Raw genomic sequence first — 340,441 nt, 5'->3', positions numbered from 1 at the left:
TAAGGCCCCCCACAGACCATGGGGTTGATAGGCCAGAACTGGAAGCACGGTAACGTGTGGAGGTGACTGGTACTAATCGGCCGAGGACTTACCAACAAAGAAGCTACGCGTCCACTGTGCGGTATCTGAAACAACACACAGACACTGCAGCCGCATCACCCTCTCACGGGGTGGTGTGTGCGCTGTTGGTGTGGATAGTTTCATAGAGTTACGGCGGCTATAGCGGTGGGGAAACGCCCGGTCCCATTCCGAACCCGGAAGCTAAGGCCACCTGCGCCGATGGTACTGCACTCGACAGGGTGTGGGAGAGTAGGACACCGCCGGAACATCATTGCGAAAGGCCCCCAGCATCAGCTGGGGGCCTTTTTGCGTTTGGGTGAAACGGCTTTCAGCACAGGCGGTTTCGGCCCGCTACACTCTCGCTGGGAGAGTGGAACTCGGGAGTGGGGGAAGTGCATTGAGTTTTCCAGGTGGTTTCGACAAGCCGGAACCGGCGCCCGCACCCGGCTCGTACCCGACGCCTCCCGCGTACCAGAATCCCGGATACCACTACGCCCCGGGATCGCCGCAACACGGATTTCCGCAGGGCTACCCGGCGCCGAATCCGCAGGGCTACCCAGCGTCCGGTCCGCAGGGCTTTCCGCCGCCGGGCTTCCCGCCACCGAGGCGAGGGCGCGCCGGCGTCGTAGCCGCCGTGGCGATCTTGGGCGTGCTCGTCCTGATCGGCGGCGTCACGGCAGCGGTGCTGTGGCGAGCGGGTGCGTCGTCTTCCTCGGCCGCGGACTCCGGACCGATGCAGATTCCCGCCGTTGGCAGTTGTACCGACCTGACGGGCATTGTTGTCCACCTGCACGGCCCGCTTTCGGTGAAGGAATGCAGCGACCCGGCGGCGGCGAAGAAGATCACTCAGTCGGCGATCGTGACCGATACGGATATCGAGGTCGACTGCGCAACCTCGGAAATGCTGATCACCACGCAGGGGCAGCACTACGGGGAGTATGCGATCGCGCACTCGTGCGCTGGGCCGAACTTGATCGTGGGGAACTGCTACACCTCCAAAGGCGCTGGCTACGAGTACGACGGGACCTGTCGCGACGGTGGCGGACGCCTCGACCACAAGGTGTCCGGTGTCATGGACGCCGAGGTGTGCAAGACAGCGGCACCGGATGATTACGCCGAACAGATGAGATTCATCTCGGTCAGCCACCTTCACTACGTCGACGAAAGCGAGCGCGCGACATACTGCTTCGTGCCGCTGCACTGAGTAGGTCGGGCGGGTCCCGGCCGATGTGGTGCAGGGCCTAGACTCGACCGGTGCGCCTCGTGATTGCTCGTTGCCAGGTCGACTACGTCGGTCGTTTGACCGCTCACCTTCCGATGGCCCGCAGGCTGCTGTTGATCAAGGCCGACGGTTCGGTGCTCGTTCATTCCGACGGCGGCTCGTACAAGCCGCTGAACTGGATGAGCCCGCCGTGCTGGCTGGAAGAGCGGGATGCGGCCGCCGCGGAACTGCCCGAGGGCGCGAAGGCGCTGTGGGTGGTGACGAACAAGGCGGGGGAGGAGTTGCGCATCACCATCGAGGACGTGGAGCACGACTCGTCGCACGAGCTCGGGGTCGACCCGGGTCTGGTGAAAGACGGTGTGGAGGCCCATCTTCAGGAGCTGCTCGCCGAACACGTGCAGACCCTCGGCCCCGGCTACACCCTCGTCCGACGCGAGTACATGACCGCCATCGGCCCGGTGGACCTGCTCTGCCGCGATGCCGACGGCGCCACCGTCGCGGTGGAGATCAAGCGGCGCGGTGAGATCGACGGCGTGGAACAGCTGACCCGCTATCTCGAGCTGCTGAACCGGGATCCGCTGCTGGCCCCCGTGTCCGGTGTGTTCGCCGCTCAGCAGATCAAGCCGCAGGCGCGCACGCTGGCCGAGGACCGCGGCATCCGTTGCCTCACACTCGATTACGATGCCCTGCGCGGCACGGAGAGCAACGAGTTCCGCCTCTTCTGACTTCGGATACCGACACATGATCACCGTCGCCACCTGGAACGTGCTGCACCGCGTGCACGCCGAGAACTGGTACGAGGACGTCACGAAGAAGTGGCCGGTCGAGCACGAGCGGATCGACGCCGTCGCCGCCCGGGTGGCGAAGCGCTCCGAACAGATCATCGCGCTGCAGGAGGTCAGCGGCGATCAGTTGGCCGCCCTGCGTGACGCGCTGCCCGGCCGCACGATTCACACGTTGCGCTATCCCCGGGTGCCGCGGCCGAAGCGCATTCCGACCTCGCTGCGGGACCGTGACGAGTACCTGGTGCTCGTGGTCGACGATCCCGGGCACACGGTGTTGGCGGCGGCGTTCGGGGATGATCCGGGCAAGGGCGCGTTGGTCGTCGCGACATCCGGTCTGACTGTTGTCGCTACGCACGTCAGCGGCGACGAACGGAGCGGGCCGCAGCTGTCGAGGCTCGCCGGCTGGGCGCTGTCCGATCCGTCGCGTCCCGCGGTCCTGCTCGGTGACTTCAACGCCGATCGCGACGTCGTGGCGGAAGGGCTCGGCGCGGGTTTCACCGTGGCCGAGTTGCCCACGGGCTCGTTGCCTACTCGGCCGCGAACCTCGGGAAGCAAGTCTCAGTTCATCGACCACGTGGTCACCCATGGCGCGTACGCGAGCGACGCCGCGGTGGAGAGCGCCGACGGACTGTCGGACCACAATCCGGTTCGCGCGGCCATCGCTGTGTGAGGCGAGTGCGCACCGGGCGGCGCATCTTCGCTCGGGCGTTGTTCCGGTAACGCCAACGCCAGCGCTGGCAGCGTAGGCGAGCGCGCGGTGTACGGACGAACCCTGGTCACCGGCTGCCTATTACGCTTGTCGGCATGCCTCGTCGGAAACCGCGCGCTCGCCACCATGCCGGGTCCGACGTCGCGCCGCTCGGCGACGTGTTCGGCCGTACGGAACGCGGTCCAGCTGACGACGAGGTCTACGTCGTCCGCACCATCCCCGGTACCCGTGCCACGAAGACCTACCGCTGCCCGGGATGCGACCACGAGATTCCGCCCGGTGTCGCCCATATCGTCGCCTGGGCCGCCGACGGTGGCGAGGACGACCGCAGGCACTGGCACCGCGGCTGCTGGAACGGTCGCCGGACGCGCCGAATCACTCGACGCTGGTCCTGAGCGGTCCACGGCGTCGAGTGCCGTGGAGCCTTTCTTCGTACCGACAACCGCGCACAACTAAGAAGGCCGCCCCCTGACGGGAGCGGCCTTCGGGTGAACTCTGGTGATCTACTGCGTCGTCGTCTGAGCCGACGTCAGTTCGCGATGTCGGCGTTCTCGCGCTCGTCGGCGTCGAAGTCCTCGTCCTCGTTGGTGACCTCGGGGATCGCCTTGGGCGGACGGGAACCGGTGACCGACTTGGTGTTGCCGCCGATCGACTTGCGCTGCTCCGGAACACCGTCCAGCAGTTCGCTTTCCCGGTTGACGGCCGCGAGCATCGCCGGCACCGAGTCGAGCTGGCCGCGGATGCCGAGCAGCTGGGCGAGCACCCGGCCGCGCAGCACGCGCATCTCCTCGGCCAGTTCCTTGGCGTGCGCGATCTTGCGCTCGGAGGTCTGGGTGGCGGAGGTGATGAGACGGTTGGCCTCGTCGGTCGCGTCCTTGATCCGCTGCGCGGCCTCGGCGCGGCTGGTGGCCTCCAGCTCCTCCATGGCGCGGGTGAGCTTGGTGCGGCGCTCGGCCATGGTGACTTCGAAGTCCTGCTGGGTCGCCTTGCGCTTGGCTTCGGCTTCCTTGCCGAGGCGCTCGACCTCGGCTTGAGCGGCTTCGATGATCTTCGCGGATTCGGTGCGTGCGTTCGCTAGGGTCTGCTCGAACTCGATGTCGAGCGCCTCGCGCTTCTCCTTGGTCTCCGCGAGCAGCGACTCGTATTTGCCGCGCATCTCGGTCGCCTGCTGCTCCGCGATCGACACCATTTCCGCAGCCTCGGCCTGGGCCAGGGCCCGGACCTCGGAGGCCTCGTCGGAGGCCAGGCGCAGCATGCGGGAGATGCGGTCGGACATGCCTTCGGCAGTGGTCGGCGGCACCGAGAGTCGGTCGACCTCCTTGCGGAGCTCGTCGATCTCGTCCCGCGCATCCTCCAACTGGCTCGCGAGGTTACGTGCTTGCGCCGCAGCAGCATCGCGATCGGTGGCGGTGACCCTCAGCTCGGCATCGAAGCGGTCGAAGTAATTACGCACCTCGTCTTGCGCATAACCCTTGCGCACAACGGTGAAGGGCAGTGCAACGAAGCGATTGCGATCGGACTCGGGTGACGACATGGCACACAAACTACAGCCTATGGAGGGCCGATGGTGACTCGACCGCGAATGTGATTCCGACGAGTTTTTCGGCCCCGATCTTGATACTAGTGCGTAACATTCGGGTTCGGCTCGACCAACTCGATCAGCACACCGCCAGCATCCTTCGGGTGGATGAAATTGATGCGGGAATCGGCAGTTCCGTGTCGCGGGGCCTCGTACAGCAAACGCAGTCCGCGATCACGCAGATGAGCCGAGACGGCCTCGATGTCGGTGACGCGGTAGGCGAGCTGCTGAAGGCCCGGTCCGCTGCGATCGATGAACTTCGCGATAGTCGAGTCCGCGTCGAGGGGAGCCAGCAACTGCAGAGCAGTCGCGCCGTCCGGTGCGCCGGGCAGCGACAGCATGGCCTCGTGCACGCCCTGGCTCTCGTTGACCTCGCGGTGGGTCTCGATCATGCCGAGATTCTCGGCGTACCAGGCGATTGCGGTGTCCAGGTCAGGGACCGCGATGCCGACGTGGTCGACCGCCACCACGTAGTCGCCCGGAATGAGTTCGGATGTCTGGTTTGCGTTGCTCACGACTCGACGGTAGCGCCAACCTGGGTGAAGTCGCCGAGGGCGCACAGGCTACCGTTGAGTACATTGACGCCGCGCCGTCGCTCGTGCGATGGCGCGCGGGTTCCACCAACGAATGCGAGGCTCGTCGTGACCACAACCGTCATCGTGTCCGGTGCGCGCACCCCGGTCGGCAGGCTGCTCGGCGGCCTGAAGGACTTCAGCGGTTCCGATCTCGGCGGTTTCGCGATCAAGGCCGCGCTGGAGAAGGGCGGCGTCGCGCCCGAGCAGGTCGACTACGTGATCATGGGCCAGGTGCTCACCGCGGGCGCGGGCCAGATCCCGGCCCGGCAGGCGGCGGTGGCCGCGGGCATCCCGATGAACGTGCCCGCCCTGACCTTGAACAAGGTGTGTCTGTCCGGCATCAACGCCATCGCGCTCGCCGACCAGCTGATCCGCGCGGGCGAGTACGAGATCGTCGTCGCGGGCGGCCAGGAGTCCATGAGCCAGGCGCCGCACCTGCTCGAAAGGAGCCGCGAGGGCTTCAAGTACGGCGACGTGACGATGCGCGACCACATGGCCTACGACGGCCTGCACGACATCTTCACCGACCAGGCCATGGGCGCGCTCACCGAGCAGCGCAACGACCGCGACCCGATCAGCCGGGCGGATCAGGACGCGTTCGCGGCGGCCTCGCACCAGCGCGCGGCGGCGGCGTGGAAGAACGGCGTGTTCGACGACGAGGTCGTCCCGGTCGAGGTGCCGCAGCGCAAGGGCGATCCGGTGCTGGTGAGCAAGGACGAGGGCGTCCGGGCCGACACCACCGCGGAATCGCTCGGCAAGCTGCGCCCGGCCTTCCGCAAGGACGGCACCATCACCGCGGGCACCGCCTCGCAGATCTCCGACGGCGCGGCCGCGGTGGTCGTGATGAGCAAGGAGAAGGCACAGCAGCTCGGCCTGAGCTGGATCGCCGAGATCGGCGCCGCTGGCGTCGTCGCCGGACCGGACTCCACGCTGCAGGACCAGCCCGCCGACGCCATCGCCAAGGCCTGTGCGCGCGAGGGCATCTCGCCCGCCGAGCTGGACGTGGTCGAGATCAACGAGGCGTTCGCGGCGGTTGGCATCGCCTCGGCGCGCAAGTTGGGCATCGATGCCGAGAAGGTGAACGTCAACGGTGGCGCGATCGCGATCGGCCACCCGCTCGGCATGTCGGGCGCTCGCATCGTGCTGCACCTGGCCTTGGAGCTGAAGCGCCGCGGCGGCGGTGTCGGCGCGGCGGCGCTGTGCGGCGGCGGCGGTCAGGGTGACGCGCTGATCATCAAGGTCTAGTCGACGCAGCACGGGTACCCGTCGGGTCGCGTCGCGTTCGGTGAATTCGGCGCCGGACGCGATGTCGTCCGCTCGGTGTGTCCGTGCGGACACACCGCGGGTCGGCCGGTGTGACGGGTTCAACTACGACCCGTCGTAGTGCATACGGCACAATGGTGCGCATGGGTTTCTTCGATCTGCGCAGCGTCGCCGGTAGATTCCGATTCTTCGCGGTGCTCGAGGCACTGTCGTGGCTGGGTCTGCTCGTGGGAATGGCGTTCAAGTACATTCCCGATCCGGGCAACGAGATCGGCGTGAAGATCTTCGGCCCGGTGCACGGCACCATCTTCATCCTGTTCGTCCTGACCGCGCTGCTCGCGGCGCGCGAACTGGGCTGGAACTGGAAGACCACCGTGCTCGCGCTGCTGTCCAGCATTCCGCCGTTCTTCACGGTGATCTTCGAGGTCTGGGCCGTGCGCACCGGCAAGCTCAACGTGTCGAGCAACGCCGACGCGACCCCCGCCGCGGAAGCCGTTCGCGCCGCGTCGTGACAAACTGGAAACCGTGACTCGACCTGCCGCACGCCGTCCCTCGCCCGCCGTCGCCGCTGCCATGTCCGGAGCGGTGGATCTGTCCAGCCTGAAGCAGCCGCCCGCCGGTGCGACCGGTGGTGGTGGCGACTACGCGGTCGGCGAGGCGGACTTCGAGACCAAGGTGCTGCGCCGGTCGATGCAGGTTCCGGTGGTCGTCGCGCTGTACTCGCAGCGCAGCCCGGGCAGCGTCGAGCTGGTCAGGACGCTGGAGCGGCTGGTCGCGGCCGACGGCGGCACGTGGGAGCTCGCCACCGTCGAGGCCGAGGCCAACATGCGCATCGCGCAGGCGCTGCGGGTGCAGGGCATCCCGACGGTGATCGCCATCGCCGCCGGGCAGCCGCTGGCCGATTTCGAGGGCGCGCAGCCCGAGCCGCAGGTGCGGCAGTGGCTCGACGCGGTGGTCGACGCGGTCGCGGGCAAGCTCGAGGGTGGTGCTGCTCAGCCGCAGCCCGCGGAAGACCCGCGCTTCGCCGCCGCCGAGGACGCGCTCGAGCGCGGCGACCTGGCCGGCGCGGAGGCCGCCTACGAGGCGATTCTGGCCGCCGAGCCGAACAACGAGGAAGCCAAGGGCGCACTGCGGCAGCTGCGCTTCCTGGCCAGGGCTCAGCGGGTGCCGGACTCGGCGCTCGCGACCGCCGACCAGGACCCGGCGAATGTCGACGCCGCCATCGACGCCGCCGACCTGGAACTGCTCAACCAGCGGCCGGAAGCGGCGTTCGACCGGCTGATCGCCGTGGTCAAGCGCACCGCGGGCGACGACCGCACCAAGGCGCGGACCCGGCTGCTCGAATTGTTCGAGCTGTTCGACCAGGCCGAGCCGTTCGTGGTCGCGGCTCGCAGGAAGCTCGCCGCCGCGCTCTACTGATATTTGTGCCGCAGACGCCCGGAGCGATTACGCCCGGGCGTCTTCTGCGTTCAGGCACGGCAGACCGTATCCAGCAGCGGCCAGGCCCCGTCCAGAATGGTCGGCGCGGCAAACGACAAAGGGCCACCTTCATCCAGGCAAGCCAGCTCGAGGCGACCTTCGATGATCCGGTTTGCGTGCCGACTGAAGGTGACCTGCATCGTGGTCGGCCGACTAGTGGTGACCTTCGGTCGGATTGGATTCGCCGCGCGGTCAGGGCCGGTTGAGCCTAGGCGGCCATCGACTGGAACGTCGGCTGGCCGGTTGCCGATCGGAAGGGCGCCCGCGATCAGGCGGATGGACCCGCCAACCACACCGCGCTGTTCGGCGCCAACGCGACGCTCGCCGAGAACGGACGCCCGTGCCAGGGAATCTCCTCGGTCTTCACCGCGCCGTAGTTGCCGATGCCGGAACCGCCGTACTCCGCCGCGTCGGTATTGAGGATCTCGGTCCACTCGCCGGGGACGGGCAGCCCGACGCGGTACTCACCGTGCACCGAACCCGAGAAGTTGTACACGCACGCGACGACCGATCCGTCCGCTCCGTAGCGCAGGAACGCCAGCACGTTGTGCTCACGGTCGTCGGCCTCCAGCCAGGAGTAGCCGCCGGGTGTGGTGTCCTGGCTCCAGAACGCCGGGTGGGCGCGGTAGGCGGAGTTCAGGTCGCGGACCGCGGCGGCGATGCCGGAATGCAGGGGATTGTCCAGTTCGCCCCAGTCCAGGCCGCGGTCGTGCGACCACTCGCGGAACTGGCCGAAATCCTGGCCCATGAACAACAACTGCTTGCCGGGATGGCCCCACATGTAGGCGAGCAGCGCTCGAACGCCCGCCGCCTTGGCGAAATCGTCGCCGGGCATCCGCGTCCACAGCGTGCCCTTGCCGTGCACGACCTCGTCGTGGCTGATCGGTAGCACGTAGTTCTCGCTCCACGCGTACATCAGCGAGAAGGTGATTTCGTTGTGGTGCCAGGAGCGGTGGATCGGGTCCCGGCGCAGGAAGCCGAGGGTGTCGTGCATCCAGCCCATGTTCCATTTCATGGTGAAGCCGAGGCCGCCGACGTCCGCGCCGCGGGTGACGCCGGGCCAGGTGGTGGACTCCTCGGCGACGGTGACGACGCCGGGGTGGTGGCGGTGCACGGTGTCGTTGAGGTCTTGCAGGAAGTCCACGGCCTCCAGGTTCTCCCTGCCGCCGTGCACGTTCGGCTCCCAATCCCCTTCGCGGCGTGAGTAATCCAGGTAGAGCATGGAGGCGACGGCGTCGACGCGCAGGCCGTCGATGTGGAATTCCTCGATCCAGTAGCGCGCGTTGGCGACGAGGAAGTTGCGCACCTCGTGCCTGCCGAAGTCGAAAATGTAGGTGCCCCAGTCGAGTTGCTCGCCGCGGCGCGGGTCGGCGTGCTCGTAGAGCGGGGTGCCGTCGAAGCGGGCCAGCGCCCATTCGTCGCGCGGGAAGTGGGCGGGCACCCAGTCGAGCAGCACGCCGATGTCCGCGCCGTGCAGGTGGTCGACGAAGGCGCGGAAGTCGTCGGGGGAGCCGAAGCGCGCCGTCGGGGCGTAGTAGGAGGTGACCTGATAACCCCAGGAGCCGCCGAACGGATGCTCGGCGATGGGCAGCAGTTCGATATGGGTGAAGCCCGCCGCCCGCACGTAATCGGCCAGCTGCTCGGCCAATTCGCGATAACCGAGGCCGGGACGCCACGAGCCGAGGTGCACCTCGTAGACGCTCATCGGCGCGCGGTTGGGGTCGGTCGCGGCACGGCGTTCGAGCCAGTCCGCGTCGCCCCAGGTGTAGCGGCTCTCGGTGACGACCGAGGCCGTCGCGGGCGGGTGTTCGGTGGCGAAGGCCAGCGGGTCGGCGTGGTCCACGGTGCGTCCGTCGGCGCCGTGCACCCGGTACTTGTACTTCGTGCCCACGCCGACGTCCGGGACGAAGACCTCCCAGACCCCGGACGAGCCGAGCGCCCGCATCGGCGCGGTGTTGCCGCTCCACCCGTCGAAATCGCCGATCACGGTGACGCCGCGAGCATTCGGCGCCCATACCGCGAACGAGGTGCCCTCGACCGGGCCGTCCAATGTGGTGTAGCTGCGCGGGTGGGCGCCGAGCACGTCCCAGAGCCGCTCGTGGCGGCCCTCGCCGATCAGGTGCAGATCCAGCTCGCCGACGGTGGGCAGGAAGCGGTAACCGTCGGCGGCGACCACGGTGTGTCCGTCCGTGTACGTCGTGACCACGCGATAGTCCATCAGGTCCGGGTAAGGCAGCACCGCCGCGAAGATCCCGTACCCCAACGGTTTCAGCGAATGGTCGTCCCCGCCGACCCGCACCGCGATGGTGTCGGCGTGCGGCCGCAACACCCGCACGACCGTGCCGTCCGGGTGCGGATGGGCGCCGAGGACAGTGTGCGGGTCGTGATGGGTGCCCGCCGCCAGCAGCATCAGATCGCGGCGGTTGATGGTGGCCGAGCGGGTCATCGGAACGACCGCCGGTAGGCCAGCTCCAGTCGTGCGGGCGCGGGCACCGGCGGCAGCGCGATGATGTGCGCGACCGCCTTGGCGGGATCGAGGCGCACGTAATTCGTCTGGGCCCAGTGGTATTCCTCGCCGCTCACCTCGTCGACGACCACGGGATGGTCGTGCCATTCGCGACCGATGGCGGGTAGATCGAGCGAGAGGAAACCCTGTTCGGCGCCATAGGGGTTCAGGTTCACGACGGTCAGCACCGCGTCGCCGCTGACCGGATCGAACTTCGAATAGGCGAGCAGGGCGTCGTTGTCGACGTAGTGGAAGTGCAAGCAGCGCAGCTGTTGCAGCGCCGGATGCGCGCGGCGGATCTCGTTGAGCCTGGTCAGCCAGGGTTCCAGCGATTCGCCACGGGACAGCGCCTCGGCGAACGGGCGGGGGCGCAGCTCGTATTTCTCCGAGTCCAGGTACTCCTCGCTGCCCGGACGCACGGCCTGGTGTTCGAACAGTTCGAAACCCGAGTACACGCCCCAGGTCGGTGACAGAGTTGCGGCGAGCACGGCGCGGATGGCGAACATGCCCGGCCCGCCGTGCTGGAGGCTCTCGTGCAGGATGTCGGGGGTGTTCACGAACAGATTCGGGCGGGCCTCGTCGGCCTTGGCGGCCAGTTCGTTGCCGAACTCGGTGAGCTCCCATTTCGTCACCCGCCACGTGAAATACGTGTAGGACTGGCTGAATCCGCGCCGGGCCAGGCCGTAGAGGCGCGCCGGGCGGGTGAACGCCTCGGACAGGAAGATCACGTCCGGGTCGGTGCGCCGCACGGTGGCGATCAACCATTCCCAGAAGTCGGCGGGCTTGGTGTGCGGGTTGTCGACGCGGAAGATCTTGACGCCCAAACCGATCCAGTGCCGTACCACGCGCAGCACTTCCGCGTAGAGCCCGTCGGCGTCGTTGTCGAAGTCGACCGGATAGATGTCCTGGTACTTCTTCGGCGGGTTCTCGGCGAAGGCGATGGTGCCGTCGGGCAGCGTGGTGAACCACTCCGGATGCGCGGCGACCCACGGGTGGTCCGGTGCGCATTGCAGCGCGAGGTCGAGCGCGACTTCCAGGCCGAGTTGCCCGGCGGCGGCGACGAATTCGGCGAAATCGGCCTCGGTGCCGAGTGCGGGATGCACGGCGTCGTGTCCGCCGTCCTTCGAGCCGATCGCCCACGGGGAGCCGACGTCGCCGGGTTCGGCGGACAGGGAGTTGTTGCGGCCCTTGCGGTTCACCTCGCCGATCGGATGGATCGGCGGCAGGTACACCACGTCGAAGCCCATGCCCGCGATACGGGACAGTTCCTTGGTCGCGGTGGCGAAGGTGCCGTGCACCGGCTTGCCGTCGGCGTCCCACCCGCCGGTGGAGCGCGGGAAGAACTCGTACCACGAGCCGTACAGCGCGCGATGCCGCTCGACCTGCACGGTGTGCTGCTGGCCCCTGGTCACCAGTTCGCGCAGCGGAGTGTCGCGCAGGATCTCGGCGACCTCCTCGCTGAACGCGGGCGCGACGCGGGCGGGCAGCTGCGCGTCGCTGCGCAACGCCGCCGCCACCGACCGCAGTTTCTCGAACTTGGCCTTCGGCAGCGCCTGCGCCGCCCGGTCGAACAGCCGGGCGCCGATCTCGAGGTCGTTGGCCAGGTCGACGGCGCTCTGCCCGACCGAAAGCTTGGCTTCCACGGCGTGCCGCCAAGTCGCGATGGGATCGCTCCAGCCCTCCACACGGAAGGTCCACGCGCCGGGCTGGTTCGGTACGAAGGTGGCGTTGAAGACGTCGGGCTCGTACTCCGGGGTCATGCGTATTCGGGTGGCCCGGGACGCTCCGGGAGCGCGCACCGTGAGCGTGGCGGCGACCGCGTCGTGTCCCTCGCGCCACACCACGGCGCGCACCGGGAACACCTCGCCCACCACGGCCTTGGCCGGGCGGCCGCCGGGGATGGACGGGGCGGTGTCATCGATGGCGATGCGGCCGGTCACGTGGACCAACCTACCCGGTGCCGTGCCGATGATGCGGATTCAGCGGGCATCGGCGGCCAGGCCGAGGCCGAGCGCCACCAGCGCCGCGCCCAGCGCGCGCTCCACCCGCTGCCGGATGCGCGCGCGGCGCAGCAGGCCGCCAGCGCGGTCCGCGGCGAGCACGACGCCGACGCACCAAGCGGTGTCGATGACCAGCTGGATCGCGGCGAGGACCAGCACCGTCGGCAGCACCGGCCCGCTGGTCGGCAGGAACTGCGGCAGGATCGTCAGGCCGAAGACCGCGGCCTTGGGGTTGGCGGCGATCGAGAGCAAGGCGGCGCGGAAAGCCGCGGCGGGGGTGCGTCCCGCGGGCAGCAGCGTCGTCATGGTGGAGCCGAACGCGTCGTCGCGGCCCGCGCCGCGCCAGGCCTGCACGCCGAGCCAGATCAGCACCGCCGCGCCGAGCGCGTGCACGGCGGTGTTCAGCACGGCGTTCGCGACCAGCAGGACCGAAAGACCGGCGCCGCCCGCGAGCGTCCAGCCGAACACGCCTATCTCGTTGCCTGCCACCGCGGCGAGTCCCGCGCGGCGGCCGTCGCGCACCGACCGTTGCAGGAACAGCGCCGTCGCCGGGCCGGGCAGCGCGGCCAGCGCCAGGCAGGCGAGCAGGAATTCGGGGAGCACGTCGACCCAGTGCGGCATCAGCCGATGGTGGCACGGGCGGAGCAGTCCGGCCAGTGGATTCGATTTTCAGTGCGACCGCTTGTCCCGCAGGCCCTCGAGCAGTGCGCGCAGGGCGGTCGTGGTCTGGTCGAGCGCGTCGGGCTCGGACGCGGTCGTCAGCCAGAGCGCGGCCTCGTTCATAGCGCCGGAGAGCAGGTGGGTGAGCGGGGCGATCGGCTGTGGTGCGAGCACGCCCGTGTCGACCAGCAGTCGCAAAGCCTCGCCGAGATGCCGGGCGGAGTTGGCCTCGTCCAGCGCCCGCCATTCGTGCCAGCCGAGCACCGCGGGGCCGTCGATCAGCATGATGCGCTGGATCTCGGGATCGGTGCAGGTGGCGAGGAACGCCGCGCACCCGGAGACCAGCTGGGTCCAGGCATCCGAGGCGGGGTCGGCGGCCGCGGCGACCCGCTCGCCGACTTCCTGCTGCACCTGCTCCAGGACGGCGCGGAACAGCTCGGTCTTGCTGGCGAAGTTGTGGTAGAGCGCGCCCTTGGTGACGCCCGTTGCCGCGACGATCTCCGAGAGGCCCACGGCGCCATAGCCTTTCGCGGCGAACAGGCGTCTGCTCGCGCGCAGCAGCGCGCGGCGGGTCTCTTCGCGCTGCTGCGCGCGCAGGGTGCTCGGCATCGAAAACCTCTCCGTTGACATTCCATCGGTATGCGAACTATCTTACTTCACATACCATCGGTACGTGAAAGGTTGGACATGAAACTCGGCAGCTTCTACCCCGTCCTCTGCACCACCCGGCTCGCGGAATCGCGCGACTTCTACACCGAGTGGCTCGGCTTCGAGATCACCTTCGAAGCGGACTGGTACATCAGCCTGCGCCGCCGCGGTGGCGCCGACGAGCCCGAATACGAGTTCGCGCTGCTCGACCACACGCACCCGACGGTGCCGGAGGCCTACCGGAAGCCGGTGCAGGGACTGGTGCTCAACTTCGAGGTCGACGACGTCGACGCGGAATGGGAGCGCCTCGTCGTGCGGGGCGGGCTGAACGCCGAGCTGGAAATCAGGTCCGAAGACTTCGGCCAGCGCCACTTCATCGTCGCCGACCCGAGCGGCGTCCTGATCGACATGATCACGGAGATCCCGCCGAGCGCGGAGTACACCGCTCAGTTCAGTGCCGAGTACGTCGCCGAGAAGTTCGCCGACCGGTGAGTCACGTCGTCGGGGCGGCCGAGGCGCGTGGCGTTCGGTAGGGTTCCCGGAGTGAAGGCATTGCGTCGATTCACCGTCCGTGCCCATCTGCCCGAGCGTCTCGCGGCGCTGGGCGAACTCTCCACGAATCTGCGCTGGTCGTGGCATTGGCCGACGCAGGATCTCTTCGAGGAACTCGACCCCGAACTGTGGCGTGAGGTCGGGCGCGATCCCGTCCGCATGCTCGGGGAGGTGCCCGCCGACCGGCTCGACGAACTGGCCGCCGACGCGGACTACGCGGGCCGGGTCGACGCGGCCGCCGCGGACCTGCGCGCCTATCTCGACCGCCCCGGCTGGTCCCAGCGCCAGAACGACGAGGACGGCGCGCGCGGCATCGCCTACTTCTCGATGGAGTTCGGCGTCACCGAGGTGCTGCCCAACTATTCCGGCGGTCTCGGCATCCTGGCGGGCGATCACCTCAAGGCGGCCTCGGATCTCGGCCTGCCGCTGATCGGCGTCGGCCTGCTGTACCGATCGGGGTACTTCCGGCAGTCGCTGTCCTCGGACGGCTGGCAGATCGAGCACTACCCGAGGCTCGACCCGCAAGGGTTGCCGCTGCGCCTGCTCACCAGCGACCGCGGCGCGAGTGACGGCTCGCGTGACGCGGGGTCAACGGATCACGGCCATGAATCCGGCTCGCCGGTGCTCGTCCACGTGGCGATGCCCGACGGCAAAGTGCTGCGGGCGCGGGTGTGGATCGCGCAGGTCGGGCGGATTCCGTTGCTGCTGTTGGATTCCGACATCGCCGAGAACGATCCGGAACTGCGCGCCGTCACCGACCGGCTGTACGGCGGCGACCAGGACCACCGCATCAAGCAAGAGATTCTGGCGGGCATCGGCGGCGTGCGCGCGGTACGCGCCTATACCCGCGCCGCTGGCCTGCCGGACCCCGATGTGTTCCACATGAACGAAGGCCACGCGGGCTTCCTCGGCGTCGAACGGATCCGCGAATACGTCGCGGGCGGACTCGATTTCGACACCGCGCTGGCCACGGTGCGGGCCGGCACGGTGTTCACCACGCACACCCCGGTGCCCGCGGGTATCGACCGCTTCCCGATGCCGCTGGTGCGCCGCTACTTCGGCGGCGGACACGGTGAGACCGAATCCGCCATGCTGCCAGGGCTTTCCGTGGACCGCATCCTGGCGCTGGGACGCGAGGCCGATCCGTCGGTGTTCAACATGGCGCACATGGGTCTGCGGCTCGCCCAGCGCGCCAACGGCGTGTCCCAGCTGCACGGCGAGGTCAGCCGCGGGATGTTCGCGCCGCTGTGGCCGGGCTTCGACCCGGCGGAGGTGCCGATCGGCTCGGTCACCAACGGCGTGCACGCGCCGACCTGGGCCGCGCGCGAGTGGATCGACAAGGCGCGCGAGCACATCGGCGCGGGGCTGGTCCAGGAGGCGCGCGGCTGGGAACGGCTGCGCGATGTGGATCTGGGCGAACTGTGGTCCACCCGGAACACGCTGCGCGCCACGCTGGTCGACGAGGTGCGCCGCAGGCTGCGCGCGTCCTGGCTGGAGCGCGGCGCCGCCCCGGCGGAACTGGGCTGGATCGACCAGGTCTTCGATCCCAATGTGCTGACCGTCGGCTTCGCGCGCCGCGTCCCGACCTACAAGCGCCTCACCCTGATGCTGCGCGATCCGGAACGGCTGCGCACCCTGCTGCTGCATCCGGAGCGGCCGGTGCAGTTGGTCGTCGCGGGCAAGAGCCACCCCGCCGACGACGGGGGCAAGTCGCTGATCCAGCAGGTCGTCCGGTTCGCCGACGATCCCGAGGTGCGCCATCGCATCGTCTTCCTGCCCGACTACGACATGTCGATGGCCCGGTACCTGTACTGGGGCTGCGACGTGTGGCTGAACAATCCGCTGCGCCCGCTGGAGGCGTGCGGCACCTCGGGCATGAAGTCCGCGCTCAACGGCGGACTCAATCTCTCCATCCGGGACGGCTGGTGGGACGAGATGTACGACGGCGAGAACGGCTGGGCGATTCCCACCGCCGACGGCGTCTCCGACGAACACCGCCGCGACGATCTGGAGGCCGCCGCCCTCTACGACCTGTTCGAACGCGCCGTCGCACCGCGGTTCTACGACCGCGACGGCTCGGACATGCCGGTGCGCTGGGTCGAGATGGTGCGGCACACCTTGCAGACGCTCGGCCCGAAGGTGCTGGCCTCCCGCATGGTCCGGGATTACGCCGTGGAGTACTACGCACCCGCCGCGAACGCACTGCGGCGCGCGGTGGGCGACGAGTTCGCGGGCGCGCGCGCGACCGCGGAGTATCGCGGACGCGTCGCGGCGGCCTGGCCGTCGGTGAAGGTGATCCAGGTGGACAGCGCCGGGCTGCCGGACACGCCGATCATCGGCGCGCCGCTGTCGCTCACGGCGCGCGTCGAGCTGGGCGGTTTGAGCCTGTCGGATGTGGTGGTGCAGGCCGTGATCGGTCGTGTCTCGCCGACCGACGAGCTCTCCGATGTCACCACCATGCCGATGACGCACGTCGGGTCCGATTCCGGCGTGGAGTTCTTCCGGGTGGAGACACCGCTGCCGGTCTCCGGCGCCGTCGGGTACACCGTCCGCGTGCTCCCGCACAACGACCTGCTCGCCTCGGACGCCGAACTCGGCTTGGTGGTCGCGCCGAGCGCGTGACCGCGGTGGAGAGCGGGCCGCGAAAGCGGGGGTGACCAGTGTCACGTGTGTCCTCGAGCGGTGGGGCCCGCATCGGCTCCGGTGTTCGGTGAATTGTCCGCTAAGGTGCGCTGCTGGACGCAATCCGTCGACAGCCCACGCACGGCCGCAGCTAATGCGGAGGTACGCCTGACGTGTCCGGGCATCCCCTTGTTCGACCGCCAGGACTGGAGAACCCATGGCAACCGACCTGCTGACCCGAACCCGGGGTCGCATCGACACGTACTTCGGCGTCGGCCAGAACGGCTCGACGATGCGCCGCGAACTGATGGCGGGCACGGTGACGTTCCTGGCCATGTCCTACATCCTCGCGGTCAATCCGGCGATCCTCGGTGACGAAGGCCCGTTGGGCGACAAGGGTATTCCGATGCAGGCGGTGTTCACCGCCACCGCCGTGGCCGCGCTGTTCGGCACCCTGGTGATGGGACTGTGGGCGCGGTACCCGATCGCGCTTGCGCCCGGCATGGGGCTCAACGCGTTCTTCGCGTTCTCGGTGGTGCTGGGCATGGGCATTCCGTGGCAGGTCGCGCTGTCGGGGACCTTCCTGTCCGGCGTCATCTTCTTCGTGCTGGCCGTCACCAAGGTCCGCGAGAAGATCCTCAATGCCATTCCGCTGCAACTGAAGCTGGCGGTGGGCGCGGGCATCGGCATGTTCGTCGCGTTTCTCGGGCTGAAGAACGCGGGCATCGTCACCGCGAGCGAGGCGACCTTCGTCAAACTGGGCGATTTCACCGCGGGCACCACGCTGCTGGCGCTGTTCGGCCTGCTGGTGACCGTGGTGTTCCTGGTCAAGGGCTGGCACGGCGCGGTGCTCTACGGCATCGTGCTCACCGCGCTGCTCGGCATCGTCACCGGGCTGGTGGAGCTGCCGGAAGGCATCGCAGCACTGCCGCGCGGACTCGACGAGACCTTCGGGCAAGCGATCATCCACCTGCCCGACGCGTTCACCGCGCAGATGGCCGTCGTCGTGCTGACCATGTTGTTCGTCGACTTCTTCGACGCCTCCGGCACACTCATCGGCGTGGCCAACCAGGCCAGGCTGCTGGACATGGACGGCAAGCTGCCGCGCGCCGCGAGCGCGTTCGCCGCCGACTCGGTCGGCACCGCGGCGGGCGCCGTCATCGGCACCTCGACCACCACCGCCTACGTCGAATCCACGGCGGGCGTCTCGGCGGGCGGCCGGACCGGGTTGACCGCGGTGACGACCGCGGGCTGGTTCCTGCTCGCGATGTTCTGCTATCCGATCTTCGCGGTGGTCGCGGGGTCTCCCGAGGTGACCGCGCCCGCGCTGATCGTTGTCGGCGTTCTGATGGCGCGTTCGCTCGGCGAGATCGATTGGAACCGGCTCGAGTACTCGGTGCCCGCGTTCATCACCGTCATCATGATGCCGCTGACCTATTCGATCGCGAACGGGCTGGCCATGGGCATGATCTTCTACCCCGTGGTGATGGTCGCGCGCGGCCGGATCAAGGAGATCCATCCCGCCATGTGGGCGCTGTTGGTCATCTTCGCCGGATACTTCTTCTTCCTGGCCGAGTAGCCGGAATAGATCCCCGCAACGCGGAGTTGGCACAAACTGCGTGACAATCGGACCACGGTCCGATTAGTTGCCGAAACTGACGATCGTGTCCACGACCACGTTGCAGGGATGAGGAACCAGCATGACCACGAAGTCCACGGCACTGCCCGATATCAAGACCACCAGCTCGCTCGACGGCGTCTCGAGCGACATCGGCCTGCTGATCCTGCGGGTCGTCTTCGGCGCGCTGCTCGCCGCGCACGGCGCGCAGAAACTGTTCGGCTGGTTCTCCGGCTACGGGCTCGAGGCCACCCAGGCGAGTTTCGAGCAGATGGGCTACAACCCGGGCAAATTGTTCGGCACCCTGGCCGGTCTGACCGAGGTCGTCGGCGGTCTGATGCTGGTTGCCGGTGTGCTCACCCCGCTGGCGGCGGCCATCGTGCTCGGCACCATGCTCAACGCGATCAACGCCACCTGGGGTCCCGGCCTGTTCGGCCAGGGCGGCTGGGAGATGCCGCTGCTCTTCGGCGCCGTGGCCGCCACACTGGCCTTCACCGGCTCCGGCAAGTTCTCGGTGGACGCCGGACGGCCTTGGGAGCGCAACGGTTTCGTGTGGGGCGCGGGCGCGGTGGTGCTCGCCGTGGCCACCGGCATCTTCACGCTGATCCTCAAGTGGGTGCTCTGAGCAAGGCCTGACGTGGGCGGCGCGGCGATCGGATCGCCGCGCCGCTTTCGTTTGTCACACCCGGCGGTGCCGCGTCGTCGTCTGGGTGCGGCCCGATCAGAGATTGAAGGAGACAGTCGGATGACCATCGAGATCAGCAACCCCGCCGAACTGCACGACCCGACCGGGTTCGGCTACAGCCACGTCGCGCGGGTGTCCGGGGAGCTGGTGCTCATCGCCGGGCAGTACGACTCGGACGCCGAAGGACACACCACCACCGAGGACTTCGCGGGACAGGTGGACCGGGCCTTCGCCAACCTCGGCATCGCCCTGCGCTCGGCGGGGCTGGACTACGCCGACGTGGCGCAGCTGCGCACGTTCATCGTCGAGCACGATCTCGACAAGCTCACGGTCCTCGGCAAGAAGATCGCCGAGATCTGGGGTGAGCGGCCGCCGACGCAGACCTTGCTCGGTGTCGCGGCGTTGGCGTTGCCGGGCATGCTTTTCGAGGTCGACGCGGTGGCGGTGCGGGGCTGAGTTCCCGGTGCCGGGCGGGTGCCGTGCGCATCCGCCCGGCTCGGCTTGCAACATCGAATCGGCCGTGCGCGAGGCTGACGGCCGAATCGCGTGGGCCCGCTCCAAGCTGCGGACATTACGATCGCTGGATCATGAGTGCGGAAATCGAGCTGGTCGCCGTCGCGGCGGGACGGGTGAGGCTGTCGGATCGGCGCACCGAGCGCAGTTGGGCGGTGGATCTCGCGCCCTATCGGATCGGCGCGGTCGCGGTGACGCAGGAGCAGTATCTGTCGGTCACCGGGCTGCGGCCGAGTTCGGTCGAAGGGGATCGGTCTCCGGTGGAAGGCGTTTCGTGGTTCGACGCGATCGGCTTCTGCAACGCGCTGTCGGAACGTGCGGGGCTCGCGCCCGCCTATCGGGTGGACGGGTCGGCTGTGGAATGGGATGTGTCGGCGGACGGTTATCGCTTGCCGACCGAGGCGGAATGGGAATATGCCTGCCGCGCGGGGACTTCCGGTCCGCGTTACGGTGAGCTCGACGAGATCGCTTGGTATCGCGGGAATTCTGGCGGGCGCGCGCACGAGGTCGGCGGGAAAGTGCCCAATGCCTGGGGTTTGTACGACATGCTCGGCAACACCTGGGATTGGTGCTGGGACGTGTACGACGCCGAGGTGTACGGGGAATATCGGGTGCTGCGCGGGGGCGGATGGTCCGACCAGCACTGGAGCTGCCGTGCGTCGGTGCGGCGGCGAAGCCATCCGACGTTTCGGATCGATGACGTCGGGTTCCGGATCGCTCGCTCGGGGTAGCATCGGCACGCTTGCCGGTGGATGGACGAAGGAGGGGGCGGCGTGCTGCACGAGGGGGAGGTCTTCGCGGGCTACGTCATCGAGCGACAGCTCGGTCGCGGCGGCATGGGCTCGGTGTATCTGGCCAGGCATCCGCGTCTGCCCCGACGTACCGCGCTGAAGCTGCTGAACCGGGAGATGTTCGCCGACAACGAGATTCGCGCCCGCTTCGAACGCGAGGCCGACCTCGTCGCACAACTGGACCACCCGAACATCGTCACCGTCTACGACCGCGGGATCGAGGACTCGCAGCTGTGGATCTCGATGCGGTACGTCGACGGTTCCGACGCCGCCGAAGCCGACCCGAACTCGCTCGCGCCCGACCACGCCATCCGGATCGTCGCCGAGACCGCCGAGGCGCTGGACTACGCGCACGGCATGGGCATCCTGCACCGCGACGTCAAACCCGCCAACATCCTGCTCGCTCGCGCTGGCGTCGACCGAGAACGCGTCTTCCTCACCGATTTCGGCATCGCGCGCCTGCGCGACGACGCGGGACACCTCACTCAGACCGGCACCTTCACCGCCACCCTGACCTACGCCTCCCCGGAACAGCTGACCGGCGCGCCACTCGACGGCCGCACCGACCAGTACTCGCTGGCTTGCACGCTGTATTGGCTACTGGCGGGCGTGGTTCCGTTCGATTCCACCAATCCCGCGGTCGTCATCCAAGGGCATTTGCAGCAGCCGCCGCCTCCGCTGAGCAGTCTTCGTCACGGCCTGCCGGTCGCGTTGGACGGTGTGCTCGCGAAGGCGTTGTCGAAGCGGGCCGAGCAAAGGTTCGGTAGCTGCGGGGAATTCGCCGAGGCGGCGGCGCGGGCGCTGGCGGGAGTGGCGGTAGGGGTTCCGATCGGTGGCGCGACGGTGACACCGCCCCAGCCGTACTTCGCGGCTGGCGGGGCGCCGATGTCGCACGCACCGGTTGCGCCCGCGCCGATGCCGCACGGGCCTGTTCCCGCGCCGAGCCGAGCACCGATGGGACACGGACACGTCACTCCGGCACGAATGGGGCCGGGCGGCATGATGCCCATGGGCGCTTCGCCACAACGGCGTTCGCCACTCGTCCTTCTCGCCGTCTTGTGCGCCGTCGCGGTGCTCGCCGTCGGCGGTGTCGCCACCGCGATGGCGCTCAACAGCTCCAAGGGCCCCGCCGACGTCGACCTCATCCACCAAGAGTTCCCCGGCATGGTGCCCGCCGATCGATTGGATCCGGGCTTCCGAAATGCTAAGTGCGACAAACGCACCACCCGGAGTACCGAGAGTTCGAACATGCAGCAGCGCCCGGACTTCGGTAGTTGGACCGAAGCTTGGTTCTGCTACAGCGGCGACGGTGTCGGTCCGAACAGCCTCAACCCGCCCTACTACGAGTTCTATCGTTACCGGTCCGCCGCTGACGCCCGAGCGGTCGTTGCCGCACTCCCCAGCAACAAACGCTCCGAGGACGCACACGGATCGAAGACGTACACCAACTACACCCTCGACCGCCAAGAAGCGGGCTTCACCTACACCCGCATCGTCACCGTCTTCACCGGTGACGCCGACCGCGAAACCGTCCTCATGTACACCCACAGCATGGAAGGCTCCCTCCACCTCGACCTGGACGGTGTGCGGAAATGGTGGCGCGAAGCGCCGCTCTCGTGAGGACGACCCACGAGGCGCCGATCGCCGTACTCGGCAGCTACAACGTCAGCGCTCCATATTCGAGAGAAAGCTAGAGAATGACCTACGAATTCAAGGTCACCCCGGATGACATCGACAAGACCGCAGACCAGTTGGCGGAAATCGCTGCCGGAAGCGCGAAGGCCGTCGAGTACGCCAAGAAGTGGCTCGATCTGGACAGCAATGCCGGCCTGCTCCTCAAGCCTCTCATGGACGGCCTTCAGGAAGCCTGTGACGAACTCGCGGTGAATTACACACGCCTGGGCACCAAGACGAGCGAAGCCGCAGCGGAGTTGGAGAAGGCCGCGAACATGTACCGAACCATCGACAAAGCGCGAGCCGAAGCTCTCGACAAGACCTACCCGACCAAGGCTGAGAAATGACCGAAAGCACTGTCGTATCCGATCCGACCCAGAAGCTCGTTACACCGGAAGTGGAGGCTTGGTTGTCGACCGGAGGAACTCTGGTCGACTTCGTCCTCGGGAATGCGTACAGCGTCACCTATTATTTGAATCTCATCGTCTCGTTGACTGGGTTGAACCCGATCAAGGAGGTGCAGGAGTATTTCGGAGGCGATTGGGAGAAGCTTCTCGAGTCAGCCAAGGCAGTCGAGAATCTGGCCGCATACAACACCGCGTACGCCGATGCGATCGAGGCATCGTTGAAAAACGTGGAGTCGTCGTGGCAGGGCAATGCAGCCACCAGCGCGAACGACTATTTCTCCAAACTGACGACGGCCCTCGATGGGCAGGTCCAGCCTCTGGTGGAGATCGCGAACGCAACCGCCGCCTTCGCGTGGGCATCGTTCGGCATCGCGCAGACGGTCCAAGCGATACTGTTGGAACTCGGCGACCTGATCGTTCAATGGGTTCTGACAAAGATAGCGGCGGCGTGTGCCAGGGTGACTGGCTACGGAGCTGCGATTGCGGCCGGACTGGAGGTTGTCTGTGTCACGATCGTCATCGCAATGAAGTTCAATACTGTGAAATTGATAAAGCAGTTGGGAGCCGCGCTGGCTGTCGCCCAAGCAGCACTCGGCACGATCACGGCGGGTATCGGAGCTGCGATGGAATTCCGAATTCCAAGCCTCGGTGGGACCTACGATCATCCCGGAGTGATCTGATGAATCGCGAGGAACCGATGTTGGACCTCGCCGGCGGTGACATCGGCATGTCGCGCCACCTCGCGAAGGCAATGAACATAATTGCCGGGAGCGCAGGCGTCGATACAGATTTGAAGGCCCAAATCCGGGGCATATTGCAAGGAAAGGGCACGCTCCGCGATCTCACGCACAGTGAAGCATTTGCGCGACTCGGTGACGCGATCATTCCCGACGCGCTCGCCGATTTTGCGGCGACACCGCCCGAGGAAATCCAGCGAAAGGGCGAGCTGGGAAACGCGATCCTCGATAGTTACCGGAATCAAGATCCCGAGACTCCACTACCAGCGGAACCGTCCCCGAGTTCGTCGCCTGAGCAATCGCCGGCCAGCGCTCCTCGGGCAACTCCGCCCACATCGTCTCCCGACGCCGCGAATAGTGGCGACCGCCCCGGGAGCCATGTGATTCCAGGAACTCGGAAGCCCAATCGCGATCGGATCGTCACACCCGACGATTTGGATGACGACGATCTGTACTTCCAGGACCGCAACCAACGCGGCTGGCTCCAGTGAGGCGGCTGAGACTGGCCGCTGACCGGTTGATCGGTGACCAGTACCGGCCCAATAGTGGTGACTTCCAACCGGACCCACTGCCGCCGACTCCGATGGTGTATCAGCGGCCGTGGACGCACGAGAACGATGTGACGATCAAGCTGCGCCGGTGCCGGGAACTCTTGCCGAATACCCGTTCCCTCTGGATGAAGAAAGACCCTCCGCTACGCGTCGAACCACTCGAATTGGAAATTGCGCAACCACTGCCCGACGTGTGTCCCGAACACGGCCGTCCCGCGGTCTCGCGAAGCCACGTGCGAGCCTGCTTCTACGACACCGACCTGCATCCCCGGTTTCATCGCACAGCCGCTGAACGAGGTATCGGCAAGGCCTTGCGGACGGGAAGCAGCCAAATCGCGCCTGTCTCGACGATTCTCGTCGGCGACTGGCCCGTCTGTGACCGATGCGTCCGCACTGCCGGGCGGTACCGCTGGCTCGCCCGTTCGCTGCTGTTTCTGATGGCCGTCAATCTCGTCGCTGTGGTGATAGTCAGCGTGGCGAACATCGATCCCCTGCTCGCTCCGCTGGTACTCGCACTGTTCCCAGGTTCGCTTCTGGGTCTGGTTTTGGTCGTTCACCTGTTCAACAAGACTGTCCAGCGGGTGACCTACCGACCCATCTATGACGAGAGATTCGCCTTCGTTCAAGCTCACCCTCGCTTCCGTGCGGCGATCGAACAAGATCCGCGCTATCGTCCTCCGCTCGGTGAAGAGCCCGACACACCGTGATCAGCGGCAGTGGTGGAAGGAGCGCCACTGTCTCGAGTTGTCGGGCGCTCGGTCCCTTCGGATAAGCTGACGGTGCCCGAGTGGGAACGGAGGGGGTTCTGTTGCGTCCTATCCTGTGAGGGCTTGTCGGCGCGCTATGTCAGGAGGGGTACGCGAGCCATGGGGATGTCGAAGAGGTTCGCGGTGCGTCTGGCGGTTGGTGTGGCTGCCGTGAGTTCTGTGCTGGCGGGTTGCACGTCGACCGTTGGCGGGAACGCGACGGAGGAGGGGAGTAGTCCGGTCTCGCACAACGAGTCGATTCCGCTGTTCAATCCGTGTACGGATCTGTCGGATGATGTGTTGCGGGGGGACAAGCTGGATCCGGCGACGAAACACGTCGATGTGGACAGCGGCGATCCTATGGGGTGGTGGAAGATCTGTAACTGGCGATCGACCGAGGGGCCATATGCCGTCGGTATCTTTTCGACGCGCCGCACGGTTGCAGAGCGTCGGACGAATGAGCAGAACTCGATCCTCGACGACGTGGTCATCGGATCGCGCGCTGGGCTGACATCTACCGAGAAGAACGACCCCGACAAGTTGAGTTGCTATGTGAGCATTCCTGCTGCGCAGGGAATGTTCGAGTTGGGTATCCACTGGCGATACAGCGAACGTGCGTCGTTGCCTCAATCACCACCTTGTGATTTGGCGATTCGACATATGCGATATTTCGAGCCGTTCTTGCCGAAATGATGCCGGTGGTTGTCGGTTTCGGCTGGCTACGAGGCGTTGTCGGAGCCGATATATTCGTTTGTGGTCCACGTATCCGGATCGTCTGAGAGGGGGGCTGATGACGGACGCGAATGCGCCCGCAGCCCGCGCTTCCGCCGGGTGGAGTGATCGGCGGATGAGTGAAAACCATTGGCGTCTGGATGGTTTCATGTTCCAGCTGGCGCTGGAGGCGTTCGGGCGTGACCGGCTGCCGTATCCGTTGCGCTACACGGTCGAGGGCATCGAGGCGCACGACGACTACCTACGTGCGCGCGCCGAAGCTGGGCAGCGACTCGGCCGGATCGCGGATCATCGCCTGTACGGCGCATTGCAACTGCTGCTCGAGCCGCAAGTCCGCGTCGAGGTGCACGGCTTCTTCGGGCGCGATTTCGCTCAGGTCGTTCGCATTCACGCTGGTGTGGACGGTAGTTGGGGGACTGTCGCGGTCCAGTTGCCGGGGCCGACTCAGCAGTACGGCCGCGACGTGCTGCTCTGGCACTGTCCCGCACGAGCAGTCGCTCGGCATATCGTTGCCCATCTACCGAGATGCACGGAAGGTCGGCATTCTCCGATCCGGGGGCGTCGCTCCGATCTGGGCCGGACGGATTACGCCCAGCACCCCACCCGCTTGTCCCACACCGAGGAGTTGAACCGCATTCTGCGGCGTCCCCGATCCGGTCTCGGAGAGATCACCGCCTATCGGGGTGCGGCGTACGACAGCAGGCCGACGAACGACGGGCGTGGATTCCATTGGCTGGATTACCTTCCCGCGGACGGCAGGTATCTGCTCTATCACCAAGGCGGCGAGGATTTCACCGTCACGCCCGGTGGCCCGGAGGAGATCGAGCGTCAGTTGACCACCCTGATCGAGTCGACACACCGCCCGGTTGCCCGTCGCTGGTGACAGCCGTCCTCAACGGAGCCACAGGATGCCAGTCGCCGTACTCGGCGAGTGCGACGCCCTGAAGCCATCGCCACCCTGGCTCGGTCCGCAACCAGGCACCCTGGGTGTGGTTGACGCCCTGGGCCGCCCGGCATCACCGTCCGAGATACACCACGACACCCGCGACGATCATTGCCGCGAACAACCCCACGATCACCCAGCTGAAACGCATCCAGTTGAGTGCGGGATAGCGTTTCGGCTCCGCGCCGATCGCACCCTGGTAGTACTGGAGACCAGGCGACCGGTAATAGACCGGCGTCTGCGCGCCGGGATGTACCGGCACCTCGGCCACCGCCTGCCCCATGTCCTCCCACCACACCCGGTTGATGGTCCATCGCACCCATGCCGCGGGCGGGCGAGTGCGGACCTCGACCGTATAGCGACCGGGCTGGGTGGGGATGTGCGTCTCACCCCAGCTGGTATCCGGTATCTCGTTGCCGTTCACCAGGATTCGCGGTCCGGTCGTGCCGTAGACGAAACCCAGCGGCCACGACCGGTAGTACTGGGCATCGACCCGGATGCCCGTCGGGCCCGGCTCGGGACGATAGGCCTCGAGCGGGTCCGGCGGTGCGGTGGGCAACATTCGCCACCGGTTCCGCGTCCCACCCGGTAAACCGTCAGCCGCGTGATCCGGCCGCGACTCATCCTGCTGTTTACGCACAGCGATCTTCCTCCTATGCACCGACCAGCGGTTCGACTCCGGCTAGGCGGGTTGTGGTTGCGGCTGCTGTTGTTGCGCTTGGTCTTCCGCGATCCCGGTGATGACCGCCGTGAGGGCTTCCTTGTACGGGCCCAGATCCTTCAGTGCCTCGAGCATTTTCACGATCAGCATGGAAACCTTCACCGAGTCGCGGGCGATCCGCGCGCCAGCGGCAGGACCCACATGCACGATGGCGGCACCGGCGGTAACGATCAGCTCGAGCGTCCAGCCGATCAGGGCGCCGGCCAGACTCGCCAGCACGTCCTGGACCAGCGTGCGGAAAGCGTCGATGACCTTCTGCACGATCTCCATGATCTTGCCCATGGAGGCGGAGACACCGCCTGCGGCCGAGATCTTGCCGATCAGCGCGTTCGCGGTGGCTTTGTACGCTTCGCCAGCATCGCCGGTCCAGGTGGAGATGTCCTTGGCCAGGCCCGTCTCCCAGCTCGTCGCCGTCTCGACCATCTTCTCGGCGATCTTCGTCCACGAATCCGCGTAGGCCTGGACCATATCGGGGGATCCGGCCAGTTCGTCGAGCCACAGCCGGAGCGGCTCGACGTGCGTGAGCATCCAATCGACGATCTGCTCGGCCACGAAGGCGAAGGGATCTACGAAGGCGTCGGCGATGGTGACGCCCGTGGCGATGCCGCCGGTGACCATCGACAGCACATCACCCTTGCCGAGGTCGGCGAAGACTTTCCAGGCGTCACCGGCGACGGTGCCATCGATGACCCCCGGTACGCCGTCGTCGTTGCTCGCGAAACCGACTTCGTGCAGCCAGGAGACATCCTCCTGGTAGTAGTTGTTTCGATGGTCGACCGCGAGTTCGTCGTCGTCGTTTTTCAGTAGTTCGTTGTCGGGCGCTTCCGCGTCGTTGTGCGCCATGGTCTACTTCGTTCCCCCGGATTCGCCGATGGTCTCGCGCAGGTCGCTCAAAGCCTTACCGAAACTGGCGTCTTTGGCTTCGAACGTGGTGGCCACCGTTGTGAGTTTGTCCGGCAGCGCCGCGACGCTCTCGGCGACTTTTCGAATCGCGGAGACGGCGCCCTCGAAGTTGTCGTCGAGCAGCCAGCTCACGACCGGGCGCGGTATCTTCCCGTACCCGTCGTCGGCGTTGCCCAGGTAGGAGGCTGCCTCCAAGGCCAGGTCCAAGTCCTGGATCACGGACTTCAGATTCTCCGCGTGGTTGCGGACCTCGTCGGGATCTACCGACAGTGCTTCGCCGCCCATGTTTACACCAGCCAGGATTTCTTGTTGAAGTAGTCGTCATCGTCGTCCGGTTCGTCCGGTGTGACGATTTGCTCGCGGTCGGGTTTGCGCGAACGCGGTTGCGGCGCAGGCGGTTCGCCCGGCCAACCCGGAGCATGACCGAACGCGGGCGGCACCGGTGGCGGCACCGGATTCGGAACAGGTGGCGCGGGCGGCGTCGGCGGCTGGACAGGTGGCGGCGGGGTGACCTGTTCGGCTGCTTGCTCCTCGGGGAAGCGCTCCCTGAAATTCTGGATGATCGCGGCGCCGACCGGGTCGTCGCCGACGGAATTACGCACGGTATCGGACACCGCAGTGCGCAGACGTGCCTGCGCACTGCGCATGGTGGACATGATCTCGGCGGCCAGCGTCGACGGATCCGCGCCGCGCGCGGCGGCCGACAGCGTGATCGCGGAGGGAACGCCATTGTTGTCGACCGTGACGGTGACCCGGCCGCTCGGGCTCGACCCCGTAGCGGTGACCGCCGCCATCCGCCCCTGCAACTCCTCGAACCGTCTGGCTCGGCGTTCCATATCCGCCGCGTAGCGCTCCATAGCTTCCGCGGTGAATCCGACCATGAACACTCCCCTCATCGCAGCCTCGACGACTGTCGTCCTACACGGCGATCTCCCGCCGCACACACCATGTCGTCTGGGGTCGTCCCGCGCAAATCTCGCTCCGAAGGTTTCGGAGTGCGGGTTACTACTTCATTCGACGTGACGGCGATCCGATCGGTTCCATCGAATTTCGGCGGATTCGGGGCACCGGCCGAGCACACCGTCTCCGCCAGCCGCTGCCCGGCGGCTCGAAAACGCCTACGTTGCCTTGTGATCCAGACGCCGCGCTGGCGCATCCACCCCGCGTCGGTACGCGGCCGACCGGACGCTCACCCTCGTTTCTGGGCAGCGATCGAACAAGACCCGCGCTGTCGTCCTCCGCTCGGCGAACAGCCCGGCACACCATGACCAGCGGCCGTTGTGCGGAGAAGCGCGACTCGTCGGAGCTGTTGGGCGCTTGGTCGCCTTCGGATAAGCTGGCCGTGCCCGAGTGGGAACCGAGGGGGATCCGGCGCGTAGAACGCTGGCTGGGTGCTCCGCGTCGAGCATCAGGAGAATCATGCGAACGAGCGCTGTGAGCAGGGGAGTGGCGGCGTTGTTCGCCGGGGTTGCGTTGGCGGGGAGTGTGGTTGGGTGCTCGTCGGTGGTCGATGGGAGCCCCGCGACCGAGGGGGCTGGAATGGTCGACGGTGAGAAGACGGTAACTTACAACCCGTGTACCGATCTCACGGTGGACGCGCTACGGGCCATCAAGGTTGACCCGGCCTCCAAGAGTACTGTCACCGATGCCCCTTCGGGACCCGCTGCCTGGCGTATGTGCCAATGGAGTTCGACAGAGGGCCCGTATCTGGTGACCGTGGCGTCGTCGTTTCATACGCAAGAGGAAGTTCGCGGCAACGATACAGTCACCGACTTCCAGCCAATCACGATCGGCGCGCGGTCAGGTCTCACCTATCGGGACAAGAGGGACCCCGACAAACTGCGCTGCTATGTCAGCATGCCGTCCCAGGAAGGCATGTTCAATCTGATCGTCGGCTGGCGGTACAGCGAGCGACAGTCTATGACTCAGGCGCCCCCCTGTGATCTTGCTGTAAGTCATGCGAAGGGGATCGAGCCATTTTTGCCGAAGTGATTTCGGTGGAAGTGTTCGATAGAGAGGGCTATGTAGGTGAGTGACCAAACCGGGGCGCAGATTCAACAGCAGTCGGTGCAGTGGAAGACCTTTAAACAACAGGCTGAATCCGGTGAGTTGCGTATGGACACCGAGATCGGCCGAGAGTTGGCGAGCCACGCTGAGAAGATGGCCAAGGCGCTCGATGTGCTCGTGAGCCACGCGCAATCGCTCTCCTATATGACTGGATTCGGCACCTTGCCCTCGGCGCAAGCACTGCAAGGCAAGTTTTCTCGTAAGGCGCTGGACGGAGACGATGCGGCGACCACTCGGCTCAAGCAAAGCATCGAGGTACTGAACCTTATGAAAGAGACCTACGAACTGGCGGCGAAGACACTGTCCGAGACCGACCAGGCCAATGCGCAGCAGCTCTCGCAGCAGGGCCAGGAGTGGTAAGTGATGGTTGCTTTCGAAGACTGGAAGTACGCCTTCGGCGTGACCGGTATCGTCGGCGACTCGATTCTGGACGCAGGTAGAAACGAGCGTGACGACAAGAACCGCGAGAAGCAAGAAGACGCCAGGTGGGACCAGGACCGGCAGATCGTTGGTGGTGAATGGGCGGGACTGCTGGCGGAGTACAACAGCTCACGGTTCGCGGAGACGGTCATCAAGGTCGACGACCCGTTCGACACGATGTCACATGAAGAAATCTACAACTCGCTCGAGGGCGTCAACCACGGCGATATAAACAGCAAGGCCAACGGCTGGCGGGACCTGAGCAGATTTTCACGCACGGCTGTGGAAGAGTTCAAGACCGCGGTCGAAAAATCCATCGAGGAAAAGTGGAACGGCAAGTCGGGGACCAAGGCCATCGAGGCCACCCGCCAGTTCGCCACGACCTTCACACAGCTCGCCGCATCGTTCCAAATGGTCGCTCACGGTTTGGATCTCATCGAAGGCCATCTCGAGCAGGCAAAATCCTCGGTCGGCAAGCCCGACAACCTCACCGTCGGCGACAAGATCATCGATGTCTTACCCTTCCAGAACATCGTGAAGGGTCCCTCGTATCGCGCCGAGGAAGCGGAGAACCAGGCGCGATACGTCATGAAGACGTACTACATGCCCGGCGCGAAGGACGTGGACAAGAACACGCCCATCCTCCCCGAACCCTCCAGCACGACCGACGGCAAGAAAGACGAACCGGTAATTCCTGGACCCGGTCCAGGTCCCGGCGGTCCTGGCCCCGGTCCGGGCCCAGGACCGGGTGGTGATCCGGGCACCGACGACCCGACGGACACGGAAACGCCCGAGTACCCGACGACGGACGACCCGCAGAGCACGACTCCGCAGAGCACGACTCCGACCGATCCGACATCGACCACGCCTGCCTCCACCAGGCCCGCCGCGACGGTTCCCGACACCAAGCTGCCGAATACGGGTCTGCCGACGCCTTCTGGGCCTGGCCCTGGCGGGCCGGGTCCGGGAGTGCCGACGATCCCGTCGCCCGGGCGGTCGGTGCCGGGCGGGAATCTACCGGGACAGTCGGGGCCGACGGGAGGGTTGGCCAACAGTCGCCCGGCGGGCACCGGTCGGGCGGGCATGCCCGGTATGGGTGCGCCGGCCGCTCGCGGCAAGGGCGATGACGACGATGAGCACAAGACGCCGGACTATCTGATCTATGACCATGGCGATGAATTGCTCGGGACGCAGCCGCCGGCGCTGCCACCGGGTGGAGTGATTGGGGCATGACCGAACACCGTTGGCGTTTGAGCGGTTTGATGTTCGAGTTGGCGGTGGAGGCTTTCGGCCGGGATCGATTGCCCTACCCGCTGCGCGTCCTCGTGGACGACCCGAGCATCGAGGGTGCGGAGGACTACGAGCGGCTGCGCAGGCAGACGGCGCGGGAGATGTCGGGCTTTGCCGGGCGCGAGTTGTTCGATGCGTTGAATGTGCTGTTGGAGCCGCAGGTTCGGGTCGAGGTGCACGGTTTCTACGGGCGTGACTTCGAGCAGGTGGTCCGGGTGCACGCCGGAATCGTCGGCGACACCGCGACCGTGGCGGTACAACAGCCCGGGCCGAACCAGAACTACGGCCGTGACATCGCGTTGACGGTCTGTCCGTCGCAGGGCGTGGCCGCGCATGTCGCCGCAGCGCTGCCGAAATGTGCTGCGGGACAGCTGCGTACGGTGACAGCCCGGCGATCCGAGGTGAATCGTGCACCGCACGGGGAACGTCCGGCCTCCTACACCGAGGAGGCCCGTCGGATCGTGCAGCGGCCGCGTTCGGGGCTCGGGGAGATCAACGTCTTCCGCGGCGGCGCCATCGACTCCAGGCCGACCACGGACGGCCGCGGTTTCCACTGGATGGACTATCTACCCGCCGACGGTCGGTACCTGTTGCACAACCACGACAAGGACGAGTTCACGCTGACGCCCGGCCCCGCCGAGGAGATTCAACGGCAGCTGCAGCATTTGATCCAAGCGCATCGCCCCGTTGCGCGCAGTTGGTGAGCGGCCGAGGCGCTGCCCCATGGATCGTTTCCGTCGCTGGTCACGCTCGCTGACCGGTGATCTCGCAGATGCGTCCAACAGGTCGAGTCGGCATCGAGCGGAATCATCCGGCCGCGGGTCAATTCTGGTTCGGGTGTAGGACGAGCATGGTGGTCGCCCCGTGGTGGAATTCGTAGCCGGTGGGGCGGAGGGTGGTAGGGATTCCCTTGTCGTGGAGACTCTTTCGGAGATAGGTGACGAGGTTGTCTTGGGGGTGGCCGGTGTGGTCGACGAGGGGGTAGAGGCGGGTTTCGCCGTGGGTGACGCGGGCGAGTTCGAGTATGGCGGCGAGGTGGAAGTCGGCGTCGAGGCGGTCGGCGTAGGTGAACAGGAGGTGAGAGCTCAGGGCCAGGTCGAAGCTGTTGTCCTGGAAGGGGAGTGTCGGGAGCTGGGCGGCGACGTAGCGGTCGGGGTGGGCCGTGAGGTCGGCGCCGAAGCGGGTGGCGGCGGACAGGCGGACGGACTGGAGGTTGTTCGGGTCGCCGTAGAAGTCCCAGCGGTAGCGGGCGTGGTGGGCTCCGGCGTAGGCGCTTCCGCGTTCGGTCTCGGTGCGGGCGAGCTCGCGCAGTTCGGCGGCGGGCCTGGCGTAGATGGGGTCGGTGGCGGTGACGTCGGCGTCGAGCGCGGCGGCTTCGGCGGCGAAACTCGCTGCGCCGCCGGGGCAGTCGAGTATGCGGCGGCCGCGCAGGTCGGCTTCGGAGAGTTCGAAGATGGCGCGATACTCGGCCAAAGATCTTGCGCTGATCAGGAATTCACCGAGTGCGTCGGTTTCGGTGGGGTGCTTCATCTGGAAACCGTCTCATACGCCGCAGGGGTGCGACAGCGAATTTTGCGCCGAGAAAGGTTCTTGGCGATATCCCCGCGCCGCGTGCAGGGCTTGGCGCGGGGATCGCCGATACGTCCGGTGCGGGAATTGGGGTCCACCGGAGTACCACCGCCCAATTTACTTCCATGCGGAATCAACGACAGTTGATTGTGAGTGGTGTCACAGCTCGGTTCCCACGGTGCGGTAGGCCGGGATTCGCGATCCGGCCTCGATGGCTGGGCAACGTAGGGCCCGAGCAGACACCGACCGCCAGTGAGTCCGGTCGAGCGTCTTCCCGGCGGGGACGTACGCGGTCAGACGTTCGCCGTGAGACGTTTCAACGCCTTCACGACTACCTCCGGATCCGCGGTCTCCCAGTACGGCGGGAGCGTGGCCCGCAGATAACCCCCGTAGCGGGCGGTGGCCAACCGGGAGTCGAGGATCGCGACGACGCCGCGATCGTCCACGCTGCGCAGCAGCCTGCCTGTGCCCTGGGCGAGCAACAGCGCCGCGTGATTGGCCGCGACGGTGAGAAAACCGTTGCCGCCGCGGGATTCGACCGCGCGCTGCCGGGCGGCGAGCAGCGGGTCGTCGGGCCGGGGGAACGGAATGCGGTCCAGGATCACCAAGCTCAGCGACGGGCCGGGCACGTCGACGCCCTGCCACAGCGACAGGGTGCCGAACAGCGAGGTCTCCGGATCGTCGGCGAACTTGCGCACCAGCGCGCCCGTCGAGTCCTCGCCCTGACACAGCACCGGGGTGTTCAGGCGGTCGCGCAGGGCGTCGGTGGCGGCGCGGGCGGCGCGCATCGAGGAGAACAAGCCGAGCGTGCGTCCGCCCGCCGCGTCGATCAGGCGCTCGATCTCGTCGAGGTAGGCGGGCGGCAGACCGTCGCGGCCCGGCGGTGGCAGATGCTTGGCGACGTAGAGGATGCCGGATTTCGCGTGGTCGAAGGGGGAGCCGACGTCGAGCGAACTCCAGCGCACGGTCTCGGTGTCGGACGGCGCCTGCGCGCCGTTGGCCGTCCCGGTGTCGGGGCGGTTCGGGGACTGCGCGGGCAAGCCCCAGGTGACCGCGAGCCCGTCGAAGGACCCGCCGATTTGCAGGGTGGCCGAGGTGAGCACGACGGTGGCGGTGCCGAACAGCCGCGAGCGCAGCAGTCCGCCCACCGACAGCGGCGCCATGCGCAGCGTCTTGCGCGGCACGCCGCCGCGCGCGTCCTCGGCCGCCAGCCAGATGACGTCGCGCCGGGACGCCGGATCGGGTTCGTCGAACGCGGTGAGCGCGCGGACGGCGCTGTCGTGGATCTCGTCGATCGCGGCGACCGCCAGGTTGCGGGCGGCCGCCGTCTCGGGATCGCCCTGCGCGGTGCTGCTGCCGGGCGGCGCGAGTTCGGTGCGGGCGTTCCACGCGGCATCGCGCACCAGGGCGAGCACCTGCGCGACGCCCTCGGGCATCGTGTCCCAGCGGGCGGGCGGCAACGCGTCGAGGACCTCGTGCCAGGCCTCGGCCGCCCCTTCGAGCCGATCCAGCTCGCGTTCGTCGATGAGCTTGGCGCAGCGGCGGGCGGCGGCGCTGATGGCGGTCGGCGCCAGCTCGGCGGTGGCCACCCCGGTGACCCTGTCTACGAGCTCGTGCGCTTCATCGATGACGACGACATCGTGTTCGGGCAGCACCTGGATGCCACTGATGGCATCGATGGCGAGCAGCGCGTGGTTGGTCACCACCACGTCGGACTGTGCGGACTCGGCGCGGGCGCGCTCGGCGTAGCAGTCCTGGCCGAACGGGCAGCGCGATTTGCCCAGGCACTCGCGCGAGGACACGCTGACCTGGCGCCATGCGCGGTCGGTCACACCCGGCGCGAGTTCGTCGCGATCGCCGGTCTCGGTGTTCGAGGCCCAGTCGTTGAGGCGCTGCACCTCGCGGCCGAGGCGGGAGATGGCGAACGCGTCGAACAGCTCGGCCTCGGCGGGCTCGTCGGGAATGGCGCTGTTGATCTTGTTCAGGCACAGATAGTTGTTGCGGCCCTTCAGAATCGCGAAGCGGGCCGGGCGGCCGAGCGGCTTGGCCAGCGCCTCGGCGAGGCGGGGGAGGTCGCGGTCGACCAGCTGGCGTTGCAGCGCGATCGTCGCGGTCGACACCACCACCGTGCGCCCGGTGCGCACCGCGTGCCGCAGGCTCGGCACCAGGTAGGCCAGCGACTTGCCGGTGCCGGTGCCGGCCTGCACGGCCAGATGCTCCTTGGTATCGATCGCGTGGTCGACGGCCGTCGCCATCGTCACCTGCCCGGAGCGCTCCTTGCCGCCGAGCGCGTGCACGGCGGTGGCCAAAAGGTCGGAGACTGGGGGCAGTTCGGGCACGCGTGCAGCCTACTGCTCGGCACCGACACGGTTCACCGGTCGGGCCGCACGAAGTCGTCCAGGTTGGCGCGCGCGTACTCCAGCACGCGTCGCTGGAAATCCGCGGGTTCGTTGGCGTCGTAGAGCGCGTCCGCACGGTTCTTCCGCGAGCTGTCCGGCGGCTGCCTGATCTGGTCGGGGTTGTCGAGCACGGCGTACTCGTCGTCCCACAGTCGATCCAGGTCGGCGTCGTCGTGCGATTCCGCGAGCGCTTCGTATCCGGCGACCACCACCGCCGCCGCCAGCCCCGGCATACCCGCGGCCCGCAGCGCGCCGGGTACCCAGGGAAGTTCGTCGATTCGCCGCGCGAGGTAGCGGCCGAAGCCGCGGTCGCCGACATGCTCGTCCAGCGAGGCGAGCACCATCAGGTTGGCGAAGGCGGGCGGCAGCGCGGTGCGGCGGCGGACCGGGTCGGCGCGCAGTTCCTCGGTCGCCGGGTTGGACCAGAAGACGATGTCCGCGGCGCGGGCGATGTCGTCGGCGTCGGCCAGCGCCCGGGCGACGGCTGCTCGAGCGCTCGCCGGAAATCGGTAATCCACGGGCGGGACTCTAAAGGGCAGCCGAAGGTCCGGCCGTGCCGGGACGAGCGGCGGTGTGACCAACCGTCTAGCGAACGGGCAGTTCCCCCGCGACCTCGATGCCTGCGGTTCGCATCTCATCGATCGCCTTGTCGGTCGTGGCCTGGGCAACGCCCGCGGTCAACTCGAGCAGCACGCGCGTCTCGAACCCGGCCGACCTGGCGTCCAGCGCGGTGGCGCGCACGCAGTGATCGGTGGCGATGCCGACCACGTCGACGGTGTCGATGTCGTGCTCGCGCAGCCACTCGGCGAGAATGACGCCTTCGGCGGTCGAGCCTTCGAAACCCGAATAGGCGGCGGAGTATTCGCCCTTCGAGAAGACCGCCTGGATCGGCGCGGTGTCCAGATTCGGGTGGAAGTCGGCGCCCGGGGTGCCCGCGCGGCAGTGCGGGGGCCAGCTGTCCACGTAGTCCGGGTCGGCGGAGAAGTGCGCGCCCGGGTCGACGTGATAGTCGCGGGTCGCGACGACGGCGGCGTAATCGCCGGTGGTCGCGTGGTCGCTGATGCGATCGGCGACCGCGGCGCCTCCGTCGACGGCCAGCGAACCGCCTTCGCAGAAGTCGTTCTGTACGTCGACGATGATCAACGCCCGGTTCATCTCATGACACCTTTCGCGTGATGTAAGCGAAGACTACCCCGCCGGTGATTACCTCTTGCCGCCTCGTCTCACCCGGCGAATTCGATTCGTACGGAGGGAATCATGAGCGCCAACCCGACCTTCACCCCGCCCGACACGCTGGAGGTCACCTCGAGCCGGTGACCACTCAGCTCAGGAACGTCGTCGGAATGGCGGGCTCGCCGTCGGAGAGCTTGAGGCCCTCCCACGGCAGGCTGATCAAACCGCTCGACACCAGCGCGCGGCCCTCGGCCAAGGTCGGCAGCCCGTCGACGACTTTGCCGTCACGCACCAGCGGGACCAGCAACTGCCGCGCCTCGAATTCCCCCGACGCGGGCGCGGGGCCGGTCGCCGGGTAGACGATCTCCTCGACGATGGTGCCGGTGTCGCGCGCCAGCCGAACGGCTTTCTTGGTGCCGCCGCGCGATTCCTTGTGGCTGCTGCGCTTGGCGACCGGCAGCCCGTCCACTTCCACCAGCTTGAAGACCATGCCCGCGGTCGGCGCGCCCGATCCGGTGACGAGCGCGGTGCCGACGCCGTAGACGTCGACGGGTTCGGCGCGCAGCGCGGCGATCGCGTTCTCGTCCAGATCGCCGGAGACGATGATGCGGGTCTTCTTCGCGCCGAGTCGGTCGAGCTGATCGCGCACCTGTCTGGCCAGCACGCCGAGATCACCGGAATCGATGCGCACACCGCCCAATTCGGTGCCCGCGACCTCGATCGCGGCGGCCACGCCCCTTGTGATGTCGAACGTGTCGACCAGCAAGGTGGTGCCGACGCCGAGCGTCTGGACCTGGCTGCGGAACGCGGCGGCCTCGTGCGCGCCGTCGGCGCCGCTGTGCAGCAAGGTGAAGGCATGCGCGCTGGTGCCCGCGCCCGGCAGTCCGTAGCGGCGCACCGCCTCCAGGTTCGAGGTGGCGTCGAAGCCCGCGAGATAGGCGGCCCTGGACGCCGAGGGCGCGGCCAGTTCGTGAGTGCGCCGCGAACCCATCTCGATCATCCTGCGGCCCGCGGCGGCGCTCACCATGCGTGCCGCGGCCGAGGCGATCGCGCTGTCGTGGTTGAGGATCGACAGCGCCAGCGTCTCCAGCACGACGCACTCGGCGAAGCTGCCGCGCACCGAAAGAACCGGTGAACCCGGGAAATACAGTTCGCCTTCGGCGTAGCCGTCGATGTCGCCGGTGAACCGGTAGTCGCGCAGCCAGTTCAGGGTCCGCTCGTCCAGGAATTCGGCGACGATCGCCAGTTCCGATTCCCCGAACCGGAAGTCCGCGAGCGCCTCGAGCAAACGTCCGGTTCCGGCGACGACGCCGTAGCGACGGCCGTGCGGCAAGCGCCTGGCGAATACTTCGAAGGTGCACGTGCGATGCGCGGAGCCGTCGGCGAGCGCGGCGGCCAGCATGGTGAGTTCGTACTGGTCGGTCAGCAGCGCGGTGCTGGCGACGGCGTCGCGGTGGTCCACACCGGCCACTGTAGCCAGCGGGACTCGCGGGGCGGGCGGTGCGCGGGTGTTGTATCTCCGGAGTCGAGTCGTACCCTGGACGTTATGAGCTTGTGCGAAACGAACTCGACACTGTCGGCGGCACAGGCGACTCCGGAAGCGGTCGAGTACACCGAGATCCTGGAGGCGGAGGACCGTCCGTGGGTGACCGTGGTGTGGGACGACCCGGTCAACTTGATGCACTACGTCACCTACATCTTCCAGAAGCTCTTCGGGTACAGCAAAGCCAAGGCGACCGAATTGATGCTGCAGGTGCACAACGAAGGGAAGGCTGTGGTGTCGTCCGGATCGCGCGACAAAATGGAGCAAGACGTCCGTCGACTGCATGCGGCTGGCCTGTGGGCGACCATGCAACGGGACGACTGATCGGTACGACTACCCTGGCGCTCGTGCGTGAACGGAGCAGGCGCGGTGCGTAAGTGGAGCCGCAAGAACTCGTTGAGCGGCCTCAAATTGCGGACCGAGATGGACGCGAGAGAGGCCGGGGTACTGCGCTCCCTGGTCGGCGCGGTGTCCGGGCTGCTGACCGAGCGTTCGCAGTCGGCGCCCGAGGACGAGCTCGCCGCGCTCACCGGCCTGCGCACCGGCAACACGGCCCCGCCGGACGACCCGCGGCTGTTGCGGCTGCTGCCGGACTTCCATCGCGCCGAGCCCGGTTCCCCGGATGCCGATCGCGCCGATCTCAACAGCGCGCTGCGCGGCCTGCACGAGCCGGAGATCATCGATAACAAGCTCGCCGCGGGCGCGGTGGTGCTCGACACCGTCCCGCCGGACGGCGGCAAGATCGTGCTCACTCCGGAACAGGCCGACGCGTGGCTCACCGCGCTCACCGACGTCCGGCTCGCGCTGGGCACCGTGCTGGGGATCGAGGCCGACACGCCCGACCATTTGGAGCCCGATGATCCGCGCGGTCCGCACCTGGACGTCTACCACTGGTTGACCTGGATGCAGGACACGCTGCTGCAGGCGCTCGCTCCCTGACCATGAACGCAGTGCCGGGCCCCCGGGATTCGCTCACCGACGTCGCCGGTCTGCTCGTCGGCCATCACCACGCCCTCGACCCCGACGCCACCCTCGGTTCCGGCGCGGCCACCGGCTGCACGGTGGTGCGCGCGCCGGGCGGTGCGGTCGCCGCCGTCGACGTGCGCGGCGGCGGACCCGGCACCCGCGAGACCGATCTGCTCGACCCGTCCAACACTGTTCGCCAGGTCCACTCGATCTTGCTCACCGGCGGCAGCGCCTACGGCTTGGCCGCCGCCGACGGCGTCATGCGGTGGCTGGAGGAGCACGGCGAAGGCATTCCGATGGATCCCGAAGACGCCGACCGGGTGGTGCCGATCGTGCCGGGCGCGGTGATCTTCGATCTCCCGGTCGGCGACTGGTACACGCGGCCGACCGCCGATTTCGGGTACCGCGCCGCCGCCGCGGCGTCCGCCGATTTCGCGCGCGGCTCGGTGGGCGCGGGGGTCGGTGCGCGCGCCGGATCGATCAAGGGCGGCATCGGCAGCGCGAGCCTGGTGCTTGGCGACGGTCCGGCCGCTGGTGTCACCGTTGCCGCGCTGGTTGTCGCCAACCCGGTCGGGTCGGTATTCGATCCGCGCACCGGTCTGCCGTGGGGAGTCGGCACCGACGGACCCGAGTGGTTCGGCTTGCGTCCGGCCAGTCCGGAGCGATTGGCCAGGGCGAACGCGTTGCCGGTGAAAGGCACCGTTCTCAACACCACGATCGGCGTCGTCGCCACCGACGGGCCACTGGAACCAGCCGGATGCCGCCGGATGGCCACCACCGCGCACGACGGCCTCGCCCGCGCCATCCGGCCCGCGCACTCCCCGCTCGACGGCGACACCTTGTTCGCCGTGTCCACCGGAACCGCTCGGATCGCGCCCGTCCCGCTCCCGCCCGCCTTCCCCGACGACCTGCTGCTCCTCGACGCCCTCTGCACCGCCGCCGCACTGTGCGTCGAACGCGCCCTCGTCAACGCCATCCTCACCGCCACCCCCGTCGCCGCCATCCCCACCTACACCGACCTCTTCCTGCGCTGACCCCACAGACCTTTTCGCCCTGCCACACATCGACTCGCCGCGCGACACGCCGTACCGATGATCAGAACCTGTGTGCCGACGAACGTGGGAAACAAGGACCGGGGAGCGAGGCGGCGGGAATAGGCGAATATTCTGGCTCGTTGTCGGCTGTGACCGGTCGGCGAAGATATGCGGAAGGGTTCGACTAGTGCTGGTGATCAGAGCCGACCTCGTGGCGGCGATGGTGGCGCACGCCCGCGCCGACCACCCCGACGAGGCCTGCGGGGTCATCGCGGGGCCGGAGGGCTCCGATCGGCCGGAGCGGTTCATCGCGATGGTCAACGCCGAACGCTCGCCGACCTTCTACCGCTTCGATTCCGGCGAACAGCTGAAGGTGTGGCGCGAGATGGACGCCGCCGACGAGGAGCCGGTGGTGATCTACCACTCGCACACCGCCACCGAGGCCTACCCCAGCCGCACGGACATCTCCTACGCGTCCGAGCCCAACGCGCACTACGTGCTGGTCTCGACACGCGACCCCGAACAGCACGAGCTGCGCAGCTACCGGATCCTGGACGGCGAGGTCACCGAAGAACCGGTGCGGATCGTCGCCTCCTACGAGACCGCCTGACCCCCGAGCCCTGACGAAAACCGAGGAGTACCCATGTCGGTAACCGTGTCCATCCCGACCATCATGCGCGGCCTCACCGGAGGCGAGAAGCGCGTGCAGGCCGAGGGCGCGACCCTGTCCGCGCTGATCGACGACCTCGACGCCAACCACCCCGGCCTGGCCGAGCGCCTGCTCAAGGACGGCAAGCTGAACCGCTTCGTCAACATCTACGTCGACGACGAGGACGTCCGCTTCTCCGGTGGTCTGGCCGCCGAGGTGCCCGCGGGCGCGAGCGTCACCATCCTGCCCGCGGTCGCCGGTGGCTCGCGGACGCACGTCGACCGGATCAGCTGAGTCCGTGGCCCGCTACGAATCGCTGATCGCGACCCTCGGCAACACCCCGCTGGTCGGCCTGCGCACGCTGTCCCCGCAGTGGGACGGCGAGAACCACGTGCGGCTGTGGGCCAAGCTGGAGGATCGCAACCCCACCGGGTCGATCAAGGACCGCCCGGCCCTGCGCATGATCGAGCAGGCCGAGGCCGACGGTCTGCTGTCACCCGGCTGCACCATCCTCGAGCCCACCAGCGGCAACACCGGCATCTCGCTGGCGATGGCGGCCAAGCTCAAGGGCTACCGGCTGGTGTGCGTGATGCCGGAGAACACCTCGGTGGAGCGGCGTCAGCTGCTCACCATGTTCGGTGCGGAGATCATCGATTCGCCCGCGGCGGGCGGCTCCAACCAGGCGGTGGCCAAGGCGAAGGAGATCGCCGCGGCCAACCCCGATTGGGTGATGCTCTACCAGTACGGCAATCCCGCCAACGCGCTCGCCCACTACGAGACGACCGGACCCGAGCTGCTCGCGGACCTGCCCGAGATCACGCACTTCGTCGCGGGCCTCGGCACCACCGGCACCCTGATGGGCACCGGACGCTTCCTGCGGGAGAAGGTCCCGAACATCGAAATCGTCGCTGCCGAACCGCGATACGGCGAACTCGTCTACGGCCTGCGCAACATCGACGAGGGCTTCATCCCCGAACTGTACGACGAGACCGTGCTGACCACCCGCTTCTCGGTCGGCCCGTTCGACGCGGTCAAGCGCACCCGCGAACTGGTGCTCGAGGAGGGCATTTTCGCGGGCATCTCGACGGGCGCCATCCTGCACGCGGCGCTCGGCGTCGCGCGCAAGGCGGTCAAGGCGGGGACGCGCGCCGACATCGCGTTCGTGGTGGCCGACGGCGGCTGGAAGTACCTCTCGACCGGCGCCTACGACGGCACGCTGGAAGAAGCCGAGGAGCGGCTGGAAGGTCAGCTCTGGGCTTGATCGGCACGGGTCCCGGTTCCGCGTCGGTACGCTCGAAGAACGAGCTGTGGCATCGATCAGGAGGTTGCCATGACCGGCGGACTCGGGCCCTCGTTCGATTCGGATCGCATCGCGGCCTTGCGCGCGCGGCTGGGTAACCCCGGCACGGTGACACCGGGCGCGGCGCCGACGCGACCGCAGCGGGCGGGCGACTTCGCGGCGCTGCGGCAACTCTGGCTACGGGCGGGTGCGCTGATCGCCGGGTTCGTGCTGCTGCTGTACGCCATCGAGGGCGTCGACGCCGTCGACAGCCGCGAACTCGACCGCGCGGGCATCGAACCGCGTGAGGCGGACGGGCTGTGGGGCATTCTCTGGGCTCCGGTGCTGCACGGCGGCTGGGACCACCTGATGGGCAACACGGTGCCGGTGCTCGTCCTCGGTTTCCTCGTCCTGGCGGCTGGCATCGGCCGCGGGCTCGCGGCGACGGCCGTCATCTGGGTGGTCGCGGGGCTGGGCACCTGGCTCACCGGCGCCGACGGCACCGTGCACATCGGCGCCTCCTCGCTGGTCTTCGGGTGGCTCACCTTTCTCATCCTGCGCGGCTGGTTCACCCGCAGTGCCGGGCAGATCGTGCTCGGGCTCGTCGTCTTGGTGGTGTACGGCTCGCTGCTCTGGGGTGTGTTGCCCGGGCAGGACGGAATCTCTTGGCAGGGACACCTTTTCGGCGCGATCGGCGGTGTCGTCGCGGCGTGGTTGCTGGCGCCGCGGCAACGGCGCGCCACAACGCCGACGGTCGCCTGAGACCATCCGGAATCTTTTGGCGGATCCGTGATTTCGCGGGTGCTGCGTGAGCCGCCCTGCGGCTGGGTACGCTCTGACAATGGACGTCGACGCCGTAGGAAGGATCGAGCGGGGATCCTTGGCGCACCACGGTGAGAGCGCAGCCCGTCGGAGATTTTGGGGGACCATTTCGTGACCGAGAATTCGTCGTGGCAGCATGAGGGCATGCGCCTTACCGTCCTCGGGTGCTCGGGCAGTGTGTCCGGCCCGGACTCCCCAGCGTCGGGATACTTGCTGACCGGCCCGGATATGAATCCGACCGTCATCGATTTCGGCCCGGGTGTGCTCGGCGCGTTGCAGCGCTACGCCGATCCCGGCGAGGTCGACGTCTTCCTGACCCACCTGCACGCGGACCACTGCCTCGACCTGCCCGGTCTGCTGGTGTGGCGGCGCTACCACCCGACCCCGCCGGTCGGCCGGGCGATCGTACGCGGACCCTCCGACGCCGCGCTGCGCATCGGCAACGCCTCGGCCGAGGTCGGCGGCGAATGCGACGACTGGTCCGACGTGATCGACATGCGGCCGTGGATCGAGGACGAGCAGATCGAGTTCGGTCCGGGCCACACGGTCGTCGCGCGACGGATGTACCACCCGCCGGAGTCCTACGGTCTGCGTATCACCACCAAGGCGGGTCGCACCTTCGTCTACACCGGCGACACCGCGATGTGCGACGCCGTGCTGGAACTCGCGCAGGGCGCCGACGTCCTGATGTCGGAGGCTTCCTGGACCCACGATCCGGCGAATCGTCCGCCGGGCATCCACCTTTCGGGTACCGAGGCGGGTCAGATCGCGGCGCGCGCGGGCGTGAAGGAACTGCTGTTGACCCACATTCCGCCGTGGACCTCGCGCGAGGACGTCATCGCGGAGGCCAAGGCCGAGTTCGCCGGCCCGGTGCACGCCGTCGCGCCGGGGGAGACCTTCGACATCTGACGGGGCGCCGGGGTTGCGGTCGGAGCGCGTCGTAGTCGTCCACTAGGCTGGCCCCGTGTCGAGACGAGCCGATGGCAGGGCGGACGATGAGCTCCGCGAGGTACGTATCACCCGTGGATTCACCACGCATCCAGCCGGTTCGGTGCTGGTGGAGTTCGGTCAGACCCGGGTGATGTGCACGGCGAGCGTCACCGAGAGCGTGCCGCCGTGGCGGCGTGATTCCGGACTCGGCTGGCTCACCGCCGAATACGCGATGCTGCCCGCGGCCACCCACACCCGCTCCGGTCGTGAGTCGGTGAAGGGCAAGGTCGGTGGGCGCACCCAGGAGATCAGCAGGCTGATCGGACGCTCGCTACGCGCCTGCATCGACCTGGCGGCCATCGGCGAGAACACCATCGCCATCGACTGTGACGTGCTCCAAGCCGACGGCGGCACCCGCACCGCGGCCATCACCGGCGCGTACGTGGCCCTCGCCGACGCGGTGACCTGGCTCGGCGCCTCCGGCGGGCTCGCCGATCCGCAGCCCATCTCGTGCGCGATCGCCGCGGTGAGCGTCGGCGTCGTCGACGGACGGGTGCGGCTCGACCTGCCCTACGAAGAGGATTCGCGCGCCGAGGTCGACATGAACGTGGTCGCCACCGACACCGGAACCTTGGTGGAGATCCAGGGCACCGGCGAGGGCGCCACCTTCCCGCGCTCCACCCTGGACAAGCTGCTCGACGCGGCGCTGGCCGGATGCGAGCAGCTGTTCACGGTGCAGAAGGAGGCGCTGGCGCTGCCGTATCCCGGCGTGCTGCCGGAGCCGGTCGAGACGTCGAAGAAGAAGTGATGAGCCGCCGCGTTCTGGTCGCCAGCCGTAATAGCAAGAAGCTGAAGGAACTGCGCCGCATCCTGGACGAGGCGGGCGTGGCCGGGGTGGAGATCGTCGGCTTGGACGACGTGCCCGCCTACGAGGAGGCGCCCGAGACCGGCGCGACCTTCGAGGAGAACGCGCTGGCCAAGGCCCGCGACGGTGCGGCCGCCACCGGATTGCCCTGTGTCGCGGACGATTCCGGTATCGAGGTGGATGCGCTCAACGGCATGCCCGGAGTGCTCTCGGCCCGCTGGGCGGGCAGGCACGGCGACGACGCCGCCAACAACGCGCTGCTGCTGGCCCAGCTGACCGACGTCCCCGACGAGCGGCGCGGCGGGCGTTTCGTCTCGACCTGTGCGCTGGTGGTGCCCGGCGGCACGGAACTCGTGGTGCGCGGCGAGTGGCCGGGCACGATCGCACGGAAGCCGGTGGGCGAGGGCGGTTTCGGCTACGACCCGCTGTTCGTTCCGGACGGCGGCACGGTCTCGGCCGCGCAGCTCACCCCCGCCGAGAAGGACGCCGCCTCGCACCGCGGGCGGGCGCTGCGGCAGTTGCTGCCCGCGTTGGCCGCGCTCGCCGAGGACTGACACCGCGCGGGTTGATCGCGGAGCCCAGTCGCACGCGCGCCGCGCTTGCGAGGACTGACCCCGCGGCCGGTCGCGAAGGCCAGTGACCTGTGCGCCGTGCTCGCTCGAGACTGACACCGCGCACGCTGAGGACTGACGTCGCGCGGCTCGGTCGCCGAACCAATGGCCTGCCGCGCTCGCGGAGGACCGCACCCCACGGGGTGCGGCTTCCGGGCCTAGTGGCCTGCACGGCAGCCGGAATTCGGCGGGTTACGCGTTGGATCGAACGCCGCCCGATCAGACGCCGAAGTCGTTCTTGACCTGCTTGGCGTTGGTGTGCTCGACGAAGAACGACAGCAGCGGGACGGTGCCCGCGATGAGGGTGCCGACGGTGCGGCCGATCGGCCAGCGCACCTTGACCGCCAGGTCGGCCGTGGCGATCAGGTAGATGAAGTACACCCAGCCGTGCACGACCGCGATCCAGCTGGGCGGGTTGGCGTCGAAGCCGTACTTGGCGATCATCTCGCCGGTGAGCAGCAGCAGCCACAGGCCGGTGGTCCAGGCGAGCACCCGGTAACGCAGCAGCGCCGAGGCGATCTTGGCGGTGTTCGCCGCCTTGGCCTGCGCGGGAGCGGCCTGGGGCTCGGTGGCGACGGTGGTCTCGTTCTCGCTGGCGCTCAACCGGCGCTCCTCTCGGTGTTGCGGGTGTCCAAGCCCGCCCGGCGAACCTGGCCGTCGAGCTCCTTGGAGTTCAGCGCCGCCAGGTACCTGTTGTATTCGGCGAGCACCGGGTCGTCGTCGCGCGCGGCCGTCGGGCGCTCCGGCAGGATGCCCGCCGGAATCTCCCGCGGCGCGGCCTTCCGCGCGGAGTCGGTCCGCTGCGGCGCGGTGCTCGGCGCGTCCTGCTCCTCGGCTTCGGTCTCCAGTCGCACGAACCGGATGTAGGCGAACACCGCGAACCCGGCGAACAGCGGCCACTGCAGCGCGTACCCGAGGTTCTGGCCGGTTCCGCTGGACGACTCGAAGCGTTCCCACTGCCACCAGCCGAGCGCCAGACAGGCGAGGGCGGCCACGATCACCAGCAATATCAGGGCCGGGCGATTGTGTGCCGAGCGGCGGGGAGAAGCGGACACGCCTCCTACGGTACCCGTCTACTACAGGGTGCGTAGGAGCAGGTCGACGCTCGGCTCTCCCCGCCGCGCGCGCCTCAGAACTTGTACGTGACTCCGGTCATCCGCTCCGATTCCGCCCAGAGTCGGCGCTGCAATTCGGGGTTCTTCGACAGCTTGGTGGAGGACGACGGCTGGACCGGTCCCTGGCTGCCGAACAACCAGGTCGGGCCCCAGTAGGTGTCGGGATCGGGGTCGGGCATCCCGGCGGCGAACAGCGTCGAGTGCGCGGCCTTGGCGGGCGCGTGGCCGATCAGGCGGATGAACGGCTTGCTGATCCGGTCGAGCGGAGTCTCGGTCCTGGCGAACAGGTCGGTGGCCGAGACACCCGGGTGCACCGCGTACGAGCGCTTCTTCGAGCCGGACTCGGCGAGGCGGCGCTGCAACTCCCTCGCGAACATCAAGTTCGACAGCTTGGCCTGCGCGTAGGCGAGATTGCGCTGGTAGCGGCGGTGCTCGTAGTTGAGGTCATCGATCCAGAGCTTCGGTGTCTGCTTGTGCGCGATGCTCGCCAGCGTGACCACCCGGTCTCGGATGCGGTCGAGCAGCAGCCCGGTCAGCGCGAAGTGACCGAGATGGTTGACGCCGAACTGGGTCTCGAAGCCGTCCGCGGTCCGGGAGAACGGGATGTTCATCAGGCCCGCGTTGTTCACCAGCACGTCGATCTCGCCGGACTGCTCGGCGAACTTGCGCACCGAGGCCAAGTCGGCGAGGTCGAGCGCGGCGACCCGCACGTCACCGGGGATCGCGGCGGCCACCTCCTCGGCTTTCGCGGCATTGCGGCAGGCCATCACAACGGTCGCGCCCTTGGCGGCCAGCACCTTGGTGGTCTCCGCGCCGAGGCCGCCGTTCGCGCCGGTGATGACAAAAGTGCGCCCGGTCTGGTCCGGGAGTTCGGTAGGTTTCCACGCCATGGGCCAACCTTACTCTGGAGTAAGTTCGGAGGGAAGGAAGCGCGCACACCCGCGGGGGAGAATATCGGCCCAGACACTCGCACCGACATTGCCGCGCCGGGATTCGGTGACGTTACCCCCGCGCGAGGTTCGCTACGGTGAAGACGTGACGACCACGGTGGGGAGGCAATACGGCGGGCGCGCCGTCACCGAGCGCAAGGCGGAACGGCGGCTGCGGTTCCTGGAAGCTGCGACGCGCCTCTTCGCCGAACGCGGGTACACGGAATGCTCGCTCGCCGACGTGTGCGCCGCCGCCGGGCTCTCCAAGCGGCAGTTCTACGAGGAGTTCGAGACCAGGGAGGACGTGCTCGCCGCGGCCTACGACCGCATCCAGGACGACGCCGTCGCGGCCGTGGGCGGCGCACTGGCAACCCTCGACCCGCGCCTGGACCCCAGCGCCGCGATGACCGCGGTGCTCACCGCCTACCTCGGCTCGCTGGGCGCCGACCCGTACCGCGCCAAGGTGGCCTTCATCGAGGTGGTCGGGGTCAGCGATCGGATGGAGCGGCACCGGCGCGAACGTAGGCATGCCTGGGCCGCCGTGCTCGAATCGGCCGTGGTGCCGCGCGTCGCGCCCGGCGGGCACATCCGCGGCGGTCCCGGTCTGGCGGCGAGCGCCCTGATCGGCGCGATCAACGGACTCACCCACGAGTGGCTGCTCTGCGATCCGCGGCCGCCGGTCTCGGCTCTGGTGGAGCTGTTGGTTCCGGTGGCGATCGCGTTGATCGAAAACCCCTGACCGCCACCGGAACTCGGCTACCGCGTCACGCGAGCAGGCCTTCCAGGCGACGCGCGCGCGGGGGCTGGCGCAGCTTGCCCATCGCCTTCGCCTCGAGCTGACGGACCCGCTCGCGGGAGACGCCGAGTGCGGTGCCCACCTGCTCGAGCGTGCGCCCCTCGCCGCGGTCCAAGCCGAAGCGAAGCAGGATCACCTCGCGTTCCCGGTCGGTGAGCGTGGCGAGCACCGTGTCCAGCTTGCCGCGCAGCATGCTCGCCGCGACCACGTCGGCCGGGTCGGGGGCGTCGTCGGGGATGAGCCCGCCGAACTCGGTTTCCCCGTCGCCGACCGGAGTGTGCAGCGATATCGGCTCGCGCCCGTGCCGCAGCACCTCCTCGACCTGGGCCACCGGCATTTCCAGCTCCGCGGCGACCTCCGCCTCGGTGGCCTCGCGACCCAGATGCTGGGCGAGCGTGCGCCGGGTGCGGTTGACCCGGTTGAGCAGCTCGACGACGTGCACCGGCATGCGAATGGTGCGGCCCTGGTCGGCGAGGGCGCGGCCGATGGACTGGCGGATCCACCAGGTGGCGTAGGTGGACAGCTTCAACCCGAGCCGGTGATCGAACTTCTCCACCGCGCGGATCAGGCCGAAGGTGCCCTCCTGGACCAGGTCGAGCAGCGACATCCCGGTCGGCGTCGGATAGCGCTTGGCGATCGAGACCACCAGGCGCAGGTTCGCTCGGATCATGTGGTCCTTGGCGCACAGCCCGTCGGCGGCGGCGCCGCGCAGCTCGCGCCGCGCGGCGGGGGTGAGTTCGATTCCGGCGTCGGCGCTTTCGTCGAGGCGCTGCTGCGCGAGCACGCCCGCCTCGATGCGGACGGCAAGGGCTACCTCCTCGCCGGAGGTGAGCAGCGGGGTGCGGCCGATGTGGCGCAGGTAGTCCCGCACCGGGTCTTCGGTGAGGGTGGCGGTGACGGAGTGGGGCACGGGTGGTCCTTTCGGTCGAGCGAGGAGCCGGTCCGGTGGCGGCGCGGTTCGGGAATGCCGGTCACCGGTGGCGGCGGGCGGTGCGGTTCGCGCGCGGCCCGCCGCCGGGGGATTGCCGAGCGGGTTTCGCTCAGCGACCCGGGATGCGCAGCGGACGGCGCGGCTTGCCCCGATGGGTCTGCGCGCGCTGGACGCCGCTGTCGTGGCGAGCGGGCCCGCCGTGGAAGAGGTTGTGCGATCCGGTGATCGGGCTGCCGGTGCGGATCGGCGTGGCGCCGAGGTGTCGGCGGATCGCGGTCTCGAGGTGCGCGGTGTCGATGTCGGCCACGGTGGCTGCTCCCTGTCGGTCGGTCTGGCTGGTGTGAATCGGGGCTGCGGTCTGGGGGCCGTGGGTCATGCGCAGGGGGTCTCCTTCTCGGTTCGTGCCGTCGTCTCCGGCGGCGAAGACAAACTTAGATCAGACCTAAAAATATGTCAACTATAAATTTATGTCGGGATCGTATACGCTCCCGATATGACCGAACAGGGACTTCGTGCGCGCAAGAAGCAGCAGACGCGCGAGAACATCTCCCACCAGGCCACGCTGCTGTTCCTGGAGCGCGGATTCGACAAGGTGACGATCGCCGACGTCGCGACCGCGGCCGACGTCGCCAAGATGACGGTGACCAACTACTTCCCGCGCAAGGAAGACCTCGCCCTCGACCTCGGCGAGGTCTTCGTCGACCGGCTCGCCCGCACAGTGCGCGAGCGGGAGCCGGGCCAGTCGGCGCTGGCCGCGCTGCGGCACGCCTATCGCACCGCGGCCACCGAGCAGGACCCCGTGGTCGGCTTCTCCGGTCTCGAGTTCGCCAGGATGATCGCCGAGAGCCCCGCGCTGCTCGCGCGCCTGCGCGAGTTCCACGAGGAAAGGGAGGCGGCGCTGGCCCGCACGCTGGCCGCGGAAACCGATGCGGCGCAGGATGACATCGCGCCACGGGTGGCCGCCGCCCAGCTCGGCGGCGTGCACCGGGTGCTGTTCGAGGAGACCATGCGCCGCACCCTGGCGGGCGAATCGAACGACGAGATCGCCGCGGCGCTGACCGAATACATCCGGGTGGCCTTCGACGCGCTGGAACCGAGCCTGGGCGACTACGCCGTGCGCGCCGGATGACGCGCGAGGAGGGCCTGGCGGCGGAGTTCGCTGCCGTGTCGCTGGCCCGGAGGCGTTGCGTGCGTTGCCGCCGGCGCAGTCCGCGCCGATCGTCGACGCCTACACCATGACCATCGATCACGTGTTCCGCTGGGTCGTTCCGGTCGCGCTGGCCGGATTCGTGGTGGCCTGGTTCCTGAAGGAGGTGCCGTTGCGCGACAGCGCACGCGCGGGCGCTTCCGATGTGGGAGAGGGCTTTTCGGTGCCCGAGAACAGCGACCGCGCGGGTCTGCTCGAACGCGCCGTCGCGGTGGCCATGCGCAAGGCGCGTGCGGAAGGGCCCGTCTTCCCGGCGATTCTGGCCGACGCGGGCAGCCCGCTCAGCCGAGGCCAAGCGTGGGCGGTGGGACAGGTTGACCTGCACAACAGGGTTCGCGGCGTGGCCACCCTCGGGACCATCGCGCGCGCCCACCGGGTTCCGGTCGAGGTGATCGAGCCGGTTTACCTGAAGGTCATCGGCGGGGGATACGTCGATGCCGACGACGGCACTCTGCACCTGACGAAAACCGGCTCGGCCGAAGTCGATCGGGTGACGGCGGCATGGCGGCGCTGGCTGGGCGAGCGCCTCGACACCGGCGACGATCGCGACCCCGCCGATCGGGCGCTCCTCGACCAAGCCCTGATGAGCGTCGCCGCCAAGCTTGTGGAGGAGCACCTGGACGAGGTGGAAGCTGCCACAGTCGGATGACTCCGTGCGTGAGAACCCAAGAGTGCGGGTAGTGCTCGCCGGGCATGCGCCGCCCCGTCCGCCGCGCCGAGCGTCAACGCGGCCGGCAAAGTCCTGTCCCGTCGCGAACCGGTCGAGTGCGACCCGGAGCGGGCTTGCGCGCCGGGTTCGCTTGCCTTTAGGTTGAATTCGTGACTGCCGGGTCGGCGATACGCCGCACACAGATGGGTCGCCCGGCCGTTCGGTGACCCTCCGGCGGGCGCGTGGCCCGCCGCCTCCTTCGCTTCTTCTCTGTACCGCATGGTTTCTCAGGGACTGCGAAAGGAGGTGAACTCATGTCCCACACCGATTTCGACCTCGACGCGTGGCAACGATTCGCGGCCGCGCACGACGTGCAGAGCGTGCTCGACGCGACCGTCGTCCAAATCGTGCCCTTCGGCGCCTTTCTCGAAGTCGCGCCCGGCGTGCACGGTCTGCTGCACCGCAACGCATGGTCGGACTGGTCGGCGGAACCGCAGGTCGGCGCCGCCATGGCGGTCCGGATTCTGGCCATCGACGCCGAGCGCTACCGCGTGAGCCTGGCCGCGGCATGATGCCGGGTCCGTGACGTCCGGTTGAGAGAGGTGTGCGGAGGCAGACTCCACCTGCCTCCGCACACTTTCAGCCTATGCGTATCTCCGTACCGCTCGGGCCATGCGCAGTCCGTGGGCGGGACTTCGGGCGTTCAGCGCGCTTACCTCCGCATCCGCTCCGGGCACGCGCGGGCTGTGGACGTGCTTCCGGCAGCGCTCGATCGGGCTATGCCTCCGCCTCCGCGCCGCCCCACGATCCTCGATGCTTACTCGCTCGAACGATACTTGTACGCGAATACTCGCACACGTATATTCGTAAACGAGTAAGGAGGTGCCATGGCCACGAAGCGCAAGGTGAACAACCTGCTGGCGCTCGCGATCCTCTCGGTGATCATCGAACGGCCGATGCACCGCTACGAGATCGCCTCGAAACTGCGCGAGCGCGGCAAAGACCAGGACATGGACATCAAGTGGGGTTCGCTCTACACGGTGGTTCAGAACATGGTCAAGGCCGGTTTCCTCGAACCCGTCGGCAGTGAACGCGAGGGCTCGCGCCCCGAGCGCGTCATCTATCGGATCACCGACGCGGGCCGGACCGAAATGTCCGACTGGACAAGAGAATTGATCGCCACTCCGGTGCTCGGGCGCGACGCCTTCACGGCGGGCCTCTCGGTGATCGGCGCGCTGTCGCCGGACGAGGTGATCGAGTTGCTCGCCACCCGGATCGCCGCGCTCGAAGCGATCATCGCGGGCGTGCGCCGGGAACTGGACGGGCTCGCGGGCACGCTGCCCCGCCTGTTCGTGATCGAGACCGAGTACGGGCTCGCGATGTTGGAGGCCGAGGCCGCGTGGGCTCGCTCCTGGCGCGCGGAGTTGGTCGACGGCACCTTCCCCGACTTGGCGATGTGGCGGCAGATGCATACCGGCGGCATGGCGTCGTCGGACGTCTTCGACATGGTGGAAAGGGGGATGCAAGCGCCTCAGTAGACCGAACGTCTCAGTAGGCACAACGCCGAAGCAGAGAGACACCGGCCCCGGCGACAGCCCGGGGCGACACGAGACCGGACCCGGCGGAGGTGCGGCAACACCACCGCCGAGCCCGATGAAACCGTCTCGAACCGTGCCCGCACGGAGCGCACCCGGCCACGAGGCTGGCAACCACAGGATAGCTGGGTGCGCGGTACGCGGATCGGTTCGAGGAAACCAACCGACTCACATTCGGAGATACCTCATGTCCAGAATCCGTTCCGCACTCGTCGTCGGCGGCGGCATCGCCGGGCCCGTCGCGGCCACCGCCCTGCTGAAGGCGGGCATCGACGCCCGCGTCTACGAGGCCTACCCCGGCCCGTCCTACGGCATCGGCAGCGGGCTCGCGCTCGCACCGAACGGCGTGGCGGCGCTCGATGTCATCGGCGCGGGCGATCCGGTGCGCGGCATCGCGCAGCCGGTGTCCAAGATGATGCTTTCGGTCGGCCGCACCCGGCACCACGTGCCCACCCTGCGCGGCGAACCGCCGCTGCAATTGGTGGATCGCGCCGAACTGCACCAGACGCTGCACGATCACGCGGTGGCCGCGGGCGTCCCCGTCGAGTTCGACAAGCGTCTGGTCGGCGTGGAGGAGCACGCCGACGGCGTCACCGCGCGCTTCGCCGACGGCAGCACCGCGACCGCGGACGTGCTGATCGGCGCCGACGGCATCCGGTCGACCGTGCGCGGCCTGATCGACCCGAACGCGCCGGGCCCCCAGTTCACCGGCATGCTCGGTTTCGGCGCGGCCACCGAGTGCGATGCCGAAATACCCGCCGAAACCATGGTTTTCGCCTTCGGCCAGAAGGCGTACTACCTGTACTGGTCGACCGGTGACGGACGGGTCTTCTGGGGCGCCAACCTGCCGCACAAGCAGTACCTGACGCTCACCGAGGCCCGCGCCGTCCCGGCGTCGCACTGGTTGTCGATCCTGCGCGAGACCTACGGCGCGGACTCTCCCGGCGGCGAACTGGCCCGGAGCACCACCGAGGACCAGCTGGAGGTCACCGGCGGCCTGCACATCATGCCGCCGGTGCCGCACTGGTACCGCGGCCGCATGGTCCTGGTCGGCGACGCGGTGCACGCGCCGTCCAACAGCTCCGGGCAGGGCGCCTCGCTGGCCATCGAGAGCGCGGTGCAGCTGGCCAGGTGCCTGCGGGATCTGCCGGAGCCGGAGGCGGCCTTCGCGGCCTATGAGCGGCTGCGCCGCGGCCGGGTGGAGGGTGTCGCGGCGCGCGCCGCGAAGATCAACCGCAGCAAGACGCCTGGTCCGGTGGGTCGCAAGATGATGAATCTGCTCATGCCGCTGATGGTGAAGACGGTGATGAACCCCGAGAAGACCATGGGCGCCGAGCAGCGCTACCGCATCGACTGGGCCGCGCAGGTCCAGTCGGAGCCGGTCCCCGCCTGACGGCGGACCGCACGACCGCCGGTCGCGAAAACCGTTCGCGACCGGCGGTTCGCGTGTTCCCCCTTGGGTGGGGAATCGTTCACCCTCGGAGGTGGGGAGGCAGCACTGGGGTTCCTGTCGAGGAAGGCCCCGGACGGCGAGATTAGTAGTCAGAAAGAAACGCCGCCCGAATCCCGAGGAGCACCGCAATGCCGACCGAAACCATCGCACCTGCCGTTCCGACCCGGACGGGCGCGCTCGCGTCGGTCACCCGCTTCGACCCGGCCGCCATCGCGGTGTCCACCCCCGACGGCGACCTCACCTACGGCGAACTGGACTCATGGTCGAATCGGCTCGCCAGGGTGCTGCTCGGCGAGGGGGCCGGACCGGGCACCACGGTCGCCATGGCGGTGGAGCCGACCATCGAGTCGGCCGTCACCCGGTGGGCCATCGCCAAGTCCGGCGCGACCCCGGTGCTCGCGACGTCCGGTTCGGTGGAGGTCGAGTCGGCCGTGCTCGGTGTCACCACCCACTCGCGGCGCGGCGAACTGACCGACGCCATCGGCTGGCTGCTGCTCGACGACCGCGCGATGCTGGTGCGCTACCTCACCGGCTCGGACGCGCCGATCACCGACGCCGAGCGCGAGCCCATGCGGCGCGCGTCCTGACGACGCGCCGACGTCCCGCTTCGGGAACTCCTTCCTGACATGCGGATTTCGAGTTGTCGACCAGCGTGCGGAGCTAGACTCTCCAGGGGAAGTACTCCTATGCGCACGCTGGTCGACTCATCCGCGGGAAGGCTCGTTCCCACACGAGTCGAAGCCCGTCGCGGGCGACAGCGCGCTCACCCCGCACGGGCACCGCGCGCTCTCGACATGTTCTCTTCCGTCTTTTCCTGAGCCCAGCAGGGACCTTGTATGCCACAGCCGTCTCTCACTCCAGTGGCCGCGGCCGACCGGCTGCCCGCAGGCGCCTTTCCGCTTTCCGCGGCGCAGCGCGGCATCTGGTTCGCCCAGCACTTCGCGGGTGACACCCCGATCTCGATCGCGCAGTACGTGGAATTCCACGGGCCGCTGGATTTGGATCTACTAGCCGACGTGGCGCGCCGAGCCGTCGACGAGTTCGGCAGCGGCTACCTTCGGTTGATCGAGGTGGACGGATTTCCCTACCAGGTCATCGATACCTCGCTCGAGGACGAGACGCTGGTGGTCGATCTGCGCGACGAGCCCGATCCGGTGGCCGCCGCGCACGCCTGGATGCGCGCGGAGTACACCGCGCCGCTGAATCTGCTGCGCGACCGGCTCGGCAAGTACGCCATGCTGCGACTGGGCGACCAGCACTGGTACTGGTACCAGCGCATCCACCACATCCTGCTGGACGGCTTCGGCGCGATGAGCCTCGTGCAGCGCACCGCCGAGCTGTACAACGCCGAGCTCGCGGGCCGCGAGGCGCCGCCGAACAAGGCCGCCGACCTGCGCACCATCGTGGACGCGGATGTCGCCTACCGGGATTCCGAGCGCTTCCAGGCCGACGCGCAGTACTGGCGCGACCATCTCGCGGGCATGTCCGAGCCCGTCAGCGTGGCGGGCCGGGCGGCCGAGGTGGATGCGCATCCCGCCCTGGTGGCCGGTGAATTGCCGCCTGCCACCGCCGAACTGCTGGACGCGGTGGCCAAGTCGGTGTCCTCCAGCATCGCGCCCGTGGTGGTGGCCGCGTTCGGCGCCTATATCGGCGCGATGACCGGTGCGCCCGAAGTGATACTGAGCCTGCCCGTCTCCGGTCGCACCACCGCCGCGCTACGGCGCTCCGGCGGCATGATCGCCAACGTCGTGCCGCTGCGACTGCCCCTCGGCGCCGAGAGCTCCGTCGGTGGACTGATCAGGTCCGCGCAGGGCGAACTGACCTCGGCGCTGCGCAGGCAGCGGTACCGCCAGGAGGACATCGTCCGCGACCTCGGCTGGTCGCTGGACGAGGCGGCCTCGTTCGGCCCGACCGTCAATCTGATGATGGTGGACACCAGGATTCAGCTGGGCGAGGTCACCGGCCGGATGCACGTGCTGACCTCGGGACTGATCGAAGACCTGTTCCTGAACCTGTATCCGGGCATGGGCGCGGAGAACACCCACATCGATTTCCAGGCCAATCCCAACCTGTACGACGACGAAGAACTCGCCGCGCAGCACCGGAGATTTCTGGACTTCCTGCACCGCTTCCTTGCCGCGGGACCGGACGCGCCGCTGCACGCGGTGCCGGTCCTCTCGCCCGAGGAACGTGCCGAGCTCGAGCCCGCCCGCGGACCCGCGTCGGTGCCGCCGCGCACGCTGGCCGAGATTCTGGCGGACGGCGCGGCCGTCGATCCGGACGCGGTCGCCATCCGCGCCGACGGCACGTCGCTGACCTATCGCGCGGTCGAGTCCTACGCCAACCGACTCGCGCGGCTGCTCATCGCGGCGGGCGCCGGACCGGAAAGCGCGGTGGCCGTGGCCATTCCACGCTCCGTCGAGTCGGTGCTTGCGGTCTGGGCGGTCGCGCGCACCGGCGCCGCGTTCGTGCCGATCGATCCCGGGTATCCCGCCGACCGCATCGAGCACATGGTCGCGGACAGTGGCGTCGTCGCCGGGCTCACCGTAACGGGCGCGCGTTCGGCGCTGCCCGACCGCATCACCTGGCTGACGCTCGACGACTCCGACACCGAAGCGGTTTTGGCGCACCAGGATTCGGCCCCGATCACGGATGCCGAGCGGACCACCGCGATCCACCTCGACCAGCCCGCCTACCTCATCTACACCTCCGGTTCGACGGGCATGCCCAAGGGCGTCACCGTGACCCATCGTGGCTTGGCGAACCTGGTCGCCGGGTCCGGCGCGTCGTTCGGCGTGGACGCGAATGCCGTGGTGGCGCACGCGGTCTCGCCGAGCTTCGACATTTCGGTCGAGGAGCTGCTCGTCGCGTTCGCGGTGGGCGCGTCGATCGTCGTCGTTCCGCCCGCCGCCTACGCGGGCGAGGACTTGGCCGAAGTGCTGCGGGCGCACCGGGTCACGCATCTGAACGTGACACCCGCCGTGGTCGGCTCGCTGGACCCGGAAACCTTGCCCGACCTGCGCACCGTGGTGGTCGGCGGAGACGCGTGCCCGCCGGAGCTGGTGGCGAGATGGGCGGGCCGCACGCTACTCAATGGGTACGGCCCCACCGAGACCACGATCACCGTCACCGTCAGCGCGCCGCTGGCGCCGCACGGTCCGGTCAGCATCGGCAGCCTGGCTCGTGGCGTGGTCGGCCTGGTGCTCGATCCGTGGCTGCGACCGGTCGCGCCCGGTGTGGTCGGCGAGCTGTACCTGGGCGGGCCCGCCGTCGCGCGCGGCTACCACCAGCGCACCGGGCTGACTGCCAGCCGGTTCGTGGCGAACCCGTACGAGCCCGGTGGTCGCATGTACCGCACCGGTGACCTGGTTCGGTGGCGGCGGCGCGAGGGCAGGCTGGAGCTGGATTACGCGGGCCGCGGGGATTTCCAGGTGAAGGTGCGCGGCTATCGCATCGAGCTCGGCGAGGTGGACGCCGCGCTGGAGCGGCAGCCGGAGGTCGAGTTCGCCCTCACCATCGGCGCGACCACCCCGAGCGGCGCCACCGCCCTGGTGTCCTACGTGCTCGGCGCGCCGGGTGTCGAGGTGCAGCCGGAGGCGCTGAAAGCGGCTGTCGGCGAAAGTCTTCCGGCCTACATGGTGCCGACGGTGATCATGGTGCTGGACAGTGTCCCGTTGACGCCGGTGGGCAAAGTCGACCGCAGAGCTTTGCCCGCACCGGATTTCGGTATGCGCACCGTCGTGCGACGCCCACCGTCCACGCCCCGCGAGGAAACGATCGCGGGGCTCTTCGCGGAGGTGCTCGGCCTGGACGCGGTCGGCGTCGACGAGAACTTCTTCGCGCTCGGCGGCGACAGCATCATCTCCATCCAGCTGGTCTCCCGCGCCCGCTCGGCCGGTCTGCGGTTCAGCGCGCGCGACGTGTTCGAGCGCAAGACGGTCGCCGCGCTGGCCGCCGTCGCCACCGATGCCGCCGACACCGCGGTGCTCGAACTGCCCGGTGGCGGTGTCGGTTCCGTCGAGATCACCCCGATCGTGCACGCGATGCTCGATCAGGGCGAGACCTGGGACCGCTACAGTCAGGCCGTCCTGATCGCGCTGCCGCCGGACGGCGACCGCGCGCGGCTGACCGCCGCGGTGCAGACGCTCATCGACCACCACGACGTGCTGCGCAGCACGTTGCGTAAGGGCGAGGACGGCTGGGAATGGGTTGTCGCGGAGCCGGGTTCGGTGCGCGCGGCCGAACGCATCGATTCGGTGGTCGCGGGTGACGACCTCGAGGTGAGTTGCGAGTATGCCTTGCAGCGCGCCGCCGATCGGCTCGATCCGGCGGCAGGGGTGGTCGCCCGGTTCATTCTGGTGGAACCGAATTCGGCCGCCGGTGAATCGGTCGTCGATGCTCCAGGCACCGGCACCACCGATGGAGTGGGCGTCGTCATTCCCGGCGTCATCGGTGGTGCGGCGGAGTTCGCCGGGGGGACTGTCGTCGATGTGGCCGCTGCCGAGGGTGGTGTCGACGCGCGGGCCGCCGAAGAGGTCGGAATCGCCGGTGCGGGCGGTGGAATGGATGCTCGCGCCGCCGAGGGTGTCGGCTTTGCCGATGAGGCAACAGGCGGCCGCGGCATCGCCGGTGCGGGCCGTGGCGCTGATGCGCGGGGCGCCGATGGTGTAGACGCCGCCGATGGTGGCCGTGGCATCGCCGGTGCGGGTCGTGGCGCTGATGCGCGTGCCGCCGATGGCATCGGCCTTGCCGATGACGCCGCCGATGGTGGCCGTGGCATCGCTGATGCGGGCCGTGGCGCCGATGTGCGCGGCACCGATGGTGTCGATATCGCCGATGGTGTAGACGTTGGCAGGGAGGGCCGCGGCGCCGATGCGCACGCCACCGACGGTGTCGACGTCGCCGACGGCCATGGCATCGCCGAGGGCACCCGGCTCTGGTTGGTTCTCCACCACTTGGTCACCGATGGCGTCTCCTGGCGAGTTCTGTTGCCCGACTTGGCCACCGCCTTCTCCGGCGGCGAGCTGGAGCCCGTCGGTACCTCGTACCGCCGCTGGGCGCACGCGAACGTCGAGCAGGCGGCGGCGCGCGCGACCGAACTCCCCGTGTGGCGGCGCGTGCTCGCCACGCCGGACGCCCCACTCGGTGCGCGAGCGGCGGACCCGGGGGTGGACACCGTGGCCACCGCGGCCGAGGTGCGGACCACCGTGCCGGTGGAGACCGCGACCGCAGTGCTGGACACGGTGCCCGCGCTGTTCCACTGCGGCGCCGACGATGTGCTCCTCGCCGCGCTCACCATGGCGGTCGCGCGGTGGCGGACCAGGTCCGGTGCGCTGTTCACCCTCGAGGGGCACGGGCGCGAGGAATCGGTGCTGCCCGGCGCGGATCTCGCGCGCACGGTGGGCTGGTTCACCAGCGTTTATCCGGTCGCGATCGATCTCGCGGGCATCGACATGGACGACGCGTTCGCGGGCGGACCCGCGGCCGGTCTCGCGATCAAGGCGGCCAAGGAGCAGTTGCGCGCGATTCCCGACCGCGGCGTCGGATACGGCATGCTGCGGTACCTGAATCCGCGGACCGCGGGCGAACTGGCCGCCGCGCCCACCCCACAGATCAGCTTCAACTACCTCGGTCGCGCCGCGGGCGGACCCGAAGGGCCGTGGTTGCCGAGGCGATTCGCCGCGACGCAGGACGACCGCGCGCCGCTGCCCGCCGTCGTGGACGTCAACGCCATCATGGGCGCCGCGGGCCTGGAGGTCACCTGGGCCTACGCCACCGAACTGCTCGCCGAGGACGACGTCCGCGCGTTCGCCGAGCACTGGACCACCGCGCTCACCGCGCTCGCCGACCACGCGCGGACGACCGGTGCGGGCGGCCACACCCCGTCGGACTTCCCGCTCGCCACGGTGACTCAGCAGCAGATCGAGGGCTGGGAGCGCACCTACCCGAACCTGGCCGACGTGTGGCCGCTGTCGCCGCTGCAATACGGCCTGCTCTTCCACGCCTGGTACGACACCGACACCGCCGACGGCTATACCGTGCAGACCAGGCTCACCCTGGCGGGCCGGGTCGACGCCGCGCGGTTGCGCGCCGCGGCGCAGGTGCTCGTCGACCGGCACGAGAACCTGCGGGTCGCGTTCGTCGAGACGCCGGACGGTCCACGCCAGCTGGTGCTCGCCGACGCCGAAGTGCGCTGGCACGAAGCGGATCTCACGCACCTCGCCGAAGACGGCCAGCGCACAAGGGAACTCGACCGGATCCTGGCCCTCGACGCGAACACCCGCTTCGATCTCACCCGCCCGCCACTACTGCGCTTCCAGCTCATCCGCACCGCCGACGACACCTACACCCTGCTGATGACCAATCACCACCTGGTGCTGGACGGTTGGTCGACGCCGCTGCTGGTCCGCGAGCTGCTGACCGTCTACATCGCCTCGGGCGCGGGCGCGAGCGCCGCGGACGTGCTGCCCCCAGCCCCGTCCTATCGCTCGTTCCTCGCCTGGCTCGCCGAACAGGAAGCGGCCGAGCGCATCCCGGCCACAGCTGAACTCCGCCCCGCCGCCGACGAACGCGGCCCTGTCGCAGCGGAACCCAGCGGGGCTGGTGAACCGCCCGCTGCCGCGGCGGAACCCCCTGCGACGGCCGAGTCGCAGGTGACCGATCTCGAACGTGCCGCCGAAATGCTCACCGGTCCCGCGAGTTCCGCGTCCCTGGCCGCGTGGCGTGAGGCGCTGGCCGGAATCGACGCGCCGACTCGCGCGGTCCCGACGCTGGCGGGCATTCAGTCCACCGAATCCGGCATGGTGTCCTTCGACCTGCCCGCCGAGACCGTCTCGCGGCTGGAGGCGACGACCCGCGCCGCGGGCGCGACCGTCAACACGGCCGTCCAGGCGGCGTGGGCGCTGCTGCTCGCCATGCTGACCGGACGCACCGACGTGGTGTTCGGTGGCACGGTGTCCGGCAGGCCGCCGCAGCTGGCCGGAGTCGAGGACATGGTCGGCCTGTTCATCAACACCCTGCCGGTGCGGGTGCGGCTCGATCCGGCGGAGCGGGTGGCGGATCTGCTGGCCCGCGTGCAGACCGAGCAGGCCCGGCTGCTGGACCACCAGCACGTCGGACTCGCCGCCATCCACCAGGCTGTCGGTCTCGCCGAATTGTTCGACACCCTCACTGTTTTCGAGTCGTATCCGATCGATCGCGAGGCGCTGTCGCAGTCGCTGGACATCGCGGGCATGCGGATCCTCGACATCGCGGGGACCGACGCGACGCCGTACCCGTTGAACCTCATGGTGATTCCGCTGCACGGGATGCCCGGCGAGCCGGGCGACAAGCTGCGGGTCACGGTCAAGTACATGGCCGACCAGCTGGCTGAGTCCGCCGCGCGCAGGTTGCTCGACCGGTTCGTCATGCTGCTCGAGCAGATCGCCGAGCACCCGGAGATCGGTGTCGCGCGGTTGCAGCACTGCGACGCCGTCGAGCGCGCCGCCCTGCTGCCGGTGCACGGTCCCGATTCGGTGCCGCAGCGCACCCTGCCCGAGATCCTCGCCGCGGGCGCAGCGGTGAACCCCGATGCCCTCGCGGTCAGCGCGAACGGCGACACCATGACCTACCGCGAACTCGACGCGTGGTCGAACCGGTTCGCCAGGGTGCTGCTGCGCCGCGGCATCGGCGCCGAGGTCTTCGTCGTGCTCGCGCTGACCCGCTCGGTGGAGTCCGTGGTCGCGGTGTGGGCGCTGGTCAAGACGGGCGCGGCGTTCCTGCCGCTGGATCCGAACTACCCGGTGGAGCGGATCGAGCACATCCTCACCGATTCCAAGGCGCCCATCGGCGTGACGGTGCGCGCCACCGGCGAGACCCTGCCGAGCACGATCGACTGGCTGCTGCTCGACGACCTGAACACCATGCGCAGGGCGCTGACGGTACCGGACGGACCGATCACCGACGAGGAGCGCGGCGGCGCGATCCGGATGGACCAGACCGCCTACCTGATCTACACCTCCGGCTCCACCGGCAAGCCGAAGGCGGTACTGCTCAGCCATCGCGGTGTCGCGAATCTGACGACGGCGCAACGCGAATCGATGGACCTGGACCACACGGTAAAGGCCTTGCAGGTCGCCTCGCCGAGCTTCGACGCGTCGGTCTTCGAGCTGCTCGCCGCGCACACGGTCGGCGGACAACTGGTGCTCTCTCCGCCGGAGGTGTACGGCGGCGAGGAGCTCGAGCGCCTGCTGCGCGCCGAGCGGGTCACCCACGCGGTGATCACGCCATCGGTGCTGGCCACGATGGACCCGGCCGGTCTCACCGACCTGCGCGTCCTCTCGGTCGCGGGCGAAGCCGCCGGGCCGGAGCTGACCGCGCAGTGGGCGGTCGGCAGGCGCATGCTGAACCTCTACGGCCCAACGGAATTCAGCATCTGGGCGACGGGTCCCGGCGAGTTGGAGCCCGGCGAGCCGGTCACCATGGGCGGCCCGATCCGCGGCGCCGCGGTCATGGTGCTCGACACCTGGTTGCGCCCGGTTCCGGTCGGGGTCGAGGGCGAGCTGTACTTGGCGGGTCCCGGGATCGCGCGCGGCTACTTCAACCGCTTCGGGATGACGGCGGCTCGTTTCGTGGCGAACCCGTACGGCGCGCGCGGCGAGCGGATGTACCGCACCGGCGACATGGTGCGCTGGGTCGAATCCGACCGCCCGGGCGGACCGGTGCTGGAGCTGGAGTACCTGGGCCGCAGCGATTTCCAGGTCAAGATCCGCGGTCTGCGCATCGAACTCGGCGAGATCGACGCGGTGCTCGCCGCCGACGACCACGTGGAATACGCCGCGACCGTCGGCATGCCGGGCCCGGCCGGTGAGACCGTGCTCGTCTCCTACGTGGTGCTCAGCGACGCGGGACGCGAATCTGTCGGTGCCGCCGAGGAATACGACACCGAACGGTTGCGCTCGCGTATCGCGGGCGCGTTGCCCGGCTACATGGTGCCCGGCTATCTCGTCGTGCTGGACGAGGTCCCGTTGACGCCGGTCGGCAAGCTGGATCGCAAGGCGCTGCCCGTGCCCGATTTCGCGGCGTTCCTGCGCAGGTACCTGGCGCCGCGCACACCGGTCGAGCAGGCCGTTGCCGAGGTGTTCGCTGAGGTGCTCGACACCGAGCGCGTCAGCATCGACCATTCGTTCTTCGAGCTGGGCGGCAACTCGCTCAGCGCGACCAAGGTGGTGGCCAGGGTCAACGCGGCGCTCGGCGCGACGATCGCGCTGCGCGACCTGTTCGACGCGCCCACGGTCGCGCAGCTGTCGGCGCGGGTGGTCCCGGCTGCGGCGGGGGAGCGCGCCCGCTTCGCGCTCGCGCCGCGCATCCGGCCGGACCGGATTCCGCTCTCGCCCGCCCAGCAGCGGATGTGGGTGCTCAACCGGCTGGATCCCACCTCGCCCGCCTACAACATCGCGGTCGCGCTGCGTCTCACCGGCGACCTGGACGTGGCGGCCATGCGACGCGCGCTGCGCGCGGTCGTAGACCGGCACGAAAGCCTGCGCACCATGTATCCGGCCGACGCGGAGGGCCCGCGCCAAGTCGTCCTCGACGCCGAGGTCGCCGCGCCGGAACTGCGCGCGGTCGACACCGAACCCGGTGCGCCGCTGCGGGATCGGATCATCGAACTGGCCGGTGTCGGCTTCGACCTGGTGACCGAGCGACCGCTGCGGGTCGGTCTGTTCCGTTTGCGCACGGCCGAAGGCAACGGCCGGGCGACGCCGGTGCACGTCGTCGTCCTGGTGGTGCACCACATCAGCGCCGATGGCGCGTCGATGGCGCCGCTGGCCACCGACCTGATGACCGCCTACGCCGCGGCCACCATGGGCCAGGAAGCGGCCCTGGCCGCGCTGCCGGTGCAGTACACCGATTTCGCGCTGTGGCACCGGGAACTGCTCGGCGACGAATCCGACCCGGAGTCGCTGGCCGCCAAGCAGATTCGCTTCTGGACCGAATCCCTCTCCGGCGCACCGGATCTGCTCGAGCTGCCCGCCGACCGGCCGCGGCCCGCGGTGCAGTCCATGCGCAGCGCGGACCTGGACTTCGCGGTCGAGCGGCCGCTGCACCGGGCCATGGCGGAGTTGGCCGCGGACACCGAGGTGAGCATGTTCATGCTCGTGCACGCGGCGCTCGCGGTGCTGCTCGCTCGCCTCGGCAGCGCCGACGACGTGGTGATCGGCACCGCGGTCGCCGGGCGCGGGGAGGCCGCGCTGGACGAGATGGTCGGCATGTTCGTGAACACCCTCGCGCTGCGCACGCCGGTCGACCCCGACCGATCCTTCCGCGACTTCCTCGCCGCCGTGCGTTCTTCGGACCTCGACGCGTTCGCCAACGCCGACGTGCCGTTCGAACGCCTGGTGCAGGTGCTGAATCCGGCCAGGTCCACGGCGCACCACCCGATCTTCCAGGTGTCGCTCTCCTTGCAGAACTTCGTCGAGCCCGCGCTCGAGCTGCCCGGACTGCGCATCGCGGTGGAGGATCTGGATCGCGACGCGTCACAGTTCGACCTGACCCTCGACCTGCGCGAGCGCTACGACGACGCCGAGCGGGCCGGTATCGACGCCACGCTGACCTACGCCACCGATCTGTTCGACGCGCCGACCGTCGACACTCTCGCTCGCCGGTGGCTCGCGGTGCTGGCCGCGGTGGTGGCCGACCCGGAACAGCGCCTCGGCGACATCGATCTGCTCGTGCCGCTGGAACGCGCCGAACTGGTGCCCGCCAGCGGCCCGGAGTCGGCCGGGGTGCGCACGTTGCCCGAGGTGTTCGCCGCGACGGCGGCCGCGTATCCGGAGCGGCACGCGGTGGTCGCCGCGGGTGTGACGACGACCTACCGCGAATTGACCTCCCGTGCAGCGCAACTCGCCCGTCTGCTGATCGAGGCGGGGGCCGGGCCGGAGACGGTGGTGGCGCTCGGACTGACCAGGGGCGCGGAGCTGCTGATCGGTATGTGGGCGGCCGCCGCGGCGGGCGCGGCGTTCCTGCCGGTCGACCCGAAGCATCCGGTGGACCGCATCGAGCACATGCTCACCGACTCCGGCGCGGTGCTCGGCCTCACCGTCGCCGCGCACCGGCCGCAGCTGCCCGCGGAAACCAAGTGGCTGGTCCTCGACGACCCCACCTTCGCAGCCCGCTGGCGCGGCGCCGACGACACCCCGCTGCGCGCCGACGAGCCGCGCGCACCGATCCGGCCGGACCATCCGGCGTGGATGATCTACACCTCCGGCTCCACCGGAACGCCCAAGGGCGTCACGGTCTCGCACCGCGGCATCGCCGATCTCGTCGCGGCACAGCGCGAGTCGCTGGCGCTGGACGAGCACGCGCGGGTATTGCAGGTCGCCTCACCGAGTTTCGACGCGTCGGTGTTCGAGGCGATCATGGCCTTCGGCGCGGGCGCGGCCTCGGTGGTCGCGCCGCCGGAGGTGTTCGGCGGGGACGCGCTGGCCGAGCTGATCGAGGCCGAGGGCGTCACCCACGCGGTGATCACCCCGTCGGCGCTGGCCACGGTGGACCCGGCGCGGGTGTCGAGTCTGCGGGTGCTGGCCGTCGCCGGTGAGGCGGTCGGCGCGGAACTGGTGGAGCGGTGGGCGCAGGGCAGGACCATGGTCAACCTGTACGGGCCTACCGAATCCACCATCTGGGCAACGGGTTCGGGTCCGTTGGCGGTGGGCGCACCGGTCACCATCGGCGGTCCCATCCGCGGCGCGTCGGTGCTGGTGCTCGACGGGCGACTGCGGCCGGCGCCGGTGGGCGTCGCGGGCGAGCTGTACCTCGCCGGGCCCGCGCTGGCGCGCGGCTACCACGCCCGACCGGACCTGAATGCGACCCGCTTCGTCGCGAATCCGTATGGCGCGCAGGGCGAGCGGATGTACCGGACCGGCGACCTGGTGCGCTGGATCGCCGATGGCGAACTGGAATATGTCGGCCGCACCGATTTCCAGGTCAAGGTGCGGGGTCAGCGCATCGAACTCGGCGAGATCGACGCCGTGCTCGGTCGCGCCGACGGCGTGGACTTCGCCGTGACGCTCGGTGTTCGCGGACCGTCCGGCGGTACCGCGCTGGCCGCCTACGTAGTCCACGAATCCGGCGTCGAGCTGGACGTGGACGCGCTGCGCGCGCACGCCGCCGAGTCACTGCCCGGGTATATGGTGCCCTCGGCTTTCGTCGTGCTGGACGCGATTCCGCTCAACGCGGTCGGCAAGCTCGACCGGAAAGCGTTGCCGGAACCGGTGTTCGCCGACGACCGCACCGAATACGTCGCGCCGCGCACGCCCACCGAGGAGACCCTGGCGGCGGTCTTCGCCGAACTGCTCGGTCGCGAGCGGGTCGGCGTCGAGGACTCCTTCTTCGCGCTCGGCGGCGACAGCATCCTGGCCATCCAGCTGGTATCCCGGGCCAGGCAGGGCGGGGTGACCATCACGCCGTTGCAAGTGTTCGAACACCGCACCGTGGCCGGACTGGCCGCCGCGGCCGACGCCGCGGGCGAACTGGTGGTGCTGGAGGAACTGCCCGGCGGTGGCGTCGGCGATATGCCGCTGCCGCCGATCGTGCGGTACATGATCGAACGCGGCGGCGACTTCGACCGTTTCGCGCAGACCGCGGTGCTCGAACTACCCGTCGGCATCCGTCCCGAGCAGCTGACGGCGACCGTGGCGGCCGTGGTGGACCGGCACGACATGTTGCGCGCCAGGCTGTTCCGCGCGCCGGACTGGCGGCTGGAGGTGGCCGAGCCGGGCAGCGTCGACGTGGCGGGGCTGATCCGCCGCATCGAGTTCGCCGCCGACGCGGATACGGTCGACCTGCGCGAATACGCGCTCACCGAACTGGAAACCGCGATGAACCGGCTGGACCCGGCGCGCGGCGTGGTGTTGCAGTTCGTCTGGCTCGACCCGGTCGGCGAGGCCGGGGACCGCAGCCGCGCCGGTCGTCTCATCGTGATCGCGCACCACCTCGTCGTGGACGGCGTGTCCTGGCGGATTCTGGTGCCCGATCTGATGGCCGCCTGGGCACAGGTCTCCACGGGTGCGACACCGGTGCTCGCCGAGACCGGGACGTCGATGCGCCGCTGGTCGCACGCGCTCACCGAGGAGGCGCACCGGGCCGAGCGAGTCGCCGAACTCGGCTACTGGCGCGACCTGATCGACGGGCCCGATCCGCTGATCGGCGGACGGGAACTCGATCCGGCCGTCGATCAGGCGGGGACGTTGCGCATGGTGGAGGCGGAGGTCTCCGAGGACGTCACCACGGCGCTGCTGACCACGCTGCCGGGGCTGTTCCACGGCGGCGTCGAGGACGCACTGCTCACCACACTGGCGCTGGCCGTGCACAAGTGGCGCGCCACCGCGGATCGCAGCGTCCTGGTCCGGCTGGAAGGGCACGGTCGTCAGCAGGAAGTGATCCCCGGCGCGGACCTTTCCCGGACCGTCGGCTGGTTCACCAGCGTCTATCCGGTGCGCCTCGACCTCGGCACGGTCGACGTCGACGAGGCCATGGCGGGCGGCCCCGCGCTGGGTCAGGGAATCCGCGCGATCAAGCACCAACTGCTCGCCGTGCCGGACAAGGGCATCGGGTTCGGCCTGCTGCGCTACCTGAATCACGAGACGGCCGAACAGCTTCCGCGTCGTCTCCCGGGCCGGGTCGCGTTCAACTACCTGGGCCGCTACGCGACCGGCGAGATCCCGCCTGGCCTGGAGGGACTCGGCTGGCTGCCCACCGACGAACTCGGCGACCTGCCCGCGACCGAATACCCGAACGTGCCGCTGCAAGCCGAGATCGACGTGAACGCCGTGGTTCTCGGCGACCGGCTGCGCGCCACCTTCGGCTTCCCCGCCACGCTGCTGGACCGCACCGAGGTGGCCGAGCTCTCGCGCCTCTGGATCGAAATGCTCGGTGTCGCGGCCGAATTCGCCGTCACGCCGGAAGCGCGCGCCGCTGGCGCGGAGGAGGAGCGGGCGATGGCCGAACTCGCGGTCGCTGCCGCGCCGCCCGCGCCGGGCGCCGCGCTCGGGCTCGACGTGCTGCTGCCGATCCGGCTCGGCGGCGACGAACCCGCGCTGTTCTGCATCCACCCGTCGTCCGGAATGGCATGGACCTACCTGGGTTTCGCGGAGGCGCTCGCGCCGGGCCGCCCGATCTACGGCCTGCAAGCGCCGGACCTGAGCGGTCGCGAACCGTCCATGCGCAGCATCGAGGAATTCGCCGAACGCTACGTCCGCGAGATTCGCGCCGTGCAACCGGAAGGCCCGTATCACCTGCTCGGCTGGTCGTTCGGCGGGCTCATCGCGCACGCCGTCGCCACCCGCCTCGAGCAGGAGGGCGCGCCGGTCGGCGTGCTCGCCCTGCTCGACGCCGACACCGCCGACATCGACGGCGACAGCATCGAACCGCTCACCGCGGGCTCGTTCATCAGCACTTTCGGTGCGGTGTTCGGCATCGACGACGTGCCCGCCGACGCCACGGCACAGGAGGCGGCCGCGCTGATCGCCGAGCGGACCGGCGGCGTGGCGCTGGTGGACGCCGACACTCTGGAGCGGATGGCCGGGTCCTACAACGCCTCGGCGCGGACCAGGACCGGCTATCAGCGTCCCGTCTATCACGGCGACGCCCTGTATTTCAGTGCCACCGTGGACACTTCGGACATCTTCGGCCCTGAGGGCTGGCGTCCGTACATCACCGGCGTGATCACCAACCACGACGTCGAGGTCACCCACGACGAACTGACCGCACCACACGTGCTTCCCGTCATCGCGCGTGTGCTCGACGAGCATCTTGGAGGCATGCAGTGAACGACAGCGGAGTTGTGGTGGAGGGCGTGGAGAAGTCCTTCGGTGAGGTACACGCCCTGCGCGGCGTCGACTTCACGGCCGCGCAGGGCGAGGTGCTCGGCATCCTCGGCCCGAACGGCGCGGGCAAGACCACCACGGTCAATATCCTGTCCACGCTCATCGCGCCGGATCGCGGCCGCGCCCAAGTCGCCGGGTACGACGTGGTCGCCGACCCCGCGGCGGTGCGCCGCTCGATCATGCTGACCGGCCAGTTCGCGGCGCTGGACGACATGCTCAGCGGCTACGAGAACCTGGTCATGTTCGGCAGGCTCATGGGCCTGCGCAAGGGGGCCGCGCGTGCACGCGCCGACGAACTGCTCGCCGAGTTCGACCTGGTCGAGGCCGCGGGCAGGCGGGTGGGCACCTACTCCGGCGGTATGCGCAGGCGCATCGATATCGCGTGCGGGCTCGTCGTCCGGCCCGACGTGGTGTTCCTCGACGAGCCCACCACCGGGCTCGATCCGCGCAGCCGACAGGGCGTGTGGGATCTGGTGTCGAGCTTCCGCAAGCACGGCATCACCACGCTGCTCACCACGCAGTACCTGGAAGAGGCCGACGCGCTGTGCGACCGGATCATCGTCATCGATCACGGCGTGGTCATCGCCGACGGCACCGCCGACGAACTGAAGTCGCGCACCGGCGGCAGCTACTGCGAGGTGGTTCCGCTGCGGTTGGAGGATCTGCCCGCCATCGCCACCGCGCTCGGCTCGCTGCTGCCCGAGGAGAACCGGGCCGCGCTCACCCCCGAGTCCGACCGCATCGCGATCCCCGCCCCCGAAGGAGCCAAGACGCTCGCCGAGGCGCTGCGGCGGCTGGACTCGTCCGGTCTGGAACTGGTCGACATCGCCCTGCGCCGTCCCTCGCTGGACGACGTGTTCCTCCAGCTCACCGGGCATCTCGCCGTCGCGGAAGCCGGAGAAGTCGCATGACCGCCGGGGCCTGGCTGACCGACACGCGCGCCACCCCGGTCCGCGCGCAGCAGTGGTGGGTGCTCACCACGCGACTGGTGACGCCCGCGGTCAAGACCGGCGAGGTGCTCAGCTCCATCGTCGCGCCCGCCGCCTTCACGGCCAGCTTCTACATTCCGCTCAAGACGGTGATGACCGTCATCGGCACCGGCTTCAGCAGCTACGCGCAGTACATGATGCCTCTCGTCATCCTGCAAGCCTGCGCGTTCACCGCCATCGGCGCGGCCTTCCGTTCGGCAAGCGACGCCGTCTCCGGGCTCGACCGCCGCTTCGGCTCGATGCCCATCGGTCCGTTGGTCCCGGTCGCGGCGCGGATGTCCGGCAACATGTTCCGGCTGTTCATCGCGATATCGGCGGGGCTGGTGTGCGGGCACGTGATCGGCTTCCGCTTCCGGCTCGATACCTGGCACACGCTCGGGTTCCTGGCCTTCTCGCTGCTCATCGGCGTCGCGTTCACGCTGGGCGCCGATGTCATCGGAACGGCGGCCAAGAGTCCGGAGGCGACGACGCAGGCGCTGGTGCTGCCGCCGTTGATTCTCGGCATGCTGTCCACCGGGTTGGCTCCGGCGTCTCAATTCCCCGAGTGGATCCAGCCTTTCGTGCGCAACCAGCCCGTCTCGCAGTTCGTCGTCGGGCTGCGCGCGCTCGCGGGGGACACGACAGGCAACGCGGGCGAGGTGAGCTGGGCGCTGATGGGTCCGCCGCTGTTCTGGGCGGGGGCGATATTCGTCATCTGCCTGCCGCTCGCGCTCCGGCTGAGCAAGAGGAGGGCGTGATGGTACTGACAACGGAACGCGGGACGCTCACGCACGGCGAGACCTCGCCGTTCTCGCTGCTGCGGCACACCGCGATTCAGACCCAACGCCTGCTGCTGCGCTGGTCGCGCAATCCGGTGGCGTTGCTGGAGACCCTGATCATCCCGTGCCTGCTGCTGCTGATGCTCGACATCGTCATCGGTGGGCAGATCCAGAAGTTCTCCGGCACCGACGCGCTCTACGGGTCGGTGCCGATGGTGGCCGTCGTCGGCGCGCTGAGCGGCGCGGTGGCGAGCGGGGTGATGCTCGGCAGGGAGCGGGACGCTGGCCTGCTGGCTCGCTTCTGGGTGCTGCCGGTGCACCGCTCCTCGGGGCTGATCTCCCGCATCCTCGCCGAGGGCTGCCGGATCCTGCTCGGCACGCTCGTGGTGATCGTCGTCGGTCATCTGCTGGGTTTCCGCTTCCAACAGGGGTTCGTGCCCGCGCTGCTGTTCGTGTTCATTCCGGTGCTCTTCGGGTTGGCGTTCGCCACCATGGTCACCGCCATCGCGGTGTTCACCGCGAAAGCGACGCTGGTGGAGAGCATTACGATCCTCACCTCGCTGCTGATGTTCTTCAGCACCGGCTTCGTCCCGCTGATCGCCTTCCCCCAGTGGATCCAGCCCGTGGTACGCAACCAGCCCATGTCGGCCGCCGTGGACAGCATGAAGGCCCTGTCCCTCGGCGGCCCCCTCGCCCGCCCCCTCACCCTGACCTTCCTCTGGTCGATCGGCGCGATCATCGTCTTCGCCGTACCCGCCGTCATCGGCTACCGCCGAGCCAGCCGCCGCTGAGACCCCGCGACGGAGCCAGAGGTCTGGATGGGCACGACGCCTACTTCCGGCACGTACTGAGCCGCCCCGCCGACGCTGCCTCAGAGCTGCGTTCCGCACTACCGGAAGCCGTTGCCGCGCGGGTCGATTGGGGCAGACTCGAACTACAACCGGGTAGCTTCGTGTCCAAACACTTGCGCTCGCGCTACGTCTTCGCCTGATCACCACCGGCACCACCGGAAGCCGAGCTCGGCCGCGGCCAGGCCATCATGACCACCGCTGATGGATTCGCCGATGCCGCAGCGGTCGGCGAGACGGCTGTCAGGCCTCGAAGAACAACAGGTTGCCTGCCGCGTCACGCTTGCCGAGGTCGGCTTCGATGGCGGTGGCGAGTTCGGCGGTGGTTTTCCAGGTGCGTGGGGGATCGCCGTCGAGGTTGCCGATGGTCAGCCAAGTGTCGGTGCCGCGATAGCGGACCAGCCCCTTGCCCGACTCGTCGACGGTGACATCGAGATCGCCGGACACCGTCCCTTCTTCCTCGGTCATGACAGCGGCCTTGGCGGAGATCTCGATGACGTCGATCAGCGGAACCCTCCTTGGCGGCCACAGTCGTCGATCGCGGTGCGCAACGCGGACTGTTCGGCAGGATCAATGGTCAGACCGTATTTTACTTTGACCGTGAGGTAGCGCTCGATATAGCCACACCGGAAAGTTCCCGGCGGCAGGTAGTTCGCGGCGTCCTGATCGCCCTTCGACCTGTTCGCCGTCGGGTCCGAGGCTTCGAGGTTGACGGCGTCGTTGGCGATGCGGCGGCGGGTGTCCTCGTCCAGCGCGGCGGCGCCGGACCGCCAGGCCTCGGCCAGCGCGACGATGTGCTCGGCATCCACGCCCGAGGGGTCGGTGATCCACTTGTACTCTTTGAGCTGTCCGCTCTTGCGGTCGAGGACTCCGTACTGATCGCGCCAGCCGCCGTCGGAGCCGACCGTGAGTTCACAGGTCTTCGGATCGAGCCGAACCGTGCCGACGGCGTCGCGCAGCAGCATCACTTCCCGTGTGGTGCAACGACTGTACTGCGTGAAGTCGGCGCCGAAACCGTGCTCGGCCTTGTTCGGATCCCAGTGCGGGAACTTCTCGCGGCTGTACCCGGTCATCGGGGCCTCCGGCGCGACAGCGAGTTTCGCGAGCAGGTCGCGGACTTCCTCAGCGGACGCCGAAGTCTGCTGTCCGGGCGAGGCCGGTGGTTTGCTGTCGGTGCCGCGAGAAACGGTGCATGCGGCGGTCAGCAAGAGAGTGAAGACGATCGGCGCGACAACGGTCACCATCTTGCGGGATGCGGGCCACTTCACAGCGATCCCCCATCGCACGGGACCGGCGTGGCACCGAGAATTCTCCCGGCCACCGGATGCCAGGGCAACGACTGCCGGGCCGTGAGCTTCATCGAGTTGTTCCTAACGCCTACCTCGTCCAATTATCGCGGGCGCCAACGTACCTGTCTCGGCTACGCCGGAATGCCAACGCCGCGTATGAGGTTCGGCACACTCTTCGCGATCGGGTCGTGCGAAGGGGCAGAGCGGAAGCGCCGGACCACCCCCGAGTCGCCGTGCCGGCGCCGACTCAGGGGTGGCGGATCACGAACGATTTCGTCCGCGTGCGTGCGGGCGTGCGGTTGTCCAGGACGCGGTCGCACCGCGCGACACCACGGGGCTGATGAGGGGTAGGTCCCGAGGTGAAGCTTCGCACGGGGAGATCTCGTTCGTGACGTTCGAGGGGCTCGCTCAGCGCGAGCCGCTGGCCGGGACGCGATCGCGCGCTGGTTTCCGGCGGTTGCGTCGCGTGTCGATCCGCGGCGATGGCCGATCCACGATGGGTCCTCCGTCCCGACCTCGTTGTCTACGTAGCAAGATAGTAGATACTCGACGACCGATTGACAACCTTCATCGGAACCTCACAAATGCCAGCATGTTTTGGAGAGGTGTCCGTACATCTACTGCGTTGCTACGGAAAACAGCTTGTGGTCGGCGTCTTCGAACTCGGGCCCCGGGCGAGCGGGCGTCGGGTGCTGTGGCAAGCGTCACCGCCGCCGACCGCGAAGGCTCGGTGCGGGTTTCGGCTCAGTCCTCGTCCGGCTCGGCGTCCGCGGGCTGCGCCATCGGCGGAACGCCGGTGTCCAGGAACCGGATCAGCCGCTCGATGCGGGTGGTGTGGTCGATGCAGCGCTCCAGATGATTACCGAGCAGGGCGAGATCGATGGCCGCGCCGGCGGATTGCGCGCGCTCCGGATCGGTCAACGCCGCGTGCAGCCGTCCACGCAGCTCGGCGAGTGTCGCGCTGACCGGTTCGGCGTCGGCGGACTGGTGGGCGGTGGCGACGGCTTCACCGGCGAGGGCGGTGCGGTGCGCGGCGTACTTGCCGAGCTCGGCGAGTACGTCCAGGATCGGTTGCGGTGCAACGTGATTCGGATGTGCCCGGTATACCTGGTCGGCGACGCGGCTGGTCAGCCAGCCGATGCGGGACAGCTCGTTGGCGATCTGGATCGCCGTCACGACGTGCCGCAGATCCCTTGCCACCGGCGCCTGCAACGCGAGCAGCACCACCGTCCGCGCCTCGCACGCGCCGTACATCTTCTGTAGCTGCTCGTCGAGGGCGAAGACCTCGTAGGTGGCCGTGAGGTCGGCGCTGGCGAGCGCGTCGTTGACTCGCTCGACTGCGTCATGGGCGAGTCGGCACATCAGCGTCAGATCATTGGTCAACGCGTTGAGCTCGTGGGTGAACTGGGTCCGCACCGGCAAATTCTCGCCTATGGTGGGGCGCGCGGGGAAACGATTCGCGCTGCCCGCCAATGGGATATCGAGCACGAGGGGCGTGACGGTCCGGAAAGCTCGCCGCGTACAGGTCGAATAGCGGATGCGCATCACCGTCCGCGCGTCCGACGTACCCACCGATGCTGCCGGACGAAGTGCGCCGGTGGCCTCCGAGGCAAGGCTGTGCGTACGCGTCGGGCCGGGTGCGAGAGGGTGAGTGACGGGATTCGAACCCGCGACCTCCTGGACCACAACCAGGCGCTCTGACCGACTGAGCTACACCCACCGCGCGCGGCTTCCTCGCGTGTGGTCACGGTAGCGACCGCGCCGGGCGACCCGCCAGCGATTTTCTCGCACCGCCGCCCGCCGCCGCACGGTGTTACGGTCGGCGTATGCCGAAGAAGGACGATGTGCAACACCGTCTGGTGACGACCTTCCAGCGACTGGTCGGAAATCCCCTCCTGCGCAGACTGCCCAGCCAGCAACTGCTCGAGACGACCGGCCGGGTGAGCGGCGAACCGCGCATCACCCCGATCGGCGGCCGCCGAGTCGGCGACAGCTTCTGGCTGGTCTCGGAGTTCGGCGAACGCTCCCAATACATTCGGAACATCAAGGCGAACAACCGGGTTCGCGTCCGCTTGCACGGCCACTGGCACACCGGCACGGCCCACCTGCTCCCCGAGGACGACGCCCGCGCCCGCCTGCGCGAGCTGCCGCGCGCCAACAGCGCCGCGGTCCGGCTCGTCGGCACCGACCTGCTGACCGTCCGGGTGGACCTGGACTGAGTCGTGCCCGACTACATCCGCTGGCTGCGCGAGCGGGCCGGTCGCGACCACATCCAGCTGGCGTATGCCGCGGCGTGTGTGGTGGCCGACGGACGCGTGCTCATGCAGCGCCGCAGCGACGACGGCCAGTGGGGATTGCCCGGCGGCGCCATCGAACTGGGCGAGTCCGCCGCGGCCGCCGTCGTGCGCGAGGTCGCCGAGGAGACCGGCGTGCGGGTGGAAATCGAAGCGCTGCAAGGTGGGCTACGCGGGGCGCTTCTCCAGAACTTCGACGAGACGCCACGCGACCGACGGCGCATCGGCCGGTGGATCCACGGGCATCTGCTCGATACGCAGCCGGTAGTGGTTGCCGGCCTGAAACTCGAACCCGTCGATCGAGCCGTAGAACAACTCCCACGGCCCGTTCTGGTCGCGGCGGATCTGTAGGCAATCCCTCGGGGCGACCCCGGTGCACCGCATGGTCCGTGGTGCGACCTCGATTACGAAGGTCCCGGGGATTTCCACGGATTCGCTGGTAGTGGACGTGGAGAGGAGTGTCGGGCCCTCCGGCACGGTGGTGCAGGCGCCAAGCAGCGGGACGAGCAGGATGCCCGTGGCGACGGCCGCGCGGAGTCGTTGCTGCATCCCGCCGATGATACCGATCTAGGTGCCCTGAGATAGCTGGGACGATGGAGGGCATGATCGGTGCGTTGACAACCCGCTGGACCGTGTTCGCCCCTCTCCTCGCCGCGCTCGCCCTGGTCGCCACTTGGGGACGAAGTCTGCCGACAGTGGGAGTGATCGTGGTCGCGGTGTTTCTCGCGGGCGCGGTGCTGGCCGCGGTGCAGCACGCGGAGATCGTCGCGCATCGGGTGGGGGAGCCGTTCGGATCGCTTGTCCTCGCGGTCGCGGTGACCGTGATCGAGGTGGCGCTCATCGTGACGTTGATGATCTCCGGCGGTGAGAAGTCCGCGACCCTGGCCCGCGACACCGTCTTCGCCGCGGTGATGATCACCTGCAACGGCATTTTCGGTCTGGCGCTGCTGGTCGGCGCGCTGCGCAGACGCCTCGCGGTCTTCAACGCGGAGGGCACGGGCGCGGCGCTGGCGACGGTGGCGACGCTGGCCACGCTGAGCTTGGTGCTGCCGACCTTCACCTCGAGCGTGCCGGGCCCCGAGTTCTCGCCCGCGCAGCTCGCGTTCGCCGCCGTCGCCTCGCTCGCGCTGTACGGCTTGTTCGTGATGGTTCAAACGGTGCGCCACCGCGACGACTTCCTTCCGGTGGAAGAAGGCGGTGTGATCACCGAGGGCGGCACGACCGCCGAGCGGCCCTCCGTCCGCGCGACGTTCACCAGCCTGGGTCTGCTGCTCGTCGCGTTGGTCGGCGTGGTCGGTCTGGCCAAGGTGGTCTCACCCGCCATCGAATCGGCGGTGGCGAACGCGGGCATGCCGCCCGCCGCGGTGGGGGTGGCGATCGCGCTGCTCGTCCTGCTTCCCGAGACACTGGCAGCGGTGCGGGCCGCCCGCCGCGATCAGGTGCAGATCAGTCTGAACCTGGCGTTGGGTTCGGCGATGGCGAGCATCGGGTTGACCATCCCGGCCATTGCTGTGGCAACTATCTGGCTACAGGGTCCCCTGGTGCTCGGACTGGGTGCGACGCAGATGGTGCTGCTCGCGTTGACGGTCGTCGTCGGCGTGCTGACCGTGGTTCCCGGTCGGGCGACGCTGCTGCAAGGCGGTGTGCATCTGGCTCTGTTCTCGGCTTTTGTGTTCCTGGCCGCCAGTCCGTAGTCATCGTGATGCGTGTCACGAATAACTGAAACCTGTGTCATGAACACTTGTCCAGTGGCGAGGGTCACAGCACGCCAATTTTGTTGTGACGCGGAGTACCGATTAGCTTGACGGATGTTGGCATCGACGCCGGATTCGGAGAGCGCCATGAATTTCGACATCTCCCGTGCGGAAAGCACGGCATACGGGTCTCGTCTATGACGCCGGAATTGCACACGGCCACCCGGGAATCCGCTACCGCGATCGTCCGCAAGAATTTCTCGGACACCGTCACGTCGTCGTTGCGGACCTTCGGTCGTGCGGTGGGTATCGCGCAGGAGTCGGTGGTCGGCGCGGTGGGGGATGTGGTGCGCCGGGAGTTTCAGTGGCGTGAGGCGATCTTGCAGGCGTGGCGGTTGATCACGGTGACGACGGTGCCCGCGATTTTGATGGCGATTCCGTTCGGGGTGATCGTGTCGATCCAGGTGGGCAATCTGATCCACACGTTGGGTGCGGATTCGCTGTTGGGTGCGACCGGTGGTTTGGGGGTGATCAAGCAGGGTGCGCCGATGGCGACGGGGTTTCTGTTGGGTGGTGCGGGGGCGGCGGCGATCGCGGCGGATCTGGGTGCGCGCACGATTCGGGAGGAGATCGATGCGTTGCACACGATGGGCATCTCGCCGGTTCATCGGTTGGTGATTCCGCGGATGGTGGCGATGTTGGTCGTGGCGCCGTTGTTGAACGTGTTGATCATTTTCGTGGGGGTGCTGGCCGGGTATGCGGTGGCGATCGGTGGGCAAGGCGTCACCCCGGGGTCGTATTGGGCGACGTTCGGGTCGTTCACGACGGCGGCGGATGTGTGGATGTCGTTGGTGAAGGCGTTGATCTTCGGGTTTTTGGTGGTGGTGATCGCGTGTCAGCGGGGGTTGGAGGCCAAGGGGGGTCCGCGGGGTGTGGCTGATGCGGTGAACGCGGCGGTGGTGTTGTCGGTGGTGTCGATCGTGTGTGTGAATCTGTTGTTGACGCAGGTGACCACGATGTTCCTACCCACGAGGCTGGCGTAGATGGCTGTCTCTTCCTACGTCCCCAAGGGATTCGCTCCCGTCGCGCGCTACTTCCGGCGCGGCAGCCGCGTCCTGCGCGCGATCGACTCGTTCGGCTTCGTCGCGGTGTTCGTCTGGCAGGTGCTCTCGGCGATTCCGCTGACGCTGCGCCGGTACCGCGCCGAGACCATGCGCGCCATCACCAACATGACCTGGGGCCGCGGCTCCATCGTGGTCGGCGGCGGCACGGTGCCGATGATGATCGTGCTCGGCCTGGTGATGGGCGCCTCGGTCGGCGTCGAATCCTTCGCCACCCTCGACATGCTCGGCATGGGCCCGGTCACCGGCATCGTCTCGGCCTACGCGACCACTCGCGAGCTGGCCCCGATCGCGGCCGCCGTCGGCTTCGCCGCGCAGGCGGGCTGCCGCATCACCGCCGAGATCGGCTCCATGCGCATCTCCGAGGAGATCGACGCGATCGAATCGCTCGGCCTGCGCTCGGTGCCGTTCGTGGTGACCACCCGGGTCATCGCGGGCGCGCTGGCCATCGTCCCGACCTTCCTGATCGCGCTGATCCTGTCCTACCTCGCCTGCCGCGGCCTCATCACGATGGTGCACGGCCAGTCGGCGGGCGTCTACGACCACTACTTCTTCCAGTTCGTGTCCGGATTCGACGTGATCGCCGCGGTGATCAAGGTCGCGATCTTCGGCACCGTGGTGATTCTCGTGCACAGCTATTACGGCTTCTTCGCGAAGGGCGGCCCCGAGGGCGTCGGCATCGCGTCGGGCCGCGCGGTGCGCACCAGTTTCGTGGCGATCATCGCCATCGACATGGTGCTGTCCATCGTGCTGTGGGGTTTCAACACGGCGATCAGCTTCACGGGGTGAACATTGCCTGAATACGGTTTGCCCGGCGTCGCCGCGGACAAGAAACGTTCGCGCACGGTCGGTTCGGTGATCGTCGCGCTGATCGCGGTGGTCGCGCTGACCACCGCGCTCTACCGCGATCTGCGCTCGGAGGACGGTCTGCGCATCGCGCTGCACACCGAGCTGATCGGTGACGGCGTCACCGAGGGGACACAGGTGCGCCTCGACGGTGTACTGGTCGGCGAGGTCGACCGGATCGCGTCCGCCCCGCGCGGTACTCAGCGAATCACGTTGCGGCTGGACGACTCCCGGCTGCACGGCATCGACGACTCGCTGCTGATCGACTACGCGCCCGCCAACCTGTTCGGCATCAGCGAGCTCGAACTGCGCCGCGGGCCAGGCGGTTCGCCGCTGCGCCAGGACACCGAGATCGACCTGACCGGCCCGCGCGCCGTCGGCGTCTACGACGCCACGATGGGCAGCATCCTGCGCAGCCTGTCGCAGGTGGGCGCGTCGGTCTTCAGTCCGCAGCTGGCGACCGTCATCGCGCAGGTCTCCGCCGACTTCAAGGCGTTCACGCCGCTGGTGCAGGCGCTGATCACGGTGGCGCGCACCATCGCCGACAACCAGACGATGCCCGCCTCGGAACTGCTCGGCAGGCTGGGCCCGGCCTTCGACGGCGGTGGTGATTTCGCGGGCGCGACCATCCAGATCCTGGACCAGATCCACGACATCCGGATCGTGCAGACCGACAAGGATCGCTACGACGTGGGCGTCGCCGCCCTCACCGGCCAGATCCTGCCGGGCCTCGCCACCACGGTCAGCACCGCGGGCGGCCAGCTCGCGGAGGCCACCGACATGCTGGCGCCGCTGCTCAGCGTGCTCGCCCAGATGGTGCCCCGGCCGCAGCAGTCGGCGGCCGAATCGCGCCTGCTGCTGGAGCGTTTGCGCGCGGCGATGCCGGATTCGCCGGACGGGCCGGTGCTGAATCTGGAGGTCGACTTGCAAGGAGTGCCGGGTATCGCGGTGCCGCTGCTCGGCCAGGGAGGTATCCGATGACGGTGCGCGGCGCGGCATGGCGCCTCGGTCTGTTCGCCGCGGTGATGGCGGTGGTGCTCGCACTGGTGCTCACCGCGATCGAGCGGCCGGTGTCCGGTGACACCCAGGCGCACGACGCGCTGTTCACCGACGCCAACGGCCTGAAGGTCGGCGACGACGTGCGCATGTACGGCGTGCAGGTGGGCAAGGTCGAGAAGATCTCGCTGGACGGGGTGAAGGCGAAGGTCCATCTCACCGTCAAGACCGCGACGCCGATCTACGACAACAGCACGCTGGCCATCCGGTACCAGAACCTGACCGGTCAGCGGTACATCGATCTGCAGCAGCAGCCGAATCCCGGTGTGCGGCTTCCTGCCAACGCGGTGATCGGCGCCGACATGACGGTGCCCTCGTTCGATGTGACCAGCCTGTTCAACGGTCTGAAGCCGGTGCTCGCGACGCTGTCGCCGGAGGCGGTCAACCAGTTCACCGAGAGCATGCTCGCGGTGATCGAGGGCGACGGCACCGGCATCGGCCCCGCCATGGAGGCCATCGGCAAGCTCAGCCAGTACGTCGGCGATCGCCAGCAGGTGATCGGTCAGCTGGTGAAGAACATGTCCGACATCGCCGACCGGGTCGGCGGACGCGTGCACTACCTGGTGCCGCTGCTGGCCCGGCTCAGCGACGTCTTCCAGTCCCTACAGGCCAATATCGGCGGGCTGGCCGATTTCGCGATGTCCGCGCCCGCGGTGCTCGGTCCGCTGGACCGGCTGCTCGCGACACTCGGGCTCGACCCGCGGAGCGGCCAGGACATCGACGCGATGATCCGCGGCCTGTTCCCCGATCCGCAGCAGGCGGTCGAGGTCTTCGGCAGGCTGCCCGGCCTGCTCCAATCGGTGGACAACGCGCTGCCGCGCACTGTCGCGGGCTGGCAGCCGGAGTGCAGCAAGGGCGCCGCCGAGCTGCCCGCGCCGGTGCGCGTCCTCGTCGCCGGACAGAAGGTGGCGATATGCCAGGCGTGATTTCCCGCTGGTTCGGTGACCGGCCGATCCTGGATGACGCGGCCAAGCGGCGCAAGGAGATTCGTTTCGGCATCTTCGGCGCGGTGCTCGTCGCGCTGGGGATGCTGGCCGCGGCCGTCCTGTACGCGGTGCCGTTCGGCAAGACCACCTACACCGCCGAACTGTCCGAGGCGCAGTCGGTGAAGGAAGGCGACGACGTGCGCCTCGCCGGTGTCTCGGTGGGTTCGGTGGAATCGCTGGAGCTGAAGCCGGATCGGGTGGTCATGGAGTTCACCGTGAAATCCGATGTGTTCCTCGGTGATCAGACCTCGCTCGACATCCGCATGCTCACCGTGGTCGGCGGGCACTACGTGGCGCTGTTCCCCGCGGGAAACGCGCCGCTCGGCGACAAGCCGATCCCGGCGGATCGAGTTCGCCTGCCCTACAGCCTGATCCAGACCTTCCAGGACGCCACGACACCGCTGAACGAGCTGGACGGCGACACCCTGCGGCGCAACCTCGCAGCCCTGGACGAGTCGCTCACCTCCGCGCCGGAGACGCTGCGCACCACCCTGGACACCGTCGGCGGCTACATCGACGCCATCGATCGCCAGCGCTCCCAGGTCTCCAATGCCATTGCGGTGGCCGACGAATACGTGACCATGTACGACGGCGCGAAGACCGATCTGGGCAGGCTGATGGACAACGTCAACCTGCTGGAGACCGTGCTCATCGACAAGCGCGCGGAGCTGCGCGAGGCCGTCGCCCTGCTGAACAGCGTGGTGCAGCGGCTGACCGCCCTCACACCCGCCTGGGAGTCCACGCTGAAGCCGAGGGCGCAGCAGCTGGCCGACGCCCTGCCGCGGCTCGAGGATATGGGCGGCAAGCTCGAACCGATGATCGCGAGCACCCAGCAGCTGAGCGAGAAACTGCGGTCGCTGGTGATCCCCGAGGAAGGTTTGGTTCTGGACCGCTCGGGGCAGACCGTGCCCGCGCCCTCGGGGCTGGATCTGTCGTCGGTGTGCGTGCCGTTGCCGGGGAAGGAGTGCTGATGTTGAAGAAGCTGCTCGGCACCCAGGCGTTCATGTCGATCGCGGGGGCCGTGGTCATCGCGGCGCTCGGGTTAGTCGGCTACATCGTCGGCTTCGATCCGCTGAAGAGCACCGAATCCTATTGCGCGATCATGCCCGACAGCGTCGGCCTGTACGAGGGCAACCAGGTGACCATGCGCGGCATCACGGTCGGCAGCGTGATCTCGGTGCGCAACCAGGGTCCGAACGTGCGGGTCGACTTCGAGGTCGACGCCGACCATCCGGTGTACGCCGACGCCTCGGCCACCACGGTGTCCGACACCGTCGTCGCCGACCGGGAGCTAGCGGTGCTGGCCAGCGGCACGAACCTGGAGCGCTGGAACAGTTCCCAGTGCATCACCAAGACGCTGACCCCGAAGAGCCTCACCGAGACGCTCACCGCGCTCGCCCAGCTCTCCGATCAGATCGTCGGACCCGATCCATCCCAGCCGAATTCGCTGGCGAACGGACTCACCGCGCTGGACCGGGCCACTGCGGGCACCGGGCCGCAGATCAACGAGCTGATCCGCAAGCTGGGTTCGGCGCTGAAATCGCCCGATGCCGACATCGGCCATCTCGCGGGCATTTTCGACGCGTTCGCCTCGGTCTCGCAGAAGGTCAACCAGTACTGGGGCGACCTGCAGACCATGCTGGTGCGCGTCGGACCGGTGCTGAACCAGGCCAGCGAGGACCTGCTGCTCCCCGGTGCGCAGCTGTTCGACGGCCTCGCCGAGGTGCTGCCGATGCTCAACGACATCACCACCTCCTTCGGCGACGAGATCCTCACCCTGCTCGACCGCGCGGTGCCGATGCTGAAGCTGCTGCGCGCCAATGTCGGTTCGTTGCGCGAGATCGTGCTCACCACACCGGTGTTCGCCTCGGCGCTGCGCAGCGTCGCCGATCCGGAGACCGGCTCGGCGAGCCTGACCTACGCGCCACCGAAGGTGGCCATCCCGCAGCGCAACGCCGACGAGGTGTGCGTGGCCGTGAACGTGGTGGCGCCCGGCCGGTGCGCGGGCGCCGAGAACGGCATGGTGAACGTGGAATTGGTCCAGCTGGTATTGGGATTGGCGGGTGCCCGATGAGCGAGCGAATTCGGTCGAAATCCTTGCGGCACAGTGGGATCGCTATCGCACTGGCGGCCTCGATCGCGCTCGGCGGCTGTGCCTTCGATCCGTCCTCGGTGCCGGTGCCCGGCACGTCGATCTCGGGGCCGAGTTACCACGTGCAGATCCAGTTCGCCAATGTGTTGAATCTGCCCGCCCGCGCGAAGGTCATCGCCAACGGCGCGCAGGTCGGCACGGTCGAGAAGGTGACCGTGGTGCCCGCCGCCGAGGCGTCGCAGGGGCGCGGCGGGTACGTCGTCGTGGACACCGAGATCTCGAAATCGGTGCAGCTGCCCGCGAACACGATCGCCGAACTGAGCCAGAACACCGTGCTCGGTGACATCCACATCGCCCTGACCACCCCGCCCGACGGCTTCGACAAGCTGCTGGGGCCGGGCGGCACGATCGACGTCGATCACACCAAACCTCCTGTGCAACTGGAGGACACGATGGCCGCGATGGCGTTCTTCGTGCAGGGCGGCGCGGTCGGCCAGTTGCAGGACATCGTCAACCGGTTCAATGCGGTGCTGCCCCAGGATCCGAAGGAGACCGCCCGCATCGCGGGCGTCATGGGCGCCGACGCCGCCGACCTCGCCGCCAACCTCGACCAGGTCGACAAGCTGCTCTACGGCCTCGCCAACAATGCCGAAGTGCTGCACAAGGTTCAGCCCGAGCTGGACAACATCCTCAGCGCCGCATCGGTGGACCGGCTCGGCGCGGCGACGCAGTCCATCGATGGCGTGACCGAGATCTTCAGCGGGCTCGGCCCAGTCGGTCAGTCGCTGGCGTGGCTCGAACCGCTCGTGCGGTCCGGTGACGCCGCGGCCATGGCGTTCGTGCCGCTGGCCACCGGCGGACCGCTGGATCTGCGCGATCCGTCGAACCTGGCGATGCTCGTCGCGCTGTTGCGGGACAAGATCATTCCGTTCGTCGAGCGGGGGCCGGAAGTGAACGTCACCGGTGTGCGGGTGGACGCGAGCCCGGTGGCGGAGCAGGAACAGGTCGACCGGATCGTTCAGACCCTGCGCATGATCGGAGCCGTCCGATGAAGATCGGTTCGCTTGCCTCGCTCGGCGGTATCGCCGCCATCATGATCCTCGGCGCGGCCTACCTGACCTTCGGCGTGGTGCGGGTCGATCCGTTCGCCGATTACACCCACGCCACCATGGTGTTGAAGAACTCCGGCGGACTCGGCGTCGGTTCGCCGATTCTGTTGACCGGCATCGAGATCGGCGACGTCACCTCGGTGGACAGCACCGCGGCCGGTGTCGAGGTCGCCTTCCGTGTCGACGCCGACCACAAGGTGCCCACCGCGAGCGTCGTCACCATCGAGCATCTGTCCGCGCTCGGTGAGCCGTACGTGCAGTTCGTGCCCAAGGTCGACGGCGGACCCTACCTGCGCGACGGGCAGCGCCTGGACACCGAGGACGTCCGGACGCCGCTGTCGATCGCCGAGGTGGCGCGCATGGTCACCAAGACCATGAACCAGCTGGACCCGGCGGTGGTCGGCTCGCTGGTGGAGACCATGAGCAAATCCGTCACCGGCACCGAGTCGGTGATGCCCGAGCTCGCCAGGTCCGGCGACCTGCTCGCCTCGACCATCATGACCAGGGCCCCGAAGATCGCCGAGCTGCTCAACAGCTTCCAGCTGGCCGCCGCCGACATCGAATGGGCTGGCCCGGCCACCGCGGCGGGCGCGCCCGGCCTGGTGAAATTCGGTCAGGCACTGGACGAACTCGTCGAGGCGGTCGGACGTCTGGTCACCGCGCAAGGCAGCCCGGAGATGTACCTCGACGGCAACGGCGTCGTGCCGTTTCTGGAGAAGCTGACGGCCTGGCTCCGCGAAGCGGGCCCGGAACTGAAGGCGCTCATCCCCGGCCTCCAGCCCCTCGCGGACGCGGCGGTCTCGGCCGCACCCCAGCTGGACCTGAGCACCTTGATCGGCCAAGCGCTGCACAGCACCGACGACGACGCCGTCCAGATCCGCGTCGCCATCAAATAGACCCGTCTCACGATCGCAGGCCCCGCGAGGGGTACGGCGGCACCGCGGAGTTCGCTTTTGCGTTGGCGTGCGGGCAGATTCGTAGTAATCCGCGGGTATGCCTGTTGAGCAGTGCGAACCCTGTTGCGGAGAGTCGATCTTCGAATCAGCGACCTTCGGGTAACCTCCGGAGAAGATCGGCTACTCGTGACGGTGTTCTCTGTTCGGCAGTGAAGGCGGTGCGATAGTGGAATCCGGTGGTGGACCGGCGCCCTACGGCGATGACGATGGCCAGAACAACAACACTCGCGTCCTCACCATCGCGGCGGCCATCGCCGCGACGCTAGCGGTGGTGGTGGCGATCGGGCTCGTGTTGCGTTCGAGCCAGGAGTCGGAGAACGCGACAGCGCCGACGCCCTCGTTCACCACAGCCGCCAGCCCGACTCCGCGCACGATGCCGATAAGCACCACCGTCCGTCCGCCGGTCTCCGCATCGGCGCCGCTGGCCGCACGCCGGATCGGCGACGACTGCTCCGCGGGCGGCATCACCGCGCAGTGGGATCTGCGCGAGGGTCAGTGGATGTGTGTGCCGCAGGGGCAGGGTCTCGAGCCGCACCGGATCGGTGACGATTGTTCGCACGATGGCATCACGGCCCAGTGGGGCCGAGATCCCGACGGCCAGTGGATCTGCGTGCCACCGGAGCAGGTTCGCGAAGACCACCAGGTCGGTGACGATTGTTCGCACGAAGGCATCACGGCCCAGTGGGGTCTCTCACCGGATGGCCGGTGGATCTGCGTGCCGCAGGAACAGGGTGCCGGCGTGCCGGTGCAACCTGCCGCACCTGCCCTGCCCGCCCCACCTGCACCTGTGCCTGCCCCGCCCGCCGCACCTGCCCCGCCTGCGCAGCCCGCCGCACCCGCACCGCCCGTCGGCCCCGCACCTCCGCCCGCCCCTGTCCCGCCGATCGTGCCCGCGCCGCCGATCGTGCCGCAGCTGTTCCCGCTCCCGCCGATCGTGCCCGGACTGCCCGCCGGTCGGTGAGCCGGTGGGCGTCACCGCTCGTCCCGCCGGTGCTGCCGGTATCGCCTGCCGCGCCCCGCGCCAGCTGTGCCTGCGCAGCCGTCGTGCCCGCACCGTCCGTCGGACCTGCGCGGAGGGGTGCGGCGGAATTCCTGTCGAAACCGTGGCCGCCAGACCTCCGCCCGCGCCTGCCCTGCCGCAGACGAGCGGGCCGCAGACGCAGGTCAGCCCGTCGGCCACTACTGAGCCGCTCGGCGCGCTGGCACGCGGCGAACTGCCCCCGGGTCGAGCCGGTGTCGTTGACGGCGTCGAACGCTGACGCGGTGGTGATCCGGCAAGTGGCCGGGGCCGCCTGACGGGGGAGGTCGTCCCTAGCTCGTGGCGAGAACGCCTGTGGAGGTAGGTCTGGTCTGTGTCGGACGGGCTGCTGGGGGAGCGCGTCGTCTCGGCGGAGGCGGGCGTCCACGGGTGGGATGCCGAGCGGTTGCCGGGTGCGGAAAAATGCCCGGCTTTCTCGAGGAGGTGCTGCGGCTGGAATCGCCGTTCCGGGCCCACCACCGGCACGTCGTCGCCGACACCACGCTCGGCGGCGTCGACCTGCCCGCGGGCGCGCACCTGCTGCTGCTGTGGGGCGCGGCCAACCGCGACCCGGCGGTCTTCCCCGAAGCCGACCGGCTCCGGCTGGATCGCGCGGTGCGACGCGGTCACCTCGCGTTCGGCAAAGGCGTCCACTTCTGCGTCGGCGCCGCGTTGGCGCGGCTGGAGGCGTGGGTCGCGCTCGAAGTGCTGCTCGGCGCTACCGAGTCGTTCGAGTTGGCACCGGAACACGATGCGGCCCAATAAGTTCCGAGCATATTCGTACGGCGGCACGCGCGCCTGGAGCTCGTGCTCCGCTGAGTCGTCTCGAGCCGGTTACTCCGCTGCGCTGTCTGGAGCAGACGTTCCGCCGCGCTGTCTGGGGCCGGTGCTTCGTTGCGCTGACTGGGGCCGGTGCTTCGTTGCGTTCAGCTGGGTTCCGTTGTGTCGTCTGGAGCTGGCGTTCCGCCGCGCTGCCTGGAGTTGGCGTTCGGCTGTGTTGTCCGGAGCTGGTGCTCGGCTGTGTTGTCCGGAGCTGGTGCTCCTGCTCAGTGCGGGTGCTGGGCGGCGTAGCGGGCCCGCTCCAGCTCGCGCTTGCGCGCACGTTCCGGGTTCTCCAGATCGGCGGGCAGCCCGTGTTTGGTCAGTCGGTGCGCGCGATTCATCGGCATGAAGGCCGCGGTGTAGAACAGCGCGAGCAGCACGGCGAGCAGCACCATCGATCCGCGCAGCCACAGCGCGCCAGGGAAGAACATGAATACCGCGAACAGCGGCGTGAACGGCACCAGCCCGCGCACCAGATGCCTTGCGACGGCGTACTTTCCGGTCAGGTCCTCGCGCACCCAGTCCTGCAACGAATCGGGCAGCCTGCGCCCGAAGGCGTAGCCGATCCACTCGACGGGGTTGGGGCGGCGACGGGCGCGGGTCATGCGTCGGCTCCTGACGTTGGGTGCGGTTCGGCGAGCGTCGAGCGGCGGGCGGCTTCGTTGACCCTGGTCAGCACGTCGCGCAGTTCCTCGAGGTCGGCGAGAGTGACACCGAGGCGCTGCACCACCGCGGGCGGGATGCGCTCGGCCTGCGCTCGCAGCGCCGCGCCCGCATCGGTCAGGTCGATCACCAGGTTGCGTTCGTCGCGCGGGTCGCGGCCCCTGCTGATCAGTCCGGCCGACTCGAGGCGCTTGAGCAGCGGGGAGAGGGTCGGTGAATCGAGCTGGATGGCCTCGGCGATCTCCTTCACCGACATTGGCGCCTCGCCCCACAGCGCCAGCATCACCAGGTACTGCGGATGGGTGAGGCCGAGCGGTTCGAGCAGCGGGCGGTAGACGGCGAGCACCGCGCGATTGGCCACGGCCAGTGCGAAGCACACCTGCCGGTCCAGGCGCAGCGGGTCCTCGATCTGGGTGTCCACGGTTCCTCCTCGGGTCCCGGCTAGGTTAACGCACAAATAGTTAGTGCATGAAGCAAATGTGCGCGACGTCATCTGAGAGCTGTTCAGCGCCGCGGCTCGCCTGCGCCATTACGCGTACCTCCGCCTTCGCTTCGGCCGTGCGCGAGTTGTCGACGGACTTCGTCCCCCTGCGCCATCAGGCGTAACTCGGCCTTCGCTCCGGCCGTGCGCAAGTTGTTGACGGATTTCGTCCGCCTGCGCCGTTACTGTCGGGGCATGTACGACGTCGCCGCGCGCGAGCGCATTCACGAATTAGACGCCGTTCGCGGGTTCGCGCTGTGCGGAATCCTGGTGGTCGACATTTGGCAGATCACCGACATGACGGCCACCGTGCCCTCCGGCGGGGCCATGGACCCGGTCCGGCACGTGCTCTCGGTGGTGGTCGAGGAGCGCTTCTTCCCGATCTTCTCGTTCCTGTTCGGCCTGAGCTTCGCGCTGTTCCTGGACGGCGCCGCCGAGCGGACCGCACGTCCGCGAGTTGTCTTGGCCCGCAAGCTGGTCGCGCTCGGCGCGCTCGGACTCGTGCACCAGCTGTTCCAGCCGGGCGAGGCGCTGCTGCCGTACGCGGTCGTGGGATTGGTGATCCTGCTGCCCGCTTCCGCGTTGCCGTCGTGGCTCGTTCTGGTCGCGGGCCTGGTGGGCACGGTGGGTGTGGCGCTCACCCTCGGCGGCGGCTTGGCCTTGGTACCCGGTCTCTTCCTGCTCGGCTCGGCGGCCGAACGTTTCGGTCTCGTCGACGTTCTGCGCGGTCGCACCTGGCCGATCGCGGCCGTCTTCGTCATCGCAGTGCCCGCCGCGATCGCGACCGCGGTATGGCAGTGGCGCACACCGTATCTGGAGTTGTGGACCAGCTCGATCGAACCGATCGCGGGCCTGCTCGGCGCGGTCGCCTATGCGACCGGGCTACTGCTCGTGCTGCGCACCGGGTTCGGCGAGGTGCTCACCGAAGTACTCGAGCCGATGGGGCGCATGGCGCTGACGAACTACGTTTCCGCAACGGTGCTGATCCTGCTCGCGGAAGAGCGTCTGCATCTCGGCGGCACCACCCGCTATCCCGCGCTGCTCGGCTTGGCCGCGGCGATCCTCGTGCTCCAGGCGTTCGTCAGCTACCTGTGGATGCACTGGCTTCGATACGGACCGCTGGAGTGGGTGTGGCGGTGCGTCACGTGGTGGCGCATCGTCCCGATCCGTGAGCCGGAGCCGGAAGGCGTCGCATCGATCGGCTTGCCCCGCAGGTGAGTCGAGGTGCTCAGGCGAGCGCGACGGGAAGCAGGAGCGGCCCGCGGTGCCGGAAACCGCAGCGCCACGGAACTTCTCGGGCGGGCGTCGTCAGCGTCGTCTCGGGCCATTTGGCGAAGAAGTGCTCGAGGACGGCGTCGGCGACACTGTGCACGAGCGCGGCGCCGAGACAGGAGTGGGCGCCGTGGCCGAGGCCCAGCTGGGCGTTGCGGACGCGGGTCGGGTCGAACCGGTCGGGCCGATCGAACACCGCCGGATCGCGATTGGCGCCCGCGAGACACAGCAATACGGTCTGCCCGGCTTGCACGGTGTAGCCGCCGATGTCCAGATCCGTTGTCGCGAAACGGGCTCCGGCGAGCACCTGCGGCGAAAGGTAGCGCAGCAGCTCGTCCACGGCGCGCCGCCGGTCCGTGGCCGCCCGAAAAGCCCTGCGGTGCGCGGGTTCGGCGATCAGCGTGAGCAGCGCGCCCGCGATCAGGTCTACGAGCACCTCGTACCAGACGAACAGCAGATAGAACAGCACACCGGCGAGTTCGTCCGCGGTCGGTGAGCCGGTCTCGCCGCTCGCGGCGACCAGCCGCCCGACCGGGCTGTCGGGGCTTGCCGTTTCGATCGTGGCGTCGACGAACGCGCGCATGGCGGCGAGAGTGTCCCTGGCCCGCGGCGCCGACCCGCCGGGCAACAGCGTCGAATTCGCCCAGTCCAGCAGGGTTTCTCGTTCGGAATCGGCCAGTCCGAGCAGGTCGCCGAGCACTTCGGTGGGCAACGGAACCGCGAGACGCTCGATCAGATCCACCTTCGGGTCCGCCTCGGCGCCGCGCAGCAGCGAATCGACCAGATCGGCCGCGCGCTCGTCCCACCCGGTCAGGCGGCGCGGTGTCAGCTCGGTGGTGATCAGGCGGCGCAGGCGGGCATGAGCCTCCGCGTCGGCCACGAGCAGTGCGTTCAGCGGGGGCGGGACGGCGAATCCGGCGTAGTCCACCGGTCCGGCCCTGTTCACGTCGGTGGTCAAGCGCTTGTCCGACAGCGCGGCGCGCACATCGGCGTACTTGGTCACCAGCCAGGCGGGCGGACCGTCGGGTGTGCGGACACGGTGCACGCCGCCCTCGCGGCGCAGTGCGTCCAGCACCGGCCACGGATCCGCCGCGAAACCGGCATCGAAGATCTCTCGCATCCCAGCCCCCATCCGCTTGTCCGCCAACACTTCTCGGCGCGTTCGGTGCGCACCAAAGTACTCCGCGCGCGCCGAATGCGCCGCGCGGGCTGGTGGAGGCGTTCGCCACGGGTTGCCCGGCGCGCGACAGGACGGCAAACGCGGCACGGTGACGCTTTCGGCCGCTTGTGCTGCTGCCACGGCTGTACGCGGTCGCGCGTCGCGCCTCCTGGCGGCGGTGCGCGCAGAGCTGAGGCTGAATCGCGCTGCGCGCCGTCGGGTTGATCGCCATCGCGGCGGCAACGCACGGCCGCGCCGTCGCCCGCCGTGCCGCCGCGTGGTCGTCGCCCTGCCATGCCGCCGCGTGGTTGTCGCCCTGCCATGCCGCCGCGTGGTCGTCGCTGTGCGCTGTCGGGTTGGTACCAGGCGGCGCGGGGCGCGGTGTTCGCCGCCGTGCTGTTCCCTGCTGCCACATGATCCGACACTGCCGCTGGTCATGCGGTCGACCGGCGTGCACGCCGACACGAGGAAGGAAACGCGAGCTGGAACAGCGGCCCTGGGACCGCGTGGTGCAAGGCCGAGCCAACCTGAATGGAGCAGCTCGCGGAGACGGAGGGGCCTGTACGGCGAGATCCACGAGCGGCCGCGCGTCCAGTTCAGCGACTGACCCGCGACGATCCCTCGACCGCCGACCAAGACGCCAGCGCATGAGCCGCGCGAGGACCTGAAAGTGATGTGGAGACGACCGTCATCCGCACGGAGGTGGTCGAGGCGGGCCGCGGGGAGGCGCTCGCGGCGCGACGCGACCCCGGCATAGTGCCGGAGCTGGTCGACCGGATGACCGAACGCCTCGATCTCGGCCCGACTCGCTGAGCTACTTCGCGGGGACGCCCGACTGCCTGATCGCGTCGAGGACCTCGCCGTAGCTGAGGGTGGTGGAGTTCACCGTGATGGTCTCCGCGACCCGGTCCACGTCGACGGAATCGACGCCGCCGAGTCCGCGCAGCGCGTTCTCGGCGACGACGGCGGACTCGTCCGAGTAGTCGGTGAGATCGAAGGTGTAGGTCATGATGCTCGACTCTCCTTGGTGCTGATCGACCGGTGATGGTCAGTTCTGCGCATACACCGAAACCGCGCGGCGCAAACGTTTCCGATCGTGTTGTTTGAGCCCGTCGGAACCGGGAATAGCGGACTCGTAATAGAACATTTCAGCGCACCAGGATTGTCATGATCATTCTCCTAGGGCTGATCGTCCTGATCGGCGCGGTGGTCGTCGGCGTCGCCGCGGTGGCGGCGAATACCGGCGAGCTACGCACGTCGACGGGCGACTTCGCCGTATTCGACTATCAGTTCACGGCCTCGGCCGGAGAGGTATTCCTCTACGGCACGGTGATCGGCGCGGCGGGCGCGCTCGGATTGGTGCTGTTGCTGACCGGGCTCTGGCGTACCTCCCGCCGCGGCAGCGAGGCACGCAGGGAACTGCGCAGGTCGCGCAGGGAAGCCGCGGCGGCTCGTCGCGGCACGGCTCCGCCACAGGCGCCGCCCGTCGCGCCGCCGCCCGCAGGGAAGCCCGCCTGGAGCCCGAACCGCTTCCTGCGCCGACCATCCGGAGCCCCGCCGATCGCGGGCGCTCGCGGCAAGACCCAGGCGCCTACTACCACCTGACACGTCAACGGTTTACCGGAAAGAAAGGGATGTGACCGTGATTATCCTCGGATTGATTCTTCTGATTGTGGGCTGGTTGCTCGGAATCGGATTGCTGACGACCGCGGGCATCATCGTGCTGATCATCGGCGCGGTGCTCTGGATCGCAGGCTCGGTGGGCCGTCCGATCGGCGGCCGCAGGCACTATTACTGAGGTCATCGATGACTGCCGACAATTACCGACGGAACAGTCGTTTCGATCACCGCATTCAAGCCGCGCGGGGTCGCGTGAAGAAATTCTTCGGACGCGCGACCGATAACCCGAGGCTGACAGCGGAAGGTCGGCGGGACCAGTTCCGCGGCAACATGAAACAAGCCGCCAACAAAGTGCGGGACGCGTTCCGGCGCTGACCGATCGCCGATGTCGGCCGAGAGCAGCCTCTCGGCCGACATCGGCGTGCGTTGCTGCCTAGCCGGATTCGCCGGAACGCTGGCGCAATTCGGCCGCCGCACCGTCCAGCAGATCGCACACCTGGGCGTCGTCGACCGGGGCGAAATCTCCGTACCATCGCGCGATCGAGGTGACCACTTCCGCGCCCTCCAGGCAGACCACCTGGTCGACCCGCCCGCTCAATGCCCGGATCGCCGAGGCCGCGCCGACGGGCGCCGCGAGCGCGATGCGTTCGGCCCCCGCCGCCCGCACCACCGCGACGGCCGCGCGGGCGGTGACGCCGCTGGCGATGCCGTCGTCGACGATCACCGCGGTCCGCCCGTGCAGCGCGAGGCCGGACGTGCCACCGCGATAGCGAATGGCGCTGCGCGCCAAGTCCGCTCGCTGTTCGGCCTCCACCTCGGCCCGCCCCGATTCGGAGACGAACGCGCGCGCCAGGATCTTGTCGTCGATCACCCCGACGCCGCCCTCGCCGATCGCGCCGAACGCCAATTCGGGCCGATAGGGCACCCGTAGCCTGCGCACCATCGCCACCGTGAGTGGCGCGTCCAGCGCGCGGGCCACCTCGTAGGCGACCGGAACGCCACCGCGCGGCACCCCGAGCACCACGGCGTCGGCGTCGCGAAAGTCGGTCAACCGCACGGCGAGTCGCCGACCCGCCGCCCGGCGATCACGGAAGGGCATGTTCGGCCTCCGGACTCGGACTTCGGAAAGCATCGAAGTCTACGCCCGGCCGAATCCCCCACGGCGGGTGGGAGCTCGGTGACCGCCTCAGATTCCGGAGACGTCGGCCAGCTGCCCGATACCGTAGGTGACCAGCATGGCCAGCGCGCCGCCGAGCACCACCCGCAGCACCGCGCGCCGGGGATCGCTCCCGCCGAGCCGTGCGCTGACCGAACCGGTGAGCGCCAGCGCCACCAGCACCGCGGCGACCGTGACCGGGATGCGCGCGGTGACGGGCGGCAGCAGGATCGCCAGCAGCGGCAGCAGCGCACCGAGGGTGAACGCGACCGCGGAGGACAGCGCGGCCTGCCAGGGATTGGTGAGTTCGCGCGGGTTCAAGCCGAGTTCGGCCTCGGCGTGCGCGGTGAAGGCGTCGTACGCGGTGAGTTCCTCGGCGACCTTGCGCGCGGTCTCCGGCGTGAGTCCCTTGGCCCGATAGATGTCGGTGAGTTCCGCGAGCTCGTACTCGGGTTCGTCGGTGAGCTCCTTGCGTTCCTTGGCGAGCAGCGCGCGCTCCGAATCCCGCTGGGTGCTGACGGACACGTACTCGCCGACCGCCATCGACAGCGCACCGGCCGAGAGACCCGCGATGCCCGCGGTGAAGATCGCGCTTGTCGTTGTCGTCGCCGCGGCGACGCCCACCACCAGGCCCGCCGTCGACACGATGCCGTCGTTCGCGCCGAGTACTCCCGCGCGCAACCAGTTCAGCCTGGTCGCGAACCCGCCCGCGTGCGGCTCGTACGGATGGGAACCGCTGGTCGTCGAGTCCTCCATGTTCCGCACCCTAATGCTTGCCCGCCTTCGCTCATGGCTCGAAGGCGGCGGACTGACCCCTCAGCCGCTCGGCGCGACCTTTCCGCGCAGGTGATCGGCCAGCCGGACAGCCAGCGCGACGATCGTCAGCGTCGGATTGGCGTGGCCCGTCGTGGGAAACACCGAACTGCCCGCGACGAACAGGTTGTCCGTGCCGTGCACCAGGCAGTCGGTGTCGACGACGCCCGCGCGCGGATCGGCCGACATCCGGGTGGTGCCGGTCGGATGCGCCCAGTCGGTGAGTTCCAGCGGCAGCGCGCTGTCCGGCGCGGCCCACTCGAACAGCGTCGGCGTCGGCAAGCCGAGCCTGGCGAACTCCGCGACCGCCAGCGCGGCGGCCCGGCGTACCGTGGCGTCCTCCTGCGCGTGCACCCGCCAGTCCACCCGCACGGTCGGCACGCCGAGCCGATCGGCGCGGTCGGTCAGGGTGACCCGGCTCTCCGCGTTCGGCGCCTGTTCGACCATGCAGCGCAACTCGATTCGATCCAGCTTGTGCGGTAGCCCCGTGTGCTGGACGAGGCGGCGTCGCGCACCGGCGAACAGCAGTCCGGCGTTGGTGAGCGCGACCTTCGCGTCGTGGCGGTCGCCGCGCCCGCGCAGCAGCTGTTTCACCGAGTCCCACGGATCGTCCGCCGCGGGCACTTCCTGTAACCACAACGCGCAGTTGAGCAGACCCTCCTTTGCCTGGATCTCGGGAGAGAGAGCGACACCGTGCAGGAAGGTATGGCGGCCGTGCGGCGTTTTCACCACGTACTTGCCGAAGCGCTGCGCGATCGACTCCGCCGCACCAGGTTCCAGCACGCCGACGGCTCCGCAGCGGTGGTCCATCAGGTAGCGGCCGACCAAGTCGTGCCGGTTGCCGAGGCCCTCGGGCACCGTCCGCCGGGAGGCGAGCAGCAGGCGGGCATTGCCGATGCCGCCGGTCGCGAGCACCACCGCGCGGGCGCGCACCGTTCGCGGTCGCGGGTCGGCGCCCGCCACTTGGAGGGTCCGCACGTGCGCGCCATCGGGATCGGTGTCGAGATGGGTGACAGTGGTGTTGATCAGAATCAGAACATTCCGCGCGACAAGGCTTTCCACGTGCGCGCCGAAGCGTTTGCAGTCGAACGGATCGGACGGATCCCGGCTGATCTGCCAGAAGTAGGGGCGGAAGCGCTCGGGGTCCAGCGCGTCGGCGGGGCGGGTCCGACCGGCCAGGTCCCAGAAGCCGTCGTCGGTGAAACCGCTGCCGTGACCGATGCCGATGTGGCAGGCCGCGCGGGTCAGGTAGGGCTCCAGGTCGCCGGGGCCGATGGGCCATCCGGAGCCGGGAACCCAAGGGCGAGCGCGGAAGTCGAGCTCGTCGAGCAGCGCGCAGCGTCCGCTCCAGGTGTGCGAGTTGCCGCCGAGGATCCGGTCGCCCGCGAGGCGATCGGGCTGTGCCCGGCGCGCGCCCACGTTGTCGTAGTCGTCGAGTGCGTTGGCGGCGTCCGACGATTCACGCCCGCCGCTCTCCAGGACCAGCACGCGCAGCGCTGAATTCGCCAGCTCGGCGGCGATGGTCAGTCCGGCGGGACCCGATCCCACCACGCAGACGTCGGCGGACAGTTCCTCGTCCCCGACCGTTCGCAAGTCCTCGATCCGCACGGCCGTCCTCCCGCAAGCCAGCAACCCCGACCGGCGGGCCGTCGGACGATCCCGCACGTCCGGTTCACTGTACGAGGAGCGCGCCGATCACACGCCGAAAAGCGTTGGGGCCGACGAAGTCCGGTGGCGTGTCAGTGCCGCACGCGGCGCGGGCGGCGGATCGGCATCGGGTGCGGTATCAACTTGCGGTGCGCGAACTGCATGCCGCCGAGGAGCGCGAGCGCGAGCATCGCGGCGACATAGTCGCCGAGGGCGAGCGAGAGCACGGCGAAACCTCCGAGCAGCGGTAGTTCGAGTAGGGCACACCAGCCGAGGAACCGTAGTCGGGTGGCATTGGCGTCCAGCCACCGCACGCCGTCGTCGATGATCTCGCCCGCCGTGACCGGACAGACCATTCCGTCGCCCACCTGAACGAACCGATGCACCGCGTCGTCGCGAGTGAGCTCGCCGAGCCAGGCCAGGTCGATGAGCCGCTTACCTTCTTCGGCTACTTCTCGAACCGTGTCCATGCGACCCCTTCCGAGTCGATATTCGCGCCGAAGTCTATGCCGACCGATCCCGGTCTCCTAGAGGTGATCCCCGCCGCCTGACCTTGTCCGCGCCGCGCCGTCGGCGGAACAGGCCGCTTGCTCGTCGCGCGCGTAGCACGGACCGGTGCTGCCGCGCGGTACGGGTACTGGCATGCTGACCGGCATGATCACACTGCGGTACCCAGGGGCACGCCTGCTGGCGGGGATTTCGGCGGGCGTCTTGCTGCTCGCCGGTTGTGGCGGGAACGACGACGCGGCGTCGAATTCGGCCGCGCCGACCACCCCCCGCGACCAGCTACTGCTGTCGGAATCCGAATTCCCGGCCGGTACAAAGAAAGTCGATCTGCCCAAGGACCGGCTGGAGACTGCGGCCGCCGATCTCGCAGGCACGCAACAGAGTTCGACCATCACCCCGGCGGAATGCGCGGACACCCAGCAGGACCTCGGCACGGCGACCAAGGACCTGCTCGCCGACGCCGCCGTCGCGGGCGCGACCGACGAGAAGGCCGGGCTGATGTTCGTCGAGTTCGTCGCGGGTCGCACCGCCGACCTGGCGAAGATCACCGACGGCAACAAGAAGTGCGGTGAGGTGAGTGCGACCTCCACGGTGGAGGGCAAGCAGATCACCTCGGTGGTCAAGGTGGAGAACCTGGACGCGCCCGCCGGGCTGAACGGCGCCGAGGCCATCGTCTACAAGTCGGTGAGCACCTCGACCGTCGGCGCGGGCAAGCCGCTCACGTCCACCGCCTACCAGGGCATGGCCGTGCTGCGCGGCACCACCGTCGTGGTGCGCGTCGCCGCGCTGAAGGACTCGCTGGACGAGGCCGCTTTCGAGAAGTTCTTCCTCGACGCCGTGGAGAAGGTGCGCAAGGCGTCGTAGTCAGCCCGCCCGGCGCAGGGCGGTCGGCGTGCACCCCCACCAGCGACGGCAGGATCGGGTGAAGGTCGCCTGCTCGGCGAAACCGAGGAGCGAGGCGATCTGGCTCATCGGCATGTCGGTGGTGGTGAGGTAGCGGCGGGCTTCGTCGCGGCGCACGTCGTCGAGCAAGGCGGCGAAGGTGGTGCCCTCCGCCGCCAGCCTGCGCTGCAAGGTGCGCGGATGCGTGGTGAAAAGCCCTGCCACCGCGCCGATTTCGGGCGGCGTCGTGCCGAGCAGCTGGCGCAGCGCGGCGCGCACCCTCGGCACGATCGACGTGCCGCCCTCGGCGGTCTGCTCGGCGAGGAAGGCCATGGCCAGCCGGTGCAGGTTCTGGTCACCGCCCGAGAGCGGCCGGTCGGCGAGGGCGCACGGCATCCGCAGGATCGCCGCGGACCGGCCGACCCGCACCGGTGCGCCGAAGAACTCCTCGTAGGCGCTCAGCGGTGCGGGCGGGTGGTACGGCAGTTCGACCGAACGCAGCCCGTAGCGCTCCTCGGCCAGTCGCTGGATCGCGCGGTGCACGAAGCCGAGGCCCAGATCGGTGCCCTGGACCGGGGCGGGCAGGTCCGGCGGGCCGCCGTAGCGCAAGGCGATCACGCCGCGGTCGCCGTACGGGTCCTCCGCCAAGGCCAGGCTCAGTGAGCGCGCGTGCACGAACAGGTAGCGCGAGGAGCATTCGAGCGCGTCGGCCAGGGTGGGGGAGTTGCGGATCGCCAGTGCCAGCGGGCCGAGCATGTCGAAGTCCTGGCGGTGGGCGATGCGCAGTCCGAGATCGGGGCAGGCGAGTCGATGGGCGGCCAACTCCAGGACCGCCGCCACGGCCTGGTCGGGGACGAGCAGATCGTCGGCGTCCAGCGTGGCGGCGGGCAGGCCTACCGCCGCGGCGTATTCCTCGGCATTGCCGCCCAGTTCCGCCACGGTGGCGCGGAAGCCGCGCAAGCCTGCGGACCGGATGACGGACATGTCGTCCAGAATCAAATAGTTGTCGCGTGAAGTCAAGAAGGTGGCCGATCGGATCCGCACACTGGAGGCCATGACCGACACCGCAGTCGTACCGGACCACCTTGACGTCGTGATCGTCGGCGCGGGCCTGTCCGGCATCGGCGCCGCCTACCGGCTCCAGACCGAATGCCCCGGCAAGAGTTACGCCGTGCTCGAGGCGCGCGACGGTCTCGGCGGCACCTGGGATCTGTTCCGCTACCCGGGAATCCGCTCGGATTCGGACATGTTCACCCTCGGCTACCCGTTCAAGCCCTGGCGCGACGCGAAGTCGATCGCCGACGGGCCCTCGATCCTGCGCTACATCAGTGAGACGGCGTCCGAAAACGGCATCGACCGTCACATCCGCTTCCGCACCAAGGTGCTCTCGGCCGACTGGTCCAGCGCCGAGTCCCGGTGGACACTCACCCTCGCCGAGCGCGACGCAGCGGGAAACACCGTCGAGCGCACCCTCACCTGCGGCTTCCTCTACGCCTGCGCGGGCTACTACGACTACGAGCGCGGCCATGCGCCGGAGTTCCCCGGCGCCGACAGCTTCGCCGGGCGGATCGTGCACCCCCAGTTCTGGCCGGAGGGCCTCGACTACGCGGGTAAGCGGGTCGTGGTGATCGGCAGCGGCGCCACCGCGGTCACGTTGGTGCCGTCGATGGCCGAGCAGGCCGAGCTGGTGACGATGTTGCAGCGCAGCCCGACCTGGATCAGCGCAGTCCCCGGGCGTGACAAGCTGGCCGACAAGATCCGCGAACTGCTGCCGCCGCGCCCGGCGCACCGGGTGATCCGCACCAAGAACATCCTGTTCAGCACGGGCTTCTATCAGTACTGCCGCCGTCGTCCCGAATCCGCGCGCAAGCTGCTCATCGGTCTCACCAGGCGAATCCTCGAAGACGAGCAGGCCGTCGCCGAGCACTTCACACCCAGCTACGACCCGTGGGACCAGCGGCTGTGCGCTGTACCGGACGCCGACTTCTTCAAGGCGATGAAGAAGGGCAAGGCGGAGGTCGTCACCGACCACATCGACAGTTTCGTGCCCGAAGGCATCCGGCTGAAGTCCGGCCGGGTGCTCGAGGCCGACATCGTCGTCACGGCGACCGGGTTGCGGCTACTCGCCTTCGGCGGCATCACGCCGCACGTCGACGGCGTGCCGGTGCGGCTGTCCGAGCAGTTCGTCTGGCAGGGCGCGATGCTCACCGGCGTGCCCAACTTCGCGGTCTGCATCGGGTACACCAACGCCTCGTGGACATTGCGCGCCGACCTGTCCTCGCGGCTGGTCTGCAAGGTGCTGCGACACATGGACGCCAACGACTACGCGGCCGTCGTCCCCGAGCCGGATCACGTTCTCACCGAGCAGCCGCTGCTCGATCTGGCCTCCGGCTACGTCCAGCGCTCCATCGACGAGTTCCCGCGCCAGGGCGAGCGGCACCCGTGGAAGGTCCGGCAGAACTATCTGCTGGATTCGGCCACGACCCTGCGCACCAACCTGAACAAGACGCTGAAGCCGACACCGCGTGCCCACCGCGTGCCGGTGTCCGCCGCGGCGCGCTGATCCCGAATCCTCACCCGAAACGGGTGAGGTATTCCGCCGGTGCACCCGCTGGGATGGACATCCAGGTTTCTCCTTCGCGGAAGGGAATGCAGATGACCACACCGGAAACCCGACACCCGGTTCGCCAGGGCATCGCCGCGGGCACCTCCATCGGCGCCGCGATCCTGCTGCTGACCGTGGGCGTACTGCAGATCTTGGAGGGCATCTCGGCCGTCGTCGACGACGAACTGTTCGTCGTCGGTCCCGAGTACGTGTACCAGTTCGACATCTCGACCTGGGGCTGGATCCATATCGTGATCGGCGCCATCCTGGTGGTCTGCGCGATCGGCCTGATGACCGGAAGCACCTGGGGCAGGATCGCGGCGATCGTCATCGCGGCGATCGCCATCATCGCGAACTTCGCGTCGCTGCCGTACTACCCGTACTGGTCCATCCTGATCATCGCCCTCAGCATCGTGGTGATCTGGGCGGTGTCGACCTGGCGAACCGACGAATACTGACGGTCGCGGCTCTATGGTGGGGCGATGGCCAAGGCGATCGCCGTCGGCCGCGCGCAGTGGCTCGGCTACCGCTGGCGCGGCCACGGACTGAACGGGCGAACCAACGGCGGGTTTCTGGACGACCTGCTACTACTCGGCTTCCAGGACGGCCGCTTAGGCGGCGCCGCCTACTCGCTGCGCCAGCGCACGGACCGCATCGGGTCCACGTCTTTGGCGCGAGCCATCGACCCGTCCGGACCACTGGTGAGCTGGTGGACGTTGCGCGGCGCCCCGCACGCGCACCGGGTCGCCCAGCTGGACGTGCTGCGCGACGCACTCGCGCCGCGCGTCTCCGACGAGGGCGGCGCGGCGCACGCCGAGGCCGTCGCCGAGATCGCCGCGGCGCTGCGCGCCGTCGTCACCGGACCGACCCCGAAATCCGCCGCCAGCACCGCGGTGACCGCGCGCGTGTCACCCGCGCTGACACGGTGGTGCGACCGCTGCCGCGCGACGCATGTACCGGACGGACTGTTTCGCGCGGCGGGCTGCCACGCGCAGATCGTGCTCGGCCCGGAGGTGAACCGCGCGACCATGCTGTACCCGACCCCGGATCACCCCGCCGTCGGCGTCCAACAGCCGCGCCTCGCCCTGCTGCGCGCGTTCTTCCGGGTGAACGGCCCCACCACCCGCCCACTCTTCCGCGATTGGCTCGGCGTCGGCGTCGACGAGGCGTGGAGGGAGGTGGCGGGCACGCTGGTGCGCGTGCAGGTGGACGACCGGCGGTACGAGATGCCGGAATCGCTGGTCGACGCGGTGTTGGGGGCGGTTGCGCCGGAGGGGGTGGTGCTGGTTCCGCCCGGGGATCCGTATCTGCGGCAAGCCGATCGGGCCTTGCTCGTTCCGGATAGTGCTCGGCGTCGGGAGGTGTGGCGGGCGTTGTCGGCGCCGGGGGCGGTGCTGGTCGATGGGGAGGTGGTGGGGGTTTGGCGGTATCGGCGTGGAGAGCATCGGATGGTGGTGAGTGCGTTCGAGAAGCTGGAGCGTAGGCGTCGGGGGGAGGTGGAGGAAGGTGCGGTTGAGTTGACCGGGGACCAGCGGCTGCGGTTCGAGTGGAATCAGTTGTCGGCAGCTCGACCACCCGCCGCTCGGTAGCTGGCGCGGTTGACCTTCATGTTGGTTGAGACTCCATGATGGCCCGGTGCGGAGTTCCAGGATCGAGGAGTTGATCACCATCGGGGCGTTGGCGCGGGCCAGCGGGCTGACGGCGAGCGCTCTGCGGTTCTACGGTGACTGCGGACTGCTGGTACCCGCCGAGGTCGACGCGGTGACCGGGTACCGGTATTACACGCGGTCGCAGTGCGAGCGGGCGGTGCTGATCCGGCGGCTGCGGAGCATCGACCTGTCGTTGGAGACGATCACCGAGGTGTTGTCCGGTGATCCGGGCCGCGCCGAACGCTTACTCGACGCGCACGTCGCCGAACTGGCGCGCCGGGCCGACACCGCTGCTCGGGTGGCAGCGCAGGTCAAGCGGGCCCTCGGCGCGGGGCGCGGCATCGCGGTGCCCGCGGCCGAATTGGCGCGCTCCCTCGGACAAGTCGGCACGGCCGCGGCGGTCGATGACACCGCGCCGGTGCTCGCCGGGGTACTGCTGGAAGCGGATTCGACCGCACTCACCCTCACCGCGACCGACCGCTACCGCCTCTCGACGCGCACCCTCGCACCGCTGCGAGACGGCGGCGAGGAGTGGTCGGTGGTGGTCGAAGCCGCGAAGCTTGCGCCGCTGTGCCCATGGCTGGACACGATCGAGGAAGTGGTTCTCGCACCGAGCGAATCCGGAATCGCCCTCACTTGCGGAGAAATCGAGCACCACTGCACCGGAATCGAGCAACCCTTCCCCGACTACCGCGCGGTGCTCGACGGACTGCCCCCGGTCCGCACCCGAATGCTGGTGGCTCGCGCCGCCCTCGTCGAGCTGCTGGAAGCGGCGGGCGACATCGTGGTGTGCACCATCGACGCGTCCGGTCTCGTTGTCGCGAGTGCGGCCACCACCCGGCTGTCCGCTGTCGTCACCGGCGCACCGATGAAACTCGCCTTCCGGTCCACGGTGCTGCGCTCCGCCGTGGTGAGCGCGCTCGGGCCGGACCTGATGTTCGATCTCGCCGCACCCGACCAGCCCGTCGTCGTCCGTTCGGCGACGGACGGTGATCTCACCACCCTCGTCATGCCTACATTCGTCCCGAGCACGGAGGACCACATCCGATGACCGATCAGACCGACGCCACCATGGACGCCATCACCCACGCTGTCGAGCTCGGCCGAGCGGGCGACCGCGATACCGCTCGCACCACGCTGACCGCACTCTGGACCGAACTCGGCCCCCAGGGCGATCCCCTGCACCGCTGCACTCTCGCGCACTACCTCGCCGACCTGCACGACGACGCCGCGCAGGCCCTCACCTGGGACCTCCGCGCGCTCGACGCCGCGGACAGCCTCACCGACGAACGCGTCCGCCGCCACCACGCGGGCCTCGCGGTGCGCGGCTTCTACCCCTCCCTGCACCTGAACCTCGCCGACAACTACCGCCGCCTCGGCTCCTTCGAAGCCGCCCGGCAGCAGATCGACGCCGCCCGCGAATGTCTGCACACGCTCGGCGAGGACCAGTACGGCACGATGGTGCGCACCGCGGTGGAGGAAGTGGCGCAGGCGATCCGGGATCGTCGCACCGAACCGCGAGCATCCGCTCCCCGGTGAACCGGTGGTTCGGTTGGGATCGCCTCATACCGATCGCACTGTGATGACCACGCGCTACCGGGGCAGCTTGCCCCGTCGACCCACCTCAAGAGCGATGCACCCGCCCGTGCGGCTCCGCGCAGTGCAAATCCGCCGCCACCGAATCCAACTCCGAAACATGGTCGACCTGCAACGTCGTGTGTTCCAACCCGAACTCCGCGAGCAGCACCCGCTCGATGCCCAACCGCACGGCATGGCAGTCGGCTCGATCGTCGACCAGGATGTGCGCCGACAGCGACGGCTCGCCCGAGGTGATCACCCACACGTGCAAATCGTGCACCTCGGTGACTTGCGGAAGGGTGACGATGCGTGCGCCGATGGCGTCGGGATCGAGGTGGGCGGGCGCGGCCTCCAGGAAGATCCGCCCCGATTCGCGAACCAGCGCCCATCCCGCCTTCACCATCAGCGCGGCGACCACGAGCGCGGCGATGGCGTCGGCGCGGGGGTAGCCCGCCAGCCACACCACCGCGCCCGCGATGGCCGTGCCGATGAACGCGTACAGGTCGTTGAGGATGTGCTGGAAGGCGCCTTCGACATTGAGGCTGGTGCGGTTGGCGCGGCTGATGCACCACGCGGCGATGATGTTGACGACGATGCCGATCAGCGCGGTGACGAAAACCAGCGGGCCTTCCACGTCCGGCGGGTGGATCAGCCGGTTGACGCCCTCGTAGACGAACCACGCCGCGAGCAGCAGCAGGGTGATGCCGTTGGCCTGCGCCGAGAGGATCTCCGCGCGCTTGTACCCGTAGGTGTACCGCCCGCGCGCCGGTCGTTTGGAGAGCCGGATGGCTATCAGCGCGAGGACGATCGAGGCGGCGTCGGTGAGCATGTGCGCGGCATCGGTGATCAGTGCCAGCGAGTGCGCGAGCAGACCGACCACCACCTCCGCCGCCATGAACGCGACGATCAGTGCCAGCGCGATGCTCAGCCAGCGCGGGTCGGAGTCCGCGGACACGCCGTGGTCGTGGTGGTGGTGCCCGCTGCCGTGGTCGTGGCTGTGATCATGGGAATGCCGACGATCCTCCGCGCACGCACGCTCTTCCGCCGCGGTGTTCGTCGGTCGCGGCGACCCGCACTGATCTCCCATGGTCGAACGTTCCTTCCGTTTCGGACGGCTGCCGTCGCATAGCCTAACCTACCTTGCAGACATGCGCATGTCTGCATTAATAGGTGTAAAGGGCTGCCTCGCGGGTATCCGCATCGGGCGCGCCACCGCGGTGCGCAACTGTGATCTTCTGCGGTGCACTGTCGTTCGGACCTGCGGTTACGATGCGGACGCATCTCTCGGGTGATCGACCGAATCATCCGCGCGGTGCGCGCCTTCCGGTCACTCGGAAGGCCCGACACAAAGGGGTATTCGATGGACAGGCCGGCGTGGGCGCCCGAGGGCGTGGATATGCAGCAGGCGAGCCCGGCACGGATGTACGACGCGCTACTCGGGGGCTCGCACAATTTCGATGTCGACCGCAAAGCCGCCGAACTGGGCAAGCAGCTGGTTCCCGACCTTCCGCGAGTCGCCCTGAGCAACCGGGCCTTCCTACGCAGGGCGGTGCGCTTCCTGGTCGACGCGGGCGTTCGCCAGTTCCTCGACATCGGCTCCGGCATTCCCACGGCGGGCAACGTGCACGAGGTGGCGCAGAAGATCGACCCCGGGATCCGCGTGCTCTACGCCGACATCGACCCCGTCGCCGTCGCGCACTCGAAGGCGATCCTGCGCGGCCACGATCGCGCCGCGGCGATCGAGGCCGACCTGCGCAAGCCCGAGGAACTCCTCGGCAAAGCCCGCGACACCGGATTGATCGACTTCGAGCAGCCCGTCGGCGTGCTGATGGTCGCGGTGCTGCATCTGCTCTCCGACGACGACGCGCCCGCCGAGCGGGTCGCCGCGGTGCGCGACGCCGTGCCGAGCGGTTCCTACCTGGCGATCTCGCACCTGACCTCCGAGCTGCGGCCCGAGGACGCCGCACAGCTCGGCGCCAACGCGGCCCAGCAGAACAAGGTCGGAATTCATTTCCGCCCCGCCGCCGCGATCGCGGCTATGTTCGACGGATGGGACCTGGTGGAACCGGGCGTGGTCGAGCTACCCGCCTGGCGCCCGGAATCCGAGCGCGATCACCACGAGGCGCCCGGCCGATCGCTCGGTCTCGCGGGCGTGGGTCGCAAGGGCTGAGGCGGGAAGAGTAGTGGGACTGCGTGAGCTGGCGTTGCGATGGGCGGACGCGCTCGACGGCGTCGTCGCCCCCACGCTCACGCGGACCGAGACGGAAGCGATGCTCGCCGATCTCGCCGAACTCCTCGTCGCCGCCATCCGCGGCGACGCCGACCTGCGCAACGCGCACGACGCGGCCGTTGTGCTGGTCGCCGCGAACTATCGCGACTCGATCGTCGTCAGTCGTTCGATCGCGGTGATCTGCCACGACATGGTCGAGGAGGTCTGCACCCCGGACGGCCTCGATTACGACCAGGTGCGCGATCGCGCCGTCGCCGTGGCCGCGGAGTTCGCCGCGGGCTGTACCGGCGCGCTGCGCGCCGCCGCGCTCGTCGAACAGGAGGCGACCCTCGGTGCGGCGCTGGCCGCGGCACGGGACGCCGAGGTGCGGCGGCAACTGTCGGAGGCCCGATTCGAGGCGGTGTTCGCGGGCGCCTCGGTCGGTATCGGCACTGTCGACGTCACCGGGCATGTCCTCGCGGTGAACGCCGCCTTCGCCGAGATGCTCGGCCTGCCACAGCAACACATGCCGGGCCGTCCGGTGGCCGACCTGCTCGGTCCGGCCAACATCGGCCACGCCTACGGTCAGTTCCGGCGCATGCTGGCGGGGGAAACCGATCGGTTCCGCTTGGAGACCCCGCACGTGCGCCCCGACGGCGGATTGGCCCACATCGACCTGTCGATGTCGGCCGTGCGCGACGCCGAAGGGCGGATCCAATTCCTGATCGGCGTGGCCGTCGACGTCACCGAACGCAAGCAGCTGGCCGACCGGCTCTGGCACGACGCCCACCACGACGACCTGACCGGCCTGCCCAATCGGTTGCTGTTCTTCGACCGGCTCGCCGGCGCCGTGCCGCCGATCGGCCTGTGCTACCTGGACTTGGACGGTTTCAAGGCCGTCAACGACGAGTGGGGACACACCGTCGGAGATCGGGTGCTGCACGAAGTGGCCCAGCGCCTGCGGGCCGCCGCCGAGCCGCGCGCGGGCCTCGCGGCCCGTATCGGCGGCGACGAATTCATCGTGCTGATCGAGCGCTGTGCGGGAGAGCCGCAGCTGGCGGCGGTCGCGAAAGAACTGCGCGCCGCACTGGCGACACCGTTGCGGGTGGCCGGGCATCCCGTGCACGTCGGCGCCAGCGTCGGCACGGTGTACGTGGTCGACCGGCCGAGAGCGGTCGACGCGCTCATGCACGCGGTGGATACCGCCATGTACCGGGACAAGGCGGGTCGCTCGCCGCGCGGGCCGCACTCGGCCTGACGGATCACCTGGCCGGTTCGGCCAGCGAACTGTCGCCCGCCGCGGCGATCACCGCGCCGTCCTGGCTGATCAACCAGCGCCCGCACACACAGCGCAGATAGCGGACGGCGCCGTGCGCGGACACGACAGTGGGGGAGGGCCAAGCGCAGGAAGGGCAGGTGGCGGACATGATCTCAGCCTGATGTAATGACTTTGTGCATTTCAACCCTTACGGCGGCACGGCGGCGGAACTGGCCGCCCGGCTGGTGAACGCCGATCCGGAAACGGACCTGCTCGAGGTGCTCGACGCGGCGGGATACAAGCCGCTGGGTTCGCTCGACGCGGAGCAGACCGCGGATTTGCGTCGCTGGATCGCGCGGCTCGCCGAGGTGTTCGACGCGCCCTCGGTGCCGCAGCTCAACGCGCTACTGGCCGAAACAACCAGTCGCCCTTACATTTCCACGCACGACGGTCGTCCGCCGCACCTGCACTACGCGCACGAGGACGCGCCGACCGACGAGCGGGTGAAGGCCTATACGGCGGCCGGTCTCGCGGCGCTGTTCTGCGAAGACCCCCAACGCATCGGCCGCTGCGCACGCCAGGGCTGCGCGGTGGTCTTCGTGGACACCTCCCGCAACGGCCGGCGTCGCTTCTGTTCGCCGCGCTGCTCCAACCGGGTGCACGTCGCCGACCACCGGATGCGGCGCTCGGCGTGAACCCGCCGGGCCGCGCTCAGTTGGTGACGTGCGGTCCGTGCAGCCGGAAGTGTGGATGCTCCTCGGCGCGTGTCCAGCGCCCGTAGGTCGCCTGGCCCGTATCGTCGTCGCGCTGGATCGGGCTGACCCAGGTGCGGCGCGGAATCTGGCCGCCGCTGCGCGGACCGTGCGTGACCAACGGAACCTGCCTGGCCACCAGGTAGTAATCCTCGTCGGAGCCCGTCTCGGGCAGGTACTCACACAGCTGCTCGGCCGCGTCGCCGAGGTCGGCGCCCGCGACCACGCCGTGGCGCGGACTCGGGCCGTCGGCCTCGACGACGACGGCCGAGACCGTCCACATGCGATTGCCCCGCAAACGCTCGCCAGGGCCGTCGGGGTCGGTAATGGTGCGATGACGCGGTTCGGTGGTGTCTGCCGCCTCGGCCGCGTACGCGCTCTCGATCATCCTGCACCTCCGGTGGGGACGCGGGTCGGCCGGACCGGTGAGCTGTGATCGATCATCTTGCCTCCCAACGTAATCAGAAGAGAACAGCCGGTCATAGGTCGGGACATCTTGTGTCCGGGGTCAATTCGGCAATTACGAGGAGAACTGACCTGTAAAAGAGTGTATAGCCAAGGCTCGGCCCGTGTGGCCTAACCGTCCGGTCGACGTGGTGAAACACATTCGCCAGCATCATGATTCAACGGCCGCAGGGCCGTAGGACGTTATGTCTCGGCGGCGAGTACGCCCACGCGCGAATCGCCGGCAACCACCGCGGGTGATCGAATGTGCTCGGTTGACCGCGCGATCGTGCGCGATCAGGCGGTGCCGTTGAGTCGACCGGCCACCCCGGGCAGTCGATCGATCATCGCGATGGTGAAATCGGCGAGCAGATCGATCAGGCCGTCCCGGTCGATGTCGAGCCCGCCGTCCAGCCAGACGAGCACCAGTTCGGCGGCGCCGCCGGTGATGAGCTGGGAAGTCGCGGCGACCGCCGTTTCCTGCCCCTCGGGGAGATCCAGGACGATGCGGGTCTGCTCGATGATGGTGGCGGCGACCGTGCGCATGCCCGCGAAGCGGGTGCGCATCAGCGCCTCGTTGCCGTATGCCTGAGCGAAGACGATCTTCGCTCGGCGCGGGTCGTCGGTGAGTTCGGTGATGAGCGCGGCCACCCCGGCTCGGATGCGCCGCGCGGGCGGGCCTTCGGTCTCGGCGATGGCCGTCCGGGCGCGGTCGAGCGCGGAACGCTGCACCTCGAGCAGGAGTTCGGAGGCCAGTGCGTCGAGATCGGGGAACGCCTCGTAGAAGAACCTGGGACCGACTTTGGCCTGTTCGCAGACCCCGCGCACGGTGAGCGCCGCGAGGCCCTGCGTGCCGACGATGGCGAGCGCGGCGTCGAGCAGCCGCCTGCGCCGATCCTCGCGACGCTCGGCGCTCGACACCCCGCGGTAAGTGCCGGTGAATGCGCGAGTCACCCGGCCAGCTTGGCACAGCACAAGTTGGGAAACAAACGTTTACGGAAACGTGCGTTTCCGATAATGTCGATCCATCGCAGCGTCGCGAAGGGATGGGCCATGAGTCTTCTCGTTCCACCAAGAGTCAGCGCGGTATCCGACGGGGCAAGGCGGCTACGTACTCGGCTGTCCTGGCGGGTGCAGCGCGTCGGCGTCCGCTTGGTGCGCCGCTATCCGACCAGGGTGCGTCCACTGGCCGAGCCGCCGGCGGACAGCGGATTGCGCCCGACCCTGGGCGATTTCGGACCGCCGGGCATCGGATACACCTTGCACACCCTGGCCGATCCGATCGAGTTCGCGCGCTCCCGCTTCGAGCGGTTCGGCCCGGTGCAGTGGATGGGCGTGCTCGGCAGGCCGGTCGTCACGGTCGGGAGTCCCGAAGCGTTCGAGGTCGTCATGCTGGACCGGGACAAGGTCTTCTCCGCGCAGCGCGGCTGGGAATGGCTCATCGGCCCGTTCTTCCGCGGCGGCCTGCTGCTGCGCGACTTCGACGAGCACCTGTTCCATCGCCGGATCATGCAGCAGGCGTTCACCCGCCCCCGCCTGGTCGGCTATCTCGAGCTGACCACGCCGCTGCTGCGCGACGGCATCCAGAAGTGGCGTCCGGCCACGGACTTTCCCGTCTACAGCGCCATCAAGAAGCTGCTGCTGCGACAGGCCACCGAGGTGTTCGCGGGCGCGGCGCTCGGGCCGGAGGGGACCAAGCTGGAGCATGCCTTCGAGGACGCGGTGCACGGCGGCACGGCGTTGGTTCGCGCCGATCTGCCCGGCGGGGTGTGGGCGCGCGGGCTGCGCGGACGCCGGGTACTCGAGGAGCACTTCCGCCGCGAGCTCCCCGTCAAACGCGCGGGCCGAGGCAACGACCTGTTCAGCGTGCTGTGCCGGGCCAGCACCGTGGAGGGGCACACCTTCACCGACGACGAGGTCGTCCAGCACATGATCTTCGTGATGATGGCCGCGCACGACACCAGCACGATCGCCTCCGCCATGCTGGTGCACGAGCTGGGCAGGCATCCGGACTGGCAGGAGCGGCTGCGCGCGGAATCCCTTGCGCTCGGAAAGGATTCGCTCGACTACGACGATCTGGACCGGCTGCCCGCGCTGGACATGGCGTTCAAGGAGGCGCTGCGGATGTACGCGCCGGTCGCCCAGCAGGCCCGGGAAACACTGCGCGACACCGATATTCTCGGCCACTACGTGCCGAAGGGAACGCTGATCATGTGCGGCCCGTACACGATGATGCGCACCGACGAATTCTGGCGCGACCCAGCGGCTTTCGACCCCGAGCGGTTCGCGCCGGAGCGTCGCGAGGACAAAGCGCACCGCTTCGCCTGGTCGCCGTTCGGTGGCGGAGCGCACAAGTGCATCGGGCTCTACTTCGGCGGGATGACGGTCAAGGCCGTGTTGCACCAGATGCTCCTCCGGTACCGCTGGACCGTGCCCGCGGACTACCAGGTGCCGCTGGTGGCGGGGACCGGTCCGACACCCGCCGACGGGCTGCCCATCCGGCTCGAACGGATTCGGCCGTGAGACTCGCGGCCGACCGCGGCAGGTGCGAGGGGCACGGCATGTGCGAGGCGCTGGCGCCCGCGCTCTTCCGCGTCGGCGCGGACGGGGTCGTCGTGCCACTCGTCGAGTCGGTGTCGCCGTCGGATGCCGAGGTGGCGGCGCTCGCCGTCGACAGCTGTCCTGTCCAGGCGTTACGGTGGGGCGAGGACTAGGTATGAGCGAGCGAGATGATGTTGTGTCGTCGTCGGGCGCTCGGCGCGTGATCACGCGCCGCACGATGCTCGGCTGGGCGACGACGGCCGCCATCGGCCTCGCCGCATGCGGCCGCTCGGACGACGAGGATGCTGCCGCCACCGATGAAACCGCCGACATCGCGAACGAGGCATTCGTCTTCGGTTATCCGCTGATGCTGATGCACGAGATGCGGACGGCGGCGCTGGCGAGCACACCGGCCGACCATTTCCAGCACGACGACTCGCTACCGACGCCGGATCGGCGCGACGTAGTGCGGCTCAACCTCGACACCCTGTATTCCAGCGCGTGGCTGGATCTCTCGAAGGGCCCTGTCGCGCTGCGGGTTCCGGCGATGAATCCGGACCGCTACTGGCTGATGACGGTTACCGACGCCTGGAGCAACACCGTCCACAATCCGAGCAGCGTGCGCCCCGGGGTGCGGCCGGGGGTGACCGCGCCGCCGTTCGACTACGTGATCACCGGGCCGTCCTGGTCCGGCGCCTTGCCCGAGGGGCTGACCCCGCTGCCGATGCCGACACCCACCGTGTGGCTGCTCAGCCGCATCGAGGTCGACGGCGCCGCCGACATTTCGGCCGCGCAAGCGATCCAGCGGGGGTTGCGGCTGGTGTCCCTCGACGACTGGGTCGCGGGCCGCGCCGCGCCCGCCGAGCCGACCCGGCGGCCCAAGTCGTCGCAGCCGCCCGCCGAGCGGGTCGCGGACATGAGCGCCGGGCACTACTACGAGCGGCTCTGCGAGCTGATGGAAACCGATCCGCCCGCACCCGCGGACGAACCGGCGATGGCGCGGTTCGCCGAGATCGGGATCGAGCCCGGCGGCCGGGTCCGCGGAGTCTCGGATGCGACACTCACGGCCGCGGCGACCGAGGCGAAACGGTCGATCGCCGTCTACATAGACCCCGACACCAGGATGGACAACGGCTGGACCTACGATCCGGAATTCGGCGCGTACGGCACCGAGTATCTGCACCGGGCGGCATCGGCGTACCAAGGGCTGGGCGCCAACCTCGCCGAAGACACGATCTATCCCACCTATTACGGGAACGCGGACACGTACGGTACGCCCAACCGATTTCGGCTGCGCTTCCCCGCCGGACAGACCCCGCCCGTCGACGCGTTCTGGTCGCTCACCACGTATGGGCCGGACGGCTTCCTGGTGGCCAACCCGGCGGGCATCTACGCTGTGGGCCATCAGGTGCCGGTCGTGCCAGGGCCGGACGGCTCGGTCGAGCTGGCGATTCAGCACGCTGACCCGGGACCCGCGGTGCCGCAGGGCAATTGGCTTCCGATTCCCGCCGAGGGGGAGTTCGAGCTCGAGATGCGGCTGTACGCGCCGCGGCCGGAAGCGATCGACGGCCGCTGGAAGCCGCCCCCCGTCACGCGTGCGCGGTGAACGCACCGAATACGGCCTCCGCTGCGTACGCTGGTCGCGACCCGTCCGCCGATCCGCGACCGGAGCGCCCCGTGACCGAACCAAGTCCTTTTCCGGTGCGTGCGAGCGAGCGCCGCGCGCTCGACCACGTCGGCGAACTTGCCGTGGAATTCCGCTCTGCCGCAGCCGATTACGACGAACGCGCCGAGATCGCGGTCGATCACCTGACCGCGTTGCGCGACGCCGAGGTCGATCGCGCGGTCCTGCCGGAGCGGGTCGGTGGCACGGGCCTGAGCTACCAGGTGTTCGGACAGCTGGTGCGCACGCTGGCGAAGGCGGACCCCTCCACCGCGACCATCTGGACCATGCACGCGGGCGCGGGCGTCGCGCTGGCGGAGATCACCGCGGAAACGCTCGGCCCCTTCTTCGCCGAGGAGTTCCTGGCGGGCAAGCGATTCGCGAACGCGCTGTCCGAACCCGCCAGCGGCAATCGCTTCCTCCAGCCGCAGCAGGAGGCCCTCCCCGCGCCGGGCGGGTGGGAGCTGACCGGCGCCAAGCGGTTCGTCTCAGGCGCCGAGATCGCCGACTACCTGTTCGTCAATGCCCTGGTCGACGGCGTGCCGACCTTCTTCGGCGTGGCGCCGGACGCGACCGTGTCGATCATTCCGATCTGGGACACACTGGGACTGCGCGCCACCCGTAGCCAGCTGCTCTCCTTCGAGCGGACCGTGCTGCGCGCCGAGTACCGCGGAAGACGGCCCGACGCGAGCGATTTCGCGGTGATCCCCGCCGGGCTGCCCGCCCTGTCGCTGGGCATCGCCGACGCGGCGCTGGACGCCCTGGTCGAGCACGCCGCGTCGCGGGTGATCCTCGGCGCGCCGCTGTCGCACCAGCAGTGGGTGCAGCACGAGGTCGCCGACGCGCAGACCAGGCTGGCCGCCGCGCACGCGCTGTACGAGCGTGCACTGTGGCAGGCGGACAACGGGATTCCGGCGTTCCTGCCCACGCTCGGGCGGGCCAAGTACCTCGCCAACAAGGTCGCCGTCGATGTCGCGCAGCTCGGCGTGCGGGTCGGCGGCGCCTCCGGATATTTGAAGCGCTCGCCCATTCAGCGGCACCTGCGCGATGCCGAAGCCGGTCAGCTCATGGCGTATTCGACCGAGGTGCTCGCCGGTGTGATCGGCAAAGAGGTGCTCGGCGTGGTCGACGCGGACTGATCCGTATCACGGCGTGACGATGGCGAAGCCGGGATCCGGTTTGTCGAACAGACCGGGCAGCTGCGCCAGCGCCGCGGCGTTGCCCTCGATCGCGATCTCGCCGTTGCGCACCGCCTCGCGCAGATCGCCGCCCGCGAGGAATGCCCGCAACAGCGTGGCGCGGGTGAGGACGATCGTGGCGTCCGGCGCGGGAAGTCCGTCGTCGGGGCGGCGGTCGTAGTGCACCAGAACGCCGTTGCGCAGTTCGACGCGGTGCGTGCGATCGCTCTCGTCGCGAAACCGCCAGTCGGTGACCAATCGGGTGTCCCACGCCTTCGGTCCGTCGACGCGCAGTGACATCGCGTCGAACGCCTGCTCCACGCTGAGCGCGGTCAGCAGGCCCGTCGAATTCGCCTGGGTCGGTGTGCCGAACGAGCCGTTGCGCAGTTCGTGCGCGCCGCTGAGATAGAAGTTGCGCCAGGTGGCGTTCTCCGCGCCGTAGGCCAATTGTTCGAAGGCGCTGGCCTGCAAGTGTTTTGCCGTCGTATCGGCCGGGTCGGCGAAGACGACGTAGTTCACCATCTGCACCACCCACCGGTAGTCGCCCGCGTCGTAGGCCCGCTGCGCCTTCTTCAGCACCTCCTTCGCGCCGCCCATCGCCTCGACGTGGCGTTTGGCGGACTCGACCGGCGGATGTTCCCACAGGTGCGCGGGATTACCGTCGAACCAGCCCATGTAACGCTGGTAGATGGCCTTGACGTTGTGGCTGACCGAACCGTAATAGCCCTGGGTGGACCAGGTTTTCGTCAGATTCGGCGGCAGCTGGATCATTTCGGCGATCTCGGCGCCGACATAACCCTTGTTGAGCAGTCGCAGCGTCTGGTCGTTGAGGTAGCCGTACAGATCACGTTGTGCCGAAAGGAATTCCACGATCCGGTCGGTGCCCCAGACCGGCCAGTGGTGGGAGGAGAACACCACGTCGCTGGCACGGCCGTAGCGGTTGATCGATTCGGTGAGGTACTTCGACCACACGTGCGGGTCCCGGACCAGCGCGCCGCGCAGGGTCAGGATGTTGTGCATGGTGTGGGTGGCGTTCTCGGCCATGCACAGCACCCGGCGGTCGGGGAAGTAGAAGTTCATCTCCGACGGCGCCTCGGTGCCCGGCGTCAGCTGGAACACCATGCGGACGCCGTCGATCGTCTCCTCTTGATCCGTGCGGACGATGTCGAGGGTGGGCAGGATCAGGGTGACGGTGCCGAGCGAGGTGGTCTGGCCGAGGCCCGCTCCGATCTGCCCCTTCGGACCGCGCGGCAGGGCGGCGCCGTACATGTACGCCGCGCGGCGCGCCATCGCTGTTCCGGCGTAGATGTTCTCGGCGACAGCGTGTTCCAGGAAGCCGACGGGCGCGAGCACGGGGCAGCGACCCTCGGCGACGTCGCGCTGGGTGGTCACGCCGAGCGCACCGCCGAAGTGGTCGACGTGGGAATGGCTGTAGATCAGACCGGTGACCGGACGGTCCCCGCGGTGCGCGCGGTAGAGCGCCAGTCCGGCGGCCGCGGTCTCGGCCGAGATCAGCGGATCGATCACGATCACGCCCGTGTCGCCCTCGACCAGCGTCATGTTCGACAGGTCCAGACCGCGAATCTGATAGAAGCCGGGCGCGATCTCGTACAGCCCCTGCTTCACGGTGAGCTGGGAATGCCGCCACAGGCTCGGATGCGCCGACTGCGGGCAGGGTTCGCGCAGGAAGGCGTAGGAATCGTTGTCCCACACCACCTTTCCCTGCTCGCCGGTGACCACGCCCGGTTCGAGCGCGGCGAGGAAGCCGCGGTCGGCGTCGGCGAAGTCGGCCGTGTCGGAGAAGGGCAGGGTCGCGGCGGCCCGCTGGTTGGCAGCACGGATGTGATCGCTCGGGTCGGTCGGCGTCGCGGAGGGACGCACCTGGTCGTCGTCCGCGCAGCCGCCGAGTCCCACGCCGACGCCCGCGGCCGCCAGCGCCGCCGCGCCGACGCCGAAGACGCCGCGCCGGGACACCCGCGGGCCCGTGGTGTCGCCGTTCTCTCGCTCGACCATGCGCGCTCCTAGCCTTTCGCGGGCGTTCGCCCCGTAGTTGCCGCCCCTCGGCGGGTTCGGTCGACCTTACGCACTATTGCAGCGATACTGCAATAGTGATTCGGCCTCGGGATGTCGGCCTGACACGGGCCGGTCCACGCCCGTCCGCGCGACCTGTGATCGGATGCGACCATGGCTGACGGCACGACCGGCGCGCGACGGCGCCGCAATCCGGAACAGACCCGGGGTGCGATCATCGACGCCCTGCTGGCCGCCGTGAAGGAGGGCATCTTCGCGCCGACGGCCAAGGACATCGCGCAGCGTGCGGGAGCCTCCGAGCGCAGCATCTTCGTGCACTTTCCCGGTATCGACGATCTGCGGATCGCCGCCGTCGACCGGCAGTCCGAACAGGTCGAGGCGCTGATCAGGACCATCGATCCCGCGCTTCCGCTGGACCGGCGCATCGACCTTGTCGTCGAGCAGAGCGCCGATATCTTCGCGCTCCAGCGCAACCCTCGCGTGCTCGGCCTGCTGGAATCGCATAACCTGCCCGCCCTCGATGCTCGAATGCGCCTGACCGACAGCCGGATTCGCGCCGCGCTCGCGCAGGCATTCGACGCCGAACTGACCCGTGACGGCGAACGCGACGAGCAGCTGCTCGACACGATCGATGCCACCGTCGGCTGGCCTTTCCGGCACCACCTGGTGGAACGACGCGGACTCTCCCGCGCGGCCGCCTCCGCCGCCGTCCGGCGCGCGCTGGTGGCGCTGCTGACCGCGGACCATCCCGGTCGGTCCGATTTCGGGTAGTCGACTACTCGAGCAATTCGGTCCCGCGGTCGGCAGGATCGGCCAGCAAACATGCCGAGTTCACGGGGGTGCCAGATGTCCGACGAGCGCAAGGCGTTGTCGCCCGCTCCGCACAGCGAGCCGCCGCTGCGCGGTTTTCACACACCACGGCGATCCGAGCCCTTCCGGGTGCGCCCGCGTGGTGCGTCGGGTGCCGGAACGGGCGTTCAGCGCGTCGTCCGGGAGTCGCACGCCCCAGTGGAAACCGACGAGCTGATCCGCTCGGCGCGCAAGTTCGCCGAGCGATCGCTGCGCCTCACGCTGGAGGTGCTCGACCAGCGCAGACCGATCGGACAACTGGCGTCCATCGCGGAGCCCGCGGTGGTATCGGCGGTGCGCACCCTGATCGCGGGCGACCTGGCGCCGGGCCGAACTCTGGGCGTCGCCGTCCTGGCGCGCGTCGCGGTGACACCGGTCGACGCGCGCACCGCGGAAGTCTTCGCGGGCTACGACCGGGGTCCCCGACGCTTCGCCCTGGCGGGCCGCATCGTGCACACGCGCGCCGCAGGCTGGCGCCTGACCGCATTACGCGTCCGGTGAGCTCAGGCTCGACACCGCGCTCAAAGCGCTGCCGTGGATCCCGGCCGACGGCGCGCGCTGGCGGTCCGGCCCCGGACGGCGCTCACGTCTTGCGAAAACGAGTAGTCGGCTACTCGAGATTTTCGACCGCTTCTGACAATCGGTCGATCAATGATGAGCGCGGCCCGTTGGTGTTCAGGAACAGTATGGGACCCGCACCGAAACCGCCCTCGGCGTTGCGGGAATGCAGGGCGGCAAGGGCCTTGGCGGTGTAGACCGGCTCCAAGACGAGGCCCTCGCGTTCGTGCGCGATCGCGGCCGCTTCGGTCGCGGCGGGGATCGGGTGACCGTAACCGGGGCCGAGCCAGTCCCTGCTGATCTCGAGATCGTCGGCCGTGAGCGCCGGTGGGTCGAAGACCCCGCCGCGCTTGCGCAGCAGGGCGATGGTGCGGTTCGCCAACCGCAGCAGCGTCGGGGCGTCGAGGCGGAGGGTGTCGTTGACGACGACGCCGAAGACCTTGGTGCGCAATCCCGCGAGACGCAGGCCGAGTACCAGCCCGGCCGCTGTCCCGCCGGAGCCGATCGCGGTGACGACGTGCGAGGGTTCGGGCAGGTCGCCCGCGCGGACCTGGGCGGCGATCTCCAACCCTGCCTCGACGTAACCGAGTACGCCGAGCGGTGCGGAGCCGCCCGCGGGCAGGTAGTAGGGGGTCGCGCCCGGTCGCCAGTGCTTGATGTACAGCAGCGGAGCGGTGAGGACGGTGCGCGCTTTCGTGTGCGTCCGGTGGATTTCGGCGCCGGAGGCCGCGAGCCGGACCAGTTGCGCTCGCACGTGCTCGTCGATCGGTTGGTCGATCAGCGCGAGCACCGTGTGCAGCCCGAGATCGCGCCCGTACAGCGCGGCCGCCAAACCCCAGTTGGTACCGACGCCACCGACCGTGAGCAAGGTGCGGCGACCGGTCCGCAGCGCCTCCGGCAGCAGCCATTCCAGCTTGCGCACCTTGTTGCCGCCCCAGCCGCCGTCGCCGTAGGCGCTCTCGTCCTTGAGCCAGACCGGAGCGACGCCGGTCGCGAGCCCGGCCAGCGGCCGCACCGGTGTCGGCGCGACGCCGAGCCGTTGGAAGGGCAGGTTGTCCGCCACCTCGGGAAGACGAGCGTGCAGGAGCGACGAGTTTGGTCGATTGTCCAGTTCCATGGCGGCTTCAGCGTACGACGCCGTGGTCGTCGGCGCGGTCGAATCCGCCGCTAGCGACACTCACATCCGCTAAATCGACCAGCGGGAGGCCTAGTCCACTACCTTTGACCTGGTGCGACACTGCACAGGTGCGGTCGAGCTGATCACGGCGTTCGTCGCCGCCGTGGTCGGTGGCCTGGCGCTCACCACACCGATCTCGCTGGCGTGGGTCAGCGGGACGGCGACAATGGAAATGCAGCTGCTCGCCCACAACATGCCGAGGGCCACCGCGATCGGCTTCATCGTCGCCGTCATCGCCGCTGCCTTCTCGAGCAGCGCGGACTCGGACGTAGTGGCGTGGCTGGTCGCGTTGTTCGGCACCGTCGCGCTGCTGATCAACCACCTGCTTGGCCGCAGCTTCGCCGCGCTCGCCCCGCTGACCACGCTCAATGACATCGATTCGATGGCGGGCGGAATGCTGCTCGGCGGGCTGATGACGGCGGCCCGGCTGCACACGCCGTACGCGGGCGCGGCGACCCTCGGCGCCCTCACCAGCATCGTGGTCGGCGATCTGAGCGTGCCCGGCATCGGTCATCCGACGGCACCGGAATTGCCCGCCGATATCATCACGGGCTCGCCGCCGCTGTGGCTGCTCTGGCCGACCGTCGCGCTGGTGCTGGCGTCGACCTTGCTGAACAGGCATCGGCGGCACGAATCGGCGATCGCGGTCGAGCTGCCGCTGCGACCGATCGTCGCCGTGCTGCTCGCGATGCTCATCACCCTCGGCAGTGCGGAGTGGCTGGCCACCCGCGGCTCCACGCTGTTCCAGGTGCTGTTCGCTGTCACAGTCACGGTGGTCACGGTGCTGGCTGTAGCGCTGTTGCTGCCCGGCCGCGACGGCGTACTCGTCGCCCTCAGCACGGCCATCGCGGCGGTGGGCGGCGCGGTCGTGGTGACCGGGCTGTCCGGGTGGACGGTGCCGCTGCTGCTGGGCGTCACGGTGGGTGGCATGGTGCTCGGAGTGGCCCGCCCGATGCCGGTTGCCGCATTGGCGGCGATCGCGGTGCTCGGTGCGTTCGCCGCGGCGACCGCGCGGCCCGAAGGTCCCACGCCCGCGGCGACCGTCACCGGCAGTATGGCGCTTGCGCTGGTCACCGGCTACTGCTTCGGCACTGCACAGCCGAACCACAGCCCGAGCAAGGTGCTCGGTTTGTCGCTGTTGTTCGTGCCCGGCGTGGTCGTCGCCCTGCGTGGACGCATCTTCGGTGGCGAGCTGGACATCCCGCGCGGCTACGCCGATCCCGACCGATTGCTCTCCATGATGCCCGGCCTGACGGCGATCTTGATCACCGGCGGTTGCACGTTCGTCGTGTTGCTGCTGCGCATGCTGCGGCCAGAGGAATCCGAGACCGAGTCCGCCGACGACTCCCGCCCCGCCGCGCGCTAACGTCGCGGGCATGCGGCTTCACGTGGGATGTGCGATGTGGACACACGCGGCATGGCAGGAGCGGCAGCTTGGACCCGCGGAACGGTTGCGCTGGTACGCCGAGCGCTGCACCGCGGTCGAGGGCAACACCACGTTCTACGCGACCCCCGCGCGCCACACCGTCGAATCCTGGGCCGAGCAGACCGCGCCCGATTTCCGTTTCGTGCTGAAGCTGCCCAAGCCGATCACCCATGAGCGCAGGCTCACCGGCGCGGACCAGGAATTGCGGGCGTTCCTCGGCGCGATGGAGCCGCTCGGGCCGCGCCTGCACACGCTGTGGGTGCAGCTGCCCGGCTCGTTCGGTCCGACCGATCTCGGCGCGCTGGCGGCCTTCCTGCGCGAGCTGCCCTCGGCATACCGGTGCGGGGTCGAGGTCAGGCACCCGGCCTTCTTCGAGGACCGGCGCGCGGGTCAGGCGCTGGAGCGTGTGCTGGCCCGGGTCGGCGCGGAATGGACAACCTTCGACACCACAGTGCTTTTCGACGGCGTGGCGGCGAGCCCGGCGGAGCAGGAGGCGCGGTCGAAGAAGCCGCGAGTGCCGCGGCGCACCGAAGCACTCACCGAATACCCGATCGTGCGGTACCACGGTCGCGACGACGTCGAGCGCACGGTCGCCGGGTGGCGTCCTTGGCTCGACACAGTGACCGCCTGGCTGCGCGAAGGCCGCTCGCCGACGGTATTCCTGCACACCCCCGACAACGCGGGCGCGCTGGACTTGGCGCGGCGCTTCCACGACGAGGTCCGCGAGCGGCTCCCGGAACTCGATCCGCTGCCCGAACCGGTGGCGGACGAGCCGATGACGCTGTTCTGATTCGGCACCGTCGCCGCGGTCGGCCGAGCGATTGCCATCAGCAGCCGAGCGAGCGCGGTCAGCCGAGACCCAGTGTTCAGCAGCCGAGACCGTGCGTTCAGCCGTTCAGGCCCAGCACCGTCGACGCGAAATCCACGAACAGCGGGGCCAATTCGGGCACTCGCTCCGGCCCGTCGGAGACAATGGTGCGACGGGTCCGCTCGCCGATCGCCTCCGGTATCAGCGCGATCAGATCGTCCGCCAGTTCGGGCAAGCTGGGGTCGGCCGCCCGCTCGTGCCGGTAGAAGACGCGATACAGCTCGGCGAAACGGTCGACGGCGAGGTCGCGGTAGGCCACGGCCGCCTGGTCCACCTTGAACGACTCCACGAGCACGACGCACGCGAAATCCGGTTCGGTGACGATCATTTCGCAGTAGGTGTGCACGATGGAGCGAATCTTGGCGCGCGCGTCGGCATCCGGCGGGAGCTGGGCGAGTTCCTCGGCGATGCGAGTGGCGACGATGTCGATGCCGGTGTGCACGGCCTCGACGAAGCACTCCTCTTTGTTGGCGAAGTGTTCGTAGAACGTGCTGCGCGACACCCTGGCCCGGCCGACGACGTCGGAGAGCGTCGTCGCGGAATAACCCTTGGCCTGAACGCTTTCCACCATCGCGGAGATGATCCTGCCCCGCTGCGAGGCCAAGACCGCTTCCCGGGTCGCGCGGTGCCGCTCGGCGAAACCGCTTCTCGGTAACACCGTCGGACGTATGGTCGCCTGCTCTCGGCGCATGTATGCCTCTCTGTAGGAACGATCGAGATCGGACACGGCCCCGCCGATCGTGTCGCCTCGGGTCCCACCCAGGGCGACATTATGCCGTGTGGTCTTCGGCCTCTCTCCGTCATTCATCCGTCATCTTCGGCGCATCTGTGCAATCTTGTTATTGCGCAATGGCATTGATACGGAGGGTGCGGCGGAGTCATGGCGTCGAACGCGTTCGATCTCGGCAGCCGCACTGTCGCGCGCCGCGGCGCCCTGCGCCGTGGCCGGGATGCGGCGACGGTGCCGTTGTGGCCGGGCATGATCCCACCGCAACAGGTCGGACAGCCGCTCCGGGCGCAGCAGCGCAGACGACCGCCGCGGCGCAGGCGACCGCGAAACCGACGGCGTCCCTGGCTCGTCGGCGGCGCGGCCGTCGGCGCGTCGCTCGCCGCGGTGGCGGTGGTGCTGGTGTACGCCGCGGAGGTGACCGAACCGCGTCAATCGGCCACGGTCGCCGACCCGGTGCTCGGGGGAGGACCGGGCTGTGAGCCGACCCGATCCGATCAGCTGGTGCGCGGCAACGGCACCGGCTCGGTCGCCAGCGGACCCGACGCGATCCTCGCCTTCCAGCACGCCTACTACGTGACCAAGTCCGGTGTCGCGGCGCGAGCGGTGACCACGCCCGACGCGGCGGTGTCGCGCATCGACGTCATCGCCGCGGGCATCGCCTCGGTCCCCATGGGCACCAGCCACTGCGTGCTCGTGCTTCCGCTGCCGGACGGCCGCTTCGACGTGGTGATCACCGAGACCCGCCCCGACGCGGCGGTGCGCACCTATCGGCAGTTCGTCACTGTGACCCCGCGCGACGGGGACGTCCTGATCAGCAAGATCGCCCCGCCGGACCGGTAACCCCTCTCGGCGTTCCACGCCGTTTCCGGTTTCGGCACGCGCTAGGTTTGATACATTTTCGTATCGAATACATCGGTGTATCGAACCGGCCGTCCGGCGAGAGGAGTCCACGATGGCGTCGTCCACCGCGGGAACGCCGGCGCGCCCGGCGACTCGCAGACGGGTCGCGACCCGCAAACGCCTGCTCACCGCCGCGTACGAGGTCTTCGCCGAGGACGGGTTCGGCCGGGCCACGGTCGAGCGGGTCTGCGAGCGCGCCGGTTTCACCCGCGGCGCGTTCTACTCGAACTTCACCTCGCTCGACGAGCTGTTCCTCGCCATGTGGGAGGAACGCTCGGCTGCCATGCTCGCCGATGTCCGCACCGCCCTGGACGACATCTCCGTCGAGGGCGTCGCCGACCTCCGCGATGCGGTGGACCGGCTGCTGCGCGCCGTCCCGCTGGACGAGGCGTGGTACCGGATCACGGCCGAGTTCACCAGCCACGCGCTGCGCACACCGACGCTGCGCCGGGTGATGGCGGCCCGCGAGGAGGCGATCGTCGCGGCGCTGATGCCGACCGTGGTCGCCGCGCTCGGCAGGGTCGGGCGCGGCGTGCCCGACCCGGAGGCGCTCGGCCAGGCCATGGTGGCCGTGCACGACGGCACCGCGGTGCAGGTGCTGATGGAACCGCGCAGCCGCATCGCCCTGCGGCGGCGCACCGACCTCTTCTGTCACGTCGTGCTGGCCTACAGCACGCCAATCGAAGGATGAACATGACCAACTGCAGTCCCGAATTCGCGCGCGAGGCCGATGTCATCGTGGTCGGCGCGGGCCTCGCCGGCCTGGTCGCCGCCCACGAGCTGGTCAAGGCGGGCCGCAAGGTGCACCTGCTCGACCAGGAGAACCGCAACAATCTCGGCGGGCAGGCGTTCTGGTCGCTCGGCGGGTTGTTCTTCGTGGACAGCCCGGAGCAGCGGCGCCTCGGCATCAAGGACTCCTATGACCTGGCGCTGCAGGATTGGCTCGGCTCGGCTGGCTTCGACCGCGACGACGAGGATCTCTGGGCGCGCCAGTGGGCCGAGGCGTACGTGCGCTTCGCGGCCACCGAGAAGCGGGATTACCTGCACGCCTTGGGTTTGCGGGTGACGCCGCTGGTCGGCTGGGCCGAGCGCGGCGGCGCGGCCGCCGACGGCCACGGCAATTCGGTGCCGCGTTTCCATCTCACCTGGGGCACCGGTCCCGAGGTCGTGCGGGTCTTCCAGGAGCCGGTGCTGGAGGGCGAGCGGCGCGGGCTGGTCGGCTTCAGTTTCCGCCACCGGGTGGACGAGCTGATCGTCGAGGACGGCGCGGTGGTCGGTGTGCGCGGCGCCGTCCTGGAGGACACCGACCTCGAACGCGGCAAAGCGTCGTCGCGCACAGCGGTGGGGGAGTTCGAGTTCCGTGCCAAGGCAGTCGTGGTGACCTCCGGCGGCATCGGTCACAACCACGAGATGATCCGGCGCAACTGGCCCACCGAGCGACTCGGTCCCTGCCCGGAGACGCTCATCTCGGGCGTTCCGGCGCACGTCGACGGCCGGATGCTCGCCATCTCGGAGAGCGCGGGCGGCGCGATCGTGAACCGGGACCGCATGTGGCACTACACCGAAGGCATCCACAACTGGGACCCGATCTGGCCCGACCACGCCATCCGCATCATCCCAGGGCCGTCCTCGCTGTGGTTCGACGCCAACGGAAAGCGGTTGCCCGCACCGTGTTTCCCCGGGTTCGACACCAACACCACGATGAAGGCGATCCTGGCGACCGGCTACGACTACTCCTGGTTCGTGCTGACTCAGTCGATCATCGAGAAGGAGTTCGCGCTGTCGGGCTCCGAGCAGAACCCCGACATCACCGGCAAGGACCTCAAACTCACCCTCAAGAGCCGGGTGGCCAAGGGCGCGCCCGGCCCGGTGGAGGCGTTCAAACAGCACGGTGTCGATTTCGTCGTCGCCGACACGCTGCGCGAGCTGGTCGAGGGCATGAACAAGATCGCGCGCGGACCCCAGCTCGACTTCGACGACCTGGAGCGGCAGATCGTCGCCCGCGACCGCGAGATCGACAACAAGTACGGCAAGGACGCCCAGTTGATGGCGATCACCAACGCGCGCCAGTACTTCGGTGACAAGGCGGGCCGGGTCGCCAAGCCGCACCGCATCCTCGATCCCAAGGCTGGTCCGCTGATCGCGGTGCGGCTGAACATCCTCACCCGCAAGACCCTCGGCGGACTCCAGACCAATCTCGACTCCCAGGTGATCCGTCCCGACGGCGCCCCGCTGCCCGGCCTGTACGCCGCGGGCGAGGTCGCGGGCTTCGGCGGCGGCGGCGTGCACGGCTACAACGCGCTGGAAGGCACCTTCCTCGGCGGCTGCATCTTCTCCGGTCGCGCCGCGGGCCGCGCGCTGGCGAAGAAGCTCGCCTGACGTTCGTCGCGAACCCGGTCGCCGGTGCGGGTCAGCGCACCGGCTCGATCGGCAGCTGCCGCGCGGCGGCCGAAAGGCGCAGCGCCGCAGGGGCGGTCGGCGGGACGACCGGGTGACGCGGCGCGATCGGGTCGAGTCGCCGGTACGGTGCGCCGAGGGTGGGGCGCGGATCGGCCTCACCTTTGTTGGGCCACAACGAGACCGCGCGTTCGGCCTGCGCGGTGATGGTCAGCGACGGGTTGACCCCGAGGTTCGCCGAGATCGTCGAGCCGTCGATGACGTGCAGGCCGGGGTGGCCGTAGAGCCGGTGGTACGGATCGACGACGCCGGTCTCGGCCGAGTCGCCGATCACGCAGCCGCCGATGAAGTGCCCGGTCATCGGGATGTTCAAGACGCCGGACGCGGTGCCGAGGGGAAAGCCGTCGATCTTGCCTGCCACCCGCCCCGCGACTTCGTGCCCGGCGGGCACCCAGGTCGGATTCGGCTGGCCCGCACCCTGTTTCGTGGTCATCGTGCGGCGTCCGAACCAGCCGCGCTTGGTGTAGGTGGTGATGGAGTTGTCCACCGATTGCATCACCAGCAGGCCGATCGTCTGTTCGGACCAACGCCGTGGGTTGTGCGCGCGCAGCAAATCGCGGCGGGCGCGCCACAGCGCGCGCAGCCACAGCCCGAGGCGCGGGGTGTCGCCGCTGACCATCACGGTCGCCATCAGCGCGAAGGCGTTGCTGCCCTTGCCGTATCGCACCGGTTCGACGTGGGTGTCCGCGTCGGGATGGATCGAGGAGGTGATGGCGACGCCCTTGGTGAAGTCGGCGTCGGCGCGGCGGCTGCGGGCGCCGAGCAGTTCCTCGGAGTTGGTGCGCGAGAGCTGTCCGAGCATGCCCGAGACGGCGGGCAGCGAGCCGGTGTCGCGCAGGCGGTGCAGCAGGCGCTGGGTGCCGAGGGCCGCGGCGGAGAAGACCACCTGCTCGGCGGTGAACTCGCGGCGCTGCTTGCGTACGGTGCGGCCGGTGCGCTGCGTGGCGATCGTGAAACCGCCGCCTTCGCGTGGTCGCACGTCGGTCACCGTCGTCAGTGGATGCACTGTGGCCCCGGCCTTTTCCGCAAGATACAGGTAGTTCTTGACCAAGGTGTTCTTCGCGTTGTGGCGGCAGCCGGTCATGCACTCGCCGCAGTGTGTGCAGGACCTCCGGTCCGGTCCGACGCCGCCGAAGAACGGGTCGGGCACGTCCTGTCCCGGCTTGACGCCGGGGCCGCCGAAGAAGACGCCGACCGGCGTGCTCCGGTAGGAGTCGGCGACGCCGAGGTCTTCGGCGACCTCGCGCAGCACCCGGTCGGACTGGGTCGTCGCGGGATTGGTCGTCACGCCCAACATCCGCGCGGCCTGGTCGTAGTGCGGCGCGAGTTCCGCGCGCCAGTCGGTGATGTGACCCCACTGCCGGTCGGTGAAGAATCGTTCCGGGGGTTCGTACAGGGTGTTCGCGTAGACCAGCGACCCGCCGCCGACACCCGCGCCCGCCATCACGAACGTGTCCTTCAGCAGCGCGAGGCGCTGGATGCCGTAGCAACCCAGTCGCGGCGCCCAGAGATATTTCCGCAGCCGCCAAGAGGTTTCGGCGAACTCGTCGTCGGTGAAGCGGCGACCCGCTTCCAGCACCGCGACGCGGTATCCCTTCTCGGTCAGCCGCAGCGCGGTCACGCTGCCGCCGAACCCCGAACCGACGACCACCACGTCGTAGTCGAATGTCATGGACCTACGCCTTCCGCTCCCGCCGATGTCGTGGAACAACGCTAGGAGCGGACGACGCGCTGACAGGACAGACCTGCGGCCAAGAAATCCACATTTCCGGCCAGCCGTGCCGGTTCGTGGCTCACTCCCGCCGCAGGGCCAGCTCGGCGAGCTCGGTCCAGTCGGCGAGCACCTGCTTGCGACGGGCGCGGTCGCGGCCGACCATCTCGTCGAGGGTCGCGCCGCGCACGAGGTTGATGGTGAGCCAGAAGGCGGAGTCGAGGCGGGCGCGGGGGATGTCCGGGCCGACGAGCTCGGCGCAGCGGTCGAGCAGTTCGACGGTGAGATCGTGCTGCACACGCAGCATTTCGCGGCGCAGCTCGCGGTCGTTGGCGATGCCGACGTAGAGCTCGACGCAGGCGCGGCCGAGTTTGCCCGCGAAAGTGGCGGTCACCAGCTCGACGAGGATTGTCCCTGCGGTGAGATCTTCGGCCAGCGTGCGCAGGCGGCGGTGCAGCGCTTGGCGCTGGCGCTCGGTGAGGTGCCCGATGGTCTGGGCGAACAGCTCCTGGCGGGTGTGGAAGTGGTGCAGCTGGGCGCCCCGGGTGACGCCCGCGCGCGCGGTGATGTCGGCGATGGAGGCGCCGCCGTAGCCCACCTCGGCGAGGCTGTCGATCGCCGCGTCCAGCAGCAGCGCCCGCGTCCGCAGACTCTTCTCCTGGTGCTTGTTCGGCGGCAGATCGGAAACCATTCGTGCAGTATAACGGCTGGAAAGTACATGCTGTCTTGCATGCAATTGGATGTTGGTCATAATGTGTTGGCAAGCCGACCACCCCCGCCGCGGAGATGATGAGATGCCTGTCGACCGACTGCTGCCCACCGAGGAAGCGCGCGATCTGATCGAGCTCACCAGGGAGATCGCCGACAAGGTGCTCGAGCCGAACGCGGCGGAGTTCGAGAAACAGCAGAAGTACCCTGAGGAAGCGTTCCGCGCGCTGGGCGCGGCCGGGCTGCTCAGCCTGCCCTACCCGGAGGCTTTCGGCGGCGGCGGTCAGCCCTACGAGGTGTACCTGCAGGTGCTCGAGGAGCTGGCCGCGCGGTGGGCGGCGGTCGCGGTGGCGGTCAGCGTGCACAGCCTCTCCTGCCACCCGCTTTTCGTCTTCGGCACGCCCGAGCAGCAGCGGCGGTGGCTGCCGGAGATGTTGTCCGGCACCATGATCGGCGCGTACAGCCTCTCCGAGGCGCACGCCGGTTCGGACGCGGCGGCGCTACGCTGCAAGGCCACCGCGGTCGAGGGCGGGTACCGGATCGAGGGCACCAAATCCTGGATCACCAACGGCGGACGGGCGGATTACTACACCCTGTTCGCGCGCACCGGCGAAGGGTCTCGCGGCGTCTCCTGTTTCCTGGTCCCCGCGGACACCGAGGGCCTGAGCTTCGGCAAACCCGAGGAGAAGATGGGCCTGCGCGCGGTGCCGACCACGACAGCGGCCTACGACGGGGCGTTCCTGCCCGCCGAACGATTGATCGGCGCCGACGGCCAGGGTCTCTCGATCGCGTTCAGCGCCTTGGACTCCGGACGTCTCGGCATCGCCGCCGTGGCGACCGGCCTCGCGCAACGCGCCCTGGACGACGCGGTGGCCTACGCCAAGGAGCGTGAGGCGTTCGGCCGCCGCATCATCGACCATCAGGGCCTCGGCTTCGTCCTCGCCGACATGGCCGCCGCCGTGGACTCCGCCCGCGCCACCTACCTCGACGCCGCCCGCCGCCGCGACGCGGGCCTGCCCTATTCGCGGCAGGCCAGCGTCGCCAAGCTGGTCGCCACCGACGCCGCCATGAAGGTCACCACCGACGCGGTGCAGGTCTTCGGTGGCTATGGCTACACCCAGGACTTCCCGGTCGAGCGCTACATGCGCGAAGCCAAGATCACCCAGATCTTCGAGGGCACCAACCAGATTCAGCGCTTGGTCATCGCCAGGGATTTGGCGTCGTAAGCTACCGGCCAACTCAGAGGCTGCCGCCACCGCCGATAAGCCACGGGTTGAAGGTGCACGCCAGGTCCGCCGGGGCGGTCGGGTCGAGTGCGCGCAGCGCGATCGAGGTGGAGCGGGGGGAGTACATCATCGTCAGGTGGTCGGAGACGTCCTGCTCGCAACCCGCCTGCAAGGTGATGTTGTCGACCGTGGCGTCGGGGCCGGGGCGCAGGAAGGTCCAGTCGTAGGGGTTGGTGACCTCGTCGTAGCGCGAGCCGACCGCGGTGTAGGCCACCCCGGGGACGGTGTCGCCGTTGGCGTTCAGTGCCGCGTAGAACGCGGAACCGACGGCCTGCTGGATGTTGGAGAGCCCGACGATGGGCTCGTAGAAGCCCAGGATGTTGACGCCGAGGTTGTTGATCGCGCGCCCGAGCGAGGCTATGCCCATCAGCGAGGTGCCGTGGTGGGTGGCGCCGAAGGTGATCAGCTTGTCGACCTTGCCCTCGCCGCCATCGAACTTCAGGTACCGGTTGGCTACCGTGCCACCTTGCGAGTGCCCGATGATGTCGACCTTCTCCGCGCCGGTCGCGGCGCGCACCTGCTCGACGAATTGGGCGACCTGGCGCGAGGATTCCTCCATCGGGCCCACGCCGAAGCGACCGGGCAGCACGGTACCGAGGCCGCCGCCCTCCATCAGCCCGGAGCGGCCGAAATTGAAGGCGAAGACGCAGTATCCGGCCTGCGCCAGTCGTGGCGACATGTAGGCGAAGGTGTCGTAGGCGTTGAGCCAGGTGCCGTGCAGCAGCACCACCGGGCGGGGATGCGCGGCGCTCGGCTTGCAGTCCCACCGGTTGGCTCCGGACGGCGCGGCGTCGGGATGGGTGAGCCCGTAGGCGAACGCGGCGAGCGCCGCGGACATCTGCGGGCCCTCCCCGACGGCCGCCGAAGAGGTGCTCTTGGCCCAGTCCGAGCCACTGCTGCCGGTGTCGACGATCGCCTTCGGCTGCCTGCCGTCGGCCGCGGGCAGGAGCCCCGCGGTGATGGTGTCGGCCAGCGCCTGGGCGGCGGACTCGGCACTCCCCTCCACGGCCGGGTCCGCCATCGTCACCCCCGCGCCGGATCCCTGGGCCAGCGCCAGACCCGCGATCATCGCGGCGCAGGCGAGCGCGCGCATGCCTCGTTGCTTCGTTGCAAACATTTCCGTACTTCCCATCCGCTCGGATCCGCCCCCGGTGAATCGATGTGGCGCAGAACACAATTGAACCCACGGTGTGACGCGCGCCATCTCGCGGAGGCGATAATGAAAATTAAAGACCGGATGGTCCAAGTCGTCACTGCACGGCCGGAAAAAGAAAATCGAGAGGCCCTTGTCGTCAGCGACAAAGTTCTTGGCGGTCGCGACCGATACGTTGTCGCGAACCCTGTCGTCGGCAACAATCGGCCCATGGCTGTCGCTTCACCCCCGGTGACCGGGGACCTCCCCCTGGTGGCCCGATTGCTGACCAGGTGGCCCCAGATCGCCGAGCGGATGCTCGCCGCGGGCCTCGGTGCCACACCTCCCGCCGCCGAGCTGCCCGCTGGTCATTTCACCGCCGAAGTACTACCCACCATCTACGCCTGCGGACGCGCCGTGCTCCAGGCCATCGGCGAGGAGCGCGCGTTCAGCAGGGCCGAGGTCGCGGCGTTCGTGGTGCCGGTCGCCGAACGGCACGCCGAGGACCGCTTCCCGCTGGCGATCCTGATCGAGGCCATCCACGGCTCCGCGCAGTCGGTGCTCGCCGAGGCCGCCGCGCTCGCCAGCCTCGACGAGAAGGACGAACTTGTCGTCGTCGGCTCGCGGCTGCTCGACCTGCTGATGCACATCAACATCACCGTCGTGGAGACCTACACCGAGGTCGAGCAGTCCATCTACAACGCCGAGCGCGAGGCGCGCCGCGAACTCTGCGCCGCCCTGCTGCGCGGCCAACCCGCCGACGAACTCGCCGCCCGCGCGGACACCCCGCTGACCGACCGCTACACCGTTCTCGCCATCCACCTGCGCCCGGACGAGCAGCACAACTCGGTCGCCGACCTGCTCGCCCGCCGCCGCATTCGCATTCTGCACCGCACGCTGGACTCGCTCAGCAACGGCACCGCACTGGTCACCTTCGACGGCGGGACCGGAATCGCCTTGCTGCCCAACCACTCCGAGTCCGCCGCTGCCGATGCCGCGCGCCATCGCGGACTCGCCACCGAGCTCGCCGAGCAGTTCGGCACCCCGGTGTATCTCGCCGAGTCCCGCGGCGTCCTCCGCGCGGATCTGCCCGGCTCCGCGGAGCAGGCGGCCGAGGTGGCGACCCTGGCCCGGCTGCTCAACCGCCCGACCGGCCGTTACCACCTGGACGACCTGCTGCTCGAGTACCAGCTCACCAGGCCGGGCGCGGCGCGCGACCGGCTCGCCCAGCGCATCGCCCCGCTGCTGAACAACCCGCACCTGCTCGAGGCGCTGGAGGCCCACCTGGAGTACGGCTCGGACCGCAAGGCCGCCGCCGCGCGCCTGCACGTGCACCCGAACACGTTCAGTTATCGGCTGCGCCGCATCGCCGAGCTCACCGGCATCGATCCCGCCGACCCCACCAACTCGCGGATGCTCGCCGCGGCGCTCACCATCCACCGGCTCTACCCGGCGAACGACACCGCCTGACCGGTCACCCGCTCGCCACGGGCGTACCCTCCGCCTTCGCTCCGGCCGCGCGCGGGCTGTAGACGGACTGCGTCCGCCTGCGTGGAATCGGCGAACCTCCGCCTTCGCTCCGGTCGTGCGGGGGCTATCGGTGGACTGCGTCCAGCTGCGTGGAATTGCCCTTCTGGTGGTACATCGCGGTGTCGGCGTCGTGCAGGATCTCGGTGGCGGTGCGCGGATCGCCGGGCACGATCATCGTGACACCGATCGAGGCCCGGACCGTGAGCCGATGTCCATGGGCGACAATCGGTTCGGCCACCGAGGCGGCGAGCCGCTGAATGACCGCCTCCGGGCCGACGTCGTGTTCGCCGAGCAGGACGAGGAACTCGTCGCCGCCGAGCCTGCCGACCAGATCGCCGCGGCGCACCGCGCGGAGCAGTCGCTGGGCGACGATTTGCAGGACGACATCGCCGACCACGTGCCCGTGCGAGTCGTTGATGGCCTTGAACCCGTCGAGGTCGACGAACAGCACGGCCGACAGCGGGCCGCCCGCCGGATGGGCGAGGGCCGTGTCGAGATCGTGCAGGATGGTCGGCCGGTTCAGCAGCCCGGTCAGCCCGTCGTGCGTTGCCTGGTACTGCAACTCGCGTTGGCTGGCCCTGGTGGCGGTGATGTCGGTGAACGAGCTGACCACTGGTGATTTCCGGTCGGTCGGATTGAGCAGACGGCAGTTGCCGGCCAGCCAGCGGCGGTGATGGTCGGTGCCGTCCACGCCGAAGACGAAGCGGCTGATCGGCTCGCCGGTCGCCATGGTGCGCGCGACCGGATGACGAGTGGCGGGCAGCGGAACACCGTCGGTGTCGACCATGCGCAACGGCAGCGCGTCGAACCGGGCGCCGACGAGTTGCACACCGCGACAACCGAATATGCGCAGCGCGGCGGGGTTGATCGACTCGATCATGCCCTGCCTGCTTATCACGACGACGCCCTCCTCCAGTTGCGAGACGATCGCGGTGAAGTGCTGTTCGGCCCGGCGCTGGGCCTGCTCGGCCGCGTGCTGGGCGCTCAGATCGTGCAGCACCACCTGGTAGGCGCGTTTGCCCTGCCAGATGGTGAGCACCGAGACGGTCTGCACCGGGATGCGGGCCCCGTCGGCGCGCAGCAAGGTGAGGACCGCCCGCTTGGACGCGTCGCCGGTACTGCGCGAACCCTCGATCCTGGCCAGTGTCGAGGCGACCGAATCGGGTGCGACGAAGTCGCTGACCTGGCGTCCGACGATCTCGTGCGCGGACTTGGCCGCCAGCAGGCGAACCCCGGCCGGATTGAGATAGACGACGACGCCGCCTTCGTGTACGCATATGGCATCGGGGGAGTGTTCGACCAGCGAACGGTACCGCTCGGCCGCCTGCTCCGGATCGCCCACCATGGTGTTGTTCTCGTCCATGCGAATCCCCGTTCGACGAACGACGCGCGGTCGGTGTCCACATTGCTTGGAACCCGCCGAAACCGGCGATCGCCCACCCTGCCGGTCCGAACGGGGTTTGGTGCTGCCATCCACTAGCCGAGAGCGAGATTATGAGACTCGTTGGTATCGAAGGTCAAGGATACCGCCTGCGGCGAATGAACAGCAATCGCCGCGCCCGCGTCACGACGCGGACCGCTCGGCCTCGATAGCGAGCCCGCGCGGCCCACCGGTAAGCTCGCCGGGTCGCAGCATCCCCTTGATCTATCAGTACGACAGAGCAGATCGCTTGTGGCGCAGGGCTTGGTCGCGCGCGGGACGCGTGCGGTCGCCGGATGCGCTTTGTTTCGAACGCAAGATCGCAACCGTTGGACGATCAGAACCAGGGCATCTACATGACCAATACGACCACCCAGGCTCCGGCGCCGAAGCCGGACCTGGCGGCCGCGGCAGGCGCGCGACTGTCGCATCGGCAGATTCTCACCATCATCTCCGGCCTGCTGCTCGGCATCTTCCTCGCCGCGCTGGACCAGAACATCGTGAGCGTCGCGATCGTGCCGATCGCCAACAGCCTGAACGGATTCGACGAACAGGCCTGGGCGACAACGGCTTATCTGATCACCGCGACTATCACCACGCCGCTCTACGGCAAACTCGCCGACATCTACGGCCGTAAACCGTGGTATCTCATCGCGATCGGACTGTTCGTGATCGGCTCGGTGGCGTGCACGTTCGCCACCTCGATGTACGAGCTCGCCGCGTTCCGCGCCTTCCAGGGACTCGGCGCGGGCGGCCTGATGTCGCTGGCCTTCACCATCGTCGGCGATATCGTCCCCGCCCGCGAAAGGGTCCGGTATCAGGGCTATTTCATGGTGGTGTTCGGTGCCTCCACCGTGCTCGGGCCGGTGCTCGGCGGGCTGTTCTCCGGTTACGACGAGCTCGCGGGCCTGGAGGGCTGGCGTTGGGTGTTCCTGGTGAACGTGCCCATCGGCATACTCGCGTTCGTGGTGGTCGCCAAGGTGCTCGATGTGCCGCACCAGCGCCAGCCGCACCGCATCGACTGGTTCGGCGCGCTGACGCTCACCATATGCGTTGTGCCGCTGCTGATCGTCGCCGAGCAGGGCAGGGAATGGGGCTGGAGCTCGGACCGCGCGCTCGTCTGCTACGGCGTCGGCGCGGCGGGGCTGGCGCTGTTCGTGCTCGTCGAGTTCCTGATGAAGGACGCGGCGCTGATCCCGCTGCGGTTGTTCCGTAACTCCACGTTCAGCGTGTCCATCGTCGGTGGCTTCGTCGTCGGCATCGCGATGTTCGGCGCGATCGTGCTCGTGCCGCTGTATTACCAAGTGGCGCGCGGATATTCGCCGACGAAGGCCGGTCTGCTGATGCTGCCGCTCGTGGTCGGCATCATGATCGGCGCGCAGATCGCCGGAATCATCACCAAGCTCACCGGCAAGTACAAGATCCTGCCGGTCGCCGGGTGCTTCCTGATCGCGCTCGGCGCGGCGTTGCACGGCAGGGTGCTCTACGACAGCCCGCTGTGGGAGCCGCTGCTGTACGGCGGCGTGATCGGCTGCGGCCTCGGCGCGTGCATGCAGACGCTGATCATCGCCGCGCAGAACGCGGGACCGCGCACCGACATGGGCGTCTCGACCGCGGCCGCCACCTTCTTCCGTCAGATGGGCGGCACGCTCGGCGTCGCGATCTTCCTGACCATCCTGTTCAACTTGCTGCCCGGCCGGATCGTCGACGCCTTCGGCGGGCAACTGCCGGAGGGCTTCGACACCGCCCGGCTCGGCGAGTTGCAGAGCGACACCGGCGAACTCGCCGCCATGCCCGAGGATCTGCGCGCGCCGATCCTGATCGGCTTCACCGACGCGATGGCGGGCGTGTTCTACGTCGCCGCGGCGGTCGCGGTGCTGGCGGGCGTTGTGCTGATGTTCATGAAAGAGATTCCACTGCAAGACGATCCGATCGTGCCCGAGCCGGGTCCGGACGGTTCGTCGAGCTGGGAGGAGTCGCAGGTCTGGGCGGGCGCGGCTGAGGTCTTCTCCGAACCGGAACCGGTGCTCGCCGCCGCGGCGGAATCCCGCTCGCTGTTCGGCCGCATCCAGCACGAGGACGGGCATCCGGTGCCCGAGGCCGCGCTGACGCTGATCGACAAGGGCGGACGTCAGGTCGCCAGGGCCGTGGGCGACGCCAATGGCGGCTATTCCATCGACGTGCCCGACGCGAGCACCTACGTGCTGATCGCGGCAGCGGCCGGGCACCAACCGACGGCGGTCAGCGTCGTGGCGGGCTCCTGGCCGCAGGAACTCGACGTGAAGCTGATGGGGTCGGGCACCGTCTCCGGAACGGTCAGATCGGCGGTCAGCGGCAAACCGCTCGGCGGCGCCACCGTGACGCTGACCGATCGGCACGGCGAGGTCGTCGGGGCGACGGTCACCGCGGACGACGGCGCCTTCGTCTGCCACGGGGTGGTCTCCGGCACCTACACGATGGTCGCGCTCGCCGAGCACATGCGCCCGCACGCGACCACGCTCACCGTGCCGGACAGCGGCCTGCTCCGCCACGACATCGACATGGAACCCAACGCCGTGCTCGCGGGATCGGCGCTGGCCGACGGCCGGGTGGTGCCCGATGTGCAGATCATGCTGCTGGACATGGCGGGCGATCTGACGGCCACCGCGCGCACCGACGCCGACGGCAGGTACGTCGTCCCCGACCTGGCGGAGGGGCAGTACACCGTTGTCGCGCGCGGATATCCGCCGGTGACCAGCCGGGTGACGGTGTCGGGCGGCGAGGCCGTGCACGACGTGCGGCTCGGTTACGGCCGCGACGGGGATGGCTGACCGCGACCGGTCAGTTCGCGGGCGCCGCCTGCTCGCCGCTGCGGCTCACCTCGTAGCCGAGCAGGCGTTCGGCTTCCTCGATACCGCCTTGCAGGTCGCCGACCGCGTTCATCTTCGACAGGTCCAGGCCGATGGTGACCAGGGTCAGCGCGATCTCCGAGGACAGGCCGGTGATGATCACGTTGGCGCCCATCAGGCCGGAGGCGTCGACGGTCTGCACCAGGTGGTTGGCGACGGTGGAGTCGATCGTCGGCACACCGGTGATGTCGATGACGACCACCTTGGCGCGGTTGTTCCTGATCGCGCGCAGCAGCTGTTCGGTGAGCTGGCGCGCGCGCTGACCGTCCAGCACGCCGATGATCGGCAGGATCAGCAGCTGCTCGCGGACCTGGAGCACCGGGGTGGACAGCTCGCGGATGGCTTCCTGCTGCTGGCGGATGATGCGCTCGCGTTCCTCGACGAACGAGATCGCCACGGTGCTCGCGATGCGGTTTGCCGCGGGCTCGTAGGCGTCCAGCACCCGGTTCAACAGGTCGAAATCGGACTGGTACTTCTCGAACAGCGAGCGGGCCAGCACATCTCGCAGCAGCAGCACGATACCGAGCACTTCGTCGGTCTCGACCCCGCGCGGGATGATGCGCTCGGACAGGTCGCGCGCGTAGTCCTGGAGCGCCTCGACCGAACCGGTCGCCAGCACCGCCACGTAGTTGTCGTAGACCGAGGTGACCTCGGAGAACATCTCCTCGGCGGTCATCGCGGTCAGCAGCTGAGCCTCGGTGATCAGCCGCGCCCACTCCTCGCGCAGCGCCGTCCTGTTCTGTCTGAGGTGCTCCACCAGCTCCGAGAGCAGTCCAGCCCCGCCACCGTTCGCGCCGAGATCGGTCGCGACAGGGTCGAACACATCGGACACGTGGTCCTCCATCGATCCTCGCGCCGCGTGCCTTTCGCGGCGCCTGCCGAATCGTATACCTCGCCCGTGCGGTGCGCGGGGTTTCCTCGGCGACGCGCCATCCCCGACGGCGGTGTGTCAGGCACGTGCGGCGGCCAGCTCTACGACGGTGATGTCGGAGGGCGCGCCGACCCGCACGGGCGGACCCCAGGCGCCCGCGCCGCGCGTCACGTACAGCTGGGTGTCGCCGTACCGCTCGAGCCGCGCGACGGTCGGATTACACAGCGTCGCAGCGTGATTCGCCGCCCGGGGCGGTAGCCGGGGAGTGCCCGGTACGCCTAGTGCCGCACGGTTTCGTGGCGTCCCGCGCCCGCGGCTGTGAACGCCTGCAGGGCCGTGGCGGCGGCGAGGGCGAGCAGGGCGGGACCCCAGCTTCGGGTGTGGTCGCGGAGGACGCCGAGGAGGACCGGTCCGAGGGCGGCGAGGGCGAAGCCGACGGTTTGGGCCATGGCCGCGAGGGCGGTGGCGTCGCCCGCGTCGGTGGCTCGTTCGCTCTGGAATGCCATCGCCGAAGCGAGGCAGGCCCCGGACCCGATGCCGAGCAGACCGATCGCCAATGGCGTCGCGCCGGGCGCGAGCGCCAGCAGCAGGAACCCCGTGGCTTCGACCGCGCTGGCCGCCACCGCGAGGCGCCGTTTGGCCGAGACCGTGCGGGCCAGCCACGGCATCGCGTTGATGGCCGCCAGACCGAGGATCTGGACGGCGAACAGCGCGAATCCGGCCGCGCGCGGCGATATCCCGTTGTCGTGCAGCACGCTCGGCAGCCACGCGAGCGTGGTGTAGAACCCCAGCGCCTGCAGCCCCATGAATATGCTGACCTGCCAGGCCAGCGCCGAGCTCCATGGCATCGGCACGCGGGCGGCGGGCCGCGGCATCGGCGCGGATCCCGTGATCGGCCACGCCCGTAGAGCGGCAATCACCAGCAGCGTTCCCGCGGCGAGCGCGGAACGCCATCCGCCAGGCAAATTTTCGGCCAGGGGCACCGCGATCCCGGACGACACGGCGGCCGCCGCGGTCATCGCCGCGATGTAGCCCGCGGTGACCGTCATGATCCGCGCCGCGGGGACGGTGCCGCGGACGATCGCGGGCAGCAGCACGTTGGCGTACCCGATCGCCGCCGCGATGACCACGGTCCCGGCGAACAGACCCGACGAGCCGGGCATCGAGCGCAGCACGATCCCCAGCAGCAGCGCGGCCAAGGCGAGCCGCACGAGCTGTTCGGCCCCGCGATGCACGGTGTGTAGCACCACCGCGGGCACCGCCGCGAAAATCAGCAGCGGCAGCGCCGTGAGCAGTCCCGCCGTCGCGGCCGACAGCCCGGTGTCGTGGGCGATGGCCGGTACCAGCGGTCCGACGCAGGTCAACGGCGCCCGCAGGGTCGCACCGGCCAGCACGATCCCGGTGACCGGCCGGACCGCACCGCTCATCTACCGGCGGTACGGGAAGGTCATGCGACGAAGCAGTCCGTCGCGTAAGACCAACGCGTGGAACAGGACCGCGCAGATGTGCGCGGTCAACGCGAACAGAAGCAGGTAGGCCAGCGCACTGTGCGCGGTGCGCAACAACGCGTACAGCTCGGGATCGGCGGGGACGATCGCGGGAACACGCAGGTTGCCGAGCACACGGTTCGGGACGCCGGACGCCGACACCAGCGCCCACCCGACGATCGGCTGGAGCAGAAACAGCGCGTACAGGAGGATTTCGGAGCCGGTCGCGACGAGTCGTTCCGGGCGGGACATGGTGTCGATCTGGGGTGGCGGCCTGCGACGGACGCGGTAGGCGATGCGAATCACCGCCAGCGCCAGGATCGCCAAGCCGATGGTCTTGTGCCAGCTCAGCAACCGGCTGTAGTCGCCGAGATAGCCGACCATCGCCGCGCCGATGCCGAGCATCGCCAGGATCAGGACGGCCATGAGCCAGTGCAGTACCCGGGCGGTGCGGCCGAATCGGGTGGTATCGCGCTTGAGTTGGTCGAGCGTCATCGTCGTCAGACCTTTCGCACCACCACCGCGCCGGTGGGTTTGGCTTCGCCGGCGCGGCGACGGAAGGACTCGCTGTAGGCCGCGGAGCGTGCTTGCAGCAGCGGATCGTCGGAGGGCTCGATTCCGTTGGGCAGCACCAGCGGATCGAAGTTGACGTCCTGGACGTTGTCGGCCGATTCGGTGTCGATGCGGTCCAGCACGACCGTGCCGACGTGCACGGCACGGCGGTCGTTCGGCCACATCCTGGTCGCGTCGTCGGTGGGATCGCCTGGCTCCCCGACGATCACGACGAGCTGCCAGCGCAGCGGCCCTGCCTTCAGGTCGGCGACGAGGCCGTCGAAAAGGGCGCTGTCACCGCCGCCAGGTCCGGTCGCCGGAGGCGGACCGTCCGGTTCGAGCCGCCAGCGTACGGAGACGGTGCTGCCGCCGTCGGTGAACCGGAACGCGTTGAGTCCGAAGAAGGCCGAGGCGGCGAAAGTCGGCGCCGGCGCGCCTTGCTCGACGATGCCCAGCGCGGCAGCGGTTTTCGGGTGCCTCTCGAGGTACTGCTTCATCGTGGCCGGGTCGGGCTTGCCGGTGGCGGGGTCCGGGGCGAACGCCAGGGTTCGGTCGTAGAAGTCTTGCGCGGTGGCGTCCAGGAAAACCGGCACGTTGATCATCGCCATCCGCCACTCCTCGCCCCTGGGCAGGAACAGCCGCAGCCCGAGTCCGCGCGGAGCGGTCGGCGCGTCGGGCATATGCGGGTTGCCGCCCGCGAGGGAGAACCGTCCGGTCAGGCGATAGCGACCGGCACGGAACACCGAAGCCTTCGACAGCTCGACACCGCTGCCGTTGCTCTCGAAGTATCCGGCGACGGCCACCCCTTTGGCATGGTTGCGGCGGCAGCCGGGGAAGGAGCCGCCCGCGGTTTCCTGTAGTCGGTCCACCACGCTGCGCGCGGTCAGTCGCCACGGACCGATGCGGTTCTCGGCGAACAGGAACCCGCCGATGCCGGCCGCTCCGAGCGCGGCGACGGCCGCGCCGCCGAGCAGGGTGCGGCGGTTCAGCGGTATGGAACTCGGCTGCGCGTCGGTCATCGGTCGTCCTTCTTCGTGCGCTGGTGTGGCGGATTCGGGTGTTCGGCGCGGATCACGGCGGACCCATCGCCTGGAGCCGGTCGATCAGCACCGGATCGATGTCGGGCTTGTCGGCCAGCAGCATGTCGATGGGCGGCGCGGGCGAGGACGCGATGCGGATGTCGACGACGTACGGTTCGCCGTTGTCGAGCGACTCGAATCCGCGTTCCAGCGCGTCGCGGAGTGTGCCGGTCTTGGTCACCACCTCGCCCGGAATGTCGAAGGAGGCGGCGATCTCGGCGAAGTCCTGGGCCGGGCGACCCAACCGCAGGTACCAGGCGTCGTTGGTCGGCTGCCAACCGTAGATCTGCCCGATCGCGGACAGCCCCGTCATCAGGGTCTTGTATTCGTGGTTGTTCATCACCAGGTACAGCACCGGAAGCTGGAACTTGCTGATGGTCCACCACGAATTGGTGTGGAACAGCGCGGAACCGTCGCCGACGATCGTCACGACGTAGCGCCGGTCGCCGAGGGCGAGCGAGATGCCGATGGACGCGGGCAGCGAGAACCCGAGCGAGCCGCCGGAGGTGCAGAAGTACGCGTCGGGGATGTCGTAGGCGATCGCCTTCTGAATCGCGGCGGAGATCGCGAAGTCCTCGTTGATCACCGTGAGGGGTTTGCCGAGGGTCTTCTGCACTTCGGCCAGCACCATCGGCACAACGTGGTCGGGGATCGGCTCCTTGCTCAGTGCGGTGGCCGCGGCGGCGGTGAATTCCTCGTCGCGGCGGGAGTCCAGTTCGACGACCCGCCGATTACGTTGTGCGACAGCGGCTTCGTCGTACTGCGCGTGGCCGGTGACAGCATCGATGATCAGCGGCAGGGTGCGTTTGATGTCACCGAGCACGCCGACCTCGGCGTAGGCGTTCTTGCCGATCTCCCACGGGTCGTTGTGCAAGGTCACCTGTGTGAGCTCGGCCGGGATGATCGGGCCCTTCTCCCAGCGGAACACCAGGATCTGCGCCTGGGAGTTCACCCCGATTTGGAAGATGGTGTCGAAGTCGGCCAGCTGCATGTGCACACCGTCCTGGGTGGGCACTAGTTCCCCCTGCCAATGCGGCAGGTCGTTCGGGTAGTTCATCCGGCTGGCTTGGTTCTCCGAGTAGACCGCGGCGCCCAATATTCGCGACAGTCGCTCGATCTCCGGCCAGGCATCGGCCTCGCCGACGCCGTCACCGACCAGAACCACCGGGTTCTTCGCCCGCGCGAGCTGCTCGGCGGCGGCCGCGATGCCGTTCGGATCGCCCGCCACCTTGTGCGCGACGCGAGTCACCCGGCCACGCTGCTGCATGGCGGGCGCCTCGATCAGGAAGTTCCACGGCAGCGAAACGAATACTGGCCGGAACGGCGGGACCAGGAGTTCCTTGAACGCGCGATGCAGGACCAGCGGCAGCTCGTCGACGCTGCGGATCTCGTAGGCCCACTTGGTGTATTGCTCGGCCGTGTGGACGAGATCCGAGGCCAGGATCGGTTCCTGGACTAGCAGATCGCTGTGTTGCTGTCCGCAGAACACGATGAGCGGGATGTTGGATCGGTAGGCGTTGTACAGGTTGCCGATGATGTTGGCCGTGCCGGGGGTGATGTGCACGATCGCGGCGCCGGGGCGTCCCGACATGCGCGCGTAGCCCATGGCGGCGCCGAGGGCGATGTTCTCGTGCAGACACGGTACGTACTCGACACCGTTCTCGGGGATGGTCGTTCCGTCGAGCAGCGGGATTTCGTGGGTGCCCGGCACGCCGAACGCGTACTCGATGCCCACCTCGCGCAGGTAGTCGAAGATGATGTCGCGGCCGAGCCGGGGCGATGTCGGTGAACTCATAGGTCCTTTGTTTCTGGCAGATCGGTTCCGGGGCTGGTCGGTAGTTCAGTGACCGGTCCAGTTGGGCGGTCGTTTCTCGATGAACGCGCGCGGGCCCTCCTGTGCGTCGGCGGAGTTGGCGCGCAACGTTTCCCAGTGGTAGGTGGCGGTGAAGGCGTCCGGCAGCGGCGTCGTCAGCGACGCGGCGGCAGCCTCCTTGATGGCACGCACCGACAGCGGCGCGCAAGCGAGGATGTCGGCCACCCAGGTTTCGGTTCTCGCGTCCAGGTCGGAGACGGGAACGACCTCGTTGACCAGCCCGAGCTCGGCGGCGCGTGCGGCGCTCATTCGCCGCCCGGTCAGCAAGTGCCCCAGCGCGATCCGATAGGGCGCTTGGCGCGGCAGCCGGAACACCCCGCCCGCGCCGGGGATCAGGCCGAGTCTGGCCTCGGTGAGCCCGAATTCGGCAGTGTCGGCGGCGATCACGATGTCGCAGGCGAGTGCCAGTTCGAAGCCGCCGCCGAGCGCGTATCCGGCGACCTTGGCCACGAGCGGCTTGGGGAATCCGAACCGCTCGGTGATGCGGGGATACCCGGGTTTGCCCGCGCTGCCGAACGTCGAGTGCCCTTCGCCACGGGTATTGCGCTCGGCCAGTTCCTTCAGGTCCTGCCCGACCGAGAACGCGCGCCCGCCGCGGCCGCCGAGGACGGCCACCCAGATGTCGTCGTCGCGTTCGATGTCATCCCATACCCGCGCCAGCTCCGCGTGCATTCGCAGGTTCATCGCGTTGAGGACTTCGGGCCGGTCGAGTTCCACGGTGGCGACACGGCCCTGCTTGCGATAGACCACGGTGGACAGGTCCCCGAGCGTCACCGCCGCGCTCCGACCTCGGGTTTCGCCGCGGCACCGAACCGGGACGCTTTCGCCAGCACATCCTGGCCGTAGAGCCGCAGCGCTTGGTGCAGCGCGAACTCGGACATGTAGCGGCGGAACGCGTCCTGCGATTCCTCGGCGGTTACGATCATGTGCTTGTTCGCGATCACCGCATCGGCATCGAGTTGTTCTGCGGCCCCGGCGATTTCGGTGTCGAGTTCGCCGGGTTCGACGACGCTGTCGAAGATGTAGCGCGCGTCGGGTTCGGTGGCGCGAATCTTCCTGCCCCACAGGATCACCTCGCGCGAAACCCGCGATGTCGCCGCGCGCCCGAGCCGCAGGTTGCCCGCGCCCGGCACGATCCCTTCCTGCGCGGCGGGGAGGCTGAAGTAGCTGTCGGCGGCGGCGATCACGCGGTCGAAGACGAGCAGCAGTTGTGCGCCGCCGCCGATCGCGAACGTGTCCACCGCGGCGACCCACGGTTTCGTGCGCGGTGCGGGCGGCCAGTCGTCGCCGTCGTCGGAGAGTCCGCGCAGAATCTTCGCGATATAGCCGGTTTCGCGCCCGAGGAGGAACTCGAGGTAGGAGATCTTGCCTCCGTGCAGCTCCGCGAGATTGATGCCCGCGCTGAACACGCGCTTGCCGCGATAGCGGGGATGGGTCATCTCGCCGCCGCGCACGACGCCGACCTTGGATCTCGGGTCGAGCAGCACCAGGTCGACCGCGGTTTCCATGTCGGCGACGTGCTGGTTGTCCTCGGCGTTGAGGCAGTGGACGTTGGTCATCGTGAGTGTCGCGGTGTGCCCGGAGCGGGTCAACGTCACCGTGGGCAGCGTCACCCGGCCGGTCGCCTCGTATTCAGGCAGGAGTACAGCGGCGGCGAGCGTCGGTCGGCGCATGGCGTCGAGCAGGTGCTCGCCCGCAACCGGATCGGCGAAGACCGCGTGGAAGAAGATTCCTTGATCGATCTCCCACCCTTCCTTGTGTGCCTGGACGACCGCGGCGTCGGCGGCTAGCCGCGCGGGCTCGGGCAGCAGGCCGGGGAACCGGGCGGTCGCCGCGGCCGCGAGATCGGTCAGCCGCGGCGAGTCGCGCAGATCGTCGGTCGCCCGCCGGTACACCGCGGACACGTGCCTGCGCAGGAATGCCCGGCGCAGCGTGCGCACCGCCCGATGGGCTCGTTCCGCCCGCGCGGCCCGGTCGGCGTCTCGCTCCGCGACCGGACCGAGCTCGTGCAGCGTCCGGTCGCATTCGGCGGCGGCGTCCCGCAACACGGCGCTGTCGTGGGCGAGTTCTCCGGTGAACGGTGAGCGCGGGGTGGTCACGACGCCGCCCGGAGACGCCGCAGCGACCGGTCGGCGGCCGCCAGGTGCGCGCCGAGCGCGTCCTCGAAACGCGTGGTGGTCGCGTCGAGCAGCAGCCGGCGGCGGATCGCGATTTCCGTACCGGCGGTCGACTCGAACAACCTGAGTCCCGCTTGCACTGTCGTGGTCTCGGATCGAGCGTCGTGGTCGATCACCGCGTCGACGAGACCCTGCGCGTGCGCCTCGGCGGCCGAGAGTGTGCGGCCCTGCACGGCGAGTGCCCGCGCCGGACCGGCGCCGTATTGGGCGACCAGGCGATGCAGCGCCATGGACGGCCAGACGCCCAGAGCGGTGGCGGCGAAACCGAAAACACTGCCGGACCGGAGGATGCGGTAGTCGGCGACGAGCAGCAGTTCCGCGGCGGGTCCGTAGGCGTCCCCGTCGACGACGGCGATGATCGGCGCGGGCGCCTGTTCGAGTCGGCGCAGCGCGGCTTCCCACTTGCCGACGACGCCGATATCCACCGGGCCGGGCCACGAGAACTGCTGCCCCGAGCGGGTTCCCGTGACATAGAGGACCACGGTGTGCGGCTTGTCCGGCGGCGCGTCCTCCGCGCGCACCGCGATCGCGGATACCGCTGCGAGTAGTTCCTCGGTCAGCGGCTGGTCGGCGGAGATCACCGCGGGCAGTACGTGAGTAGTGGATTCGTAACTGGTCATCGAAAACCCCCTGGAGTCGAATCGACTTGGACTGCTTCAGAACTGGAGAAGCGCGGACTCGATCTGCGAACCGGGGCCCATGGTCATGAGCACACCGTGGTCGCCGCGCCGAACCTTGCCCTCCTCGAGCAGCCGTTGATAGGAGAACAGGAACGAACCACTCGAGAGGTTGCCGAAATCACGCATCACGCTGGAGGTGTGCCGCAGGTCGTTGGAAGTCAGACCGAGGTTGATCTTCACCGCGTCGATGACCTTCTTGCCGCCGGAGTGCACCGTCCAGTGCGCGATGTCCCTGCGCCGCAATCCGGTACCGCGCAAGAGCTTGTCGATCACGATCTCCGCGTGCGCGCCGACCTCGTAGGGCACTTCTTTGTCCAGGTAGAAACTGAACTTCCCGGCGTCCTCGTCCCAGTCGTAGCGCATCGCGCCGACCGCGTGCCGAATCATGTAGCTGCTGGTCGTCAACAGCGCGGGGGCGGGAGCCGAGCCTGGGCCACCAGGCGCGCCGGTGTCGCCGCCCGATCGGACCGCCAACGCCGCGGCCCCGTCGCCGAAGAGGCTGTTGACAACCGCCGTACGCATCGTTCCGTCGAACACGTACGCCGCCGAGCACGCCTCCGCGCAGACCAGCAGCGCCAGCTCGTCCGGATGTGTTGCCGCCCAATTCGCCACGGCGGCAAGGCCGTTCAGGCCCGCGTTGCATCCCATTCCGACTACGTCGAGCCGGGTCGTATCCGGGTCCAGCCCCAGCTCGTCGATCAGCAGCGCGCTGAATCCGGGTGTCAGGAAACCGGTGGTGGTGACGGCGACCAGATAACGCACGTCGCGGATATCGCTGCCGATGCGACGAAGGCACGCGCGGACCGCGGCCGCACCGGTCCGTACGCCCTGGGTCCGGTGCTTGGCCAGCAGTTCACCCTGGGTCTCGACGCGGAACGCGCCATCTCGATCGCGAGGCGGCAAGGTCAGGTACCGCGTCTCTATTCCGCCGTTGAGGAAGACGCCGCGGATCTTGGCGTCGGTGATGTTCAACAGGTCGACGAGTTCGCGTTGGCTGTAGCGGTCGGGCGGATTGGCGGTGGCTACGCCGAGCAGTCGCGGAAGCGCGGACGGTGCCGACCGGGGTTCGGGCCGTAGCTCGTGGTCGAGTCTCTCGATGTCGATTGTTTTCGAGGCGGTCATGCTCTGGTTCCTTTGATTATTCGTCAACCCTGTTTCGCGGTCCGGCCGATTCTTCGGACGCGATTGATCGCGCGTTTTTACGCTCGACCTGCCGCTTGTGACGGCGCCGGTCGGAGTTGTCGGTGAGCACCCAGATAAAGCAGTTATCCAGCGGTATGAATTTCGATCACGAGTTGTCGAATACCCCCGTAGTCCGGCAATCGATACACGTACGTAGATCCCCAAGGCAGCGAATTCGTTGCGACCCCCGTCGATCCGACGCCGCTTCCCGCACCGATTTCGAACGCTACACCAGCGCGCTGTATGGCGACAACCCCAAAAGCAGGGGCGCACGCCGTGGAGTGACTCGGTTCTCCATCGAAATGCGCTGGAGTACAACGTATTTCGGTTGCTACCGCCTCGGTGGTAGATAGTACGTACACGTATGGGTGTGGCGGAAATCGGCCGCAAAGATATTGGACGAACGACTAGATCGGCCGTGTCAGCGGCTCGGATCGTGGTCTAATCGGCGGATGGAATCACTGACCTCGCGGCTGGTGCCCCACGTGTTCGCGGATACACCTGGACATCTGATCCGATTGCTCTATCAACGCCACAACGCACTCTGGCACGCCACCGTCGGGGATTCGATCACGCCAACTCAGTTCGCCATTCTCAACGTCGTCTATGCGCAGGGGCCGCTGACCCAGCACGAGGTCTCCGTACGAATCAGCACGGACACTTCGACGATGGCGCAATCCGCCGGTGTGCTCGAACGGAAGAATCTGATCAAACGGTCGGTCAACCCGGCCGACAAACGCGAACGCCGGATCGCCCTCACCCGCACCGGCCGCCGCGAGTACGCCCAGCTCCTGCCGAAAGCCGACGAAGTGCAACGACTCCTGTTCTCCGTCGTGGCTCCCGATGGCCACGACGGCGCCCTCACGGTCCTCCGCACACTCGCCGGTATCAGCGCCGACGGCGCGGGCGGTCTCGAGATCCAGTGACGGGGTAGTCCTCCGCCGATTCCCGCAGGGCGTCAGGCTCGCGTGGCGGCCAGCTCCACGACGGTGATGTCGGAGGGCGCGCCGACTCGAACGGGCGGGCCCCACGCGCCCGCGCCGCGCGTCACGTACAGCTGGGTGTCGCCGTAGCGCTCGAGCCCCGCGACGGTCGGATTCGCCAGTTCCGCAAGGAGATTCCCCGGCCAGAGCTGGCCGCCGTGGGTGTGCCCGGAGAGTTGGAGGTCGACGCCGTGCGCGACGGCGTCGTGGATCTGGATCGGCTGGTGTGCCAGCAGCACTGCCGTGCGGGCCGGATCGCGGTCGCCGAGCGCCTTGCCGAAATCCGGTCCCTGCCCGACCTGTTCGCCCTGCACGTCGTTGACGCCCGCGAGGTCGAAGCCGGGCAGCTCGGTCCGATCGTTGGCCAACAGGCGCAGTCCCAGATCCTGTACGTGCTCGATCCATTCCTCCGCGCCGGAGAAGTACTCGTGGTTGCCGGTGACGAAGTACGCGCCGTGCCTGGCGCGTAGACCGGCGAGCGGTTCGACGGCGTGGCGCAGGTGCTCTACGCTGCCGTCCACCAGATCACCGACCACCGCGATGAGATCGGGCTGGGTGTCGTTGATCGTGCGGACGACGCGCTCGGCGAAACCCCTGCCGAGGATCGGGCCGAGGTGCACGTCGCTGACCACGGCGATCCGGAATCCATCGGCCGAGCGGGGGAGTTTGGCCAGCGGGATGGTCAGCCGCTGGACCTGCGGTCCGTTCAGCACCCCGTGGGCGCCGACGCCGACGGTTGTCGCCGCGGTGAGCGCGGCGGTTCCAGCGATTGCGCGGGAGACGAAGATTCGCCGCGAGATCGGTGCGGAGTCTCGGCCTCGCGCTGTCGAAGGACTTGGTGCCGAGCGCTTTTCGCCACTCGAAGCCGCAGCGAGGAGTTCACCGGCTCCGAGCGGAGTGCTTGGTGTGTCGCCGGATTCTTGTCCCTGCCGCACCGGAGTGTTCGGTGCGGCCACGCATTCCGGCATCTTCTCCGTCGCCGTGCCAGGAGCTTCCGGGGCCTCTTCTCTCTGCTCGGTCGAAGTGGCTGTGTTCATTCCGGTTTCGCGCGCGAACAGGCGCAGCAGCACCGGCCGCAGCACCTCGCCCGCCAGCAGCGCCAGCAAGAGGTAGACGAACAGCGCGCCCCAGAAATAGCCCGGCCACGCGATGGCCCGCACCAGCGGGAACGGCAGTCCGGCCGATTCGGCGAAGAACGCGCCGAGCAGCAACAGCGGGGCCGTCACCAGCACCGCGGTCCCGAGCCGCCGCCCGGCCGACCCCGGCACGGTCGTGTCTCGTACCAGGCGCCGCCACAGATACCAGTGCAGCCCGGCGAAGACCGCGAGCACCGCGACGCCGATCAGTACCACCACAACGATCACCGCGAAGCCCTCTCGACCAACCGAACGGAGCCCGCCGACAGCCGCGCATGGCCGTGGCGGAGCGGGACACGCCCTCTCCCGAACCGACCGTTCCGACCTTACGCGGGAGCGTGCGGTGGAGCGGGGAACGATGTCACCCCACCTCGGTAGCCTCGAAGCATGTGCCGAAACATCACAGCCCTGCGCGGGTTGGAGCCCGCGGCGACACCGGAGGAGATCCAGGCGGCGGCGCTGCAGTACGTGCGCAAGGTCGCGGGCATCTCCAGCGTCTCCGCCGCGACGCGTCCGGTTGTGGAGGCCGCGGTGGCCGACATCGCCGCGGTGACGACCCGCCTGCTCGCCGAGCTGCCGGACCGCAAGGTGCCGCCGAAGTCGGTGCCGCCGCTGCGCCGCCCCGAGGTGCAGGCCAGGATCGCGGCGCGCGGCTGAACCGCCCGCCGGAAATTCGGATGCGCCGCCGGACGCGTCCGGTTACTGTCGCGCCCATGCGAATCGTCAGCGGCAAGAAGATCCGCGATGTGGACATCGGTTAAGCCCGAGAGCTGATCGGACGCCATTCGGCGGTCCGGATCGACCTCGGTACCGGCGACGGACGCGCGGTGCTCGCCGCGGCCGCCGCCGACCCCCGCCGATTGGTGATCGGCGTGGACGCCAACGCGGCGGGCATGTTCGAAGCCTCCCGCAAGGCCGCGCGCGGCAAGCTCGCGAACGCGCTGTTCGTGGTGGCCGCCGCCGAGCGCCTGCCCACGGAACTGGACGGCGTCGCCGACGCGGTGACCGTGTACTTCCCGTGGGGTTCGCTGCTGCGCGGCGTGGTCACCGCGGATCCGGTCGTCGTGACGGGTCTCGCCCGGTTGCTGAAGCCCGGCGCTGCACTGTCGATCCTCGTATCGGTCATCGAGCACGATCGCGGTTCCGGTCTGCCGCCGATCGACGAGAACGACCTGCGCGGTCTCGCCGGACCCTACGCGGCGCACGGTCTCACGATCACGGAGATAGCGCCCGCTACCGCCGCCGAGATCGCCGCCACTGGTTCCTCGTGGGCCAAACGCCTCGGCGCGGGGTCCCAGCGCAGCGCCTGGCGAATCGCGGCGCACCGATCGAACGCGCAGCGCGCGCCGGAACTCGCGGCCGAGCACCGGACGGGGACGGCCTGCGCGGAGCCGGCCGGAGACGCCCGGTAGCCGACGGCCGCGCACCCGGTGGATCCGCGGGGCGGGCGGCCACACCCGGCGGCTCCGCCGGTGACCGTCCGCCCGCGGGCGTGCGCCGCTGTGGAAGCCTTTGCATCGCAATCGAACTGCGAAGCAAAGGCTGCGGCTCACAGTGACCGGGCGATGATCTCCTTCATGATCTCGTTGGTGCCCGCGTAGATCATCTGCACCCGGTTGTCCACCCACATGCGCGAGATCGGGTATTCGGTCATGTACCCGTAGCCGCCGTGCAACTGGAGGCACTCGCTGGCGACCGACATGGCCTTGTCGGTGGTCCACCACTTCGCCATCGCGACGGTCGGGATGTCGAGTTCGCCCGCGATGTGCTTTGCGATGCAGTCGTCGGTGAAGACGCGCGCGATCTTCGCCTCCGTGGCGACCTCGGCCAGCTTGAACTTCGTGTTCTGGAAGCCGAAGACCGGGCGGCCGAACGCCTCGCGCTCCTTGGTGTAGCGCAGCGTGTGCTCCAGCGCGGTCTCCATGCCCGCCACCGAGCCGACCGCGATGATCAGGCGCTCCTGCGGCAGCTGCTGCATGAGCTGGACGAAGCCCTGGCCCTCCTGCGTGCCGAGCAGGTTGCTCACCGGGATGCGCACGTCCTCGAAGAACAGCTCGGAAGTGTCCTGGCCCTTCTGGCCGATCTTGTCCAGCACCCGGCCGCGGCGGAAGCCGGGGCGGTCCGCCTCGACGAGCACCAGGCTGATGCCCGCCGCGCCCTGGGAGGTGTCGGTCTTGGCCACGACGATGATCAGGTCGGCCTGTGCGCCGTTGGTGATGAAGGTCTTGGAGCCGTTGACGACGTACTCGTCGCCGTCGCGGACCGCCTTGGTCTTGACGCTCTGCAGGTCCGAGCCGGTGCCGGGCTCGGTCATCGCGATCGCGCCGACCACCTCGCCGCTGGCCATCTTCGGCAGCCAGTGCCGCTTCTGCTCCTCGGTGCCGTAGGCGAGCAGATAGTGCGCGACGATGCCGTTGTGCAGGCTCTGGCCCCACGCGGTGTCGACCACCCTGGCCTGCTCCTCGATCAGCACGGCCTCGTGCGCGAAGGTGCCGCCGCCACCGCCGTACTCCTCCGGGATGGACAGGCAGAGCAGCCCGAGTTCGCCCGCCTTGTTCCACAGGTCTCGGTCGACGTGGTGCTGGGCGATGTACTTGTCGACGTTGGGCGCGACTTCCTTCTCGAAGAAGGCGCGCGCGAGGTCGCGCAGCGCGTCCAGGTCGTCGTTCATCCAACACGACCGGTAGGCGGCCATCGAGACTCCTTAGGCTCGGCGTATTACTGGCAATACTTGTGACCAGTGTTTACGGGTACAGTGTGTACCATCGGTTGCGCTGGGACAAGACGGAATCTCGAGCGGCCGCACGGATCGGATACAGCGCCCGTGGAGGTCGGATACGGTGAGCCGCGTGGGACGACAGGGCTGGACCGACACCGCCGAAACCCGCCGCTCGGGCGCGCGCGGGCCTGGCGGTGACGAACGGCGCCGCGCGCTCGTCGCGGCCGCCGTCGCGGCGATCGAGGAGCACGGGCCCGATGCCTCGATCGGGCAGATCGCCGACCGCGCCGGGCTGGTGCGCACGCACGTCTACCGGCACATCGCGGGCAAGGAAGAACTCGATCGCGCCGTCGCGCGGCACGCGCACGCCGAGCTCACCGCGCGCATCCGCGCCACCTTCGACGTCGACGGGACGCCGATCGACGTCATCCGCGCGCCCATCGCCGAACACGTCGCCTGGGCAGGGGAGCACCCGAATCTGTACCGCTTCCTCGTGGAGCGCAACTATCGCAGCGGCAACGACGAACCGCGCATCGGCGGCAGCGCCTTCGCCTCCGAGATCTTCATCGCCGCAACGCGATACATCCCGCGCTTCGGTTCGGACCGAGCCGCGGCGGAACGGCTCATCATCGCGCTGCTCGGGCTGATCGATGCCTCCGTGCGCTGGTGGCTGACGCACCGCGAGAGCACCAGGGAGACGCTGGTCGACCAGCTGACCGCCGAGGCGTGGCTGTTGATCGATCATCGCTTGCGCGCCCTCGGCATCGAACTCGATCCCGCGGCGCGACTGCGGGATCTGCTCGTCGCGGGCGAGGCCTACCGCGGCGAGGCGAGCTGAGCCGGTGCCGGTCTAGGAACCGAACTTTCGCTGCGCGTGCGCGACGATCGCGTCGAGTCGCGCGTGGTGCGCGCCCTTCCAGTAGGTCTGGCCGCAATCGACGCACTGGGCGAAGGTGTCGTAGGTCTGTTCGGTCTGGTTCGGCAGCCGCTCGAGCACGGTCGCCTTGTCGGTCTCGCGCAGCAGGCCGTTGCAGGTGGTGCACCTGGTCCACGGGGCGAGGGAAGGGGCGAAGCGGGACAGCACGTCGTCGAGTTGCTCGGCCGGCTTGTGGCTGTAAATGTATGCGCCCGCGTAGATTTCGCGCCGCCGCAGCAGTCCGCGATCCCGGGACAGCAGGATGCGGCGCTCGGCCGCCGACCGCGTCGCCAACGCGGCGTCGCCGATGTCGGGGTTCTCGTAGGCGGCGTCGATTCCGAGCAGGCGCAGCCGCCGCACCAGGGTGCCGAGGTGGATGTCGAGCAGGAAGCGCACCGGGTCCGGCATTCGTTGCGGACGGGTCACCGCGCGTACCGCGAGCGAATCGCCGTCTTTGGGCACATAGGCAGGTCCCACCGTCTGCGCGTTCACCACCAGCGCGCCCGCCTCGGTGAGGGGCACCCCGAGCGACTCCACCACGTGCCCCACGGTCGACACCCCGTCGACGCGCACGCTCGACGGACCCCCGCGCAGCCCGGCGGCCACGAACAATTCCAGCTCGGTCGCGAATTCGACCGTGATCTCCCCGGTGCCCACCCGGCAAGCATGCCAGGACTCACATCCGCTGACCAGCGCAATTCTCGCGGCGTGCGCGACGCATCGCCGCTTCGTGTGAACCGCAGGCCGATCGCGCACGGCGGTGAATACCCCGGAGCGGCAGGCGAATCTGGTCGACCCGCTCGCCGACCAGCGGCATACCGTGCCGTGGTTCGCCAGGCAGCAGGCGTACCCGCGCGAGCACCGGCCATCAGCTTCGCTGTGCTGAAGTCCCCATCAACGCCTCGGCGAATGCTGCGAACTCCGTGCGGAAATCCAGGTACGCCGCGCGCAACTCACGGCCCGGCCAGCGGTCGGGTAGCAGTTCAGCGGGCAGCATCGGGTCGTTGAGAATGTGCCGCACGGTCGCGGCGGCGACCTCGAACCGGTCGCCGATGGAGTCCGCGGCCGACATGGCGGACAAGAGCAGTCGCGCGTCGTCGGCCCAGTCGTCCGGCTGGAAGAGCCGTTCGGCGAGTTCGCTGTCCGGTTCGCCGGGGTGGCCGGTGAAGATCGTCAGTCGGCGCGCCGCGGCGGTGGGGAACTCGGTGCCGAGATTGTCCGGCCGGGTCCACACGCCCTCGCGGAGTTCGCCGAACTTCTTGGCGCGCAACACTTCCCGGAACGCGGCCCGGTCGGTGGAGTCGTCCGCGCCGACCGTCACGATGGCGAGCCGCCACGTGCGGTCCCATTCGCCCGTCGGTGGATGCATGGCCTCGTCCTGGCGATGCTGCCGCTCGATCAGCCGCGGCGAGAGCCGGTAGGCGCTGTCGCGGCGCTCCAGGTCGCCGACCGCGACCATCCTGGTCAGCGCCGCGCGCACCGCCGACTCCTGGAGTCCGAGCCCGGTCGACACCCGCACGATCCAACTGACCGGCGCCTCGGCCGGATGCGCGCCGAGCAGTGCGCTCAGGATCGCCGACCGCGCGGTCAGCTTCCTTACCGGCGCACCACGCGAATCCATGCCCCGATGCTAGCCACTCGCCGCACGGCCACCGCGGGGGACGAGGCGGGGTATTGCAATTCTCTGGCGCGTGACGCAGGCTTGTAATATAGCTGGGAGGACGGACGGTTATGCCCACACACGAGGTGACGAATCAGGCTCCGCCGCTGGTGGATTTCGACGCGGCCGAGCAGCCGGTGATCCTGGAGGCGTTGCGCAGAGCGGGGGCCGAATCGGCCATCGACGACGTGCGCGCGGTCGGCAAGGTCGCGGGCAGCGCCGAGGCGCAGGCGCTCGGCGACCTGGCCGAGGCGCACCCGCCGGTGTTGCGGACCCACGACCGCTACGGGCACCGGATCGATGAGGTCGAGTACGACCCGAGCTATCACCGGTTGATGGAGTACGCGGTCGGCTTCGGCCTGCACGCCGCGCCGTGGGCGGACCGCGGCCCGAGCCCGCACCTGGTCCGCGCGGCGAAGATGAGCGTGTGGAGCCAGGTCGACGCGGGCCACGGTTGCCCGATCTCGATGACCTACGCCGTGGTCCCCGCGTTGCGCGCCAACCCCGAACTCGCGGCGCAGTACGAGCCGCTGCTCGTCGCCAAGGAATACGACCCCGGTCTGCGCGTGCCGTCGACCAAACGCGGACTGATCGCGGGCATGTCGATGACCGAGAAGCAGGGTGGCTCCGACGTCCGCGCGAACACCACGGCCGCGGTGCCGAACGCGGACGGCACCTACCGCATCACCGGGCACAAGTGGTTCACCTCGGCGCCGATGTCGGACTTCTTCCTCGTCCTCGCGCAGGCGCCGGGCGGACTGTCGTGTTTCTTCGTCCCGCGCGTGCTGCCCGACGGCACCCGCAACACCTTCAACTTGCAGCGCCTGAAGGACAAACTCGGCAACCACTCCAACGCGAGCAGCGAGGTCGAGTACGACGACACCGTCGGCTGGCTGGTCGGCGCGGAAGGCCGCGGCGTCCCGACGATCATCGAGATGGTGAACCTGACCAGGCTCGACTGCACGCTGGGGTCGGCCTCCGGAATGCGGGCGGGCGTCGCCATGGCCGTGCACCACGCCACCCATCGCCGCGCCTTCGGCGCGCACCTGATCGACCAGCCGCTGATGCGCAATGTGCTCGCCGACCTTGCGCTGGAGGCCGAAGGGGCGACCACGGTCGCGCTGTGGCTCGCCGAGGTGACCGATCGGGCCGTGGCCGGTGACGAGACCGCCGACCGACTGCGCCGGATCGCGCTGGCGGTCAGCAAGTACTACGTCTGCAAGCGCGGTCCGATCCACGCGGCCGAAGCCCTGGAATGCCTCGGCGGCAACGGGTACGTCGAGGAATCGCGGATGCCGAGGCTGTACCGGGAGGCGCCGCTGATGTCGGTGTGGGAGGGCTCGGGCAACGTCGCCGCGCTCGACACGCTGCGCGCGCTGGCCAAACAGCCGGAGGCCCTCGGCGTCTTCTTCGACGAGGTCGAGCAGGCTCGCGGCGCGGACGCCCGGCTCGACGCCGCGATCGGCGCGCTGCGCGACCAGTTCGCCGACTTCGACACGATCCAGTACCGCGCCCGCCGTGTGGTCGGCGAGATGGCGCAGGTGCTGCAAGGCTCGCTGCTGGTGCGCTACGGACATCCCGCCGTCGCCGACGGCTTCGCCGCCAGCAGGCTCGGCCGCGATCACGGCGACGTCTTCGGAACTCTGCCGCACGGCGTCGACACCGGGTCCATCATCGAACGCGTGACGCCCAAGCTCTGATTCCCCCAATCGAAAGGGACTTTCCCGTTGCCCGACTACACCGACCACGCCGGTACTCGCCCCGCCGCCTGGTACGAAGGCCTGACCGAAGGCAAGGACTCGCTGTTCGCCGACCGGGAACAGGCGCCCGCCGACATCCGGTATCGGACGCTGACCTACGAGGTCACCGACCGGGTCGCCCGCATCACCTTCGACCGTCCCGACCACGGCAACGCGATCACCGCGGACACCCCGATCGAACTCGCCGCGGCGGTCGAGCGGGCCGATCTGGACCCGCGCGTGCACGTGATCCTGGTGTCCGGGCGCGGCAAGGGCTTCTGCGGCGGTTACGACCTGTCGATCTTCGCGGAGAACGGCTTCGCACCGGACGCCGGCGCGGCGCCGGTGGACGGCACGGTCCTCGATCCCGCCGTGCAGGCGCGCAACCACAATCCCTGGGGCACCTGGGATCCGATGGTCGACTATCAGATGATGAGCCGCTTCAACCGCGGCTTCTCCAGCCTGCTGCACGCCAACAAGCCGACCGTAGCCAAACTGCACGGCTTCGCGGTGGCGGGCGGCACCGACATCGCGCTGTTCGCCGATCAGATCATCTGTGCCGACGACACCAAGATCGGCTACCCGCCCACCCGCGTCTGGGGCATTCCGGCGGCGGGCATGTGGGCGCACCGGCTCGGCGATCAGCTCGCCAAGCGGCTGCTGTTCACCGGCGACTGCATCAGCGGCAAGCAGGCCGCCGACTGGGGCCTGGCCGTCGAATCCTGCCCCGCCGACGAGCTCGACGAACGCACCGAAGCGCTGGTCGCCCGCATCGCCAGGATGCCGGTCAACCAGCTCATCATGGCCAAGCTCGCGCTCAACAGCGCGCTGCTCGCGCAGGGCGTGGCCAACTCGGGAATGGTCAGCACCGTGTTCGACGGCATCTCCCGGCACACCCGCGAGGGCTACGCCTTCCAGTTGCGCTCGGCCACCGTCGGCTTCCGCGAGGCGGTGCGTGAGCGCGACGAACCCTACGGCGACTGGAAGCGCGCGCAGTTCCGGTCCGGCGAGGAGAGCGCCGAGGGCTGACACCTCAGTCCGGCAGTTGGCGCATCTCCAGCAGGGTCAGGCCGAGGTTGTCGATCATCGCGAGAACCGCGCGCATCGCGGTCGGATCGGGCACGGGTCCGAACAGCGAGGTGGTGCCGCTGCGCGACGGTGCGACGTCGAGGTCGGGAAAGGCGGCCAGTGCGCGGTCGGACAGTTCGCCGTCGATGATGAACTGGTACCTGGTCAGGACCGCCATGGCTCTCCTTCCACTGCGCGATGGTCGAGTCTGGCGCGCCGAGCGCGCGGCTGGCCTCACACGCCGCGGATGAGATTTCCGGAGACCGCCGGGGTCCTCAGAGCACGCCGCTGCGCCGTGCGAAATCCAGCGCGGCGACGCGGGAATTCGCACCGAATTTCGCGTAGATCGAACGCAGATGCGTTTTGACGGTATTGATGGAGACCCCGAGATCCCCGGCGATCTGCTGCGCGGTCCGGCCGGACGGAAGGTGTTTGAGGACGGTCAATTCGGCATCCGTCAGCGCCGGGTGAGTCGAGCGCCGGGCGGTATTGCGATTTCGCCGGACGAGATCACCGAATTCGTCGAGCCGACCCCATCGTCCCGCGTAGACATCGAGCAGTTCGATCGCGTTCGGAACGTCGAGAAAAGGACGGACCAGGTGATCGGCGGCGGCGTGCCGCAACGCGTTCTCCAGGCCGGTCCGCGCCTTCGCGCGATTGCCGCTCGCGTGCTGCGCGGACGAGTACAGCAACCAGCCGGTGACCAGGGTGGAGGGACGCGCGTCGTTCGCACCGTCGAGCAACGGTTCGACGAGCGCCAGCACGGCCTGACTGTGCCCGGCCGCCTCGGCGACCGCCGCGCGCGCCACGGTGACATCGGGCAGGTCGCCGAGCAGCCGCTGCCCCCGCTCGGCGAGCAGCTGCGCGGCCAATGGCTCGGACACGCTCAGCAGCGCCCACACCACGTGCGGGACGACGGTGGCGGTCGCGGCGGGGACGGTGTCCTTGTCGAGCAGCAGCTGTGTGGCGCGGCGCAGGTCGTCGACGGCCGTGCGCCGGTCGGCGCCCTGTTCGACGGCGAGCAGCAGCCCGACCACGTAGCCGTGCCAGCCGGCGAGCGGGCTCTCGGATCCGTCCTGCACCGCGTGCTGGGACAGGGCCGCCGCGATATGGCTCGGATCCGGTTCCTCGCCGCGCAGGTAGGCGGCCAGTCCGGCGGCGGTCATGGCCTGCGCCGCGTCCGGTGTGCCGAGCAGGCCGTGCTCGGCGGCCAGAGCCAGCGCCCGACCGGCCCGGTCGCGCATCGCGGCAGTGGCCTCACGTCCGCAGGCGATGAAAGTCAGGCGGGTCAGTGCGCGCAGCGCGAGCCGCGGGTGGCCCGCGTGCAGTGCCAGGGCCAGTCCGCGGGACAGCACCTCCTCGGCTCGGCCGAGCTGTTCGCCGACCATCAGCGCGGTGGCCGACTGAATCGCCAGATAGCAGTCGATATCGGGATTGCCGGTCGGCGGCACGGCGGCCACGGCGAGGTCACCCGCCACCATCCCGGTCGCGGCCGCCGCGTCCACCGTCGCGGCCACGGTGAGCGCGTCGATCCAGTGCGCGGGCACGAACGACGGGCGGCTGCCGCGCGAGCCGGCGACGTCGAGGTAGGCCTGCGCGTCGGCGGCGCTGCCGTGGAAAAGCGCGTCGAGGACGCGGAGCAACCAGACGAAAGGGTCGTCCAGCATGCTCGGCCGCGCGCGCTGAAGCTCGCCGAACAGCGCGGCGCCGTCCCCGTCGAGGACCATCGTCGTCCCGTGTTCGACGAGCAGATTGCGCAGGTGTCGTGGGTCGCCGACGGCGAGCAGATGGGTCAGCGCCTGGCGTGGCAGCCCGGCGCGGCGCAGCGCGTTCGCGGTCCGCAGGTGCAGTTCGGCGCGGGCCTGCGCGCCGAGCCGGTTCACCTCGGCGAGGAAGTACGCCCGCAGCATCGGGTGGTAGCTGAACCAGACCTCGCCGCCGCGCGCGATCGAGCTGACCGGGAAGTTCATCCGGTCCAGCTCGTAGAGCGTGTGCGTGGCGCCGCCGCCGATCAGCTCGTCGGCCATCTTCTCGGTGAACGAGGCGGGCACGCTGGTGTAGGTGACGAACAGCCGCACGGACGTCGGCAGGGCGCCGATCAGCTCGCCGACCAGGAAGTCGGACACCGCGCGCGGCGGCCGGGCCAGGACGCCGAGCGCCGCGGCGCGGTCGGGGTTCGCGACCAGGCACATCGCGGTGATGCGGACCAGCGCCGCCCACCCGTGGGTCAGGTCGAGGACCGTGGCGAGCTCGGCGTCGTCCAGTTCGCAGTGGTGTTCGCGGCACAGCGCGGCGACCTCCGTGCTCGTCATCGCTAGGTCGGCGGCGCCCCACCGGGTCGATCGTTCGGTCAGCCCGAGTAGATGCCAGTGCAGCGGCGGATCGAAGCGACCGGAGACCACGGTGGTGACCGTCGGCGGCGCGTGCAGCAGGAAGTGTTCCAGCCCAGCCAGTGCGAGCGGCTCGGCGACCAGGTGGGCGTCATCGATGACGATCACCGTCGGCGTTCCGCGCGCGGTCAGAGCCTCGACGAGATGGGCCGCGTCGAAATCGGGAGCGTCGACGGTTCGGCGCTGCGGCGGGTTCGGCAGACCGAGCTGATCGCGCAGCGTCTGCCACAGCGAGAGGCCGGGCGCGGGATGCTCGGACACCGAGATCCAGCCGAGCGCGGGTCGTCGCGACGTCCGCGCCCACAGTCGGCTCGCCCAGTCGGCGAGCAGGACGGTCTTGCCGCTTCCGGCGGGCGAGCAAATCAACAGCACTCGGTGCTCGTCGCTGTCGACGATGGCGTCGAGTCGCTCGATCAGCGTCGTCCTGGCGATCTGCGCGGATGAGAACGACGGCATTTCCGCGGGAATTCCGTCGCCGTCGGCGGAGTGTGAACGTAGATCGGGCCCGTGCGAGATGGTCACCGTGCCTCCTGGACCGACTGCCACTGGCGTGTCATTGCCGCGGTGTGATGTGTATCACCGGCCGCGTGCGAGGCTTGCGTTGTTCCCCAACGGAAGAGGAGACACGATGGAAATCCTCGATCTCGGTTCCGCCATCTTCGACCTGGTCGACACGGTGGTCGGAGCCGTCGCGGATCTCATCGCCATTGCCACCGGCTCGGCGTGAACGAGTTCCCGGAGCGCGGGGAGGGGTGCGCCCCTCCCCGCGTCCGCGTCACTCCTTCGCGCGGAAAGCGTTGGTGCGGTGGGAGTACAGGTTCAACAGGCCGAGCACCTGCCCCTCGGAGACGAGTGGGTGACAGTACAGCGACCGTATGTCGAGTTCGCGCAGGTAAGCGCAGTAAGCGCGCCAACGCGATTCCGCGGCGAGGTCGGCGCTCGAGATCCTTTTGTGCCGCCGGATGACGTCCATGCCCGGCGAATCCGGAAAATCGACGAGGGCCTGCTCCACTGTCGCGGCCTGTCGATCCGAGCAACCGACGACCTCGAGGCCGTCGAGTCCCCAGGCCGAGATGCCGACCAAGGGGTGATCGGGCAGCAGGCGCGCTATGTTCGCGGCGGCCTGCGCGGGTATCGCCGAGGTCTTGTTCGGAAAAAGAGTGACTGAACCGGGGAAATTCGTCGTGATGGGTCGGGTATCGAGCATTCGGACACCTCACTCCACGGCGCGCACCGGCGGCAGGGCCCAAGGGGCCGACCTGCTGGTGTCTCCGGACGCGCCGACTTGCTGACCACCTGTGCAGCTGCCGCGTTGGCAGCGTCGCATCGCCCGTCCCCCGAACGGGCGCCTGCCACCGGTGTTCGACCGGTGGCGGCGTGAACGGTTGCGCGCCTGGGTTTCTCGTAACCGCCGCCCAGGTTTTCCGGAGAGAACCGTTCACCTTCACGCGGGCCACGTGCCGCCGAGCGGCCTTGTGACGGCCACCACATTAACACCGGCTGGTCGGTTCGAGTCGAGGTTTTTCACGTTCGATTCTGGACGGCCGGTTCAGGCGGGTGCCCCGGCACGATTACCCGCGGCCCTGCGTCATCTGTCTCAGTCAGGTCGCCCCAGGGTTCCTCGAACAGGCGCGAGGGGTCGCGATGGGCGTCGGCCTGGTCCCGCGGCTGGTCGCACCACGCCTGCTTCGCCGCGCCGCCGGACCGGATTCGGGATGCGCTGGAAGGCGGTCGTCTCTTGGCGGGCTCGGGCTGTTGGCCTTGTCACGGATGAAAAGGGCTGTGCCACAACGGGAAACAACGTATTCTGCTGGTCAGGTCCCGCGCGGCCGACCGCAACGAGGCGTTTGTATCCAGTAACCAACTTTCGGTCGTTCTTTCTCGCGATTGCCCAGTGACAGCGCCCGCTCCGCCGCCCGATACTCGCAGCATCGGTTGATGGCTACTGCACGGCAACGTTGCTGGCGGAACGGAGTGGACATGTCGCTCGCACACCCCTGTCCGGACAACGGGCCGCTCGGCCACGGCGGTGACGCCGGAGTAGTCGCGAGATTCACCGACCGTGCCCTGCGCCGCTTCGCCCAGACCGTCGAAGGGCTTCCCGAGGCCACGATGGAAGAGATTCTCGCGGTGGTGGACCTGTTCCGTATCGCCGAAGGTGTGCACGTCGGCGTGCGAGACGTCTGAGGTCCGGCTACGACGCCGGGTGACGCGCGCCATCGGCGGGCGAGTGCGGGCGCGCGCTATCGCCTCCGTTCGGGGAAGCGCCGACCGGCGGGCCGTCACCGATGGCGGTCGCGACGAGCCGTTCGCCATTGGGTGGATCGAGTTCCGCGGGCACGCCGAGAACAGGGGACAGGTCGATGCTCTGCCCCGGCCCCAGGACTCGGAAGCCGCGGTCGGTGCAGAAACGGTCGAAATCGGTAGCGGCGGTGAACGATCCGTACATCAGCCGGACTCGACCGGCGGCCGCTCGATCGGCGGCGTACCGCAGCAGGCTCGCGCCGACGCCCGCGCCACGGAACTCCGGCTCCACCGCGAGCACGCCCACCTTCATCAGGCCGACGAGCGCGCGCGCCTGCGCGGCGGTGCCCCACGGCTGGAAGCGGTGCACCACCAAGGCGTCGGGCCCGGCGAAGAGTCCGCCGATGACGACGCGATCGCACTGGGCCACCAGGACCAGGCTGCGCGCGGCGACCGCACCGGCCAGCTCGCCCTTGCCCGCGGCCGCCGAGATCGCGCGAACGCCCGAGGGCGCCATGGCGGAGGCGAGCAGACCGCGCCGCTGTGCCTGCGCCAGCTCCCGGCCGTAGCCGCCGAGCGGAGTGTCGCCGATCCCCGCCAGTGCGCACCACCGCGGGTAGTTGGCCTCGATCTCGGCCGCCGACGCGTACGAGATCGTCACTCGCGCTGGTGAACCCATGTGCACAACCCCTTATAGCTCCGTGGGACCGGCCGTCGGCGCCGCGAGGACCTGATCTTCGCCGGGCGCGTCGCACGGTGCGCGCTCGGTCACGGTGTAGACCGCTTCGGGTCGTGGCGCCGACCTGGCGCCACTCAGTGTACGGTTGTGCACCCACTCCCGCGCATGCGGGTCAGCTCACCAGTCCTCGGCGGGTCAGCAGCGGTTCGATCTCCGGGGCGCGGCCGCGGAAGGACGCGAAGGCCGCGAGCGGATCCACCGAACCGCCGCGGGACAGCAGTTCGCGCCGGAAGGTCTCGCCCTTCTCACGGATGGGTGCGGCGCCGTCCTCGAACCACTGCACGGTGTCAGCGTCCAATACCTCGCTCCAGATGTAGGAGTATTGACGTCCTCTCCGGTCTGAAGGTCGGAGATTCCTGCCAGCGCCATCGCGGGCACTCTGGGTGGGTTCCTGTTTCACGGGGACTTGCTTTCCGCTAGGCGGAAAGGCTGAGGGTCCCTCCGCAGGCGTTTAGCCACTCCGCCCGTCCGGCGGCGTGGATGTTTGCGGCGGCATTCACATCCCGGTCGTGGGTTGCGCCGCACGCGCACCTCCACTCCCGCACCGATAGTGGTTTCGGCCCGTCGATCGCCCCGCACTGCGAGCACAGCCGACTCGACGGGAAGAACCGATCCACTTTCCCGAAATACCGACCGTATCGGGCGGCTTTCTCCTCCAACATCCGAGTGAACATCGCCCACCCGGCATCATGCACCGACTTCGCCAACCTCGTGCGGGCCAGACCTTTCACGCACAGGTCCTCGACGAACACCGCTTGGTTGTCGCGGATGATCGTCGTGGACTGCTTGTGCGCCCAATCCCGGCGCCGGTCGGCCACCTTCGCATGCGCCTTGGCCACCCTTCGCCGTGCCTTGGCGCGGTTGGCGGAGCCCTTCCGTCTGCGCGACAAAGCTTTCTGCGCCTTGCGCAACCGGCGTTCGGCTTGCCGCAGGAACCTCGGCGAGTCGATACGTTTGCCGTTCGACAGCACAGCGAAGGTGGACAAGCCCAGATCGATACCGACCTCACCGTCGGTCGGCGGCAGCGGCTGATCATCAGTCGCCACCACGAACGACGCGAAATACCGTCCCGCGCTGTCTTTCACGATCGTCACCGAGGAGGCCTCCGATGGCAGGCCCCGCGACCAGCGCACAGAGACGTCCCCGATCTTCGGGAGCCGCAGCTTGCCGCCTGTTGTGACCGTGAACCTCGCGTTGCGCGTGAACCTGATCGCTTGCCGGTTGTCCTTGCGGGACCGGAACCGCGGTGATCCGATCTTCGGCCCCTTACGTCGGCCAGTGATCGAGGCGAAGAAATTGCGGTAGGCGGTGTTCAGGTCTGCGACCGCTTGTTGCAAAACCACCGACGACACTTCCGACAGCCAGGCCCGCTCCGGTGTCTTCTTCGACTCGGTCAGCTGTTTCGACAGCTGGGCATCCGACACGGGCGGCAGCCCCGCCCGGTGCGCGGTCATCCGAGCGGCGAGCGCGTCGTTGAACACCACCCGCGCGCACCCGAACGCCTTCGCCAACGACCGCTGTTGTCCCACGGTGGGGTAGAGGCGATAGTTGTACCGCAGCTGCACACCCCCACCTTTCCGTCGGCCGATGACCGAACACGATAGCCGTAGGCACCGGCAGATACTGGGGTTTCGTGCTCCACGCCCATTTGGTTTCGTCACCAAATATCGGAATCGCGCGTTCCCCGACCAGCACCTGACCCGGATCGCGCAGAACATGCGGGACGTGTGCGCCGACTGCGAATGTGAGCCGGTGGGATTCAACGGTGAAACCGACCATGTTCACCTGATCGTGAACTTGCCGCCCCCAAGCTCGCGCCCTCGAAGCTGGTGAACTTCCTCAAAGGCGTCTCCTCGCGCATGCTGCGGCAAACAGTTCCCGACCTGGCTCGCCACTACTGGCAAGCGAAACGCCTGTGGTCGGGGTCCGGCTTCGCCGGATCGGTCGGTGGCGCAGCAATTTTCGTTCTCCGCCAGTTCATCGAACAGCGGCAACAACCGGTTTAGAGCACGCTCAGGCCCTGGCAGCCCTCCCGCGTGAGCCTTCACCAACGCCCTGAAGGGCGGCACACTGGCCCACGCCTGGTAGCCCGCCGAAGTATCCCCCGCAACGGTTTTCGATGTCACCTGCCGCAGACGGTGAGTCGCGGGGTCGGTCGGCCGTAGTGATACGAGTTCTAGTCGGATGTGAGGTGTGTAACAACTGATCGCTTCCGGTCGAATAGCTCTGCGGCGCCGCTGGATTGCGGTGCGAAGCAATGGGGTCGGTATCCGAATCAGCTGAACCCGGTTGCCTGTCATGAATGTTGCGATCAGGAAGGGGCTGTCAGCTGTGACTTCTCCGATGCTGTCGAAGGGCCAGAACGTTCCGCTGCCAGACGATGTCGATCGCATCGATGTCGTGATCGGATGGACCGAATCGGAGATCGAAGTCGATGCGTCCGCGCTATTGCTCGGAGCCGACCGACGGGTCGGTTCCGATGCCGACTTCATCTTCTACAACCAACCGGAGTCGACCGATGGGTCGGTCCGGTTCCTCGGTACCAGTGCGACCGAGGAGGGGGCGCAGGCTCGGATCGCGATCGATCTGTCGGCTGTGCCGGTCAACGTCCACACGGTTGCGCTCGCGGGCAGCGTCGGCATCGGGACGTTCGGGGATCTCGGCAAACTCGCTCTCCGGGTGGTCGACGCTGCCGGATTGTCGCTGGCGGAGTATGTGACTGCGGACGCGACCATGGAGTCGGCCTTCGTCTTCGGCGAGATCTACCGCCGCGGCGGCGAGTGGAAGGTCCGCGCTGTCGGGCAGGGGTGGGAGTCGGGACTGGCGGGTCTGGCCAAGGACTTCGGTGTCGACGTCGATGACGCCGAACCCGAAACGGGCGACGCCGAACTGGATGCCGCACCGGCGAGCGAGCCGGAAACTGCCATGCCCGTCGAACCAGTTTCCGCTGAGCCCGGGGGCCAGCCGCAGCAGGCACCCGCAGCAGGAGCCCGGACCAGCGGAAGGGGTCGAGGTGTAAGAACGGCTAAACGGGCGTTGAAGAAGGCCAAGCCCCTCGAGTTCAAGCTCGCTGAGCTCGACACCTGGCAACCGGCTCGACTGTTCTCGGTGGTCGGTGTCGGCGCGGGGGAGGAGCAGGAGCGCCGCGCCACATCGGCACTGATCGGTACGATGCAGGCTGTCCGGCCGTTCGCACGCGCGGTGTGCGCCAGGATGGGCGCCCCGGTCGGCGCGTTCGAGGGGTACGTCGAGGTGCAATACGAACGCGGTGAATCGAAGGTGATACCGGACGCCGTCCTGAAGGTGTCGCGAGGTAGTCGGGTGTGGACCGGACTACTCGAGGTCAAGACCGGAAACGGCAAGCTCAAACGTGATCAGCTCGAGAGCTACCTGGATGTGGCGCGCAAAAAGAAGTACGACGCGGTAGTCAGCTTGTCGAACGACGTCCCTGCAAGCCCGGGTGAACTCCCGGTCGAGGTCGACCGCCGCAAGCTGGCCAAAGTGGCCTTACGGCACCTGTCTTGGGCGGAAGTGGCGCACGAAGCCCGAATGTTGCTCTCGCACGGCGGCATCGACAACGAGTTGCAGGCCTGGCTGCTCGGTGAGTTCTTGCGCTATCTCGACCACCCGCGCTCAGGGGCGACCGAGTTCGTCGACATGGGTCGGCACTGGGTGGCGGTTCGGGATTCGGTGACGGCGGGTACTTTGCGCGCGGGTGATCAGAAGGCCTTGACGGTCGCGGACACGTGGGTGTCGTTGTCGCGGCACCTCGCCCTGCGATTGACCGCCGAACTCGGCGTCACGGTCAAGCACGTCCTGCCCCGGCGTCACCGCGCGGATCCGGCCGCCCGCAACGCCGCTGTCGCGGAGCGGCTCGCGGCGGACGGCACGTTCGAAGCCGTGCTGCGCATCCCTGATACCGCGGGAGATCTGGTCGTCATCGCCGACGTACGCACGAACAAGGTTCGCTGCCGCACGGTTCTCGACGCGCCGAACGAGGGGTCGTCCGGTCGCCGCATGTCGTGGTTGATCAGGCAACTGGAGGATGCCCCCGGCGACGTGCAGGTCGAGGCCGTGTTCTCGGAGCGCGGCAACGAGGCCTGCGAGCACCTCGCGACGGTGCGCGCGAATCCGAAAGCGCTGACCGACGGTCGTTCGGGTTCGATCGTGTCGTTCTCGTTGGAGCAGACCTTCCCGATGGGCAACCGGCGAGCCGGTACCGCGGCCAGTTTCATCTCCAGCGTCACCTCGGCGACCGACGCGTTCTACGGGTCGGTGGTGCAGCCGTTGCGCGGATGGGTGCCCGCCGCACCCAAACAGCCGGAGCAAATGCAGTCCGAGGCCGCAGTATCCCCAGAGTGATGCGTCTGGCCTCGGAACGACAGCGCCGTCGGGTGTGGGGACGCGCGGCTATCGTGGAGGCGTGGGCATTATCGGCGAGCTGTTCGGCAACAAGCTGAACGACGAGGGCAGTGAGGACAGCGACGGGCAGCTACATGAGCCGCGCGTCGCCGTGGATCTGGACGCGGGCGTGATCCGGCTGTCCGCCCCGGCGCGGACGACCGAAGACGAGACCACCGACTGACATCCGCTGGTCCGCCGCCGAGCTGTGCTGGTCGGCTGGCTCGCGGTGGACGCACTCTGGCAGCCCCGCGCCTCACGCCCCTCGAGCTGAGCTCGTTTGAGGGCAGTTGTCTGCCTCGGCGCACTGGCCGTGCCGTCGATCTGCCGATGGGTCTGCCGTCATTCTGCCGACTATTGCGCCGTCGATCTGCCGACGCTGTAGCCGTTGATCCGCCGACGGATCTGCCGTCATTCTGCCGACCGCTGCGCCGTCATTCTGCCGACGACTCTCCGTTCGGTGGACGCAGCGCGACCCGCACCCGGATGGGAGACCGGCGGGCGGCGCAAGGTCGGTGTGGTCGAGGGGCGCGGGACTCTCAGGTGGTTTCGGCGAGGGCGGGGCGGGGCTGGCGGCGGGTGAGGAGCCAGCCGACGGCGGTGGCGAGGGGGAACATGAGGACGCCGTAAACCGCTGCGGGGACGGCCATTTCGGTGCTGTCCAGGACGCTGATGGCGATGGTGATCGCGATGGTGCTGTTGTGGATGCCCACTTCCATCGAGCAGGCGATGGCTTGGCGGTCGGAGACGCCGAGCCAACGGGGGAGAAAGTAGCCCGCGGTCAGGCTGACGAGGCAGAACAGGGTGGTGACCGCGCCGACGTCGACGGCGTAGTCGACCAGGTTGTCGCGCTCGGCGACCATGGTGCCGACGACGACCAGCATCAATGTCAGCGCCGAGCCGATGCGCACCGGCCGGTCCATCCGGTCGGCGAACCCGCTCGACAGCCGCCGCACCACCATCCCGATCGCGACCGGAACCAGCACGATCGCGAACACTTGCACGACTTTGCCGAATTGCAGGCCGACCGTGCCAGCGCCCTCGTCGGGATCGAAGTAGTCGATGGCGAAGTTGGTCACCAGCGGCACCGTGGCCACCGCGATGATCGAATTGACCGCGGTGAGAGACACATTCAGCGCGACATCGCCGCGGAACAGATGGCTGAAGAGGTTCGCGGTGGTCCCGCCCGGCGAGGACGCGAGCAGCATCATGCCGACCGCGAGGATCGGCGGCAGGTCGAACAACAGCACCAATCCGAAGGCGACGATCGGCAAGACCACGAGCTGGCAGGCGAGCGCGATCGCCACGGTCTTCGGGTTTCGGGCGATGCGGGTGAAGTCCGCGACCGTCAGCGACAGCCCGAGGCCGAACATGATCACGGCCAAAGCCACTGGCAGACCGACGGATACGAGCGGAGAGTCCATATTCTTCCTCAGCATTCGCGGGCCGAAGCCCACATCTGAGACCAATTCGTCTCAGAATGAATGGAGGGTAGCGGTCTGTGACCTAGGTCGCAACCAATTCGGCCGCGCCGACCCCGCCACGCCGGTCGACGGACGAACCCCTCCCGACCGGTCGGGAGGGGTTCGCGACAAGGCCAGCGGCGCGGCCCGAATTCTTACTTGGACGAACCGCCCGCCGAGAGCGACGACAGCAGGCAGTCCCAGTGCGGAGCGCCGCCCGGGCAACCCGGGTTCGCGACCTGCTCCGACTGCGGCGCGGGTGCGGCTGGTTCCAGCGGGATGGCCGAGGCCGGGACAGGCCACCGAAACTCGGGGCCGTGCGGACCTCCCCCTGCGGTGGTCACCGATCTTGCACAATCGGTATATGGCCAAGCCCTGCCTGCTCTTGCAGTTGCGGCCCGAGCGCGCCGCGGCGGACGACGAGTATCGCGCGATCCTGCGCGCCGGCGAGCTCCAAGCCGACGACGTGGTGCGGGTGAAGATGGACGAGGAGTTCCCGCATATCGAGCTCGACGACTATTCGGCGGTGATCGTCGGTGGCGGCCCGAGCAACGTCAGCAGTCCGGAGGACGACAAGTATCCCTACCAGCGGCGCTTCGAGCCCCGCCTGAAGAAGTTGATGACCGAGATCGTCGGCCGCGACTTCCCGTACCTGGGCGCCTGCTACGGCCTTGGCGTTCTCGCGGACGTCCTCGGCGGGAAGGTCAGCGGCGACCGGTACGGCGAGACCGCGGGTGCGCAGACCATCGAATTGGCCGATCACGCGGACGAAGACCCGCTCCTGCGCGACCTGCCGCAGTCGTTCCGCGCCTTCGTCGGCCACAAGGAGGCCTGCCAAGAGGTGCCGCCGGGCGCGACCCTGCTCGCGGGGTCGTCCGGCTGCCCGGTGCAGATGATCCGAACCGGCCAGCACGTGTACGCGACCCAGTTCCACCCCGAGCTGGACGGCAACGGCCTCGCGATCCGCATCGATGCCTATCGCCATGCGGGGTACTTCGCGCCCGAGGAGGCGGACTATCTCACCGAGCTCGGCCATCGCGAATCGATCACGGTCCCGCCGGAGATCCTGCGCCGATTCGTCACCCGATACCGCGTCGAGTAGGCGGGACTTCGTCCGGCGGTGATCCGCCTCTCTCCCGGCCGGTGATCCCGCCGCGAGACCGCCTCGGAACTCGCCGAAGCAATCACCAGGCGATCTTGATACAACCTTAACAAGGTGTCTCGAACGAGCCCGGCTGTCATCGCGTCGCGGCGCGATGAGGTACGGGCAGGTCTCTCGGCGAAGAGCTGCCTACCGCCGGGTGTCTGGGTCACGTGCTGCTGTGGCTAAGATCTGGCAATCGCCCGGGCAGGCCCCTGCCTGGGCGAATGTGGCTGACATCTCATCACGCCGCGACCTGTGGTCTGATAGGGGCCGAAGTTGCCCCTGTGAATCGATTCCTTCTCGCTTTGTTAGACACTGTCCCGCTCCCAGGCGGGTCGTCCGACCGGGTTCGTGGGTCTCGACGAAACCTGCGGGCTGGACGCGAGAGGGATGTAGTACTCGGATGGATGGAGTTCGTCGTGCTGTTCGGGGTCGAATTCGTCGCAGGTCGAGTAACCCGCTTTTCGTCCAGCTGCTGACCGCCGCGGTCGAGTCCGCGGCCGACTCGATCGCCATCAGCTATGACCCGACCGGCGAGCCCGGCGATCGGCGCGAACTCACCTACACCGAACTGGACGAATCCTCCTCGCGCCTGGCGCGCGAACTGATCGAGCGCGGCGTCGGCCCCGGCGACGTCGTCGCCATCGGCTTCACCCGGTCGATCGAGTCCGTGCTGGCCGTCTGGTCCATCGCCAAGACCGGCGCGGCCTATGTGCCGGTCGATCCGACACTGCCCGCGGACCGCATCGCCTACCTCGTCGCGGACTCCGGAGCGGTGCTCGGCCTCACCGCCTCGACGCACCGCCAGCGCCTCGGTGACGGCATCGAATGGCTCGTGCTCGACGATCCCGCGCATCGGGAGCGGATCGCGGCCCGGCCCGCGCACCCGATCTCGTACGTCGACCGGGTCCGCGCGCTGACCGAACAGCATCCCGCCTACGTCATCTACACCTCCGGCTCGACCGGTCGGCCGAAGGGCGTCGCCGTGACCCACGCGGGTCTGGCGAGCTTGGTCACCGCCGTCCGGGAGCGCTACGGGGTGGACGGCGGCGCCCGGGTGCTGCACGTGTGTTCCCCGAACTTCGACGTCTCGGTGCTCGAGCTGCTGCTCGCCTTCGGGTCAGGCGCGACGCTGGTGGTGTCGCCGTCGACGGTGTTCGGCGGTCCGGAGCTGGCCGACCTGCTGCGCCGCGAGCGCGTCACGCACCTGCTGATCACACCGGCCGCACTGGAGTCGGTGGATCCGGCCGGGCTGGTCGACCTGCGGGTCGTCGTCGTCGCGGGTGACGCGTTCGGTCCCGCGTTGGTCGCGCGGTGGGCGGACGCGGGACGGTCCTTCTACAACGGCTACGGCCCCACCGAGGCCACCATTCTCGCGACCGGCAGCGCCGCGCTGGCGCAGGGAGAGCCGATCACCATCGGCGCCGCGCTGCCCGGTATCGGCGCGGTCGTGCTGGACGCGCGGCTGCGTCCGGTGCCCGCCGAAGTGGCCGGCGAGCTCTACCTGTCCGGTCCCGCGCTGGCGCAGGGCTACCTCGGGCGGCCCGCGCTCACGGCGGAACGGTTCGTGGCCAATCCCTTTGGCGCCACGCCGGGTTCGCGGATGTATCGCACCGGCGACCTGGTGCGCCGCACCGCCGACGGCGACATCGAGTACTTGGGCCGCACCGATTTCCAGGTGAAGATCCGCGGTTTCCGTATCGAACTCGGCGAGATCGACGCCGCGCTCACCGCGCACCCCGATATCGAGTACGCCGCGACGCTCGGCAAGGTCGCACCCTCCGGTGCGACCGTCCTGGTCTCCTATGTCCTTCCGCGCGAGGGTGTTTCGCTCGACTTCGGCAAGCTGTCCCGCTTCGCGGGAACCTCGCTGCCCGGCCACATGGTGCCGTCCGCGTTCGTCGCGCTCGACGCGATTCCGTTGACCGCCAACGGAAAACTCGACCGGCAGGCATTGCCCGAGCCAGTGTTCGAGGCGGCCGTCTCGCGAGCGCCCGAGGGGCCGGTGGAATCCCGGATCGCCGAGTTGTTCGCGCAGGTGCTCGGCGTGCGGCGGGTCGGCGCGGAAGATTCGTTCTTCGCCGCGGGCGGGGACAGCATCCTGTCGATCCAGCTGGTTTCTCGGGCCAGGGCGGCGGGAATCTCGTTCACGCCCCAGGACGTGTTCGAGCACCGCACCGTCGCGGGTTTGGCGCGGGTCGCGGTGCTCGGCGGGGAATCCGCGCCCGTGCTCACGGAGCTACCGGGCGGCGGCGTCGGTGAGATGCCGCTGACGCCGGTGCTCGCCGCCTACCTGTCCGGCGGCAAGCCGTTCGGCCGATTCACCCAGCACATGGTGCTCGAACTGCCCGAACACATCGATCGGGCGGCCCTGGTGGCCACGCTCGCCGCGGTGCTGGATCACCACGACATGCTGCGCGCCCGAATCCGATCCGTCGAAGGGCAGTGGCGACTGCACGCCCTGCCGTCCGGCTCGCTGGATGTGGACGCACTGCTGACCCGCGTCGACGTCGCCGCGAACCTGGACATCGACGCACTGCGTGAAACGGCCAGCGCCGCAATGGATTCGGCGGTCGACACGCTGGACCCCACGGCGGGACGGATGATCGCCTTCGCCTGGCTGACCCGCCCGGACGGCAGGGACGCACTGATCGTCGCCGCACATCACTACGTCATCGATGGTGTGTCCTGGCGAATCCTGGTTCCGGATTTGGTGACCGCCTGGGCGCAGCACGCCGCGGGGCAGCGGATCGCCCTGCCGGGTGTCGGCACCTCGTTCCGGCGGTGGGCACACGGTCTGGTCGAGGCCGCCGGGGGACGCACCGGCGAATTACCTTACTGGCGGCGAACTCTCGCCATCGCCGATCCGCCGTTGGGCGCGCGAGCGCTCGACCCGGCCGTCGACACGGCCGACACGGTGCGGCGCTTCACCGTCGCGGCGCCCGCCGAGGTCACCCATGCGGTGTTGACCGAGCTGCCGAAGTTGTACCGGGCCGGAGCCAACGACGGACTGCTCGCGGCGTTGGCGCTGGCGACTCGCGCCTGGCGGGCGAACCGGGGTGTCGATGCCGCGGCGACCAGGGTGCGGCTCGAGGGACACGGCCGCGAGGAAAGCACCGTCGACGGTGCCGATCTGACCCGTACCGTCGGATGGTTCACCACCATGTATCCGGTGGCGCTCGATCTGTCCGGCGTCGACGCCGAGGCGGCTTGGCGCGGTGGCGACGCGACCGCGGCGTTGCTCAAGGCGGTGAAGGAGCAACTGCTCGCCGTGCCGGACAAGGGCATCGGCTTCGGCATGCTCCGGTACCTGAACCCGGACACCGCTGGGGAACTCGGCGGTGCGCTCGGCCAGATCGGCTTCAACTACCTCGGCCGGATCTCCGCGGGCGATCTGCCGGAGGGGCTGACCGACCGGAGCTGGCTGCCGACCGCCGACTGGGGCGACCCCGACGCCACGCACGATCCGGACATGCCCGCGGCCGCCGTGGTGGACATCAACGCGCTCGTCACCGACACCGACTCCGGCGCGCAGCTGTCCGCGTCCTTCGCGTACGCGTCCGAGATCCTCGACGAGGCCGCCGTCCGGGAGCTGGCCGAATACTGGGTCGCCGCGCTCAGCGTGCTCGCCCGGCACGTGCATGACCCGTCCGCGGGCGGGCTGACACCGGCGGACGTCCCGCTGGTGCGGGTCACCCAAACGGAGCTCGACACCTGGCGGCGGGAGCGGCCGGGTCTGGTCGACGTGCTGCCGCTCTCGCCCCTGCAACTCGGATTGCTCTTCCTGACTCAGCTTTCGCCCGGCGCGGACCCCTACCTGTTGCAACTGGCGGTGGAGCTGTCCGGCGACATCGACCTCGATCGGCTCCGCAGGGCGGCGCAGGCGATGCTGGATCGGCACGCGATCCTGCGCTCGGCGTTCGGCTCCTCGGCCGAGGGCGCACCGGTTCAGTTCGTGAGCGAGGGACTCGACGTGCCGTGGCAGGTCGTCGACACACCCGACGCCGACGTGGCGACGCTGTTCGCGGCCGAACAGCGCCTCGGATTCGACCCGGCGACGCCGCCGCTGCTGCGATTCACGGTGTACCGCACCGATTCCGGGCGCACGCACCTGGTGCTCACCGCGCACCACATCCTGCTGGACGGCTGGTCGATGCCGTTGCTGATGAAGGATCTGCTGATCTTCTACGCGACAGACGGTGATTCGACGCCGCTGCCGCGCATTCGGCCGTACCGCGACTATCTCGCCTGGCTGGCGCGCTACGACCGGGACGCCACGCTGGGCACGTGGCACGACGCGCTGGCCGGTACGACACCGACCATGCTCGCCGCGTCCCTCGCGCCGCCGGTGCACCCCACCGACGGCTACGGTGACTGCGCCGCGGACTTGTCGCAGGACGAGACGGCCGCGCTGACGGCGTTCGCCTCGGCGGCGGAGGTCACCGTGAACACGGTGGTGCAGGCGGCGTGGGGTCTGGTGCTCGCGGCCTGCGTCGAGCGCACGGACGTGGTCTTCGGCGCGGTGGTGTCCGGCCGTCCGCCGCAGCTCGACGGCGTCGACGAGATGGTGGGTCTTTTCGCGAACACCATTCCGGTTCGGGTGCGGTTCGACTCCGACATCTCGGTGTGGCAGCTGCTGAAACAGGTTCAGTCCGAACAGGCTTCGCTGCTCGAAGGACACCACGTCGGACTCGCCGATATTCAGCGCGCCGCCGGAGCGGGGGAGTTGTTCGACTCGATCCTGGCGTACGAGTCGTATCCCGTCGACGCCGACGGCTTGCGTGAGGCGTACGGGACGATCGACGGGCTGGAAATCGTCGACCTGCAAGGGGTCAACTTCACCCACTACCCGGTGGCGATCCAGGTCGAACTGGGCGCCGAGCTGCGGCTCCAGGTGCAGCATCGCAACGACGCCGTCACTCCCGCCACCGCGCGGGCGCTCGCCGACCGGTTGCGTTCGCTGCTCGGCGAATTCGTCGCGGCGCCCGAGCGCACGCTGGCGGAGACGATGGAGTCGCTGGACGAGCGCGACGATCTGATCGCGCAGACGCGGTACTGGCGCAGCGCGCTCGCCGGGCTGCCGGAGGAACTGAACCTCCCCACGGATCGGCCGCGGCTCGCGGCGCCGACGGCCGCGGACGGCCGGGTCGACTTCGAGATCGATGCCGAGCTGCACGACCGGCTGCGACACGTCGCGCGTGCGGCGGACACGACGGTGTTCACCGTCGTGCACGCGGCTTTCGCGGTATTGCTGGCCCGACTATCGGGCACCGACGACATCCCGATCGGTACACCCGGCGTCGACGGATCGGCCAACACGCTGGTGTTGCGCACCCGAGTCCCGGGCGGCATGTCCTTCGCGGATCTACTATCGCAGACGAAAGACGTAGACCTACAGGCATTCCGACACGCGGACCTACCGTTCGACGGCCTGGTGGCATTGCTGAACCCGGATCGGTCGGCTGCGCGTCATCCGCTGGTTCAAACGATGTTCTCGGCGGTCGACCGTCCACTCGAGTCCGAAAACAACACGGCAAGACCGCATCTCGAATCGACTGTCGACGCATCGGCAGCGAAACCCGATCTGTCCCTGCATATCAGCGAACGCGCCGCGGGCATCGCCGCGAACTTCACCTTCTCCAGCGCACTCTTCGACGCCCACACCATCAGCGTCTTCGCCGAGCGCTTCCTCCGGCTACTGACGGCCGCGACGCTCCGAACAGAGACTTCGGTCGGTGACCTCCCGCTGCTCGACGCCGACGAACACGCGCTGCTGACCCGCGTCGCCGCCGACGACGCCATCGCCACCGCCCTGCTGCCCGACCTGCTGACCCGCGGCGTCGACCTGGGCCGCGACCGCGTCGCGGTGCGCTACCGTGGCCGGTCCATCGGCTACGGCGAATACGACGAGCGCACATCGCGTTTGGCGCGCGCGCTGATCCGGCGCGGCGTCGGCCCGGAGCGTCTCGTCGCCGTCGCTCTCCCGCGCTCGGCCGACATGGTGCTCGCGGCCCTCGCGATCGCCAAGGCGGGCGGCGCGCACGTGCCGATCGATCCCGGCTATCCCGTGGAGCGGGTGCGGCACATGGTGTCCGACTCGGGCGCGATGCTCGGCATCACCGTCGCGGAATACGCCGATCGGCTCCCCGGCGGCGTGGACTGGCTGGTACTCGACGATCCTGCGACCGAAGAGCTCTGCCGCGCGCAGTCGGCGGACCGGGTGACCGACGCGGATCGACTTGCGCCACTGCGTATGCGGCATCCCGCGTATGTCATCTACACGTCGGGTTCGACGGGCGTGCCGAAGGGCGTCACCGTGACCCACGGCGGCCTCGAGGCCCTGCGCGACGAGTCCGTTCGCCGCTACGGGCTGGAGCCACACCACCGATTCCTGCACCTCTGCTCGCCGTGCTTCGACCCCTCGGTGCTCGAGTGGCTGTGCACGTTCTCCGTCGGCGCGACGCTGGTCATCGTGCCGCAGACCGTGGTCGGCGGCTCGGAGCTCCGCGATCTGCTGCACACCGAGGCGGTCACGCACGCGATCTTCACCCCGGCGGTCCTCGGCACCGTCGATCCGGAGGGGTTGGACGCGCTGGAGCTGTTGTGCGTCGGCGGCGACATCACGACCACGGAACTGGTGGCGAAGTGGCAGCCCGGTCGCCGCTACCTCAACGCCTACGGTCCGACCGAGGCGACCATCGCCGCGTCGTACGCGGAACTCACCGCAGGACAGCGCGTGACGATCGGTTCGCCGTTGCACGGCATGTCCGCGCTGGTGTTGGACGCGCGGCTGAACCCGGTGCCGCCGGGTGTCGCGGGGGAGCTGTATCTGGCGGGCGGCGGCATGGCCCGCGGCTATCGGAACCGCGCGGGGTTGACCGCCGAGCGTTTCGTCGCCAACCCGTGGGGCGCTCCCGGCGCGCGGATGTACCGCACCGGTGACGTCGTGCGCTGGCACGCCGCATCGCCCTCGGCGCACTGGGAGCTCGAGTACGTGGGGCGCGTCGACACCCAGGTCAAGGTGCGCGGTCTGCGGATCGAACTCGGCGAGGTCGACGCGGTCCTCGGCGGACACGACGACGTCGAGTTCGCGGTCACCGTCGGACGGAAGATGGCGTCGGGATCGACGGCGCTCGTGTCGTATGTGCTCGCGGGGCCGGGCCGCACGGTGGACACGGCGCGGCTCACCGAGCACGCGGAAACGATTCTCCCTGCGCACATGGTGCCGTCCGCGATCGTCGTCCTGGACGAAGTGCCGTTGACCACCAACGGCAAGCTGGATCGAAAGGCGCTGCCGGAACCCATTTTCGAGACGACGCCCACCCGCGCGCCGTCGAGCCCTGTCGAAGCGCGGCTGGCCGAACTGTTCGCCCAGGTGCTCGGTGTCGCGACGGTCGGGGTGAACGATTCCTTCTTCGCGATCGGCGGCGACAGCATCATGTCGATCCAGTTGGTGTCGCGGGCCAAGGCGGCCGGGATCGTCTTCACCGCGCGCGACGTCTTCGAACACCGGACCGTCGCGGGGCTGGCGCGCGTCGCGACCGTCGGCGGCGATGCTTCGCCACTGGTGTTGGCGGAGTTGCCCGGCGGCGGTGTCGGTGAGATTCCGCTGACGCCGGTGCTCGCGGAATTCCTCGCCAACGGCTCCTGCGACCGGTTCGCCCAGACCGCGGTGCTGGCGCTGCCCGAGGGCATCGATCGCGCCGGAATCGTCGCGACCATCGCGGCGGTGCTGGACCGGCACGATGTGCTGCGTTCCCGCGTGTGGCAGGACGGTGGCCGGTGGCGGTTCGAGGCGCTGCCGAGTGATGCGGTCGATGCCGACGCATTGGTGACCGAGGTCGACGTACCCGTCGTCGACGATGCCGAGTTGACCCGAATCGGCAGCGCGGCAATGGCTTCGGCGATGGCCGCGCTGGATCCGGCGGCCGCGAGAATGATCGCCTTCACCTGGTTGCGCAGGTCCGGCGCGCGCGACGTGCTCGCGGTCGCGGCGCACCACTACGTCATCGACGGGGTGTCGTGGCGCATCTTGATTCCCGATCTGGTGCTGGCCTGGGCGCAGCGCGCGGCGGGGCAGGAGATCGCACTGCCCGCGGTCGGCACCTCGTTCCGGCGCTGGGCGCACGGACTTTCCGACGCCGCCACCCGCCCGGAGCGGGCCGCCGAGGTAGGCCACTGGCAACGGGTACTGGCCACGCCGGATCCGTTGCTCGGCGCGCGCGCCGTCGATTGCGCGCTCGACACCGAGCCGACGATGCGGTCGATCACGGTGCAGGTCCCCGTCGAGGTCACCGAGGCGCTGCTGACGACGCTGCCCGCGCTGTATCGCGGCGGCGTCAACGACGGCCTGCTCGCCGCGCTGGCGCTGGCTGTGCGCGCGTGGCGTGCGCGGCGCGGTGTCGACTCCCCGACGACCCGCATTCGCCTCGAGGGCCACGGCCGTGCGGAAACCGTCGTTCCTGGAGCGGATCTCACGCGCACCCTCGGCTGGTTCACCAGCGTTCACCCGGTCGCGATCGACCTGTCGGACATCGACACCGCGCACGCGCTCACCGACGGCGCGGTACTGGCCGATGTCCTGAAATCGGTCAAGGAGCAACTGCTCGCGGTGCCGGACAAGGGCATCGGCTTCGGTATGCTGCGCCATCTGAACCCGGACACCGCCGAGCTGCTCGCCGGTGCGATGGGCCAGATCGGCTTCAACTACCTCGGCCGCGCTTCGGCGGGCGGCCAGGTCGACCAGACCGACGGAAGCTGGTTGCCGACAGCCGATCTCGGCGAGATCGACGTCGAACACGATCCGGCCCTGCCGGTCAGCGTGGTGATCGACATCAACGCGATCGTGGCCGACACCGCGACCGGCCCGCGCATGCAGGCGAGCTTCCGCTACGCGAGCGGCATCCTCGACGAGGCGGCGGTGCGGGAGCTGGCCGACGACTGGACGGCCGCGCTGACCGCCGTCGCCGACCACGTGAAGCACCCGGCCGCAGGCGGATTGACGCCCTCGGATGTGCCGCTGGTGCGCGTCTCGCAGATCGATCTCGACCGCTGGCGCCGGGACTACCCCGGCCTGTCGGACGTGTTGCCGCTCTCGCCGCTACAGTCCTCGCTCCTGGTGCTCATCGAACTGCTGGCCGGGTCGGTCGACGCCTACATCATCCAGTTGGCTGCCGAGCTGACGGGGGAACTGGACACGAACCGCTTGCGCAGGGCCGCCCAGACCATTCTGGACCGGCACGCGAACCTGCGCTCCGCCTTCGTCACCGCGGCCGACGGGACGCCGGTGCAGCTGGTGGTGGACGACCTCGACATGCCTTGGCGCATCATCGACGGCGTCGCCGACGCCGATCTGCCCGGCCTGCTGGCCGCCGAGCAGCGCACCGAATTCGATCCGGCCGTGGCTCCGCTGCTGCGATTCACGCTGTACAGCACCGATTCCGGCCGCAACCACCTCGTGCTGACCGGCCACCACATCCTGCTCGACGGCTGGTCGATGCCGCTGCTGATGAAGGAACTGCTCGTCCTGTACGCGACCGGTGGCGACGCGTCGCCGCTGCCGCCGGTCCGGCCCTATCGCGACTACCTGCGGTGGCTTTCGCAGCAGGACCGCTGCGTCGCGGAGCGGGCCTGGTCGGAGGTGCTGGCGGGCGTCGCCCCGACCATGCTCGCGCCCGAGCTCACCTGGCCCGCGCCGACGGGTGGCGGGTTCGGCCTGCGCGAATTCGAGCTGTCGACCGAGGAGACCGCCGCGCTGACCGCGTTCGCGTCGGCGGCCGAGGTCACCGCCAACACGGTGCTCCAGGCCGCGTGGGGTCTGGTGATCGCGGCGGGCACCGGACGCGACGACGTCGTCTTCGGCGCCACCATCTCCGGGCGACCGCCGCAACTCGACGGCATCGGCGAGATGATCGGCCTGTTCGTCGACGCGATCCCGGTGCGCATCCGGTTCGATCACGGCACGACGGTCCGGGCACTGGTCGAAGGCGTACAGGCCGAGCAGGTCTCGCTGTTGGACCACCACCACTTCGGGCTCGGCGCCATTCAGCGCGTCGCGGGTCAGGGCGAGCTGTTCGACACGATGCTGGTCTTCGAGTCGTACCCGGTCGATGTCGAGGGCCTGCGGCAGGCGAGCGGCGCGCTCGACGGATTGCGGGTCGAAGGCTTGGGCGGCGGCGATTACACGCACTATCCGATCACCGTTCTGGTCTTCCTCGGCAGCCGAACGCTGGTGCAGGTGAAGTACCGGCGCGACTTGGTCGCCGACGAGACGGCGGGAGCCGTCGCCGATCGGCTTCAGCGCGCGCTCGGCGAGCTTGTCGCGACGCCGGACCGGACCGCCGCCGAGACCGTGCTGCTGCTCGACGTCGAATCGGACGACTCGATCACCCGATCCCGCTACTGGCGGACGGCTTTGGCGGGCCTGCCCGAGCTGGAGCTGCCGGGCGAGCGGCCCGCTGTGCCGTCGAACGACCGTGGGCTGGTGCAGTTCTCGGTTCCGGAGCAGGTGCGGCATGGGCTGCGCGAGCTCGCGGGCACGGCCGGGGTGACCTGGTCGTCCGTGGTGCGCACGGCTTTGGCTGTTGTGCTCGCGCGTCTTTCCGGCGTCGACGACATCGCGATCGGGTCACCCGTGCCCGGTGGTCGTCGCGCCGAGGTGGTGTTGCGTACCCGAGTCGACCGGTGCGCGCGGTTCGCCGACCTCCTGCCGGACGCGCACCGTGTCGAGCTGGAAGGATTCGCGCACGCCGGTATTCCGCTCGACGAGCTGGTCGATCTGCTGGGGCGGTCGGCTAGGCATCCGCTGTTCCAGGTCGCGTTGTCCTTCGAAGGACAGCCGGAAGCGGTGGGAGACCTCGCCATCTCGTTCACCGAGGATGGATACGGCGAGATGTCCTTCGCCCGTGCGCGTTTCGGTGACGCGGGCCTGATCGCCGAGAGGTTCGTCCTGGCCATGACGGCCATCGCGGACCGGCCCGACACGGTCGTCGGCGACCTGCCGCTACTCGTCGCGGACGAGTACGAGCGGCTGACCCGAATGGGCTGCGGCGACCCTGTCGACGTCGCCACGCTGCCCGAGCTACTGGTTCGCGGCGTGCGTTTCGGCAGGGACCGGATCGCCGTGCGCGACGCGGGGCGCAGCTACACCTACGGTGAACTCGACGACCAGTCCTCGCGGCTGGCACGCGTCCTCATCCAGCGCGGTGTCGCACCCGAAACGGTGGTGGCACTGGCGATGCGGCGCTCCTACGAGCTGGTGGTCGCGGTGTGGGCGGTCGCCAAGGCCGGTGGCGCTTACCTGCCGGTCGACCCGACCTATCCGGTGGACCGGGTTCGGTACATGATCGCCGATTCCGGTGCGGCGCTGGGCATCACCGTCGCGGACCAGGCGACAGGACTGTCCGATGCGGTCGATTGGCTCGTCCTCGACGATCCCGCCGTGCAGGCCGGATGCGCGGCTCAGGCAGCGACGCCCCTGTCCGATGCAGATCGGCTTGCGCCCCTGCGTCTTTCGCATCCCGCGTACGTGATCTACACGTCCGGATCGACGGGTCTGCCCAAGGGTGTCGCGGTGACCCACGCCGGTCTCGGCGGACTGGTCGGCCACACGGTCGACATGCTGCGGCTCGCGCCGGAACACCGGATGCTGCACGTGTGTTCGCCCAGCTTCGACCAGTCGGTGGAGGAGTTGTCCAGCGCTTTCTACAGCGGGGCGACGCTGGTGATCGCGCCGCCGGACACCGTGGGTGGCGCGGAATTGCACGAACTGCTGCGCGCGGAGCGGGTGACGCACACGATCATCACGCCCGCGCTGCTCGGCACGATCGATCCGTCCGGCCTGGACGACCTGGCGGTGGTGTCCGCCGGTGGCGAGGCCACCACGCCCGATTTGCTGGCCAAGTGGCAGCCGGGACGTCGATTCATCAACGGCTACGGTCCGACCGAGGCAACGATCGGCGCCACCTATACGACTCTGCTTGCGGGACAGCGGGTGACGATCGGCCGTCCGGTGCCCGGAGTGTGGGCGGCGGTGCTCGACGAGCGGCTGCGTCCGGTGCCCGTGGGCGTCACCGGTGAGCTGTACCTGGCGGGCCCGGCGCTCGCACGCGGCTATCACGGCCGCGCCGGTGTCACGGCGGAACGTTTCGTCGCGAACCCCTGGATGCCCGGCGAGCGGATGTATCGGACCGGCGATCTCGTCCGGTGGGTGCCGGAGACCGAATCGAACGGCCGGGAACTGGAGTGCCTTGGTCGCACGGACTTCCAGGTGAAGATCCGCGGCTTCCGTATCGAACTGGGGGAGATCGACGCGGTGCTCTCCGGGCACCCCGAGGTCGACTACGCGGTGACCCTCGGACGCGAGAACCCCAACGGCGCAGTCGCTTTGGTGTCGTACGTGACCGGTCGCGTCGATCCCGACCGACTGACGTCGTGGGCAGCGCGGGCACTGCCGTCGCACATGGTGCCAGCGGCGATCGTCGTGCTCGACGAGATCCCGCTGACCGCGGGCGGCAAGCTCGACCGAAACGCCCTTCCGGAACCGGAGTTCGCGGCGCGCACCTACCGGGAGCCGTCCACGGTGTCGGAGCGGATCGTCGCCGAGGTCTTCGCCGAGGTGCTCGGCATCGAGCGGATCGGCGCCGACGACCACTTCTTCGAGCTCGGCGGCAACTCGCTGCTGGCCACCCGGGTGACCGCGCGCCTCGGCGCGGCGGTGAACGCCAGGGTCCCGGTGCGTCTGCTGTTCGCCGCGCCCACCGTCGCGGGTTGCGCGCGCGAGCTCGCGAAGCTCACCGGGGGCGGTCGTCCCGCCTTGGTGGCGGGGCCACGGCCGGAACGCATTCCGCTCTCGCCCGCGCAGCAGCGCATGTGGTTCCTCAACCGGTTCGACACCGGATCGGCCGCCTACAACATCCCGGTCGCGATCCGGCTGACCGGTGAGCTCGACGTCGACGCGATGCGGCGGGCGTTCACCGATCTCGTCGCGCGGCACGAGATTCTGCGCACGGTGTACCCGCAGTTCGAGGACGGTCCGGTGCAGGTCGTCCTGCCTCCCGAACATCCCGATGTGCCGGAGCTGCGCGTAAGCGACGTGGACGACGTCGAATCCGTTGTGGTGGAACTTCTTTCGACCGGGTTCGACGTCACCGCCGAGGTGCCGGTCCGCGCCGCCCTGTTCCGGGCTGATCGCGAATTCGTTCTCGCCATGGTCGTGCACCACATCGCGGGCGACGGCTTCTCGGGCGGGCCGCTGACCCGTGACCTGGCGGCGGCGTACGCGGCCCGCTCGGTGGGGCAGGCTCCGGCGTGGACACCGCTGCCCGTGCAGTACGCGGATTACGCGCTGTGGCAGCGCGCGCTGCTCGGTAGCGAGGATCAGCCGGGATCGATGGCGAACGAGCAGATCGCCTACTGGCGACAGGCGCTCGCCGATCTTCCGGATCAGCTGGAGCTGCCGAGGGACCGGCCGCGGCCCGCGGTGCAGTCGTTCGTGGGTGGGCGGGTACCGCTGCGCATCGAGGCCCCCACCCACGCGGCGCTGGCGGAGCTGGCCCGTGCGAACGGCGCGACCCTGTTCATGGTCGTGCACACCGCGCTCGCGGTGCTGCTCGCCCGGCTGTCGGGCACCGACGACATCGCGCTCGGCACCCCCGTGGCGGGTCGCGGCGAGGAGGTGCTGGACGATCTGATCGGCATGTTCGTCAACACCCTGGTGTTCCGCACGAGGGTGGATCCGGACGCGACCTTCACGGAATTGCTCGCGCGGCAGCGCGACACCGACCTCCAGGCCTTCGCCCACGCCGACATCCCGTTCGAGCGCCTGGTCGAGGTGCTGAATCCGGCGCGGTCGACGGCACGGCATCCGCTGTTCCAGGTGGGTCTGTCGTTCCAGAACCTGGCCAAGGCCAGCATGGAACTGCCGGGCTTGACGATCGCCGCGTGGGAAACGGATCGGCAGCTGGCGCAGTTCGATCTGCATGTCATCGTCGCCGACAGCTACGACGCGGCGGGCGCGCCCGCCGGTATCGGCGGCGTCTTCACCTACGCCGCCGACCTGTTCGACGAGTCGACGGTGCGCGGTTTCGCGGACCGGTTCGTCCGGGTGCTGGACGCGGTGGCCGCCGAAGCGACGGTGCCGGTGGGTGCGATCGATCTGCTCGCGCCCGACGAGAGCACTCGAATTCTCGCGACCTGGAACGACACCGCGCACCGGGTGGATACGAGCGCCACGCTGGTGTCCCTGCTGGACGCGGCCGTCGCCGCCGCGCCGGAGTCGGTAGCGCTGATCGCCGCGGACGGCGCTCCCACGAGCTACGCGGAGTTGGATGCGCGCGTGAACCGCCTTGCGCGCTATCTGATTTCGCTGGGTGTCGCGCCGGAGTCGCGGGTGGCGCTGGCCCTTCGGCGGTCGGTGGATCTGGTTGTCGCGATGTACGCGGTGAGCAAGGCAGGCGGTGCGTACGTGCCGGTGGATCCGGATCAGCCCGCGCAGCGGACCGAGTACATCCTCGAGACGGCGGCGCCGGTCTGCGTGCTGACCGACGCCGACGCTGATTTCACCACGTCCGCCGCGCCGGTGGTGCGCCTGGATCGGCTGGACCTCTCGGCGGTGGACTCGTCGGTGCTCACCGACCTGGATCGCCTCGCGCCGTTGCGCGCCGAGCACACCGCGTACGTGATCTTCACGTCGGGTTCGACCGGTCGCCCGAAGGGCGTCGCGGTGTCGCACGGCGCGATCGTGAATCAGTTGCTCTGGAAGACAGCGGAATTCGAGCTGTGCGCCGACGACGTCGTGCTGTTGAACACGGCGTCGACGTTCGACGTGTCGGTGTGGGAGTTCTGGTCGCCCGCGGCGGGCGGCGGCCGGTTGGTGATCGCCGCACCGGACGGCCATCGGGACCCGGCGTATATGAACGACCTCATGGCGCGCGAGGGTGTGACGACGCTGCACACCGTGCCGTCCAAACTGGAGGCCTTGCTGACGGGTCGCCTGCCGGATTCCCTGCGCCGGGTGTTCGCCATCGGTGAGGCGCTGCCCGCCGCGCTGGCGCGCCGGTTCGCGCTGGCCGCGCCGGGTACAGCGCTGTTCAATGTGTACGGCCCGACCGAGGCTGCCGTGTCGATCACCAGTCACCCGGTGCGATCGGCCGACGAGGTGGCGGTGCCGATCGGCGTCCCGGTCTGGAACAGTCAGGTGTACGTCCTGGATTCGCGGCTGCGGCCGGTGCCGGTCGGTGTCCCCGGTGAGCTGTATTTGGCGGGTGTGCAGTTGGCCCGCGGCTACTTCGGCAGGCTGGACCTGACCGCGGAGCGATTCGTGGCGAACCCCTTCGACGCGGGCACACGGATGTACCGCACGGGCGACCTCGTGGCGTGGAACGCGGCGGGGGAGTTGGAGTGCCTGGGCCGCACCGACTTCCAGGTGAAGATTCGCGGGTTCCGCATCGAGCTCGGCGAGATCGACGCCGTACTCGTCGAGCACCCGGAGGTGGACTTCGCCGTCACGATCGGCAGGGAGAACGCGGCCGGGGCAACCATTTTGGTGTCGTATGTGATGGGTGTACTCGGTCTGGACTCCGGTCTTTTGATCGAGTGGGCGGCGCGGACGCTGCCGTCGCACATGGTGCCCGCGGCGATCGTGGTCCTCGACGAGATCCCGCTCACCTCGTCCGGCAAACTCGACCGCGCGGCGCTGCCCGAACCGGAATTCGCTGTCGGCGCTTACCGCGCTCCGTCGACGGCGCTGGAGGCCGCCGTTTGCGAGGTGTTCGCGGAAGTCCTGTGCCTCGATCGAATCGGCCTGGACGACAACTTCTTCGAGCTCGGCGGCAACTCGCTGATCGCGACCAAGTTGTCGGCGCGGTTGAGCGAGGCGGTGGCCGAGACGATTCCGGTGGCGTGGGTGTTCACCACGCCGACACCGGCGGGCATCGTCGCCCAGCTCCGCGCGGAGGGCGCCGGAAGCGCGGCAGCGGCATTCGACGTGCTGCTCCCGCTGCGCACCTCCGGGTCCGCCGAGCCGCTGTTCTGCGTCCACCCGATCGGTGGCATCTCCTGGTCCTTCGCCGGGCTCGCCGCGCACCTCGACACGGACCGGCCCCTCTACGGCCTTCAGTCGCCCGCCCTGAGTTCGGCTGAACCGCTTCCGGATTCGATCGAGGACTGGGCGCGGCTCTACGTCGAGCACGTGCGCTCCGTGCAACCGGAGGGGCCGTACCACCTGCTCGGCTGGTCGCTCGGCGGTGTGCTCGCGCACGCCATGGCCGTTCAGCTCCAAGACGAGGGCGACAAGGTGGCGCTGCTGGGCATGATGGACAGCCATCTGCGTTCCACCGCTGATTCCGACGCCGCCGTCTCGGTGCCGGAAGTGCTCGGTGGACTGCTCGGCGATCGAGTCGCGGAATTCGGCTTGGACGGGACGGTGGAGTTGTCGGAACTGGCCCAGAGATTGAGCGCGCTGCCGGAGCCGTTCGCATCCTTCGGAGCCGAGCGGATCCAACGAGTCGTGGACTCCGCGGTTGCTTCGATCGACCTCGACGCGGCCTATCACCCACGCGCTTTCGATGGACCGTTGGTGTATTTCACTGCCGCTGAGGGTGATCCGACGGGCTCCGCCGGTGCGTCGACCTGGACGGCCGCGGTCACCGGCCCCGTGCGGAACCACCCGGTGGACACCACGCACTGGCGAATGACCACCGACTCGGCTCTCCGGCGAATCGCGGAGGTCCTGCGTACCTGGTTGTGAGGCCTGTTCGGCGGGATCGGCATAGTGTGCACCCGATCCCGCCGTCCCCGGCTATCGCCCGGCCTTCAGCGCGGCTCCGCGCGCCTTCAGCTCGTCGGCCATCTGCTTGCCCAGCGCCCGCGCCTCCGCCCGCACCTGCTGGAGCTCCTCCTTGCTCGGCCGAACGAACCCGTTCGCCTCCTCGATCCGCACGCCAGCCCGCACCTGCGCCGCCTCGGCCGCCTCCATCCGCCGATCCGCCTTCGCCCGAGCGGTCTCCATGTGAGCGGCGACCAGATCCGAGATGTTGTTCTGCGACATTGCCTTCTCCTTGTTTCGGTGCCGGAGCCTTGTTCCGGCTGACAAGAAGAACAATGACCCCCACCGCTGACAGCCCACCGACAACCGGCTGACAGCGTCTCGGCTCAGTGATTGCTCGCGGCGCGGGCTATGGTGCGGAACGCGCGTTGTCGCAGGCCTCGCCGTGCGCGGGCGAGGAATGGGGGTTGCGGGAGCGGGGTGGTGCGTCCGAAGCGGGGGAAGAGTGCGGTCGCGTTCGTGCGTTCGATACCGCGGCGGGTGGACGCGTCGAGGTTCGGGTATTCGTCGAGTCCGGCGTTGAAGTAGTGCACCGCGGGTTCCGGGGCGAACGGCCAGTCGCTGCCGTAGAGCACATGTCCGGGTTCGGCGAAGGCGAGGAGGCTCGGGAGTGCGGACGCGCTGGCGGAGAGCGCGGTGTCGAAGTAGAAGCCCGCGAAGTCGTCGAGGACGTCGACGGGACTGGCGCCGGTCTGGTTGAAAATGCTCAGGGACATGCGGTGCGCGGCGTAGGGCACGAAGCCACCCCCGTGGCTGAGGATGAAGCGGATGTTGGGGTAACGGCGACGGATTCCGTTGCGTACCAAGAGATATGCAGCGCGCGTCGTGTCGAGCAGGAAGTCCGTGGCGAACGGCGGGACGCCGGGTACCGGGGCGGCGGGCAGCTCCGCGGGGTGCACGAGAACGACCGCCGAGCGCTCGTCGAGGACGCGGAACAGGTCGTTCTGGCCTTCCTCGCCGAGGTAGCTGCCGCGGGAGTTGCCGAGGAGAACGCAACCGTCGGCTCGGAGGTCGTCCAGGGCTCGCTCCGCTTCGGCGGCGGCCGCCGCCACATCGGGCAATGGCACCGTGGCGAAGAAGCCGAAGCGATCGGGGTGATCGGCGCTGAGCTTCGCGGCGTAGTCGTTGACCGCGCCGGCGAGTTCCGCGGCTTCGGCGGGATCCGTGAGGAACGCGGTGCCGGGCGTCGAAACCGACAGGATCGCGGACGCGATGCCCGCGGCCGACATCGACCGCAACGCCGCCTCCGGCGTCCATTCGGGCAGCTCACGGCCCCCCGCAGCGTCGATTCCGTGCGTCCGCAGCGCCTCGCGATAGACGGGCGGAATCAGGTGCTGATGCACGTCGATGCGGTCGCTCGCCACGGCAATTCCTTCCTAGGACCTCACGGTAGGCCGCGTTTGCGCAGGTCGCGCGCCTACAATTTTGAGAATATCATCAATATGTGTGGAAACTCTAGGATAATGACGAAAGTGTCAGGATGTGTGGGAAAACGCGTGACGGTCCCGACGTCGAGGAGACCCCCAGCGCAGGAGGGCAAATTTCCGAAACCCGCCACAAGCGCGTGGTACGGGACTTCAATGAAGAGGTGTGCAGGTGGATGGCATACTCCGGCGATCCGATCCTCATCGAGGACCTGCTGTTCCGACCTGTCCACTCCCTGATCGACCAGAGCCTGCACTCGCGCATGGGCGCGACCACCACGAACGGTGACGGCTTCGGCATCGGATGGTACGGCGAGGGCCCGACGCCCGCGGTGTTCAAATGCATCGAGCCAGCGTGGAACGAGCGAAATCTCCAGGAGATCTCCCGGCAGATCCGGACGCCGCTGCTGTTCGCGCACGTGCGCGCGTCGACGGGCACCCCGGTGCAGCGCAGCAACTGCCATCCGTTCCGGTACGGCGACTGGCTGTGGATGCACAACGGCGCACTGCGGGGATTCTCCGAGGTCAAGCGCGACCTCTTGATGGCCGTCGACCCGGGCCTCTACCCCGACATCGAAGGTTCGACGGACTCCGAGACCCTCTTCTTCCTAGCGCTGACCTTCGGCCTCACCGAGGATCCGTTCGCCGCCGTCGCGCGGGCGGTCGGACTCGTCGAGGACGTCGGCGCCCGCCACGGCGTCGAGAACCCGGTGCAGATGACGGTCGCGACGACGGACGGCACCTCCCTGTGGATCTTTCGCTACTCGACCGAGGGCCGGACGCGGTCGCTGTTCTTCTCGACCGCCGTGGAGAAGGTCCGCGCTCTCCACCCGGAGGTGGAAGTGCTGCACCGGTTGAGCGACGAGACCCGGTTCGTGGTCTCCGAACCGCTCCGCGACGTCGAAGGCGCATGGAACGAGGTCCCCGAGTCGCACGCCGGTGTCATCCGGCCCGGCGAGGACGAGATCCGGCCGTTTCAGCCCGTGGCGCCGGTGCGCTGATCTCGCTGTCGAACCGGCGCCACGTTCGCTCACGGCCTCTCGGCCCGGACGGTCTCCGCGGCATGGGTCGCTCCGATCCAGTGCAGCAACTCGTGGATCGTGTCATCGGCGAGGCGGTATCGGACGATGCGACCGTCCTTGGTGCTGGTCACCCATCCCTGCTGGCGAAGCAGCCGAAGCGCTTGGGAGACAGCGGTTCCGGACTTGCCCACCGCGGCGGCGAGATCGCTGACGCTGATGTCGGGTGCGTGGTGCAGGCATACCAGAAGCCGGAGCCGGTGGGCGTCGGAGAGCATGTCGAAACGATCGGCCCACTGGTCGATGCCGACGATATCCAGTCCCGACGCGGCGCGGCTCGCGTGATCGGGGTCCAGCGGAAGACTGACTGCCACGTCTCCACTCTGCCGCTCGCGAGCGCGTAGGGCCAGTTCCCGCGCCCATACCTCCATATGTGTTCACATGCGCAGGTATCGAGCGTATCGTCTTGGGGGGTGAGCGATTACACAGTTGCCATGCATATGAGCGACGGCATCGTCGACGCTCCGACTTCGTTGGTCTTCGCCCTGATCGCGATTGCCGGAACAGGTTTCGCCGCCTGGCGGGCACGTGCCGAACTCGATGAACGTGCCGCTCCCATGGCGGGTTTGGTGGCCGCGTTCATCTTCGCGGTGCAGATGGTGAACTTTCCGATCCTGCCCGGCGTGAGCGGACATCTGCTCGGCGGGGCGCTCGCCGCGATCCTGGTCGGACCCTACGTCGGGGCGCTGTGCGTGGCGATCGTGCTCGTCGTCCAGGCGCTTCTCTTCGCCGACGGCGGCCTGTCCGCGTTGGGCACCAACATCACCAACATGGCGCTGATCGGCGTAGCGGTGGGCTACACGGTCGCACGCCTGATCCTGCCGATGCTGGCCAAGCGGGTCGACGCAGGGATCGCTGTCACCGCCTTCGTCTCGGCGCTTGCCGGAACGCTGGCCGCCGCAATGGGTTTCGTCGTCGAGTACGCGATCGGCGGTGCGGCGGGATCGACCGTCGGGGCCGTCGCGGGATACATGGCGATCACCCACGCGCTGATCGGGGTCGGAGAGGGAATCATCACCGCGATCACCGTTGTCGCAGTGGCTAAGGCGCGACCCGATCTGGTCTACCTGTTGCGGGTCACCGAACGACACCGAACCGCCGCGGCCCCGCTTCGCGCTCGACTCTCGATGACCGGGTTCCTGTGGGCGTTCGCGGGGGTCGCGGTGATCATCGCGGGCACGTTGTCCTACGTGGCCAGTTCGCAACCGGACGGACTCGACGCCACGACCCAACGCGGATGCACGGTGCTCGAGGTCGACGGCGCCGAAGAACTGCACGGCGAATGCATCGCCCAGAGCGCCGAAGAACATCGGCTCGCGAACTCTCCGCTGGCCGACTACGCGATCGACGGCAACGACGAATTGATCGGCATCGCGGGCATTCTCGGTGTCGCCGCCGCATTCGCCGTGCTGTTCGCTCTGCTTCGCACGATCCGCGCGGGACGGAAGAACAGGAGCCCTTCGGCGGAAGGCGAAACTGCGGTCGCCGGGTCGGAGTCGGCTTGAGGTGAGCGGTCACTGGCTGTATCTGCCGGGGAACTCGCCCGCTCATCGGGCGCCTGTCGAAGTGAAGATCGTCTGTGCGGTGTTCGCGATCTTCGCTGTCGTCGCGACTCCGCGAGAATTGTTCTGGCCGTTCGGTTGCTACGCGCTGGGGTTGGTCGCGTTGTGGTCGTGGATCGGTATCTCGCTCCGGTGGATCGCGCCGCGCCTGCTGATCGAAGCGCCTTTCGTCGTGTTGGCGATACTGTTGCCGTTCGCCGCGGGCGAACCGAGGACAGTGTTCGCTGGGCTATCGCTGTCGACGACCGGTCTGTATGCCGCGTGGGGGATCATCGCCAAAGGCACTATCGGCGTGGGCATTTCGCTGACCTTGGCCGCGACGACGAGCATCGGCCAGTTGCCCGCAGGGCTGGCCAGGCTGCGTGTCCCGGGCGTGATCGTCATGATCGTAGTGCTCATGCTTCGGTATGTGGAGGTGCTCGTGGACGAGGCGGCGCGAATGCGGATGGCCCGGATCTCGCGCGGCGACGACCCGCGCACACTGCGTCAAGCCGGTGCGACCGCCCGCGGCGCGGGCCACTTGTTCCTGCGGTCCTACGAACGGGGCGAACGCGTACATCTGGCGATGTTGTCGCGTGGATTCGACGGAACAACCACTGATTTCGGATTCAAGCCGTCGACCCGAACACAGTGGATGTTCGGCTTGCTGCCTGCGGCCGGTGCGATCTGCGTCTGCCTGAGCGCGTGGGCGGTCCGGTGACCGAGCCGACGACACTCGCGGTGCGCCTGGTCGACCTGACTTTCGCCTATCCCGACGGAACCGGCGCCCTGCGCGGCGTGAATCTCGACATCGCGACCGGGGAGCGGGTCGCTGTCCTCGGCCCCAATGGCGCCGGAAAATCCACGCTGATGCTGCATCTGAACGGTGTACTCACTGCCGCATCGGGGGAGGTGCATATCGGCGGAACTCGCTTGAACCGCAGCACTGTTCGCGCTATCCGCCAACGCGTCGGCGTAGTCTTCCAGGACCCCAACGACCAGCTTTTCATGCCGACCGTCGAACAGGACGTCGCCTTCGGTCCGGCGAATTTCGGTGTCCGGGGCGAACGTCTCGCCGCCGACGTGCGCGACGCGCTCGCGGCGGTCGGTATGACCGACCGTGCCGATCGCTCCCCGACGCACCTCTCGGTCGGCGAACGCCGCCGCGCCGCATTGGCCACAGTCCTCGCGTGCCGACCCGAGGTGCTCGTGCTGGACGAGCCCGCCGCGAACCTCGACCCGGTCGCCCGCCGCGAACTCGCCGACATCCTCCTGACCTTGCCGACCACCATCCTGATGGTGACCCACGACCTGCCCTACGCCCAACGCGTCTGCGACCGCGCCGTGATCCTCGACGCGGGCCGGATCGTCGCGAACGGACCGATCGACGAAATTCTCGAAGACACGGCCCTTCTCGCCAAGCACCGCTTGAGCTGAAGCCCGTTCCTGTCAGCCGTTTCGCAACCCCGAATGCCGCGAGAAGGTGCGCACCGCCGCCTCGGTCCCGAGCCTCGCCGTGCGGTGCGGTCGCGGTCAACTCACCTCGGGTTCGTCGGCGAGGTAGGGCGGGGCCGGGTCGTAGTGGATCTCCCGACGCACGGCCCGCGCGTGCGCCCGGCCGTGCAGTCGGCCGACGAGCCAGAGCGCACTATCGATGCCAGCCGAAACGCCCTGGCTGGTAAGGAGGTTGCCGTCCACGACGTACCGTGCGTCCCGGATGACGGTGACGTCGCCGCGCGCTTCGAGCGCGTCCTCGTATTTCCAGTGCGTGGCGACGCGGCGGCCGCGCGCCGGGCCCGCGGCATGCAGGAGAAACGCTCCGGTGCAGACGCTCACCACCCAGGAGGCTTCGGCCGCCGTCCTGGCGATCCACTCGGTGACCACCGCGTTGTGCGGCTGCGTCGTCCGTGCCCCGCGTCCGCCCGGGATCAGCAGTACGTCCAGCGGCGGATGGTCGTCCAGCGTATGGTCTGGCAGCACGCGAAGCCCTTTGCTGAATCGGACCGGTTCGGGCCGTTCGGCGATCAGGACGGCGCGATCGGCGTCGTTCCGCAGGATCGCCGAGGTGGTGAAAACCTCCCAGGGCCCGGCGAAGTCGAGTTCCTCGGCATCGTCGAAGACGAGAATTCCGTAGGTGCTCATCGAGCGCCTCACAGCGAGAAGTACGGGTCGTCGAGCACGTAGCGCCAGGACCCGTCACGGCCGCGCCGGGCGATCTCGGTGGAACTGGAGATCACCGGATCGCCGTCGGGTCGCACGCCCGACACGGTGGCGTCGTTCGAGATCAGCGCTAGCTCGCCCACCACGTGCACCCGGCGCGTCCGCAGCTCGATCCGGGCGCCGGAGTCGATCATGTCGCCGAGCGCGTTCCGGATCGCCGCGGTACCCGATCGCCGGTCGCCCGGGCTCGGAAAGAGCAGTGCCGAGGGCTCGTACAGCGACATCAAGCCGTCGAGGTCACCGGCGTTGAAGTAGCGCTCGAACAGCGACGCCAGTTCGGCGGGCGCCGCGGCTCCGACGCTGCCGGAATCGACCCGCACCGGCCGGTCGTTCCAGCCCGCGCCGTCCACGATGTCGAACCAGGTGATCGGTCCGTGCGTCGGGTAGTACAGCTGGCAGACCTGACCCGGGAACGTGAACGGGCTGCCCTTGGCCGGGTTGTCGCGCACCTGCCTGGCCAATATCTCGCCGAACGAGTACCCGAGGTCGTAACGCGGCCACACGGCATGCACCCGCTCGGCGAACCCTTCGGGCAGTAGTTCTCGGTCCCGGCCGACGATGTCGACTCCGGTGCCGCGCTGAACCAGGGCTTCCACCGGCCCGAAACGATGGGCGATGCCGTCGACGGTGTGCAGTGCGACAGCGTTCCACACTGTTCGGACCCGCGCGTCGTCGACGCCTTTGCTTCTGAGGAAATCCGCGGCGGCGTCGGCGCCGTCGACCTCGAAACGCTGGTCGCCGTTGGCGTGCTCGGTCGCGCCGAGATCGTGCAGAAGGCAGCCCAGGTAGAGCAGTTCGCCGTCGTAGTCCACACCTTCGCGCAACCCCTCGGCGGCCGCCACTTCCCGCGCGTACAGATAACTGCGCACACAGTGGTTGTAGACGAGCTCCGGTGAGACCTCGGCGACCAACGCGTCCGCGGCGACGGCGAGTTCCGAAGTGGGCAAGTTGAATTGAGCTTTGTCGGCTTGCTGAACGGTCATCGTGTGTTCCCTTCCGATTGTGCCCACTCAGTGTGTGCTCGGAGGTAACCGCCGCCCAGTGGCCAGATAGCCATGTATTGCTCAAATCTGGCCACGGGCTACGCGGAGTAGCGGCTACGCCGTTCGTTCGCCAAGCCGCGAGGAACGGCCGGAATGGTGAAAGCTGTTGCGGTAGGCCTGCGGAGACGTTCGCGTCAGGCGGGCGAAGTGGTAGCGCAAGGTCGTGGCGGCGCCGAAGCCCGCCTCTTCGGCGATGCGGTCGATGGACAGGTGGGTGGTCTCGAGCAACTGTTGCGCGCGGTGCACCCGGGCGCGCAGCAACCACTGGAGGGGAGTGGTCCCGATTTCGGCGCGGAACCGGCGGTTGAGGCTGCGCACGCTGATGGCTCCGTGCGCGGCGATGTCGTCGAGGGTGAGCGGGCGGTGCAGGTTGACCTGCATCCAGTCCAGGACCGGCTGCAGGGAGGAGTCGGGGCTGTCCGGGTCGGTGTGCGCGATGAATTGCGCTTGCCCACCGTCCCTTTGCGGCGGCATCACGATCTGCCTGGCGGTGTCGGCGGCCACCTTGGCGCCGAGATCCCGGCGAACCATGTGCAGGCACAGATCGAGCCCCGCCGCCGCCCCGGCCGAGGTGAGCACCGCGCCGTTGTCGATGAACAGCACCGAGGCGTCGACGTCGACGAGCGGATGGCGGCGCGCCAGCTCGGCGGCGTGTTCCCAATGGGTGGTCGCGCGCTGCCCGTCGAGCAACCCGGTCGCGGCGAGGGTGAACGCGCCGACGCAGACAGAAGCCAACCGCGCGCCCCGCGCGGCCGCGTCCAGCAGCGCGTGGCGAACGACAGCGGATGGCTCACAACGGAATTCGGCCTGGCCAGGCACGACGACGGTATCGGCATCGGCCAGACTGTCGAGATCCCAGTCCGTCACCAGCCGCACCGCACCGTGCTCGGAAGCGGCGGCGGCCGTTCCGCCGATCGTCACGATCCGGATGTCGTAGTGCTCTTCCCCGCTCACCGTGTTCGCGGCGCCGAACACCATGCCAGGAAGCATCACTTCGAAACCGAGCACGCTGTCCGGAGCCAGAACCGCCACGATCCTCATGGCCAGAATTTAATGGATGATCAAATTCGGTCTGGCTCGGATGGTCGTCACGGGTGCTGCCGTGGTCGCCGGCGGCACCTGTCGACGCGCCGTCGGCCGAATCAGACCGCGAGCACGAGCTTTCCGTTGTTCGCACCGGTGAACAGCATGTTCAGGGTGTCGCCGAAGCGCGTGACCCCACCCTCGACGACGTGCTCGTGGCTCTTCAGCTTGCCCTCGGCCAACCATTGCGCGATCTGCTGGACGGCCTCGCCGTAGCGGTCGGCATAGTCGAAGACGACGAAGCCGGTCATGGACGCGCGGAAGACCAGCAGGGACATGTAGCGCGACGGCCCGGGTGCGAGCGTCTCGTCGTTGTAGGCCGAGATCGCACCGCACAGCACCACCCGCGCGCCGCGGCGCAGGTTGGCCAGCGCGGCGTCGAGGATCTCGCCACCGACGTTGTCGAAGTAGATGTCGATGCCCTTGGGCGCCACTTCCCGCAGCCGGCTCAACACCGATTCGTCGCGATAGTCGATGGCCGCGTCGAACCCGAGCTCTTCGGTGAGCATCCGGCACTTCTCGGGTCCACCGGCGATGCCGATGACGTGCGCGCCTTTGGCTTTCGCGATCTGTCCGACGACGCTGCCGACGGCCCCGGCCGCCGCGGAAACCACCACCGTCTCCCCGGCCTGCAACTTCCCGACCTCCAACAGGCCGAAATACGCCGTCATTCCGGGCATTCCGAGTGCGCCGAGCCAGGTGGGCCCGGGTGCGACGTTCAGGTCGACGCGCTGGACACCCCGGCCGTCGCTGACCGCGTACTCGGTCACCCCGAAGATGCCGCTCACCGTGTCGCCCACCGCGAAGTCCGGGTGGGTGGATTCGACGACGGTCGCGATATCGAGCGAGCGCATGACCTCGCCGAGGCCGACGGGCGGGACATACGAGCGAACATCGTTGAGCCAGCCGCGCATGGCCGGGTCGAGGGAGATGTAGTCGACCTTCACCAGCAGCTGCCCGTCGGAGAGGGCCGGGGTTTCCTCGGTCGTCACGTTCCAGGTGTCGGCAGTGGTCAGCCCGGTCGGGCGCTGCGCGAGACGGACCTGCTGTGTCTTCGGCATGCGTGTTCTCTTTCTGTTCCGTGATGACGTCGAAACCGGAGGTTCGGCAGTCGACCGAAGTCAGAGCTCGCTCGATGGCGGCGGCTCTTCCGGAGGGTAATTGAAATCGGCGTCAGGTTCAATCAGTGGGGCGACCCGACCGGATCGCCGGATGGCGCTGGCCGTCGACAGCCTCCGGAATCCCCGCCCGAGACCGCGAACGACATCGACCGGACGTATAAATGCGACATGACTATTCCTGACGCCGACGTCGACGACCATGACGCGCCACCGTCCATGGCGCGCTCGTCGCTGTTGCGGGAGTTGCCGGCGACTCAGCGCGGTCTGCGGACCCGTGCGGCGCTGATCGCGGCCGCGCGGAAGGTGTTCGAACGGCGCGGGTACCTGGAAACGCGGTTGGCGGACATCACCAAGGCCGCCAAATGCTCGTCCGGGACCTTCTACACCTACTTCGCGAGCAAGGAAGAGATCTTCGCGGCCGTACTGGAAGTGGCCCAGGAGGACATGATGCATCCGGGCATGCCCCGGGTGGACGAGGACGCCGACCCGGCGCGGATCATCGCGGCGAGCAACCGCGCCTACTTCCTGGCCTACGAGCGCAACGCGAAACTGATGGGGCTGCTCGAGCAAGTCGCCAATATCGACCCCGAGTTCGCCCGGCTGCGGCGCAACCGCGCGGAGGCGTTCGTCGTCCGCAATGCGCGCAGCATCGAGAACCTCCAGGAGCGGCGGCTCGCGGACGCGGAGCTGGATCCGATGCTGGCGTCGCGCGCGCTGTCCGGCATGGTCAGCCGACTCGCCTTCAACCATTTCGTCGCGGGCGCGGACGCGGTAGATCGGGCACCGCTCGACGAGGTGATCGACACCGCGACGCGGCTGTGGGTCAACGCGCTGCGCATTCCCTCGGGAGAGTGACCGTCTTCCTGGCGTGACGCGCCGCCGGAACCCCTTCGTCGGTGCCTTCAGAAGCGCCGACATCGGCGTGTCAGTGCATCGCTGGTGTTGCGGCGCGAGATCGCGATTGGCGGCGTGCGCCGTCGCGCGCCGAAGCGGGGCTGCCCTTGGCCCAGTTCGAGAGCGCGCTTCCGGTCGCCATATTTGAAATTGACGCCGACTTCAGATATACCCTTTGGTGGGGTATGGATCGCAGCTGTCACCCCGTAGTCGGCTCGGCCGTGCCGAGGTACCGTCCGGACATCGCATCGCCGACACCGCCCTACCGTCAGGAGCCAGGATGTCCCTTTTCGACATGTCCGAACGTGCTTTGAAGTACCAGGCGGATCTGCTCGCGTTCATGGATTCGCACGTCTATCCCGCCGAACCCGTCTACGAGCGGCAGATGCGTGAATCCGGTGACCCGCATTTCCATCCGCCGATCTTGGAGGAACTCAAGGCCGAGGCCCGCCGCCGCGGACTGTGGAATCTCTTCCACCCCCATCCGGAATGGGGCCCCGGGCTGACCAACCTGGAATACGCGCCGCTCGCCGAGATCATGGGTCGCAGCCACATCGCGTCGGAGGCGTGCAACTGCAATGCGCCCGACACCGGGAACATGGAGGTCCTGACCCTCTTCGGCACCGACGAGCACAAGCAGAAGTACCTGAAGCCGCTGCTCGAAGGCACGATGGCGTCGGCGTTCGCGATGACCGAACCGCGCGTGGCCAGCTCGGACGCGACCAATGTCGAGCTGTCGATGGTCCGCGACGGCGGCGACTACATCCTGAACGGCCGCAAGTGGTTCGCGTCCAACGCGCTGCACAAGAACTGCAAGGTGCTGATCGTGATGGGCAAGACCGATCCGAACGCGGCGCCGCATCGGCAGCAGTCGATGATGGTCGTGCCGATCGACGCGCCCGGTGTCACGGTCATGCGCAACCTGCCGGTCTTCGGCTATCAGGACCGCGAGGGCCACGCCGAGATCGATTTCGCCGACGTCAGGGTGCCCGCCAAGGATGTGCTGAAGGGTGCGGGCGAAGGGTTCGCCATCAGCCAGGCGCGCCTCGGACCGGGCCGAATCCACCACTGCATGCGTTCGATCGGCATGGCCGAACGCGCGCTGGAACTGATGTGCAAGCGTGCCCGCTCGCGCAGCACTTTCGGCAAGCCGATCAGCGAGAACGCCAACATCCAGGACTGGATCGCCGAATCGCGGATCGAGATCGAGATGATCCGGCTGCTCACCCTGAAGGCCGCCCATCTGATGGACACGGTCGGCAACAAGGAGGCGCGCACGGAGATCGCGGCGATCAAGGTCGCGGCCCCGCAGATCGCGCTGAAGGTGGTCGACCGCGCGATCCAGGTGCACGGCGGCGCCGGCGTCACCGACGATTTCCCGCTCGCCATGGCCTGGGCGCATCTGCGCACGCTGCGCCTGGCCGACGGACCCGACGAAGTGCACAAGCGGGCGATCGCCCGGCAGGAGCTGGGCAAGTACCGCATCGCCGAGACGGCCGCGAGCAATGGAGTGAAAGCCTGATGACCAGCATTGCTCTGACCGGCCGCACGGCCATCGTCACCGGCGCGTCCCGCGGTATCGGTCTCGCCGCCGCGCATGCCGCCGACGAGGACGCGGCGCGACGCTGCGTCGACCTGACGCTGGAGAAGTTCGGAAGCGTCGACATCCTGGTCGACAACGCGTTGTTCCGCGGGGGGTCGGCCGGTGCCTGAGGTTTCCGACAGCGTGGCGGTCGACCCGGCGGCGGTGGCCGGTTGGCTCGATTCCCTGGGCATCGAGGTCGACGGGCCGCTGCGTTTCACCAGAATCGGTCTCGGCCAATCCAACCTGACCTATCTGGTCACCGACGTCGCCGAGCGGCGCTGGGTGCTGCGCAGGCCGCCGCTTGGCCATCTGCTCGCGTCGGCGCACGACGTGGTGCGCGAGGCGCGGATCATCGCGGCGCTGGAAGACACGCCGGTGCCCGCGCCGCGCATCCTCGGGGTCGCCAACGATCCGGCCATCTCCGACGCGCCGCTGGTCTTGATGGAGTTCGTCGACGGTCAAGTCGTCGACACGATGGACATCGCGCGGTCGCTGACACCGCAGCGGCGTCGCGAGATCGCGTTGTCCCTGCCGCGCACGCTCGCCAAGATCCACGCCGTCGACATCTCCGAGGTCGGTCTCGCGGATCTGGCCAGCCACAAGCCGTATGCCCAGCGCCAGCTCAAACGTTGGGCGGGGCAGTGGGAGCAGTCCAAGACCAGGGAACTGCCCGAACTCGACGACCTGACCCGCAGGCTGGTCGCGGCCATCCCGGAACAGCGCGAGACCACGCTGGTGCACGGCGATTTCCATCTGCGCAACGTCATCGCGGATCGCGAATCCGGTGAACTCGTCGCGGCTTTGGACTGGGAGTTGTCCACGCTGGGTGAACCGTTGGCCGACATGGGCAGCCTGCTCGCCTACTGGCCCGAGCCAGGAGAGGGCACCGGCGGTGATTTCCCCGCCTCGACGCTGCCGGGTTTCCCGACCCGCGCCGAACTCGCCGAGGTGTACCTGGCCGAAACCGGGCGCGATCCGTCGGCCTTGCGGTACTGGCACGTGCTCGGCCTGTGGAAGGTGGCCGTGATCGCGGAGGGCGTGATGCGCCGGGCGATGGACGAGCCACAGAACAAGGCCGCGGCGGGCACGCCGACCGTCGAGCTCATCGACGCGTTGGTGCACAAGGCGATCGAGATCGCGGACGCCGCGGGCATGTGACCGATCCGGTGCAGCGCGCCGAAGAGCTCTGCCGAGTTCATCGATCCGCCGATCGCGGCGGATGCCGCACCGTTGCTGGTCCGGCGGCCGCATGACAGACTGAGCCCACTCCGCTCCCCACTCGAAGGGGGCCGTCGCGTGCGAGCTGCTTACATCGAACGACTCGGGCCGCCGGAAGCGATCGTCTACGGCGAGCTGCCGCCGCCGGTGTGTGAACCGGACGATGTTCTGGTCAGGGTCACGGCCACGGCGGTGGATCATGTCGACACCTTCGTGCGCTCCGGGCGATACCCGACCGCGATGGAGTTTCCGTTCGTGATCGGCCGCGACTTGGTCGGAAACGTCGTCGAATCGCGTTCGCCGGAGTTCTCTCCCGGCGATCAGGTCTGGTGTAACAGTCTCGGGCACGACGGGCGGCAGGGAGCAGCCTCCGAGCTCGCCGTCGTTCCCGTCGATCGCCTCTACCCGCTGCCCGACGGAGCGTCTCCGGCGCAGGCGGTGGCTGTCGTCCATCCGGCGGCCACCGCCTACCTCGCCGCGTTCACCCACGGAAATCTCCGGCCGGGTGAGACGGCACTGATCGCGGGCGCGGCAGGCAATGTCGGTAGCGCACTCGTCGCCATGATCAGCCGCGCCGGAAGCACGGTCATCGCGACAGCGCATCCCGACGACCATGAGTACTGCCGACGCGTGGGCGCCGCGCACACCATCGACTATCGCGACCGAGACATCGTCGACAAGGTCAGCGCGATCGTCGGCAGCGGCATCGACCTCTCTATCGACACCTCTGGTCGCAACGACATGGTGGACGCCGTGGAGATGCTCGCGGTCGGGGGCCGGGTCGTCATCGTCGCGGGCCCCGCTTCCCGGAGCGAACTCCCGACGGGACCGCTGTATCTGAAGGACGGTTCGATTCGCGGTTTCGTCATCTCCCGCGCGACCAGCGCCCAACTGCGCGAGGCCGCGACGGTGATCAATCGCCACCTGCTCGACGGAACGCTGCGACCGCGAGCGGTCGACCTACTTCCGCTGTCCGCCGCCGCGGAGGCGCACCGCAGAATCGAGACCGAGCGGCTGCACGGGACGCGCCTCGTGCTGGAAATCTAGCTCCGTGTCGGGTGATCGAACGCGAGGCCATAAAGCCAACTTATGAGGTGGTCGGTACCAGGCCTCTACCCACGCACAGGATTCGGCACCAGGATCGGAACGTCCGCTTGTCGCGGGGTGTGAAGGGCAGAGGAGAACATCGTGACGTTCGTGGTCGGCGCTGCCTGCGTCGATGTCCTGGATCGGGCCTGCGTCGAGGAGTGCCCGATCGACTGCATCTTCGTCGGCAATCGGATGGCGTACATCCAGCCCGACGAGTGCATCGACTGCGGGGCGTGCGAACCGGTGTGCCCGGTCGAGGCGATCTACTTCGAGGACGACATTCCCGCGGGGCAGGAGCAGTTCGTCATCGAGAACGCCCGCTTCTTCGCCGAGCCGCTGCCCGGACGGCAAACGCCACTCGGCCAGCCGGGCGCCGCGGCGGGGGTCGGCGAGTTGGGAGTCGACACGGTTTTCGTGCAGGAATACCAGCCGTGAATGTGTTCCCGGCTCCTGTTCGTCGCCTGATTTCGAGCCCTGCTAGTAATGGTGTCGACTTTGGATAGGAGACATGACTGTGAAGTTGATCGGTGTGATCGGTGGCGGCACGATGGGTGCGGGCATCGCCGAGGTGTGTGCGAAGGCCGGGAGTGAAGTCCTGGTGCTCGAGACGAAGCAGGAGTTCGCCGACGCGGCGCAGCAGCGGATCGCGGCGTCGATCTCGCGCGGGGTGACGAAGGGCAAGATCACCCAGGCCGACGCCGACGCCGTGCTGGCTCGGGTGCGCGTCACCCTCGATATCGAGGAGTTCGCCGATCGTGACCTGGTCATCGAGGCGGCCCCGGAGATCGAGTCGCTGAAGTACGAGATCTTCGGCAAGCTCGACGCGATCGTGAAGCCGACCGGCATCCTCGCGACCAACACCTCGTCGATCCCGGTGATCAAGGTGGCGGGCGCGACCAAGCGTCCCGAGCAGGTCGTCGGCGTGCACTTCTTCAACCCGGTGCCGGTGATGCCGCTGGTGGAGATCATCTCCACCCTGGTCACTTCCCCGGAGACGGCCGCCGCGGTCACCGACTACGCGAAGAACACTCTGAACAAGACCACCGTGCAGGCCGGTGACCGCTCCGGGTTCATCGTCAACGCGCTGCTGATCCCGTACCTGTGCCAGGCGGTGCGGATGCTCGAGTCGGGTTACGCCTCGGCCGAGGACATCGACGCGGCGATGAAGGGCGGCTGCGGCTACCCGATGGGTCCGCTCACCCTGCTGGACACCGTCGGCCTCGACATCGCGCTGGCGGCGGCCGAGTCGCTGTACGCCGAGTTCGCCGAGCCGCACTACGCGCCGCCCGCGCTGCTGCGCCGGATGGTCGACGCGGGCCGCCTGGGCCGCAAGAGCGGACGCGGCTTCTACAACTACAGCTGACAGCGCGGGCTGATCGCCCGTTGCCGGGGCACCAACGCGCCACCCGACGAGTCATCGAGAGGTGCGCGGTGGTGCCCGCGCTGCTGCACGGATCGGCGGAACCGGTGGAAGGCCGACGTCCGGGCCGCCCACCACCGTTTGGCGGGTACCCCGGCGTTCCTCCCGGACGAAGGCAAGCACTACAGCGAGGCATGGTCCGAAGCCCATCGGATCTTCCACCGGACGCTGCTGGAGGGTTGCGGGAACCCCGTCCTGCTCGAGACCTTCGACCGGATGTGGACCGCGAGCGAATTGGCCCGCCGCTGGTCGACGGATCGCAATCCCGGCCGAGACGGCGCCGAGGAACACCGTCGGCTGGAAGAGGCGGCACTGGCCCGCGACGCCGACACCGCGGCCGAGTTGTTGACCCACCACCTCACCCTGACCGCAGCCGCGTTGCGAGAGTGATACGCCGCGCCGCGTTCGACTCCATACGCCGCGCTGGCTGCGACCGCTCGCGCCGTCCGCCAGGCACCCTCAGTCGGCGAGGTAGCGCAGCATCACCGCGGTGTCGAAGTGCCTCGTCTCGGCCAGTCGGAGCCGGATTCGCTTGTCCAGCAAGGGGAACTGTGCCCGACGCTGTCAGGCGACGACGGAACGCTGTGGCACGCCGACGTATTCGCTCAGCGGTCGGATCAGGGCGTTGGATTCGCCCTGCTCGATGATGTGGGCGGTCCAGCCGGTGATGCGGCTCATCACGAAGATCGGGGTGAAGACCTCGATATCGAAACCGAGCAGGTAATACGCCGGGCCGGTGGGGAAGTCGAGATTCGGCTGGATGCCGGTGGCCTCGTTCATGGTGCGCTCGAGGATCTCGTACATCTGCACCCACTTGGCGCCGTCGGTGACGGCGGCGACGTCCAAGAACGCCTTCTTCATGGTCGGCACCCGGGAGTCACCGTTCTTGTAGACCCGGTGGCCGAAGCCCATGACCTTTTCCTTCTTGGCCAGCTTCTCGCGCATCCACTGCTCGGCCAGCGCCGGATCGCCGATCTCGATCATGTCGTGCATGACCGCCTCGTTCGCCCCACCGTGCAGCGGACCCTTGAGCGCGCCGATGGCGGCGGTGACCGCACTGTAGATGTCCGACAGCGTGGAGGTGACCACGCGGGCGGCGAAGGTGGAGGCGTTGAAGCTGTGCTCGGCGTAGAGGATCAGCGACACCTCGAACGCCTTCACCAGCTCCGGAGCCGGGACCTTGCCGAAGCACATGTTCAGGAAGTTCTCCGCGAAACCCCTGTGCGAGTGCGGCGCGATCGGATCCAAGCCCCGGCGACGCCGGTGGTCGGCGGCCACGATGGTCGGCAGCACCGCCATCATGCGCAGTGCCTTGGCGAGGTTGGCCTTCGGCGTGTTGTCGTCCTCGGCCGGGTCCTCGGCGCCCAGGTAGCTGATCGCCGTGCGCACCACATCCATCGGATGGCAGTTCTCGGGCATCTTCGCGATCAGTGCGAGAAGCGAGCGATCGGCCCGCCGCGCGGCACGTTCCCGCTGGTTGAACAGCGCGAGCTGCGCAGCGTTCGGCAGTTCGCCATACCAGAGGAGGTAGGCGACCTCTTCGAAGCTACAGTTCGCCGCCAAATCCTGGACCGCGTAGCCGCGGTAGGTCAGGGAGTTGGTTTCCGGCACCACCTTGGAGATCGAGGTGGTGTCGACGACGACGCCGGCGAGACCCTTGTAGATGGTCGGTATCGCGGTCTCCACCATCACTGGTTCCTTCCCAGAGTGAAATTGAAGATGTCGGAATCGAATTCGTTGTAGCGCTGGTACTGCAGAAGCTCGTACAGGCGGCTGCGGTGCTGCATCCGGTCGAGCAGGTCGGCCTGCGTGCCCTTCTCGAAGATCTCCCGCAGCCCGGTCTCGGCGGCGTACATGGCCAGCCGCAGCGTCGTCACCGGGTAGATGACGGCGTTGTACCCGACGGACTCCAGCGTCTCGGCCGTGAGCAGCTCGGACTTGCCGAACTCGGTCATGTTGGCCAGCAACGGAATCGAGACCGCCGCCCGGAACTTCTCGAAATCGGCGGGCGTGTGCAGGGCCTCGGTGAAGATCAGGTCCGCACCCGCGTCGGCGTAAGCCTTCGCCCGGTCGATCGCCGCGTCGATGCCTTCGATCCCGGCGGCGTCGGTGCGCGCGCAGATCACGAAGTCCGGATCCCGGCGAGCGGCCACCGCCGCGCGCAGGCGGCGCACCATTTCGTCGGCGGGCACCACGGCCTTACCGTCCAGATGCCCGCACCGCTTCGGGTTCACCTGATCCTCGAGGTGCAGACCCGCGATTCCGGCGTCCTCCATGATGGTGACGGTGCGCGCGGCGCTCATGGGTTCGCCGAATCCGGTGTCGGCGTCGATGAGCACCGGCAGGTCGGTGACCCGCGCGATCTGCTGACCGCGACCGGCGACCTCCGTGAGCGTGGTGAGGCCGATATCCGGCAGCCCGAGGTCGGCTGAGAGCACCGCGCCCGAGACGTAGACGCCTTCGAAGCCGATCTCCTGAATCAGCTTGGCCACCAGCGGGTTGAACGCGCCCGGGAAGCGCTGGATCTGCCCCGAGGTCAGTCCTGCCTTGAACGCGGCCCGCTTGTCGGCGGCGGAGGTGGCGGCAGCCAGGAGCCCGGTCATCAGAACAGACCCTTCGGGGACTTGGGCGCGCGGGCGAGCACGTCCGCCGAGACGGTGAAATTGAGCTCCGACAGCTCGGCGGCGGACAGCTCGCCCGCGCGCTGGACCACTTCCAGGAAGCGATCCTGCTCGGCGGGCTCCACGACGCCCTCGGCGAGGGTGCGGAACTTCGCGATGTACTGCTCGCGGGCGAACGGACGCGCGCCGAGCGGATGGGCGTCGGCGACCGCCAGCTCGTCGGTGATGACCTCACCGCTCTTCAGGGTGACCTCGGCGCGCGCGCCGAAGGCCTTCTCGTTCGGGTCGGTGGAGTGATAGCGCCGCGTCCACTCGGCGTCCTCCGCGGTGGAGATCTTCTTCCACAGCTCGATGGTGTCCGGGCGCTGCGCACGCTCCGGAGCGTAGGAGCGCTCGTGATGCCATGTGCCGTCCTGCAGCGCGACCGCGAAGATGTACATGACCGAGTGGTCGAGGGTTTCGCGAGAGGCGAAGGGATCGAACTTCTGCGGATCGTTGGATCCGGTGCCGATCACGTAGTGGGTGTGATGGCTGGTGTGGAGCACGATCGAGGCGATCTGATCCAGGTCGCCGATGCGATCGCGCATCCGCCGCGCCAGGTCGATCGGAGCCTGGCTCTGGTACTCGGCGGAGTGCTCCTTGGTGTAGGTGTCGAGGATGCCGCGCTTGGCCTCGCCCGGGCTGGGCAGCGGCACGGTGTACTCCTTGCCGGGACCGCCGAGCAGCCAGGCGATCACGCCGTCCTCGCCCTCCCAGATCGGCGACGGCGCGCCTTCGCCGCGCAGCGCGCGATCCACAGCCTCGACGGCCATCTTCCCGGCGAACGCGGGCGCGTAGGCCTTCCAGCTGGAGATCTCGCCCTTGCGGGACTGGCGGGTGGCGGTGGTGGTGTGCAGCGCCTGACCGATGGCCTGGTAGATGGTCTCGGTGTCCAGGCCGAGCAGCGTGCCGATACCGGCGGCGGCCGAGGGGCCCAAGTGCGCGACGTGGTCGATCTTGTGCTCGTGCAAGCAGATTCCGCGCACCAGATCCACCTGGATCTCGTAACCGGTCGCCAGACCGCGGATCAGGTCGCGGCCGCTGCGGCCGGTGTGCTGGGCGACGGCCAGGATCGAGGGGATGTTGTCACCCGGGTGCGAGTACTCCGCGGCGAGGAAGGTGTCGTGGAAGTCGAGTTCGCGCACGGCGACGCCATTGGCCCAGGCGGCCCACTCCGGCGAGAAGCGGCCCTCGACGCCGAAGACCGTCGCGCCCGGCTGGTAAGGGTGGGTCAGCGCCTGCGCGCGGGCATTGGCGACCGGACGGCGGGTGACCGAGGCCGCGGCGACGGCCGCGTTGTCGATGATCCGGTTGACGATCATCTCTTCCGTGTCCGCGGCAACCTCCACGGCATCCGCGGCCACCTCGGCGATCTTCCACGCGAGATGCTCCTCGCGAGGAAAGCGCTCCGCAGAACGGTAGGTGCGGACGAGATGGTTCTTCACGGTCGAAGCCTCCAAGAAGTCGATTTTCACCGGTACATTTCGCACGCTACACAGCGCCAAGTCCGGGCGAAATGCCACGCAAATGCCTAATTTTGTGGAAATGAATCTGTGAAATTGTGAAAGTTGTGGAAATCGAAGCCGCTAGGCTGAACGCATGCAGAAGATGTACGCGGGTGCACGATTGCGCACGCTCCGGGAACAGCGGGGGCTCTCGCAGTCGGCGCTGGCGAAGGAGGTGGGGCTATCGGTGAGCTACATCAATCAGCTGGAGCACGATCAACGTCCGCTGACTGTTCCAGTGCTGCTGCGTCTCAATGCGCGCTACGACCTCGACATGGGCTTCTTCGCCGCCGACACCGACGCCCGGCTCATCGCCGATCTGCAGGATGTGTTCGCCGAGGACCCCGACGGCGCGAGCATCACCACGGCCGAGATGGACGACTTGGTGGCCCGAGTGCCGGCGGCCGCGCGGCTGCTGGTCGGCTTGCATCGGCGCTTGCGCGGCGCTACCGAGCAGATGGAGCGGGTGTCGGCCGGAATCGACGGTGCCATAACGGATTCCGCTTCCGCGATGCCCTACGAGGACGTCCGCGACTACTTCTACGACCGACGCAACCATATTCCCGAACTCGACCTGGCCGCCGAGGAGCTGTTCGCCCGCAACGGATTGAGCCTGGGCGGCCTGGATCTGCAGCTGACCCGGCTGCTGCGCGAACAGCACGGTATCGCGGTGGCGATACGCACCGACGATCCCGATCACCCTGGCCCCAAACGGGTCTACGATCCGAACGGGAACGTGCTGACCCTGGCGCGGCGGCTCAGCCCAGGGCAACGCGCGTTCCAGCTGGCCACGCAGCTGGCCTTTCTCACGCAGGCCGGGGTCATCGCCGACCTGATCGACGACGCGGACACCGTGCCCGAAGGTTCTCGCGGACTGCTGCGCATCGGGCTTGCCAACTATTTCGCCGGAGCCCTGATCCTGCCCTACACCCAGTTCTGGGACGCGGCCGAAACCCTGCGCTACGACATCGAATTGCTAGCGGCGAAATTCGAGGTCGGCTTCGAGACCGTCTGCCACCGCCTGTCGACCTTGCAGCGTCCCGGCAAACGAGGCGTGCCGTTCTTCTTCGTCCGCACCGACCGTGCCGGCAACATATCGAAACGCCAGTCCGCCACCGCCTTTCACTTTTCCCGGGTGGGCGGCAGCTGCCCGCTGTGGGTGGTGCACGAGGCGTTCTCCACCCCGGGCAGCATCCGCACCCAGATCGCGCAGATGCCCGACGGACGCAACTACCTGTGGCTGGCCCGAACCACCGACGAGAAGACTCCCGGATATCTCTCTGCCAAAAGGGATTTCGCCATCGGCCTGGGTTGCGACCTGGCCTACGCGGGCAAGCTCGTCTACTCGCACGGACTGCCCATCGACGACCCGCGCACCGCGGTGCCGATCGGCGCGGGCTGCAAGGTCTGCGAGCGCACCGACTGCGCACAACGCGCCTTCCCGCAATTGGGTCGCCCGATTCGCGTGGACGACAACAGTTCCCAGAACATCCCCTACGTACCGACGACAGCGAGCTGACCTCGGGTCGCGGCCTTCCCGCGCCGTTCTCGAGGGGATGTCGGGGTCGCGTGGTATCCGCTCAGGCGCTCAGCGGTGCGGCGGTGACCTCGTAGCCGAGGTTGGTCAGCACTTCGGTAGTCGCCTTGGCGAAATTGAGCGTGATGAAGTGCAGGCAGGGAGCGCCCTCGTCGATGAGCCGCTGCGCCATCTCGGTGGCGATCTCGATTCCGGCGGCGCGCACCGCGGCGCGGTTCTCCTCCGGGCCGTCGCCCGCGGCCTTGTGCAGGCGGTCCAGCACCGCCTCCGGCAGTTCCCGGCCCGACAACTCCACTGCGCGCCGCACGGTGCGCAGCGAGGTGATCGGCATGAGTTCCGGGATGATCGGCTTGCCGCCCTCGATCGGGTCGGCCCGCACCGCACGATCGCGCAGCCGCAGGTAGTGCTCGGCGTCGAAGAACATCTGGGTGATCGAATAGTCCGCTCCGGCACGAAGTTTCGCGACGAGGTAGGCGGTGTCGGTGTCCAGGTCGGTGGAGCGATGATGGCCCTGCGGGAAGGAGGCCACCCCGACATTGAAATCGCCGAGATCGCGCACGATCCGCACCAGTTCGTCGGCGTACTCGACGCCGTCGGGATGTTTGCGCCATTCGCCGAGCGGATCGCCCGGCGGATCGCCGCGCAGCACGAGGATATTGCGGATGCCACAGTCGGCGTACGAGCCGACCAGCGCGCGCAATTCGGCGACGCTGTGGCCGACCGCGGTCAGATGGGCAACCGGCAGCAGGGTGGTCTGCTGCGCCAGCTGCCCGGTGATGCGGGCGGTGCGGTCCTTGGTGGATCCACCCGCGCCGTAGGTCACGGACACGAAAGCCGGATGCATGCGCTCGAATTCGCGCACCGCACGCCACAACCTGGCTTCTCCGGCGGCATCGCGCGGCGGATTGAACTCCACCGAGAACGGCACCCGCGTACCGGAATGGGTGCGCAGGCTCTGCACGACCGACGGCACGGCGGACACGATCGGTGACATCCAAGCGGAACGGCTCGTCGTCCAACGCTCCGGATCGGAAAGGGAATGCATGCTTGCCTCGTGGGATAGGTGGGGAGGGGCGAAGGCGGTCGGGGTGTTCCGTCGCGGAACACCCCGGCGCGCCTGCGCCCACCGGCCGGTGGGCGCCGAGCTCAGCGCATGGCCTGCGCGGCCGCGACCAGGTTGCGCAGCGAGGCGACGACCTCCTCGGTGCGGCGCGTCTTCAGGCCGCAGTCCGGGTTGGCCCAGAGGCGTTCGGCTGGAACGGCTTTCAACGCCAGCGCGAGCGACTTGGTCATCTCCTCGGTGCTCGGCACGCGCGGCGAGTGGATGTCGTACACGCCCGGCCCGACGCCCAAGTCGAACCCGGCGGCATTGAGGTCGTCGAGCACCTCCATGTGCGAGCGCGCCGCCTCGATGGAGGTGACGTCGGCGTCCAATCCCGCGATGGCCCCGATGATCTCGCCGAATTCCGAGTAGCACAGGTGGGTGTGGATCTGCGTGGCGTCGGCCACACCGGAGGTCGACAGCCGGAACGCGTCCACCGCCCATTCCAGGTACGCGGACTGATCGGCGCGGCGCAGCGGCAGCAGTTCCCGCAGCGCGGGCTCGTCCACCTGGATGACGCCGATACCGGCCGCCTCCAAATCCACCGTCTCGTCCCGGATGGCCAAGGCGATCTGCCGCGCGGTGTCGGCCAGCGGCTGGTCATCGCGGATGTAGGACCAGGCCAGAATGGTGACCGGGCCGGTGAGCATGCCCTTGACCGGCTTGCCGGTAAGCGACTGCGCGTAGGTGCTCCACCCGACCGTCATCGCCCGTGGCCGCGTGACATCGCCGAACAGGATCGGCGGGCGCACGCACCGGGTGCCGTAGGACTGCACCCAGCCGTTGACCGTGGCGACGAAGCCGTCCAGCTGCTCGGCGAAGTACTGCACCATGTCGTTGCGTTCCGGCTCGCCGTGCACCAGCACGTCCAGGCCGATCTGCTCCTGCAGCGCGATGACTTCGGCGATCTCGGCGCGCATCCGCGCGTCGTACTCGGCCTGGTCGATCTCGCCACGGCGCAGCTCGGCGCGGGCCACCCGGATCCGGCTGGTCTGCGGGAACGAACCGATGGTGGTGGTCGGCAGGAGCGGCAGGTTCAGCCGCTCCTGCTGCAGCACCCGGCGCTCGTCGGCCGGAGTGCGGCGCACCGCGTCGGCGTCCAGCGCGGCAAGGCGCTCGCGCACCGACTCCACGCGCAGGCGCGGATCGGCCTTCCGGTCCCGCACGGCGGTGCGCGCGATCTCGAGCGACTCGGCGACAGCCTCTTCACCGTCGTGCAGGGCGGTCGCCAGCACCCGCACCTCGGCGATCTTCTCCGCGCCGAAGGCCAGCCAGCCGCGCAGGCGCGGCTCCAGATCGGTCTCCGGGTCCAGGCTGTAGGGCGAATGCAGCAGCGAGCAAGAGCTCGACACCGCCACGGTCGCGCCGGCGTCGCGCAGTGCGCGCAGCCGCGGCAGTGCGTTGTCCGGATCGATGCGCCACACGTTGTAACCAGGCACGACGCCTGCCACGACCAGCGTGTCGCGCAGCGCGACCGCCGCGGCGACATCCGCGTCGCCGCCCGCGACCAGGTCGACGGCGATGCCCTCGACCCCGGCTTCCGCCAGCACCGGCAGCACTTCACCCAGGCGGCCGAAGTAGGACGCGACCAGAATCGAGGGCCGAACCCCGACCGCGGCCAAGCGCCGGTACGCGGTGAAGACCGCGGCCTGCTCGATCTCGGTGAGATCGGTCACCAGGATCGGCTCGTCGAGCTGTACCCACTGCGCGCCCGCCTGCGACAGTAGCGTGAGCAACTGCTCGTACAGCGGCAGCAGATCCGGCAGCCGATCCAGCAGCTCGCTGCCGTCCAGCGACTTGGCGAGCTTCAGGAACGTGACCGGGCCAACGATCACCGGCCGGGCCGGAACACCCAGCGCCAGCGCCTCTTCGAGCTCCGCCAGCGGCTTGTCCGGATGCAGCGAGAACTCCGTGGCCGCCGACAGCTCCGGTACCAGGTAGTGGTAGTTGGTGTCGAACCACTTGGTCATCTCCAAGGGTGCGACCTCGGCGGTGCCGCGCGCGGCGGCGAAGTACCGGTCGAGTTCGTCCTCGATGCCGCGCACGCGTTCCGGCAGCGCGCCGAGCAGCACCGCTGTGTCGAGCACGTGGTCGTAGTAGGAGAACGTCCCGACCGGAATCGAGTCCAGGCCCGCGTCCCGCACCGAGCTCAGCTGAGCGGTGCGTAGCCCCCGGGCGACCTCGTGCAGCGCGGCGGCGTCGACGCGTCCCGCCCAGTAGCCCTCGATGGCGCGCTTGAGCTCGCGGTTCGGGCCGATGCGCGGCAGCCCGAGCACCGTGGCGGTGAAAGTGTTGTCAGGGTTCAGCATTGATGAACTCCATGGATCGCAGCCGATGACCGCCGCCCATAACGCACCTACGCTGACGGAGCCCTCGAAGCATCGATCCCGTGCCCGGGTCCACTCGGCGCGGCGCCCACTCCACGAGGCGACGACCGCCGGATACGGCGTATCCGGCACAACCGGCAGGTCTTCGGACTCGCGCGCATCGACCCGAAGTTCGGATCCACCCGGATGGCATCCCGGGCATGCCTACCGGCCGTCGCTTCCCAGGCCAGGCCCAGTGCGTAGTTGACGGCTGTCGTTCACGCTCACCGCTGCGGGACAGTCCCGGATTCTCACCGGGTTCCCTCTCACCCACGCCGCGCGAACGCGACCGCGGGCTACGACGCCATCGAGTGGATCAGGGGCTCCTCGACTCCACCTCCGGCGAACCAGCTGCGATCGCGAATATTAGCCGAGGACGCCGCCGCCACCAAGAGTGATGATTCTCATTCGCGCGACATCCTCGACGCGTACCCGGCAGAGATGCCGGAACCGGACGGCGGCCGCACCCGACTCATTAGATGAGGCCTGTGCACAGCGGCCACCTCCGATGTCTCTGGAAGGACTTGTCGAATGAGTGCGATCAGCTACTCCGTGTCGGGTATGTCGTGTGGACATTGTGCGGACGCGATCAAGGGCGCGTTGACCGCGCTACCGGGAATCGATGCGGTCGATGTCGATGTCGCCGCGGGCCTGGTGACGGTGAGCGGTGGCGGTGCCACGGTCGTCGACGCGATTCGGGACGCGATCGATGACGCGGGATACGAGCTGGTCGAAGCATGACCGCCCGGAGAGGCGCCGACCCGGTCGTGGCCGTCCTGCGCATCGCCCAGTTCCTCTGTGTCCTCGGCAGTGTTTTCGTGATCGCCTGGCTGGTCGGTCAGACCGGGCCGTGGCATCACCCCGGTCAGGTCGCGCCCGGACCTCCGCCCAGCCACGTGAGTGGTGGGCACTGAGTCCGGACCGACCGGGGTGACCAGCACCGGATCCCGCAGGGAACCACCCCTGAGTCGCGGCCGACTACTTCTGTCATGAGCACTGCTGCGGGGACGCGCGAGACGTCCGCCAGGATGGCCTGGGTCGACACCACGCGGGCGGTGCTCATGTTGCTGGGCGTGCCCTTCCACGCGGCCTTCGTCTATCGCGGTCTGCCCTGGTACGGGCCGGATTCGGCGGGGCCGGTCGCGGGCGCGGTCGCGGGATTCGTGCACACCTTCCGTATGCCCGCGTTCTTCGCCGTCGCCGGGTACTTCGCGATGCGAGCGGTGGCGCGCAAGCCGGTGGGGCAGTGGACGGGTGAACGGGCGCGCCGGCTGCTCGTGCCGTTCGCCGCCGGTGTGCTTGTGCTGGGGCCGCTCCAGCTGTGGCTGGTCGCGCGGACGACCGGACCGGCCGGGGAGACCTTCGGCCGGTGGGTGCGGCTGCTGAGCCAGCCGTCGCTGCTGGTGTTTCAGTTCTGGTTCCTGACCGTGCTGTTCCTCTACGGCCTTCTACTGGCGCTCGGGGTGTCGCGGTTCGGTGTCGACCGGGTATGGGCGGCGTTCGGCCGGGCGGGGTCGTGGACAGGTGCGAGCCGGTGGCGGGTCGTGTTCGTCGCGGTCGTGGCGGGGTGCGCGGTGGCGTCCGGGTGGGCGGCGACGGTGTTCGCCGGGATCGATACGGCATTCGGCTTGCTCGATGTGCGACAGGCGGTGATCCACGCGCCGTCGTTCGTGCTCGGCGCCGTGGTCGCCGCGCGGCCGGACCTGTTCGATCGGATGACCCGCTGCTCAGCGCCCGCCGCTCTCGCGTGGTGCGTCGCGGCCGGTGCGCTCGCGGCGCTGGAACCGGTGGCCGCCGTGCCCGCGCGGCTGCTGTATCACGCCGCGGTGCCCGTCGTGGGTGCGGGGATGACGATGGTGCTGCTGACGGTGATTCGCCGCCTGCTGCCCGGCCCGAGCCGGGTGGCCGGCTACCTGGCCGCGGCCGCGATGACCGTCTACGTCTTCCACAATGTCCTGCTGCTCGGGCTGGCGACCGTCCTGCTGCCGGTCGGCTGGCCCGTCTCGGTCGAATACGCCGTGCTGGTCGGCGGAGCGGTCGCGGGTTCGCTGGTGATCCACGAGGTCCTGGTGCGCCTGCCGGGACTGGCGACGCTGTTCCTCGGGCAGCGGCACCGTCGTCGGGCCCGGCCCGAAGCGGTGGGGGCCGGGCCCGACTGAACGGTCAGGACCGCGTCACAGTGCGTGTGACATGGCGGCGGTGGCGACCGGCGCCTGCTGCGCGCGCAGGGGGAGCACGGTGACCGTGGGCGATTCGGCTTCGATGCTCTGCCAGAGTTCGAGCATCGTTTCCCGGGCGCGGGCCACCCGGGAACGAATCGTGCCGACCGGACAGTCCGCGGCCGCGGCGGCCTCGGCGTAGCTGAGTCCCAAAATCTGGGTCAGCACGAACGCCTCGCGGCGATCGTCCGGTAGGTGTCGCAGCATGTCGGCGACGACCATTTCCTCGCCGACCTCCCCGGCACGGCGATCACGCCGGTGGTCGAGTGCGGCCTCCCAGTCGACGCCGGACGCGGTCTTCGGTCGGGCCGACGCGGTCCGCAACCGGTCGATGACCGCTCGCCGCGCGATCGACAGCAGCCAGGTGCGGGCGCTGGAGCGGCCCGCGAAACGCGGGAGGCTGCCCATCGCTCGCAGGAAGGTTTCCTGGGTCAAGTCGTCGGCGGACTGCACATCGGTGAGATGGGCGATGAACCGCCACACATCCGGCTGGGTACGGCGGATGAACTCGGTCAGGGCGTTGCGGTCACCAGCGCCCGCGGCGAGCGCGAGGGCCGTGAGTTCGTCATCCGGGCTGATCGGTGACGAATCGACGGGAGTGGGCGTGCCGCGTCGGCGCAGCACGGAACCATGCAGTTTCATATCGGATCTTCGTTCGGGATACGCAGCCGGGCCCGGCCCAGGAGACCAACCGCCGGACCGGCGATCTGCCGAGTGGGAAGCGGACGCTCTCCCGCTGAGCTGGCGGACCGGCACGGTTGCGACCGCACGCCGATGCGGGCGTGCGGTGGTTCATGAGCTGGGTGGTGGGTGCGTACGACGGCACCCGCCCCGCACAGAGCCGACGCCACGGCCGGAGCGGCCGGAACCACGGATTCAGGATGCGAGAGCGGATTCGGGGACGCGGAACAGGACCGAAGGCGGTCCCCGGCGTATCTGGCAGTGTCGCAACGGATCCGGCGGGCGGTGTGACCTGGCTGTCTCGGTCCGCACGGGACCGCCGTCGCCGCCGTGGCCGGGCAGCAGCAGCCGCAGCAGCGGGCGCACCCAGGCGACTAGGGCACGGAACAGTGCGAACGCGGTCCGCTCGCCCCACCACAGCCATAGGCCGCAGGCCACGGCGGCCAGTACGTGCGCGGCGAGCATGGCGCCCGAGCTGGTCGGGCGCAGCGCCTCGGCGGCATGCGCCGCGTGCCCCGAGGCGGGATCGATCGAGAACCACAGGTGCAGCAGGCCCTGCCCGGCGGCGAGACCGCCGACGATGGTCGCCGGGCCGCGCTGGCGTCCGGTGATCAGCCACGCGCACGCGGCGACGAAAGTGACCGCGAGCGCGAGCGTGGACGGCGACGGCGCCCGGCCCGAGGTGTACCCGTGGCCGAGCGCCGAGAGCAGCACACAGAGCACCGCGAAGACCGACGACCGCACGACCCGTGCGGGTGCGGTGGAGGCGGCGCGATCGGTCATAGCGGGTTCATCATCGCATCCGTGGTCAGCCGCGGGTTGTCAGGCCGGAGAAGTGATGTCGCCGGGGTCGATCCGGGCGTGTCAGTGCGTGTGGGAGCGCATAGCCACGCCCGCCGCCGTCAGCAGGCCGAGCGCACCCACCACGATGCCGATGATGCCCAGCCAGCGGGCGGTGGTGTCGTCGGCCTCGGGTGCCGAGGCGGTCAGATCGGGGATGTCGCCATGACCGTTCGCGGTAGCGCCACCACCACTGCGCAACGAGAGGGTGGGCGCGGGGAACTCGGGTACCTCGTCCTCCGACCCCGGTTCCTGATCCCATCGGACCACGGCTCCGTCGGCGTAGGTCTGCACCGCCGGGACGATCAGTTGGTCGGTATCGGGCAGGCCGTTGGCGAGCACGGAGAATTCGCCGTACTGTCCGGCTCCGATACCGGTCCCGGGGTCGGCGGTCCAGGCGACCTCGGTGGCCTTTCCGTCGGACTGCCGGGTGACCTGCGCACGCCAGCCGGGGACGGTCTCGGTGTCCACGGCGGTGACGCCGGGTAGGCGCACAGTGAGCCCGACGGTGGGGCTCTGGGTGGCCGATTCGTTGGGGACCCGGAAACTCAGCACCGCCGATCCGCCACGGGTCGCGTCGGGGCCGTACACGGTGACGTGCGCCGCGGCGGGAACGGCGGGCAGCGCGGTGAATGCCAAGGCGGCAGCGCAGGCGGTCAGGCGGCGCAGCGCGGTACTGGACGGGACGAACGGCATCGCGGAGTCCTCCTCGGGCGGGGATGTCGACGACGGAGCGTGCCGCGAACTCTAGGTGCGGATGCCCCGGGTCCGGCGGATTCGCCAACGGCGCGTCGCGAATCCCGTGCCCGCGATCAGCTGTGTTTCGGCAGCCGGTACCGGCGCAACCGCAGGCTGTGTGTGACGAGGAAGATCGAGGAGCAAGCCATCGAGGCCGCCGCGACCAGCGGTGACAGGGCGATCGCCGCGAGCGGGACGATGACCAGGTTGTAGCCCAACGCCCAGCGCAGCCCCGTGCGGATGGTGGCGACAGTGGCTTCGGCGAGGCCGATCGCGGCGGGGATGCGGGTGAGGTCGTGCGCGGGGACCACCAGGTCGGCGGTCGCGGCGGCTTCGTCGGTTCCGTCATCGAGGGCGACGGCGAGGTCGGCGGTGGCCAGCGCAGGGCGGTCGTTGCTGCCGTCGCCGACCATCACCACCTGCCGACCGGCGGCCTGCAGCCTGCGGACGATCTCGGCCTTGTCCTCGGGCATCACCTCGGCGACGACGTCAGCGATGCCGGTGCGGTCGGCGACGGCCTGCGCGCTGTAGGGGTTGTCGCCGGTGAGCAGCAGTGGGCGCAGGCCGAGCCGCCGCAGCGCGGCCACCGCGGGGGCGGCGCTGGGCCGGATTCGTTCCGCCACGGCGACGATGGCCACCGCGCGATCGCCCACTCCGACGAAAACCACAGTGCATCCGTCCTGTTCCCGCGCACGCTGTTCGTCCCGGAGTGCGCCGCTGACGGCGAAACCTTGCGTGCGCAGCCAGCGTGCCCGACCGACCGCCACCCGCTGCCCGGCCACACTGCCCAATACGCCGAGGCCGGTGCGTTCGACAATGTGCTCGCCGCGGGGCACCGTGAGCCCCGCGGTGCGGCAGCCGATGGTGAAGGCGGTGGCTATCGGGTGCGGCGAGGCCGCTTCCACGGCGGCGGCGAGTCGCAGGACGTCGGCGCGGTCCGTTTCGGGGCCGGTGACGATCGCGGTGATCTCGGGTACGCGTTCGGTGAGGGTGCCGGTCTTGTCGAACACCACCACCGCGCCGGTGTCGGCTACGTCGGCCCGCTCCAGCACTCGATGCCCCGCGAGGAGAACCCCGAGCTGGGCGGCGCGGGTGGCGGCTGCCCGCAGGGCGATGGGGGTGGCCAGACCCAGCGCGCACGGGCAGGCCGCCAGCAACACCGCGAGCCCCGGGGCGACCGAACCGGGCCACGGTGCACCGGCCAGCAGCCGGCCAAGCACGGTGATCACGGCGGTGATCAGGACAGCGGGGACGAAAAGCCCGGCGACCCGGTCTGCGAGCTGCTGGAAGTCACTGCGGTAGGTCAGGGCGACCGGATGCGATCTCGCGCCCGCATCGGTGGCTACCTCGACGACGAGCGTCCCGTCGACCAAGACACCGCCCGCGGTCACGGCGTCACCGGCGCCGACCGCGAGCCTGCCCGGCGTGCCGGTGAGTGCGCTCGGGTCTACGTTGCCCGCACCCTCGAGCACCAGGCCGTCGGCGGCGACCGCCGCACCCGGCAGGATCAGCAGGCGATCGCCCGACCGCAGTGAGCGTGCGGGAATCTCGGTGGGCTCTGTCCCGCGCAGGACTGTCACCCGCCGGGCCGTGCGCTCGACGAGATCACGATGAGCCACCGCGGCGCGTTGTTCGGCTCGGCGTTCGAGATGCCGTCCGGTCAGCGCGATCGCGGTCACCCCCGCCGCTACCACCGGATGCCCGGCCCCGGTGACGCCGGCACACACCACGGCGGTCGCGTAACCGAGGGTGCCGAGAAGTCCCAGGCTGGTCAGTGTGTCCATGGTCGTCCGGCGACGACGGGCGGCCCGCCAAGCGGCCGTGTGGATCGGTGCCGCCGCGCCGAGCACGGCTATCGCGCCGAGGAGCAGGATCAGCCACGGCCGGAGCGGGACCGGCAGCACTGCGCCGGTCGGGGGCAACGCGACGATCCCGAGGGTCAGCGCGGCGGCCGCGGCGGCGGCCGCGGCGCGCGCGCCGAGCCGGGCGGGTGGCCGGACACCGACCGGAACGGCCGTCGCGAGTGTCGCGGTGTATCCGGCGGCCTCGACGGCGTCGCAAAAATCCTCCGACCGGTGCGTGCCACGGGCGTCGATCTCCGCGATGCCTGTGAGAAGGTTCACCTCCGCACTGGTGCCTGCGTGCCGTTCGAGCGCGCGGCGGACGCGGTCGGCGCAGGCGGCGCAGGTCATTCCGTCGACGCGCAGCGTCACACGCGTGTGCGCACCGGTGACGGATTCGGTGGCGGTCATCGAGGGAGTTCCGGCTCGCTGTCCGAGATCAGCCGCAGCCGGGATCGGCCGGGAACGGCTCCGGGCGGTAGCTCGATCGGCAGCGCGTCCGCGTCCGCGCCGAATTCCGGGGCCTGGCGGCGCCACCGGCTCACGACCACCGACGCGGCGACGACGGCGCAGCACGTGAGCACGATCGTCCAAGCAGGCCAGCCGATCCCGAGCGTGAGCAGCGCTGCCTCCACCGCCAGCGTGAGCCGGACGAGTTTCGCGCCAGCGCTGCGCCCGGTGGGCCGAGCCCGGAAGAGTGTCGCGCCAGTGCCGTGCCAGGTGGGCCGAGCCTGGGCGAGTGTCGTGCCGTTGCCGTGCCCGGTGGGCCGAGCCTGGGCGAGTGTCGGGCCAGCGCTGCGCCCGGTGAGCCGAGCCCGGATGAGTGTCGGGCCAGCGCTGCGCCCGGTGAGCCGAGCCTGGGCGAGTGTCGTGACGATGCCGTGCCCGGTGAGCCGAGCCTGGGCGAGTGTCGTGACGATGCCGTGCCGGGTGAGCCGAGCCTGGGCGAATTTCGTGCCGTTGCCGTGTCCGTCGAGCCGAGCCCGGACGGAATACGGGACCGCGCCGATGCCGGTCGGTTCAGGCGGTTCCGGTGCCGCGACCGGTAAAGCCGGCAGCCGGGTGGCGAGCCGGTGCCAGGACCGGCAGGCGTGGCAGGCGTCGAGATGTTCGGCCAGGCGCAGCGCCGGGACCGTCGCCTGCTCGTCGTCGACCAGTGCCGAGATCGCTTCCCGAGCTGTTTCGCACCGCATACCTGAGTGGTCGGGTGTGATCGCCCGGTGGTTCCCGGCGGTGCCGGGCGGACTCGGGCAGGACTGTCGACCCGGCGGTGAGGAGTTGAGCGCGGCCGGGATCGGCCGCCATGCTGTCGGGCATGAGGTCGAGGCTGGTTCCGCTGCGGTGGCGTGTGCTGTTGGCCGTCGCGGCCGCGGTCGCGGGGCTGGCGGCCTGCCCGGTGCAGGCAATCGCCGAGGCCCCGTGTTGGGCATTACAGGACCCGGCCCTGGCCGACGGGCGTCGCGAGCTCGCGCCCGGCGACCAGGCGAACGGCTCGATCGAGATCGTCAATGCCTGTGCTCGTCCGGTCACGGTCCTTCTGCACGTCGGTGGGCTCGTGACCAGCGGTGACGGCACCCTCGCCTGGTCGCCGTCGCCACCTGCCGGGGTGACTCTCACACCTGCCCTCCCCGAGGTGACCGTCGCGGCGGTGGCCTCGCAGCGGGTGCCGCTGACAGTGTCCGTGCCCGCCGACGCGACACCGGGTGACTACCCGTTCGCGCTCGGCGCGGCCGGTGTCCGGCCCGACGGTGCGCCGCCGTCGGGTGTCGACTGGTGGCGGCCCGCGCCGCTGCGGGTGTCGGGACCACTGCGGGCCTCGATCGACATCACCGCGGTGACCGCCACCTATCGGGAATCGCTGAACCCGTTCCGCCCTGGCGCCGCGCGGGTGGGCTTCACCGTTGTCAACACCGGCACCGTGACGGTGACCGGCCGCGTGGTGGCGGGTCTGACCGGCCTCTACAGCCAACGGGTGCTGCCCGACCCGGCTGCGTTGCCGACGGTGGTGCTGCTGCCGGGCGCGTCCTACACCGGCGCGGTCGAGCTGCCCGCGGTCTGGCCGGGAGTGCGCTTCGACGCCCAGGCCGGGTTCCTGCCCACGAACGTCGGCGGCACCCCGGTGACGTTCACCGAACCGGGTGTAGTGCGCGCCGAAACCCTGTGGGCGCCACCGTTCGCCCAGCTCGTGCTGGCGGTGCTCATCGGCACAGCGTGGTTCGTCGCCGCGCTGTCTCGCCGCAACCGGCATCTGCGCCGCGCTCGCGGCGTAAGTGTGACCGGGACCACGGGAACCGCGGGGCCCTCGCCGCCGACTACCTGATGCGGACGGACCGTATCGGGTTCGTCGTCCGGCGAGCGCAGAGGACGAGTACGCGGCGTGAAGAGACGAAGCCTTTCCCGGCTGGCGCTGTGCGGCCTGTTGGCCGCTGGCACCGGACTGGTCGGTGCCTGCGGGTCCCCGACGACCGGTGACCAGGCACAACCCGGCTCGGGTCCGGTGCCGGGTTTCCCGGTCACCGTGGACAATTGCGGCTACCAGCAGACCTTCGACCGTCCGCCGTCGCGGGTGCTGATCCTGCAGGGCGCCTCGGTGGGCGAGGTGGAGACGTTCGTCTCGCTCGGCCTGCAAGACCGGATCGTGGCCAACACCCAGTACTACGGGATCTCCGACATCCCCGGCATGGCCGAGCAGGTCGCCGCCGTGCCGAAGGGCGATCTCACGCTCAACGCCGCCGCGGACGTGCCCGCCGAGCAGGCGCTCGCGCTGCGCCCGGACCTGGTCGTCTCGACGTGGTCGGGCGGCTTCGATCCCAAGTACGGGTTCGCCAGCCGGGAGATGTTGCACCAGGCCGGAATTCGTACCCTGGTCAACCCGGTGAACTGCGCATACGGCAAACCGCGGGACGTGACCCCGGCCGAGCAGCAGACCTACCGGTCGGGCTCCACCGACTCCTCGCTGGCCTTCGTCGACCTGATCGGCAAGGTGTTCGGGGTGCCGGAGCGGGCGACGGAGCTGACCGCTCAGCTGCGCGGGCGGATCGATGCCGTGCGTACGAAAGTGGCGGGCCGAGAACCGAAGCGGATGCTCATCGCCTTCCCGGACATGAGCGTGATGAACGCCAACGGGCTGCCCGCGGTGTTCTCCGGCACCATCTACGACTCGGTGGTCCGCGCCGCCGGCGGCGAACCGAGCTTCCCGGACGGCGGCTGGGACCTGACCGGCAACCTCAGCGCCGAACAGCTGGCCGCCGCGCAGGTGGATGTGCTTGTGGTCGGCGCCTACCGGCCGGGGGAGGACCTCGACGCCGAGGCCGCGAAACTGTTCGCCGCCTACCCGCAGTGGAACGCGTCCAAAACCAAGACCTATGTGAAGGTGTCCGATGGTATCTACCTCGGGCCTGCGAACGCGGATGCGATCGAGAAGATCGCCCGCGTCGCCCACCCCGGCGCCTTCTGACGGCCAGCGCACCGGGTGGGCCGGATCCGGCCGATTCGGCAGCGGATTCGTGCTCACGGCAGGTGCGCTGGCACTGGTGGCGGCGTGCGTGTTCGCGATCTCGTCCGGTTCGGTCACCGTGCCGCTCGGCCAGGTGTGGACCACTCTGCGCTACCACGTGCTGGGCAGCGGCGCCGCTCCGAACGCGCTCGACGGCATGATCGTGTGGCAGTTGCGAGTGCCCCGGGTGCTGGCCGCAGCCGTCGTCGGCGCGTCGCTGGCGGTGGCGGGCGCGGTCCTGCAAGGGATGGTGCGCAACCCGCTGGCCGACCCGTTCGTGCTGGGTGTGTCCTCGGGTGCGGCACTGGCCGCCGTGGCGGTGATGTCGTCGGCGTCGGCGCTGTGGCTGCGCAATCTCGGTGTGCCGGTGGCCGGTTTCGCCGGGGCGATGATCGCACTGGTGCTGGTGCTGCTGTTCGCCCACCAGCACGGCCAGTTCACCGGTTCGCGCATCGTCTTGGCGGGTGTGGGGGTCGGGCAGGTCGCCGCCGCCGCGACCAGCCTGATCCAGCTGCGGTCCGAGCCCGCCGAGATCCGGGGCATCCTGTTCTGGATGATGGGCAGCGTCGCGGGCGCCGAGTTGGGCGCCCTGGCCCTGCCCGCCGCCTTGGCCGCGGGCTGCCTGTTCTGGCTCATGGTGCAGGGCCGTGGCCTCAACGCCCTGTCGATGGGCGACGACGACGCCGTGGCGCTCGGCATCGACGTGAACCGGCTGCGGGTGCAGCTGATCGTCATCGTGGCGGTATTGACCGGGCTCTCGGTCGCCATCGCGGGCGGCGTGGGGTTCGTCGGGCTGATGATCCCGCATGTGGTGCGCACCGTGACCGGCGCGGACTACCGGCGGCTGCTGCCCGCCGCGGCTCTCTTCGGCGCCGCGTTCCTGGTGCTGATCGACCTGGCGGCCCGGGCCATCGATGTACCCAACGAGTACCCGCTGACCATATTCACCGCCGCGTTGGGCGGTCCCTTCTTTCTGTGGCTGCTCAAGCGCAGCCGGTCCGGGGGTGCGGTATGACCGGGGCCTCGGTCCGGGCCGAGGGCCTGCGCGTCGAACTCGGCGGGACGACGATCATCGACGGCGTCGACTTCACCGCCGCGCCGGGCGAGATCACCGCACTGGTCGGGCCCAACGGCTCCGGCAAGTCCACGCTGCTGCGTGCGATCTACCGTGCCTGTCGACCGAGCGCCGGTGCCGCGCACATCGACGGCCACGACGTGTGGCGGACCCCGGCCCGGCAGATGGCCCGGATCCGCGCCGTGGTCACCCAGCATCAAGGCGCCACTGCCGATTTCACGGTGGGGGAGATCGTGGCCATGGGCCGGTCCCCGCACAAGCGGTACCTGCAACCGGACTCCCGCCGCGACACCGAGATCGTGCTCGCCGCGATGCGCCGGGTCGGCGTCGAGGATTTCGCCGATCGCCCGTTCACCGAACTGTCCGGCGGCGAGCGTCAGCGGGTACTGCTGGCGCGGGCGCTGGCGCAGCAGGCGCCGGTCATCCTGCTCGACGAGCCGACCAATCATCTCGACATCCACGCTCAGTTGGCGCTGCTGGAACTGCTGCGCGAACTGGAGGCCACCATCGTGCTGGCCATCCACGATCTGAGTCACGCGCTCACCTACGCCGACCGGGTCGTCGTGCTGCGCGACGGCCGGATCGTCGCGGCGGGTGACCCGGCCGCGACACTGACGCCCGCACTGCTGCTCGACGTGTTCGGGGTGGTGGCCCAGGTGGTCGACAACCCGGTTACGGGACTGCCGTGCCTGCTCACCGGACTGCCCCAGGCCAGCCGGAAGGCCGGTGCCGAAACGGGATTCGCGGCCGACCGGCTGGGGTGACGCAGGGCACGTCCGGCCGGGCGGTTCGCGGGAACCGTCTGGGACCGGTGTCCGACTTGTCTGGTGAGTCGGTGCGAGGGAGCCGACCCGGAGTCGAGAGAAGAAACCCGATGGCGAATGACGGCCACTGGTACCGCGGGCACAACCGCGGCAGGAGGCCGGGCGAGACCGACCGCTCGGCCCATCCCGACGGCCCGCGGATCTCGGTGGTGATCCCGGTCCTCAACGAGGAACGCAATCTGCGTGAGGTGTTGCCGACGATTCCCGACGCCTACGAGGTGATCGTGGTCGACGGCGGCTCGACGGACCGGTCGATGGCGGTGGTCGCCGAACTGCGGCCCGGCGCGATCCGGTTGCGCCAGACCCGTTGGGGCAAAGGCAACGCGCTTGGCTGCGGGTTCGCCGCGGCCACCGGCGACGTGATCGTCATGTTCGACGCCGACGGTTCGGCCGACGCCCGCGAGATCGATGCCTTCGTGGCCACGCTGCTGGCCGGCGCCGACTTCGCCAAGGGCACTCGGTTCGCACCTGGCGGCGGCAGCGTGGACATCACCGCGCTGCGCCGCGCGGGTAACACCGGCCTGACCCGGCTCACCAACCGGCTCTTCGGCATGCACTTCACCGATCTGTGCTACGGCTACAACGCCTTCTGGCGCGATGTGCTCCCGCTGCTCGGCCTGCCCGATCACCGTCCGGCGGACGGGAATCCGCGCTGGGGCGACGGATTCGAGATCGAGACCGTTATCACCTGCCGTGCCGCCGCCGCGGGGCTGGTGATCCGCGAGGTGCCCAGCCACGAGAAGCACCGGTTGCACGGGCCGAGCAATCTCCATGCCTGGCGAGACGGCCGACGGGTGCTGCGCACTCTGTTGCAGGAGTGGCGCGACCGGGATCGCAGTGTCCGGCTGTCCCCGGCGGCAACGCATTTCGCGCCGCGCCGGGTCGATCCCGGCTGTGCGGTGGTCGAGCACCGTGCGCCGGTCACCGGAGACGCCGAGTGAGCGAGCGAATCGTGTGCCAGCGTGCCTCGCGCGTGCCGGAGCCGAGCGCGCGCGAGGCGCAGGCATGAACGGTCGGCAGCGCCCGGTGGCGGTGGTGATCTGCTGCTACACCGAGCGGCGATGGGACCTGCTGTCGGCCTGTGTGACCGAGGTATGCGCCCAGGCTCGCCCGGCCGGGGCGCAGGTGATCCTCGTGGTCGATCACAATCCGGCGCTGGCGATCCGGGCCACCGCGGCCTTTCCCGGCGTGCTCGTCATCGAGAACCGTTACGCGCGAGGACTTTCCGGCGCACGCAACACCGGTGTCGACGCCGCGGCTGGTGCGGAGGCCGTGCTGTTCGTCGACGACGACGCGGTGCCCCGCGCGGGGTGGCTGGCCGGGCTGGCCGCGGCGTTCGACGATCCGGAGCTGCTGGCCGTCGGCGGTGAAGTCCTCCCGGTTTGGCCCGGTGGCGGCACCCGCCCGGCCTGGCTGCCACCCGAATTCGACTGGACCGTGGGCTGTGACTACGCGGGCATGGCGCCGCTCGGCGCCGAGATCCGCAATCCGATCGGCGCGAACATGGCGCTGCGTCGGGACGCGGTCGTCGCGGTCGGCGGCTTCCGTTCGGTGCTCGGCCGCCGGGGGAGCACCCCGAGTGGCTGCGAGGAGACCGACTTGGCGATCCGGTTGCGCGCGGCGAATCCGGGCGGTGGTATCCGGCGGATTCCCGGCGCAGCGGTAGATCATCACGTGGCCGCCGATCGTTGCACGGGCCGGTACCTGGTGCGGCGCTGTCTCGCCGAAGGCGGGTCCAAGGCCACCCTGATGCGGCTCGAAGGCGCCTCCGGCGCGTTGTCCGCCGAAGCCGACCACGCCCTGGTGGCGATCCCGCGGGCGGTCGCCGGACAGGCGCTGGCCTTCGCGCGGGGCGATCGCGCCGCGGCGGCCCGGATCTGGTGGACGGTGCTCGGGCTGATCGCGGCCGTCGCGGGGTGGGCCCGCGGCCTGCTGTTGCGAGACGGTGGGTTCAGCGCGGATTCGGTCGCGGCACCGGCGGTTTCGGCGCCGGTGTGGTGTGTGGACGTCAGGCATGGGCCGTCGGCGGTCGCGCCGGGCAGCATGCCCGACCGGGTCCATGTGCTGGTCCGGGCGGACGGTCGTCCGCTCGGCCAGATCGAGGTGCTCCCCGAACCGAACGGCGACCTGACCGCCCAGGTATTGGCGGCCGCACGCCGTTTCCACGCCGGGCGGGCCGAGTCCGCGGATCCGGCGCCGGACTGGCCGGTGGGGAAGACGACGGTGTCGGTGGTGGTGTGCACGCTCGGCCGCGCGGACACCCTGCCGATGGCGGTCCGCGCGGTCCTGCACGGGCAGACCCGCCCCGCGCACGAAGTGATCGTCGTCGACAACGACCCCGCCTCCGGCGCCACCCGCCGCGCGCTGGCCGGCTTCGACGACCCTCGGCTGCGGATCGTCGCCGAGGCGCGCCGTGGCGTGTCGTGGGCCCGCAACACCGGTCTGGACGCCGCGCTCGGCGAGGTCGTCGCCTTCACCGACGACGACGTCGAGGCCGAACCCGACTGGCTGCTCCGGCTGGCGGCGGTCTTCGATGCCGATCCCGCACGGGAGATCGCCTGTGTCACCGGGCTCGTCGTGCCCGCCGACCTCGGTTTGCCCGTACACCGGTGGTTCGAGCAGAGCAGCGGATTCGAGCGCGGCTACCGGCCGATGGTGTGGGAGCCGGGCGCGGGCAGCACGCTGCTGGACCGCTTGCGCGAGTACGAGCCGCTGGCCGTGCGCGGGCGGCGCGGGCCCGCGTTCCCCATCGCGGGCAGTGAATTCGGCTCCGGCAACAACATGGCGCTGCGGCGGGAAATACTGTGCGGCCTCGGCGGTTTCGACACCGTGCTCGGCACCGGCGCCCCGGCCCGCGGCGGCGAGGACCTCGACATCTTCCGCCGGGTGGTGCTTGCCGAGCACGCCGTGGTCTACCAGCCCGCGGCGGTCGTGCGCCATCACCACCGGGCCACCGTCGCCCAGCTGCGCAAACAGATGTACGACTACGGGGTCGGGATGTGCGCCAATGTCGTCCGGCACGCCACCCGCGGGCCGCGGGAATTGGCGCAGACGGTGCGGGTGCTGCCCGGCGGGGTCCGCATGCTGCTGGACCCGGGGTCGGACAAGAACTGCGGCAAGACCGCCGAGTACCCGGCCTCGCTCACCTGGATCGAACTGGCCGGATATGCCACGGGCCCAGTGCATCTCGCGCGCAGTGTCCGCCGGGCTCGCAGGATCGGGGCACCGCGCCGGTGACCACGACGACCCTCGAACCACCCACCACCGCCCCGCCGGGACGGTCCACGCCGGTGCTGCCCAGTTGGGTCGTGACCGCCGCTGCCGGTGCCGCGCTGGCGGCCACCGCGGCCGCGGCCGTCGATACCGGCGGACCGGTGCGCCTGGCCCTCGTTCTTGTCCTGATGTCCACGGCGCCCGGCCTGCCGCTGCTCGCGCTGCTCGGTCTGCCCAGCCGGGCGGTGACCGTCATGCTCGGCATCAGCGCGTCCTGGGCGGTGTGGCTGCTGACTTCGCTGGCCCAGGTCACCCTCGGTTGGTGGGCGCCGGTTCCGGTCGCCGCGGTGGTGACCGCGGTGACAGTGGCGGCGGCGGCTCAGTACGCACGGTCCGGCGCGCCTGTGCGGCCGGTACGCCTGCCGCGACCGCGCCGCTGGGATCGTTGGCGTATCGCCGCGGCGCTCGCCGTGGTCAGCGCGGCCGCGCTCGGCTGGTGGGAAACGCGGGTCATCGACCTCGACGCCGCCGGGCCCTACGGCCTGATCGCCGTGGCGGGCTGGCGGTTGTTCCTCGCGCTCGGCCTGGTCGCGCTGGCCTTCGGCATCGCGGTCGGGCGGCGCAGGCTCGACCAGCCGGTCGCCGCGGGCGCGGTGGCGGTGCTGGTGTGCCTGCTGTACCAGCTGGTCAGCGTCGCCGACGGCAGCCCGGTGGTGGGCACCGGGTTCGTGCATGTCGGCTTCATCGACTACATCGGCACCGCGCACCGGCTGCCGCCGAGCCTGGACGCACGGTTCAGCTGGTCCGGATTCTTCGACGCCGCAGCGGTCCTCGTCCAGCTGGCCGGACTCGACGACGCCGCGCCGCTGCTGCTGTGGGCGCCCGCGATCCTGACCGCGTTCGCCGCGCTGCCGGTGTTCACCATCGCCACCCTCGTCACCGGCAACCGGCGCACGGCCTGGATCGCCATGGCGATCTACGTGTGCGGCAACTGGTTCCAGCAGGACTACTTCGCGCCGCAGGCGGTGGCGTTCGTGATGCACTGCAGTGTCGTCGCCACGCTGCTGTGGCTGCTGCGATCTTCGCCGCTCCCGCCGCTGGAAGGCGCACTCACCCAGCGGTTCTCGGCCATGGTGATCCGGGTACCCGGACTGCCCGCGACGATCGGGCGCACCCGGGCGCTGCTGCTGGAGCTGGTGCTGTTCGGCATCCTCGCCGCGACGGTGGTCAGTCACCAGCTCACACCCGTGCTGTCGATCGTCTCGCTGACCCTGCTCGCGGCGGTCGGATCGCTCCGGCACCGGGCACTGCCGATCGCTGTCGGCATCGTGTTCCTGGCGTGGCTGAGCTACGGCGCGCCGGACTACTGGACCGGGCACCTGCACGTCATCCTCGGCGACTTCGGCAAGGTCGGCGCGTCTCTGCAGACCGGCCTCGGCGACCGATTCTCCGGCGCGGAGCAGTACCAGAAGATGCAACTGGTCCGTATCGCGTGGAGCGGTGGGCTGGCCGTACTGGCAGGGGTGGGGTGGCTGCTGTACCGGCGCAGGCGCGCGGCACTCGCGGTCGGCGTGCTGCTGGCCGCGCCGTTCTCGCTGGTGGTCGGCCAGAGCTACGGCGGTGAGATCGTGCTGCGCTGCTTCTTCTACGCGCTGCCGATCATGGCGCCGTTGGCCGCGCTCACCCTGGTCCGGGCTTACCGGCTGCTACCTCGAAGGCTGCCGAGCGGTCTCGCGGTGATCGCGCTCGCGGGCGCGGTGTGGACGGGTGCGCTGCTGGGTGTCACCACCCGCGGACTCAACACGGCCTTCGAACGCAATCCGGCCGACCTGGTCGCCGCCGCCCGCGCACTGCTGGACAGCGTGCCCGACGGCACCAGCCTGCTGCCGTCGAACGGGGAAGGGGTGATGAAGATGTCGCGCCTGACCACGGTCGTCTGGCCCGAAGGCGGGCAGTGCACGGTGTGGACCGTCGAGTGCGTCGACGCCTTCGACGCCGACTACATCCTGCTCAGCACCAGCCAGCAGGCGGCGCTCGAACTGCAGTGGGGCGCACCGCACGGCTGGCTCTACGGCTTCGGCGACCAGCTCGTCGCCCAAGGCCGCTACCGCGTCGTCGAACGGACCCCGCACGCCCTGGTGCTGGCACGCACAGAAAGGAATTGACCCGATGCTGTGGGACTTCGTGACCGGCCCCGCCGGCGCGGTCATGTTCGCCATCGCCCTGGCACTGCTGGGGTGCTCGACGGTGCTGCGGGAGCGGTCGGTGCCGCGCACCGGCAGCACGGACCGGCTGCTCACCTCCCGGCCGGTACTGCACGGACTGGTGTTCGTCGCGATCGTGCTCGGTCTCGGCGCCACCGCGATCCGGATGGGGGTGCTCACTTGAAGCGGCTGCCCCGGACGCTGCGCTGGGTCGCGGTCTTCGCCTCGATCGCGGTCTCGGTCACCCTCGGCCTGGTTTTCGCCTGTGTGACCGGCTCGGCCGTCGATACCACCAGCCCGTCCGGCGTCGCCGCGCCGCGCGGCGATCTGCCGGGCTGGCGGCAGGTATTCGTCGACGAGTTCACCGGAAACGATCTGGCGCAAGCCGATTGGGGCCGGTACAGCGGTGTGCCAGGTGGCGACCCGGACAGCTTCTGGCTGCCGAACCACACGACCGTGCGGGAGGGCATGCTCGTGCTGGCCGGATACCAGGAGTTCGGCCGCATGGTGACCGGGGGTGTCGGCATGTGGCCGCATGCCCAGCGTTACGGCAAGTGGGAGGTCCGGGTCCGGGCCGACGCGGCCGACGAGATCACCTACCACCTACTGCTGTGGCCGCAGAACGAGGTGTGGCCACCGGAGATCGACTTCGCCGAGAGCTTCGGTGGTGACCGCGGCTATGTGGAGGCTTTCCTGCACTGGGCCGATGAGCAGGGCCGCGCGCAGAAGACCAAGCAGGTCCTCGACGGCGACTTCACCGAATGGCACACCCTGGGGGTCGAATGGCTGCCGGGCGTCATTCGCTACACGGTCGACGGCCGCGTGTGGGCCACCGAGGAAGGCGATCGGGTCCCATCGGTGCCGATGTGGCTCGGTATCCAGGCCCAGGCGGGCGGCTGCCGCAAGGCGGTCGCCGACGGCGCCCCGCCGTGCCCGTGGGTCGGCACTCCCGCGCGCACCGAGGTCCAGGTGGACTGGGTGAGCGTGTACGCACCGGAGGAACAGTGATGCGGGCGGCGACGATCGAGGCGCTGGTGTGCCCCTACACCGGCGGGCCGTTGCGGCTGGCCGGGGGCGCGATCGGCGACGGCGACCGGATCGACTTCGGGCTCGTGCGGTCGGAGAGTTTCGATTTCCCCATCGTCGGCGGCGTGCTGCTGCTCGGCTTGGGCAAGGGCTACGGCGGTCACGAGGAGGGCTTGGCCCCGTACGTGCCGATCCAGGCCGCCGCGATCGAGCACCTCGGGCGCGGTGACGTGGAAGGGTTGCTGCGCTGGCTGCGCAGGCACGCGCCCTTGGTGCACCGGCTGGTGATCGACGGTTACGCCGACTACGCGGAGTTCGCCCTCGACCTGCACACCCGGGGCCTGCGGCTGGAATCGGCCGCGCTGGCCGCCGACGCCGACTACGGAGTGCTCGGCGACGTGGGTGTGCGGCGCAGGCTCCGGCAGCTGCTGCCGGACCCCGCGGCCGCGTGGGCGCACCGGCGGGTGGCGGGTGTACGGGCTTGGCGGTCGAGTGCCCGCGCCGCACGTCACCCGGAGACCGTGCTGGACAACAGTTTCTACGCCCAGCGTTTCTACTCGCCCCGCGCCGCGGCGACCGCCTTACAACTGTCCCACCTGCCGATCGGTGACCGGGTGCTGTCGTTGTGCGGCGGGCACGGGATGTTCGAGAACATCCTCGAACGCGGCGGGCGGCTGCCCGGCCAGCTGGTCTGCGTCGACGGACAGCTGGTCAACCTGCTCGCGGTGAGCCGGTTCGTGACGCCGGAGGTCGACCCGATCTGCCTGGATGTCCAGTTGACCCTGCCGTTTCGCGACGGCTGGTTCGACGGCGTGTTCTCCTCGACCTGCCTGCCCGAGATACCCGCCCAAGCCCACTTCCTGCGCGAGGCGATCCGGGTGACCGGAACGCACGGCTGGACGCTGTTCGACTCGCTGTGGGCGCTCGACAGCGGAGTCCAGCGCTGCGACCCGTACCGGCCGTACCGGTACCTGCAGAACTTCCTGCCCGACACCGCTTCCTATCGGACGTTGCTGACCCGGTGCGCCGGTGCGCGCGCGGTCGCCTACTCCGTGTCGGGCGCACCCGCCGAGCAGCTGAATGGGCCGCGGTGGGCGGTCGGGGAGGACGAGATCGACGCCGAACTGGCCGATCCCGCCGACACCGAACTCAACGCACTGGTGGTCGACCGAGCAGGGTTCGGTGGTTTCGTCACCGCCGACCACAGCTGGATGCCCGATCGGCTGGTGCCGAGCCCCGCCTACCGGTCCGGCGACCGCGGCCTGCTCGAGCGCCGCGATGTATTCGCCGAACTGTCACCGGTTTTCGCGCCCCTGAACTTCCCCGGCCTGCCCGCGCGGGCCGAGCTGTCCGGGACCGAACCGGTGGCGCGCTGGGCCGAGTTGTATGCCGCCGGTGTCCTGGCGGCCCTGCCCCGGCGGTACCGCACCGCCGATTCCGAACCCCTCGCACCGGTCTGACCGGACCCGAGAACCTGCCGGGGCCGAACCCGGTAGCGACAGAAAGAGATAAGGGAACAATGAAGTCACGCACTCCGTCCTCGCCGGTCCGCCGCCGGGGTCGGCTGGCCGTCGTCGGCCTCGCCGCGGCCGTCGCGGTCTCCTTCGGCGTGGGCACCGCGTCTGCCGCGGTGGACAGCACCTCGGTAGTGGTCGACGCCAAACAGCGCACCATCAGCGCGATTCTGTCCGACACCCTGGTCCGCGGCCTGGCCCCGCTGGACCGCAACCCGCTGACCCGCCAGTGGACCCACGACGGTGTCGCCGAGTTCACCGTCACCGGCGACAAGGCCGAGGAGTTCACCGGCACCATCAAGATCGGCTACCTGGTCGGCTACCCGGCCACCTTCGGCGGCAAGATCAAGGTCAGCTACAGCACGCCGTCGTTCGGCTTCAACGTCGACTCCGGCGTGTCCAGCCTCGGCTTCAACGGCAGTCTCATCCCGACGCTGACCGCCGAGATGGAGGTCGGGTTCGGTCCCGGCGTCAAGCAGGTCGAGGCCGCCTCCGGCAAGATCAGCGGCGCCACCGGCAGGATCAGCATCGTCAACGTGCTCGGCACCGTGACCGGTGTGGTCGGCCCGGCCAGCATCCAGCCCTACGTCACCGTGGTCAGCGACTCCGGCGACACCGTCACCACTTTCGGCCGGGTTTGGGACGTCTGACACCCGCCGGTCAGGCCCGGTCGATCGCTTCGGCGATCCGCCGGGCCACCTCGGTCAGGACCGGGCCGTCGCGGACTACGTCCATGTGATCTCCCGACACCCGCACCACCTGAGCCCCGCCCACCAGTCGCCTCCATCCAGGCAACTGGTGGGCGGTCTGTTCGGTGGCGAGCACCAGCGCGGGACCCGAGTGCGGGCGCAGCCGGGTCCGGTTCTGCACCCGAAGTCCGATCTCGTAGAACAGCTCCTGCTGCCTGCCGACCGGCCTGCGCACCAGACCCGCGGTCGCCATCGCCGCGTACAGCCGGATCCGCTGACCCACCGACCGGACCACGCGCGCGACCTCGGTATCCGGCGCCAGCGCGGGCACATCCAGCCCGCGCGCGGTCGCGGCGGGCAGCGGCGCGTCCAGCAGCACCACCAGCGGCACCCGCGCACCCCGTCGGCGCAGCCGCTCGGCTACCTGGAGCGCGGCCACCCCGCCCATCGAATGTCCCAGCAGCACATAGGGACCGGTGGGGAACTCCGCCAGGATCGCCCGTGTGGCATAGCGCACGAGCGACCGCATCCGGTAGTGCGCCGCGCCGCGCCGCTCCAGGCCGCGCTGGCACACCGCGAACAGCCCCACCTCCGGCGGCAACCGCGCGGCCAGCGGGACGAACGACCACGCGCTGCCACCGGAACCGGGCAGGCAGAACACCCGGACCGCGGGCTGATCGTCCCGATCGGTGCCGACCGGGGTCACCGCGGCGGCGCGGCGGGCGAACGTCGCGCGGCCGATGTCGTCGAGCCGCGCACCGAGCGCCGCCGCGGTGGTCGCGGCGGCCAGGTCGGCGATGTCGAGGCGGATGCCGTAGCGGTGGAACAGCAGGTCGCGCACCTCCACGATCGCCAGCGACGTGCCACCCAGACCGGTGAAAGTGTCGTCGGGGGTGATGTCGGTGACGCCGAGAACCTCGCGCCAGATCGCGCACACCGCCGCGGTGGCCGGATCGGAGCCGTCGGGGGTCATCGGAACCTCAATATCTGTGCGTAGCCGACAGGGCAGAACCGCAGTGCCGCGGCGGTGAGCGCTAGCCGCCACCGGCCCGCCCGCGCCAGCAGCATCAGATCGGTGCGCCGGACGCGGGCGCGGGCGGCGGCGATCGCCCGCGACTGGTCCGGCGTCTTTCCCGCGCGCATCGCGAGATGAGCCAGCGGGAGGATCGATTCGCGCAGCACGAACTCCGCCGCCACCGCCGGAGCCGGAGCAGCGTTTGCGGCGGTCATCCGGTCCAGCACGCGCTCCGGCATGGCGAGCAGTTCGAAGCTGGCCGGATCGAAGCGCAGCGACGCCGATCCGCCGTGCCTGCGGTAGTAGTAGGGCGCATCGGGAACGAGAGCCACGGTGCGGGCGGCCAATGCCAGGGCGACCATCGCGGCCAGGTCCTCGTAGCGGCGCACCTCGTCCCACGGGCGTTCGGGCAGCGCGGTCCGGCGGAACAGTTTGGTCGGGGCGTAAGCACGAGCCCGGCCGGTGATCAGCAGATGCGCGTACTCGGGTCCGGTGAGCACCGCGGCCGGGGGCGGCGGCTCGTCCACCCCGAGCACCTGCCCCGCCGCGTCGACCAGCGTGGTGCGGCAGACCGCGAAGTCGTGCGAGCCGAGTGCGGACAGCAGGATGCGCAGGGCATCCGGGGCGACGGTGTCGTCGGCGTCGACGAACCACACCAGGGGCGAGGTCACCGCTGCCAGCCCCTCGTTGCGTGCCGCGCCCGGACCCCGGCGCTCGGGCTGGCGGATCAGCGTCGCCGAGAGACCGGCCGCGGTCAGCGCGGCGACCGCGACGGCGCCGCTGTCGTCGGTCGAACAATCGTCGACCACGATCACCCGCCGCGGGCGGGGCGTCAGGCACGCCAGGGACGCTACACAGTCGGCGATGTGGTCTACGGCGTCGAACACGGGGACGACGACGTCGACCGCCGGGAACCGGCCGTCGCGGCCGTCGGCGGGATATGGTTCGAGCTCATCGGGAGCCGTGTTCTCGGCGACGGGCGTGGCGTCTCGGAACGGGACGATGACGCCGCCGTGGTCGGACGGGTCGGCGGAAAGGCCGGGTAGGTCAGCGCCGGAGCCGGGCATCGGCGGCCTCCTTCCAGCGGCGCAGCGCGGCCGAGGTGACGAATCGCGCGGTCTCGCGGCCCGGGGCGCGGCGCAGGGCGTGCCAGGCCGCACTGGCCACCAGTACGGGAACCGGTGGATCGGACGGGGCCAGCAGTGCGAGCAGTTCGGCGCGATCGAGTGGGGCGCGGCCGACACTTCGGGCGTAGTCGGAGGCGATGGCGTAGTAGGAGTCGACCAGCTCGGCCCAGCGCACCCGCGTGGCCTGGCTGTCGTGGACGCGGTAATCCAGGCCGTGGATCGGCAGATTCGCGAACGCGCCGTGCGCGGCGAGCTCGCACCACAGGGCGTAGTCCTCGCCGAGGCCACCGGTCGCGGGCCGGTACCGCACGCCGTGCGCGGCCAGCGTCTCGGCACGCAACAGCACGCTCGAATGCGCGAAACAGCTGCTCAGCAACAATCGCTGGCGGCAGGCACGGTCGCCGCGCGGCATCCGCACCCGGCCGCTGGCGGCGCCGATGAGGCGGTAGTCGGTGCCCACGGCGATCACCCGCGGAGTGCGGCGCAGGAACGCCACCTGCGCGGCGAGCCTGCCCGGCCGCATGACGTCGTCGGCGTCCAGGCGGGCGACGAAGCGGCCGCGTGCGCGGTCGAGACCGTGATTGGCCGCCGCCACCACTCCGGCGTGGGGAAGGCACACCACTTCGACGCGCGGATCGGCGTAGCCCGCGGCGACACGTGCGGTGCCGTCGGTGGAACCGTCATCGATCACCAGCAATTCGAGATCGCGAAAGTCCTGTGCCAGTACCGAATCGATCGCCTCGGCGAGATAGCGTTCGGCGTTGAAGGCCGGGATGAGGACAGTCACCTCGGGACGCGCCGTCATCGGGCGGGCACCTGGGTCCCCGGCGCCGGGCATCGCCCGATCCCGGCCAGCATCCGCCACAACGGCACCGCCACCGCGGCGATCATGGCGAACTCCATCACCAGATAGGCCACGCCGACCCCCGCCAGCCCGAGCCGGTGCAGCAGCGCCCAGGACAGGCCGATCACCCCCAGCGCCATGCCGATCTGCACACACAGCGCGTAACCGAGCCTGCGGCGGATGCGGACCAGCCCACCGAACAGATAACCGGGCACCGACAGCAGCTGAGTCACCGCCATCGCCAGCAACAGCGGCCGGGCGTTGTCGGCGTATCCGGCGCCGAGCAGCTCCAATGCGATCGGCGCGACCACCCCGAGCGCCACGGCCGCGGCCACCGCCACGCCGGCGAGCAACCGGGTCTGCCCGCGGATCAGGGCGGGCAGCTCCGCCGGATCGGCGGCCGCGGCGCGCGCGACGAACGGCCCGCTGATCACCGACAGCACCAGCGTGACCCCGGCCACGAGCGTCCACGCGACACCGAAGTAGGCCGCGTCGGCGACACCGAGCGCGTGCACGACCAGCAGCGGAACAGTCATCGGCAGCAGCGAATTCACCAACACGATGCCGTAGAGCGAGGCGCCCTCCCTGACCAGCGCGGCCGTCGACGGCAGCTGCCCGGCCCCGGCGAACAACCGGTCGAGCCCGCCACCGCCGGTGATGATCAGGCCACCCACCACGGCGACGGCGAGGGCCGCGGGGACGGTCCAGGCCAGCAGCACCGAGGTGGCATGCGTGACCGACAGCGTGAGCACGATCAGCAGGATCAGCTTGCCGACGGCGTGGCCGATGTTCTTCAGCGCCGTCCACCGGCTCCGCAGCAGGCCGATCAGGATGGAATCCTGCAACGCGAACGCCCCGACCACCACCGCGGTCACCACGAACAGCACCGCTGTGCGCGGGTCGGCGAACAGGTCGCGGGGCGCCACGACCAGGTACCCACCCGCCAGCGCCGCCGCCAGCACGGCCACCACCAGATGGGTGCGCAGGATCAGGGTCCGCCCGGGGGCGCCCGCGGTGGACAGCAACCGCTCGAAGAACGGTCCCATGCTCAGGTTCGACAAGGCGCCGATCGTCGTGGCGGCCATGATCGCGGTGGATGCCCTCCCGACGTCCTCGACCGGGAGCAACCGCGCCGCCACCGCCCAGAACACCAGGCCGAGCCCGCCGTTGAGGACCGCGGCGAGCATCAGCGCGCCGGAGTCGGCGGCGAGTCGCCGGTCGCTGCCGGGCGCGCCGGTGTTGTCGTCGGAAGGGTTGTCGCCCACCAGGAATCGCTCTCGAGCCGTGCGGTGCGTACCGCGAAGGAGGAAGGCTCGGGGATCGACAGAACGGCCGAACGGGCCGGGGCGCAGCGGCAGGCTACCACGGATCGGTCGTGCCGTCGATAAGCGTCGGGCGGGAACTCGTCATCGCACGCCGCCGACTGTTGAAGGTGGAGGTGATCGGTGATGAGGAGAAGTCCGCGCGGCCACGAGGCGGTCCGCGCTGAATTGGCCGGGTTGTGGTCGCGGGTGCTGGGCGCCGAGCCGGGACCGCAGGATACGTTCACCGGCCTCGGCGGGAGTTCGCTGGCCGTGGAGGAGACGATCGTCGCCTCCCGGACCGCGCTCGTGCGGCCCTTGACGGTGGCGGATTTCGCCGACGACCCGACTCTGGACGAACAGGCTGATCGCGTGCTGCGGCGGCATCGCCGCGGATTCGCCTCCGCTGACACTTCCTGCCAGCAACTGCGGCCCGGCGCTCCGGCGGTGTATTGCTTCGCGGGGGCGGGTGCCTCGGCGGCCTGGTACCTGCCGCTGGTCGCGGCCCTGACCGGGCCGGACACCGCAGACCTCGGCGTCTACGGGATCCAGGCGCACGGCCTGCACTCCCGCGCCCGCGCGTCGTGGACCGTGCGCGGCGCCGCCCGCCGCTACCGGCGGCAGCTCACGGCGGGTGGCGGAGCAGGACCGTATCTGCTGGTCGGCCACTCGTTCGGTGGCGTCGTCGCGCTCGAGACGGCCCGGCTGCTGCACGCCGATGGGTACCGGGTCGAGCGGATCGTGCTGCTGGACACCGTCGTCGACGCCGATGCCGCGCTGCATCGTTGGACCGCGGGCCAGGAAGGCTTCGCCGAGACCACCCCGGACCGCCTGCCGCGGCCCCTGCGTCTGGCCGCGGACCTGGCCAGCGCGCTGGGCGCCGGGCTGGTGCGCTACGACCCAGCCCGGCAGAAAGAGGTGTTCTGGGCGCTGGGCATGCGCGCCCAACGCGGGCACCGAATCCGGATACCCGCCGGTGTGCCGGTGACCGTGCTGCTCACCGCCGACGCACCCGGCCAGGCACCGCGATGGCAGGAACTCGGCGTGGCGCCGGAGCACATCCACGACGTGCCCGGCGGGCACCTGTCGATGATCACCGAACCCGCGGTTCTGGCCGCGATCGAGACCGCGCTCGTCGCCGCACCCACGCAGTGACGTGCGCGACACCGTAGGCCGCCGGGTCCGGGAACCGAATCGCCACCGCGCCCGACTATCTCAGTCGACAGCTACGGCTCACAGCGGGCCCGGCAGGTCGCTCGAACGAATTCCGCGGTTCCCCGGGGCGCACAACCGGGAACCGCACCGCGTGACAGAGGTTCAGACATGAAGATCGGCACCCGAACCGGGGACCGCCGGGGTGTCGAAGTCCACGACTTCGACTCCGCCACAGCGAGTTCCGACGATCTCGCTGCGCTCCGGCGGCACATCTACCACGACAAGATCGTCGTCCTGAAGCAGCAGGCACTCGATGTGCCCGCCTTCGTGGCCCTGGGTGCCCAGTTCGGCAAGCCGGTCGCCTACTACGAGCCGATGTACCACCACCCCGACAGCGAATTCGTGTTCGTCTCCTCGAACATCGATCGCGAGACCGGCCGGGTCGGCGTCCCCAAGACCGGCGCGTTCTGGCATTCGGACTACCAGTTCATGCCCGAACCCTTCGCCGTCACCTGCTTCTACCCGCAGCGGCTGCCCAGCGTCGGCCGCGGCACCTACTTCATCGATATGGCCCAGGCCTACCAGCGCCTCGACCCGCGGCTGCGCGCGTCGATCGAGGGCACCTTCGCCCGGCACAGCTCCCGCCGCTACGTCAAGATCCGGCCGACCGACGTGTTCCGGCCGCTCGGGGAGGTCATCGCGGAGGTCGAGCGCAAGACGCCGCCGCAGCGGTGGCCAACCGTCCTGGTCCATCCGGTCACCGGCGAGAAGGTGCTCTACGTCTGCGAGGCGTTCACCTACGCCCTCGAGGACGCGGCGGGCACCGCGCTGCCGGAGGCGCTGCTGACCGAGCTGCTCACCGCGTCCGGCCAGCTCGACGCGGAATTCACCCACGAGAACATCTTCGTCCAGTCCTACGAGCCCGGCGATCTCGTGCTCTGGGACAACCGCACGCTCATCCACCGGGCGCTGCACAACCCCGGCAACGAGGCGACCGAATCGTTTCGGGTCACCGTGCTCGACGAGCACCCCCTGACCAAGGAGCAAGCAGCATGACCACCGGCCATCCGATCGAGACCACCCCGATCCTGGACAGCTCCGCAGACGACGTCGCGCTGCTGGCGCAGACCATGCGTCCCTACGTCCGCAAGGGCACCGTCTATCTGAAGCGGGCGCGGGCCATCCGGCGCGGGGACACGGTTGTCGGTGTCGGTGAGTTCGGGATCGCCGAGCCCTGCTACATCGACGACACCGGCCACTTCAACGCCGTCGAGTTCAACATCTCGTTCAACCAGCTCTTCTACTACACCCTCGCCGCGGCGATCCGGGACCGGTTGATCCCGGAACTGGAGAATTGGACCCTCGACGACTACTGGGAGCGCCAGCTCCCGGCGATCCTGATCACCCGGTTCGAGAGCCGCTACCGCAGGCCCATCGGCTCGCGGGCCTACACCGCGGAACTCACCATCGGGCGGGTGGAGTTCCGCAACCGGACCCGGCCGCTGTTCGCGACGCAGTCGCATATCGAGTTCGCCGACTCCGCAGGGGGCTGCGCCTCAGGTGACATCGAGGTCGTGCTGCTCGATCCCCCTGGCTTCCCCGAGGCGGGCCGGACGCGGTGATCGGTTCTCCCACACTGGTCGCGGCGCTCGCAGGTCACGCCGCGCGCACCCCGGACCGGGCCGCACTGATCGACCGCGCGGACACGGTGACCTACGCGCAGCTGCTCGACCGCTCGGCCGACGTCGCGGCGGCCCTGCGCGCGGCTGGCGCCGGTCCCGGTGACCGGGTGCTGCACCTGGCGAAGGACACCACCGCCGTCTACGAACTGCTCTACGGCTGCGCCCGGATCGGCGCGGTGCTCGTGCCGGTCAACTGGCGGCTTGCGGCGGACGAAGTGGACTACATCATCGAGCACAGCGGCGCCAGGATCGTGATCACCGACGAGCCCGGCCGCGACTTCGGCAACCGGCTCGTGGTCCCGGTCGACGGGTTCGGCGACTGGCGTCACCGCGGCGGCACGCGAGCGCCCGATGCCGCCGCCACCGCCGACACCCCGGTCGTGCAGATGTACACCAGCGGCACCACAGGCAGGCCCAAAGGGGTGGTCCTGGCACATCGCACCTTCTTCGCCGTGCGCGGCCTGCTGGATGCCGCCGGGCTGGACTGGATCGATTGGCACGACGACGACATCAGTCTCGTCGCGCTGCCCGCGTTCCACATCGGCGGCCTGTGGTGGGCCACCCAGGGCCTTGGCGCCGGGGTCACGAATGTCGTGCTGCCGGTGTTCACCGCACCGGACGCGGTGGCCGCGATCAGTGGTCACCGCGTGACGACCAGCTGTTTCGTCCCCGCGATGCTGCTGCTGATGCTGTCCGAGCCCGGGGTACGGCCCGCCGATTTCGCTTCGCTGCGCAAGATCGTCTACGGCGGGTCGCCCATCGGGCCGGACCTGTTGTCCCGCTCGGTGACGACCTTCGGCTGCGATTTCGCCCAGATCTACGGCCTCACCGAGACCGGCAACACCGCGATCTGCCTGCCGCCCGCCGAACATCGGCCCGGGCAGCAGCGCCTGCACGCGGCCGGTCGCCCCTACCCAGGGGTGCGGGTACAGATCCGCGACGAGCACGGCGCCGAGCTGCCCGCGGGTGAGTCCGGCGAGGTGTTCCTGCACAGCCCGGCCCGCATGCTCGAGTACGCCGGTGATCCGGACGCCACCGCGGCCACCCTCGACGCCGACGGCTGGGTGCGCACCGGCGACGCCGGATACCTCGACCCCGACGGCTTTCTGGTGATCCGCGACCGGGTCAAGGACCTGATCATCGTCGCGGGGGAGAACGTGTACCCGGCCGAGGTGGAGAAGGCGATCAACGCCCATCCCGATGTCCACGACAGCGCTGTGGTCGGGGCGCCCGACGAACGCTGGGGCGAGCGGGTGCACGCCTTCGTGGTGGCCCGCCCCGGCACCGAGCTCGGCACGCGTGACCTGGCCCGGTTCCTGACGGGACGGTTGGCCGGGTTCAAGGTGCCGTCGCGCTACGAATTCGTCGACGCCATCCCGCGCAACCCGAGCGGCAAGATCCTGCGCCGCGAATTGCGCCAGCGGTTCTGGACCGACCGTGATCGTTTCGTCAACTGAGCCTGGCCGCCTGCGAAGCGCGGCGCCGTGGGCGGTTCTCGCGGCGTCGGCGGCGGCCATGGCGGTGTTCCTTAGGCTCACCGCGGCTGAGTACTACCTGGGTGACCTGCGCGTTTTCGTGTCCGCGCCAGGCTGGCTCGCCGAAGGCACCTTGTATGACGCGATGAGCCGCACCGGTGACGGATCGGTGGAACTGCCGTTCCTGTATCCCCCGTGGGTGGCGGTGGCATTCGCGCCGTTGAGCTGGCTGCCGTTCCCGGTTCTCGCGGCCGGGTGGACGGTGGTCGGCATCGGCGCGCTGGCTGGCGGTGTGCTGTTGTCGCTGAGCCTGGTCACCGGTGTGCGCACGCTGCGTGATCCGGCGCTGCTGCGCTCGGCGGCGTGGTGGACCGCGGGTCTGCTGTGGATCGCGCCGGTGCGCCATTGCCTCTACGAAGGACAGCTGGCTCTGCTGTTGCTGCTGGCGGTGCTGGTCGGGGTGTGGTCGGCGCGACCAGCCGTCGGCGCCGCGATCGGCCTGGCGGCCGCGGCGAAGATCGTGCCCGCGGCGGCCCTGCCGGGGTTGCTGCTCACCGGGCGCCGCCGCGCCCTCGCCTGGGCGGCCGCCGGTGCGGTGGCGCCGATCCTGCTGGGCTGGATCGCCTACCCGCACGCCTCACGCACCTACCTGCTGGACGGATCGGTGCTCGCCGCCGTGGAGCGGGTCGGCGGGGTGGCCACCGTGGCCAACCAGTCCCTGCGTGCGGCGATGAGCCGGTTCACCGGATCCGACATCGGGTGGCAGTCGCCATGGTGGTTGGCGGCCGCGCTGCTGACCGCGCTCGCGGCGGCGGTGCTGATCCGCCGCCGCGACGACCGCGCCGTCGTGCTGTGGGTGCCGACCGTGCTGGCGGCCGCGTTGTTCCCGCTGGGGTGGACCCATCAGTGGGTGTGGCTGATTCCGATGCTGGTGTGGCTGCGGCGCGGCCCGATCCGAAACGAGCGCTGGGCTCGGCTGCTGTCGGGCGCGTGGATGTTCGGGCTGGCCGCGCCCGTGGTGGAGTCGCTGCTGTTCGTCCAGCAGTCGAACTACGTCTATGCCAGGCCACTGTGGCAGGCGGTCTGCGGCGCCGCCTATGTTCTCGGCGCCGCCGTCACCTTCGCCGCTGCCGCGTCCGTGCGCGCTGGAGCCGCTGACAAGGAGACCGTGCCATGCCCCTGACCCGAGACCGGATCGTGCGCGACCTCGTCGAGGTGCTGTTCGTCGAGCCCGACGAGCTGGACGAGGACGTCGATCTGACCGACCTCGGCCTGGATTCCCTGCGTCTGAACACCCTGCTCGACCGATGGCGCGCCGCCGGAGCCCGGATCGGGTTCGCGGACTTGGCCGAACGGCCGGTTCTCGGGGTGTGGTTCGAAAGGCTCGTGCGCTGAGATGCCCGCCGACCTACCCCTGACCGCCGCCCAGCGCGGCATCGCCGTGGCTCGGAAACTGTGGCCCCACGATGGCATGTTCATCCTCGCCGAGTCGGTCACCCTGACCGGCAGGATCGATGCCCAGCGGTGGGCCGACGCGGTGCGCGCGATGATCGCCGACACCGAAGCCCAGCGAATCCTGTTGCACGACAACGGAACAGACCTCGTCCAGCGGATCTGTGCACCGGATCTTGTGCCGGTGACCGTGACCGACCTGACCGCCGAGCCCGATCCGGCCGCGGCCGCCGAGGCGATCATGCGCGCCGACCAGGACGCCCCCTGTGACCCGTACGCGGGTGTCACCACGGCCCACCGGGTGCTCGTCCTGGCCCCCGACCGGGTGGTCTGGTACCACCGCGCGCACCATGTCGCCCTCGACGGATACGGGTTCGCCCAGTGTTGCCGCCGGGTAGCCGAGCACTACCGTGCGCTGACCGAAGCGACCACACCACCACCGGCGCGCAGCGGGCTGGCCGACGTGGTCGCCGAGGACCTCGCCTACGCCGAGTCGGGCGCGCACGCCGAGGCCGCCGCCTACTGGCACCGGACTCTGTCCCCGCGCAGCGCGCCCACCCTCACCGGAACCCCGGCCGCCCCCGCTGCTCGGACGGTGCGTGCCCGCCGCGGCCTTGCCCGCTGGGCGCCGCCGGCGGGCGTCCGCTACGACGTCGCGGAATCGGTGCTGGCCGCCGTGGCGATATATCTGGCTCGCCGCACCGGCGAATCGGAGGTGGTGCTGGGGGTGCCGATGATGAATCGGCTCGGGTCGGTCGCCGCCAGCGTGCCGGCGATGGTCCTCAACGCGATGGCGCTGCCCGTGCGGGTCGACCCGGCGGAGACCGTCGCCGAATTGGCCGTCCGGATCGGGGCGACATTGCGCCGCTCCCGTAGGCACGCCCGCTACCGGCACGAGCGCCTGCGTGCCGACCTCGGCCTGCTCGGCGGCGGCCGCACCCTGCTCGGCCCGGTCGTCAACATCATGCCGTTCGACTACGACCTAGGCCTGCCCGGAATCGAGGTGCGCGCCGACAACCGGGGCGCGGGCCCGGTCGAAGACCTGTCGGTCAACCTGTACCTGCGCAACGGCACTGCCGAACTCGCGGTCGACGCTAACCCCCGCAGCTACACCCCCGACGAACTCGCCGCGCACGCGGACGGCCTGACCCGCGCGATGGAAATCGCCGCTACCGAGCCGGACCGGCGCATCGGCGATTTCGCCACGACCTATCGGTTGATCCAGCGACCCGAGTCGACCCCCGCACCACACCCGCTCGCACGCTGGTTGGCCCATGTCCGCACCGATCCGGACGCACCCGCGCTGACCGGTGGCTCGGATGCCCGCCCATTCCTGGAGCACGCGGCCGGTGGGCAGGTTGGACCACACCCGGCGGAATCAGCTGCCGGCCCGACGCTGACCCGCGGTGAACTCCACTCCCTCGCGGCCCACCGCGCCGCGGATCTCCGCGCCGGTGGTGCCGGTCCCGGCAGTCTCGTGGCGGTGCTCCCATCCGGGGGAGCCACCGACGTCGTCACAGTGCTGGCCGCGCATCTGGCTGGTGCCGCGCACGCCGTGCTGGACCGGTCCCGTCCGACGGGTGAGATCCGGTCGGTGCTCGACGATCTCGGCGCCGCGATCTTGGTCCACGGTGCCGGTGACGAGGTCCTCGCGGCCGAACTCCGCGATGGTACGACCCTGGTGCCGGTTCCGGACCGGATCGTCCCCGTGCCAGCGCGTGCGCCCGGACCCGTGCCACCCCTCGACGCCGGGTACGCGGTCTTCACCTCGGGGACAACAGGCCGCCCGAAGGCGGTGCGGGTCGGCGGCGGCGCACTGGCCGCCTTCGTCGAGGACGCGGTGACCCGCTACGGATGGACGACCGGCGACCGGGTGCTCCAGTTCGGACCCCTGCACGCCGACACGAGCGTCGAGGAGATCTTCGTGACCCTGGCGGCGGGCGCGTGCCTTGTCCTCGCCGGGGGCGCGCGCACACCGTCGGAGTTGTGCGCCGTCGCCGCCAACCAGTCGGTCACCGTGCTGGATCTGCCCACCGCCGTCTGGCACGAACTCGCGGGCGCGGTCGACGCGGGCGCGTTGGCACTGCCCGGTTCGGTCCGGCAGGTGGTCCTCGGCGGCGAGGAAGCCTCCGCCGAATCGGTCACCCGGTGGCGGCGCGGCGGTGGCCCGGTCCTGCACAACAGCTACGGGTCGAGCGAGGCGGCGGTGGTGTGCGCGAGCATCGACCTGACCGGCGAGGACCTGACCGGCGTTCCGCTGGGCACCCTGTTCCCGCGAGCGGGCGCGGTCCTGGCGATCGACGACCTCGCACCCGCCGACCCCACCGTGCCTGCCGGTGTCTTGCACCTGTACGGCCCGATGCTGGCCGACGGCTATCTCCCGGCCGGGGCGGGCGCCGGATTCCGCGAGATCACCGTCGGGACGGAGACCGTGCGCGCGTTCGTCACCGGCGACCGGGTGCGGCTGCACGCCGATGGAGTGCTCGAATTCGACGGCCGGGTCGACGGTGTCGTGAAGATCGGCGGTGCGCGGATCGCGGTGGGCGCCATCGAGAACCTGCTGCGCCGATGCCAGGGCGTCGGCGACGCGCTGGTGACCCGGCATGGCGAGTACGCCCTGGCCGCGCTGGTCACCGTCACGGAGGAGCGGCCCGCCGCCTGGTTCGACGACCTGCGCGCCGAACTCGCCGGACAACTCCCCGCCGCGTGGGTGCCCGCCCGGATCACCGCTGTCGACACCCTGCCGCGCACCCGCAACCTCAAAGCCGACCGCCGCGCGACCAGGAGCACCAACTCCGGTGACTTTCGCGACGGGGGCATCCGCGCTGGAGACAACGCCGTCGAAGGCATCGCCGCTGGAGACATCGGCGCTGGAGACAACGGCGCTGGAGACAACGGCGCCGGAGACATCAGCACGGAGACCGTGCGCCGGATCTTGGCGGAGATCCTCGGCCGACGCGATCTCGACCCGGCCGCCGACTTCTTCGCCGCGGGCGGCACCAGCATGCAGATCCTCGCCCTCGCCGGGCGGCTCACCGCGACGACCGGGTGCCCGGTGACGGTCGACGATATCCTTTCCGCGCCCACCGCCGAATCGCTCGCGGCCCGCCTGTCCCTCGCACCCGCCCGCCCCAGCCCCGGACCGTCCCTCGCGGACGAGATCGCCGCTCTGCGTAGCGGACTCGCGGTGCTCCCGGCCACGGCGCCCCCGTCCCGGTGTGTCCTGCTCACGGGCGCCACCGGCTTCCTCGGCGCCTACCTGCTCACCGAGACCCTGCGCGGCACCGACCGTGACGTCGTCGCGGTTGTGCGGGCGGACACCCTCGACGCTGCCCGCTCCAGGTTGCGCGTGGGCTGCGCGGCGATCGGGGCCGCGGCCGCCTTCGACCGGGCCTTGGACACCGGACGGCTGCGTGTCCTGCTCGGCGACTGCGCCACCGACGACCTCGCGGGCCGCCCGGAACTGGCCGCCGGTATCGGGCACATCCTGCACAGCGCCGCGCAGATCAGCGCGGTCCGCTCCTACGCGAGCCTGCGCGAGGTGAATGTCGTTGCCGCGCACCGGCTGTTGCGGCTGGCCCGCATCCACGGCGCGGCCGTGACACTGGTCTCCACCGCCACCGCGGCAGGCCACGACGGCGACCCGGCCGACCCGGCCACCCTGCCCACCGGCTACGCGCAGACCAAGTGCGTCGCCGAGCATCTGCTGGCCACCGCCACCCGTGAATTCGGTGTCCCCACCACGGTTGTCCGCCTGGGCCGGGTCCTGCCCGCACCCAGCGACGAACGCGGCGCGGCCGCCGACTTCCTGCACGATCTCGCCGCTGCGGTCCTCGCGGTGAGGTCGCTCCCGCACACCACGATCGCCGAACCGATGACCCGAGCCGACCACCTCGCGGCCGTCATCGTCGGTGTCCTGGACGCGGAACCCACCGCCGCGCCCCGCGTTCTCGACCCGTTCGGCCCCGAACCCGTACCGGTCACCGACGTGCTCGCGGCAGCGACTGGCGACGGCCTCGCCACCGAGCCGCTCGCCGGGTGGCGCGAGCTGGTCGCCGCCCACCCCGGTCTCAGCGCCGCACAGCGCACCGCGGTGCTGCGCTGGTGCGACATCCAGTTGGCCGGCTTCACCCGCGACTGGACTTCACACCGGTCGATCCCGGTCCCCGGAGTCACTCCCGCCGAAGCCGCCCGCCTGCTCGGCCTCGGCGCCGCCCCACGCTGAATCCGCCGCGCCCTCGGACTCGGACTTACACCGGCAACGTCGGCCGGTAGGCCATGCCTCGGCGCGGTGACCTCGCCGGGCGCGGACCACTCAGGCGGCGGACCCGCGCGCCGAAGCAGCGGGACCAACAGTCCCCGGCGACTCGTCGGACCCGGCGGAGTCGGTACCGACGACCGGCCCGCGTCGCCGTCCCTCGCCACGTTCGTCCCACGCCGTCCACGACAGCAACACCGCGCCGAGGACGACCAGGGAATGCGAGGCCAGCCGTGCCGGGGTGACCCGCTCGGCCGCCCAGTCGGCGAGCACATAGCAGCCGAGCACCATCACGAAGACCCCCGCGACCGGGGCCAGCGCGGCGGCGGCCCGGGGCCGGAGCGCAGCGACGAGGAAGCCGACGCCGAGTGCCGCCGTCCACGCGGTGCTCTCGTTGAGCAGGTGTGTCGACATCGCCGCGGCGTGTGCACCGTGCGCCGCCGTCATGCCGAAATCGATGCCCGCCGCCTGTGCCACCGCGACCACCAGCTGCGCGACACCGGTCGCGGCCAGCAGCACCCGGCCCAGCCCTCGGGTTCTGCCACGCTCGGGCGCTGGGCTCGCGGCGAGGATCTGGTCGGTCAGGTCGGGAATCAGCGGAGCTGCCCGCACCCGCGTCCGCCGGGCCAGCTCACCCGCCGCCGCGAACCACGACCGGCAGGTGGCGCACCGAGCGAGGTGCGCGTCGAGGTCGGCCCCCGCGACCGGCTCCTGCTCGCCGTCGAGCCGTGCCGACAGCGCTTCCCGGGCGAGCGCGCATTCCACGCCGGTGATTCTCGCATCCGGTCCCGGTGTATCCGGGATCACCCCGACCGGCGGGAACCAGCGGCGCCGTGTGTCCGACTCAGTGGACGTGCCGTACTGCCGTCCACCGCTGCCCGCAGTCCTGCCCCGCGCGGAGGTCCGCCGCCGTGTCCACTGAACTCGCGACCGCCCCCGAGACCCGACGCGTCCGGCTCGCGGTCGGTGGCATGACGTGCGCCGCCTGCTCGACCCGGGTGGAGCGTCGGCTGAACCGACTCGACGGGGTGACCGCGACCGTCAACTACGCGACCGGCATCGCCCACGTCGACGCCGCCGCCGACATCTCGTCCGACACCCTGTGCGCGGAGGTCACCGCCGCCGGTTACACCGCCGAGCCGGCCGCGCCGGACCGCCCGGCGTTCGCCCGGTCCATCTCCGGCGACGCCGAAGTCGCCGACATCCGGCGGAGGCTCGTGGTCGCCCTGATCGCCTTCTTCCCGCTGGCCGACCTGTCGGTGATGTTCGCCGTGCTGCCCGGTACCCGGTTTCCGGGCTGGCAGCTGCTGCTGACCGCGCTGGCATTGCCGGTGGTGCTGTGGTCGGCCGCCCCGCTGCACCGGCGGGCGCTGATCAACGCGCGCCACGGCGGAGCGAGCATGGATACCCTCGTCTCGGTCGGTGTCCTGACCGCCACGGCGTGGTCACTACAGACGATGTATCTCGCCCCGTCCCGCGACACCACCCCGGACGGTGTGTGGGCCGCGATCTGGTCGGCCGACTCGATCTACCTGGAAGCCGCGGCCGGTATCACCGCCTTCGTCTTGGCCGGCCGCTACTTCGAGGCTCGCGCCCGCCGCACCGCTGGCGACGCGTTGGCCGCGCTCGCGGCGCTGGCCGCGCACGAGGTCACCGTGCTGACCCGCGACGGCCGCGAGATCACCGTCCCGACCGCCGAACTGGGGACGGGACAGCGGTTCGTGGTGCGCCCCGGCGAGACGATCGCCGCCGACGGCGTCGTGGTCGAGGGCAGCTCCGGCGTCGACACTGCGGCCATGACCGGCGAGTCGCTGCCCGTCCAGGTAGGCGCCGGTGCCGAAGTGCTCGGCGGCACTGTGGCGCTGACCGGCCGCCTCGTCGTCGAGGCGCGGGCCGTCGGCGCCGACACCGCGCTGTCGGGCATGATCCGGCTGGTCGAGCAGGCCCAGCAGGGCAAGGCGCGGATGCAGCGAGTCGCCGACCGGGTCTCGGCGGTCTTCGTTCCAGTGGTTTTCGCGCTGGCCGCGGCTACGTTCGCCGCGCACCTGCTGCTGCGGGACAGCCTCGACAGCGCCGGGTCCGCCGCGATCGCGGTGCTGGTCATCGCGTGCCCGTGCGCGCTGGGCTTGGCCATCCCCACCGCCCTCATGGTGGCCTCCGGCCGCGGCGCGCAACTGGGCATCTTCGTCAAAGGCCACCAGGCGTTCGAGGCGACCCGCGACGTCGATCTCGTCGTCTTCGACAAGACCGGCACGCTCACCGAGGGCCGCATGCGCGTCGTCGCCGTCGACGCCCCAGATCCCGCCGAGACTCTCCGCCTGGCGGGTTCGGTGGAGGCCGCCTCCGAACACGCCGTGGCCGCGGCGATCACCGAACACGCCCGCGGCGTGGTCGATCTCGAGCCGGTCTCCGATTTCGAGGCGCTGGCCGGACTCGGTGCCCGCGGCCGAGTGGGGGAGCGGGAAGTACTGATCGGCCGCGCTCGCCTGATGACCGATCGGGGCCTCACCGTCCCCGCCGACCTGACCGAGCGAGCCGCCGGGCACGCGCGCCGCGGCCGCACCACCGTGCTGGTGGCCGTCGACGGGCAGGTGTGCGCGGTGATCGCGGTGGCCGACACAGTCAAGGAGTCGGCGGCGGGTGCCGTCGCGCGGCTGCACCGGCTCGGCCTGCGCACGGCCGTGCTCACCGGCGACAACGAGCACGCGGCCCGCGCGGTGGCCGGTGAAATCGGCATCACCGACATCCACGCCGACCTGCTGCCCGAGGACAAAGTCACCCAGATCCGGCGGTGGCAGTCCGACGGGCACCGCGTCGCGATGGTCGGTGACGGCATCAACGACGGGGCCGCGCTGGCCTGCGCCGACCTCGGCTTGGCCATCGGCGCGGGCACCGATGTGGCGATCGCCGCGGCCGATGTCATCCTGGTCCGGACCGACCTGTCCACCGTCCCGGACGCCGTCGAACTCGCCCATGCGACGCTGCGCACCATCCGCGGCAATCTGGCCTGGGCGTTCGGCTACAACGTCGTCGCCATCCCGGTCGCCGCACTTGGCTGGCTGAACCCGCTCATCGCGGGTGCGGCGATGGCGTTCTCCTCGTTCTTCGTGGTCACCAACAGCTTGCGGTTGCGGCGGGTGCGGCCGGGCGGCTGAACATCACCGGCGCGTCCGCGCCAGTTCGGCGAGCATGGCGTTGTAGGCGTCCAGATCGGAATCGCCGTAGGTGTCGTCCTTGCGGTCGGTGCGGACCGCGGTGCGCCGGTCGGCCGCGAGCCACTGCGACAGCAGCGCGCCCACCACGATCAGCGCCGGCACCTCACCGGCGACCCAGGCGATGCCGCCGCCGACGCGCTGGTCGGCGAGCAGATCGATCCCCCAGGGCAGCTGCAGGTTGGCATAGAACCGCGCCCCGACGACGGTGGTCATCGACATCACCGCCACCCCGAAGAACGCGTGGAACGGCATGATCGCGAACAGCATTCCGAGCCGCCCGAGATGCGGCAGCCGCCGCGGGCCCGGGTCGATGCCGATGATCGCCCAGTAGAACAGGTAACCGATCAGCAGGAAGTGCACGTTCATCAGCAGATGTCCCCAGTGGAACCGGATCAGGTTCTCGAAGACCGGGGTGAAGTAGAGCCCGTACAGCGACACCACGAACGCCGGGATGGAAAACCCTGGATGGGCGAGCACCGCGGTCAGCCGGGTGTGCAGCACAGCCAGCACCCCCTCGCGCAGCCCTGGCAGCGCGCCGCGCCCGGCGGGCGGCAGCGCGCGCATCAGCAGCGTGACCGGTGCGCCGAGCACGAGCAACACCGGTACCACCATGTTCAGCGCCATGTGTGTGATCATGTGCAAGCTGAACAGCGCGTAGCCGTAGGCCCCGACCCCCGAGGAGGTCGCCGCCAGCAACACGGCGCAGCCGCTCAGCCACGACAGCAGCCGCCACCGCGACCACCCGTCGCCGCGGCGGCGCAGCCGCACCACACCGGCGCCGTAGATCAACGCCCCCGCCACGGCGGCGGTGCCGAGCACGATGTCGAACCGCCAGAATGTCAGCAGCTGCCACGCCGACGGTGGCGCGGTCACATCGAATCCGATCAACGCTTCGTGCGCGGTGAAGCTCCGGCCCTCGAACACCGGCGCGGGCCGCATCCCGGCCAGTCCGAACAGCGTCACCGCCAGGATCGCTGCCGCCCCCGCGATCGTGTTCCCCGGCGTCCGCCATGCCACCACCACCGCCACGGCCAGAAGTGCAGTCCCCACCAGCACGATCCGCCCGTACCCGGTCGACGGCAGCGTCGCGGGAGGCGCGAGCAGCGATACCAGCAGGAGTCCCGAGAGCATCGCGACGACCCCGCAGATCCCGGTCAGGACGCGCACCCGGCCGAATACCACCGACGGGTCCCCACCCCATCGGCCCGCGCGCGCGTGCGCACACCACAGCAGGCCCACCGGCACCGAGATCGCCAGCTGGAACAGCACCACCGCACCGGTCGCGTAGTCGTGTCCCGGCCCCTCACCGGCATTGCCGACGAGGACCGGTGCCAGAACCGCGATTCCCGCGGGCACCACCGGCGCGACCGCACCGGTCCACGACAACGTCCACCGCGCCAGCGCCGCCACCACAGCCGCACACACCGCGGCCACGATCCAGGCCTTGGGCTTCTCTCCGGCGTCGATCAGTGTCGGTAGCGCGCCTCCGCTGAGCGCGTCGCCGGTCGACAGTCCGGTGATATCCGCCGCCGACACCGGGACAAGCGCCACCGCGGTCACCGCCCACACCAGCGCCGCGCGCTCCACCACCCGTAACCCGGCGAACCCCGCGACGTCCACTCGTCCCGTGTCCTCGGGCCCGGTGCAGCACAACACGTACACCAGTCCCCCGAGCGCCACCGCGCCTGCGACCATCGCGAGTGTGCGCAGCCCGCCGTACAGCAGGGCTTGCGTCAGCCCCGGATAGGCGGTCCCGGCTGCCAGATAAGGCATCTGCCCCGCCGAGACCACCGCCACGACGACCGCTCCTGCCGCGACCGCGATGGCCGCACCCCGTACCAATCGCAGCCGCGCTCCCGTAGCCGTCACCGGCAGACACCCTCTATCACGGACAGGTAGTCGGTGGCGAATGAGCCGTGGTTCCCGAATTACGGCAGGGTGACCAGGAGCACGCGATCGGCCGGTGCGATGTATTCGCCCGAACCGTCGCGGTCGACGAGATCGATGGTTTCGCCCGGTTCGGGCTCACGAATGTCGCTGCAGCACAAGGCCGACCGGGTGGCCGGTCGTGTGACCAGCCACCCGGGGACAGTCACTTCGCGGGTGGGGTGAACGGTGCGTTGATGGTGGTGAAGTACTGGATGGCCGCGCCGATGGCGACCGGGGCGGTCACGAAGATCTGCCCGGCGAGAGTTCCGAGGGCGCCGACGGCGAGGATGCCGCCGATGCAGCCGACGGCGGCGGCGGGGATGAAGGGCCCGAAGAGGCCGACGATGGTGGCCGAGGCGACCGTAGCCCCGACGATCCCGCCGAGCACGCAGCCGACGGCGCCGCCGCCGAGGCCGCCGACCAGGGTGCCGATGCTCGCGCCCATGCTGATGGTGCTGGTCATCCGGGACCAGGCGTCCTTCTCCCTGTCGTATTCGTTCTTCCAAGGGGCCTTGTCCTCGAAGGGCAGCGCGACCGGCTTGTAGACGGCCTTGTCCATGGACAGTTCCGGGGTGAGGGTCGCGGTGCGGCCGTCGATGTCGGCGCGGATCGGGAACTGGAATTCATCGATGCCGAAGGTCAGCGGGGTCGCGGCGATCACGGTCCCACTCGGCGACTTCACCTTCAGCGCTCCGTCCTCGACCGCCAATGCACCGGAATCGATCTCGATGATCGAGGCGGTGTCGGTGGCGTGCGCGGTGAAGGACACCGGCGATTCCGGTGTGGCGTGCGCGGTGGCGGTGGCGGTGGTCAGCGCGGCCAGAGCCAGCGCGGGCAGAGCCAGGGTCCTCATCAGCATGGAGATGTTCCTTGTTGTCGAACAGTGCCGAGCGGTGCGTCGGCCGTATTACTATTGATAATGATTATCGTTAGCGCAAATCGGTCAACGAAACGCGCTGTGCCGCAAGGGCGTCGCGCCGCTGGCTTGTCGTCTATCTAAGGATAATGGTTATCATTAGCGTCTGCGCGAGGTTTGGAGGCTTCTGTTGGGACACCTGCTGATGGTGGAGAGCTGGGTCGGATCGATGAGCACACTGCTGCCGGCCGGAATCGGGGACAGCGGGCACACGTTCAGCTTCCTGACTCGCGATCTGGGGCATTACCTGCGCGGGAAGCCGGGTACCCATCCGCTGCTCGGCGCGGCCAATGTACTCACCGCCGAGACCAACGACGAGGACACGCTGCTGCCGTACGTGCGGCGCCTGCACGAGGTGCTCGGCTTCGACGGGGTGCTGTCGTCCTGCGACTACTACCTGCCCACCGTGGCGGCGATCGCCGCCGACTTGGGCCTGCCCGGCCCCGGCCGCGACGCGGTCGCCGCGGCCTGCCAGAAGCACCGCACCCGGGAACTGTGCGGAGCCGCGGGCGTTCCGGGTCCGGCGTTCGCGGTGGTGACGGGCGCCGAGGAGGCCGTCGAGGCGGCGCGGGGCATCGGATACCCGGTGGTGGTCAAACCGGTCGACTTGTGCGGCGGCATGTTCGTGACCCGCGCCGAGGACGACGCCCAACTGCGCGAGGCGCTGGACGCGCTCGGCGGATTCCCGCGCAATGCCCGCGGCCAGGAGCGCTCACCTCAGGTACTCGTCGAAAAGCTCCTGCACGGACCGGAATTCAGTGTCGAGACGGTGACCGCCCGCGGCATCACCACGGTGGTCGGGGTCACCGACAAACGGCTCACCGGCGCCCCGGCGTTCATCGAGGCGGGACACATGTTCCCCGCCGCGCTCTCCTTCGCCGAACACGACGCCCTCACCGGCACGGCCCGCGCCGCGATCTCCGCGCTCGGTCTCGACGACACCGTCGCCCACATCGAGATCATGCTCACCGCGCAAGGTCCGCGTTTGATCGAGGTGAACCCGCGCCCGGCGGGCAACCGCATCACCGAACTCGTCCGCCGGGTCACCGGCATCGATCTGGCAGCCGTCCACGCGCAGGTCGCCGCGGGGCAGACGCCCGATCTGACGGTGCGGCCCACCGGAATCGGCAGTGCCGCCATCGCTTTCGTGGTGCCACAGGAGGCAGGCACCTTGACCGCGCTGACGGGTGCGCAGGACTGGCCGCTCGACCCGCGGATCGTCGAGCACACGCTCGCCGAACCCGGCGCGACCGTGCAGGCCGCGACGAACAACAACAACTATCTCGGCCACGTCATGGTTGCCGTCGAATCGGCTGACGCCGCAGGCGATCTTGCTCAGTCACTCATCGAAAAACTGTCGGTCGAGGTCGCTCCATGAGTCCCGTGCAGACCACCGCCCCGCATTCGGTCGCCGAACTCCTGACCCGGGCCGCGGACGGACGCCTCGGCCCCGACCCCGCGACCCTCACGATCTCCAACGCCTTCCTCACCCGATACGACACCCGCCACCGAGGCAGCCGCAGCGGCTACCGCAATGCCGTGCTCGGCCTGCGCACCGGAGCCTCGGTCGGCTCGTGCAGTGTCGAGCCCACCGCCGACAACGACGAACTGCTCGACGACTGTGTCGGCGTCCGCGTGGCCGATCTCCTGCGGCACCCGCTGCTCCCGGTGCGCATCGCCGCCTTGGACGCCTATCTGATGCACCTGCGCCCGCATCCGGCGGCAGTCGGCACGATGGCCCGTGCGGTGACGATCGAGCCCGGCGACAGCCTGACGAAATCGCGGCAGCGGGCGCGGGCGGTGGTGGCGCTGCTGCCCGACCGCACCCGCCGCGTGCTGGTCGTCGGCGTGGTCGGATCGCTGCTCGCCGCGCTGCGTGAGCGCGGAATAACTTATATCCCTTGCGATTTCGCTGGCGGCACCACCGAGTGGGGCGAACCGGTGCATCGCGACCTCGACGGAGTCGACCGCGACTACGACGCCATGCTGGTGACCGGGATGACCTTGGGCAACGGTTCCTTCGACGCTTTGGCGGCCGAGGCTCGGGACCGCTCGCTCCCGCTCGTCGCCTACGCCCAGAGCGGCAGTGCGGTGCTGCCGTGGTTCCTCGGCGCCGGTGTGTACGCCGTGTCGGCCGAGCCGTATCCGTTCTTCTCTCTCGACGGCGGACCGAGCACTCTGTTCCACTACCGCGGCGGGGTGGACGAGTGAAACCCCAACCGGATCTGCTGGCATTGGTCGGCGGTACTCCCGTGATCCCGGTCCCGGCCGGCGCCACCCACTATCTGGCCAAACTGGAGGCGGCGAGCATCGCGGGAATGAAAGCACGCGCCGCGGTCTCCATGCTGACCGCCGCCCGCGCCCGCGGCGAGCTCGCGGCCGGTGCGCCGGTGATCGAATCCACCAGCGGCACACTGGGACTTGGCCTCGCCCTGGCGGGCAAAGCGCTCGGCCATCCGGTGACCCTCGTGGTCGACGCCGGTCTCGAACCGGAGATGCGCTCCCTGTTCACCGCCTTCGGCGTCGGACTCGACATCGTCACCGAACCACACCCCGACGGTGGATGGCAGCAGGCCCGCCTCGACCGGCTCGCCGCCCTCGTTGCCGCGACACCGGGCGCCTACTGGCCCGACCAGTACGACAACCCCGACAACGCGGCCGGATACACCGCCATGGGCCAGGAGATACTGGACCAAGTCGACCGAGCCGACGTCCTGGTCGCCGCGATCGGGTCGGGCGGGCACTGCGCGGGCCTGACCCGGGTCCTGCGCACCCGCTGGCCGGATCTGCGGGTCGTCGGCGTGGACGCGACCGGGTCGCGGATCTTCGGCCAGCCCGACCGGCCGCGCCTGATGCGCGGCCTCGGCAGCAGCATCCTGCCGCGCAATGTGGCCTACGACGACTTCGACGAGGTGCACTGGGTCGGTGCGGCCGAAGCGGTGGCCTGCTGCCGCGAGCTCGCCGCACGGACCGGCATCGCCGGTGGCTGGAGCACCGGGGCGGCCGCCCTGGTCGCGGACTGGCTGGCTCGGCGCGAACCCGATTCCCGCGTCCTCACGGTGTTTCCGGACGGACCGCACCGCTACCTGCGCTCGATCTACGACGACGACTGGTGCCACCGGCACGGTCTCACCGCCGTACCGGCCACCGAACCGGACGAGCTCGCCGCCCCGGATGCCGCCGAGGTCCACGGCTGGGCTCGGTGCGCGGTGGTGCGTGATCCCCGTCGTGAGCAGGTGGGAGCATGAGGATCACCTGGCAGACCGCCCGGCTGGAACTCGCTCGCCCCCTTCGCATCTCCCGCGCGAGCATGTCCGGACGCGACGCGGTGTGGGTGCGCCTGAGCGACGGGGAAGACCACGGCTGGGGTGAAGTCGTCACCAGCCCCCGGCTGGGACTCGACACCGCCCGCATCACCACCGCGCTCACCGAACTGGCCGCCCGGGTCGAGGCCTGCGGTGCGCCCGAACAACTTCGCGCGAACCTGCCCGGCCTGCGCGCCGCCTTCCCGCTGCCGGTGGTCTGCGCCGTCGACAGCGCGGTGCACGACCTGCTGGCCCGCCGCGCAGGCGTGTCCGTTGCCGCGTATCTCGGTCTGCCTCATCGTGTTCGGGTACCGACCGCCTGCACGATCGGCCTGACGAGCGTCGCCGAGGCCGGTGACCGCACCGCCGAACTGACCGCTGCCGGGTTCTCCGTCGTGAAGATGAAACTCGGCGCGCCCGACCCGGCCGACGACATCGCCCGCGTCCGCGCGGTGCGTGCCGTCGCCCCGTCGGCGACCCTGCTGCTCGATCCCAACGGCGCCTGGGACGCCACTACCGCGGTGACGGTGCTGCGGACATTGGCCGAGCTCGATATCGCCGCCGTCGAGCAGCCGGTGCCCGCCGGTCGGCCCGCGTGGCTGGCCGAGGTCGCCGCCCGCGCGCCGATGCCGGTGATCGCCGACGAGGACGCGGGCACCATCGCCGACCTGGACCGGCTACCGGACGGGATCGGCGGCATCAACATCAAACTCGCCGAATGCGGCGGGCTCGATGCCGCGCTCGCCATGGTCGGCCACGCCCGCGGCCGCGGCCTGGACGTGATGCTCGGCTGCCAGGCCGCCAGCTCGCTCGGCATCGCCCCGGCGGTGCATCTGCTCGGCGCCGCACGCTGGGTCGACCTCGACGGGCACCTGCTGCTGGCCGAGGACCCGTGGACCGGCCTCGGAGCAGCCGACGGCGTCCTGAGCACACCGGCTGGACCTGGTCTCGGCGTCACCACCGCGGTGACCGCGCGGTGAGCGCCTTGACGGAGCTGCGGAGTCTCCCGCGTTCGGTGCGGTTGCTGCTGGCCAATCAGTGCCTGGGCAATATCGGGTTCTTCATGCTCGTGCCGTTTCTGGCCGACTACCTGCGCACGGATTTGGCGCTGTCGGTGACGGTCGTCGGCATCGTCCTCGGCGTACGCAATCTCAGCCAGCAAGGCTTGTTCCTGGTCGGTGGGTCGGCCGCGGACCGGCTCGGCGCGCGCGGGGTGATCATCGTGGGCGCTGGCATCCGCGCGATCGGTTTCGTGCTGTTCGCGATCGGCGGGTCGCTGCCGGTGGTGCTGGCCGGCTCGGTGCTCACCGGATTCGCCGGCGCCCTGTTCAACCCGGCCGTGCGCGCCTACATCGCCCGTGACAGCGAGGACCGCGCGGCGCAGGCCTTCGCCTGGTTCAACGTGTTCGGCAATGCCGGGTGCGCGCTCGGTCCGGTGATCGGGACCGTGCTGGTGGGAGTGGGTTTCCAGATCACCGCACTCACGGCGGCGGCGGTGTTCGCCGGATTGACCGTGGCGCAGCTGCTGCTGCTGCCGAACCGGCCCGTACCGCCGAGCGGCACCACCTTGCGCGCGGATTTCGCCACCGTGTTCACCGACCGCCGGTTCTGGGCGTTCTCGCTGGCGCTGGCCGGATTGTTCGTGCTGCAGAGCCAGCTGTACTTGCTGTTCACCCTGCAAGCACGCGACCTGGCCGGGGCCGCCGCGGGTCCGGCCGCCGTCGCCGCCCTCTTCGTCGTGGAGACCGTCGCGGTGGTGGTCTTGCAGGTTCCGGTGACCAGAGTGCTGGGCCGCCGCGGCGAGCGCGGCCCGATGATGGCCGCCGGAATGGCCTTGCTCGGCGCGGCATTCCTGCCGGTACCTCTGGCGGCAGCAGCCGATCCCCCCGCCGGGACCGGCGTCGCCGAGGTCGCCGTGCGCATCGCTCCCGTTCTGCTCGGCGCTGTGGTGCTGGCACTGGGGGTGACGGTGGCGCAGCCGTTCGTGAACGAGGCCATCCCACGCTTCTCCGGCCCCACCCTCACCGGAACTTATTACGGCGCTTTCTATTTGGCTTCGGGCCTGCTCACGTTGGCCGCCGGTGCGCTGGTCGGCGCGGTTGTCGACCACGGCGGCGGGCCGCTGGGGTGGCCGCCCGCGCTGGTGTGCGCCGGGCTCGGATTCGGCTCGGCCGCAGCGGTCTTGGCCTTGCACCGCGCGCGGCTCCTGCCCGGCCCCGAAGTATCGACCTCCCCGGCGCAGTCGCTGCGCCCCGCGAAAGGCAACCGATGACCCCCGCAGGCCCGGTCCGCTTCAGCGAGAACCTGCTCACCGACAATCCCGCTCTCTACGAGCGCACCTTCCCCGGCACGGGGGCGGACAACGCGCGATTCGTCGCCGACCTGGTGGACCGCTTCGGCGCCGGCCCGCGACTCAGCCTGCTCGACGCGGGCTCGGGCACCGGCCGCGACGCCGCCCGCTTGGCCGAACTCGGCTTTCGGGTGCGCGGCGTCGACCTGTCCGAACAGATGGTCCGCTACGCCCGGACCCGTTGCCCCGCCGTCGAATTCGTGGTCGGCGACCTGCGCACCCTCGACACTCCGGCCCCGGTGGACGTGCTCACCTGCCTTGGCAGCACCCTGCTGCACCTGCACGACACCGCCGACGTGCTCACCGCACTGCACCGTTTCGCCGCCTGCCTGCGGCCGGGCGGCCTGCTCGTCCTCGAGATGCGCAACGGCGCCTTCCTGCTGACCGACCGAGGCCGTCGCGAACTTCTCGACGACCAGCCGCAGCGGCACATCGAATGGGAGGGCCTGACCTACACCTCGCGCACCCGCCTCACCGTCGACCTGCCCGCCCAGCTGCTGCGCCGGGAACGGGTCTGGACCTGGCCGGGCTGCGCGGAGCCTGTCGCGCAGCACACCGCATGGCGGCTGCTCTTCCCGCAAGAACTGCGTCACTTGCTCGACAGTGCCGGATTCGAGGTGCTGGCCCTGTTCGACCAACCGGGCCCGCTGACCACACCGGCGTGGCCCGGTGACGGAACACTCGGCGACCGTCTCGACGGCGACCGACTGCACGTGGTCGCCCGCCAGGCCCGTGGCGGGGAGGCATGATGAGCGTCCCGATCCGCGTCGGCGTCGGCGCAGCCTTCGGCAGCTGTGGTGAACTCCTCCAGGGCGTCACCGCCGAGAACGGGCGCGATTTCCTGGTCACCCTGCCGATCACCCGCGGCTCGGTGGCCGTGTTCGAACCCGACCCCAGCCGCGACGACGTGACCGTCGTGCCCGCCCACAAGACCAAGTCGCGTGCTGTCGCGGCCGCCGTGCTCGCCGGATCCGCGGCGCTGCGCGGCGGCGTGCTCACCGTGCTCGGCGACCTGCCCGAGGGCAAGGGCCTGGCCAGCTCCACCGCCGACTTGGTCGCGACCGCACGCGCCGTCGCCGACGCGGAGGGCAGGACACTGGCCGCCACCGAGATCGAGGCCGTCTTGCGCGGCATCGAACCCTCCGACGGCATCATGTATCCGGGAGCCGTGGCCTACTACCATCGCGAGGTCCGCCTGCTGGCCGCACTCGGCGCGCTGCCGCCGCTGACCGTCGTCACCGGTGACGAGGGCGGCTGTGTCGACACGGTCGCCTTCGACCGGAACCGGCCTGCCGTGCCGCCCGTCGTCGCCCGCGAATACAGTTCGCTGCTCGCCACACTCACCGAGGCCGTCGCGCGGGGTGATGCCGCCACCATCGGCGCGGTGTCCACGCGCAGCGCCCGCCTGAGCGCACCGCTGCGTGAGCGTCCGCACCTGGAAGCCACCATCGCCGCCGCCGAACGCATCGGCGCCCTCGGCGTGGTCGTCGCGCACAGCGGAACGACCACCGGCATCCTGCTCGACGAGCGCGACCCCCAGGCGGCGGCGAAAACGGTCGCGGCACAGCGGATCTGTGCGCAGTTCGCGGTGTCGGTGGACGTACACCGCTCGTGGCGCCCCGGTCCACCCGAGGGCATCTCCCGGCTGTTCGCCGAGGCGGCGAGCCGATGATCACCGTGCGCGACATCGGATTCGCCTACAGCGGCGCGGTCGTACTCGACGGCGTCGGTCTCGTCGCCGAACCCGGTGACATCGTCGGGCTCATCGGTCCCAACGGTTCGGGCAAGTCCACGCTGCTGCGGTTGATCTACCGGGCGCTGCGTCCGACCTCCGGTGTGGTCACCGTCGACGACGTCCCCGTCACAGGCCTGCGGGGCCGGGCGCTGGCGGAGCGGCTCGCGGTGGTCACTCAGGAATCGTCCGCGGACACCCCCATGACCGTCACGGAATCGGTCCTGCTCGGCCGCGCACCGTGGGCCGGTGCGGTGCAAGGCATTTCGCGCACGGACCGGATCACCGCGGCGGCCGCGCTGGAACGAGTCGGCGCCCGGCATCTGGCGGAGCGGCCGTTCGCGCACCTGTCCGGCGGAGAACGCCAGCGGGTGCTGATCGCCCGCGCCCTCGCCCAGCAAGCCGACCACCTGCTGCTCGATGAGCCAACCAACCATCTCGACATCGGCTACCAGCACGAACTCCTCGGCCTGGTCCGCGAGTTGCCCGGCACGACAACGATCGTGGTCCTGCACGATCTGAACCTGGCCGCCCGCTACTGCGATCGCCTTGTCCTGCTGAACCAGGGACAGGTCCGCGCGGCGGGCACGGTGGACGAGGTGCTCACTCCAGAGATCCTCGAACCCGTGTACGGCGTCGCCGTGCAGCGGGCCGACGCGTTCGGCGCGCCGCAGCTGCTGTTCGGTCCGCGCGCGGGCACCGAGGAGAAGGTGGCGCTGCGATGAGTGAGCGGATCGTGTGCCTGTGCGCTTCGCGCATGCTGGAGTCGGGCGTCAGCGAGGCGCGGGCATGAGTGAGCGGAAAGAGCGAACCGTGTCGCCTGCGCGCATCGCGCATGCTGGAGCCGAGCGTCAGCAAGGCGCAGGAATGAGCGTCGACGATCTCGACCACGACCGCCACCGCGCGCACACCCTGCTCTGGGTCGGTGGTCTCACCGGCCTGCTGCTACTCGTGCTGGTCCTGGCCACCGGCATGGGACCGGTGTCGGTTCCGCCCGTGACGGTCGCGCGCATCGTCGGGCACCACACCGTTGGGTTCCCCGCGACCGCGGACTGGACAACGGCGCAGGACGCCATCGTGTGGTTGGTCCGTGTGCCACGAGTCCTGCTCGGCGCACTCGTCGGCGCCGCGCTGGCCGTCAGCGGCGCGGTCTTGCAGACGCTGGTGCGCAATGTGCTGGCCGACCCGCACATCCTCGGCGTCACCTCGGGCGCCTCCACGGGTGCCGCGGTTTCGCTGCTGTTCGGGGTCTCCGTCGCGGCCGGCGCCCTGGCCGCCAGCGCGTTCGCCGGTGCGCTGGGAGCCACGGCACTGCTGTTCGCGGTCGCCCGCATCAACGGCGCGATGACCTCGCTGCGGCTGCTGCTCGGCGGCGTCACCATCGGATACCTGTTCTCCGCCGCCACCAGCTTCCTGATCTTCGCCTCCGACAACCAGGAGGGCGCCCGCACGGTGCTGTTCTGGCTGCTCGGCTCGCTCGGCTCAGCTGCCTGGCCGAGCGTGGGGACGACGACCATCGCCACCCTCGCCACCGTCGCCACGCTGGTGCTGCTGGCCCCCCGCCTCGATGTGCTCGCCGCCGGTGACGACACCGCACGCGCACTCGGCATGTCGCCGGTCCGGTTCCGGATGCTCGTGCTCGGCATCGTCGCCCTCGCCATCGGGGCTGTGGTCGCGGTCGCCGGGGCGATCGGGTTCGTCGGCCTGATCGTGCCGCATGTCGCGCGACTGTGCGTCGGCTCGGCGCACCGGCAGCTCCTACCGGTCTCGGCGCTGCTCGGCGCGCTGTTCCTGGTGATCGCCGACGTGGTGGCCCGCACCGCCTTCGCGCCGCGCGAGCTGCCCTTGGGCATCGTCACCGCCGTGGTCGGCGCCCCGCTGCTGCTTGTGCTCATCCGACGATTCCGGCAGTCCCCCAACTGATTTCCCCTTCGAAAGGAACACCCTTGCCCACCCGCCTCCTGCGCCACCGCCGCGCCGCGCTTCCGGTCGCCCTGCTCACCGCCGCTGTCCTCACCGGCTGCGGGGACCCCGCGCCCGCTACCACCCCGGCCGCCGACGGCTTCCCGCTGACCATCTCGAGCTGCGGCCGCGACGTCACCTTCACCGCGCCACCGCGCCGAGTCGTCACCGTCGGCTCGGTCGCCGCCCCCCTCATCGCCGCCGCAGGCGCCGCGGACCGCATCGTCACCCGCACCTTCGAGACCGCCCCCCTCCCCGGGCAGTACGCCGACGCGCTGAAGAACATCGAAATCGTCGCCCCCACCGGCGAACTCGCCCGCGAGGAGATCATCAACCGAGCGCCTGACCTGGTGGTGAGCTACGAGGGCGCCGCGGTCACCCCCGACGACCTGGCGAAGGTGAACATCCCACTGCTGGTCACCCGCGGCTACTGCCGCGATGCCGCGGGCACTTTCGACGACGTGTTCGCCGACATCGAGCTCTACGGCAAGCTGTTCGGCACCGCCGACGCCGCCACCGCGTCCACCACCGAGCTGCGCGGCCGAGTGGCCGCCGTCGCCGCCAAGCACCAACCGACCGGCGCCCCGGCGAAACCCGCTGCCGCCCTGATCATCTCCCGCGACGGTGCCAAGGTCAGCGCCTACGGCAGCACCAGCACGGTCGCCACCCAGATGCGAATGCTCGGCTTGGACAACATCTTCGGCGATGTGGCCAAGCGCCAATTCGACGCCAACACCGAGACGCTGATCCAACGCGATCCCGAAGTGATCATCCTCCTCACCCAGGGAACCCAGACCCCCGAGTCGGCCACCGCGGCTCTGAAGGCGCGCCCGGAATTCGCCGGACTGCGCGCGGTCCGGGACAACCGCATCATCGCGCTGCCCTTCGGTTACACGGGTCCGGGGCCGGTCGCCGTGGAAGGTCTCGAGATTCTCGACCGCGCCCTGGGTGGTCAGCGATGAGCGCGGACTACGTGCTGCGCGTGGCCGGGCCCGCCGACCTGGCCGGCGCCCGCAGCGTCATGCTCGACACCTTCTACCACGTCTTCGGCATCGGCTACCTGCCCGAATACCACGACGACGTAATCGATCCCGAGTCGGCCTACCTGCGTCACCCGCTCAACCGGCTCTGGGTGGCCGAACACGCCGGACACATCGTGGCCACCACGGCTATCCGCGCCCAGGGACCGCGCCCACCACACCCGCGCTGGCTTACCGAGCGCTATCCAGACCCACGCACCGCCCAGTTGTTCCGGGTCTACGTCCGGCCCGAGCACCAGCGGCGCGGCCTGGCCCGCCGACTGGTAGCGATGGCAGTCGAATACGTCGACACCACACCGGAATTCGACGACCTCTACCTGCACACCGACGCCCGCACACCCGGGGCCCTCGAATTCTGGCAGAGCTGCGCCCGACTGGTGCACGACGCGCGCACCCCCGGCGAGGGATTCCAAACGGTGCATTTCGACATCCCGCTGCCCCGGCACGCCGACACCGCGCGACGCGAGCACGCCGTGCGGTAGTAGCCCTGCTCGTCGAGGCCACGGCCGCGCGGACGTTGCGCCAACGCGCGCCCGCCTGCGCGGCCGACTGGTCAGGAAGCCCGTAGACACCCGAGCCTCCCGACCGGCCACTCGAGCTCGGCTGCGTACCCGTCCGGACCTGACTTCAGCGACGAGTCGCAATGCCGATTCAGGGCATTCGCTTGATCCCGGACATGATGATTCGCCTGGCCGAATGGCAACTCGAGGTATCCCTGACCGAGTTGCGCAGGGCCGTCGACTTGCTCCTGAACCATCTCGAAGCTGTCGCAGACGGCGACACCGTTCGCCTGGACGAGGACTACTTCTGGTCGATTCCGCAGGATGCGTTGTACGACGTCAACCGCACACCAGCCGAGCTGACTGTGGGGCAACTCTCGTGGTCGTGGCAGCATCTGACGGATCTACTGGCCGATCCAGATCAAGCGATCGGAAACCACCTGGTGTGGCTGGCGGAGGTGTTACGCGCGATCGGCCAGAAAGTCCGCCGACCCGTCGAATTTCGTGAGGTTCAGGGTGTGGGCGGCTTCGGAAAACGGAGTGCTGTCGAGCAGGTTCGCACGGCAACACGATCCCGCGAATTCAGTCATCGGTAGAGGCGCCGTCCAGCAGTTCGTTCACATGAAAGTAGCCAACGTCGCGGTGCGGGCCTTCGGTGACGACGACAACGTGGCTATGGTCTCCGTTGTCCTCGCCCAAGGCGCACTGGCTCCGGATGAATGCGCCCGCAGTTCGTAGGGGGTGGCAGCCCGTTCGAGTCGGGCCGAGTCCGAGGGGAGTTCGTGCGCGAATGCGGGCTCCCTCAAGCCTCCCCGTCGCCGCGCCATCAACACTTTGCCGCGCTGGCCGACGAACACCGGTCATAGCTACCAGGACGGTTCGCCGTGCAGCAGCAGGACAACTTCGCCATCGGGGGGCCTTCGTCCAGGTAGTGCACCCGCAGCAGGGTCCCGTCACCGGCCGCCACCTCGACGTAGTGCGGTTCGAACGGGAAGCCGGGTAGCCCCGCGAACCGCTCCTCAGGCGTCCTCAATATCCGCATGGCCCAATCCTTTTCGCGAGAAATGCTAGCTGCCGTTGCTGTGGACGCGACTCGGTTCGACGGGAGCCGCTGCGCGACGTTTCGCTGTCGGTCAGCGCCCGCCGGACGCGCTCTGCGGGCGCTGATCTCCGTCCGAAGCTGCATCATGTCAGGCGGCTTCGGCCGCCGGTGCGAGCGTGCGTGCAGTGGCGGCCGATGCCTTGCGGATCGCTCGTACGAGCAGGAGGCCCAGGGCGTAATGGGTCGTGATCGCGGCGACGACGATCGCGCTGCCGTTGGAGAAGATCCCGTCGTCGGCGAGCCAGAGCCACATGACCCAGTCGGCGGTCGCGCTCGCGATCTGGTAGAAGGCGAGGCCCTTCGCGACCCCTAGGTGCGGGTCGTTGCGTAGGACCCAGGCAACCCAGGCCTGCGTGAAGAGGGCGAGGCCGAGCAGCTTGGTCAGCCACTGCCCGTCCGCGGTCAGCACCCAGCCGGTCACGTTCTCGACCTGGCCGGGCGGGGTGAGGACGGCGACGAGCGCGTAGATCAGCTCGAGGCCGGCCACCACTCGAAAGAGGAATCGGAGATCCGACAGTTTGCTCATGGCGATGCTCCTTATCTAACCAACCAGATGGTTAGATCGTTGCACCCTGCATAACCCGTGTCAACTAACTAGTTGTATGATTTACGCATGGCTGTAGCAGCACGCGACTCGGCGGCGACCAAGGAACGCCTCCTGGACGCCGCGACCGAGGAGTTCGCGGCACATGGAATCGCCGGGGCGCGAGTCGACCGGATAGCGGCCGCCGCCCGGGCGAACAAGCAGCTGATCTACGCCTACTTCGGAAGCAAGGACCAACTCTTCGACACCGTCCTGGACACGAGCTGCGGGCCGCTCATGCAGGAGGTGCCATTCGATCCTGACGATCTTCCTGGCTACGTCGGCCGGCTCTTCGACTACGTCATCGAGCACCCTGAGGTGGTCCGCCTCGTTCTCTGGGCCCAACTCGAGCGCCCGACCGCCGTCGCGGCCTTCGAGGCCGAGTCCTACGGCGCGAAGCTGAAAGCGCTCACGGCCGCGCAGCGAGACGAGCGCGTCGAGGACACCTTCGCTCCGGCCGACCTCCTTGCGCTGCTCCTCGGACTCGCGGCCGCCTGGTTCACGGCCTCGGAGGCGATCAGAACCCACGACACGACAGACCCGTGGTCCAGCAAGCGGCTCGCGCAGTTCAGACAGGCCGCCGTCGAGGCCGCACGGCGCATCGTGACGTCCCCGCGCTGAGGGCGCGTCGGCGCGTCCGTGCCGCAAGCGAGGTCATCCGACATCAGGTAGAAAATGTACATACCGGCGCCCTCGAATTCGCAAGCGGCGCAGCCATGTTCGGACATGCCCGTCGGGCATGACGCGACGATAAGAAGGCGTCCAGTTGGCCGCCTTCAGCGCAGCATCGGCCGAAAATCGGGCGGATATGCCGCAGCTGCTGGTTACGGGCGCGGTCTCGGTCGAGGTGTCGGCTACCCCCGGGTAGGGGAGCGTCGACCTGGAGATCTCGAATGCTTCGGGCTCGCTTAGCCTGTCGCCGAGCGAGACTGCGGGGAGCACGCCACTCGGTAGAGGTAGACCGACTGCCGCGGCATATCCGCCCGATTTTCGGCCGATTCTCCCGGAACCCCCTGTTCAACGGCCTCCGTCAGTCCGGGTGCTGGTTCAGGCAGGCCCCCTCCGGGACGCGAATCCGCGACACATGGATAGGCGGCCTCACCAGTCCCTGCCGGCGTCTGCGGGTCTCGTGCCGCCGCTTTGGGACCTACTCGGGTGCGTACAGCTCGGGCTCGAACAGCGCCTTGGCTCCGGCGCGGGTGAAAAGCTTCCGTTGCAGCGAACGCAGGATCGTGACTGCTTCTGCGTCACGCATCGGGCTGACCAGCTGGAACTCCACACCCGCGCCGAACAGGTCGCTGCCGAAAGCCAGTTCGCTGAGAAAAAGCACTCTCGCGGTCTCGACCTCGGTCAGCGTCGCACGCTCGCGGACCGCACGCCGAAGCCTTTCGGCCTCATCATCGAACCGGTCACGGTTAGGAAAACCCAACGCCCGCACTGGGATCGGTGCATTGGTCGATACTCCGGTCCAGCTGGCCAGTGCGGCGTCCACGAAGTCGTGTTCCCTGGGCGTCAGCATCGACATATCAAATTCCAACGGTGCCTTCTCCTGATGTCGTAGTCATCGACTACCACCAGGTTTCCCTGGTGGGGTTCCCCCGGTCCCGCCAGAACCCCGGGGAGGACCCAGTGAGGGATCAGTGGTCTGGCCGGTGAGGCGGATGAACTCACCCAGTGGGTCCTTCGGTCGGTAGACGGTGCCATGATCGTCGGTGCTGGGATCGATGATGACGATGAACCCGTCGTAGCTCATCATGACCGGATCACCTTTGTAGTCCTTGCCCAGCCGCTCCATATCCGGGCCTTGGATGATCCGATAGACCTTGTCTGCAAGTTGGTCCTGGGTCATCCCCTTGAAGTCGTCGTAGTGCTTTTCCCAGGCGTGACCGTAGGCGATTTCCTGGGCCATTCTCTTGACGGGGTCGTCGCTCCATCCGTCAGGTGGTTGAGGCAGACCCTTGTTGGGAGCTTGGAAGAGGATGTCGCTCGACTCGGGCAGCTGAAGCTGTTCGTTGGCCTCGGCGATCTTCGCGCCCCACTGGGCGTCGGCTGTCGCGAGCGTCGAGACGAGCCCGGCCAGGCGCGAGAGCTGTGTGCCTGCTTCGGAATTCCAGTCTTCGACCCCGGTGATGCTCCAATCGTCGGCGACGGTGACCGGGGCTGCGACGTAGTGCTGGAAGATCGTCTTGATCTCGGTCAGCGGGTATTCCATGTCGCGGGCGGCGCCCGCGCAGGCCGTACCGAGGTCGTAGAACGCGGTGGCGATGGTGCGCATCTGACCTCGAACACCGCTCGCCCCCTCATTCCGGCCTCGAGCCTTCGTTGGGGCCAGCCTAGATCAACCGTACCAACTACTCATCGCGAACCTCCGGTGTTGAAAGACACACTCTCAGCACGCATTTCGGCGACAGTGCGGAGCCTGGTGCGCTCGACAAACGGCCGTGCCGGTGTCGGTGACTCCAGATCGACCCCGAATGTCAGTGCCCTGCGCCACAATTCGGCAATGGGGACAACACTGGGGAAGCAGACCGTCGAGATCGGGTACGCGACGGCCAAGGACATTCAGCAGCACTACCGCGGGTGGGCCAAATCGGTCGATGTTGCCAACACCCCGCTCGGGCGGATCGGCCCGGCACTCGCCGAGGCGTGGACGCGCGACCAGCTCAGCTCCACGCTGGTGCCGGACCTTCCCGATGCGCTGAGCACGATGATCGCCGCCAATGGCCCTGAGGCAAAGATCTATTCGCGCAGCCTCGTGCTCAGCGCCCGCGTCGAAGGTCGATTGATCGGCGGCCTGGTCGCCCGGCCGCAACTGCGCTTCGTCGACGGCGTCGCACCCTTCGGGGTCACGGTGCGGATGCAGACGCTGGTGCGGTTGGAACCGGCTGGGATCTGCACGAACTCCGCCATTCCGGCCTGACGCACCTCGGGGAGTCCGGGGCCAGCCTGCTGGAACTGATGGCCAAGTCGCGGCATCGCAAGGCCGAGAACCTGCGCCGCTACTTCAAACCGTCGCGCACAGCGCCAACATCAACTTCTTCGGCGCGATCGAGGTCGACAATCGCGCACCGCGATCGACCGGCTCATCGCCCGCCGCGAGGTCCATGTGCGGGAGAAGACGCTGTGGCGGATGCTGTTCGGCTGGCTCAGATGTGCTGTGGATGGCGTGGCAGAGGTGAGGTGCCATGCCGCTCAAACGCGGATCGGGGTGATCGCTGTCGAAATGTGTGCCGCGAGCGGGGCGATTCAGTGTCGGCCTTCTGGAGGGTCGCGACTCCCAGCAGTTCAACGACAATCCCAAGCGGCGAGTCGTGGTCGAGGATCTGTTGCCCGAGGCCATGCAATGGCTTGAGCAGGATGCGGATCGGCGTGATGCTGCGAAGGAAGCGGCCAGGCTTCGACAGATTGCCGAGGCGGAGCGTCAGCGCGAAGCGGCGCGTCTCGCCGAGATCCAGCACAAAGAGAACCTGAAGGCCGAGGAACTGCGAAAGCAGGCATCTCAATGGGCCGAGGCAGGCACGATCCGGCGTTACTTGGTTGCGATGGCGGCTCGGGTCCAGGTGATCCAGGACGAGGAGCAGCGAACGGCGGCGATCGAGTGGCTTGAATGGTGCAGGGCGCACGTCGAGAGACTTGATCCGCTGACCGGTGTCCCTGGCCCGCCGCGGAATCGGTACATGACGTGGGAGGAACGAATGGATCTCACAAATGCGGCGCGGAACTCAATGCCTTGACCGGGCGATGTCGGCGAGGTGTTGATCGCCTACGCCGCGGTGCCGAGACCTGCCGCTAGACCGTGCCGCGGTTTACCTACCTCGAGCTGTCGGGCAGACTGGTGGTATGTCCGATCATCCCGGTACGCCGTTCAGTTTTGCCGAGGTCAAGCCGTATGAGGTCGTTGACTCCTTGGCGGATCTGCGTGGGCCTGAACATGGGGTGTTGCGGCTGCCGACGGAGTTGGCGTGGGGTGGTCGAACCGAGTTCGACCTGGACGATCCATACGACCGCACTGCGGTGTACAAGATCGTCTTGGAAGAGGGCACCGGCCGTCACCTGCGTGAACTGGTCAGTGGGCGGCTACTTGCCGTGATTTGGGCGCAAATGCGTCCGGCGCGACAAGTGCGCGCGCTGTGGGAGCAGCAGTTCCCGCAGCTGCGCGCGGCTGCCTGATGGATCAGCGTCAACTCGAGCTGGCCCGCATTGCACTTCGCACCGTTGGTAACCGTGGGTTCGTACTCGGTGGTGGTCATGCGGTGGCGTTGCACGGGATGGGTTCGCGGCCGTCCGAGGATGTCGATCTGTTCTCAGATCGGCGAGGAAGCCCGGGCGAGGTCGCCGATGACGTCGCCGCGGCCTTCCTCGAGGCGGGTCTCGATGTTTCGTTTGTGCGCCGAACACCCGACCTAGTGCAGTTGACGGTTTCTTTCGCCGAGGGGTACGTAGCCAAGGTGGATCTCGGAGTGTTTTGGCGGTCCAAGTCACCCGTTCTGCTCGAAGTCGGGCCGGTCTTGCATCCCGATGACGCGGTGGCCGGCAAGATGGATGCGCTGTTCAATCGCTGGGCTCCGCGTGACTACCTCGATATCGACGCCATCTTGGTCAGTGAACGCTACACGCGTGAGACCCTCCTTATCGTTGCGTCGGAACACAATCCAGGCTTCGACCGGAGCATGTTCGCCGAATCACTGTCTTACCTCCGCCAGATCCCCGACCGGGACTTCACGCCCTACGGCGTCGCCGTCGCTGACATCGCTGCGATGCGGGATCGCTTCGCCGACTGGGAATCTGATCTGCTGTCCTGACGATTTACCGCCTGATGCCAGGGTCGATGTTGTTGTCGGCGAGCAGTAGCGGGTGTGCTTCCTGTGTCAGGGTTGACAGGGCGGCGGCGATTTCGAACAGGTCGGCTTTCACGTAGGTCGCGGTGGTGCCGTGTCGGCGGGTGTGGTGGCCGGCGGAGGCGCGTGCGGTGGCGTAGCCGAATGTTCGTTCGACCCAGGTGAGGGTGGTGTGGCGTAGCCAGTGGGTGGTGATTTGCTGCGTGGCGACCCAGGGCAGGTGGGTACCGATACGAGTCCAGAGGTGGTCGTATCGGCGGGTGGTGATCGGTGTGCCGCGCCGATACCGCAGCAACTGGCCCCTGGTGGGCTGCCGCGGTGTTGGGCGTGGTCGGTGAGGTGCCACATCAGGGTGGGCGAGACCGGTTGCCACCGATCCCGGCCGCCCTTCTCTCGGAGCTGGACAGGGCAGAGGTCGGTGTCGAGGTCGTCGGGGCGCAACCGGAGGGAACCTTCGCGGCGGCAAGCGGTTTCGACGTGGAGCCGCAAGATGAGGCTGTCGAGTTCGCGGTCATTTCCGGTCACGGCGGCGACTTGGCAGATCTCGGCCAGCCGCGGCGAGGGGATCGCGTGCCGGTGTGAAAGTTGTCGGGCGGGGATCGTCAACTGGCGGGCAGGGTTCCGGTGGGGCTGGATCCAGTTGTTGTTCTCGGCGTAGCGGTAGAGGCAGCGGGCGGCGTTGACGAAATGTTCTCGTGCGCCAGAGCCGTCGCGGCTGCTGCGGTCGATTCTGCTGGTCGCTTGCACGTCGCGGGCTTGCCGGTCGAGGTCGGCGACGGACACCTCATCGAGTCGATGGTTGCGCCAGGTATTTTCGAGCCTGTCGAGGTGGACGCGGTAGGTGCGCAGGGTGCCCCGGGGTGAGGGTGGATCGCAGTTGCGAGATGGTGTGGGCGAAGGTGGGACATTCCGGAATCGTTGACAGCAGGTCGGAGGGCGTAATTCCGATCTGGCACAGCAGGACTCGGGTCGCCTCGATCACGGCAGGATCGGCGGCCGGATGGTGTGTCGCGGGCATCGGTTATGCCTCCAGCAGTCGTCGGTGGTTGCGGAAGGACGCGTGGAGCGCTCGGGGTGGGTAGATCGCGAGGTGGCCGGGCGTGAGGTGCGCGACGAGCAGGACCTTCTCGCCGATGTGCAGCTCTGCTCGGCGTCGCTGCCGGAACGGGACACGGAAGTAGCAGTTGGTGGTGACTTCGGCGATGCCGTGCTCGGCCCGGGCGACGAGCAGGACACCGTCGTAGACGCAGCGGATACCGAGACGAGTATTGGCGTGCCAGTCGAGTGCGCCGAAGAGTGTCCGGTCGTGGATGCGTCCGGCGGCGCCGACTGTGCACATTCCGTAGGCGATGTCAGTGACTGTGGCGGTGGCAGTCGTACGGGCGGTGCCGCGCAGGCCTTCGATGAGTTCGTCCAGCGAGGTCGAAGGCGGCACGATCGGCGCGATCAGCATGACCGGCACCCCCGTTCAGGGGCGCGGAGGAGCGGGTGCCGTCGATGGCGTGTTGGTGCACGGTGTCTCCGGTGTCGAGGCACTCGACCGCACGGCTCGGGTGCGATCAGCCAGACCGCCGGGTGCGTGGATGGTTCGAGGCATTCGAACAGGGGATCGCGGGCGTCCCCCAACTGCGAGCGTGTGAACAGGTTCTAACTGTCGTGCCTAGAGGCCGTCGGCGAGGTCGGAACCGCGGTGGAGCGGCTATCTGCCCGCGAATGTTCGTCGACAGTGTGACCACGCCTGTGTGGAGCGAGACGTGTCGGTACGGGTGTAAGAGGGGTGTCTCGCGCACCGCTCGACACGTTTTCGCGTCACATCTGCCGCATCTAGGTGGTCAAGTGGTGCGATAGGGGCTCTCCAACACGTCTTTGCGTCAGATCTGACACAAAACGTGTTCGAGCGGTGCGCGAGAGGGGACTTGAACCCCTACGTCCGTGGACACCAGAACCTAAATCTGGCGCGTCTGCCAATTTCGCCACTCGCGCTTGATGGTACGACCGTCCAAACTCTACCGGGCTTGACCGAGATCGCGAAGCTTCTGTGAGGAGTGTCGTACTGGCCGGTAACACGACCAGGGACTATAACGATTAGATAACGGTCAACATGAGGGGCACTCATGTTTCATACGTGTTGGTAACCGGGTGGACCAGCGGGTTCAAACATGAGGTCGGGTCATGTTTTTCATCATTCTGGTACGGACGTACGTAAATACCGGGCGGTAAGAGGTCGCCGACGAGCCAAACGTGAGGATTTCCTCATGATTTTGTGCCATCCTCGCCCGTATCAGGCCTAGAGGTCGAGGACGACCCGCGCACCTATAGGAAGCGGCGTGTCGACTACGGGCATGTCGCCAGGAGAAGGAAGTCGAAGCGTCTTGACGATCAACGAGAGCACCGAGACCGGAACCGGAGCGAGCGCGAAGGTGGTCAGGACTGCCGGGCAGGCAGCCGGCGTGCGATCGCCGCTGCTCGATCGTTTACTGAACGGGACGCCGTACGCGCTGGCCTTCGGCGGGCAGGGCGCGCAGTGGCTCGGCGAACTGGAGGAGATCGGGCGCGACAGCGCGCTGGAGCCGGAGCTGACCGCGTTGGTCAACGAGGCGGCCGCGCTGCTGGAACCCGTTGCGGCACAACTACTTGTCGTTCGTCCCGTCGGGTTCGACCCGATCGGGTGGATGCTCGAGGACGAACTGGTCGACACCGAGCAGGGTGAGACCTCGGCGGCGCCTTCGGAGCAGGTGCTGCGGTCCGCGTCCGTGTCGATGCCGGGCGTGCTGCTGACGCAGCTGGCCGCGCTTCGGGCGCTGCGGTTGCAGGGTCTCGATTTCGCCGAGCACGCGCCGGTCGCCGTCGTCGGACACTCGCAGGGGAAGCTGGCGGCCGCGGCGGTGCGGTCGGGCGGCGCGCGGGACGCGGAGCTGCTGGCGATCGCGCAGTTGATCGGCGCCGCGGGCAATCTGGTGGCGCGCAGGCGCGGGCTGATGCCGGTGGGCGAGCGTTCGCCGATGGTGGCGGTATCGAACGTCGATCCCGGGCAGTTGCGCGCGGTGGTCGCGGAGGTCGCCGAAGGCGTGAATCCCGATGCGGCAGCGGTGGTCTCGATCCGCAACGGGCGGCGCCGGGCGGTGCTCTCGGGTGCCCCGACGCAGCTGGAGCGGGTGCGGCAGCGCTGCACGCAGATTTCCGAGGAGCAGACCCGTGCCCGCGACGCGAAGGTGCGCGGCGGTGCGGTGTTCGCCCCGGTCTTCGAGGACGTGCTGGTCGACGTCGCCTTCCATCATCCGGCCCTGGCCGAGACGGTGGAAATGGTGGCGGGCTGGGCCACTCAGTGCGGACTGGACGCGGAGCTGGCCGGTTCGCTCGCCAAGTCCATCCTGGTCGACCCGGTGGACTGGGTGCAGTCCGTCGACGACATGGTCGACGCGGGCGCGCAGTGGATTCTGGATCTGGGCCCCGGCGATCTGCTCAGCCGTATCACCGGCGGCACGTTGAAGGGCAGTGGCGTCGGCATCGTCGCCGCCGCGACCCGCCCGGGCCAGCGCAGCCTGCTGACCCCCGGCGCGGCTCCGGAGCAGGCGCGGCCGTGGTCGGACTACGCGCCGCGCCCGGTGCGGCTGCCGAACGGCCGGATCGTGGTGGAGACCGCGTTCACCAAGCTGACCGGTCGCTCGCCGATCCTGCTCGCGGGCATGACGCCGACCACGGTGGACGCCAAGATCGTCGCGGCCGCGGCGAACGCGGGCCACTGGGCCGAGCTCGCGGGCGGCGGCCAGGTGACCGAGCAGATCTTCGCCGACCGGGTCGCCGAGCTGAAGAAGCTGCTGCAGCCCGGTCGCGCGGTGCAGTTCAACTCGCTGTTCCTCGATCCCTACCTGTGGAAGTTGCAGCTGGGCGGCAAGCGCCTCGTGCAGCGGGCCCGCAGCGCGGGCGCTCCGTTCGACGGTGTGATCGTCACCGCGGGCATCCCGGAGCTCGACGAGGCCGTCGCGCTCATTCAGGAACTCACCGAGGTCGGCATCTCGCACGTCGCGTTCAAGCCGGGCACCGTCGCGCAGATCCGCGCCGTGCTGCGCATCGCCGACGAGGTGCCGGACTACCCGGTGATCATGCACATCGAGGGCGGCAAAGCGGGCGGCCACCACTCCTGGGAGGACCTGGACGACCTGCTGCTGGAGACCTACGCCGAACTGCGCAACCGCGCCAACGTGGTGGTCTGCGTCGGTGGCGGCATCGGAACCCCCGAGCGCGCCACGGAATACCTCACCGGCGCGTGGTCGCAGGCGCACGGCTACCCGGTGATGCCGCTGGACGGCGTGCTGGTCGGCACCGCGGCGATGGCGACGCTGGAGGCGACCACCGCACCCGAGGTCAAGCAGCTGCTCGTCGACACCCCCGGAACCCCGGACTGGGTCGGGGCGGGTACCGCGTCCGGCGGAATGGCTTCGGGCCGTAGCCAATTGGGCGCCGACATCCACGAGATCGACAACGCCGCCTCGCGCACCGGCCGCCTGCTCGACGAGGTCGCGGGCGACGCCGACGCGGTCGCCGCCCGGCGCGCGGAGATCATCGAGGCCCTCGATGGCACGGCCAAGCCGTACTTCGGCGATCTCGGCTCGATGACGTATCTGGAATGGCTGGAGCGCTACGTCGAGCTGGCCGTCGGCCTGGACCGCCGCAAGGACTTCGACTGCGGCAGCGACCTCGGCGACGCCATCCTCGACGCCACCCGTTCGGTGTGGCTCGACATCACCTGGCGCGACCGCTTCGCGGAGATGATGCGCCGCACCGAGTCCCGGCTGCACCCGGCCGACCGCGGCGAGATTCCGACGCTGTTCGCCGACGACGAGGCGTTCGAGCGCCCGGTCGACGCCTTGTGCACGCTGAAGAAGCAGTACCCGGCCGCCGAGCAGACCCTGCTGCACCCCGCCGATGTGCCGTTCTTCATCGCGCTGTGCAAGACGCCCGGCAAGCCGGTCAACTTCGTGCCGGTCGTCGACGCCGACGTGCGGCGCTGGTGGCGCTCGGATTCCCTGTGGCAGGCGCACGATCCGCGCTACTCCGCCGATCAGGTGTGCGTCATCCCCGGCACCGTGTCCGTCGCGGGCATCACCCGGGTGGACGAGCCGGTCGGCGAGCTGCTGGATCGCTTCGAGCAGGACACCGCCTACTCGCTGGTGCGCGAGGGCGTGGTGCCCACCCCGATCGACGCGCGCCGCGCTGCTGGCGTGACGAGCGGCCCGATCGACGCGGTGCTGGCCGCACCGGACGTGGAGTGGGCGGGCCGTACCACCGTGAACCCGGTGCACCGGCTCGGCGACCACACCGAATGGACCGTGGACGGCAAGGGCGCCGTGCACCCGCGCACCGGAGCCACCCTGGTCGAGACCACCGGTCCGGAGGCCGACCACTCCTACGTCGAGCTGACTGTCCCGCTGCTGCGCAGCGACGCGGTGCGCATCCGGATCACCGTGCCCGTTTCCATCTACAACGGCGGCGCGCCGGTCGTCACCGAGGCTGATGCCGAGGCCGCCATGGCGGCGCTGCTCGCGGTCGCGGCCGGGCAGTCGCTGCCGGAGGTCAAGGGCTCGGCGGCGCACGTCAACCTGGCCTGGACCCCGGATCTGATCGCCGACCACGCCGGTGTCACCGGCTCGGGTCTGCCCGCCTCGCTCAGCACGCTGGGCCGCACCGCGCCCGACGTGCTGGTCGGCGCCTGCTGGCCCGCCGTGTTCGCGGTGCTCGGCGCCACCCGCACCGGCGACGCGCGCTCGGTCATCGAGGGCATGCTCGACCTGGTGCACCTCGACCACCAGATCGAGCTGCTGCGCGAACTGCCCAGCACCACGAGCATTCTCGTGGTGCGCGCGGAGTCGAAGTCGGTGCTCGACACCGACATGGGCCGCGTCGTCGAGGTGGAGGTCACCGTCGGCGAGATGCGTGACAAGGGCCTGGACGTGGTGCCGCTGGCCCGGCTCAGCGAGCGCTTCGCCATCCGCGGCCGCAACGGCGCGGGCGAACTGGCCGACCCGCCGCGGGCCGCGGGCACCGCCGCGTCGGCCACCGACACCCCCCGCCGCCGTCGCCGCGACGTCACCCTCGTCGCGCCGCGCGCCATGCACGCTTTCGCCGCGGTGTCCGGCGACCACAACCCGATCCACACCAGCGACAACGCCGCCAAGCTCGCCGGGCTGGGCAGCCCGATCGTGCACGGCATGTGGCTGTCGGCCGCCGCGCAGCACGCGGTGTCCGCCGTGGATCCCGAAAGCTCGGTTCCCGCACGGACTCTCACCGCATGGACCACGCGCTTCCTCGGCATGGTGCGTCCGGGTGCGGAGATCGACGTGCGGGTCGAGCGGATCGCCGTCGACGCGGGCAGCGAGATCGTCGAGGTTTCCTGCCGCACGGGCGGCGATCTCGTGATGACCGCGACCGGCCGCACGAAGGCGCCGAAGACCGTGTACGCCTTCCCGGGGCAGGGCATCCAGCGCAAGGGGATGGGTCTGGACGCCCGGTCGCGGTCCAAAGCGGCCAAGGACATCTGGGAGCGCGCCGACAAGCACACCCGCGAGGCGCTCGGCTTCTCGATCCTGGCCGTGGTGCGCGACAACCCGACCTACCTCAAGGCGCGCGGCGTCGAACACCGGCACCCGGACGGCGTGCTGCACCTGACGCAGTTCACCCAGGTCGCCATGGCGACCCTGGGCGTCGCGCAGGTCGCCGAGCTGCGCGAGGCGGGTGCGTTCGTCGAGGGCGCCATGCTCGCGGGCCACTCGGTCGGTGAATACAACGCGCTCGCCGCGGTCGCCGGGGTGCTGCCGCTCGAGGCGGTGCTCGAGGTGGTGTTCCAGCGCGGTTCGGCGATGCACGAGCTCGTGCCGCGGGATGCCCAGGGCCGCAGCGACTATCGGATGGCCGCCATCCGGCCCTCGCAGATCGGCCTGCCCGACGAGGACGTGATCGGCTTCGTCCAAGGCGTGTCCGAGCAGACCGGCGAATTCCTCGAGGTCGTCAACCTGAACCTGCGCGGCTCGCAGTACGCGATCGCGGGCACGGTGGCGGGCCTGGACGCGCTGGAGACCGAGATCGACCGCCGCCGGGCCGAATTCGGCGGCAAGCGGGCGTTCATCCTGGTGCCCGGCATCGACGTGCCGTTCCACTCCACCGTGCTGCGCAAGGGCGTGCCGGAGTTCCGGCAGAAGCTCGAGCAGCTGCTGCCCGCGGACCTGCGGCCGGACGTGCTGGTCGGCCGTTACATCCCGAACCTGGTGCCGAGGCCGTTCTCGCTGGAGCGCGATTTCGTCCAGGAGATCGCCGACCTGGTGCCCTCGGAACCGCTCGCCGCGGTGCTCGCCGATTTCGACAGCTGGGCGGCTCGGCCGACCGATCTGTGCCGTGTGGTGCTGATCGAGCTGCTCGCCTGGCAGTTCGCCAGCCCGGTGCGCTGGATCGAGACTCAGGACCTGCTGTTCACCGACGCCGAGAACGGCGGGCTCGGTGTCGAGCGGTTCGTCGAGATCGGTCTCGGCGCGACGCCGACCGTGGCGAACCTGGCCAGCCAGACACTGAAGCTGCCCAGCTTCGGCACCGCCACCGTCGAGGTGCTCAACATCGAGCGCGAGGCCGCGGTCGTCTACGCGACCGACACCGACCCCGCCCCGGTCGACGAGCCCGACGAGACCCCGGCCGAGACCGCCGCCCCGGTCGCCGCCGCGCCCGCCGCGGTGGCCGCACCGGCCCCGGTCGCGAGCTCGGGCGGTCCCCGTCCCGACGACATCCTGTTCACCGCCGCCGACGCCACCCGGGTGCTCATCGCCCTGTGGACCAAGCTGCGGCTGGACCAGATCGGCCCGGTGGACACCATCGAGGGCCTCTGCGACGGCGTCTCCTCGCGGCGCAACCAGCTCCTCGTCGACCTCGGCTCGGAACTCTCGCTCGGCGCCATCGACGGCGCGGCCGACGCCGACATGGGTGCGCTCTCGGCCACCGTCGAGCGGCTGGCGCGCACCTACAAGCCGTTCGGTTCGGTGCTCTCCGACTCGATCAACGACCACCTGCGCAAGGTGTTCGGCCCGTCCGGCAAGCGGCCCGCCGCGATCGCCGAGCGCGTCAAGAAGGTGTGGGAACTCGGCGACGGCTGGGCCAGCCACGTCACCGCCGAGGTCTCGCTCGGCACCCGGGAAGGCGCCAGCGTGCGCGGCGGCGATCTCGGCGGACTCGTCTCGGGCGCGTTGAACGACGCGGCCTCGGTCGACGCCGCCATCGACGCGGCCGTGCAGGCCGTCGCCGCTCGGCGCGGTGTCGCGGTGTCGCTGCCCACGGCGGGCGGTGGCGGCGGCGCCACGGTCGACGCGGCGGCGCTCGGCGAGTTCACCGAGCAGATCACCGGCCGCGACGGCGTGCTCGCCTCGGCGGCGCGGGTCATCCTGGAGCAGCTCGGCCTCACTGATCGGGTGTCGGCGCCGGAGGCCACCGACGACACGCTGGTCGACCTGGTCTCGGCCGAATTGGGTTCGGACTGGCCGCGTTTGGTCGCGCCCGCGTTCGACGCACGCAAGGCGGTGCTGATCGACGACCGCTGGGCGACCGCGCGCGAGGATCTGGCGCGGCTGTGGCTGCTCGACGACTCGCACACGGCCGACGGCTCGGTCATCGGCTTCCTCGGTGCGGGCGAAGCCGTTGCCGCGCAGGCCGAATGGTGGCGCGAGCAGGCCAAGCACGAGGCGCGCTCGGTGCTGGCGGGCCTCTACGAGCGGATCGCCGAGGCCGCGCGCACCACCGAGGAGCCGGGCCTGTGGTCCGACGACATCGCGGTGATCACCGGCGCGAGCAAGGGTTCCATCGCCGCGGCGGTGACCGGACGCCTGCTCGGCGGCGGCGCGACCGTCATCGTCACCACCTCGGGTCTGAACGACGACCGTCTCGGCTTCTACAAGAAGCTCTACCGCGAGAACGCCAGGCACGGCGCCGCCCTGTGGGTCGTGCCCGCGAACATGGCCTCCTACCAGGACGTCGACGCGCTGATCGACTGGGTCGGCAGCGAACAGGTCGACAACGCGGGCGGCGCGAAGGTCAAGATCAAGGACGCCATGACGCCGACCGTGCTGCTGCCGTTCGCGGCGCCGCGGGTGGCGGGCGACCTGGCCGACGCGGGCGCGCGCGCCGAAATGGAGATGCGCGTGCTGCTCTGGTCGGTGGAGCGGCTGATCGGCGGGCTGTCCAAGCTCGGCGCCGATCACGACGTGGACGCGAAACTGCATGTGGTGCTGCCCGGTTCGCCGAACCGCGGCATGTTCGGCGGCGACGGCGCCTACGGTGAGTCCAAGGCCGCGCTCGACGCGGTGGTCGCCAAGTGGCGAGCCGAGAAGTCCTGGTCGACGCGGGTCACCCTGGTGCACGCGCTGATCGGCTGGGTGCGCGGCACCGGCCTGATGGGCCACAACGACCCGATGGTCGAGGCCGTAGAGAAGGCGGGCGTGCAGACCTGGTCCACCACCGAGATGGCCGACGAGCTGCTCAAGTGGTGCACCTCGCGGGCTCGTCAGGTGACGGCCACCGGTCCGCAGCAGATCGACCTGACCGGCGGACTGGCCAGGGCCAAGCTGGATCTGCCCGCGCTGGCCAAGGAAGCGGCCGAGCAGGAGACGGCGGAATCCGTGGAAACCGCCGCGGCCGCGACCATTCCGGCCCTGCCCGCGCCGCCGACCATGACTTCGGCGCTGCCGGCGCCCGAATGGGGCGAGGTCACCGCCGACCTGGCCGACATGGTGGTCATCGTCGGCGCGGCCGAACTCGGACCGTACGGCTCCTCGCGCACCCGCTTCGAGATGGAGGTCTCCGACGAGCTCTCCGCCGCGGGCGTGCTCGAACTCGCCTGGACCACCGGCATGGTGACCTGGGAGAACGATCCCAAGCCGGGCTGGTACGACGCCGAATCCGGTGACTACGTCCCGGAATCCGAAGTGGCCGAGCGTTACCACGACGCCGTGGTCGCCCGCTGCGGCATCCGCCGCTACGAGGACGACGGCGCCATGCTCGACAACACCGCGCCGCTGATGACCTCGGTCTTCCTCGATCAGGATCTGTCGTTCACGGTCGGCAGCGAGGCCGAGGCCCGCGCCTTCCACGCGGCCGATCCGGAGCACACCGTCGTCACGGCGGTGCCGGACTCCGGCGACTGGACGGTGACCCGCAAGGCGGGCACCGAGATCCGGGTGCCGCGCAAGGCCAAGCTCTCGCGCACGGTCGGCGGCCAGATCCCGACCGGCTGGGATCCCACCATCTGGGGCATCTCCGCCGACATGGCCGCCTCGGTGGACCGGGTCGCGCTGTGGAACATCGTCTGCACGGTGGACGCGTTCCTCGGCTCCGGCTTCAGCCCCGCCGAGCTGATGAGCTGGGTGCATCCCTCGCTGGTCGCCAACACCCAGGGCACCGGCATGGGCGGCATGTCCTCGATGCGCTCGCTCTACGTCGACAACCTGCTCGGCGAGCCGCGGCCCAACGACATCCTGCAGGAGGCGCTGCCGAACGTGGCCCTCGCGCACGTGGTGCAGTCCTACGTGGGCAGCTACGGCGCGATGGTGCACCCGGTGGCGGCCTGCGCCACGGCGGCGGTGTCCGTAGAGGAGGGCGTCGACAAGATCCGGCTCGGCAAGGCCGAACTCGTGGTCGCGGGCGGCTACGACGACCTCGGGATCGAGGGGATCGTCGGCTTCGGTGACATGTCGGCTACCGCGGATTCGGCGACCATGAGCGCCAAGGGCATCAGCGACCGGTACTTCTCCCGCGCCAACGACCGCCGCCGCGGCGGCTTCGTGGAGTCGCAGGGTGGCGGCACCGTGCTGCTCGCCCGCGGTGACGTGGCGCTGGAAATGGGTCTTCCGGTGCTCGGCGTGGTGGCCTACGCGCAGTCCTTCGCCGACGGCGTGCACACCTCGATCCCGGCGCCCGGCCTCGGTGCGCTCGGCGCGGGTCGCGGCGGTCGCGAGTCTCGGTTCGCCGCGGAGCTGCGCAAGCTCGGCGTCACCCCGGACGAGATCGCGGTGGTGTCCAAGCACGACACCTCCACCGCGGCAAACGATCCCAACGAGTCCGAGCTGCACGAGCGGCTGGCCGGTGCGATCGGTCGTTCGGAAGGCGCGCCGCTGTTCGTGGTCTCGCAGAAGAGCCTGACCGGACACGCCAAGGGCGGTGCGGCCGCGTTCCAGCTGATCGGCCTGTGCCAGGTGCTGGAAACCGGTGTGGTGCCGCCGAACCGGAGTCTGGACTGTGTCGACGAGAAGATGCAGGCCTACCCGCACCTGGTGTGGCCGCGCGAGCCGCTGCGCTTCGGCGAGCGGTTCCCGCTCAAGGCCGGTCTGGTGACCTCGCTCGGCTTCGGGCACGTCTCGGGCCTGCTCGCGGTCGTGCACCCGCAGGCGTTCCTCCAGGCCATCGAGCCCGCGCGGCGCGAGGAGTACCAGCGCCAGGCCGAGCAGCGTCAGCTGGCCGGTCGGCAACGGTTCGCCGAGGCCATGTGCGGCGGCGCGCCGCTGTACGAGCGGCCCGCGGACCGGCGGCTCGGCGGAGAAGGCACGCCCGCCAAGCGGATTCGCCAGCTCGAGGCGGACATGCTGCTCTCGCCGCAGGCTCGCCTCGGCGCGGACGGCGCCTACCGCGCCGACGGATTCGGTTGCGGCACGGGCGCGGTCATCGTCGGGCAACTCGAGGGCGATGCCTCTTTGGATCGGTGACTTCGGCCACTACCCTTCACTCAGGCCGTCCGGCGCGGGCGGCCGGGACCCGGCGGGAACGCCGGGTCCGGTGAAGCGGGGTGCGGTCGCGCGAACGGCCGCGTTCCACGAGGCTCGAGGAGCTGCGACGCATTGACCATCCTGGGGATCGGCCTCGACTTGGTGACCATCTCCGAGTTCGCCGAACAGCTCGAGCGGTCTGGAACCACCATGCTCAGGGAGAGTTTCACCGCGGGTGAGCGGCGCTACTGCCAGAGCAAGGGCACCGATCCGGCGCGCAGTTTCGCCGCGCGCTGGGCCGCCAAGGAGGCAGTGCTCAAGGCCTGGGCCTCGTCGCGTTTCGCCCGCCGCCCGCAGATCGGCGACAACCCCTATCCGCTGATCGAGGTGGTCAACGACGCGTGGGGCAGGCCGAGCATCAAATTGCACGGTCTCGCGGCCGAATTCCTGCCGCGCGCCAGGGTGCATCTGTCCCTGACCCACGACGGCGATACCGCGGCGGCGATGGTGGTGTTGGAGGATCCGGGCGAGCTGGCCGACTTGATCGAGGGACGCGAAACGACCGCGTGAGCGCCGTCAGCGCTCGCTGGCGGTGCGGGATTCCTTCTCCGCGACAAGCAGATACGCGACCATCAGCCGCTTGAGTTCGGCGACGGCCTCGGCGTGCGACTGCTCGTCCTGGACCGAGAAGTTGAGCATCGAGTACACGACGTGCACGAGGACCTCGGCCATCATGGTGCGCCGGACCCGCGGCGTGCGCGGGGTGAGCGGCCGCAGCATCTGCGAGACGACCTCGGCGAATTGCTTCTCGTGGATGGCGCCGGTGGCGCGGGTGGACGGCGTGGACTGCATGGCCAGCCAGACCTCGCGCCGGGAGGGGTCGGTCATCCAGAGGTTGGCCAGGTGGTCGACGAACTGGTTCATGTGCCGCAGCCAGTCCAGCGAGGGCACTTCGCCGTGGAAGTCGGCCAGTTCCTGGGAAACGGCAACGAGATCTTGGCGATTCAGTTCGCAGACGATGACGTACTTGTTCGCGAAGAACTGGTACAGCGTGCCGATCGGGACCTCGGCGCGCGCCGCGACCTCTTCACAGGTGAACGATTCGAAACCGACCTCGACGAGCAACTCGCGGGACGCCTGGAGCAGCGCGTCGAACTTGCGTTTGCTGCGTTCCTGAGTCGGCCGCTTGCGCGGCATCAGCTCTTGCGGATCGTCCTGCAGTTCCAACGCGGGGTCCAGGTGTCGCTTGGACGGCGTCGCCCTGGCCTCCGTGTGTACTTCCACGTATCCAGGCTAGCGGTACCGACACACACGCGACACGCGCAGTTGGTCTGCGTGTTCAGGTCTGTCACATTTCACGACCCATCCGCGACGGTTGTGGCCGCGAACACTAACCGAGCGTGCGTGCATCCGCAGGCACGTTGCCAAGGGTGTTCGCCCACCTCGGCGCACCTTCGCCTTCGCTCCGGCGCGTGCGCGGGCTGAGGAAGGACTTCGTCCGCGTCCGTAGGGCGGGGCGATCCGGTCCGGACAGTCACTGGGAAGGCGTATCTGTGGTAGCTCGATCTGTGGTAACTCTCGGCGTTTCCACCGAACGTGGCGCCGTGCACGCGGTAGCGCTCGCCGACACCGGCGAGAAGCTCGTGGAGCGCGTGCTGGTGCACCGGGTGGCGAAGACGCACGGCGACAACAAGGCGGATGTGGCGGCGGCGGTCCAGGCCGCGATGGACTACGTCGCGGCGGAGGTCGGACAGGGACGGGAGATCGCGGGCGCCGCGGTCGCCTACCGCGACGCCGCCGAGCGGAAGGCCATCGTGACCCGGCTCGCGTCCGGGCCGTGGCGCACCGCGTCGCTGCTCTCGACGAAATCCGCGCACCTGAGCGCGGCGGGCGTGATGACCTGGCTCGCCGAGTTCGACGATCTGCTCGTCTGCGAGGTAGTTCCCGGATACCAGGCGTTCACGCTGGTCGACAAGGGTCGCGATCGGGTGCTCGCGGCGGTCGCGCAGACCGGTGGCACGAACGAGTCGTCGCTCGGCGCCGCGGTGACGGCCGCGTGGGACCAGTTCGAGGCGGCCGCCGTCCGCCCCGACGGGGTCGTGTTGATCGGCTCCGCCGCGGACGAACCGGCGGTGCGTGCGGCCGTGGATCGCTTCGGCGCGCCCGTGCTGCCCTGCAAGATCGCGTCGTCGGCCGCGGCCGTCGGCGCCGCGCTGTTCGCCATGGCCGACGTGCCGGAACTGGTCGACACCGTCGAAGAGCCACGCGGCGGCCGGAGTTCGACGGCGATGTTCGCGGCGGCCAGCGTGGCCGCGGCCGGTCTGGTCGTCGGCGGTGTCTACGCGGTCGGCGACTACTCCATCCGCTCGGTCGTCGCCGACGCGCGGAACACCGCCGACGCCCATGTGGTCCCCGGCACCGGATCGTCCAGTGGGATGGCCGTGGGTTCGTCGGTGCAGCCGGAGATCTTCGAGCGCGAAGACAAGGGTGCGTCGTCGGTCCCGCGGCAGTTGCCCGTGATCACTCCGGACAACCCTGCCGTCGCGCCGCAGACGGTGTTTCAACGCTGGGGCAGCGGCCAGGCGGGTCCGCTGACGCTGGAGGAGTTCGAGGCACTGCAGGAGTCCGACACCGCCGCCGCGTCGGTCCTCCCCGGCACCGGCATCCCGTCCACCACCAAGGTCGGCGCGCCCAACGACGCCATGTTGTTCCCGGGCGAGGCGCCCCCGCCGGCGGCCTTCACCCCGGAGTTCTACCAGTGGTGGGACAACCACCTGCGCTTGCTCGCGCAGTGGGCCTCGCAGCAGTGGTCGGAGGCCTGACTCCGAACAGCACGAAAGGCCCGGCGCCGCACTGGCGCCGGGCCTTTCGCTTGTCCGGCGCACCCTCGCGCTCGGTTCGGCCGCGGTCGAGTCGGCCTCGGATCAGGTGCGGGTGCGGTGTCGGAAGAGCGCGCCCGCCGCGAGGTAACCGACCACGGCGATGCCCGCGCACCACAGCACCGCGAGCAGGGCGCTGTCGCCGATGGGCGTCCCCATCAACAGACCGCGCATCGTCTCGATCACCGGCGTCACCGGCTGGTTCTCGGCGAACCGGTGCAACCAGCTCGGCATCGATTCGGTCGGCACGAACGCACTGCTCACGTAGGGCAGGAACATGAAGAAGAAGGTGAAACCGTTGGCCGCCTCCGGGTTTCGCGCGAGCAGGCCGAGGGCGGCCGACAGCCAGGACAGCGCGAGCACGTACATGGCGATCACCCCGAGCGCGCCGAGCCAGCGCAGCGGGTCGGTGGTCGGGCGGAAACCCAGCGCGACCGCGACCACGATGACGAGTCCGGTGGTGATCAGGTTGCGGATCAGGCTCTCGGCCACATGCCCGGTCAGCACCGCCGATCGCGCGATCGCCATGGTGCGGAACCGGTCGATGATGCCCTCGGCCAAGTCGGTCGAGATGCTGACGGCGGTGGTCGAGGCGCCGAAACCGGCGCACAGCAGGATGATTCCCGGCACCACGTAGTCGATGTACGCGCCGGGACCGACGTCCATCGCGCCACCGAAGACGTAGACGAACATCAGCAGGATCACGACCGGCAGCGCGATCGTCATGATCATGGTGTCGGGACTGCGCAGCGTGTGCCGCAGATTGCGGTCCAGCATGGTGCCGGAGTCCTGGACGGTGCGCAGCGCACGCAGGGCGGGGGACGGGGTGATCATGGTCGTCTCGTTTCTCATGCGGCCGATTCGGTGCGGCCTGGGTGGCCGGTCAAGGCGAAGAAGACGTCGTCGAGGTCCGGGGTGTGCACGGTCAGCCGCTCGACGGCGATGTCCAAGTCGGCGAACCGGTCGAGCAGGCGCTTCACCTCGGCCGCACTGCCGTCGGACGGCACCTGAAGGGTCAGCTGCTCCGGGTCCACCTGGCTACCCGCCGTGGGGACGGCGCGATCGTCGACGGCGCGGGCGGCGGCCGCGAGCAGGTGCCGGTCGGCGAAGCGAAGACGAATGTGGCCGCCGGGGGCGAGGCGCTTGAGCTCCTCGGGGGTGCCCTCGGCGACGATGCGTCCGCCGTCGAGCACGGCGATGCGGTCGGCGAGTTGGTCGGCCTCCTCCAGATACTGCGTGGTGAGGAAGATCGTCGCGCCGTCGTCGGCGAGTTCCTCGATGGCCGACCACAAGTCGCGGCGGCTGCGCGGGTCGAGGCCGGTGGTCGGTTCGTCCAGGAAGACGATGCGCGGCCTGCCCATCAGGCTCATCGCGAGGTCGAGGCGACGGCGCATGCCGCCGGAGTAGGTGGCGACCGGCCGGTCGGCGGCGTCGGCGAGGTCGAAACGTTCGAGCAGGTCGGCGGTGCGGCGGCGCGTCTCGGCCGAGCCGAGGTGCAGCAGCTTGCCGGTGAGGCGCAGGTTCTCGGTGCCGGTCAGCACGCCGTCGACGGCCGCGTACTGGCCGGTGACGCCGATCAGACCGCGGACGACGTCCGGCTCGCCCGCCAGATCGTGCCCGAAGACGCGGGCCTCGCCGCGATCCAGCGTGCTCAACGTGGCGAGGATGCGCACCAGGGTGGTCTTGCCCGCGCCGTTCGGTCCGAGCAGTGAGAAGACCGTTCCCGCTGCGACATTCAGATCGATGTCGGCGAGCACGGTGTGCGTGCCGAAGGACTTGCCGAGCCCGTGCACCGCGAGGGCGGGGGGTGGTTCGGGGGACATGGGATCTCCGATCCGGAAACTGTTTATCGAATAAACTCTGTTTATAGAGTAAGCAATTTTAGAGCGCAAGAGGTCCTGGGCGGGGAAACCTACGATCGCCACCACCGGACGTAGTTCGTCGACCGACCGCGCACGGCCGCAGCGGAGGCGGGAGGTACGCCTAGAGTCGAGGCGAGCGAAGGAGGCTGAAGGGGAGATGACGACGTCGGACGACGCGGCGCTACCGAAGTCGGTGGAACTGTTGTGGCGGCTCGATCAGCCGGGCGGGCGCGGCCCCAAACGCGGGCTGACGCTGGACCAGATCCTGGAGGCCGCGATCGAGGTGGCCGACGCGGAGGGTTACGCGGCGCTGTCGATGAACCGGGTGGCCCAGCAGCTCGGCTTCACCGCGATGTCGCTCTACCGGTACGTCGACAGCAAGAACACCCTGGTCGAGCTGTTGCTGGATCGGGTGATCGGCGAGCCGCCGCGCATCCCGCCAGGCACACCGTGGCGGACGGGGCTGGAGTACTGGGCCCGCAGCGAGTTCGAGGTGGTCGGGCGGCATCCGTGGTGGCTGGACATTCCGCTCAAGGCGCCGCCGATGGGCCCGAACAACATGGCGTGGCTCGAGGCGGGACTCGCGACGCTCGCCGAAACTCCGGTGCCCGAGCCGGTGCGGCTGCAGCTGGTGATGAATCTGTCGCTCTACGTCATCGGCAGGCGCTGGGCGGCGAGCAATGTGGTCGGCGGGACCGAGGGCGAGCAGGACTTCACCGCGGCGCTGCGGCGCGTGCTCGATCCGCAGCGGTTTCCCGCGATTCTCTCCGCCCTCGCCCACCAGGCCTTCGACCAGGACGACATCGACTGGGAGAAAGCCGATTTCGAGTTCGGCCTGGCGCGGATGCTGGACGGCTACGAGAGCCTCATCCGCTCCTTCGAGAGCTGACGTTCAGACCGACAGGTCGCGGCGCAACTTGGCGACGTGGCCGGTGGCGCGCACGTTGTACTGCGCGACCTCGATCTTGCCCTGCTCGTCCACCAGGAAGGTGGAACGGATGACGCCGGTGACGGTCTTGCCGTACATCGTCTTCTCGCCGAACGCGCCCCACGCGGTGAGCACCGCGCGGTCCGGATCGGACAGCAGCGGGAAGGTCAGTCCCTCGGCATCGCGGAACTTGGCCAGCTTGGCGGGCTTGTCCGGCGAGATGCCGAGGACGTCGATGCCCGCCTCGTTCAATTCGCCGAGGTTGTCGCGGAAGTCGCAGGCCTGCTTGGTGCAGCCGGGCGTGCTCGCGGCGGGGTAGAAGTAGACGATCACCTTGCGGCCGCGGAAGTCGGCGAGCGAGATCTCCTTGCCGTCGGCGTCGGGCAGTGTGAACGCGGGGGCGGTGTCGCCGGGGGAGAGTCGTTGGTTGGTCACGTCCTGCACGGTAACCGAACGCCCATCGGGCAGGCGGATACACTCGTCCGCGAGCCCTGGTGACTCGCGAACGGCCGGTGGGAACGTGGTCCCCGGCCCGGTTCGCGCCCGGCGGCACGCCCATCGACAGGAGGACATACGTGGCGAAGGACACCGAGCGGATCGAGCGGGAGATCGAGGCCGCCCGCACCCGGCTGGCGAGCACTCTGGACGAGATCGCCGTGCGCGCCGATCCGCAGCGGATCGCGGACGACACCAAGAGCATCGTCGTCGCCAAGCTGAACGAACCCAAGGTCAAGTACAGCCTGATCGGCGCCGGTGCGCTGGTCGTCGGCTTGGTGCTGGTGAAGCTCTTCCGCTGATTTCCCGGCAGACGAAAACACCCGGTGCGGCACTGCCACACCGGGTGTTTTCGTTTTGGGCGGTATCAGACCGTCGGGCAGGCGAATCCGTCGCCGTCGGGATCCAGGTGCGGGCCGAAGCCCGGCTCGCCGCGGAAGATCGGGGCGCGACCAGCCGCGCGGGCGTCGTCGCAGTTGGCGAAGGCGCCACCGGCCGAGCCGGTCTGGGACACGCCCGCCGAACCGGTCGCGGCGGAACCGGTGTCGATGGCGGAGGAGCCGGTTCCGGAAGAACCGGTCGGGGCGGCGGCCAGGGCGGCGGGCGCCGCGAGGATGGTCAGTCCAGCGACGGCGGCGCTGACGGTAAGCCGGCGAACGTTCATGTATTCCTCTGTGTGTGCTGCGGTGGGAGGGCGCCTTGACGAGCGACGCCGCACCCACTGTTGCGAGGGGCCGCCCAGTTGTCAACCGCGCGTCACCCGAATTAGGGCCATTAGGGGCTATAGGGCAGCCCGGTTCAGCGGGCCGGGCGGGTGCCGGAGAGGTGTTCCGCCGGGATGTTGCCCATTTGTCCCGACTGGAAGTCCTCTATCGCCTGGATGATCTCCGCGCGGCTGTTCATGACGAACGGGCCGTACTGGACGACGGGTTCGCGGATCGGTTGCCCGCCGAGCAGTAGCACCTCGAGATCGCCGGTGTGCTCGCGCTGCTTCGCATCCGCGTCGACCGAAATCGAATCGCCCGGTCCGAACACCGCGAGCTGACCCGCCCCGATCGGCCTGCGCTCGGCGCCGACCGTCCCACTGCCCGCGAGCACATAGGCCATCGCCGAGAAGTGCTGCGGCCAGGGCGTTTCCAGTCGGCCGCCCGGGGTGATCGAGGCGTGCGCGTAGGCGATCGGCGTGTAAGTCGATCCGGGACCGGCGAATCCGCCGATCTCACCCGCGATCAGTCGCACCAGCGCGCCGCCGTCGTTCGAGCTGACCAGCGTCAGTTCGCTGCCGCGCAGATCTTGATAGCGCGGCGCGGCGAACTTCATGGCCCGCGGCAGATTCACCCACAGCTGCACCCCGTGGAACAGTCCGCCGGCGACCACCAGTTCCTCGGGCGGCACCTCGTCGTGCAGGATGCCGGAGCCCGCGGTCATCCACTGCGTGTCGCCCTCGCTGATGACGCCGCCGCCACCGTTCGAGTCGTGATGCACCATGGTGCCGTCGAGCATGTAGGTAACGGTCTCGAAGCCGCGGTGCGGATGCCATGGCGCGCCCTTGGCCTCGTGCGGTTCGTAGGTCACCGGACCCATCTGGTCGAGCAGGATGAACGGGTCGGCGGAGCGCAGGTCCACGCTGGGGAACGGACGCGTCACCTCGAAGCCCGCGCCTTCGCGTTGCTTGTGCGCGGTGACGACCTGCCGGACCGGGCGTTCGCGCATGGTCTCGTCGGGACGGGGCAGGCGCGGCAGCACCAGGATGTTGTCGACGGCGATGGCGGGCATGGGGAGCACCTCCTGTGCAGGGGACCGGCCTCGGCCGGTTGGTGTCCATGTCAACCAAGTGGGGTTTAGGATCATTCCCGTGGCGCGATGGCTGAGCGACGACGAGCAGGAGACCTGGCAGGCCTACATCCGGCTGCGCCAGCGGATGGACGCGGCGATCATGGCCGGGCTGGCCCGCGACGGACTCTCCCTGGCCGACTATGAACTGCTCGTTCCGCTCTCCGCCGCGCCGCAGGGCCGACTGAGGGCCAAAGAACTCGCCGCCGAGGTGTGCTGGGAGAAGAGCAGGTTGTCCAAGCACCTGGCCAGGATGGCGGCGCGCGGGTTGGTCGAGCGGCGGCCCTCCGAGGAGGACGCGCGCGGGATCGTCGTCGAGCTGACGGCGGCGGGTCGTACCGCGCTCGAGCAGGCCGCGCCCAACCACGTGGATCTGGTTCGCCGCGTCTTCATCGATGCGATGACCGACGCGGAGGCGCGGGCGCTGCGCTCGCTGTCGGACAAGGTCAGCACCACCGCCGAGAGCGTGACCGATCTCGCGGTGTGACCACTACGACCACGGCGTGATCGGCGGCTTCACCCACAGCAGCTTCTCGTCCACGTGCGCGCGCGCCGCCGCCGCGTGATCGGGGTTGCGAACGGCCCACGCGTTCTTCTCGTCGAGCAGGCGGGCGACGACAAGCCAGGTCTCGTCGGTGCTCGGCGGGTTCGTTTCGGCGGCGCGGGCCAGCTTGCGGCGGGTCGCGGCGGGCATGTCGCGCAGTTCGGCGCCGCTGATATCGCGGTCCCAGAGATAGACGGCCAAGCGGCGGGCCTTCTCGGCCCTTCGGCTGACCGACGCGTCGGAGTGCGCGTAATCGGCCACCCGGGCATCCTACGACGAACGCCCCGCACCCGGTCGCGCTGACCGGAGGCGGGGCGTTCGTCGTACTGGAGACGGATCAGTACGCGCTGTTCACGTTGTCCATGCTGCCGTAGCGGTGCGCGGCGTAGTTGCAGGCCGCGACGATGTTGGCCACCGGATCCCAGACGTCGAACGGGGTGCCGGCCACGTGGTAGGCCGCGAAGGTCGGGTCGATGACCTGGAGCAGGCCCTTGGACGGGATGCCCGCGGCGGCGTTGGAGTCCCACAGGTTGATGGCCTGCGGGTTGCCGCTGGACTCGCGCATGATGTTGCGGTGGATGCCCTCGTAGGAGCCCGGGATGTTGTTGGCGGCCATGATGTCGAGGGCCTGGCGGATCCAGCCGTCCAGGTTGTTCTCGTACACCGGCGGAGCCGGGGCCGGGGCCGGGGCGGGCATCGGCGCGGGAACGGGTTCCGGCGCGGGCATCGGAGCCGGGACCGGAGCCGCAGCCTCGGGGGCCGGGGCGGGAGCGGGCAGGACTTCGGCGACGGGCGCGGCTTCCACCACGGGGGCGGGGGCGGCCGCGGGCTGCTGCTCGGCGACCACGGCGACGCGGGCCGGAACGCTGTCGTCGGCCACCGACACCGCCGACGAGGCGGCGACGGCCACGATGCCAGCCGCGGCTACGGCGAAGGTCAGGCCCTCGCGCAGGGTGGTGCGGCGCAGGGTGGAAAGGCGACTGTCAGGCATTTCTGAATCGGTTCCTTGTTCGGGGACAGGGCGGTCCGGCCGCACTCGGGCAGCGCGGATCCGGCGGCGGACGCTCATGGCGCTCGCCGGGAAAAGTCGATGTGCTGTTGTGGATTTTGTTGTGGGGGACACTCCGGTCCCCGGAACGCGGCAGGGCGGGTACCGGGCATCTCTGGCCCGGGCCGCGGCGTCGCGCGGAACTCCACAACAGTGGAGCGATAGGCGTAGGCGGGTGATCGGGGATCCGTTGCCGATCCGCACCCGCGACCGCCTGGACCAACTCGGGTCCGTCCGGTCGTTTTCCGAATGCGTGTAAACAACACCTCGGTCTAACCAAACCTCAGGTCTCTTTGCGACCTGATTGCAGAATGGTCACGGAAGGTTAACGGAAGGTGAACGAGACCTGAATGATAGATGCTGTCGATCTTGGAACGACCAGGGCTTCGTTACCGAAACGCGATTTACCAGGGCGTTTGCTTCTAAACGCGTTGTGCGCTAGGTCACAAAAATTGTGGAGTGACCTGCGTCTAATCAGGGTTTACAACCCCCGATAGGCCCTGTTCCAGGCTGTTCCGACCGCTTAGGTCACGGCGTCGTTACCATCGCGGAGATGATCGCCGAGCGACGATTCGGACACGAAAAGACCGTGCCCTTGTCCAATCGTGACTGGAAGCTAGGCACGGTCTGTACTGTGCGCCATCAGGGACTCGAACCCCGAACCCGCTGATTAAGAGTCAGCTGCTCTGCCAATTGAGCTAATGGCGCCTGCTCCGTGTTCCGGTGCGGGACAAAGATTAACAGGCCGGGGCCGCAGAAGTGAAATCGCCTGGTGAAGGGCCGTTTTGTGTGGTCGGCGACGGGTGTTAACACTGGGGGCTCCCGCGGGGATCTATCCGGTGGAACTCGGCCCGTTGCGCGTGTAGTTCGCGTTGGATCGGTCAGACCGGACTGGCAGAATGTTAGGAACGCGGTCTCGACCGATCCCGCCGGCGCGGTGGGTTGAGCTTCTTTCGTCGGTTGGATCCGAAGCCATCGGCGCGTGTCTGGACGGCGCCGAGACTTGAAACGGGGTTGATATGCGCATTGGTCGAGGTCGGCGGCGGTCGATACGAATACTCAGCGGACCTTTGGTAGTGCTCGCCGTGATCGCATTGGGATCTTCGGCCTGCTCGCCCTCGTCCGGTAGCGCGGACGCGGCGGTTGCCATCGACCGGAACCCGATCACCGAACTGATCAAACCGAAGCTGCTCGCTCCCGTCAAAGACGGCGACAAAGGCGTATCACCCGGCATGCCTATGACTTTCAAGGTCGACGACGGCAAGTTCACCAATGTGACGTTGGTCAACCAGCAGGGCAAGCCGGTCAGCGGCAACCTCGCCGCCGACGGGCGGACCTGGGAGACCGCCGAGGTGCTCGGTTACGGCAAGACCTACCAGCTGACCGCGGACGCCATCGGTCTCGGCGGCGCCAACACCACCACGCTGAGCTTCACCACGAGCTCGCCGAACAACCAGACCAAGCCGTATCTGATCCCGGGGGAGGGCGAAGTCGTCGGTATCGGTCAGCCGGTGGCGATTCAGTTCGACGAGAACATCCCGGACCGCAAGGCGGCCCAGGATGCGATCAAGATCACGACGAACCCGCCGGTGGAGGGTGCCTTCTACTGGGTGAACAACCGCGAAGTCCGTTGGCGGCCAGAGCATTTCTGGGCGCCGGGCACGCGGGTCGACATCCAGGTGAACGTCTACGGCAAGAACCTCGGCAACGGGCTGTACGGCCAGGACAACATCACCTCGCACTTCGTGGTCGGTGACGCTGTGATCTTCACCGCGGACGACGACACGCACCAGGTGACGGTCGAGCAGAACGGTCAGGTGATCCGCACCATGCCGACCTCGATGGGCAAGGACAGCACGCCCACCGACAACGGCATCTACATCGTCGCGGACAAGCACGAGAAGATCATCATGGACTCCTCGACCTACGGCGTGGCGGTGAACTCCGCGGACGGCTACCGTACGCCGGTCGACTTCGCGACCCGAATCTCCTACAGCGGCATCTTCTTCCACTCGGCTCCGTGGTCGGTGGCTCAGCAGGGTTACTCGAACGCCAGCCACGGCTGCCTGAACCTGAGTCCGGCGAATGCGCAGTGGGTGTTCAACTTCGCCAAGCGCGGTGACATCACGATCATCAAGAACACCGTGGGCGGCACGCTGTCCGGCACCGACGGCCTCGGTGACTGGAACATTCCGTGGTCGGAGTGGAAGGCGGGCAACGCGGACGTCGGATGACGCGCGAAAGCCCCTGAGCGGCAACGCAAAGGCCCCCGGCGAGTGCCGGGGGCCTTTGTCGTCGGTGGGCTCAGGGGATGATCGGCCCCGGGGTGCCCGCGCAGGTGAGGTTGGCGTTGAACGCGCTGCCCACGGCGGCGCAGAGCAGCGGGCCGCCGAAGAGGATCTTCTCCAAGGCGGGACCGGAGCCGGTGCCGGTGGAGCCGGTGGTCGTCGCGCCGCCCGAGGATCCGGTGCTGTGCGCGGAGCCACTGGTGATGCCCGCGGATCCGGTGTCGGCGGGCAGGTCGACCGGAGTCGCCTCGCGCGCCGCCGAGGCGGTGCCTCCGGACCCGCCGAGCAAGGTGGCGCCGACTAGTGCTGCGAGAACGGCGGAACGCTTCACGTAGTGCTGTCTTTCTCCCGGGCCGGGTGATGCCACGGCGGCACACCCTGGTGCCGCAGTTTACGGCCAGTGGGGGAGATGCGGGTCACATTTGGAAGTATCTGTGTTTCAGAACAAATTCCAGTGCTGGGCGGTGCGCCGAGTGGCGATGTCGTCCCGAATCGGCGCGGTCGGAACGGCGTTGGGTGCGCGGGGTGAATCGGCCCGGAAACGCGAAATGCGCGAGCCCACTGGACTCGCGCATTTCGCGTGGGGTGAGTGACGGGACTCGAACCCGCGACAGCCAGGATCACAACCTGGTGCTCTACCAACTGAACTACACTCACCATCGCCGGTAACTACCGGCGCGCTAGATACTAGCGTGCCACCCCCGCGATTCCCTAATCGGCTTCCAGTGCGCCGTTGCGCGGCGCCGAGGCGGCGGGCTTGGCGGTGCCGCTGAGCTCGGCGGCGACCGTGGCGATCTCCGTGCTGGACGGCCCGGGCGGCGCGACGAACGCGGTGCGCCGGTAGTACTCCAGCTCGCGGATGGACTCTTTGATGTCGGCGAGGGCGCGGTGGGTGAGGCCCTTCTCCGGCTGGCCGAAGTAGATGCGCGGGTACCAGCGGCGGCACAGCTCTTTGATGGAGCTCACATCGATCATCCGGTAGTGCAGGTGACTGTCCAGCGCGGGCATGTCGCGGGCGAGGAAGCCGCGGTCGGTGGCGATCGAGTTACCCGCCAGCGGAACCGTTCCCGCGGTGGGGGCGTAGGCGCGGATGTAGTCGAGCACCTGCTGCTCGGCCTCGGCGAGGGTGACGGTGGAGCGCCGCACCTCTTCGGTCAGACCGGAGCGCTCGTGCATGTCGGCGACGACCGGAGGCATCGCGGCCAGCGCCTCGTCATCGGCGTGGATGACGATGTCGACACCGTCACCGAGAATGTTGAGGTCGCTGTCGGTCACGAGCGCGGCCACCTCGATCAGCTTGTCGCTGTCCAGGCGCAGGCCGGTCATCTCGCAATCCATCCACACCACAAGTTTGTCGGACACTCAGGCAACCTTACTGGCATCCGCGCGGCCACCCTCGGCTGACAAGCACGTTCGCCTTCCGCGCGCCTACGGTGCTGATTTCTCGCGCGCCGAAGTGTCGTTCCCGCGGCCGGTGTTCGTCCGCACACAGGCTCGTGTCGGCGATGCCCGCGCGGGTACCCGGCCGCGGAACGCTCCCACCGGGGATACAGTTTCCGCAGAGATCGGCAAGGCGTACTTTCGCCTCCGCTCGGGCCGTGCGGGCTGTCGACGGACTCTGTCCGGCAGCGCCCACCAGGGGTACCTCCGCTGCGGCCACGCGCGAGCTGACGGCGGACCTACGCCCGGTTGGGCCCTAGGCGTTTTCGGTTCGACAGACGGAGGACGTGCGATGACCACTCCCGAGGAGAAGGCGGCCGCGGCGCGTAAGGCGGCCGACGAAGCGGCGCGAATCGCGGCCGAGGCGGCAGCCGCCGCGGAAGCCGCCGAGCGTGAGCTCGCCGAGCACCGAACTGAGGGGTCCGCCGCTCCGGGCGAGAATGCGCCGGACCGCGCGACGCGCGCCAGGCAGACGGCCGCGAAGGGCGGCGAGAGCCGCGCCTCGAAGAGTGCCGACGCGGATTCCGACTCGGCCAGGGTCGCCGACGCGAGCTCCGCCGCACAGGAGATCGCCGCGGGCTACGCCTTCGACGGCGCGGCGCTGGAACTGGGCACCGTGGTCGTGGACGGAACCGTGGATCCCACCGCGCGAGTGCGGATTCCGATGCGCACGGTGAACCGGCACGGCTTGGTCGCGGGCGCCACCGGAACCGGGAAGACCAAAACGCTCCAGGGCATCGCCGAGCAGCTGTCGCGGGCGGGCGTTCCGGTGGTGCTCGCCGACATCAAGGGCGATCTCTCCGGTTTGAGTCGGCCCGGCGAGGCCGACGACAAGATCAGCGCGAGGGCGCGGGACACGGGCGCGCCGGACTGGGCGCCCAGCGGTTTCCCGACGGAGTTCGTCTCGCTGGGCACCGGCGGTATCGGCGTGCCGATCCGGGCCACCATCACCTCGTTCGGCCCGGTGCTGCTGAGCAAGGTCCTCGACCTCAACGAGACGCAGGAATCGACCCTCGGGCTGATCTTCCACTGGGCCGACCAGCAGGGCCTCGCGCTGCTGGATCTCAAAGACCTTCGCGCGGTCATCACCCACTTGACCAGCCCCGACGGCAAGGCGGACCTGAAGGGCATCGGCGGTGTGTCGGCGCAGACCGCGGGCGTGATCCTGCGCGCGCTGGTCAACCTGGAGGCCGACGGCGGCGACACGTTCTTCGGCGAACCGGAACTGGACCCGGCCGATCTGGTCCGGGTCTCGGGCGGTCAGGGTGTGATCACGCTGTTCGAGCTCGGCGCGCAGGCGGCGCGGCCGGTGATGTTCTCCACATTTCTGATGTGGGTGCTCGCCGATCTGTTCCAGACGTTGCCCGAGGTCGGCGATGTCGACGAGCCCAAGCTGGTGTTCATCTTCGACGAGGCGCATCTGCTGTTCGACAACGCCTCGAAGGCGTTCCTGGATCAGGTCGAGCAGACGGTCAAACTGATCCGCTCGAAGGGTGTCGGCGTGTTCTTCTGCACGCAGCTGCCCACCGACATCCCGAACCAGGTGCTTTCGCAGCTCGGCGCGCGCGTTCAGCACGCGCTGCGCGCTTTCACCCCCGACGATCAGAAGGCGCTGTCCAAGACGGTCCGCACCTACCCGAAGACCTCGACCTACGACCTGGAGAAGGCGCTGACCTCGCTCGGCACCGGCGAGGCCGTGGTGACGGTTCTCTCCGAGACCGGCTCCCCGACGCCCGTGGCGTGGACCAGGATTCAGCCGCCGCGTTCGCTGATGGACACCATCGGCGAGGACGCCATCAAGTCCCAGGCGCTCTCCAGCGCGCTCGCCACGAAGTACGGCCAGACCATCGACCGCGAGTCCGCCTACGAGATGCTCACCGCGAAACTGGCCGCGGCCGAACCGGAGCAACCGGAAGCCGCCCCGGTACCCGGCCGCTCCCCGCGCCAAGAGGAAGAATCCGCCGCGGAACGCATCATGAAGAACCCGGCGGTGAAGAGCTTCCTCCGTTCGGCGGCATCCGCGGCGGGCCGCGAGATCAGCCGCACTCTGTTCGGCACCCGCCGCCGCTGAGCGGTCGGAGGTCTATTCGGACGGAGTGGCGGGGTCCGCGAGTCAGACCCCCACTTCGCGCGCCATGAGATCGTCGATCGTCTCGCGGCGGACGAGGGTTCTGGTGCGACCGTCGCGGACGGCGACAATGGGCGGGCGGCCGACGCTGTTGTAGGTGCTGGCCAGGCTGTGGTGGTAGGCGCCGGTGCACGGGACCGCGAGGATCTCGCCGGGGCGCAGGTCGGCGGGCAGCCGGACGTCGACGGCGAGGACGTCGCCTGCCTCGCAGTGGCGGCCCGCGATGGTGGCGGTCATGTGCGGCCCACAGGGGTGGCGGTTGGCGAGCACCACGTCGTAGCGCGCGCCGTACAGCGCGACCCGCGGGTTGTCGCTCATGCCGCCGTCGACGGTGACGTAGGTGTGCCCGCCCTCGGTGTGCTTCACCGAGAGCACCCGGTAGAGCGTCACGCCCGCGCGCGCCACGATCGCGCGGCCCGGTTCCACCGCGATGCGCGGGCGCGGGAAGTGGTGCCGGGCGCAGCCCGCGTCGAGCGCGTCCTCGAGGATCTCGGACAGCTCGGTCAGGTTCATCTCGGCGTCACCGCCGCGGTAGGCGACGGCGTGCCCGCCACCCAGGTCGAGTTCGGTGAGGATGTGCCCGTGATCCTCCCGCACGCGCGCCATTTCGCCGATCATCCTGCGGACCGCCTCGCCGTAGTGGTCGGGGTTGTAGATCTGCGAGCCGAGATGGCAGTGGAAGCCGACCAGCTTCAGGTTCTTGCTGCGCATGATGCGCTCGACCGCCTCGGCGGCCAGGTCGCTGCCGAGCGGGAAGCCGAACTTCTGGTCGACGACGCCCGTCTTGACCGCGGGATGGCCGTGCACGTCGATGCCGGGGGAGAGGCGCACCAGCACCCGCTGACGTGAGGTGGCCAGTGCGGAGAGCAGCGTGATCTCGGTGAGCGAGTCGACCACGATCCGCCCGACGCCGCAGCGCACCGCGGTGCGCAGTTCGTCGCAGGATTTTCCGTTGCCGTGCAGGATGATTCGCTCCGGGTTCACACCGGCCGACAGGGCGATGGCGAGTTCGCCCGCCGAGCACACGTCCACCGAGAGGCCCTCCTGGGAAACCCACTCGGCGACCGCGCGGATCATCAGCGCCTTCCCCGCGTAGATGATCTCCGCTTCGGGAAACGCCTTGTGGTAGGCGCGGCACCGCGACCGGACCTCCTGTTCGTCCAACACATAGGTGGCCGTCCCGTACTCGTCGGCGATGTCGGCCAGGGCCACACCGCCGACCGTGATACGGCCTTCGCTGTCGTAGTGCGTGTCCCGTGGCCACACCGCCGGATCGAGCCGCGAGGGCATCCCCGACCGCAGCGACGGGAAGATTTCGAGCAGCGTCACAGTGTTCTCCTGGGTGCGCCCCCGCTTTCTCTGAACTGCGGGGCCGATGCCAGGACTACGCCTCCCAGACCACTGTGGACGCGTCCCTAACGCCTCTTTGACGGCCGCCCCTCCGTTCCTGACGCCCCGCTGACGCCCGCCTTGGCCTGGCATTATCGCAGCTCACACCCGGTTCGGGCGCCTCGCGCGGCGCCCGGAGCCGCGCGGCGCCGAAACACCTCGCGATGCCGTTCTATGCGTGATCGCTATGGCACCATGATCGACATGGCGACCATCGAAGAGCGAGTCATCGCACTGCTGAAGGAATACCTGGCCGACGCGGAGAAGGTCACGCCCGCCACCGCCATTCTCGACCTGGACAGCAGCGCCTACCGGCAGGAGCTGGTCATCCAGGCCATCGAGAAGGAGTACGACATCGAGCTGCCCAGCGCGGGTATCGAGGCGTTCTCCACCGTGGGCCAACTGATCAAGTTCGTCACGGAAGCCAAGAGCTGATCGGCCCCGACAGAACCCCTCCGAACACGACGAAGGTCCCCGTCGCAGCGACGGGGACCTTCGCAGTGTCTGGTCAGCCGCCGAGCTTGCGGTAGAACGCGCCCGCGACGGGGGCGGTGAGGGCGCGGGGACCGTACTGGCCCGCGACGCTCATGCCCTTGCTGATCAGGCCGGGGACGACACGCATCTTGTTGCGGGCCAGCGCGTCGATGGAGACCTTCGCGGTGTACTCCGAGGACACCCACATGAAGTCGGGGACCAAACGGTCGACGATCGAGGCCTCGGCCGGGTCGGGCATTTCGGTGCGCACCGGGCCCGGCGCCAGCAGCGTGACGTGCACTCCCGAGTCCTTCAGCTCACCGCGCAGCGATTCGCAGAAGGTGTTGGCGAACGCTTTGCTCCCGGCGTAGGTGGCGTTGTTCGGGATCGGCATGTTGCCCGCGGCCGAGCCGCTGATCAAGATGCCACCGGCGCCGCGCGCGATCATGCCGGGCAGCACCGCCAGGGTGAGATCGTGCACGGCGACGGCGTTGAGCTCCATCTGGGCGCGCTCGTACTCCAGGTCCAGCTGCGCGACCGGGCCGAACGTCGCGATGCCCGCGTTGTTGCACAGGATCGAGATGTCGCGCGCCGACAACTCCTCGACCAGCGGGCCGCGTTGCGCGCGGTCGGACAGGTCGACCGCGCGCACCTCGGCGGTGATGCCGTGCGCCAGGGTGAGCCGCTGCGCGAGCTCGTTCAGCAGGTCGCCGCGGCGGGCGACCAGGATCAGCGAATGGCCGCGTCCGGCCAGTTCGGCGGCCAGCGCGGTGCCGATGCCGGAGGAGGCTCCGGTGACGACGGCGCGGTTCTCGGAGGTGGGGGAGGGCAGGCTCACCTGAGCGATGCTAGCGATCGGCTCAGAGCTTGGCCGCCAGCCGGGTGCCCTGATCGATCGCGCGTTTCGCGTCGAGTTCGGCGGCCAGCTCGGCGCCGCCGATCAGGTGCGGGGTGATCCCCGCGGCCCGCAGCGGCTCGACCAGCTCGCGCACCGACTCCTGACCCGCGCAGACCACCACGTTGTCCACCGGAATCAATTGCGGACGTTCGCGTTTCTCGCCGAAGCTGATGTGCAGCCCGCTGTCGTCGATGCGCTCGTAGTTCACGCCGCCGATCTGCTCGACGCCCTTGGCCTTGAGCGCGGCGCGGTGCACCCAGCCGGAGGTCTTGCCGAGGTCCTTACCGAACGAGGACGACTTGCGTTGCAGCAGAACGACATCGCGGGCGGCGGGCGCGGGCTTGGGTTCGGTGAGCTGGCCGGGCGCCTGTTCGTCGTTCGCGTCGACGCCCCACTCCTCTTTCCACTCGTCCAGCTTGAGCGCGGGGTGCCCCTCCACGGTGAGGAACTCGCTCACGTCGTAACCGATGCCGCCCGCGCCGATCACGGCGACGCGCTTGCCCACCGGCTTCTCCTCGCGCACCAGTTCGGCGTAGGAGAGCACCATCGGGTGGTCGATGCCGGGAATGTTGGGGATACGTGGTCGCACGCCGGTGGCGAGCACGACTTCGTCGTAGCGGCCCGCGATGAGTTCGTCGGCGGTGACCCGCTTGTTCAGGTGCAGGACGACGCCGCGCACCTCGATCATCCTGCGGTAGTACCGGATGGATTCGTCGAACTCCTCCTTGCCGGGAATCCGCCGCGCGATGTCGAACTGGCCGCCGATCTTGTCGTCGGCCTCGAAAAGGTCCACGCGGTGGCCCCGTTCGGCGAGATTGACCGCGGCGGAGAGCCCGGCCGGTCCCGCGCCGACCACGGCGATGCGCTTGCTGCGCCGGGTCGGCAGCAGCTTCAGCTCGGTCTCGTGGCCTGCGCGCGGGTTGAGCAGGCAGGACACCGTCTTGTGCTGGAACGCGTGGTCGAGGCAGGCCTGGTTGCAGGCGATGCAGGTGTTGATCTCGTCGACGCGGTCCTGCGCTGCCTTGTTCACCCACTCCGGATCGGTGAGGAACGGACGGGCCAGCGAAACCAGTTGCGCGTCACCGCGAGTCAGGATCTCCTCGGCGATCTCGGGCATGTTGATGCGGTTCGACGCGCAGACCGGAATGTTCACCTGCTTGGTGATCTTCGCGGTGAACTCGACGAAGGCCGCCCGCGGCACCGAGGTGACGATGGTGGGCACCCGTGCCTCGTGCCAGCCGATATCGGTGTTGATGACGGTGACGCCCGCCTTCTCCAATTCCTTGGCGAGGGTGACGATCTCGTCGAAGGTCTGACCCTTCTCCACCAGCTCGGCCATCGACAGCCGGAACACGATGATGAAGCTCGGCCCCACCGCGGCGCGGACTCGGCGCACGATCTCCAGCGGCAGCCTGCGCCGGTTCTCGGCCGAGCCGCCCCACTTGTCGGTGCGCTTGTTGGTGCGCGGCGCGAGGAACTGGTTGATGAAATAGCCTTCACCGCCCATGATCTCGCAGCCGTCGTATCCCGCGAACTGGGCGAGCTTCGCACAGCGCGCGTAGTCCGCGATGGTCTGCTCGATGCCGCGCGCCGAGAGGGCGCGGGGCCGGAAAGGGTTGATGGGGGCCTTGATCGCGGACGCGGAGACGCTGGCGGGCCAGTAGGAATAGCGGCCCGCGTGCAGGATCTGGATGGCGATCTTGCCGCCCTCGGCGTGCACCGCCTTGGTGATCGCGCGGTGGCGGTAGGCCTCGGTCTTGTTGGTCAGCTTGGCGCCGAAGGGCAGCAGCCAGCCGGTGCGGTTGGGCGCGTAGCCGCCGGTGATGATCAGCCCGACACCGCCGCGGGCGCGCTCGGCGAAGTAGGCGGCCAGCTTGTTGGTGTCCCAGGCGCGGTCCTCCAGGCCGGTGTGCATCGACCCCATGACCACGCGGTTGCGCAGGGTGGTGAAGCCGAGGTCCAGCGGCTCGAAAAGGTGGGGGAAGGAACTCATGCCTGGCCTTTCTCCATCGGATCCGGGTGCGGGGCTGACGCACTCGGTCGCAGTGCTTGCAGTACTTCGTCGCACCATTCGATGAACCCGATCTCGACGCGGATGCCGCCGCGCAGGACCAGGTACTGGTGCAGTGCCGTGCCGGAGAGCTGATCCGGCGCGGCGAAGTCCTTCTTCTCGATGAGCCGATAGACCTCGAGCCGCTGGGCGTGCTGGTCGCGGTGTCTGGCGACCTCCGCGCACAGCGCGTCCAGGTCGCCGTAGGCCGCGCCGCGGATCTTCACCCCGAGTTCGCCGCGGGGGAGGTCGGTAGGGGAGGGCTCGGCGATCCAGCGCGCCAGCTCGGCGCGGCCCGCCTCGTTCACCGAGTAGACCTTCTTGTCCGGCTTGCCATCCTGGGCCACCGATTCGCTGTCCAGCCAGCCGGATTCCTCCATGCGCTTGAGCACGCGATAGATCTGCTGGTGGGTCGCGCTCCAGAAGTAGCCGATGGACTTGTCGAACCGGCGGGCCAGCTCGTAGCCCGAACCGGCCCGCTCGGTCAGCGATACCAGCAAGGCGTGCTCGAGGGCCATGCGGCCACGGTACTCGGTACAGTCGGTACTATGCAACTGGGTGCATAGAGCCGTTCAGTGGCATGATCACCAAGGGTCGGCGGTTCGTCTTCGCATCGACCCGCTCGCATATTCGGCGGCTTGTCGGCCCGGCGTCGGCTTTCGGCGGACTTCCTCGCGCCGGGCGGGTTACGCTGCGCCCATGACCGAGGTGGACGCGCGCGGCACGATCGGGGACGCCGCCGGGCGCGGGCAGATCGTGGCCTGGGGGTTGTGGGACTGGGGTTCCTCGGCGTTCCACGCCGTGATCCTCACGTTCGTGTTCTCGGTGTATCTCACCGACAAGGTCGGCGACGATCTGCCCGGCGGGATCTCGGCGAGCGCCTGGCTCGGCTGGGCGCTCGGCATCGCCGGTCTCGTGGTCGCGCTGACCGCGCCCATCAGCGGCCAGTGGTTCGACGCGGCCGCGAAACGCAAACGCTCCCTTGGCGTTCTGACCGCGCTGACCGTCCTGGCCATGACCGGGATGTTCTTCGTGCACGACGACTACCGCGATCTGTGGCTCGGTCTGACGCTGCTCGCCTTCGGCTCCGCCGCTTTCGAACTGGCCAACGTGCCCTACAACGCCATGCTGCGCCAGGTCTCCACACCGGAGACGGTCGGCCGCGTCTCCGGTTTCGGTTGGGCGATGGGCTATTTCGGCGGGATCTTCCTGCTGCTGATCTGCTACGTCGGCTTCATCGCCGGCGAAGGGGACAACCGAGGACTGTTCGGCATACCTACCGACGACGGGCTCAACATCCGGCTGGTGGTCGTCCTCGCCGCGATCTGGTTCGCCACGTTCGCGCTACCCGTGCTGTTCGCGGTGCCGGAACTGCCGCGCACCAGTGCCGATCCCGGCGCGGCGAGCGTGGGGTTCTTCGGTTCCTACCGGGTGCTGTGGCGGGATCTGCGGGAGCTGTGGGCGGCCGACCGGCGCACCGTCTGGTTCCTGTTGGCCAGCGCGGTCTTTCGCGACGGGCTGGCGGGCGTGTTCACCTTCGGCGCGGTGCTCGCGGTGCGCGTCTACGGGATCGACGATTCCGATGTGCTGCTGTTCGGCGTCGCCGCGAACGTCGTCGCCGCGCTAGGGGCGATCGTCGCGGGCCGATTCGACGACCGGGTGGGACCGAAAGCGGTGATCGTGACTTCGCTGGCCGCCATGCTGGTCTGCGGACTCGCGCTGCTCGTGGTCTCGGGACCGCTCATGTTCTGGATATTCGGCCTGCTGCTGACCATCTTCGTCGGGCCCGCCCAGGCTTCGGCGCGGTCGTTCCTCGTCCGGCTGGCGCCGCCGGGGCGGGAAGGGCAGCTGTTCGGCCTCTACACCACGACCGGACGGGCCGTATCCTTCCTCGCCCCCTCGCTTTTCGGTCTGTTCGTCTGGCTGTTCGACGCCGACCGCGCCGGGATGATCGGCCTGGCTGTCGTTCTCGCCGCGGGTTTGGCGGTGCTGCTCCCGGTGCGCGCGCCCGACAGGGCCTAGTTGATCCGGCCCTCCATGCCGCTGTAGATCTCGGTGGCCTCCGCGAAACCGCCGCCGATCAGCTCCGCCAGCGCCAGCGCCTCGTCGCACTTGCGCAGCGACAGGCGCGTGCGGTCGTCGCCACCGCTCAAGGACTCGGCGTGCTCCGCGAGCCAGCCGCGCGCCGCTGTCGCGTCACCGGCGCCGACGAATCCGCCGATCACATAGTTGGCGGTGATGGTGTCCTCCGTGCGCCAAGCGATTTCGGGGAATTGGGACGGCAGGTCGCCGAGCAGCGGGCCGTTGCCGCCGAACCCGGCGGGCCAGCCGGTTCCGGCCTCCTCGGCCAGTGCCGTCGGCCAGACGACGCCGCGGTCCATCCACCCCGGCAGCAGACGCCCGGCGAATTCGACGAGGCAGAATTGCAGGTTGTTGCGCAGAAGGTCGGCGGCGTCGTGGGTTTCGGGGCTGTGCGGGTCGTCGACGGTCGGCTGACCGGAGCGCAGCGCGAGGGCGGCCTGGCGCAGCAGGCGAATCTTCCATGCGATGTCGATGGCCAGGTCGTCGGCGCCGGGCAGCGTGCCGCTCATATCGGGTTCGGTCCGGGCGGCCAGCGCGGGGTCGAACAGTTCGAGTTGCGCGCGGGCGATCTCGTCCACCGTGGCGACAGTGCAATCTCGGTATCGCACAGCGGTTTCCGCTACTTCGGCGGGCGACTCGGCGGTGATCAGGTACGGCCGTCCCCACACGTACAGCGAGGCGTCGAACTCGTCGTCGGCGACCTTCATCGCGCCCAGCGCCCACGCCTTGGCGCGGAAGCGCACCCGCGCCTGCTCGACCGCGAGGGTGATCAGATCGTCCAGATCGCCGTCGCCGCCGAGCCCGGCCAGATACGGCAGGATCCGCTCCTCGACGAGCCGCATGTCCAACGCGTGAAAGCTGGTGTCGTAACCCATGTTCGGCACAGTACGGGACGCGGTGGGCCGAGCTGCGCGGTCAGTGCGCGTACGTCGAACGAGCGCCTACCGATCCTTGGGCGGCCACCAGTTGTCCATGCCGAGCGCGATCAGCCGGATCTTCTGCACCGTGCGGTCGACGATGGTTCGTTGGTCGCGGTCTTCGGCCGCGACATACGCGGCGATCCCGTCGGCGACGGTGCCGACGAGCAGGTCCGCGGCGATCTCCAGATCGCGCGGGCTCCAGTCGTCCAGCGCGCGCACCCGGGACAGGTCGGCGACCAGCTCGCGCACGATCAGCTGGAGTTCCAGTGCGATGGCTTTGCGCAGCGCCGCCGAACCGCCGTGGCGCTCCCGGGTGAGGAAGCCGAACACCGCGCGTTTGGCTCCTACCTGATCGAAGACGAACCGCACGGTGTCGGCGATGCTGGCCTCGGGATTGCGCCGGACCTCGCGCAGCGCCAGCCGCAGTGCGGTCACGCCTTGGTCGACGAGCGCCGCGCCGAGGTCGTCGAGCGAGGCGAAGTGGCGGTAGAAGGCCGTCGGCACGATGCCGGCGGAGCGCGCGATCTCACGCAAGCTCAGCGCGGCGAAACCGCGCTCGGCGGCCAGTTCCAGGGTGCCGTCGACCAGGGCCTGCCGCGTGCGCTCCTTGCGCTCGATCCGGGTTGCTGCCTGCTCGCTCATCACGGTGAGCATACATCCGTTCACCATTCGCTCATCCAAGAGGTGTAGTTCGGGTCACACGAATTGCCGGTTGACACTGGACCCTGTCTATCGGTCACACTGGATGAGTGTACAGGCGTGCACTGAAAATTGATCAAGTGACAGTCGGCACGCCACAGCCTTGACCCACCGACAATCAGAGGTACGGAGAACCGAATGGTGGATCTCATCGACCTGGTGCAGACCCTGACCACGCCCCATCCGCTCGACCGGTACCTGGAACTCGTGCGTCCCACGCTGACCGTCCGGCAGATGCGCGCCGAGATCACCCACGTGCGCCGCTCGGTGCCCGGCTCGGTGACGCTCACCCTGCGCCCGACCAGGCAGTGGCGCGGCCACGCCGCGGGACAGTACGTCCAGATCGGCGTGGTGATCGACGGCGTCCGGCACACCAGGTGCTACTCGCCGGTGAATCCGGAAGGTCGGCGCGACCGGCACATCCAGCTCACCGTCAAAGCGCATCCCGGGGGCCTGGTGTCGCAGTATCTGCACGAGAACGCCGTGCCCGGCATGGTGGTCGACCTGAGCCCGGCGGCCGGAGTGTTCCGGTTGCCCGAGGTCCGCCCCGACCGGGTGCTGTTGATCAGCGGCGGCAGCGGCATCACGCCGGTGCTGTCGATGATGCGGACCCTCGCCGACGAGGGTTATCCCGGCGAACTGACCTTCCTGCACTACGCCCGTTCGCCGGAGGCGGTGCCGCACCGCGCCGAGCTGGAGGCCATCGCCGAGCGGAACCCGCGTTTCCGCGTCGAGATGCGCTATCCGGAGCAGGGCGGCGGCCCGTTCGACTACGACGAGCTCGAGCGCGTCGCGCCCTGGTTCGCCGACGCGCAGACCTATGTGTGCGGGCCGCCGCCGCTGATGGACGCGGTGCGCAAGGTGTACGAGGCCGAGGAGCTGGCCGACCGGCTGCATTCCGAGGAGTTCACGCTCTCGGCCGCCCCCGTCGACGCGGACGAGGTGCACGGCTCGACGAGCTTCTCGGCCAGCGGGGTGCGCGCCGAGAACACCGGTACCAGCCTGCTCGAGCAGGCAGAGGCCGCGGGCCTGACCCCGGAGTACGGCTGCCGCATGGGGATCTGCTTCTCCTGCACCGCCGTTCGCCGCTCCGGCTGCACGCGCAACCTGCGCACCGGCGAGACCGACAGCGATCCCGACCAGCCCATCCAGCTCTGCGTCAGCGCCGCGGTGGGCGACGTCGACATCGACATCTAGACAGACACAAGGGGACTGATTATGACCATCCTGACCGAGACCAAGGACGGACCGCTGGTCCTGACTCCCGACCAGGTCGAGGAGCTGGGCAAGGCGCTCGACGAACTGCGCGACCGCGTCGTCGCCGACCTCGGCGAGCGCGACCGGGAATACATCTACTCGATCATCAAGGCGCAGCGCGGTTTCGAGATCGCCGGGCGCGGCCTGATGTACCTGGGCTTCCTGCCGCCGGTGTGGCTGGCCGCGGTGGCCGCGCTGAGCGTGTCGAAGATCCTGGACAACATGGAGATCGGCCACAACGTCATGCACGGCCAGTACGACTGGATGCGTGAGCCCGGCTTGAATTCCCGTGAGTTCGAGTGGGATACGGTCTGCCCGGCCGACCAGTGGAAGCACTCGCACAACTACCTGCACCACACCTTCACCAACATCCACGGCATGGACCGCGACATCGGTTACGGCATCCTGCGGATGGACGAGGGCCAGAAGTGGAACCCCTACTACCTGGGCAACCCGGTGTGGGCGTTCCTGCTGATGGTGTTCTTCGAATGGGGCGTCATGCTGCACGACGCCGAAGCCGAGAACATCGTTCAAGGCAAGCGCAAGTGGTCCGACCTCAAGCCGCTGATCAAGGGCTGGTGGCGCAAGGCGGGCCGCCAGGCGCTCAAGGACTACGTGGTGTTCCCCGCGCTGACCGGCCCGCTGTTCGTCAGCACGGTGGCAGGCAACGCCGCGGCCAACCTGGTGCGCAACGTCTGGGCCTACTCGATCATCTTCTGCGGCCACTTCCCCTCCGGCGTACAGACGTTCACCGAAGAGGAGACCGCCGAGGAGACCCGCGGCGAGTGGTACGTCCGGCAGATGCTCGGCTCGGCGAACATCGCCGGCGGCAAGCTGTTCCACATCATGAGCGGCAATCTGTCGCACCAGATCGAACACCACCTGTTCCCCGACATCCCCGCCAACCGCTATCCGGAGATTGCGCCGGAGGTGCGGGCGTTGTGTGAGAAGTACGGATTGCCCTACCACACCGGCCCGTTGAGCAAGCAGATCGGCGATGTGTGGCTGAAGATTTTCAAGCTGGCGCTGCCGCCGCGCTTCACGAAGAACACGTCATCTCCCGGTGTTATCGTGATGCGTCAGCGGAAGGCGACCGAAGTGGGCGTGTGAATGATCGGGAAATTCGAAAGCAACAAGGATTTGATTCAAGAATTGACGGCCTCCGGTGCCAGGCACGTCGGAAATATCGCGACGATCATCACCGGGACCGTTCAGGAGGTCACTCGGGAGATCGGTGAGTGGATCACCGACGCGATCGAGATGAACGAGGCGGCCGCCGCGGCCCGCAAGGATGCGGCTGTTCAGCGGGAAGCGCCGCTGGACGAGGTCCCCGACGAGCCCGAGCCCACGTCCGCGACGGGTTCCGCGTTCGTCGAGGCCGAGGTCGTCGAGTCCGATCTCGACGACCGCCGCTGATCACCACACCGGCAGCCTGCGCCGGTGCTCGGTGACGTCGGTGATCAGATCCTGATAGCCGTCGGCCAGCTCGGCGAGCCGCGTCCACAGCAGGTGGGCTTCCCCGTCCACCCGCGGTGAGTGTGTCGCCGAGCCGGTTCCGCTCAAAGCCTGTTGTGCCGCAGTCCATTTCGCCGCCATTCGATCGATGACAGCGCCCAGTGTCTCGGTGTGCAGCGAGGCGCCCGTGCGGTGCGGGACGTTGGTCGCCACCCAGTCGTTGATCCGGCCGACGAGCTCGGCGCGGCGGCCGTCGATGTCGTCCACCAGCTGACTGCACGCCGCGACCCGACCGTTGGTGGCGTCCGGCGCGTGCGCGGCGGCCAGCGCCCGGTGCCTGCGTTCGTGGCATTCGACCAGCTCGCGGGCCGCGGCCAGGACTCGGTGCTTTCGGCGGTTCGGGTCGTCGGCTTCGCGAAACGCGCGCAACAGCGCCGATCGCGGTGGCAGCTCGCCGGCTCCGATACGGCTCCCGGCGTATTCGGTAGGCATAGTGCACGCCCCTGCGGTAACGATCCGACATGGATACGCCAGGGCCGAGGGGGATTTCGGGGAGGGGCACCCCTCGGCTCCGGCGCAGCCCCGAGCCCGGACGCCCCCCACACAGTCCACCAGCACGGCAAAGAAACCGGGAAATCCGCGACGATGCGATGAGGAAGACGGCCCGAAAAATCGGGACACTTTCAGGAAAGCGCGATAGTCGAATCGGCGCAACCGAATGGGGGAAAATCCACGCGCCAGCCGGAAATCGTTATCGTTCGTTACGGTGCAGTCACACGAAATCTATCTTTGCCCAAGGTGAACTGGGCGATCGGCGCATCTCCAGTTATCGTCGCGGCGCGGCGGCTGCGCACCCCGGTGCGATGGACTAGCCTCGATGTTCGTGCCCGCTTATGTGTCATCGCCGGAGCTGACATTCGGCTTCATGTTCTCGCTGGAAGACCCCGAGCGAATTGCTGAAGTCGTGCGCAACCTCATCGTCCGCAAGACGGTCTCGGTGTTCCGGCTCGCACGTTTGTCCGACGACGACGGCCCGCCGGAGCGCTACGTGGTCAACTGGGGCGCCATCCCGCAGATCTCCATCACCACCACCGCGCCCGATCCCGAGGAGCTGCGGGTCAACCGGATCATGCTGGTCAACGCGTTCCTCAGCGAGGAAGGTGAGGTCAGTCTGTACTCCGCGCAGGGGCAGGCGCCGAGTTAGTCCGCCTCGGCCCCGGAGTACGACCGACCGAGGGTGACCTTCATCGCGGTGGGCCGACTGCCGGTGACCTTCGGTCGGATTGCGGTGCCAACCTTTGTGGACGCGGCACAGCCCGAAGGGCATGCGACGCGTCGCGGCCCACGCAGGCGTTGTGTCCGCATCGCAGGGGCGGTGACCCCCGCGAAGCGCGCGAGGATGGTGCCGCTGGTGGATTCGACGATCGGCGCGCCCGGCGCGAGTTCACCGCGGGCGGCAGCGCTACCTGGGATCGATCCGTGGGTGCGCGGCGCGGTAGTCGAGGCCGAGCGACGTGCGGCCCGTGCTGTCGAGGACGGGGCTGCGCTGAGGCCGGACCGACCGACGCCGCGTTCGGTCAGCGGCGGGGTGCGGGGCGGACGAGGCAGGCGACGCCGTCCTCTTTGCCGTCGAGGCGGTCGAGCTGGACCGAGTAGCCGGGGTCCTGGCGGCGCAGGGGTGCTTTGCCCGCCGCCCAGGCGTCCTCACAGTTGCGGAATGCCGCGGCACTCGTCGTGGTCGCCGCGGCGACCGGTCCGGACGAGGAGTGGCGCCGCTTCTTGCTCGAACCGCAGCCGGTCACCGAGACGGCGAGCACAGCGATCAGCAGCAGGCCGACGACCAGGACGATGGGCCGAGAGTTACGCATGTGGATTCCCCCCAAACACAACGGTTTTCGATCCAAACGCCAGTCAGTATCACGGCGGCCATCGCGTTCCGCAACATCGCGGCGCGGGCTGGACGGTCGTTTTTGTTGGCGTGTCGGTACCGCATCGTGGCCTTACTGCCGGAGGGGTGCCGGACAATTATGAGATACCTCACAGGGGCGCTGTGAAATCCGAGCCCGGTGGGCTGGGCGCAGCCCGGAAGGAGCGTCGATCATGGAAATGGAACTCGAGAAGCCGGCGGCCGCCGTGAATCCGGTCCGCGTCCGAGGGGATCTCGATCCCGGTCTGTCGCGGTGGATGTGGCTGGTGAAGTGGATTCTGGCCATCCCGCACTACATCGTGCTGTTCTTCCTGCACATCGCGTACTTCGTGGTGTCCGTGATCGCGTTCTTCGCGATCCTGTTCACCGGGAGGTATCCGCGCGGCCTCTTCGATTTCAATGTCGGTGTGATGCGCTGGAATTGGCGCGTCAGTTTCTACTCGCTGACCGTACTCGGCACCGACAAATACCCGCCGTTCCATTTGCGGCCGGACGCGGACTATCCAGCCGATCTGGAGGTCGATTATCCCGAAACTCTCCACCGCGGACTGGTTTTGATCAAATGGTGGCTGCTCGCCATTCCGCACTATCTGATCATCGGCGCGCTGATGAGCGGCGCGATCGGCACCGCGATGGAGGACAACGGCTCCGACGCCTGGAATGTCATGCTGGCTTGGCCGGTGATCTATCTGCTTCTGGCCGTGGCGCTGATCGCCCTGCTGTTCACCGCGGTCTACCCGAAGGGCCTGTACGACTTCGTCGTCGGCATCAACCGATGGGCCATCCGGGTGCAGGCCTACGCCTCGCTGATGCGTGACGAATACCCGCCGTTCCGGCTCGACCAGGGGGCGCGCGAGCCGTAACCGCCGATCGAACCGACCACCCCGAATCCGCCCGCCGACTCGTCAGCGGGCGGATTCGTATATCCGCCGGACCACGTCTTCGATACCGGGCTCCTCGATGGACAGATCCCGCACCTCCGCGCGGTCCGAAACTGCGGCGAGCAACTGTGCGGCGGTGATGGATTCGGCGTCGAAGGCCAGGCGCTGGCGCATGCCATCCGCCTCGCTGGTGAGCAGTTCGGCGCCGGGCGGCAGGTCGCGCAGATCCGCGGTCGGCTCGGCTAGGTCCACCACGAGCACCCGGCGCGCGCCCACCGTCGCGCCGAGTCCGGACAGCGATCCGTCGTAGACCAGGCTGCCGTGATCGACGACGAGCACACGGTCGCAAAGTCTTTCGATATCGCCCATGTCGTGGGTGGTGAGCAGCAGCGTGGTGCCGCGGTCCACCCGTTCCGTGCGCAGGAATTCGCGCAACCGCTGCTTGGACAGCACGTCGAGACCGATGGTCGGTTCGTCGAGTATCACCAGCTCCGGGGAGTGCAGCAGCGCCGCCGCGACCTCGGCGCGCATGCGCTGACCCAGCGAGAGTTGCCGCACCGGAGTGTCCAGTGTCTCGGCCATTTCCAGCTGCTCGACCAGCTCGTAGGTGCGCTTGCGGGTGATGTCGGGTTCCAGGCGGTGGATGGCGGCCAGGATCGTGAACGATTCGCGCAGTGGCAGATCCCACCACAGCTGGGACCGCTGGCCGAACACCACCCCGATGCGGCCGGCCAGTTCCCGGCGCTGCCGGACCGGCTCGAGTCCGCAGGTGCGCACCCGACCGGACGAGGGGACCAGGATGCCGGTGAGCATCTTGATGGTGGTGGACTTCCCCGCCCCGTTCGCCCCGATGTAGCCGACCGCCGCGCCGCGTTCGATGCGAAAGGTCATCCTGTCGACCGCGGTGAGGGTGTCGCGCTGCCTGCGCCAGCGGCGGCCGTTCTTGCGATACAGCGTGAATTGCCTTGTCAGATTTTCGATGTCGATGATCGCGTCAGATAAGTCGCTGTCCGCCACGCTTATCCGCCACCTCCCTGGTAGTGCCTAGTCCCGAGCCGCCATAGACCGAATGCCAGCAGCCAAATCCACAGCGTCGCCAGCGGGGTGAACCAGACCAGCCAGGACGGCAGCAACGGCGGGCCGGGCAACCCGAGCAGGGCGATGGTGGGCAGGTACGCCGTGAACGCGACCGGGATGGCGAATCCGAACAGCAGTTTCAGCGGCAGCGGAAATACCGAGGCGGGCTGCATAGCGGCGAACGACCCGCCGTAGGTGAAACTGTTGGTGAGCTCGGAGCCGTCGATCAGGAAGAACTGCAACCCGGCCGCGCAGACGAAGATCCCGCCGAACAGGAGAATACCGCACGCGAGTGTCATCGCCAGGAGTCCGAATGCGGCCGGTCCCCAATCGATGTCGTTCTGTAGCAACCCGATGACTAGCACCACTATGGCGACCGCGGCGCGGGCGAATCGGCGCAGCGAGACATCGCCGGTCACGAGTTGCAGCAACAAGGGTTGCGGGCGCAGATGGTAGGCGTCGAGGGTGCCCATCCGGATCAGCGTCGGCAGCGTATCCAGATGTCCGACGAGTACTTGGGCCAGCGCGAACGTGGTGTTGCTCAGGCCGAACAGCAGCAGCGCCCCGCGCATGTCCAGCCCGCCGAGCACTCCCACGTTGTGGAAGATGACCCACACCTCGGCGAATTCGACGACGCCGATGAGGAACGCGCTGAACACCTCGCTGGCGAAGGACAATCGATAGGCGCGCTGAGCTCGGATGCGCGAGCGCAACACCGCGGCATACGGTGTGAACCAGCTGCCCGACGGCACGGCGACCAGCGGCTCAGCCACCCTGCACCTCCAGCCTGCGGCGTCCGGCCGACAGCATGAGTCTGCCGATCGCTGCGATCGTGAGCACCCAGAACAGCTGTGTCCCAACGACCGTCATCGCTTCCAGACCGAGTATCCGAGGCGAGAGCACGTCGATCGGGGCTTGCAGAATCGAAGGGAACGGAGTGGCGTACGCGAGCAGGCGCAGCCAGTCCGGGAACATGTGCACCGGCACGAACAGTCCGGCCAGGAAAGTGCCGCAGATCTGATAAAGCACGCGGATGCCGCGGGTTTCCACCACCCAGAAACCGATCAGGCCGATCGCGAACAGCATCAGAAACGACAGCGCGACGGCGAGCACCACCGAAATCACGCCGAGCACATAGGGACCGGGCGTCGCGGGCATGGCGAGTCCGACGGTGAGGAATCCGAACAGTACGCTGGGCAGAAACCGCGGTACCAACGTGCACGTCGCACGCCCGAGATCGGCGGCGAGATAACCCAGTTGGATATCGACGGGACGCAAGAAATCGATCGCGACGTCGCCGTTCTTGACCCGGTCCACCAATTCCAATGGCGGGCCCATGAATTGCATCGCGCCGAGCAGTCCCTGTGAGAGCCAGACGTAGGCGCCCATGGTGCCTTCGTCGTATCCGCCGAAGTCACCCGCACTGCGCACGGCGGCGAGCATCACCGCGGCGCGTACCAAACCGAACACGCAGTTGGTGAACAGACCCGCGAACATCGCCAGTTTGTACTGCGACTGACGCCGGAACCCCGCCACCGCGAGCCGCCAATACAGTGTCGCCTCGCGTCGCGCCCGGGTTGCTGCGGCCAGCCGTTCCTCCCCTCCCGCACTCCAGCGCACAAGGAGTCGACTTTACTGCCCGGCCGCGGACGCGCGGTAGCTTCCCGCGCGATTTTTGGAAAAGCGCTACGAACCTGAGTCGCGAGTGTTAGAAACACAGACACTTCAGATTGATGGAGTGCTCGCGCACGACAGGAAGGATCGTCGATGACTGTCGCCGAGTCGACCGTTTTCGAGGCACTCGAATCGAACGTTCGCGGGTACTGCCGATCCTGGCCGACGGTGTTCGACACCGCCAGCGGCGCCTGGTTGCGCGACGAGCAAGGCCGCGACTACCTGGATTTCTTCGCCGGTGCGGGCGCGCTGAACTACGGCCACAACAATCCGGTCCTCAAGCGCGCGCTGATCGACTATCTCGCGGGCGACGGGATCACCCACGGACTGGACATGTCGACGGTGGCCAAGCGACGGCTGCTGGAAACCCTGCGCGACACCGTCCTCACTCCGCGGGGCCTGGACTACAAGGTGCAGTTTCCCGGTCCCACCGGCGCGAACGCCGTCGAGGCAGCGCTCAAACTCGCGCGCAAGGTGACCGGCAGGCAGGCGGTGCTGAACTTCACCAACGCCTTCCACGGCATGTCGCTCGGTGCGCTGTCGGTGACCGGCAACGCCGCCAAGCGCGCGGGCGCGGGCGTGCCGCTGGTGCACGTCACGCCGATGCCCTACGACGGCTACCTCGGCGCGGACGACGACCTGCACTGGATGCGCCGCGCGCTGGACGATCCCTCGTCGGGTCTGGACAAGCCCGCCGCCGTGATCGTTGAGACGGTGCAGGGCGAAGGCGGGGTGAACGTCGCGCGGGCGCAATGGCTGCGCGAACTGGCCGACCTGTGCCGGGCGCGCGGCATCCTGCTGATCGTCGACGACGTGCAGATGGGCTGCGGGCGCACCGGCCCGTTCTTCTCCTTCGAGTTCGCCGGTATCACGCCCGACATCGTGACGCTGTCGAAGTCGATCGGCGGCTACGGATTGCCCATGGCGCTGGTGCTTTTCAAGTCGGAGCTGGACCAGTGGGCGCCCGGTGAGCACAACGGCACCTTCCGCGGGAACAACCCCGCCTTCGTCACGGCCGAGCTCGCGTTGCGCCACTACTGGTCCGACGACGCGCTCGAGCGCGCCACCCTGGCCAAGGGCGCGCGGATCGAGGCGGTGCTTGCGCGGCTGGCGGCCGATCTTCCCGGTGTCTCGACGCGGGGGCGGGGTTTGGTGCATGGGATCGTGTTCGAGGATCCGTCGCTGGCGGGGAAAGTTTGCCAGGTGGCGTTCGATCGGGGGTTGTTGGTGGAGACCTCGGGGTCGGTGGACGAGGTGGTGAAGTTGTTGCCGCCGTTGACGATCGGTGAGGACGAGTTGGAGCGCGGGTTGGAACTGGTTGTCGGTGCGGTGGGTGCTGTGTGTGGTTGACCGGAGGGGGCAGCTCATCCGGCCGCACCTACTTCGGCCGAGCGTGATCGCGGTGCTCGAGTGGTACTCGGGCGCGGCCGTGCCATGCTCGTCACGTGGGGTTCATCAATCGCAGAGTGGAACAGTTCAATGAACGCACGACGCAGGCGGCGCAGCGTGGCCCGCGGTATCACGGTGCGGACAACGACCCAAGGTATCCGTCTCCACGCGAGTTGCGCACCTTCGCGGCGGTAACCGTCGACGTGCTGCTGCATTTCGGCGTCGCCTTCGCCGTCGCGGCTGACATCGAGAACGTGCTGTTCGCGGTACTGGTCGGTGTCATCGCCTATATCGCGGCGTCATTCGTGCACACCGTGCTGTTTCAACGCTTCTTCGGAGCGACGCTGGGCAAGCTCCTCTTCGGTGTCGTTGTGATCCGAGGCGTCGACGGCCGCCGTCCCACGCTCTGGAACCTTCTGCGCGCCTTTTTCTTTCGCGCCTTCCTCGCCGTGTTCGGCCTACTGGCAGACGGTTCGATCGATTACGACACCTACGGCGATTTCCTGTCCATCGTCCGCAGCCGCGACGTCCGAGCCCTCCGCTCACGCCAGCCGACAACCTGGAACTACCCGCAGCAGGGCTACCCACCCCAACCCCACAGCCACCTGCGACCGCCGCGCTGATCACAATCCGCACTCGTGGTCGTCAGCGATGCGTCGAGCTGCCCAGTGGCGTGAGCCCGCGATGACCGGTGACGATTCGGTGGATCAGCCGCGGCCGTGCGCCGACCCACATCGTGCGGAATTCGGTTGACCGGCGACCCGTGCCGCTCAGTAGGGTGGGCCGGTGATTCGCACAGCTGCGTTGGCTCACGTCCGGAATCGGCGCCTGCTGCAGGCGCGGTCCATCGGCAAGGACGTCTTCTACATGGCGGGCGGCAAGATCGACGCGGGGGAGACGCCCGTCGCGGCGCTGCACCGCGAGGTCCGTGAGGAACTGGGCGTCGGCGTCGCCACCTACACCGAACTCGGCATCTTCCAGGCAGAGGCCTACGGCCACGCACCCGGCACGCGCCTCCACATGACCTGCTTCACCGCCGAACTCGACGGCGACCCACACCCCAGCGGCGAAATCGCCGAGCTCCGCTACTTCACGGTCCGCGAATACGCGGCCATGGACCACGTCGCCCCCGGCTCCATGCTCGTCTTCCGCAAACTGCACGAACTGGATCTCATCGACTGGTGACCGACAGTCTGTCCGGGGCGACGACGGTGGATTCCTAGCCGCCCTCGCGGGCCGGACCGCGCCGTTCTCCTTACTGGACCACTCGCGTGGCGCGGCCATGAATTCGGGGGAGATGTAGGGCGCGATTGGAGTGCTGCGGGTCGGGTCGACCCTCACTGGAGGGTCCGTCTGGCCGGGCGGGGACAGGTACGGGTAAGTAACTGGATAGTCGATCGCCAATTTGGCTCTGGCGTCGACAGATAATGCTGTATGTTAATGGCAGTTCCTCATTCGTTGGGGGAATGAGGAACGTCGGTGATGTGGTCGGTGGGGAGAGGTTGGAAGTGGCCCCACGGACCGAGCGCCGAAGGGGCACAGTCGCTCTCCGGCGACGTCGAAGATTGGTAGGCCGAATGCGCGTATCCGCTCCACTCACCGCATCGGCGCTGGTCGTCGCTGGACTGGTCGTCACGGGGTCGTCGATGGACGCGGGCGGTTCGAGTGCTCCGCCCGAAGCTTCCGAAGCGATACTGACTGGTAGGCAAGAAGGTTCGGTGCGAAGAGAGGGCGAGGGCGAACTGTCACAGGCCGTCGGCCTGCTTCCGGTCGCGCCGGACACGCCACGCAAGCTACGCGCCGCGACGCCCGCGTTCGCGGGCACGGTTCCACTGCAAGATATTTCGCTGCCGAATACCGGCGGTGCGCTGGGCATACCGGAAATCGTGTTGGCGGCCTACCGCAATGCCGAATTGGCGCTGGAGTCCTCGCTGCCGCACTGCGGGTTGACGTGGAATCTGCTGGCCGGGATCGGGCGGATCGAGTCCGCCCACGCCGGAAACGGTCGCACCGACGCGGCGGGGACGACGGTGTCGCCGATCTTCGGACCGGCCTTGGACGGGAGTCTGCCGGGCAACGAGATCATCAAGGCCGCCGGCGGCGGATACGTGCGCGCGATGGGGCCGATGCAATTCCTGCCGAGCACCTGGGGTTCGTACGCCGCGGACGGCAACGGAGACGGAGTCGCGGACCCGCACAACGTGTTCGACGCGTCGTTGGCCGCGGGCAAATACCTGTGTTCGGGTGGGTCCGACTTGCGTGATCCGGCACAGGAATTGCGTGCGGTGTTGCGGTACAACAACTCGCTGTCGTACGCGAGCGATGTGCTGAGCTGGTCGGCGGCCTACCGCACCGGCGGCGCTCCGGCGCGTGTCGCCATCGACCCGGGATTGATTCCGCCGGGATCGGCGCCCGTGATCCGGTCCGGTCCGGAGATGGCCGCCCTCGACACCACCGCGCCGCCGCTGACGATCCCGCTGGAAGCGCCGCCTGCCAACGATGTCCCCGCGCCTCCGGCGCCGACTCAGGTGATGATCACCATCCCCGGCCTGCCGCCGATTCCGTGCGGGATCTTCTGTCCGCAGCCGCAGCCGCAGCCGCAGCCGCAGCCGCAGCCGCAGCCGCAGCCGCAGCCGCAGCCGCAGCCGCAGCCGCAGCCGCAGCCGCAGCCGCAGCCCTGTGAGCAGGTGACGGTTCCAGCTCCGATGCCGCGCCTCGGCGACCCAGGCGGCCGCCTGCTCGCGCCCGGCCGACCCTACGGCGGCACCGCGGTCGAGCCGATCGAGCCCGAATCCTCACCGGCGCGGCCGAGTCCGTCCTGCACATCAGAGGACCCGCATTCGCAAACCGGCGGCGAACCGTACTACGGGCCGAAACCACCAGAGCCGCCGCAGCCTTCCGGTCCCGGGCCTGCTGTCGATGTCGCACCCGAGTCGGCTTTCCCAGAGCTTGTGCCACCGCAACCCCCGGCTCCACCCAGCCCACCGCCCGCAATCACCCTCCCCTTCGGCATCGTCATTCCGCTGCCAGCACCACAGCGCTGACACGCACCAAGGAAAGCCGATGTCCGCAGCCAACGATCTCCCGAACAACCACGAGGCGGTCCACCTCCGTATCGACCTGCCCGAGCGCGTGCGAAACCGGGCGATCCTCGACTATTTCGGCAAATGCCCGAACTGCGGCTACCCCGCCGAGGCGTCCGCCATCGAGCGCCGCGGTGCGGACGGCACCCTGTCCACAGAGATCGTCGCGTGCTGCGGCTCGCCTTGCGGCTGGTCGGCCGCGGTTCCGCACACGACGATGACCACACCTCGAGCCAGCGAAACCGGTGATGGCCTCGGAGAGAACACCCCTCGTCGGACCCGCCGCTAGGGTGGATGGAACGGCTGAGGCAAGGGGAGTTCGATGTTGGAAGTCGCGCACCTGGTGCGCCGATTCGGGGGCACCGTCGCGGTGGACGACGTGTCGTTCAGCGTGGCGCCCGGCACCCTGACCGGATTCGTCGGCGGCAACGGCGCGGGCAAGACCACCACCATGCGGATGATCATGGGCGTGCTTGCGCTGCACGGCGGCGAACTGCGCTGGCAGGGCAGGCCGGTGAGCGCCGCGGATCGCCGGTCGTTCGGCTACATGCCCGAGGAGCGCGGACTGTACCCGAAGCAGCCGGTGTTCGATCAGCTCGTCTACCTGGCCAGATTGCGCGGGCAGTCGGCAGCCGACGCCCGGCGGCGCGCGAAGGAACTGCTGGAACGCTTCGATCTCGGCGGCCGCGCCAAGGACAAGCTGGAATCCCTCTCGCTGGGCAACCAGCAGCGGGTGCAGATCGCGGCGGCGGTGATCGCGGAGCCGTCGCTGCTGATCCTGGACGAGCCGTTCTCCGGTCTCGACCCGGCCGCCGTCGATTCGATGGCCGACCTGTTGCGCGAGTACGCCGCTCTCGACGTGCCCGTCCTCTTCTCCTCGCACCAGCTGGATCTCGTGGAGCGATTGTGCGACCGGCTGGTGATTCTCGCGTCCGGGCGGGTCGTCGGGCAGGGCTCGGTGGACGAGCTTCGCTCCACCGGTTCGACGCGCTATCGGCTCTCGCTCGGCGGCGACCCGGGCTGGGTGCAGGCGTTCGCGGGCGTGCGGGTGCTGCAAACGAACGGTTCCAGCGTCCTGCTCGAACTCGACGGCGCGACAACCGAAGCGCTGCTCGGCGAAGCACTGGCCCGCGGTCCGGTGCGTGAACTGGCCGAAGTGCGACCTTCGGTGTCGGAGATCTACCGGGAGGTGACGGCATGAGTGAGCGTCAGCGAGGTGCGGGCATGAGCACGGATTTCGCCCCTCGGGGACTATGGCGGATCGTGGCGGCCCGCGAGATCGCGGTGAAGCTGCGCGATCGAAACTTCCTGGTCTCCACGGCGATCACCATCGTCGTGATCGTCATCTCCTTGGCCATCAGCGGGTTCATGAGCAACCGCACCGACGAGATCGACGTCGCCGTCGTCGGTACGGGCGCCGATCAAATTATAGAAACCGCCAATGGTTTGGCGGCGAGCGCGGACAAGAAGATCACCTTCACCGCCCGCCCGCAGACCGATCTCGCGGCCGTCGAGCAGCAGGTGCGCGACGAGGACGTCGAGGTCGGCTTGGTCGCCGCCGATCAGGGCGGATGGCGCCTCGTCGGCGACACGGCGCAGAACGACGATGCCGCAACCTATCTCACCGCCGCCGCACAGCAGTTGGCGGTGCAACGCAATGCCGCCGCCGCGGGGCTGAGCATGGAGCAGCTGAGTCGCGGTGGCATCGTGACCTACGACCTGCTCGAGGAATCCGCGGTCGATCCGGGCCTCGCGAACATCGTGAGTTTCGTCTTCGCGTTCCTCTTCTACATGGCGTCGTTCCTGTTCGGCATGGCCATCGCGCAGAGCGTGGTCGAGGAGAAGCAGAACCGCGTCGTGGAGATCTTGGCGAGCGCGATTCCGTTGCGGCAGTTGCTGATCGGCAAGGTGATGGGCAATACCGTGATGGCGTTCGCGCAGCTGGCGCTGTTCGTCGGGGCGGGACTGATCGGGTTGCAGGTGATCGGCAGGGGCGATCAGGTGGCCAGGATCGCGGGCGCGGCGGGCTGGTTCATCGTCTTCTTCGTGGTGGGATTCCTCGCGCTGGCGAGTTTCTGGGCGGTCGCGGGTGCGCTCGCGACGCGCAGCGAGGACCTGCAATCGACCGCCATGCCGATGTCGATGCTGATCATGATCGTGCTGTTCGCGGGAATCTTCCTGACGGGGACGTGGCGGGTCATCGTGTCCTACGTGCCCGTGGTGTCGATCGTCGCGATGCCGAGCCGATTGGCCGAGGGCACGGCCGCGTGGTGGGAGCCGTTCGTGTCGTTGCTCCTGATGGCCGTGGGGATCTACGGCATCGTCCTGATCGCGGAGAAGATCTACCGGCGTTCGCTGATGCAGACGCAGGGACGGTTGACGATGCGGCAGGCGCTCGCGGTCGAGGATTGACGCCGTGCGTCAGTACCAGTGGTTCCGTTGCCAGAACGCCCAGGCGGCGTCGGGACTGCCGTAGCGCGCGACCATGTAGTCGTAAGTCCAGCGGAGTTGGGTGACGGGATTGAATCGCCAATCGAAGCCGTGGGTGGACATCTTCTCCGGCGGCAACGCCTGGCCGAGCCCGTAGGCGCCGCTGGTCGGGTTGACCGCGAAGACATTCCAGCCGCTCTCCCGCGTGATGATGGCGTCGAACGACGGGAACTGGTGGATCGGAACGATGGTCAGCGCCAGTGTCTTCGTCCCCAGGCGCGCCGAAGCCATGATCAGATCGACGGTCGCGGAAACCGTCGGGGTCGTTGATCGGGTGCCGTGCGCGTCGCGGGGGTGGTTGTCCGGCGGCGCCGCGTTCGCGGCGGGCGCCAGGGCGATCAGCGCCGCACAGCAGACCGCGGCCGCGGCGTGGAAATACCGAAGCATCGACTCGCTCCCTTCGCATCAAATGGACTGGAACCAGCTCGTGCGAAGTCAGCAAACCATCGGTAACCGTATGGATCGGGTCGACACACCGGCGCGGCGCGAGTTTCATCCCATGACTCGCACTGCCGTCATGGCCGTTTCAATCAGTGATTGAATCGACGATTGAAACGTGTTTTACTACACCCATGGCTCAGAGAGTTTCGGCGGTCACCCGTGAGCGGCTGCTCGCGGCGGCCGAGCGTTTGTTGCTGACCGACCGCTACGAGGATGTGTCGGTGCGGGCGATCTGCGCGGAGGCCGGTGCCAATCCGGCTGCCGTGCACTACCACTTCGGATCGAAGGAATCCCTGGTGGCGGCACTGCTCGAGGAGCGTCTCGGACCGCTGTGGGCCGACCGCCTCGCCGCGGTGAGCGCCGAGCGCGGTTCGGTGTCCGACATCGTCGACGCGGTGATCGAGCCGTTCGTCGAACTCGCCGCCGATCCAGCGGGCCGCCTGCACCTGCGGCTGCTCGCCCAGTTGGTGCTCGGCCGCCATCCGCTGCTGTGGCAGCAGCCGTGGTTCCGGATGGACTCGTGGGTCGGCCTGCTTCCCGAACTCGCGGAACCGGAGAGCAGGCGACGCTGGTCGTTTGCTTTCGATCTCGTCATCATGTCGTTCGGTGCCGGAGACCGAGACCTGTCGGCATCCGCCGTCGCCACCTTGCGGGACTTCGTGGTCGCCGGGCTCGCCGCGCCGGAAGGAGGTGCGCGATGACCGACGTCTTCGCACCGGCCACGCTGGGCCCGATCACCTTGCGCAACAGGGTGATCAAGGCCGCGACCTTCGAGGGGCGCACGCCCGACGCCTTGGTGACCGACGAACTCATCGCGTTCCACCGCGAAACCGCGGCGGGCGGCGTCGGCATGACCACCGTGGCGTACTGCGCGGTCGCGCCGGGCGGCCGCACCGATCGGCACCAGATCTGGATGCGTGAGGAGGCGCTGCCTGGGCTGCGGAAGCTGACCGACGCGGTGCACGCCGAGGGAGCGGCGGCGAGCGCGCAGATCGGGCACGCCGGACCCGTGGCCAACGCCGCCTCCAACCGGCTTCCCGCCCTCGCGCCGAGCCGCATGTTCAGCCCGCTCGGCATGCGGCCGATGAAGGTGCCCGACGAGTCCCAGATCCGCGAACTCGTCGCCGCCCACGCGGATGCCGCGAAGTTGGCCGAGCGAGCCGGATTCGACGCGGTGGAAATCCATTTCGGACACAACTACCTGGCGAGCTCGTTCCTCAGCCCGCTGCTGAACCGGCGGAAGGACCGCTACGGTGGCTCGGCGGCCAATCGCGCCCGGTTCGTCCGCGAAATCGCCTGCGCAGTGGCCGAAGCGGTGGGCGGCCGCCTCGCGGTGACGGCGAAGCTGAACATGGAGGACGGTGTCCGCGGCGGCCTCACCGTGCCGGAATCACTTCAAGTCGCCGCGTGGCTGGAGGCGGACGGGGCGCTCGACGCCTTGGAACTGACGGCCGGAAGCTCCCTGCTCAACCCGATGCTGCTCTTTCACGGCGACGCACCCCGCCACGAGTTCGCGAAAGTCCTTCCCGGACCGGCCCGCTGGGGCTTCCGCATGCTCGGCCGCGGCTTCCTGCGCGAATACCCCTACCGCGAGGCGTACCTCCTCGAACGGGCCCGCCAGTTCCGCCGCGAACTCTCCATGCCGCTGATCCTGCTGGGCGGCATCACCAACCTCGACACCATGCGTCTGGCGATGCGCGAGGGTTTCGAGTTCGTCGCCATGGGCCGGGCGCTACTGCGCGAACCGAACCTGTTGCGCCGCATCCAATCCGACGAATCGGCCCAGTCGGCCTGCACTCACTGCAACTTGTGCATGCCGACCATCTACACCGGGACGAAGTGCGTCTTCCGGCTCGACCAGCGTCCCGATGTCGCCATTGCCCTCCCTGATCCCGTACCGGTCGCGGCGAAGCCGCACTGATCAGAATTCCGAGCCGATTCACGGGCCAATTGCCGCGGCGCCGGATCGGTCGCGGCTCGGTGCTGCTAGGCGGGGGTGACGATCTGGATCAGATTCCCGCAGGTGTCGTCGAAGACCGCCGTGGTCACCGGCCCCGCTTCCATTGGTTCCTGAGTGAACGTCACCCCGAGGGCGAGCAGCCGCTCGTATTCCGCCCGCACGTTCTCGACCTGGAACGAGGCGGCCGGAATTCCGTCGGCGACCAACCCGTCCTTGTACGGCTTGACCGCGGGATGTCCGTCCGGCTCGAGCAACAGTTCCGCACCATTGGGGTCCTCGGGTGAGACGACCGTCAACCATCGAGCCGCACCCAGGGGGACGTCGTTCTTCTTGGTGAAGCCGAGCACTTCGGTGTAGAAGTCGAAAGCCTTCTGTTGGTCGTCGACGAACACGCTGGTGATGTAGATCCGCACGGTGTGGCTCCTTCCTGATGACCGGCAACCGTTCGAGGACGGCAGCAGGGGGAGTGGTGGTGGAACTGGTACCGCCCTTGCGCGTAGTGATGGGCCCGAGTGTCCTTGTTTGACCGCCGCGCGGTTCGGGTAACAACCCTGTGACCCACATCGACATGCGGGCCACAGGGTGCCTGTATGAGCGCCCCCGGCAGGAATCGAACCTGCGACCTAGGGATTAGAAGGCCCTTGCTCTATCCAACTGAGCTACGGAGGCAGCGGTTTCCACCATGGCCGACATTGGCCGTGCTGTCCAGCACGGAAATTATAGCGACCGTCCAGGAAACTAGATTCTTAGCGTCAGCAACATTCCGTCTACCTCAGTCGAGCAGGACAGCGATGCCGAGCAGGGTGGCCAAGGTCACTTCGACGACGAAGTAGAACCACACCGGATAGAAGGCGGACGCGCGTCCCGTGAAGGAGGACCAGATCCGGCCGAACGCCATTCCGCCCAGCGCCGCGGCCACCGCGACGCACACGCCGAATCTGAGGTCGCCGATATCGGCGGCGGCCAAACCGAGGACCGCCGCCACGGCGACGCCGAAGCCGCCGTAGACCGCGCGCACCTCGGCGTGCGCGTCGGCCCGATCGGCGAGCAAGCCGACGGTGTCGGCCAACTGGCTCGGGCGAAACAGTCCGTAAACGCCCATGGCGGCGAAGAACAGCGCCACGACGGCAATCAGCACGACCGACATCTCACCTCCGTGATCCGCGCCTACCTTATACGCGCTTCGCGGCGCGGGCCGTACGAAATTCGCGTCGGTGGTTCGTCGACTCGGAGAACGCGTCGTGATCTTCGCCGGGCAGGGATACGAGAAGCGAGCGTCGCCGGGCGGCGCCCGGCGACGCACGCGAGCATGGCCGGAGCGAACCCGGGGGTACGCACCCAACTACGCTGAGTCGTATGCCGTCACCGCAGGACCCGACCCTCGCACCCGCTGCGCCGGACGTCCCGCGGGCGGACGCGGCGCGCGGTTTCGCCGCCGTGACCGTGTTCGCGGGAGGCATCGCGGCCGTCGTCGCGGCGCTGGTGGTCGGTCTCTCGGCGGCGCAGGCGTTGAGTCTGCTCGGCATTCCGGATCCGGGTCCGCTGACCACCTACGGTCTGCCCGCGCTCCGCGCGCTGGCCGATCTGTTCGCGGCGCTGACCGTCGGCTCGCTGCTGTTCACCGCGTTCCTGGTACCGCCGCAGTCCGACGGACTGCTGGACGTGGGCGGGTATCGCGCGCTGCGCCGGGCCTCGAATTTCGCGGTGATCTGGGCGTGTTGCGCCGCGCTGCTCGTCCCGCTGACGGTGTCGGACACGACGGGTCAGCCCGCCAGCGACATCTGGCGTCCGGAAGAGCTGTGGCGCGCCATCGCGCAGGTGGAGCTGGCCGAGGCATGGCGTACCACGGTGGTGTTCGCGCTGATCGTCGCGATCGGCTGCCGGGTCGCGCTGCGCTGGGGTTGGACGCCGCTGCTGTTCGGCGGCGCGATCGTCACCATGATGCCGCTCGCGCTGACCGGCCACTCGTCCTCGGGCGGCTCGCACGACGTCGCGACCAACAGCCTCATCCTGCACCTGGTGTCGGCGGCGGTCTGGGTGGGCGGCCTGTTCGCCGTCCTGGCGCACGCGCTGCGCTCGGGTGCGCACACCGATGTCGCGGTCCGCCGGTTCTCGTTCATGGCGACCATCGCGTTCGTGGTGATCGGCGTCAGCGGAGTGATCAATTCGTGGGTGCGTGTGCCGTTCGACGAGCTGTTCACCAGCACCTACGGGCGGCTGGTTCTCGCGAAAGCGGCGGCGTTGCTCGTGCTCGGCGTTATCGGCTGGTTCCAGCGCCGCGCGACCGTGCCAGCACTGGCGGCGAACCCGCGCGATCGCGGCGCGCTGCTGCGTTTCGGCGCGATCGAGGCGCTGGTCTTCGCGGCCACCGTGGGTCTGGCTGTCGGTCTGGGCCGCACCCCGCCGCCGCCCCCCGAGACGGTGCCGACGCCCGCCGAGGTCGAACTCGGCTACGACCTCGCGGGCCCGCCGACGGTCGCGCGGCTGCTGTTCGACTGGCGCTTCGACCTGATCTTCGGCACGGCGGCGATCGTGCTCGCAGTGGTGTATTTGCTCGGTGTGCGGCGGTTGCGCAACCGCGGCGATGCGTGGCCGGTCGGCCGGACCATCGCGTGGCTGTCGGCCTGCGCGCTACTGCTGCTCGCGACGTCGTCGGGGGTCGGGCGGTATTCGCCCGCGGTGTTCAGCGTGCACATGGGGCAGCACATGGCGTTGTCCATGCTCGCGCCGATTCTGTTCGCGCTCGGCGGCGCGGTGACCCTGGCGCTGCGGGCGCTGCCGCCCGCCGGACGCACCGGCGTGCCGGGGCCGCGCGAATGGATTCTGGCCGCCGTGCACAATCCGGTGTCCCGGTTCCTGACCCACCCGATCGTGGCGTCGGTGATCTTCGTCGCCGGCTTCTACGCGCTGTACATGGGCGGCATCTACGACACCTTCGTCGACTCGCACGCCGCGCACCTGCTGATGAACATCCACTTCCTGCTCAGCGGCTACCTGTTCTACTGGGTGGTGATCGGCATCGATCCGAAACCGCGCCAGGCGGAACCGCTCACCAAACTGGGCATGGTGTTCGGCTCGCTGCCGTTCCACGCGTTCTTCGGCGTCGCGCTGATGAGCATGACGACGGTCATGGGCGGCTGGTTCTTCCGCAGCCTCGACCTGGGCTGGAACAGCGACCTGCTCGGCGATCAGCGCACCGGCGGTAGCCTGGCCTGGGCGAGCGGTGAGGTGCCGTTGGTCGTGGTGATGCTGGCGCTGCTCATCCAGTGGTCGCGCAGCGACGAACGGACTGCCAAGCGCATCGACCGGGCCGCCGACCGCGACCACGACGCGGAGCTGGCCGCCCACAACGCCATGTTCGCCGAACTGGCGAAACGTGACGGAGAGGTACGCAAGTGAATGAGGCCGCGCCGCCGGGTCCGACCCGGCTGTGCGACCGCGGAGTGCGGTCTTGACAGGTAGTAACGACAGGGGCGCGGCCGTGGTGGCCGAACACTGCCGACGGGTGTATCGCTCCGATGTGCGCGCCGCGCGCCGTCGGACGGTGGGGCGGATCAGGAAGACGCCCGTCTTCCACACTTCGGTGGCCGGTCCGACCGGTCCGGTGCCGGTCACGTTGAAGCTCGAATACCTCCAGCACGGCGGCACTTTCAAGGTCCGAGGCACGCTCAACGCGCTGCTCACCTCGACCGCGCGGACCGATCAGGTGGTCATCGCCTCCGCGGGCAACGCGGGCATCGCCGCCGCGCTGGCCGCCGCCTGGCTCGGCAAGGCGTGCACGGTGGTGGTGCCGGAATCCGCGCCGCACACCAAGGTGGCGGCGATGTGGTCACACGGCGCCGAAGTGCTCTGGTACGGAACGACTTACGCGGAAGCGGCCCGGCACGCCACCGAGCTGGCGGCCGAACGCGGCGCGTTGCAGTTGCACGCCTATGACCTGCCCGCCGTGGTCGCCGGCGCCGGAGTAGTCGGCCTGGAACTCGAAGACCAGGTGCGCGGCAAGCCGCCGGTGCTGGTCGCGGTCGGCGGCGGCGGGCTCGTCGCGGGCATCGCCGCGGCGCTCGGTCGTCGTCAGCAGGTGGTGGGCGTCGAGCCGGTCGGCCTGCCCGCGCTGCACTCGGCGTTGCTCGCCAATCGAACGGTCGACGTCGGCGGGCCCGGTGCCGGCTTGGACATGCTCGGCGCGACCCGGGTCGGTGAGATCGCCCTCGACATCGCGCGGCGCTACAACGTGCCCTCGCTGCTGGTCACCGAGGAGGCGATCACCGCGGCCCGCGAGTACCTGTGGCGCGAATTCCGGATCGTCGTCGAGCTGGCGGGCGCCAGCGCGCTGGCCGCGATCCAGAGCGGCGCGTACACGCCCGCGCCGGGGGAGCGGCCGGTCGTCGTGCTCTGCGGCGCCAACACCGACCTCGGCGCGCTCTGATCCGCCTTTTCGAGGTCGGCCGCCCGGGCGGCGCCGACGCGTAGATTGTCGGCAGACGCGGGACCCGGCCGACGATCCGAGGAGGAGCGCTGATGCTCGACACGGTGGACGAAGCCCTGCGCGCGCTGGTCGGCGCGCTGAATCTGGAGCAGAAGGTGCGGCTGCTGACCGGCGCCGACATCTGGTCGACCGTGGCGGAGCCCGCGATCGGGCTGCGGCCGATGATGCTCTCCGACGGACCTTCGGGCGTGCGCGGCTCGGTCTGGGACGAGCGCGACCCGTCGCTCAACCTGCCCTCGGCGACCGCGCTCGCGGCGACCTGGGATCTCGGCATGGCCCGCCGCTACGGCGCCGCGTCGGCCGCCGAGGCCAAGCGCAAGGGCGTCGATGTGGTGCTCGGCCCGACGATCAACCTGCATCGAAGTCCCCTGGGCGGCAGGCACTTCGAGGCGTACTCCGAAGATCCCTTGCTGACGGGCGAATTGGCGGCGGCTTATGTCCGCTCGGTGCAGGAGCACGGCATCGCCGCCACGCCGAAACACTACGTGGCCAACGACTTCGAGACCGAGCGCTACACCGCCGACGTCGAGCTGGACGACCGCGCGCTGCGCGAGCTGTATCTCGCGCCGTTCGAAGCGGCGGTGCGCGCGGGCGCGTGGCTGGTGATGTCGGCGTACAACTCCGTCCGCGGCGTCACGATGACGGAGAATCCGCTGCTGACGACGCCGTTGCGCACCGAGTGGGGTTTCGACGGCGTCGTGGTGTCGGACTGGGTGGCGGTGCGCAGCACCGAGGCCTCGGCGAAGGCGGACCAGGACTTGGTGATGCCGGGCCCTATGGGCCCCTGGGGCTCGCGACTGGTTGGGGCGGTGCGGTCCGGAGCGGTGCCGGAGGCCGCGATCGATGCCAAGGTGCTGCGTCTGCTGCGGCTGGCCCAGCGCGTCGGCGCGCTGGATCTTTCGGATACCGCTCTGCGCGACAACGGTTTCGACACCGCCGCGATGGCGTCGCACGGGCACGTCGCGGTGCGCGAACCCATTGCGCCGGAACCGGAAACGAATGGTAAAGCCGCGGCCGACATCTCCGATCGCGAGTGCAGAGAACTCGCTCGCGAAGTCGCGGCGGCCGGGATGGTGCTGTTGCGCAACAGCGGTGAATTGCCTTGGCCGGGTTCAGGTCCCGGTTCCCTCGCGGTGATCGGCGAGGCGGCCATCTGGCCACGCACGCAGGGCGGCGGCAGCGCGACGGTGGTTCCCGCCGAGATGATCAGCCCGGTGGACGGCCTGCGCGCCGCGCTGCCCGACGCGTCCATCACGGTGCATCCCGGCGTACCGGTCCAGACCGGTATCCATCCGCTCCCGCTGGCGTCCATGACCGATCCGCAGACCGGCGAACCCGGGTTGCGCGCTCGCTTCCTCGACGCCGACGGTAACGAGCTGCTGAGCGAGCTGCGCCGCGCTGCGCAGCTTGTCTACCTGGGCACGGTGCCCGCGGGCTCGGCAACGCTGGTGCTGAGCACCGAGTACCGGCCCGGCGCCGACGAGGCCGCGGCGGTGCGGCTGGGTGTCGCCGGGGTGGGCCGGATACGGATGGAGATCGACGGCGCCGCGGTCATCGACAGGGAACTCGGCGGCAGTGGTGACGCGCTGGGCGCCGCGCTGCTCACCCCGGATGTCGCGTCGGTGCCGGTAGCCGCCGACGGCTCGGGACCGATCTCGATCACGGTGCGCCAGCAACTCGGAAACGACGGCGCCGCATTGGGTCTGGTCGCGATCACGGTGGGCACCGAAGCCGCGCACACCGACCCCGCGGACGCGATCGCCGACGCCGCGGCGCTGGCGGCGGCCGCCGATGCCGCCGTCGTCGTGGTCGGGACCAGCTCGCAGACCGAGAGCGAGGGCTTCGACCGCACCACCCTCGCGCTGCCCGGCGCGCAGGACGACCTCGTGCGCGCGGTGGCGCACGCCAACCCGCGCACCGTGGTGGTGGTGAATTCGGGCGGACCGGTGCTGCTGCCCTGGCGCGACGAGGTCTCCGCGCTGCTGCTGACCTGGTTCGGCGGCCAGGAGATCGGCCACGCGCTGGCCGACGTGCTGCTCGGGCGGGCCGAACCCGGCGGCAGGCTACCCACCACCTGGCCCGCCACCGAGGCCGACGTGCCCGTGCTCTCGACCACGCCGGTGGACGGCGTGCTGCGCTACACCGAAGGCATCCACATCGGCTACCGCGCTTGGCTGCGCGCCGGCGTGACACCGGCCTATCCGTTCGGGCACGGACTCGGCTACAGCACTTGGGAACTCGCTGATCTCACGGTGTCGGCTCCGGCGGCGGACGGGGCGGTGGCGGTGTCGCTCACCGCGCGCAACACCGGTGCGCGGGCGGGGAAGCAGGTGGTTCAGGTGTATCTCGCCCGTCCCGAATCCGTGGTCGAGCGGCCGGTGCGGTGGCTTGCGGGGTTCGCGACCGTGTTCGCGGAGGCGGGAGCGGCGGTTCCGGTGCGAATCACTCTGCCGAGGAGGGCTTTCGAGCATTGGAATGGGGGTTGGCGGACCGAGCCGGGTGAGTTCGCGGTGTCCGTCGGGACGAGTGTGGTCGAGTTGCCGTTGAGTGGGTCCGCGGTGGTGGGCGCGGGCGGGTAGGGCCTGTGCGATGGGGTTGGCGTGGTGCGAAGCGGCGGGTGTCCACATGTGGCGGAGCGGGTTGTCCACAGGCGCGAAACAGGGGGTTCCTTCGCACCCGGTGCGGGGGCGAGGCTGGAGAGGCCCTCGCTCGGCGGGGAGGAGACACCCGGAGCGTCCGGCCCGGGTCCGATAGGTGAAGGGGCGAAATCATGTACGAAGCGATGGCGACGGTGGTCGGCACGGTGGTGACCCACCCGGTCAAGCGGGACCTGAGCAACGGCGAACAGGTGCTCACCTTCCGGATGGCGAGCAACTCGCGCAGGCTGGACGTCGCGACCGGGGAATGGGTGGACAACGGGACTTTGTTCCTCACCGTGTCCTGCTGGCGGCGGCTGGTCCGCGGTGTGGACGCGTCGGTGCGGCGGGGCGACCCGGTGCTCGTCTACGGGCAGCTGCGCTCACACGAGTACCGGACCAAGGAGGGCGTCGAGCGGCGCGACCTGGAGATGCGGGCCACCGCGGTGGGCCCCGATCTGTCCCGCTGTACGGCGCAAGTGAGCCGGCGATCGGAGACCGGCGGCGGGCCCAGCGCCTTGATGCGGAATACTTGTCTCGGATCCAGCGCTGAAAATCGTGCACGCGTCGGCGAGGAATTGGGGGACAGTGCCGCGACCGTGGCTTCCGTACCTTCCGGAAGTGCCGCACCCGAGCCCGTCGACGCCTGATCCCGCCCGCAGAACGTCGGGCGCGAGCACGGTGAATCCGGCGCGAGGATGCGCGCGTGCCGTGAATGGCTCTGCTTCGTTCCACTGTTCCCGAGACCGATAGGCTTCCGCATATGGCTGAGTTCATCTACCAAATGAAGAAGGTTCGCAAGGCGCACGGCGACAAAGTCGTGCTCGACGATGTCACCTTGAACTTCCTTCCCGGCGCCAAGATCGGCGTCGTCGGCCCCAACGGCGCCGGTAAATCCAGCGTGCTGAAGATCATGGCCGGACTGGACCAGCCCAACAACGGCGACGCGTTCCTCGCGCCGGGCGCGACGGTCGGCATCCTTCAGCAGGAGCCGCCGTTGAACGAGGAGAAGACCGTTCGCGGCAACGTCGAGGAGGGCCTCGGCGACGTCAAGGTGAAGCTCGATCGCTTCAACGAGATCGCCGAGCTCATGGCCACCGACTACTCCGACGAGCTCATGGAGGAAATGGGCAAGCTGCAGGAGTACCTGGACCACGCCGACGCGTGGGACGTGGACTCCCAGCTCGAGCAGGCCATGGACGCGCTGCGCTGCCCGCCGCCGGACGAGCCGGTCACCAACCTCTCCGGTGGTGAGCGTCGCCGTGTCGCGCTGTGCAAGCTGCTGCTGAGCAAGCCCGATCTGCTGCTGCTCGACGAGCCGACCAACCACCTCGACGCCGAGTCGGTGCTATGGCTCGAACAGCACCTGGCCCAGTACCAGGGCGCGGTGCTGGCCGTCACCCACGACCGGTACTTCCTGGACAACGTCGCGGGCTGGATCCTCGAGCTCGACCGCGGTCGCGCCTACCCCTACGAGGGCAACTACTCCACCTACCTGGAGAAGAAGGCCGAGCGCCTCGAGGTGCAGGGCAAGAAGGACCAGAAGCTGCAGAAGCGGCTGAAGGAAGAACTCGCGTGGGTGCGTTCCGGCGCCAAGGCCCGCCAGGCCAAGAACAAGGCTCGCCTCGGCAGGTACGAGGAGATGGCGGCCGAGGCCGAGAAGATGCGGAAGTTGGACTTCGAGGAGATCCAGATTCCGCATGGTCCTCGCCTGGGCAATGTGGTCGTCGAGGTCTCGCACCTGGACAAGGGCTTCGGCGAGCGCCAGCTCATCAAGGATCTGTCGTTCACCTTGCCGCGCAACGGCATTGTCGGTGTCATCGGTCCGAACGGTGTCGGTAAGACCACCCTGTTCAAGACCATCGTCGGACTCGAGCAGCCCGACAGCGGTGAGGTGAAGGTCGGCGAGACGGTCAAGCTCAGCTACGTCGACCAGAACCGCGCGGGCATCGACCCGACGAAGAACGTGTGGCAGGTGGTCTCCGAGGGCCTGGACTTCATCCAGGTCGGCAACCAGGAGATGCCCTCGCGCGCGTACGTGAGCGCGTTCGGCTTCAAGGGCCCGGACCAGCAGAAGCCTGCCGGTGTGCTCTCCGGTGGTGAGCGCAACCGCCTGAACCTGGCGATGACCCTGAAGCAGGGCGGCAACCTGATCCTGCTCGACGAGCCGACCAACGACCTCGACGTGGAAACCCTCGGTTCGCTGGAGAACGCGCTGGAACAGTTCCCCGGTTGCGCCGTGGTCATCTCCCACGACCGCTGGTTCCTGGACCGCACCTGCACGCACATTCTGGCGTGGGAGGGCGATTCGGACAACGAGGCCAAGTGGTTCTGGTTCGAGGGCAACTTCGAAGCGTACGAGGCCAACAAGATCGAGCGCCTCGGTCCGGAGGCGGCCCGTCCGCACCGGGTGACGCACCGCAAGCTCACCCGCGACTGAGCAATACCCGCCGACGGGGCGATCGCCGCGCGCATCGCCCCGTCGCAAGGCCGCTTCGCCGAAGGAATTGCGGAGACACACCCGCGGGCGGTCGCTCCATCGAAGGAAATACGGTCGGCCCTATCTCAGCCTCAAAACTGGCTAAGGTGGGAACCGTGCATGCGCAGGCGCTGTCCGGACAATGGGTCCTTCCCACCGCGATCGCGTCTACGTGACGTTTGCCGGTCCGATCGGGTGCTGTGCCGAGAGATCGACGACCTCGGCAATTCATCGGCGAACGCACGGTATAGGTGAACACCCTGTATTTGGAAGGGAATTCACCTCCGCGTCAGCACGGCACAGCTACCCTCGGACCGGCGTCACTTTGTTGCGGAACCGAATCCGAGGGAGTTGGCGAAAAAATGACGGTCTCGTCCGAATTGTCCAGTGCGGCGTGGGCCGCGAGTTTGCCGCAGTCGCTGCGCGGTGACCTCGCGACCCTCGAAGAGGCGTATTTCCGCCACGTCGACGCGGGCGATGTGGACTGTGCGATCACGGGTATCACCCAGATCTTTCGGCGGCACCTGGAATTGGCGATGACGCGCCAGACCGGTCGCGCCCTGGTCCGGATCTATCACCCGGACGACGGTTCGGGGTTGGGCGCCGCGGTCCAGGTCGTGACCGACGACATGCCGCTGCTGGTCGAATCGATCACCTCGTCGCTGAGCCGGATCGGAGTGAGCGTCAGCGAGGTCATCCATCCGATCTTCGAGATCGAGCGCGACGACGAGGGACGGCTGACCAGAGCGGTGCCGCACGAGGTCGACGCCAATGGGTCGATGGCGCTGCGCGAGTCTTGGATGCACCTGCAATTGCACCCTTCCACCAGCCGCGCCCAGCTCGAGCGCATCGAACACGCCATGCCGGACGTGATCGCCGACGTGCGGCAGGTCATCGGCGACACCGAGGCCATCAAACAAGTCCAGAGCGAGCTGGCCGCCCATTTGGAACTGGCGGCGAAAACCGGCGCCGCGCCGTTCTCCGCGACCGAACTGACCGACTGCGCCAATCTGCTTCGCTGGCTGGGCCAGGGCAATTTCACGGTGCTCGGATTCGCCCGCTATCGCCTGAGTACCGAGGGCGACAAATCCGTGTCGAATCCGCTGCCCGGCACCTGCCTCGGCGTGCTGCGTCCGGATGTCGGCACCGACTTCCACGTACCGGTCAACGGCGCCGATCGCCCGTTGCTGATGCTGACCCAGGGTCTGGTACCCGCCACCGTGCACCGTTCGGTGTACCCCTACTTCGTCGGCGTCGCCGATTTCGACGAGTTCGGCGCGATCATCGGCGAGCACCTGTTCATCGGCGTCTTCACCGTGACGGCGGTGCACGAGAACGTCCTCGACATCCCGGTGATCGGCCGCCAGGTGCGCTCGGTGATCGAGGAGAGCGGGTTCGACCTGGACTCCTTCTCCGGCCAGGCGATGCTCGAGGTCATCCAGTCGTTCCCGCGCACCGAACTGTTCTCCTCCGACACCGAGACCATGCGTCGCACCGCCCTCGCCGTGCTCAATGTCGGCCTGCGCCGCCAGGTTCGCCTGTTCATGCGGCTGGACACCTACGGCCGGTTCGTGGCCTGCCTGGTCTACCTGCCGCGCGATCGCTACACCACTCGGGTGCGGCTGGAGATGCAGGACATCCTGGTTCGCGAACTGGGCGGCGTCTCCATCGACTACTCCGCACGGGTGAGCGAAAGCGAGCTCGCCAGTGTGTATTTCACGGTGCGGATGCCCGACGTCCAGTTCACCGCGCCGCCCGTGTCCGGCGAGGCGCCCGCCGTCGTCGACACCTCCGAAGCCAACCGGTTGCGCATCCAGCGACTGCTCGCCGAGGCGAGCAACACCTGGGACGACCACCTCAACGACGAAGTGAGCACTTCGACAGTGCTCGATCCCGCCCTGGTGCAGCGCTACGCCGCCGCTTTCCCCGAGGGATACAAGCAGGACTTCAGCCCGGGCCGCGCCCTGCGCGACATCGGCAGGCTGGAGCGTCTGGCCGAGGGCGCGATCGCCCAGCATCTCTACCGCAAGCCGGAGTCGGCGCCCGGCTCGTGGCGCTTCACGCTCTACATCGGCGGCACCGGCGTCTCGCTGAGTCAAGTGCTTCCGGTGCTGCAAAGCCTCGGCGTCGAGGTGGTCGACGAGCGGCCCTACCAGATCCAGCTGGACCCGGCCACGCCCGGCGGCCCGAGCGTGGAGCGCTGGATCTACGACTTCGGTCTGCTGGCCCGCCCCGAGCTGCTGCGCAGTTCACTGGACCGCGATCTGGACGCCGAACTGCTGGAGTCCCCGGCGCGGGCCGACGCGCTCGAGGCCGAGGTGCGTGGCCTGCGGGAACGCTTCACCGACGCCTTCGAGGCGGTCTGGTACGACCGTGCCGAGGCCGACGGTCTCAACGAGCTGGTGCTGCGCGCGCGGCTGCCGTGGCGTGCCGTGTCGATCCTGCGCACCTACGCGAAATACCTTCAGCAGGCCGGCTTCCCGTACAGCCAGGCCAATATCTCCAGGGTGCTGCTGACCTATCCGGATGTGGCGCGGTTGTTCGTCGACCTGTTCACCGCGCGGTTCGATCCGGACACCGTCTCGGCCGAGCGGGCCGGCGAACTGGACGCCGCGCTGCGCGCCCGTATCGACGAGGTGGTGAGCCTGGACGCGGACCGCATCCTGCGGGCCATCCTCGGCCTCGTCAAGGCGACGTTGCGCACCAACTACTACGTGACCGACGGCGAAGGCAGGTCGCGCGACTTCCTCTCGATGAAGGTCGAGCCGCGCGAAATCATCGAATTGCCCAAGCCGAGGCCGCAATTCGAGATCTTCGTGTACTCGCCGCGGGTCGAGGGCGTGCACCTGCGCTTCGGTCCGGTCGCGCGCGGCGGCTTGCGCTGGTCGGACCGTTTGGAGGACTTCCGCACCGAGATCCTCGGTCTGGTGAAGGCGCAGGCGGTGAAGAACGCGGTGATCGTCCCGGTCGGCGCCAAGGGCGGATTCGTGGTGAAGCGTCCGCCCGCCTCGACCGGCGATCCGGTCGCCGACCGGCAGGCGCTGGGCGCGGAGGGCGTCGCCTGCTACCGCACCTTCATCTCCGGTCTGCTCGATCTCACCGACAACGTCGACCTGGCCACCGGCCGGGTGCTGCCGCCCGCGCGGGTGGTCCGCCGCGACGGCGACGACACCTACCTGGTGGTCGCCGCCGACAAGGGCACCGCGACGTTCTCCGACATCGCCAACGACGTGGCCCAGAGCTACGGATTCTGGCTCGGTGACGCGTTCGCCTCCGGCGGCTCCGCGGGCTACGACCACAAGGCCATGGGCATCACGGCCAAGGGCGCGTGGGAAAGCGTGAAGCGGCACTTCCGCGAGATGGACATCGATACCCAGACCGAGGACTTCACCGTCGTCGGCATCGGCGACATGAGCGGCGACGTCTTCGGCAACGGCATGCTGCTCTCCGAGCACATCCGCTTGGTCGCGGCCTTCGACCACCGGCACATCTTCCTCGATCCGAATCCGGACGCCGCCCGCTCCTTCCGCGAGCGGCAGCGCATGTTCGCACTGCCGCGGTCCTCCTGGGCCGATTACGACACCTCGCTGATCAGCGCGGGCGGCGGCGTGTGGGATCGCACGGTGAAGTCCGTGCCGATCAGCCCGCAGGCGCGAGCCGCGCTCGGCCTCGGCGAGAACGTGGAATCCCTCTCGCCACCGGAACTCGTGCGTGCGATCCTGCTCGCGCCGGCGCAGCTGCTGTGGAACGGCGGCATCGGCACCTACATCAAGGCGAGCACCGAGTCCAACGCCGATGTCGGCGACAAGTCCAACGATCCGGTGCGCGTCAACGGAAACCAGTTGCGGGTCAGGGTGATCGGCGAGGGCGGCAACCTCGGCGCCACCGCGCTCGGCCGCATCGAGTTCACCCGCAACGGCGGCAAGATGAACACCGACGCGCTGGACAACTCCGCGGGCGTGGACTGCTCCGACCACGAGGTCAACATCAAGGTCCTGCTCGACGGCGTGGTCAGCAGCGGTCTGCTGTCCGAGGAGGAGCGCAACCCGTTGCTCGCCTCGATGACCGACGAGGTCGCCAGAATGGTGTTGCGCGACAACGTGTCCCAGAACTTCCTCATGGGCATGTCGCGTTTCGAGGCGCCGCGCATGATGAACGTCAACATGCGGCTCATCGACGAGCTCGAACAGCGGCGTGGCTTGGACCGCGAACTCGAGGCGTTGCCCTCCGACGTCGAGATGAAGCGCCGGCAGGAGGACGGCGCGGGCCTGTGCTCACCGGAACTGGCCAATCTCATGGCGCACGTGAAGCTTTCGCTCAAGGCCGACCTGCTCGACTCCGATCTGCCGGACATGGCCTACTTCGCGGCCCGCCTGCCGGAGTACTTCCCGACGCCGCTGCGGACCCGCTTCGGCAGCGCCATCAAGAAGCACCGGCTGCGCCGGGAGATCGTCACCACGATGATCGCCAACGAGATGGTCGACTACGGCGGGATCAGCTACGCGTTCCGGCTGATCGAGGAGGTGGGCGCGACGGCCGCCGACGCGGTGCGCGCCTTCGCCGCGACCACCGAGATCTTCGACCTGCATTCCATGTGGGCGCGGATCCGTTCGGCCGACATTCCCATCTCCGTGCGTGACGAACTGGAGCTGGAGACCAAACGCACCCTGGACCGCGCCTCGCGATGGCTGCTCAGCAACCGCCCGCAGCCGATCGCCGTCGGCGCCGAGATCAACCGGTACAGCCGGGGCGTGCGCGAGCTGGCCTCGAAGGTCCCCGGTTGGCTGCGCGGCCACCACGTGGCGACGCTGACCGATCAGTCCGCGGAGTTGATCGCGCGCGGCGCGCCGACCGATCTGGCCACCGAGGTGTTCGGCCTGCTGACACTGTTCCCGCTGCTCGACGTGCTCGACATCGCCGACATCACCGACCGCGACGGCGAGGAGGTCGGCGCGCTGTACTACGCGCTGAACGACCACCTCAAGATCGATTGGTTGCTCCAGGCGGTGAGTCACCTGGAGCGCGGCGACCGGTGGCACGCGCTGGCCAGGCTGGCGCTGCGCGACGACATGTACGGTTCGCTGCGCTCGCTCACCCTGGACGTGCTCTCCGCCGGTGAGCCGGAGGAGACCGCCGACGAGAAGATCGCCTACTGGGAGTCGAAGAACCAGTCCAGGCTGGGCCGCGCGCGGGCGGCGCTTTCGGAACTGTTCGAGTCCGGCGCCCACGACTTGGCGACGCTGTCCGTCGCGGCACGGCAGGTGCGCAGCATGGTCAGTGGTGTCGGCGCGCAATCGGAGGTGCCTCGCTGACGGGCGGCCGCCCCCGACAGGACCCCTCGGGCCGACATTGCGATACTGGACCGCGAAGATCGGTCTCGATCCGGGTGCGTCCCGGATCGCAGTGTCGGCGTAGTCGGATTTTTCAGACCCACGATCTCGCCTCGTCTGCCTGTTGCGACGCCGCAGCGTGTGCGTCCTGGTGGGTGACTGGGCGTCCCCCGGAGGTACCACAGTGACGAATTCGTTGAACGGTGACGGGAAGGGTCGCGGAAGTTCCGTGCTGCTGCCCAAGCGTTTTCACGCCAAGGTCGAGATCCGGTGGTCCGACATGGACGTGTTCCAGCACGTCAACCACGCCAGGATGGTGACCTTGCTGGAAGAGGCGCGTATCCCGTGGCTGTTCGAGGAAGGCCGCCCGACCTCCTCGCTGCGGTCCGGCTGTGTGCTGGCGGACCTGCGCGTGCGCTACCGCGGGCAGCTGCGCCACGAGGACACCCCGCTCGATATCGCGATGTGGATCGAGCAGTTGCGCGCGGTCGATTTCACGGTCGGCTACGAGGTGCGGGCCAACGGCGCGGCGCCCGACTCGCCGCCCGCCGTGCTCGCCACCACCCAGCTCGCGGCGTTCGACATCGATACCCAGCGGTTGCGCCGCCTGACCGAGCCGGAGCGCGAGTACCTGGCCGGGTGGATGGACAAGTGACCGCGACGCGATCGCCGGTGACGACAGAACGGTTGTGATGACAGAGCAGCGCGTGCTGCACGTTTCCGACCCGGCCGAACGTGAGAACCTCGCCACGTTCCTGAGCAGGGCGGTCCGGCTGGACCAAGCCGCGGTGGTGCGCCTGCGCCGCCGCGGTGAGCGCTACGTATCGGCTTGGGTCGCGACGGGTTTCGAAGCGCTCGCGGTGCGGACGGTGATCGCCGAACTCGGCGTCGACGACGTCACCGTCGGCGCCGACCTGGTGCTGGCCGGACTCGCCTCGGGTAGCCCGATCGACCTGGGTTACTCGATGGACTCGGCTTGGCGTAGCGCGCTGCCGCCCATCGACGGATTCGCGCACGTCGACGATGTGCCCGCCCGTACCCTCGTCGAATTGGCCGAGCGTGGAGCGGAATTGGCCAAGGAACACGGCAGCCAGCACGGCCCGCCCGCCTCGCTGCTCGACCAGACCGTACTCACCGTCTCGGCCGCCGACACCCGGGTGGAGGTGCCGATGCGCGTCGTCTTCGCCCTCACCGCAATGGATTTCATCCCGCACTCCGGTGAGAAGGCCGAGGCTCGCCGCATCCCGGCCGCCGAGATCGTGCGCGTCCGCGCCACCGCCACCTGGCTGCGCCTCGACGCCCGCTACGGTTCGGTCGCCCGCCGCCGCGCGGGCAGCATCCCGCTGCTGCCGAACTGATCGCCCGCAGCCGACGAACACAGCTGGGAAGTCGTCCGCCGCCGCGCAGAGCGCCGTGCGTGTCGACCATTCTGGGCGCCGCACCAGCCGCCGAGTTTCCGCGGCGGATCAGGAAACTCCGATGAGCCGCAGCACGGCGGTGGTCGCCGCGGCGGCCAGGATCACCACGAGCAGTGGACTGCGTCGCCACGCGAGGACTCCGCCGACCACCACCCCGGCGGGCAATGCGACGCCGACATGCCCGGTACCGAAGGGCAGGGTCGTCACGGCGACCAATGCGGCCAACAGCACGACCGCGCCGATCTCCAGCAATTGGCGCGCACGTACCGGAAATCGGATGCGGCTGCGCAACGCGGGTCCGGCCCAGCGGAAGGCGTAGGTGCCCGCGGCGAGGGCGATCACTCCGGCGGCCAACGTCATCGAGCTTCCTTCCGTCCGCAGTCGCAGGAGATGTAGTCGGCGCTCTCCGGTGCGGAGGGCGTGCGCCCCAGCGCGACCGCCGCGAACACCACGCCCGAAAGCGCGAGCAGCACAGGCAAACCCGCGGGTAGGAATGGCGCGCTGAGCACCGCGACGCCCGCGCCGACGCATACCGCCCCGAACGTCGTCCGGTCGCGCAGCGCAGGAACGACCAACGCGAGCAACACCGCGGGGAACACCGCGTCTAGCCCGAGCACCGAGGTGTCCGGCACCACCGTCCCGATGAGCGCGCCGAGCGCCGCCCCGCCCGGCCAGGCGAGTAGAACACCGAGTCCGCAAGCCCAGTAGACGGCGCGGCGGCGGTCGGGCTCGGATTCGGCCAGCGCCATCGCGACCGCCTCGTCGTTCATCACGTGCACGCCGATCAGCCGCCGCCAGCCGGTGCCGACGACGTCGGGCACCGAAAGTCCGTAGGGCAGGTGTCGCGCGTTGACCAGCAGCCCGGCCAGCGTCGCCGCGATCGGGTTGCCGCCCGCCGCGACGATGCCGATGAACAGGAACTCCGCGCCGCCCGCGAGCACGACGGTGCCGAGCAGCACCGGCAGCCACACCGGAAAGCCCTCGGCCACCGCGGTCGTACCGTAGGAGACGCCGATGACGGCGACCGCGAGGCAGACCGCCGCGATGCCGGACAGCGTCTCCCGGTCCAGTGTTCGCCATATCGAACGCATGTAGCTTATAGTGAACATGGCAGGCCGGTTCGTCAATATGGTTTTCTGTTGGGCGGTTCGGACTCGACGGGAGCTGGGGCATGGCGCGGAACGACACCACGACGGCGACGCCGCAGGCGGTGATCGCGGCTTCGCTGCGCCGCGAGCGCACCCGCGCCGGGCTCTCGCTGAGCGAGGTGGCCAACCGGGCGGGAATCGCGAAATCCACACTCTCCCAACTGGAGTCGGGTAGTGGGAACCCGAGCCTGGAAACACTGTGGGCGCTGTGCGTCGCGCTGGACATGCCGTTCTCCCGGCTGCTCGATCCGCCGCGTCCGACCGTCCAGGTGATCCGGGCGGGCGAGGGGCCGCAGGTGGCGGCCGAGCAGTCGGAATACACCGCGACGCTGCTCGCGTCCGGTTTGCCGAACACTCGCCGCGACCTGTTCCGTATCACCGCCGAACCCGGCCACCCGCGGGCCTCGGACCCGCACATCCCCGGCGTGATCGAGCATGTCCTACTCGCGACGGGGCGGGCGATGGTCGGCCCGACCGAGTCGCCGGTGGAGCTGGGACCGGGCGATTACATCGCCTACCCAGGTGACGCGCCGCACATCTTCGAGGCGCTGGAACCCGGCACCTGGGCGACACTCGTCATCGAGTACGGCTGAGGTTCAGCTGCCGATCGGGGTCGTTTTCAGGCAGCGCCTTCGCCCAGATACTGCAACCAGATCGGATCGAGGTCGGAGGTCGTGGACAGCAGCCGCCAGTGCGGCCCTTTCGGCGACACCAGCGGCGATCGCAACGACCAGCCCAGCTCACTGAGCAACTTGTCGGCTTTGCGATGGTTGCACGGCGCGCAGCTGGCCACGCAGTTCTCCCAGGAATGCTCGCCGCCGCGGCTGCGCGGGATGACGTGGTCGATGGTCTCGGCCTTGCCGCCGCAGTATCCGCAGCGGTAGCGGTCGCGGTGCATGAGCGCGGCCCTGGTCATCGGGACGCGGGCGCGATAGGGGACGCGCACGTAGGTGCGCAAACGGATGACCGAGGGAATGGCCACCTCGGATCCGGCGGAATGGACGACCGGTCCTTCGGGATTGTGGTGCACGGCGTCGGCCTTGTCGCAGATGAGCAGGACGACGGCACGGCGGGCGGACAACGCGGTGAGCGGCTCGTAGGTGGCGTTCAGAAGCAACACCCGGCGCTTCAACCAGTTGGCGGTCTCGGCCTGGACCGGCGTGAGATGGTGGCCGTGATCGGCGCGATGAGGAGCCTCACCCGGGCGGTGGGATCCCGGATGGTGATCGGACAAGATGTGCAGCGGAGTAGCCCCCGACCCACGATTGTGGACGTCGGCGGGCTGGAGTTGTCGGTGGGTCCTGGCCTCGTGTGACCGGCCGTGCCGCTGCTTCATTAGGGAGACCCCGATTTCGTCAGGTTCAAGATCATGTGGTATCTCCAGCGGAGACTGCCACCAATATGACCATGGAACTCGCCTGATTGCACGGTGATTTCGCACAATGTTGGGTTAACTGCCGCTGAAGAGCCGCTGCTCCGCTATCTGGACCGCGGTCGCGCGGTCCGTCCAGCCGTGGCGCCTCGGCCCGCGCCGGGCACAATGGAGTGCGGGGATTCGACCAATCGAGAGGACCTGATGAGTTCGGGCGAGCAGACCACGACGTCGTTCTACGAGGCGGTCGGCGGCGCGGAGACGTTCCATCGGCTGGTGGCGGTGTTCTACCGGGAGGTGGCCGCCGACGAGATCCTGCGCCCCCTCTATCCGGAAGAGGACCTCGGCCCCGCGGAGCGCAGGCTGCGCATGTTCCTGGAACAGTACTGGGGCGGTCCGCGCACCTACTCCGACGAACGCGGACATCCGAGGCTGCGGATGCGGCACATGCCGTTCACCATCGGCCCGCTCGAACGCGACGCCTGGCTCCGCTGCATGCACATCGCGGTCGCGGAGATCGAGCCGGAGGTCCTCGACGACGAACACCGCAAGGCCCTGCTCGACTATCTGGAGATGGCCGCGTACTCGCTGGTGAACTCGCCGATGTGAGCCACGGGGTGCCGTACCGGCCGCGAAAGGTATTCGCTGTAAATTTGCCAGATAGTGTGACATGCGGTCACCCAAGGGGAATTCGCCGAATGCCTTTGGCACTATTGGGAACGTGACAGCTACACCTGCCGTGCGGGCGCCGGCGGACCGCAGTGACCAGCCGTGGTGGCGTTCCGCCGTGTTCTACCAGGTCTACCCCCGTTCCTTCGCCGACTCCGACGGCGACGGCATCGGTGATCTAGGCGGCGTCCGCGAGAAGCTCGGCTATCTGGAATTGCTCGGCGTCGACGCGCTGTGGATCTGCCCGGTGATGCGGTCGCCGATGGCCGACGGTGGCTACGACGTCGCCGACCCCCGCGACATCGACGCCCTGTTCGGTGGCATGGCCGCGCTCGACGCGCTCATCGCCGAGGCACACGCCCGGCGACTCAAGGTCACCATGGACTTGGTGCCGAACCACACCAGCAGCGAGCACCCATGGTTCCAAGCGGCGCTGGCCGCTGCGCCGGATAGCCCCGAACGGGCGCGATACATCTTCCGCGACGGCCGCGGACCCAACGGCGACGAGCCGCCCAACAATTGGCCGAGCATCTTCCGCGGACCCGCGTGGACCAGGGTCACCGAGCCCGACGGCACGCCCGGCCAGTGGTACCTGCACCTGTTCGCGCCCGAACAGCCCGACCTGAACTGGGAGAATCCCGAGGTCGTCGCGGATTTCGAGCGGACGCTGCGGTTCTGGCTCGACCGCGGCGTGGACGGCTTCCGCATCGACGTGGCGCACGGCATGGCCAAACCGCCGGGCCTGCCGGACATGGAGACCGTGTCCA

303 protein-coding genes, 5 tRNA genes, 2 rRNA genes, 7 pseudogenes and 1 riboswitch (1 of these 318 only partly in view) are annotated in these 340,441 nt (G+C 69.0%); of the genes and pseudogenes, 190 read left to right on the top strand and 127 right to left on the bottom strand.

The features are described 5' to 3' along the window. From T333_RS19215 to T333_RS19190, 6 genes are all read left to right on the top strand, one after another. Nucleotides 1–96 (top strand): 23S ribosomal RNA (locus T333_RS19215); the annotation flags it as partial. 113 nt (nt 97–209) lie between these two features. Further along, nucleotides 210–326: ribosomal RNA gene (gene rrf, locus T333_RS19210) — 5S ribosomal RNA — on the top strand. A 368-nt stretch (nt 327–694) separates the two neighbouring features. Next, nucleotides 695–1,264, top strand: coding sequence for a hypothetical protein (locus T333_RS19205; RefSeq protein ID WP_496425297.1), 570 nt, complete (start codon nt 695–697; stop codon nt 1,262–1,264). Between the two features lie 50 nt (nt 1,265–1,314). Further along, nucleotides 1,315–2,007 (top strand): endonuclease NucS, encoded by a 693-nt coding sequence (gene nucS / locus T333_RS19200; protein ID WP_355001134.1) that lies wholly within the window; start codon nt 1,315–1,317, stop codon nt 2,005–2,007. 16 nt (nt 2,008–2,023) lie between these two features. Further along, nucleotides 2,024–2,737, top strand: coding sequence for an endonuclease/exonuclease/phosphatase family protein (locus T333_RS19195; RefSeq protein WP_496425296.1), 714 nt, complete (start codon nt 2,024–2,026; stop codon nt 2,735–2,737). A gap of 134 nt (nt 2,738–2,871) precedes the next feature. Next, nucleotides 2,872–3,171, top strand: coding sequence for an Rv1322 family protein (locus T333_RS19190; RefSeq protein WP_253815591.1), 300 nt, complete (start codon nt 2,872–2,874; stop codon nt 3,169–3,171). A gap of 134 nt (nt 3,172–3,305) precedes the next feature. On the opposite strand, the gene T333_RS19185 is transcribed toward T333_RS19190, so the two are convergent. Continuing rightward, nucleotides 3,306–4,310 carry a coiled-coil domain-containing protein gene (locus T333_RS19185; RefSeq protein WP_355001132.1) on the bottom strand — a complete coding sequence of 335 codons (1,005 nt, stop codon included), beginning with the start codon at nt 4,308–4,310 and terminating at the stop codon, nt 3,306–3,308. A gap of 86 nt (nt 4,311–4,396) precedes the next feature. After that, the gene (gene mce, locus T333_RS19180; protein WP_355001131.1) at nt 4,397–4,870 is read right to left on the bottom strand and encodes a methylmalonyl-CoA epimerase; all 474 of its coding nucleotides are present in this window, start codon (nt 4,868–4,870) and stop codon (nt 4,397–4,399) included. A gap of 126 nt (nt 4,871–4,996) precedes the next feature. On the opposite strand from mce, the gene T333_RS19175 reads away from it, so the two are divergent. From T333_RS19175 to T333_RS19165, 3 genes are all read left to right on the top strand, one after another. After that, entirely contained in the window at nt 4,997–6,175 is a 1,179-nt protein-coding gene (locus T333_RS19175) for an acetyl-CoA C-acetyltransferase (RefSeq protein ID WP_496425295.1), read from the top strand. Nucleotides 6,176–6,336: 161 nt separating this feature from the next. Next, nucleotides 6,337–6,705: a DUF3817 domain-containing protein gene (locus tag T333_RS19170; RefSeq protein WP_496425294.1), complete on the top strand. Its 369-nt coding sequence runs from the start codon at nt 6,337–6,339 to the stop codon at nt 6,703–6,705. Nucleotides 6,706–6,766: 61 nt separating this feature from the next. Beyond that, nucleotides 6,767–7,612 carry a tetratricopeptide repeat protein gene (locus T333_RS19165; RefSeq protein ID WP_357252673.1) on the top strand — a complete coding sequence of 282 codons (846 nt, stop codon included), beginning with the start codon at nt 6,767–6,769 and terminating at the stop codon, nt 7,610–7,612. Nucleotides 7,613–7,940: 328 nt separating this feature from the next. Here the strand turns inward: T333_RS19165 and glgB are convergent, their stop codons facing one another. The 4 genes from glgB to T333_RS19145 are packed head-to-tail and all read right to left on the bottom strand — an operon-like array spanning nt 7,941 to nt 13,447. Next, on the bottom strand, nt 7,941–10,118 hold the full coding sequence (gene glgB, locus T333_RS19160) for a 1,4-alpha-glucan branching protein GlgB (RefSeq protein WP_496425293.1): 2,178 nt from the start codon (nt 10,116–10,118) through the stop codon (nt 7,941–7,943). Beyond that, a complete protein-coding gene (locus T333_RS19155; protein WP_355001127.1) occupies nt 10,115–12,118 on the bottom strand; it encodes an alpha-1,4-glucan--maltose-1-phosphate maltosyltransferase in 2,004 nt (667 codons plus the stop codon). The genes glgB and T333_RS19155 overlap by 4 nt, the downstream gene beginning before the upstream one ends. A 39-nt stretch (nt 12,119–12,157) precedes the next feature. Continuing rightward, nucleotides 12,158–12,799 carry a LysE family translocator gene (locus T333_RS19150; RefSeq protein WP_357252624.1) on the bottom strand — a complete coding sequence of 214 codons (642 nt, stop codon included), beginning with the start codon at nt 12,797–12,799 and terminating at the stop codon, nt 12,158–12,160. A gap of 48 nt (nt 12,800–12,847) precedes the next feature. Next, nucleotides 12,848–13,447 carry a TetR/AcrR family transcriptional regulator gene (locus T333_RS19145; protein ID WP_496425292.1) on the bottom strand — a complete coding sequence of 200 codons (600 nt, stop codon included), beginning with the start codon at nt 13,445–13,447 and terminating at the stop codon, nt 12,848–12,850. Nucleotides 13,448–13,525: 78 nt separating this feature from the next. On the opposite strand from T333_RS19145, the gene T333_RS19140 reads away from it, so the two are divergent. From T333_RS19140 to T333_RS19080, 13 genes are all read left to right on the top strand, one after another. Continuing rightward, nucleotides 13,526–13,978 carry a VOC family protein gene (locus T333_RS19140; protein ID WP_496425291.1) on the top strand — a complete coding sequence of 151 codons (453 nt, stop codon included), beginning with the start codon at nt 13,526–13,528 and terminating at the stop codon, nt 13,976–13,978. 51 nt (nt 13,979–14,029) lie between these two features. After that, a complete protein-coding gene (gene glgP, locus T333_RS19135) occupies nt 14,030–16,660 on the top strand; it encodes an alpha-glucan family phosphorylase (RefSeq protein ID WP_496425290.1) in 2,631 nt (876 codons plus the stop codon). Between the two features lie 217 nt (nt 16,661–16,877). Next, entirely contained in the window at nt 16,878–18,239 is a 1,362-nt protein-coding gene (locus T333_RS19130) for an NCS2 family permease (protein ID WP_355001122.1), read from the top strand. A gap of 121 nt (nt 18,240–18,360) precedes the next feature. Then, nucleotides 18,361–18,903 (top strand): DoxX family protein, encoded by a 543-nt coding sequence (locus T333_RS19125; RefSeq protein WP_355001121.1) that lies wholly within the window; start codon nt 18,361–18,363, stop codon nt 18,901–18,903. 120 nt (nt 18,904–19,023) lie between these two features. Then, on the top strand, nt 19,024–19,419 hold the full coding sequence (locus T333_RS19120) for a RidA family protein (protein WP_355001120.1): 396 nt from the start codon (nt 19,024–19,026) through the stop codon (nt 19,417–19,419). Nucleotides 19,420–19,568: 149 nt separating this feature from the next. Beyond that, nucleotides 19,569–20,207 (top strand): formylglycine-generating enzyme family protein, encoded by a 639-nt coding sequence (locus T333_RS19115; RefSeq protein WP_496425330.1) that lies wholly within the window; start codon nt 19,569–19,571, stop codon nt 20,205–20,207. Between the two features lie 21 nt (nt 20,208–20,228). Continuing rightward, the gene (locus T333_RS19110) at nt 20,229–21,887 is read left to right on the top strand and encodes a serine/threonine-protein kinase (protein ID WP_496425289.1); all 1,659 of its coding nucleotides are present in this window, start codon (nt 20,229–20,231) and stop codon (nt 21,885–21,887) included. Between the two features lie 77 nt (nt 21,888–21,964). Beyond that, entirely contained in the window at nt 21,965–22,288 is a 324-nt protein-coding gene (locus T333_RS19105; RefSeq protein ID WP_496425288.1) for a type VII secretion target, read from the top strand. After that, nucleotides 22,285–23,028 (top strand): hypothetical protein, encoded by a 744-nt coding sequence (locus T333_RS19100; protein WP_496425287.1) that lies wholly within the window; start codon nt 22,285–22,287, stop codon nt 23,026–23,028. Before T333_RS19105 ends, T333_RS19100 begins: the two co-directional genes overlap by 4 nt. After that, nucleotides 23,028–23,576 (top strand): hypothetical protein, encoded by a 549-nt coding sequence (locus T333_RS19095; RefSeq protein ID WP_496425286.1) that lies wholly within the window; start codon nt 23,028–23,030, stop codon nt 23,574–23,576. Before T333_RS19100 ends, T333_RS19095 begins: the two co-directional genes overlap by 1 nt. A 128-nt stretch (nt 23,577–23,704) precedes the next feature. Further along, nucleotides 23,705–24,343 carry a hypothetical protein gene (locus T333_RS19090; protein ID WP_496425285.1) on the top strand — a complete coding sequence of 213 codons (639 nt, stop codon included), beginning with the start codon at nt 23,705–23,707 and terminating at the stop codon, nt 24,341–24,343. Nucleotides 24,344–24,553: 210 nt separating this feature from the next. Next, nucleotides 24,554–25,075 (top strand): DUF3558 domain-containing protein, encoded by a 522-nt coding sequence (locus T333_RS19085; RefSeq protein WP_496425284.1) that lies wholly within the window; start codon nt 24,554–24,556, stop codon nt 25,073–25,075. A gap of 154 nt (nt 25,076–25,229) precedes the next feature. Then, complete coding sequence (locus T333_RS19080) at nt 25,230–25,997, top strand: ESX secretion-associated protein EspG (RefSeq protein WP_496425283.1); 768 nt, start codon at nt 25,230–25,232, stop codon at nt 25,995–25,997. Nucleotides 25,998–26,130: 133 nt separating this feature from the next. On the opposite strand, the gene T333_RS19075 is transcribed toward T333_RS19080, so the two are convergent. The 4 genes from T333_RS19075 to T333_RS19060 form a co-directional block, all read right to left on the bottom strand. Further along, complete coding sequence (locus tag T333_RS19075) at nt 26,131–26,619, bottom strand: hypothetical protein (RefSeq protein ID WP_496425282.1); 489 nt, start codon at nt 26,617–26,619, stop codon at nt 26,131–26,133. Nucleotides 26,620–26,739: 120 nt separating this feature from the next. Beyond that, complete coding sequence (locus tag T333_RS19070) at nt 26,740–27,621, bottom strand: hypothetical protein (RefSeq protein ID WP_496425281.1); 882 nt, start codon at nt 27,619–27,621, stop codon at nt 26,740–26,742. A 3-nt stretch (nt 27,622–27,624) separates the two neighbouring features. After that, on the bottom strand, nt 27,625–27,966 hold the full coding sequence (locus tag T333_RS19065; protein ID WP_355001111.1) for a type VII secretion target: 342 nt from the start codon (nt 27,964–27,966) through the stop codon (nt 27,625–27,627). A gap of 2 nt (nt 27,967–27,968) precedes the next feature. After that, nucleotides 27,969–28,562, bottom strand: a complete 594-nt coding sequence (locus tag T333_RS19060; protein ID WP_496425280.1) for a YbaB/EbfC family nucleoid-associated protein — start codon at nt 28,560–28,562, stop codon at nt 27,969–27,971. A 538-nt stretch (nt 28,563–29,100) separates the two neighbouring features. Here T333_RS19060 and T333_RS19055 point away from each other — a divergent pair. The 4 genes from T333_RS19055 to T333_RS19040 are packed head-to-tail and all read left to right on the top strand — an operon-like array spanning nt 29,101 to nt 32,162. Continuing rightward, a complete protein-coding gene (locus T333_RS19055) occupies nt 29,101–29,673 on the top strand; it encodes a DUF3558 domain-containing protein (RefSeq protein ID WP_496425279.1) in 573 nt (190 codons plus the stop codon). A gap of 36 nt (nt 29,674–29,709) precedes the next feature. Beyond that, on the top strand, nt 29,710–30,108 hold the full coding sequence (locus T333_RS19050) for a hypothetical protein (RefSeq protein WP_496425278.1): 399 nt from the start codon (nt 29,710–29,712) through the stop codon (nt 30,106–30,108). Nucleotides 30,109–30,111: 3 nt separating this feature from the next. Continuing rightward, on the top strand, nt 30,112–31,401 hold the full coding sequence (locus tag T333_RS19045) for a PPE domain-containing protein (protein ID WP_496425329.1): 1,290 nt from the start codon (nt 30,112–30,114) through the stop codon (nt 31,399–31,401). Beyond that, entirely contained in the window at nt 31,398–32,162 is a 765-nt protein-coding gene (locus tag T333_RS19040; RefSeq protein WP_496425277.1) for an ESX secretion-associated protein EspG, read from the top strand. Before T333_RS19045 ends, T333_RS19040 begins: the two co-directional genes overlap by 4 nt. Nucleotides 32,163–32,280: 118 nt before the next feature. On the opposite strand, the gene T333_RS19035 is transcribed toward T333_RS19040, so the two are convergent. The 5 genes from T333_RS19035 to T333_RS19015 form a co-directional block, all read right to left on the bottom strand. After that, nucleotides 32,281–32,988: a methyltransferase domain-containing protein gene (locus T333_RS19035; RefSeq protein WP_496425276.1), complete on the bottom strand. Its 708-nt coding sequence runs from the start codon at nt 32,986–32,988 to the stop codon at nt 32,281–32,283. 332 nt (nt 32,989–33,320) lie between these two features. Continuing rightward, a complete protein-coding gene (locus T333_RS19030; RefSeq protein WP_355001104.1) occupies nt 33,321–35,366 on the bottom strand; it encodes an ATP-dependent DNA helicase in 2,046 nt (681 codons plus the stop codon). Between the two features lie 32 nt (nt 35,367–35,398). Further along, entirely contained in the window at nt 35,399–35,944 is a 546-nt protein-coding gene (locus T333_RS19025; RefSeq protein ID WP_496425275.1) for a DMP19 family protein, read from the bottom strand. Nucleotides 35,945–36,011: 67 nt separating this feature from the next. Next, nucleotides 36,012–36,581 carry a nicotinamidase gene (locus T333_RS19020; protein WP_355001102.1) on the bottom strand — a complete coding sequence of 190 codons (570 nt, stop codon included), beginning with the start codon at nt 36,579–36,581 and terminating at the stop codon, nt 36,012–36,014. A gap of 166 nt (nt 36,582–36,747) precedes the next feature. Next, nucleotides 36,748–38,061: a nicotinate phosphoribosyltransferase gene (locus T333_RS19015; protein WP_355001101.1), complete on the bottom strand. Its 1,314-nt coding sequence runs from the start codon at nt 38,059–38,061 to the stop codon at nt 36,748–36,750. An 84-nt stretch (nt 38,062–38,145) separates the two neighbouring features. Here T333_RS19015 and clpS point away from each other — a divergent pair, with 84 nt between their 5' ends. The 10 genes from clpS to rdgB all read left to right on the top strand — a co-directional run bounded on the left by clpS (nt 38,146) and on the right by rdgB (nt 45,241). After that, nucleotides 38,146–38,466 (top strand): ATP-dependent Clp protease adapter ClpS, encoded by a 321-nt coding sequence (gene clpS / locus T333_RS19010; protein WP_067790717.1) that lies wholly within the window; start codon nt 38,146–38,148, stop codon nt 38,464–38,466. 45 nt (nt 38,467–38,511) lie between these two features. Further along, nucleotides 38,512–39,081: an oxidative stress transcriptional regulator AosR gene (aosR, locus tag T333_RS19005; protein WP_355001100.1), complete on the top strand. Its 570-nt coding sequence runs from the start codon at nt 38,512–38,514 to the stop codon at nt 39,079–39,081. Between the two features lie 2 nt (nt 39,082–39,083). Then, nucleotides 39,084–40,142, top strand: coding sequence for a P1 family peptidase (locus T333_RS19000; RefSeq protein WP_496425274.1), 1,059 nt, complete (start codon nt 39,084–39,086; stop codon nt 40,140–40,142). Between the two features lie 187 nt (nt 40,143–40,329). Next, nucleotides 40,330–40,752 carry a M67 family metallopeptidase gene (locus T333_RS18995; RefSeq protein ID WP_357252564.1) on the top strand — a complete coding sequence of 141 codons (423 nt, stop codon included), beginning with the start codon at nt 40,330–40,332 and terminating at the stop codon, nt 40,750–40,752. Between the two features lie 33 nt (nt 40,753–40,785). Beyond that, nucleotides 40,786–41,085 carry a MoaD/ThiS family protein gene (locus T333_RS18990; protein ID WP_355001097.1) on the top strand — a complete coding sequence of 100 codons (300 nt, stop codon included), beginning with the start codon at nt 40,786–40,788 and terminating at the stop codon, nt 41,083–41,085. 4 nt (nt 41,086–41,089) lie between these two features. After that, nucleotides 41,090–42,052 (top strand): PLP-dependent cysteine synthase family protein, encoded by a 963-nt coding sequence (locus tag T333_RS18985; protein ID WP_357252561.1) that lies wholly within the window; start codon nt 41,090–41,092, stop codon nt 42,050–42,052. A gap of 69 nt (nt 42,053–42,121) precedes the next feature. Beyond that, on the top strand, nt 42,122–42,832 hold the full coding sequence (locus T333_RS18980; protein ID WP_357252558.1) for a rhomboid family intramembrane serine protease: 711 nt from the start codon (nt 42,122–42,124) through the stop codon (nt 42,830–42,832). Nucleotides 42,833–43,036: 204 nt separating this feature from the next. After that, complete coding sequence (locus T333_RS18975) at nt 43,037–43,801, top strand: cyclic nucleotide-degrading phosphodiesterase (RefSeq protein ID WP_357252556.1); 765 nt, start codon at nt 43,037–43,039, stop codon at nt 43,799–43,801. Between the two features lie 55 nt (nt 43,802–43,856). Continuing rightward, complete coding sequence (gene rph, locus T333_RS18970) at nt 43,857–44,630, top strand: ribonuclease PH (RefSeq protein WP_067790707.1); 774 nt, start codon at nt 43,857–43,859, stop codon at nt 44,628–44,630. Further along, nucleotides 44,630–45,241, top strand: a complete 612-nt coding sequence (rdgB, locus tag T333_RS18965; RefSeq protein WP_496425273.1) for an RdgB/HAM1 family non-canonical purine NTP pyrophosphatase — start codon at nt 44,630–44,632, stop codon at nt 45,239–45,241. Before rph ends, rdgB begins: the two co-directional genes overlap by 1 nt. 276 nt (nt 45,242–45,517) lie before the next feature. Here the strand turns inward: rdgB and T333_RS18960 are convergent, their stop codons facing one another. From T333_RS18960 to T333_RS18950, 3 genes are all read right to left on the bottom strand, one after another. Then, nucleotides 45,518–45,817 carry a DUF3817 domain-containing protein gene (locus T333_RS18960; protein WP_355001169.1) on the bottom strand — a complete coding sequence of 100 codons (300 nt, stop codon included), beginning with the start codon at nt 45,815–45,817 and terminating at the stop codon, nt 45,518–45,520. Between the two features lie 80 nt (nt 45,818–45,897). Beyond that, nucleotides 45,898–46,353 carry a transcriptional regulator gene (locus T333_RS18955; protein ID WP_496425272.1) on the bottom strand — a complete coding sequence of 152 codons (456 nt, stop codon included), beginning with the start codon at nt 46,351–46,353 and terminating at the stop codon, nt 45,898–45,900. A 74-nt stretch (nt 46,354–46,427) separates the two neighbouring features. Beyond that, nucleotides 46,428–47,303, bottom strand: a complete 876-nt coding sequence (locus tag T333_RS18950) for an oxidoreductase (RefSeq protein WP_355001092.1) — start codon at nt 47,301–47,303, stop codon at nt 46,428–46,430. Between the two features lie 145 nt (nt 47,304–47,448). Between T333_RS18950 and T333_RS18945 the strand changes: the two genes are divergently transcribed. Next, the gene (locus tag T333_RS18945; RefSeq protein ID WP_355001091.1) at nt 47,449–48,081 is read left to right on the top strand and encodes a TetR/AcrR family transcriptional regulator; all 633 of its coding nucleotides are present in this window, start codon (nt 47,449–47,451) and stop codon (nt 48,079–48,081) included. Nucleotides 48,082–48,106: 25 nt separating this feature from the next. Here the strand turns inward: T333_RS18945 and T333_RS18940 are convergent, their stop codons facing one another. After that, entirely contained in the window at nt 48,107–49,048 is a 942-nt protein-coding gene (locus T333_RS18940; protein WP_357252546.1) for a sigma-70 family RNA polymerase sigma factor, read from the bottom strand. Nucleotides 49,049–49,178: 130 nt separating this feature from the next. Beyond that, nucleotides 49,179–49,445, bottom strand: a complete 267-nt coding sequence (locus tag T333_RS18935; protein ID WP_496425271.1) for a hypothetical protein — start codon at nt 49,443–49,445, stop codon at nt 49,179–49,181. A 117-nt stretch (nt 49,446–49,562) separates the two neighbouring features. Here T333_RS18935 and T333_RS18930 point away from each other — a divergent pair, with 117 nt between their 5' ends. From T333_RS18930 to T333_RS18880, 11 genes are all read left to right on the top strand, one after another. Beyond that, complete coding sequence (locus tag T333_RS18930) at nt 49,563–50,198, top strand: TetR/AcrR family transcriptional regulator (RefSeq protein WP_496425270.1); 636 nt, start codon at nt 49,563–49,565, stop codon at nt 50,196–50,198. A gap of 64 nt (nt 50,199–50,262) precedes the next feature. Further along, on the top strand, nt 50,263–50,925 hold the full coding sequence (locus T333_RS18925) for a hypothetical protein (protein ID WP_496425269.1): 663 nt from the start codon (nt 50,263–50,265) through the stop codon (nt 50,923–50,925). 314 nt (nt 50,926–51,239) lie between these two features. Beyond that, nucleotides 51,240–51,497, top strand: a complete 258-nt coding sequence (locus T333_RS18920) for a S1 RNA-binding domain-containing protein (RefSeq protein WP_496425268.1) — start codon at nt 51,240–51,242, stop codon at nt 51,495–51,497. Between the two features lie 315 nt (nt 51,498–51,812). After that, a complete protein-coding gene (locus tag T333_RS18915) occupies nt 51,813–52,463 on the top strand; it encodes a PadR family transcriptional regulator (RefSeq protein ID WP_496425267.1) in 651 nt (216 codons plus the stop codon). 244 nt (nt 52,464–52,707) lie between these two features. Continuing rightward, entirely contained in the window at nt 52,708–53,913 is a 1,206-nt protein-coding gene (locus T333_RS18910; RefSeq protein ID WP_496425266.1) for an FAD-dependent oxidoreductase, read from the top strand. 188 nt (nt 53,914–54,101) lie between these two features. After that, nucleotides 54,102–54,560, top strand: a complete 459-nt coding sequence (locus T333_RS18905; RefSeq protein WP_355001083.1) for an AMP-binding protein — start codon at nt 54,102–54,104, stop codon at nt 54,558–54,560. A gap of 249 nt (nt 54,561–54,809) precedes the next feature. Then, a complete protein-coding gene (locus tag T333_RS18900) occupies nt 54,810–68,777 on the top strand; it encodes an amino acid adenylation domain-containing protein (protein WP_496425265.1) in 13,968 nt (4,655 codons plus the stop codon). Next, the gene (locus tag T333_RS18895; protein ID WP_496425264.1) at nt 68,774–69,745 is read left to right on the top strand and encodes an ATP-binding cassette domain-containing protein; all 972 of its coding nucleotides are present in this window, start codon (nt 68,774–68,776) and stop codon (nt 69,743–69,745) included. The genes T333_RS18900 and T333_RS18895 overlap by 4 nt, the downstream gene beginning before the upstream one ends. Then, on the top strand, nt 69,742–70,560 hold the full coding sequence (locus tag T333_RS18890; RefSeq protein WP_357252519.1) for an ABC transporter permease: 819 nt from the start codon (nt 69,742–69,744) through the stop codon (nt 70,558–70,560). The genes T333_RS18895 and T333_RS18890 overlap by 4 nt, the downstream gene beginning before the upstream one ends. Further along, nucleotides 70,560–71,372 (top strand): ABC transporter permease, encoded by an 813-nt coding sequence (locus tag T333_RS18885; protein ID WP_355001079.1) that lies wholly within the window; start codon nt 70,560–70,562, stop codon nt 71,370–71,372. Before T333_RS18890 ends, T333_RS18885 begins: the two co-directional genes overlap by 1 nt. Then, nucleotides 71,300–71,572 carry an Rpn family recombination-promoting nuclease/putative transposase gene (locus T333_RS18880; protein ID WP_355001167.1) on the top strand — a complete coding sequence of 91 codons (273 nt, stop codon included), beginning with the start codon at nt 71,300–71,302 and terminating at the stop codon, nt 71,570–71,572. The genes T333_RS18885 and T333_RS18880 overlap by 73 nt, the downstream gene beginning before the upstream one ends. A gap of 100 nt (nt 71,573–71,672) precedes the next feature. Here T333_RS18880 and T333_RS18875 read toward each other — a convergent pair whose 3' ends face one another. The 4 genes from T333_RS18875 to T333_RS18860 form a co-directional block, all read right to left on the bottom strand. Then, nucleotides 71,673–71,897, bottom strand: a complete 225-nt coding sequence (locus T333_RS18875; RefSeq protein WP_355001078.1) for a hypothetical protein — start codon at nt 71,895–71,897, stop codon at nt 71,673–71,675. A gap of 35 nt (nt 71,898–71,932) precedes the next feature. Further along, entirely contained in the window at nt 71,933–72,697 is a 765-nt protein-coding gene (locus T333_RS18870) for an HNH endonuclease family protein (protein WP_496425263.1), read from the bottom strand. A 765-nt stretch (nt 72,698–73,462) separates the two neighbouring features. Continuing rightward, a complete protein-coding gene (locus T333_RS18865; protein ID WP_355001076.1) occupies nt 73,463–74,134 on the bottom strand; it encodes a phosphate signaling complex PhoU family protein in 672 nt (223 codons plus the stop codon). Nucleotides 74,135–74,364: 230 nt separating this feature from the next. Further along, nucleotides 74,365–74,438: transfer RNA gene (locus tag T333_RS18860), tRNA-His, on the bottom strand. A 106-nt stretch (nt 74,439–74,544) separates the two neighbouring features. On the opposite strand from T333_RS18860, the gene T333_RS18855 reads away from it, so the two are divergent. Both T333_RS18855 and T333_RS18850 read left to right on the top strand, forming a co-directional pair. Next, the gene (locus T333_RS18855; protein WP_355001075.1) at nt 74,545–74,937 is read left to right on the top strand and encodes a nitroreductase/quinone reductase family protein; all 393 of its coding nucleotides are present in this window, start codon (nt 74,545–74,547) and stop codon (nt 74,935–74,937) included. 3 nt (nt 74,938–74,940) lie between these two features. Then, nucleotides 74,941–75,162, top strand: a pseudogene (locus T333_RS18850) (NUDIX domain-containing protein); the annotation flags it as partial. Nucleotides 75,163–75,180: 18 nt separating this feature from the next. Here T333_RS18850 and T333_RS18845 read toward each other — a convergent pair. After that, nucleotides 75,181–75,396, bottom strand: a complete 216-nt coding sequence (locus tag T333_RS18845) for a DUF4377 domain-containing protein (protein ID WP_496425328.1) — start codon at nt 75,394–75,396, stop codon at nt 75,181–75,183. Nucleotides 75,397–75,614: 218 nt separating this feature from the next. Between T333_RS18845 and T333_RS18840 the strand changes: the two genes are divergently transcribed. The 11 genes and pseudogenes from T333_RS18840 to T333_RS18790 form a co-directional block, all read left to right on the top strand. Continuing rightward, nucleotides 75,615–76,706: a calcium:cation antiporter gene (locus tag T333_RS18840; RefSeq protein WP_496425262.1), complete on the top strand. Its 1,092-nt coding sequence runs from the start codon at nt 75,615–75,617 to the stop codon at nt 76,704–76,706. Between the two features lie 197 nt (nt 76,707–76,903). Next, entirely contained in the window at nt 76,904–77,749 is an 846-nt protein-coding gene (locus tag T333_RS18835) for an ABC transporter permease (protein WP_496425261.1), read from the top strand. Further along, on the top strand, nt 77,750–78,616 hold the full coding sequence (locus T333_RS18830) for an MlaE family ABC transporter permease (protein ID WP_355001072.1): 867 nt from the start codon (nt 77,750–77,752) through the stop codon (nt 78,614–78,616). 3 nt (nt 78,617–78,619) lie between these two features. After that, nucleotides 78,620–79,654 (top strand): MlaD family protein, encoded by a 1,035-nt coding sequence (locus tag T333_RS18825; protein ID WP_496425260.1) that lies wholly within the window; start codon nt 78,620–78,622, stop codon nt 79,652–79,654. Continuing rightward, nucleotides 79,651–80,655 carry an MlaD family protein gene (locus tag T333_RS18820; RefSeq protein WP_355001070.1) on the top strand — a complete coding sequence of 335 codons (1,005 nt, stop codon included), beginning with the start codon at nt 79,651–79,653 and terminating at the stop codon, nt 80,653–80,655. Before T333_RS18825 ends, T333_RS18820 begins: the two co-directional genes overlap by 4 nt. After that, nucleotides 80,643–81,686 (top strand): MCE family protein, encoded by a 1,044-nt coding sequence (locus T333_RS18815; RefSeq protein WP_496425259.1) that lies wholly within the window; start codon nt 80,643–80,645, stop codon nt 81,684–81,686. The genes T333_RS18820 and T333_RS18815 overlap by 13 nt, the downstream gene beginning before the upstream one ends. Beyond that, nucleotides 81,686–82,789 carry an MlaD family protein gene (locus T333_RS18810; RefSeq protein ID WP_496425258.1) on the top strand — a complete coding sequence of 368 codons (1,104 nt, stop codon included), beginning with the start codon at nt 81,686–81,688 and terminating at the stop codon, nt 82,787–82,789. Before T333_RS18815 ends, T333_RS18810 begins: the two co-directional genes overlap by 1 nt. Beyond that, nucleotides 82,786–83,859, top strand: coding sequence for an MlaD family protein (locus tag T333_RS18805; protein ID WP_496425257.1), 1,074 nt, complete (start codon nt 82,786–82,788; stop codon nt 83,857–83,859). Before T333_RS18810 ends, T333_RS18805 begins: the two co-directional genes overlap by 4 nt. Beyond that, nucleotides 83,856–84,812: an MlaD family protein gene (locus tag T333_RS18800; protein WP_355001066.1), complete on the top strand. Its 957-nt coding sequence runs from the start codon at nt 83,856–83,858 to the stop codon at nt 84,810–84,812. The genes T333_RS18805 and T333_RS18800 overlap by 4 nt, the downstream gene beginning before the upstream one ends. 226 nt (nt 84,813–85,038) lie before the next feature. After that, nucleotides 85,039–85,833: a hypothetical protein gene (locus tag T333_RS18795; RefSeq protein WP_496425256.1), complete on the top strand. Its 795-nt coding sequence runs from the start codon at nt 85,039–85,041 to the stop codon at nt 85,831–85,833. Between the two features lie 432 nt (nt 85,834–86,265). Further along, nucleotides 86,266–86,655: pseudogene (locus T333_RS18790) on the top strand (cytochrome P450); the annotation flags it as partial. Between the two features lie 281 nt (nt 86,656–86,936). Here the strand turns inward: T333_RS18790 and T333_RS18785 are convergent. Then, on the bottom strand, nt 86,937–87,317 hold the full coding sequence (locus tag T333_RS18785) for a DUF5313 family protein (protein WP_355001064.1): 381 nt from the start codon (nt 87,315–87,317) through the stop codon (nt 86,937–86,939). After that, on the bottom strand, nt 87,314–87,796 hold the full coding sequence (locus tag T333_RS18780; protein WP_496425255.1) for a MarR family winged helix-turn-helix transcriptional regulator: 483 nt from the start codon (nt 87,794–87,796) through the stop codon (nt 87,314–87,316). Before T333_RS18780 ends, T333_RS18785 begins: the two co-directional genes overlap by 4 nt. 255 nt (nt 87,797–88,051) lie before the next feature. Here T333_RS18780 and T333_RS18775 point away from each other — a divergent pair, with 255 nt between their 5' ends. Next, nucleotides 88,052–89,074, top strand: coding sequence for a DUF418 domain-containing protein (locus T333_RS18775; RefSeq protein ID WP_355001062.1), 1,023 nt, complete (start codon nt 88,052–88,054; stop codon nt 89,072–89,074). A 10-nt stretch (nt 89,075–89,084) separates the two neighbouring features. Here the strand turns inward: T333_RS18775 and T333_RS18770 are convergent, their stop codons facing one another. Further along, nucleotides 89,085–90,248 (bottom strand): cytochrome P450, encoded by a 1,164-nt coding sequence (locus tag T333_RS18770; protein ID WP_496425254.1) that lies wholly within the window; start codon nt 90,246–90,248, stop codon nt 89,085–89,087. Nucleotides 90,249–90,962: 714 nt separating this feature from the next. On the opposite strand from T333_RS18770, the gene T333_RS18765 reads away from it, so the two are divergent. Then, entirely contained in the window at nt 90,963–91,100 is a 138-nt protein-coding gene (locus T333_RS18765) for a hypothetical protein (protein ID WP_496425253.1), read from the top strand. Nucleotide 91,101: 1 nt separating this feature from the next. Here the strand turns inward: T333_RS18765 and T333_RS18760 are convergent, their stop codons facing one another. After that, nucleotides 91,102–91,296: a hypothetical protein gene (locus T333_RS18760; RefSeq protein ID WP_355001059.1), complete on the bottom strand. Its 195-nt coding sequence runs from the start codon at nt 91,294–91,296 to the stop codon at nt 91,102–91,104. A gap of 158 nt (nt 91,297–91,454) precedes the next feature. Between T333_RS18760 and T333_RS18755 the strand changes: the two genes are divergently transcribed. From T333_RS18755 to T333_RS18745, 3 genes are read left to right on the top strand one after another with little or no spacing between them, the layout of a single operon-like run. Further along, entirely contained in the window at nt 91,455–91,892 is a 438-nt protein-coding gene (locus T333_RS18755) for a hypothetical protein (protein WP_355001058.1), read from the top strand. 37 nt (nt 91,893–91,929) lie between these two features. Next, complete coding sequence (locus T333_RS18750) at nt 91,930–92,085, top strand: DUF6131 family protein (RefSeq protein WP_221639457.1); 156 nt, start codon at nt 91,930–91,932, stop codon at nt 92,083–92,085. Between the two features lie 8 nt (nt 92,086–92,093). Next, nucleotides 92,094–92,282 carry a CsbD family protein gene (locus T333_RS18745; protein WP_355001057.1) on the top strand — a complete coding sequence of 63 codons (189 nt, stop codon included), beginning with the start codon at nt 92,094–92,096 and terminating at the stop codon, nt 92,280–92,282. Nucleotides 92,283–92,340: 58 nt separating this feature from the next. Here the strand turns inward: T333_RS18745 and T333_RS18740 are convergent, their stop codons facing one another. The 4 genes from T333_RS18740 to T333_RS18725 form a co-directional block, all read right to left on the bottom strand. Next, nucleotides 92,341–93,006 (bottom strand): phosphoribosyltransferase, encoded by a 666-nt coding sequence (locus tag T333_RS18740; protein WP_355001056.1) that lies wholly within the window; start codon nt 93,004–93,006, stop codon nt 92,341–92,343. An 87-nt stretch (nt 93,007–93,093) separates the two neighbouring features. After that, the gene (locus T333_RS18735) at nt 93,094–93,819 is read right to left on the bottom strand and encodes a VIT1/CCC1 transporter family protein (protein ID WP_355001055.1); all 726 of its coding nucleotides are present in this window, start codon (nt 93,817–93,819) and stop codon (nt 93,094–93,096) included. A gap of 60 nt (nt 93,820–93,879) precedes the next feature. Continuing rightward, a complete protein-coding gene (locus T333_RS18730) occupies nt 93,880–95,484 on the bottom strand; it encodes a GMC oxidoreductase (RefSeq protein ID WP_357252476.1) in 1,605 nt (534 codons plus the stop codon). Nucleotides 95,485–95,615: 131 nt separating this feature from the next. Then, complete coding sequence (locus T333_RS18725) at nt 95,616–95,993, bottom strand: hypothetical protein (protein ID WP_355001053.1); 378 nt, start codon at nt 95,991–95,993, stop codon at nt 95,616–95,618. Between the two features lie 184 nt (nt 95,994–96,177). Between T333_RS18725 and T333_RS18720 the strand changes: the two genes are divergently transcribed. Beyond that, complete coding sequence (locus T333_RS18720) at nt 96,178–96,894, top strand: hypothetical protein (protein ID WP_355001052.1); 717 nt, start codon at nt 96,178–96,180, stop codon at nt 96,892–96,894. On the opposite strand, the gene T333_RS18715 is transcribed toward T333_RS18720, so the two are convergent. Then, nucleotides 96,895–97,968 carry an AraC family transcriptional regulator gene (locus T333_RS18715; protein ID WP_496425252.1) on the bottom strand — a complete coding sequence of 358 codons (1,074 nt, stop codon included), beginning with the start codon at nt 97,966–97,968 and terminating at the stop codon, nt 96,895–96,897. On the opposite strand from T333_RS18715, the gene T333_RS18710 reads away from it, so the two are divergent. The 5 genes from T333_RS18710 (at nt 97,967) to T333_RS18690 (ending at nt 102,705) form a co-directional block, all read left to right on the top strand. After that, nucleotides 97,967–99,475 (top strand): flavin-containing monooxygenase, encoded by a 1,509-nt coding sequence (locus T333_RS18710; protein WP_496425251.1) that lies wholly within the window; start codon nt 97,967–97,969, stop codon nt 99,473–99,475. The two genes, T333_RS18715 and T333_RS18710, sit on opposite strands and share 2 nt — an antisense overlap. Before the next feature lie 86 nt (nt 99,476–99,561). Further along, nucleotides 99,562–99,975, top strand: a complete 414-nt coding sequence (locus T333_RS18705) for a DUF7144 family membrane protein (protein ID WP_357252465.1) — start codon at nt 99,562–99,564, stop codon at nt 99,973–99,975. A gap of 24 nt (nt 99,976–99,999) precedes the next feature. Then, on the top strand, nt 100,000–101,106 hold the full coding sequence (locus T333_RS18700) for a DNA glycosylase AlkZ-like family protein (RefSeq protein WP_496425250.1): 1,107 nt from the start codon (nt 100,000–100,002) through the stop codon (nt 101,104–101,106). Nucleotides 101,107–101,152: 46 nt separating this feature from the next. After that, a complete protein-coding gene (locus T333_RS18695) occupies nt 101,153–102,217 on the top strand; it encodes a DNA polymerase III subunit beta family protein (protein WP_496425249.1) in 1,065 nt (354 codons plus the stop codon). Next, nucleotides 102,214–102,705 (top strand): hypothetical protein, encoded by a 492-nt coding sequence (locus T333_RS18690; RefSeq protein ID WP_355001046.1) that lies wholly within the window; start codon nt 102,214–102,216, stop codon nt 102,703–102,705. Before T333_RS18695 ends, T333_RS18690 begins: the two co-directional genes overlap by 4 nt. Nucleotides 102,706–102,790: 85 nt before the next feature. Here the strand turns inward: T333_RS18690 and T333_RS18685 are convergent, their stop codons facing one another. After that, complete coding sequence (locus tag T333_RS18685; RefSeq protein WP_355001165.1) at nt 102,791–103,699, bottom strand: cation diffusion facilitator family transporter; 909 nt, start codon at nt 103,697–103,699, stop codon at nt 102,791–102,793. Nucleotides 103,700–104,104: 405 nt separating this feature from the next. Between T333_RS18685 and T333_RS18680 the strand changes: the two genes are divergently transcribed. Continuing rightward, entirely contained in the window at nt 104,105–104,914 is an 810-nt protein-coding gene (locus tag T333_RS18680) for an SAM-dependent methyltransferase (RefSeq protein WP_496425248.1), read from the top strand. Between the two features lie 13 nt (nt 104,915–104,927). Beyond that, entirely contained in the window at nt 104,928–106,211 is a 1,284-nt protein-coding gene (locus tag T333_RS18675; protein WP_496425247.1) for a diguanylate cyclase domain-containing protein, read from the top strand. A 4-nt stretch (nt 106,212–106,215) separates the two neighbouring features. On the opposite strand, the gene T333_RS18670 is transcribed toward T333_RS18675, so the two are convergent. Next, nucleotides 106,216–106,380: a hypothetical protein gene (locus T333_RS18670; RefSeq protein ID WP_355001040.1), complete on the bottom strand. Its 165-nt coding sequence runs from the start codon at nt 106,378–106,380 to the stop codon at nt 106,216–106,218. Nucleotides 106,381–106,405: 25 nt separating this feature from the next. Here T333_RS18670 and T333_RS18665 point away from each other — a divergent pair, with 25 nt between their 5' ends. Beyond that, the gene (locus tag T333_RS18665; protein ID WP_357252450.1) at nt 106,406–106,906 is read left to right on the top strand and encodes a CGNR zinc finger domain-containing protein; all 501 of its coding nucleotides are present in this window, start codon (nt 106,406–106,408) and stop codon (nt 106,904–106,906) included. A gap of 16 nt (nt 106,907–106,922) precedes the next feature. Here the strand turns inward: T333_RS18665 and T333_RS18660 are convergent, their stop codons facing one another. Next, nucleotides 106,923–107,351 (bottom strand): hypothetical protein, encoded by a 429-nt coding sequence (locus T333_RS18660; RefSeq protein WP_355001038.1) that lies wholly within the window; start codon nt 107,349–107,351, stop codon nt 106,923–106,925. A 353-nt stretch (nt 107,352–107,704) separates the two neighbouring features. Continuing rightward, nucleotides 107,705–108,361 carry a TetR/AcrR family transcriptional regulator gene (locus T333_RS18655; protein WP_355001037.1) on the bottom strand — a complete coding sequence of 219 codons (657 nt, stop codon included), beginning with the start codon at nt 108,359–108,361 and terminating at the stop codon, nt 107,705–107,707. A 99-nt stretch (nt 108,362–108,460) separates the two neighbouring features. Between T333_RS18655 and T333_RS18650 the strand changes: the two genes are divergently transcribed. The 4 genes from T333_RS18650 (at nt 108,461) to T333_RS18635 (ending at nt 112,750) form a co-directional block, all read left to right on the top strand. Then, on the top strand, nt 108,461–109,930 hold the full coding sequence (locus tag T333_RS18650; RefSeq protein ID WP_496425246.1) for a cytochrome P450: 1,470 nt from the start codon (nt 108,461–108,463) through the stop codon (nt 109,928–109,930). After that, nucleotides 109,927–110,121, top strand: coding sequence for a ferredoxin (locus tag T333_RS18645; RefSeq protein ID WP_355001035.1), 195 nt, complete (start codon nt 109,927–109,929; stop codon nt 110,119–110,121). The genes T333_RS18650 and T333_RS18645 overlap by 4 nt, the downstream gene beginning before the upstream one ends. Before the next feature lie 2 nt (nt 110,122–110,123). Then, nucleotides 110,124–111,554, top strand: coding sequence for a DUF1254 domain-containing protein (locus tag T333_RS18640; protein WP_496425245.1), 1,431 nt, complete (start codon nt 110,124–110,126; stop codon nt 111,552–111,554). A gap of 71 nt (nt 111,555–111,625) precedes the next feature. Then, the gene (locus tag T333_RS18635; protein ID WP_355001033.1) at nt 111,626–112,750 is read left to right on the top strand and encodes an acyl-CoA dehydrogenase family protein; all 1,125 of its coding nucleotides are present in this window, start codon (nt 111,626–111,628) and stop codon (nt 112,748–112,750) included. 6 nt (nt 112,751–112,756) lie between these two features. Here the strand turns inward: T333_RS18635 and T333_RS18630 are convergent, their stop codons facing one another. Continuing rightward, nucleotides 112,757–114,802, bottom strand: coding sequence for an alkyl/aryl-sulfatase (locus tag T333_RS18630; protein WP_496425244.1), 2,046 nt, complete (start codon nt 114,800–114,802; stop codon nt 112,757–112,759). Between the two features lie 171 nt (nt 114,803–114,973). On the opposite strand from T333_RS18630, the gene T333_RS18625 reads away from it, so the two are divergent. Beyond that, complete coding sequence (locus tag T333_RS18625) at nt 114,974–115,591, top strand: TetR/AcrR family transcriptional regulator (protein WP_355001031.1); 618 nt, start codon at nt 114,974–114,976, stop codon at nt 115,589–115,591. A gap of 75 nt (nt 115,592–115,666) precedes the next feature. Next, entirely contained in the window at nt 115,667–116,170 is a 504-nt protein-coding gene (locus T333_RS18620) for an Rv3235 family protein (protein WP_355001030.1), read from the top strand. Between the two features lie 109 nt (nt 116,171–116,279). Here T333_RS18620 and T333_RS18615 read toward each other — a convergent pair whose 3' ends face one another. Continuing rightward, nucleotides 116,280–117,290, bottom strand: coding sequence for a 1-aminocyclopropane-1-carboxylate deaminase/D-cysteine desulfhydrase (locus tag T333_RS18615; RefSeq protein WP_496425243.1), 1,011 nt, complete (start codon nt 117,288–117,290; stop codon nt 116,280–116,282). 166 nt (nt 117,291–117,456) lie between these two features. Here T333_RS18615 and T333_RS18610 point away from each other — a divergent pair, with 166 nt between their 5' ends. Then, complete coding sequence (locus T333_RS18610; RefSeq protein WP_355001028.1) at nt 117,457–118,770, top strand: hypothetical protein; 1,314 nt, start codon at nt 117,457–117,459, stop codon at nt 118,768–118,770. A gap of 10 nt (nt 118,771–118,780) precedes the next feature. Then, nucleotides 118,781–119,620, top strand: a complete 840-nt coding sequence (locus T333_RS18605; RefSeq protein ID WP_496425242.1) for a DUF72 domain-containing protein — start codon at nt 118,781–118,783, stop codon at nt 119,618–119,620. A 97-nt stretch (nt 119,621–119,717) separates the two neighbouring features. Here the strand turns inward: T333_RS18605 and T333_RS18600 are convergent, their stop codons facing one another. After that, on the bottom strand, nt 119,718–120,269 hold the full coding sequence (locus tag T333_RS18600) for a TetR/AcrR family transcriptional regulator (protein WP_355001026.1): 552 nt from the start codon (nt 120,267–120,269) through the stop codon (nt 119,718–119,720). A 309-nt stretch (nt 120,270–120,578) separates the two neighbouring features. Between T333_RS18600 and T333_RS18595 the strand changes: the two genes are divergently transcribed. The 3 genes from T333_RS18595 (at nt 120,579) to T333_RS18585 (ending at nt 123,707) form a co-directional block, all read left to right on the top strand. Next, a complete protein-coding gene (locus tag T333_RS18595) occupies nt 120,579–121,268 on the top strand; it encodes a DUF8176 domain-containing protein (protein ID WP_496425241.1) in 690 nt (229 codons plus the stop codon). A gap of 112 nt (nt 121,269–121,380) precedes the next feature. Next, nucleotides 121,381–122,019, top strand: a complete 639-nt coding sequence (locus tag T333_RS18590; RefSeq protein WP_355001024.1) for a TetR/AcrR family transcriptional regulator — start codon at nt 121,381–121,383, stop codon at nt 122,017–122,019. 2 nt (nt 122,020–122,021) lie between these two features. After that, nucleotides 122,022–123,707 (top strand): FAD-binding dehydrogenase, encoded by a 1,686-nt coding sequence (locus T333_RS18585; RefSeq protein WP_496425240.1) that lies wholly within the window; start codon nt 122,022–122,024, stop codon nt 123,705–123,707. Nucleotides 123,708–123,738: 31 nt separating this feature from the next. Here T333_RS18585 and T333_RS18580 read toward each other — a convergent pair whose 3' ends face one another. Further along, on the bottom strand, nt 123,739–125,457 hold the full coding sequence (locus tag T333_RS18580; RefSeq protein WP_496425239.1) for an FAD-dependent oxidoreductase: 1,719 nt from the start codon (nt 125,455–125,457) through the stop codon (nt 123,739–123,741). Between the two features lie 121 nt (nt 125,458–125,578). After that, nucleotides 125,579–126,187: a TetR/AcrR family transcriptional regulator gene (locus T333_RS18575; RefSeq protein WP_496425238.1), complete on the bottom strand. Its 609-nt coding sequence runs from the start codon at nt 126,185–126,187 to the stop codon at nt 125,579–125,581. 103 nt (nt 126,188–126,290) lie between these two features. On the opposite strand from T333_RS18575, the gene T333_RS18570 reads away from it, so the two are divergent. Next, nucleotides 126,291–127,430 (top strand): acyl-CoA dehydrogenase family protein, encoded by a 1,140-nt coding sequence (locus T333_RS18570; protein WP_355001020.1) that lies wholly within the window; start codon nt 126,291–126,293, stop codon nt 127,428–127,430. A gap of 13 nt (nt 127,431–127,443) precedes the next feature. Here T333_RS18570 and T333_RS18565 read toward each other — a convergent pair whose 3' ends face one another. Then, nucleotides 127,444–128,583, bottom strand: a complete 1,140-nt coding sequence (locus tag T333_RS18565; RefSeq protein WP_496425237.1) for an esterase/lipase family protein — start codon at nt 128,581–128,583, stop codon at nt 127,444–127,446. A gap of 270 nt (nt 128,584–128,853) precedes the next feature. Here T333_RS18565 and T333_RS18560 point away from each other — a divergent pair, with 270 nt between their 5' ends. Next, on the top strand, nt 128,854–130,092 hold the full coding sequence (locus T333_RS18560) for a PucR family transcriptional regulator (RefSeq protein WP_355001018.1): 1,239 nt from the start codon (nt 128,854–128,856) through the stop codon (nt 130,090–130,092). Between the two features lie 124 nt (nt 130,093–130,216). Here T333_RS18560 and T333_RS18555 read toward each other — a convergent pair whose 3' ends face one another. Then, nucleotides 130,217–131,515, bottom strand: coding sequence for a diguanylate cyclase domain-containing protein (locus T333_RS18555; protein ID WP_496425236.1), 1,299 nt, complete (start codon nt 131,513–131,515; stop codon nt 130,217–130,219). 413 nt (nt 131,516–131,928) lie between these two features. Between T333_RS18555 and T333_RS18550 the strand changes: the two genes are divergently transcribed. Next, nucleotides 131,929–134,382 (top strand): MFS transporter, encoded by a 2,454-nt coding sequence (locus T333_RS18550; RefSeq protein WP_496425327.1) that lies wholly within the window; start codon nt 131,929–131,931, stop codon nt 134,380–134,382. A 10-nt stretch (nt 134,383–134,392) separates the two neighbouring features. Here T333_RS18550 and T333_RS18545 read toward each other — a convergent pair whose 3' ends face one another. The 10 genes and pseudogenes from T333_RS18545 to dpgA form a co-directional block, all read right to left on the bottom strand. Further along, nucleotides 134,393–135,304, bottom strand: coding sequence for an STAS domain-containing protein (locus tag T333_RS18545; protein WP_496425235.1), 912 nt, complete (start codon nt 135,302–135,304; stop codon nt 134,393–134,395). A gap of 105 nt (nt 135,305–135,409) precedes the next feature. Next, a pseudogene (locus T333_RS18540) lies at nt 135,410–135,556 on the bottom strand (metallophosphoesterase); the annotation flags it as partial. A 53-nt stretch (nt 135,557–135,609) separates the two neighbouring features. Further along, nucleotides 135,610–136,758: an MFS transporter gene (locus T333_RS18535; RefSeq protein ID WP_355001014.1), complete on the bottom strand. Its 1,149-nt coding sequence runs from the start codon at nt 136,756–136,758 to the stop codon at nt 135,610–135,612. Further along, nucleotides 136,759–137,313 (bottom strand): cytochrome b, encoded by a 555-nt coding sequence (locus T333_RS18530; protein ID WP_496425234.1) that lies wholly within the window; start codon nt 137,311–137,313, stop codon nt 136,759–136,761. Nucleotides 137,314–137,318: 5 nt separating this feature from the next. Then, complete coding sequence (locus tag T333_RS18525) at nt 137,319–138,389, bottom strand: catalase family peroxidase (protein ID WP_496425233.1); 1,071 nt, start codon at nt 138,387–138,389, stop codon at nt 137,319–137,321. 52 nt (nt 138,390–138,441) lie between these two features. Continuing rightward, nucleotides 138,442–140,244: a thiamine pyrophosphate-binding protein gene (locus T333_RS18520; protein WP_496425232.1), complete on the bottom strand. Its 1,803-nt coding sequence runs from the start codon at nt 140,242–140,244 to the stop codon at nt 138,442–138,444. A 45-nt stretch (nt 140,245–140,289) separates the two neighbouring features. Continuing rightward, nucleotides 140,290–141,096, bottom strand: a complete 807-nt coding sequence (gene dpgD / locus T333_RS18515; RefSeq protein WP_496425231.1) for an enoyl-CoA-hydratase DpgD — start codon at nt 141,094–141,096, stop codon at nt 140,290–140,292. After that, entirely contained in the window at nt 141,093–142,421 is a 1,329-nt protein-coding gene (dpgC, locus tag T333_RS18510) for a (3,5-dihydroxyphenyl)acetyl-CoA 1,2-dioxygenase DpgC (protein ID WP_496425230.1), read from the bottom strand. The genes dpgD and dpgC overlap by 4 nt, the downstream gene beginning before the upstream one ends. Continuing rightward, nucleotides 142,418–143,119 (bottom strand): enoyl-CoA-hydratase DpgB, encoded by a 702-nt coding sequence (gene dpgB, locus T333_RS18505; RefSeq protein ID WP_357252393.1) that lies wholly within the window; start codon nt 143,117–143,119, stop codon nt 142,418–142,420. The genes dpgC and dpgB overlap by 4 nt, the downstream gene beginning before the upstream one ends. 36 nt (nt 143,120–143,155) lie before the next feature. Continuing rightward, on the bottom strand, nt 143,156–144,301 hold the full coding sequence (gene dpgA, locus T333_RS18500; RefSeq protein WP_496425229.1) for a 3,5-dihydroxyphenylacetyl-CoA synthase DpgA: 1,146 nt from the start codon (nt 144,299–144,301) through the stop codon (nt 143,156–143,158). A 512-nt stretch (nt 144,302–144,813) separates the two neighbouring features. On the opposite strand from dpgA, the gene T333_RS18495 reads away from it, so the two are divergent. Next, nucleotides 144,814–145,287: a MarR family winged helix-turn-helix transcriptional regulator gene (locus tag T333_RS18495; RefSeq protein WP_355001006.1), complete on the top strand. Its 474-nt coding sequence runs from the start codon at nt 144,814–144,816 to the stop codon at nt 145,285–145,287. A 32-nt stretch (nt 145,288–145,319) separates the two neighbouring features. On the opposite strand, the gene T333_RS18490 is transcribed toward T333_RS18495, so the two are convergent. Continuing rightward, a complete protein-coding gene (locus T333_RS18490; RefSeq protein ID WP_496425228.1) occupies nt 145,320–146,708 on the bottom strand; it encodes a metallophosphoesterase in 1,389 nt (462 codons plus the stop codon). Between the two features lie 159 nt (nt 146,709–146,867). On the opposite strand from T333_RS18490, the gene T333_RS18485 reads away from it, so the two are divergent. Together T333_RS18485 and T333_RS18480 are read left to right on the top strand one after the other, a co-directional pair. After that, nucleotides 146,868–147,137, top strand: a complete 270-nt coding sequence (locus tag T333_RS18485; RefSeq protein WP_067788783.1) for a DUF2277 domain-containing protein — start codon at nt 146,868–146,870, stop codon at nt 147,135–147,137. Between the two features lie 113 nt (nt 147,138–147,250). Then, a complete protein-coding gene (locus T333_RS18480) occupies nt 147,251–147,892 on the top strand; it encodes a class I SAM-dependent methyltransferase (RefSeq protein WP_496425326.1) in 642 nt (213 codons plus the stop codon). 137 nt (nt 147,893–148,029) lie between these two features. On the opposite strand, the gene T333_RS18475 is transcribed toward T333_RS18480, so the two are convergent. Continuing rightward, nucleotides 148,030–149,175, bottom strand: coding sequence for an acyl-CoA dehydrogenase family protein (locus T333_RS18475; protein WP_496425227.1), 1,146 nt, complete (start codon nt 149,173–149,175; stop codon nt 148,030–148,032). Between the two features lie 154 nt (nt 149,176–149,329). Here T333_RS18475 and T333_RS18470 point away from each other — a divergent pair, with 154 nt between their 5' ends. After that, nucleotides 149,330–150,037 carry a TetR/AcrR family transcriptional regulator gene (locus T333_RS18470; RefSeq protein WP_355001003.1) on the top strand — a complete coding sequence of 236 codons (708 nt, stop codon included), beginning with the start codon at nt 149,330–149,332 and terminating at the stop codon, nt 150,035–150,037. A gap of 12 nt (nt 150,038–150,049) precedes the next feature. On the opposite strand, the gene T333_RS18465 is transcribed toward T333_RS18470, so the two are convergent. Together T333_RS18465 and T333_RS18460 are read right to left on the bottom strand one after the other, a co-directional pair. Next, the gene (locus T333_RS18465) at nt 150,050–150,772 is read right to left on the bottom strand and encodes a Mut7-C RNAse domain-containing protein (protein ID WP_496425226.1); all 723 of its coding nucleotides are present in this window, start codon (nt 150,770–150,772) and stop codon (nt 150,050–150,052) included. Nucleotides 150,773–150,983: 211 nt separating this feature from the next. Beyond that, nucleotides 150,984–151,736, bottom strand: a complete 753-nt coding sequence (locus tag T333_RS18460; RefSeq protein ID WP_496425225.1) for a PaaX family transcriptional regulator C-terminal domain-containing protein — start codon at nt 151,734–151,736, stop codon at nt 150,984–150,986. Nucleotides 151,737–151,846: 110 nt separating this feature from the next. On the opposite strand from T333_RS18460, the gene T333_RS18455 reads away from it, so the two are divergent. Together T333_RS18455 and T333_RS18450 are read left to right on the top strand one after the other, a co-directional pair. Next, entirely contained in the window at nt 151,847–153,475 is a 1,629-nt protein-coding gene (locus T333_RS18455) for an acyl-CoA dehydrogenase family protein (protein ID WP_496425224.1), read from the top strand. A gap of 27 nt (nt 153,476–153,502) precedes the next feature. After that, nucleotides 153,503–154,543 carry a crotonase/enoyl-CoA hydratase family protein gene (locus T333_RS18450; protein WP_355000999.1) on the top strand — a complete coding sequence of 347 codons (1,041 nt, stop codon included), beginning with the start codon at nt 153,503–153,505 and terminating at the stop codon, nt 154,541–154,543. Between the two features lie 4 nt (nt 154,544–154,547). On the opposite strand, the gene T333_RS18445 is transcribed toward T333_RS18450, so the two are convergent. The 3 genes from T333_RS18445 to T333_RS18435 all read right to left on the bottom strand — a co-directional run bounded on the left by T333_RS18445 (nt 154,548) and on the right by T333_RS18435 (nt 158,179). Continuing rightward, nucleotides 154,548–154,760: a DUF8691 family protein gene (locus T333_RS18445; protein WP_355000998.1), complete on the bottom strand. Its 213-nt coding sequence runs from the start codon at nt 154,758–154,760 to the stop codon at nt 154,548–154,550. Nucleotides 154,761–154,857: 97 nt separating this feature from the next. Continuing rightward, nucleotides 154,858–157,494 carry a LuxR C-terminal-related transcriptional regulator gene (locus tag T333_RS18440; protein WP_357252364.1) on the bottom strand — a complete coding sequence of 879 codons (2,637 nt, stop codon included), beginning with the start codon at nt 157,492–157,494 and terminating at the stop codon, nt 154,858–154,860. Nucleotides 157,495–157,747: 253 nt separating this feature from the next. After that, complete coding sequence (locus T333_RS18435) at nt 157,748–158,179, bottom strand: GAF domain-containing protein (RefSeq protein WP_496425223.1); 432 nt, start codon at nt 158,177–158,179, stop codon at nt 157,748–157,750. 773 nt (nt 158,180–158,952) lie between these two features. On the opposite strand from T333_RS18435, the gene T333_RS18430 reads away from it, so the two are divergent. After that, nucleotides 158,953–159,159: a hypothetical protein gene (locus T333_RS18430; protein WP_355000995.1), complete on the top strand. Its 207-nt coding sequence runs from the start codon at nt 158,953–158,955 to the stop codon at nt 159,157–159,159. Between the two features lie 7 nt (nt 159,160–159,166). Here the strand turns inward: T333_RS18430 and T333_RS18425 are convergent, their stop codons facing one another. The 3 genes from T333_RS18425 to T333_RS18415 all read right to left on the bottom strand — a co-directional run bounded on the left by T333_RS18425 (nt 159,167) and on the right by T333_RS18415 (nt 161,520). Then, nucleotides 159,167–159,895, bottom strand: coding sequence for a GNAT family N-acetyltransferase (locus T333_RS18425; protein WP_355000994.1), 729 nt, complete (start codon nt 159,893–159,895; stop codon nt 159,167–159,169). 172 nt (nt 159,896–160,067) lie between these two features. Beyond that, on the bottom strand, nt 160,068–160,355 hold the full coding sequence (locus tag T333_RS18420) for a M3 family metallopeptidase (RefSeq protein WP_496425222.1): 288 nt from the start codon (nt 160,353–160,355) through the stop codon (nt 160,068–160,070). A 16-nt stretch (nt 160,356–160,371) separates the two neighbouring features. Then, entirely contained in the window at nt 160,372–161,520 is a 1,149-nt protein-coding gene (locus T333_RS18415) for an RNA-guided endonuclease InsQ/TnpB family protein (RefSeq protein WP_355000992.1), read from the bottom strand. A 35-nt stretch (nt 161,521–161,555) separates the two neighbouring features. On the opposite strand from T333_RS18415, the pseudogene tnpA reads away from it, so the two are divergent. The 3 genes and pseudogenes from tnpA (at nt 161,556) to T333_RS18400 (ending at nt 164,540) form a co-directional block, all read left to right on the top strand. Then, a pseudogene (tnpA, locus tag T333_RS18410) lies at nt 161,556–161,961 on the top strand (IS200/IS605 family transposase). A gap of 325 nt (nt 161,962–162,286) precedes the next feature. Then, on the top strand, nt 162,287–164,317 hold the full coding sequence (locus T333_RS18405; RefSeq protein ID WP_355000991.1) for a TerD family protein: 2,031 nt from the start codon (nt 162,287–162,289) through the stop codon (nt 164,315–164,317). Nucleotides 164,318–164,378: 61 nt separating this feature from the next. Continuing rightward, nucleotides 164,379–164,540 carry a hypothetical protein gene (locus T333_RS18400; protein WP_496425221.1) on the top strand — a complete coding sequence of 54 codons (162 nt, stop codon included), beginning with the start codon at nt 164,379–164,381 and terminating at the stop codon, nt 164,538–164,540. Nucleotides 164,541–164,895: 355 nt separating this feature from the next. Here T333_RS18400 and T333_RS18395 read toward each other — a convergent pair whose 3' ends face one another. After that, entirely contained in the window at nt 164,896–165,780 is an 885-nt protein-coding gene (locus T333_RS18395) for a bile acid:sodium symporter family protein (protein WP_355000989.1), read from the bottom strand. 403 nt (nt 165,781–166,183) lie between these two features. Here T333_RS18395 and T333_RS18390 point away from each other — a divergent pair, with 403 nt between their 5' ends. Next, nucleotides 166,184–166,921: a glutamine amidotransferase gene (locus T333_RS18390; RefSeq protein WP_496425220.1), complete on the top strand. Its 738-nt coding sequence runs from the start codon at nt 166,184–166,186 to the stop codon at nt 166,919–166,921. 445 nt (nt 166,922–167,366) lie between these two features. After that, entirely contained in the window at nt 167,367–183,710 is a 16,344-nt protein-coding gene (locus T333_RS18385; protein WP_496425219.1) for an amino acid adenylation domain-containing protein, read from the top strand. A 51-nt stretch (nt 183,711–183,761) separates the two neighbouring features. Here T333_RS18385 and T333_RS18380 read toward each other — a convergent pair whose 3' ends face one another. Continuing rightward, nucleotides 183,762–184,010, bottom strand: coding sequence for a hypothetical protein (locus T333_RS18380; protein ID WP_355000985.1), 249 nt, complete (start codon nt 184,008–184,010; stop codon nt 183,762–183,764). A 104-nt stretch (nt 184,011–184,114) separates the two neighbouring features. Next, nucleotides 184,115–185,152: an amidohydrolase family protein gene (locus T333_RS18375; RefSeq protein ID WP_496425218.1), complete on the bottom strand. Its 1,038-nt coding sequence runs from the start codon at nt 185,150–185,152 to the stop codon at nt 184,115–184,117. Between the two features lie 236 nt (nt 185,153–185,388). On the opposite strand from T333_RS18375, the gene T333_RS18370 reads away from it, so the two are divergent. Then, complete coding sequence (locus T333_RS18370) at nt 185,389–186,213, top strand: class II glutamine amidotransferase (protein WP_496425217.1); 825 nt, start codon at nt 185,389–185,391, stop codon at nt 186,211–186,213. Between the two features lie 29 nt (nt 186,214–186,242). Here the strand turns inward: T333_RS18370 and T333_RS18365 are convergent, their stop codons facing one another. Continuing rightward, nucleotides 186,243–186,605 (bottom strand): ArsR/SmtB family transcription factor, encoded by a 363-nt coding sequence (locus T333_RS18365; protein ID WP_355000979.1) that lies wholly within the window; start codon nt 186,603–186,605, stop codon nt 186,243–186,245. A 120-nt stretch (nt 186,606–186,725) separates the two neighbouring features. Between T333_RS18365 and T333_RS18360 the strand changes: the two are divergent. From T333_RS18360 to T333_RS18345, 4 genes and pseudogenes are all read left to right on the top strand, one after another. Then, nucleotides 186,726–187,373, top strand: a pseudogene (locus T333_RS18360) (energy-coupling factor ABC transporter permease); the annotation flags it as partial. A 45-nt stretch (nt 187,374–187,418) separates the two neighbouring features. After that, the gene (locus T333_RS18355; protein ID WP_355001163.1) at nt 187,419–187,796 is read left to right on the top strand and encodes a PDGLE domain-containing protein; all 378 of its coding nucleotides are present in this window, start codon (nt 187,419–187,421) and stop codon (nt 187,794–187,796) included. Between the two features lies 1 nt (nt 187,797). Further along, nucleotides 187,798–188,553: a cobalt ECF transporter T component CbiQ gene (gene cbiQ, locus T333_RS18350; protein ID WP_496425216.1), complete on the top strand. Its 756-nt coding sequence runs from the start codon at nt 187,798–187,800 to the stop codon at nt 188,551–188,553. Then, complete coding sequence (locus T333_RS18345; RefSeq protein WP_496425215.1) at nt 188,550–189,269, top strand: energy-coupling factor ABC transporter ATP-binding protein; 720 nt, start codon at nt 188,550–188,552, stop codon at nt 189,267–189,269. The genes cbiQ and T333_RS18345 overlap by 4 nt, the downstream gene beginning before the upstream one ends. Nucleotides 189,270–189,365: 96 nt before the next feature. Here T333_RS18345 and T333_RS18340 read toward each other — a convergent pair whose 3' ends face one another. From T333_RS18340 to T333_RS18325, 4 genes are all read right to left on the bottom strand, one after another. Continuing rightward, nucleotides 189,366–189,974 (bottom strand): DJ-1/PfpI family protein, encoded by a 609-nt coding sequence (locus T333_RS18340; protein ID WP_357252323.1) that lies wholly within the window; start codon nt 189,972–189,974, stop codon nt 189,366–189,368. Nucleotides 189,975–189,982: 8 nt separating this feature from the next. Further along, nucleotides 189,983–191,035: a nuclear transport factor 2 family protein gene (locus T333_RS18335; protein WP_355000975.1), complete on the bottom strand. Its 1,053-nt coding sequence runs from the start codon at nt 191,033–191,035 to the stop codon at nt 189,983–189,985. Nucleotides 191,036–191,149: 114 nt separating this feature from the next. Then, complete coding sequence (locus tag T333_RS18330) at nt 191,150–192,136, bottom strand: GlxA family transcriptional regulator (RefSeq protein ID WP_496425214.1); 987 nt, start codon at nt 192,134–192,136, stop codon at nt 191,150–191,152. A 101-nt stretch (nt 192,137–192,237) separates the two neighbouring features. Beyond that, a complete protein-coding gene (locus T333_RS18325; RefSeq protein WP_496425213.1) occupies nt 192,238–193,239 on the bottom strand; it encodes an NADP-dependent oxidoreductase in 1,002 nt (333 codons plus the stop codon). 228 nt (nt 193,240–193,467) lie between these two features. Between T333_RS18325 and T333_RS18320 the strand changes: the two genes are divergently transcribed. The 8 genes and pseudogenes from T333_RS18320 (at nt 193,468) to T333_RS18285 (ending at nt 199,895) form a co-directional block, all read left to right on the top strand. After that, nucleotides 193,468–194,154 carry a TetR/AcrR family transcriptional regulator gene (locus T333_RS18320; RefSeq protein WP_496425212.1) on the top strand — a complete coding sequence of 229 codons (687 nt, stop codon included), beginning with the start codon at nt 193,468–193,470 and terminating at the stop codon, nt 194,152–194,154. A 319-nt stretch (nt 194,155–194,473) separates the two neighbouring features. Next, the gene (locus tag T333_RS18315; protein ID WP_496425211.1) at nt 194,474–195,715 is read left to right on the top strand and encodes an acyl-CoA dehydrogenase family protein; all 1,242 of its coding nucleotides are present in this window, start codon (nt 194,474–194,476) and stop codon (nt 195,713–195,715) included. After that, nucleotides 195,715–195,876: pseudogene (locus T333_RS18310) on the top strand (3-oxoacyl-ACP reductase); the annotation flags it as partial. The gene T333_RS18315 and the pseudogene T333_RS18310, both read left to right, overlap by 1 nt. Nucleotides 195,877–195,898: 22 nt before the next feature. Beyond that, nucleotides 195,899–196,936, top strand: a complete 1,038-nt coding sequence (locus tag T333_RS18305; RefSeq protein WP_496425210.1) for a phosphotransferase family protein — start codon at nt 195,899–195,901, stop codon at nt 196,934–196,936. Between the two features lie 138 nt (nt 196,937–197,074). Then, complete coding sequence (locus T333_RS18300; RefSeq protein WP_496425209.1) at nt 197,075–198,043, top strand: NADPH:quinone reductase; 969 nt, start codon at nt 197,075–197,077, stop codon at nt 198,041–198,043. 141 nt (nt 198,044–198,184) lie between these two features. After that, nucleotides 198,185–198,520 carry a ferredoxin gene (gene fdxA / locus T333_RS18295; RefSeq protein ID WP_496425208.1) on the top strand — a complete coding sequence of 112 codons (336 nt, stop codon included), beginning with the start codon at nt 198,185–198,187 and terminating at the stop codon, nt 198,518–198,520. Nucleotides 198,521–198,599: 79 nt separating this feature from the next. Next, a complete protein-coding gene (locus T333_RS18290) occupies nt 198,600–199,448 on the top strand; it encodes a 3-hydroxybutyryl-CoA dehydrogenase (RefSeq protein ID WP_355001162.1) in 849 nt (282 codons plus the stop codon). 9 nt (nt 199,449–199,457) lie between these two features. After that, nucleotides 199,458–199,895, top strand: coding sequence for an FCD domain-containing protein (locus T333_RS18285; RefSeq protein ID WP_496425325.1), 438 nt, complete (start codon nt 199,458–199,460; stop codon nt 199,893–199,895). Between the two features lie 69 nt (nt 199,896–199,964). Here the strand turns inward: T333_RS18285 and T333_RS18280 are convergent. The 4 genes and pseudogenes from T333_RS18280 to prpD form a co-directional block, all read right to left on the bottom strand. After that, nucleotides 199,965–200,054, bottom strand: a pseudogene (locus T333_RS18280) (dihydrofolate reductase family protein); the annotation flags it as partial. Between the two features lie 15 nt (nt 200,055–200,069). Further along, nucleotides 200,070–201,191, bottom strand: a complete 1,122-nt coding sequence (locus T333_RS18275) for a bifunctional 2-methylcitrate synthase/citrate synthase (RefSeq protein WP_357252650.1) — start codon at nt 201,189–201,191, stop codon at nt 200,070–200,072. A 2-nt stretch (nt 201,192–201,193) separates the two neighbouring features. Beyond that, nucleotides 201,194–202,108 (bottom strand): methylisocitrate lyase, encoded by a 915-nt coding sequence (gene prpB, locus T333_RS18270; RefSeq protein ID WP_496425207.1) that lies wholly within the window; start codon nt 202,106–202,108, stop codon nt 201,194–201,196. Then, a complete protein-coding gene (gene prpD, locus T333_RS18265) occupies nt 202,108–203,610 on the bottom strand; it encodes a 2-methylcitrate dehydratase PrpD (protein ID WP_496425206.1) in 1,503 nt (500 codons plus the stop codon). The genes prpB and prpD overlap by 1 nt, the downstream gene beginning before the upstream one ends. A 154-nt stretch (nt 203,611–203,764) precedes the next feature. On the opposite strand from prpD, the gene T333_RS18260 reads away from it, so the two are divergent. Next, entirely contained in the window at nt 203,765–205,189 is a 1,425-nt protein-coding gene (locus tag T333_RS18260) for a short-chain fatty acyl-CoA regulator family protein (RefSeq protein WP_496425205.1), read from the top strand. Nucleotides 205,190–205,250: 61 nt separating this feature from the next. Here the strand turns inward: T333_RS18260 and T333_RS18255 are convergent, their stop codons facing one another. Together T333_RS18255 and metE are read right to left on the bottom strand one after the other, a co-directional pair. Continuing rightward, the gene (locus T333_RS18255) at nt 205,251–206,201 is read right to left on the bottom strand and encodes a methylenetetrahydrofolate reductase (protein WP_496425324.1); all 951 of its coding nucleotides are present in this window, start codon (nt 206,199–206,201) and stop codon (nt 205,251–205,253) included. A gap of 152 nt (nt 206,202–206,353) precedes the next feature. Then, nucleotides 206,354–208,618: a 5-methyltetrahydropteroyltriglutamate--homocysteine S-methyltransferase gene (gene metE / locus T333_RS18250; protein WP_496425204.1), complete on the bottom strand. Its 2,265-nt coding sequence runs from the start codon at nt 208,616–208,618 to the stop codon at nt 206,354–206,356. Between the two features lie 137 nt (nt 208,619–208,755). Continuing rightward, nucleotides 208,756–208,987: riboswitch (cobalamin riboswitch) on the bottom strand. Nucleotides 208,988–209,206: 219 nt separating this feature from the next. On the opposite strand from metE, the gene T333_RS18245 reads away from it, so the two are divergent. The 3 genes from T333_RS18245 to T333_RS18235 all read left to right on the top strand — a co-directional run bounded on the left by T333_RS18245 (nt 209,207) and on the right by T333_RS18235 (nt 210,834). Further along, complete coding sequence (locus T333_RS18245) at nt 209,207–209,416, top strand: heavy-metal-associated domain-containing protein (protein WP_496425203.1); 210 nt, start codon at nt 209,207–209,209, stop codon at nt 209,414–209,416. Next, nucleotides 209,413–209,589, top strand: coding sequence for a hypothetical protein (locus T333_RS18240; protein ID WP_496425202.1), 177 nt, complete (start codon nt 209,413–209,415; stop codon nt 209,587–209,589). The genes T333_RS18245 and T333_RS18240 overlap by 4 nt, the downstream gene beginning before the upstream one ends. A 75-nt stretch (nt 209,590–209,664) precedes the next feature. Next, nucleotides 209,665–210,834, top strand: a complete 1,170-nt coding sequence (locus T333_RS18235; RefSeq protein WP_496425201.1) for an acyltransferase family protein — start codon at nt 209,665–209,667, stop codon at nt 210,832–210,834. Between the two features lie 15 nt (nt 210,835–210,849). Here T333_RS18235 and T333_RS18230 read toward each other — a convergent pair whose 3' ends face one another. The 5 genes from T333_RS18230 to T333_RS18210 all read right to left on the bottom strand — a co-directional run bounded on the left by T333_RS18230 (nt 210,850) and on the right by T333_RS18210 (nt 216,187). Beyond that, nucleotides 210,850–211,536, bottom strand: a complete 687-nt coding sequence (locus tag T333_RS18230) for a sigma-70 family RNA polymerase sigma factor (protein WP_496425200.1) — start codon at nt 211,534–211,536, stop codon at nt 210,850–210,852. Nucleotides 211,537–211,770: 234 nt separating this feature from the next. Continuing rightward, nucleotides 211,771–212,358 carry a hypothetical protein gene (locus T333_RS18225; RefSeq protein WP_496425199.1) on the bottom strand — a complete coding sequence of 196 codons (588 nt, stop codon included), beginning with the start codon at nt 212,356–212,358 and terminating at the stop codon, nt 211,771–211,773. Nucleotides 212,359–212,439: 81 nt separating this feature from the next. After that, the gene (locus tag T333_RS18220; protein WP_496425198.1) at nt 212,440–213,111 is read right to left on the bottom strand and encodes a YcnI family copper-binding membrane protein; all 672 of its coding nucleotides are present in this window, start codon (nt 213,109–213,111) and stop codon (nt 212,440–212,442) included. 116 nt (nt 213,112–213,227) lie between these two features. Then, nucleotides 213,228–215,405 (bottom strand): heavy metal translocating P-type ATPase, encoded by a 2,178-nt coding sequence (locus T333_RS18215; RefSeq protein ID WP_496425197.1) that lies wholly within the window; start codon nt 215,403–215,405, stop codon nt 213,228–213,230. Beyond that, entirely contained in the window at nt 215,402–216,187 is a 786-nt protein-coding gene (locus T333_RS18210) for a zf-HC2 domain-containing protein (protein WP_496425196.1), read from the bottom strand. The genes T333_RS18215 and T333_RS18210 overlap by 4 nt, the downstream gene beginning before the upstream one ends. A gap of 122 nt (nt 216,188–216,309) precedes the next feature. Here T333_RS18210 and T333_RS18205 point away from each other — a divergent pair, with 122 nt between their 5' ends. The 11 genes from T333_RS18205 (at nt 216,310) to T333_RS18155 (ending at nt 228,996) form a co-directional block, all read left to right on the top strand. After that, complete coding sequence (locus tag T333_RS18205) at nt 216,310–217,314, top strand: hypothetical protein (protein WP_496425195.1); 1,005 nt, start codon at nt 216,310–216,312, stop codon at nt 217,312–217,314. Nucleotides 217,315–217,371: 57 nt separating this feature from the next. Further along, nucleotides 217,372–218,451 (top strand): ABC transporter substrate-binding protein, encoded by a 1,080-nt coding sequence (locus T333_RS18200; protein ID WP_496425194.1) that lies wholly within the window; start codon nt 217,372–217,374, stop codon nt 218,449–218,451. A 49-nt stretch (nt 218,452–218,500) separates the two neighbouring features. Beyond that, the gene (locus T333_RS18195) at nt 218,501–219,505 is read left to right on the top strand and encodes a FecCD family ABC transporter permease (protein ID WP_496425193.1); all 1,005 of its coding nucleotides are present in this window, start codon (nt 218,501–218,503) and stop codon (nt 219,503–219,505) included. Then, nucleotides 219,502–220,329 carry an ABC transporter ATP-binding protein gene (locus T333_RS18190; RefSeq protein ID WP_496425192.1) on the top strand — a complete coding sequence of 276 codons (828 nt, stop codon included), beginning with the start codon at nt 219,502–219,504 and terminating at the stop codon, nt 220,327–220,329. Before T333_RS18195 ends, T333_RS18190 begins: the two co-directional genes overlap by 4 nt. A 110-nt stretch (nt 220,330–220,439) precedes the next feature. After that, on the top strand, nt 220,440–221,330 hold the full coding sequence (locus tag T333_RS18185; RefSeq protein WP_496425191.1) for a glycosyltransferase family 2 protein: 891 nt from the start codon (nt 220,440–220,442) through the stop codon (nt 221,328–221,330). A 64-nt stretch (nt 221,331–221,394) separates the two neighbouring features. Continuing rightward, on the top strand, nt 221,395–223,626 hold the full coding sequence (locus T333_RS18180) for a glycosyltransferase family 2 protein (protein ID WP_496425190.1): 2,232 nt from the start codon (nt 221,395–221,397) through the stop codon (nt 223,624–223,626). Beyond that, entirely contained in the window at nt 223,623–225,767 is a 2,145-nt protein-coding gene (locus T333_RS18175; RefSeq protein ID WP_496425189.1) for a hypothetical protein, read from the top strand. The genes T333_RS18180 and T333_RS18175 overlap by 4 nt, the downstream gene beginning before the upstream one ends. A 4-nt stretch (nt 225,768–225,771) precedes the next feature. Further along, complete coding sequence (locus T333_RS18170) at nt 225,772–225,990, top strand: hypothetical protein (protein WP_496425188.1); 219 nt, start codon at nt 225,772–225,774, stop codon at nt 225,988–225,990. Beyond that, nucleotides 225,987–226,814, top strand: coding sequence for a glycoside hydrolase family 16 protein (locus tag T333_RS18165; RefSeq protein ID WP_496425187.1), 828 nt, complete (start codon nt 225,987–225,989; stop codon nt 226,812–226,814). Before T333_RS18170 ends, T333_RS18165 begins: the two co-directional genes overlap by 4 nt. Beyond that, nucleotides 226,814–228,292 carry a methyltransferase domain-containing protein gene (locus tag T333_RS18160; protein WP_496425186.1) on the top strand — a complete coding sequence of 493 codons (1,479 nt, stop codon included), beginning with the start codon at nt 226,814–226,816 and terminating at the stop codon, nt 228,290–228,292. The genes T333_RS18165 and T333_RS18160 overlap by 1 nt, the downstream gene beginning before the upstream one ends. Before the next feature lie 59 nt (nt 228,293–228,351). After that, nucleotides 228,352–228,996, top strand: coding sequence for an MspA family porin (locus T333_RS18155; protein WP_496425185.1), 645 nt, complete (start codon nt 228,352–228,354; stop codon nt 228,994–228,996). A gap of 10 nt (nt 228,997–229,006) precedes the next feature. Here the strand turns inward: T333_RS18155 and T333_RS18150 are convergent, their stop codons facing one another. From T333_RS18150 to T333_RS18135, 4 genes are read right to left on the bottom strand one after another with little or no spacing between them, the layout of a single operon-like run. Further along, complete coding sequence (locus T333_RS18150; protein WP_496425184.1) at nt 229,007–230,008, bottom strand: alpha/beta fold hydrolase; 1,002 nt, start codon at nt 230,006–230,008, stop codon at nt 229,007–229,009. After that, complete coding sequence (locus T333_RS18145) at nt 230,005–231,117, bottom strand: glycosyltransferase family 2 protein (protein WP_496425183.1); 1,113 nt, start codon at nt 231,115–231,117, stop codon at nt 230,005–230,007. The genes T333_RS18150 and T333_RS18145 overlap by 4 nt, the downstream gene beginning before the upstream one ends. Beyond that, nucleotides 231,098–231,982 carry a glycosyltransferase family 2 protein gene (locus T333_RS18140; RefSeq protein ID WP_496425182.1) on the bottom strand — a complete coding sequence of 295 codons (885 nt, stop codon included), beginning with the start codon at nt 231,980–231,982 and terminating at the stop codon, nt 231,098–231,100. The genes T333_RS18145 and T333_RS18140 overlap by 20 nt, the downstream gene beginning before the upstream one ends. Beyond that, nucleotides 231,979–233,286, bottom strand: coding sequence for a lipopolysaccharide biosynthesis protein (locus T333_RS18135; protein WP_496425181.1), 1,308 nt, complete (start codon nt 233,284–233,286; stop codon nt 231,979–231,981). Before T333_RS18135 ends, T333_RS18140 begins: the two co-directional genes overlap by 4 nt. 183 nt (nt 233,287–233,469) lie before the next feature. Here T333_RS18135 and T333_RS18130 point away from each other — a divergent pair, with 183 nt between their 5' ends. From T333_RS18130 to T333_RS18100, 7 genes are all read left to right on the top strand, one after another. Then, entirely contained in the window at nt 233,470–234,477 is a 1,008-nt protein-coding gene (locus T333_RS18130) for a thioesterase domain-containing protein (RefSeq protein ID WP_496425180.1), read from the top strand. 168 nt (nt 234,478–234,645) lie between these two features. Continuing rightward, entirely contained in the window at nt 234,646–235,533 is an 888-nt protein-coding gene (gene scoE, locus T333_RS18125; RefSeq protein ID WP_496425179.1) for a (3R)-3-[(carboxymethyl)amino]fatty acid oxygenase/decarboxylase, read from the top strand. Then, nucleotides 235,530–236,099: an FcoT family thioesterase gene (locus T333_RS18120; protein WP_496425178.1), complete on the top strand. Its 570-nt coding sequence runs from the start codon at nt 235,530–235,532 to the stop codon at nt 236,097–236,099. The genes scoE and T333_RS18120 overlap by 4 nt, the downstream gene beginning before the upstream one ends. Next, nucleotides 236,096–237,616 (top strand): AMP-binding protein, encoded by a 1,521-nt coding sequence (locus T333_RS18115; RefSeq protein WP_496425177.1) that lies wholly within the window; start codon nt 236,096–236,098, stop codon nt 237,614–237,616. Before T333_RS18120 ends, T333_RS18115 begins: the two co-directional genes overlap by 4 nt. Before the next feature lie 58 nt (nt 237,617–237,674). Next, a complete protein-coding gene (locus tag T333_RS18110; RefSeq protein ID WP_496425176.1) occupies nt 237,675–238,817 on the top strand; it encodes a glycosyltransferase 87 family protein in 1,143 nt (380 codons plus the stop codon). Continuing rightward, nucleotides 238,808–239,029, top strand: a complete 222-nt coding sequence (locus T333_RS18105; RefSeq protein ID WP_496425175.1) for a phosphopantetheine-binding protein — start codon at nt 238,808–238,810, stop codon at nt 239,027–239,029. Before T333_RS18110 ends, T333_RS18105 begins: the two co-directional genes overlap by 10 nt. A 1-nt stretch (nt 239,030) precedes the next feature. Beyond that, a complete protein-coding gene (locus T333_RS18100) occupies nt 239,031–243,311 on the top strand; it encodes an AMP-binding protein (RefSeq protein ID WP_496425174.1) in 4,281 nt (1,426 codons plus the stop codon). Between the two features lie 90 nt (nt 243,312–243,401). On the opposite strand, the gene T333_RS18095 is transcribed toward T333_RS18100, so the two are convergent. After that, nucleotides 243,402–244,109 carry a zf-HC2 domain-containing protein gene (locus tag T333_RS18095; RefSeq protein WP_496425173.1) on the bottom strand — a complete coding sequence of 236 codons (708 nt, stop codon included), beginning with the start codon at nt 244,107–244,109 and terminating at the stop codon, nt 243,402–243,404. 206 nt (nt 244,110–244,315) lie between these two features. Here T333_RS18095 and T333_RS18090 point away from each other — a divergent pair, with 206 nt between their 5' ends. Then, nucleotides 244,316–246,499 carry a heavy metal translocating P-type ATPase gene (locus T333_RS18090; protein ID WP_496425323.1) on the top strand — a complete coding sequence of 728 codons (2,184 nt, stop codon included), beginning with the start codon at nt 244,316–244,318 and terminating at the stop codon, nt 246,497–246,499. 3 nt (nt 246,500–246,502) lie between these two features. Here T333_RS18090 and T333_RS18085 read toward each other — a convergent pair whose 3' ends face one another. Then, nucleotides 246,503–248,428: a cytochrome c oxidase assembly protein gene (locus T333_RS18085; RefSeq protein ID WP_496425172.1), complete on the bottom strand. Its 1,926-nt coding sequence runs from the start codon at nt 248,426–248,428 to the stop codon at nt 246,503–246,505. Nucleotides 248,429–248,651: 223 nt separating this feature from the next. Next, nucleotides 248,652–249,347, bottom strand: a complete 696-nt coding sequence (locus tag T333_RS18080) for a DUF8020 domain-containing protein (protein WP_496425171.1) — start codon at nt 249,345–249,347, stop codon at nt 248,652–248,654. Between the two features lie 226 nt (nt 249,348–249,573). Between T333_RS18080 and T333_RS18075 the strand changes: the two genes are divergently transcribed. The 12 genes from T333_RS18075 to T333_RS18020 all read left to right on the top strand — a co-directional run bounded on the left by T333_RS18075 (nt 249,574) and on the right by T333_RS18020 (nt 260,889). Next, complete coding sequence (locus T333_RS18075) at nt 249,574–250,782, top strand: ATP-grasp domain-containing protein (protein ID WP_496425170.1); 1,209 nt, start codon at nt 249,574–249,576, stop codon at nt 250,780–250,782. After that, nucleotides 250,779–251,615, top strand: a complete 837-nt coding sequence (locus T333_RS18070; RefSeq protein WP_496425169.1) for a hypothetical protein — start codon at nt 250,779–250,781, stop codon at nt 251,613–251,615. The genes T333_RS18075 and T333_RS18070 overlap by 4 nt, the downstream gene beginning before the upstream one ends. After that, nucleotides 251,612–252,652: a PLP-dependent cysteine synthase family protein gene (locus T333_RS18065; protein ID WP_496425168.1), complete on the top strand. Its 1,041-nt coding sequence runs from the start codon at nt 251,612–251,614 to the stop codon at nt 252,650–252,652. Before T333_RS18070 ends, T333_RS18065 begins: the two co-directional genes overlap by 4 nt. Next, entirely contained in the window at nt 252,649–253,689 is a 1,041-nt protein-coding gene (locus T333_RS18060; protein ID WP_496425167.1) for a mandelate racemase/muconate lactonizing enzyme family protein, read from the top strand. The genes T333_RS18065 and T333_RS18060 overlap by 4 nt, the downstream gene beginning before the upstream one ends. Further along, nucleotides 253,686–254,981, top strand: a complete 1,296-nt coding sequence (locus T333_RS18055) for an MFS transporter (RefSeq protein WP_496425166.1) — start codon at nt 253,686–253,688, stop codon at nt 254,979–254,981. The genes T333_RS18060 and T333_RS18055 overlap by 4 nt, the downstream gene beginning before the upstream one ends. Then, on the top strand, nt 254,978–255,808 hold the full coding sequence (locus T333_RS18050; RefSeq protein WP_496425165.1) for a class I SAM-dependent methyltransferase: 831 nt from the start codon (nt 254,978–254,980) through the stop codon (nt 255,806–255,808). Before T333_RS18055 ends, T333_RS18050 begins: the two co-directional genes overlap by 4 nt. Next, nucleotides 255,808–256,731, top strand: a complete 924-nt coding sequence (locus T333_RS18045) for a GHMP family kinase ATP-binding protein (RefSeq protein ID WP_496425164.1) — start codon at nt 255,808–255,810, stop codon at nt 256,729–256,731. Before T333_RS18050 ends, T333_RS18045 begins: the two co-directional genes overlap by 1 nt. Further along, a complete protein-coding gene (locus T333_RS18040; protein ID WP_496425163.1) occupies nt 256,728–257,516 on the top strand; it encodes an ABC transporter ATP-binding protein in 789 nt (262 codons plus the stop codon). The genes T333_RS18045 and T333_RS18040 overlap by 4 nt, the downstream gene beginning before the upstream one ends. Nucleotides 257,517–257,658: 142 nt before the next feature. Then, complete coding sequence (locus tag T333_RS18035; protein ID WP_496425162.1) at nt 257,659–258,714, top strand: FecCD family ABC transporter permease; 1,056 nt, start codon at nt 257,659–257,661, stop codon at nt 258,712–258,714. Between the two features lie 23 nt (nt 258,715–258,737). Continuing rightward, nucleotides 258,738–259,715, top strand: coding sequence for an ABC transporter substrate-binding protein (locus T333_RS18030; protein ID WP_496425161.1), 978 nt, complete (start codon nt 258,738–258,740; stop codon nt 259,713–259,715). Next, complete coding sequence (locus T333_RS18025) at nt 259,712–260,275, top strand: GNAT family N-acetyltransferase (protein ID WP_496425160.1); 564 nt, start codon at nt 259,712–259,714, stop codon at nt 260,273–260,275. Before T333_RS18030 ends, T333_RS18025 begins: the two co-directional genes overlap by 4 nt. Before the next feature lie 161 nt (nt 260,276–260,436). Beyond that, nucleotides 260,437–260,889: a hypothetical protein gene (locus tag T333_RS18020; protein WP_496425159.1), complete on the top strand. Its 453-nt coding sequence runs from the start codon at nt 260,437–260,439 to the stop codon at nt 260,887–260,889. A 594-nt stretch (nt 260,890–261,483) separates the two neighbouring features. Here the strand turns inward: T333_RS18020 and T333_RS18015 are convergent. Then, entirely contained in the window at nt 261,484–261,921 is a 438-nt protein-coding gene (locus T333_RS18015; protein WP_496425158.1) for a hypothetical protein, read from the bottom strand. An 87-nt stretch (nt 261,922–262,008) separates the two neighbouring features. Here T333_RS18015 and T333_RS18010 point away from each other — a divergent pair, with 87 nt between their 5' ends. Next, nucleotides 262,009–262,599, top strand: coding sequence for a TetR/AcrR family transcriptional regulator (locus tag T333_RS18010; protein ID WP_496425157.1), 591 nt, complete (start codon nt 262,009–262,011; stop codon nt 262,597–262,599). A 526-nt stretch (nt 262,600–263,125) separates the two neighbouring features. On the opposite strand, the gene T333_RS18005 is transcribed toward T333_RS18010, so the two are convergent. Further along, nucleotides 263,126–263,503, bottom strand: a complete 378-nt coding sequence (locus T333_RS18005; RefSeq protein WP_496425156.1) for a hypothetical protein — start codon at nt 263,501–263,503, stop codon at nt 263,126–263,128. Between the two features lie 36 nt (nt 263,504–263,539). Further along, nucleotides 263,540–264,253, bottom strand: coding sequence for a hypothetical protein (locus tag T333_RS18000; RefSeq protein WP_496425155.1), 714 nt, complete (start codon nt 264,251–264,253; stop codon nt 263,540–263,542). 99 nt (nt 264,254–264,352) lie between these two features. Between T333_RS18000 and T333_RS17995 the strand changes: the two genes are divergently transcribed. The 4 genes from T333_RS17995 (at nt 264,353) to T333_RS17980 (ending at nt 266,780) form a co-directional block, all read left to right on the top strand. Next, entirely contained in the window at nt 264,353–264,898 is a 546-nt protein-coding gene (locus tag T333_RS17995) for a hypothetical protein (RefSeq protein WP_496425154.1), read from the top strand. A gap of 391 nt (nt 264,899–265,289) precedes the next feature. After that, nucleotides 265,290–265,712, top strand: a complete 423-nt coding sequence (locus T333_RS17990; protein WP_496425153.1) for a hypothetical protein — start codon at nt 265,290–265,292, stop codon at nt 265,710–265,712. 106 nt (nt 265,713–265,818) lie between these two features. Then, nucleotides 265,819–266,148 (top strand): hypothetical protein, encoded by a 330-nt coding sequence (locus T333_RS17985; protein ID WP_496425152.1) that lies wholly within the window; start codon nt 265,819–265,821, stop codon nt 266,146–266,148. Beyond that, the gene (locus T333_RS17980; protein WP_496425151.1) at nt 266,148–266,780 is read left to right on the top strand and encodes a nucleotidyl transferase AbiEii/AbiGii toxin family protein; all 633 of its coding nucleotides are present in this window, start codon (nt 266,148–266,150) and stop codon (nt 266,778–266,780) included. The genes T333_RS17985 and T333_RS17980 overlap by 1 nt, the downstream gene beginning before the upstream one ends. Before the next feature lie 4 nt (nt 266,781–266,784). Here the strand turns inward: T333_RS17980 and T333_RS17975 are convergent, their stop codons facing one another. Beyond that, nucleotides 266,785–267,111, bottom strand: a complete 327-nt coding sequence (locus T333_RS17975) for a hypothetical protein (RefSeq protein ID WP_496425150.1) — start codon at nt 267,109–267,111, stop codon at nt 266,785–266,787. Between the two features lie 32 nt (nt 267,112–267,143). Between T333_RS17975 and T333_RS17970 the strand changes: the two genes are divergently transcribed. Next, nucleotides 267,144–267,398, top strand: coding sequence for a hypothetical protein (locus T333_RS17970; RefSeq protein ID WP_496425149.1), 255 nt, complete (start codon nt 267,144–267,146; stop codon nt 267,396–267,398). A 439-nt stretch (nt 267,399–267,837) separates the two neighbouring features. Here the strand turns inward: T333_RS17970 and T333_RS17965 are convergent, their stop codons facing one another. Then, on the bottom strand, nt 267,838–268,269 hold the full coding sequence (locus T333_RS17965; protein WP_496425148.1) for a hypothetical protein: 432 nt from the start codon (nt 268,267–268,269) through the stop codon (nt 267,838–267,840). 448 nt (nt 268,270–268,717) lie between these two features. Next, nucleotides 268,718–268,799: transfer RNA gene (locus T333_RS17960), tRNA-Leu, on the bottom strand. Between the two features lie 389 nt (nt 268,800–269,188). Here T333_RS17960 and T333_RS17955 point away from each other — a divergent pair. Both T333_RS17955 and acpS read left to right on the top strand, forming a co-directional pair. Continuing rightward, a complete protein-coding gene (locus T333_RS17955; protein WP_496425147.1) occupies nt 269,189–278,545 on the top strand; it encodes a fatty acid synthase subunit beta domain-containing protein in 9,357 nt (3,118 codons plus the stop codon). Nucleotides 278,546–278,677: 132 nt separating this feature from the next. After that, entirely contained in the window at nt 278,678–279,115 is a 438-nt protein-coding gene (gene acpS, locus T333_RS17950) for a holo-ACP synthase AcpS (protein WP_067788698.1), read from the top strand. Between the two features lie 6 nt (nt 279,116–279,121). On the opposite strand, the gene T333_RS17945 is transcribed toward acpS, so the two are convergent. Next, a complete protein-coding gene (locus tag T333_RS17945; protein WP_357455373.1) occupies nt 279,122–279,742 on the bottom strand; it encodes a TetR/AcrR family transcriptional regulator in 621 nt (206 codons plus the stop codon). Nucleotides 279,743–280,149: 407 nt separating this feature from the next. Between T333_RS17945 and T333_RS17940 the strand changes: the two genes are divergently transcribed. After that, a complete protein-coding gene (locus T333_RS17940) occupies nt 280,150–281,367 on the top strand; it encodes a hypothetical protein (RefSeq protein ID WP_355000943.1) in 1,218 nt (405 codons plus the stop codon). Nucleotides 281,368–281,469: 102 nt separating this feature from the next. On the opposite strand, the gene T333_RS17935 is transcribed toward T333_RS17940, so the two are convergent. Together T333_RS17935 and T333_RS17930 are read right to left on the bottom strand one after the other, a co-directional pair. Further along, nucleotides 281,470–282,258 (bottom strand): ABC transporter permease, encoded by a 789-nt coding sequence (locus T333_RS17935; protein ID WP_355001159.1) that lies wholly within the window; start codon nt 282,256–282,258, stop codon nt 281,470–281,472. Nucleotides 282,259–282,272: 14 nt separating this feature from the next. Further along, nucleotides 282,273–283,247 carry an ATP-binding cassette domain-containing protein gene (locus tag T333_RS17930; RefSeq protein ID WP_355000942.1) on the bottom strand — a complete coding sequence of 325 codons (975 nt, stop codon included), beginning with the start codon at nt 283,245–283,247 and terminating at the stop codon, nt 282,273–282,275. A gap of 196 nt (nt 283,248–283,443) precedes the next feature. Between T333_RS17930 and T333_RS17925 the strand changes: the two genes are divergently transcribed. Continuing rightward, nucleotides 283,444–284,175 (top strand): TetR/AcrR family transcriptional regulator, encoded by a 732-nt coding sequence (locus T333_RS17925; protein WP_355000941.1) that lies wholly within the window; start codon nt 283,444–283,446, stop codon nt 284,173–284,175. Nucleotides 284,176–284,178: 3 nt separating this feature from the next. Here T333_RS17925 and bcp read toward each other — a convergent pair whose 3' ends face one another. Continuing rightward, nucleotides 284,179–284,649 carry a thioredoxin-dependent thiol peroxidase gene (gene bcp, locus T333_RS17920; RefSeq protein WP_357252250.1) on the bottom strand — a complete coding sequence of 157 codons (471 nt, stop codon included), beginning with the start codon at nt 284,647–284,649 and terminating at the stop codon, nt 284,179–284,181. 140 nt (nt 284,650–284,789) lie between these two features. Here bcp and T333_RS17915 point away from each other — a divergent pair, with 140 nt between their 5' ends. Next, complete coding sequence (locus tag T333_RS17915) at nt 284,790–285,011, top strand: DUF3618 domain-containing protein (protein ID WP_097246090.1); 222 nt, start codon at nt 284,790–284,792, stop codon at nt 285,009–285,011. Nucleotides 285,012–285,076: 65 nt separating this feature from the next. Here T333_RS17915 and T333_RS17910 read toward each other — a convergent pair whose 3' ends face one another. Beyond that, the gene (locus tag T333_RS17910) at nt 285,077–285,373 is read right to left on the bottom strand and encodes an excalibur calcium-binding domain-containing protein (RefSeq protein WP_067788688.1); all 297 of its coding nucleotides are present in this window, start codon (nt 285,371–285,373) and stop codon (nt 285,077–285,079) included. 134 nt (nt 285,374–285,507) lie between these two features. Then, on the bottom strand, nt 285,508–286,485 hold the full coding sequence (locus T333_RS17905; protein WP_496425146.1) for a pirin family protein: 978 nt from the start codon (nt 286,483–286,485) through the stop codon (nt 285,508–285,510). 79 nt (nt 286,486–286,564) lie between these two features. Here T333_RS17905 and T333_RS17900 point away from each other — a divergent pair, with 79 nt between their 5' ends. Further along, nucleotides 286,565–287,029, top strand: coding sequence for a MarR family winged helix-turn-helix transcriptional regulator (locus T333_RS17900; RefSeq protein ID WP_355000938.1), 465 nt, complete (start codon nt 286,565–286,567; stop codon nt 287,027–287,029). Nucleotides 287,030–287,032: 3 nt separating this feature from the next. Here the strand turns inward: T333_RS17900 and T333_RS17895 are convergent, their stop codons facing one another. From T333_RS17895 to T333_RS17885, 3 genes are all read right to left on the bottom strand, one after another. After that, nucleotides 287,033–287,347, bottom strand: a complete 315-nt coding sequence (locus T333_RS17895) for a hypothetical protein (RefSeq protein ID WP_355000937.1) — start codon at nt 287,345–287,347, stop codon at nt 287,033–287,035. Between the two features lie 76 nt (nt 287,348–287,423). Continuing rightward, on the bottom strand, nt 287,424–288,077 hold the full coding sequence (locus T333_RS17890) for a transglycosylase SLT domain-containing protein (protein ID WP_355000936.1): 654 nt from the start codon (nt 288,075–288,077) through the stop codon (nt 287,424–287,426). A 692-nt stretch (nt 288,078–288,769) separates the two neighbouring features. Continuing rightward, nucleotides 288,770–288,842: transfer RNA gene (locus T333_RS17885), tRNA-Lys, on the bottom strand. 311 nt (nt 288,843–289,153) lie between these two features. On the opposite strand from T333_RS17885, the gene T333_RS17880 reads away from it, so the two are divergent. After that, nucleotides 289,154–290,368 carry a L,D-transpeptidase gene (locus tag T333_RS17880; RefSeq protein ID WP_355000935.1) on the top strand — a complete coding sequence of 405 codons (1,215 nt, stop codon included), beginning with the start codon at nt 289,154–289,156 and terminating at the stop codon, nt 290,366–290,368. A 70-nt stretch (nt 290,369–290,438) separates the two neighbouring features. Here the strand turns inward: T333_RS17880 and T333_RS17875 are convergent, their stop codons facing one another. From T333_RS17875 to orn, 3 genes are all read right to left on the bottom strand, one after another. Next, nucleotides 290,439–290,789 carry a hypothetical protein gene (locus tag T333_RS17875; RefSeq protein WP_355000934.1) on the bottom strand — a complete coding sequence of 117 codons (351 nt, stop codon included), beginning with the start codon at nt 290,787–290,789 and terminating at the stop codon, nt 290,439–290,441. A 214-nt stretch (nt 290,790–291,003) separates the two neighbouring features. Continuing rightward, nucleotides 291,004–291,079 (bottom strand) — tRNA-His (locus T333_RS17870). Nucleotides 291,080–291,133: 54 nt separating this feature from the next. After that, the gene (orn, locus tag T333_RS17865) at nt 291,134–291,784 is read right to left on the bottom strand and encodes an oligoribonuclease (RefSeq protein WP_355000933.1); all 651 of its coding nucleotides are present in this window, start codon (nt 291,782–291,784) and stop codon (nt 291,134–291,136) included. Between the two features lie 370 nt (nt 291,785–292,154). Between orn and T333_RS17860 the strand changes: the two genes are divergently transcribed. Continuing rightward, entirely contained in the window at nt 292,155–293,933 is a 1,779-nt protein-coding gene (locus tag T333_RS17860; protein WP_496425145.1) for a helicase HerA-like domain-containing protein, read from the top strand. Nucleotides 293,934–293,975: 42 nt separating this feature from the next. On the opposite strand, the gene lysA is transcribed toward T333_RS17860, so the two are convergent. After that, nucleotides 293,976–295,319, bottom strand: a complete 1,344-nt coding sequence (gene lysA / locus T333_RS17855; RefSeq protein ID WP_496425144.1) for a diaminopimelate decarboxylase — start codon at nt 295,317–295,319, stop codon at nt 293,976–293,978. 264 nt (nt 295,320–295,583) lie between these two features. Between lysA and T333_RS17850 the strand changes: the two genes are divergently transcribed. Next, nucleotides 295,584–295,814 carry an acyl carrier protein gene (locus tag T333_RS17850; RefSeq protein ID WP_355000930.1) on the top strand — a complete coding sequence of 77 codons (231 nt, stop codon included), beginning with the start codon at nt 295,584–295,586 and terminating at the stop codon, nt 295,812–295,814. A gap of 73 nt (nt 295,815–295,887) precedes the next feature. Here the strand turns inward: T333_RS17850 and cmrA are convergent, their stop codons facing one another. Genes cmrA through T333_RS17835 form a run of 3 tightly spaced genes read right to left on the bottom strand, consistent with a single transcriptional unit; the run spans nt 295,888 to nt 299,319 of the window. After that, a complete protein-coding gene (gene cmrA, locus T333_RS17845) occupies nt 295,888–296,691 on the bottom strand; it encodes a mycolate reductase (RefSeq protein ID WP_496425143.1) in 804 nt (267 codons plus the stop codon). A 22-nt stretch (nt 296,692–296,713) separates the two neighbouring features. Continuing rightward, nucleotides 296,714–298,744, bottom strand: a complete 2,031-nt coding sequence (locus tag T333_RS17840) for an FAD-dependent oxidoreductase (protein WP_496425142.1) — start codon at nt 298,742–298,744, stop codon at nt 296,714–296,716. Beyond that, nucleotides 298,741–299,319: a PadR family transcriptional regulator gene (locus T333_RS17835; protein ID WP_357252225.1), complete on the bottom strand. Its 579-nt coding sequence runs from the start codon at nt 299,317–299,319 to the stop codon at nt 298,741–298,743. The genes T333_RS17840 and T333_RS17835 overlap by 4 nt, the downstream gene beginning before the upstream one ends. A 181-nt stretch (nt 299,320–299,500) precedes the next feature. Here T333_RS17835 and T333_RS17830 point away from each other — a divergent pair, with 181 nt between their 5' ends. Then, complete coding sequence (locus T333_RS17830) at nt 299,501–300,823, top strand: MFS transporter (protein WP_355000926.1); 1,323 nt, start codon at nt 299,501–299,503, stop codon at nt 300,821–300,823. On the opposite strand, the gene T333_RS17825 is transcribed toward T333_RS17830, so the two are convergent. Both T333_RS17825 and T333_RS17820 read right to left on the bottom strand, forming a co-directional pair. Then, nucleotides 300,820–301,758, bottom strand: a complete 939-nt coding sequence (locus tag T333_RS17825; protein ID WP_496425141.1) for a hypothetical protein — start codon at nt 301,756–301,758, stop codon at nt 300,820–300,822. The two genes, T333_RS17830 and T333_RS17825, sit on opposite strands and share 4 nt — an antisense overlap. A 66-nt stretch (nt 301,759–301,824) precedes the next feature. Further along, the gene (locus T333_RS17820) at nt 301,825–302,445 is read right to left on the bottom strand and encodes a TetR family transcriptional regulator (RefSeq protein ID WP_355000924.1); all 621 of its coding nucleotides are present in this window, start codon (nt 302,443–302,445) and stop codon (nt 301,825–301,827) included. A gap of 195 nt (nt 302,446–302,640) precedes the next feature. Here T333_RS17820 and T333_RS17815 point away from each other — a divergent pair, with 195 nt between their 5' ends. Genes T333_RS17815 through T333_RS17805 form a run of 3 tightly spaced genes read left to right on the top strand, consistent with a single transcriptional unit; the run spans nt 302,641 to nt 305,175 of the window. After that, nucleotides 302,641–303,699 (top strand): ferredoxin reductase, encoded by a 1,059-nt coding sequence (locus T333_RS17815; RefSeq protein WP_496425140.1) that lies wholly within the window; start codon nt 302,641–302,643, stop codon nt 303,697–303,699. A gap of 21 nt (nt 303,700–303,720) precedes the next feature. After that, entirely contained in the window at nt 303,721–304,869 is a 1,149-nt protein-coding gene (locus T333_RS17810) for a fatty acid desaturase family protein (RefSeq protein WP_496425139.1), read from the top strand. A gap of 42 nt (nt 304,870–304,911) precedes the next feature. Continuing rightward, on the top strand, nt 304,912–305,175 hold the full coding sequence (locus tag T333_RS17805) for a hypothetical protein (protein WP_496425138.1): 264 nt from the start codon (nt 304,912–304,914) through the stop codon (nt 305,173–305,175). Here the strand turns inward: T333_RS17805 and T333_RS17800 are convergent, their stop codons facing one another. After that, nucleotides 305,176–305,706 (bottom strand): DUF4254 domain-containing protein, encoded by a 531-nt coding sequence (locus tag T333_RS17800; RefSeq protein WP_355000920.1) that lies wholly within the window; start codon nt 305,704–305,706, stop codon nt 305,176–305,178. A gap of 391 nt (nt 305,707–306,097) precedes the next feature. Here T333_RS17800 and T333_RS17795 point away from each other — a divergent pair, with 391 nt between their 5' ends. Beyond that, entirely contained in the window at nt 306,098–306,418 is a 321-nt protein-coding gene (locus T333_RS17795; RefSeq protein WP_496425137.1) for a hypothetical protein, read from the top strand. A gap of 373 nt (nt 306,419–306,791) precedes the next feature. Here the strand turns inward: T333_RS17795 and T333_RS17790 are convergent, their stop codons facing one another. Further along, a complete protein-coding gene (locus T333_RS17790; RefSeq protein WP_496425136.1) occupies nt 306,792–307,082 on the bottom strand; it encodes an excalibur calcium-binding domain-containing protein in 291 nt (96 codons plus the stop codon). Between the two features lie 232 nt (nt 307,083–307,314). On the opposite strand from T333_RS17790, the gene T333_RS17785 reads away from it, so the two are divergent. Beyond that, nucleotides 307,315–308,004 (top strand): DUF4389 domain-containing protein, encoded by a 690-nt coding sequence (locus tag T333_RS17785; protein WP_357252207.1) that lies wholly within the window; start codon nt 307,315–307,317, stop codon nt 308,002–308,004. Nucleotides 308,005–308,046: 42 nt separating this feature from the next. Here the strand turns inward: T333_RS17785 and T333_RS17780 are convergent, their stop codons facing one another. From T333_RS17780 to T333_RS17770, 3 genes are all read right to left on the bottom strand, one after another. Continuing rightward, on the bottom strand, nt 308,047–308,913 hold the full coding sequence (locus T333_RS17780) for an ABC transporter ATP-binding protein (RefSeq protein WP_496425322.1): 867 nt from the start codon (nt 308,911–308,913) through the stop codon (nt 308,047–308,049). A gap of 128 nt (nt 308,914–309,041) precedes the next feature. Then, on the bottom strand, nt 309,042–309,872 hold the full coding sequence (locus T333_RS17775; protein ID WP_357252203.1) for an ABC transporter permease: 831 nt from the start codon (nt 309,870–309,872) through the stop codon (nt 309,042–309,044). Then, nucleotides 309,865–310,596: an ABC transporter permease gene (locus tag T333_RS17770; RefSeq protein WP_496425135.1), complete on the bottom strand. Its 732-nt coding sequence runs from the start codon at nt 310,594–310,596 to the stop codon at nt 309,865–309,867. Before T333_RS17770 ends, T333_RS17775 begins: the two co-directional genes overlap by 8 nt. Nucleotides 310,597–310,866: 270 nt before the next feature. On the opposite strand from T333_RS17770, the gene ectB reads away from it, so the two are divergent. The 7 genes from ectB (at nt 310,867) to T333_RS17735 (ending at nt 317,657) form a co-directional block, all read left to right on the top strand. Next, a complete protein-coding gene (gene ectB, locus T333_RS17765) occupies nt 310,867–312,123 on the top strand; it encodes a diaminobutyrate--2-oxoglutarate transaminase (RefSeq protein ID WP_355000913.1) in 1,257 nt (418 codons plus the stop codon). Nucleotides 312,124–312,218: 95 nt separating this feature from the next. Then, the gene (locus T333_RS17760) at nt 312,219–312,785 is read left to right on the top strand and encodes an RDD family protein (protein ID WP_496425134.1); all 567 of its coding nucleotides are present in this window, start codon (nt 312,219–312,221) and stop codon (nt 312,783–312,785) included. Between the two features lie 163 nt (nt 312,786–312,948). Beyond that, nucleotides 312,949–313,347, top strand: coding sequence for an NUDIX hydrolase (locus T333_RS17755; protein ID WP_496425133.1), 399 nt, complete (start codon nt 312,949–312,951; stop codon nt 313,345–313,347). A gap of 533 nt (nt 313,348–313,880) precedes the next feature. Then, nucleotides 313,881–315,206, top strand: coding sequence for a lytic transglycosylase domain-containing protein (locus T333_RS17750; RefSeq protein WP_496425132.1), 1,326 nt, complete (start codon nt 313,881–313,883; stop codon nt 315,204–315,206). Between the two features lie 19 nt (nt 315,207–315,225). Further along, the gene (locus T333_RS17745) at nt 315,226–315,534 is read left to right on the top strand and encodes a hypothetical protein (RefSeq protein ID WP_496425131.1); all 309 of its coding nucleotides are present in this window, start codon (nt 315,226–315,228) and stop codon (nt 315,532–315,534) included. Between the two features lie 33 nt (nt 315,535–315,567). Continuing rightward, nucleotides 315,568–316,446, top strand: coding sequence for an ABC transporter ATP-binding protein (locus T333_RS17740; protein WP_355000908.1), 879 nt, complete (start codon nt 315,568–315,570; stop codon nt 316,444–316,446). Next, nucleotides 316,443–317,657, top strand: a complete 1,215-nt coding sequence (locus tag T333_RS17735) for an ABC transporter permease (RefSeq protein WP_496425130.1) — start codon at nt 316,443–316,445, stop codon at nt 317,655–317,657. The genes T333_RS17740 and T333_RS17735 overlap by 4 nt, the downstream gene beginning before the upstream one ends. Before the next feature lie 9 nt (nt 317,658–317,666). On the opposite strand, the gene T333_RS17730 is transcribed toward T333_RS17735, so the two are convergent. Continuing rightward, entirely contained in the window at nt 317,667–318,122 is a 456-nt protein-coding gene (locus T333_RS17730) for an aggregation-promoting factor C-terminal-like domain-containing protein (RefSeq protein ID WP_355000906.1), read from the bottom strand. Between the two features lie 185 nt (nt 318,123–318,307). Between T333_RS17730 and T333_RS17725 the strand changes: the two genes are divergently transcribed. Continuing rightward, nucleotides 318,308–318,877, top strand: coding sequence for a TetR family transcriptional regulator (locus T333_RS17725; RefSeq protein ID WP_355000905.1), 570 nt, complete (start codon nt 318,308–318,310; stop codon nt 318,875–318,877). Beyond that, nucleotides 318,874–320,097 (top strand): NADH:flavin oxidoreductase, encoded by a 1,224-nt coding sequence (locus T333_RS17720; protein ID WP_496425129.1) that lies wholly within the window; start codon nt 318,874–318,876, stop codon nt 320,095–320,097. The genes T333_RS17725 and T333_RS17720 overlap by 4 nt, the downstream gene beginning before the upstream one ends. 65 nt (nt 320,098–320,162) lie before the next feature. Here the strand turns inward: T333_RS17720 and T333_RS17715 are convergent, their stop codons facing one another. The 3 genes from T333_RS17715 to T333_RS17705 all read right to left on the bottom strand — a co-directional run bounded on the left by T333_RS17715 (nt 320,163) and on the right by T333_RS17705 (nt 321,283). After that, nucleotides 320,163–320,549 (bottom strand): VOC family protein, encoded by a 387-nt coding sequence (locus T333_RS17715; RefSeq protein WP_357252175.1) that lies wholly within the window; start codon nt 320,547–320,549, stop codon nt 320,163–320,165. Between the two features lie 182 nt (nt 320,550–320,731). Next, a tRNA-Arg gene (locus tag T333_RS17710) sits at nt 320,732–320,805 on the bottom strand. 103 nt (nt 320,806–320,908) lie between these two features. Beyond that, nucleotides 320,909–321,283, bottom strand: coding sequence for a DUF4345 family protein (locus T333_RS17705; protein ID WP_496425128.1), 375 nt, complete (start codon nt 321,281–321,283; stop codon nt 320,909–320,911). A gap of 209 nt (nt 321,284–321,492) precedes the next feature. On the opposite strand from T333_RS17705, the gene T333_RS17700 reads away from it, so the two are divergent. The 8 genes from T333_RS17700 to T333_RS17665 all read left to right on the top strand — a co-directional run bounded on the left by T333_RS17700 (nt 321,493) and on the right by T333_RS17665 (nt 336,425). Next, the gene (locus T333_RS17700; RefSeq protein WP_496425127.1) at nt 321,493–323,535 is read left to right on the top strand and encodes a bifunctional copper resistance protein CopD/cytochrome c oxidase assembly protein; all 2,043 of its coding nucleotides are present in this window, start codon (nt 321,493–321,495) and stop codon (nt 323,533–323,535) included. A 52-nt stretch (nt 323,536–323,587) separates the two neighbouring features. Beyond that, entirely contained in the window at nt 323,588–324,562 is a 975-nt protein-coding gene (locus T333_RS17695; protein ID WP_496425126.1) for a serine/threonine dehydratase, read from the top strand. 92 nt (nt 324,563–324,654) lie between these two features. Then, nucleotides 324,655–327,201, top strand: a complete 2,547-nt coding sequence (locus tag T333_RS17690; RefSeq protein ID WP_496425125.1) for a beta-glucosidase family protein — start codon at nt 324,655–324,657, stop codon at nt 327,199–327,201. Between the two features lie 191 nt (nt 327,202–327,392). Next, on the top strand, nt 327,393–327,908 hold the full coding sequence (locus T333_RS17685) for a single-stranded DNA-binding protein (protein ID WP_496425124.1): 516 nt from the start codon (nt 327,393–327,395) through the stop codon (nt 327,906–327,908). Between the two features lie 113 nt (nt 327,909–328,021). Further along, nucleotides 328,022–329,698: an energy-dependent translational throttle protein EttA gene (gene ettA, locus T333_RS17680; protein ID WP_355000897.1), complete on the top strand. Its 1,677-nt coding sequence runs from the start codon at nt 328,022–328,024 to the stop codon at nt 329,696–329,698. Nucleotides 329,699–330,099: 401 nt separating this feature from the next. After that, nucleotides 330,100–335,049, top strand: coding sequence for an NAD-glutamate dehydrogenase (locus tag T333_RS17675; RefSeq protein ID WP_357252165.1), 4,950 nt, complete (start codon nt 330,100–330,102; stop codon nt 335,047–335,049). Between the two features lie 214 nt (nt 335,050–335,263). After that, the gene (locus T333_RS17670; RefSeq protein WP_496425321.1) at nt 335,264–335,722 is read left to right on the top strand and encodes an acyl-CoA thioesterase; all 459 of its coding nucleotides are present in this window, start codon (nt 335,264–335,266) and stop codon (nt 335,720–335,722) included. A 37-nt stretch (nt 335,723–335,759) separates the two neighbouring features. Continuing rightward, the gene (locus T333_RS17665) at nt 335,760–336,425 is read left to right on the top strand and encodes a DUF8185 domain-containing protein (protein WP_355000895.1); all 666 of its coding nucleotides are present in this window, start codon (nt 335,760–335,762) and stop codon (nt 336,423–336,425) included. A gap of 108 nt (nt 336,426–336,533) precedes the next feature. Here the strand turns inward: T333_RS17665 and T333_RS17660 are convergent, their stop codons facing one another. After that, nucleotides 336,534–336,845 (bottom strand): AzlD domain-containing protein, encoded by a 312-nt coding sequence (locus tag T333_RS17660; protein WP_496425123.1) that lies wholly within the window; start codon nt 336,843–336,845, stop codon nt 336,534–336,536. Continuing rightward, nucleotides 336,842–337,576: an AzlC family ABC transporter permease gene (locus T333_RS17655; RefSeq protein WP_496425122.1), complete on the bottom strand. Its 735-nt coding sequence runs from the start codon at nt 337,574–337,576 to the stop codon at nt 336,842–336,844. The genes T333_RS17660 and T333_RS17655 overlap by 4 nt, the downstream gene beginning before the upstream one ends. Before the next feature lie 80 nt (nt 337,577–337,656). On the opposite strand from T333_RS17655, the gene T333_RS17650 reads away from it, so the two are divergent. Further along, nucleotides 337,657–338,226: a helix-turn-helix domain-containing protein gene (locus tag T333_RS17650; protein ID WP_357252160.1), complete on the top strand. Its 570-nt coding sequence runs from the start codon at nt 337,657–337,659 to the stop codon at nt 338,224–338,226. A 26-nt stretch (nt 338,227–338,252) separates the two neighbouring features. On the opposite strand, the gene T333_RS17645 is transcribed toward T333_RS17650, so the two are convergent. Further along, nucleotides 338,253–338,867 (bottom strand): HNH endonuclease, encoded by a 615-nt coding sequence (locus tag T333_RS17645; RefSeq protein ID WP_496425121.1) that lies wholly within the window; start codon nt 338,865–338,867, stop codon nt 338,253–338,255. A 342-nt stretch (nt 338,868–339,209) separates the two neighbouring features. Between T333_RS17645 and T333_RS17640 the strand changes: the two genes are divergently transcribed. Continuing rightward, complete coding sequence (locus T333_RS17640) at nt 339,210–339,614, top strand: globin (protein WP_355000890.1); 405 nt, start codon at nt 339,210–339,212, stop codon at nt 339,612–339,614. A gap of 61 nt (nt 339,615–339,675) precedes the next feature. Next, a protein-coding gene (locus T333_RS17635) for a glycoside hydrolase family 13 protein (RefSeq protein WP_496425120.1) crosses the window boundary here: on the top strand, nt 339,676–340,441 show its beginning. The gene runs 890 nt beyond the window's last position; only the first 766 of its 1,656 coding nucleotides appear in the window; it begins with the start codon at nt 339,676–339,678; the stop codon falls past the right edge of the window.

It is taken from the genome of Nocardia sp. CNS-044 (assembly GCF_059570515.1).
The sequence above is the reverse complement of the archived record's forward strand: the minus strand, read 5'-3'. Positions and strand labels throughout refer to the sequence as shown.

Excerpts from the sequence above, each read along its gene's own strand:
- T333_RS19195 (WP_496425296.1), top strand. The coding sequence starts at position 2,024 with ATGATCACCGTCGCCACCTGGAACGTGCTGCACCGCGTGCACGCCGAG.
- T333_RS19190 (WP_253815591.1), top strand. The coding sequence starts at position 2,872 with ATGCCTCGTCGGAAACCGCGCGCTCGCCACCATGCCGGGTCCGACGTC.
- T333_RS19185 (WP_355001132.1), bottom strand. The coding sequence starts at position 4,310 with ATGTCGTCACCCGAGTCCGATCGCAATCGCTTCGTTGCACTGCCCTTC.
- T333_RS19170 (WP_496425294.1), top strand. The coding sequence starts at position 6,337 with ATGGGTTTCTTCGATCTGCGCAGCGTCGCCGGTAGATTCCGATTCTTC.
- T333_RS19165 (WP_357252673.1), top strand. The coding sequence starts at position 6,767 with ATGTCCGGAGCGGTGGATCTGTCCAGCCTGAAGCAGCCGCCCGCCGGT.
- glgB (WP_496425293.1), bottom strand. The coding sequence starts at position 10,118 with ATGACCCGCTCGGCCACCATCAACCGCCGCGATCTGATGCTGCTGGCG.
- T333_RS19150 (WP_357252624.1), bottom strand. The coding sequence starts at position 12,799 with ATGCCGCACTGGGTCGACGTGCTCCCCGAATTCCTGCTCGCCTGCCTG.
- T333_RS19145 (WP_496425292.1), bottom strand. The coding sequence starts at position 13,447 with ATGCCGAGCACCCTGCGCGCGCAGCAGCGCGAAGAGACCCGCCGCGCG.
- T333_RS19140 (WP_496425291.1), top strand. The coding sequence starts at position 13,526 with ATGAAACTCGGCAGCTTCTACCCCGTCCTCTGCACCACCCGGCTCGCG.
- T333_RS19130 (WP_355001122.1), top strand. The coding sequence starts at position 16,878 with ATGGCAACCGACCTGCTGACCCGAACCCGGGGTCGCATCGACACGTAC.
- T333_RS19125 (WP_355001121.1), top strand. The coding sequence starts at position 18,361 with ATGACCACGAAGTCCACGGCACTGCCCGATATCAAGACCACCAGCTCG.
- T333_RS19120 (WP_355001120.1), top strand. The coding sequence starts at position 19,024 with ATGACCATCGAGATCAGCAACCCCGCCGAACTGCACGACCCGACCGGG.
- T333_RS19110 (WP_496425289.1), top strand. The coding sequence starts at position 20,229 with ATGGACGAAGGAGGGGGCGGCGTGCTGCACGAGGGGGAGGTCTTCGCG.
- T333_RS19105 (WP_496425288.1), top strand. The coding sequence starts at position 21,965 with ATGACCTACGAATTCAAGGTCACCCCGGATGACATCGACAAGACCGCA.
- T333_RS19100 (WP_496425287.1), top strand. The coding sequence starts at position 22,285 with ATGACCGAAAGCACTGTCGTATCCGATCCGACCCAGAAGCTCGTTACA.
- T333_RS19095 (WP_496425286.1), top strand. The coding sequence starts at position 23,028 with ATGAATCGCGAGGAACCGATGTTGGACCTCGCCGGCGGTGACATCGGC.
- T333_RS19080 (WP_496425283.1), top strand. The coding sequence starts at position 25,230 with ATGAGTGAAAACCATTGGCGTCTGGATGGTTTCATGTTCCAGCTGGCG.
- T333_RS19075 (WP_496425282.1), bottom strand. The coding sequence starts at position 26,619 with ATGTTGCCCACCGCACCGCCGGACCCGCTCGAGGCCTATCGTCCCGAG.
- T333_RS19070 (WP_496425281.1), bottom strand. The coding sequence starts at position 27,621 with ATGGCGCACAACGACGCGGAAGCGCCCGACAACGAACTACTGAAAAAC.
- T333_RS19065 (WP_355001111.1), bottom strand. The coding sequence starts at position 27,966 with ATGGGCGGCGAAGCACTGTCGGTAGATCCCGACGAGGTCCGCAACCAC.
- T333_RS19060 (WP_496425280.1), bottom strand. The coding sequence starts at position 28,562 with ATGGTCGGATTCACCGCGGAAGCTATGGAGCGCTACGCGGCGGATATG.
- T333_RS19055 (WP_496425279.1), top strand. The coding sequence starts at position 29,101 with ATGCGAACGAGCGCTGTGAGCAGGGGAGTGGCGGCGTTGTTCGCCGGG.
- T333_RS19045 (WP_496425329.1), top strand. The coding sequence starts at position 30,112 with ATGGTTGCTTTCGAAGACTGGAAGTACGCCTTCGGCGTGACCGGTATC.
- T333_RS19040 (WP_496425277.1), top strand. The coding sequence starts at position 31,398 with ATGACCGAACACCGTTGGCGTTTGAGCGGTTTGATGTTCGAGTTGGCG.
- T333_RS19035 (WP_496425276.1), bottom strand. The coding sequence starts at position 32,988 with ATGAAGCACCCCACCGAAACCGACGCACTCGGTGAATTCCTGATCAGC.
- T333_RS19020 (WP_355001102.1), bottom strand. The coding sequence starts at position 36,581 with ATGAACCGGGCGTTGATCATCGTCGACGTACAGAACGACTTCTGCGAA.
- clpS (WP_067790717.1), top strand. The coding sequence starts at position 38,146 with ATGAGCTTGTGCGAAACGAACTCGACACTGTCGGCGGCACAGGCGACT.
- T333_RS19000 (WP_496425274.1), top strand. The coding sequence starts at position 39,084 with ATGAACGCAGTGCCGGGCCCCCGGGATTCGCTCACCGACGTCGCCGGT.
- T333_RS18990 (WP_355001097.1), top strand. The coding sequence starts at position 40,786 with ATGTCGGTAACCGTGTCCATCCCGACCATCATGCGCGGCCTCACCGGA.
- T333_RS18980 (WP_357252558.1), top strand. The coding sequence starts at position 42,122 with ATGACCGGCGGACTCGGGCCCTCGTTCGATTCGGATCGCATCGCGGCC.
- T333_RS18975 (WP_357252556.1), top strand. The coding sequence starts at position 43,037 with ATGCGCCTTACCGTCCTCGGGTGCTCGGGCAGTGTGTCCGGCCCGGAC.
- rdgB (WP_496425273.1), top strand. The coding sequence starts at position 44,630 with ATGAGCCGCCGCGTTCTGGTCGCCAGCCGTAATAGCAAGAAGCTGAAG.
- T333_RS18950 (WP_355001092.1), bottom strand. The coding sequence starts at position 47,303 with ATGGCGTGGAAACCTACCGAACTCCCGGACCAGACCGGGCGCACTTTT.
- T333_RS18935 (WP_496425271.1), bottom strand. The coding sequence starts at position 49,445 with ATGACCCACGGCCCCCAGACCGCAGCCCCGATTCACACCAGCCAGACC.
- T333_RS18930 (WP_496425270.1), top strand. The coding sequence starts at position 49,563 with ATGACCGAACAGGGACTTCGTGCGCGCAAGAAGCAGCAGACGCGCGAG.
- T333_RS18920 (WP_496425268.1), top strand. The coding sequence starts at position 51,240 with ATGTCCCACACCGATTTCGACCTCGACGCGTGGCAACGATTCGCGGCC.
- T333_RS18915 (WP_496425267.1), top strand. The coding sequence starts at position 51,813 with ATGGCCACGAAGCGCAAGGTGAACAACCTGCTGGCGCTCGCGATCCTC.
- T333_RS18910 (WP_496425266.1), top strand. The coding sequence starts at position 52,708 with ATGTCCAGAATCCGTTCCGCACTCGTCGTCGGCGGCGGCATCGCCGGG.
- T333_RS18905 (WP_355001083.1), top strand. The coding sequence starts at position 54,102 with ATGCCGACCGAAACCATCGCACCTGCCGTTCCGACCCGGACGGGCGCG.
- T333_RS18900 (WP_496425265.1), top strand. The coding sequence starts at position 54,810 with ATGCCACAGCCGTCTCTCACTCCAGTGGCCGCGGCCGACCGGCTGCCC.
- T333_RS18890 (WP_357252519.1), top strand. The coding sequence starts at position 69,742 with ATGACCGCCGGGGCCTGGCTGACCGACACGCGCGCCACCCCGGTCCGC.
- T333_RS18885 (WP_355001079.1), top strand. The coding sequence starts at position 70,560 with ATGGTACTGACAACGGAACGCGGGACGCTCACGCACGGCGAGACCTCG.
- T333_RS18875 (WP_355001078.1), bottom strand. The coding sequence starts at position 71,897 with ATGACCGAGGAAGAAGGGACGGTGTCCGGCGATCTCGATGTCACCGTC.
- T333_RS18855 (WP_355001075.1), top strand. The coding sequence starts at position 74,545 with ATGCCGAAGAAGGACGATGTGCAACACCGTCTGGTGACGACCTTCCAG.
- T333_RS18845 (WP_496425328.1), bottom strand. The coding sequence starts at position 75,396 with ATGCGGTGCACCGGGGTCGCCCCGAGGGATTGCCTACAGATCCGCCGC.
- T333_RS18840 (WP_496425262.1), top strand. The coding sequence starts at position 75,615 with ATGATCGGTGCGTTGACAACCCGCTGGACCGTGTTCGCCCCTCTCCTC.
- T333_RS18835 (WP_496425261.1), top strand. The coding sequence starts at position 76,904 with ATGACGCCGGAATTGCACACGGCCACCCGGGAATCCGCTACCGCGATC.
- T333_RS18830 (WP_355001072.1), top strand. The coding sequence starts at position 77,750 with ATGGCTGTCTCTTCCTACGTCCCCAAGGGATTCGCTCCCGTCGCGCGC.
- T333_RS18820 (WP_355001070.1), top strand. The coding sequence starts at position 79,651 with ATGACGGTGCGCGGCGCGGCATGGCGCCTCGGTCTGTTCGCCGCGGTG.
- T333_RS18815 (WP_496425259.1), top strand. The coding sequence starts at position 80,643 with ATGCCAGGCGTGATTTCCCGCTGGTTCGGTGACCGGCCGATCCTGGAT.
- T333_RS18810 (WP_496425258.1), top strand. The coding sequence starts at position 81,686 with ATGTTGAAGAAGCTGCTCGGCACCCAGGCGTTCATGTCGATCGCGGGG.
- T333_RS18805 (WP_496425257.1), top strand. The coding sequence starts at position 82,786 with ATGAGCGAGCGAATTCGGTCGAAATCCTTGCGGCACAGTGGGATCGCT.
- T333_RS18800 (WP_355001066.1), top strand. The coding sequence starts at position 83,856 with ATGAAGATCGGTTCGCTTGCCTCGCTCGGCGGTATCGCCGCCATCATG.
- T333_RS18785 (WP_355001064.1), bottom strand. The coding sequence starts at position 87,317 with ATGACCCGCGCCCGTCGCCGCCCCAACCCCGTCGAGTGGATCGGCTAC.
- T333_RS18775 (WP_355001062.1), top strand. The coding sequence starts at position 88,052 with ATGTACGACGTCGCCGCGCGCGAGCGCATTCACGAATTAGACGCCGTT.
- T333_RS18770 (WP_496425254.1), bottom strand. The coding sequence starts at position 90,248 with ATGCGAGAGATCTTCGATGCCGGTTTCGCGGCGGATCCGTGGCCGGTG.
- T333_RS18760 (WP_355001059.1), bottom strand. The coding sequence starts at position 91,296 with ATGACCTACACCTTCGATCTCACCGACTACTCGGACGAGTCCGCCGTC.
- T333_RS18755 (WP_355001058.1), top strand. The coding sequence starts at position 91,455 with ATGATCATTCTCCTAGGGCTGATCGTCCTGATCGGCGCGGTGGTCGTC.
- T333_RS18745 (WP_355001057.1), top strand. The coding sequence starts at position 92,094 with ATGACTGCCGACAATTACCGACGGAACAGTCGTTTCGATCACCGCATT.
- T333_RS18740 (WP_355001056.1), bottom strand. The coding sequence starts at position 93,006 with ATGCCCTTCCGTGATCGCCGGGCGGCGGGTCGGCGACTCGCCGTGCGG.
- T333_RS18735 (WP_355001055.1), bottom strand. The coding sequence starts at position 93,819 with ATGGAGGACTCGACGACCAGCGGTTCCCATCCGTACGAGCCGCACGCG.
- T333_RS18725 (WP_355001053.1), bottom strand. The coding sequence starts at position 95,993 with ATGGACACGGTTCGAGAAGTAGCCGAAGAAGGTAAGCGGCTCATCGAC.
- T333_RS18720 (WP_355001052.1), top strand. The coding sequence starts at position 96,178 with ATGATCACACTGCGGTACCCAGGGGCACGCCTGCTGGCGGGGATTTCG.
- T333_RS18710 (WP_496425251.1), top strand. The coding sequence starts at position 97,967 with ATGACCGACACCGCAGTCGTACCGGACCACCTTGACGTCGTGATCGTC.
- T333_RS18715 (WP_496425252.1), bottom strand. The coding sequence starts at position 97,968 with ATGGCCTCCAGTGTGCGGATCCGATCGGCCACCTTCTTGACTTCACGC.
- T333_RS18705 (WP_357252465.1), top strand. The coding sequence starts at position 99,562 with ATGCAGATGACCACACCGGAAACCCGACACCCGGTTCGCCAGGGCATC.
- T333_RS18700 (WP_496425250.1), top strand. The coding sequence starts at position 100,000 with ATGGCCAAGGCGATCGCCGTCGGCCGCGCGCAGTGGCTCGGCTACCGC.
- T333_RS18690 (WP_355001046.1), top strand. The coding sequence starts at position 102,214 with ATGACCGATCAGACCGACGCCACCATGGACGCCATCACCCACGCTGTC.
- T333_RS18680 (WP_496425248.1), top strand. The coding sequence starts at position 104,105 with ATGGACAGGCCGGCGTGGGCGCCCGAGGGCGTGGATATGCAGCAGGCG.
- T333_RS18670 (WP_355001040.1), bottom strand. The coding sequence starts at position 106,380 with ATGTCCGCCACCTGCCCTTCCTGCGCTTGGCCCTCCCCCACTGTCGTG.
- T333_RS18660 (WP_355001038.1), bottom strand. The coding sequence starts at position 107,351 with ATGATCGAGAGCGCGTACGCGGCCGAGGCGGCAGACACCACCGAACCG.
- T333_RS18650 (WP_496425246.1), top strand. The coding sequence starts at position 108,461 with ATGAGTCTTCTCGTTCCACCAAGAGTCAGCGCGGTATCCGACGGGGCA.
- T333_RS18640 (WP_496425245.1), top strand. The coding sequence starts at position 110,124 with ATGAGCGAGCGAGATGATGTTGTGTCGTCGTCGGGCGCTCGGCGCGTG.
- T333_RS18630 (WP_496425244.1), bottom strand. The coding sequence starts at position 114,802 with ATGGTCGAGCGAGAGAACGGCGACACCACGGGCCCGCGGGTGTCCCGG.
- T333_RS18625 (WP_355001031.1), top strand. The coding sequence starts at position 114,974 with ATGGCTGACGGCACGACCGGCGCGCGACGGCGCCGCAATCCGGAACAG.
- T333_RS18620 (WP_355001030.1), top strand. The coding sequence starts at position 115,667 with ATGTCCGACGAGCGCAAGGCGTTGTCGCCCGCTCCGCACAGCGAGCCG.
- T333_RS18605 (WP_496425242.1), top strand. The coding sequence starts at position 118,781 with ATGCGGCTTCACGTGGGATGTGCGATGTGGACACACGCGGCATGGCAG.
- T333_RS18600 (WP_355001026.1), bottom strand. The coding sequence starts at position 120,269 with ATGGTGGAAAGCGTTCAGGCCAAGGGTTATTCCGCGACGACGCTCTCC.
- T333_RS18595 (WP_496425241.1), top strand. The coding sequence starts at position 120,579 with ATGGCGTCGAACGCGTTCGATCTCGGCAGCCGCACTGTCGCGCGCCGC.
- T333_RS18590 (WP_355001024.1), top strand. The coding sequence starts at position 121,381 with ATGGCGTCGTCCACCGCGGGAACGCCGGCGCGCCCGGCGACTCGCAGA.
- T333_RS18585 (WP_496425240.1), top strand. The coding sequence starts at position 122,022 with ATGACCAACTGCAGTCCCGAATTCGCGCGCGAGGCCGATGTCATCGTG.
- T333_RS18580 (WP_496425239.1), bottom strand. The coding sequence starts at position 125,457 with ATGACATTCGACTACGACGTGGTGGTCGTCGGTTCGGGGTTCGGCGGC.
- T333_RS18575 (WP_496425238.1), bottom strand. The coding sequence starts at position 126,187 with ATGGTTTCCGATCTGCCGCCGAACAAGCACCAGGAGAAGAGTCTGCGG.
- T333_RS18570 (WP_355001020.1), top strand. The coding sequence starts at position 126,291 with ATGCCTGTCGACCGACTGCTGCCCACCGAGGAAGCGCGCGATCTGATC.
- T333_RS18565 (WP_496425237.1), bottom strand. The coding sequence starts at position 128,583 with ATGCGCGCGCTCGCCTGCGCCGCGATGATCGCGGGTCTGGCGCTGGCC.
- T333_RS18560 (WP_355001018.1), top strand. The coding sequence starts at position 128,854 with ATGGCTGTCGCTTCACCCCCGGTGACCGGGGACCTCCCCCTGGTGGCC.
- T333_RS18555 (WP_496425236.1), bottom strand. The coding sequence starts at position 131,515 with ATGGACGAGAACAACACCATGGTGGGCGATCCGGAGCAGGCGGCCGAG.
- T333_RS18550 (WP_496425327.1), top strand. The coding sequence starts at position 131,929 with ATGACCAATACGACCACCCAGGCTCCGGCGCCGAAGCCGGACCTGGCG.
- T333_RS18545 (WP_496425235.1), bottom strand. The coding sequence starts at position 135,304 with ATGGAGGACCACGTGTCCGATGTGTTCGACCCTGTCGCGACCGATCTC.
- T333_RS18535 (WP_355001014.1), bottom strand. The coding sequence starts at position 136,758 with ATGAGCGGTGCGGTCCGGCCGGTCACCGGGATCGTGCTGGCCGGTGCG.
- T333_RS18530 (WP_496425234.1), bottom strand. The coding sequence starts at position 137,313 with ATGACGCTCGACCAACTCAAGCGCGATACCACCCGATTCGGCCGCACC.
- T333_RS18525 (WP_496425233.1), bottom strand. The coding sequence starts at position 138,389 with ATGACCGACGCGCAGCCGAGTTCCATACCGCTGAACCGCCGCACCCTG.
- T333_RS18520 (WP_496425232.1), bottom strand. The coding sequence starts at position 140,244 with ATGAGTTCACCGACATCGCCCCGGCTCGGCCGCGACATCATCTTCGAC.
- dpgB (WP_357252393.1), bottom strand. The coding sequence starts at position 143,119 with ATGACCAGTTACGAATCCACTACTCACGTACTGCCCGCGGTGATCTCC.
- dpgA (WP_496425229.1), bottom strand. The coding sequence starts at position 144,301 with ATGACCGCCTCGAAAACAATCGACATCGAGAGACTCGACCACGAGCTA.
- T333_RS18495 (WP_355001006.1), top strand. The coding sequence starts at position 144,814 with ATGGAATCACTGACCTCGCGGCTGGTGCCCCACGTGTTCGCGGATACA.
- T333_RS18485 (WP_067788783.1), top strand. The coding sequence starts at position 146,868 with ATGTGCCGAAACATCACAGCCCTGCGCGGGTTGGAGCCCGCGGCGACA.
- T333_RS18475 (WP_496425227.1), bottom strand. The coding sequence starts at position 149,175 with ATGGCCGCCTACCGGTCGTGTTGGATGAACGACGACCTGGACGCGCTG.
- T333_RS18460 (WP_496425225.1), bottom strand. The coding sequence starts at position 151,736 with ATGGATTCGCGTGGTGCGCCGGTAAGGAAGCTGACCGCGCGGTCGGCG.
- T333_RS18455 (WP_496425224.1), top strand. The coding sequence starts at position 151,847 with ATGCCCACACACGAGGTGACGAATCAGGCTCCGCCGCTGGTGGATTTC.
- T333_RS18445 (WP_355000998.1), bottom strand. The coding sequence starts at position 154,760 with ATGGCGGTCCTGACCAGGTACCAGTTCATCATCGACGGCGAACTGTCC.
- T333_RS18435 (WP_496425223.1), bottom strand. The coding sequence starts at position 158,179 with ATGCTCGATACCCGACCCATCACGACGAATTTCCCCGGTTCAGTCACT.
- T333_RS18430 (WP_355000995.1), top strand. The coding sequence starts at position 158,953 with ATGTCGCTCGCACACCCCTGTCCGGACAACGGGCCGCTCGGCCACGGC.
- T333_RS18425 (WP_355000994.1), bottom strand. The coding sequence starts at position 159,895 with ATGGGTTCACCAGCGCGAGTGACGATCTCGTACGCGTCGGCGGCCGAG.
- T333_RS18395 (WP_355000989.1), bottom strand. The coding sequence starts at position 165,780 with ATGGACTCTCCGCTCGTATCCGTCGGTCTGCCAGTGGCTTTGGCCGTG.
- T333_RS18390 (WP_496425220.1), top strand. The coding sequence starts at position 166,184 with ATGGCCAAGCCCTGCCTGCTCTTGCAGTTGCGGCCCGAGCGCGCCGCG.
- T333_RS18385 (WP_496425219.1), top strand. The coding sequence starts at position 167,367 with ATGGATGGAGTTCGTCGTGCTGTTCGGGGTCGAATTCGTCGCAGGTCG.
- T333_RS18380 (WP_355000985.1), bottom strand. The coding sequence starts at position 184,010 with ATGTCGCAGAACAACATCTCGGATCTGGTCGCCGCTCACATGGAGACC.
- T333_RS18370 (WP_496425217.1), top strand. The coding sequence starts at position 185,389 with ATGGCATACTCCGGCGATCCGATCCTCATCGAGGACCTGCTGTTCCGA.
- T333_RS18355 (WP_355001163.1), top strand. The coding sequence starts at position 187,419 with ATGACCGGGTTCCTGTGGGCGTTCGCGGGGGTCGCGGTGATCATCGCG.
- T333_RS18340 (WP_357252323.1), bottom strand. The coding sequence starts at position 189,974 with ATGAGCACCTACGGAATTCTCGTCTTCGACGATGCCGAGGAACTCGAC.
- T333_RS18335 (WP_355000975.1), bottom strand. The coding sequence starts at position 191,035 with ATGACCGTTCAGCAAGCCGACAAAGCTCAATTCAACTTGCCCACTTCG.
- T333_RS18330 (WP_496425214.1), bottom strand. The coding sequence starts at position 192,136 with ATGAGGATCGTGGCGGTTCTGGCTCCGGACAGCGTGCTCGGTTTCGAA.
- T333_RS18325 (WP_496425213.1), bottom strand. The coding sequence starts at position 193,239 with ATGCCGAAGACACAGCAGGTCCGTCTCGCGCAGCGCCCGACCGGGCTG.
- T333_RS18320 (WP_496425212.1), top strand. The coding sequence starts at position 193,468 with ATGACTATTCCTGACGCCGACGTCGACGACCATGACGCGCCACCGTCC.
- T333_RS18315 (WP_496425211.1), top strand. The coding sequence starts at position 194,474 with ATGTCCCTTTTCGACATGTCCGAACGTGCTTTGAAGTACCAGGCGGAT.
- prpB (WP_496425207.1), bottom strand. The coding sequence starts at position 202,108 with ATGACCGGGCTCCTGGCTGCCGCCACCTCCGCCGCCGACAAGCGGGCC.
- T333_RS18260 (WP_496425205.1), top strand. The coding sequence starts at position 203,765 with ATGCAGAAGATGTACGCGGGTGCACGATTGCGCACGCTCCGGGAACAG.
- T333_RS18255 (WP_496425324.1), bottom strand. The coding sequence starts at position 206,201 with ATGTCACCGATCGTGTCCGCCGTGCCGTCGGTCGTGCAGAGCCTGCGC.
- metE (WP_496425204.1), bottom strand. The coding sequence starts at position 208,618 with ATGCTGAACCCTGACAACACTTTCACCGCCACGGTGCTCGGGCTGCCG.
- T333_RS18245 (WP_496425203.1), top strand. The coding sequence starts at position 209,207 with ATGAGTGCGATCAGCTACTCCGTGTCGGGTATGTCGTGTGGACATTGT.
- T333_RS18240 (WP_496425202.1), top strand. The coding sequence starts at position 209,413 with ATGACCGCCCGGAGAGGCGCCGACCCGGTCGTGGCCGTCCTGCGCATC.
- T333_RS18235 (WP_496425201.1), top strand. The coding sequence starts at position 209,665 with ATGAGCACTGCTGCGGGGACGCGCGAGACGTCCGCCAGGATGGCCTGG.
- T333_RS18230 (WP_496425200.1), bottom strand. The coding sequence starts at position 211,536 with ATGAAACTGCATGGTTCCGTGCTGCGCCGACGCGGCACGCCCACTCCC.
- T333_RS18225 (WP_496425199.1), bottom strand. The coding sequence starts at position 212,358 with ATGACCGATCGCGCCGCCTCCACCGCACCCGCACGGGTCGTGCGGTCG.
- T333_RS18220 (WP_496425198.1), bottom strand. The coding sequence starts at position 213,111 with ATGCCGTTCGTCCCGTCCAGTACCGCGCTGCGCCGCCTGACCGCCTGC.
- T333_RS18215 (WP_496425197.1), bottom strand. The coding sequence starts at position 215,405 with ATGACCGCCACCGAATCCGTCACCGGTGCGCACACGCGTGTGACGCTG.
- T333_RS18210 (WP_496425196.1), bottom strand. The coding sequence starts at position 216,187 with ATGCGGTGCGAAACAGCTCGGGAAGCGATCTCGGCACTGGTCGACGAC.
- T333_RS18205 (WP_496425195.1), top strand. The coding sequence starts at position 216,310 with ATGAGGTCGAGGCTGGTTCCGCTGCGGTGGCGTGTGCTGTTGGCCGTC.
- T333_RS18190 (WP_496425192.1), top strand. The coding sequence starts at position 219,502 with ATGACCGGGGCCTCGGTCCGGGCCGAGGGCCTGCGCGTCGAACTCGGC.
- T333_RS18185 (WP_496425191.1), top strand. The coding sequence starts at position 220,440 with ATGGCGAATGACGGCCACTGGTACCGCGGGCACAACCGCGGCAGGAGG.
- T333_RS18180 (WP_496425190.1), top strand. The coding sequence starts at position 221,395 with ATGAACGGTCGGCAGCGCCCGGTGGCGGTGGTGATCTGCTGCTACACC.
- T333_RS18170 (WP_496425188.1), top strand. The coding sequence starts at position 225,772 with ATGCTGTGGGACTTCGTGACCGGCCCCGCCGGCGCGGTCATGTTCGCC.
- T333_RS18160 (WP_496425186.1), top strand. The coding sequence starts at position 226,814 with ATGCGGGCGGCGACGATCGAGGCGCTGGTGTGCCCCTACACCGGCGGG.
- T333_RS18155 (WP_496425185.1), top strand. The coding sequence starts at position 228,352 with ATGAAGTCACGCACTCCGTCCTCGCCGGTCCGCCGCCGGGGTCGGCTG.
- T333_RS18150 (WP_496425184.1), bottom strand. The coding sequence starts at position 230,008 with ATGACCCCCGACGGCTCCGATCCGGCCACCGCGGCGGTGTGCGCGATC.
- T333_RS18145 (WP_496425183.1), bottom strand. The coding sequence starts at position 231,117 with ATGCCCGGCTCCGGCGCTGACCTACCCGGCCTTTCCGCCGACCCGTCC.
- T333_RS18140 (WP_496425182.1), bottom strand. The coding sequence starts at position 231,982 with ATGACGGCGCGTCCCGAGGTGACTGTCCTCATCCCGGCCTTCAACGCC.
- T333_RS18130 (WP_496425180.1), top strand. The coding sequence starts at position 233,470 with ATGAGGAGAAGTCCGCGCGGCCACGAGGCGGTCCGCGCTGAATTGGCC.
- scoE (WP_496425179.1), top strand. The coding sequence starts at position 234,646 with ATGAAGATCGGCACCCGAACCGGGGACCGCCGGGGTGTCGAAGTCCAC.
- T333_RS18120 (WP_496425178.1), top strand. The coding sequence starts at position 235,530 with ATGACCACCGGCCATCCGATCGAGACCACCCCGATCCTGGACAGCTCC.
- T333_RS18110 (WP_496425176.1), top strand. The coding sequence starts at position 237,675 with ATGGCGGTGTTCCTTAGGCTCACCGCGGCTGAGTACTACCTGGGTGAC.
- T333_RS18105 (WP_496425175.1), top strand. The coding sequence starts at position 238,808 with ATGCCCCTGACCCGAGACCGGATCGTGCGCGACCTCGTCGAGGTGCTG.
- T333_RS18100 (WP_496425174.1), top strand. The coding sequence starts at position 239,031 with ATGCCCGCCGACCTACCCCTGACCGCCGCCCAGCGCGGCATCGCCGTG.
- T333_RS18090 (WP_496425323.1), top strand. The coding sequence starts at position 244,316 with ATGACGTGCGCCGCCTGCTCGACCCGGGTGGAGCGTCGGCTGAACCGA.
- T333_RS18080 (WP_496425171.1), bottom strand. The coding sequence starts at position 249,347 with ATGCTGATGAGGACCCTGGCTCTGCCCGCGCTGGCTCTGGCCGCGCTG.
- T333_RS18075 (WP_496425170.1), top strand. The coding sequence starts at position 249,574 with ATGAGCACACTGCTGCCGGCCGGAATCGGGGACAGCGGGCACACGTTC.
- T333_RS18070 (WP_496425169.1), top strand. The coding sequence starts at position 250,779 with ATGAGTCCCGTGCAGACCACCGCCCCGCATTCGGTCGCCGAACTCCTG.
- T333_RS18060 (WP_496425167.1), top strand. The coding sequence starts at position 252,649 with ATGAGGATCACCTGGCAGACCGCCCGGCTGGAACTCGCTCGCCCCCTT.
- T333_RS18050 (WP_496425165.1), top strand. The coding sequence starts at position 254,978 with ATGACCCCCGCAGGCCCGGTCCGCTTCAGCGAGAACCTGCTCACCGAC.
- T333_RS18045 (WP_496425164.1), top strand. The coding sequence starts at position 255,808 with ATGAGCGTCCCGATCCGCGTCGGCGTCGGCGCAGCCTTCGGCAGCTGT.
- T333_RS18040 (WP_496425163.1), top strand. The coding sequence starts at position 256,728 with ATGATCACCGTGCGCGACATCGGATTCGCCTACAGCGGCGCGGTCGTA.
- T333_RS18035 (WP_496425162.1), top strand. The coding sequence starts at position 257,659 with ATGAGCGTCGACGATCTCGACCACGACCGCCACCGCGCGCACACCCTG.
- T333_RS18025 (WP_496425160.1), top strand. The coding sequence starts at position 259,712 with ATGAGCGCGGACTACGTGCTGCGCGTGGCCGGGCCCGCCGACCTGGCC.
- T333_RS18020 (WP_496425159.1), top strand. The coding sequence starts at position 260,437 with ATGCCGATTCAGGGCATTCGCTTGATCCCGGACATGATGATTCGCCTG.
- T333_RS18015 (WP_496425158.1), bottom strand. The coding sequence starts at position 261,921 with ATGAGCAAACTGTCGGATCTCCGATTCCTCTTTCGAGTGGTGGCCGGC.
- T333_RS18010 (WP_496425157.1), top strand. The coding sequence starts at position 262,009 with ATGGCTGTAGCAGCACGCGACTCGGCGGCGACCAAGGAACGCCTCCTG.
- T333_RS18005 (WP_496425156.1), bottom strand. The coding sequence starts at position 263,503 with ATGTCGATGCTGACGCCCAGGGAACACGACTTCGTGGACGCCGCACTG.
- T333_RS18000 (WP_496425155.1), bottom strand. The coding sequence starts at position 264,253 with ATGCGCACCATCGCCACCGCGTTCTACGACCTCGGTACGGCCTGCGCG.
- T333_RS17985 (WP_496425152.1), top strand. The coding sequence starts at position 265,819 with ATGTCCGATCATCCCGGTACGCCGTTCAGTTTTGCCGAGGTCAAGCCG.
- T333_RS17980 (WP_496425151.1), top strand. The coding sequence starts at position 266,148 with ATGGATCAGCGTCAACTCGAGCTGGCCCGCATTGCACTTCGCACCGTT.
- T333_RS17965 (WP_496425148.1), bottom strand. The coding sequence starts at position 268,269 with ATGCTGATCGCGCCGATCGTGCCGCCTTCGACCTCGCTGGACGAACTC.
- T333_RS17945 (WP_357455373.1), bottom strand. The coding sequence starts at position 279,742 with ATGCCGCGCAAGCGGCCGACTCAGGAACGCAGCAAACGCAAGTTCGAC.
- T333_RS17935 (WP_355001159.1), bottom strand. The coding sequence starts at position 282,258 with ATGATCACCCCGTCCCCCGCCCTGCGTGCGCTGCGCACCGTCCAGGAC.
- T333_RS17930 (WP_355000942.1), bottom strand. The coding sequence starts at position 283,247 with ATGTCCCCCGAACCACCCCCCGCCCTCGCGGTGCACGGGCTCGGCAAG.
- T333_RS17925 (WP_355000941.1), top strand. The coding sequence starts at position 283,444 with ATGACGACGTCGGACGACGCGGCGCTACCGAAGTCGGTGGAACTGTTG.
- T333_RS17910 (WP_067788688.1), bottom strand. The coding sequence starts at position 285,373 with ATGAACGTTCGCCGGCTTACCGTCAGCGCCGCCGTCGCTGGACTGACC.
- T333_RS17905 (WP_496425146.1), bottom strand. The coding sequence starts at position 286,485 with ATGCCCGCCATCGCCGTCGACAACATCCTGGTGCTGCCGCGCCTGCCC.
- T333_RS17890 (WP_355000936.1), bottom strand. The coding sequence starts at position 288,077 with ATGCCTGACAGTCGCCTTTCCACCCTGCGCCGCACCACCCTGCGCGAG.
- T333_RS17880 (WP_355000935.1), top strand. The coding sequence starts at position 289,154 with ATGCGCATTGGTCGAGGTCGGCGGCGGTCGATACGAATACTCAGCGGA.
- T333_RS17860 (WP_496425145.1), top strand. The coding sequence starts at position 292,155 with ATGACCACTCCCGAGGAGAAGGCGGCCGCGGCGCGTAAGGCGGCCGAC.
- T333_RS17850 (WP_355000930.1), top strand. The coding sequence starts at position 295,584 with ATGGCGACCATCGAAGAGCGAGTCATCGCACTGCTGAAGGAATACCTG.
- T333_RS17840 (WP_496425142.1), bottom strand. The coding sequence starts at position 298,744 with ATGAGTTCCTTCCCCCACCTTTTCGAGCCGCTGGACCTCGGCTTCACC.
- T333_RS17835 (WP_357252225.1), bottom strand. The coding sequence starts at position 299,319 with ATGGCCCTCGAGCACGCCTTGCTGGTATCGCTGACCGAGCGGGCCGGT.
- T333_RS17830 (WP_355000926.1), top strand. The coding sequence starts at position 299,501 with ATGACCGAGGTGGACGCGCGCGGCACGATCGGGGACGCCGCCGGGCGC.
- T333_RS17825 (WP_496425141.1), bottom strand. The coding sequence starts at position 301,758 with ATGGGTTACGACACCAGCTTTCACGCGTTGGACATGCGGCTCGTCGAG.
- T333_RS17820 (WP_355000924.1), bottom strand. The coding sequence starts at position 302,445 with ATGAGCGAGCAGGCAGCAACCCGGATCGAGCGCAAGGAGCGCACGCGG.
- T333_RS17815 (WP_496425140.1), top strand. The coding sequence starts at position 302,641 with ATGGTGGATCTCATCGACCTGGTGCAGACCCTGACCACGCCCCATCCG.
- T333_RS17810 (WP_496425139.1), top strand. The coding sequence starts at position 303,721 with ATGACCATCCTGACCGAGACCAAGGACGGACCGCTGGTCCTGACTCCC.
- T333_RS17800 (WP_355000920.1), bottom strand. The coding sequence starts at position 305,706 with ATGCCTACCGAATACGCCGGGAGCCGTATCGGAGCCGGCGAGCTGCCA.
- T333_RS17790 (WP_496425136.1), bottom strand. The coding sequence starts at position 307,082 with ATGCGTAACTCTCGGCCCATCGTCCTGGTCGTCGGCCTGCTGCTGATC.
- T333_RS17785 (WP_357252207.1), top strand. The coding sequence starts at position 307,315 with ATGGAAATGGAACTCGAGAAGCCGGCGGCCGCCGTGAATCCGGTCCGC.
- T333_RS17780 (WP_496425322.1), bottom strand. The coding sequence starts at position 308,913 with ATGACCTTTCGCATCGAACGCGGCGCGGCGGTCGGCTACATCGGGGCG.
- T333_RS17770 (WP_496425135.1), bottom strand. The coding sequence starts at position 310,596 with ATGTTCGCGGGTCTGTTCACCAACTGCGTGTTCGGTTTGGTACGCGCC.
- ectB (WP_355000913.1), top strand. The coding sequence starts at position 310,867 with ATGACTGTCGCCGAGTCGACCGTTTTCGAGGCACTCGAATCGAACGTT.
- T333_RS17745 (WP_496425131.1), top strand. The coding sequence starts at position 315,226 with ATGTCCGCAGCCAACGATCTCCCGAACAACCACGAGGCGGTCCACCTC.
- T333_RS17740 (WP_355000908.1), top strand. The coding sequence starts at position 315,568 with ATGTTGGAAGTCGCGCACCTGGTGCGCCGATTCGGGGGCACCGTCGCG.
- T333_RS17735 (WP_496425130.1), top strand. The coding sequence starts at position 316,443 with ATGAGTGAGCGTCAGCGAGGTGCGGGCATGAGCACGGATTTCGCCCCT.
- T333_RS17730 (WP_355000906.1), bottom strand. The coding sequence starts at position 318,122 with ATGCTTCGGTATTTCCACGCCGCGGCCGCGGTCTGCTGTGCGGCGCTG.
- T333_RS17725 (WP_355000905.1), top strand. The coding sequence starts at position 318,308 with ATGGCTCAGAGAGTTTCGGCGGTCACCCGTGAGCGGCTGCTCGCGGCG.
- T333_RS17720 (WP_496425129.1), top strand. The coding sequence starts at position 318,874 with ATGACCGACGTCTTCGCACCGGCCACGCTGGGCCCGATCACCTTGCGC.
- T333_RS17705 (WP_496425128.1), bottom strand. The coding sequence starts at position 321,283 with ATGTCGGTCGTGCTGATTGCCGTCGTGGCGCTGTTCTTCGCCGCCATG.
- T333_RS17700 (WP_496425127.1), top strand. The coding sequence starts at position 321,493 with ATGCCGTCACCGCAGGACCCGACCCTCGCACCCGCTGCGCCGGACGTC.
- T333_RS17690 (WP_496425125.1), top strand. The coding sequence starts at position 324,655 with ATGCTCGACACGGTGGACGAAGCCCTGCGCGCGCTGGTCGGCGCGCTG.
- T333_RS17685 (WP_496425124.1), top strand. The coding sequence starts at position 327,393 with ATGTACGAAGCGATGGCGACGGTGGTCGGCACGGTGGTGACCCACCCG.
- ettA (WP_355000897.1), top strand. The coding sequence starts at position 328,022 with ATGGCTGAGTTCATCTACCAAATGAAGAAGGTTCGCAAGGCGCACGGC.
- T333_RS17675 (WP_357252165.1), top strand. The coding sequence starts at position 330,100 with ATGACGGTCTCGTCCGAATTGTCCAGTGCGGCGTGGGCCGCGAGTTTG.
- T333_RS17665 (WP_355000895.1), top strand. The coding sequence starts at position 335,760 with ATGACAGAGCAGCGCGTGCTGCACGTTTCCGACCCGGCCGAACGTGAG.
- T333_RS17660 (WP_496425123.1), bottom strand. The coding sequence starts at position 336,845 with ATGACGTTGGCCGCCGGAGTGATCGCCCTCGCCGCGGGCACCTACGCC.
- T333_RS17655 (WP_496425122.1), bottom strand. The coding sequence starts at position 337,576 with ATGCGTTCGATATGGCGAACACTGGACCGGGAGACGCTGTCCGGCATC.
- T333_RS17650 (WP_357252160.1), top strand. The coding sequence starts at position 337,657 with ATGGCGCGGAACGACACCACGACGGCGACGCCGCAGGCGGTGATCGCG.
- T333_RS17640 (WP_355000890.1), top strand. The coding sequence starts at position 339,210 with ATGAGTTCGGGCGAGCAGACCACGACGTCGTTCTACGAGGCGGTCGGC.